Source organism: Pseudomonas sp. D4002 (assembly GCF_013385665.1).
Taxonomy (GTDB): domain Bacteria; phylum Pseudomonadota; class Gammaproteobacteria; order Pseudomonadales; family Pseudomonadaceae; genus Aquipseudomonas.
Genome location: NZ_JACAPN010000015.1, coordinates 1 through 400044, shown reverse-complemented (window position 1 = coordinate 400044; position 400044 = coordinate 1). Strand labels below are relative to the sequence as shown.

The window sequence follows — 400044 nt, the reverse complement described above, 5'->3', positions numbered from 1 at the left end:
CTGTGCTTTTGCTTTTGATCTTAGGCACCCCGTCAACCACGATGGCCGGAGTGCGGGCATGCCGAGCCTAAGCGAGGCACCGAGTGGCGGGGCAAAGACCTTTTACTTTTGGCTGGGCCGGCATTCCGGGCGTTTGCCAAAAGTGAGCCGCTGTAAGAGCGGAACCATAAGTCGCCGTTACCTAAATAACGGATATGCCCCCAAGCAACCGCTCAGCGCCCCCTAGCGAACAATCTTGTCCACCTGAATCCCCAGCTTCTTCAACCGATACCAAAAACTGCGCTCGGAAATCCCGATCTTCTGCGCCGCCGCAGCCTGCACCCCGTTGCTCTCCTGCAACGCAGCCATGATGTAAGCCTTCTCCACCTCAGCCAGCGCCGCATCCAGATCCTGCGGCACACCCGGCCCGTTGCTGAGTATCGCGCCCACCCCGTCCTCAGCCGGCGTCGAAGCAAACAGATACGCCGGCAAATCAATATCCTCGATCACCGGCGTCGCCGCGACAATGGTCGCCCGCTCCACACAGTTCTGCAGCTCACGAATATTGCCCGGCCAGGAATACGCCGCCATGGCCTGCAACGCCTCGGGGCTGAAACCGGTGATGCGTTTGCCCGCCGTGGCACTCAAGGTCTGGGCAAAGTGCCGGGCCAGCGGCGCGATATCTTCCACCCGCTCACGCAAGGCCGGCAGCGGAATCGGAAATACGTTCAAGCGGTAGTAAAGGTCTTCACGAAACTCTTTGTTCGCCACCGCATCCAGCAAGTTCTTGTTGGTGGCAGCGATCACTCGCACATCCACCTTGCGCTCGCGCGGGTCACCCACCGGCTCGATCACCCGCTCCTGCAAGGCCCGCAGGATTTTCGCCTGCAACGCCAACGGCATGTCACCCACTTCATCGAGAAACAACGTGCCCTTGTCGGCCTGCATGAAGCGCCCGACCCGATCCGCCACGGCGCCAGTGAAGGCGCCCTTGCGGTGGCCGAACATCTCGCTTTCCAGCAAGCCTTCGGGGATTGCCGCGCAGTTGACCGCCACAAACGGCTTGTCGGCGCGGTTGCCGTGTTTGTGGATGGCACGGGCGACCATCTCCTTGCCGGTGCCGCTTTCGCCCGTCAGCAGCACCGTAGCGTTGCTGTCGCGCACCGAGTCCACGGCGTGCAGCACGCGGCGGAACGCCGGGCTGTCGCCCACCAGGCTGTCGAACTGCGCATGTTCATCCAGCTCGGCACGCATGCGCGCGTTGTCGCGCATGATGTCGCGAAACTGCAGGGCCTTGGCCACCGTGATGTCCAGCTCGTCGATATCGAAGGGCTTGGCGATATAGTCGTAGGCGCCGTTGCGCATCGACTGCACCGCGTTTTTCACGGTGCTGTAGGCGGTCATCACGATCACCGGCAACTGCGGGTAGCGCACCTTGATTTCCGCCAGCAGCGCCGGCCCGTCCATGCCGGGCATGCGCCAGTCGCTGATCACCAGGTCGATGTCTTCCTGCTCCAGCACCTTGAGCGCGTGCAGGCCGTTGCCGGCGGTAAACACCTGGATCCCGCTCTGGCTCAAGGCCGACGAAAGCAAGTCACAGAGCTTGGGTTCGTCGTCAACTACCAATACATTATGCGTCATCACCATCCTCATCATCGCCGTCGTCTGCACCCTGGGCCGGAATGTACAGGCTGAAGGTGGCGCCGGCATCTGTCTCGCTGACACATTCGATGCTGCCGTCATGACTTTCCATGATCGAGAACACTTTGGCCAGACCCAAGCCCGTGCCCGAGGCCTTGGTGGTGACGAATGGTGTGAAGATCCGCTCGATCATGTCCGGCGCAATGCCCTCGCCGGTATCGCCGATGCTGATCACCGTGTTGCCGCCCACGCTGTGGATGCCCAGGGTCAGGCGCCCGCCTCCGGGCATGGCGTCGATGGCGTTGAGAATCAGGTTCAGGCACGCCTGCTTGAGCTGCTTGGCATCGGCATAAATCGTCGCGCCGGGAGCCGCATCATCAATTTGCGCGTCGATGTTATGGGTCGCAAGCTCAGGCCCGCAGAAGCCGAGGATCTCCTCCACCACCGGGCGTGCCGCCTGCACGGTGCGCAGCGGTGCACTGGGTTTGGCGAAGTCGAGGAATTCGGTGATCAGGTCGTTGATCCGGCTGACTTCGCTGATCACATATTCGAGGTGACGCTTGTCGGTTTCCGGCAAATCGGCGCGGCGATGCAGCAACTGGGTGGCCGTCTTGATAATGCCCAGCGGGTTGCGAATTTCGTGGGCCAGGCCCATGGCCACTTCGCCCAGTGCATGCAGGCGGTCGCGGCGGCGCAGTTGCGCTTCCAGGTGATGCAACTCACCGAGGCGCTCGGTCATGTGGTTGAAGGTGCTGCTCAGTTGCGCCAGCTCGTCGCCGCCGCTGACCGCCACACGGTGCTGATAGTTACCCGAGATCACCGCGCTGACGCCTTCGGACAGATCCCGCAATGGCCGGGTCAGGCGCTGGGACACCAGCATGCCCGCACCAAGGGACAACGCCGAGCTGAGCAGGAAGATCAACACGAACAGATTGCTCTGGTTCACCAGGCCCACCAGGCTGGTATGGCGCAGCAAGCCACTGAAGATCACCCCTTGCAGCTCGCCGGCATCGTTGAAGATCGGCCAGTACAAACCGCTGTAGTTGTTGGTGAATTGTTCGCTGGGTTGCTTGGTGCTGCGCAGCGCGGATTCGATACTCGAAGGAATCCGCGTGGGGTGATCGACGAAGCGCTGGGTGGAGAAAATCTCCGAAAACCCGGTGGGGTTGGCCAGGTACAAACGCAGGTCGAGGGAATGCACATCGGCCACGCTGGTCAGGAAACTGCTGTCCAGATAAGTGGCCACCAGCAGTTGATAATCGACGCCGTCCTCGCTGGTCTCGAAGGTGGACACCACAACCCCGGTGGTCACGCCACCCACCTGGACCGTCTGCAACACCGCATTACTGGCCAGGTTGATTTGCTTGACGATGTCATCGGCGGCGGTGGTAAACACGATTTTGTGGTCACTGCTGCGGATCAGCGCCACCACGTCGATGTCGGTGGCGGCGGCAATATCGGCGGTCAGCTTGTCGTGTTTCTCGGCCTGGCGCGACGACGGCGGTTTGGTATAGCGCAGGAACAGTTGGGCAACCCGGGCGTTGTCGTGGAGGATGTCGCCGATCTCGTCCTTGACGATCTTGGTCGACTCCTGCAGCCAGATGCGCACGTTGCTGTCGAAGATCTGCGACAACGTCGTGGCGGCCAGCTCCGCCGCGATCATCGTCGGAATTACCGTCACCAGCCAGAACGCCAACACCAGCTTGCGCTGGACGCTCCAACGCGAAATGGCAAAGGGGCGGGCTTTTTGGCGGGTCTTGTTGATCATCAGGTTTCGCTTATCGCAGCAGCCATGGCAGGGTCGGATCGATCCGGTCGGAGAAACACTTTTGCAACGAACAGCGCACGGTTGACCAGCCAGTTACGGTGGCGGAAAAACATGCTGTTGCCCTGGAACTCGCAGCCCAGCAGCAACTTGCTGGCATAGCCGGCCTGACCACATTCATATAACGCAATATCGTTGCGAATACAGTAGTCGATGTTGGTTAACCAACTGCGCACCGCCAGGCTGTATTCGCGACTGTAGTTACTGTCTTCGCCGAAAAACTTGTCAATCAGGCGATCCCGGTTAAGCAGGATCAGGTTGAACGCCACCAGTTGCTCGTCCACCCAATAAAGCACACAGACCGCACGTTCCTGCAGCTGTTCAAGGATACCGGTGAAATAGCCTGCCGGCAGTCGCTCGAACTGCAGGTCGGAGCGTTCCAGGGTGGCCCCATACAGCGCCATGATGCGCGGCAGTACGTCGTCGATGTTGCGTCGCCACTCGACACGCGGCCCCGGCGCACGCAGTTTGCGGCGCAGGTCCTTGCGGGTGGCTTTGTCCAGGGAACCGAGGTAGGCGTCCACTGAACCAAAAGGGATCGGCAACAAGGCCGTTGGCAGGCTGGGCATGCTCTGGAAACCCGCGCCAAGGCAGCTGTTTGACCAGCCTTCGTCCCTGGTCGGTGCATCCTTGACCGCCACCAGCCCGACGCCGAACGCATCGGCATCCCGGCGTGCGGCGGCGAGTAACTGCGCAAGCAACGCCTCGCGCCCGGATTCGGCAACATGACTGGCGACACCCGCATTGCACTGTTCCGCCACCGGCGAGCCGATGGCATACAGGCCCAGCTTCAAAACACCCGGCCACAGTCGCTCCAGGCGCTCGGTAAAGCGTTTGCCTACGCCTGACATGGTGGTGTCGAGGCGATAACGCGTAATGAACGCCGGCGCGACCGCTACCAGCCTTGCCTCGTCAAACACCGCGAGGTAGCGCCACTGAAAGTCATCAATAGCGGCGTTTTCCACGGCCACGTAATAGTCCCAATCCTCCAGGGCATCGGGAAAACAGTCGTTCCAGGCACTGCGTTCGATGGCCCGAATGGTCGAAAAGGCTTGGGCGGTGATCACGTCAAATCCTTAGGGTTCAAGCCAGCTGTCGATAATCTTCAGGTGCCTCTGTGGCGTGTGCGTGCTGCCCGACAAACTCGGCACTCAACTCGATCACCCGACGGTATTGCAGGTCGACGGTGATCATGTGGTAGCAGTTGTCCAGCAGGATCTTGGTCACGGGGCCGCCGAGATGGCGTTCCACGTAATCGGCGTTCCAACGGCTGGTGATGTCATCCTCGATGGAATGCAGCACCAGGGCCGGGGTCTTGATCGATGGCATGAGCTTCTTCACCACGGCATTCATCCAGTGCAACTCGCGCACCGTGACGCCCTCCATGGTCAAGAGACCCGCCTCGCTGCTCTCCCCTTCCTTCATCTGCCGCTCGACGATCGCCCGCAGGCGCTCGTTCTTGATGCCGTAGGGCGGCTTTTCAGTAAAGCGGAACAGGCGCACACCGAAGGGAATACGGATCAGCAAGGGCGTGATGAACGCCATCTTGTTGATGCTCCAGCCGTCGTACTTCAACGTCGTGGAGTACATCAGCAAGCCGGCAACCTGGCCGGGGAACTGCGACGCCACGTACATCGACATCACCGCGCCCATCGACAAGCCGCCGACAAATACCTGCTCGTGACGCTGTTTCACCGCGACGAAGGTCTTGCGCACGCCTTCGTACCAGTCCTGCCAGCCGGTGGCTTGCAGGTCGCTGTTGTCCCCGCAGTGGCCGGCCAGGGTCGGCACGTACACCGTGCAGTTACCGACCTTGGCCAACCCCTGGGCCACCCGACGGAGTTCCGTCGGGGTGCCCGTCAGGCCGTGGATCAACAGGATCCCAATCGGACCGCTACCGAGAACGAAGCCGGCATCACCTTCACCGAGGTCGATCTCGTGGCTGCTCACCGTTTGGTCGCTCGCACAAGCAGTTGCTCGAGCAGCTTCAGGCCCAGGTCGATTTCCGGGTAGCTGATTTCCAGGGACGGTGCCAGGGTGATCACGTTCTTGTAGTAGCCGCCCACGTCGAGGATCAGGCCGAGTTTCTGACCGTCAACCACCATGTCGCCCTTCATGCCTTCCTCGACCATGTAGTCCAGGGTCGCCTTGTCCGGAGTGAAGCCGTCCGGGCCGCAGATTTCGCAGCGCAGGGCCAGGCCCAGGCCATCGACGTCGCCGATGATCGGGAAGCGCTTTTGCAGCTCTTGCAGGCCGGCCAGGAAGTATTTGCCCTTGGCCATGACCATTGCGCCGTAATCGACTTCGCTGGTCATCTTGAACATTTCCAGGCCTACCGCGGTGCCCAACGGGTTGGACGCGAAGGTGGAGTGAGTGGAGCCTGGCGGGAAGATCTTAGGGTTGATCAACTCTTCCTTGGCCCAGATGCCGCCCAGCGGGTTCAGGCCGTTGGTCAATGCCTTGCCGAAGACGATCACGTCCGGCTTGACGTCGAAGTGTTCGATCGACCACAGCTTGCCGGTACGCCAGAAGCCCATCTGGATTTCGTCGACAACCATCAGGATGCCGTGCTGGTCGAGGACCTGCTTGAGCTCGCTGTAGAAGTTCATCGGCGGGATCACGTAGCCGCCGGTGCCCTGGATCGGCTCGACGTAGAAGGCGGCGTATTCGCTCTGGCCGACTTTCGGGTCCCACACACCGTTGTATTCGGTTTCGAACAGACGGGCGAACTGCTGCACGCAGTGGCTGCCGTATTCTTCCTTGGTCATGCCTTTAGGGCCGCGGAAGTGGTACGGGAACGGGATGAAGTTGGCGCGCTCGCCGAAGTGGCCATAGCGACGACGGTAGCGGTAGCTCGAAGTGATCGACGAAGCGCCAAGGGTACGGCCGTGGTAGCCGCCTTCGAAGGCGAACATCAGGCTCTTGCCGTTAGTGGCGTTACGCACCACTTTCAGGGAGTCTTCGATGGACTGCGAACCGCCCACGTTGAAGTGCACACGACCGTCGAGGCCGAATTTTTTCTTGGCGTCGACTGCGATCATTTCCGACAGCTCGATCTTGCCTTTGTGCAGGTACTGGCTGGCGATTTGCGGGAGGGTGTCGATCTGCTGTTTCAGCGCGTTGTTCAGGCGCGGGTTGGCGTAACCGAAGTTAACGGCCGAGTACCACATTTGCAGGTCGAGGTAAGCCTGGTCTTCGGTGTCCCACACGTAGGAGCCTTCGCAGCGGCTGAAAATACGCGGAGGGTCGATGTAGTGAACGGTGTCGCCGTAGGAGCAGTACTTGGCTTCTTTATCCAGAAGAACCTGGTCTTCTGCGGTAGCGATGCGGATATCAGACATGGTGGAAGAGTTCCTGATTGTCGGAAGAGGTGCTGAAGGAGGTGGCGTTGGCGGCGATGCCCTGAGGCAGCTTGGCCAGCAATGCCGGCAGTTCGGCGAAGGTGTCGAACCGCGCGTAAGGGATGTTGTTGGTTTCGCAGTAGTCGGCCAGGCTGGCCTTGGCGAAGACGAAGTCGGCGGTGGAGGCCACGCACATGTCGGACTTGCCGTCGCCGATCACCAGCACGCGCTTGTTGCGCGGCGTGGACTTGCACTTGCAGTTGCCGGAGGCGGCACGGCAGGCGTCGCTGGCATACGGGAAGTCGATGCGCCAGCTGTTCTGGTCGACCTGGCGCAGGCGGTTGGCGAGGATCGGCAGCAAGGTCACGTAGTTGCGCGACAGAATCCGCGCGATGCCTTGTTCGATGCCATCGCTGACCACTTCAATGGAAGCGCCCAGGCCCATGACGTGGTCGACGAAGTCCGGGAAGTCCGGATCGATCTCGACGCTGTCGAAATACGCCAGCAACTCGGCCGGGGTCGCCTTGATCAGCGCCAGTTGACGGCTCAGGCATTCGCGCGAACCGATGTGCCCATCCAGCCATTCCTGCTCGATGGTTTCCCACTCGGGGCCGGCGAAGCGTTGGAGGACGTTGTCGATGACGTCGGTAGGAGTGATAGTCCCGTCGAAGTCACACACGATATGCCAGTGGATCATCTGCATTTACCTATGAAGTAGGAGCGCGCTGTTGCGCTTGCAGGGGATAGAGCATGGAGTGTGCCAAGTGCCACCAACCCCTGTTTTCAAAGGGTTTGGCGTGTATCGGCGTGTGGTTGTGTCGGAACTTGCTACAATTTTTGTAGCTTGCTACAACCTAGATGAGTGCTTGCCTAAGGCAGGGCGTTTGCGCGTTCATGCGCGCATGTTCACAAAAGGAAATGGCTCCATGTTCAGGGTTACTTTTGCTGTATTCACCGGTTTGCTGGGGCTGTGGGGCGTTTGCGGCGCTGCGCTGGCGGACGGAATTACCGGTGAAGCCGGCGCAGGCGTCAGCTATCAGCCCCACGATCCGACGGGCAGCCGCTACGAAACGCGGCCGATCCCGTATTTCGACCTGGATTGGGGGAGTGTCAGCCTGGGTACCGACGATGGGCTGACCTGGAGTGCGCTCAATACCAACGGTTTTACCGCGGGGCCCTATATCAATTACCTGCCGGGGCGCACGGCCAATGGCTCGTTGCGTGGGTTACGCGATGTTTCGGACATGGCCGAGATCGGCGGTTTCATCCAATACGCTCCGGCTGAGTTCTGGCGGGTGTATGCACAGGTGGGCCAGGCCGTGGGCGGGGCGCGTGATCAAAGCGGCGTGGTGGGCAAGCTCGGCGGCGAGTTGGGTTATCCGTTGGGGAGCGGCATTATCGGCAGCACCGGCCTGATGGCGCACTTTGCCGATGCCCGCCAGGCGCAGACGTTTTTCGGGGTGGATGCTAATGAGGCTGCGGCCTCGGGGTTTCGGCCGTATAACGCCAGTGCCGGGTTTCAGAACCTGACGTTGACGCAGAGTTTTGAGTTTCCTTTGGATGCGAAGTGGTCGCTGTTGACCAGTGCCAGTTGGATACACCTGGTGGGGTCAGCGGCCAATAGCAGCATCGTCAAGGAGACCGGGGATGTGAATCAGGGGCAGGTGCAGACGGCCATCAGCTATAAGTTTGATTGAAGCAACAGCAAAATCAAAGGCGGGCACGCTCCAAATGTGGGAGCGGGCTTGCTCGCGAAGGTCGTTAACGATGACTCGGGCATCCTGATTCAACGCGGCGCCCTCTGGTTCTTCGCGAGCAAGCCCGCTCCCACATAAAGCGGCTCTGCTTTTGCTTCTAACACTCAGGTCGGCTGCTTTTTAATTTTTATCTGACAGCCCCCATTCAGCCCTTGGCCTCACTGATAATCTGCCGAATCGCCCCGACAAACGCCTCAGCCGGCTGCCCACCACTCACCGCGTACTGATCGTTGAACACGATGGTAGGCACAGAAGTCACCCCGCGAGACACCCACAACTGCTCCTGCTCCCGCACCTCGGCGGCATATTCGTCCGAAGCCAGAATTTCCTCTGCCCGCGCACGGTCCAGCCCAACACCCTCGGCAATCCCCGCCAACGTCCCGTGATCAGACGGATCCTGCTGGTCAGTGAAATACGCCTTGAACAATGCTTCCTTGAGGTTGTACTGCAACCCCTCAAGCCCCGCCCAATGCAACAGACGATGGGCATCAAACGTGTTGTAGATACGACTCTGCCCGTCCGTACGAAACGCAAAACCCAACTCCGCCCCCATATCACGAATCCGCGCCCGGTTAGCCTGGGACTGCTCAGCCGTGGAACCGTACTTTTCAGTGATGTGCTCGGTAATGTTCTGCCCTTCGGCAGCCATGTTGGGGTTCAGCTCAAACGGCTGGAAATGAATCTCGGCCTGCACCTCCGGACCCAGTTGGTCCAGGGCCTCGGTCAAGCCACGCAGGCCAATGATGCACCAGGGACACGACACGTCGCTGACGAAATCGATTTTCAGGGGAGTACTCATGACTAGGCAACCTCGCTGGCATTAAACGCCGGAAAGGTCCCACGATACACCCCGTCAAGCCCCTACAAAACCTTCGCAGGCACCACCGGGTCGATCTGCGCCCAATGCGCCGCATCCTGCCGATGCTCTTGCAAATAGGGCAAGACCGCCGCCAGCAACGGCGCCTTGAACGCCTCCTGGAAGCGATGCGCCAGCCCCGGAATCAGCCGCAGCTGGCTGCCCTGGATATGCGCCGCCAGGTGCACCCCATGCATCACCGGCAACAACGGATCGGCCGTGCCATGCACCACCAGCGTCGGCACCCGCAGTTGATTGAGCAACGGCACCCGGCTCGGTTCGGCAAGGATCGCCATGATCTGGCGCTTCACACCGTCAGGGTTGAACGCCCGGTCGTACGACTGCGCCGCCTGCTGCAACAGCACCTTGCGATCATCCTTCACATAAGGACTGCCCAGCGCCGCGAGCAGGTCGGCCTGTTGTTCCAGGGCCACTTCACGATTGGGCGCGCTGCGGCGCGACAACAGTTGCACCAGCGCCGCACTCGGTGCCGGCAGGCCTTCGGCGCCGGAGCTGGTCATGATCAGCGTCAGGCTTTCCACCCGTTGCGGCGCCATGGCCGCCAGGTGCTGGGCGATCATGCCGCCCATGCTCGCGCCCAGCACGTGGAACTGCTGAATGTGCAAGCCGTCCATCAAGCCCAGTGCGTCATCCGCCATGTCGGTCAGGGTGTAGGGCGCCGCCACCGGCAGACCGAGCTTGTAGCGCAGCACTTCGAAGGTCAGGTTGGCGCTGGCCGGTGCCTGGCGCCAGGTGGACAGCCCGACATCACGGTTGTCATAACGAATCACCCGAAAGCCCTGCTCACACAGGGCCACCACCACTTCGTCCGGCCAGTGGATCAACTGCCCGCCCAGGCCCATCACCAGCAGCAAGGCCGGGTCGGAGGCACGACCAATGCTCTGGTAGGCCAGGCTCACCTGTTCCAGATCAACCCGTTCAGTCGGGACATTCACATCACATCGAGAAGCCGCAAAGGACGGCAGGCCGAATAACAGAGCGGCCATGAAAAACAACACGCGCATGAAAAACACCGAAACGCAGAACCCCAGTAGAGCGCGAGTCTGATGAACTTTGTACAAGCGCGCTGCCACAGTTCAGTGACAGTTTGATGAAGGGCGCCCAACGGTCATCCGCGTATCTATCTATCACCTCACGCCCTGGCCCCGCCTTTTTAATGGTGCATTCACCGGCAAGCCCGGTCTCACCAGAGCATGAACACACCATCATGAGTGACCTCACCCTACTTCTCCCGTCTGCCACCCTGAGCGACTTCGCCTCACCGTCGCTTCCAGGCCAGGCCCGCCTCCAGGACCAGAGCCTGTCCCTGCAAGCCTCAGCGCGCTGGCGCGAAAGCCAACAGGAGCTGCATCAACTGATTGCCCAGGCACCCGGCGTGCGCGACTCCATCGAACAACTGCTCACAGAGCATTGGCAACTGGGCGCCGCACCGGTCGGCCTGGGATTTCTCAAGACCGAAGATCACGACGAGCACTTCGTCAGCCTGGTGGATGCCTGGGGATTTATCTGCCAGTTTCCAGACATCTCCCCCAACCTGGATGCCCGCAGCACCGTGGTCGGCCTGGCGTCCCACCGCCTGTCAGCCCTCACGCCCGTGCAATTGCTCAAGCGGCTCCAGGCACTGGGCCTGGGGAAACTGCTCAGCGCCCGCTGGGAAAACTATTGGAGTACCCGGGCGCCGGGTACGCCGTTGTCCCGTCGCGAGCGGGCGGCACAACTGTACTGCCAGCATTTCGAGGCCTGCGGGCAATCGGCCTATGCCCAGGGAAGGCTGGGTGCCCAACAACTGATCTCGTTGCAGACAGTGCTCAACCCGGTCACCACCCCCAATGGCGTACGCCCCGTCGAGACCTGCCAGCTGGCGTTGCTGCTGCCCGACCAGAGCAAGGTCAAATTGGCTGGCGCCTGGGTCATCTCCGTGGGCCAGGAGCCGCTGTTGACACAAACCCTGTACCTGCCCTGCCGGCAACCCGGCGTGATGGTCTTCAGCCAACGCCGCGACATGGAGCAGTGGCTGGTCGCAGCGCATCAGCAACTGATCCCGCCGGACGTCGCGGCTGACGCTGTCACCGTCGAATACAGCTCGCGCACCGAACCCCTGGAGCACGGCATTCTGGACCTGTTGTCGCACCTGCACGCGGCTCAGCTGGAAAGCCTGCGCAACCGTCATCGCAATGGCAGTGACCTGGCCCGTTACGCCAGCCATGCCCTGGATGATGCCGACCGCCTGGACAGCCAGCGCCGGGAAATCCCGATGCTTATCGCACCGCATCAACCGGCAGCTACGCCCGGCCCGGACGCTGACGACCTGCCTCCTGCCCTGCCCTTCGGCCACCTCAGCGCCGACATTGCCCTGGGCCAACGCTGGGCCGCGATCAGGCTGCAACGCAGCGCACTGGAACGCTTCCTGGGCGATGGCCCTGAGCAAACCGCCCGGCTGGTGCAGTTGAAGGGTTTGATGCAAGCGCTGAAAGACGCAGAGCAGGCCGGCAATGATGCCGCCAGCGGCCTGCTGGCCAAAAAAGCTGCCCTCGATCAACTTGAGCTGCGGCAAAAACCCAATCCGGACTATGACGCGCTCTACCAGGCGCGGCTCGCCGCCCTGCGCGCCGAGGGCGCCATCCAGCATGCGCTCCAGCAGATCAGCGATGAAGAACACGGCCTGCTCCTGGCCGTCACGGAACACCCCGCGGCCCCGGAACGCCGCCCGGCTGTCGCGGTGACCCGCCTGATCCTCTCCAGCCGTGACCCAAGGGAAGGTTCCGAGGAACTGACAGGCCTGTTGCTCATCACCCAGACCAGCGCGCTGACCTCTTCGGCGCCCCACAGCCTGTTGCTGTACTGGCCCGGCAATGCAGGGGGCCTGCAGCGTTTCGAATCCCGCCAAGCCCTGGAACACTCGCTGTTCAAGCTGTCGAGCGAAGCGCAGGACGTCACCCTGCAATTGTCGCTGCTCACCGGCGACCCGATTGAATACTCGTTGCAACAGCAGCTGTACGCCAGCGAACAACAGGCGTATGCGCTGATTTCCCTCTTCCCGGTGCCTCCGTTCGGCCAGGAGCGAACCGAAGGCCTGGACAGACTCAAAGAGCAAACCCTGTTTACCCTGCAAACCCCGGTGTGCCCGGCGCGGGAACTGGCGTATGGACAACTGCTCGAGCAACAACGCAGCAGCACCCTGGCCGGGGCACTGCCTGGGGAGTTGAGCCAGTTGCCGGCAGATGAACGCCTGGCGCTCAAGCACCTGATACACGCGCAGATCAGCGCCCTGCATCGCTCGCAGCGACTGCTCGAGCGCGAGCTGGAACCCTTCGACGACTTCGGCCAGCGCCGCCTGGACCAACGCCTGCGCGAAGACTTCCAGCTTGAACACACCTGGTCGGTGCAACTGGACCTGCCCGATACGGTCAGCCAGGAGCGCGAATACCTGTCCGAATACGCGGGCCCGGGTACACCGTTCAAGTATGTGACGGTGCCCAGTACCCGCCGCAGCACCCTGTCATTGTTGCAACTGGCCCAGCAAAACATCGACCCGACGCTGGCCCAGCGCCTGACCTACATGAAGCTCGATGTCTCCGGCCCCAATGCCCCTGAAACCACCCGGCTGACCACCGGCCTGTCCCTGGAATACCTGAAGACCCTGGTCAAGGAGCTGGACCTCGCCGGGGCCTACGAAAGCTTGATCACCCGCACCTTCCTCGGTGATCCCGCGGCGGCGCCTTTCACCACGCAGCACCGTCGCGAATGCCTGGCCGAGCCCCTGCGCCTGATGCTCATGCTGCAAGGCAAACGCGCGCGGGCCCTGGGGCGATTCGACGACAACGATCTGCGGCTGCTGAACATCGCCATCGACGCCGACAACGCGGATGCCTGGCAGGTGGAAGACAAGAAAATCGTGCTGCTGCCGGCCACCCTGAGTGCGGGCGGTGAAGATACCGACTTCGGTCCGACCACCCTGTCAGGGGTCACCTTCATCCAGGAACAAATCTCCGGCACAACCCTGCTGTACCTGCCAAACAGCCCGGACAACCAGGACCTGCGGCGTTACGCGAGCCTGGAACTGGCCCGCAAGGCGCTCTACGACCTCAGCCTGGTCAGCGGCATGAGCGCCTACCTGGCAGGCCTGGCCATCAAGGGCGACACCGCCGCCCACCTAACCCGGATCGCCCAGGCCCAGCAACGGAATTTTGATCCGGTCTTTGCCGTCGGAACCCCGTGGCCGGCCACCACATCGCTGGCCACTCATTTGCTGAACGCCCATATGGGCCGCGTCATAGAAGCGCACCGCGCGACCTCGCGCTCCAACGCGGCCTTGTTGCTGGAGCAGAATGCGCTGCGCGCCGGGCTGATCTTCAACTACCTGAAAATCGCCCTGGGGCTGGTGCCTTTCGTGGGTTCGGTCGTCGCGTTGTATGACGCCTGGTCCAGTGCCAACCTGGCCACTGCTGCGTTCCTGCGCGGGAACGTCGGCCATGGCCTGGCCGAGGTCGAGGCGGTGCTGTTGTCGCTGATCGACTGCGCCATGGACATTCTGCCGGGCAGCCTCGTCCTGCCGGTCAACGCCCGCGCCGCCACGCGCCAGCGTCAATTGCGCCATCTGGCCAGCAGCGCCGCCAGCCTGCACCTGCCCTCGGTCACCCAGGCTCGGCGGGCGGCACAGCGTTTCGCCGGTTATGAATATGAAGGAGTGATCTCGCTGGCCGGGCTGCAACCGCAGACCCACGGTTTTTATCGCAATGTGTACCGGCATACCGAAGGCGACTTCATCGTGCGGCGCGGGCGCATCTATCAGGTTGAGCTGGCCGGCGATCCCCTGGACTGGCGCCTGAGCCCGACCCGCAGCAAAACCTACAAGCAGCCGATTGCCCTGGATGAAAACGGCGAATGGGACACTCACTACGGCGTCTACGGCAGCGCATTCAAGGGCGGCCTGGCGGGTGGCGGCAGCGTGCTCGGGCATATGGCCGAAGTGCTTGATCCGATCTGGCCCCAGTCGATCCGTGATTACTTGCCACGCTGGTGGACCGACCGCGCCCTGCGCCGCCAACAGGCGCTGGCCAACAGTATCAACAGCCGCGAAGACCTGATTGCGCTCTCCATTAACCGAACCGAAGAACTGATGGCCCGCACCGACAGCGCAGGCCCGGCGATCCGCAGAGCCTTCGAGCAGGACATCGAGCTGTACAGCCGCCAGTATCAGGAACTGACGGAGTTCGTGCCCTTTACCAGCGGCAACCGCCAGCGCGCGATCAGAGAGGACATGAGCCGCAATGCGGCGCGCCTGACCCTGACCACCCTGAACCGGGCGCGCTATCACTTCAAGCAGATCGAGGCACGGATCCTGGAGCTTGGAACCCATAACATGACCGCTATCTCCCCCGAGGTTTTCGACACCTTGGCAATCGTTCCCGCCATGCTGGAGATCCTGCGGCAGCGTAAAAGGATCAGCAGCGAGATTCTGCGTGACCTGGACCGGATCGATGCCGACTTTTCCCAGTTCAACCGCTGGTTCGATCAGGTTACCGATGCCGCCCACCGTACCCGGCTAAGCCCGATGCTGGAGCAATTCCGACGTACGCTCAATGACAGCTACCGCACGCACCTGAAATTCTTACACCGCTTCGATACCCTTGAGACTTACCCCGAAGTTGCCGAGCTGTCTTGGTTCTACTTGCGGGCCCAGGCCCGGGACAGCTACGCCAAAGTCAACCGGGCATGGGCTTCGCATTTTGAACTGCCCAACGCCAGCGCCAACATCACACAGCGGCGCAAGGTGCTGGAAGACTGCATACAGGCCTATGAACAATTCCGGCTGACCATCCGCACCTGGAACCTCGGTTACCCGCAGCATTTCGACCAGGCGCAACTCAGTGCGTTTTTCGTCGACATTGACCAGATGATCGAACTGGCTCGCCGGGCCATCAAGGAGTCGCCGGCAAGCCGCCCACCGGCCGGGCAACCTGTACGGCGGGTATTCGACACCGAGGACAATATTTCCCTGGTGGGCACCGAGAGCATCGACCCACAAACCCAAGCCACCACTTACCAGGTTGAGAGCGCCAGCGGGCGCGTCGAGACCTGGGTGAAGGGCCCCGGCGGCAAGTCCCGGCTCAAGGACAATGCCGCCTCGGAACCCGCGCCGCCGGAGTCCAACGTCAAGCCGTTCGTGGTGAGCGAAGCCAGGGCTCGCCTGGACAACGTCGGGCTGTACGAAAGCCGCGCCACCGCCTACACCGAGCAAAAAATGCTGCCGGTGGACCTCGAACACCTGCTTGTTAGTGAAGCGGCCGAGTTGAACCTGCGGGCCAATCGCCTGGAACGCCTGGACCCCACCGAGGACCTCGTGCGCCAACTGCGGGCCAAGGCCGCGGAGCTGACCATCAAGGGCCGCAACCTGCGAATCCGCCAGACCCTCGCCAGCAAAACCCCTACCGAAGGTTATCTGGACTACCTTCGCGAACAACGGGTGGTGGAGATTCGCAAGGGCGAACCGGCCCGCAACCTCAATGAAGGCAAGAAAGGACGGGCGGATTTTCTTCAGGAATACGTGATTCAGGACCTGACACAAACGCCGCCCGCCACCCTGTGGTACGCGCACTTTCATTACGACAAGGCCGGGGCGCAGTTCGACGAGTTCATCAAGGCCCACTTGAAGATTCCCGAGCAGCGCAACCTGGGTTTGCAATGGCAAGTCGCCCAGGCGCAAGCCGGGGCCGCGGTGGACCCTATCTGGCGCGGCAATATCGGGCGAGCGCTGGCCACCCGGCACTTTGCCGGGGTGTAAAGGCGGCGGGACTTGCGCACGACGGTCGACACACATAACAACATGAGACAAACTCAACCGATCCGAATTTGTCACAAGTTATATTCATGGAGACCCCGTGCTCGAAATCCGCCATCTCAAGACCCTGCACGCCTTGCGCGAAGCCGACAGCCTGGTGGAGGCCGCTGAGCGCCTGCACCTGACGCAATCAGCACTCTCCCACCAGTTCAAGGAACTGGAAGAGCGCATGGGCATGCAGTTATTCGTGCGCAAGACCAAGCCGCTGCGCTTCACCAGCGCCGGCCTGCGCCTGCTGCAACTGGCGGACGCCACCCTGCCCTTGCTGCGCGGTGCCGAACGCGACATCGCGCGCCTGGCCGGCGGCACGGCCGGGCGTTTGCACATGGCCATCGAGTGCCACAGTTGCTTCCAGTGGTTGATGCCGACCATCGACCAGTTCCGCGATGCCTGGCCGGAAGTCGAGCTGGACCTGGCCTCCGGCTTCGCCTTCGCGCCGCTGCCGGCCTTGGCCCGTGGCGACCTGGACCTGGTGGTGACCTCGGACCCGCTGGAGCTGCCGGGCATCACCTATGTACCGCTGTTCACCTACGAAGCCATGCTCGCCGTGGCCAACCAGCACCCGCTGGCGAACAAGCCGTACATCGTGCCCGAAGACCTGATCAGCGAAACCCTGATCACCTACCCGGTGGAGCGGGATCGCCTGGACATCTTCACCCGCTTCCTGGAACCGGCGGATGTAGAACCGGCCCAGGTGCGCACCTCGGAACTGACGGTGATGATGATGCAGTTGGTGGCCAGCGGTCGCGGCGTGTGCGGCATGCCCCATTGGGCGCTGCATGAATACAGCTCCCGGGGGTATGTGAAGGCCAAGCGGCTGGGGGAGAAAGGTTTGTTTGCCACGCTGTACGCCGGGATTCGCGCCGACATGCTGGACGCGCCGTACATGCGTGATTTTCTGCTGACGGCCAAGGACACCTCGTTTTCGACCCTGGACGGCGTCAGCGCCGTTCGCTGACCTGTAGCGGATACCTGTGGCGAGGGAGCTTGCTCCCTCGCCACAAGATCAGGCAGGGATCAGAGAGGCGCGGTAGAACGGCAGAATCAAATCCCGGGTCAGCGGCGCAAGCTGCAAACCGCCGTCGCCCGCCGGGTCGATCCAGCACACCTCTTCAATCTCGGCAGCCGGTGTCACAGGCACGTCGATGTGCACCTGGAACAATTCGGCCTGCACCACGAACCCCGGCTCATTCGCCGCCGGCGCCGAGAACTGCCCAAGGTACACAGCCGCCTCCGGATCAACTCGCAGGCCCAGTTCTTCGTGCAGCTCACGGGCCAAAGCCTCTGCGGGTTGCTCGCCGGCATCGATCTTGCCGCCCGGCTGCATGAAGGCCTGGGTGCCGCGCTTGCGTACCAGCAGGGTCTGGCCGTCGCTGCCGATCAGCAGGGCGGCGGCGATGCGAATGGTGGAGGTCATGAAAAGGTCGCCTTGAATACAAAGGCGCAAGGATCCCATGAACCGGTCTCACCCCGAAAGCAGTGCCTCATCCGGCTCCTTGATGAACACGCTGTACTTCGCCCCTTCCATGGCCTCGAACGCAATCAGCTTGTCCACCAGCGGCAGGTTCAACACCTTGCCGGCGTTGAGCAGCAGCATGCCGTTGTCGGCGTTGAGGTTGCGCGCCAGCACCATGCCTTCGGCCAGTTCGCGGGTGGTCAGGACCTTCACCGACGGGTCGCCCAGGGTCACGTCGCTGAGGAACGCGGCGCAGGCCTGGATGAAGTCCTCGACCATGTCCGGGTCGTAAAGGCGCCCGGCGTATTTGCGGATGTAGAGCAGCGCTTCGTCGCTGTTCATCTGCCGCTCAAGGATCAAGCCGCGTTGCAATTCGATGAAGTCCACCGCCAGTTTCAACAGGCGCGAACCTACAGGTATTGCTTCGCCCTTGAGGTGGTCGGGAAAACCGCTGCCGTCCCAGCGTTCCTGGTGGTGGCGGATCAAGCGTGCCGCGTCTTTCATCGGTTCCAGGGTCATCAGCAACGATTCGCTCTGGGCCGGATACGCCCGGTACCGCTCACGGTAGGTGCTGTGCAGCAGGTCGCTGGGAGAGACCATCATGTTGTCGCTCCAACTCAACTTGCCGATGTTGTAGAGCGCGGCGGCCATGGTCAGGTCGCGATTGCTGGCCTCATCCAGGCCGCGGCCGTGGCACCAGGTGCGCACCAGCTCGATGATCTGCCGGTTGGTTTGCTTGGCTCGGGGCAAGCGCAGGTTGGCCAGCAGCGAGAACACTTCGGTGCCGGTGGCGTAGCTGTGTTTGAGTTCTTCGTAGGCCAGGTCGAGCATGTCAGCGGTTTGCTGCAGCTCGCTGGTGCGTGAGGCCACGCGTTTTTCCAGGCTGGCGTTGAGTTGCTTGAGTTCGTCGTTCTGCTGGCGGGTCAATTGCTCCAGGCGCAGGCGCTCACGCTCGGAGTGTTGATGGGCCAGGGATTGCCGCAACGCCAGCAGCAGTTCTTCGTCTTTCCAGGGTTTGCTCAGGTAGCGGTAGATCTGCCCTTCGTTGATGGCCTTGATGATCAGCGTCAGGTCGGTTTCACCGGTCAGCAGGATGCGCACGGTGTGCGGGTAATCATGGTGGATCTGCGCAAGCAGGGTGGCGCCGTCCATGTCCGGCAGGCGCGCGGCACTCATCACCAGGTCGACGGGTTGCTGCGCCAGAATCGCCAGCGCGTGAGCGGCGTCGGTGGCGCTGCATAATTCAAAGGGTTCCAGGCGCAGCAACTGCGTCAGGCGGTCCAGCACGTCCGGGTGTGCGTCAATCAACAGCACCACCGGGCGGTCGGGATTTGCGAAGGTCACTGACTCTCCCATGGGGCACCTCGTATAGCGTCGATGTGCGTGTCCTACGGTCAAGGTAACAGCCTCCTGGCCATTACCCAGCAGTTTAGTCGGTTTTTCTTTGCAGTGATGGCCTTGCGACATCACTTCGTCAGATAGGCATAAAAAAGGGCCACTTCATTGAATGAAGCAGCCCTGAGGTAACGCGCGGTGCATCACGCCTCGGCGGTTTTACCGGCCGAACCAAACGACGCAAATCGCTTGTTGAAGCCGGCGATGCGGCCTTCGGACTGGGTCTTGCGCTGTTGGCCGGTGTACACCGGGTGCGAGGCACTCGACACGTCCAGGAGTACGTAGGGGTAAGTGTTGCCGTCGCTGTGTTGTTGCGTACGGTCGGTTTCCACGGTGGAACCGATCAGGAAGAAAACGTCGGCGGCGGTGTCATGGAACAACACGGTGCGGTAGTCGGGGTGGATACCAGGTTTCATAAGGCCTCCGGGGCGTCTGGGTGAACATCAAGTGTTATACAGTAACACAAATGATGCACCCAAACGAGAACCGATTGCAATAAGAATAGATCCCGAGCTTCTATGCGGCTTCCTGAAAGTCCATTTCCGGGGGCTGCCGGGAGAAGCCCCGCGTCAGGAAACCCAGGTACACCAGGCCAATCGCCAACCAGCTCAGGCCCAGGTAAATCGCCAGGTGATCAAGGCTGACCATCAACCACAAATCCGCCACCAGGCCGATGGTCGGGAACACCAGGAACAGCACCAACTCCCGCAAACCGCGCTGCTTGGCACCGATCCAGTAGTGGAAGATCACCGACAGGTTCACCAGGCTGAAAGCCAGGAACGCACCGAAGTTGATGAACGAGGTGGAGGTGGTGACGTCCAGTCTCAACGCCAGTAACGCAACCACCGCGCACAGCAGGATGCTGTTGACCGGCGTACCGAAGCGCGCGTGCAAGGTACCGAAGAACGACTTGGGCAACACCCCGTCGCGCCCCATCGCAAACAGCAACCGCGAACCACTGGCCTGCGCTGACAGCCCCGAGGCGAACTGGCCGACGATCAGGCCGATCAGGAAGATCGACACAAACAGGTCGCCGCCAATGTTGCGGGCAATCTCGTAGGCGGCAGAATCCACGTCGGTGAACTCGAACGATGGGTGGGCGATCTGCACGAAGTACGACACACCGACGAAGATCAGCCCGCCGATCAGGGTGATCAGCATGATCGCCCGGGGAATCGTGCGGCGCGGGTCGCGGGTTTCTTCGGTCAGGGTGCTGACCGCGTCAAAGCCCAGGAACGAATAGCAGGCGATCGCCGCACCGCTCATGATCAACGGCATTTGCATCTGGCCGTTGAAGAACGGGGTGATGGTCCACAGCGGCTTGCTCGCATCACCGCCGATGTAGTGGATGCACAGCGCGACGAAGGCGACCAGCACCAGGAACTGCACCAGCATCAGCAAGGCGTTGATGCCGTTGGCGAGTTTCAGGCCGATGATGTTGATCACACTGGTGACCCCGATAAACGCCAGTACCCAGACCCATTGCGGCACGGCCGGGAAGGCCGAATGCAGGTAGGCCGCGCCGATCAGCCAGATGGCCATGGGCAGGAACAGGTAGTCGAGCAACACCGCCCAACCGGCGATAAACCCGAGCTTGGGGCTGATGGCCTTGCGCACATAGCTGTAGGCGGACCCGGCCACCGGGAACGCCGAGGCCATGCGGCCGTAGCTCATGGCGGTGAAGAACATCGCCACCAGGGCGGCCAGGTAAGCGGCCGGGACCATGCCGGCGGTGGATTGCGCCAGGATACCGAAGGTGCCCAGGACAATGATCGGTGTCATATAGGCGATGCCAAACAGCACCACCGACCCTAACGACAGGGTGCGTTGCAAACGAGCCATGAGCGATTCTCCGCGCAATTATTAGATTTATGGCAGAACTGAAGTCGGTGCAGCGAACGCAATAATTTTTATGGTTGAAGCAGCTTTTTGGTGAAATGCAGCTTCTGTGGCGAGGGGGCTTGTCCCCCGTTGGGCTGCGAAGCGGCCCCAGAAAAAGCGGGAGCGCTTCGCACTCCAACGGGGGACAAGCCCCCTCGCCACAACAGCATCCTTGCCACGAGACCCGTGTCAGGGTTTGGGGATCAACAACTCCCGCGTCCCGTCCTCGCGCTCAATCACCTCCCCCGGCAATTTCAAGCGCTGGTCATCCAGGTAGCGATAGTCCTGTCGCGCCGCCGCCAGTTGTCCCAGGTCCAGTTCAACGCTGAACTGCCCTTCCCCGCGCCCGGCTTCAAACAGCAAGCTGCCGAACGGGTCGACCAGCGCACTGCCACCGGCGAACATCAGGCCGTCATCGCCCTCTTCCACTCGGTTGACCATCAGCGCGAACGCCTGGTTTTCCTGGGCGCGGGCCATGATCGCGGTGCGGTGGGTGGGGCCGTACGGGTCCATGTTGCCGTTGGTGACGATCAACACTTCAGCGCCCAACTGCGCCAGGGCCCGGGCGGTTTCCGGGAATTCGATGTCGTAACAGATCAACAGGCCAACTCGCACGCCGTTCCACACGCAGGTGGCGTAGCGGTCACCCGGGGTGAAGACGCCGCGGTCCGAGGCCCACAGGTGGGTCTTGCGATAGCGCAGGGCGATGCCGTCCGGGGTGATCATCAAGGTGGTGTTATAGAATTGGCCCGCGTCGCTCTCGGCCATGCCGATCACCACGGCGATATTGCGCGCACGGGCAGCCTGGATAATCGCCTGCACGGTCGGGCCGTCCACCGGCTCGGCCACCTCGGCCACGGTGCCGGCGGTCGGGAAGCCCATCAGGTGGGTTTCCGGGAATACGACCAATTGGGTATCCGCCGCACACGCAGCAATTGCCGCCAACGCGCGCTCAAGGTTGTAAGCTGTGCCGTTATCGCGGCCTGCCAGCTGGGCAAATTCGACCTTCATGGTTATTCCTTGTTCTTTATCTGTGGCGCAGTATGCGCAGCCGCGAACACTCGGGAAATCACGCAGCCGGGTTAACCCTATGGGGGTAGATGCATGACATTGTCGCTGGAAGACATCGCCTGGCACCGTTCGGTGGGGCAGATGATAGACGCCCTGGACCAGCCGAATTTCTGGACGCAGCTTGTCCGGTTGCTGGACCAATATGTGCCGTTCGACAGTTGGGTGGTGTTGCTGTTCAGCAGCGAGCACAAACCCCTGGTGTTCGCCGAATGCCCGGGCCAGGACGGCGAACCCGACCATCTGTTCCAGGATTACCTCAACGGTTTATACCTGCTCGATCCCTTCTACATCGCCAGCCGCGAACACTCGCGCACCGGGCTGTTTCGCCTGGCCGAAGTGGCCCCGGAGCATTTCGAGCTGACCGAGTATTACCAGCGCTACTTCCGGCTGAACGTGGTGGCCGATGAAATCCAGTTCAATTGCCAGCAACCGGACGGGCGAACCCTGTGCCTTTCCCTGGGCTCCAAACAGCGCTTTGACCCACAGCAGATTGCCCTGCTGTCGCTGATCCAGCCGTGGGTGCTGGGCTTGCTGCGCCAACGCCTGCCCCATGAACTCAACCAGGTGAGCGCTCCGGAGCAGCCGATCCACAACGATGGCTGGGGCGCGCAACTCACCGCGCGCGAGCTGGATGTGGGCCGTTTGATGCTCAGTGGTTGCTCCAGCAAGGAAATCGCTCGTAAGCTGGAAATCTCTGTTGAAACCGTGAAAGTCCATAAAAAACACATGTACAGCAAGCTAGGGATCAAATCCCAGTCGGAGCTGTTCTCGATTTTTCTGCAGGCGCAAAACGCCTGATCGAGCCCTGTAGGAGCGAGCTTGCTCGCGAAAAACGTCAATGCACCGCGGTCATCCAGACAACCGCGCTATCGTTAACGACCTTCGCGAGCAAGCTCGCTCCTACAGGATAAAAACTAAGGAACCCTGTATGAGCCTGTCCTTGTTAAGCCGTTACGCGTTCTTTGCCGTCTGCGTCATTTTCACCCTCGCCAGCATGCCGTTTATCGAACACGAATGGCTGTGGCCGATCGCCGTGGTGACCGGCATCCTTAGCCTGATCGGCATTTTCGACCTGCTGCAAAGCCCCCACGCGGTGCGCCGCAACTACCCGATTCTGGGCAATATCCGTTACCTGGTGGAAGGCATCCGTCCGGAAATCCGCCAGTACCTGCTGGAATCCGACAGCGACGCCCTGCCCTTCTCCCGGGCCCAGCGCTCGCTGGTCTATTCCCGCGCCAAGAATGAAAGTGCCGACAAACCCTTCGGCACGCTGATCGACGTTTACCAGTCGGGCTTTGAGTTTATCGGCCACTCCATGCGCCCCGCGCCGCTGAGCGACCCCAGCGCGTTTCGCGTGATCGTCGGCGGCCCGCAATGCAAGCAGCCCTACTCGGCCTCGGTGTTCAACATCTCGGCCATGAGCTTCGGTTCGCTGAGCGCCAACGCGATTCGCGCGCTCAACCAGGGGGCCAAGCTCGGCAACTTCGCCCATGACACCGGTGAAGGCAGCATCAGCCCCTATCACCGGGAAAACGGCGGCGACCTGACCTGGGAGCTCGGCAGCGGCTACTTCGGCTGCCGCACCAGCGCCGGCCTTTTCGACCCGGAACGCTTCGCCGTGCAGGCGCAGAACCCGCAAGTGCGGATGATCGAAATCAAGATGAGCCAGGGCGCCAAACCGGGCCACGGCGGGATCCTGCCCAAGCACAAGGTCACCCAGGAAATCGCCGACACCCGCGGCATCATGATGGGCGAGGACTGCATCTCGCCGTCGCGCCACAGCGCGTTTTCCACTCCCATCGAAATGATGCACTTCATCGCCCAGCTGCGTGAACTGTCGGGCGGCAAACCGGTGGGCTTCAAGTTCTGCCTGGGCCACCCGTGGGAATTCATGGGCATCGCCAAGGCCATGCTCGAAACCGGCATCCTCCCGGACTTTATCGTGGTGGACGGCAAGGAAGGCGGCACCGGCGCCGCGCCGGTGGAGTTCACCGACCACATCGGCGTGCCGCTGCGTGAAGGCTTGCTGTTCGTGCACAACACCCTGGTGGGCTTGAACCTGCGGGACAAGATCAAGCTCGGCGCCAGCGGCAAGATCGTCAGCGCGTTCGACATCGCCAGCGTCCTGGCCATCGGTGCCGACTGGGCCAACTCGGCGCGGGGCTTCATGTTCGCCATCGGCTGTATCCAGTCGCAAAGCTGCCACACCAACAAATGCCCCACCGGAGTGGCCACCCAGGACCCGTTGCGCCAGCGCGCACTGGTGGTGCCGGACAAGGCCCAGCGCGTGTTCAACTTCCACCGCAACACGCTGAAGGCCCTGGCCGAAATGCTCGCTGCCGCCGGTCTCGACCACCCTTCGCAACTGTCGGCCAAGCACCTGGTGCGGCGCATGTCGGCCACCGAGATCAAGTTGTTTTCGCAGCTGCATGTGTTCCTGAAACCTGGCGAATTGCTCACCGGCGAAGTGAACGGCGAGTTTTATTCGCGCATGTGGCAGATGGCGCGGGCGGACAGTTTTGAGCCGAATGAAATCGCCGCGGCCTGAGCCCGCATTGAACAACCCCGCTGAACCGGACCACCGAACGGCATCGTTGAAACAAGGAGCTTCACCATGCCGTTACTCGACTTCACCGCCCTTGCCGCCCAACTGCCGGACACCTGGAAATCCACCCGCGTGGGCCAGGTCGGCCCGGCGCGGATCAAGGTGCTGCGCATGGATGCACAGGCTTATGAAGAAGAAACCCACGACTACAACGAAGGGCTGTTGGTGATCGACGGCCTTTTGCGCCTGTCTATTGGCGAGGAGGCCATCGACGTCGGCGCCGGTCAGATGTACCTGGTTGAAGCCGGCATCGCCCACGCGGTACTCGCCGGCAGCCAAGGCACGCTGGTGATCATCGACGTTTAAACAAAGCGATGAGACATTCAGCAAAAAACTCAGCTTTGCAATTGCTTACAAATACCGCCAACCTGCGCCCGCCCGACGTACGGCTCGACTGAAGCCGTCGTCCACTTGTCATTACTAAACCCCTTGTTCAAGAGCCCGCTGCCATGTTGAACGGACGCGACCCGCGCATCGATTTTTTTCGGGGCCTGGCGTTGATCTTTATTTTCTGGGATCACGTGCCCCACAACCCTCTGGGCCAGATCACCTTGCGCAACTTCGGTTTCAGCGACGCGGCGGAGGTCTTCGTGTTCCTGGCCGGTTATGCGGCCGTGCTGGCCTACGGCAAGATTCTGCAGCGCGACGGTTATCTGATCGCCTGCGTGAAGATCTGGCGGCGCACCTGGGTGCTGTACGTGGTGCACATCTTCTTGCTGGCGATGCTGATGGGCATCGTGTTCTTCGCCAACAGCCATGTGGAAACCCGCGACCTCGTTGAAGAGATGGGCCTGACGCACTTCGTCACTCATCCCCAGCAAGCCCTGGTGGATGAACTGCTGTTGCGCTTCAAACCCAACCTGATGGACCCGTTGCCGCTGTACATCGTGCTGCTGGGTTGCCTGCCGCTGGTGTTGCCGCTGCTGTTGCGCAAGACCTGGGCGGTGGTGGCTGTTTCGCTGGCGGTGTACTTGCTGGCGCCGCACCTGGGCTGGAACCTGGCGGCGATTGCCGACGGCGTGTGGTATTTCAATCCGGTGACCTGGCAGTTGCTGTTTGTGCTGGGCGGCGCGGCGGCGATTCATGCCGGGCAACCCCGCCCTGTCGAGACTCGGCGCCTGTTGCGTCAGCCGTTGTTCGTCGCTGCGGCGGTGTATGCGCTGGTGGCGGGGGTTCTCACGCTCTCGTGGCGCTGGCCGGAAATCCACGACGCGCTGATGCCGTCGGCGCTCAGCGACCTGCTGTACCCCATCAGCAAGACCGACCTGTCGCCCGTGCGTTTGCTGCACTTCCTGGCCCTGGCCTATGTCACCGCCAAGCTGTTGCCTGGCCACGCCTGGACGCAAAACTGGCTGGCGCAGCAAACCTGCCGCATGGGCCGCTACTCCCTGGAGGTGTTCTGCCTGGGGGTGCTGCTGGCACCGCTGGCGGACATGATCAATGCGATCACCGGCGATGCCTTCGCCATGCAAATCTTCACCGCATTGGTAGGCGCCGGGCTGATGGCGCTGCTGGGGGCCTGGCTGGATTTGAACAAGCGGCTCACCCAACCGGCGCCTCCCGCCACCGCCTGAAAAACGAAAAGCCCCGTAAGGGGCTTTTTGTTGAGCGCAGGAAACTCAACTCGCGGTGCGTGCCGCCGCTTGAGTCGGCTGCAACTTGAACACGTAGAACAACACCGTCAGCAGCACCAGGAACACCGGCCCCACGTAGAGCGCCACACGGGTGTCCGGGAAGTACGCCATCAGGCCCACCACCAGCACCAGGAACGCCAAGGCCAAGTAGGAGCTGACCGGGTACAGCCACATGCGGTATTTAAGGCCGTCACGTTCGGCCTGGGTCAGGCTCTTGCGGAACTTGAGCTGGGCCAGGAGGATCATCAGCCAGGTCCAGATCGCGCCGAAGGTAGCGATGGAAGTGACCCAGACGAAGACTTTTTCCGGAACCATGTAGTTGAGCAGCACGCCCAGCAACAGCACGAAGATCGACAGCAGCAGCGCCTTGCGCGGCACGCCGTTGCTTGAGGTGGTACCGAACGTGGCCGGGGCCTGGCCGTTCTGCGCCAGGCTGTAGAGCATGCGCCCGGTGCTGAAGATACCGCCGTTGCACGACGACAACGCTGCGGTGATCACCACGAAGTTGATGATGCCGGCGGCGGTCTTGATACCCAGGCGCTCGAAGGTCATCACGAACGGGCTACCCTGGGTGCCGATTTCGTTCCACGGGTAGATCGACAGAATCACGAACAACGCACCGACGTAGAACAGCAGGATGCGCCAGAACACCGAGCCGATGGCACTCGGGATGGTCTTCTGCGGGTTCTTCGCTTCACCGGCGGTGAGGCCGATCATCTCCACGCCCAGGTAGGCGAACATCACCATCTGCAGGGACATCAACACACCCTGCACGCCATTGGGCATAAAGCCGCCGTGGGTCCACAGGTTGGAAATGCCCAGGGCCACGCCATCGTTGCCAAAGCCGAACGCGATGATGCCGACGCCGCCGATCACCATGGCGATGATGGTGACGATCTTGATCAGTGCGAACCAGAACTCGAACTCACCGAAGGCCTTGACCGCGATCAGGTTGATGGTGCCCATGCTGATCAGTGCTGCCAGGGCCCAGATCCAGCGGGGTGTATCGGGGAACCACACGCCCATGTACACGGCGACGGCCGTGATTTCTGCCACGCAGGTCACCAGCCACAGGAACCAATAGTTCCAGCCGGTGAGAAAGCCCGCCAGCGGGCCGAGGTAATCCTGGGCGTAGCGGCTGAACGAACCGGCCACCGGGTTGTGCACGGCCATCTCGCCGAGGGCGCGCATGATCACCAGGATCGCCAGGCCGCCGATGATGTACGACAGCATGATCGCCGGGCCGGCCATTTCAATGGCCTTGGCCGAGCCGAGGAACAGGCCGACGCCGATGCATGCACCGAGGGCCATCAGGCGAATATGCCGTTCGCCGAGTTCGCGTTTCAGCGGACCGCCCTGAGCGGTCTCGCCGTGGGGCAGATGATTGCCAGCTGGCATAGGGATACAACCTCGTCTTGTTATTGGATATGAGCCACCGAGTCCGGGGCGTCATGGCGGGTCTGCCATGGCGTACCGTTGCCGGATCACCTTTTGGGTAAAACGGTCTGGCCGGGCCAGATCAGCGGGGGTGCAGTATAAAAAGCTAAACCCAGGGGTTTTCACTCTATAAACGGCAAGATTCAGCGGGAACTCTCGGTAAAGGCGCCTTTTGCGGAGGAGCATCACCTGGTTAGCGTAGGAATCATCGCCACCAAACGGCGGCGAGTATTGCACGGTAATGGTGCAGCGTCATGCCCCTACCTTTGGCGGGTTTACGGGTGGGGGAGGCTCTAGCTCGACGGTTTGGGGTTATGTGGCGGGGTTATCTGTGACGAGCGGGCTTGTCTGTGGCGAGGGGGCTTGTCTGTGGCGAGGGGGCTTGTCCCCCGTTGGGCTGCGTAGCAGCCCCAAAACCTGCCATAAGTTCTATCCAGAAAATGCGGTGTCTTTACTGGGGCTGCTGCGCAGCCCAACGGGGGACAAGCCCCCTCGCCACAGACAAGCCCGCTCGCCACAAATCTACCTTCGAGAAACACGCCGACACTGAACTGCAAGAGAGCACTCCACAGCAGCTGCTAACGTCAATTGACTACTTCCCCTCAAGGAGCAAAGGAATGCTTCATCAACCCAACTCTCATCTGTTACGCCGTGGTCGACATTCAGAATCTGGCCGTCCTTATCTGATTACCGCCGTGGTTCACAACAGGCAACCCCTGTTCAAAGACTTCCATTTGGGAAGACTACTGGTAGCAGAATTCAGGAAGACCCATGAATTGGGAATGGTCGACTCTCTGGCATGGGTCGTCATGCCTGATCACTTTCATTGGCTATTTGAGCTGCAAGGCACAACGTTGTCGCAGGCTGTGGGACGTACCAAATCCCGCAGCACCCTCACCATTAATCGCGCACGCGGCAGCAAAGAACGATTCTGGCAACTTGGCTACCATGACCGAGCAGTGCGTAGCGATGAAGACCTTCGCAAAATTGCCCGCTACATCATCGCCAATCCTCTGCGAGCGGGCCTGGTCGAACATATTGGTGACTACCCACTATGGGACGCAGCCTGGCTCTGATTTTTCCTGTGTGGAGAGGGCTTGTCTGTGGCGAGGGGGCTTGCCCCCCGTTGGGCTGCGCAGCAGCCCCAGTAAACACACCGCATTTCTTCAGGAAGATCTTCATGGCAGGTTTTGGGGCTGCTGCGCAGCCCAACGGGGGACAAGCCCCCTCGCCACAAACAGCATCACACTCACAAATCCCCCCCACTCGCCCACCACCGTCTAAGCTTCAACCAAGTCCGATCAATCTACGTAAATGGATCAATCGACTATGGGCGCTTTATGGCAAAACGCTTCGACCAAGGCTGCGGTATCCACCGATAGCCCGGATGAACAGCCGTTGCCACAAAGCCCTCCTCCCCGCCGACGGTTGTGGTGGCGGCTGTTCTGGCTGGTGCTGCTGATTGCGCTGATCGCCCTGGGCTTTGCCGCCCTGCGGGAAATGCGCACTTCAAGGTTGCAGGCCAAAACCTTCTCCGACATTGCCTCAACCCTCACCTACCAAATGCATTCGGGCCCCAGCGATGCGCGGGTTTACCCTGGCGCCGGGCCCTTTGACAAGCGCCTGGGCTACAGCGCCCTCGGCGAGTTCCTGCCGCGCTTGATCAAGCGTGACTACCTGATCCAGGCTCAAGCGCGCTTCTCTCCCGACCTGATGGCCTACGCCCAGCGCGGCCTGTTCGTGCCCTACCCGGAAAAGATCCAGGCCGGCCTGACCATCACCGATTGCCGCGCCGCGCCGCTGTATCAGTTCACGTATCCACAACAGTTCTACCCAAGCTTTGCGGCGATCCCGCCGGTGGTGGTCAGCAGCCTGCTGTTTATCGAAGACCGCGACCTGCTGGACCCGAAAAACCCGCAACTCAACCCGGCCGTGGATTGGCCGCGCTTTGCCAAGGCCGCCTGGTCCCAGGTGGCGAAGCTCTTGCACCTGCCCGGCCAGACGGCAGGCGGCAGTACCCTGGCCACGCAGCTGGAAAAATACCGCCACTCGCCCGACGGCCTGACCCTGTCCGGCGGCGAGAAAATCCGCCAGATGATTTCTGCCAGCGTGCGCGCATATCAGGACGGCCCGCAAACCCTTGCCGCTCGCCAGGACATCGTGCGCGACTACCTCAACAGCGTGCCCCTGTCGGCGGTACCCGGCCATGGCGAAGTGCACGGCATGGCCGAAGGCTTGCGCGTGTGGTACGGCGCCGACTTCAACCAGACAAACGCGCTGCTCATCGGCACCGACCCCAAACAGCTGCCGCAAAAGGGTCTGGCGTTGCGCGAGGTGCTGTCGCTGATGATCGCCCAGCGTCGCCCGTCTCACTATCTGTCCAAGGGCCACAAGGAACTGGCGGACCTCACCGACAGCCACATCCGCCTGCTCGCACAAAACAACGTGATCGACCCGGCGCTGGCCAGCGCAGCCCTCGCCAGCAAAGTCACCTACCGTGACTGGCAGCAACAACCGACGATCCAGCCAATCGAAACCAACAAGGGCATCAGCGTCGCCCGCACTCGCCTGGCCGCCCTGCTCAACCAGCCGCTGTACGACCTCGACCGACTCGATCTTTCTGCCACGAGCACCTTGCAAGCCGACCTGCAAAGCCAGGCCAGCACGTACCTCAAGCAACTCGCCGACCCCGCCTTCGCCGCGCAGATCGGCCTGCTCGGGCCCACGCTGCTGACGCCCGCCAGCACCGCTCAGGTTCGCTACAGTTTCAACCTCTACGAGATGACACCCGACGGTGCCCGCGTGCGCGTGCAAACCGACAGCACCGACCAGCCATTCGACATCAACGAAGGCAGCAAGCTGGAACTGGGTTCAACCGCCAAGCTGCGGGTGATGACCACCTACCTGCAAATCGTCAGCGAGCTGCACGACAAATACGGCGCGATGCCGGCTGCCCAGTTGCGCAAGATTCCGGTGGACGACCAGGACCGCATCACCCGCTGGGCCCTCGATTACCTGATCCAGAACAGCGACCGCAACCTGCCGGCCATGCTCGACGCCGCCCTCAATCGCCAATACTCGGCCAACACCGGCGAAGGCTTTTTCACCGGCGGCGGCATGCACCACTTCCACAACTTCCGCAGCCAGGACAACGGCCGCAATCCCACCTTGATCGAGGCCCTGCGCGAGTCCATCAACCTGCCGTTCATTCGCTTGATGCGCGACCTGGTGCGCTACACCACCTACCAGGGCCCGAACAACAGCGCCGAGTTGCTCAAGGACGACAACGACCCGCGCCGCCAGGAATACCTGGCCCAGTTTGCCGACCGCGAGGGCACTACGTTCCTGCTCAAGTTCTGGAAAAAGTACCGCAACAAAGATACCCAGGCGCGCCTCGATACTTTCCTCGATGGCATGCACCCCACCGCCATCCGCCTGGCCGCCGTACACCGCTACCTGCTGCCCAACGCCAGCCAGGCGAGTTTCAACAGCTTCGTCCGCTCGCACTTGAGCAGCGTCAAAAGCCCTGAAAAACTCACCGACGAGCGCCTCGAAAAGCTCTACCAGAATTACGGCCCCGGCGCCTACGACCTGCCTGACCAAGGCTATATCGCCAAGGTTCACCCGCTGGACCTGTGGCTGATGGGCTACCTGCTGAACAACCCCGACGCCACCTTCACCCAGGCCACCGCCGCCAGTGAACACGAGCGCCAGGAGGTTTACAGCTGGCTGTTCAAGAGCCGCCACAAGAGTGCCCGCGACAGCCGCATCCGCACCATGCTGGAGATCGAAGCCTTCCTCGATATTCACCAGCGCTGGCAAAAAGTCGGCTACCCCTTCGACCATCTGGTGCCGTCGCTTGCCACGGCCATCGGCAGCTCCGGCGACCGCCCGGCGGCCCTGGCGGAACTGGTGGGGATCATCCTCAACGATGGCGTACGCCAGCCCACCCTGCGTATCGACAGCCTGCGCTTTGCCGCCGACACCCCGTACGAAACCCGCTTGGTCAACGACCCCAATCGCGGCAAGCGCGTGATGCCTTCCGAGGTGGCCACGGCACTCAAGGGGGCGCTGTCCCAGGTGGTGGACGCCGGCACTGCACGGCGCGTGTCCGGCAGCTTCAAACTGGCGGACGGTACGCCGTTGGCCATGGGCGGCAAGACCGGTACCGGCGACAACCGGATCGAAGCCATCGGCGCCGGCGGGCGGATTCTCAGCTCCAAGGCGATCAACCGCACGGCGACCTTCGTGTTCTACATCGGCGAGCATCATTTCGGCACGCTGACCGCCTTCGTCCCCGGCGCTTCGGCCCAGGGTTTCAAGTTCACTTCGGCGTTGCCGGTACAGGTACTCAAGGGCATGGCGCCGATTCTTACGCCCTATCTGCAACCGGGCAACAACAGCTTATGCAGCGTGCGCTGATGGGCCTATCCCTGCGCTTTTCACTTGCGGATTACTGAGGGATCCGCCGCGGTTTCCACCCACTATTCAAACTTATCCGCAGCCGTGCCGGTGCATAGACTCAAGCCTTCTTTTTGAGCTCTACAGGTTGCCCCCATGGCCGACATACCCGACCAGTCCCTGCACCACGCGTTTATCGAAAACGCCCTGCCGCACTGGCTGAAAACCACCTCGCCACTCCGCCTGCGCGCACTCAACGACGTCGCCCGCCAAGGCATCCGCCACTATCCCCATGCCAGCGCCAACCAGCATCAAGCGCTCAAGCCCGCGATCGCCGCACACTGGCAGCAGCAGGCTGCGATGGACCAGCGATTCCAGGCATTGACCGACGTGTACGCCTTCGCCGAACCGCTGCTGAAAAATGCCTTGAAGGCCTATGGCGAGATCGACGTCAGAACCACCTGCCTGCGGCTGTATGCCAGCGCCAAAGTTGCCTGGTGGGTGCACGATTTCAATCGTGGGGAGCAAAGCAAAACCCTGTCGCTGCTGGACGTCGCGCTGGCCAACTTTGCCGCCTCGGACACCTTCGTCAATTACGCCTTCCTGTCCGCCGAAGACCCACGCGGGCAGCGGGATACATTGACCTTGCGCCACTCCATCACCGGCGCCGTATTGACCGCTGAACAGTTCAAGCACATCTGCCGCACCCTGGACCTGGGCGCCCGCTACCAGAAAAGCCTGCGCCAGGCCCTGGGGTTCTATGACCCGGCGGTGACCCGGACCGTGCGCCTGCAGATGATTGCCACTCAGAAGACTGCCCTGGGTACAGCGGCGCACCTGGCCTTGATCAACCGGGACATCGACGCCGATGCCCACGGCGCCGTGCTCGACCTGATCGCCGGCCGCGTCGCGCTGCTGGACGGTCAGGCGCTTGGATGCCATACCCTGAGCCTGATGAACACGGCATTGACCGGCATCCTGTTGCTGTTTGTCCCGCAGCCCACCCGGCCCGTCGGCAAGGTGCTGGTGTACATCCCCGCAGACCCCGAACACCCTCTGAAGCAATACCCTTCGCCTGCGGCCTTCCTCAGCCACCTCACGGAAAAACTGCGGGACAGCCAGCGCTACCAGACCTTCTTCAGCCAGTTCATCGACCACGCCAGGCGCGGTGAATTCTTTGCCGGGCTCAATACACGCTTGAGCCGTGTGCGCTGGCATCAAACCGCCCACACCGACCCGCGCCCCAGCTGGCGCGACACCCCGATCACCCAGCCAAACCTGCAATTCAGCGTGCAGGCTATCGGTGACGATCACGTCAATCGCTCAACGCTCGCCGCCGAAAATGACCTGTGGAATTACCAGTATCGCCTCAAGTTGAACAAGATCGTCAACGATGCCCTGGACATCGCCGTGCCCACCGCCACCGCCGACCGCCACGCGCGCTGGGCCTGGTGGGACAACCTGGAAAAAATCCTCGGGGATATCTTCAATGCGGCGCTGCTGGTGCTGACGCCCTTCGTGCCGCTGCTGGGGGAAGCGATGCTCGCCTACAGCCTGTACCAGATCACCGACGAGGTGTTCGAGGGGATTGTCGATTGGGCCCAGGGGCGCGGTGCCGAGGCGGCGGAGCAAGTGGTCGCGGTGGCCGACAGCGTGATCCAGTTTGCCTTGTTCGGTGCTGCCAGCCAGTTGGGCCATGTCGCACGGCTCAAGCTCAGCCCCTTCGTCGAAGGCTTGCGCCCGGTGGTGCGGCCCGACGGCAGCACGCGCCTGTGGCACCCGGATATTGCGCCCTATGCTGTGAAACACCTCGACCAGCCGCCCATTGTCGACGGCCTGCACACCCATCGGGGCAAGCAGATCCTCGCGCTGCAAGGTGCTCACTTCGAAGTGCAGGCAGACCCTGAAACCGGCGACACGCGTATCGCTCACCCGGAGCGCGCCAACGCCTATCAACCCCTGGTGCGGTTCAACGGCGACGGCGCCTTCGTACATGAAGCCGAGCAACCGCGCACCTGGGACAGCGCCACGCTGATGCGCCGCCTGGGGCCGCGCACGGCGCCCTTCAGCAACCAGCAACTGCAGCAGATGCAACGCATCAGCGGTGCCGACGACGGTGTGCTGCGCAACCTTTACGTGCAAAACCGGCCGACCCCGCCGCTGCTGGAAGCGACCCTCAATCGCTATGAAGCCCAGCGCGCTGCCACACAGACCGTGCACACCATTCGCGCCGGCGCACCGCTGCCGCTGGATGCGACGTCCGCCTGGTTCGAGCAGACCATCACCGAGCTGCCGGGCTGGCCCCAAACCAAGGCATTGGAAGTGTTCGTGCGCTCGGACAAGAGCGGTGACTCCCACAAGTACGCCAACCCGCAGGCATCGCCGGCCGACACGCTGCAATTGAGCCTGGCCGAGGTGATGTCCAGCGAGTTGCCGGCGCGGGTGCTGGAGTTTCTCGATGAGCCGTCGATCAGGCACCTGCTGGGCGGCGACGTGCCGCAAGCACTGCGCGTGCAAACCTTGCGCGATCAACTGGCGGACTCGGTGGCGCGCCAGACCGGTGACATCGCCGACTACATCCATCAGGCCCGCCAGGTCAGCGCCGATCCCCATGGACGCCGTTTGCGCGAGCAGGTCAGCCCGCTGGACCGGCCGCTGGCCGACACCCTGCTGGCCGGCACAACCCCGGCCGAACGGCAAACCCTGGACCACCACGTACCGCTGCGCCTGCTCAATCAGGCCAGGGAACTGAGCTTCGCCCAGCACAGTGTCCAGGCCTACGCGGGGTTCTTCCCGCCCTGGGCGATCACCGAAGGTACCGAGCGCCTGGTGCTCAATACCCTCAAGCGCTACAGCGATGGCTTTGGCGACCTGCACCTGCAAATCCGCGATCGCCTGGTCAGCGGTACGCTGCGTTGTGAAGCCGGGCCGGCCGATGCCCGCCGGCGCCGGGTGCTGGTGCGCCAGAACGACATGGGCTACGAACTGTTCGATCAGCAGGGCCAGCGCCTGCATGGGCCGGATACCCTGTATGAATGCCTGTTGCGCGCGCTGTCCGAAGCGCAGCAACGTGAACTGGGCTACCGGCCCGGCCAGGGCGCCGGGCTCAAGCATTGGCTGATGGAAACCCTCGAACCCCTGGCCGAACGGCGCCGGGTGCTGGCCGAGCCACCGCTGCGCAGTACGGCAGATGTGCAGACCACCACCCTGCTCGGCGGCGCGGCCCTCGGCGGGTTGCGCCGCGCCCAGGAGCACTTGGGCCAGGCCCGCGCCCGGGAGGTGCTGGCCAGTCTGTTCCCGACCCTGGAGGAGGAACGCCTGCAGCGGTTCCTCAATGAGATCGGCCCGGGGCTGAACAACGATGTCCTCAATCGCCTGGTCCTGCAGCGGCACAACCTGTACCGGGAGCTGGAGCAATGGAAGCGCCTGCCCGGCCCCCATCCCAAAAACAGCCGCATGGCCCGGGAGGAAAAACTGCGTAAAAATATCATTGCGCACAAACTCTATCGCTGCTGGGAAGACCGCCTCGCCGAGCACCGCGACGACTTGGGCCAGGTGCAGAGCGGCGCGAGCCTGGACCTCAGCGCCCTCGACCTGCCCGGCAGCCTGCCGCTGCTGGGCAATGGTTTCGAGCACGTCACCCAACTGAAGCTGGCCAACTGCATGTTCAACGACAGCCAGTGGCCCTTTCTGCAGGCATTCCCGTCCCTGCGGGAGCTGGACGTCAGTGCGAACGAACTGACGCGGCTGCCCGAGCCCATCGCCAACATGCGCTACCTGCGCGACCTCAACGTGGGGGAAAACCAGATCACGCTGCTCAACGGCGACGTTGCGCGCCTGAAAAACCTCAAGCACCTGCGCAACCTGAACCTGTACCGCAACCCGCTGACGCAGCCACCGAACATCTCGAAAATGCCGCACCTGCGCCGCCTGTTCCTGAGCCGCACCCCCATCACCCAATGGCCCACCGGGCTGTTTGCCCACCCACGGGAGGAGGGTTTCCTGCTGGACCTGAGCCAAACCCGGATTGATCATGTGCCAGCGCTCATGGCCGATAGCGCCGAGGCCCGGACCGTCGCCCATACCCGCCTGGACCGCAACACCCTGCTCAACGACCAGCGCCTGCTGTACGAGCAGTACCGCGAAGCCGCCGGACTGGACCCCAACCGCAGCTATGAGCCCCGTGGAGAGAGCGGCCCGTGGCTGGAACGGGTCAGGCCGCCGTTACTGGGCAGGCGCCAGGAGCTGTGGCAAGCGGTGGAGCGCGAGCACGGCTCCCAGGGTTTGTTCGAGGTGATCAAGGCCCTTGAAGCGCCCGACTTCTTCCAGCGGCCCCAGGACATGGACACCTATTGGGACAATCTTGAAACGTTGCGCGAGCGCGTCTGGCGTTTGCTGGAGGCGGCCCACAACGATACGGCGCTGCGTGAAAAGCTGTTCAAGATGGCCAGTTTTCCCGGCCTGTGCGCCGACGGCAGTGCACAGATTTTCAATGACCTGGGCATCGAAGTGCTGGTCAGCGAAGCCCAGCGTTACTCCGCCTCGGCCAGCGAGCGCGAGGGCAAACTGGTGACGCTGGCAAAGGGCAATGCACGGCTCAAGCAATTGAACCGCATCGCCAGCGAGGACATTGCCCATCGGCTCAAACCCGAAGCCGAAGGCGGCCTCGGCCAATGGCTGCGTTCGCAACGACGGGAGGGCGTGATGGGTAACGTGGACGACGTGGAGGTCTACCTGAGCTACCAGACCTCCCTGGCCAAGCGCCTCGACCTGCCCTGGCTGTCGGAACACATGCTGTACCGCGACACCGGCGACGTAAAACCCACGCAGATCGAACAGGCCTACAGCACGGTGCTGGAGCTGGGCGAAGGCGATGGCCTGGTCAACCAGATGTTGCTGGAGCCCTATTGGGAACAGTACCTGCACGACCACCACCCGAACACCCTTGAGGCCAATGCCCGGCATTTCGACGAACAATGCGCACGCCTTGATGAACTGCAGGAAGCCCAGGCCAGGCTGGCCCAGGCCAACGGCTTACCCGCCGAGCAGAAGGAAGCGTTGAGGCTCACGCTGATCGGCCTCGCCGACGCCCTGGGTGTACCGCACCCGCAGGTGCTGACCGGGCAACCCATGACGGACGACAGCTACAACCTGCTGCTCAACGAACTGGGCTACCGCGAAAAACAATGGATGCGCGAGTTGACCCACCAGGCTTTGGAACGCCACAGCCAACAACGTAACCGCGTCACGCGCCAGGTCTGACCGTATGGGTGTGTCATGGCACCCCCATTACCAGTACGCCGCTGCCGTTCAACGGCCCCTCGACAGGCAGGGACCCCGCCTGCTTAACCAGGGCGAACGTTACAACGTCGCTCCCGGAACTGTTGGTGATACGGGTCAGGAACGAGCCATTGACTCGAACCGCAGTCCCCTGACGGACAAGGGCCGTGCCCACGTTCGGATTGCTCATCACCAGCGCATTGGCGTTGAACGAGGACGGCGTGCCTTTGTAGGTAATGGTGATCGGCGTGGTAATCCCCGGGTCCGGGCACCGGTAGGTGAGCGTGCGATCGGTACGAACGGTGGTTGATACGGGGTCGGTGCCTATCGCCCTCTGGTGCACGTTGCCGAAGTTGATTTCGATCGGTTGGTTATTGTTGATCGTGCACGACGACGGGGAGATGGTGAAGTCGTTGTTGGCGATGTACGTAAGCTGCAGGCTCGTGGAAAAGGAATCGTAGTTGTTGGTCTGGTCGAGACGTAACACGCCCAGAGTGTCACCTATTCGAATGTCGATCGGGTTGGTCGGGTTGTTGCGGATCAATATATAAGGGATGACATCGATCGAGATCGGAGACGTATTGTTAGGCATGGTCGCAATCCTGATACCCGCCTGGATAGGCGTGTTCCAATAACTGCCATTGATACGCAAGCCGGTCGTCTGGCTGACGAACTTCGGACCAGGCGACCAGGCCGGGCCGATCCTCGTCCCGGTGGCCCAGTAGTCCTGCCGTCCATCCGGGGTATAGCTGTCCGGTTCAAACCGGCATTCGATCCTCACCCCGGACAGGAGAATGCGCGGCTCATTCACCTCCAGCCGCACATTCACCGGAACCTGCAGGTTCAACGTCCCGCCAATGCTCACCCGTTGCCAATTGCCGCCATTGACCCGGCAATCAGCCGCTTTCACGGTCGTCGTGACGCCAGCCAGGGCAAGCAGCACAACGGCTCCAAATAGTCGTTTCATGTTGTTCTCTTTCATCCCATGCATAACGGTTTAGCGTTACGGATAATCCAGCGTAAACGTCGAAGTCACACGGTAGCTGCCGTGCCCGATGGTCTTGTCCCGCAGGGCATCCGGCTCACCCTGCACATAGGCCTTGAGCAGGATGACGTTGTTGCCGGGGCTCAATTTCTGTTCGTCGCCGACCTTGTTCACCGGCACCGGCTTGTCGCTCAGTGTCTCCAAACCCAGCCCGATACCAGAGGCACCGCTGCCACCGTCCAGCGCGAACAAACCGGGCAGCGCGCGGTTTTCCGCACCGTTGAACAGGATGGTCACCGAGTCGCTGATGGTGGTATTGCAGTCATCCAGGTGCAGGGTGAAACGTTTGCCCACTGAGCGTGTGTTGATGTAGAGGTGCTTGCTGGTCAGGTCCCACAGCTCCAGGGTGATGGCTTCATCGCCCGGGCGGATGGTGCAGGCCTGTTCCACCAGGTTGCCCTTGAACCTCAGGTTGTCCACCGCCTGCGCCGTGGCCGCCAGGCCGAAGGTCAGCAGCAGGACCAGCCCCTTATGAATCATTGCGTGTCGCATACACTCGCTCCTACTGGTATTCAGCCAACAGCGTGGCCACCGCCGTGAACCCTTGGGCCTTCAGGACCGAACCCGGCCGTTTGACCGGCACCACTTCCAAGGTCGGCGGTGCCGCCAGGCTGATGTCCAGCGGCGTGTTGAGGCGAAACGGCGCGTTGTTCTGATACAGCCGAATGCCCAGGTCAGGCGCAGTGGTCTGCAGGGCCGCGTTATCAAAGCTTGTCTCTGCGCCCTTGACGCTCAACTTCAATAGCCACGGCAGCGTGGAGGCGCCGCAGCGGATGGTGTAGCCGACGGCCCTGCGATATTTCACGCCATCAACACGCTTGGTGCCGACATCCCCGAAATCGACTTCAATCGTGCTGCCCGAATCAATCGTGCAGGGCGGCGGCTCGTTCAGCGTTCCGTTGAACGTCAGGTTGGCCGACGCAGCACTGAAAAAGCCGAAGCAACACAAGCCGAGCAACGTTCGCTGTGGCCAACATTTCATTGATCGTTTCCTCATTATTGGTACTCGATCACGAGGGTGGCGGCGGTCGCAAATGCCCCGCCCGTCAGCGTGCTGCCTGCGCGCTTGACCGGCACCGCCTGCACGGCCGGAAAGGTCGGATGGGTAAACCTGAGCGGCGTGTTCAGCGGCCAGTCCGCCCCATTGGCGAAGAGCTTGACCCCCAGGTCGGTCTTGGGGGTCGAGAGCACTTTGTTATCAAACCCGGCTGCCGCGCCCTTGAGTTCCAGGGTCATCGCGTTGCTGTAAACGGGAGGACTGCAGGTGACGGTATACGGCACGTCCCGTCGATAATTCACGCCATCAATCCGTGACGTCAGCAGGTCATTGCCGAACGGCACATTCAGCGTGCCGCCGCTGTTAATCACGCACGGTGGAGGTGCAATGATGGTCGCGCGGATCGTCAGGTTGGTATCGGCCTGCACGCCCTGGCTGACCGCCCACAGCAGTCCCGCACCGATAAAAATGGCCCACGGGCCGGTTAACCTGGTCATTGTTCTGCCCTTACTCATAATTGAGCCTGAAATCCACCACGGCCCGGAATGCACCGCTGGTCAGGGGTGCCGGGGTGCGCGTGGGCTGGACGTTCCAGGTCTGCGTGTTGCGGCCCAAGGGCAAGAACAATGGCTCCCCCCTTGAACCCAGCTGTACATCGCGCCCCTGGGAATCGGTCAGGCGCAGGCCCATCCCGGTGATGCCTTGCACCTTGACCAGCCGTGAATCATCGGCATCGGCTGGTGCGATGAACGCCACCGAGAGCACCGGTTGATAAGCACTCCATGTCAGGTTCCCCGTGCGTTCACTGGCGATGCGGCCGGCGGTGCGCCGGCAATCCTCGAACAGCAGTTGAAAGGCCACGGAGGTCGCCTGGTCACCCGGCCGTTGCAACTGGCTGGCCGACACCGGGCCCAGGTCGATCGTCTGGTGCAGGGATGCCATCTCCAGGCTGCAGGGGGTTTCATGCATGGACCCGAGAATGTTGAGCATCCCGACCATGCCCTCCACATCCTCGTCATCCGCGGCGTGCGCCGGCCCCATCAGGGCCAGCAACAGACCGCCCAAGACCTTCACTGTGTGCAACTTCATGACGTTCTCCGGCAGCAGGCACTACTGATTGGCCACAGACAGTTGCGTGTTCACCTTGCATGTCTCGCCACTGCAGGTGAACGCCAGCAGCGGACGGCCACCGTAATCATTCACGTAGGACAAATAGGGGGTGGTGCCGAGCTCCTTGGCAGTCGGCCCCAGGGCCTGCGTGCCTTTGGGCGGGACCATCACCGGCTCGAAGCCCGGTATGGTCTTGCCGTCCTTGCTGCTGCGCGCATCCACCAGGGTCACGTAGTAAGGCGTGGGGTTATTCACCCGGTAGTGATCGCCTTGCCGGGTAAGGGTCAGCTTTTCCTGCCATGGGTTGGACAGGTCCTGCTGGGTGGGGGTAATTGCCTGCGGCCGGTAAAACAATTTGATCCGGGTTTGCAGGGCGATTTGCAGGGTGTTGGGCTTGTCGCTGCGCGGCGGAATTTCCCGCAGGTTGAAGTAGTAGACCGTCTCCCGATCCTGGGGCAGCGATTTGGCGGCCGGCAACGCCTGGACTTTTACCTGGCTCTGCTTGCCGGGCTCCAGGCGTTGGACCGGTGGCAGCACGATCAACGGCGAGGTGATCTTGTTGCCCTCTTCATCCTCGATCCAGCCCTGGGCCAGGTACGGCAACTGGGGGTTGTTGTTGGTGATGTTAACGCTGGTTGCGTCTTTGCCACCGTCGAAAATCACGCGGGTACGGTCCAGGCCGACAGCGGCGTTGGCGCTCTGGCTCAAGACCGTCAGCAGTAGTGCGTAGGTAAAACGTATGTGGTGTTTCATGAGGATGGGTTCTCCATAGTGTTTCGCTGGCCGGTCAGGCTGGCTCGCTCGGGTGAGGCTTGATCGACGGCTACCCTCTGGCAGCGCAGTTGCAGGGCATCGGTGAACGCATCCGTTGGCAACTCGACAGGCAGCGTCAGGACGCAACGCTCGGTGCCGCCCCAGCTGACGATCATCTGCTCGCCGGCCTGAATGCCGCTCAGGTAGACATCCCCGCCGTCATTCACCACCCCGGTGTCCTGCTGCTTGCGGTTTTTCACCGTGGCGCCGAAGGGCGGTGCGCTGCCATCCGGCAGGCGAAGAACCGCCATGGCCTTCTGGCCGGAAATCACTTCCAGGGATCGGTAGCCAATGGCCCCCTCGGTGAGGGTCAGTTGCGTCACGGATTGAGTGGCCTCGACATCGCTGGGCAATTTCTCCAAGTCAACACTGGCCGCCGTACGCTGGTAGCTGGTGATGTCGGAGATGACCGCCTTGCCGAACGCGTTGCTGCGGGTCGGCGTGCCGTAGCCCCGCACGGGCACATCGGGCACACCGGCGGTATCGACCAGCAGCCGGGTTCCGCCGGTACTGGTGGTTCGATGCAGCGCCCCGCCGTAAGGCGTGAGCGTGCCGCCGCCACGCACGGATGCGCTGAGGGTGCGGTTATTGCCTTGTTGCGTCGTGGCGCTGAGGTCGATGTCGGCCTGGTCACCAATATGGCTCAGGTAGCCGCTGGCCGAGGTGTCGCTGGCACTGACCTGGTAGCTGTTACGTTCATCCAGGCGATCGGCGTAGCGTGTGGTAAAGCTGTTTTTGCCGCCGGCCCTGTTGGCATCCATCGACAGGGTGCCGGTGGGTCCCAATGGCAGGCTGACCGTCAGCGCTGCTCCGTTGTCCTTATATTGGTATTCATGGGTGCGATATAAATTCAGCGACAGGCTCATGTTCCTGACAGAGCCCACGTTGAAGTAACGAGACGCCGACAGGTTCCAGCGCTGGGTGTCCGGCCGGTTCCAATAGGTTTGTTTGTTGTAGCTGGCATACACCGTGGTGTTCAGATCGCGGAACTGTTTGTTCACCGTGACCGTATACAGCGCCTTGTTACCGCCAATGGGTTTCCAGTGTTCAATGAAGTTACCGTCTTCATCGAACACGCCGCGCCCACCCAATTCACCGTTCAGCCCATAGTGCCGAGCATCCAGGTATTGGCTCATGCTCAAGTAGTTCTTCTCGGAGAACCGGTAACCGGCGAAGGTGACCTGGCTGTCGTACTCTTCAAAGTTCTTGGAATATTGAAGGCGGTAGGATTTGCCCGAAAGTGTCTGGTTCCACAGGCTGGCGCGAGACTGGGTGACGTCCAGGGAAACGGCCCCGAACGCCAGCAAATCCCGCCCCGCCCCCACCGACAGCGCACGGTAGTTGTTATCCGTTATCGCACCGCCCAGCAGCGACCAACCATTGCTGATTCCCCAGGAAAACTCGCCGGTGCCGAAAAAGTCACCGTGGGAGTGGTACTGCAGGTTGGACGGTCGCCCGGCAGACAGCTTGTAACGAACCTGCCCGGGACGCGTCAGGTAGGGAACGCCTGCCGTATCGAGCTGGAATTTCTGTACCGAACCGTCCTGCTCCTCGACCCGCACATCCAGCGTGCCGGACACGGCGTCGTTAAGGTCCTGGATCCGAAAAGGGCCTGCCGCCACCAGCGTTTCATAGAGCACACGCCCCTGCTGGCTGATGACAACCTTTGCATTGGTCTTGGCCACCCCGACCACTTCCGGTGCATAGCCCCGCAGGTTGGGCGGCAGCTGGCTTTCGTCTGACTTGAGCCCGGCACCGGTAAAGCGGAAGCTGTCGAACAGGTCCGAATACAGGTAGTCCTCGCCCAACACCAGGCGTGCCTTCAGCGCAGGAATGGCGCGATATGCGTAATAGCGACTCCACTCCAGTTTTTGCCGGCTGGCCTGCGCCTCGCGGTCTTTCTCGACACGCCCTTGCCAATCCGCCCGCAGGCGCCAGGCCCCGGCATTGGCCCCGAGTGTGCCGTTACCGCTGAGGTCATTGCGCGTACCGTCACCTTTGCGGTAGCTGGACTGCGCCGTCATGTTGTAGTCGACCAGCAGCCCCGGCACCCCCTCGTCCCAACGTGACGGCGGGTCCCAGTTGATGGCGCTGTATTCCAGGTAGGCCTGGGGAAGGTTGATGTCCAGGGTGGACGTGCCCAGGTCGGCACTGACTTCCATGCCGGGCAAGCCCGTGACATCCAGGCACTGCCCGCCCTTCCACCACTTCAGCTGGTCAGCACCGGACGCCTTGAGGCCCAGTTGCTCGACAAGCTCGCGCGATAAACAGGGCACACTGCCTTTGGGATCATCATCGGGGGCAAAGAACGCCACCGATTGTTCAGATATAGGTTGGGTATTGAGCTGGACCACCATCGAGTAGGTGCCAGGCAAGATAAACCCACTGCGTGCAAACTGAGACAGGTCAATATTGGAGCGATCAATCAGATCAAGAACGTCGGTATTAAACTCAATATCCCCGGCGCCCATTGCAGTTCCAGCCAGTGATATCAACCCGCCAAAGAGGCTGGGGCGCAGCGTATTCATGACTTTCGACGTATTCAACATACACGCAACTCAATCTTCAAAAGTATTCCAACTTGAACCGCACTGCCGCGCGGTGAGCCCCTGCCAACAGCGGCACTCCGTTGCCCACCAGGCGGAGCCTGTAATGAAGTGTCATGTCGCCATCAACCAACGGCAGCAGCGCCATCGGCACTCCCGGCACACTCACCTGGCCAGCGGCGTCCTCAATATGGAAAGCAACCCCCTGCGAGGCCCCAAAGGCCGCAAAGGTGCGCCCGCCCATATCGCTGGGCCCGTCGAACGTCACGCGAAGATGCTCCCAGTCCGGCAGCGTTTCGCCGGGGCGCAGCGGGTCGGGACGCGTCACGGTGCAGTTGACCAGCCGTAGCTGGAACGGCTGCATTTGCCCCGCGCCCTCTCGCAACAGGCGGCCGATGGGTTCGGGAGGCATGTCGATGGTCTGATCGGCAGTGACCGCTTCCAGCCCGCAGGCCGAGTCGATGATCTCGCCTCCCAGCGTGACGAGCCCATCGCCTTGCACACGCGTCTGCGCGGCATCACAAGGGCTGATGAACAACGTCAATGAAGAGGCAATAGCGAGACTTATGAATGTTTTCACCTTGATCTCCCGCCAGTTTTCCCCCGCCACCAGTGGTGGCGGGGGAAACACTTACTGATAAGCCAAGGTGAAGTTGGTGACCGCGCTGAAATCACCAGGAACGATGTCGCCTGTCGCCTGGCCTTGTACGTAGGCGCCGAACTGCAGGGTGTTATTACCGGCAACAATGGCCTGCGGAGTGGTTGGCACGCCCAGCTCAATCGCTTTGCCGCCGTGGGTCATCATGATGCCGATGCCGCCCGCGCTGCCGACCGTGCCGATGCCGCCAGGCACAACGCTGGACGGTGCACCGGTGAAGGTAGTGGTCACGGTGTTATCGGTGAGGCCAGACAGGTCGCACCCTTCAAGCTCGATCGCCACGGGGCGGGCGGTGGACTTGCCGCCGGATTGCAACTGATGCTTTGCAATAGCGCCAAGTGCAACTGACTGATCCACAGACTCAGGCTTGATAGAGCAAGCACCCGAATGGACCGAACCGGTAAATGTAATCGTCCCGTCCGCCGCATTAGCAACAGAGATCGAACCCGCCAACAGGCCGACAGTCAACAGCGCAGCTTTTACTTTAGTCTTCATTTGCAGAGGCTCACATGTATTAAAAATCAAAACGAAATCCTGGCTTAGTTGCGCACAGGACTTAATTAACCCAGCGCCAGAACAATTTCCTGAAGCAATGGAAATCGGATGCTTTCCAATTACTTGTATTGCAATTCAGGAGTTCGTTCGAGGCCGGGCAATTATCCATTTCGATTTTGAATATGAAAGCCGGTCGATTCGCTTATTCACGTAGCCTTGTCACACCAAGACACATAGGAAAATTATGGCACTTTGCCAAAACTTTTGAATCAACCGTAAGAAACGGACTACATCAACTTAACGAGAATGATTTAGTGCAGAACAAGTCCGTAAGAATAGGATTACATATTATAAAAAACAACAGTAATTACTGGGGCACGCCAACTAACAAGTTGGCGAATATGTCGAAAGGGTCAGTGCGCTGATCGGCCCGTTTCGAGTCCCGTCTCACAAGACGCGAGATGACCGTTCGTCTGCCGGGGTTGCGGCGGCAATAAGATATATCTTACGTTGTATCTAAACCAAACGAGAGCACCCGAAATGAGAGACCATCATTCACACCGCGACCCCGGTGACAGCCGCGACGGCTTCGACAAACGTCCAGGCCGCGAGCGCGGCGGCCGTGGCCCACGGGTCTTCGCCCCCGGCGACCTGAAACTGCTGCTGCCGGCGCTGATCGCCGAACAGCCGTGCCATGGCTACGACCTGATTCGCCGGATCGAGACCCTGTTCGACGGCGCCTACAGCCCCAGCCCCGGCGTGATCTACCCCACGCTGACCTTTCTCGAAGAAAGCGAACTGATTACCGGCGACGCCGAAGACGGAAAAAAACGCTACACAATCACCGACGCCGGTCGTCTCTTCTTAAGCGAACAGGCGGTTGCCCTCGAAGGCATTCGCATGCGCATGGATGTGAGCAAACGTTCGCTGCGGGGCCAGGACCGTCCGCCGGAAATCCACGAGGCGGTGCATAACCTGCGCCACGCCTTGCATTCGCACCACGGGCGCTGGAGCCCGGAAGAAATCGTTCGTGTCGCGGCGCTGCTCAACAGCACCGCCCAAGCCATTGCCGACGGGAAAGCTCAATGAATACCCAAGCCATCCACCGCGTGACCCACGAAATCAAACGCCGCCGCCTCGAAGTGCTGCGGGTGGTCGACATCACCCCGCGCATGCGCCGCATCACCCTGGGCGGGCCGGAACTGGCGGGCTTTATCAGCCTGGGCAGTGACGATCACATCAAGCTGCTGTTCCCACAGAACGCCGCCGAACAAGCGGCGCTGGACAGCCCCGACTTCAACCTGCGCGGCGACGGCCCGCAACCCGCCATGCGCGACTACACCCCACGCCGGTACGACCTGGACATCGGCGAGCTGGACATCGACTTCGTGCTGCATGGCGATGGCCCTGCCTCCACCTGGGCCGAGCAGGCCAAGGTCGGTCAGCACCTGCACATCGGCGGGCCGCGTGGCTCGATGATCGTGCCGGATATCTTCGACAGCTACCTGTTGATCGGCGATGAAACCGCGATTCCGGCGATTGCCCGGCGCCTGGACGAATTACCGGCGGGGCGCAAGGTATTGGCGATGATAGAGATCGCCAATGCGGCGGAACAGCAGCCGCTGGCCAGCGCTGCCGAAGTGGAAGTGATCTGGGTGGTGCGCGGCCAGGATGACCTGCTCGAGACGGTGCAGAACCTGACGCTGCCGGGCGGTTCGCTGTACAGCTTTGTCGCCACCGAGAGCAAGCTCTCGCGCCAGCTGCGACGGGTGTTGCTGGACACGCACCAGGTCAATGAGGCATTCCTCAAGGCCGTGGGTTACTGGCAACAGTGATCCCTGTAGGAGCGAGCTTGCTCGCGAAGAACCTGAGAGCGCCGCGTTAAACCAGACACACTGCGTTATCGTTAACGTTCTTCGCGAGCAAGCTCGCTCCTACAGATTTTATCCAGCCCCACCACGCCCAGAGCAATCAGCACAAACCCCACCAGAATCCCCCCGGCATTAATGAACACCTGTGGATAACCCAGGGTGTCCACGTTAATGAACGGATACTGATACAGCCCCCACACATACCCGCGCAACAACACATAGGCGAAGTACACCACCGGGTAAATCACCCACAGCCCGATGTGTTTGAGGCGCAGGCTGCCCTTGGGCACGCACCACCACCAATACGCGACAAATACCAACGGCATCACGTCGTGCAGCAGCTCGTCCGCCACAAACTGCACCCCCGCAGGCTGCCACATGTGGCGCAACAACAGGCTGTAGGCGAGGCTGACCACGACAATGCTCACGGCAATCCCGCTGCTGACTACGGGCCCGAGGAAGAACCGGCTCGCCGCGGTTGGCCGTTGCACCCACGCATGGGTCAACACCACCGCCACCAGGGTGTTGGTGAGCACGGTGAAGAAGCTGAAGAAATTCACCAGGCCCGGCAACAGGCTGGCGCCATCGACCCAGCGGAAGTAGAAAATGATGTACTGCTGCAGCGCCAGGCCGGCCCAACCGCCGAGGGCTGCGAGGCCGATAAGGTGACGTTTCACCTCAGTCCTCGACCGGTCGCTTGGTGCGCATCAACTTCACGTACAAACCTTCGACCTTCTCCCGCGCCCACGGGGTCTTGCGCAGGAACGACAGGCTCGACTTGATGCTCGGGTCACTGGAAAAACAGCGGATGTTGATGCGCTCGGCCAGGCCTTCCCATTGGTAATGCGCCACCAGCGCGGTGAGGACCTGTTCCAGGGTGACGCCGTGCAGTGGGTCTTTGTTTGTCGCGGTCATGCCGGGCCTTTTGTGCAGAAAAGAAGAAAACGAAGCCGCGCACCTTAGCGGACGGGCCGTGCGGGTGGAAGCGTTGCCTTCACTATAGGCCACTGTTCGATCGTTCCCACGCCCTGCATGGGAATGCCGAATTGGACGCTCTGCGTCCCGCGGTCGACGCAAGTTTTAACCCTGCGCAATGGTGACGCAGAGCGTCACGGCATGCATTTCCACGCAGAGCGTGGGAACGATCGGCGTGGGAGTGATCGAGCGGGGTTTGGGAAAGTTCCCCTTGGCAGGGAAAAAAGTGATGTTATATTGTAACGATAACTATCAAAGGGTATCGAATCCCTTACCGTTTGCAGCCTTCTCTTTTTGCCGTTTGCCAAGGAACGACCGATGTCCCTCTCTTCTCTCTGGCGCCTCACCCCGCTGGCCGCCGCCCTGTTGATCACCTCCCAGGCCAACGCCCTGGAACTGCAACCCCAAGTCATCACCGGCAACCCGCTGGGCAGCGAAACCCTCGCCTCGCCCACCACCGTGCTGGAAGGCGATGACCTGACCCTGCAACAAAAAGGCAGCCTGGGTGAAACCCTGAACAAGCAGCCCGGTGTGTCGTCGTCGTACTTCGGCCCGGGGGCCAGCCGGCCGATCATTCGTGGCCAGGATGGTGACCGCATTCGCCTACTGCGCAACGGAGTCGGCGCGCTGGATGCCTCGTCGTTGTCCTATGACCACGCCGTGCCGCTGGACCCGGTCAACGTCGACCGCATCGAAATCGTGCGTGGCCCGGCCGCCCTGCTCTATGGCGGCAGCGCCATCGGCGGCGTGGTCAATACCTTCGACAACCGCATCCCCACCGAAGCCATCGAAGGCATTCACGGTGCCGGTGAATTGCGCTACGGCGGCGCCGACACCACCCGCAGCAGCGCTGGCAAACTGGAAGCCGGCAACGGCACCTTCGCCTTGCACCTGGACGCCAGCGCGCGGGAATTCAACGACCTGAAAATCCCCGGCTTTGCCCGCAGCCGCCATGCACCGCCAAGCGACGACGGTGAAGGCAAGAACGGTCGCCTCGGCAACAGCGACGGACGCCAGGACGGTGGTGCAGTCGGCGGTTCCTACACTTGGGACGACGGTTACGCCGGGCTGTCCTACAGCAACTACGACAGCAACTACGGCTCCCCGGCCGAGCAGGACGTGCGCATCCGCATGAAGCAGGATCACTACGCCTTTGCGTCCGAAATCCGCAACCTGCAAGGCCCGTTCACCTCGGTCAAACTCGACGCCGGCTATACCGACTACAAGCACATGGAAATCGAAGGCGGCGAGACCGGCACCACCTTCAAGAACAAGGGCTACGAAGCCCGGGTGGAAGCGCGACACTTGCCGATCGGGCCGTTCAACGGCGTGGTGGGTGCCCAAGTCAGTCGCAATGAATTCTCGGCCCTGGGTGAAGAAGCCTTCGTGCCGCAGACCGATACCAACGCCGGCGCCCTGTTTATCCTCGAAGAAATGCAGGCCACCGAGCGCCTCAAGCTGAGCCTCGGTGGGCGCCTGGAACACACTAACGTCGACCCGGACGGCAAAGGCAACGCACGCTTCGTCAATGCCGACAAATCCGCCGACTTCACCGCCGGCAGCCTGTCGTCCGGCGCGGTGTACACCCTCACGCCGATCTGGTCCCTGGCCGCAACCCTCGGCTACACCGAACGTGCCCCGACCTTCTACGAGCTGTATGCCAACGGCGCTCACGTCGCCACCGGCACCTATGAACTGGGCGACGCCAACCTGTCGAAAGAAAAAGCCGTGTCCAGCGACCTGGCACTGCGCTTCGACAACGGCACCCACAAGGGCAGCTTCGGCGTGTTCTACAGCCACTTCTCCAACTACATCGGCCTGCTGGGCAGCGGTCGCACCTTGAATGACGAAGGCGAGGAAGACGCCGGCGGCATCCCTGAGTACAAATATTCCGGTGTGCGTGCGCGTTTCGCAGGCTTTGAAGCCCAGGATCACATCAAGCTGGGGGAAGGTGCCTACGGCAAGTTTGCGCTGGAACTGTCGGGCGACTACACCCGTGCAACCAACCTGGACACGGGTGAAGCGTTGCCCCGCATTGCGCCGTTGCGTTTGAACAGCGGCCTCTTGTGGGAACTGGATCGCTGGCAGGCGCGTATTGACGTTGAACACGCGGCGGGCCAGGGGCGGGTGCCGGATAACGAAAGCGGTACCGACGGCTACACCACGTTGGGCGCCAGCGCCGGCTACCGCTTCAATGTCGGCGGCAGCCAGTGGCTGGCGTTCGTCAACGGCGAGAACCTGACGAACCAGACCGTGCGCTACGCCAGTTCGATCCTGCGGGACATCGCCCCGGCGCCGGGTCGAAGTGTGCAGGTCGGTCTGCGTACCACCTTCTAACTGACTGCACTCGGTTAAAACTGTGGGAGCGGGCTTGCTCGCGAAAGCGCAGTGTCAGTCAATACATGGGTGACTGACTCACCGTCTTCGCGAGCAAGCCCGCTCCCACATTGACTGTGCCCACTTCGAATAGGTGGTGGGGTTAGTACCGCGCATCCACGGGCTTACCCCCCTTCGGCCAGTCCTTCACCTTGTCCGGGAAATCCGGACGAGGTTGTTGGGAGAAGTACGCTGCCACATCCACCGCCTCCTGATCCGACAACCCGCCCTGCCCCAACGGGAATTTCTCGTGAAAACCGATCGGCATGTTGCGTTTGACGAACGCCGCCGCCGTGTACAGCCGCGCCATCCCCGCCCCGATATTGAACGACTGCTCGCCCCACAACGGCGGGTACACCAACTCGCCATCCGCCCGCGTCAACCCTTGGCCATTGTCGCCATGGCACACCGCGCATTGCCGGGCGTACACCTGCCTGCCATTCTGCATATCCGGCTTGATCGCCGGGTCGACCTTGCCCACCCCGCGCCCGGCGACTTTGTCTTCGGGCCTGGTGTTGTTTTTCATCCAGTCGAAGTACGCCACCATCGCCTGCATATCCGCCGATTCCGCTGGCAACGGCTTGCCATTCATCGAGCGACGGAAGCAGCCGTTGATCCGCTCTTCCAGGCTCACCACCTTGCCCGCACGCGGCGCATAGCTCGGGAAAAATGCCGAGACGCCCACAAACGGCGAACCATCCGCCACAGTGCCGGCGTTGAGATGGCAGCTGGTGCAGTTCAGCGAGTTGCCCACGTTATTGGGCAGCAGTTCCTTGGTCTGCAGGTGCAGGCGCATGCCGCGTACCACCTGATCGGCATTCGGCGCCGCCAACAATTCGGCCAGGCGTGGGGTTTCAAACGCTGACGAGTCGGTGGTGACCGGGTTGAGCTGGCCGCGCATTTTCTTCACTTGGGCAGCCGTGACAGGCGTGCCTTCGTTGCCCCAACTGCTGCGCACGAAACTGAGGATTTCAGCGATTTCCTGATCCGCCAACCGCGCAAACCCAGGCATGGTGTAGACCCGTGGATGGGCTGCGGTCTCGGCGGTTTCCCAACCGGTGAGGGTGATGTGCAGCAGTGACGTCGGGTTGTTCGAGGCAACGCTCGGGTTGCCGGCCAACGGCGGGAACAGCCCTTTCACCCCGCCGCCATCGCTGCGGTGGCAGTCACTGCAAAACTGCATATAGCCCAGGCCACCACGGCTGGTGAACAAGTCCTTGGGCGGTGCGGCGGGTTCGTGGGCCACGGCGGGCATCGGCAGGTCGTCCTTGCCCGGCGGCAGGGATTTGAGATACGTCGCGATGGCGGTCAAATCGGCATCGGTGAAGTGTTGGGTACTGTGATGAATCACATCCGCCATGTTGCCCGCGACCGTGGCAAAGCGGTTCTGCCCGGTCTTGAGCAATTGCACGGTGTCGTCCACCGTCCACAGGTTGCGCAGGCTCAAGGCGCGCCAGTGCTCGACAGTCTCCCCGGCCAGGTAATGCCGGCCACTGCGGCCCGCGTCGCTCATGGCTTTTTCCTGGAAGGCGATGCCGCGCGGGGTGTGGCACGAGCCGCAGTGGCCCAGGCCCTGGACGAGGTAGGCGCCACGGTTAAGCACGTCATCCTTCGCCGGGTCCGGCACGAATGGTTGCTTGTCGAGAAACGCCAAATTCCACAACGCCAGGCCCCAGCGCTGGTTGAACGGGAAGCCCATCTCGGCGTCCAGGTTGGGTTTGTTCACCGCCTCCACGCCCTGCATCAGGTAGGCGAACAAGGCGCGCATGTCGCCTTCGCTCATCTTCGCGTAGGACGGGTAAGGCATCGCCGGGTACAGGTTCTGCCCGGCCGGCGTCACGCCTTCACGCATCACCCGGTCGAACTGCTCGAAGGTGTACTGGCCGATGCCGGTGTCACGGTCCGGGGTGATGTTGCTCGAATAGATCGTGCCCATCGGCGTGCCCAGTTCCAGCCCGCCGGCCATCTGCGCGCCTTGCCTGGCGGTGTGGCAGGCGATGCAGTCGCCCAGTTGGGCAACGTATTTGCCCTGTTCGATCAGCGTGGGGTCGGCTTCGTTGGCGTGCAGGGGAAGGGAAAGGCACAGCACCACCCCCACAAGGCCCAGACGTGACAGGGGAAAAATCATCGCACTATTCCTTTAATAACCCGGCCTGGGGCGGTCCCCTCGGCGCAGGTCTGCAATCGTTTTTATTGGGTCATCAGGCAGATAACCGGGGCATGGTCAGCCCCAGCTTCGTTGTAGCGGATTTTTTGCGCGCGGCCCTTGATGTGGATCAGGCGCCATGTTCTACAGTGGAACTGAAATTGACTAATTGACGCGGGCATCGATGTCGGCGAGGAGAGCAAGGATGCGTTATTCACCCTTTGTGGGGCGCATTGGCGGCGAATCCGTCAGTGCCTGGGATATTCACTACGCCGCCGCCGAAGCCCAACTGCGGGGCGAAGACGTGATTGTGCTCAGTGTCGGCGACCCGGATTTCGCCACACACAGCGCGATCTGTGAAACCGCCGTGGACGCCCTGCGCGCCGGCGACACCCACTACACCCCTGTGCTCGGCCGCCCGAAACTGCGGGAAGCCATCGCGGCCCGGCAGAGCCTGCTGCAAGGGATTGCGGTGCACGCCGACAATATCGCCCTGGTCGCCGGCGCGCAGAATGGCCTGTTCGCGGCCTGCTTGTGCCTGTTCAGCCACGGCGATGAAGTGCTGGTGCCAGAGCCGATGTACCTGACCTACGAGGCCTGTGTCCAAGCCTCGGGGGCACGCATTAAAACCGTCGAACAACCGGCCGCCAACGGCTTTCGCCTGACCCGCACCGCGCTGCAAGCCGCGATTACCGACAAGACCCGGGGCATCGCCCTCGCTACACCGTGCAACCCCACCGGCAACGTCTACTGCCGCGAAGAGCTGGAAGCTGTCGCCGAAGTGGCACGCGCCCACGACCTGTGGGTGATTTGCGATGAAGTGTATGGGCAGCTCATCTATGACGATCAACACCTGAGCATCAGCGCATTACCCGGCATGGCCGAGCGTACGGTGGTGCTCAACAGCCTGTCGAAAAGCCACGCCATGACTGGCTGGCGGGTAGGCTGGGTGGCAGGCCCGCCCACGTTGATCAGCCATCTGGAGAACTTGCTGCTGTGCATGATTTACGGCCTGCCAGGGTTTATCCAGGCGGCGGCGCTCAAGGCACTGGAACTGGATGAGGCCTTGGTCAGCGATGCCCGTGCGGTGTATCGGCGCCGGCGTGACCTGGTGGTGAACGCGTTGAGTGCGATCAGCGAGCTGGACTGCCGAGTCCCCCAGGCGGGCATGTTCATGCTGGTGGACGTACGCCGCACCGGGCTCACCGGCCGGGAATTCGCCTGGCAACTGTATCGCCAGACCGGCGTATCGGTGCTTGACGCCCAAGCGTTTGGCGCCAGCGCCGAAGGGTTTGTGCGGGTTTCGTTTACCGTCGCCGATGACACCCTCAGGGAGGCTTGCCAGCGCATTGCCGGCTTCGTCGAAGGGCTTGGGGCCGACGCCGCGCCTTTACGTGATCGCCGATAACGGGCATAAAACGCCCTTTGCCCCGTTCGAAGGACTGCCATGTCTCAAGGATTGACCTATCGCCAGGCGCACCTGGATGACCTGCACACCCTGTGCGTGCTGGGCCAGCCGCTGAACCGCCTGCACCACCAGGAACGGCCCGATATCTACCGTGACGCCACCGACCAGGTGGAGCGCGACCAGTCCCATTGGCGGCCCTGCCTGACCAGCCGGGTTCAGGCGGTGTTTCTTGCCGAGCAGCACGGCGTTGGTGTTGGATTTATCACCGCGCAAATCATCGAGACCGCCAGCCCGTTGTTGCAGCCGCTGCGTGTTGCCAGGATCGGCTCGATCTGCGTGCTGGAGGCACACCGCGGCCAGGGCATTGGCCGTGAACTGATGGCGCTCGCCGAACGCTGGGCCATCCGCCAGGGCGCCCGGGATTTGCGCCTGACCGTCTGGGCCTTCAACGAACCGGCGCAGCGGCTGTACGAGGAATTGGGCTACGAAAAACGCGCCTTCGAAATGGGCAAGCGCCTCGGTTAAATCGATGGACAAGCCACGCGCGGCCCGGCGAATATCGACGCCCAACTTCATCAGGCACGGACGCTGACCATGCTCGACATTCTTCAGGGCACGCCCCTTTGGGTGTACGCCGTTTATCTGTGGATCTGCTGGTACGGGATCAAAGCCACCCGCGGCAGCCGCGAAAACCACCGGTCACTGGTTATCCTGCCGGTGGTGCTGGTGATCTGGTCGCTGTTGTCCATTGAGCATTCAACGCTGTCGATCGGTTGCTGGCTGGGCGGTGCCGCCGTGGGCTGCCTGTTGGCGATGGCGATGTTCACCGCCAAGGGTGCAAGCCTCGATGGCCACACGCTGGTGCTGCCCGGCACCTGGAAAATCCTGCTGATCTCCCAACTGTTCTTCGCCGTGAAGTATTACCTCGGTTACCAGCACGCCGTGCACCCGTTGCTGTCGAGCACCGCGCCAATGCTGGCCCTGGCGGGCGGGGCTTCGGGTTTTACCGTTGGGCTGTTTTGCGGGCGGGCGATCAAGCTGCAGCGGGCGTTGGCATCATTCAACCGCGATGAGGGCATTGTGCTGCCTTGACCTGATCCCCCTCCCCGCTGAAAATGCGCGACGCTTTTCCCGTCTCCCCGTTTACTGAAGTAGTGAAATTTCAATGTCTGATTCCCGCACCGAAGAATCCGTAGTCGCCTTGCAATCCAAAGCTGAATACGAAAACGCCATCAATCTTTCACAGCACGTGCCGGCGGCCAAGACCATCAGTGAAATGGTGCTGGACGCGTTCCACACCTCCAAGGAAAGCGACCAGATCCGCGAGCTGCGCGTGGCCATCCGCCAGGCCCACGACGCTTTCGACGACGACAAGGCCTACGACCTGATGGGCGAGCTCAAGCAGCTCAAGGACGCCGAAGCCGCCGACAACGCCGCCCTCGAAGACCTGAACAGCAAGTTCTCCATCAGCCGCATCCTGTCCAGCTTCAAGGACGACCCGGAGTTCCAGGAGCTGGTCTACGGCCTGGCCCTCAAGGTGCTGAACCAGACCCACCAGGCCATCAGCAACCCGAGCGCCGGCAAAGGCAAGGCTTCCCGCCCGAAGAAGGAAGTGGAAGTGTTCGCCATCAGCAAGGACGGCATCAGCGTCACCCTGCCGCTGCGTTCACCGCGCTCCAAGCCGAACGTGGACCGTGAGGCGTTTGAATTCCTCGGCTTTACCTTTGTCGGTGAAGGTGACGAGGCGGAACTGGAAGTTGAAACCTTTGTGGATAACTCGGGCGCCGAGCAACCACTGACGCGTAAAAGCATCATCACCGCGCTGCAGCAGCAGACGGCGTTTGAGGGCTACAGCATCGCCCAGCAGTAACTCGATCTAAATGTGGGAGCGGGCTTGCTCGCGAAGACGGTGGGTCAGTCACGTATGCATTGACTGACACTCCGCTTTCGCGAGCAAGCCCGCTCCCACATTTGACCTGCGTCGCAGCGAATTCAGCCTACGACTTGAGCCGCAAACACCTCGCGAAACCGCTGCATCTCATCAGCGTTGCCCACGGTGACCCGCACCCACTGCGGCCAGTTTTGCCACACGCGCCCAATCTTCACGCCCTGCTCGCCCAGCCGCTCGATGACCTGTTCCGCCGGACGGCGCACATCAATCATGAAGCAGTTGCTGTGAGACGCCGTGCAGGTGAATCCGCGGTTTTTTAGCCAGGCCACCGTCTCATCCCGCAACCGGGTATTGAGCGCCTTGCGCGCCGGCACCAGTTGCGTATCCGCAAGGCTGGCGCGGGCGGCCAGCAGGCTGGCGGCCGCCGGCACGTTGTCCCCGCCAAACACCGCCAGTTGTTCCAGCAGCTGCGGATGACCGATCGCAAGCCCCAGGCGTGCGCCGGCCAGGCCGTAGATTTTCGAGAACGTGCGCAGCACCAGCAAGTCGTCATGGTCCTTGACCCACGCCACACAACTGGGTGCGTCACTGAAGTCGATGTAGGCCTCGTCCACCAGCAAAATGCTGCCCTGGGGTTTGCGCGCCAGTGCCTGTTCGATGGCCTTGGCGGGTGTGAGGGTGCCGGTGGGATTGTTCGGGTTGCAGAGGTAGATCAGGCCGGGCTGCCGGTCAACGGTGAGCATGGCGGGAAGGTCATGGGCGTGATCGGCGGTGAGGTCCACTTCATGCACCCTGGCCTTGCACGACTCGGCTGCCTGGCGCGGAACTTCGTAGGAAGGCGTGGCCATCACCAGGCTGCGGGTTTCGCTGGTAAACGCCAGCACCGCGTAGCGCAACGCGGCCATGGAGCCGGCGAACACCGCCACCTGTTCCTCCAGAATGCCTTGCTGTTTGGCAAACTGTTCGACCAGCGCGTACATGTCCGGGTACGGGTAGCGCCCCGAAACGGCAATACCGCGCTGCATGGCCTGCCGCGCAGCCGGCGAGGGCCCGTAGGGGCTTTCGTTGTAGTTGAGCAGCACCTGGGGCGCCGCCACGGCGGGGCTTGCCTCAGCCCAGTCCAGGCGACCCAGCAACGGCAAGACCGCGCCCAGTGCGATCAGGGAACGACGACTCACGTTGACCATGAAGACCTCTCCTTGTCGGCTCGCAGCTTCAGGTGCGGGATTCGCCCCCGTTCCTGCAATTGGGTATGACGAGGAAAACAGCCGGTGATTTACCCAACCAACAAAAAGCCCCGCACTTCATACCGAAGGCGGGGCTTTTGCGTTTCCGGCTAGTTGGAATGAAAACGCCGGTTCAACGCGATCCGCTTGGCCTCCACTGCCCGCAGGTGTTGGTGGTGACGGCGCCACAGCAACAGCACGATGATCAGCACCAGCACCACCAGGCCACCGCCCCACAGCAGGTACGGCATGGCCGTGATCAACAACGGCGCATCCCCGCCACGACGCAGGCTGGTGACTTCTTCGGAACTGACGCTCAGCGCCGGGTTGCCGAAGGTGTGCAGGCTGTAGTTGGCGATGGCGGCGATTTGCGCGTCGTTCAGGTCACCGCCCAGGGCCGGCATGCTCACGGCGCCGTCGGCACCTTTGCGGTCGATGCCCGCGATGATCGCCATCACCAGGTTGTTGGCCTGGTTGCCGTTGAGCGCGGTGTTGAGGCTCAGGGACGGGTAGAACTTGTCAGCCGAGCCCTGGCCATCGCGGCCGTGGCAGCTGGAGCAGGCCGAGTTGTAGAGGCGTGCGCCATCCAGTCCGGTGGCGTCGGCCAGTGAGGCTTGATCGCCCTGGCCGGTTTCCAGGGTGCTCATGTCCACCGGCTTGACGTCACGCACCACCCGCTCGGTTTGCCCGGGATCGCGGATCGGCGGCACGTTGTGCAGGTAGGCGGCCATGGCATGCAGGTCGCTGTCGCTGAGGTAGCGGAAGCTGTTTTCCACGGCTTCGGCCATGCCGCCCGCGGCTTGGGCCTTGTCGGCGAGGTGACCGTTTTTCAGGAAGTTGACCAGGTCGTCCTCGCTCCAGTCGCCGAGGCCACTGACCTTGTCGGAGGTGATGTTGGGCGCGACCCAGCCACCCAGTTTCGCACCGGCCAGGTACTGGCTGTTGTCCTCGGCCATCAAGGCATTACGTGGGGTGTGGCAGGCGCCGCAGTGGGCGAGGTTGTCCACCAGGTACTGGCCACGGCTGGTCTGTTCGGTGGCGCCAGGCTTGGGCACGAAACCCTGGCTGTCGAGGAACACCAGGTTCCAGCCGAACATCAGTTGGCGGATGTTGAACGGGAACGCCAGGTGCGTTTCCGGCACCGGCTGGTCCACGGCTTTGACGCCCTGTTGCAGGTACACGTACAAGGCGTGGATGTCGTCATCGCTCATGCCCTGGTAAGAGGTGTAGGGCATCGCCGGGTACAGGTGCTGGCCCTTGGCGTTAATGCCTTTGCGCAAGGCGTCCGCCAGTTGTTGCTCGGTGTAGTCGCCGATGCCGTAGGCCTTGGACGGGGTGATGTTGCTGGAGATGATCTTGCCCATGGGCGAGTCGATCACATACCCGCCGGCCAGCGGCGCGCCGCCATTCTCGGCGGTACGGTGGCAGGCTTCGCAGTCGCCGGCACGGGCGACATACGCACCTTTCTGGATCAGCGCGGCAGTGTCTTCAGCGGCAAACACCGGCAACGCGGTGAGCAGCAAGGCCAGCAGCGGAAATTTAAGCAATCCCATCACCTAGACCTCCCGCGCAATGATGTCGGCCATACGGATACTCAGCGCCACGCCGGCCAGGGTCGGGTTGATGGTGCCGGAGGCCGGTATCACCCCGGTGGTGGCGAGAAACAGGTTGGCGTGGTCGTGGGTGCGGCACTCGTGGTTGACCACCGAATCCTTGGGGTTGGCGCCCATGATCACGGTGCCCATCAGGTGGTCGCGGTTCTGGTAGCCGGTGTTGTCTTCCACCACCGTGCCGCCCATCAGCTGCACGAAGTGCGCATAGTCTTCAGTGACGCCGGCCTTGGCCGCCTTCACGTAGTCGCCCACCTCGTAGTTGACCACCAGCATCGGAATGCCCAGGGCGTCCTTGCGGGTGCGGCTCGGGCGCACGGTGTTGGTCTGCAATGGCAGGGTTTCATACACGGTAGAAACGTCGACCCAACGCGCCGCATCGTGGCGGATGCGTTCGTCCAGCTCCTTGCCGTACACCCCCTGGGCGATCAGCCGCTTGGCCACGGCAATGTTCGGCACGTTGTTGGAGATCGAGTGTTTGACCGAGGCCCGCTCCTTGCGGAACTCGCCGTCGCGGCGGTTGAAAATCCCGCCCTGCTGCACCGCGCCACGTCCCGGCCACAACGGCTCGTCGGCGATAAATTGCAGGCCCTGGCCGGTGTGGTCCATCAGGTTGCGACCGACCTGGTCGGAGGAGTTGGCCACCTCGGAAATCAGCAGCAGCTTGGGGGTTTCCAGGCCGTGGGCGGCAACGATGAAGTACTTGGCAGTGAGCCGCACATCGGCGCCGGTGGAGCTGCGGTAATGGATGGCGACGATCTTGTCGTCCGCGCCTTTTTCCAGCTTGTAGGCGGTGGCGTCGGTGATCAGCTTGGCGCCGGCCTGTTCCGCATGGCGGGCGTGCACGTCGCCGCTGTACATCGCGCCGATGGGGCAGACCGGCATGCAGTTGTTGTTGCCGCTGCACGCCGGGCGCCCGTCGTAGGGTTCAGTGGCACGGCCATTGGGCTCATGGATAAAGTGATACCCCGCCGGGGCCATGCGTTCGCGCAGGCGCTGGAACAGGTAGGTATCACCTTCCGGCGCCATCGGGTACGGGCTTGAGCGTGGCGGGAACGCGCCGCCGCCCTGCCCGCTCTGGTCCTGGGTGTCACTGCCGCATACGCCCAGGGCAATTTCCGCACGCACGTAATAGGGTTCCAGCTCGCTGTATTCCAGCGGCCAGTCGCGACCTACGCCGTAGAGCGTCTTGAGTTTCATATCGTTGGGCAAGTAACGCCAGCACGCTGCCGCCCAGTGCCAGGTGGTACCGCCCACCAGTTTCAACATGCCGGGGCGGAACTCGAAAGAACCGGTGTTCTCGATGTATTGCTCATCGTAAGAATGATGGGCCCACGGTTCATTCGGATAGGGTGAGTTGTAATTGCCCTTGTTCGACGAATTACGGAAGTTCTCGACTATCTTCCAGCGGGGAATATGTTCACCGGCTTCCAGAATAATCACTGACTTGCCGTGCCTGGCCAATTCAAATGCTGCGTTACTGCCTAATGCGCCGGAGCCAACCACAATGACATCGGCGTCAAAATCCTGATTCATAAAAGTGCCTTGTCTTAGTCGTTGGCCAGCGTGGCCGGAGGATTGACCCAGTAATTGGTTTTTCCCCGGGAGTACGTCGGGATCACCGTGGCGTCCGCGGTCGGCGCATAGGCCAGGGCGCCGGTGAAGGTGACCAGGCGCGTGCCGTCGGTGGCGCGCAGGGACACCGGCGTGCCGGTGTAGCCCAGGTACCAGGCGGAGACGATTTTCTGCGTCGTGTCCTTGATCACCGGGTCGGCGTAGAACGGGCTGCCGGACAACTGGCCGACGTTGCGCAAGTGATGCTGGCCAACCTTGCTCCACAAGGCTTTGATCTTCTCGGGGAATGCAGGGTCGTTCCGGGTGCACTGGGCCAGGATGCGCAAGGACAAGGCGGCATCCAGGTTCGAGCGTTCGAGGAGGAACATCGACAGTTGGCGGAAGGATTCAATGTCGTCGCTGGCGGCGCTGCTGACTTCCTGCGCCAGCGCGGCACCTGCCCACAGCGGGGCAAACAGGCCAGCACCGGTCAAGGCTGCGCCTGAATACAGGAGTTTTCTTCGGGTTATCACGGGATATCTCCTCATGAGTCGAACAACTATCGGCGCACGGGCCTAGTTCGACTTCACTGCAAAAGGCTGAGTACTTCGTTCACGGAGGTTGAACGGACTTTAAGAGCCCTTTTTATAACTGCCAGGAGAACGCCAAGCTGTCGTGCAGCTTGTTAATGATGAGAATGAGCAACAACGCGACCGTCTATAACAGCCGCTTAAACACCGTACAGCAATTTATCCTGCAATAACATGAAACATCCATTTGGATGTTTGCTCAGTTGTGCAGGTAATCCGCGAGGGGATACTTCGCGCACAAGGCTTGAGCCTGCAAGCGCAGTGATTCCTGTGCATTCGGATCCAGGGTGAACTTGTGCTCGTTGAGGGGCGTGACGGCATCGAGTACCCGGCACACCAGTTCGACGACCTGCCGACATCCATCGGCGTCGAGCTGGCGTTGCGCCAGGGAGCCGGTGCCGATACACAACCCGCCAGCGACGAATGATGGTCGCGTCTCTCCCGGTGCGCGATGCTTGTCCACGATGATGCCGCACTGCTCCAGCGCCGCCTGGGCGATGGCGCCGGTGATGCCGCCACGCAAGCGAATCAGCACCGAGTGGTTTTCACTGCGCCCGCCCACCACCTCGTAGTCACAGGCCTGGAACGCGCTGGCCAGTTCGTCGGCCGTGGTGCGAATACGCGCCATCCAGGCGTCGAAATCCGCGGACATGGCGTAGCCGAACGCCGCCGCCTTTGCCGCGATCATGTTGAAGGCCGGTGCGCCCTGCATTCGTGGGAACACGGCTTGATCGAGGAGCCGGCTGAAGCTGGTCTTAAGGCCCGGCACCTTGGTTTCGGCGTCGCGACCGGAAAGGATCAGGCCGCCACGCGGGCCGCCCAGTTGTTTATGGGTGCACAGCGTAGTGACGTGGGCTGCGTCGATCGGGCTCGGATGGCGCCCGGTGGCGACCAGGCCGGCGATGGTCGAAATGTCCGCCAGCAGGATCGACCCGGCTTCGTCGGCAATCCCACGCAAGCGCGCGAAATCAATGGTGTGCGAGTAGGCCGTCGCCCCGCAGATGATCACGCGCGGGCGATGGGCCAGCGCCAGTGTGCGCACCTGGTCGTAGTCGATAACACCCTTGGAGGTAGTGCCGTACCTGAGCGCCTTGTAGTTCGCGCCGGTGAACGCGACGGGGCTGGCGTGGCTCAGATGCCCGCCGTGATCGGGGGCCATGCCGAGCACGGTGTCTCCCGGCTCCAGCAAGGCCGCCAGTACCTGATAGTTGGCAGTCGACCCCGAGTGTGATTGCACGCCGGCGTATTGCGCACCGAACAGCTCACGCGCTCGGCGCACAGCCAGGGCTTCGACCCGGTCGGCATTCTCGCAGCCGGCGTGATGACGCCAGCCGGGCGTGCCCTCGGCGGTCACGTTGACCAGCAGCGAGGCGGACGCCGCCAGGATATTCGGCCTCACTGCGCAGGACGAAGCGGCCAGCGACAGCGTCTGGTGTTGGCGCGTGACTTCCGCATCCAGCAACGCTGCCAGCTCCGCGTCTTCTGCCCGTAGATCCGCCAGCCCTCGTTGCAGCAGGTCGGCCTGGTGGGTAAGTGGTTGCGTGTCGACTGCCATTGTCCTGTGTTCCTTCCCTGAAAATCCCGTGCGCCTTTCCGTTGGGCGCAGGGCAATTAAGCAGAAAAATGAACATTTTCCAAATTAAATGATTCTTTTTGGCTGAGCATAGGGGGACAAGACGCGGTTTTTCCTGGCTGAATGCTGGCCAATCGCCAAAAAACTGATCACGGTCTTTATTCTTGTGGCAGGCGCATGCAACACTTCGCGCCGCGGCGAAGCACGCACCCCCAGCGCAACATGGACGCTCTGTGTAGAACATAAGGAAGTGGTGGGCATTTGATTCACAGAAAAGAACGCACCGAGTATTTGAAGAGCAATATCAAATACCTGATCAAAAGCCGCGGAGAGACGCAGCTGTCGTTGTGCAACGCGGCCGGCCTGACCAGAACCACGATCTACAACATTCTGGAAGGCAAGGTCGTCAACGTACAGCAGTCCACCATCCGCAAGATCTCGGATTTCTTCGGCGTTTCCTATGAAGAAATCGAGACCCTCGACTTCGAAGAAAAAGAGATCATCGACAGCAGTATTTCCCCCCAGGGCAACATGAACCCTGCTGCCGTGCCGATCATCAAGCAAAGCCAGGTCATGGCGAGCATGGACAAGCGCATTGGCGAACTCGCCACGCTGTACCCGCTGACCTACTACTTCGGCACTTCCTACAACTTGATAGCCGTGCTGCTGGAACATGCGATTGCCGGCGTCAACGAGCCGGGCGATTTGTTGATCGTGCAGAAAGGGACGTCGAGCGACGACAAGGAAAAGTTGGTGTACGACAGGCTCAGCAAAAAACTATTTATCACGGATCAAGCGTGTGTCAGCTCGGATCGTATCTGTGTGGTGGGAGATATCATCGAGGAGCGCTTCAATGACAACGTATGAGCACGAAGTCGAGAACAGCAAATACAAGTTGCTGGGGTTCGAGAATGACAAGAGCCTGGCGGTGATCATGGTGATCGCCACGGGCAAGATCATTCGGATAAAGCTGAGCGAAGTGCTGAACAGCGAAATCATGGACAATTTAAACAAAATGGAAGTGAAGAACATGTACAAGAAGTTCTACTCACAGGGCGGAGCGCTGACCGCGTACGACCTCAACGACCGCAACGAGAACTCATGGATGATTTACATCATCCTGAACCTGCTGCTCTTTACGTTCTATATCTTCACCAGCATCGCCGCGACCAAACCTATTTACCTGGAGTCGCTGGGCATTATCGTCACGCCCGGCACGTTCCTTTACCCGCTGACGTTTCTGATCGTGGACTTGCTCAACGAACAGTTCGGCCTGCGGCTGGCGAGACGGGCCATCCTGTTTGCGTTTGCCAGTAACGCGATGATCATCATCCTGCTCTACGGCTCGACCTTCCTCCCCGGTTTGCCAGGCTGGAAGCTCGACGGGCCTTACAACGACGTGATCATCCAGGTGTCGTCGGTGCTCATCGCCTCTTCGGTTTCGTTCCTGGTGTCGGAGAACATCAACTCGTACCTGCTGTGCAAGATCAAGGAGCTGACCAATTCCAGGTACCTGTTCCTGCGGATTTTCCTGAGTACGTTCTTCGCGGTGATCATCGACAGTTTCCTGTTCTGCTTCATCGCGTTCTACGGTGCCATGCAGACCAGCGACATCCTGAACATGATCTACGTGCAGATCGCGATCAAGGTTTGCTTTGCCTTCTTCAACATCCTGCCGGCCTATGGCGCCCGCTCGCTGTTCAAGCGCTACATCACGGGCGATACCCAGGCCCAACCGCACGCCAGCTGATGATCGTTCCCACGCTCTGCGTGGGAATGCCGCGTTGGACGCTCCGCGTCCGCCTTTGTGACGCGGAGCGTCACGGGATGCGTTCCCACGCGGAGCGTGGGAACGATCGACATCACGCCAGTTTGCTTTTCAGGCTCTGCATGACGGCTGCCTTGTTTTCGAGGTAGTCGTTCAGGCCACGTGCGCGAAGGTTGCACGCGTCGCAGTTGCCACAACCCGTGCCGATAATGCCGTTGTAGCAGGTCAGGGTCTGGTTGCGGATCAGGTCCATCTGCTGGTGATCGTCCGCCAGGGCCCAGGTCTCGGCCTTGTTCAGCCACATCAACGGCGTTTCCAGGCGCACGTCGTATTCCATGCCCAGTTGCAGCGCTTTGTTCAGCGCCTTGACGAACTCGTCCCGGCAATCGGGATAGCCGGAGAAGTCGGTTTCACACACCCCGGTGATCACCGTTTCCGCCTTGACCTGGTAGGCGTAGATCGCCGCGAGGGTCAGAAACAGAATGTTCCTGCCAGGCACGAAGGTGCTCGGCAAACTCTCGCCCGAGCTGTTCACCGTGGGTACCGGAATGTTGTCGCGGGTCAGGCTGCTGATGGCCAGCTCGTTCAACAGCGACACGTCCATCACTTTGTGAACGGTGGCGCCCAGCTGTTTGGCGAGTTTCTGTGCGACTTCGATTTCCGCCACATGGCGCTGGCCATAATCGAAGGTAATGCAGTGCACCTCGTCATACAGCGCCAGTGCCTGGATCAGGCAGGTGGTCGAATCCTGCCCACCACTGAATACGATAACGGCTTTTTTACTCATCACGCTGCTTCCTGCATTTGTAAGATTTGGCATAGTTTAAAGGCCCCTCAATAAAAAACCCCGCGCTTCTTTCGAAGGCGGGGTTTTTTACTGCTCGATCACTCAGTGAGCGTACGTCAGCAGCAACTCTTTCGGCACCTGGAAATCCAGGGACATCATCACGCTCAAGGCGGTGATGGTGAAGATCGAGAAGACGAACAGCTTGCGTGCCCAGACGGTGTCATCCACCGCCTTGTAGCCGGTCCAGGCCATGTACAACCAGTACATGCCCATGGCGGCGGCAACGGCGAGGTAGCTCATGCCGGCGTAGCCACTGAAGGTCAACATCAAGGTCGCCACGAGGAAGGCCAGGATGTAGAGCAGGATGTGTTTCTTGGCGACCTTGATGCCACGCTTGACCGGAAGAACCGGAATCGAGGCAGCCAGGTAGTCGTTGAAGCGGAAGATCGCGATGGCATAGGAGTGCGGCATCTGCCACAGGCTGAACATCACCAGTAGCACCAACGCGGCCATGTCGAAGCTATTGGTCACAGCCACATAACCAATCACCGGCGGCATCGCCCCCGACAGACTGCCCACCAGCGTGCCGTGAACCGACTTGCGCTTGAGGTACAGGCTGTAGAAGCCGACGTAGATGACGAAGCCGATCACGGCAAACAGCGCCGCCAGCGGGTTGGCCACCTTGTACAGCAACACCACGCCGGCGATACCCAGGATGGTCGCGAAGATCAGTGCCAGTTTCAGGGAGATAAGGCCCTGGACCAGCACACGATTCTTGGTGCGTTCCATCTTGATGTCGATATCGCGGTCGATGCAGTTGTTGAATACACAACCGGAAGCTACCACCAGGGACGTGCCGATCATCGCAGCCAGGAAAATGGCCAGATCGACATGCCCCTTGGAGGCCAGGAAGAAACCGCCTGCCACAGAAAGCACGTTACCGAAAATGATCCCCGGTTTGGTGATTTGGATAAAGTGCTTAAGCGACATCGGGTCTTACCTCACTTCGCCATCATGAACGTATGGATGCTGAACATGATCCATACCGACAGGCCAACCAGCAGGAGGATCACCAAACCTGCGAACACGAACGCAATCACGTTATCGCGCTGAGCCTTCGAGCGGTCCAGGTGCAGGAAGTACACCAGGTGAACCAGGACCTGGATCACCGCGAACGCCAGGACGATCATCAAGGTGATCGACTTCGGCAAGGTTGGGTACATCACCAGGCCGAACGGGATCAGCGTCAGGATGACCGACAGGATGAAGCCAATGGCGTACGACTTGACGCTGCCGTGGCTGTCATCATGGCTGTCATGGGAATGTGCATTAGCCATTACAGAGTCCCCATCAGGTAGACAACGGTGAAGACGCAGATCCAGACCACGTCCAGGAAGTGCCAGAACAGGCTCAGGCAGCTCAGGCGAGTCTTGTTGGTGTTGGTCAGGCCATGTTTGTTGACCTGATACATCATGGTCGCCATCCAGATCAGACCGGCAGTCACGTGCAGACCGTGGGTGCCTACCAGCGTGAAGAACGCCGACAGGAAGCCGCTACGGTGCGGGCCGTAACCTTCGGAGATCAGCAGGTGGAACTCGTTGACCTCCATGCCGATGAAGCCCAGGCCGAACAGGAAGGTCAGTGCCAACCAGCTCAGGACGCCTTTCTTGCTGCCCTTGTAGAAGGCCAGCATGGCGAAGCCGTAGGTGATCGAGCTGAACAACAGCAAGGCGGTTTCGCCGAGCACGTAAGGCAGTTCGAAGATGTCGTGGCCCGACGGGCCACCCGCTACGTTGTTTACCAGTACCGCGTACACCGCGAAGATCGACGCAAACAAGATGCAGTCGGTCATCAGGTAGAGCCAGAAACCGAATACGGTCATTGGCCCCGAGTCGTGGTGATGGTCATCGTGCCCATGGTCATCGACATGGGCGTGTCCAGCATTGGTCACTAAGTTCGACATGGTTTAAGCCTGTTCCAACGAGGTTTCAACACGGTTGGCCGGGATCTTCTTCTCGGCAACCAGGCGAGCGTGTTGCTCGGCTTCGATGCGTTCGATCACGTCGACCGGCACCATGTAGCCTTGGTCATCACGGGCAGCGTGAACGATGAAGTAGCCGATGGTGCCCACCAGGCTCACGATGGCCAGCCACCAGATGTGCCAGATCATCGCGAAACCGAACACGGTCAACAGCGCGCCCATCACAACGCCGGTAGCGGTGTTGTTAGGCATGTGGATCGGTTCGTAACGCGCAGGCTTCTGGTACGCAGTACCGTCTTCCTTGGCTTCGGTGAACGGATCGATGCTGTCAGCCTTCGGCAGTACGGCAAAGTTGTAGAACGGCGGTGGCGACGAAGTCGACCATTCCAGGGTGTGTGCATTCCATGGGTCGCCGGATTCGCACATGTTCTGCTTGCGATCACGCACGCTGACATACAGCTGGATCAGCTGGCAGGCGATACCCACAGCGATCATCAGTGCACCCACCATGGCAACGTACAGGTACGGTACCCACTCAGGGTTGGTCGTGGCGTTCAGACGACGGGTCATGCCCATGAAGCCCAGAGCGTAGAGCGGCATGAACGCGACGAAGAAGCCCGAGATCCAGAACCAGAATGCAGCCTTGCCCCAGCCTTCGTGCAGCTTGAAGCCGAACGCTTTCGGGAAGTAGAAGCTGAAACCTGCGATGTAGCCGAATACTGCGCCGCCGATGATCACGTTATGGAAGTGAGCAATTACGAACAGGCTGTTGTGCAGTACGAAGTCAGCACCCGGGATAGCCAGCAGTACGCCGGTCATGCCGCCGATCGCGAAGGTCACCATGAAGCCCAGGGTCCACAGAACCTGGCTGGTGATACGCAGACGACCGTGATAGATGGTGAATAGCCAGTTAAATAGCTTCACCCCCGTCGGGATGGAAATCAGCATCGTCGCCAGTCCGAAGAACGCGTTGACGCTGGCCCCCGAACCCATGGTGAAGAAGTGGTGCAGCCAAACCATGAAGCCCAGTACCGAGATCGCGCCCGAGGCGTAGATCATCGAGTGGTGACCGAACAGGCGCTTGCCCGAGAAGGTCGAGATCACTTCAGAGAAGATACCGAACGCTGGCAGGATCAGGATGTACACCTCAGGGTGACCCCATGCCCAGAACAGGTTCACGTACATCATTGGATTGCCACCAAGTTCATTGGTGAAAATGTGGAAATCCAGGTAACGGTCAAGCGACAGCAACGCCATGGTTGCAGCCAGGATCGGGAACGATGCAACGATCAGTACGTTGGCCCAGGTGCAGGTCCAGGTGAAGATCGGCATGTCCATCAGCTTCATGCCCGGGGCGCGCATTTTCAAGACGGTGGCCAGGAAGTTGACCCCCGTCAGTGTCGTCCCGAGTCCTGATAACTGTAGCGCCCAGATGTAGTAATCCACACCCACGCCCGGACTGTAGGCCAGGCCCGACAATGGCGGATACGCAACCCAACCGGTCTTGGCGAATTCGCCGACGCCCAGGGACAGGTTGATCAGCACTACGCCGGATACCAGCAGCCAGAAGCTCAGGGAGTTCAGGAACGGGAACGCAACGTCACGCGCACCGATCTGCAGCGGCAAGGCAAGGTTCATCAGGCCGGTGAAGAAAGGCATCGCCATGAAGATGATCATGATCACACCGTGGGCGGTGAAGATCTGGTCATAGTGTTCAGGAGGCAGGTAGCCAGGCGAACCCTCGGTGGCCATGGCCAACTGGGTACGCATCATGATGGCGTCGGCAAAACCACGCAGCAGCATGACCATGGCAACGATGACGTACATGACGCCGATTTTCTTGTGGTCGACCGAAGTCAGCCACTCGGTCCACAGGTAGGTCCACTTCTTGAAGTAAGTGATACCTGCAAACAGTGCCAGACCACCCAGCGCGATCATGGCGATGGTCACCATCACGATCGGCTCGTGGAACGGGACCGCATCCCAACTTAATTTACCAAACATCGTTTACTCCTCTGCCCCAGCAGTTGAATGCGAGCCCGTGTCAGAACCTTCAACCGCGGCCACTTCTTTCTTCTCGTGCTCGATCGGCTTGCCTGGCTTCATACCTTCGTACTTGTCGACGATTTTCTGAAACAGGTCCGGCTCGTACGTGGAGTACAGGGCGACTGGGTTGTTCTGGCTTGGTTTGGCAAGGGCGTCGTATTCAGCTTGATCAAGCTGTTTAGGTGCGGCCTTGACTTCGGCTACCCAGGCGTTGAAATCTTCCTGGCTCGTCGAGATCGCTTTGAATTTCATGCCGGTGAAGCCAGCACCGCTGTAGTTGGCGGAGATGCCTTCCATTTCAGCTTTCTCGTTCGCGATCAGGTGCAGACGGGTCTGCATGCCTGCCATCGCGTAGATCTGGCCACCCAGTGCAGGGATGAAGAACGAGTTCATCACGGCGTCGGAGGTGATCCGGAAATTAAGCGGGGTGTTCTCCGGGAACCGGATCTGGTTCACAGTGGCGATACCCAGGTCCGGGTAGATGAACAGCCACTTCCAGTCCAGCGCGACCACTTCGATGTTGATCGGCTTGACGTCGGAGTCCAGCGGACGGTACGGGTCCAGCTCATGGGTCGACTTATAGGTGATGTAACCCAGGGCGATGATGATGAGGATCGGCACCAGCCACACCGCGATTTCAATCTTGGTGGAGTGCGACCACTTCGGCGCATAGGTGGCGCTGGTGTTCGACGCGCGGTATTTCCAGGCGAACGCGAACGTCATGATGATCACGGGCACCACGACCAACAGCATCAGCAGGGTGGCGGTGATGATCAGGTTGCGTTGATCCAGACCGACCTGACCTTTAGGGTCGAGCAAGGTCCACTTGCAGCCTCCCAGCATTAACATCATGCCAAGCAGCGGCAAAAAGCCTAGTAATCGGGGGTACCTGTTTTTACTCATCTCACGACCTCTAAAGCAGCTTGCGCAATGCAGTTGGGTTTTGATCGCCAACACTTCACCCTGCCAAGGGTTGGCATTTCTCTTCGATTGAATAAGGGCCTGCCCGTCGCACCTTGCGCGAATCGACACGTCCCGGGCTAGCGGTGAGTTCTTATTCGAATTCGTTGGTCAAAGGCCTTGTTACAGACCAATTCCATTTGGTGCGGATAGTTGAAAGGCTGCCGGCACCTGGGGTCGCATGAAACGTTACATCCGCTTCTCGACCGCCCTAGTTTGCTCAGGGGTGAGCAGCACCGGACATTCAGTGCGGGCGATTGTAGTTAGCTAGCGATGTATAAACCATGTCTTATCCAGAAATAATTTTTATCGTTTCCAGCAATAATCCTTCACCATTATTGCAAAGGTCCGCGATCGTATCGCGTTTGATTCTCTACAAAAACCACAAAAAATGCCGTGTTATTGGGCAATCTGCCACATCCCTTACAGCCTGTAAGGGCATCGAAAACGGATCCAAGTCCCCTAAAAACAAGGCATTCGGACATCGGGCAATGTCGCCGACCGCACGCCACTCGCGGCGTCGGCCAGACGACGAACTGACAGCCATAAAACGCCGCTTCATGCAAATTTATGGCGCGTTTACGAGCGTCAGAAACGTCCTGCGACAGCTTCCGTGTGACAACATGTCGCACGCTGCGCACACCCAAACTTGCCCCGCGTCACGGCCTCTTCACAAATGCCTACAAACAAAAACGCCCCAGCCTTCTTTAGAGGAAGGCCGGGGCGTTGAGTTGTAACCGCTTAGGCGTTGCCCTGGCGATTACGGTAAATGCCCAGTGGCACCAGGATCACCGTCAGCACAAAGGCCACCAGCGCCCACTGGGCCAGGGACAGGCCGAGCACGGGCGGGTACGGCGTCTCGCAGAAGCCGTCGACCTGGAACCCCAGGGGAAATACCGAGGCCAGCGGCAAGCCATCGACAATCGGTTGCAGCACGTCGATGCCGCAGCTGACCTTCGGAAAGAACTGGATGTACACGTGATAGCCGGCAGCGGCGACGCCCCCCAGGGCGCTGAGGGTCACCAGTGCTTCAAACACCGTGACACTGCGGGTGGTGCGCATGGCGGCACCGATGAAGGCGAAGATCGCGATCAGCAGCAAGGCATAACGTTGCAGGATGCACAGCGGGCAAGGGGCCTCGCCCAGCACCACCTGCATGTACAGCGCCCCACCGATCAGCGCCAGGCAGATGATGCCCAGCAGTACCAGAAAGCGTCGCTCCCTGCCCAAACGCAATTCGTCGATCATCCCCGTTTCCCTTTAGCCAATGATGGTTGTGCCAATGGCCGCAAGTTTACACGCGGACGGTGAAAGTTGAGCAGTTGGCGTGTGGAGGTTTAAACAGGAGGCATTAACAGGAGATTAATCAGGGAAAATGGAGATCAAAATGTGGGAGCGGGCTTGCTCGCGAAAGCGGAGTGTCAGTCACTGAATGTGTGCCTGATACACCGCCTTCGCGAGCAAGTCGAATCGTCGCACCGCCGCTCCCACATTTTTGACCGAGTAAGTTATTCCAGAGCCGACGCCGGCCCAAAGAACTCATACCGGCTCTGCGCTTCCGGCACACCCAGGGCCTTCAAGTGACGCTTGATCGCCGCCATGAAGCCTTTAGGCCCCAGGAAGTACGCATCCACATCGCGCTCCTGCGGCAGCCACGCCGCCAGTTGCTCCTGGCTCAGCATCCCGACCTTGTCCGCCGCCGGGCTCACGCCATCATCCTCGGCGTAGCAATAGAAGCGCTTGAGCTGTGGATGCTGCGCCGCCAGGCCGTCCACCCATTCGCGGAACGCATGCACGCCGCCATTACGCGCGCAGTGGATAAAGTGAACCGGACGCTCGGTGGCCAGCGCCGCTTCGAGCATCGGCAATGTTGGCGTGATGCCCACGCCGCCGCTGATCAGCACCAATGGCTTGTCGCTGGCCGCCAGGGTGAACTCCCCCGAAGGCGGGAACAGATCGATGGTCGCACCCACCTGGAACTGGTCATGCAGGTAGTTCGACACCCGCCCACCGGCTTCGCGCTTGACGCTGATGCGGTACTGGCCCGAATCGCCACGCGCCGACAGGGAATAGTTGCGGCGCACTTCCTCGCCCTCCAGCACCAGCTTCATGCCGATGTACTGCCCAGGCTCGGCGGCCAGGATCGGGCCGTTATCCACAGGCGCGAAGTAAAACGAGACAATTTCCGCGCTCTCCTCCACACGCTTGACCAAGGTGAACGGCCGCGCGCCACGCCAGCCGCCCGGTGCTTGTTCCTTCTCTTTATAGATAGCCGCCTCGGCACCGATCAGGATGTCGGCCAATTGGCCATAGGCGGCGCCCCAGGCACTCATCACTTCAGGGGTGGCGATTTCGCTGCCCAGCACTTCGGAAATTGCCCGCAGCAGGCAGGTACCGACAATCGGGTAATGCTCCGGCAGGATCTGCAGGGCCACGTGCTTGTTGATGATCTTTGCCACCAGATCGCCCAACTGGTCGAGTTGGTCGATATGCCGGGCGTACATCAGCACGCCGTTGGCCAAGGCCCGGGGCTGGTCGCCGCTGGCCTGGTGGGCCTGGTTGAACAGCGGGCGTACTTCTGGGTATTCGGACAGCATCATCCGGTAGAAATGGGTGATCAGGGCTTCGCCGCCACTTTCCAGCAGGGGCACGGTGGATTTGACGATGGCACGGTCTTGGGCACTAAGCATGGCAGACTCCTGAGTCTTCTTACTGAATACCCTTTACTACTCAGTATTCATGCCAACTAATAAATCCTTATAAATCAAATACTTAATATTAATGTAGTCAGTATGACTTCCTACGCTATATAGTCACTATGACTACAAGGAGTCATTATGACTGCGAAGCCGCTGCTCACCACCCTGCTGCCCCTGGTCGCCGACCTGTCCCGCGAGTTGCCCGAAGGCGAGCGTTACCGGCGTCTGCTCCAGGCCATGCGCGCCCTGCTACCCTGCGACGCGGCCGCCCTGCTGCGCCTCGACGGCGAATGGCTGGTGCCGCTGGCGGTGGATGGCTTGAGTACCGACACCCTCGGCCGGCGCTTCAAGGTCAGCGAACATCCGCGTTTCGCCGTGCTGCTCAGCAGCCCCGGCCCTACCCGCTTTGACAGCGACAGCGAACTGCCCGACCCCTATGACGGCCTGGTGGATGGCCTGCACGGGCATCTGGAAGTCCACGACTGCATGGGCTGCCCGCTGTTTGTCGACGACCGGCCCTGGGGCCTGCTGACCCTCGACGCCCTGGATACCGAGCGCTTCGAACGGGTGGAACTGGACGCCCTGCAAGCCTTCGCCAGTCTCGCCGCCGCCACCGTCAATGTCGCTGAACGCATTGAACGCCTGGCCCTGCGCGCCGAAGACGAACACCAGCGCGCCGAAATCTACCGCCAGGCCAGCGGCCAGCAGCACAAGGAAATGATCGGCCAGAGCAAGAGCCACAAACGCCTGGTGGAAGAAATCAACCTAGTGGGTGGCAGTGACCTGACGGTATTGATCACCGGCGAGACCGGCGTGGGCAAGGAGCTGGTGGCCCAGGCGATCCATGCTGCATCAAACCGCGCCGAGAAACCGCTGATCAGCCTCAACTGCGCCGCCCTGCCGGAAACCCTGGTGGAAAGCGAACTGTTCGGCCACGTGCGCGGGGCGTTTACCGGCGCGCTCAACGAACGCCGGGGCAAGTTCGAGCTGGCGAATGGCGGCACGCTGTTTCTTGATGAAGTGGGCGAGTTGTCCCTCACCGTGCAGGCCAAGCTGCTGCGGGTGCTGCAAAGTGGCCAGTTGCAGCGCCTGGGGTCTGACAAGGAGCACCAGGTGGATGTGCGCCTGATCGCCGCCACTAACCGGGATCTGGCCGAAGAAGTACGCAGCGGCCGCTATCGTGCCGACTTTTATCACCGTTTGAGTGTGTACCCGCTGCAAGTCCCGGCGCTGCGTGAGCGCGGTCGCGATGTGCTGTTGCTGGCGGGCTTTTTCCTTGAACAGAACCGCTCACGCATGGGCCTGGGCAGCCTGCGCCTGACCAGCGATGCCCAGGCGGCACTGCTGGCTTATACCTGGCCGGGGAATGTGCGCGAACTGGAACACTTGATCGGCCGCAGCGCCTTGAAAGCCCTGGGTAACTGCCGGGAGCGCCCGAAGATTCTCAGCCTCAGCGCGGCGGATCTGGACTTGCCGAACGCCACCGCGCCACCGCTCGAAGCGCAGCCCGACCCCGTGCCGGACGTCACCGGCGACCTGCGCCTGGCCACCGAGAACTACCAGCGCCAGGTCATCAGCGCCTGCCTGGAACGCCACCAGCACAACTGGGCCAGTGCCGCCCGCGAGCTGGGCCTGGACCGGGCCAACCTGGGACGAATGGCCAAGCGCCTGGGCCTGAAGTAATGAACGGTGATTCTCAGGTAAAGGAGATCAAATGTGGGAGCTGTCGAGCCCCCACACTAAACCTGCTTCGCCTTGTAGATTGGATTGATCGGCGCGCCAGCCTTGGGCTTGCGAAACACCAACACATTCCCCAGCATCACCAGCACCAACCCCGCCAACGCCGGCGCCGTCCACTGATAGCCCTCGGCAAACGCCGAGACGTTCAACGCCACCACCGGGAACAGCACGGTGCAATACGCCGCCCGCTCCGGCCCCATGCGCCCGACCAGGGTCAGGTAGGCGGTAAAGCCAATCACCGAACCCGGGATCACCAGGTACAGCAGCGAACCGATGTACCGGCTGTTCCATTCCATGTCGAACGGAATGCCCTGCACCGCGCAGTACATCGCCAGCATCGACGCACCATAGGCCATGCCCCAGGCATTGGTGGTCAGTGGCTTGAGGCCCGCCTTCTGCTGCAGGCTCGACAGCATATTGCCCGCCGAGAAACACATGGTGCCGAGCAATGCCAAACCCAGGCCGAGCAAGGTTTGCGGGCTGGCGGTGTGCCCCACCAGTTCCGGCCAGAACAACAGCCCCAGGCCCAGCAAGCCAAGGCCGCCGCCCATCAACACATTGCGTGCGACCTTCTGCCCGAAGAACACCCGGGCGTTCAGCGCGTTCCACAAGGTGGCCGTCGAGAACACCACCGCCACCAGGCCGCTGGGAATCCACTGGCTGGCGGTCAGGAAGCACATGAAGTTGACGCAAAACAGGCACAGGCCCTGGGCCAGGCAGATCAGATGCCCGCGCCGGTTCATCACCTGCAGCTTGCGGCTGAGCAGCAGCATCACGAACAGCACCAGCGCCGCGAGGCCAAAGCGATAGACGATGGACACCGGAATCGCCACCACGCCCAGTTGCCACTTGAGGGCAATCCAGGTGGTGCCCCAGATCAATACGGTGAGTAAATACAGGAAAAGGTTCATGGCGGGCTCCGAGGGTTGAGCCACAGTTTCGCCCCTGGCGGCACCAGGTCTCTTGCACATTCTTGCGCTTTTGTCGGCTGCCGGGATCACAGCCGCCGCCGCGGGGAGTAGGATGCAAGCCGTCAGAGAGTACGAATATGCCGCCACTGGAAACCCTGCAAGTCTTTCAATCCCTCAACCGCTCGCCCAACGCTCGCCTCGAGCTGTGCGCCGAGCTCGGTGACGGCTTGTCTGCAGCCTTGTGGAGCAACCATCACGACGCCCAGGATTACGAAGCCCCCGACCACCACACCTTGTCCTGCTACATCGGCGGCGGCACCGGCACCTTTCGCCGCGACCAGCCCGGCACCAAGGGCGGCCCGGACAAGCTGTGCATCCTGCCGGCCGAGCATCAATCGGCCTGGGTGATCAACGGCGAAATCCGCCTGGCCCACGTGTATTTCAGCCCCGAGCAATTCGCCCTGGGCTGCGTCACCTTGCTGGACCGCGAACCCCGCGAGTTGCAACTGCGCGAGAGCACCTTCCTCGACGATGCGCGGCAGGCCCGGCGTTTTCACCAGTTGATCAGCCTGAACTGGAAAGAGCCCGGCGAACGCCTGCTGACCAGCAGCCTGGCCCATGAAATGCTCAGCCATACCTTGCTCAGCCAGGTGGGGATGCGCGAGGGTTTGCGTTTGAAAGGCGGGCTGGCCGCCCACCAGCGCCGGCAACTGGTGGAGCACATCGACCAGCAACTGGCGGAGCCGATCAGCCTGGGGCAGTTGGCAGGCTTGTGTGCGTTGTCGGAGTACCACTTTGCGCGGATGTTTCGCGAGAGTTTTGGACTGCCGCCCCATCAATATCTGCTGGCGCGGCGCCTGGCCCGCGCCCGGGAGTTGTTGCGGGGTGGGTCGTTGCCGCTGGGCGAGATTGCCCTGGCGTGCGGATTTTCCAGCGCGAGCCACTTTACCAACCGGTTCCGCCAGGCGATGGGCGCAACCCCTGGTGAATACCGGCAGGCGTTCCTGCCTTGAAATGCAATCTGCCTGACGGCACAGGTCCAATGTGGGAGCGGGCTTGCTCGCGAAAGCGGTGTGACAGTCAACACATGTACTGACTGAACCAGCGCATTCGCGAGCAAGCCCGCTCCCACCTTTGATCTTCGGTGCTCAATAGTCCGTGCTGTTGGCCAGTGCCGTGGCCAGGCGGTTTTCCAGCGCCTTGACCCGCGCGCCTGCGACCACGTAATTGTTGGTCACCATCGAAAACACCAGCTTGCGCCCATTGGCATCGGTGACATACCCAGTCAACGACGACACGCCACTCATGGAGCCGGTCTTGCCGTGCAGGTTGTTTTCCGCAGCGGTGCCCCGCAGGCGGTAACGCAGGCTGCCGCCCACCAGTCGCTGCGGATTACCGGCAACCGGCAACGCGTTGTACCAGGCGTTGAACCAGGGCTGTTTGCTGGCGGCCAGCAGCACATCCGTGAGGTTCTGCGACGACACCAGGTTACGCCTGGACAACCCTGAACCGTCCACCTGGTTCAACGTCGCCGTATCAATCCCCTGACGCTTGAGGAACCCGGCCACCGCCGCCACACCGGCAGGCGCCGTACCGGCATTCACGGTCTTGCGCCCCATGCTCTTGAGCAAGGCTTCAGACATGTTGTTATTGGAAAGCTTGAGCAACGGCGTGATCAGTTCCTGCAACGGCGCCGACTCATGCAGCGCGAGCACCGTCGCCGTGGTCGGCGTCACACCCCCGATCATCCGACGCCCCTGCACGACAATCCCCTGCTGCGCCAAGGCCTGTTCAAACAGGTTGGCCACCAGTTGCGTCGGCTCCCACACACTGACCAGTTGCGGGCTCTGCCTGCCCGGCGCCAACGCGCCACTGAGGCGCAACAGGTTGGTGCCGTGCTGGCGATTGATTCCATAGCTGTTGCCTGCGCCGCTGACCGCACGGTTGCTGAGCTGCACGTAATCGGTAGCCGGGCTGATCTCCACCGTCACCGGGCGCCCTGCCACGACCGGCGCCCTGGCCGTGACCAGCAGCGAGCCCGCATCAAAGTCGTCATTGGGCGATACCGTCAGCGCCGAAATCTGCGCGCCGTAGTAGGTGCTTTCATCGTCCTGGGACCAGTCGGTGCCCAGGCGCTCGGCGTCGAAGAACGTGTCGTCGAACACCAGGTCGCCCCGCACCTGCCGGATGCCCTGCTGCGCCAGGTTGGCCGCCAGCGCCTGGTAATCCGCCCACTGGATCGTCGGGTCGCCCAGGCCGCGCAGGTAGAGGTTGCCGTCAAGCACCGCGCCCTGGCGGATGCCGTCGCTCAACAGTTGCGTGGAAAACCGATACTGCGGCCCCAGCACATCCATCGCCGCCGCAGTGGTCAACAGCTTGAGGCTCGAAGCCGGGCTCAGCCGCGTACGCGGGTTGTGCTGGTAGAGCGTGTTGCCACTGCGGGCATCGCGCACCATCAGCGACACGCTGGCGCCGTGCAGTGCCGGGTCGGCCAGCAACTGGTCGAGGCTGGCGCTGGTGGAAATTTTCGGCGCCGTGGCGCAACCGCCCAGCAACAAGCTCAAGCCCAGCAGCAGCCCGCCGGTGTGTATCCATCGTCCCAACTGCATCGCTATCGTGTTCCCGCAAAGTCATTAATGGCGGCCACGCTAGCAGCTCGACAACCGTATGGCGAGGCAGCCGGCTACCGCGCCATACGGTGTAGCCGAATTTAGAACGTCAGGGTGCTGGACACCGACACCTGCCGCGCATCGCCGATGGACACGAACTGGGTGTTCACGGCCGAGGTGTAATAGGTACGGTCAAACAGGTTCTTCACGTTGAGCTGGAACTTGACCTTCTGCCCCTCGATTTTAGTGTCATAGGTGGCGAACGCATCGGCCACGGTGTAGCTCGGCAGTTCGAAGCTGTTGGCCGCGTCCCCTGCACGCTCGCCGACATAACGTGCCCCGGCGCCGACCCGCAGTTGGTCGCCACCGAGAATGCTGCCGAAGTCATACACCGCCGACAGCGAGCCAGTGTTCTTCGCCACGTTTTGCAGGCGATTACCTTTGTATTCCGGGTCTTCGGTAACCTCTGCATCGGTGTAGGCATAGCTGCCGATCACGCTCCACTTATCCGTCAGTTGGCCGCTGGCATCCAGTTCCAGGCCTCGGGAGCGCACTTTGCCGGCGACGCTGTAGACCGAGGTCAGGCCATCGCCGACCTGCACCAGCACGTTGCGCTTCTCGATGTTGAACAGAGCGGCGCTGGCAGTGATACGACCCGGAATGTCGAGTTTGGTACCCAACTCCCAGGACTTCGACTGCTCCGGCTCAAGGCTGCCATCCAGCACACTTTTGTTCGCCAGCGGTGCGATGGTGGAATTGGGCTTGAACGACTCTGTGTAGCTGCCATAGAACGACAGCTCGTCGGTGTAGCGGTACACCAGGCCCGCGCGTGGCACCCACTTCTGGCCATTGCCGTCGGTGTTGGCGGTGAACGGGACACCCTTGCCGGCGTATTGGTCGTACATCTGATAACGCGCGCCGCCCACCAGGATCCACTGGTCAGTGAGGTGGATCGCATCCTGCAGGAACAGCGAGTCGCTGCGCAGCAGGTCCGTCTGGTTGCTGTCCGGCGCGCTGACGGTGGTGCCCGCCACTTCATTGCCATAGACCGGATCGTTGTAGTTGAACGTGCCACGGGGCGCCTGGCGGATCAGGTCGGCCCGGTAGATCTTGCGGTACTCGTCATCCAGGCCGAAGGTCAGGTCATGCTGCATGCCCGCGACGTTGACCTTGCCTTCAAGGCTGGCGGTGGCGAAGCGGTCGGTGGTCAGTGCGCCCTGGGTGCCGTCCATGCTGCGGGTCAGGGTGCCATTGGCGTTGACCTTGACCACACGCACCTGGCTGGCGTCGTAGGTCTCGCGGTTCCAGCTGTAGCCGAAGTGGGCTTTCCAGTCGTCATTCAAATCGTGGTCGGCCTCGAAGCGGTACAGGTCGGAGCGGCCTTCCATGTTGTTGAAGGGCTCGTCCAGGCGGCGAGTCGACGGGATGTTGAGCGGGTGGTTGGTCTTGGGGTCGATGGCGGTGCCCCGGTCGAACGGCGAGAGAAACTCCCGGTGCTCATAGGCAAACAACAGCTTGGTGTTGTCGCCGTACCAGGCCAGCGACGGTGCGATCAGGCTCTCGCGGTGAGTGCCGTAGTTGCGCCAGTAATCTTCGTCTTCGTGATCGACGATCAAGCGGTACGCCAACCCGCTGTCACCGATGGGCCCTGTGGTGTCGAGGTTGCCGCCGCTGCCGTTCTTGCCGTCGCCAAAGGTCGAGCCGCGCACGGTCAGCGAGGTGGATTGGATCAGCTCGGGTTTCTTGCTGACGATATTGACCACGCCGCCCGGATCCTGGATGCCATACAGCAACGACGACGGGCCCTTGAGCACTTCGACGCGCTCGGCGGTGGAATTCAGCGCGCGGCCCTGCACCAGCGGCATACCGTCCTGCATGATCGAACCGTTTCGGTTGTCACCAAAACCCCGCAGCATCACCGCGTCCTGGGTGCTGCCCAAGGTGTTGGCCTGGGTGATGCCACTGATGTTGGTCAGGGCATCGTCGAGGTTGCGCGGCTGTTGATCGCGCATCACCTGGGCCGGTACAACGTTGACAGTCTGTGGGGTTTCCAGCAGCAGGCCGTGGGAACGCATCACCGAACTTGTAGGCGGCGGTTGATAGCTGGTGGTATCCGAGGCCAGGGCGGCACCGTTGATGGTGGTGGCGCCGAGGTTCAGCGCGCCGTCGGTGGGCAGCGGTTCCAGGGCCAGGGTGCGGGCGTCGATCTGGCGGAAGGTGAAGCCGGAATTACCCAGCAGGCGTTGCATGGCCTGGGCCGCACTCATCTGCCCGGTGATGGCCGGGGCCTTGATGGCGTACGGCGCTTCGTCGGTGTAGACCACGCTGATGCCGGTCACCCGGGTGAAGTCGCTCAAGGCCTGGGGCAGCGGCTTGGCGGCCAGGGCAAAGTTGAACAGCGTGCTCTGCTGCTGCGCCTCGGCCGCCTGCGCCACGCCCAGGGGCAACAGCGCCAGCCCCGAAACTGCCAATACCGAGGCTCCCAGCCAATGTTTAACCGAACCCGCCGACGTTGCCCTGGACTTCATGCTTGAGAACCCGTGTGTAAAAAACGCTGTTAATGCGAATTAATCGCAGTTTCAAGCACTACACGGATGGCCGACAGGTTTACCTCACACCGATTTGAAAATAATTTCAGTCACGCCGGTTGGATCCGAAATCCGAAGCGCGGAACGTGCACATGCACGGTGCCGGCGCGGTCATCGGTGCGCCGCAGAATCAGCTCTTCGCGGCCGGCAAACAGCAACTCCCCGGCCACCGGATCGGTGCCGTAGTCGGTGGCGCTGATGGTCACTTGCTGGCCGGGCTTGAAGCCGTTCGGGTCTTCGAAGATTTCTTCCGGCAGGTTGGCCGGCGTGGCATTGCGCGCGACTTCCAGGGCTTGCTCGGCACTCATCTGGCTCGACGTGCCATGCCCGAAACCCAACACCCGGGCGAGCCAGGCGGCCACCGCAGGATAGGTTTCCACCAGCGGCGAGGTGACCGACGATCCCATGAGGAACCACAACGGGTGCGCCAGGGCGAAGTCGGCAATCGACGGCTCGCCGAACAGGAAGTCGCCCTGCTGGTGCTGCAACTGCTGATTGATACGACCGATGATCACCGGCCATTGATGCTTGGCCTGATCCAGTTGCACACGGGTGGCCGTGCCGCCACTGAACAATTTGCTGCGGTCGGCCACCAGCACCTGGAGCATTTCCGGCGGCACTTTGGCGAACTTGACCGCCAGGGATTCCGGCTGGAACACCAGGCTCACGGCATGGGAGAACACCGTCGAATCAGCCCAGGCGGCGAAGCTTTGGCTGACCAGTTCCAGGCCTTGGGGAAACAGCGCCGGCACGGACTTTTCCTGCTCCAGGCGGCGGGCGATCAGTGCGGTGTCGCAGTAGATATCGGCGCCCACCTGCAACACCGGGGTCTTGCGATAACCACCGGTGAGGGCCGTCAAGTCAGGCTTGGGCATCACCGGCGAGATGTGCACCGAACGCCAGGACAAGCCCTTGAAGCCCAGCAACAGGCGGGCTTTTTCGGCAAACGGGGATTGCGGGTAGTGGTGGAGGATCAACTCAGTCATGCCAGGCTCCGCTCAATGAGTGAGCGTCCAGCTTAGCCTGCAAACCCGGCAAAGGCGCGCATGGGAACCTATCAGTCAAACTGATGGGCCGATCGCCGCCAGGCACTCCTTGGCGCTTTTCTTGAGTTTCTTGATCAGCCGTTCCTGGCGCAGCGCCTCGGCCTTGCTGATGCATGCCTCGGTGTACACCAGCGCCACGGCGGGGCTTGAGAGGAAAAACCGTGCGCCCTTGCCACTCTGGTGCATGGCAAAGCGGCGCACCGGGTCATTGCTGATGCCGCAATAGAGCGAGCCATTGGCGGCGCGCACCAGGTAGACAAACCACGGTTTGGCTTCAGAAGGAGTCGTCACGGATCAATTCGGCAAACCAAAGGAACGCCAATCTTATCAACGACTGGCCTGGAACGCCTTCAACCCTTTCAGCGCCTGGGCCCGCACGGCGTTTTTCACCAGCGGCGTCCAGCCCAGCAACAGGCCTTTGGTGCCCAACGCCTGCCGTGACCAGCGCCACAGGTCGAAGTGGTCGTGGTGCTCGCAGATCTTGCCGTCGCGAAACACAAAGCGCGCCCGGATATCGTTGACCACGGTGTTGCCCGTCGCGCTGAACAGGTAGGTCGCCACCCAATGGGCGCTGCCGGTGATTTCATCGCTGCGCACACTGTCGAAGGTCAGGGAAAAGTCCTTGGCCCGGGTGGTCAGCATGCGCCACATGTCGCCGGCATCACGGCCACGCAGTTCACCGAATGCCGGGTCGCTGAACACCACGTCGTCGCTGTAGCAGGCGCTCATGGCCTCGGCATCCAGGCGCTGGAAGGCACTGTAGAACTCGGTGATCAAGGCGTTATGGGCGTCGCTCATGGGCAGGTTCCGCAAAAGAAGTTGGGATGGCCGGTACGATAATCCCCAAGGCCGGGGAACACTACTGGCATCAACGCCAGGAATACCTCATCCCGTCCCTTCAGGGCACCATTCCGCTGCTGCGAGCATAGTGGAACAAATCCACATCGGTGGAGATACACAGCCGGTTCATCGCGGTACTTTTCTGTTTGCTGATGGTGGAGATGCTGCGATTGACCCGCGCGGCAATCTGGCTGACGGTCATGCCGCTGGCCAGCATGCGCACCACTTCGCGTTCCTTGCCCGACAGTTGCGGCGGTTGTGATTGATCGCCCGTGCCCGCCTGCACCAACTGGGTCCGCAGGGACTCGCTGACGAAGGTCTTGCCCTCGCAGACTTCCTTGATGGCCGTGGGCAACTCCTTGGCCGATGCACTCTTGGCGACAATGCCTCGGGCGCCCTCGGCGAACGAGGCACGCAGGGTGGCGATATTGGCGAACATCGTCACCAGGATCACCGGCACCCCGGGGTATTGGCGTTGCAACAAGCCCAACAACACATAGCCGTCAGCCTGCTGCCCGCCCGGCATGGCGAAGTCCGTCACCAGCACATCGCAAGGGGTGCTGCCCAGTACCCGCAGCAGCTCATCCGGGCCGTTGGCCTCACCGACCACCTTGCACTTGCCGTTGGCCTCGATCACCACCTTCTGTCCGATCCGAACAATGGGATGATCGTCAGCAATAATTACGCGAAGCATAGAAATCCATGAGTGATGGCAAATTGATTTGCGCAAAATAACCCTGTCCGTCCCGGGCAACAACCGCCCACCTGGGAGCGGTTTTCAATGGCGTCCCGTGTTCTTAAGCGGGTGATTTTTTACCTACAACAAAAAAGGAAACCACCTACAAACTAAGCCCACAGACAGAGGTAATACCCCCTACAGAATCGCTGAAAATGTCATAAAACTGTCAAATAGCGCAGATACACCAGCAGGTCCTGGTCGAACCGCTGCAATGCCCGCCTGTTGCACCGGATCCCGTGCTTGCGCACCTGTTCGATCAACTCCCCCGCACAGCGATCCAGCTCCGTCTCGCCAAAAAACGCCAGGCTTCCCGCCAGGCGATGCAGGCAGTCGACCAATGCATGCGGGTCGACGATGCGGCAAGCCTGTACCAGGCCTGCGTAATCAGCCTCGGCCTCGCGCACCAGGGTGCGCAACATTTGGTTCACCACCTGTTCATCGCCAAATGTCCTGATCAGTTCGGCACGAGTCGGCCAGTGCACCCCGGCGCAGGCTGTGGCAGGCGGGTTCGTACTGGCGCCCGGCGGCTGTGGCAGCCACTGCTCCAGCACCCCGCGCAATTGTTCCAGGGTCAGCGGTTTGAGCAGCCAGGCATCCATGCCGGCCTCAAGGCAGCGGCGCGCATCGTCCGCAGAGAGTTTGGCGGTCAAGGCAATGATCGGCACACGCGGGCGGCTGTGTACGGCCTCTCGCCGCCTGATCTCACGAGCCATGCTATAGCCATCCAGCACCGGCATGCGGCAATCGCTGATCACCAGGTCGAAATGCCGCAGGGCGATGGCGGTCAACGCGGCCTGCCCGTTGCACACCAGTTCGTGATCGACTTCGAATTTTTGCAGGAACCAGCCCATCAAGGCGCGATAGGCCTGATGGTCCTCGACGATCAGCACGCTCAGGTGCTTCCAGTGAACAGGAGGACTGCGCCATGGCACCGTTTGCTGCCTGGGGGCGTCGTCAGCAAACACGCTTGGCATCATGGCCACCTCGATATCGGCGCCGACCTGCCAGGGCCATCAGACGGCCCTGGCATATCGTCTAGTGAGGGTGCGCTTGACGGTGATCCTTAACCCATCCGCCTGGCACCCATTACCGAATCAAGCTATCCACATGAATACCACTCTTGCGATACAAGAACTACGAAAAGACAGTTTTTCCTACAGCTCCGCCCACCTATTCCGACTTGACGCAGGCGAGCTAGAGGGATAGCGGATTGTCGTAATTCTTGTATTTCCCCTCCTCCCCCCCGGCGCTAAATTGCGCCCCACCCCAAGAGGGCAACCCGCCAACTCACCTGGCGGCCAACTATCCGAACTGACCCGACGCCCAACCGCGCCTCTTTCTGCGCTGCGGTGAGCTGCACCCGTCAGTTGATCCAACACCGAGACAATACAACCATGAACAAGCATCTGATCGCCGTCGCCAGCGCCCTGCTGATCACTGGCACCGCCCCCGCCTTCGCCGCCAGCACCGTGGACCTGACAGTCAAGGGCATCATCACCCCGAATGCCTGCACGCCGAGCCTGTCCAGTGGCGGGGTCATCGACCACGGCAAGATGTCGGCCAAGGACTTGAACGCCACCCAGATCACCCTGTTGCCGAAAGTCACGCTGCAAATGACCGTGACCTGCGATGCGCCGGTGATCTTCGCCCTCAAGGCGACCGACAACCGTATTGGCTCCGGCAGCGGCAGCGGCTTCGGGCTGGGCTTTATCAACGGCACGCAAAAGCTGGGTTCCTACAGCTTGACCCTTGGCGCCACCGGTAGCCCGCCCCAGGCCGACGGCGAAACCGTGCAAGCCATCGGGTCTTTCGACAATGGCGTCACCTGGGAGCGTTGGAACAGCTTTGAAACCGGCACCTATCTCTCGGTCGCCACCCTGGCAGACGCCAGCACCCCGCGTGCCACCCAGCAACTGGTCACCCCCGTGGCCTACAGCGGCTACATCAACCGCACCGACGGCCTGGACCTGAGCAACGAAGTCAATATCGACGGCTCGGCCACCATTGAAGTGCTCTACCTGTAACCCACCTTCGCCCCTGACCTGCAACCAAAAAGGTGCTGCTCGATGATGAATTCCTCACCCGCTGTCTTCCTCGCCACGTTGCTGCTGGCCCCCACCGTACTGGCCGCCAGCAGTACCGACTTCGCCGTCACGGGCACCATCACACCCAATGCCTGTGAACCCATGCTCTCCGGCGGAGGCGTGGTGGATTACGGAAAAATGCCGGCCAAGGAACTCAACACCGACAGCCCTACCTCACTGCTGCCAGAGACCATGCAAATGGAAGTCCTGTGTGAAGCGCCAACGTTCATCGCGCTGAGCACGATCGATAACCGCGCCGGCACTTCGGCAATTAACGACTACTGGCATGGCCTGGGGCTGACGGACAGTGGCGAAAAACTTGGCGCCACCGCATTCGGCCTGCTCAACCCGGTCGCGGACGGCGTCACGGTCAAGACGATCAACTCGACCGATGGCGGGGTGACCTGGCTCCCGTCGATTTACCTGGGCCACTACACCCAGACCTCGGTCGCCACCAACGGCGGTGCGAACACCCCGATTGCGATACGGCAATTCAGTGCCGACCTGCGCGTGTACACGATGGTCGACGGCACCGACCGCCTGACCGTGCTCGACGAAGTGCCGCTGGACGGCCATGCCACCGTGCAACTGAAGTACCTGTAACCCTTTATTCAACCGGCCCCACTCGAAAGGAAACGTGTGCCCCATGAAACTTACGCTCAATGCCCTGGCCACCGCGCTGCTGCTCAGCACCAGCGCCTCTGCCCTGGCGGCGTCCACCGTCGACCTGACTGTCAAAGGGGTGATTACCCCCAACGCCTGCACACCTGGCCTGTCCGGCGGAGGGATGGTGGACTACGGCAAGATCTCCGCCAAAGACCTGAACCTCACGACCCCCAAACAACTGCCACGCACCACCTTGCAACTGACCATCACCTGCGACGGCGGCACCCTCTTTGCCGTCAAGGGCACCGACAACCGCGCCGGGTCCAACTCCAGCGGCGGCACCTACGGCCTGGGGTTGATCAACGGTACGCAGAAGCTGGGGGCCTACGACCTGATGCTGAATAACGCAGTCGCAGACTCTGTCGCCGTCACGGTGCTGGAATCCGGGGATAACGGCACGACCTGGGCAGAGTCGGCGGACGCGATCCTGCCACCCAGCGCATTGGCGGCTTTCGGCGATAGAACCTCGGGCACCTGGCTGCCGGTGCCGATCCAGCAAGTCGTCAGCGACCTGGTGGTGTACGCGCAGATCGCCCGGGCCGACAGCCTGGACCTGAGCGATGAACACCCGATCGACGGCTCGGCCACGCTGGAAGTGAAGTACCTGTAAACCCGCGGCCTCGTCGTTCGCGGCGAGGCGCCTTACTTGCACCGAACACATTGAAGACCGAATGATGAACAGAACCCTACGCCTGTGCACGGCGCTGTTATTGCTCAACACCGGCTCTAGCGTGTTTGCCAGCACCGCCACCGAGATGACCCTGTCGGGCCTGGTCACCCCCAGTTCCTGCACCATCGCGCTCTCCGGCAGCGGCATCATCGACCACGGCACCATCCCTGCCCATCTCCTCAACCAGGCGGCTCCCACTCCGCTGCCCACCCAATGGCTGGAGGTAGAGATCCACTGCAGCGGCCCCTTGTTGTTTGGCCTGATTGGCCTGGACAGCCGCGAAGATTCGTCCGCCGCACCGGACACTACCTACGGCCTGGGGAGAAACCCCAACGCGCCCGCGGAGCAGTTGGGTTACGTCGACCTGGCGTTCGAAGCGGCGCAAGGAGACGGCCAGGCCATGCAGTCACTTGTGTCAAACCCCGAAGGCGGCCTCTGGGCTCCCCAACCAGCCATCCACCCCAAGACCCTGATGGGCTTTGCCCGTCCCGGCCGACCGTTTCCGGAACCCATCGTCACCCTGACCACCCGGATCCGCGCACAGACCACCATCCACCCGGCGAACCGTCTGACCCTCAGGCAAGACGTTCCCCTCGATGGCTCACTGGTCCTGGATTTGCGTTACCTCTAAGCCCTGTGATCATTTTAGGAACTGCGTCATGAAGACCTATCCAACCTTGCTGGCCCTGGGCTGGCTGCTGAGCACCCAGGCGTTTGCCGACGGCATGGTGCCCGACACCTCGGTGGTGATCGTCAACGAGGCCGACGGCGAAGCTTCGGTGTCGGTGACCAACACCGACGGCAAACTGGCCCTGCTGCACGTCACCCTGGAAGACATTCCGGAAGACACCGAATCGCTGCTGTTCGTCACCCCGCCCCTGTCCCGGGTCGAGGCCGACAAAAGCCAGCTGGTGCGCTTTATCCTGCGCAACCCCACGCCCCTGAAAACCCAACGCCTGAAGCGGGTGATCTTCGAAGGCATGCCCAAGGACCGTGACGCCGCCCAGGCTGGCCATGCGCGGGTGGGCGTGACCGTGCGCCAGAACCTGCCGGTGATCATTCATCCCAAGGGCCTGGCGCCGAACCGCACACCCTGGACCGGGCTGACCTGGTCGTTGAACGCCGGTCACCTGAACGTCGCCAACCCCACGCCTTACGTGGTGCGCCTGGCCCAGGAGCTGCAATTGCTGCCCGGCAAGCAGAGCCTGGTGCTGCCGCGCACTTATGTGTTGCCCGGCGAAACCCTGCGGCTCAGCACGCCCCACACCGCCACGGCCGTACGCCTGCAACCGGCCACCGTGTACGGCTTTGCCGTCGCCGCCTATGAAGCACCGATAACCGCCGCAAACGCTGAATAACGAAGTGACAGCCCTGTGACTGTCACCGGGAAGCCCGCCAACCGTTGCCGGCTTCCATAACCTGAGTGCCTTTACGTGAACACAGTAACCACTGACCCGGCTGGCGAAGCCGTGCCCGACTGTCCTTTACGCCCCGCCCGGATGCGGGCCGCGCTGCCACTGACCATGGCGTTGCTGTCGGCCGATGCCTGGGCCGACGCCTTCGACGCGCAAACCCTGCACCAGCGCGGTATCGACCCGGAGCTGGCCTACCTGTTGCTGGACGCACCGCGCTACACCAGCGGCCGCCATGCCGTGAGCCTGACGGTGAACGGCCAGCGCCGTGGCCGCCTCGATGTGCAGTTCGACAGCCAGGGCGCGCTGTGCTTCGACCGCCCGCTGCTCGACGCCGCCGACCTGGTGATACCGGCCCCGCTGGCCGACAGCCACTGCCATGACTTCCTCGGCGAATACCCGCAAACCGTGGTGGAGCAAGACCCCGCCAGCCTGAGCGTGAGCCTGATGGTGCCCACCGATGCCCTGCGCCCGCGCCAACGTGAGCTGTCCGGTTATGAAACCGGAGGGTTCGCCGGCTTGCTCAACTACGACCTCACCGGTTTGTACAACCGTTATGGCGACGACACCAACCGCTTCGGCTCGGCCAATACCGAAGTGGGGTTCAACGCGGGCGACTGGATCGTGCGCAGCCGCCAGGTGCAGACCTGGCAGGATTCCAGGTCTCGCAGCACTCACCTGGAAGCCTATGCCCAGCGCACCTTCGCCGAGCAGCAGGCGGTGTTGCAGGCCGGGCAGATCAACCTCTACAACCCGGTGCTGTCGTCCGCGCAGATCACCGGCATGCAGCTGTTTACCGAACAGGCCCTGCAGGACCAGGAACAGGGCTCGACCATCAGCGGCATCGCCAACAGCCCGGCCCAGGTCGAGGTACGCCAGAACGGCGCGCTGATTCACTCCACCGTGGTGCCGGCCGGGCCGTTCTCGCTGACCGACGTGAGGCGCCTGAACACACGCTCCGACGTTGAAGTGACGGTCAAGGAAAGCACCGGCGAAGAGCGGCGCTTCAGCGTGCCGGCGGCGATGCTCGGCATCGGCCTGCCAGCGCCGGGTTACTCGTTGGGGGCGGGCCGGGTGCGCAATATCGGCGATACGCGCGGCGACGATCCGTGGGTGATCAGTGGCGGCTGGAGCGGCGCCTTGAACCCGCGCCTGAGCCTGGGAGCCGGCGCACTGGCTGCCGAAGACTACCGCGCCACAGGTGCCAGCCTCGGCCTGTTGCCGTGGCCAGACGGCCAGGTACAACTGTCGACCCAGATTGCCGATGCCCAACGCCTGGGTGAACGCGGCGTACAGACCGACCTGAGCCTGTCCCAGCGCCTGGGCCGGCAATGGTCGATCACCGCCGGCGCCTCCCACCGCACCATGGGCTACCGGGAGCTGGAAGACGCCGCCTACTACGACTCACGGGACGACGAAGGTCGCCTCACCCGCTATCGCGACCAGCAGAGCCTGGCCCTGGGCTGGGCCCATCCATGGCTGGGCGCCTTCAATGCCGGCCTGTCGCGCACCACCACGTTCAACGGCGAAAACAGCAGCCGCGCCCTGGCCTCGTGGGGCACCAGCGTGCGCGGTGTGTCGCTGTCGGCCAGTGCCGAGTGGCAGGTCAGCGGCCGGCAGAATAACGAGAACGCGGTGTACCTGAACCTGAGCGTGCCACTGGGTGAGAACCGGCGTGGGCGCTCCTGGGTGCGCAACTCCGGTGGCGAGCATCGCATCGGCCTGGGGGTGAACGAGCAGGTCAACGATCAACTCAGTTACCGGGTCAGTGCCGAGCACGACAGCCGCGACCAACAAGTGGAATCCACCCTCGGCGTGTCCTATCTGCCGCGCTATGCACAACTGGACATGAACTACAGCCGCTCTGACGCCGAGCGCTCCAGCTACCAGGGCGGTGTGCGCGGTGCGGTGGTGGCCCACAGCGGTGGCGTGACCTTCTCGCCTTATCCGGTGCGCGACACCTTTGCGCTGGTGTCTGTCGGCGATATGGCCGGGGTCAAGCTCACCACGCCCAGCGGCCCGGTGTGGACCGACTTCCAGGGCCAGGCCGTGGTACCGCAGGTGTCCGCCTACGGGCGCAGCCCCGTGGAAGTGCAAACCCAGTCGCTGCCGCGCAATGCCGATATCAGCAACGGCCTGGCCGTCATCAGCGCCGGGCGCGGCGCGGTGGATCGCGTGGAGTTCGGCGTGGCGCTGACCCGTCGCGCCTTGCTCACGGTGGCAACCGACCACGGTACGCCACTGCCCCGTGGCGCCACGGTGAGTACCGCCGATGGCGAGTTCGTGACCCTGGTGCAGGAAGGCAGCCAGGTGTTCCTGCCGAACGTACTGGACCCACGCCCCCTGTGGGTCAAGGCACCGGGCATGAGCCGCTGTGAACTGCAGGTTGAACTCGCGGAAAAAGCCGACCCGCAGGTGTATTTCGAAGCCGCCCCGGCCCGCTGTGTGACGCCATGAGGAAGACTGTGATGAAGCGATTGTTACTGCTGGGATTGACCCTGGGCGCCATCGTCCAGAGCCGGGCGCACGCCGACGAATGCCAACTGACCCTAAGCCAGTCGCGCCTGGATTTCGGCGTGATGAACCGCGCCGTGCAGCGCAACCCCGGCGCAGAAATCCTGCTGGGAGAACGCCGCCTGAGCCTCAACCTGAACTGCCCGACGCCCACCGATATGCACGTGTTCTACCGGGCCCTGGCCGCGACCGCCGAGCGCTACCGCTTTACCGAGCGTGGCAGTTACCGCGTGCACATCAGCGATGCGGTACTCGACGGCCAGGCTGTTGAACTGGGGTTGACCAGCGGGCAAGGCCAGGCGCCCAGTGCCAGGGGCAGGACACTCGACTGGCGGCCCGACCAGGCCATCGTACCGTTGCGCGACGGTGCGCCGACCACCGGCAGCAGCTTCTCGGCGCAATTGCTGGTCAATGCCTGGGCGCAGGCCGACGCCCTGCAAGTGCGCGACGCGGTGACCTGGGAAGCCAGCGGCTTGATCGACGCCGTCGCCAGCGGCCGCGCACGGGAGTTGTCGCTGCAAGCCGGCTTCGCTCCGGCGGCCTGCGAGACCACGCTGTCCAACGGCGGCATCATCGACTTTGGCCGTATGTGGTCCAGGAGCCTTAACACCGACAAGGAAACCGGGCTGGTCTCCCGCAGCCTACTGCTGAGTATCGGCTGCGACGGCCCGACTCATTTCGCCTTGCGCATGCATGACAACCGCAAAGGCTCGGCCACCGGCGGCATCGACGAAACCGCCTACGGCCTGGGAGTGGACGACAGCCGTAATAAAATCGGCCGGTACTTCCTCTATTTCGACCCCTTCGACCTGCGCGCCGATGCCCTGCCCCAGGTATATCGCACCGACTCCACCACCGGTGGCGTGGCCTGGAGCAGCTCCAGCGCCTACCCCATTCCCATCGGCAGCAGCAGTTTGCTCGGCTTTACCGCTCTACCCGGCAGCAATGCCGGCCCCACCGCGATCCAGAACCTGAGTGGGCAGATCAGCGTGCGCGCCGTCCTGTCCCCCATGAACAGCCTGGACCTGCGTACGGAAGTACTGCTCGACGGTTCCGGCACGATTGAAATCATCTACCTCTGATCAAGGAGTATGGTCATGCACCTACGCCAGCGTTCTCTCGCAACACTTGCCCTGCTGACCCTCAGCAGCGGTGCCACGGCAGCCTCCAGTGTCGAACTCGGCGTCACCGGCTTGCTCACTCCCAGTGCCTGTACACCGGCGCTGTCGAGCAGCGGGCTGATCGACTACGGCAAGATTTCCCAACAGGAGTTGAACATTGATCGCGGCAAACGCCTGCCGGTGCGCTACCTGAGCGTGACCATCAACTGCGAGGCAGCGACTCGCTACGCCCTGCGCATGAGCGACAACCGCGACGGCACCGCCAACGTCAACAGCGAAATCTACTACGGGCTGGGACTGGACCCGAGCGGCAACAAGATCGGGCTGTACTCCCTGACCTTCGACCCCAAGCAGACGGTGATCGACAGCCTGCCTGAGGTTTACGGCACCGAGTCCACCAGCGGCGGGATCGCCTGGCGCACCGCCAACAGCAACCCGATCGACATCGGTTCGCGCAGCTTTCTCGGCTTTACCGACACCGTCGGCAGCACCAGCGGGCCGACGGCCTTCCAGACGCTGAGCAGCCTGGTCAGGGTCGATACGGTGATCGCTGCCAAGAACAATCTCGACCTCAGCAGCGACGTGCATATTGATGGTTCCAGCACCATGGAAGTGCTGTACCTCTAGACCTTTTCGCTGGTCACAGCGACATACCGCGCACGCCCGGCGCCCAGTCCCGCGATGATCGCGCCCAGGCCGATCACCGCGAAAATCCAGCCGGTGGCGTTCCAGCCACCGGTCCAGTCATGCACTAGCCCGACCGCGAACGGCCCCATGGACGCCAGGGTGTAGCCGATGCCCTGGGCCATGCTCGACAGGTTGGCGGCTACATGGGCGTCCCGTGAACGCAGCACGATCAAGGTCAGCGCCAGGCTGAAAGTGCCACCCTGGCCCAGGCCCAGCAATATCGCCCAGCCCCACAAACCGTCCAGCGGTGCATACAGGCAACCGAACAGGCCGCCCAGGGTCAGCACCATCACCACCACGATGGCCAGGCGCTGGTCATTGCCGCGGGTGGCCAGCCAGGGCGCAGCCAGGGAACTGGCCAGTTGCACAATCACCGAACCGGAAAGCACCAGGCCCGCCTGGGTGGCGCTCAGGCCACGGCCGATCAGGATCGACGGCAGCCAGCCAAACACAATGTACGCCAGGGAGGATTGCAGGCCCATGTACAGGGTCACCTGCCAGGCCAGCGGATCACGCAACAAGCCCTTCACGCGATAGGCCACCTGGTGCGCGCCGTGTTTCTGGCCGACCTGTGGCAACCAGAACAACGCCGCGACCAACGCCGGGAGAATCCAGAACCCCAGGCCGATGTTCCAGCTGTCGCCGAAGTAATGACTCAGGGGGACCGTGGATCCCGCCGCCAGCGCTGCACCCAGGCACAGGGCCATGGTGTACACGCCCGTCATAGTGCCGGCCTGTTTGGCGAAATCGCGTTTGACGATGCCGGGCAACAGCACCCCGATGATGCCGATACTCGCGCCCGCCAGCAGGCTGCCGGCGAACAGCCCGGCCTCACCCAATGAGCTGCGCAGGATGATGCCGCCGGCCAGGGTCAGCAGAATGCCCAGCACCACCCGCTCGGCGCCAAAACGTCGGGCCAGGATCGGAGCCAGTGGCGCGAACAGGCCCAGGCACAAGACGGGCAGCGTCGTCAGCAACCCGGCCTTGGCCGCCGAGAGACCCAGGCTGTGGGAGACCTCAGCGAGCAGAGGCGCCATGCTCGACAACGCCGGGCGCAGGTTCAGCGCCACCAGGATCAGGCCCAACAGCAACAACCACGGACGGCTTACCACCGGCGGGCTGTGCTGGACCTCCTCGTCATCGGCTTCGGCGTCGATCAGCAGTTCATCAAGGGCACTTTCTGAACGGGGCATAGTGGTCTCGGGTTCAAGGTTCATTGATCAACTGCCGGGACAGGGCCTTGGCGCGTTCCGGGTCCTGTTGCTCCACGGCATCGAGCAAGGCGCCGTGCAGGTCGAATACCGCTTGCCGACGCGGCTGGATGTTCAGGGTCTGGCGCAGTTGCGCGCCGACGATGCTCGAGAAGTACTGATACAGCTCGCTCAAGGCCGGGTTGTGGGCCGCGTCCACCAGGCGTTTGTGGAACACCAGGTCGCAGCTGATGTAGTGCTCAAGATCACCGTGGTAATGGTCGCCGCTGGCGTTGAGGGCCGCGCGCAAAGCGACCAGGTCTTCATCGGTGCGGCGCAACGCGGCCAAGCCGACTGCCTCGACTTCAAGAATCTGCCGCGTCTCCTGCGCCTGAGCCAGGGTGCAGTGGGACAAGGCTTTCATCGCGCCCAGCGGGTCGGTCATGGAGCGCAAATAGCTGCCGTCGCCCTGGCGGATCTCGATCAACCCGGAGAATGCCAATACGCGCATGGCTTCACGCACGGTGTTGCGGCTGATCCCCAACTCGGCAGACAACTCGGGCTCGGTGGGCAGGCGTTCGCCGATGGCCCATACGCCTTGGGTGATGCGCTGGCGCAACTGTTCGAGGGCTTGATCGACGAGGGAGCGTTTGATCAGGGGGGCGATGTCTGTCATGGGTTTCGTCCTTTCATCCAATCATAGGATGAATTTTCCCACAGCCTATTCGGAGTTGCCTACAAAGGCAACGCACTAGGGTTCTTGGGCAGGCAAAGGAGCAGTATTTTCGATTGGTAAAATTACCCTCAGAGGGTAATTATTGGACTCAGGTGTCTTATGGAAAAGTACACACCTCATTACGATTTGGCGGTGATAAAGGCGGATGTCAGGCGTCTTGGAAAGCAAGCATTTACTCAAAGCGCACGCCGTTGCGGCGAGGATCTTGATTTAAGCATCGAACAAATGCAGGCGGTCATTTTCGAGTTGAAAAACACGATGTTGTACAAGTCGATGACCACTCATGACGACCATCGAGTTTGGCAAGATGTGTATCACATTCACTCACATGATCTGGAGATCTACATCAAGGTGACCTACCGCACGGATGGTAAACCTCCGGTGATCTCCTTCAAGGAGAAAAACCCATGAAAACAGAGCAATGCTTCAGCTGCGGCAGGCATGACGGAATGCATCACTTCTCAGGACGTAGCGAAACATCGGAAGTCAAAGGTTTGCATCGCCGTATAGACGATCTGTCTGGATGGGAGTGCCAGGCATGTGGAGAGGTGATCCTGGACCCCGAAGACGCGGAACGCTATTCAGACCACTGCGATGAAATCGTTCACAGTTTCAGGCAGATGGTCGGCACCGAGATGAAGCGTATACGCCGCAAACTGCACCTTTCACAAAAAGAAACGGTACAACTGCTATCGGGTGGCGGCCACAACGCCTTATCTCGTTACGAGCGCGGTGAGGTATTGCCCCCCAAATCCCTGGTAGTCCTGATGCGTTTGCTTGAGCGTCACCCCCACTTGCTGGTCGAAGCAAAAATCCTGAGTGAAGGCGCAGATCTTCGCAATTCCGTGCATACGGTACATAAAGAGCACGAGACCCTGACGACAACTTGATTGATGGCAAAAATAAACCCGGCACCAGGCCGGGTTTATTGTTTCAAGCATTACCCATGGATCAATGCAGAATCTGGCTCAAGAACAACTTGGTCCGATCATTCTGCGGGTTGTCGAAGAAGTCATTCGGCGCCGCCTGTTCAACGATCTCGCCCTTGTCCATGAAGATCACGCGGTTGGCCACGGTGCGCGCGAAGCCCATTTCGTGGGTCACGCAGAGCATGGTCATGCCGTCTTCCGCCAGGCCGATCATGGTGTCCAGTACCTCTTTCACCATTTCCGGATCGAGCGCCGAGGTCGGCTCATCGAACAGCATGATTTTCGGCTTCATGCACAGCGCACGGGCAATCGCCACGCGCTGTTGCTGGCCGCCGGACAACTGCCCCGGAAACTTGTGGGCCTGCTCCGGAATACGCACGCGCTCAAGGTAGTGCATGGCAATTTCTTCAGCCTTGCGCTTGGGCATCTTGCGTACCCACATCGGGGCCAGCGTGCAGTTCTGCAGGATGGTCAGGTGCGGGAACAGGTTGAAGTGCTGGAACACCATGCCGACTTCGCGGCGGATCGCTTCGATCTGCTTGAGGTCGTTGGTCAGTTCCACGCCATCGACCACGATGCGGCCCTGCTGGTGCTCTTCCAGGCGGTTGAGGCAGCGGATGGTGGTGGACTTGCCGGAACCCGACGGCCCGCACAGCACGATACGTTCGCCCTGCTTGACGTTCAGGTTGATGTCTTTCAACACGTGGAACTGGCCGTACCACTTGTTGACGCCCTGCATCTGAATAATGCCTTCAGGGCTCACAGGCTGTTTGATCGCTTCACTCATCACAAAACTCCTAACGCTTGTGGCCTGTGTCCAGCTTGTGTTCCAAATGAATGGAATAGCGGGACATACCAAAACAGAAAATCCAGAACACCAGGGCGGCGAACACGTAGCCTTCAGTGGCCATGCCCAACCATTTCGGGTCGGCGGCGGCTTGCTTGACGCTGTTGAGCAGGTCGAACAGGCCGATGATGATCACCAGGCTAGTGTCCTTGAACAACGCGATAAACGTGTTGACGATGCCCGGGATCACCATCTTCAGTGCCTGGGGCAAAATCACCAGGCCCATGCTGCGCCAGTAACCCAGGCCCATCGCGGCCGCAGCCTCGTATTGGCCCTTGGGAATCGCCTGCAAGCCACCGCGCACCACTTCGGCTACATAGGCCGACTGGAACAGGATCACGCCGATCAAGGCCCGCAGCAATTTGTCGATGCCCATGCCTTCCGGCAGGAACAGCGGCAACATTACCGACGACATGAACAGCACCGTGATCAACGGCACGCCGCGCCAGAACTCGATGAAGGTCACGCAGACCACACGAATCGCCGGCATGTTCGAACGCCGACCCAACGCCAGCACGATGCCCAGCGGCAAGGCCCCGGCAATGCCGACGGTGGCGATCACCAGGGTCAGCATCAAGCCGCCCCACTGGCTGGTGGCCACGTTGGTCATGCCGAAGATCCCGCCGTGCAGCAGGAAGTAGGCAACGATCGGGTACACCACCAAAAAGCTCAGGCCGTAGACCGCCTTGCGCGTGAAGCGCGAGATGAACAACGGCGCCACACCCACGATGGCCAGCCACACGGTCAGGTCGACGCGCCAGCGCAGGTCGCCGGGGTAGTAGCCGTACATGAACTGCCCGAAGCGCTGTTGGATAAACACCCAGCAGGCGCCCTCCTTGGTGCAGTCGGCGCGGGTGGTACCGACCCAGTTTGCATCGAGGATCGCCCAGTGCAGGATCGGCGGCACGACCAGGTAGATCAGGTAGAACGCCAGCAATGTCAGCAGGGTGTTGAGCCAGCTGGAAAACAGGTTGGCGCGCATCCATGCCATCGGCCCGAACACTTTGTTCGGTGGCGGCATATCAGGTTTGAAAGTATGCGTACTCATGCAGGTTTCCTCACCGCTCGATCAGCGCAATGCGCTTGTTGTACCAGTTCATCAGCAGGGAAATGCTGATGCTGATCGCCAGGTACACGCTCATGGTGATGGCAATAACCTCGATGGCCTGGCCGGTCTGGTTGAGCACCGTGCCGGCAAACAGCGAAACCATTTCCGGGTAACCGATACCGGCGGCCAGTGACGAGTTTTTCGCCAGGTTCAGGTATTGGCTGGTCAGCGGCGGAATGATCACGCGCAGGGCTTGCGGGATGATCACCTTGCGCAGGGTCGGACCGTTGCGCAGCCCGAGGGAACGCGCCGCTTCGGTCTGGCCGTGGCTGACGGACTTGATGCCTGAACGCACGATCTCGGCGATAAACGCCGCGGTATACACGGTCAGGGCCAGGGTCAGCGCCAGCAACTCGGGAATCAGTACCCAGCCGCCGACGAAGTTGAAGCCTTGCAGCTTGGGCATTTCCCAGTGCAGCGGCGCGCCGAACACCAAAGCGCACAGCGCAGGGATCACCACCAACAGCGCCAGGCCGGCCCAGAACTTGTGGAACGGAACACCGGTGGCTTCAAAGCGTTTATTTGCCCAACGGGCCATCAGCACAATGGCGATGATTGCCACCACGACGCTGATCACAAACGGCCAGAAACCCTCCGCCATCAACGCGGCGGGCATGTTCAGGCCACGGCTGCTGACAAAGAACGTGTCGCCGAAGTTGTGGCTGTTGCGCGGCCCCGGCATCGTCAGGAATACCGCGAAGTACCAGAACAGGATTTGCAGCAGCGGCGGAATGTTGCGGAACACTTCCACATACACCGTGGCCAGCTTGTTGATCATCCAGTTGGGCGACAAGCGCGCCACACCGATGATGAACCCGAGGATGGTCGCCAGGACCACACCGATCACCGTCACCAGCAGGGTGTTGAGCAGACCGATCACAAAGACCCGGGCATAGCTGTCCGATTCGGTGTAGTCGATCAGGTGCTGAGCGATGCCGAAGCCGGCACTGCGCTCAAGAAAGTCGAAACCCGAGGTAATGCCCCGGTGTTGAAGGTTGGTTTGCGTGTTGTTGAACAGGTACCAGCCCAACGAGACCACCGCCACAATCGTGATGATCTGGAATAGCCACGCACGCACTTTTGGATCACTGAAGCTGAGCTTCTGTTTTGGTGCGCCGATTTGATTTTGCATTAAGTGCCCCAGAAATAATGGAACAGAACATCACCCGGCGGTTGGCCCACCGGGTGATAGAACCATCAGCGATCAGCGCACAGGTGGTGCGTATTGAATGCCACCGTTGGTCCACAGAGCGTTCAGGCCACGATCGATTTCCAGAGGCGTGCTCTTGCCGAGGTTTTTCTCGAACACTTCGCCGTAGTTACCGACCTGCTTGACGATCTGTACGACCCAGTCTTTCTTCACTTTCAGGTCTTTGCCGTATTCGCCGTCAGCACCCAGCAGACGGGCAACGTCCGGGTTCTTGGTGGACTTGGCTTCAGCTTCGACGTTTTTGGAGGTGATACCGGCTTCTTCAGCGTTGAGCATGGCGTAGCCAACCCAGCGCACGATGGCCAGCCACTCGTCGTCGCCGTTACGCACGACAGGGCCCAGTGGTTCTTTGGAAATGGTTTCCGGCAGTACCACGTAGTCTTTCGGCGAAGCCAGCTTGCTGCGCTGTGCGTAGAGCTGGGACTTGTCGGAGGTCAGTACGTCGCAACGACCGGATTCCAGCGACTTGGCGCTTTCATCGGAGGTGTCGAACGTGATCGGGGTGTACTTCAGGTTGTTGGCGCGGAAGTAGTCGGAAACGTTCAGCTCAGTGGTGGTACCGGCCTGGATGCAGATGGTTGCACCGTCCAGTTCCTTGGCACTTTTCACGCCCAGCTTGTTGTTCACCAGGAAACCAACACCGTCGTAGTAGGTGATGAAACCCGGGAATTTCAGGCCCATGCCGGCATCACGGGAGCTGGTCATGGTGGTGTTGCGCGACAGGATGTCGACTTCGCCAGACTGAAGCGCGGTGAAACGCTCCTTGGCATTCAACTGGCTGAATTTGACCTTGGTTGCGTCGCCGAATACGGCAGCGGCAACAGCACGGCACACGTCAGCGTCGATCCCGAGGATCTTGCCGCTGGCGTCCGGCACCGAGAAGCCCGGCAGACCGTCGCTCACGCCACACTGCACAAAGCCTTTCTTCTGCACGGCATCCAGAGTGGCGCCAGCCTGGGCGAAACCACTGACACCCAGTACGGTAGCCGCGGTCACGATGGCCAGGGTGGATTTCAATACCTTCATTCAAACCTCCAGTTTTGCTCTTGTTGTGTCGGAGCTCGAACCCCACCGCACCCTTATGAGGCGACATCGACCCGTGTTGGCTTTTTTTGGGGTCAAACAGCATGAGGTTTTTGCTTTAAGTCCAGTTGCTATCCCACAGGCGCCAGTCACTGATAGTGTTACCGCCTGGGGTGAGCCTTGACATCGGGTTTCACATAGCAAGCCCCGTACCAGACTGATGGCTGAGTCGTTTCAGCCCATGGTCAAGAGCAAAAGATTCAACCTTGCGACATTCTCTTAACAGATCAACCCGTCGCGCACCGTTCCGACGCACTCAATCGGAGCGCACGCACATATATGGAGCAGACATGACCGAACCCTTGATTCTTCAGCCCGCCAAGCCCGCAGACGCCTGCGTAATCTGGTTGCATGGCCTGGGTGCCGATCGCTACGACTTCCTGCCCGTGGCCGAAGCCCTGCAGGAAAAACTCCTGTCGACGCGCTTTGTCCTGCCCCAGGCGCCGACACGCCCGGTGACCATCAATGGCGGCTACGAGATGCCGAGCTGGTACGACATCAAGGCCATGAGCCCGGCGCGTTCCATCAGTGTTGAAGAGCTGGAAGCCTCGGCAAAAATGGTTACCGACCTGATCAAGGAACAAAAAAGCAGCGGGATAGACGCCTCGCGGATTTTCCTCGCCGGTTTTTCCCAGGGTGGCGCCGTGGTGTTCCACACCGCGTTCCTGAAATGGCAGGGCGCCTTGGGTGGCGTGATCGCCCTTTCCACCTACGCTCCCACTTTCGGTGACGAACTCGAATTGTCGGCGAGCCAGCAACGGATTCCGGCGCTGTGCCTGCACGGCCAATACGACGACGTGGTGCAGAACGCCATGGGTCGCAGCGCCTATGAGCATTTGAAGTCGCGCGGTGTCACCGTTGCATGGCAGGAATACCCAATGGGCCACGAAGTGTTACCCCAGGAGATACACGATATCGGTGACTGGTTGGCCGCCCGCCTGGGCTGAAAACCACCCATTGTGTAGCCGCATGACCAACGCACTACGCCGCGCCCGATTCTTGCATTACACTGGCCGGCGTACATTCCTTAACCAATTGATGAGATGACCGTGCTCAAAGCACTCAAGAAGATGTTCGGTAAAAGCGAGGCTGAGCAGCTCGCGCCAGGTTCCAGTGCCCCCGCCCACGTTCAAGGCAGCCGCAATGACGGCCAGCAGCCTGGCCGGACCGCACCTGTAGCCTCGCCAAAAAAAGAGCCGGTGACCACACCCGCCACGGTTAACGTCGCTGAAGAGCCAGCCGCCGACCAACCACGCCAGGAGCCACGCCAGGAAAAGCCGCGCCGTGAACGCGCGCCCAAACCTGTGGTTATTCCCTGGAAACTGGAAGACTTCGCCGTCGAACCCCAGGAAGGCAAAACCCGCTTTCATGATTTCAAGCTCGCCCCGGAACTGATGCACGCCATCCAGGACCTGGGTTTCCCATACTGCACGCCGATCCAGGCGCAAGTGCTGGGCTTCACCCTCGCCGGCAAAGACGCCATCGGTCGCGCCCAGACCGGTACCGGCAAGACCGCTGCGTTCCTGATCTCGATCATTACGCAGTTGTTGCAGACCCCACCGCCAAAAGAGCGCTACATGGGTGAACCCCGCGCACTGATCATCGCCCCGACCCGGGAGCTGGTGGTACAGATCGCCAAGGACGCCGCCGACCTGACCAAGTACACCGGCCTCAACGTGATGACGTTTGTTGGCGGGATGGACTTCGACAAGCAGCTCAAGCACCTGGAAGCGCGCCACTGCGACATCCTGGTGGCCACGCCGGGGCGCTTGCTGGACTTCAACCAGCGCGGCGACGTGCACCTGGACATGGTCGAAGTGATGGTGCTGGACGAAGCCGACCGCATGCTCGACATGGGCTTCATCCCGCAAGTGCGTCAGATCATTCGCCAGACCCCGCCGAAAAACGAGCGCCAGACCCTGCTGTTCTCCGCGACCTTCACCGAAGACGTGATGAACCTCGCCAAGCAGTGGACCACCGACCCGTCCATCGTCGAGATCGAGGCACTCAACGTCGCCAGCGAGAACGTCGAACAGCATATCTATGCCGTGGCCGGTGCCGACAAATACAAGCTGCTCTACAACCTGGTCAACGACAACGGTTGGGAGCGGGTCATGGTGTTTGCCAACCGCAAGGACGAAGTGCGCCGCATCGAAGAACGCCTGGTGCGTGATGGCGTGAATGCCGCGCAACTGTCCGGCGACGTGCCGCAGCACAAGCGCATCAAGACCCTGGAAGGTTTCCGCGAAGGCAAGATTCGCGTGCTGGTGGCCACCGACGTGGCCGGACGCGGGATTCACATCGATGGCATCAGCCACGTGATCAACTTCACCCTGCCGGAAGTGCCGGACGACTACGTGCACCGGATTGGCCGTACCGGCCGCGCGGGCGCGGCGGGCGTGTCCATCAGCTTTGCCGGTGAAGACGACTCGTATCAGTTGCCGTCGATCGAAACCTTGCTGGGCCGCAAGATCAGCTGCGAAACGCCACCGACGCATTTGTTGCGTCCGGTGGAGCGCAAACGCCCTTAAGCTGGAAGACCTCAGGCCGAATTCCATTCGGCCAGGATGGGTTGGCGAACACGCGAGGCCTCCTGCGAAAAGGCCTCATGGAAAGTGAAGCTGCTGCCCGACATATCGACAAGGCGATGGGCCTGAGGCTGGGGTTGCGGCTGCCCCAGTGGCTGCTGCAAGTTCTCGGCATCGCCCCCGATAGGCGCTGCCGGCTGGCGCTTTCTGATCCGACCGTCGACCGAGCGGTACAGATTGACCACGCGCAAGCCAAAACGCGTCACCCCCCAGGCTTGGCTTGGCAGCGTAATGTCATTGAAGAACTTGTAAGAAGCACCGGTCAGCAACTTGCCAGCGGCCTGCAATCCGGCCCTTGCTTGGGAACTCAATAGACTGAAGCTTCGGACCGCCGGGCTTGCGGCGACTTCAACCGCCCGGGAAGCGCCCGTCGCCGCTATGCCTGCGCCCCCTAAACTGGCCGCGACACCCACCGCTGCAAAGGTCAGCGATGCCCAGTTCAGGACGTTGATTTGACGGGAGCGATCCCAGCCCATCTGATTGTCGACCGCCTCAACGCTCAGTGCGGCAATCCCCAACGTCCCACCTACCGAGGCCGCGCCTGAGGCTACCAACAGCGCGCTCTTGCCAGCAATGGTCAGTGCAGCGGCTTGAGCGCCGATGGCAGCGAGCAAGCCCGCGGTTGCAAGCCCAGCGGTGACCACCGACATGCCTAGTGCAACACCGGTCAGTGCCCACCGGGCCCATGTTGGAAAACTGAAGAGGCCGCTGGGGTCCGACCAATTCACCGGGTCACCGCCACAATAGGCGTAGCTGTTGATCCCGCCCTCGTCAAAAGGACTGAGGGGATCAGGAGAGAGAAACACCATGAGTTCGGGATCATAGGCACGGCGCCCATTACCCAGGTGATAGAGGTTGACCGGTACGTCCAGCCGTTCGCCGTTGTATGCGGGCAGTTGCAGATGGACCATCGAAGGAGGCGTGCCATCTGCCAAGGCGATCCTGGCGTCACCGTAGGGCGCGTACTGCCGGCGCACCTGCTCCATGCCCGGCGCCACCGCACCGCGGACACTGCCAGCGCCGTCATTGACCAGTAGTTGCTCGCGATTACCGTGATCACGGTAGGCCAGCACCTGGTCGCCGTCGCGCACGTAATGCACCCGTTTACTGCCCTCCACCAGCGTGTCGAGCCGATCTCCGGCATAGGCCAGCATCACGGGGGCTTCGTTGCCTCGCGCAGCAAGCACCTGGCGTGCTTCGCCGTCGTATTGATAGCTGTACCTGAGGGCGTCGACCTGCACACCAGTGAGCTGGTCAAAACCGTTGTACGCAAAGCTGCGGCTGGAGGTGCCCTGCTGCAAATTACCGGAGGCGTCATAGCTCAGGGTCAGGTTTTGCACCGGGTTAGTGTGGGTTACGCGCGTCAGGCAAGCAGGATCTTGACCCTGGAAAAAACGCTCGCTACGGTCGCTATCGCCATCGGTAAATGTCGTCTGCACTTCGGTCATATTATCGAGACCGTCGTAACTGAAATGCTGCTGCTTGATCGCCCGACCCAATCGATCCATGGGGAATTGCGTGCCGTCGCACACATAGGATTTGAGCCGCGAATAACCATCGTAAGTGAACGTCTCGCCCGTGACCACGGCGTCATTCGCATCTTTCAACGTGCGAGTGGCCAGCAGGCCATCGTCGTAATAGGTGCTGACGATGTTCTGCAGTAGCGCACCGAACTGATCCAGCTTACGTTCTGACTCACGCCCCCATGCGTCATAGACCACCGAGTCGGTAAGACGCATGAATTGGTAACTGAGGGTTCGCGCCGATGGGCGCCCCAGGCTGTCGTAAGCCTGGATCGTGCCGATAAAACCGGTGGTTGTCTGTTGGAGGCGTCCGAACAGGTCATATTTCAGGTCACTGCGCTGCCCATCCGCCGAGGTATGCCGCAACAGCCGCCCACCCGGTGAGTAGCTGGTCAGGCTAGTCAATGCCTGACTGCCCAGCGTCTGAACTTCCTTGGCGAGATAGCCGTTCTCGTCGTAACTCATCTCATGCCTGAGCCCGGCTGTAAGGGATTGTCGCATCGCGCCACTGATGGGGTCGTACTCAAGGTCTATCGGCGCATGCCCTGCCATCTGGACGCCCGTCAATGTTTCCAGCTCGAGGTCATACCGGTACTCCTGGCGGTCACCGCGCGGCGAAGTCACCGCCACTGGCGCAACCTGGTTGGGCTTGTACTCCCAGGTCGTGGCTGTTGCGTTGCCACGCGCTTGGGAAATGACGCGGCCCAGGCTGTCGTATTCACGCGTGCCAAGCAGCTTGCTGTCTACGGTGAGGGTGCGCACCATTGGCTCACTGGTGCCAAGCGCATACGTCGTCAACCGCTCACGGGGCGGCGTTCCGTCGGAGGGGGTTTCCAGGCTGCGCACCACACGATCAAAAATGTCATAGGCGTATTCAGTCTTGGTCTTCCTGGCATCGATGCGCTCCGTGCAGCGGCCCAGCCCGTCATAAGTACGGGTTTCCACCACAATGCGCGCACCGCCAACGCTCACCCGCTCAACCCGTGCCGGTTGATTGTGTTCGTTGAACCAGGTTTCCAGTTGCGCGTCACCTTGCACCCCCGTCACCCGGCGGTTGAGGAGCGGGTCATATTCATCGATCAATACCCGACCATCGGGTTGAGTTACCGTCCACGGGTTGCCCCAGATGTTATAGGCGTGGCTGGTTTTCAATGTACGTGGCCCATCACCCAGATAATCCAGACGGGTTTGCTTCACGAGCCGCCCGAGTGCGTCGTACGCCCAGGAACCCAGAAGCCTGTCATTGTCCGCGATGCCATCAAGCGATTGCGCAGAAGAGAGCTGGCGTCCCATGCCATCGAAATACGTGAAGAGCACGGTGCCTTGTGCATCCGTGGTGACCAAATGGGCCATCTTGGCTCCGGCCGAAAAGTGATAGGCATAACGACGTCGGGCCATCTGGAGCGTGCCTGGCGCGGCGGTTTCCGATGTCAGCCGCCCACTGACATCGTACGTCATCGCCAGGCTGCCGACGGCATCACGTGTCATGTCGAGCAGACGCTGATTGGTCAGTGACCACGTGCGCGCGGACTCGAGCCATTGACCAGGCTCACGCCCCTTCAAGCTCCGGACTTCGGTGATCGAGTCGCCATTGAAGGTGCAGGTGAAATCGGAGACCAGAGAGAGCTTGTCGATCGTCGTCGTGGAGCTTTTCAAGCGACCATGCAGGGCGGGGTTGGCGGCCACAGAATGATAGGTATAAGACGTATGGGTGCCCCCTTCAAGGTTGATGGCAAGCGGCATGACGAAGTAGCCGCCCCCCGTTATCGAGACGTCGGTGTGGGAATGTTCAGTGGTCCGAGCCGCAGTGGTCGATCTGGCCGGGAAAAGCTTTTCCAGCTTCAGGTAACGTTGAAAGAGTCCATGGGGGTCGGCAGGGCATCTTCGGGGCTCGCCGGTCACCGGGTAATAAGTGTATTCGGTGCGTACGCCGGAGGCCTCGGTGCGGCTTAGTTCGTTGCCGAAGTCATCGGTGGTAATACTGACCACTTCCGCCCTTGGGAGTTTGCCACTCTGGGGATACAGCTCAAAGGTCTTGGTGATGCGGCTCGGAAGTTGGAGATTGGCGGGCTGATTTGGAAACTGGATGCCCAGAACTTCATTGTAGACAGTCTCGGTTTTGACCTGGCTGCCATTGGCTAGCATTAATTCCTCAGTCATCAGGTGAAAACGATTATAAGTGGCGCGGGTCGACCGCAGGGGCTTGCCATTATTATCAACGTAAGTTTCTTCCGCCCAATAAGCGTACTCGCTATCCACCCGATACAAATTATCCTGGCCCTGGCGAAATCCGCCATTAAGAGGATATCCCGTGAAGTTACGGTTGGGACTGTATTTATAAGAGCGGACGACAGAGGGCTGCCCGCGTCCGGGGTTTTGCTCCCAGTAGGTGACGACCGGAATATACAAACGGGCATCGTATTGATGCCCATTTGAGTTATACCGAATTATCTCCTGCCCCCCCATGGGTGTCATAACCTGCGAAATAGCTACCATTGCATCAGGCAACCTGAGGTACTGAAACGAATAGGCCTCACTTGCGACTGGCCCTGCCAAGTCATAAGGAACCGTGACCTTGGTCAGTTGATTGTCGATATGAGTATATTCAAATCGCGTACGGGCATAACGATTACCATCAATTAGTGTATCGGCGGTTACCAGCGATCCGGCGGAATACTTCAACATCAACAGGTCGGTTTCTTTATCGTCAACAATGCTCTGCAATAAGTTATTACCGCCATACCGGAAGGTCAGCCGCTCGCCATTTTCGAACTGGATGGCACTGATCTTATAGGGACCGGGAATGCTGAGGGGACGCAGGATTTCGACAGTGCCATCCTTGTAAATTACGTGCAGCGTATTTTGCGCAACCCGTTTTATGGTGAGGTCCTTCAACTTATGGTCGGTAATAACAGCATTGTCCCCTACGGAGGGCAGCCCTTGGGTTAGATATTGTTCACCGTTGAGTAGCGTAAGCTTGAAGCTGTTCGGGTCAAATTCGGTATTCGACAAGCTCCAGCCTTTACCGTAGCCACTGTTGCGGGTATCCATCATCGAGAACGCCAAGGCAATCTCTCGGCTGATCTCTAACGGCCCTTTTGGGCTCAAGACTGCCAAACGAACCAGACACCCATACTGCCCGGTACGCAGGTCAACCGAACCGCCGAGGTGGGCGCTGAAATTAAACGCGTTCGAATAGATGTCCATAGGTCCACCGCTTCGCACTTGGAGAGGGGATGAAATGCCTGGAACGTCAGGGTTTTGAAGTGGCGCGCAGCACCATCACATTGTAATTGTCGGTCTCGGTCAGGTAATAGTGATGCGAGCAGCCATAACTATCGACCATTGTCCAAATACTGGCCCCTTGTTGATCGGTGTTGGGGTTATTCAACCAGGCCTTGACTCGCGCAGCACGCATGATGGTATTGCGCTTGTTCGCAGGAATTAGTTCATTTCCCCCTGAAGATTTTTTCAGCAGGCTATTCATTGTGATGTTTCCAACAGTATTACCCCGTATGACACCGCCGATCTGTCTAATACCGTGCCCAATGTCCCGAGTGTAGTAAATATCAAAGTGATCCCCCTGAACAGATGGATCTTTTAATTTTACGGGATCAGTCGGAGGTATATTCTCGACAAATCTCAACCCAAGGGGTGGCGTCCAATAATAAATATCCACATCCACACCCTGCACTGAAAAGGCGTCGGTATCAGCCCAATGATCGAGCCGCTCAGCAGACAATGTATAGGGCTCTTGACACTTAACAGTGACAGATGATTGATAATTAACATTATCTCTCTCCATATTGGTTGTATATGTTTTACGTCCCACCGTAATTTTTGCCATAAACTGCTGATTACCAGTTGATCTCAGATCACACCTCAGGTATCGCTTCTCATTTTCGAGCGGACCAATACCGGGCATCGGCTGAATAATAGGGTTAGAAGGGGCTGTAGCCATGCTGGGTTCCTCAAGCACCCCCGACCACCGCCCCATGTTAAATTCGTTCCTTTTTGTATCACAATACCATCCGGCCGGAATTGTCGCTTCTGGGTTTGTGGAATACTCAACCACCGTGGCACTTTCAAGCTCCGTCGCCTCAAAGGCTGCCAGCTCCCATATACCTTCAGCGTTTCTCCTCTCCTTTTGGACAATTATATTGACTTGACATTGCTGTTTGCCACCCAGATACACCTCATTATTAACTACATTGCCACCATCGCGAGGGAATTCAATATCAAACGTTTTTAAACGAACATTGGGATCTTCCGCTTTCATTTCCTTCTCCTTATCCAACATAGAGAACAGTTATCATCAACGCCACATCTTGTACCGGCCTGATGCAAGTAAGCGCTTTATAGAAGGGACCGCCTACTGTTAGAAATAACAGTTTTTCCGGAATTTTCAGGTCAAAAGGAAATAGCGATTTCCTGCTTTATCGCCAGGCTGAATATAAATGTGAAAGCGGGCTTGTGGGGGAGCAAGCAAGCCTGCACATTTGGTTTCAGCATTTTCAAATCCAGGAGGAACACATGAACCAGGCCGACTACCTCATCATCGGCGGTGGCATCGCCGGCGCATCCGCCGGCTACTGGCTGTCACACCATGCCCGCGTCATCGTGCTGGAACGCGAGTCGATGCCGGGTTACCACTCCACCGGCCGTTCCGCCGCCCTGTACATCGCCGCCTATGGCACGCCCCAGGTCCGCGCACTGACGCTGGGCAGCCGCGCCTTCTTCGATCAGCCGCCCGCAGGCTTTGCCGAGCACCCCTTGCTCACCCCACGGGGCGAATTGCTGGTGGACTTGATTGGCGACCCCGGTGAGTTGCAGCGCCAGTACCTGAGTGCCAAAGCCCTTGTGCCAGAAACGCGACTGCTCGACGTCGAGGAGTCGATGGCCATGATGCCGATCCTGCGCCGGGAAAAAGTCCATGGCGGGATCTACGACCCGACCGTGTGTGACATCGATACCGATGCGCTCTATCAAGGTTACCTGCGCGGCATTCGACGCAATGGCGGAGAAATCCACACCGACAGTGAGGTGCAGAAACTGACCCGCGACGGTCAGGGACTGTGGCAAGTGCGCACGGCCCAACAACACTTCAGCGCCCCGGTGATCATCAACGCCGCCGGCGCCTGGGCCGACCATATCGGCGAGTTGGCCGGTGCACAGAAAATCGGCCTGCAACCCAAACGTCGCAGCGCGTTCGTCTTCTCTCCACCCGCCGAGCTGAACATCCACGCATGGCCGGAGCTGGCGGCCCTCGATGGTTCGTTCTATATGAAACCCGACGCGGGCATGTTCCTCGGCTCACCGGCCAATGCCGACCCGGTGGAGCCCCACGATGTGCAACCGGAAGAGCTGGACATCGCCACGGGGATCTATCACATCGAAGAAGCCACCACCCTGAGTATCCGCCGACCTGCGCGGACCTGGGCCGGGCTGCGCAGTTTCGTCAGCGATGGTGATCTGGTCTGCGGGTTCGATCCACAGGTGGAGGGATTATTCTGGATTGCGGCTCAGGGCGGCTACGGGATCCAGACGTCTCCGGCGATGGGCCAGGCCAGTGCGGCGCTGGTGCGCGGCAAGCCTTTGCCGGATGCATTGGCGGCGTTCGGGTTGACCGAAGCGATGCTTTCTCCACACCGGCTGCACGCCTCGACCTGACCTGTGTGGCGGGGGAGCTTGCTGTGGGGAGGGAGCTCCCTCGCCACAGCAAGCTCCCTCGCCACACGTTATTTCCAGCGGTCAGCGGCTGCGTGATCGCTGTCGCGCCCTTCCACCCAGCGTGGCCCTTCGCTGGTGTTTTCCTTCTTCCAGAACGGAGCGCGCGTCTTCAGGTAGTCCATCACAAAGGCGCAGGCATCGAACGCGGCCTGACGATGGGCGCTGGCCGCCGCAACAAACACGATCGGCTCACCCGGCTCCAGGGCGCCAATGCGATGCAACACTTCCAGCTTGAGCAGCGGCCAGCGTTGCTCGGCCTCCACGGCGATTTTGCCGAGGGCCTTTTCAGTCATGCCCGGGTAGTGTTCGAGGAACATCCCTGCCACATCCAGGCCATCATTGAAGTCGCGCACATAGCCGACAAAACTCACCACCGCGCCTACGCCCACATTGGCCGCATGCATCGCATTGACCTCGGCGCCGGGATCAAACGCCTCGGCCTGCACCCGAATCGCCATGGTCAGCCTCCGGTCACGGGCGGGAAGAATGCCACTTCGTCGCCAGCTTGCAGCGGCTCTTCAAGGTCGCACAGTTCCTGGTTACGAGCGCACATCAGGCTGGCCTCATTGAGCACTGCGAATTCCGGGTCACCGGCCAATGCCTGGCGTACAGCGTCGACCGTCGCGAAGTCACCTTCCATCTCCAGGGAGTCCAGGCCAATCGCTTCGCTGTAGCGCGCAAAAAACAGTACGTTGATGCTCATGCCTGGTCCGCCTTGAAATGCCCGCTCTTGCCGCCGAGTTTCTCCAGCAGCCGAATGGTTTCGATGGTCATGCCACGGTCCACGGCCTTGCACATGTCGTAGATCGTCAGGGCGGCAACACTGGCCGCGGTCAACGCTTCCATCTCCACGCCGGTCTGCCCGGAGAGTTTGCAGCGGGCGACGATGCGCACCGCGTCCAGGCCATCGGCACTGAGCTCGACCTTGACCCCGGTGAGCATCAACGGGTGGCACAGGGGAATCAGATCACTGGTTTTTTTTGCGGCCTGGATCCCGGCGATACGGGCCACGGCAAACACGTCGCCCTTGGGGTGGGCGCCGTCGACAATCATTTTCAGGGTCTCGGGCAACATGCGCACCCGCGCTTCGGCCACGGCTTCACGGAACGTCACGGCTTTTTCAGTGACGTCGACCATGTGGGCGCGACCTTGGGAATCGAGATGAGTCAGCACAGGGATACTCCTGATCAGGAGCTCCGATTGTAAACCCAACGCCGATCAAATGTGGGAGCTGGCTTTTGTGGGAGTCGGGCTTGCCCGCGATGCAGGCACCTCGGTATGTCAGTTACACCGAGGTGATGCTATCGCAGGCAAGCCAGCTCCCACATTGACCGTGGTTACAGGTGAGATTCGGCGTATTCGGCCAGAATCGAACGAGGGACACCTTGCAAGGCGATGTGCACGCCGTTCGGGAAGTCCTTGAAGCGTTCCGTCAGGTAAGTCAGCCCGGAGCTGGTCGCGGACAGGTAAGGGGTGTCGATCTGTGCCAGGTTGCCCAGGCACACCACTTTGGAACCGGCGCCGGCTCGGGTGATGATGGTTTTCATCTGGTGCGGCGTGAGGTTCTGGCATTCATCGATCAAAATCAGGCTCTGCTGGAAGCTGCGACCTCGAATGTAGTTGAGGGATTTGAACTGCAACGGCACTTTGCTGAGGATGTAATCGACGCTGCCATGGGTGTTTTCGTCATCCATGTGCAAGGCTTCGAGGTTGTCGGTGATCGCCCCCAGCCACGGCTCCATTTTTTCCGCTTCGGTGCCGGGCAGGAAACCGATTTCCTGGTCCAGGCCCTGCACGCTGCGGGTGGCGATGATGCGGCGATAGCGTTTGGTAACCATGGTCTGTTCGATGGCGGCGGCCAGGGCGAGGATGGTTTTCCCCGAACCTGCGGCGCCGGTCAGGTTGACCAGGTGGATGTCCGGATCAAGCAAGGCATACAGCGCCAGGCTCTGGTAGATATCACGCGGTTTCAGGCCCCAGGCTTCCTGGTGCAACAGGGGTTCCTGATGCAGGTCGAGGATCAGCAGCTTGTCGACCTGGATCTCTTTGATCCAGCCCACAAAACCCTGTTCGTCGATGATGAATTCGTTGATGTGCACAGCCGGCAGGTTGTCGATCAGCTGTACCTGGTGCCAGGTGCGGCCATGGTCCTGACGGGTTTCGACCTTGCTGACGCGATCCCAGAACGAGCCGGTCATGGTGTGATAACCACGAGACAGCATCGACACGTCGTCAACCAGTTGGTCGGTACTGTAGTCCTCGGCAGCGATCCCACACGCTCGTGCCTTGAGGCGCATATTGATGTCTTTGGTCACCAGCACCAGGCGCAGATCCTTGTCGCGTGCGTGCAGGTCGATCAATTGGTTGATGATTTTGTTGTCGTTCAGATTTTCCGGCAGCAGGCTGTTGGGCTCGCTGCGCTTGTTCATCAGAATCGACAGCAAGCCCTTGGGCCCGCCTTTGCCACGCTGGATCGGTACGCCCACCTCGACGTCGTCGGGGGAGGCTTCGCCGAGGGTCTTGTCGATCAGGCGGATGGCCTGGCGGCATTCGGCGGCAACGCTGTGGTGCCCGCTTTTGAGTTTGTCGAGCTCCTCAAGCACGATCATCGGGATGGCGACGTGGTGTTCTTCGAAGTTGAGCAGTGCGTTTGGATCGTGAATCAGTACATTGGTATCAAGCACATAAAGGATTGGCTGGTCGGAAGAAGGGTTACGTCCATGATCATCCATACTCGGTCACCTTTGTGGGAGCCAGTCGACGCAATACCGCGACAGTGCTGCGCCTCGATTCGACCGTCGAACGCACTTGAGGGGCGTCAAGTGCGGTGCACACAAGAGGTGTCTTGGAAGACGCCACCTGTGTTGCAGGTTTCGGCTGTCTGTCTTCGTAATACCGCAAAACACATGACAGGAAAAAGCACTTTGACGCTTTTTTGAAGTTTATTTTTCAGGATGACGAATAGCACTAGGCGCGCCGGCATTGCACCGTTAAAGTCGGAAGTCCGCCTGTATCGAAATACCTCCCAAATTCCCCCCTGAAAAACCTCAGCCCCAACAGGGCCGGGCTTTTCGTGCTTTTTTAGCGAAACGCTTCGCGGCAATCCTGCCAGCCGAGTCCACTTTCTGCCGTGGCGTGTAAAAGCCAGGGTAAAGCGATGCGCGCCTTGTCCTGGGTGTCGTGGAAGACGATCACCCCGCGCCGCCACAACAGCATCAGTGTGAGCACGCGGTTCGCCGACTCATCAGCCTTGAGCTTGCCGGGTTCGTCTTCCGAGTCGATGTCCCACAAGGCCACTTGCAGCCCTTGTGACTGGAAAAATCCCTGGCTGTCGGACCGGCGCTGACCGTACGGCGGGCGGAACAGCGGCAGGTAGTTTTCCGGCATCAGGTTTTGCGCCAGGGAGGCGCTGCGGGTGATGGACGACTGCCAGTCGACCCAGTGGCTATGGGAGCGGTACTGCCAGCCCTGGATGCCGACGCACTGGCCCTGGTACAGCGCCTGCACATCGGTGGCCGAGCTTTTCTCGACGCGGGTTTGCAGGCTGTTGCCGAGCACGAAGAAGAGGCCGTGCATTTTCTGTTTGCGCAGGTAGTCGGCGAGCCAGTCGGTATTGCCGCTGACCGGGGACGGTCCGCTGTCGAAGGTCAGCAGGAACATCCGGTCGTTGAGTTCGTCGCCGTTGCGTTCGTGATCACCGAAGCGCGCGATTTCGCTGCTGATCTGGGGGAACAGGGCGGCCTTGCGCAACTGTTCATCCAGGTAGCGCTCGTGGAATGCGCGGCTGGGGCCGGCCCAGCCTATATAGAAGGAGTTGTCGCTGACTTCGAATTTGGCGGCTTGTTCGCGCAGGTCGTCCATGTTTTCCACCAGGTAGCAGAAGGAGGCGTCCTGTTCGCAGCTCTGTTGGGCGAAGGTGTAGTTTTCCAATAGCCGTTGCCAGAGTTGACGGCGCAGGTCGTCGATCGAGGCCTGGTTGATGATCTTCAGGCCCAGGCGCTGCTTGAGGGCGGGCTCGTCGAGGGATTCGCTGGCGAGCAGGGTGTGGGCGAACATCAGGATTTCTGCGCGTGAGGCGACGTCGAACAGGGCGGGGCTGCTGAGGCGTTCGGGCCAGGTGCCGCGGTCCAGGGTCGCGACATCCACAGGGGCGGCTTGGGCGCCCAGGCAGATGAGCCAGGCTGACAGTAAAAGCGCAATTCGCACGAAGGGTCTCCCTTTCCAGAGTCGTCGGGCACTATAGCCGATCGTGTGGGGGCGCTATTGGGTTGGTGTGTATATGCGTTATTTGAGTGATGGCTTGTATTGGTTCCGCTCTTACAGCGGCTCACTTTTGAACGCTTTTGCAAAGTGACTCGCTGTAAGAGCGAAACCATAAGCCGCCGTAACCGCAGAAACGGATATGCCCCCCCAACGACCGCACAGCTATCTATCACCATCATAGGTGGAGTCAAACCGCCCTACCCCCTAGAATCCCCCCACGATTAAAGGAGACGACTTCATGCTGACGGTGATTTCCCCCGCCAAAACCCTCGATTTCGAGTCAAAGCCGGTCACCCCGCGCTTCACCCAGCCGCAATACCTCGACCACTCCCAGGAGCTGATCGAACAACTGCGCGAACTCAGCCCGGCGCAAATCAGCGAACTGATGCACGTCTCCGACAAAATCGGCGGCCTCAACGCCGCACGCTTCGGCAGCTGGACCCCCGCCTTCACCCCCACCAACGCCAAACAAGCCCTGCTGGCATTCAAGGGCGACGTCTACACCGGCCTCAACGCCGAAACACTCAAGGACGCCGACTTCACCTACGCCCAGGACCACCTGCGCATGCTCTCCGGCCTGTACGGCCTGCTGCGGCCACTGGACCTGATGATGCCGTACCGCCTCGAAATGGGCACCAAACTGCCCAACGCCCGTGGCAAGGACCTGTACGCTTTCTGGGGCACCCGCATCAGCGAGTGGCTCAACGAAGCCCTGGCCGAACAAGGCGATGACGTGCTGCTCAACCTCGCGTCCAACGAGTACTTCTCGGCAGTCAAACGCCCGGCATTGAATGCGCGAATCATCAACACCGAGTTCAAGGACCTGAAAAACGGCCAGTACAAGATCATCAGCTTCTACGCCAAGAAGGCCCGGGGCATGATGAGCCGCTTTGTGATTGAAGAACGCATCAACGACCCGGCCAGGCTCAAGGAGTTTGACGTGCAGGGTTATCGCTTCAATGCGGAGCAGTCAAAGCCGGATAACCTGGTGTTCCTGCGGGATCACGCCCCGGAATAACCTGACAACGAAGATCCAAATGTGGGAGCGGGCTTGCTCGCGAAAGCGGTGGTTCAGTCGATGCCTTTATTGCCTGACACGCCGCTTTCGCGAGCAAGCCCGCTCCCACATTTTGTTTGCATTCCAATTCCGGATTCGCCATTTATTTGGCGTCAAAAATAATTCTTCAGATTCCCTAACATTTATTTCACTCGACATTCGTCAATTTTTTTCGTAGTGGCACCACTTTTTTAAAACAGTAGTGGCACAAAACTATTTACCCCTCGCAACTCCCCGCAACTACTGGCCTAAATAGCAAGTGCTATCAGAATAGTACTAGTGCCATCTTTCCTAATATTTCAAGAAATTTCCGGAAACAGGATGAGTGGACAGGAACTATGTCCTAAAGCACCGCTCATACCACCGGTAACGATTATCTCTGAAGATGTAAGAGATGACTTACGTGGCGACCAAGGGAAGTAGCAAAGTTGTCATATAACTTTGACTCAATGGTCAAATCATCAACTGATTAGTTGAAGGCGGACGCAAAGGTTTCACTACTTTCTCCGACAAGGCCAAGGCTGAGCTCACCTGTATGGGTCAGTGAGACAACCCAAGCCGTTGATATATAAGGGCTCAAAGCCCCTGTCAACGCCTTGCGGCACTGGCGCCAGGCCCTTCCCCAGGAAGGCTGGCTGCATTTCAGGGCAAGCCCCAACAATAAGGCCAAGTTGCGCACAACTTGAGTGCATTAGTTAGTCACTCGACTTTTAGTATGCCTGCACTGGATATACCGACGTTTATTCGTCGCACTTCCCAGTGCCTGGGTGACGCTTCAAAACATGAACTCCGGCCATCTAGTGGCACGATTAACAATGAGGTAAATGCGATGCGCATCAGCATATTTGGTTTGGGTTACGTCGGCGCGGTATGTGCCGGTTGCCTGTCTGCACGGGGCCATGAGGTCGTTGGCGTAGACATCTCCAAGGAAAAGATTGACCTGATCAACGCGGGTAAATCCCCCATCGTTGAACCGGGTCTGGGCGAGCTGTTAAGCCAGGGCGTTCAAACCGGCCGACTGCGCGGCACCACCAATTTCGCCGAGGCAATACGTGATACCGACCTGTCGATGATTTGCGTCGGCACGCCGAGCAAGAAGAACGGCGACCTGGAACTCAACTACATCGAATCGGTGTGCCGCGAGATCGGTTTTGTCCTGCGTGACAAGACCTCCCGTCACACCATCGTGGTCCGCAGCACCGTGCTGCCAGGTACCGTGGCCAATGTGGTGATTCCGATTCTCGAAGACTGCTCGGGCAAGAAAGCCGGCGTCGACTTCGGCGTCGCCGTAAACCCTGAGTTCCTGCGTGAAAGCACCGCCATCGCCGACTACGACCTGCCGCCGATGACCGTCATCGGTGAATTCGACACCGCTTCCGGCGATGTCCTGCAGTCGCTGTACGAAGAACTCGACGCGCCGATCATCCGCAAGGACATCGCCGTCGCCGAGATGATCAAGTACACCTGCAACGTCTGGCATGCGACCAAAGTGACCTTCGCCAACGAGATCGGCAACATCGCCAAGGCGGTAGGTGTCGACGGTCGCGAAGTGATGGAAGTGGTCTGCCAGGACAAGACCCTCAACCTGTCCCAGTACTACATGCGCCCAGGCTTTGCCTTCGGCGGTTCCTGCCTGCCCAAGGACGTGCGCGCCCTGACATACCGCGCAGGTTCCCTGGACGTGGATGCGCCGCTGCTCAACTCACTGATGCGCAGCAACGAGTCACAGGTGCAAAACGCCTTCGACATCGTCTCCAGCCATGACAAACGCAAAGTCGCCCTGCTGGGCCTGAGCTTCAAGGCCGGCACCGATGACCTGCGCGAAAGCCCGCTGGTGGAACTGGCAGAGATGCTGATCGGCAAGGGTTTCGACCTGAGCATCTACGACAGCAACGTCGAATACGCTCGCGTACACGGCGCCAACAAGGACTACATCGAAGGCAAGATCCCTCACGTGTCGTCCCTGCTCAACTCGGACTTCGACGAAGTGATCAACAACTCCGACGTGATCATCCTGGGCAACCGCGACGAGAAGTTCCGTGCCCTGGCGCACAACGCACCCCACGGCAAGCAAGTGGTCGACCTGGTGGGCTTCATGTCCAAGGCCACCAGCGTGAGCGGCCGTACCGAAGGCATTTGCTGGTAACAGCAACGGCAAGTTTCAAGCGGCAAGCGTCCTGATCCCCGGCGCTTGCTGCTTGAAACCTCCTTCACCTGCGGAATGACGCCTATGTCCAAGTTAAAACACGTACTCCTCCAATCTGCCGGCTGGCTGTTTTTCCTGAGCCTGCTGATGGGACTCGCCCTGCTGTTGCCGGCGAGTACGTTCGACTCAGAGTCGAAGAATTTTATTTTCCTGATTGGCGCCGTCGGTATCTGGCGCTACTCGATGGGTGCTACGCATTTCTTTCGCGGCATGCTGTTCCTGTACGTGGTCTACCCGCACCTGCGGCGCAAAGTGCGCAAGCTGGGCAAGGCGGCAGACCCGTCCCACGTATTCCTGATGGTTACCAGCTTTCGGATCGACGCGCTGACCACGGCCCAGGTCTACAGCTCGGTGATCCGCGAGGCCATCGAATGTGGCTTCCCTACCACCGTGGTCTGCTCCCTGGTGGAAATGTCCGATGAGCTGCTGGTCAAGAGCCTGTGGGCCAGGATGAACCCGCCCGACCACGTCAAGCTGGACTTCGTGCGCATCGCCGGTACCGGCAAGCGTGACGGCCTGGCCTTCGGTTTTCGCGCCATCTCCCGCCACCTACCGGACAACCGCGCCGTAGTGGCCGTGATCGATGGCGACACCGTGCTCGCCGAGGGCGTAGTGCGCAAGACCGTGCCGTGGTTCCAGCTGTTCGGCAATGTCGGCGGCCTGACCACCAACGAGTTCTGCGAAGTGCGCGGCGGCTACATCATGAGCGAGTGGCACAAGCTGCGCTTCGCCCAGCGCCACATCAACATGTGCTCCATGGCCCTGTCCAAACGCGTGCTGACCATGACCGGCCGCATGTCGGTATTCCGCGCCAACGTGGTCACCGACCCGGGCTTCATTGCCGATGTGGAAAGCGACTCGCTGCAACACTGGCGCCTGGGCCGCTTCAAGTTTTTGACCGGTGACGACAAGTCCAGCTGGTTCAGCCTGATGCGCCTGGGCTACGACACTTTCTACGTACCGGACGCCGCGATCCACACCGTGGAACACCCGCCGGAAAAGAGCTTTATCAAGGCCAGCCGCAAACTGATGTTCCGCTGGTACGGCAACAACCTGCGCCAGAACTCACGTGCCCTGGGCCTGGGTATGCGTCGCCTGGGCCTGTTCACCAGCATCGTGCTGTTTGATCAACGCGTGTCGATGTGGACCTCTCTGCTGGGGCTGACCGTGGCGATCATCGCCACCTTCAAATACGGCGGCGCGTTCATCCTCGCCTACCTGCTGTGGATCGGCATCACCCGCCTGATTCTGACCCTGCTGCTGTCGTGCTCCGGCCACAAGATCGGCCCGGCTTACCCGGTGATTCTCTATTACAACCAGATCATGGGCGCGCTGGTGAAGATCTACGTGTTCTTCCGCCTTGATCAACAGTCCTGGACCCGCCAGGACACCAAACTGACCCGCGATTTGGCCAGCTTTCAACGTTGGTTCAACACCTGGTCGTCTCGGACCATGACCTTCTCCGCCGGCAGCATTTTCGTCGCCGTGTTGCTGATGATGGTTTGACCCTGCCAAGCCTGAATTAACTAGGAACTAAACACCATGAATAGCCCAGTAAACGCCAACGTTGTCCACGAATCCGAAGCCCAGCGCCAACACGCCCGGGTCAAAATCCCGGCCAAGCTGCGCTTCTTCGGCGCCGATCAAACACCGATGGAAGTGCGGGTGATCGACCTGTCCGCCGGCGGCCTGGCCTTCAACGCCCCGCAGCAGCCGCTGAAAGTCGGCGATGTGCACAAGGGTCGCTTGCAGTTCGTGATCGACAACCTGGGCCTGGCGATGGACGTCGAGCTGCAGATTCGCTCCTACGACCGCCAGACCGGCCGCACCGGTTGCCAGTTCCAGAACCTCGATGCACAAGACATCTCCACCCTGCGCCACCTGATCACCTCGCACCTGGCCGGTGACATCGTGACCATGGGTGACGTGCTGGCGACCCTGCAACGCGACAACTTCACCAAGGCGCGCAAGGTCAAGGACGGCGGCAGCAACATGAGCGTCGGTGGCCGCCTGCGGGCGGTGACTTTCAGCCTCGGGATCTTCGTGGTGGGCCTGGCGGCATTCGGCTTCGTGGTCAAATCGGTGTACGGCATGTACTTCGTCAGCCACGCCACCTCCGGCCTGGTGAGCGTGCCCGGGATGAACGTGACCATGCCCCGCGATGGCACCGTGCAAAGCCTGATCAAAGGCGATGCGGTCGCCGCCAAAGGCGCGCCATTGGCAACCTTCAGCACCAGCATGCTCGACGTACTCAAGGGCCATCTGGACGAAGACCAGCTGCAACCGGCCAAGGTCGAAGAGCTGTTCGGCAAGCAAATGACCGGCACCCTCACCTCCCCGTGCGACTGCGTCGTGGCCCAGCAACTGGTCGCCGACGGTCAGTACGCCAGCAAGGGCGACGTGATCTTCCAACTGGTGCCACGCGGCAGCCAGGCCAACGTTGATGCGCGCTTCTCCTATCGCCAGTTTGCCGACGTTCGCCCGGGCACCCGCGTGAACTTCCAGGTAGCGGATGAAGAGCAGGTACGCACCGGCACCATCGTCAGCAGCACCAGCCTGAACAGCAGCGAAATGTCCTCCGACATCCGCGTGCAGATCAAACCCGACGCCCCGCTGGACAGCACCTACGCCGGTCGCCCGGTTGAAGTGACCAGCGATCGCGGCCCGTCCCTGAACTGGCTGATCGACAAAGCCATGGCCAACGGTCTGTAAGCAGAGGACATGCCTGTGATGACTCTCTCAAAAACACCGCAATCCCTGTGGGAGCGGGCTTGCTCGCGAAAGCAGTGTGTCAGCCAACACATGCATCAACTGACAGGGCCCCTTCGCGAGCAAGCCCGCTCCCACATGGGAACTGCGGCGTTGCTGGCTGTTGCGGTCAGCCTCGCCGGTTGCGCCGGCCTGCCCGACCAACGCCTGGCCAATGAAGCGCTGAAACGTGGCGACACCGTCACTGCCCAGCAGAACTACCAGCAGCTCGCGGATTTGGGCTACAGCGAGGCCCAAGTGGGCCTGGCGGATATCCAGGTCGGCACCCGCGACCCCGAGCAAATCAAGCAGGCCGAAGCGACGTACCGCGCGGCCGCCGATACCTCGCCTCGTGCCCAGGCACGCCTGGGCCGCCTGCTGGTGGCCAAGCCCGGCGCGACCGAAGCCGAACACCATGAAGCCGAAGGCCTGCTGAAAAAAGCCTTTGCCAATGGCGAAGGCAACACCCTGATCCCGCTGGCAATGCTCTACCTGCAATACCCGCACAGTTTCCCGAACATCAACGCCCAGCAGCAGATCAGCAAATGGCGCGCCTCGGGTTACCCGGAAGCCGGTCTCGCCCAGGTGCTGCTGTATCGCACCCAGGACACCTACGACCAGCACCTGGATGAAGTGGAAAGCATCTGCAAGGCGGCGCTGAACACCACCGATATCTGCTACGTCGAGCTGGCCACGGTCTACCAGAAAAAAGCCGAGCCGGAAAAACAGGCCGACCTGCTCAAGCAGATGGAAGCCGGCTACAGCCGCGGCACCGTCACCGCCCAACGGGTCGACAGCGTGGCTCGTGTACTGGGTGATGCAAGCCTGGGCAAGACCGACGAAAAAACCGCCCAGGCCCTGCTGGAAAAAATCGCCCCCGGCTACCCGGCCTCCTGGGTCAGCCTGGCGCAACTGCTCTACGACTTCCCGGAACTGGGCGACGTCGACCAGATGATGAAGTACCTCGACAACGGCCGCGCCGCCGACCAGCCCCGCGCCGAACTGTTGCTGGGCAAGCTCTACTACGAAGGCAAGTGGGTCCCGGCTGACGCCAAGGCCGCCGAAGAACACTTCCAGAAAGCCGTCGGCCGCGAAGTCGCCGCCGACTACTACCTCGGCCAGATCTACCGCCGTGGCTACCTGGGCAAGGTCTATTCGCAAAAGGCCCTGGACCATCTGTTGACCGCTGCGCGCAACGGCCAGAACAGCGCCGACTTCGCGATTGCCCAGCTGTTTTCCCAAGGCAAGGGCACCAAGCCCGACCCGCTTAACGCCTATGTCTTCAGCCAGTTGGCCAAGGCCCAGGACACGCCGGAAGCCAACGACCTGGCGACCCAGCTCGAAGCGCCGCTGACCCCGGAACAACGCGCCGAAGGCCAACGCCTGGTGCAACAGGAGCTGGCCGTGCGCGGCACCCTGGCCCAAAGCACGCTGCAATTGCACGCCCTGCAAGAAGAAGACGGCGAGGAATCCCTATGAAGCTCAACCCATTCGTCAAGGCCGGTATCGGCCTGACCTTCGCCCTGCTGTGGTCGTGCCCGACCCTGGCGGCGCTGACCGAAGCCAAGAACTTCGGCCTGGAAGTCAAAGTCACCGGCCAGTCCGAAGATGACCGCGACCTGGGCACCCAGAAAGGCGGCGACGTCAACGGCATCGGCCTTGACCTGCGCCCGTGGATCTACGGTGAAAGCGGCAACTGGAGCGCCTACGCCATGGGCCAGGCCGTGACCTCCAGCGACATCATCGAGACCGACACCCTGCAACAGTCCTCGGATGACGCCACTCAACAGACCAGCAATGACGACCGCAAGAGCAAGAAGAACTACCTGGCGATGCGCGAGTTCTGGGTCGCCTATGGCGGCTTCACGCCCTACCCCGGCGAGATCCTCAAGCTCGGTCGCCAACGCCTGCGCAATGACGACGGCCAATGGCGCGACACCAATATCGAAGCGCTGAACTGGACCTTCGACACCACCTTGCTCAAGGCCAATGTCGGCGTCGCCGAGCGCTTCAGCGAATACCGCACCGACCTCAAGGAACTGTCGCCCAAGGACAAGGACCGTCAGCACCTGTACGCCGACGCCGCCTACCAGTGGACGCCAGGCCAGTGGATCGGCCTGCGCGCGCACCACACCCATGATGACGGCAAGCTCGACTACCCGGAACCGGGCGTGGCCACCGACTCGCTGGACAAGCGTGAGAACGGCGACCTGACCTGGCTCGGCATCGAAGCCAACAGCGACGCCTACAACTGGCGCAACACCAACACCGTCAACTACTGGGCGAGCGTCACCGGCATGCAGGGCGACCGCGACACGGTCAACGCCTTGAACGCCGACGGCACCCGCCCGGCCAACGCCAAGCGCAGCGATGACGTGAATGGCTGGGCCACCGACCTGGGTGTGCGCCTGCGCCTCGACCCGCAGTGGCAAGTGGGCGCCGCCTACTCCCGCGCCAGTGCCGAATACGAGCAGAACGGCCTGCAAAGCAACCGTTCGAACTGGACCGGTACCCAGTCCCGCGTCCACCGCTTCGGCGAAGCGTTTCGCGGCGAGATGAACAACATGCAGTCCATGAGCCTGTTCGGTTCGTGGCAGCTGCGCGAGGACTATGACGCAAGCCTTGTGTACCACAAGTTCTGGCGCGTAGACGGCAACAAGCCGGTGGGCAGCAACGGCATCGATGCCGTGCAGAACAACACCGATGACGTGACCGGCGCGATCCTGTCCAGCACATCCCTGCCGCTTGAAGACGGCAAGAAAGATCTCGGCCAGGAGATGGACCTGGTGGTCACCAAGTACTTCAAGAAAGGCCTGCTGCCGGCCGGGCTCAGCCAGTCGATCGACGAGCCGTCGGCCCTGGTGCGCTTCCGTGCAGGCGTGTTCAAGCCGGGCGACGCCTATGGCAGCCAGGTCGACTCGTACATGCATCGCGCCTTTGTCGACGTGATCTGGAAGTTCTGATGGGAGCCTGCGCAATGAAGTCTCAAAGCCTGCTCGTCGCGGCCATGCTGCTGGCCAGCGCCTCGGCCTTCGCCGACAAAGCGCCGACCATCGCCAAAGAGCTGCAACAGGCCAAGACCTACACCATCTCCAGCCCGCCGACCGAGCCGCTGGAGATGGCCAAGCCTGCGCTGCCGGACGTGTCCGGCTACACCGCGGCCAATATCGCGAAAAAGATCGTGCGTACCAAGCCAGGCAAAATCAGCATCCGCCGGATGATGCAGGAAGACGCCCTGAAGGACTTCATCGGCGGCGACAACAAGATGGCCGAATGGGTAGTGCGCCAGCACGGCATTCCCCAGGCGATCTTTGTCGACGACGGCTACATGAACCTCAAGGACCTGCTGAAGAAAGTGCCCAAGCAGTACTTCAGCGAAACCTCGCCGGGGGTGTTCCTGGCCAAGTTGCCGATCGTGGTGGGCCGTAAAGGCATCCTCGAAATCGACAAGCAGACTCAAGAGCTGCGCCTGTCCCAGGAAGCCGGTTCGTTCCTGATCAACGACGGCCAGTTGTTCGTACGTGACACCAGAATCACCGGCTGGCGCGAGAAGACCAACGGCCCGGCGACCTTCCAGTCGCCCAAGGAATTCCGCCCGTTCCTGCTGGCCTGGGGCGGCACCGAGACCTACATCGCCAACAGCAAGATGGCCAGTTTCGGCTACGCCAACAGTAAGTCGTATGGCGTGAGTATTTCCCAATACACGCCGAACATGGCCAAGGTGCTCAAGCGCCCCGAGCCGACGGGCTGGATCGTCGACTCCGAGTTCTCGGACATGTGGTACGGCTTCTACTGCTACGAAACCACCGGCTTTGTGCTCAAGGGCAATACCTACAAGGACAACATCGTCTACGGCATTGACCCCCACGACCGTTCACACGGCCTGATCATCACCGACAACACCGTCTACGGCACGAAGAAGAAGCACGGCATCATCATTTCCCGGGAAGTGAACGACAGCTTCATCTTCAACAACCGCAGCTTCGACAACAAGCTCTCGGGCCTGGTGATCGACCGTAACAGCGTCAACAACCTGATCGCCGACAACGAGATCTACCGCAACCACACCGACGGCATCACCCTCTATGAGAGCGGCGATAACCTGCTGTGGGGCAACAAGGTCATCAGCAACCGTCGCCACGGCATCCGCGTGCGTAACAGCGTGAACATTCGCCTGTACGAGAACATTGCCATGGCCAACGGGCTGACCGGCGTGTACGGCCACATCAAGGATTTGACCGACACCGACCGCGACATCGCCCTCGACCCGTTCGACACCAAGGTCTCGCTGATCGTGGTCGGCGGTGAACTGGCCGCCAACGGCAGCGGGCCGCTGTCCATCGACTCGCCGTTGAGCGTCGAGCTGTACCGCGTATCGATGCTTGCGCCGACCAAATCCAGTGGCATCAGCTTCTCGGGCGTTCTTGGCGATCGCCAGGAAGAGATCCTCGACTTGCTGGTACGCCAGAAGAAAGCCGTGCTGATCGACCCTGTCGAACGCCAGACCGAAATGCAGGACTGAGGATGACCTTTATGCACCCACACATGATCAAACTGCTCAGCCTTTCGGGTTTGACCCTCGGCCTGCTCGCGGCCAGCCAGGGCGTGCGCGCCGACGAAATCAAGGCGCCAACCTTCACCGCCGAACCGTGCTGCAGCCTGTGCCCGGCCGCCCACGACGCGAAGAACTACACCACGCGCTACCAGCAGAACTTCACCACCCTGGTGCAAGCCCAGGGCGATTGGCTGTTCCGGACCCAGGAAGACCTGCGCACCGAATTCGACACCAGCCCCGCCGGCTACAAACGCATGCAGCAGCTGCACGATGCGTTCAAGAGCAAGGGCGTGGAACTGGTGGTGGTCTACCAGCCGACCCGTGGCTTGGTGAACCGCAACAAGCTCAACCCTGAAGAAAAAGCCAGGTTCGATTTCGACAAGGCCCTGGGCAATTACAAAACCATGCTCGGGCGCTTCGCCAAGATGGGCTACGTCGTGCCGGACCTGTCGCCGCTGACCAACGAGCAACTGCCGGATGAATTGCCAGCCCACGATTTCTACTTCCGCGGCGACCAACACTGGACGCCATACGGCGCCCAGCGCACCGCCAAAATCGTCGGCGCGAAAGTGCGGGCGATGCCTGAATTTGCCGGCATCCCCCAGCGCGAATTCGAGACCAAACGGTCCGGGCGCATGGGTAAGACCGGCACCCTGCATAACATGGCCGGGCAACTGTGCGGCACCAGCTACGCGATCCAGTACATGGACCAGTTCACCACCGAGCCCAAGGGCGAAGCGGCAGACGGCGACCTGTTCGGTGATTCCGGCAACCCGCAGATCACCCTCGTGGGTACCAGCCACAGTGGCAAGAACTACAATTTCGCCGGCTTCCTGGAACAGGAAATCGGTGCCGACATCCTTAACGTCGCCTTCCCCGGTGGTGGCCTGGAAGGCTCGATGATCCAGTACCTGGGCAGCGAAGAATTCCAGAAGACCCCGCCGAAGATCCTGATCTGGGAATTCTCGCCGCTGTATCGCCTGGACCAGGAGACCATCTACCGCCAGATGATGTCGCTGCTGGACAACGGCTGTGAAGGCAAGACCGCCCAGATGAGCGCCAGCACCACGCTGAAACCCGGCAAGAATGAATTGCTGGTGAACAGTTCGAACAAAGACCTGCGCAACAGCAGTCACCAGGTCGACATCCGCTTCGCCGACCCATCGGTGAAAACCCTGCAAGCCACCCTCTGGTACATGAACGGGCGCCACGAGGACATCAAGATCGAGAAACCCGAAACATCCGATACAGACGGGCGTTTCGCCTTTGAACTGCGCACCGATGAAGACTGGGCCACGCAAAACCTGCTGGCCGTGGAAGTGCAGGGCCCTGAAGCGGGCCAGGCCGCGCAGAAAGTCGAAGCGAAAATTTGCACACGCAACGTATTCCCCGCCGGTGGTCAACAGACTGCTTCAACGGGGCAATGAGGTTACTTATGCAGAAGTTATTGATTCCAACGCTGCTGGGCCTGGCGATGTTTGCCGGCCAAGTCAACGCCGCCGCACCACTGCGTCCGCCCCAGGGTTATTTCGCCCCGGTGGAAGCATTCAAGACCGGCGACTTCAAGAATGACTGCGACGCCATGCCCGCGCCGTACACCGGCTCGCTGCAGTTTCGCAGCAAGTACGAAGGTTCGGACAAGGCTCGTTCCACCCTGAATGTGCAGTCCGAAAAAGCCTTTCGCGACAGCACCGCCGACATCACCAAGCTGGAAAAAGACACCAGCAAGCGCGTGATGCAATTCATGCGCGACGGCCGTCCGGAGCAGTTGGAATGCACGCTGAACTGGCTCACGAGCTGGGCCAAGGCCGATGCATTGATGTCCAAGGACTTCAACCACACCGGCAAGTCCATGCGCAAATGGGCACTGGGCAGCATGGCGTCGGCCTATGTGCGCCTGAAGTTCTCCGACTCTCATCCGCTGGCCAACCACCAGCAGGAGTCGCAGTTGATCGAAGCCTGGTTCAGCAAAATGGCCAACCAGGTGGTGAGCGACTGGGACAACCTGCCGCTGGATAAAACCAACAACCACTCCTACTGGGCTGCCTGGTCGGTGATGGCGACCTCCGTCGCCGTGAACCGCCGCGACCTGTTTGACTGGGCCGTGAAGGAATACAAGGTCGGCGCCAACCAGGTGGATGCCCAAGGCTTCCTGCCGAACGAATTGAAGCGTCAGCAACGGGCCCTGTCGTACCACAACTACGCCCTGCCGCCGCTGGCGATGATCGCCAGTTTTGCCCTGGTGAACGGTGTGGACCTGCGCCAGGAAAACAACGGCGCGTTGAAACGCCTGGGTGACAAGGTGCTGGCCGGGGTGAAAGACCCGGAGATCTTCGAGCAGAAGAACGGCAAGGAACAGGACATGAAGGACCTCAAGGAAGACATGAAATTTGCCTGGCTTGAGCCCTTCTGCACCCTCTACACCTGCGCCCCGGATGTGATCGAGCGCAAGCACGGGATGCAGCCGTTCAAGACGTTCCGCCTGGGGGGTGACCTGACCAAGGTCTTCGACCCGGCGCATGAGAAAGGCAACAAAGGCAGCTGACGAAACGCACTTCAAATGTGGGAGCGGGCTTGCTCGCGAAGGCGCTGTGTCAGTCGCCCTCTGTGTTGAATGACACACCGCATTCGCGAGCAAGCCCGCTCCCACATTTTGAGCCGGTTTCGTCAGTGGGAATGTAATACCGCCCCTCTCCGTTTTCGGTGGGGGGTTTGGGGGGGCCGTTGGCCCTTGACTGTTGGTTAAACATGGAGAGATCGGGATGGTTTTCTCGTCCAATGTGTTCCTGTTCCTGTTCTTGCCGATCTTCCTCGGCTTGTACTACCTGAGCGGGCAACGCTATCGCAATCTGCTGCTGCTGGTTGCCAGTTATGTGTTCTACGCCTGGTGGCGAGTGGACTTCCTGGCGCTGTTCGCCGCCGTGACGCTGTGGAACTACTGGATCGGCCTCAAGGTCGGCGCGGCAGGCGTGCGCACCAGGCCGGCCCAGCGCTGGCTGCTGCTGGGCGTGGCGGTCGATCTGTGCATCCTCGGCTACTTCAAGTACGCCAACTTCGGTGTCGACAGCATCAACCTGATGATGAAGTCGGCGGGCCTGGAACCCTTCATCCTCACCCACGTGCTGTTGCCGATCGGGATCTCGTTCTACATCTTCGAGTCCATCAGCTACATCATCGACGTGTACCGCGGCGACACCCCGGCCACCCGCAACCTGATCGACTTTGCGGCGTTCGTGGCGATCTTCCCGCATCTGATTGCCGGCCCGGTGTTGCGCTTTCGCGACCTGGCCGACCAGTTCAACAACCGCACCCACACCCTCGATAAATTCTCCGAGGGCTGCACGCGGTTCATGCAGGGTTTCATCAAGAAGGTGTTTATCGCCGACACCCTGGCGGTGGTCGCCGATCATTGCTTCGCCCTGCAAAACCCTACGACGGGTGACGCCTGGCTCGGCGCACTGGCGTACACCGCGCAGCTGTACTTCGACTTCTCCGGCTACAGCGACATGGCCATCGGCCTGGGCTTGATGATGGGTTTCCGCTTCATGGAAAACTTCAAGCAGCCGTACATCAGCCAGTCGATCACCGAGTTCTGGCGGCGCTGGCACATCAGCCTGTCCACCTGGCTGCGTGACTACCTGTACATCACCCTGGGCGGCAACCGTAAAGGCACGCTGACCACCTACCGCAACCTGTTCCTGACCATGCTCCTCGGTGGCCTGTGGCACGGTGCGAACATCACCTACATCGTGTGGGGCGCCTGGCACGGCATGTGGCTGGCGATTGAAAAAGCCATCGGCCTCAACACCGCACCGCGCAGTTTCAACGTTGTGCGCTGGGCCTTCACCTTCCTGCTGGTGGTGATGGGCTGGGTGATCTTCCGCTCGGAAAACCTGCACGTCGCCGGCCGTATGTACGGCGCGATGTTCAGCTTCGGCGAGTGGTCGCTGTCGGAACTCAACCGCGCCAGCCTTACCGGCCTGCAAGTGGCAACCCTGGTGGTGGCGTACGCAACCCTGGCGTTCTTCGGCCTGCGGGACTTCTACAGCAACCGCCCACCGGAAAAAACCAAGCCTGCGGTGAACACCCAGGCCGATGGCCCGGCGACTGCGCAACCGGGCTTGATCAAGGCCGTACCGGGCGACAACCCGGGCAGCATCCATGAGCCCGGCTACACCGTGGGCACCGAGGCCACCGTGCAACCGGCCTACTGGAGCGCCACCTGGCCACGCTACGCCATGCGCGCCGCAGTACTGCTGCTGTTCGTGGCGTCGATTCTCAAACTTTCGGCGCAGAGCTTCTCGCCGTTCCTTTACTTCCAGTTCTGAGGGAGCCGACCATGACCCGTTCATTACGCGTCCTCTACATCGCCTTGTTCCTCGCCGTGCTGCTGGCGTTGGGCGCCTGGTCGATGCGCAGTTTCCTGGGCTTCAGCACCAACGCCGACGCCACCGTGCTCAACGGCCGCTGGACCAAGGCCGTCGAGACCCACTACGACGACCAGTTCCCGATCAAGCGCCTGGGCACCAACCTCTGGGCAGCGCTGGACTACAAGCTGTTCAACGAAGGCCGCCCTGGCGTGGTGATTGGCCGCGACCACTGGTTGTACAGCGACGAGGAATTCAACCCGATCGTCAACGAAGACCAGAACCTGCAAGGCAACTACGCCTTGGTGGAAGGCGTGCGCCAGAAGCTCAAGGCCCAGGGTATCCAACTGGTGATGGCGATCGTGCCAGCCAAGGTGCGGCTGTACCCGGAACACGTGGGTGAAGTGCAGCCGGCGAGCATCCGCGCCGGTCTGTACCAGGACTTCCATGCCCGCATGGCCGCCGACAAGATCGTCGCCCCTGACCTGATGGGTCCGCTGCAACAGGCCAAGCTGCACGGCCAACAAGTGTTCCTGCGCACCGACACCCACTGGACCCCGGACGGCGCTGAAGTGGCGGCCAAAGAATTGGCCAAGACAATTGCCAACAAAACGCCCCTGAGCGGCGAGCCTCAACGCTTTGTCACCGAAGCCGAGAAGACCGAGCCACACAAGGGCGACCTGCGCCTGTTCCTGCCGCTGGACCCGCTGTTCGAAAACCTGATGCCGCCCAAGGAGCCACTGCAAAAACGCGTGACGCACCTGGCTGAAACCAAGGGCGACGATGCGCTGTTCACCGACAGTGAAACCCCGGTGGCCCTGGTGGGCACCAGCTACAGCGCCAACCCGAACTGGAACTTTGTCGGCGCGCTGAAGCAAGCCCTGGGCAGCGACGTCATCAACTACTCCGAAGACGGCCACGGCCCGATCCTGCCGATGCTCAGCTACCTGAAAAGCGACGACTTCAAGAACAGCCCGCCACAGGTGCTGATCTGGGAGTTTCCCGAGCGTTATCTGCCTGTGAACAACGAAATCGGCGATGCCGACCCGCAGTGGGTTGCGCAGCTCAAACAAGCCGGTATGCGCCAACAGAACATGGCTATCAACACCCCCACCGTTAAAAACATGAACTCCGAGACGCCCGACCGGGCGCAAAACTGAAAGAGAGGTAACTCACATGACTTTCACTACTAACCTCGCAAAAACTTTTGCCCTCGTCGCCGGCATGAGCGTTGTTTCGATGTCCGCCTTCGCCGGTGGCGACGCCGCCCTCTACGGTCCCGTCGCGCCAAAAGGCTCGAGCTTTGTGCGGGTGTACAACGCCAGCAACCAGGAAGTCAGCGCCACCGTCGGCAGCACCAACCTCAACGAGGTTGCACCGCTGGCCAGCAGTGACTTCAGCTTCATGCCGGGCGGTGACTACAGCGCCAAGGTCGGCAGCCAGACCCTGCCGGTCAAGCTCGCCGCCGACCACTACTACACCCTGGTCAGCAGCGGCAGCGGCCAACCGCAACTGATCGAAGAACCGCCGTTCAAGAACAAGCAGAAATCCCTGGTGCGCGTGCAGAACCTCAGTGACAAGTCGCTGACCCTGAAAACCGCCGATGGCAAGACCGACGTGGTCCAGGCCGTGGCCGCCAAGGGCCGTGGCGAGCGCGAGATCAACCCGGTGAAGGTCAGCCTGGCGCTGTATGAAGGCGATAAAAAAGTCGGCGACGTGAAGCCGGTAGCTCTGGAACGCGGTGAGGCCGCAGTGCTGTACGTCACCGGCACCGGCGCCAACCTGTCGCCAGTGTGGGTGAAACGCCCTGTGTCGACCCGCTGATTAGATTTTCAGATTGACGCTGCCCCCTGTGGGAGCTGGCTTGCCTGCGATGCGGACAACTCGGTGTATCAGGTACACCGAGGTGATGCCATCGCAGGCAAGCCCGGCTCCCACAGGCTCTAACCAAATTTGATTCAAGGAGAAACACCATGATCCCAGTAATCCTTTCCGGTGGTAGCGGCTCACGTCTTTGGCCGCTTTCGCGTAAACAGTTTCCCAAGCAGTTCCTGGCCCTGACCGGCGAGCACACCTTGTTCCAGCAAACCCTGGAGCGCCTGGTGTTCGACGGCATGGACGCGCCCATCGTGGTGTGCAACAAGGACCACCGCTTTATCGTCAACGAGCAACTGGCTGCCCGCAAACTGGAAACCCAGCGCATCCTGATGGAGCCGTTCGGCCGCAATACCGCGCCGGCCGTGGCCCTGACGGCGATGATGCTGGTCAACGAAGGCCGCGACGAACTGATGCTGGTGCTGCCCGCCGACCACGTGCTGGATGACCAGAAAGCCCTGCAACGCGCCCTGGCCCTGGCCACTGTGGCGGCTGAGCGTGGCGAAATGGTGCTGTTCGGTGTGCCGGCCACCCGTCCGGAGACCGGCTACGGCTATATCAAGTCGACCAACGATTCGCTGCTGCCCGAAGGCGTCAGCCGCGTGCAACAGTTCGTGGAAAAACCCGATGAAAAACGCGCCGCCGAATTCGTCAAGAGCGGTGGTTATTTCTGGAACAGCGGCATGTTCCTGTTCCGTGCCAGCCGCTTCCTCGAAGAGCTGAAAAAACACGATCCGGACATCTACGACACCTGCCTGCTGACCCTGGAACGCAGCAACCAAACCGCCGACACCATCGACATCGACGAATCCACCTTCGCCTGCTGCCCGGACAACTCCATCGACTACGCCGTGATGGAAAAAACCCAACTGGCCTGCGTGGTGCCGTTGACTGCCGGCTGGAGCGACGTGGGTTGCTGGGCATCGCTGTGGGACGTGAATGAAAAAGACGCCAACGGTAACGTCAGCAAGGGCGACGTGGTGATCCAGGACAGCAAGAACTGCATGATCCACGGCAACGGCAAGCTGGTGTCGGTGATTGGCCTGGAAAACATCGTGGTGGTGGAAACCAAGGACGCGATGATGATTGCCCACAAGGACAAGGTCCAGGGCGTCAAGCAGATGGTCAACACCCTCAACGAGCAGGGCCGCAGCGAAACCCAGAACCACTGCGAGGTGTACCGTCCATGGGGCTCGTACGACTCGGTGGATATGGGCGGGCGCTTCCAGGTCAAGCACATCTCGGTGAAACCCGGCGCGTGCCTGTCGTTGCAGATGCACCACCACCGCGCCGAACACTGGATCGTGGTCAGCGGCACCGCCGAAGTCACCTGTGACGAGAACGTGTTCCTGCTCACCGAAAACCAGTCCACCTACATCCCGATTGCCTCGGTGCACCGTTTGCGTAACCCGGGCAAGATTCCATTGGAGATTATCGAGGTGCAGTCCGGCAGCTACCTGGGTGAAGACGATATCGAACGCTTTGAAGATATCTACGGTCGATCCACGCCAATCGAGCGTGGCGTTTCGGTGAAAACCATCGCGCAGTAAACAGAGCAACACAACAAGCCCCCGCCCCACCGACTGCGTCCCCTATCCGCAGCCGGTGGGCCGGGGGCTTTTTCTTTGGGGCCGGGGAACCCGAAGATGGTCAACTCCACCTACGCTTGGTTAGGATGCCCGTTCCGTTTTCGAGGTTGTTGCCATGTTCTTTGGTGTCTTGCTGATTATCACCTGGCTGATCCTCTTGCTGCGCTACCCCGCCAGGGCGTTGCCGGTTTCCCTCGCGGCCGCCGTCGGCCTGGGCCTGGTGGCGGTATGGGTGGTGTGGCTGGACAACCGCGAGGCCCAGCAATTGGCACGCCTGGAACTGCGTACCGTCTACGCGCCGAAAGAATGCCCGGCAGACCGCCCGCTCAAGCTCACCTTGAACAACGGCAACAACGTACCGCTGACCGAACTGCGTTGGCGCATCGCCGCGTATGCGCCGGGCGATACGGTCAACCTGGCAGACAACGTGTACGCTGCCCCGCGCTATCGCGGCCCCGGCGAACTGCAGGCCGGCGCCACCTGGGAAGACTGCCTGCCAGTGCCGCCGCTGCGCCCCGGCTACCGCCCGCAAACCCTGGAATTTCGTGCCGAGCATTTGCAAGGCAGCTTCTCTGACTGATAACGACAAAGGACTGATCCATGCCCAACGTACTGATCACCGGGTGCTCCAGTGGCATTGGCCGTGCCCTGGCGGACGCCTTCAAGCAAGCCGGCTTTGACGTGTGGGCCAGCGCCCGGCGCAGCGAGGATGTGGCGGCACTCGCCAGCGCCGGCTTTAACGCGGTGCAACTGGACGTCAACGACAGCGCTGCACTGGCGCAGTTGGCCGGGCAGGTCGGCGAGCTGGATGTGCTGATCAACAACGCCGGCTATGGCGCCATGGGCCCGTTGCTCGACGGCGGCACCCAGGCGATGCAGCAGCAATTCGAGACCAACGTATTCTCAGTGGTCGGCGTGACTCAGGCGCTGTTCCCGGCCCTGCGTCGCCGTAAAGGGTTGGTGGTGAATATCGGCAGCGTGTCCGGCGTGTTGGTCACACCGTTCGCCGGTGCGTATTGCGCCTCGAAAGCCGCAGTGCATGCCTTGAGTGATGCGTTGCGCATGGAGCTCGCACCGTTCGGCGTGCGGGTGATGGAAGTGCAGCCAGGCGCCATCGATACAAGTTTTGCAAAAAACGCCGGCACCCAGGCCGAACTGTTGATCAATGAAAAGTCGCCCTGGTGGCCACTGCGCGAAAGCATCCGCGCCCGGGCCAAGGCCTCCCAGGATCGGCCTACGCCCGCCAGCCAGTTTGCGGCAGACGTGCTCAAGGCCGTGCAACAGGGCACGCCGCCGCGCCTGTTGCGCTCGGGTAATGGTTGCCGGGCACTGCCATTGATGGCGGCGTTGCTGCCCAAGGGCTTGCTGGAGACTGTCTTGAAAAAACGCTTTGGCCTGAGCGGCCAGCTCTAAGAGCCCCCGCCTCCCCGTGGCGAGGGAGCTTGCTCCCTCGCCACACGGTTTCTAGGCTGATCAGCCTTTCATGAAATCAATGAAGGCCCGCACTTTCAGGGGCAAATGCCGGGTATCCGGGTACAACGCGTACACCCCCTGCGGCGCAAATCGATACCCCGGCAGCAACCGCACCAAACGCCCCGCATCCAGGTCTTCCTGCACCAGCCACTGGGGCAGGATCGCCACGCCATGCCCGCGCACCGCAAACGCCTGGAGAATCGCGGCACTGTCGGCAACCAGTGAAGCCTTGCCGGGGCCTGGACGGTACAGGTGCTCATGGCCGGCCGGGTCGACCACCGTCAACTCCGTCAGCCGCCCGTGCCCCAGCTTGGGCAGTTGCTCCAGCTCTTCCAGCGTGGCGACCCCGGCAAACCCCGGTGCAGCCACGGCGAGGATTTCGTAGCTCGACAGCTGCACCGCCCGATGATTGGAGTCGAGCATCCGCCCCAATCGAATAGCCACATCGAAGCGCTCGGAGATCAGGTCGGCGTGGCTGGAGGAGGTGGATAACTGGATGTTCAATTCCGGGTGCAGGCCGCGAAAGGTTTCCACTGCCGGCACCACCACCGCCAATCCGTATTCGACGGTGGTGGTGATCCGCAATGTGCCCTTGAGCTGGCTGTGCTCCGAACGAGCCTCTTCCACCGCTAGGCGCGCTTCTTCCAGCATGCGCGTGCAGCGCAGGTAAAAGCGTTCGCCCGCATCGGTCAGTGCCAGTTGCCGAGTACTGCGGGTCAGCAGGGTCACGCCCAGCTCGGCTTCCAGGCGCTTGAGGTTGAAGCTCACCACCGCTCGCGTCTGCCCGAGGACATCAGCGGCTGCCGTCAACGATCCGGCCTCGACCACGGCCTTGAAGGTGTCGAAACGATCCAGGCTGACCATATGCCACGCGCTCCTTTGTCAAAATATTTTTGACAAACTAACAGTCAAACCGCTGTTTCCCAAGTGCCCGCACCCGCCTACCCTGCCGCCATCCACAGCAGGAACTGCGCAATGACCTACCGCTCGAAAGTCACCTGGATCTTTCTACTGGGCTTCGCCCTCGACCTGGTGAACATGTTTGTCGCCACCATCGCTTACCCGGACATCGCCCGCGAGTTGCACGCCTCGGTCACGCAACTGGCATGGATCGGCAACGCCTACATGCTCGGCCTGACCGTCGTCATTCCCCTGAGTGTTTGGCTGGCGGCGCTGCTGGGTGAGCGCCGGTTGATTGCCGTCAGCCTGTTGCTGTTCGGCGTAGCCTCGGTGCTGGTGGGCCAGGCCGCCTCGATTGAAGCGCTGATCGGCTGGCGCCTGTTGCAGGGCTTGGGTGGCGGCTTGTTGATTCCGGTGGGGCAAGCCTTGGCCTATCGGCATTTTCCGCCGGCAGAACGCAGCCAACTGACAGCCAGGGTCATGCTGGTGGCGCTGCTGATTCCGGCGTTGTCGCCAGCATTGGGCGGCCTGGTGGTGGACAGCGTGTCGTGGCGCTGGATCTTTTTCGCCAACCTGCCGCTGGCGCTGATCACCGTGATGCTGACCTTGCGCTGGCTGGTGGCAGACACGCCCGCGTCCACACGCCCGGCGCTGGAGCTCGGTCACGTATTGGGCCAGGCTCGCCGCCCGATGCTGCGGGTCGCGATGCTGGTTTACCTGTTCATCCCGGGGGTGTTTATCGGCACCAGCCTGGTGGCGATTCTTTATCTGCACGGTCTTGGCTTTACCGCCAGCCTCATCGGCGCGCTGATGCTGCCGTGGGCGCTGGCCTCGGGGCTGGCGATTGCCTTGAGCAAAAAACTGTTCAATCGCTGCGGGCCGAGGCCGCTGCTGCTGGCGGGCATGCTGCTGCAAGCCCTCGGCATCCTGTTGCTGATCGAGCCGCACCCGGTTGTCGTGGTGCTCGCCTACCTCCTGATGGGCCTGGGTGGCAGCCTGTGCAGCAGCACCGCGCAAACCCTGGCCTTTCTCGACATTCCGGCCGAGCGCATGGGGCATGCCAGCGCCTTGTGGAACATCAATCGGCAATTGAGTTTTTGCCTCGGTGCCGCCGTGCTCAGTGGGGTGCTGGCTGCGCTGGACTCGTTCACCGTCACCTTCGCGATTGCCGCAGCGTTGACCCTGTTTCCGTTATTTGCCGTACTGTGGCTGGATGCGTCCAAGGTACGGACACTGCTTCACCCTGCCAGCGAGCCCACACGATGATTGACTACCGCGATTTTTTTGATGAAGTGATCCAGGCCCATGTCGAAATCGAACAATGGTTTGCCGGCACAGCCCCCGAGGGAACACTGGAGGTTTTGCTGAGGCGTTTTTCGCCGGACTTTTCCATGATCACCCCGGCGGGCAAACAACTGGATTTTGCACTGCTCAACCAGCTGTTCAGCCAGGCTGGCGGCAAGCGGCCCGGGTTCAGGATCAGCCTCAGCGAGTTTGCCGGGATTGACCGACACGCCCGTGGCGCAACGGTAAGTTATCGCGAACAGCAGGTGGATGGCAGCGGTGCCCAAACCGATCGGCGATCGACCGTGGTGTTTGAAAAACAGGCCAGTGGCGCCCTGCTGTGGCGCCACTTGCACGAGACGTTTCTACAGGCCTGACACGGTCAAAATGTGGGAGCGGGCTTGCTTGCGAATGCGGTGGATCAGTCGATATTTTCGTTGACTGACAAACTGCCTTCGCGAGCAAGCCCGCTCCCACATTCAGTTCTGTGTTTGGTTGACGATCACGGTGCAGGTGATCCCCGCCGCCAACAGCACACCTTCCGGCACTTCATCGATATGAATCCGCACCGGCACCCGCTGGGCCAGGCGCACCCAGTTGAACGTCGGGTTCACATCGGCGATCAACTCGCGGCTCTCCGGGTTGTCCCGGTCGTAGATGCCGCGCGAAATGCTTTCCACGTGGCCCTTGAGGGTTTCGCCGCTCATCAACTGCATGTCGGCCTTGTCCCCGACTTTGACGTGGGGCAGCTTGGTTTCTTCAAAGAAGCCGTACACCCAGAACGAGTTCATATCCACCACCGCCATCTTCGCCTCGCCAATACGCGCATAGTCGCCGCGGTGCACGTTGAGGTTGGTGACGTAGCCGTCGACCGCCGCCACCACCTGGGTGCGCTTGAGGTTCAGTTGCGCCGCTTCAAGCTGGGCCAGGGCATGTTGGTAGTCGGCCAGGGCCGAGTCGGCGATGTTACTGGCGTCGTCGCGGTTTTCCTTGGAGATCACCAGGGCGTCGAGGTCGGCGCGGCGGTGGGCGTTGACCTTGCGCATCTCCCAGGTGGCCTTGCGGGACGCCACCAGGGATTGCGCCTGCTTGACCGCAATCTGGTAATGCTCGGGGTCGATCTGCATCAGCAGGTCGCCCTTTTTCACCAACTGGTTGTCACGCACCGGGACATTGACCACCTCGCCCGTAACGTCGGCGGCGACGTTGATGATGTCGGCGCGCACCCGGCCATCGCGGGTCCAGGGAGTTTCCATGTAGTGCACCCACAACGTGCGGCCAATCCAGATCGCCAGGGCCAGTACCAGCAAGGTCGCGAGCAGGCTGAAAAACTTTTTCATCGGGGCATTCTCAACGGTAGACGGTCAGCGCCAGGGCGCCGAACAAGCAAGCGAACAGGCTCAGGCGCAGCAGCGCCGGGTGCCAGAAAAAACGGTACAGGTCAAAGCCGGCCAGAAACCGGTCAAGGGCCCAGGCCAGGCCCGCCGCGATCAGAAACATCAGGGTCATGGTGGGCATGTAGACGCCGTGGAAGGCGATTTCACGAGGCATGGGCGGGTCCTTCGGGCTTGAGGGCAGCCAGGGGTGATTGCGGGTCCAGCAATGAGGTGCGGATAAAGTGCAGGTAGCTTTTCACCCGGCGCAGGGCCGAGGTGTCGAAGTGCGGGGCGAAGGGTTCGTCGGTGGCCTGCACGCGGCTGATGGCGTGGTCCACGGCGATCAGGCTGCGTTCCAGGTTGCTGGCGCTGGGTTGCAGGAACAGCCGCACCAGCGAACGGCCCATCACCCGGATCGCCTGACGCCACGGCTGGGACTCGGCATACGCCGGGTGCACCGGCAGGATTGCCTGTTCCTTGCGCAATTCGATGATCGCGTGGCCGACTTCCAGCACCACGAACATCCAGCGCAGCAGGTTGCGTTGCACCTGGGGTTGCCCGGCGGCGAAACCATAGGCCTGGTGCAGCAGGTCGCGGGTGCGGCTTTCGAAACCTGACGCCAGGCCCTTGAGCTTGCCGCTGATGGCGAACACCACTTGCTCGCGCAAGTCCTGCTCCAGCCGGCGCCACAACCAGCGGCTGTTGGGCGGCAGGATGATCGCGCCTGCCGCCGCACACACCAGCATGCCGATGACCATCGCGATGTAGTCGTTGATGAAGGTGTAGGGGTTATAGACCGTGAGGTTGTCCGGCACCGAGCCGGTACTGAAGAAGATCAGCAACCCGACGCCAACGCCGGCGTACTGCGGGCGCGAAGCCAGGAACGAACCGAAGATGATCACCGGGGCGAGCATCACGCACAGCAACGGGAAACCGTCGATCCAGGGAAACACGAAGAACATTTCGACAAAGCCCACCAGCGCCCCGATCAAGGTGCCGCAAGCCATTTGAAAGGCCATGCGCTTGGGGTTGGGGGTGGCGGCCGACAAACCCACCGTCGCCGCGGCGATCAGGGTCATGGTGGCGCCACTGGGCCAGGCCGTGGCCACCCAGTAACTGCCGAGGACGATCAGGATAAACGAGGCGCGAATCCCCGAGGCGGCGCAGGCCAGCCAGTTGGTTTTGGGGGTGTAGGGTTCGTCCCAGTGTTCGCGCTCGTGGCTGTGATCCGCCAGGGAGGCGTGGGTCTGGGCGTAGTTGTGCAAGTCGTCGACGAAGCGGTACAGCAGCTCATAGGCGGTGTGAAAGTCCAACAGTTCGGCGTCGCTGGGGGCGCTTTCCTGGAAGCGGGTGCGCAGGCTGCGCACCTTGGCGGGCAGGCCTTCCTTGTAGGCGTTCAACTGATTGGCCAGGCGCGCCGCATCGGGGCTGGTGAGCGCACGGCCGGAAAAACCGTCGAGCAGTTCCGCCAGGTCTTGCAGGCCCGGCTTGATCGCAGCCACCACGTGATCGGCCTCCTGGCTGCGCAGGCGCTCGAGCAATTGGTGCAAGGCGTTGAAGCGCGTGGTGATGCCCATGAACTCGCTGTTCAAGCGCGTCAGCCGGCCATTGCGCCGACGCATGTGCGGGTCTTCGAACACGGTGATGCTGCGCAGCCCTTCCAGGCCCACGGCTTCGGCGATAAAGCGCACGTTGCTGCGTTCAAAGCCTTCGCGCTCGCTGCGACCGCGCAGGCCGTCGGTGACGAACAGCGCGAACACACCGAAGCGCTGGTACAGGGCGTTGCGCATCGCAGCGCTGGAGGTTTGCGGCAGGATCGCGGCGCTGACCAGCGTGGAGCAGACAATCCCCAACGAGATTTCCAGGACTCGCCACACCGCCGCCATAAACGCGCCGTCGGGATGGGCCAGGGCCGGCAAGCCAACCATCGCCGCGGTGTAGCCGGCCAGCACAAAACCGTAGGCGCGAAAGTTGCGATTGCGGGTCGCGCCAGCAGTGCAGATGCCGACCCAGATCGCCAGCGAACCGAGGAACAGTTCAGTGTTCTGCGCAAACAACGCGATCAGGAACACCATCACCGCCGAGCCCGCCAGGGTGCCCAGGAAGCGGTAGAAACTCTTGGCGAACACCTGGCCGCTTTGCGGCTGCATCACGATAAACACCGTGATCATCGCGGTACGCGGTTGCGGCAATTCCAGGCGCATGGCCAGCCACAGCGTCAGGAACGCCGCGATCAGCACCTTGAAAATATAGACCCAGGTCACGCCATCACTGCGTGCCCAATCGAAGAAACCACGGCGCCACTCAAGCGAGTGCAACCAGCGCAGCGGTGCAGGCAAGGGAGTCATCGCATCCTACTCAGTGATCAAACACGGCGAGGGCCGCCGGGGTCTTGCTCGGTAAGGTCTGGCTGTCCTGAGGCACGTCGCTGCCGGCACCGAGGCCACCGCCCAACGCGGTCACCAGTTCGGCGTGGGCACTCAGGCGTGCAGCCTGGACCTGCTGCTGCACCTGCTGCTGGCGGAACAACAGGCTCTGGGCATTCAGCACGTTGAGGTAGTCGGTGAGGCCGCGCTGGTAGGCGATCATCGCGATGTCATAGGTTTTCTGCGCCGAGGCCACGGATTCGGCGGCAAAGGCCTGCTGCTTGTCCATCGACTCGCGGCGGATCAACTGGTCGCTGATGCCCTTGAGCGCGTTGACCAGGGTTTGGTTGTAGTGCGCGACGGCGATGTCGTAGCCGGCGCTGGCCTCCCCCAACTGCGAGCGCAGGCGGCCGCCGTCGAAGATCGGCAGGCTGATGGCCGGGCCGGCGGTGTAGTTGAGCTTTTTACCCGTGAGGAAACTCAGCATCCCGCCGCCGGTGGCAACGTAGCCGAGGCTGCCCACCAGGTCGACGTTGGGGTAGAAACCGGCGTGGGCCACATCAATGCCACGGGCCTGGGCCGCCACTTGCCAGCGGCTGGCGACCACGTCCGGGCGCTGGCCGAGCAGTTCGGCCGGCAAGCTCGACGGCAGTTTCAGCGGCGCGGCCAGGGACAAGGTGGGCCGCTGCAACTGCGCGCCCTCCCCCGGCCCTTTGCCCGCCAGCGCGACCAACTGGTTGCGACTCAGGGCGATCTGTTCATCCAGGGCGTCCAGCTGGCGATGGGTTTCCGGCAGCGGCGTCTCAGCCTGGCTGACTTCGAAGTGGGTGCCGATCCCGCCATTCAAACGCTTTTGCGCAAGGTCGAAAATCTGTTGTTGCTGGGCCAGGGTGGCGGCCACGATATCGCGCTGGGCGAAGTGCAACGACAGCTGGATATAGGCGCGCACCACGTTGTTCTGCAATTCGAGCTGCGCCTGGCGCGCTTCGGCGGCGCTCATGTGGGCCATGTCCACGGCGCGCTCGGTGGCATTGCTTTCACGACCCCAAAGATCGAGGGCATAGCTCAAGCCCAGGGACGCGTTGTTGTCCCAGGTGGTGGAATTGTCCAGCGCGCCCGGGCCGTAGAATTGGTCGCTCGGCCAGTTATGGCGCTTGAGCGTGGCATCACCATTGATCTGCAACGACTCGGCCGACTCGGCGATCCCGGCCATGGCCCGGGCTTCACGCACACGTGCAGCGGCCATGGCCATGCTCGGGCTGCCTTGCACGGCGAGGTCGATCCAGTGGTTGAGTTGCGGGTCGCCGTAGGCTTGCCACCATTGCGCGGTGGGCCAGTGGGCGTCCTGGGCGGCGCTTTTGATCGCCTCGTCGGTGGCCAATGAACTGGCGACGAGTGACTGGCCTTGAGGGGCAATTCCTCCGGTTCCGATGCAGCCGCTGATTGCTAACGATAAGGCCCAAACACTGAGAGTCTTCAGCTCTCTGCTGATGCGACGCGGCACTGCTGCGAATTCCTGAGAGGGTGTTGCGGGGAAGGTGGCGCAATTCTAAGGGGCGGGCCGGATGGCGATAAGGTGGGATTCTTGTGAATCTTTGTTACCGTTCAGGCGATAATCCGTTCGTAGGGATCACTGGATCCTGCAACTTCGTGTCACAATTTGCCATCTCCCCTGAGAGCACCTTAATGGACACCTTGCAAAACATGCGCGCCTTCAGTTGTGTGGCCGAAGCCGGCAGCTTCACCGCCGCCGCCGTGCAACTGGATACCACCACGGCCAACGTCTCGCGCGCGGTCTCCAACCTTGAGGCCCATCTGCAAACCCGTTTGCTCAACCGCACCACCCGCCGCATCGCCCTGACCGAGGCCGGCAAGCGCTATTTGCTGCGTTGCGAGCAGATCCTGGCGTATGTCGAGGAAGCGGAAGCCGAAGCCAGCGACGCCCACGCCCGCCCGGCCGGGCAGTTGAAAGTGCACACCATGACCGGCATCGGCCAGCACTTCGTGATCGATGCGATTGCCCGCTACCGCCGCACCCACCCGGACGTGACCTTTGACCTGACCATGGCCAACCGCGTGCCGGACCTGCTGGATGAGGGTTACGACGTGTCCATCGTGCTCGCCAGCGAGTTGCCGGATTCGGGGTTTGTCTCGCAGCGCCTGGGGATAACTTACAGCATCGCCTGTGCCTCGCCGGCCTACGTCAAGGCCAACGGCTGCGCGCAACGGCCGAGTGACCTGCTCAACCACGCGTGCCTGCGCCTGGTCAGCCCGGTGATTCAGCTGGATAAATGGTCGTTCAATGGCCCGGAAGGCCAGGAAAGTGTGGCGATCAACAGCTCACCGTTCCTGGTGAACTCGGCGGATGCGATGAAGACCGCGATCACCAGCGGCATGGGCGTTGGCCTGTTGCCGGTGTATGCGGCGATTGAAGGGCTGCGCAACGGCACCCTGGTGCGGGTGATGCCCAACTACCGCTCCCAGGAACTCAACCTGTACGCCATCTACCCGTCGCGCCAATACCTGGATGCGAAGATCAAGACGTGGGTGGAATACCTGCGCAGTTCCCTGCCGGAAATCATGGCCGCGCATCAGGCGGAACTGGCGGCCTATGAGCTAAGTGGCAGTTTGGGCGGGGTACGACTGAGTAACTGAGGGGGGGCGGCCGCTACACCGGCAGCGTAATGCCAAAGGTGTTGCCGCCGCCCTCGCTGCGCACAAACACATCTCCGCCGTGCATCAACGCGATCGCCTTGACGATCGCCAGTCCCAACCCGTGATTCGCCCCACTATTGCTGCGGGACGCGTCCACCCGATAGAACCGCTCGAACAACCGGGGCAGATGCTCGCTGGCAATCTCATCACCCGGGTTGGTCACCCCGATCGCCACGTGGTCCTCCAGCACTTCGATCTTCACCTCGATCACCTGGCCAGGCGCCGTATGCTGCACCGCATTGCTCAACAGGTTGATCAACGCCCGGCGCAAGTGCGCCTTCTCGATCTGCACCTGGGCATCGCCGGTCACACGCACCTGCACCTGGGCGTCCTCGAGGATAAAGTCCAGGTAATCCAGGGTGGTCGCCACTTCATCCGCCAGCGAACTGGTGATCAGCTTGGTGGCCTTGCTGCCCTGGTCTGCACTGGCCAGGAACAGCATGTCATTGATGATCGAGCGCAGCCGTTCCAGCTCTTCGAGGTTCGATTGCAGCACCTCGAAATAATGCTCGGCCGAACGCCCACGGGTCAGCGCCACCTGGGTCTGGCCGATCAGGTTGGTCAGCGGCGAGCGCAGCTCATGGGCCACATCGGCGTTGAATGACTCCAGGCGCGAATAGGCCTGCTCCACCCGGTCGAGGGTCGAGTTGAAGGAGTTGACGAACTGCTTCAGCTCCGGCGGCAATGGCGACAATTGCAGGCGCCCGGAGAGTTTCGGCGGTGCAAGTTTCTGCGCCTCGTCCGACAGCTTGATCAGCGGCTTGAGACCGATGCGCGCCACCCAGAACCCCAGCAGCGAGGCCAGCAGCACGCCGACAAACGCCAGGCCGATCAGCGCCACCAGCAGTTGATGCTGGGTGGCGCGGAAGTTCTCGGTGTCGACCGCGATCAGGAAACGCAGCGGCGGGCGCTGCTCCTTGGCTGGAAACTGGCTGACCAATACTTTGAACGGGTAGGCATGGCCCGGCAGGCGCAAGTCGCGCTTGCCGGTCGGGCCGGCGGCAAAGGCGCGAATCTGCGCGTCCGGGTTGCCGTATTCGTAGGTCGGGTCGCTGCTCACCACCCAGAAGCGAATGCGCTTGTCTTCCTCTCCCAACAACTTGAGCTTGGCGGTGATCTTCGCCCAATGGTCCGGCGTACCGAAGCGATTGACCGAAGACTCCAGCACGCTGTAGCGCGCATCCAGCTCGGCCCCGGGCAGCAGGCCCAGGCCTTTGTCCACCTGCTGGTACAGCGCGCCGCCGATCAACAGGAAGATCAGCAGCGCCACCAGGGTGAACATGCCGCTCAGGCGCAGGGCGATGGAGTTAGCCGACACTGCGGTTCTCCAGCACGTAACCCATGCCACGGATGGTGTGCAGCAGTTTCTGTTCGAACGGTCCGTCGAGCTTGGCCCGCAGGCGTTTGATCGCCACTTCCACCACGTTGGCGTCGCTGTCGAAATTGATGTCCCAGACCATTTCCGCAATCGAGGTCTTGGACAGGATTTCACCCTGGCGCCGGGCCAATACGCTGAGCAGCGAGAACTCCTTGGCGGTCAGGTCCAGGCGAACGCCGTTGCGACTGGCCTTGCGGCTGATCAGGTCGATCCACAGGTCGGCGATGGTCACCTGCACCGGCTCATGCCCGCCACTGCGACGGGTAAGGGCTTGCAGGCGCGCCACCAGTTCGAGGAACGAGAACGGCTTGCCGAGGTAATCATCCGCGCCTTCGCGCAGGCCGCGAATACGGTCTTCCACGCGCTCGCGGGCGGTGAGCATGATCACCGGCGTCTGCTTGCGCGCCCGCAGCGCGCGCAATACGCCAAAGCCATCCAGGCCGGGCAGCATCACGTCGAGCACGATGACCGCGTAATCGTTCTCCAGGGCCAGGTGCAACCCTTCGACGCCTTCACGGGCGACGTCGACGGTATAGCCTTGCTCCGTCAGGCCGCGGTGCAGGTAGTCGGCGGTTTTTTCTTCGTCTTCAATAATCAGTACACGCATGAGCCTTTTGTTCCAGGACGGGGCCTCAGCCTCAGTGTGTGATTGCCAGCTGGGGAGCTGGTTTGGGTCTGTGGAAAAACTTCTCGAGGTACAAGTATATGACCGGTGTGGTGAACAGCGTCAGCGCCTGGCTCACCAGCAACCCGCCCACCACCGCGATACCCAGCGGCTGGCGCATTTCCGCGCCGGGGCCGGAGCCCAGCATCAGCGGCACCGCACCCAGCAGGGCGGCCAGGGTGGTCATGATGATCGGCCGGAACCGCGTGACACACGCCTCATAAATCGCTTCCTCGGGCGGCAGGCCGCGTACGCGCTGGGCGTCCAGGGCGAAGTCGATCATCAGGATACCGTTCTTCTTCACGATCCCGATCAGCAGCACCAGGCCGATCAACGCCATGATCGAAAAGTCCTGGCCCATCAGTGACAACATGATCAGCGCCCCCAACCCCGCCGATGGCAAGGTGGAGATGATCGTCAGCGGGTGCACGAAGCTCTCGTACAGCACACCCAGGATAATGTAGACCGCCACCAGTGCCGCGAGGATCAGCCAGGGCTGGCTGGCCAACGAACTCTGGAACGCCTGGGCCGCGCCCTGGAAGTTGCCGATGATGGTAGTCGGCATGCCGATTTCATTCTTCGCCTGGTTGAGCAGGATCACCGCATCGCCCAACGCGACGCCGGGTGCCAGGTTGAACGACAGGTTGGCCGCCGGGAACATGCCGTCATGGCTGATGGACAAGGGCCCGACGGTGGGCGGGTCGACCTTGGCCACCGCCGACAGCGGTACCATCTCGTTGGTCAGCGGCGAGCGCAGGTAGAAGTAGTTCAGGCTTTCGGCCTTGCCGCGTTGCTGGGTGTCCAGTTCCAGTACCACCTGGTACTGGTTGATCTCGGTCTGGAATTCGTTGATCTGGCGCTGGCCGAAGGCGTCGTACAGTGCCTGGTCCACATCGGTGGCGGTGAGGCCAAACCGCGCGGCGGCCTGACGGTCGATGCTGATGTGGGTGATACTGCCGCCCAGCTGCAAGTCGTTGGACAGGTCGCGGAACGCCGGGTTGGCCCGCAGTTTTTCGGTGAGGCGCTGGGTCCAGGTATTCAGGGTCGGGCCATCATTGCTCTTGAGCACGTACTGGTACTGGGCGCGGCTGGGGCCGGAGCTTAAGTTGATGTCCTGGCCGGCCCGCAGGTACAGGACGATGCCCGGCACTTTCGCCAGTTTCGGGCGGATCCGGTCGATAAACTGGCTGGCCGACACGTCGCGATCCCCGCGATCTTTCAAGGCAATCCAGAACCGGCCGTTGGCGATGGTCTGGTTGCTGCCGGTCACGCCCACCGAATGGGAGAACGCTTCCACCGCCGGGTCATCCTTGACGATCTCGGCGATTGCCTTGTGCTTGGCGACCATGTCCGGGAACGACACGTCGGCCGCCGCTTCGCTGGTGCCGAGGACGAAGCCGGTGTCTTGTACCGGAAAGAAACCCTTGGGGATAAACACGTAGCCGACCACGGCCAGGGCCAGGGTCACCATGAAGATCGCGGCCATGGTGCGTTGATGGGCCAGGGCGCGGCGCAGATTGCGCGCATAGCCGGCCAGCAGGCGTTCGCTGAAACCGGGTTTGTCGTGGGCATGATGGGTTGGTGCGCGCATGAACAATGCGGCCAGGGTCGGCGCCAGGGTCAGCGAGACCACCACCGAAATCAGGATGGTCGAGGTGGCTGTCAGTGCAAACTCCTTGAACAACCGCCCCACGACACCGCCCATGAACAGCAGCGGGATAAACGCCGCCACCAGCGAGAAGCTGATGGAGACCACGGTAAAACCGATTTCACCCGCGCCCTTGATCGCGGCTTCGCGCTTGTCGAGGCCCGCTTCCAGGTGGCGGTGAATGTTCTCCACCACCACGATCGCATCGTCCACCACAAACCCCACGGCGATCACGATCGCCACCAGGGTCAGGTTGTTCAGGCTGAAGCCCATCAGGTACATCAGGGCAAAACTGGCCACCAGCGACACGCCGAGCACGCTGGACACGATCAACGTGGCCGACAGCTGGCGCAGGAACAGCGCCATCACCGCCACCACCAGCAGGATGGCGATCAGCAGGGTCACTTCCACTTCATGCAGGGACGCGCGGATGGTCTTGGTGCGGTCGGTCAACACGCTGACCTGCACCGAGGCCGGCAGCATGGCTTGCAGGCGCGGCAGTTCGGCTTGAATGCGGTCCACGGTCTCGACGATATTCGCGCCGGGCTGGCGGGAGATCACCAGGTTGACGCCTGGGGTGTCGCCGGACCAGGCCTGCACGTAGGCGTTTTCCGAGCCGTTGATGACTTTGGCGATATCCCGCAGCTGTACAGGTGCCCCGTCCTTGTAGGACACGATCAGTTGGGCGTAATCCTCGGGGTGGAACAACTGGTCGTTGGTCGAGAGGGTCGACACGCTGTTCTCGCCGTAGATCGCGCCCTTGGCCAGGTTCAGGCTCGATTGCTGGATCGCCAGGCGCACGTCCGCCAGGGTCAGGCCGATGGCCGCGAGTTTATCGGCCGACGCCTGCACCCGGATGGCCGGGCGTTGCTGGCCGGTAATGTTGATCTGGCCGACCCCGTCGATCTGGCTGATCTGCCGGGCCAGCAGGGTTTCCACGTAGTCGCTCAGCTCGGTGCTGGGCATGCTGTCGGAACTGACGCTGAGGATCAGCACCGGGCTGTCCGCCGGGTTGACTTTCTTCCAGGTCGGCAGGCTCGGCATGTCGCTGGGCAGTTTGCCGGACGCGGTGTTGATCGCCGCCTGCACTTCCTGGGCGGCGGTGTCGATGCTCTTGGTGAGAGTGAATTGCAGGGTCAGCAGGCTGGAGCCCAAGGCGCTGCTGGAGGTCATCTGGGTCATGCCGGGGATGGCGCTGAATTGCACCTCCAGCGGCGTTGCCACGGATGAGGCCATGGTGTCCGGGCTGGCGCCAGGCAGCGTGGCGCTGACCTGGATCGTCGGAAATTCCGCTTCCGGCAGTGGGGCGATGGCTAGGCGTGGGAAAGCGATCATCCCGAGCAATACCAAAGCGAAGGTCAGCAGCAAGGTGGCGACCGGGTGGTCGACGCACCAGGCCGACGGCGAACGACTGCCGCTCATGGCTGCACCTTGGCATCAACGGTCTGGATCACCTGCGGCGGCTCCTTGAGCACATCGACCTGGGCGCCCGCCTTGAGCCGGGACTGGCCGTCGCTGACCAGCACATCGCCGGCCTGCACACCCTGGAGGATGTTCATGTCGCTGTTCTGGTACAGCACCTGCACCGGCACCACCTCAACCTTGTCACCCTTGAGCCGGTACACGAAGTGCGAATCCAGGCCGCGTTGCACCACGGTAGGCGGCACCACCAGGGCATTCTTGTGCAGGGCGGTCTGGATGCGGATCGTCACCAACTGCCCCGGCCAGAGTTTCTGTGCGCCGTTGCTGAACTCGGCCTTGGCGCGGATGGTGCCGGTGGTGCCGCTGATCTGGTTGTCGATCAGGCTCAGGCGGCCCTCCCCCAGCAGGTCGCCGGTCTGGCCGTCGGTGTCGGCGCCCATGTAGGCGTTGACGTCGGCGGGCAGTTGCGCGGCGATCAGGCCTTGCAGGGTCGGCAGCATCTGTTGCGGCAGGGAGAACTCGACGGCAATGGGGTCGATCTGGGTCACGGAGAACAGGCCCTGGGTGTCGCTCATGCGCAGGAAGTTGCCTTCATCCACTGTGCGAATCCCGACGCGACCGGTAACCGGCGAGCGAATCTGGGTGTACGAAAGCTGCACCTGGGCCGAATCAATCGCGGCCTGGTTGCCTTGGGCCGTGGCCTTGAGCTGGTTGACCAGGGCTTGTTGCTGGTCATAGGTCTGCTTGGACACGCCGTCGTCGATGCTCAGTTCCTTGTAGCGCTTGAGGTTGACCAGCGCGACTTGCAGTTGCGCCTGGCTTTCCCCGAGTTGCGCCTTGGCCTGGTCCAGGCTGGCGCGGATCGAGCGGTCATCAATGGTCGCCAGCAGGTCGCCGGCCTTCACCAGTTGACCTTCCTTGACCAGCAATTTGGTAAGGATGCCGTCGATCTGCGGGCGAATCACCACACTGTGCAACGACAGCACCGAGCCGATGCCGCTGACAAACCGCGGGATGTCCTGCTGTTTGACGCTGATCACCCGCACCGGGATCGCCGACGATGCGGTCAGTTTGGTCTTGGCCGGGCGGGTCACCACCCAGGCAACCACGGCCAGTACCACAAGGACGCCCACGATCAAGGCAGGTTTTCGTTGAATGTGCATGGGGTGAGGCGCCAGGGCAAAGGATCGGAAGAATGAAGGCTCTTTATAGCCCGCCAACCGGGTCAGCAAAGTGACTGCTAACTGACAGCGCCGTCAGTAAAGTCCGACCATTCGTACGAGCAGTGGTTAAAGATCCGAGGCGCGCAGGTATACTGCGCGGCGGTGTGGCCTGCAAGTCGGGCCCGCGTCATTTTCAGTACTCCCCGGAGCTTCCATGAATTCCCCGACACAACCCGCTGTTGAAGCGGTCGACATCGACCAACAGGCCAACCCTGACAGCGTCGAAGGCGAAACCAAGGCCGAGATCCCGGCGTTCAAGTTTCCGTTCAAGCCGGGCGAACTGGCCGGGGCGAAAAACGCCAGCCAGCCGTGGTACAAAAACGGCGCCAAGAACGGCCACACCAAGAGCCCGGGCATGGCGCCTCCCGGCACCCGTCGCTCGATGGGCAAGCGCTGACCGGTAATAAATCCTCCGTAATGGAGATTTATGCCTACAACAGTTACTGACGTTTCGCCTTGTAGGCCTGCGGCCAATTCTTGAAAGCTTGCATGACACCCGCTTGCCCCGACTCTTTCGCTCGGGGCTGGACGTGGTAAAGCTGGTTTTCTGGAAAAGGACGTCCCCTGTGGTTCTGATACGCACCTGTGTCGTGCTGTTGTTGTCGCTGATGGCCAGCGTTTTCTCCACCACTGCGGCCAGCGGTCAACCACGGCATGAAATTCGTTTCGCCGTTGCTGCGCAATTTCCACCCTTCCAAAGCCGCAATCAACATGGCCAGCTTGCAGGGCTGAACATCGAGCTGGGCAATGCCTTATGCATACAGCTCAATGTGCGGTGTACCTGGGTCGACCAGGTCCTTGTGGAAAACTTCCCCGCCCTTGAAGCCAGGCAATTCGACGCGATCATGGGCATGGCCCCTACACTGAAACGGCGCCAGCGGGTGAATTTCACCGATAACCTTTATCCGATCACCACGCGCCTGGTGGCCCGCAAGACATCGGGGTTGAAGCCGACCCCACGGTCACTGAAGGGCAAGCGCGTGGGCGTTCTGGTGGGCAGCAACCGCGAAGCCTTCGCCCTGTCGAAGTGGGCGCCCAAGGGGGTCATCGTCAAGGCATTCTGGCGCAATGACGAGTTGATCCGCAGCCTGCTGGCAGGCGACATCGATGCAACATTGCAAGGCACCGTGGAAATCCGTGAGGCGCTGCTCGACACCGCTGATGGTCAGGTTTTCGACTTCCTCGGCCCTCACGTCTCCACCGAACTGCTGGGTAACGGCGTGGCGATCGCACTGCGCAAGCCCGACACCGCCTTGCGCAGCGCCCTCAATCACGCCCTCGAGCAACTGAAGCAGAGCGGCGAATACCAACGCATCATCGAGCCCTACCGCCTGGACGCGCCGCTCTCCAGACCGTAATGGCCAATTAATTGCGCGGAACATGAGCTGGATCAGTATTTGCCCAACCGGTGCGCTTAGAGTCGACGCCCTGCCGACTCCTCCAACAATCACGAGCGCGCTTTTTCATGAAGATCAATCTGCCGGTCACCGGTCGAAATGTGGATTTTGCCCCCGACGCCAATATCCTCTCGACCACCGACCTGACCAGCGCAATTACCTACGCCAACCAGGACTTCATCGATATCAGCGGCTACACCCGCGAGGAGTTGCTGGGCACGCCGCACAACCTGCTGCGTCACCCGGACATGCCGGCCGCGGCGTTTGCGCACATGTGGCAGGTATTGAAAAGCGGTCGCTCGTGGATGGGTATGGTGAAAAATCGCTGCAAGAACGGCGATCACTATTGGGTCAGTGCCTATGCCACGCCGGTCACCCGGGACGGCGTGACGGTGGAGTATCAATCGGTGCGCACCAAGCCCGATGCACGGCGGGTGCATCGGGCCGAACGGGCCTATGCCCGCCTGCGTGCCGGCACTCGTCGAGCACGGCCCGTGGTGGGCATGACCTTCAAGCTGTCGGCATGGGTCCTGGGGGCTTGCGCCGCAACCTGGGCACTGGGCCTTGGGCTGGCGACTTTTCCGCTGACCTGGCAACTGCTGGCGGGAACGGCGGCCTGCGCCGTGGGGGTAGCGGGTGTGCATGGCTTGTTACGGCCCCTGGCACAGTTGAACCAGCGGGCACGGCTGATTGCCGATAACCCGCTGAGCCAGGCGATCTACACCGGGCGCAAGGACGAGTTCGGGCGTATCGAGTTTGCCATGCAGATGCTGGAGGCCCAGGTGGGCGCAGTGGTCGGCCGGATTGGCGATGCGTCGCAACGTCTGTCCGGCCATGCCGCGGCGCTGGTGCAACAACTGGACAGCAGCCACACCAGCAGCCTCGGCCAACAGACCCAGACGGATCAGGTCGCCGCCGCGATCAATCAAATGGCCGCCAGCGTGGCGCAAGTCGCCGAGCACGCGTTGCAGGCGTCCAGGGCCGCAGACCAGGCCGGCAGCGAAACCCGCGAGGGCCATCAACGAGTGGATGAAAGCCGCGACGCGGTGCTGCGTTTGTCCGAGGAACTGGCGCGGGCCACCGCAGTGATCCATCAATTGGAAAGCCACAGCGGCGATATTTCCGGGGTACTGGAAGTGATCCGGGCGATTGCCGAACAGACCAACCTGCTGGCGCTGAATGCCGCCATCGAAGCGGCGCGGGCCGGGGAGCAAGGACGCGGGTTTGCCGTGGTGGCCGATGAGGTACGAGGCCTGGCCCAGCGTACGCAGGATTCGACCAATGAGATCCAGCGCATGATCAGCACCCTGCAAGGCGGCGCCCGGGATGCGGTGCAGGCGATGGCGCAAAGCAGCCAGCATGTCGAGGCCAGCGTCGATCAGGCCCAGCGCGCCGCTGCCGCACTGGATGGGATCAGCCAGCGAGTGACCCGAATTACCGCCATGAGCCAGCAGATTGCGGCGGCGGTGGAAGAACAGAGTGCGGTGAGCGAAGACATCAATCGCAACATCATCGGCATTCGCAATGCCGGGGAAGTGACGGTCAGCGCTGGCCAGCAGAGCCAGCTCAGCTCAGGGGACGTGGCGGGGCTGGCGGATGACTTGCGGCGGTTGGCGGAGGAATTCTGGGGCAAGCGCCGCTAGCGCTTAAGCCGCCCGCAATGAAATGAAGGCGTAGTTGGCCGGCACCTCGGTGGCAATCCGGGCGCCGGCATCCAGCAGTTGCTCGGCAATGTCCATCCCGGACACATGAAACACCCACTCATTGGCCTGCACGACTTCTTGCGTCGCCAACTCGATCGCCTGGGCAAACAGGCCCATGTCGGGCAAGTACGCGGTAAACCCATCGCCCTTGAGCGCCGTGGTATGGATGCCCAGCAACCCGCACACGGCTTCCTTGGTCTGGATATCATCGCGGTCAGCCTGGCGTGAGCGGCGGATCAACTCGGCCAGCTCCTTGTCCATCAACTCGCCCCCCACGATCAGCGCCGGCCCCTGCTCCCAGGATTCCGGCGGGCAGTCCTTGGCTGCCGGGCTCAACGGGATGTGCGGATTGATCTCCATCGGGTAGATGCGGCACACCAACGGCCGCCGCTCGTAAATGCGGCAACGGTCGTCTTCGTCAAGATTCCGGCAGCGCCCGGCGTTATAGGCGGCAAAGGTGATTGCCACATACGCCTCGGTATTGCCGCTGGGCACGATGGCGGAACGGCGTTGTGCGTGGTCACGTTGCAACTCGGGCAGCCCCAGGCCACTGCCCAGGAAACCTTCCACCAGCACGATGACATTACCGCCGTCAGCCGCCCAGCTGCGGGCTTCTTCGAGGGTCAAGGGCACATGGTGGTCGGTGCAGCATTTGCCGCAACCGACGCAGGAGAAATGGGTATTCATGGAGGATCTGTCACCAGGCAAGGTCAGAAGGCACTCATGAACGGTGGCGGGTTTTTGCCTCTGTTCACCGTTCTGCCTCTGTGCAAAGCAAGTTATGCGCCAGCGCCGTCAGTCCTCGGGGACAAGGTCGCGAAGCACAAACACCATGCCCACACGTTCATACAGCCGCCGTGCCCGCAAGTTGGACTCCAGCACCTTGAGGTCGACAAACGCTTCGCCGCGTTGCTTGAACACCTGGAAGGTGTGCAGCAATAACGCACGGCCCAACCCCATGCCCTGGGCACAGGGGTGAATGGCCAGGTTCTTGATGTAGGCGCTGGTCCAGCATTGGGACACACCCAGGATGCCGCTGGCGTTACTCGCCACCAGGCACAGTTTTGGGTCGAACTCGGCATCGGTAACGAACTGCTGGCGCCAGTGCTCAAGGGAGCCGACCCGTCCGCCGCCTTGTTCCTGGGCCAGGCTCAATACCGCGTGGATCGCCGGGGCCATGGCTTCGCGGTAATGATCCAGCTGGATATCCGCCGGCCATTGCGGGGCGGGCAGGCTGCCGGTGAGGTCGCGGCGCAGCAGCTGGAAATATTCACCCACCGGTCACAGGCCCTGTTGCGCCACGGTCTGGGCGGCTACCACCAGGCACTTGGTCAGTTCCGGCGAAGAAAACTTGGTGAGTACCGCATTGGCGCCGGCCAGGCGGGCTTTTTCGCTGTTCATCGCACTGTCCAGGGAGGTGTGCAGCAGCACGTAGAGGTCCTGGAAGTCCGGGGTTTCCCGCAGGGTACGGGTGAAGGCGTAGCCGTCCATTTCGGACATTTCGATGTCCGAGACCACCACGTTGATTTGCTCGACGGTGCCTTGCAGCTCCAGCAAACGGTCAATGGCTTCCTTGGCACTGCGGGCGGTGTGGCAGGTGAGGCCGAGGTTGCGCAGGGTGTGCACCGACTGCTGCAGCGCTACCTGGCTGTCGTCCACCACCAGGATTCGGGCGTTGCCCAGCACTTCGGCCTCTTCCATCGTCAGGTCGGTGGGCGCCGCTTCGATCTGCGCCGGGGCGATGCCGTGGATGACTTTCTCGATGTCCAGCACTTGCACCAGGGCGCCTTCGACCTGGGTCACACCGGTGATAAACGAACGCGTACCGCCGGAACCAAACGGCGGCGGGCGAATGTCGGTGGTCAGGCAGTGCACGATCTTGCTCACCGCCTGCACATGCAGGCCCTGCTTGGAACGGCTTACATCGGTGACGATCAGGCAGCCGCCGTCCGGGTCTTGCAGGGGCATTTCCCCCAGGGCGCGGCTCAGGTCGATCACCGACAACGCGGTGCCGCGCAAGGTGGCGATGCCTTTGACGTGGGGGTGCGACTCCGGCAGCTTGGTCAGCGGTGGGCAGGGAATGATTTCACTGACTTTCAGCAGGTTGATCGCCATCAGCTTGCCGCTGCGCAAGGTAAAGAGCAGAAGCGAGAGTGAATCTGCGCGGGCTTTGGTGGTGGACATAAAAACCTTCTGTGGATCAGGGATGACGATCTATAGACCGTTATCGACTTGCACGCGAAAAACTGTAGGAGCGAGCTTGCTCGCGAAAAACCTGAGGGCGCTGTGTTTATCCAGGCTGCCCGCGTAATCGTTGACGCGTTTCGCGAGCAAACTCGCTCCTACCTACAACAAGCAGTCGTCAGCCCTTCCACACCTGCGGGTTTACCAGATCCTGCGGACGCTCGCCCAGCAAGGCGCTGCGCAGGTTTTCCAGGGCGCGGTTGGCCATGGCTTCGCGGGTCTCGTTGGTGGCCGAGCCGATGTGCGGCAGGGTCACCGCATTGCTCAGCTGGAACAGCGGCGACTCAGACAGCGGCTCCTGCTCGTACACATCCAGGCCGGCACCACGGATGGTCTGGTTTTGCAGGGCCTGGATCAGCGCCGGCTCATCCACCACCGGGCCACGGGAGATGTTCACCAGGATCGCACTGGACTTCATCAGGCCCAGCTCGCGATGGCTGATCAGGTGGCGGGTTTTCTCGCTCAGTGGCACCACCAGGCAGACGAAATCGGCTTCGGCCAGCAACTGGTCGAGGCTGCGAAACTGCGCGCCGAGTTCCTGTTCCAGTTCGGTCTTGCGGCTGTTGCCGCTGTACAGAATCGGCATATTGAAACCCAGGCGACCCCGACGGGCGACGGCCGCGCCGATATTGCCCATGCCGACGATGCCCAGGGTCTTGCCGTGTACATCACAGCCAAACAGCGGCGCGCCGACGCTGGCTTTCCACTGGCCGGCCTTGGTCCAGGCGTCCAGTTCGGCGACGCGGCGGGCGCTGCTCATCAGCAGGGCGAAGGCCAGGTCGGCGGTGCTTTCGGTGAGCACATCCGGGGTGTTGGTGAGCATGATCCCGCGCTCATTGAAGTACGCCAGGTCGTAGTTGTCGTAGCCCACCGACACGCTGGAAACCACTTCCAGTTTGCTTGCACCTTCCAGTTGCGCGCGGCCCAGTTTGCGGCCTACGCCGATCAGGCCGTGGGCATGGGGCAAGGCTTCGTTGAACTGGGCGTTGATGTCGCCCTGCTTGGGGTTGGGGGCGATGACATCGAAATCCTGTTGCAGGCGTTCGATCATTTCCGGGGTGACGCGGCTGAAGGCGAGGACGGTCTTTTTCATGGAAGGCGGGCTCATCGACTACGTGGGAATGGCAAGCACGCTAACATTCTTGGGTAGGGCTTGTCAGGCCGCCCCTCACACCCCACTGCCAGACTGTTGCGATTTGGGCAACAGTCATTATCTTGTTACACTCTGTATCGCACCGCTCACCTGCGCTAATTTGTCGCATCGATGAGCGCAGCGGTTAAGACCGACCCGCTCTCCCCCGATTTCCCTCGACTTATTTCCAGGGCTCTACACTGGGAATCTGTCTTAAAGCCGCTGAGTTCAGCGGCTTTTTTTTGCGCTGAAAAAAGGCCAGGAACCCCAACAACACTGGCCGGTTTCGATTGACCCAAAGGAGCTCCACCGGTGAAAACCTCGCTGACGTTCACCCCGTTATTCCTCGCGATTGCTGCAACGATCGTTCCCCTTGCCCACGCGGCAGACACCCCGGCCACCGACGGCTTCGTCGAAGGTTCCAGCTTCAAGATCAACACCCGCAACTACTACATGAACCGCGACCGTCGCGACATTCACACCGATGACAGCAAGGAATGGGGCCAGGGCTTCATCGGCATCTTCGAATCCGGCTACACCCCCGGCATCGTCGGCTTCGGCCTGGACGCCAACGCCATGCTCGGCCTCAAGCTCGACGGCGGTGGCGGCACCGACGGCTCGAGCATCCTGCCGGTAAGCTCCGGCAACGGCAAAGCGCCCGGCTCGTTCTCCACCGCCGGCGCCACCCTGAAAATGCGCGCCTTCGACACCGAACTGAAAGCCGGCGACCTGTTCCTCAACAACCCGGTGATTGCCGGCGGCATGACCCGCATGCTGCCCCAGACCTTCCGCGGCGTGAGCCTGACCAACCACAGCCTGGACGGCTGGATGTTCGAGGGCGGCCAGGCCAGCTTCACCAAACTCTACAACCAGAGCGGCCGTCGCCGCATCGGCACCAGCTACGGCGCATTGCCCAATGGCGAAGACAGCCGCCACCTGGACTGGGCCGGCGTGTCCTTCAGCGGCGTGCCGGGGCTGACCAGCAACCTGTACGCGTCCGAACTCAAGGACATCTGGAACCAGTACTACTACGACCTGGACTACACCTGGCAGTTGAACGAGCTGGTCAGCCTGAACCCGGGCCTGCACTACTACCACACCCAGGAGACCGGCAAAGCCTTGCTGGGCAACATCGACAACAACACCTACAGCCTGCATTTCACCGTGGGCGTGGGCAATCACAGCGTTACCGCCGCCTACCAGCGGGTCAACGGCAACACGCCGTTCGACTACATCAGCCAGGGCGACAGCATCTACCTGGACAACTCCCAGCAATACTCCGACTTCAACGGCCCCAACGAGCGCTCGTGGAAGCTCAAGTACGCCTATGACTTCGTCGGGCTGGGCCTGCCGGGCCTGACCTCGGCGGTGTCGTATATCAGCGGCAAGACCGACCTGACCACGGTCGATCCGGACAGCCGTGGTTACTCATCCTGGTACAGTGCCGACGGCAAGAACGCCAAGCACTGGGAACGGGACATCGACCTCAAGTACGTGGTGCAAGGCGGCAAGGCCAAGGACCTGGCCGTGCGCCTGCAATGGGCGACCAATCGCGGCGGCAATGGCTACGCGGCAGTGGACCGGGACGTGGATGAGTACCGCGTGATCGTCGACTATCCGATTGACGTTTTTTAACCTTCAGGCTTTCTTTTAGCGGCGACGACTTATTTTTCACAGCATGGAACTAAACTGCCAGCATCTTGAGTGCCGAAGCCAGTCCCATGAGTCAACGCCGCGCCTTCACCCTGCCTGCACGCCCGGAGCTTTTGCTGATTCTGGGCAGTGGCCTTACTGTCGTGCTGATCGTGGTCATCGTTGCCGTACTGCTGATCCGCGAACACGCCAGCGCCTTGCAGGCAGCCAAGCGCTCCACCAGCAATATCACCCAACTGATCAATGCCGATGTGCTGCGCAACGTCGAGCTCTACGACCTGGCGCTGAACGGCCTGATCACCGCAACCACTCGCGATGACCTGCCCCAGGTTTCCGCCGAAGTCCTGCATATGGTGCAGTTCGACCAGTCCACGGCCGCCCCTTTCAAAGGCGAAGTCCTGCTGCTGGACAAAACCGGCGCGGTCACCGCCGACTCTTCCACGCTGACACCCACACCCCGCAACTTCGCCAATCGCGATTATTTCCAGGTGCACCAGCAAAACCCCGATGCCGGGCTGTTCATCAGCCGTCCCTTCAGGATTCGTTGCGACTGCGATCAAGTCTGGCGCATCGCCTTCAGCCGCCGGGTGCCCGGACCCAATGGCGAGTTTACCGGTGTGGCGGTGGCAACCATGCGCCTGGCGTATTTCGACCAGTTGTTCAACAGCCTGACCATCGGCAGCGGCAGCAGCATCAACCTGCTGAATAACGACGGCATCCTGTTGGCCCAGCAGCCGCTGCTCGAAAGAGACATGATCAACAAGGACCTGAGCGCGCGGCCCAACTTCAAGCGAATGCTGCGCGAAGGCAGCGGCAGTTTCAGCGCCATCTCCGCCATCAGTGGCGCGCAACGGCTGTACACCTTCACCAGCGTCGGCGCGCTGCCGCTGATTGTGGTGGTAGCGTTGTCGAGCGATGACGTGTTTGCCGCCTGGAAGCGCGCCGCCCTGCTGATCAGTGGCGCCACCGGCGTGCTGTGTGTGGGGCTGTTGTGGCTGACCTGGATGCTGCGCCTGGAACTGCGCCGCCGCTATCGCGCCGAGAAGGTGTTGTCGGAACTGGCGGCCACCGACGGCCTCACCGGCCTGGCCAACCGCCGCACCCTCGACCAGCGCCTGCGCCTGGAATGGGAGCGCGCGCAACGCTCAGGCGAGCCACTGGCCTTGCTGATGATTGATGTCGACCACTTCAAGGCCTTCAACGACCGCCATGGTCACCAGGGTGGCGATGAGGCCTTGCGCAACGTGGCCCGGGTCATCGGCAGCAATATTCGTCGCCCCGCCGACCTGGCTGCGCGCTACGGCGGCGAAGAGTTCGCGGTGATCCTGCCGGATACCGACGGCGAGGGTGCGAGCACCATCGCCGAACATATCCGCAGTGCGGTGGAGCACTTGCCACCGGCGGACGGCGACGCGCTGTCGGTCACCGTCAGCGTCGGGCTCAGTACGTGGGACAAACGCAGCCGTGGCTCGCTGGAAGAGCTGCTGCTGAGTGCCGATCGGGCGCTGTATGACGCCAAGCATTCCGGGCGCAACCGCATCGTTCACAGCCAGGCCACATAAGCCGTTATCAGCAACTACGCTAAGGGCATCCTCGAAGCAGAAGTACGCCCGATGAGCCCAGGCACTACCCGCCCGCCCCGCCCCACCCACCGTCCGGAGCTGCTGCTGATCATCGGCAGTTGCGTCACGGTGCTGCTGATCATGCTGGTGGTCGCGGTGCTGCTGATTCGCGAACACGCCAACACGTTGCAGGCGGCCCAGCGCACGGCCAATAACATCACCCAACTGATCGACGCCGACGTGCTGCGCAACGTCGAGCTGTACGACTTGTCGATCAAAGGCCTGATCGCCGCCACCGAACGCACTGATTTGGCTGGGGTATCGGCCGGCATCCGTCACCTGGTGCTGTTCGACCGTTCGGAAGCGGCGCCCTACAAAGGCGACATCCTGTTGCTGGACAAGGATGGCAACGTGATCGCCGACTCAGCCCTGCAGACGCCCAAATCCGCCAACTTCGCCGACCGCGACTACTTCCAGGCCCATCGGCAGAATCCCGACCTGGGGCTGTTCATCAGCCGGCCCTTCATGGCGCGCTGCGTGTGTGATGACCAATGGCGTATCGCTTTCAGCCGCCGGGTTTCCGGGCCGGATGGGCGATTCCTCGGCGTGGCCGTGGCCACCATGCGCCTGTCGTACTTTCAGCAACTGTTCCGCAGCCTGAATATCGGCAGCGACAGCACCATCAACCTGATCAACCGGCAAGGCATCCTACTGGCCCAGCAGCCGCTGCTGGAACGGGACATGATCGACAAGGACCTCAGCCAGCGGCCCAACGTCGCGCGCATATTGCACGAGCGCGACGGCAACTTTCGCGGCACCTCCAGTGTGGATGAGGAGCACCGCCTGTATACCTTCTCAACGGTGGGCGATCTACCGCTGATCGTCGTCGTAGGGCTGTCCACGAATGACATATTCGCCCCCTGGAAGCGCGCAGCACTGGTGATCAGCGGCGCTACCGGGATTTTGTGCATCGGCCTTTTGTGGCTGACCTGGATGCTCTGCATGGAACTGCGCAGGCGCCACCGTGCCGAACAGGTGCTGTCAGAACTGGCAGCCACCGACGCGCTCACCGGCCTGGCCAACCGCCGCACCCTGGACCAGCGCCTGCGCCTGGAATGGGACCGCGCCCAGCGTTCGGCCGAGCCGTTGACGGTGCTGATGATTGACGTGGACCACTTCAAGGCGTTCAACGACCGACATGGCCATCAAGGTGGCGACGAGGCACTGCGCACGGTGGCGCAGGTGATCGAGGGCAATATCCGCCGCCCGGCCGACCTCGCGGCCCGCTATGGGGGTGAGGAGTTTGCAGTGGTGCTGCCGCATACCGACAGCCAGGGTGCGCGCGTGATTGCTGAACATATCCGCAGCAGTGTCGAACACCTGCCGCGAGTGGGCGGGGATACGGTGCCGATTACCGTCAGCATCGGCCTCAGTACCTGGACCAAAAACAGCCGCACCACGCTGGAGGAATTACTGCTCAACGCCGACCAGGCGCTGTATGAGGCCAAGCATACCGGGCGTAATCGCGTTGTTGATGCCGGCGCTTTAAAGCCGTGACGCGAAGCGTCACAGGAGGCGTTACCACGCAGAGCGTGGGAACGATCAAAAAAAAGGCCACCCGAAGGCGGCCTTTAAAAACAAAAGGAAAGAGAGTTGTTACTTACACCGCCGCGACGGGACGCATGTAAGAGATCGGTGCGGTGCTGGCATCTTCGAAGGTCACGACTTCCCAGGCATCTGTCTGTGCAATCAGCTTGCGCAGCAGTTGGTTGTTCAGGGCGTGGCCAGACTTGAAGCCTTTGAACTCGCCTATCAGGCTATTGCCCAGCAGGTAGAGGTCACCGATTGCATCGAGGATCTTGTGCTTCACGAATTCGTCTTCATAGCGAAGGCCGTCTTCGTTCAGTACACCATCCGCGTCGACCACAATGGCGTTTTCAACGCTGCCGCCGAGTGCGAGGTTGTGCTTGCGCAGGTACTCGATGTCACTCATGAAACCAAAGGTACGGGCGCGGCTGACTTCTTTTACGAACGAAGTGCTGGAAAAATCCACGCTTGCACTTTGGGTGCGGTCACGGAATACCGGGTGATCGAAATCGATCTCAAAGCTCACTTTAAAGCCTTCGAACGGGACGAAGGTGGCGCGCTTGTCGCCGTCTTCTACTGTCACTTCCCGCAGAATGCGAATGAACTTCTTGGCTGCGTCCTGTTCTTCCAGGCCGGCAGATTGAATCAAGAATACGAAGGGTCCGGCGCTGCCATCCATGATCGGGACTTCGGACGCGGAGAGCTCGACGTAGGCGTTATCGATGCCCAGACCGGCCATGGCCGAGAGCAAGTGCTCCACCGTGTCCACTTTGACGTCACCGTTGACCAACGTGGTCGACATCGTGGTTTCGCCAACATTTTCCGCGCGAGCAGGTATCTGCACCACAGGGTCCAGGTCGGCACGAACAAACACGATGCCGGTGTCGACAGGTGCGGGCTTGAGGGTCAGGTATACCTTCTCCCCGGAGTGCAGACCTACACCTGTGGCACGGATAATATTCTTCAGGGTGCGTTGTTTAATCATGGCTTGGACCGCTTCAGCGCAAATTGCGAACTGGTATCAACAAAGGCTGGCGATAATAGCAGACCAGACCTTTGCTGAACACCAATCACCTTCATAGCCCTGATACATTCCATTAATCGGCCTGACGACGCAGGAAAGCCGGGATGTCCAGGTAGTCCAGGTCATCTTGCGGATTCGGGCTGCGGGATGCAGCAGCACCGGCCTGAGCCTGGTTGCGCATCACGGTCGGACGATCCAGGTCACGATAGTTCACAGACGGCAGTTCCTGGCGCGACGGCGCTGGAGCGGCAGCTTGCTGGCTGGCGTGGCTGGTATGGACGGTGTTGTCGATGACCTTTACAGGCTTCTCGATTTTCGCACCCAGGCCGGTCGCAACAACGGTCACGTGCAGTTCGTCGCGCATGTCCGGATCGATAACGGTACCGACCTTGACCATGGCGTGCTCGGAAGCGAAGGCTTCGATGATGCTACCCACGTCGGAGTACTCACCCAGGGACAGGTCAGGACCGGCGGTGATGTTCACCAGGATGCCGCGTGCGCCTTGCAGGTTCACGTCTTCCAGCAACGGGTTGCGGATGGCCGCTTCGGTAGCTTCACGTGCACGGTTCGGACCGCTGGCGCAGCCAGTGCCCATCATCGCCATGCCCATTTCGCTCATCACGGTACGTACGTCGGCAAAGTCGACGTTGATCATGCCCGGACGCTTGATGATGTCGGAGATACCGCGAACGGCACCGGCCAGTACATCGTCAGCCTTGGCAAACGCAGACAGCAGGCTTGCGTCCTTGCCGAGGATGGTCAGCAGCTTCTCGTTGGGAATGGTGATCAACGAGTCGACGCTTTCGGACAGCAGACGAATGCCTTCATCGGCGATCTGCATGCGCTTGCGACCTTCGAACGGGAATGGACGGGTCACGACGGCAACCGTCAGGATCCCCATTTCCTTGGCCACTTCGGCAATGATCGGCGCAGCACCGGTACCGGTACCACCGCCCATGCCCGTGGTGATGAACACCATGTTGGTGCCTTGCAGCACTTCAGCGATGCGCTCGCGGTCTTCCAGGGCGGCTTGACGGCCGACTTCCGGATTCGCGCCGGCACCCAGGCCCTTGGTCACGGCTGTGCCCAATTGCAGGATGGTGCGTGCACCGATGCTTTTGAGGGCCTGGGCGTCAGTGTTGGCGCAGATGAATTCAACGCCTTCAATGTTGCTCTTGACCATGTGGTTGACAGCGTTGCCGCCGCCACCGCCGACGCCGATCACTTTGATGACCGGGCTTGCGGGGATGTTGTCTACGAGTTCGAACATTTTCCCTCTCCTTTCATTTCTCTAGTTTTTTCGCCTACTACTTGAAACGGTGTTGCGGTAAATCTTTAGAAATTGCCTTTCACCCAAGCCTGCAACCGCTCGAACAACGGCGCTTTCGCTTCGTCGTCGCTTCTGTAGCTGTCGCGGTTGCTCGGGCCCGACAGGGAAATGCCGTCGGTCTGCTTTTGCAGCCCGTACAACAGCAAGCCCACACCGGTGGAATAAATCGGGTTGCGCACTACGTCGCCCAGGCCTTTCACGCCATGGGGCACGCCCAAGCGGACCGGCATGTGGAAGATTTCCTCGGCCAGTTCGACCGCGCCTTCCATCTTCGAGGTGCCACCGGTCAGCACGATGCCGGCCGGAATCAAATCTTCGTAGCCGCTGCGACGCAGTTCAGCCTGGATCAGGGTGAACAGTTCGTCGTAGCGCGGCTCGACCACTTCGGCCAATGCCTGGCGCGACAGTTCGCGCGGTGGACGGTCGCCCACGCTTGGCACCTTGATGGTTTCACCAGCACCGGCCAGCTTGGCCAGGGCGCAGGCGTAACGGATCTTGATTTCTTCGGCGTACTGGGTCGGTGTGCGCAACGCCATGGCGATGTCGTTGGTCACCTGGTCACCGGCAATCGGGATCACCGCGGTGTGACGAATCGCACCCTCGGTGAAGATCGCGATGTCCGTGGTGCCGCCGCCGATGTCCACCAGGCACACGCCCAGTTCTTTTTCGTCGTCGGTCAGTACCGAGTAAGCCGAAGCCAACTGCTCGAGAATGATGTCGTCGATTTCCAGGCCGCAGCGGCGCACGCATTTTTCAATGTTCTGTGCCGCGTTGACGGCGCAGGTCACTACGTGAACCTTGGCTTCCAGACGTACGCCCGACATGCCCAGGGGCTCGCGGACGCCTTCCTGGTTATCGATCACGTAGTCCTGCGGCAGGGTGTGCAGCACGCGCTGGTCAGCCGGGATCGCCACGGCTTGCGCTGCGTCGAGTACCCGCTCCAGGTCGGCCGAGCTGACTTCGCGGTCGCGAATCGCCACGATGCCGTGGGAATTCAGGCTGCGGATGTGGTTGCCGGCAACGCCGACAAATGCCGAGTGAATCCGGCAACCGGCCATCAGCTGCGCTTCTTCGATGGCGCGCTGGATCGATTGCACGGTGGATTCAATATTCACCACCACGCCCTTCTTCAGGCCCCGGGACGGATGCGTGCCGATTCCGACGATTTCCAGCGTGCCGTCGTCCGCGACCTCGCCTACCAGCGCCACCACCTTGGAGGTGCCGATATCCAGACCGACGATCATTTTGCCGCTTTGCACGTTTGCCATGGGTCCTGCCTCTTCTTAATTCTTCGCGACAGCAGGTTGCGCTGCCGTGGGCGCCGCAGGGGCCCGCCAGCCGACGGCAAGGCCGTTGGCGTAACGCAGGTCGATGCTCGCAATGTTCGTAATCTGTTCTTTCAAGGTCTTTTCATAGATGGCAATAAAACGGCGCATCTTTTCCACCAGGTTGCCGCGTCCCAGCAACAACTCGATGCCCGGGCCGGAACTGCCTGCACCCGTGGTCAAAAACCAGCTGCCCCGCTCGCGCAATTCCAGTCGCGCAATCGAGAAGCCCAACGGCCGCAGCATCTGGCTCAACGCCTGGTACTGCTGCATCACTTGCTGCTGCGCCCGCTGCGGCCCGAACAACTGCGGCAGGTGCTCGTAATTCGCCACTTCGCGAGGTGCAAACGCCTGGCCCTGGTTGTTCAACAGCGCACCATCACCCCAACGGGCCACGGGCAGTTGTTCTTCCAGGCGGATCGTCACTTGATCCGGCCACACGCGACGTACTTCGGCGTGGGCAATCCATGGCATCTGTTCCAGCTCGGAGCGCATGCCTGCCAGGTCGATGGTGAAGAAGCTCGACGCCACAAACGGGGCGATTCGCTGCTGCACGGCTTGCTGGCTGATGTAGCTCAAGTCACCCTGCACGCTGATCTTGGTGATCGGCCGGTCGGCATACGGCAGCAGGCGCTGGGCGCCTTCATACGTACCGAACCCCAGGGCCACCAGGATCACCGGCCAGAACAGCGCCTTGAGAAAACCAAAGTTGGCTTTCGGCATGCGCGCCGACATCGGCTCTTTAGCCACCATTCGGCTGGCACCACGCGGCACCGGCTTGCGGCCGGGAGCGGGTTGCTGATGACGAAGCGATGCGCCGTTCATGGTCTTAGCCTCGTGGCTCTATGCTTGCTGCCAGGATCGCCAGCACCAACTGCTGGAAATCCAGGCCGGCGGCACGAGCGGCCATGGGTACCAGGCTGTGGTCGGTCATCCCGGGTGCAGTGTTGACTTCCAGGAACCAGAAGTTCCCCTGGTCATCCTGCATCACGTCTGCCCGCGCCCAACCGGCGATACCCAGCGCCTCACAGGCTTTCGCCGTGAGGTCCATCAATTCCTGTTCCTTGGCTGCGTCGAGGCCGCACGGGATCCGGTACTGGGTATCGGAGGCCACATACTTGGCGTCGTAGTCGTAAAAGGTGTGGGGCGTGCCCAATGCGATGGGCGGCAATACCTGGCCACGCAGAGTAGCGATGGTGAACTCGGGACCTTGAATCCACTGTTCCACCAACACTTGCGAATCGTAGGTACTGGCCGCTTTCCATGCGTCAATCAATTCGGCGGCTGAGTTCACTTTAGCCATGCCGATACTGGAGCCTTCATGGGCTGGTTTGACGATCAAAGGCAGGCCCAGTTCCTTGGCTGCAGAAATACAATCGTCTTCGCTGCACAGCACGCTGTGACGCGGGGTCGGAATACCCAGGCTGTGCCACACCTGCTTGGTGCGCAACTTGTCCATGGCCAGGGCCGAAGCGAGGATGCCGCTGCCGGTATACGGAATGCCCAGGCACTCCAGCAGGCCCTGCATGCTGCCGTCTTCACCGCCACGGCCGTGAAGAATGATGAAGGCGCGGTCGATCTTCTCGGCCTGCAGGCGCGACAGGAAGTCATCACCCACGTCGATGCCGAACGCATTCACACCGGCACTTTGCAGCGCTTCCAGCACGGCATTGCCGGACTTCAGCGACACTTCACGCTCAGCGCTCTTGCCACCGAACAGCACCGCAACCCGGCCGAAGTCGGCAGGTTGAATGGTCGAGAACAGGGAGCCGTAGTCAGTGGTCATTTCGACTTCCCCTGTGCGGCGGCAAACAGCGGGCTTGCCAGCAATTTAGGGGCGAGGCCACCGATGTCACCGGCACCCTGGCACAGCAGGATGTCGCCGGCACGCAGCAGCGGCTTGACGATCGGCGCCAGGTCCACACCACGCTCGATGTAGATCGGGTCCAACTGGCCGCGTTGACGGATGCTGTTGCACAGCTTGCGGCTGTCGGCACCCGGGATCGGTTCTTCACCGGCCGGGTAGACTTCCATCAGCAGCAACACGTTGGCATCCGCCAGTACATTGACGAAATCGTCGTACAGGTCGCGGGTACGGCTGTAGCGGTGCGGCTGGTACACCATCACCAGGCGGCGTTCCGGCCAGCCACCGCGTACGGCCTTGATCACCGCTGCCACTTCGGTCGGGTGGTGACCGTAGTCGTCCACCAGCATCACGTTGCCGCCGTCCACCGGCAGTTCGCCGTAGACCTGGAAGCGACGACCCACGCCGGCAAAACCCGACAGGCCTTCGACGATGGCTTCATCGCTGACGCCTTCGTCGGAGGCGATGCAGATGGTCGCCAGGGAGTTGAGTACGTTGTGGTTGCCCGGCATGTTCACCGAGACATCCAGCGGCTCGCGGTCAGGACGCAGCACGGTGAAGAAAGTCTGCATGCCTTGCTGGCGCACATTGATCGCGCGCACGTCGCAGTCTTCGCTGAAGCCGTAGGTCACGGTCGGACGCTTCACCAGCGGCAGGATTTCGCGCACCACCGGATCGTCCAGGCACACCACGGCCAGACCGTAGAACGGCAGGTTGTGCAGGAACTCGACGAAGGTTTTCTTCAGTTTGTTGAAGTCACCGTCGTAGGTCGCCATGTGGTCGGCGTCGATGTTGGTCACCACGGCCACCAGCGGTTGCAGGTGCAGGAAGCTGGCGTCGCTTTCATCGGCTTCGGCGATCAGGTAACGGCTGGTCCCCAGTTGTGCATTGGTGCCGGCTGCATTCAGGCGGCCACCGATGACGAACGTCGGGTCCAGGCCACCGGCGGCGAACACCGAGGCGATCAGGCTGGTGGTGGTGGTCTTGCCGTGGGTACCGGCGACGGCGATGCCGTGGCGGTAGCGCATCAGCTCAGCCAGCATTTCGGCACGCGGCACTACGGGAATGCGGCGTTCAAGGGCGGTGGCCACCTCCGGGTTGGAGGTGTTCACAGCGCTGGAGACCACCAGCACGTCGGCTTCGGCAGCGTTCTCGGCGCGGTGGCCGATAAAGATTTTTGCGCCAAACGATTCCAGGCGCTCGGTGACCGGCGACATTTTCAGATCGGAGCCGGACACCTGGTAACCCAGGTTCAGCAACACTTCGGCGATCCCGCACATGCCCACGCCTCCGATACCGACGAAGTGGATGCGACGGATGCGGCGCATTTCCGGCTGTGGCATGGCTTTCTGATTCTCAACCATGGGCCACCTCCAGGCAGATATCGACCACGGTGCGGGTTGCGTCAGGTTTGGCCAGGCGGCTTGCGGTGCTCGCCATGCTGTTCAGTCGTTCCGGTTGCATCAAAACCTCGGTCAGGCGTGCGGCCAAATCGGCGGCGCCAGTCGTTCTTTGCGGCAGCAGGAAGGCAGCGCCCTCCCCGGCCAAATATTCGGCGTTGCGGGTCTGGTGATCGTCGATCGCGTGGGGCAAAGGCACCAGCAAGGACGGCAGACCGGCGGCGGCCAGTTCACTGACGGTCAACGCACCTGCGCGACAGACCACCAGGTCGGCCCAGCCATAGGCTTGGGCCATGTCTTTGATGAAGGGCTGCACATTCGCCTCCACACCCGCATCGCGATAACGCGTGGCGGTCACTTCATCGTGGTTCTTGCCGGCCTGATGGAAGATCTCCGGGCGCAACTCCACGGGGAGTTGCGACACCGCTTCAGGCAGCAATTTGTTCAACGGTTCGGCGCCCAGGCTTCCGCCCAGGATCAACAGGTGCGCCTTGCGACCGGCCAATGGCTGGCGGGTGATGTCCATGAACAGTTCGGTACGCACCGGGTTGCCGGTGGTACGCAACTTGTCCGCGGCACCAAAGGTCTTCGGAAACGCCTCGCATACCCGTGCAGCCAAGGGCACCAGCAGGCGGTTGGCAGTGCCGGCCACGGCATTCTGCTCGTGGACGATCACTGGCACGCCGGCGAGTCTTGCCGCAACACCGCCCGGGCCGGTCACGTAGCCACCAAAGCCCAGCACGCACACCGGCTTCACTTCGCGGATCACCTTGCGCGCTTGCCACACGGCCTTGAGCAACACGAACGGCGCCTTCAGCAGGGACAATTTGCCCTTGCCACGCAAGCCGGTGACGTTGATCAAATGCAGCGGCAAGCCGGCATTCGGTACCAGATCGTTTTCGATGCCGCGCGGCGTACCGAGCCAATGCACGGTGTAGCCACGGTTCTGGAACTCACGGGCACAGGCCAGCGCCGGGAACACGTGGCCACCGGTGCCGCCTGCCATGATCAGCACGTTAGCGCCCATGGTTCGGCTCCTCGGCGAAGTCGCTTTCGCTGAACTCCATCTCTTCGCTGCCCAGGTGGGTCCGACTCTCCCACTCGATACGCAGCAACAACCCGAGACAGGCGCAGCAAATCACCAACGAACTGCCGCCGTAACTTAGGAACGGCAAGGTCAGGCCCTTGGTCGGCAGCAGGCCGACGTTCACCCCGATGTTGATCAGGAACTGGCCGATCCACAGGAACGACAAGCCGTACGCCACGTAGGCGGCGAAATATTGCTTGGCCTTTTCGGCCCACAAGCCGATGTACATGCCGCGAACACACACGAACACGAACAGCGCGACGGTGCACAGCGAACCGACCACGCCCAGCTCTTCGGCGAGTACCGAGAACACGAAGTCGGTGTGGGCTTCCGGCAGGTAGAACTGCTTCTGCACGCTATTGCCCAGGCCCACGCCCAGCCACTCACCGCGACCGAAGGCGATCAACGCCTGGGTCAACTGGTAGCCGGAACCGAACTGATCGGACCACGGGTCGGTAAAGGTAATCAGACGGGCCATCCGGTAGGGTTGCGCCTGCACCAGAATGGTCACGGCGGCCACCGCCAGCACCACCATCAAGGTGAAGCGGAACAGGCCGACGCCACCGAGGAACAGCATCGCCGCCGCCGCCCCCATCATTACAACGGTGGCACCGAAGTCCGGCTCCATCAGCAACAGGCCGGCCATGGGCAGCAGCACGATGAACGGCTTGAAGAAGCCCATCCAGCTTTCGCGTACTTCTTTCTGGCGCCGCACCAGGTAGCCGGCGAGGTAGATCACCACGAACACCTTGGCGATTTCCGAGGGCTGCACGTTGAACGCACCGAAGCCGATCCAGCGCATCGAGCCGTTCACCTCACGCCCGATGCCGGGCAGGATCACCATCACCAACAGGCCGAAGGCGCCCACCAGCATCAGCCAACCCAGGCGCTGCCAGGTGGCGATCGGGATCATCATGGTGACGATGCATGCGCCAAGGCCAATCACCAGGTACACCAGGTGACGGATCATCATGTACAGGGTGTTGCCCGATTGCACCGCAGCCACTTCCGAGGAGGCCGAGGTGATCATCACCAGGCCCAGGCCCAGCAGCGCGAGGCAACCGGCGAGCATCGGGAAGTCCAGGTCGATACCGCGCCCGGTAATGATCGGCGACGGGTACGGCTTGATGATGTTACGGAAGTTGATACTCATGCCAAGGCCTCCACGGCGCGGGCGAACAGCTGGCCGCGCTCTTCGTAGTTCTTGAACATGTCGAAACTGGCGCAGGCAGGCGACAGCAGCACCACGTCGCCCGGCTGAGCCAAGGCTTTGGATTGGGCGATGGCATCGTCCAGGGACTGCGCGCGCACCTGCGGTACGGCGTCGCCCAGGGCATCGGCGATCAGGCCGGAATCACGGCCCATCAACACCACGGCGCGGCAGTTGGCGGCGACCGGGCCTTTAAGGTCCTTGAAGTCGGCACCCTTGCCGTCGCCACCGGCGATCAGCACGACCTTGCCCTGAATGTCGGCACCCAAGCCTTCGATGGCAGCGAGTGCCGCACCGACGTTGGTGGCCTTGGAATCGTTGTAATAGCCAACACCAGCCAGCTCGCGAACCCATTGGCAGCGATGCTCAAGGCCGGCAAAGCTGCGCAGGGCCGAGAGCATGGCGTCGAACGGCAAGCCAACTGCGTGACCGAGCGCCAGCGCCGCCAGGGCGTTGGCCTGGTTGTGGGCACCACGGATTTTCAGTTCGCGCACCGGCATCAGGTTCTGGAATTCGAAGGCCAGGTATTTCTCGCCGTTCTCTTCCCGAAGGCCGAAGGCCTTGAAGTCAGGCTTGTTCAGGCCGAAGGTCCAGCACGGCAGACCTTCGCCGATCAGCGGACGGCTCAGGGCATCCTGACGGTTCACCACCACTTGCCGCGCGCCACGGAAGATCCGGTGCTTGGCCAGGTGATACGCCGGCAGGCCGCTGTAGCGGTCCATGTGGTCCTCGCTGACGTTGAGCACGGTGGCCACTTCGGCGTTGAGCTGGTCGGTGGTTTCCAGCTGGAAACTCGACAGTTCCATCACGTACAGCTCGACGTCGTCGCTGAGCAGGTCCAGCGCCGGCGTACCGAGGTTGCCGCCCACGGCCACGCGCTTGCCGGCCGCAGCCGCCATCTCGCCCACCAGGGTGGTGACGGTGCTTTTGGCATTGGAACCACTGATGGCCACGATCGGCGCCTTCGCGTTACGCGCGAACAGCTCGATATCGCCGGACAACTTCACGCCACGGGCCGCCGCCGCTTGCAGGGCCGGGGTCGCCAGGGCCAGGCCGGGGCTCACGTAGAGCTCATCGGCACGGCACAGAAACTCGACATCCAGCTCGCCACAACGCACTTCCACGTGCGGGTAGTCACGGCGCAGCGTGACCAGCTCCGGTGGATTTTCCCGCGTATCGGCCACGGCAAACGACGTGCCCCGGTTCGCCAGGAAGCGAACCAGGGACATGCCGCTCTTGCCGAGGCCGACAACGATGCGGAAGTGGTCTGAAGCGATCAGGGACACTCGTTTCTACCTCAGTTTCAGGGTGGCAAGGCCGAACAGAACCAGAATCACGGTGATAATCCAGAAACGGACAATCACCCGCGGCTCAGGCCAGCCCTTGAGTTCAAAGTGGTGGTGAATCGGCGCCATGCGGAATACTCGGCGCCCGGTCAATTTGAAGGAGGCAACCTGGATCACCACCGACAGGGTTTCCATCACGAACACACCGCCCATGATGAACAGGACGATTTCCTGGCGGACGATCACCGCGATGGTGCCCAGGGCCGCGCCCAGCGCCAGTGCGCCGACGTCGCCCATGAAGACTTGTGCGGGGTAGGTGTTGAACCACAGGAAGCCCAGGCCCGCACCGATCAACGCACCGCAGAACACAATCAGTTCGCCTGCGCCCGGTACATACGGGATCAGCAGGTATTCAGCGAATTTCACGTTACCCGACAGGTAGCAGAAGATGCCGAGGGCACCGCCCACCATCACCGTCGGCATGATCGCCAGGCCGTCGAGGCCGTCCGTCAGGTTGACCGCGTTGCTGGAGCCGACGATCACGAAGTAGGTCAGCACCACGAAGCCGACGCCCAGTGGAATGCTGGCGTCCTTGAGCATCGGGATGATCAGGGTGGTTTCCACCGCGCTTGGCGCAGTCATGAACAGGAAGATCGCCGCGCCGAGGCCGAACACCGACTGCCAGAAATACTTCCAGCGGCTTGGCAGCCCCTTGGAGTTCTTCTCGATCACCTTGCGGTAGTCATCTACCCAACCGATGGCGCCGAACAACAGGGTCACCAGCAGCACGGTCCAGACATAACGGTTATGCAGGTCAGCCCACAGCAGCGTACTGATGCCGATGGACGACAGGATCAACGCGCCGCCCATGGTCGGGGTGCCGGATTTGGACAGGTGCGACTGCGGGCCGTCGTTGCGTACCGACTGGCCAATCTGCAGGTTTTGCAGGGTACGGATCATCCATGGCCCGAGGAACAGCGACAACGACAGCGCGGTCAGCACACCCAGGATCCCGCGCAGGGTCAGGTACTGAAAGACCGCGAAGCCTTTGTGGAACTGTTGCAGATACTCAGCCAGCAGCAGCAGCATTAATGTTTCTCCGTACTTGAGCCACACAAGGCCGCGACGACGTTTTCCATCACCGCGCTGCGCGATCCCTTGATCAAAATAGTGGTGTGTTTGTCTTGTTCAGCCGCACTCAGTGCCTGGATCAGTTCGGCCTGGCTGGCGAAATGCCTGGCGCCCGGCCCGAAGGTGTCCACGGCGTGCAGCATGTTCGGGCCAACGGCGTACAGGGCATCGACCTTGCCGGCGGCGTACGCGCCGACTTCACGGTGAGACTGTTCGGCCCACTCGCCCAGCTCGGCGATATCCCCCAGCACCAGCACCTTGCGACCGTCGAAGCTGGTCAGCAGGTCGATGGCGGCACAGATCGAGGACTGGTTGGCGTTGTAGGTGTCATCAATCACGCGCATGCCGTTGCTGGCCAGTTGCGCGACGGTGCGGCCCTTGACCGGTTGCACGGCGCCAAGGCCGGTGGCGATGCCAAACAACGACACGCCCAGCACGTGGGCGGCGGCGGCGGCAGCCAGGGCATTGGCGACGTTGTGGTTGCCCAGCAGGTTCAGTTGTACGTGCTCGTCACCTTGCGGGGTATGCAGGGTGAAGGACGGGCAGCCACGGGCGTCGGCCTTGATATTCGAAGCATGGAAATCGGCAGCGGCGTTGTGCACCGCGAAGCTCAACACCTTGCGACCGGCGGCACGTACACGCCAGGTTTCGAAGGCCTTGTCATCGAGGTTCAGCACGGCAGTGCCGGATGCGTCGAGGCCTTCGATGATTTCGCCCTTGGCTTCGACGATCTTTTCAGGGCCGCCAAACTCGCCGACGTGGGCGGTGCCGGCGTTGCTGATCACCGCGACGTGAGGCTTGGTCATGGCCACGGTGTAGGCGATTTCGCCGATGCGCGAAGCACCCAGCTCAATGACGGCCGCCGTGTGTTCCGGGGCCAGTTCGAGCAGGGTCAGCGGAGCGCCGAAGTCATTGTTCAGGTTGCCACGGGTCGCCAGGACCGGGCCGCGCGTGCGCAGGATGCCGGCCAGCAGCTCCTTGACCGTGGTCTTGCCGCTGGAACCGGTGATCGCCGCAACAGGCTTGGTGAAGGCGGCACGGTTCAGCGCCCCCAGTTGGCCGAGGGCCAGGCGGGTGTCGGCGACCAGCAATTGTGGCAGCGTCGAGTCAGCGACTTCGCGCTGCACCAGAGCGCCGACAGCGCCTTTGGCAGCGACGTCATTCAGGTAGTCATGGCCATCGAAACTCGGGCCGGCCAAGGCGACAAACAGTTGCCCGGGCTTGATCGTCCGGCTGTCGATGCTGACGCCATCAAAGCTGCAATCAGCCGACAGCACGCGGGCCGACAAGGCCTGGGTCAGTTCGCTGAATTTAAGCGGCTTAAGCATGGGCCACCTCCCACGCGGTCAGGGCGTGATCAGCCTCGACCAGATCGGAGAAGGCGTGGCGTTCGCCGTTGATTTCCTGATAGTCCTCGTGACCTTTACCGGCCAGCACCACCACGTCGTCAGCACTTGCGCCGGCGATCAATTGGGCGATGGCTGTACCGCGACCGGCAACGAACGTCGCCTTGGACGCATCTTTAAAGCCGACACGAATGTCATCGAAAATCTGGCTTGGGTCTTCGCTGCGCGGGTTGTCGTCAGTGACGAGCACACCGTCGGCCAGTCGCTCGACGATTTCCGCCATCAACGGGCGCTTGCCGCGATCGCGGTCACCGCCACAGCCGAACAGGCACAGCAACTTGCCCTTGGCGTGGGGGCGCAGGGCCTGCAGGATTTTTTCCAGGGCGTCCGGCGTGTGGGCGTAATCGACCACCACCAGCGGCTGGGTGCCGCCGCCGAGGCGTTGCATGCGACCGGCCGGGCCTTCCAGCTTCGGCAACACCCGCAGGATTTCGTCGAGGGCGTAATCCAGGCCAAGCAAGGCACCGACGGCGGCCAATACGTTGCTCAGGTTGAAACGCCCGAGCAAGGTGCTGCGCAAATGGTGCTCGCCCTGTGGCGTAACCAGCGTGGCGCGCACGCCTTCGTCATCAAAGGTGGCTTCACGGCAATACAGGTAGGCGCTGGAGTCTTCCAGGCTGTAGCTGATCAGGCGACCGTCGCCTTGGGCGGCGGCCAGTTGGCGACCGAATTCGTCGTCCAGGTTGACCACCCGGCACTTCAGGTCATTCCAGGCAAACAGCCGGGCCTTGGTGGCGGCGTAGGCCTCCATGGTCCCGTGGTAATCCAGGTGATCGCGGGACAGGTTGGTCATCACCGCCACGTCGAACGCCAGGGCAGTCACGCGCCCCTGGTCCAGACCGTGGGACGAGACTTCCATGGCAACCGCCTTGGCACCGGCCTTTTTCAGGTCGGCCAGGGTCGCTTGCACGGCAATCGGGTTAGGCGTGGTGTGCAGCCCGCTTTGCAGCGCGCCGTAGAAACCGGTGCCCAGGGTGCCGACGATGCCGCAATGCTGACCCAGCAGGTCAAGCGCCTGGGCAACCAATTGGGTCACGCTGGTCTTGCCGTTGGTACCGGTCACGCCCACCAGGTTCAGGGTGCGGCTCGGGTCGCCATAAAAGCGCCCGGCGATGTCCGACAATTGCGCAGCCAGGCCCTTGACCGGAATCAAAGGCACGTCGGTGATCGGCAGCACGGTGGCGCCTTCCACTTCATAGGCTACTGCCGCAGCGCCGCGTTGCAGCGCGTCGGCGATATGGTCACGGCCGTCGAACTTGCCACCCGGCACTGCCAGGAACAGGTCGCCGGCACGCACATTACGGCTGTCCAGGGTCAACTCGCGAATCAGCAGATCGCGGCCGGCGTGGGCAAAAATCTTGTTCAGGCTCAGAGACATCAGCCGCGCCCTCCATTGGCTTTTACAGCAGCGGCCGGCGGGCCGGCGTTCGCTTGTTGGGTAGCCGGCAGGTTGTCCGGTGTGATGTTCATCAGGCGCAACGTCCCGGACATCACCTTGCTGAACACCGGCGCCGATACCAGGCCACCGAAGTAACCGGCTTTGCTCGGCTCATCGATCACCACGACGATGGCGTAGCGCGGATCGCTCATCGGGCCGAAGCCTGCGAACAGCGAGCGGTAGGAGTTTTCGGCGTAGCCCTTGGTGCCCACGGCGGTTTTACGCGCGGTACCGGACTTGCCTGCCACGTGATACGCCGGCACCTGGGCACGGAACACGCCACGCGGTGCTTCGATCACTTGTTGCAGCATGCCTTGCATGGTCTTGGCGACGTTTTCCGGGATCACCTGGGTCGCAGGCGGCGCCTCGTCCAGGTGGATCAGGCTCAGCGGCACCATGCGGCCGTTGTTGGCCAGCACCGAGAAGGCGTGGGCCAGCTGGATGGCTGTCACCGACAGGCCATAACCATAGGAAAGCGTGGCGGTTTCGGCCTTTTTCCAGTCACGGTAGTTCGGCAGGTTACCCACACGCTCGCCCGGGAAGTCCAGGCCAGTGGGTTGCCCCAGGCCGACTTTCTGCGCGAGGTGGTAGATGGCTTCGCCGCCGATATCGAAGGCGACTTTACTCATGCCCACGTTACTGGAGTTGATCAGGATACCTGTCAAATCCAGCACCGGACCTTCGGTGCGCGACACGTCACGAATGGTGTATTTGCCCAGCTGCAATGTGCCCGGGTAAACCTCGACCTTGTCGGCCGGTTTCCAGCGCCCGGTTTCCAGGGCGGCACTCATGGAAATGGCTTTCATGGTCGAACCCGGCTCGAACACGTCGATCATGGCGCGGTTGCGCATCATCGCCGGTTGCAGGTTGCGACGGTTGTTGGGGTTGTAGGTCGGCTGGTTGACCATGGCGAGAATCTCGCCGGTCTTCACGTCCATGATCACCAGGCTGCCGGCTTTCGCACCGTTCTCGATGATCGCGTTACGCAGCTCACGGTTGGCCAGGTATTGCAGGCGCAGGTCAATCGACAACGCCAAGGGCTTACCGGCCTTGGCGTTTTTGGTGACCTGGACATCCTTGATCAGTCTGCCGCGCCGATCCTTGATGACCTGTCGTTTGCCGGGAACCCCGGCCAGCCATTCGTCGTAGGCGAGTTCCACGCCTTCGCGACCGTGATCATCAATGTCGGTGAAACCCACCATATGGGCGGTGGTTTCGCCGGCCGGGTAGAAACGCCGAAATTCCTCGATGCCATAGACACCGGGGACTTTAAGGTCGAGTACTTGCTGGCCTTGTTCGGGGGTGAGCCCGCGAACCAGGTAGATGAATTCTTTATTGGCCTGGGCTTCGAGGCGTTCGCTCAGGGCTTTCGGGTCCTGGCCCAGGGCGGCAGCCAGTTCCGGCCATTTGTCCTTGGCGGTCTGCATTTCCTTGGCATTGGCCCACAGGGTGGTCACCGGGGTACTGACGGCCAGGGGCTCGCCGTTACGGTCGGTGATCAGGCCGCGGTGTGCAGGAATCGGGATATGCCGCAGGCTACGGGCATCGCCCTGGCCGATCAGGAAGTCACGGTCCACCACTTGCAGGTCGATAATCCGCCAGGCAATCGCGCCCACCATCAGTGCCAGCAACCCCAGCACTACGCGGAAACGCCACGGGTAGAGTGCGCCCTCGAGTTTCATCATGGCGCCACCATGCGAACTTCTGCAGCGCCCGGGATGTGCATCTTCAGTTGTTCAGTGGCCAGCACTTCGATGCGGCTGTGGGCCGTCCAGGTACTTTGCTCGAGGATCAACCGGCCCCACTCCGCCTGCGCCTTGTCGCGCACGCTCAACTCCCCGTACAGGGTATTGAGCAGTTGGCGGTTGTAATGGGCGCTGTAGGACACCGCAATCGCGGACACCAGCACGCCAACAAATAGCAGCAACATAAAGAAGCTGCCGCCCGGGAGGGGCTTGGCGAAAAGCTTGCTCACCGCAACTTCTCCGCAACGCGCATGACAGCGCTACGGGCACGTGGGTTGGCCTTGAGTTCGGCTTCGGAAGCGAACTGCGCTTTGCCATGGATTTTGATTTTCGGCACAAAAGCTTCGTAACGCACCGGCAGGTTGCGCGGCAGGTTGTCGGACTCGCCCTTGACCAGGCGACGCATGAACAATTTGACGATGCGGTCTTCCAGGGAGTGGAAGCTGATCACCACCAGGCGACCGCCCACTTCCAGAGCTTCCAGGGCGGCTTCGAGGCCGGCTTCCAGGTCGCCCAATTCGTTGTTGACGTGAATACGCAGGCCCTGGAACGCACGGGTTGCCGGGTTCTTGCCCTTTTCCCATGCAGGGTTGGCGACTTTCAGCACCTCAGCCAGGTCGGCCGTGCGCTCGAACGGCTGGATTTCCCGGCGTTCGACCACGGCACGCGCCATGCGGCCAGCGAAGCGCTCTTCGCCGTATTCCTTGAACACACGGGTGATTTCTTCGTGGGGAGCGGTAGCGATGAACTGCGCGGCGCTGATGCCACGGCTTGGGTCCATGCGCATGTCCAGCGGGCCGTCGTTCATGAAACTGAAGCCACGCTCAGGGTCGTCCAGCTGTGGGGAAGACACGCCCAGGTCCAGCAGAACCCCGGCCACCTTGCCCGCCATGCCACGTTCGGCGACTTCTGCACCGAGCTCGGCAAAGCTGCGCTGCACAACGACAAAGCGGCCGTCTTCGGCCGCTAGCGCTTGCCCGGTGGCAATCGCTTGAGGGTCTTTGTCGAACCCGAGGAGCTTACCGTCCGGACCCAGCTGGCTGAGGATCAGCCGACTGTGCCCGCCCCTGCCGAAGGTGCCATCCAAATAGCAGCCATCCGCGCGTACGGCGAGAGCCTCAACGGCTTCGTCAAGCAGTACGGTGATGTGGTTAAAGCCGCTATCAATAGTCACAGGATCAAATCACGCAGTTCATCAGGCATGGCGCCCGGTTGTTGAATAGCAGCCAGGTCAGCTGCAGAAACAGCATCCCAGGCATCTTCGTCCCACAATTGGAACTTGTTCAGTTGGCCTACCAGCATCGCGCGCTTGTCCAATTTGGCGTATTCGCGCAGACGCGGTGGAACCAGGAAACGACCACTGCCATCGAGTTCGAGGTCGACGGCATTACCAATCAGCAAGCGTTGCAGGCGGCGGTTCTCTTCACGCAGTGAAGGCAGTGCACGCAACTTGGTTTCAATCAGCTCCCACTCATCGAGCGGGTACACACATAAACAGGGATCAACGGCATCGATGGTGATGATTAATTGCCCGGAACTTCGCGAAATGAGCTCGTCACGATACCGGCTCGGCATGGCGAGACGGCCTTTTGCATCGAGACTGATAGCGTTAGCTCCGCGAAACACAGATGCGTTTCTCCAAATTTTAGCGTTTTACGTTCAAAAAACCCACTTTGTGCCACTTTCCGCCACTTGCGCACACTATAGGAATGCGCCCACCACACCGTCAAGGCGCGGATTCAAGGAAAAGCCTTACAGAACGGAGATTTAGGAAGGTAAAGGGAGGAGAAACGAGAGTTTGACGGCGATTTTGACTCAACAACACCAAATAGCTCAAAGAGCTAAGGCTTAAAGTTAAAGTAATTTATTAAGAGTAAGATTTTTTCGGTATTACGAAGACGCATCTGCTGACGATTCAGCAGGGAGGGATTCTCGCGTTACTACCAGGTTCCTGCCCGAGATTCGGACAGAAGGAAAAAAGGTGGAGAGTCGATCTGTAAGCCGGGTTCTGTCTTGAACAGTCATTCGTCTACGATGGCCATCACTGGACATCTTTAGCAACCTACCCGGTCCCAGCGCGGGCCACGCCTTGGGACCCTATTTGGTCTTGCTCCAAGTGGGGTTTACCTAGCCACGAACTGTTGCCAGTCGTGCGGTGCGCTCTTACCGCACCTTTTCACCCTTACCGGTACCGAAGTACTTAGGCGGTTATTTTCTGTGGCACTTTCCGTAGGCTCACGCCTCCCAGGCATTACCTGGCACTTCGCCCTATGGAGCCCGGACTTTCCTCCCCCCTCTAATTTTCATAGAAGGCAGCGACTGTCCAATCGACTCTCCGCCGCGCAGGTTAACGGCACGGCGGCGTTAGAACAAGTATTAAAAGACACTAATGCCATCATGTTCAGACGGAGTGCAGGCTGGAACCCGGAACTATTCGCCCTTTTGTTTATCCAGCGCCACTTGATACAGGACGTTCTTGCGTACGCCGGTTATTTCCGCGGCCAATGCAGCGGCGCGCTTCAATGGCATCTCCTTGAGCAGCAGGTCAAGAATGCGCATTGCCTCGCTGCCCACGGCATCTTCGCTTTCCGGCGCCGACCAGCCGGCTACCAGCACTACGCACTCGCCGCGCTGCTGATTGCTGTCGCCTTCCACGAATTCGCGCAGTTCCTGCAGCGGCAAGCCCTTGAGGGTTTCGAAGGTCTTGGTGATTTCCCGCGCCAGCAGTGCCAGGCGATCGCCGCCGAACACCAGCTCCATATCCTGCAGGCACTCAAGGATGCGGTGCGGGGCTTCGTAGAAGATCAGCGTGCGTGGCTCTTCCTTTACCAGTTCCAGGCGTGCCCGGCGCCCGACGGCCTTGGCAGGCAGGAAGCCTTCGAAGATAAACCGGTCCGACGGCAAGCCGGCAGCAGACAATGCAGCAATCAGCGCGCACGCTCCCGGAACAGGCACTACATTGATACCAGCCGCCCGCGCCTGGCGAACCAGATGATAGCCAGGGTCGGAAATCAGCGGCGTACCCGCATCCGAGATCAACGCCACGTCATCACCCGCCAACAAACGAGTGATAAAACGACTGCCTTCTTCACGCTCGTTGTGTTCGTGACAGGCGGCCAAGGGGGTCGGAATACCGAAATGCTGCATCAACCGCTGGGAGTGCCGAGTGTCTTCAGCCGCGATCAGTTTTACGTCGCGCAACACTTTCAGCGCACGCGCACTGATGTCGTCCAGGTTGCCAATGGGCGTCGCCACGACAAAAAGCGAGCCTGCAGTGGAATTCAAAGGACCTGGAGCAGTCAAAACGCACACCTCGATGGTTGGCAAAAGCCACATTGTAGCGCGTAGACGCCTTGAATATATGCCCTCGGGGCGGGTTCGATTTCAGCCGCCTATTGGGTCCTGCAACATTTACACGACCTAAATAGACGGTTTCACGCCAGTAACATCGCGCCCCGGCCAGTGCTTGGGTACAATTCCACGCTAATTTGATCGGTATCAGGAACACTTACATGATCGCTTGCCTGCGGCTGTTCTCTGCCCTCTGCCTCGCTGCCCTGTTGGCGGCTTGCGCCAGCTCGCCCTCGTCCAGCCTTGGCGACCTCCCCCGGACTCCGGATGCCAGCATCGAGCAACTGCTCGAACAGGCGACTTCGGCCAAGACTCCGGAAAAAGCCGCGCTGTTGCGCTTGAGTGCGGCTGACCTGGCGTTTCACCAAAACAATCCGGGACGCTCGGCGCAGATTCTTGCCCAGGTGCCACTGGACGTCCTGAAACCGGCGGCGCAGGTATTTGCCAGCACCCTGTCGGCTGAACTGGCGATGGCCCGCAACCAGCCCAAGGCAGCGTTGACGGCCTTGAATCACCCGAGCCTGCAAAGCCTCAAGGAACTGCCGCCTGAACAGCAGATCCGCACGGGCACCGTGCATGCCCGCGCCTATGAGGCCGACGGCCAGACCCTGGCCGCCGCCCGCGAGCGCGTCGCCATGGCCCCGCTGCTGACGGGCGATGCCTACAACAGCAACCACGAAGCCATCTGGGCACTGATTGCCGCCTTGCCTGCCGATCAACTGCAAGCCAGCGGCAACCCGACGCTGGACGGCTGGATCAGCCTGGCCCAGGCAGTCAAGGGCGCCGGTACTCTGGAGCAACAGCAGGCGGCCATCGACACCTGGCGCGCCCAGAACCCTGGCCACCCGGCAGCTTCGCAATTGCCGCAGCCGCTGACCAAGCTCAAGGAACTGGCCAGCCAGCCGCTGAACAAGATCGCCCTGCTGCTGCCGCAGGAAGGTCCGCTGGCCGGCGTTGCCAAGGCGCTGCGCGAAGGCTTCATGGCCGCGCACTACCAGGCTGAACAAGCCGGGCAGAAGCCGCCGGTGATCGAGTTCTACGACAGCTCGCGCCTGACCTCCATCGACGACTTCTACGCCAAGGCCCAGGCCGCCGGCGTGCAACTGGTGGTCGGCCCGCTGGAGAAACCGCTGGTCAAGCAACTCAGCGCACGCCCGCAATTGCCGATCACCACCCTGGCCCTGAACTACAGCGAAGCCGACCAGAACCCGGCGCAACTGTTCCAGTTTGGCCTGGCCGCTGAAGACGAAGCCCGTGAAGTGTCCCGTCGTGCTCGCGCCGATGGCCTGCACCGCGCCGCCGCCATGGTGCCGAAAGGCGAATGGGGCGAGCGCGTCTACAAGGCATTCCGTCAGGATTGGGAAGCCAATGGCGGCACCGTGGTGGGCGTCGAGTACGTTGACCAGCCGGTAGCCCTGGCCCAGCAGATTGCCGACCTGTTCCAGCTGCGCAAGAGCGAAGGCCGCGCCAAGAGCCTGCAAAGCACGGTAGGTTCGGATGTTTCCGCCCAGCCATCGCGCCGCCAGGACATCGAGTTCATCTTCCTGGCCGTGACTCCGCAACTGGCCCAGCAGATCAAGCCGACCCTGAACTTCCAATACGCTGGCGACGTGCCGGTGTATGCGACGTCCCACGTGTTCAGCGCCAGTGGCGACAAGAACCAGTACCTGGACATGACCAACGTGATGTTCTGCGAAACCCCTTGGCTGCTGAACACCACCGACCCGCTGCGCAACCAGGTCGCCGCCCAATGGCCACAAGCCAACGGCAGCCTTGGCCGTCTTTATGCGATGGGTGTGGATGCCTACCGCCTGGCGCCGCGCCTGGGGCAGCTCAAGGCACTGCCGGACACTCGTGTCGACGGCCTGTCGGGCAACCTGGGCGTCAGCGCCAGCCAGCGTGTCGACCGCCAGATGCCATGGGCGAAGTTCGTCGGTGGCGAGATCCAGCGCCTGCCTGATACCCCGCGCTGATGCCCGAGCGGTCAAGCGCACAAAGCGGCAAGGACGCCGAACTTCAAGCTCTCGAGTACCTGCAACGACAAGGTCTGCGCCTCCTGGCGCAGAACTGGTTATGCAAACGCGGCGAGCTTGATCTGGTCATGCTTGACGGCGATACAGTAGTATTTGTCGAAGTCCGCTACAGAAAACACGCACAATGGGGTGGCGCGCTCGCCAGTATCGACGGGCGCAAGCGCCAGAAGTTGATACTCGCCGCGCAGTTTTTCCTGCTCAAGGAGCGTCGCTGGGCCGATCATCCCTGCCGTTTCGATGTGGTTGCCATAGAAAGCACTCCCCGGGGAACAGCCGATCTGAACTGGCTGCAAGATGCCTTTGACAGCTGATTCGCCGGACATCTACACCGCACACTTTTGCTCTTTGCTTTGCGGGCTGCACATTCCTGTGCCAAACAGCCGCGCTACTTAAGGTCACACAGATGGACATGCAATCCCGAATTCGCCAGCTTTTCCAGGCCAGTATCGATACCAAGCAACAGGCGATGGACGTACTTGCACCGCACATCGAGCAAGCCAGTCAGGTCATGGTCAACGCCTTGCTCAACGAAGGCAAAATGCTTTCGTGCGGCAACGGCGGTTCGGCCGGCGATGCCCAGCATTTCTCCTCCGAGCTGCTCAACCGCTTCGAGCGTGAGCGCCCGAGCCTGCCGGCCATCGCCCTGACCACCGACACCTCGACGATCACCTCGATCGCCAACGACTACAGCTACAACGAAATCTTCTCCAAACAGATCCGCGCCCTTGGCCAGCCGGGGGACGTCCTGCTGGCGATCTCCACCAGCGGTAACTCGGCGAATATTATTCAAGCGATCCAGGCCGCACATGATCGTGAAATGATTGTCGTAGCATTGACCGGACGCGACGGCGGCGGCATGGCCTCGCTGCTGTTGCCCGAAGACGTGGAAATCCGCGTCCCGGCCAATGTCACCGCACGTATCCAGGAAGTCCACCTGCTGGCGATCCACTGCCTGTGCGATCTGATCGACAGCCAACTGTTCGGGAGTGAAGAATGACCGTTAAACGCCTTAGCCTATTGGCAATCACGCTGTGCCTAGGCATCAGCGGCTGCAGCTCGGTAATCGAAGCGAGCCGCGACACGCCCATCCAGGACGATAAAGGCACCCGCACTTTCGGCAGCAAAATCGATGACTCACTGATCGAGACCAAGGTTTCCGTCAACGTGTCCAAGGCCGCTCCAGACCTGGGCAACGGCGCGTCGCGCATCGTGGTCGTCAGCTTCAACGGCGTGGTGCTGCTCACCGGCCAAACCCCGCGCGCCGACTTGAAGGCCCAGGCTGAACAAGCTGCCGCCACTGTGCAGCGGGTCAAGAAGGTTCACAACGAACTGCAGGTGATGGAGCCGATCACCCTGCTGGCTATCAGCAACGACGCCCTGCTGACCACCAAGATCAAGACGCAGATGCTGACCGACAGCGCCATTCCCGGCTCTCGGATCAAGATCGTCACCGACAACGGCATCGTCTACATGATGGGCCTGCTGACCCAGGCAGAAGCCACCCGCGCCGCCAACCTGGTACAAAGTGTGTCCGGCGTACAGAAGATCGTGAAGCTGTTCGAATACATCGACTGATTTATCGTCAGCCACAAAAAAGGGCGCCGTGCATGGATTGCACGGCGCCCTTTTTGTTGACTACAGGTTACTGGTACTGCTGATACGGGTTGCCCTGGAACTGGTTGTTCTGCTGCGGCGCCTGTTGCTGCTGGGCGGCCGGCTGACCGTACTGCTGGCCAGGGATCGGGCCCAGGTTGACCTCCACACGACGGTTCTGGGCACGGCCATTGACATCGGCGTTGCTGGCGATCGGGTTATCCGGGCCGGCACCGCGGGCACTCAGGTTGGTCGGGCTGACACCTTGGGAGGTCAGGTAATTGGCCACGCTCTGCGCACGACGCTGGGACAGGTCCATGTTGAGCTGACGGCTGCCGGTGCTGTCGGTGTAGCCAACGATCTGGATGGTGTTCTGGTTGAACTGCTTCAGCGAGTTCGCCAGGTTGTTCAGCGGCGTGTAGAAGCTGCTGGAGATCGCATCCGAGTTGGTGGCGAAGGTGATGTTACCCGGCATGATCAGCTTGATCTGGTCGCCCTGGCGCTGCACTTCGACACCGGTGTTGGCCATGCTGGCGCGCAGTTTCTTTTCCTGCTGGTCGGCGTAGTAGCCGTAGCCCGCACCACCGATACCGGCGACGGCAGCGCCGATCAGCGCACCCTTGCCGCGATTGTTGTGGTCGATGGCTGCACCCGCCAACGCACCAGCCAGGGCGCCCAGGCCACCATACTTGGCGGTATTGCTCACACCGGAAGAGCCACCACCCTGTGCCTGGCTGCCGTCATAAGGATTAGGTGAAGCGCAGCCCGACAACAGGGCTACGGCAGTAGCAACAACAAGCAGACGACGAGAAGTGAACATGAAGGAAGCTCCTACTTTTGCATTCGGTGATGCAGAGGACATTGGCATTGGACCTGTGCCGAGCTTGGAACACGACAAACGGTAAAAATTCCATCTCCACACAAGCCCGGCCACACTCAAACCCTAGCAGAGACTTCCTGAACGGTGATTGTCATTTTCTCTATATGTTTCGTCTGATAGTTGCCACTTGGTATCCGAAAAACTACCCACATTTTGCTTCACGCGCGGACAAACGGATTCTCACGCATTTCATCTCCCAGGCGCGTGTCCGGACCGTGCCCTGTCACCACCACCGCCGCTTCATCCAGAGTGTAGAGCCGTTGCTTGATCGAGCGCACGATGGTCGCCTGGTCACCGCCCCACAAATCCGTACGGCCCACGCCGCGCCGAAACAGGGTGTCGCCGGCAATCAGCAACTTCGCATCGGCGAACCAGAAACTCATCGAGCCGGGTGTGTGTCCAGGTGTATGCAAGGCAACCCCGCAACCACAGGCCAGCTCTTCTTCATCCTCCAGCCAACGATCCGGCGACGGCACTGGCGTGTAAGGCACGCGGAACATCTGGCACTGCATTTCCAGGTTGTCCCACAGAAACTGGTCGTCCTTGTGCAAGTGCAGGGTAGCGCCGGTTTTTTCCTTCAACTGCCCGGAGGCCAGGAAGTGATCGAGATGGGCGTGGGTGTGAATAATGCTGACCACTTTCAGGCCCAGCGCATCGAGGCGCGCCAGGATCAGCTCATGGTTGCCGCCCGGGTCGACGACGATGGCTTTTTTGGTGACGGGGTCGCCGATGATCGTGCAGTTGCACTGCAACGGGCCTACCGGGAACGTTTCGCGGATCAGCGCGGGAGACTGAATATTCATGGGTATTCCTGCAAATTCAAAGGCACACTCTTTTGTACTGCATTCCGGCGCACAGTATGTTCGACCCTGCACCCGATCCGAAAGCGCTCGCGAGCGCACGGCTGTCAAACCCGGCAACTGCTAAGCTACTCTGGCGCCAGTCATACAACGCGCAACGTATAGCGCATGGAGTGGGACTTATGGCGACCCTCAGCCCATTGATCATCTGCGAACACTGCGATTGCGTGTACGAAAAAGTCACGCTCGCCAAACATCAGAAGACCCTTTGCACCCGCTGCGCAGGCGTACTCCAGCGTTATAACGGGCTGTCGGTGGAACAACGCCTGGCCCTGACCCTGACCGCCACCGTGCTGTGGATTTTCGCCAACTTCTACCCGGTGATGAGCATCAGCCTGCAAGGCCTGAAAAGCAGCGCCACGTTATGGGATTCGGTGGTCGCACTGGCCCAGGGCCCGATCACCTTCATCGCGCTGGTGGCGGCGATTTCCATCATCATCGCGCCGGTGTTCCAGTTGCTGCTGTTGATCTGGGTGCTGGGCTTTGCGATGAAGGGCCAACGCTCGCCGGCGTTCAAGCTGTGCATGCGCTGGCTCGAAGCGCTTCGGCCCTGGAGCATGCTCGAAGTCTGCCTGCTGGGCGCCATGGTGGCGGTGTTCAAACTCGCCGGCATGCTGGATGTGTTGCCCGGCACCGGCCTGTTTGCCCTGGCCGCCCTCAGCCTGTTGCTGATCCGCATTGCGGGGCGTGATATTCGCGACCTGTGGGACATTTTATGAGCCGTCCACCGACCGCCAGCGAGCTGAACCTGTGCCTGTGCCACAGCTGCGGCCAGGCTTGCGACGTCAGCACCGCGCCCGACGAATGCGAGCGTTGCGGCGCGCCGCTGCACCGGCGCAAGGTCCATTCGCTGACCCGTACCTGGGCCTATATGCTGACGGCGCTGGCGTTTTACGTGCCCGCCAACTTACTGCCGGTGATGAACACCTCGATGCTCGGCTCGGGCGCCGACAGCACCATCATGAGCGGCGTGCTGGAGTTCTGGCAGCACGGCGCCTGGGACATCGCCCTGATCATTTTCATCGCCAGCATCGCGGTGCCGGGTATCAAGTTCGTCGCATTGACGTTGCTGCTGGTCACCGTGCAGCGCAATAACCAGTGGGCGCGCAAGGAGCGCTCGAAGCTGTTTCGCTTCGTCGAAGTGATTGGCTACTGGTCGATGCTGGATGTGATCGTGGTGGCCTTGGTGGCCGCCCTGGTGCGGTTCCAGGCCCTGGGCACCATCGAGCCGCGCCTGGGCATTCTGTTCTTTGGCCTGGTGGTGGTTTTCACCATGCTCTCGGCAATGAGTTTCGACCCGCGCCTGATCTGGGAAAACCCACACAACGAGGAGATGCCGGATGGCGTCGCAAACCACTGACAAACCGCAGCCTGCGGGCTCGCCTGCGATCAAGACGCGGCGCTTCAGCGTCTCGCTGGTGTGGATCGTGCCGATTGTCGCGGTGCTGGTGGGCATTTCGCTGGTGGTGCACAGCATCCTTCAGCAAGGGCCGAGCATTACCATTACCTTCAAGACCGGCAGCGGCCTGACCGCCAACAAGACCGACGTGAAATACCGCAACGTGGTGATCGGCCAGGTGACTGACGTGGAGTTGAGCGACGATCAGAAAAGCGTCAACGCCACGATCAAACTGTCCAAACAGGCTGAAAGCTTCACCCGTGAAGACTCGCAGTTCTGGGTGGTGCGCCCACGTATCGGCGCCGGTGGCGTTTCCGGTATCGACACGCTGCTCTCCGGGGATTACATCGGCGCCGATATCGGCCAGTCCGATACCCGCGCCAACCGGTTCACCGGCCTGGAAAACCCGCCGCCCATTACCTATGGCGAACCGGGCAAGCGCTTCACGCTGCACACCCAGGATCTGGGTTCGCTGGATATCGGCTCCCCCGTGTACTACCGCAAGATTCCCGTTGGCCAGGTGGTGGCCTATGCCCTGGACGCTGACGGCAAGGGCGTGAACATCGACGTGTTCGTGCATGCACCCAATGACGCCTACGTCACCGAGAACACCCGGTTCTGGAACGCCAGCGGGATTGATGTGAGTGTCGGCGCCAACGGGTTTGCGCTGAAAACCGAATCCTTGTCGTCCATGCTGGTGGGCGGCATCGCCTTCCTCGCCCCGCCCTACAGCCCCAACGACAAGCCGGCCGACGAAGGACACTCCTATGAACTGTTCGCCGACCAGCAAACCGCGCTGGCCCCGCCCAATGGCAAGGCGCAATACCTGAACCTGCGGTTCGACCAGGCCTTGCGCGGGCTTACGGTGGGTGCACCAGTGGAATTCCTGGGTATCGAATTCGGCAAAGTGGTGTCGATCAACCTGGATTTCGACGAGAAAAAACGCAGCTTCCCGGTCAACGTCGGCATCGTGATCTACCCGCAGCGCCTCGGCGAAGCCAACACCAAAATGCTCACGGTCTTGAAGCATGACCCCAACGACGAAGCCGGCGGTGTGCGCCTGATGGGCAGCTTCATCGAACACGGCCTGCGCGCCCAGGCCCGCAGCGGCAACCTGCTCACTGGCCAGCTCTATATCGCCCTGGACTTCTTCCCCAAGGCCGACAAAGTCGTGTTTGACCCGAACCTGCGCCCCGTCAGTATTCCGACCATCCCCGGCAACCTGGAACAACTGCAGGAAAAACTCGAAGGCATCGTCAACAAGATCAACCAACTGCCAATCGAGCGAATTGCCGGCAACCTCGACGGCAGCCTGGTGGAACTGCGCAAGGGTCTCGGCCAGTTCAACGCCAAGACTCTGCCGGGGGTGCAAAACACGCTGGCCGACGTGAGTAAAACCCTGCAATCCGCCAGTTCGACCCTGGCCGAGGATTCGCCGCAACGGGAACAGTTGACCCAGACCCTGGACGAACTGAGCCGCATGTCGCGCTCCCTGCGAGAGCTGTCGGACTACCTGGCACGCCATCCCGAATCGCTGATTCGCGGTCGCCCCGACAACGCCGCGCCCTCCGACCTGCAAGGGCCACCGCGCAAATGACCACAGGAGCAACCACCATGGCTTTGCCGCTGAAGATCACGCTGCTCACCGGGTTGCTGCTGCTGACGGCGTGCCGCAGTGAGCCCATTCAATTTCATACCCTGACGCCGGTGCAGCGCAGCAATGCGTCATTGGCCGCGGGGGGCGAGATCCGGATTGAAAGCATCACGGTCCCGCCACAGGTCGACCGGCCACAGATTGTCATCCGCCAGGGTGACAGCGGCGTGGCCATTCTCGAGACGCAATGGTGGGCTGCCAGCCTGGTGGATGAGTTGCGCAGCGCGCTGGTGGATCAACTCGCCAGCAGCCGGAAAAACCTGGCGGTGCGCATTGAGGTCCAGCGCTTTGACTCGATCCCCGGGCAGTACGCCCTGCTCGACGTCAAATGGCGGCTTCGCCAGACGGGCACGGACGAACGCACGCCGCTGACATGCCGGACGGTGGTGCAGTCGCCATCCGGCCCGACCATTGACGACCTGGTGATCGCGCAGCAAAACAACGTCAAGCGGTTTGCCGCACTGCTCAGCCAGGCCGCCGACAAGTCATCGAGTGAGTGCCCCGCCGTGCGGTAAACATTGATCCGGGGGATCGAGCCATGCGCACATTCTGGAAGTGGTATCAGCAACTGCTGGAGAATGACTTCAGCACCCAGGTCTTCGACAATGTGAAGAACCTGCTGGTATGCGCGCTGTTGTTTGCTGCGGGCACCAACGCACTGGCCGGGAAACATGAGCTGTTCCTCGGCATCCTGGCGTCAAGCGTGGCCGGGTGGGGCTTGATCGTGGTCTCAAGCTTGCTGATGGTGCTGAATGTGAGCGATGGCATCCGCCGGCTCGCCAAACTGCGTTATCACCTGGTCCTTCAGCTGCTGCTTATCCTGATCTATGTGCTGGTGGCAGCCCGCGTGGTGGAAATCGTCTGGGGCTTTCGATCCCATTGATCCAGGTTTCTACCCCAGCAATCCCATCTCCTGCGCCCGCGCCACCGCCTGTGTGCGCCGCTCCACCCCGAGCTTGCTGTTGATATGGCTGGCGTGGGTTTTCACGGTGTGCAGGGAGATAAACAGCTGATTGCTGATCTCCTGGTTTGAACAACCCTGTGCGATCAGGTGCAGCACCGCCAGTTCACGGGCGCTCAGGGTCTCCAGTGTGTGTGGGGTTTCAACTACTGCAACATCCGGCAAGAGTGCCAGCAGGCTCTGGTTCATCAGTCCATGGGGATCCCGGGAAAGCTGCTCCCGCGTCCACTCGGGATAGCGTTCCAACAGGCGCTGGAAAGGTTGCATCGCGCCACCGGCAGCCGCTTCAAGCGCGCGGGCAAACACCGGGCGGGCCTGGGCTTCCTGGCCACCGTCCAGCAGTAACAGTGCCTGCTGGGTCAGCGCCATCAGGCTGATCATCTGCCGGCCGCTGTTATGGGCCTGGCGTGCCAGTTCATCGAGCCGTTGCAGTGAAGCCGCCGGCTGATGACGGATGGCGTCGAGTGCCGCCTGTTGCAACTCGATATGTTGCGGCAGGTGCGGGTGGAACTCCGGTGCGGCAGCGGCCTGTTCACCGTTGTAGGTTTGCCCCAGCCGCGTCAGCCAGGCATCGGCCAGGTCGGTGCGCCCCTGAGCCAGCCATAGCTCGCATTTGACCAGGGTGATCATCGCCAGATAGAAAATCGGCGGCACGTCCCAGATATGCATCAGGCGCTCGGCCTCGGCCAGTTCGGCAAAGGCCACGGAGAAGTCGCCACGGCGACCTTCGAAGCTGGCGATCACACAGTGGCCAATCAACACGCTGATATCCCGACAGGCTCGCGCCTCCGTCAACCCGGCACGCAGCCGAGCGAGCCCGGCTTCAGGCTGGCAGCGCATCAGCAGCAAATAGCCTTCGTACAACGCCAGGCGCGCGCGCACTGCGTACAGGCGTTGCGGCGCCAGGCCTTGCAAACGTTGCAGGCCCTGGCGCACCTCATCCAGCGACCGCAGGATCTCGCCACGGGCCTGCAGTACACGGGCTCGGTCGTAATGGGCCAGCGCTTCAAACAATGGATTGCCGACCCGCTGCGCCAACTCCAGGGATTCGCGGTTCAGGCCGCGGGCGCGCCACAGGTCGGCGTCGACAATGGCCAGGTTGGACAGGGTCGACAGGCACATCAACCGCTGGCCATAGCGTTTGTGCGGCAGGCTTTCCAGGGCCTCGCTGCAATACGACTGGGTCAGCTCACGATCACCACGGCCCCGGGCAATAATCCCGCTGAGGGCCAGCCATTGCGCCAGCATCGACTTTTGCGCGGTGGCCGACGGGGCCGGTAAAAAACGGCTGAGGTGGCTGGCCAGTTCCTGCGCCGCATCCAGCTGGCAGGCCAGGCCCAACGCCCAGCTGTAGAGCACGATCAGGCGTGGCGTACTCATCAGCAAACTGTCGGGCAAGTCCATTTTCCAGCGCAGCAGCATGCCGACATTCTGCTCCGCCAGCAGTTGCTCTTCGGACAGGTTCTGCACCAGGTTTGCCGCCACATCCAGGTGGCCCGCACGCAGCGCCTGCTCCACTGCCTCGTCGATCAAGCCCTGGGCATTGAACCAGCGGCAGGCCCGCAGGTGCAGGCTGGCTGCCGGCAACACGGCATTGCTCGCGCGCCGGGTGCGCAGCAGGTCGGAAAACAGATGGTGATAACGGTACCAATGGCCCTGCTCGTCCAGCGGCACCAGGAATACCTGGTGGGCTTGCAGGTAGCGCAGGATTTCCGTGCTGTCGTGGGCCTCGCGCACGGCGTCGCACAGCTCGCTGCAAAAGCGCTCCTGGGACGCGGTGTCGTAGAGGAACGCCTGGACTTCCGAGGGCAGGCAGTCGATGACTTCTTCGAGCAGGTAATCGCGGATCAGCCCTTCCCCGCCGTGCAAACCCTGGGGCAGCGTACCTTCGCTGCCGGCCTCGGAAGCCGCCAGCAGCCAGAAACGCAGGCCGGCCACCCAGCCTTCGCTGCGCCGGATCAGGTTATCCAGGGCTTCACCACGCAATGAACTGCTGTGGCGATCCAGCAGCGCCAGGGATTCGCCGTGAGTCAGGCGCAGGTCCTGCTCGTGCAGCTCCAGCAAATGCCGGGACAGGCGCAGTCGGGCCAGGTGCCAGTCGGGACGCTGGCGGCTGGTGACCAGCACCAGCAGGCCGTCGGGCAGGTGATTGAGGAAAAATTGCAGGCAGCGGTCGAGTACCGGGCCCTGGGCCAGATGGTAGTCATCCAGCACCAGCAACAGCGGCGCCTGGGTCGACAGATGCACCGTCAGTTCATCCAGCAGGCCGTCGAGCCATTCTTCAAAGGCGAAGGGTTGGTGACGCTGGCGCATTTTCAGCAGGCCCAGGGATTGGGCGCCCAACTGCGGGAAGTATTGCTGCAAGCCGTCGAGCAGGCGTTCAAGAAAACGTCCCGGGTCGTTGTCCCGGGGACTTAGCCCCAACCACAGGCTTTGCCAGTGGGCCGGCAGGCTCTGGCAGAACTCCACCGCCAGCGAACTCTTGCCGAACCCGGCCGGGGCGCTGACCAGCAACAGACGCCCGGCCAACCCTTCACTCAGCCGTTCGCACAGGCGCGGTCGCAACACGTAGCCGTCAGGCAGTGGGGGTCGATAGAAGCGACCTTCCAGGGTCGGAATCACCGCGCTGGCAGGCCCTTGAATTCGGGACAGATCAGTCATCGCCGGGCTCTTGTAGAAGGCTGTTGTCGGCATTGCAGATGTCCGCAGACTAGCGGTAAAAGCGGCAGCTTTGTAGATCTTTGCAACATTTGTCTGAAAAAGACTACAACAAAAAATATCCGGACTTCTTCTGTAACGACCGACACTCTGTGGCGAGGGAGCTTGCTCCCACTGGAGTGCGCAGCGCTCCCGTTTTTGGGGCTGCTACGCATCCCTGCGGGAGCAAGCTCCCTCGCCACAGTGGTCGCGCAAAAAAAAGCCCCGAACCAGTCGGGGCTTCTTCGAGGATGCGGCCTCGTTTACAGCAAGTTAGCGAACACCATCCTGGCGCAGGGCCGCCGGGGTGAAGTCGCTGGTGGTGGCGGTGAAACCGAAGTCATAGGCCTGTTTCTCTTCGTTCTTCATGCCCAGGGCCAGATAGCGGCCGGACTGCAGGTCGTAGAGGGTTTCGAGGGCGTACCACGGCACTTGCTTGTCGTAGTAGTTCTCGGCATGGGCTTCAGCCACGCGCCACAGCTGGCCACGACCGTCGTAGTGGTCGATGACCGCGGCTTGCCAGGTGTCTTCGTCGATGAAGAAATCACGCTTGGCGTAAATGTGGCGCTGGCCTTCCTTCAGGGTTGCAACCACATGCCACACACGGCGCAGCTCGTAGCGCGCCAGGTCCTGGTTGATGTGGCCGGCCTTGATGATGTCGACATACTTGAGCTTCGGATCGTCGAGTTTGTAGCTGTTTTCGGCGATGTACAGTTCCTTCTTGCCTTCCAGTTTCCAGTCGTAGCGGTCCGGTGCACCGTTGAACATGTCGAGGTTGTCGGAAGTACGCAGGCCGTCGGCGGCGGTACCCGGGCCGTCATACGATACTTGCGGCGCCCGGCGCACACGACGCTGGCCGGCGTTGTAGACCCACGCCGAACGCGGCTCTTTCACCTGGTCGAGGGTTTCGTGCACCAGCAGCACACCACCGGCCAGACGTGCCGGCGCAGTCACTTGCTGCTTGAAGTAGAACAGGATGTTGCCCGGGTTTTTCGGGTCGTAGTCCTTCATCTTGTCGCGGAACACGAACTGATCACGGAAATACACCAGGCTGAAGGAGCCGTTGGTTTGCGGCGTGGCCTGGGTCACCAGGCGGGTCACGCTGCCGCCGCGATAGCGGGTGATGTGGTTCCAGATCACTTCAACGCCGCTTTTCGGAATCGGGAACGGTACGGCGGTTTCAAAGTTTTCCAGGCCGTTGCCGCCGGACACCAGGTTGGTACTGGTGGCGTTTTTCTTGATGGCGGCGAACACATCAGCCGGCACCGTGGCGCCGCGATGGGTCGGGTAGACCGGCATCTTGAAGGTGTCGGGGTAGCGCTTGAACATCGCGTACTGCCCCGGCGCCAGCTTGTCCTTGTACTGCTCGACGTTCTGCGCGGTGATGGTGAATTGCGGCTGTTCGCTGGCGTACGGGTTGGCCAGGAAGCCACGGGCATCCACGGCACCGGCGTTGGTGGGCAGCGGCGACCATTTAGGGATGGTGCCGGCCGCGTTACCGGCCATTTCGGCGCCCATCGGGGTCAGAGTCGTGCCGAGCTTGGCGGCTTCATCCGCCGAGACCGCCGCCATGACGCTACCCGCCATGATCGACAGCCCCAGCACACCCACCTGCAACAGATTTTTAGTTATTTTCATGTTCTGGTTCTTCCTTAAAACATACTGCTTAAAGAGAGTGTGCTTAGAAGTTCACGCCAGCGCTCAAGGCGATAAAGTCACGGTCATCCACCGTGGTGAATTTGCCGCCAAAGAAGTTGGTGTAGTTGAGGCTGACGGTGTAGGTGTTCTGGTACTCGGCATCGACACCCAGGCTGACGGCCTTGCGCCCCTCTTCAAAGTTGCCGCCAGGACCTGGCGAGTAGCCTTTGACGTCATGGGACCACGCCACGTTGGGCTTGAGGTTTACACCGGCGAAGACGTCCGGGTACTCCCAGATGGCACGAGCGCGATAGCCCCAGGAGGTGGCCGTGGTGTAGCCGTCGTTGTTGCAGTTGGTGTTCAGGCCAGCGGCGTTCGGCAGACCGGCGCCGTTGGCCGTCGAGTTGTTAAGGGCGTTACAGAACCCGCCTGGCAGCGTGCCAGGACCGAAGACCGGATCTCGGCCATAACGTGCGTCGGATTTGCTTTCCAGGCCACCGACGTGGGTCACGCCAATTTCACCGACCGTGGTCAAACGACTGGCGCCCATGACCTGATCAAAGAAGTGCGTAAAGGTGGTCTGGAACTGCGTCACTTCTTTGCGATTGTAGCCATGCAGATCCTGGCCTGGCGTGCCCTTCAGCACCGAGGCATTCCCGTAGCCCGGAATCGGCGTGACACCCGCATAAAGAATGTCGGTGGTGCTGAGCTGTACTGGGGCATTTGGCCGATAGCTCAACTCACCGCTCCAGGCAGTACCGGTAGGCAGCGTGGTGGAGAAGCTCAAGCCGTACAGGCGGATGTCTTCAGGGTACTCAATGAAGTAGTTGGAACTGCCCGCAACAATCAGCGGCCGCAGCGCACCCAGCGGCCCCAAAGGCCGGGTATAGGCCGATGCTGGCGCACCTTGGGCGCTGAAGATCGGCGCACGGCTGTGGTAGTTCATGAAGTAGGCGCCGAATTCGGTATCCAGCGGCTCGAAGTTGTAGTGCATCGCCACGCCGAACTGGCCGCTGTCGCGGGCGTCACGGTCCGGCCCACGGCGCACCAGCACACCTTCGTTGTTCACATCCACGCCCAGGGCGTTGAGGGTAGGCAGTGCAGCGCCTGGAATGGTCGAGCGCTTGTTCAGCACCCGCAGGTTGTTGTTACAACCATCGGAAACCACATCCGGCTGCGAGAAGAACGTCCCGCAGTTGTCGGTCACCGTCTGGTCCCACTCCAACTGATAGAACGCTTCTGCCGACAAGTTATCGGTCAGCGTCTGCGACACATAGAACATGTTGACCGGGATCAGGCCTTCCTTGATCTCGGCCCCGGGACGACGGAATGCGGACACGTCGATCGGGTTGATGGAGTTGATACCGCCACCAATAAAGGTACTTTCACCCCAACTCACCACCTGCTTGCCGAACCGCACGTTACCTGGCAGATCAGCAATGGTGTAGTTGTGATAGATGAATGCATCGAGAATCTGCCCGCCAGAAGACTTGGCGCCCTCTTTGCGGTTGTTGTTGCTGACATTCTTGAAGTCCAGGTCTTCGTTTTGCAGCGCGAAGTCATACCAGTACTTGCCCCGGACAAACACGCCGGTGTCGCCGTATTTCAACTCAAGGTCATGAATGCCTTTGAAGATCTTCGAGAAGGAATCACCTTTGTCGAAGTTCAGGTGACCGTCATCCGAGGTTTGCGACAACCCCCTGCCACCGTTGTTGGCACCGATCAGGTCTTTATTGCGACCCGCCGTCGACCAACTGGCCCCGACCGACAGGGACGAGTCAAAGCTGCCTTCGATTTCACCGATGTTGAAACTGACGCCGAATGCAGGCCCGGCGAGCGTAGAGGCGAGGCTGACGGCCAAAGGCAGTTTTGCCCGGCGCCAGAACTGGTGTGCTGAGATCATCGACGCTACTCCATGTGCATTATTGTTATGGCAGTGAGTCGTTTCTAAGGGCTTGTAACGGCCGGAATACAACGATTCCAATGCCGGGCGAACAGATGAACCCGCCAGGTTCACAGCACCGCACCTTGAAAAACTCTGGGATGAACTATAGCCAGCAGGGGGTACCGCTTGATCCCTCTAAAGTGTGATTTGCATCACCAACCCGTCTGCCACAGTCCTTTTCGCCATGCTGACGAAGGTCAGCGACGGAAGGATGGCTGAAAATTGGCAAATCACAAGTGAAGGCTTGGACTAGAGCGCTGCCGTGCCCGCGAGGGCACGGCAAGCAGCGTCAGAGAGTGGAAAGGAAGGTGCTGTTGTTGGCCTGCCATTCAATGATGTCGACACGGATACGTTTTTTGTCGAGCTTGCCGACGCTGGTCTTGGGAATTTCCGTAACAACGGCGATCTGGCTTGGAATCGCCCACTTGCTCAGGTGGCCCAATTCCACAAACGGCTTGAGATGTTCCTTCAGCTCTTTGGCCCCTATCACATGGCCATCACGCACCACCAGCAACGCAAACGGGCGCTCACCCCACTGCGGGTCGGCAATCCCCACCACCGCTACTTCGCGTACCGCCGGGTGGCGGCTGACCAGGTCCTCAAGGGCCAGCGAGGAGATCCACTCGCCGCCGGTCTTGATCACGTCCTTGATGCGGTCGCGAATATCGATCACGCCGAAGGCATCGAGGGTGGCCACATCGCCGGTGTGCATCCAGCCGCCGGCCCACAGCTCGGCGCCCTTCTGCGGCTCGTTGAAATAGCCTTCGCTGAGCCATGGCGCGCGCAGCACCAGCTCGCCCTGGGATTCACCGTCGGCGGGCAGGAAGTTGCCCTCGCCATCGATGATCGCCGCTTCCACCAATGGCCCGGGCACGCCGGCCTTGATGCGGTAGGTGGTGCGCTCGTCTTCGGTACCCACCATCAGTTCTTCATTGAGATGGGCGCAGGACACCAGCGGCCCGGTCTCGGACATGCCGTACGCCGCTGTCAGTTGGATCCCGCGGGCCTTGGAGGCTTCATACAGTGAGCGATTGAGGGCGCTGCCACCGATGACGATTTTCCAGCCGCCGAAATCCACGCCCTGGCCGGCCTTGGCGTTGAGCACCATTTGCAGGATGGTCGGCACACAATGGGAGAAGGTGACCTTCTCCTTGCGCCACAGCTCCACCAGGTATTCGGGGTCGTAGCGGCCTGGATAAACCTGCTTCAGGCCGAGCATGGTCGCCACATACGGCAGGCCCCAGGCGTGCACGTGGAACATCGGAGTGATCGGCATGTAGACGTCGTTGGTGCCCAACAGCCGCACGCTGTCGACGCTGCCCATGATGGTCGCCACGCCCATGGTGTGCAGCACCAGTTGGCGGTGGGTGAAGTACACGCCCTTGGGATTGCCCGTGGTGCCCGTGGTGTAGAAGGTGGTGGCGACGGAGTTTTCGTCGAAATCCTCGAAGTCGTAGCGGGGGCTCGCCGCCGCGAGCAATGTTTCGTACTCACCCACGAGGTTGGGCAGCTCGGCGGTTTTGTCCGCGCCATCGGTGAGCAGCAGGGTTTTGTCGACGGTGGTGAGGTGGCCGGCGATGGCCTGGTAGAGCCCCACGAACTCGCTGTTGACCAGCACAAAGCGGTCCTCGGCGTGGTTCATGGTGTACAGAATCTGTTCCGGGGACAGGCGCACGTTGATGGTGTGGATTACCGCACCAATCATCGGAATGGCAAACATGCATTCCAGGTAGCGGTGGCTGTCCCAGTCCATCACGGCCACGGTATCACCGGCCTTGACCCCGGCCTCGGTCAGCACATTGGCCAGGCGGGCGACGCGCTCGATCAGGGTCGGATAGGTGTAGCGCAACTGGTCGCGGTAGACGATTTCCCGGGTCTTCTCGTAGCGTGTCCCGGACATCAACAGGCGTTTGATCAACAGCGGGTATTGGTAGGCGCCTTCGGCGGGCGGGATAACACGAGTCTGCAACATACGAATCCCTTATCTGACTGCACGGTCTTGGCTGAAACATCTGCACTGTAGAGCGCTTATGTTTCAGCCAAATCAGCCAAAGGAATGATTTGCAGAACCCAATGAATGCTAGCTTTGCGCCAGCATCCGGCTTATTTCATGCTGGTAAACGCCAGCTTCACGCCGATGGCAATCAGCACCGCGCCCATGGTGCGGTCGAACCAGTGGCCCATGCGTGCAAAACCGGCGCGTACGCGTTGCTGGCTGAACAGCATGGCCACCAGGCAAAACCAGATCGCGGTCGCCACGGCCAGGTACACGCCATAACCGGCCTGGACCGCCAACGGCGTGTGGGGATTGATCACCACGGTGAACAGCGACAGGAAGAACAGCGTGGCCTTGGGGTTCAAGCCGTTGGTGACAAACCCTGAGGTAAACGCACCACGGGCAGTGCGCTCGCCCGCTTCCAGGTGCAGGTCTTCTTCACTGGCAGGCTTGGCCGGCTGGGCGCGCAGGGCCTTGAAGCCGATGTACAGCAGGTAGGCCGCCGCCGCCCATTTCAGCGCATTGAACAGCACGATGGACTGGGACACGATCAACCCGATGCCCAGCAGCGAATACCCCACGTGCAGGAAAATCGCCGACCCGACGCCCAACGCCGTCCAGGTGCCTGCACGTCGGCCATGGGTCACGCTTTCACGTACCACCACGGCGAAATCCGGGCCAGGGCTGGCCACCGCCAACAGGTGAATCAGTGCCACGGTCAAGAACTCGGTGAGGTACATGCACACTCCAGGAAGTAACTGATTATTTCATCTGATAGGCTCGGCAGATTACGCCTTCGAATCCCGCCGCAAAAGGTACAGTTGATGACGAACAATCGCCGCGCCGTCTTCCTTGATCACCCTTCCCTGGACCTCGGGGACCTGGACCTCAGCGGGTTGCAGGCACTCTTCAGCGAACTGAGCCTGCACCAGCAGACCACACCCGAAAACATTATCGAACGCCTGCAAGGCGCGCAGGTGGCGATCAGCAACAAGATCGCGCTGAATGCCGAGACCCTGGCGGCCTGCCCCGAGCTGAAGCTGATCCTGGTGACCGCCACCGGCACCAACAACGTCGACCTCGCCGCCGCCCGCGCCCACGGCGTTACCGTGAGCAATTGCCAGGGTTACGGCACGCCATCGGTGGCGCAGCATACGATCATGCTGCTGCTGAACCTGGCGACGCGCCTGAACGACTATCAACGGGATGTGCAGGCGGGGCACTGGCAACAAGCCAAGCAGTTCTGCCTGCTGGACTACCCGATCGTCGAACTGGAAGGCAAAACCCTCGGGCTGCTGGGCCATGGTGAATTGGGCGGTGCCGTTGCGCGCCTGGCTGAAGCCTTTGGCATGCGCGTGATCCTGGGCGCCATTCCAGGCCGCCCGGCCCGTGCCGATCGCGTGCCGCTGGACGAGTTGCTGGCGCAGGTCGACGCACTGACCCTGCACTGCCCGCTCAACGAACACACCCGCGACTTTATCGGTGCCCGCGAACTGGCGCTGCTCAAGCCCGGCGCGTTTATCGTCAACACCGCCCGTGGTGGCCTGATCAACGAACAGGCCCTGGCCGATGCCTTGCGCAGTGGGCACCTGGGCGGCGCGGCGACCGATGTATTGAGCGTGGAACCGCCGGTGAACGGCAACCCGTTGCTGGCCGGCGACATCCCGCGCTTGATCGTCACCCCGCACAACGCCTGGGGCAGCCGCGAAGCCCGGCAGCGGATCGTCGGCCAATTGATCGAAAACGCTCAGGGCTTTTTCAGCGGCGCCCCGCTGCGCGTCGTCAGTTGATAAACTGCGCCCCTTTTCAAGGAGCAGACCATGGATCCGCGCAGTGAAGTACTGCTTCGCCAGGCCGAACTTTTTCAAGGCGACGTGCTGCTGGTGGGCTTGCCCGCCGACGACCTGCTGGGCCGCCTGCCCAATGCCCATGGCTGGAGCTGGCACGCCGGCGACCAGGCCGCACTGGACGCACGTTTTGCCGAGCGCAGCCAGTTCGGTGTGAACGTGCCCGAGCGTTCGTTCGAGACCGCGGTGGTGTTCCTGCCCAAGTCCAAGGACCTCACCGACTACCTGCTCAATGCCGTGGCGGCGCGTTTGCCCGGCAAGGAGTTGTACCTGGTGGGGGAGAAGAAAGGCGGCATCGAAAGCGCGGCCAAGCAACTGAATCCGTTCGGCAAGCCGCGCAAGCTCGACAACGCGCGGCACTGCCAGTTGTGGCTGGTGACGGTGGCCAACGCCCCCGAGCCGGTAGAACTGGAGAGCCTGGCGCAGGTGTTCGAGGTGCCGCTGGCTGAGGGCCCGCTCAAGGTGGTGAGCCTGCCGGGCGTGTTCAGCCACGGTCGGCTGGATCGCGGAACCGCATTGCTGCTGGAGCATCTGGACAAGTTGCCGAGCGGTCACTTGCTGGATTTCGGTTGTGGCGCGGGTGTGCTCGGGGCAGCGGTCAAGCGTCGCTACCCGCATAACACGGTGACAATGCTCGACGTGGATGCCTTTGCCGCTGCCAGCAGTCGCCTGACATTGGCGGCCAATGGCCTGGAAGCCGAGGTGTTGACCGGTGATGGCATCGACGCTGCTCCGATGAATCTGAACGCGATTCTGAGTAACCCGCCGTTCCACGTCGGGGTGCACACCGATTATTTCGCCACCGAGAACCTGCTACGAAAAGCGGCCAAACATCTGGCAAAAGGCGGCGAACTTCGCTTGGTTGCGAACAGCTTCCTGAAGTATCAGCCGCTGATTGAAGAGCATCTTGGCGTGTGCGCAATCAAGGCAGAAGGTCAGGGTTTTCGCATTTACCGTGCCAAGCGCGGCTGAGCTCTTTTTCCAAAAGAAGGCTTGCCGAATGGATTTTGCCTAGGCAGAATCCGCTCCGTCCTAGGGGAGTAGTCTCCCACGAGCGCCACGCTCGTCCGGCATACGTCAACATACTTGGTCAACAGGCCATGGCGTATGCGACCCAGGAGTCCGCACAGACGGACCGGGGTTTGACAAGACCTATGACACGAACACCTTACCCGGGGCGGGAAGGCTGTACGTGTCATAGCCGTGTCGACCCGCCCCTGGAACTTACCTGATGCTGGATTCTCTGCTCGTCCCTACCGCAATCGTTGCCTTGGCCGAAATTGGCGACAAGACGCAACTGCTCGCGCTCATTCTCGCTGCACGCTTTCGCAAACCCTGGCCGATCATCGCCGGCATCGTCGCCGCGACCCTGGCCAACCATGCGGCCGCCGGTGCCGTGGGGGCCTGGTTCGGGAGTTTCTTCTCGGATGCGGTGCTGCACTGGATCCTCGCGGCGAGCTTCTGCGCCACGGCGCTGTGGACCCTGGTGCCCGACAAGCTCGACGATGACGAAGCCAGCACTTCCCGCAAGTTCGGGCCCTTCCTGACCACGCTGATCGCGTTCTTCCTCGCGGAAATCGGCGACAAAACCCAGATCGCTACCGTGATGCTCGCGGCGCAATACCCGGAACTGTGGCTGGTGATTATCGGCACCACCCTGGGCATGTTGATTGCCAACGTGCCGGTGGTGCTGGCGGGTAATTTTGCCGCGGACAAATTGCCGCTGACGCTGATTCGTCGACTGGCGGCTACGGCATTCTTCATCCTGGCCATTGTTGCGGTGTACAAGGCCATGCAGAGCAGTGGCTGGATCTAAACGCAACCCCATATGGGAGCTGGGCTTTTGTGGGAGCTGGCTTGCCTGCGATAGCATCACCTCGGTGCAACTGACACACCGAGGTGCCTGCATCGCGGGCAAGCCCGACTCCCACACAAGCCGGGCCCCCACAGTCAGATTTGCATTTCAGCCTTATAAATCAGGATTTTTTCGCCTGCTGATACAACGGCATCACCTTCGGAATCGCCGCCTGCAACGAGGCGATCCGGCTGTCGGAGGCAGGGTGGGTGCTCATGAATTCAGGTGGCGAGCCTTCCGAAGCCTTGGCCATTTTGTTCCACAGGGTAATCGCCGCGTTCGGGTTGTAACCGGCACGCGCCGACAACTCCAGGCCGATCAGGTCCGCTTCGTTTTCATTGCTGCGGCTGTTGGGCAAGGTCATGCCGTAGTTGGCCACGGTATCGGCCAGCGCCAGGCTGTCCTGACCGAGGCCGAACAACGCACCGGCCCCCTGCTTCGCCATCTCGATACCGTAGGCCTTGGACATGGCTTCGCGGCCGTGTTCACGCAAGGCGTGGGCAATTTCATGGCCCATCACGGCGGCGAGTTCGTCGTCGGTCAACTTGAGATTGTCGATCAGCGCGCTGTAGACAAAGATCTTGCCGCCAGGCCCGCAGTTGGCGTTCATCTCGTCACTTTTGATCAGGTTCACTTCCCACTTCCACTGCGCCGCATCCGGACGGAAGGTGGGCGCCTGGGCGATCAAGCGGTTGGCGATCGCCTGCACGCGCTTGGCGTTGGCGCTGGTCTTGTCCACCAGGCCCTTGCCGCTGGCTTCACCCAGGGTCTGCTGGTAGGACTGCGCATACATCTGGTCGACTTCCTGGCTCGACAACATGCTGAACATGTACTGCTTGCGCTCAACCCCCACGGCGCCGCCGCTGGTGGTGTTGACCGACTGACAACCGGCGAGCAACAAAGCCGCGCCCAACGCACATACCGCCACTGTCTTTTTCATCAACCTGCTCCCTGAAAACATGGCGCGTATCGTAGTCGGCCAATTGTATCGACGCCAGATACAACAGACGTATAGCCACCTGATTTCAGATACATCCCACACTGCCGCAAAAAATTCACAAACGCTGGCAACCATTCCATTTACGACATTCGCCCATCCGGCACAGCCATTTTGAGGTAATGGCCCTCATGTCTCCCCCGCCCGCGGCCGATATACACAAGCAGCCAATCTCCCCCTGCGTTCGGAGCCGTCATGAAGTTCAAGTCGATTCAATTTTCTGTCGCGGCACTGGCCGGGGCCATTGTCCTGAGCGTGGTGGCGGTGTTGGTGCTGTATGCCTTGTTCGCCGGGGCGCGCACCCAGGAGATGGTGCAGGAACGCACCCAGGGTCAATTCGAACAAATCATCGAACAGCGCCTGACCGCCCTGGCGCAAACCCAGGCGACGCTGATCCAGCGCGAACTCGAAGCACCGCTGGTGACGGCCAAGGGCCTGGCCACCGCCAACGCCCTGATGGGCATGAAAGACGCCAACGGCAACCCGCAACTGGCGGTCTCCCGTGAACAACTGATCAACCTGATCCACGAAACCGTGGTGCGTAACCCGAAGATTCTCGGCGCCTATATAGGCTGGGAAGCCAACGCCATCGACCACAACGATGCTGCCTACGTCAACAGCCCGGTGGTCGGCATCGAAACCAACGGCCGCTTCCTGCCGTGGTGGTTCCGCAATGCCGACGGCAGCCTGGGCCTGGACAAACTGGCTGACGTGGCCGACCAGACCATCCTGTCCACCGGCGTGCGCGCCAGTGAGTACTACCTGTGTTCCAAGGAAAGCAAAAAGCCCTGCGCCATCGATCCGGCCCCTTATAAAGTCGGGAACGCGATGGTGATGCTCGCCTCGTTTATCGAACCAATCATGATCGACGGCACCTTTCAGGGCATCGTCGGCGCCGACTTGTCGGTGAACTTCATCCAGGAAATGCTCACCAAGGCTGATCAGAATTTGTACAACGGTGCTGGCGAGTTGGCGCTGATTTCCAGCAACGGCCGCCTGGTGGCCTACACCAAGGACGCCAGCAAGCTCGGGGAAAAGGCCAGCGACCTGCTGGACAGCAACGAACTGGCCAACCTCGGCCAACTGAAGATCGGCGAGGTGCGCTATGACGTGGACAAGCAACACGGGCATATCGAGCTGTTCCTGCCGTTCAACATCGGCCAGACCGACGCCCGCTGGACCCTGCTCCTGCAACTGCCCCTGAGTGCGGTAATGGCCGACCTGCAGGCGATGCAGCACGACCTCGACGCCCAGCGCAAAACCGATATTTTCGGCATGGCCGTGGCCGGGCTGCTGATCGCCGGCATCGGCTTGCTGGTGATCTGGCTGGTGGGCCACGGCATTGCCCGGCCGCTCAAGCAAATGGTGGCGATGCTCAATGACATCGCCCAGGGCGAAGGCGACCTGACCCGGCGCCTGACCAGTGATCGCGCCGACGAACTGGGGGCGATTGCCAGCGGCTTCAATACATTCCTGGCCAAGTTGCAGGGGATGATTACCCAGGTGGTGAGTTCGGTGCAGAAGGTCAGCGACTCCTCGGAGCACACCGCCGACATCGCGATTCGTACCAACCAGGGCGTGCACAAGCAAATGGTCGAGATCGACCAGGTGGCTACCGCCGTGCACGAGATGACCGCGACCGCACAGGACGTGGCGCGCAACGCCACCCAGGCCGCACAGGCCGCCAGCCACGCTGATCAAGCGGCGAGCCAGGGCATGCAGATTGTGCGCGACACCTCCACCTCCATCGGCGCCCTCGCCGAGGAAATCGGCAAGGCGGTCGGTGTGGTGCAGGCGCTGGCCAAGGACAGCGAGAACATCAATGCCATCCTCACGGCGATTCGCGGGATTGCCGAGCAGACCAACCTGCTGGCGCTCAACGCGGCAATCGAAGCCGCACGGGCCGGTGAGCAAGGGCGCGGGTTTGCGGTGGTGGCCGACGAGGTGCGCAACCTGGCGCAGAAGACCCAGAAGGCTACCGAAGAAATCCAGGCCATGATCCAGCAACTGCAACAAGGCACCCGCGACGTGGTGCGGGTGATGGAAGACAGCCAGAATCGCACCGATGAAAGCGTGCAACACGCGGCCAAGGCGGCTCAGGCGCTGGAGACCATTACCCAGGCGGTGTCGGTGATCAACGACATGAACACCCAGATCGCCAGCGCCGCCGAGGAACAGAGCGCGGTGGCCGAGGACATTAACCGTAACGTGATCAATATCGGACAGGTGGCCAATGAAGTGGCCGGCGGAGCGGATGAGTCGAGCGCGGCCAGCGCAGACCTGACCAAGCTGGCGGAGCAGCAGCGACGGTTGATCAATCAGTTCAAGGTTTGAGTCAAGCGGCGCCCTTTCGGGCGCCTTCGCGAGCAAGCCCGCTCCCACATTCGATCGCATTCCTTCAGTTGAAATGCAATCAAATGTGGGAGCGGGCTTGCTCGCGAAGAGGCCGGCCGATTCAACACAACGCTCAACCCGGCGTCAGGCACTCCGGTCCATTCAGCTTCGGATCGTTGACCATATTGGCCAGCACCCGCTCGCGCAACGCGGTGGGTTCACTGGCCAACAAGGCCTGCAAGGTGTGCAGCGGCGTCTCGGGGTTCAGCCAGGCTGCCTGCCCCGCCGCATCCAGAATCAACGGTCGGCGCTGACTCTGCGCCGCCTGGGTCACCACCGCCGTACTCAACCAAACCTGCTCCTGCACCGGATACGCCTCCCAGATCGCGGCAAAGAACAGTGTGCTGCCCTCCCCCGGCGTCAGCCAGTACGGGCGCTTGCGCTGGGTGCCGCGCCATTCGTAGAAACCATTGGCCGGCAGCAGGCAGCGGCGCTGGCGAAACGCTTCGCGAAACATCGGCTGTTCGGCAAGGGTTTCCGCCCGGGCATGGGCCGGTGTACGAGAGAGATCGGTCAGCCAGGGCGGCGTCAGGCCCCAGCGCGCCCGCGCCAGGGTGTGCTGGCCGTCGCTCAGGCGCTGGATCAGCACCGAGTCATTAGGAGAGATGTTCCACTGGGCCTGCTGGTCGGCCGGGAAGCCCGGCAAGGCAGCAAACGCGGGGTTCCAGCGAAACAGGGCATAACGTCCACACATGGGGCAACACGACTCTTGGAGAAACTGGCCGACAGCCTAACAGACCAGCACGTCGGGAAAGCTGTCGGGTTCATCACCGGGCAGTGGTTGCGCACCGTTGTAGGCGGTGATCAGCTCGCGGGCGTAGGCGGCCTGGTCGTTCTCCACCGCCAGCGCCAGCAGGCCATAGATCGGCAGTTCGCCGGTACCCCCGAGCAAATCGCGCCCCACCAGGTGCGCGGTGATGCCCTCGCTTTCGAGCATGCCTCGCAGCAGCTCACCTTCCATCAGGTTTTCCGGCTCGTAGATTCGCTGCATGGGCGTACCTTTATTCGTTCTCGCTGCGTACGTTGAGCATCCATTCGCCGTCATGAACCTGCAGCTCGAAAACAATAGGCCGGCAGCACACCGGGCAGTCCTCAATATATTCCTGATCGCCCGCCGACAGATCCAGTAGCGCCGTGACTACCTCTCCACAATAAGGACATTCGTACGACTCCTCTTCCATCGCGGTCTCCAAGGTGACTTGTGCGTATAATCGCCGGTCTATTTACAGGGCTATTTTTCGTCCCGGCCAATTGCCCGGACCACGCCCTGATATTTATTGTTCCAAACCTTTACTTACCCTAGCCGTTTCTAACAAGAGAGCATGATGGGCGAATTCGATACCATCCGACCTTACAACGACAGCGAAGTCCCGGCAGTGCTGGCCCGACTGTTCAGTGACAAGGCCTTTCTGGACATCCTGACCCACTTTCGCTTCCCGCGCTTTGCCGGCGCCTTCGGCTGGCTGCTCAAGCCGATGATCGCTCATAAACTGCGCCGTGAGTTCGCCGGCGTCACTACCGTGGCCACGCTGCAGGACAAAGTCGAGTTTTACGTCGACCACACCATCGAGCGGGCAACCGACGGCGTGACCTATACCGGCGTGGAGCAGTTCAAGTCCGGCAGCGCCTACCTGTTCCTGGCCAACCACCGCGACATCGTGATGGACCCGGCCTTCGTCAACTACGCCGTGTATCACGCCGGCCTGCCGACGCCACGCATCGCCATCGGCGACAACCTGCTGCAAAAGCCGTTTGTCAGCGACCTGATGCGCCTGAACAAGAGTTTCATCGTGCACCGCTCGATCACCGGGCGCAAAGAGAAGATGGCGGCCTACCAGTTGCTGTCGGCCTACATCAACCATTCGATTCGCAACGACTGCCAGTCGATCTGGATCGCCCAGGCCGAAGGCCGCGCCAAGGATGGGGATGATCGCACCGAGTCGGCGATCCTCAAGATGTTCCACATGAGCCGCAAGGACGAGCCGTTCGCCGAAGTCATCCAGTCACTGAACCTGACGCCGGTGTCCATCAGCTACGAATACGACCCGTGCGACGCAGCCAAGGCCCGCGAGCTGTACATCCGCGCCACCACCGGCACCTACAGCAAGGCGCCGGGGGAAGATGACGTGAGCATCGCCCTGGGCATCACCGGCTACAAGGGCCGGGTACACGTCAACTTCGCGCCGCCGATCACCGAGGCGTTCGAAGACACCAAGCTGTTGGCGATCGAAATGGACCGGCAGATCCTGGGTGGGTATCGGTTGTTCCCGGTGCATTACCTGGCGTACGCCCAATGGAGCGATGCCGATCCGCAATTGCAGGTACCGACCGCAGCCGAGGTATTCCCGGCGGACGAGTTGGCCAAGGCAAAGGCAGAGTGGGAGCGGCGCTTGAATGCGTGCCCGGCCGAGCATCGGCCGTATCTGGTGTTGCAATACGCGACGCCGGTGAGGAATCAGTACCGGGTCAAGGCCGGGATTGCCCTGTAACCCGGTACCAGCAACAGCGCAAACCCAATGTGGGAGCGGGCTTGCTCGCGAAGGCGGTGGATCAGCCAATCATGTATTGACTGACACCGCGCTTTCGCGAGCAAGCCCGCTCCCACAGTTGTTTTTAGGGTGTTCCTACAATCGGGTACTAAGAAAGGACACCAGCAACGCCAGCCCCAGACAGGCAAACCCCAACCGGTAGAACAGGCGATAGGTACGCTGCGTCAACACGTCCAGATACAGCATTGGCTGATCAATGGCACGCAGTTCGCTTTGCGCGGCAAGGCGGGCCATCGCGCGCTGTTCATGCAGGCGCGTGACAAACAGCAGCCATGCCGCCGGGCAGGCCAGTAACAGGGCAAGGGAATTGAGCAGTAGTGCGATCAGCGACATCGCAAACCTCGATGTATCAGTGTCTTGGTATCAATCCAGATACAAACCTGAATGATATGCGCCGCCTGCGCGTCATTACTCCTTCCCCATTGACGGCTAATGTATCCAGTAATTTACAGCGTCACCTGAACGTCACCTTAACAAGCCACTCTGTTGCCCTTCGAAAGCCCGGGAGCTTGTCATGTTGCACGCGCAGAACCAGGATCGGCTGTATCTGATTGCCCCAAGCGATGAGCAAGAGGCCCTGGTGGGCGGCCTCGCGTTCAATGTGCAGGACCGCCACTGGCTGGTGTATTGCGCCCTCGGCGGGCATCAACATGCCGACCTGCCGGAGCTGGACTTGCTCACTGGCGTGAGTGTGCTGGACTTTTATGTCGAAACGGCTGCATGAAAACGGCAGGCGTAAAAAAACCGGGCTCAGTGATGAGCCCGGTTTTTTGATCGTTCCCACGCGCCGCAAAGGAATGCCGACTGGGGCGCTCCGCGCCCGCCTGACGGTTACTGCGAGCTGAGCAGCGAACCGATGCTCGGGTCCTTGAACAGGCGCGTCAGGGCATCGCTCAACACGTCGCTGACCAGCTTGGTGTTGGTTTCCTGGTTCGGCGCCATGCCGAAGCGCTGGTCCAGGGATGCGCCGTAACGGCCGCTGTAGCGACGGGTACCGGCAGTCACGTCGGACTTGAAGGTCGCGCCGATGGTGGCTTCAGTCACGTACAGGCCTTCCTTGGGCGACTGATACTTCAGCTCGGCCAGGGTGATGGTCAGTTGTGGCGCACCTGGCGAGTTGGACGGGGTGAAGCCCAACAGGCGCACGGCCGCTTCGGCCTGGGCTTGCAGCTTGGGCAGCACGTCCGCACCGGTCACCGTAATGGCGCTGGTTTCCGGGTACAGGCCGCCACGGGTGCCGAGGGTCGGCGACGGACGACCGTCAACCACACGCACCGACACCGGCTGGCCATGGCCGACAGGCGCCAGCTGGGTGGTGATTTTCGGTTGCGGGCTGAGTTGTTGCGGGCTGTGGGCGCAGCCAACCAGGGTCAAACTGGTCACAGTGATCAAACCGAACAACAGGCGTTGCAACATACTCATTTCTCCAGGACTAGATGCAAACAGGGCGCCAGTATAACGGTGAGCGCTCGCCACTCACCAGAATTCCTGAACGGCGCCTGAACTGTCGGCGAAATTACAATTTTCACACAGAACCGTCACCTCAATGTCATGCCAGACTGCCAACCTTCGCAGCATGTAACGAACCGGGTACACAGCCATGCGCCTTCTCAAATCTTTGTTCTTTTCCCACGCCAGCCATCGCCACTTCGCCCTGCTCGACGCCCAAGGCTGCTGCCAGGCTTTCAAGCAGTGCAGCCTGCCGCCCGTCGGTGAAGGCTGGGTCGAAGTCGAAGAGACCCGCCTGAGCTGGATGCACCGTCCGCTGCCCGCCAGCGCGCGCGTCAGCCCCCGGGTTTCGCAGCCACAGGCACGGCACGCGTTGGCCTCCTGACCAGACTGCTAATAAAAGTCATTAAACACGTCCATTTGCGCGCATTTCTTCGCTACAATCTCCCCCCGATTATAAGGACGTCTCCTGATCGGGCCTCGCAGCATCGCTAATGCACTTGTATTAGCTCCCCCGCACCGCCCACAGAGAGCCGCCCACACAGATCGTGTGAAGCTGGCGAGCTTGCTGTTTTCTCTGCAAACCATCGTCTTTACCCGAATCTGCCAGAGCTGCCATGCGCTCGGCCACTTGAGTTGTTTGCCCGTTTTGCCGCTTGCCGGCAGTGATTTCGGGCCAGGTGCCAGGCTGGGGCAGCCCTTTTTTGAGGTTCACGTCTTCAAAAGAGCGTGAAAAAAACGGGTTTTCACAACTTCACAAGAGTGTGGCGAGCAAATGAATAGTTTTGCGTTTGTACAAGCACCATCAGCGTCTGGAACAGCCCCACCACACAGGACCGAGCACTCCTCAAGAACCGGAGCTTGAAGCCTGTCCGCTACGGATTTGGTTGCACGATCGGACGAGCTTGACCATAAGTCGAATTGCCACAGGCGCCCTTAAATGCGTTCATACGCAGATCAGGCCCGGTCGGCAGCGTCCGCTTGCGATAAATTGCGAAGAATCGGACATGGCGATCCTGGCCATGGGTAACCTGGGGCATCACGTGAACCGCCCCGTCACTCCTGGCAGCCATGCCGTCAATTTGGTGCTGCAGATTTTGGAGACGCGTTAAATGGCGCATAACGAAGCAGTCGACGTAGTACTGGTAGGTGCGGGCATCATGAGTGCCACCCTCGCCGTACTGCTCAAAGAGCTCGACCCCGGCCTCAAGCTGGAAGTCGTTGAGCTGATGGATTCGGGTGCCGCGGAAAGTTCCAACCCGTGGAACAACGCCGGTACCGGCCACGCCGGGCTGTGTGAGCTGAACTACACACCGCAGGCCGCCGACGGCTCCATCGACATCAAGAAAGCCGTGCACATCAACACCCAATTCGAGGTGTCGAAGCAGTTCTGGGCCTACCTGACCAAGAAAGGCACCTTTGGCTCGTCCAAATCCTTTATCAGCCCCGTGCCGCACCTGAGCTTCGTACAGGGCGAGAAAGGCGTGTCGTTCCTCAAGAAGCGCTTTGAAACCCTCAGCCAGCACCACGCGTTCTCGGACATGCACTACACCGAGGACCGCAGCGAGATGGCCGAGTGGATGCCGCTGATGATGCCCGGCCGCCCGCTGGACGAAAAAATCGCCGCCACCCGCGTGATGAACGGCACCGACGTCAACTTCGGCGCCCTGACCAACCAGTTGCTCTCGCACCTGACCAGCGCCCCGGATGCCCAGGTCAAGTACAGCAAGCGCGTCACCGGCCTCAAGCGCAACGGCGCCGGCTGGACCGTGAGCATCAAGGACGTCAACAGCGGCAATTCCCGTGATGTGGACGCCAAGTTCGTGTTCCTCGGCGCCGGTGGCGCGGCCCTGCCGCTGTTGCAAGCCTCGGGCATCGAGGAAAGCAAGGGCTTCGGCGGCTTCCCGGTCAGCGGCCAGTGGCTGCGTTGCGACAACCCGGAAGTGGTCAAGCACCACCAGGCCAAGGTCTACAGCCAGGCGGCCGTGGGTTCGCCACCGATGTCGGTGCCGCACCTCGACACCCGTGTGGTCGACGGCAAGAAATCCCTGCTGTTCGGGCCATACGCCGGTTTCACCACCAAGTTCCTCAAGCACGGCTCGTTCCTTGACCTGCCCATGTCGATTCGTGCCGGCAACATCGGCCCGATGCTGGCCGTGGCCCGGGACAACATGGACCTGACCAAGTACCTGGTCAGCGAGGTGCGCCAGTCCATGGAGCAGCGCCTGGAATCCCTGCGTCGCTTCTACCCTGAGGCAAAAGCCGAAGACTGGCGCCTGGAAGTGGCCGGCCAACGGGTGCAGATCATCAAGAAAGACCCGAAGAAAGGCGGCGTGCTGCAATTCGGTACCGAACTGGTTGCGGCCAAGGACGGTTCGCTGGCCGCCCTGCTCGGCGCGTCTCCAGGTGCTTCGGTGACCGTGTCGATCATGCTGGAACTGATCGAACGCTGCTTCCCGACGAAAGCGGCCGGTGAGTGGGCCGCCAAGCTGCACGAGATCTTCCCGGCTCGGGAAAAGGTCCTGGAGACCGATGCCGAGCTGTATCGCAAGATCAACACGCAGAACAACATCAGCCTGGAACTGGTTGAGCAGAGCAGCGAGACCGAAAGCTACGCTTGAGCGTCGTGACGCAGAGTGTCAGTGGACGCATTCCCACGCAGAGCGTGGGAACGAAAAACGCCCCAATGGGGCGTTTTTTTTCGTCCGCAACAATCAGCCGCGAGCTTGTTCAATCAGCTCGATGTACTCGGCGGCGTTGCGCTGGTCCTTGATCACTTCAACGAAGGTCAGGCCATGCTCGTCCTTGCCATCGAGGTCCAGGCCGGCTTCCTTGAAGAAAACCAGGAAGCGTTCGAAGTCGTCGATACGCAGGCCGCGGTAGGCCTTGATCAGTTTGTGCAGGGACGGCGAAGTGGCGTCTACCGGCTCGAAATCCAGGAACAGCTTGATTTGCTCGTCGCCGATTTCATCACCAATCACCTGTTTCTTATCTTTACGCATTACCGACTCCAGCCTGCAGACATTTACACGGGAAAAGCAGTTTACCTGCGGCACAGCGGCTTCGAAAGCTACGCGAACCAATGTGGGAGCCGGCTTGCCTGCGATAGCGGTGCATCAGTAACAGATGGGCCAACGGACCCACCGCTATCGCAGGCAAGCCAGCTCCCACATTGACTGTATTTACACCGCCGAATGCGCGTCGGCTGGATTATTTGGCGCGCACCGCCCCGGTGTGCAAATCGGCCCAGATATGGCCGTTGGCGTAAGTGAGGAATTGCACATAGACCGTGTCATTGCGCAATAAGTCGACGATCACCCGATACTGGGTCACCGGATACGACAAGGTCAGGGTTTTGCTTTTGTCGTCGAACACCGGCTTTTTCAGGCTTTTGCTTTCAGCATCGAAATTGAGAACCACCTGGGCGATGGTCGCGCCTTTGTTCAGGGACTTGCCCTTGAGGCGGATCATCAACGGCGAGGTCACCGGGATCGGCTGCTGGGTGGATTGGCGCTGGTTACCCACCACCACCGAATACTCGGTGACTTGCAGCAATTGCTGCTGGTCCGGGGTTTCGGCGCGCAGGGTCAGGTCGTCGGGCGGCAGGAATTGGCTGTGCAGCGGCGCCGGAGCAGCCGCCAGGGGCAAACTGAGGGTCAGCGCCAGGGCGGCGCAGGTGCGAATCAACAGGCTCATGAACAGCTCCAGACGCAGGGGCCAAGCACGATAGCATGACAACCCTGCGCCTGAATCCCGCTTACATCCCTTTGACGGCGTAGATCCCATTGGCGTTGCGCCAGTAGCCTTTGTAGTCCATGCCGTAACCGAAGATGTAACGGTCAATGCACGGCAGGCCCACGTAATCGGCTTTCAGGTCCGGACGGGCCTTGCGGTCGTGGTCCTTGTCGATCAGCACGGCAGTGTGCACCTTGCGCGCGCCGGCGTGTTTGCAGAAGTCGATGATCGCGCCCAGGGTGTGACCTTCGTCGAGGATGTCGTCAATGATCAGCACGTCGCGGTCGATGAACGAGACTTCCGGCTTGGCTTTCCAGAACAGGTCGCCGCCACTGGTTTCATTGCGATAGCGAGTGGCGTGCAGGTAGGACGCTTCCAGCGGGAATTGCAGGTGGGTGAGCAATTTACCGGCGAAAATCAGGCCACCGTTCATCACGCAAAAGACCACCGGGTTGGTGTCGGCCATTTCACGGGAGATGTGCGCGCCGACCTTGGCGATGGCCTCTTCGACTTGCGCTTCGGTGTACAGGCAGTCAGCCTCGCGCATGATTTGACGGATATGCTCGAGATCAGCGGACATGGCGCTCTCCAAGGGGGTGCTGTGGCAAGAAAAGCGGGCAAAGGTACGCATGTGAGGCGCAACGTTCAAGCCTTAATGGACTAACGTACTAGATGTCTATAGGACAACACCCTCGGATAGATTAATCTAGGCCGGTTTTTTTGCCCGCCGCCGGAGCCTTTCCCCATGCCCATCCGTGAGATCCGCCATCCGCTGATCCGACATAAACTCGGCCTTATGCGCCGCGCCGACATTAGCACGAAGAACTTCCGTGAGCTTGCTCAGGAAGTCGGAGCGCTGCTCACCTACGAGGCGACCAAAGACCTGCCCCTGGAAAACTACGAGATCGCCGGTTGGTGTGGTCCCGTCCAGGTCGAGAAAATCGCCGGCAAGAAGATTACCGTGGTGCCAATCCTGCGTGCCGGTATCGGCATGCTCGAAGGCGTGCTCAGCCTGATCCCGGGTGCCAAGGTCAGCGCCGTAGGCGTGGCCCGCAACGAAGAGACGCTGCAGGCCCACACCTACCTGGAAAAACTGGTACCGGAAATCGACGAGCGCCTGGCGATGATCATCGACCCGATGCTCGCCACCGGCAGCTCCATGGTTGCCACCATCGACCTGCTGAAAAAAGCCGGTTGCAAGGACATCCGCGCCATGGTGCTGGTGGCCGCTCCCGAAGGCATCGCCGCCGTCGAGAAAGCCCACCCGGACGTGTTGATCTACACCGCATCCATCGATGAACGCCTGAATGAACATGGCTACATCATCCCGGGCCTGGGCGATGCCGGCGACAAGATCTTCGGTACCAAGCAGAAGGACGCGTGACCATGCAGGATGAGTTCAACGACCCGCTTTGGCGCCAGATCCTGTCTGGCGCACAGATGCTCTTCGTAGCATTTGGCGCGCTGGTGTTGATGCCGCTGATCACCGGTCTCGATCCAAACGTCGCCCTGTTTACCGCAGGCTTGGGCACCTTGTTGTTCCAGGTGGTTACCGGGCGCCAGGTACCGGTGTTCCTGGCGTCGAGCTTTGCGTTTATCACCCCGATCATTCTCGCCAAGGGCCAGTTCGGCCTCGCGGCGACCATGGGTGGCGTGATGGCGGCCGGCTTCGTTTACACCTTCCTGGGCCTGGCCGTGAAGATCAAGGGCACCGGTTTCATCGACCGGCTGCTGCCGCCGGTGGTGATCGGGCCGGTGATCATTTCCATTGGCCTGGCCATGGCGCCGATTGCGGCCAATATGGCGATGGGCAAGGCCGGTGACGGCAGCGAGTTGATCCACTACCAGACCGCCATGCTGATCTCGATGCCGGCGCTGCTGACCACGTTGATCGTGGCGGTGTTCGGCAAAGGCATTTTCCGCCTGGTGCCGATCATCTCCGGCGTGCTGGTGGGTTTCGCTATGTCGTTCTACTTCGGCGTAGTCGACACCGCGAAGATCGCCGCCGCACCGTGGTTCGCCCTGCCCCACTTCACCGCGCCGGAATTCAACTGGCAGGCGATCCTGTTTATCGTCCCGGTGGCCCTGGCCCCGGCGATCGAACACATCGGTGGTGTGATTGCGGTGGGCAGCGTGACCGGTCGCGACTACCTGAAGAAGCCTGGCCTGCACCGCACCCTGCTGGGTGACGGGATCGCCACCACCGCTGCCGGCCTGTTCGGCGGCCCGCCCAACACGACCTACGCGGAAGTGACGGGCGCGGTGATGCTGACCAAGAACTACAACCCGAAGATCATGACCTGGGCGGCGGTGTTTGCCATCAGCCTGGCGTTTATCGGCAAGTTCGGCGCGCTGCTGCAAAGCATTCCAGTCCCGGTAATGGGCGGGATTCTGTGCCTGCTGTTCGGCTCGATTGCCGCAGTGGGGATGAACACCCTGATCCGCCACAAGATCGACCTTGGCGAAGCGCGCAACCTGGTGATTGTGTCGGTGACCCTGGTGTTCGGGATTGGCGGTGTGCTGGTAGGCACCGGCACTGGCCCGGATGACTTTGGCCTGAAGGGTATCGCCCTGTGTGCGGTGGTAGCGATTGCGTTGAATCTGCTGCTGCCGGGCAATGACGGCTGGAAGAACAGGAAGCCGGATGAGCCGCTGATCTAACTGCCAACGCAAAACCAATGTGGGAGCGGGCTTGCTCGCGAATGCAGTGTGTCATTCAGCACATCAGTGACTGAACCACCGCATTCGCGAGCAAGCCCGCTCCCACATTTTTTGAGTTTCAGTGTGGCTTACAGCTCGCCCAACGCATCGATCAGCGCCTGGTTCTGCTCCGGCGTGCCAATACTGATCCGCAGGAACTGGGCAATCCGCTCCTGCTTGAAGTGCCGCACAATCACCCCCTGCTCCCGCACCTTGGCCGCCAGCCCGGCAGCGTCGTGCCCTGGATGCCGGGCAAAGATGAAGTTGGCCGCCGACGGCAGTACTTCAAACCCCTTGGCCTGCAGTTGCGCCACCAGCTTTTCACGGCTATCGATCACCAACTTGCAGGTGTTCCGGAAGTATTCGCGGTCTTCAAAAGCGGCGGCCGCGCCGACAATCGCCAGACGGTCCAGCGGGTAGGAGTTGAAGCTGTTCTTGACCCGCTCCAGCGCCTCGATCAGGTCCGGGTGGCCCACGGCCAGGCCCACCCGCAAACCGGCCAGGGAGCGCGACTTGGAGAGGGTCTGGGTCACCAGCAGGTTCGGGTAACGGTCCACCAGGCTGATGGCGGTCTCGCCGCCGAAGTCGATATAGGCTTCATCGACCACCACCACCGAGTCCGGGCTGGCCTTGAGGATTTGCTCCACGGCGTCCAGCGCCATCACGCAACCGGTCGGCGCGTTCGGGTTCGGGAAGATGATCCCGCCGTTGGGCCTGGCGTAGTCCGACACGCGGATCTGGAACTGTTCATCCAGCGGCACTGCGTCGAAGGCAATGCGGTACAGGCCGCAGTACACCGGGTAGAAGCTGTAGCTGATGTCCGGGAACAGCAGCGGCAGGTCGTGCTGGAACAAACCGTGGAAGATGTGCGCCAGGACTTCATCGGAGCCGTTGCCGAGGAACACCTTGCCCGCGTCGATCCCGTAGTACTTGGCCACCGCCTGCTTGAGCAGGTCGCTGTTGGGGTCCGGGTACAAACGCAGATTGTCGTTCAGCTCGGCCTGCATGGCAGCCAGCGCCTTGGGCGATGGGCCGTAGGGGTTTTCATTGGTGTTGAGTTTTACCAGCTTGGTCAGCTTCGGTTGCTCACCGGGCACGTAAGGCACGAGATCCTTGACGAGCGGGCTCCAGAATTTGCTCATGTTTCAGTTCCCCTGCTTATCGTCAACGATGCGGTATTCGGCGCTGCGGGCGTGGGCGGTCAGCGACTCGCCACGGGCCAGCACGGAAGCGGTCTTGCCCAACTCCGACGCGCCCTCTGGCGAGCAGAAGATGATCGACGAGCGCTTCTGGAAGTCATACACGCCCAGCGGCGAGGAGAACCGCGCAGTGCCCGACGTGGGCAGCACGTGGTTGGGACCTGCGCAGTAGTCGCCCAGGGCTTCGCTGGTGTGGCGGCCCATGAAGATCGCGCCGGCGTGGCGAATCAGCGGCAGCCAGGCTTGTGGGTCGGCGACGGACAACTCCAGGTGTTCCGGGGCGATACGGTTGGCCACTTCGATGGCCTGCTCCATGTCGCGGACCAGGATCAGGGCGCCACGGCCATTGATCGACTTCTCGATGATCTCGGCGCGCTCCATGGTCGGCAGCAGCTTGGCGATGCTGGCGGCGACCTTGTCCAGGAATTCGGCATCCGGGCTGACGAGGATCGCCTGGGCGTCTTCGTCGTGCTCGGCCTGGGAGAACAGGTCCATGGCGATCCAGTCCGGGTCGGTCTGGCCGTCACACACCACGAGGATTTCCGAAGGGCCGGCGATCATGTCGATGCCGACCTGGCCAAATACATGGCGCTTGGCCGTGGCCACGTAGATGTTGCCCGGGCCAACCACCTTGTCGACCTTCGGCACGCTTTCGGTACCGTAGGCCAGGGCCGCTACCGCTTGGGCGCCACCGATGGTGAACACGCGATCAACGCCCGCGATGCAGGCCGCTGCCAGCACCAGTTCGTTGATTTCGCCGCGCGGGGTAGGCACCACCATGACCACTTCGGTCACGCCGGCCACCTTGGCCGGAATCGCGTTCATCAGTACCGAGGACGGGTACGACGCTTTGCCGCCCGGCACGTACAGGCCGGCACGGTCCAGCGGCGTGACCTTCTGGCCCAGTACGGTGCCGTCGGCCTCGGTGTAGCTCCAGGAATCCTGTTTCTGTTTCTCGTGGTAGCTGCGCACCCGCGCGGCCGCCACTTCCAGGGCTTCGCGCTGGGGCGCGGTGATGCGGGTCAAGGCCAGTTCCAGGCGTTCGCGGGGCAGGATCAGGTCGGCCATGGAGGCGACATCCAGGCCATCGAACTGCCGGGTAAAATCAACCAGCGCCGCGTCACCGCGCTCGCGCACGGCCTTGATGATGTCGAGCACCCGCTGGTTGACCGAATCGTCGGACACGCTTTCCCAGCTCAGCAGATGATCCAGATGATGGGCGAAATCCGGGTCGGCAGCGTTGAGTCGGGCAATTGCAGTGGACGTGGTCATAGCGAGGGCCTCATAGGAATGGCAAAAATGCTCAGGCGCCGAAAGTTAGCAGTCGATCCGCTTGGGCACCTGAGAATTCTGGCTATGAGGCGGATAGACGGGCGCGGCTTGGGGCCGCGCGGGTGAGTCAACCGCGGTGTCGAGACTCCACTGCCTTGCGCAGGGTGTCGATCAACGCCTGGATACGGGCGTGCTGCATTTTCATCGAAGCTTTGTTGACGATCAGCCGGGAGCTGATGTCGGCGATAAAGTCCTGGGGCTCCAGGCCGTTGGCGCGCAGGGTGTTGCCGGTGTCGACCACGTCGATGATCTTGTCGGCCAGGCCGATCAGCGGTGCCAGCTCCATCGAGCCGTAAAGCTTGATGATGTCGACCTGGCGGCCTTGCTCGGCGTAGTAACGCTTGGCAACGTTGACGAACTTGGTCGCCACCCGCAGGCGGCCTTTAGGCTCGACGTCACCGACACGGCCGGCGGTCATCAGCTTGCACAGGGCGATACGCAGGTCCAGCGGCTCGTACAGGCCCTGGCCGCCATATTCCATCAACACGTCTTTGCCAGCGACGCCGAGGTCGGCCGCGCCATGTTCAACGTAGGTTGGCACATCGGTGGCACGCACGATCAGCAGGCGAACGTCGTCCTGGGTCGTGGGGATGATCAGCTTGCGGCTCTTGTCCGGATTCTCGGTCGGCACGATGCCCGCTTCAGCCAGAAGCGGCAAAGTGTCGTCAAGGATGCGGCCCTTGGACAGTGCGATGGTCAACATGGGAAACGTCAGTCCTTCATCAGGCTATTGCTGTCCGGTCGCAATCGGCGCCAGACACAGATCGAGGCCATTACAGCCTCGACTTGAAACAAATCAGCTAACAGCATACATCGTCATGTGGCGAGGGAGCTTGCTCCCGCTGGGGCGCGAAGCGGCCCTGATCTTTGTTTAAAAAGACTGGGACTGCTGCGCAGTCCAGCGGGAGCAAGCTCCCTCGCCACAATGAACGTGTTTGCAGTTCCTGGAACTAGCCCGGTACGCGGCGGATTTTCGCGCCGAGCATCTGCAGCTTCTCTTCGATGCACTCGTAACCACGGTCTATGTGGTAGATGCGGTCGATGAGGGTGTCGCCGTCAGCGCACAACGCCGAGATCACCAGGCTGGCGGAGGCACGCAGGTCGGTAGCCATCACTGGCGCGCCCTTGAGCTTCTCGATACCGGTCACGATGGCGGTGTTGCCTTCGACCTGGATCTTGGCGCCCATGCGGTGCAGCTCGTACACGTGCATGAAGCGGTTTTCGAAGATGGTCTCGATCACGGCACCGGTGCCTTCGGCAATCGCGTTCAGGGAAATGAACTGCGCCTGCATGTCGGTCGGGAACGCCGGGTACGGAGCGGTACGCACGTTAACGGCTTTTGGCCGCTTGCCATGCATGTTCAGCTCGATCCAGTCTTCACCGGTGGTGATCTCGGCGCCGGCTTCCTTGAGTTTTTCCAGGACGGCTTCGAGGATGGTCGGATCAGTGTCCTTGACCTTGACACGGCCACCGGTGACGGCAGCAGCGACCAGGTAGGTACCGGTCTCGATGCGGTCCGGCATCACCTTGTAGGTAGCCGAATGCAGGCGTTTCACGCCATCAATGGTGATGGTGTCGGTGCCGGCGCCGGTGATGTTGGCACCCATGGCGATCAGGAAGTTGGCCAGGTCGACCACTTCCGGCTCGCGCGCGGCGTTTTGCAGCACGCTGCGGCCATTGGCCAGGGCAGCGGCCATCATGATGTTCTCGGTACCGGTCACACTGACGGTATCAAAGAAGAAGTTTGCGCCACGCAGGCCGCCTTCCGGCGCCTTGGCCTTGATGTAGCCGCCTTCGACGTCAATGGTTGCACCCATGGCTTCGAGGCCACGGATGTGCAGGTCCACCGGACGCGAACCGATGGCGCAACCGCCAGGCAGTGCGACTTCGGCTTCGCCGAACCGGGCAACCATCGGGCCCAGTACCAGGATCGAGGCGCGCATGGTTTTCACCAGCTCGTACGGTGCGATCAGGGTCTTGATGGTGCGCGGGTCGATTTCGACGCTGAGTTTCTCGTCGATCACCGGCTCGATGCCCATGCGACCGAACAACTCGATCATGGTGGTGATGTCATGCAGGTGCGGCAGGTTGGCCACGGTAACCGGGCCATCGCACAGCAAGGTCGCTGCCAGGATCGGCAGGGCGGAGTTCTTCGCCCCGGAAATACGGATCTCGCCATCAAGACGAGCACCGCCGGTAATAATCAATTTATCCATAAGAATCTCGACGCCTTGGGGGCTCAGGTGCGCTCGGCCCAGGCCGCGCGGCTGAAAAATTTCATAGTGACCGCATGGATGCTGCCATCGGTGATCCACGGGTTCAAATGGGCATAGATCTGCTGCTGACGCTTGACCGGGCTCAATGCCGCCAGTTCATCGCTAATCACGTTCAGCTGGAAATTGCAGCCTTCGCCCTCAACTTCAACATTAGTTTCGGGCAGCTTTCCTTCAAGGAAGCTTTTAACTTCTAGGGCCTGCATGATCAACCTCTATGGGCGCCCAGTGCGCGCGGGTCGCACATCATACAAAAAAGCCCCGCGCCTGCGAACCCCGCATAGCAGGACTCTGACGGGGGGCTTCTTTAATAATGTGTATTAAGGATGCGCCAACAGCTCGGTCAGACCGGAAACCTCAGCGATTTCACGCATGTCTTCGGGCAATGCACGAATGCTCACCGGCTTTTTGACGGCCTGCGCATCGCGCATGAAACACAGCAGCAACGACAAGCCGACGCTGCTGGACTTCACCACCGCCGAGCAATCCAGCACCAGCGCAGGAGCGGTACTGGCATTGATCAGCGCCTGGCCCTGCTTGCGCAGGGCGGGTCCAGTGCTGTAATCCAGCACGCCGCTGAGCAACAGCTCACCGGACTCGCCAAGGCGAATGGCCGACTCGGTCATTGGGCAGGCTTCCCGGCAGCTTTGTCGGTTTCTTCCTTGGCCTTGGCCACTTCACCAGCCCAACCGTTGATGGTTTTGTCCAGGTCGTTGCCATTGCGCTGCATGGCATCCGCGAACTGGTCACGGAACAGCTTGCCAATGTTGATGCCGTTGATGATCACGTTACGCAGTTTCCACTCGCCGTTGACCTTCTCGAGCGTGTACTGCACAGGGTAGACCGCGCCGTTGTTGCCCTTGACGCTCATGTTGACGCTGGTGCGGTCACCCGACTCATCCCCGGCAGGGGCGACGGTAATCCCCTGGTTGTTGTACTCCAGCAGGGCATTGCCGTAGAACTGGAACAAGCCCTTCTTGAAATTTTCCTGGAATGTCTGCATCTGCGCAGGCGTAGCCTTGCGCGAGTACTTGACGGTCATGATGCTTTTGGAAATACCTTCAGCATCGACAACAGGCCCGACAATCGTGTTCAGCGCGTTATAGAACTGACTCGGGTCCTGCTTGTACTTTTCCTTGTTGGCACTCAGGTCAGCCAACATCTTGTTGGTGGTGTCCTGCACCAGGTCATGTGCAGAGCCGCCAGCAGCGGCGTTAGCCATCAACGGCAGTGCCGCGAGCAGTACCAACAGGCCACGTCGCAAAGTAGAGATCATGAACACATTCCTCATTTGGCGTCTTTATTGACGGTATTGAGCAGGAATTTACCGATCAAGTCCTCCAGCACCAACGACGACTGTGTGTCATGAATGGTCGAACCATCCTTGAGCAGGGCAGATTCCCCGCCGACGCTGATGCCGATGTACTTCTCGCCCAGCAGGCCAGCGGTGAGGATAGACGCAGTGGAGTCAGTCGGCAGGTTATCTACCTTCTTGTCCACCTGCATGGTCACACGGCCGGTGAAGCTGTCGCGGTCCAGATCGATTGCCGTGACCTTGCCGATGGTTACACCCGCCATGGTCACTTTAGCTCTGACAGTCAAACCGGCGATATTGTCGAAGTAGGCGTAAAGTTTATAAGTATCGGCGGTGGGGCTGGCCGATAGGCCGCTGACTCGCAGGGCGAGCAACAGTAAAGCCAGGATGCCAGCCAGCAAGAAAAGGCCGACACCGATTTCCACAGTGCGGTTTTGCATCAGAAATCTCCAAACATCAAGGCGGTCAAAATGAAGTCAAGGCCCAGTACCGCCAGTGAGGCGTACACAACGGTCTTGGTGGTGGCGCGACTGATCCCTTCTGAGGTGGGCTCACAGTCATAGCCTTGGAATACGGCGATCCAGGTCACTACAAAGGCGAAGACGATGCTTTTAATGATGCCGTTGAGCACGTCGCCGCTGAAGGTCACGCTGTTTTGCATATTGCCCCAGTAGGAGCCGTCATAGACCCCCAGCCAGTCAACCGCGACCCAGGAACCGCCCCAGATTCCCACCACGCTGAACACCATCGCCAGCAGTGGCAGGGAAATGAAGCCGGCCCACAGACGCGGGGCAACAATGTACTTGAGCGGATCGACACCGATCATTTCCAGGCTGGACAGCTGTTCGGTGGCCTTCATGTTGCCGATTTCGGCCGTCAGCGCCGAACCGGCACGCCCGGCAAACAGGAGAGCGGTCACCACCGGGCCCAACTCACGCAACAGCGTCAGGGCAACCATCTGCCCAACAGCCTGCTCGGACCCGTAGCTGGAGAGGATATTGAAGCCTTGCAGCGCCAGCACCATGCCGATGAACACCCCGGAGACCACGATGATCACCAGGGACATCACGCCCACGGAGTGCAGTTGCTTGATCAGCAGGCCGAAACCGCCGCCAATACCGCCGCGGCCGAGCAAGGCATGAAACAGGAAAATCGTCGAACGCCCCAGCACACCGATGATATCGATGCCGGAGCGACCGAAAAGGCGAACCTTTTCGAGTAATGATGTCTTGCGCATCAGCGCTTCCCCAGAAGATCTGAGCGGTAGTCCGCTGCCGGAAAGTGAAAAGGCACCGGGCCATCGGGATCGCCGGTCATGAATTGGCGAATGCGCGGGTTGTCTGCGTTCATCAGTTCTTCAGGCGTGCCCTGCCCCAGCACCTGGCCATCGCCCACTACATATAGGTAGTCGGCAATGCTCGCGGTCTCGGCCAGGTCGTGGGAAACCACGATACTGGTGATACCCAACGCATCATTGAGCAGGCGGATCAGGCGTACCAGCACCCCCATGGCAATCGGGTCCTGGCCAACGAAAGGCTCGTCGTACATGAGAATCTGCGGGTCGAGGGCGATGGCACGCGCCAGGGCGACACGACGCTTCATGCCTCCGGACAACTCGTCGGGCATCAAATCGATAGCACCGCGCAGCCCGACGGCCTGCAATTTCAGCAACACAATGTCACGAATCATTTCATCGGACAGCTGTGTATGCACCCGCAGCGGGAACGCCACGTTTTCGAAAACATCGAGATCGGTAAACAACGCGCCGCTCTGGAACAGGACGCCCATGTGTTTGCGGGCATCGAACAGGTCACTGCGCGAAAGGGTCGGCAAGTTCTGGCCATTGACCCAGACTTCACCGGCGGAGGGGCGCAATTGCATGCCCATCAGGCGCAGCAGCGTAGTCTTGCCGCAGCCGGAAGGCCCCATGATGCCCGTGACTTTGCCGCGGGGAATGCGAATATCCACATTATTGAAGATGCTGCGCGTACCGCGCTTGAAGGAAAGGCCCTTCAGCTCGACCGCGTAGGCGTTATCGGCACTCATCTAAACTCCTTGGGATGCAGCCTTTCACTCAGACACTTTGTTTTCGACAAATGCTTGCGCCGAATAGACAAAAAGGCCGTGCGGACCGAACTGGCCGCGAACTATATCACTGCTGGTACAGCGCCCCCAAGGCCGGAACAGAGCTTGTTCAGAAACAGGACAGCTAAAAAATCCTGGCTGAGGTTCAATCTCAACCACAGGTGGATTGAATAAAGCCTGACGAACTTGTGTGAGGGAATTGATCATTACCGTTATAATCGCCGACTTTTCGTCAGGCTATACGATTTCAGACATGAGCCAATCCAGCGACCTTATTCAATCCGCACAACGCACCATCCGCCTCGAGCTTGAAGCCGTAGAAGGCTTGCTGGCCCATATCGACGCGGATTTCGTGCGCGCCTGCGAGATGATTCTGGCCAGCAAGGGCCGCGTAGTGGTGGTCGGCATGGGCAAATCCGGGCATGTCGGCAACAAGATCGCCGCCACCCTGGCGAGCACCGGGACCACCGCGTTCTTCGTGCATCCGGCCGAAGCCAGCCACGGCGACATGGGCATGATCACCCGGGACGACATCATCCTGGCACTGTCCAACTCCGGCACCACCAACGAAATCGTGACCCTGCTGCCGCTGATCAAGCGCCTGGGTATCCAGCTGATCAGCGTGACCGGCAACCCGGACTCGACGCTGGCAAAAGCCGCCGAAGTGAATTTGAACGTGCACGTTGCCCACGAGGCCTGCCCGCTGAACCTGGCACCGACCTCCTCCACCACCGCCGCCCTGGTCATGGGCGATGCGCTGGCCGTGGCATTGCTGGAAGCCCGCGGGTTTACCGCCGAAGACTTCGCGTTTTCCCACCCGGGCGGCGCCCTTGGCCGTCGCCTGCTGCTGAAAGTGGAAAACGTCATGCACGCCGGCGACGAGCTGCCACAAGTGCCACGCGGCACCTTGCTGAAAGATGCCTTGATGGAAATGACCCTCAAGCGCCTGGGCATGACCGTAATCCTGGAGTCCGACGGGCGGCTGGCCGGGGTCTTCACCGACGGCGACCTGCGCCGCACCCTGGACCGCAACCTCGACATCCAGACCGCCACCATCGACGAAGTCATGACGCCTCACGGCAAGACCGCACGCCCTGACATGCTCGCGGCCGAAGCACTGAAGATCATGGAAGACCACAAGATCCTGGCGCTGGTGGTGGTCGACAGCGACGACCGTCCGGTTGGCGCCCTGAACATGCACGACTTGCTGCGTGCGGGAGTGATGTAGATGACCACCGACCTGATGCAACGGGGCAAGCACATCAAGCTGGCGATTTTCGACGTCGACGGTGTGCTGACGGATGGCCGCCTGTACTTCCTGGAAGACGGCAGCGAATTCAAGACGTTCAACACCCTCGACGGCCAGGGCATCAAGATGCTGATGGCGGCGGGCGTGCAAACCGGCATCATCAGCGGTCGCAAGACCCCGGTTGTGGAACGCCGCGCACAAAACCTGGGTATTCCTCACCTGTATCAGGGCCGCGAGGATAAACTGGTGGTTCTGGACGAGCTTCTTGGCCAACTCAACCTAAGCTATGAGCAGGTTGCGTACCTGGGTGACGATTTACCCGACCTGCCGGTGATTCGCCGGGTCGGCCTGGGCATGGCCGTGGCCAATGCGGCGGCGTTCGTTCGCGAACACGCCCATGGTGTAACCACCGCCCGCGGCGGCGAAGGCGCCGCCCGCGAGTTCTGCGAGTTGATTCTGCGCGCCCAAGGCAGCCTTGAAGCGGCCCACGCCGCCTACCTATAGAGCGTTTTATGCTGAGTAAAAAGATTCGCAATTTCCTGATACTTGCAGTCATCGCCGCGGTTTTCCTCGCGGTCGGCTACTGGAATATCAGCCCGGAGCGCTTCCTCGACAAGCCGGTTGCACAGGTTGACGAGAGTGCTATCGACTATTACGCCATCAACGCCCACAGCATCCAGTACCTGCCCGATGGCAAGGTCCAGTATGAAATGACCTCCGACAAGGTCGAACACTTGAAGGCATCCGAGGTCACTTTGCTGACCAAGCCGGACATGAACCTGTACCGCGGCGCCGAATTTCCGTGGCACGTCACCAGCGAGCGTGGCGAGGTCAACCCGGACGGCACCCAAGTGGAACTGATTGACTCGGTGCGGGTAGCCCGCACTGACGCCAAGAACCGCGACACCATTATTACCAGCAGTCGCATGACCGTATTCCCACAGAAGCAATATGCGCAGACCGAGCAAGACGTTAGAATTGACGGCGCTGGCGGTGTATCGACTGGCAAGGGAATGAAAGCGTATTTGAAAGAAAGCAGGATACACCTGCTATCGAACGTAAGAGGACAGTATGAGGCTCGTTAAAACCCTCCCTATTTTGCTCGGCCTGGGCGCAGCACTGGGAAGCGTGAGCGCCTGGGCTCTGCCGAACGATAGCCAGCAACCGATCCACATTCAGGCTGACGATGCGCAGCTGGATGACAAGCAAGGTATCGCGACCTACACGGGCAGCGTGATCATCACCCAGGGCTCGATGAAAGTGACGGGTAACACCGTGACACTGACTCGTACCCCGGCAGGCGATATCGACGTGGTCACTTCGGTGGGCAACCTGGCGTATTTCGAACAACTGCAGAAAGTGGGCGACCCTACGCCGGTCAGAGGCTATGGCAAGACGATCCAGTACCACGCCCAGCAAAACCGCATCGTGCTGATCGACCAGGCCCGGGTCATCAATGACGGCAACACCACCGACGGCGAAAAAATCGTCTACGACACGGTGAAGCAGATCGCCCAGGCCGGCCGTGCTACCGGCTCGAAAATCAGCACGCCGAAGCCGCGTATCGACATGGTTATCCAGCCGAAGCAGAAACCGGGCGCAGCCCAGCCGGCGCCGAAACCCGACGCGAAGAAGGCGAATTAATGGCAACCCTGAAAGCCCAGCATCTGGCCAAGGCTTATAAAAGCCGTCAGGTCGTGCGTGACGTCAGCCTGTCGATCGACAGCGGCCAGATCGTCGGCTTGCTCGGCCCCAACGGTGCCGGCAAGACCACCTGCTTCTACATGATCGTCGGCCTGGTGCAGGCCGATCAAGGCCGCGTCCTGATCGACGACCTGGACGTGAGCCACCAGCCTATGCACGGCCGTGCGCAGGCGGGTATCGGCTATCTTCCCCAGGAAGCATCGATCTTCCGCAAACTGTCGGTTTCCGACAACATCATGGCCATCCTCGAGACCCGCAAGGAACTCGACCGCGCCGGGCGCAAGAAAGAGCTGGAAAGCCTGCTGCAGGAATTCCACATCAACCACATTCGCGACAACCTCGGCATGAGCCTTTCCGGCGGCGAGCGTCGTCGTGTGGAAATCGCCCGCGCGCTGGCCACGGCGCCCAAGTTCATCCTGCTGGACGAACCTTTCGCCGGTGTCGACCCGATCTCGGTCGGCGACATCAAGCAGATCATCCATCATCTCAAGGCCAAGGGCATCGGTGTATTGATCACCGACCACAACGTCCGTGAGACACTCGATATCTGCGAAACCGCCTACATCGTCAACGATGGACAGCTGATTGCCGAAGGTGACTCTGCCACTATCCTGGCCAACGAACTGGTCAAGGAAGTGTATCTGGGTCACGAGTTCCGCCTGTAAACACGGTGGTATCAGGCCATTCGCCATGGAGCGCGGTAGTCAATAAAAACCTCAGTATTTTTATTGTTACCGCGCTCTAGGCAAAGCCCCCGATATCAGGCATATAATTTGCTTATGTTTGGCGCTCACGCGCCCTGTCGTGGATGGCGCATTGCGCCGGCGAATAAGGTGTTAAGCCCCTGCCATGAAACCATCGCTAGTCCTGAGAATGGGCCAGCAGCTGACGATGACACCGCAGCTGCAACAGGCCATCCGCCTGCTCCAATTGTCGACCCTGGACCTGCAACAGGAAATCCAGGAGGCCCTGGAGTCCAATCCGATGCTCGAACGCCAGGAAGAAGGCGACGACTTCGATAATGCAGACCCGCTGGCCGACAACATCGAGCAAAAGCCCAACCCCGACGTACAGGAACCCTCCTATCAGGAAACCGCCCCCACGGTGGATAACCTTGAGGAAGGCGAATGGAACGAACGCATTCCCAACGAACTTCCCGTGGATACCGCCTGGGAAGACGTCTACCAGACCAGCGCCAGCAGCCTGCCCAGCAACGATGACGACGAGTGGGACTTCACCACCCGCACATCAGCCGGCGAGAGCCTGCAAAGCCATTTGCTCTGGCAGCTGAACCTGGCACCGATGTCCGATACCGATCGCCTGATCGCCGTGACCCTGATCGATTGCATCAACAACCAGGGCTACCTGGACGAGACCCTTGAGGAGATCCTCGAGGCGTTCGACCCGGAACTGGACATCGAACTGGACGAAATCGAAGCCGTCCTGCACCGCATCCAGCAATTCGAGCCGGCCGGCATCGGCGCCCGCAACCTCAGCGAGTGCCTGCTGCTGCAACTGCGCCAATTGCCGGCCAAGACGCCTTGGCTGAGCGAAGCGCAGCGCCTGGTCACCGACTACATCGACCTGCTGGGCAGCCGCGACTACAGCCAGCTGATGCGCCGCATGAAGCTCAAGGAAGATGACCTGCGCCAGATCATCGAGCTGGTGCAGAGCCTCAACCCACGCCCGGGCTCGCAGATCGAGTCCAGCGAAGCCGAATATGTCGTGCCCGACGTGATTGTGCGCAAGGACAACGAACGCTGGCTGGTGGAGCTGAACCAGGAATCGGTGCCGCGCCTGCGGGTCAATCCGCAATACGCAGGTTTTGTGCGCCGCGCCGACACCAGCGCCGATAACACCTTCATGCGTAACCAACTGCAGGAAGCCCGCTGGTTCATCAAGAGCCTGCAAAGCCGCAACGAAACCCTGATGAAAGTCGCCACCCAGATCGTCGAGCACCAGCGCGGCTTCCTGGAATACGGCGATGAAGCAATGAAGCCGCTGGTACTGCACGACATCGCCGAGGCGGTGGGCATGCACGAATCAACGATTTCCCGGGTGACCACGCAAAAATTCATGCATACCCCACGGGGTATATATGAGCTGAAATACTTTTTCTCCAGCCACGTCAGCACCTCCGAAGGCGGCGAATGCTCGTCCACGGCGATCCGCGCGATCATCAAAAAACTGGTTGCCGCGGAAAATCAGAAAAAGCCGTTGAGTGACAGCAAGATCGCTGGTTTACTGGAGGCACAAGGCATTCAGGTCGCCCGTCGAACCGTCGCCAAGTACCGCGAGTCCCTAGGGATCGCGCCTTCCAGCGAGCGTAAGCGTTTAATGTGACGGGCGGGCCATAGCGTTCCAGTGGCGGGTATTCCTACCCGCCGCTTTATGCACTGGCAACGAAGGAGAAGCTGTATGCAAGTCAACATCAGTGGACACCATGTAGAAGTCACCCCTCCATTGCGCGAATACGTCGAGCTGAAGCTGAAGAAGCTTGAGGGCCATTTCGACAAGATCACCAACGTTCAGGTCATCATGAAGGTCGACAAGCTTCAGCAGAAAATCGAAGCGACACTTCAGATACCCGGTGGCGAAGTGGTCGCCAATGCCGAACATGAAGACATGTATGCATCAATCGACTTGCTCACAGACAAGCTTGACCGCCAACTTAAAAAGCATAAGGAAAAGCAGCAGAGCCTTCTTCAAGGCACTGGCCGCTAACACTCCCCACCCATGATCCGACTTGAAACCATCCTGACCCCCGGCCGTTCCCTCGTGAACGTGCCGGGCGGCAGTAAAAAGCGCGCCCTCGAACAAATTGCCAACCTGATCGGCCGCGAAGTGCCCGAACTGGATACGCAAGCTGTGTACGAGGCCCTGATCGCCCGTGAAAAGCTCGGCTCCACCGGCTTTGGCAACGGCATCGCCATTCCTCACTGCCGCCTGCAAGGCTGTGAGTCTCCAGTCAGCGCCCTGCTGCACCTGGACGCCCCTATCGATTTCGACGCCATCGACGGCGCGCCGGTCGACCTGCTGTTCGTGCTGCTGGTCCCGCAAGCTGCCACTGATGCGCACCTGGAACTGCTTCGGCAGATCGCCAGCATGCTCGACCGCAAGGACGTACGCGACAAACTGCGTAGTGCCTCAAGCAATGAGGCGCTCTACCAGGTTGTCCTGGATGAACAAAACGGGCATTAATCATGCGTTTGATCATCGTCAGCGGCCGTTCCGGCTCAGGTAAAAGCACGGCCCTCAATGTTCTTGAGGACAACGGCTTCTATTGCATCGACAACCTGCCCGCCGGCCTGCTACCGGAACTGGCGGAACGCGCGCTGATTCATACCGAGCTGGCGCAACCGCTGGTCGCCGTGTCGATCGACGCCCGCAACCTGCCCAGCCACCTCACACGCTTTCCTGAACTGCTCGAAGAAGTGCGGGCCAAGCACATCCATTGCGATGTGCTGTACCTGGACGCCGACGAAGAGACCCTGCTCAAGCGCTTCTCCGAAACCCGTCGCCGCCACCCGTTGAGCAGCCCTCATCGTTCCCTGGCCGAAGCCATCGAGGACGAGACCAAACTGCTGGGGCCGATCATTGACCTGGCCGACCTCAAGATCAACACCACCAGCCTGAACCTGTATCAACTTCGGGATGCGATCAAGCTGCGTCTGCTGAACCAGCCGGAGCCAGGCACGGCGTTCCTTGTCGAGTCGTTCGGTTTCAAGCGCGGCATGCCGGTAGATGCCGACTTGGTGTTCGATGTGCGCTGCCTGCCCAACCCGTACTGGAAGCCGGAACTGCGCGATCAGTCGGGGCTGGACCAACCTGTGGCCGAGTACCTGGCGGCGCAACCGGATGTCGAGGAAATGTACCAGGACATCTCCAGCTACCTGCTCAAATGGCTGCCGCGTTTTGCGGCCAGCAATCGGGCTTATGTCACCATCGCCATTGGCTGCACCGGCGGCCACCACCGATCCGTCTACCTGACCGAACGCCTGGGCAAGGTGCTGCAACAAACCCTCAAGAACGTCCAGGTTCGCCACCGCGACCTCAGCTGAAAGGAACACCCCCGCGATGCCCGCTCTGGAAATTGAAATCATCAACAAGCTGGGCCTGCACGCCCGGGCCTCGGCCAAGTTCGTCGGCGTCGCCGGGCAGTTCCCTTGCCAGATCCGCGCCGGGCGCACCCCGGAATCCATGGTCGACGGCAAAAGCATCATGGCCATGATGATGCTGGCTGCGGGCAAGGGCACGAAGATTCATTTGAAAACCGAAGGCGAGCAAGAGCAGGAAGCGATGGATGCCCTGGTAGCGTTGATCAATAATTTCTTTGATGAGGGCGAGTAGGTAATCGCCCCTCCCCTGCGTCAGTTGGACAGCAGTTTGCCGTTGAACAGAATCTTCAACGTCTTGACCGTCAGTACGGCCAGGGCGATCGTCAGGAAAGCCAGGATCAGATAGGCAATCGCTTCCAGGATCACGCTTCCTTTGGCATCGGCATATTTCAACGCAGCGTTGCTCAATGCCGCAATCGGAAAGCTGATTGCCCACCAGGCAGGAGAAAAAGGCGCGGCCTGACGGAATACTTTGAATGCCAGCACCCCAAACAGGAACAGGCCAAAGTAGAAGAGCACGCTGGCAAAGTAGTCGACGCTGCCAAAGAAGTTGGTGTAAGCCAGAAAGCCGACTTCAAAGGGGGCGATAAGTATCATCAGCGAAGGTGTCATACCTTTGGCCATCACCGGCTCGTGAACCAGACGTGAAAAAATTCGCGTGAAGAACACCAGCGCAATCACACTCCCTACCGCCATCGCGAACAGATTGAACTCGTATGCCCACGCCATGGGCATGTGGGCACCTGTCACCGCGATGTCGAGCGCCGCCACCCCCGGGATCAGCCAGGCAGGCACGGCATATTGCGACTCCTGATTACCGGACAACAGTCGCGAGAGCACAATTGCCGCCAGGATCATGGTCAGCAGGCTACCCAACATCCAAAGCCCCTGGCTGATCAGGGTGCTAGCTGAACCTACGACTGCCGACAGCAGCAGCAACGCGATCGTCACCGTGCCAAAGAAATTTCCTGATATCGGGTGATTGAACTCGGCTTTGACCGCCGCAGGGTATTTAACCCATTTGGTGAGATACCCCGCCACCAGTGCGATAAACACCAGAATGGCAAACCCACCAATGACCGCTCCGATCATTTGCGCGTAAGCCACATATTCACTGGCGGACTGCCAGGCCAGGCTCAGGCCGGCCAACCCCATCACGGCGCCAAACAAATTGATGGGAAGGTTCTTGATGGACCCCGACCGCTCGCTCGATTCGACAGCGAAGGGGGGAAGTGGCGCGTTACAGATGCTCATGCGGGTCTCCGGTTGACGATAAAGCACGCGACGGACAGTGTCGCCTACCTCCCCTCTGTCCTATAGTGTCGCTTAACGACGATTTCAGCCATTTCCACTACGGAGACCGACACCATGCGAATTGCCCTCCTGGCGTTTCCCCGTGTGCAAATGCTGGATGTCGTGGGCCCTGCCGATGTGTTCGCTGAAGCGGCCAGGCAATTGGGCAATTCCCGTGCATACCGGATCTCGGTCATCGGTACCGTCGCGGGGCAGATCAAGGGAACCAGTGGGCTTCGCCTGGCCACGGATGACTCCATCGAGACGTTCAAGGGGGCTATCGATACGCTGCTGATCGCAGGAAGCCCCAGCGTGAATGACGTGGCACACGACGCCCACCTGCGGGACTGGGTGCGCTACCAGGCCACGCGCGTGCGGCGGATAGGCTCGGTTTGCAGTGGCGCTTTTGTGCTGGGGGCTGCTGGCTTGCTGGTCGGGCGACGCGTCACCACGCACTGGAATTCCAGTGCATTGCTGGCCCGGCAATACCCCGATGCCGTGGTCGAACCGGACAGCATTTTTATCCGCGACGGTAACCTGTACACCTCCGCCGGTGTGACGGCCGGTATGGATCTGGCGCTCGCGTTAGTCGAGGAGGACCACGGCCGTGATTTGGCGCTCAGTGTGGCCAGGGAAATGGTGATGTACTTCAAACGGCCGGGCGGCCAGTCACAGTTCAGCGCCCAACTGGCGGCACAGACCGCAGAGCGCACGAACATTCGCCAGATACAGACCTATATCGTCGACAACCTGGCCGCAGACCTGAGCGTGGCATTGCTGGCCCAGCGCGCTGACATGAGCGAACGCAACTTTGCCCGGGTATTCAAGGCCGAGGGTGGATTCACCCCTGCCGAGTTCGTGGAGCTGGCACGTATCGACCAGGCACGGCGGCTGATCGAAGGCTCGAATGTCTCGCTCAAACGCCTGGCCGATCAGGTCGGCTATGCCAATGTTGATGGGTTCCGGCGCGCCTTCGTTCGCCGCCTGGGCGTTACCCCCAGCGACTACCGCAAGCGCTTCTTGTAGAAGTGCGACAGCCTCAGCCCAACGCCGTATCCATCACCATCATCAAGCAAAACCCGATACACAGCCCCAGGCTGGCGAGCTTGTCATGGCCATTGCGCCGCGACTCGGGAATGACTTCGTGAGTCACCACCAGCAGCATGGCCCCGGCCGCCAGCGCCAGCCCCAGCGGCAACAGCACCTGAGCCAGGCTCACCAGCCAGGCACACAGCACCGCAAACACCGGCTCCACCAGCCCTGACGCTGCGCCGATCAGGAACGCCTTGACCCGCGACATCCCTGCCCCGGCCAGCACCAACGCAATCACCAGTCCCTCCGGCACATCCTGCAAGGCAATACCCATGGCGAGGCTGTCGGCATCCGGCATGCCGCCGCCTGCCGAGACACCCACGGCCATGCCTTCGGGAATGTTGTGGGCAATGATGGCGAACACAAACAGCCAGATACGCGGCGGTATCACCGGATGATCCGGACTGCCCACCAGCATTTCCGGGCTCGCGCCGGAGACCTTGCGATCCACCAGATACAGCCCGAACGCGCCCAGCATGATGCCGAAACTGATCAATCCACTGGCGCCCCATGGCGTCAGCCCCAGGCTTTGGGCAGCCGCAATACCCGGCACGATCAGCGAAAACGCCGTAGCGGCCAACATCACCCCGGCACCGAAGCCGAGCAGCGTGTCGCTCACCGCCAATGGCATCCGGCGGATCACCAGTACCGGCACGGCACCCAGGGCGGTGCCGAGCGCGCAGATGGCCCCGCCCTGCAAGGCACGCAGGATGCGCGGTTCCAGGTCAAGCCAGGCCAGCCCTTGGGCCACCAGCAATGCAGTTCCTGCCAATAGCAGCAGCGAGCCAAACGCATAACGAAACATTCGCACGCTGCTGATCGCCAGTGTTTCAGTGCCCATAGTCGGCCTTAGATCTTGTTATAGAGGAGTTTCAGCCCAGCGCAGCCTGGTAGCGGCCGGCAACTTCCGGCCAGTTGATGACGCTGTAGAACGCATTGATGTATTCCGGACGACGGTTCTGGTACAGCAGGTAATAAGCGTGTTCCCAGACGTCCAGGCCGAGGATTGGCGTATTGCCGTTCATCAACGGGCTGTCCTGGTTGCCGCTGCTTTCCACCACCAGGGTCTTTTGCGGCGTCACGCTCAACCACGCCCAGCCGCTGCCGAAACGGGTCAAGGCAGCTTTGGTGAAGGCCTCTTTGAAGGCGTCGAAACCGCCCAACTGCTCGTCGATGGCGTTACCCAGCGCGCCGTCTGGCTTGCCGCCGCCCTTGGGCGACATGACAGCCCAGAACAACGAGTGGTTGGCGTGGCCGCCGCCCTGGTTGATCACCGCCGCCCGGAGTTTTTCCGGCAGTTGCTGGACGCTGGACACCAGTTTCTCCACCGGCCAAGCGGCAAACTCGGTGCCTTCGACGGCTGCGTTGAGGTTGTTGATGTAGGTCTGGTGGTGCTTGGTGTAGTGGATCTCCATGGTTTGCGCGTCGATATGCGGTTCAAGGGCATCGTAGGCGTAAGGCAAGGCCGGCAAGGTGTAGGACATATCAATGAGCTCCATAAAAAGGGCTGTTGCGGGTCGACGCATCCGATGGCGCCACGTTGCTGCCCAGCAGGCGGTGGGTACGTGGGTACTCACCGTGATCGCTGATGAAATTCAGCAGTTCGACGTAGGTCTTGCTGCTCTGGCGCAGGGCCGCTTCCCGCAATAGCGGGTTAAGACGGGTGTCTTGCATGGTCTGCAACAGGCGCTGGTGAATGGCGCAGAGGTATTCCGCGCTTTCTTCCGGCTGGTTCAGGCGCAAGTGCAGGTCGGCCAGGTTGTGATGGGAAATGACGCAAGCCGCCACCGCTTCGTCGGCATCCGCCCAGCGCTCAAACAACACTTGAGCCAGGGCCAGGGCTTGCAGGTAGGCCTCGCGGGCATCTACCAGCTCGCCCGCCATAAAGCAGCGATTGGCCCGTTCGATCGTGCGTTTCCAGTGCTCCATGGTGAGCCTCCAAAGCAGGGTCGGTGATTACACGCCGCCAGCCGTGAGCTTTTCCGGATCCAGCAGGATTTCCAGTTGGCTGCGGGGCAAGTCGGTATGTTCGAGCGCCACATCAATCACCGGGCGGCCTTGTTGATAGGCCTTCTTGGCGATTTCGGCGGCCTTTTGGTAACCGATGATCGGGTTGAGTGCGGTCACCAGGATCGGATTGCGCGACAGCGCTTCCTTGAGCTTGGCTTCGTTGACCTTGAAGCTGGCGATGGCCTTGTCGGCCAGCAGTCGGCTGGAGTTGGCCAGCAACTCCAGGCTGCCGAGCAGGTTCTGGGCAATGATCGGCAGCATCACGTTGAGTTCGAAGTTGCCGGACTGGCCGGCGATGGTAATCACCGTGTCGTTGCCGATGACTTGTGCGGCAACCATGGCGGTGGCTTCCGGGATCACCGGGTTGACCTTGCCGGGCATGATCGAAGAGCCCGGCTGCAGGCCTTCCAGCTCGATTTCACCAAGGCCCGCCAATGGGCCGGAGTTCATCCAGCGCAGGTCGTTGGCGATTTTCATCAGGGACACGGCGGTGGTCTTGAGCTGCCCGGAGACCGCGACGGCCGTGTCCTGGGAGCCGATCAGCGCGAACAGGTTCTTGCCTGGGGTGAACTGGACGTGGGTCAGGCTGCTCAGTTGCTGGCTGAAGCGCGCTGCAAACTCCGGATGCGCATTGATCCCGGTGCCGACTGCAGTGCCACCCTGGGCCAGCGCCTGCAAGCTCGGCAGCAGGTCTTGCAGATGGCCGATATTGGCCTTGAGCTGCTGCGCCCAGCCATTGAGCACCTGGCTCATGCGCACCGGCATGGCGTCCATCAGATGCGTCCGACCGGTCTTGACGAAACGGTGCACCTCCTCGGCCTTGTGCTCGATCACCTGGACCAGGTGCAGCAGCGCCGGCAGGGTTTGCTCATGCAGCACCAGCGCCGCGCTGACGTGAATGGTGGTCGGGATGATGTCGTTGCTGCTCTGGCCGCAGTTGACGTGATCGTTAGGGTTGACCGGCTCGCCCAGCAAGCGGCTGGCGAGGGTCGCAATCACTTCGTTGGCGTTCATGTTGGAGCTGGTGCCGGAACCGGTCTGGAAGATATCCACCGGGAAATGCTGCATGAAATCGCCTTCCAGCAAGCCTTGGGCGGCATCAACGATGGCCTTGCCCTGGGCTTCGCTCAGTTGTTTCAGCTCGACGTTAGCTTTAGCGGCGGCAGCCTTGGCCAGGATCAACGCACGAATGAACTGCGCCGGCATGCGCTGGTGGCTGATGGGAAAGTTGTTCACCGCACGCTGGGTTTGTGCGCCATACAGGGCCTCGGCGGGCACTTGCAGTTCGCCCATGCTGTCGCGTTCGATACGGGTGTTACTCATCGGAAGATCCTTGCACCAGGTCAGAGTGAGAAATCGATGGCAGCAATTCGCAGGTCGCCAATTGCCAGGCAAAGGTCTGCCAGCGCTTGAGGCGGCAGGCACAGTGGGAAAGTTTTTCCAGGTCGCGCAACGGGCGCCAGGCCTGGTCCAGGCACATGGACCGCCAGTGCCAGGGCAAGGCGATGTCGGAGGCGGTGTCCAGCAGCAGGCGGAATGAGGTTTCGCCGATGGTCCACGGGTGGGTCGCAGTGCAACAGGCGAGGTATCGGCCTTCGGCCAGATAATGTTCGATCAGGCGGGGCTCGTCGGGAGCAAGGCCGCAACGAATCTGACGACTCATCCAACGCCAGCTTTCCAGGTAGGGATCCTCATGCAGGACAGAACTCATGATCCACACTCATTCGGTAATGATATTTATTATTAAATGATATTGAGAATCAAAACAAGAGCCTGAGGGAATCACTCGGAATTCCAGGCACAAAAAAAGGCGCGCCACCCAATGGGTGGCGCGCCTTCTTTATGGCGCCTGTCGGCGGATTAGCTGCCGGCGACGGTCATCTTTTCGATCAACACCGAACCGGTGCGGATGTTGCTGCGCAGTTCCAGGTCATTACCCACCGCGACAATCTGCTTGAACATGTCACGCATGTTGCCCGCGATGGTCACTTCCTGCACGGCGAACTGGATTTCGCCGTTTTCCACCCAGAAACCCGCCGCACCACGGGAGTAATCACCCGTGACCATATTCAGGCCATGGCCCATCAACTCGGTGACCAGCAAGCCACGGCCCATGCGCCGCAACAGCGCCGCCTGGTCTTCATCGCCATGGGTGATGAACAGGTTGTGTACGCCACCGGAGTTGGCGGTGCTTGGCAGGCCGAGTTTGCGACCGGCGTAGGTGCCCAGCACATAGGACACCAGCTCACCGTTCTCGACGAACGGCTTGGCATAGGTGGCCAGGCCATCACCGTCAAACGACGAACTGCCCATGGCGCGCATCAGGTGCGGGCGCTCATCGATGGTCAGCCATTCCGGGAACAGCTTCTGGCCAATCGCGCCTTCCAGGAACGACGACTTGCGGTACAGGTTGCCGCCGGAAATCGCCCCAAGGAAACTGCCGAACAAACCACCGGCCAGTTCCGCCGAGAACAACACCGGCACTTCACAGGTCGGCACCGGGCGCGCGCCCAGGCGGCTGGCAGCACGCTGCGCGGCACGCTGGCCGATGAGTACCGGATCCATCAGCAATTCGCCCTGGCGGTTCACGTCGTACCAGTAATCACGCTGCATCTGGCCGTTGGCTTCGGCGATCATCACGCAGCTCAGGCTGTGACGCGTCGAGGCATAACCGCCGATAAAACCGTGGCTGTTGCCGTATACGCGGCAACCCTGATGAGTACTCAAGGTGGTGCCATCGGCGTTCTTGATCCGGCTGTCGGCATCGAATGCCGCCGCTTCACAGGTCAATGCTTGTTCAATAGCCTGTTCCGGGGTGATGTCCCAGGCATGGAACAGGTCAAAATCCTTCAAGTCCCGAGCCATCAGGGCTGCATCAGCCAGGCCGGAGCTTTCATCTTCGGAGGTGTGCTTGGCAATCGCCAGCGCTGCAGCAACAGTTTCGCGAATCGCTTCCGGGCCGCTGGCAGAAGTGCTGGCCGAGCCCTTGCGTTGGCCCACGTACAAGGTGATGCCAAACCCCTGGTCGCGGTTGAATTCGACGGTTTCCACTTCCCGCTGGCGCACCGATGTCGACAACCCCTGCTCCAGGGACACCGCCACTTCACAGGCACTGGCCCCCTGGCGCTTGGCCTCGGCAATGATCTGCTCGACTTGTTCCTGCAGTGCCGGTAACGCTTGCGGACCGACGCTTTGGGCTGCACTCATGGTTTTCTCCACTCAAATTCTGCTTTCGGTTAAGGCCTTCTAGCGACCGGGCCGGACAAGCGGCCCCCGACTGGTTATCATGGCGGCGTTTCTTTGCGGACTGCCACCATGGTTGATTCTTACGACGACTCCCTCGATGGGGAGAAAAGCAAATCTCAGGTCAAACGCGAGCTGCATGCTCTGGTTGACCTCGGCGAGCGCCTTACAACACTCAAGCCTGACTTGTGTGCAAAACTGCCATTGACCGACGCCCTGCGCCGGGCTCTGAACGATGCGCCCAAGCACACCGCGAATATCGCGCGTAAACGGCACCTCATGTTCATCGGCAAACTGATGCGCGACCAGGACACTGACGCCATTCTGACGTTGCTCGATCAACTCGATGCCTCCACTCGCCAGTACAACGAGCGCTTCCATAACCTGGAACGCTGGCGTGATCGCCTGATCGCTGGCGATGACGCGGTACTGGAGAAGTTCGTCATCGAGTACCCGGATGCCGATCGCCAACAATTGCGCTCCCTGATCCGTCAGGCCCAGCACGAACTGGCGCAAAGCAAGCCACCGGCCTCCAGCCGAAAAATCTTCAAATACATCCGTGAGCTGGACGATAGTCAACGCGGCCTGCGCTGACCCTCTTCCCCGGGTGGCGGCCTTCGCCACCCGAAGCTCCCGTTCTTACGACCCCGTACCACCCACGGTGATCGCATCGATTTTCAAGGTTGGCTGGCCGACACCCACCGGCACCGACTGACCATCCTTGCCGCACGTCCCCACACCGCTGTCCAGCGACAGGTCGTTACCGACCATCGACACCTTGCTCATGGCTTCCGGGCCGTTGCCAATCAACGTTGCACCCTTGACCGGCGCGGTGATCTTGCCGTCTTCGATCAAATACGCCTCGCTGGTGGAGAACACGAACTTGCCGCTGGTGATGTCCACCTGCCCACCACCGAGGTTGGCGCAGTAGATGCCGCGTTTCACCGAGGCGATGATTTCGGCCGGATCGCTTTCGCCGCCGAGCATGTAGGTGTTGGTCATGCGCGGCATCGGCAGGTGCGCGTAGGACTCGCGACGACCGTTACCGGTGCGGGCCACGCCCATCAGGCGCGCGTTGAGCTTGTCTTGCATGTAGCCCTTGAGCACACCGTTTTCGATCAGTGTGGTGCACTCGGTCGGGGTGCCTTCGTCATCGACGCTCAACGAACCGCGACGCCCGGCCAGGGTACCGTCATCGACGATGGTGCAGAGCTTGGACGCAACCATCTCGCCCATGCGCCCGCTGTAGGCGGAACTGCCCTTGCGGTTGAAATCACCTTCCAGGCCGTGGCCCACCGCTTCATGCAGCAGCACGCCGGACCAGCCAGAGCCCAATACCACCGGCAACGTACCCGCCGGGGCCGGAATTGCTTCCAGATTGACCAGGGCCTGGCGCAACGCTTCACGGGCATACCCCATGGCGCGGTCTTCGGTGAGGAAATAACGGTAGTCGGTACGCCCACCGCCGCCATGGCCACCGCGCTCGCGACGGCCATTCTGTTCAACGATCACGCTGACATTGAAGCGCACCAGCGGCCGCACATCCGCCGCCAGGCCGCCATCGGTGGAGGCCACGAGGATGCGTTCCCACACCCCGGCCATGCTTACGGTGACTTGCTGGATACGCGGATCCAGGGCGCGGGTCGCCGCGTCCACACGCTTGAGCAGCTCGACCTTTTCGGCGCGGCTGATCACTTCCAATGGGTTATCCGGGGCATACAGCTGGGCCACGTCCTGGGTGCTGAACGCCTGCACCGTGCCGTTTTGCCCGGCACGGGAGATCGAACGCGCTGCGCGAGCCGCCAGCCCCAGGGCTTCCAGGGTGATGGCGTTGCTGTAGGCAAAGCCGGTTTTTTCACCGGACTGCGCACGCACACCCACGCCTTGGTCGAGGTTGAAGCTGCCTTCCTTGACGATCCCGTCTTCCAGGGCCCAGGACTCGGAAATCTGCCCCTGGAAATACAGGTCGGCCGCGTCGATGCCTGGCCCGGCCAGATCGCCGAGGACCGTTTGCAAGCTTTCGATGGTCACGCCACCAGGCGCCAGGAGGTGTTCACTGACTGAGGACAACAACTCGCTCATAGGTTTGGCCTTAAATTCATCGTTCTGAAGCAGGTCGCTGTGCGCCCTGCGAGAAAAAGCGCCGGTGGCCCGCCACCGGCATGCGCGTCCGTATCGACGCCTGTTCGCTGCTATCGCGTTCGGCCAACAACACCGCCTCGCCTTGATCCTGTTGTGCCAGCACGCGCCCCCATGGGTCGATGATCGCTGCATGCCCGAAGGTTTCCCTGGGCCCCGGATGCACGCCACCCTGGGCGGCCGCCAGCAGGTAGCACTGGGTCTCGATGGCACGCGCACGGATCAGCACATCCCAGTGCGCGGCGCCGGTTACCGCTGTAAAGGCCGAGGGCGCGGTGATCAACTCGGCACCCGCAGCGCGCAATTCGCTGTATAGCTCCGGGAAGCGCAAGTCGTAACACACCGTCAGCCCCAGGCGGCCGACCGGCGTATCCGCCACGACCACCTGGCTACCATGAGCATAGTCATCGGATTCACGATAACGACCCCGGGCATCGGCCACATCGACATCGAACAGGTGCAGCTTGTCGTAGCGGGCAACGATTTCGCCCTGATCATCGATCAGCAGCGAGCAGGCATTGGACTTGGCGTTCGGCTGATCCTTTGGGGGCAGCGGCAAAGTGCCGGCCACTATCCATAAGGTGAGGTCGCGGGCGGTCTGTTTCAACCATGGCAGGATCGGACCTTCGCCCAAGGCCTCGGCGCGACCGATATCGGCCACATCGCGACGGCCCATGGCGGCGAAGTTTTCCGGGAGTACCGCAAGCCTTGCACCGCCCGCCGCCGCTTGCTCCAGCAGGCGCCGGGCCTGAGCCAGGTTGGCCAGCACATCGCTTTGGCTGACCATTTGAATTACCGCAAAGGACATGGGCCCACACTCCAGAAAAGGCATGCGGCCATGCTACTCCACAGGTACTCAGTTTGGCTTTTCAAATGGCTTGTCGAAGGTGATTTTCGGGTCCTTCCACGGGCCTTCTACCTTGTACTGTACGCTGGCGAAACGCGAAACACGGTCGCCAATCAGCTTGTCGATCAGGAACAGCGCCCCGCCAATGGCCGGCGCGCCGACGATCAATGCAGCAATCGGCAGGTTGTTGGTGACCGGCAGCGTCACCAGCAACTTGGCATCGACGCGATCAGCCACCAGGTCCAGGGTGCCGTTGATCTCCAGGTTACTCGACGGGCCGGTCATGGTGATCGGCTCACGGGTTACAAACACGCCGTTACTGGCGGCCAGCAAGCCCTTGACCCGGTCATAACTCAAGCCCTTGCCAAGCAAGTCCGAGAAGTCCAGGCGCAGCCGGCGACCGATGGAGTTGAAGTTCAGCAAGCCAAACACCCGCAGGGCCTGCGCACCGCCGTCCACTTCAACAAACTGGCCTTTGCGGAAACTGGCGTCCAGGCTGCCGGAGAAACGCTTGGGACCTACCCAGGCCGGCGAACCCGGCCAGCGGCCGTCCACGTCCACGTGAAAATCTTCGCTGGTCACGCTCGGCGCAAATCCCCAGCCCTTGAGCACGTCGCCAATGTTCTTGCCATCGAGGCGGCCCTTGTACCAACTGCTGCTGGCACCGGGTGCACCTTCCCAACCGCCGGCGCCCTGGAGCACCATGCCCTTGAGCCCCAGGTTCAGGCTGTTGAACGCCATGCCCCTGGTGGTCGGGCGAACTTTCAGAGACCAGGCACCTACCAGCTCCGGGCCCTGGAACAACTGGGCAATCGAGATATCCAGCGCGGGAATATCCTTGGGATCAACATCAGCCAATGGGTCCGGCGCATTTTCATCCGCCTGCACGGTCGGATCCACCGCAGGCAGCTTCACGTACTGCAGGTTGACTGCAATCGGCGCGCCCTTGGCGTCCGGCAACCCCACGGTACCCTTGGCCTGCTGGCTGTCGAACTGCAAGCCCCAGGCAGCGGGTTTGCGGTCCAGCTGCAAGCTGACCTGGTCGAACTGGGTGCCGAAACCGGTCAACTTGCCGACCTTGAAATCGGCCCCGCTCAACAACTGCTTGGCACTGCCACCCGGGTCGTTGCCGGCGTAGCGGTCCACGAGCTTTTTCCAGGGGTCGATATCCAGCTCCGACAACACGCCGCGGATTCGCAAGCCCTTGCCGGCCGGCAACACCGCATCGCCATCTCCCAGGAACAGCTCACCCCGGCCGTCGGCGAAATTGTCCGCCGGGGCGGCGAAGGTGAAGCTGCCCAACTCGCCATAATCGAACCAGTAACGGCGCTCCTTACCCTGCAAGGTCATGCGGAACACACTGTCGCGGCCCTGGCTCGCCGGCATGCCGAACGGCGCCGGCAGGTCCACGGCCACGCCCTTGAGGTTGGAGCTGACCATCAACTGGCTGTCGGCGCCATCGAGGTTGAGCTGCAATTGGTAGGGGATATCGCCGGACACCGGCAACGGCTGGCTGACCTTCAGCCAGTCAGTCAGCCGCTTGACGGTCACCTGCCCTTTCGCGGTGACGCGGGTGTTGAGGTCGCCTGGCTTGCCATCGGCGAAAATCTGCGCGGTGATCGGTCGGTCGAAGGCCTGGGCGCTGATGTTCTGGCCACTCAGGCCCTTGGCGCTGTCGAAGCGGAAATCACCCTTGAGCTGGCTCAGGTCCAGCGTAGGCTCGGCCAGTTGCAGGCGGGACTTGTCGGTCTTGAAATCCACCACGATCTTGGGATCGGCGCCCTTGGCCAGGGGAATATCCAGGTCCAGCTTGCCTTGCAGGTCGCCCTCGCCTTTCCAGCCGGCGAAGGTCGAGGCGGTGCCGATCGGCGCTTCCTGAAGGATTTTCAGGCCATCGCCCAGGCCACCGGCAAAGTTGCCGGTGAGCAGCAGGTGACTGTCCTTGCCTTCGGGGGCGTGGGGAATGTTGACGTAGATATCATTGACCTTGGTGTCGAGCAACTGGCCCTTGCTGGCCAGGATGCGCACGCCGCTTTCCTCGACAAACACTTCACCCTTGACCTTGCTCACGTGCGGCCAGCCCGGCTGGAATGCCAGCTCGGCATCATGCACCTTGAAGAACAGGCTGATATTGCGCGAGGCAGGCAGTGCGTCGTGGTTCAGCGAGCCTTGGTACTGGAAGAAGCCCTCGTCCACTGCACCCTTGAGAATCGCAGTGCGCAGCCACTCATCGAATGCCGGGCTCAACACCGCCGGCAGGTATTTGGGGGTGAAGCGGCCATCGCCGTCGACCATACCGACCCGCAGGTCCATGTAGTCTTCCTGGCTATGGTCGAAATGCAGGCGAATCAGGAAGTCGGCGGCGACCTTGCCCTCCTCGCCCAGCACCTTGATATACGGCGCGATCAGGGTGAAGCCTTCCTTGTCGAGCTTCCACGTCAGGCGGGCGTTGGCCTGGATGTACTGCCAGGGCTTGGCGAAGATCGGAAACAGGTGCAAGGAGAAATCCTTGCTGTCCATGCGCAACTCGCCCTTGCCCAGGTCACCGCTGATGCTGCCGCTGACATTGCGGGCTGCCGGTGCGCCGAAGTAAGCGTCGAAACCAATACGGTCGAGGTTGGCCGCGAAGCTCACGCGCTGGTCGGTGGTGTCTTGAGGCCGATAATCCAGCAACACGTTCCGCAGCGTGCCGGTGGCCTTCAGATGATCCAGGGTGGTGGCCACGGCTTCCGGCAAGGGTGCCAAGGCGTGCAGCAATGGCGTGATCGGCGTCAGGTCGAGGCGATCGGCCTGCAGGTTCCAGACTTCCTGGGCCTTGTCGGTGGCCAGGGTTTGCTGCAGTTGCAGGCGCGATTCCCAGCGGGTGTCGCCGAGGTTCATTGCGAGCGAGTCAAACAGCACCTTGAGGCCGCTGTCATTGCGTTGCAGGTACGCAGTGAGGGCCAGGTTCTCAATATGAGTCGGCTTGCGATCGGCATAGCTGCCCTTGAGCTGCGGGGCGTTGAGGCGCACGGCGGCGCTTTGCACGGTGCCCTTGGCCCAGGTCAGCCAGAATTCGCCGCCGGCCTTGAGTTCGGTAAGTTTCCATTGCTGGGTCAGTTTTGCCGGGATCCATTTTGCCCAGTCACTCTGGGGCAAGCTCAGGTAAGCCTCGGCTTCGCCGTCTTTCCACTGGCTGGCGCGGATTCGGGTGCGCAGGTTCAACGCCAGGGGCTGGCCGTCGGGCAGGGTCAGGCGCGCGTCCAGGCGCTGGCGGTTGGCGCCGGTCTGCAGGCTCACGCCGACATAGGTCAAGGTCAGCGGAGCCTGGTCGAACGGCTGCAGCGTCACCTGGCTGTCGAGCAATGAAACCTGCCCGACCATTTGCATGCGCGTCAGCAGTTGTTCGGGATCCAGCGGCTGGTCATCCTGCACCGGCAGGCCTTGCAGCGCCCAGTGGCCGTCCTGGTCTTCCTTCACGCTGACTTGCAGGCCGCTGACTTCCAGGTGGGCAATGCGCACTTCACGCGCCAGCAGGCTGGCCCAGATATCCGGCACCACTTGCACCTGGTCCAGGCGCAGGGCGCTGCTGCCCTCGCCGACCATCACGTCGTGAGCCAACAATACCGGCGCGAAGCCACTCCAGCGCCCTTCCAGGCTGCCGATGTTCACGGGCATATCCAGCGCAGTACGCGCCTTGGCCTCGATTTCGCCACGGTATTCCGCCACCAACGGCGTCAATTCACGGCCCAGGCTCACGTACACCGCCGCCAATACCAGCAGCAAGGCGCACAGGCCGAGGCCCCAGCGGGTCAATGCGGCAAAAAAGCGTATCAGACGCTCCATGTCAGGCGACCCTCAAAGGCAATAGTCGGACGGCAGATCAAGGCCTGCCCGTCTCGTTGATAAGAACTAACGCGAATCAGAGCAGCACCACGTCATATTGTTCCTGGGAATACATGGTTTCGACCTGGAAGCGAATGGTGCGCCCGATAAAACCCTCCAGCTCGGCTACGTTGCCGGATTCTTCATCCAGCAAACGGTCGACCACCTTCTGGTTAGCCAGGACTCTATAGCCCTCGGCCTGGTAGGCGCGTGCCTCCCGTAAGATTTCCCGGAAAATCTCGTAGCAAACCGTTTCCGGGGTCTTCAACTTACCGCGCCCCTGGCAACTGCTGCACGGCTCGCACAGCACTTGCTCGAGGCTTTCGCGGGTGCGCTTGCGGGTCATCTGCACCAGGCCCAGCTCGGTGATGCCGATGATGTTGGTCTTGGCGTGATCGCGCTCTAGTTGCTTCTCCAGGGTACGCAGCACCTGGCGCTGGTGCTCTTCGTCTTCCATGTCGATGAAGTCGATGATGATGATCCCGCCCAGGTTGCGCAGGCGCAGCTGGCGGGCGATCGCGGTGGCCGCTTCGAGGTTGGTCTTGAAGATGGTTTCTTCGAGATTGCGATGGCCCACAAAGGCACCGGTATTCACGTCGATAGTGCTCATGGCTTCCGCCGGGTCCACTACCAGGTAACCGCCGGACTTGAGCGGCACTTTGCGCTCAAGGGCTTTCTGGATTTCGTCTTCGACGCCATACAGGTCGAAAATCGGCCGCTCGCCCGGGTAATGCTCCAGGCGATCGGCGATTTCCGGCATCAGCTCGGCAACAAATTGCGTAGTGCGCTGGAAGGTTTCCCGCGAGTCGATGCGAATTTTCTCGATCTTCGGGCTGACCAGGTCGCGCAAGGTGCGCAGGGCCAGGCCGAGATCTTCGTAGATCACGCTGGGGGCGCCAATGGTCTTGATCTGCGCTCCGATCTGGTCCCAGAGGCGGCGCAGGTAGCGGATGTCCATGAGGATTTCATCGGCACCGGCACCTTCTGCGGCAGTACGCAGGATAAAGCCGCCGGCCTCCTTGATACCTTCCAGCGCCACGCAGTCACTGACCACCTTTTTCAGGCGCTCGCGCTCGGCTTCATCTTCGATTTTCAGGGAAATACCGACGTGGGCCGTGCGCGGCATGTACACCAGGTAGCGCGAAGGAATCGACAGTTGCGTGGTCAGCCGTGCGCCCTTTGAGCCAATCGGATCCTTGGTGACTTGCACCACCAGGCTCTGCCCTTCGTGCACCAGGGCGCTGATGCTTTCGACCGCTGGGCCTTCGCGCAGGGAGATTTCCGAAGCATGGATAAACGCAGCGCGGTCCAGGCCGATGTCGACGAACGCCGCTTGCATCCCCGGTAACACACGCACGACCTTGCCTTTATAAATATTGCCGACGATCCCGCGCTTTTGGGTGCGCTCGACGTGCACTTCTTGCAGAACACCGTTCTCTACCACCGCCACGCGCGATTCCATCGGCGTGATATTGATCAGAATCTCTTCACTCATGGCTGGGTCTCGTTCAGGCGTTTTCACAATAGTGACCGATCGCTTAAGGCTTGGCGCTGGAATACGGCGTTTAGCGCACGGTAAGGTTTTGCCAACAGGGTATGCCGAATTGGCCCAGCAGTTCTGCGGTTTCGCAGACCGGCAGGCCAACGACGGCAGAGTAGCTGCCATTGAGTCCGGCGACGAACACCGCCGCCAAGCCTTGGATAGCATAGCCGCCCGCTTTGTCCTGGGGCTCGCCGCTGTGCCAATAAGTGGTGGCTTCGTCCGCTGAAATCCTGCGAAAGCGCACACGACTGCTGACCAGCTGCGTTTCGCAACGCTGGCCGTCAATCAGGGCAATGGCCGTCAAAACTTCGTGTTCACGCTCGGAAAGGGCCAGCAACATGGCCAGGGCATCGGCTTGATCCACGGGTTTACCGAGGATCCGGCCGTCGAGGATCACGGCTGTGTCCGCGCCCAGCACACAGGCGCCGGTGGCATCGGCCAAGGTCGCTCGACCGGCCGCAGCCTTGCCGCGCGCCAGGCGTTCTACGTAGGACGCGGGCGATTCATTTGTAAGGGGAGTTTCATCAATGGCGGCGCTGACGACGGTGAACGGCACGCCGATCTGTGTCAGCAGCTCACGCCGTCTCGGGGAGCCCGAGGCCAGATAAAGCGAATTCATGCAGACTCTCCCTGTAGGGTTTGATAACCAGGCAGAGCCTCGCGATCCATTCAATTGATTTTATAGCGACGACGCAATCCACGCAGGCCAAAACTGACCCAGGGCCACAACAGCGCGCTGACCAGCGCGGGCAACACCAGCGCCAGGGTCGGTTGGCGGTTGCCGGTCAAGGCGCTGAGCCACAGCTGTACCAACTGCGCCAGGCCGAAGATCACCAGGATCACCAGGCACTGTTGCCACATCGGGAACATCCGCAGGCGCTGCTGCAATGACAGCACCAGGAAGGTAATCAGGGTCAGGATCAACGCGTTCTGCCCGAGCAGGGTGCCGTAGAGCACATCCTCCATCAGCCCCAGGCACATGGCCGTGACCATCCCGACCTTGTGCGGCAGCGCCAGGGCCCAGAACGCCAGCAGCAAGGCGAGCCACAGCGGGCGCAGGATCTCCATGAATTGCGGCAGCGGCGAAACGCTGAGCAGCAAGCCGATGGCAAAGGTCAGCCAGACGATCCAGCCGTTACGCGAATGAGTACCGGCCATTATTCTTCCCTCTGCCGAGTGGTTGCCGGGGCCGCAGCCGGTGGTTTGGCGGCGGCGGGCGGTTTGGCAGCGGCAGGTGTTGCAGCCGCAGGCTTGGCCGGACGCGCGCTATGGGCCACAGGCTTGACCGGTGTCGCAACCGGCGCGGCTGGCGTTGCCGGAGCGGCTGCCGGGGCAGCAGGTGCAGCCGGTTTTGGCACGGTGGCCGGAATGATCGGCGCGGTGCCGTTTTGCTTGTCTTCCGCTTCCTGGGCCTGGGCGGCTTCGTTGGCACGCTCTTCCGGGGTGCGGTTGTCACTGAACACCAGCAACAGGTAACGGCTGCGGTTCAATGCGGCGGTCGGCACGGCGCGCACAATGGCGAACGGCTGGCCGGAATCGTGGATCACTTCCTTGACCGTCGCGACCGGGTAGCCTGCCGGGAACCGCTGACCCAGGCCGGAGCTGACCAGCAGGTCGCCTTCCTTGATGTCGGCGGTGTCTGCGACGTGACGCAACTCCAGGCGTTCCGGGTTACCGGTACCGCTGGCAATCGCCCGCAGGCCGTTGCGGTTGACTTGCACCGGGATGCTGTGAGTGGTGTCGGTCAGCAACAGGACGCGGGAGGTATAAGGCATCAACTCCACCACCTGGCCCATCAGGCCACGGGCATCGAGCACCGGTTGGCCAAGGACTACGCCGTCGCGCTCACCCTTGTTGATGATGATGCGATGGGTGAAGGGGTTCGGATCCATACCGATCAACTCGGCCACTTCGACCTTCTCATTGACCAGCGCAGAGGAATTGAGCAACTCGCGCAGCCGAACGTTCTGCTCGGTGAGGGCCGCCAGCTTTTGCATGCGCCCCTGCAGCAGCAGGTTTTCGGTCTTGAGTTTTTCGTTCTCGGCCACCAGTTCGGTGCGGCTGCCAAATTGACTGGCGACACCCTGATAGAGACGCTGCGGCAGGTCAGTGATCCAGTACGTCTGCATCAGGACCAGCGACATCTGGCTACGCACCGGCTTGAGCAGTGTGAAGCGGGCATCGACCACCATCAGCGCAACCGATAGCACGACCAGCACCAACAGGCGCACGCCCAATGAGGGGCCTTTGGAAAAAAGCGGTTTAATAAGCCGCTCCTCCCAGGCAAATGTTTTCTTTATTCATACGGCATCAAACCGGCCCGGATGCAGATTGAAGAAGATAAACGCCAACAGGCAGCACTGCAAAGTGCTGCCTGTGAGCGAAACATGGGCAAACCAGCAAATTCTTATTCGCTGGAGAGCAGGTCCATGGTGTGTTTATCCATCATTTCCAGTGCACGGCCACCGCCGCGGGCGACGCAGGTCAACGGGTCTTCAGCGACGATCACTGGCAAACCGGTTTCCTGGGCCAGCAACTTGTCGAGGTCGCGCAGCAAGGCGCCACCACCGGTCAGTACCAGGCCACGCTCGGCGATATCGGAAGCCAGTTCCGGAGGCGATTGCTCCAGGGCGCTCTTCACCGCCTGAACGATGGTGGCCAGGGACTCTTGCAGAGCTTCCAGCACTTCATTGGAGTTCAGGGTGAAGGCACGTGGGACGCCTTCGGCCAGGTTGCGACCGCGAACATCGACTTCGCGAACTTCGCCGCCCGGGTAAGCGGTACCGATTTCCTGCTTGATGCGCTCGGCGGTGGATTCGCCGATCAGGCTGCCGTAGTTGCGACGCACGTAGGTGATGATCGCTTCGTCGAAGCGGTCGCCGCCAACCCGTACGGATTCGGCATACACCACACCATTGAGGGAGATCAGGGCGATTTCAGTGGTACCACCACCGATATCCACCACCATCGAACCGCGCGCTTCTTCAACCGGCAGGCCGGCACCGATCGCAGCGGCCATTGGCTCTTCAATCAGGAACACTTCACGGGCACCGGCGCCAAGGGCCGATTCACGGATGGCACGACGTTCCACCTGGGTGGACTTGCACGGAACGCAGATCAGCACACGAGGGCTGGGCTGCAGGAAACTGTTTTCGTGAACCTTGTTGATGAAGTACTGCAGCATCTTTTCGCAGACACTGAAGTCAGCAATCACGCCATCCTTCATCGGACGAATGGCAGCAATGTTGCCCGGTGTTCGGCCCAACATGCGCTTGGCCTCGGTGCCAACGGCAACGACACTTTTCTGATTACCATGGGTCCGAATGGCCACAACCGATGGCTCATTCAGGACGATACCGCGCTCGCGCACGTAAATAAGGGTGTTGGCAGTGCCCAGGTCGATGGAAAGATCGCTGGAAAACATGCCACGCAGTTTCTTGAACATGGGAAAGGGACCCTAGGCAACGCGTGGGTAAAAAAGTGCGGCAAACTCTAACAACGACAGGGATTTTGGGCAAGGCGCCAATGTGCTAAATTGGCCGACTTTCTGTGCACCAACCCCCACAATCGCGGCCATATGACCGTAGAAATGCGGTAGTGTTCCTACAATCTAACACACGGATAGCTTCCGTTCTGTTTTCCACTGGAGAATCCCATGGCGCTTGAACGCTCCGACGTGGAAAAAATCGCTCATTTGGCCTGCCTGGGCCTCAATGAAGCCGATCTTCCACAGACCACCGCAGCCCTGAACAGCATTCTCGGGCTGGTCGACCAAATGCAAGCCGTGAATACCGACGGCATCGAGCCCCTGGCTCACCCGCTGGAAGCCAGCCAGCGCCTGCGCGCCGACGTCGTGACCGAGCGCAATAATCGCGAGGCTTACCAGTCCATCGCGCCAGCGGTCGAAAACGGCCTGTACCTGGTTCCGAAAGTCATCGACTAAAGGGAAAGAGCCTGCAATGCATCAATTGACTCTGGCCGAGATCGCCCGCGGTCTCGCCGACAAAAAGTTTTCTTCCGAAGAGCTGACCACGACCCTGCTGGCGCGTATCGCCGAGCTGGACCCTAAGGTCAACAGCTTCATCAGCATCACCGAAGAGCTGGCCCTGAGCCAGGCCAAGGCCGCCGACGTACGTCGCGCCAACGGTGAGAACGGCGCCCTGTTGGGTGCGCCGATTGCCCACAAGGACCTGTTCTGCACCCAGGGCATTCGCACCAGTTGCGGCTCGAAGATGCTCGACAATTTCAAGGCGCCCTACGACGCCACTGTGGTCGCCAAGCTGGCCGCTGCCGGGGCCGTGACCCTGGGCAAGACCAACATGGACGAATTCGCCATGGGCTCGGCCAACGAGTCGAGCCACTACGGCGCGGTGAAAAACCCGTGGAACCTCGAGCACGTGCCCGGTGGTTCGTCCGGTGGTTCGGCGGCCGCGGTTGCCGCTCGTCTGTTACCTGCCGCCACGGCCACCGACACTGGCGGCTCGATCCGCCAACCGGCCGCTTTCACCAACCTCACCGGTCTGAAACCGACCTACGGTCGCGTTTCCCGCTGGGGCATGATTGCCTACGCCTCCAGTCTCGACCAGGGCGGCCCCCTGGCACGCACCGCTGAAGACTGCGCAATTTTGTTACAAGGCATGGCAGGCTTCGATCCGCAGGACTCCACCAGCATTGATGAACCCGTGCCGGACTACAGCGCCAGCCTGAATACCTCGATCAAAGGCCTGCGCATCGGCGTGCCGAAAGAGTATTTCAGCGCCGGCCTCGACCCGCGCATCGCCGAACTGGTGCACAACAGCGTCAAGGAGCTGGAAAAGCTCGGCGCCGTGATCAAGGAAATCAGCCTGCCGAACAACCAGCACGCGATTCCGGCCTACTACGTGATCGCGCCGGCAGAAGCGTCCTCCAACCTGTCGCGGTTCGACGGCGTGCGCTTCGGCTACCGCTGCGAAAACCCGAAAGACCTCACCGACCTGTACAAGCGCTCCCGTGGCGAAGGTTTCGGCGCGGAAGTACAACGCCGGATCATGGTCGGTGCCTACGCCCTGTCGGCCGGCTACTACGACGCGTACTACCTCAAGGCGCAAAAGATCCGTCGCCTGATCAAGAACGACTTCATGGCTGCCTTTAATGAAGTCGACGTGATCCTCGGCCCAACCACGCCGAACCCGGCCTGGAAGATCGGCGCCAAGACCGGCGACCCGATCGCCGAGTACCTGGAAGACCTGTACACCATCACCGCCAACCTCGCCGGTCTGCCGGGCTTGTCCATGCCTGCAGGTTTCGTCGATGGCTTGCCGGTGGGCGTGCAACTGCTCGCCCCGTATTTCCAGGAAGGCCGCCTGCTCAATGTGGCGCACCAGTACCAGTTGAACACTGACTGGCACACTCGCACCCCTACCGGCTTCTGAGGAGAACACTATGCAATGGGAAGTCGTGATCGGGCTGGAGATTCATACCCAGCTCGCCACCCAATCGAAGATTTTCTCCGGTAGCGCCACCACGTTCGGCGCAGAACCCAACACCCAGGCCAGCCTGGTAGACCTGGGCATGCCCGGCGTGCTGCCGGTGCTGAACCAGGAAGCGGTGCGCATGGCGGTGATGTTCGGCCTCGCCATCGATGCCGAGATCGGCCAGCACAACGTGTTCGCCCGCAAGAACTACTTCTACCCGGACCTGCCCAAGGGCTACCAGATCAGCCAGATGGAATTGCCGATCGTCGGCAAGGGCTACCTGGACATCCCGCTGGAAGACGGCACCATCAAACGTGTCGGCGTGACCCGTGCGCACCTGGAAGAAGATGCCGGCAAGAGCCTGCATGAAGAATTCAACGGCGCCACCGGCATCGACCTGAACCGCGCCGGCACCCCGCTGCTGGAGATCGTTTCCGAGCCGGACATGCGCAGCGCCAAGGAAGCCGTGGCCTACGTCAAGACGATCCACGCGCTGGTGCGTTACCTCGGGATCTGCGACGGCAACATGGCCGAAGGCTCCCTGCGTTGCGACTGCAACGTGTCGGTGCGGCCAAAAGGCCAGGCCGAGTACGGCACCCGCTGCGAGATCAAGAACGTCAACTCGTTCCGTTTCATCGAGAAGGCGATCAACACCGAAGTACGTCGCCAGATCGAGCTGATCGAAGACGGCGGCAAGGTGATCCAGCAGACCCGCCTGTACGACCCGAACAAAGACGAAACCCGCGCCATGCGCAGCAAGGAGGAAGCCAACGACTACCGTTACTTCCCCGATCCGGACCTGTTGCCGGTGGTCATCGAGGACTCGTTCCTGGCTGACGTGCGCGCCACGCTGCCGGAACTGCCACCGCAGAAACGCGAGCGTTTCCAGGCGCAGTTCGGGCTTTCGGTGTATGACGCAAGCGTGCTGGCGTCGAGCCGCGAGCAAGCCAACTACTTCGAAAAAGTCGTGAGCATTGCTGGCGACGCCAAACTGGCGGCCAACTGGGTGATGGTTGAGCTGGGCAGCCTGTTGAACAAACAGGGCCTGGAAATCGACGAAGCACCGGTGTCGGCAGAACAGTTGGGCGGCATGTTGCTGCGGATCAAGGACAACACCATCTCCGGCAAAATCGCCAAGACCGTGTTTGAAGCCATGGCCGCCGGCGAAGGCAACGCTGACGAGATCATCGAAAAGCGCGGCCTGAAGCAAGTCACCGACAGCGGCGCGATTTCGGCCGTGCTCGACGAGATGCTGGCAGCCAATGCCGAGCAGGTTGAACAATACCGTGCGGCGGATGAAGCCAAGCGGGGCAAGATGTTCGGCTTCTTTGTCGGCCAGGCGATGAAAGCCTCCAAAGGCAAGGCCAACCCGCAACAGGTCAACGAACTGCTGAAAAGCAAACTCGAAGGCTAAACGCGGTGAAATGGTCGGAGCAGGACCTCACGTCCAACTCTGACCCCTTGTGGGAGCGGGCTTGTGTGGGAGCGGGCTTGCTCGCGAAAGCGGTGGATCAGTCAGCCTATTCGTTGCCTGACACACTGCATTCGCGAGCAAGCCCGCTCCCACCCAAGCCCGCTCCCACATCTGTAAGGGGGAAACCTTGAAAATGAAGCGTCTACTCGGCCTGTTGGCCCTGTTCTCTCTGCTCGCCGGCTGCGCCAGCGGCCTCATCGACCCCAACGGCTATGACGAAACCGGCTCCGCGTCCTACTACGGCGCCAAACACCACGGCAACCGCACTGCCAGCGGTGAACCGTTCAACCAGAATGCCCTGACCGCCGCCCATCGTCGCCTGCCCTTCGGCACGCAGGTGAAGGTCACCAATCTCGACAACAACAAAAGCGTCGTTGTCCGCATCAATGATCGCGGCCCGCATACCCGTGGGCGCCTGATCGACCTTTCACGCAAGGCCGCCGAACAGATCGGCATGATCGGCAGCGGCACCGCGCGCGTTCGCGTGCAAGCCCTCAGCAACTGACCGACGGAGCCCAGGCCATTTCCGCATTAACCGCCCTCTCGCCCTTTAGCCTGATCGAACTGATCAGCGGCCTGCTGCTGTTGATCTTCGGCGCAGAAGTATTAGTACGCGCCGCCGTGCGCCTGGCGGCCAGCCTCAAGGTGCGCCCGCTGATCATCGGCCTGAGCATCGTCGCCTTCGGCAGCAGCGCGCCGCAGATGGCGATCAGCTTGCAAGCGACCCTGGCGGACAGCACCGACATCGCCGTGGGCAGTGTGATCGGCAGCAGCATCTTCAACACCCTCGTGACCCTTGGCCTGGCAGCCCTGATCATTCCGCTGCGGGTCTCCCGGCAACTGGTACGCCTGGATATCCCGATGATGATCATCGCCAGCCTGCTGGTGTTTGTGCTAGCCGCCAATGAAGAACTCACGCCGATCGATGGCCTGTTACTGCTGGTGGCCCTGGTGGCCTACCTCGGCGTGCTGCTCTACCAGACCCGCCACTCCCGCCGCCCGCGCACCCGGGACACTGTGGTGCAGGCGCCGTGGCTGAGCAGCGTGCTGCTGATGCTCGGTGGACTGTTGATCCTCGTACTGGCCGGGCACCTGCTGCTGGGCGCGGCGGTGGACGTGGCCTCTGACCTGGGCCTGTCGGAACGCATCATCGGCCTGACGCTGATTGGCGTCGGCACTTCCCTGCCCTGCCTGGCCACCTCGCTGATCGCCGCCCTGCGCGGCCAGCGGGAAATTGCCGTGGGCAACGTGATCGGCAGCAACCTGTTCAACCTGCTTGGGGTGCTGGGCTTTACCGCCCTGGTGGCGCCCTCGCCGTTGTCGGTGTCGCCCAATGCCCTGGATTTCGACCTGCCGGTAATGCTCGGCGTGGTCGCCCTGTGCCTGCCGGTGTTTTATTCGGGCTACCGCGTCACCCGGGCCGAAGGCCTGGTATTCCTGGGCCTGTACCTGGTGTACGGGCTGCACGTGGTGTCGTTCACCTTCGGCATGCCGCTGGCCAACAAGCTTGAACAACTGATGCTGTATTACGTCCTGCCAGCGCTGGTGGCTTTCCTGTTGTTCACCTCGCTGCAAGCCTGGCGCCGCCAACACAAGAGGGAATCGCAATGACCGAACAGAAAAAGCCCGGCGTTGAAATGCGCCGCCAGGTGATGGGTGATGTGTTTGTCGATCGGGCGCTGGGCAATGCCACGGAGTTCAGCCAGCCGCTGCAGGATTTCGTCAACGAGCATGCCTGGGGCAGCGTGTGGAATCGCGAAGGGTTGCCGCTGAAAACCCGCAGCCTGATCACCCTCGCCGCGCTCACCGCGCTGAAGTGCCCGCAAGAGCTCAAGGGCCACGTGCGCGGCGCGCTGAACAACGGTTGCACCGTGGAGGAGATTCGCGAGGCGCTGCTGCATTGTGCGGTGTATGCCGGTGTGCCGGCGGCGATTGACGCCTTCCGCGCCGCGCAGGAAGTGATCGACAGCTACCAGAAAGACGCCTAGATCCAGCCACCCGCCTGCAACACGAAAATCCCGATATTCGTGGTCACCGCCGCCATCAGGGTGGTGATCACGATAATCGCGGCCGCCAGTTCATGATTGCCCTCCGCCGCCCGCGCCATGACAAAACTGGCCGCCGCCGTGGGCGCGCCGAAGTACAGGAACAGAATCCCCAACTCCGGCCCACGGAACCCCAGCAGCCACGCCCCCAGGGTCGCGATCACCGGCAGCCAGACCATCTTCATCAGGCTGGCGCTCAGGGCCATGTCGCCGCTTTTGCGCAGCGCCGCCAACGACAACGTGCCACCGATACAGATCAACGCCAATGGCAACGTCATGTCCGCCAGGTACTGCCCGGAGGATTCCAGCCAGCCAGGCAAGCCAATCTGGAAGTACGCGAAGGGCGCCGCCGCGATCACGCTGATGATCAACGGGTTGGCCAGCACGCTTTTGAAAATGCTCCACGGGTCGGACTTGATCACCGGGCTGTACACCGCCAGCACAATGGTCGACAGGGTGTTGTAGAACAGGATCACCAGCGCCGCGAGCACCGCGCCAAGGGAAATCCCGTAGTCGCCGTACATACTGGCGGCCAGGGCCAGGCCGATCACCCCGTTGTTACCGCGAAACGCGCCTTGGGCGTAGATGCCGCGATCTTCCCGCGGGCATCGAAAGATCGCCCAGCCCCAGGCCAGGGCGAAGCTCAGCAGCGTAGCGACGGCGAAGTAGATCAGCAGGCCGGGCTTGAGGGCTGAATGCAGGTCGGCATGGAGAATCCCGAGGAACAGCAACGCCGGCATGGTGACGTTGAACACCAGGGCCGAAGCGATGTGGATAAAGTTGTCGTTGATCCAGTTGATGCGCTTGAGCAGTACGCCCAGGAACAGCATGGCAAACACCGGCGCGGTGATGTTCAGGGTTTGTAGGAAGATTGCCAGCATGCCGGGGAGAACCTTGGGTGGGCGTCGGTAGGTGGCTAATGATAAGCCAGCATGGCCAGCTTCGTCTGGACTACCGCTTTCGCGAGCAAGCCCGCTCCCACATTTGACCGAGTTCTACCTTTGGAATGCAGTCAAATGTGGGAGCGGGCTTGCTCGCGAAGCAGGCGACTCGGTCTTAAGTAATCGGCGCGGGATTGAACAACGTAATGTCGTTATGCAGCTTGTGCTGCTCCGCCCATGTCTGCTTCTTGCCGCTGGCCACATCCAGGTAGAAGTGGAACAACTCCCAACCCAGCTCCTCAATCGTCGCCCGGCCGGTGGCGATCCGCCCGGCGTCGATGTCAATCAGGTCAGGCCAACGCTGCGCCAGCTCCGTCCGGGTCGAGACCTTCACCACCGGCGCCATCGCCAGCCCATAGGGCGTGCCACGCCCGGTGGTGAACACATGCAAATTCATCCCCGCCGCCAACTGCAACGTGCCGCACACAAAATCACTCGCCGGCGTGGCGCAAAAGATCAGGCCCTTGCGATTGAACCGCTCGCCCGGGCCAAGCACGCCATTGATCGCACTACTGCCCGACTTGACGATGGAACCCAACGACTTCTCGACAATATTCGACAACCCACCCTTCTTGTTCCCCGGCGTAGTGTTGGCGCTGCGATCCGCCTCGCCCTTGGCCAGGTAGCGGTCGTACCAGTCCATTTCCCGCACCAGTTCCCGGGCCACGTCCTGGTTCTCGGCACGGGAAGTCAGCAGGTAGATCGCATCGCGCACTTCGGTCACTTCGGAAAACATCACCGTCGCGCCCGCCCGCAGCAGCAAATCCGAGGCATAACCCAGCGCCGGGTTCGCGGTAATCCCCGAGAACGCATCACTGCCGCCACACTGCATACCGAGGATCAACTCCGACGCCGGTACGGTTTCCCGCCGGCGCAGGTCGAGTTTCTTCAGGCGGGTTTCGGCCAGTTCCATGATCTGTTCGATCATTTCGGTAAAGCCGTGGCTGGAGTCCTGCAACCGATACAGCCATGGCTCGCTCAGGTCTACCGAGCTGTCGTTTTCATGCATCACCTGCCCGGCCTGCAACTTCTCGCAACCCAGGCTGATCACCAGGGCTTCACCGCCCAGGTTCGGATTGCGCGCCAGGTTACGCACGGTGCGGATCGGGATGTAGGCGTCGGTGGCCGTGATCGCCACGCCGCAGCCGTAGCTGTGGGTCAGCGCCACCACGTCATCGACGTTCGGGTACTTGGGCAGCAACTCGTCCTTGATGCGCTTCACCGCATGGTCCAGCACGCCCGTGACGCACTGAACCGTGGTGGTAATCCCGAGGATATTGCGCGTGCCCACGGTGCCGTCGGCATTGCGATAACCCTCGAAGGTAAAGCCTTCCAGCGGCGCCTGGGCCTCGGGCACTTCAGTGGACAGCGGCAAGCTGTCCAGCGGCGGCGCCGTGGGCATGCGCAGTTGATCTTCCTGCACCCAACTGCCGCGGGGAATCGGGCGCAGGGCATAACCGATGGTCTGGCCGTAGCGAATGATGCGGCCGCCTTCGGGGATGTCTTCCAGAGTCACTTTGTGGCTTTGGGGAATGAAATCCACCGTCACCAGGCCGTCGGGAAACTCGGTCCCCGCCGGTACGCCCTGGTCGTTGACCACAATCACCACGTTATCCAGTGCGTGCAAACGGATGGAGCGTGGCGAATCGGCATGTTCAATCAACTGCATGACGCGGGCCCCTTCAGGAATGCGCTTGGGAAAGTTTAGTCAGCTCGGGGCCTTTGGCCGGCGGCTCCTTGAGCACTACACGCTTGATCGGGCCAACGATCACCACGTAACTGAACACAGCGACCAGCGCGTTGGCGCCAACGAACACCAGGGCCCACTTGAACGAGCCGGTGGTGCTGATGATGTAGCCGATCACAATCGGGGTGGTGATCGACGCGATGTTGCCGAACATGTTGAACAGACCACCGCTCAAACCGGCGATTTGCTTTGGCGAGGTGTCGGAGACTACCGCCCAACCCAGTGCGCCAACGCCTTTACCGAAGAAGGCCAGGGCCATGAAGCCCACCACCATCCATTCGATGTCTACGTAGTTGCAGGCCACGATACTGCAGGAAATCAGCAATCCACCAATGATCGGCGCCTTGCGGGCGAACGTCAGCGAATGGCCTTTGCGCAGCAGATAGTCGGAAATGATCCCGCCCAACACGCCACCGATAAAACCACAGACCGCAGGCAGGGAAGCAATAAAGCCGGCCTTGAGGATCGTCATGCCGCGCTCCTGGACCAGGTACACCGGGAACCAGGTCAGGAAGAAGTAGGTGATGCCGTTGATGCAGTACTGGCCCAGATACACGCCGAGCATCATGCGATTGGTCAGCAATTGACGAATGTAATCCCACTTCGGCCCGTCGACTTTCTTGCCTTTGCCCTTGTCCTGATCCATATCGACCATGCCGCCGTTCTGGGCGATGTGCTGCAGTTCGGCGTCGTTGATCATCGGGTGTTGGCGCGGGCTGTGGATAAGTTTCAGCCAGATCAACGAGAACAGAATGCCGATGCCGCCCATCACGATAAACACGTGCTGCCAGCCGAAGGTGTAGACGATCCAGCCCATCAACGGCGCGAACAACACAGTCGCAAAGTACTGCGCCGAGTTGAAGATCGCCGAGGCCGTACCCCGCTCAGCCGTAGGAAACCATGCCGCCACGATGCGCGCATTTCCGGGGAAGGATGGCGCTTCAGCCAGGCCCACCAGGAAGCGCAACATGAACAGCGCAACGATGGCCGTGGAAACACCGAACTCACCGACATAGCCTTGCAGCACGGTGAACAGTGACCAGGTGAAGATACTCAGGGCGTAGACTTTTTTCGAACCGAAGCGGTCCAGCAGCCAGCCGCCGGGAATTTGCCCGGCCACGTAGGCCCAACCGAATGCGGAGAAGATATAGCCAAGGGTGACCGCGTCGATGCCGAGGTCTTTTTGCAGGCTGGAGCCGGCAATGGCGATGGTGGCCCGGTCGGCGTAGTTGATCGTGGTCACCAGGAACAGCATGAGCAGGATCAAATAGCGGACATGGGTCGGCTTGGTCGCTTGCATGAAGATGTACTCCCACTAATTATTTTTTTTGCGGGTAATCAAATTGTAAGCCTGTGGCGGGCACGGACCCGCCACAGGGTGCAGCCGTTACGAACCGATGTAGCTGGTTTTCACCACGGTGTAGAACTCTTGCGCATAGCGACCCTGCTCACGCGAACCGTAGGATGAACCCTTACGGCCGCCGAATGGAACGTGGTAATCCACACCGGCAGTCGGCAGATTGACCATCACCATCCCGGCCTGGGAATGACGCTTGAAGTGGTTGGCGTATTTCAGCGAGGTGGTGGCGATACCGGCCGAGAGGCCGAACTCGGTGTCGTTGGCCATCGCCAGCGCCGCCTCGTAATCCGCCACGCGCACCACGTTGGCCACCGGCCCGAAGATCTCTTCACGGCTGATGCGCATCGCGGCTTCGCTGTCGGCAAACAGCGTCGGCGCGAGGAAGTAGCCTTCGGTGTCGCAGGTCACCAGCTCACCGCCGCTGACCAGCCGGGCGCCTTCGCTCTGGCCGATGTCGATGTACTTCAAGTCCTGGTCCAGCTGGGCCTGGGAAACCACCGGGCCGATGTCGGTGCCGGTTTTCAGGGCGTGGCCGACCTTGATCGACTTCATCCGCTCGGCCATGGCCGCGACGAACTGGTCGTGAATCCCGGCGGTGACGATAAAGCGGCTGGACGCGGTGCAACGTTGGCCGGTGGAGTAAAACGCGCTCTGCACCGACAGCTCGACGGCTTGCTTGAGGTCGGCGTCGTCGAGAATGATCTGCGGGTTCTTGCCGCCCATTTCCAACTGCACCTTGGCCTGGCGCGACACGCAGCTGACGGCGATCTGACGACCCACGCCCACCGAGCCGGTGAAGCTGATGCCGTCGACTTTCGGGCTGTTGACCATGGCATCGCCGACCACACGGCCGCTGCCCATCACCAGGTTGAACACACCGGCAGGGAAGCCGGCGCGGGAGATGATTTCGGCCAGGGCCCAGGCGCAGCCCGGTACCAGTTCAGCCGGTTTGAGCACCACGCAGTTGCCGTAGGCCAGGGCCGGGGCGATCTTCCAGGCCGGGATGGCAATCGGGAAGTTCCACGGCGTGATCAGGCCAACCACGCCCAACGCCTCACGGGTCACTTCAACGTTGACGCCCGGACGCACCGACGGCAGGTAGTCGCCGGACAGGCGCAGGCATTCACCGGCGAAGAATTTGAAGATGTTACCGGCGCGGGTCACTTCGCCGATGGCTTCCGGCAGGGTCTTGCCCTCTTCCCGGGCCAGCAGGGTGCCGAGTTCTTCGCGACGGGCGAGGATTTCGGTGCCGACTTTATCCAGCGAATCATGACGCGCCTGGATCCCGGAAGTGGACCACGCCGGAAAAGCAGCGCGCGCAGCGTCGATGGCCGCGTGGACTTGGGCGAGGTCAGCCTTGGCGTATTCGCCAATGACATCAGACAACTCCGACGGATTGATGTTGGCCGAGTAGTCGGCGCCGGCAACCCACTGGCCACCGATGTAGTTTTCAAAACGCTTGGCTTGGGACACGAATTCTCTCCTGACGCAAAAAGCCGCTGATTACTCAGCGGCCTTGGTGATGGGTTATTGCGCGCCTTGCTTGTCGATCAACGCGGCCAGGGCTTCGTATTCTTCCGGCAGCAGATCGGTCAGCGGGGTACGCACGGGGCCTGCGTCGTAGCCGACGATTTTCGCCCCGGCCTTGACGATGCTCACCGCGTAACCGGCCTTGCGGTTACGGATGTCGAGGTACGGCAGGAAGAAGTCGTCGATGATCTTGCCGACGGTGGCGTGATCTTCCCGGGCAATGGCGTGATAGAAATCCATCGCGGTTTTTGGAATGAAGTTGAACACCGCCGAGGAGTACACCGGCACGCCCAGGGCCTTGTAGGCAGCGGCGTAAACCTCTGCAGTCGGCAAGCCGCCCAGGTAGCTGAAACGGTCACCGAGGCGACGACGGATCGACACCATCAATTCAATGTCACCCAGGCCGTCCTTGTAACCGATCAGGTTCGGGCAGCGCTCGGCCAGGCGTTCCAGCAGCGGCGCGGTCAGGCGGCAGACGTTGCGGTTGTAGACCACTACACCGATCTTGACCGACTTGCACACCGCTTCAACGTGGGCGGCAACCCCATCCTGGCTGGCTTCGGTCAGGTAGTGCGGCAGCAGCAGCAAGCCTTTGGCGCCAAGACGCTCGGCTTCCTGGGCGTACTCGATGGCCTGGCGGGTGGCACCGCCGACACCGGCAAGAATCGGCACGCTGGTGGCGCAGGTATCAACGGCGGTTTTCACCACTTGCGAATATTCGCTGGCCGCCAGGGAGAAAAACTCACCGGTGCCGCCAGCGGCGAACAAGGCGGTAGCGCCATAAGGGGCCAGCCATTCCAGACGCTTGATGTAGCCCGCCTGGTGGAAATCACCCTGGGCATTGAAATCGGTCACCGGGAAAGACAGCAGACCGTGAGAGAGGATGGACTTCAGTTCTTGTGGATTCATTATTCGAACACCCTGGGCGAAGACTTTCTGTTGTGAGATTACGGATGGTTATCTTGATGTCGTACGTCATCGTACAACTATAAAAATATTCGTCAACTGCAATTCATCGCCGCCCTTCTCGATTGCTGCTTTCTTGACGTAGGAAGTTTTTCCTCTATGCTCGGAATAACTGTACATACGTACAGTTATTACGGAAGATTCCTACGACATAGCAAGGAGCTAACATGTCAGATCTTGAACTCGCCACACCTGTGAAAACCCCGCCAACCCTGCGTTTTGAAGGCGGCGAACACACCGCCATCGGCGACGACACCCTGTTGCGTTTCGTCAAGGACGCCCCGCCGATTCCCGCCCGGCAGGTCGAATTGCACCTGCCCAATGGCCTGGCCCTGAGCTACGGCCAGATCATCGCCCTGGGCGGTGATTTCTATGGCATCCCCGGGCGCCCCATCAACGAAGGCACATCGCCCGCTGATCGTGTGCAGCGCTTTACCGATGCATTCAACTCGCTGGCGGTATTGCCAGCATCACGGGAAGAAGCGGGCAAGATCCTCGCGGTGATGCAAAAGGAGATCAATGCGGTCAACCAGGCGATCAAGGATGGCAAGCAACCCCATGAAGCCTATGACGCGCTGGGTGACACCTTGTCCGAGGAATGGAACCGCATCACCGGCGGCGGCAGTGCCGTCTCGGCGCTGATTCCACTGGGGCGCTACCTGAAACTGGCGGCAGACAATGCCGACCACTTTGGCGAATGGGCTTTGGCGGCCTATCTGGCGGGGCATACGGCAGCCTTGCAACAAGCCGTCGTGGCGCATCAGACCGGCACCGACCAGGCGCTGGAACTGGCCTATGCCATGAACAGCTTTGCTGATCACTTTTTGACCGATCTATTTTCCGCCGGGCACCTGCGGGTACCGCGCAAGCAACTGGCGGCGGTGGTGACACCGGGTGAACTGGGCTCGCTGATCAGCCGCTTCATGCACGATGAAGACAGCAAGTTCGGGCTCAATGTGCGCAACGCCCTGGGCGAGCAGTGGCATGCCTACGGTGATAAACGCTATTTCGACAGCAACGATGCGGCCAACCGCGCCATGGTCAAACGCGCCGTGCAGGCCTCGGCCGATGAGATCTTCGAAACGTTTATCAGCGGCATGGCGCCCTCCCCGGCCAACTTCAAGGCACCGCTGTATGTGCCGGACCTGAACGCCGCGCAGAACCCGGCGAACAACTTCTCACCGCTGTTCAAGGCTGAAGGCGACAAGGTGCTGCGACGCAAGGACGTCAACAACCTGAACGACAAGCAGTGGACCAATGACTGGTGGGGTTGGAGCACGTATCTGCTGCTCAAGGACTACAAGCCGAATCAGCCGGCCTGAAAGACGTGAGTTAAGCCTCGCGCACTAACCTGTGGCGAGGGAGCTTGCTCCCGTTGGGCTGCGAAGCAGCCCCGGCAAGAACACGAGGTTCTTTCAGACAGAACTCGGGGCAATGGATTTGGGGCCGCTGCGCGGCCCAACGGGAGCAAGCTCCCTCGCCACAATGAGCTTTCAAGCCACACGCTTACGTCCAGCCTGGAATCAACCGCGCTGCGCTTCCGCCTCTTCATGGGCATGGCGCAGCCGCTCACGGCTGTTGGTCAGGTGCAACCGCATGGCCGCCCGCGCCGCATCCGAGTCCTGGCGCGCGATCGCCTCGTAGATCTCTTCGTGTTCGCGGCTCAGGCGGCTCATGTAGTGCTGCTGGTCATCATGGGCCAGGCGTGCCGAGTTCAGCCGCGTGCGTGGAATGATGCTGGTGCCCAGGTGGGTCATGATGTCGGTGAAGTAGCGGTTGCCGGTGGACAGGGCAATCTGCAGGTGGAACTGGAAGTCCGACGCCACCGCATCACCGGCGTGGGCCGCACTTTCGTTAAGGGCATCGAGGGCAGCACGCATGCCGGCCAATTGCTCGTCGCTACGACGCTGGGCGGCGAGCCCGGCAGACTCCACTTCCAGGCTGATCCGCAGTTCAAGGATGGCCAGCACATCACGCAGGGTGACGACAGTGGCCGGATCAATCCGGAAACCGCTGGGGCTCGGCGTATCCAGTACAAAAGTGCCGATGCCATGGCGGGTTTCTACCTGCCCGGCGGCCTGCAATCGCGAGATGGCTTCACGCACCACGGTGCGGCTGACCCCATGGGCGTCCATGATCGCCGACTCGGTGGGCAGTTTGTCGCCACGTTTGAGTTGGCCGTCGCGGATCTGCTCGGACAACACCGTGACCAATTCCTGGGCAAGGCTGCGGCGCTTGCGGGGAAGACGAGGGGCGGCGCTGGAGTTTTCCATGATGAATCATCTATCTCGGCGATCTGAAGCACGCATGATAGCCCATGGCGGTTGTACGATCACCGTCCTGTCATGACTTTCATCTATAAGCGCCGGGGTTTTCGCCAGGCAAAAAAATGCCCCGGCATCGCCGAGGCATTTTCAACGCTGGCCCGAGGGCCCGCGCCTTGTTACTTCACCACTTTCAGACTCGGCCGACCGCTTGGACGCGGTGGCTCGGAATCCGGCGGCGGCACATCATCTTCGCCTTCGAGCTCGATCGCTTCGTCATCCTCAAGGGAAGACTCCAGATCAAACACCATGCCCTGGCCATTTTCCCGGGCGTAGATCCCGAGGATGGCACCGATGGGCACGAACAGCGTATGCGGCACACCGCCGAAACGCCCTTCAAAGCTGACCGCTTCATTGTCCATGTGCAGGTGTCGCACGGCACTGGGTGAAACGTTCAGGACGATTTGTCCGTCACTGGCAAAACCTTGCGGTACCTGAACCGCGGGAAACTCGGAATTGACCAGCATGTGCGGGGTGCAATCGTTGTCCACTATCCACTCATAGAGCGCGCGGACCAGGTAAGGTCGACTGGAGTTCATCAACGGCTCCTTAAGCCTTAGCGCATATCGCGTTCGACACCAGACAGACTCGCCTGGAAAGCCTCACGCGCAAACTGGCGCTCCATGTAGTCAAGCAGCGGCTTGGCAGGCCGCGGCAGTTCTATGCCCAAAATCGGCAAGCGCCAGAGTATGGGTAATAGGCAGCAATCCACCAGACTTTGTTCCTCGCTGAGGAAAAAAGGTTTGTCGGCAAACAACGGCGAAACACCGGTCAGGCTCTCGCGCAATTCCTTGCGCGCCTGAACCCGGGCCGCTTCCTTGCTGCGTGAATCCAGAATCAGGTCCACCAGGCCACACCAGTCACGCTGGATCCGATGGATCAGCAGGCGGCTGTTGGCACGCGCCACCGGATACACCGGCAGCAACGGTGGATGGGGATAACGCTCATCCAGGTATTCCATCACCACGGTTGACTCCCACAACGCCAGGTCACGATCGACCAGGGTGGGCAAGCTGCCGTAAGGGTTCACTTCGATCAGTTTCGGCGGGTGACGTCCCACCTCCACACTGATGATCTCTGCGCTGACACCCTTCTCTGCGAGCACGATGCGTACTCGGTGGGAATAGTGGTCGGCGGGGTCGGAGTAACAGGCCAACCGATTGGTCACGCCCATGGCGGTCCTCCTCGCTTGTTGAAATTATCGGAAGCTCAAAAACGAGCGCGCCCAGTGAGCATCTCCGTGACGCCTGGATAAACCAGACTTACCTTCAGAGATGCCGCTGGGCGCGCAAGATTAACAGCAATTACTTACGGTTGGATCAATGCACATCCTTCCAGTATTCGCGTTTCAGCAGATAGGCGAACACGAAGAAGAAGGCCAGGTACAGCAACACATAGGTACCAATGCGCTGATGCTGCAGCTTCACTGGGTTGGCCGAGTAGGCCAGGAAGGTCACCAGATTCTTGACCTTCTCGTCGAACTGCTCTTCGTTCAGCGTGCCGGTCTTCGGCACTATGGTCAGCTGATCGCACGCTTCATGAGTCAAAGGCGTACCGGTGAGCGGATCATACTGCTTCTTGCCGTCTTCGACGATTTGTACTTGCTTGCATCCTACCACTTGGCGACCTTGCAGGCCGACCAGAACGTTAGGCATACCGACGTTCGGGAACACTTTGTTGTTCACGCCGTAGGGACGCGTCGGGTCTTCATAGAAGGATTTCAGGTAGCCATAGAGCCAATCGGTGCCACGCACACGGGCCACCAGGGTCAGGTCGGGCGGTGCAGCCCCGAACCAGGTCTTGGCGTCGGCCGGTTGCATGCCGATGGTCATGTGGTCGCCGATCTTCGCCCCGGTGAACACCGAGTGGCTCAGCATCACGTCATGGGGAATGCCCAGGTCGTCGGCCACTCGCTCGTAACGCTGGAACTTGGCGCTGTGGCAGCCCATGCAGTAGTTGGTGAACGTACGCAGCCCGTCCTGCATTGCGGCTTTGTCCGACACGTCGATGTCGACTTTTTCCAGTTCTGGGCCGTGTTCAGCGGCGAAAGACAGCAGCGGCAGGGCCGCAAGAATGAATGCAACGAATAATTTTTTCATCAGCCAGTCACCCTTTCCGGTACCGGTTTGGTCTTCTCGAGCCGGGTATAGAACGGCATCAGAATGAAGTAGGCGAAGTACAGGAAGGTGCAGACCTGCGACAGCAACGTACGCTCCGGGGTCGGCGCCAGTACGCCCAGTACACCCAGGATCACGAACGCAATGCAGAACACCCACAGCCAGATCTTGCTCAGCCAGCCCTTGTAGCGCATGGACTTGACCGGGCTACGGTCGAGCCACGGCAGCACGAACAGCACTGCAATCGCTGCGCCCATGGCGATAACGCCCATGAGTTTGTCGGGAATCGCCCGCAAGATCGCGTAGAACGGAGTGAAGTACCAGACCGGGGCAATGTGTTCCGGGGTCTTGAAGGCGTTCGCCTGTTCGAAGTTCGGTTTCTCGAGGAAATAACCGCCCATCTCCGGGAAAAAGAACACGATCGAGCAGAAGATGAACAGGAACACCACCACACCGACGATATCTTTCACGGTGTAGTACGGGTGGAACGGAATGCCGTCCAGCGGTACGCCGTTTTCGTCCTTGTGCTTCTTGATATCCACGCCGTCGGGGTTGTTCGAACCCACTTCGTGCAACGCCAGGATGTGCAGCACTACCAGGCCCAGGATCACGATCGGCAAGGCCACCACGTGCAAGGCGAAGAAGCGGTTCAGGGTGATCCCGGAGATCAGGTAGTCACCGCGAATCCACTGGGTCAGGTCGTTGCCGATGACCGGGATCGCACCGAACAGCGAGATAATCACCTGGGCGCCCCAATAGGACATCTGGCCCCACGGCAGCAGGTAGCCCATGAAGGCCTCGGCCATCAGCGCCAGGTAGATCAGCATGCCGAACACCCATACCAGCTCGCGGGGTTTCTGGTACGAGCCGTAGAGCAGGCCACGGAACATGTGCATGTAGACGACGATGAAGAACGCCGAGGCGCCGGTGGAGTGCAGCAGACGCAGGATCGAGCCGTACTCGACGTCGCGCATGATGTATTCGACAGAGGCGAAGGCTTCTTCGGCCGACGGGGTGTAGCTCATCGTCAGCCAGACACCGGTAACGATCTGATTGACCAGTACCAGAAGTGCCAGGGAGCCAAAGAAATAGAAGAAGTTGAAATTCTTCGGTGCGTAATACTTGCTGAGGTGGTCTTCCCACATCTTGGTCGCGGGGAAGCGCGCATCCACCCAATCCATGAACTTGCTCATCAGGCTTTCTCCCCCTCGTCGACGCCAATGACAATGACACTGTCAGTCTCGTAGTGATGTGGCGGAACTGGCAGGTTCAGTGGTGCAGGTTGTGACTTGTAGACGCGGCCAGCGAGGTCGTAGTGAGAACCGTGGCACGGGCAGAAATAGCCCCCGACCCAGTCCTTGCCCAGGTCCGCGGGCGCCACTTCCGGGCGGAAGGTGGGAGAGCAACCCAAGTGGGTGCAGATACCGATCAGCAGCAGAATTTCCGGCTTGATCGAGCGAATTTCCTTATCGACGTAAGCGGGTTGGTCGGAATTCTTCGAGTCGGGGTCGGACAGCTGGCCCTCGATCTTCTTCAGATTTCCCAGGATTTCCTCGGTACGACGAACGATGAACACTGGCTGACCGCGCCATTCAGCAATCATTTGCTGGCCTGGATCGATCTTGCTGACATTCACCTTCACCGGTGCACCTGCGGCTTTCGCCTTGGCACTGGGAAACCATGACCCCACGAACGGGACCGCAGCCCCCACCGCTCCTGCAGCACCCACCACGGATGTGGCTGCTACCAAGAAGCGACGCCGGCCTGCATTCACGCCGTCATTGCTCATTCAGTCCTCTCCCATCAGCTTTGTGGCCTGTTAAATCAGGCGTCTACTAAGTGTTAAATCTGAACTTATAAAAATTTTGCCGAATGGTAATGAAAAGCCCCACGTCTGACAAGGTAATTACCCCCGGCACTGGCTCCAAGCCTTTGAGTATAGGGGCTCTACGGATGTGGCAAGTTGTCACACAGATTTTTTTACATAAATAGCAGGCAATAAAAAACGCCCAGCTCCGTGAGGAGGCTGGGCGTTTTCTGGAACGTAAAAGCGAATTAACGCTTCGAGTACTGCGGACGCTTACGCGCTTTACGCAGACCAACTTTCTTACGTTCAACTTCACGAGCATCGCGAGTCACGAAGCCAGCTTTGCGCAGAGCGCCACGCAGGGTTTCGTCGTACTGCATCAGAGCGCGAGTGATACCGTGGCGGATTGCGCCAGCTTGACCACTTACACCGCCACCGATAACGGTGACGTAGATGTCGAACTTTTCAACGGTCTCGGTCAATTCCAGCGGCTGACGAACTACCATGCGGGCAGTTTCGCGACCGAAGAAATTTTCCAGAGTGCGGTTGTTGATCGAGATGTTACCAGTACCCGGACGCAGGAAAACGCGAGCGGTAGCGGTTTTGCGACGGCCAGTGCCGTAATTTTGAGTCGCCGACATAATGAACTATTCCGTTAAAACTTCAGTTCTTGGGGCTGCTGAGCAGCATGAGGGTGAGCAGCGCCCGCATAGACTTTCAGCTTGCGATACATGTCGCGACCCAGTGGGCCCTTCGGCAGCATACCTTTGACCGCGATTTCAATCGGGGCTTCAGGCTTTTTGGAGATCAGGCCTTCGAAGTTCGAAGACTTGATACCGCCTGGGAAACCGGAGTGACGGTAGTACATTTTGTCTTGCGCTTTGTTGCCGGTAACACGTACCTGCTCGGCGTTGATGATGACAATGTAGTCACCGGTATCAACGTGAGGGGTGTACTCAGGCTTGTGCTTGCCACGCAGACGGCTGGCGACTTCAGTGGCCAGACGACCCAGGGTCTGACCAGCGGCGTCGACGACAAACCAGTCGCGCTGAACTGTTTCTGGTTTTGCAGTAAAAGTTGTCATTCTTTAATAGCCTCAGGGGCCGCCCTGTAAATTAGACGGCGGATCTTACTGAATAGTGCGTACTTTGACAAGTCAAAGGCAGCCGGATACAGACGCTATCGGGGGCTCGGGTCGGCGCGTCCGTTCAACGGCAAGATTCTTCGGCAGGCGGCGCATCACTTCCACTGCAGAAAGAGGTGGGCAATTATGCAGATTGCCAAAAAAATTTCAACCTGCTTTTATGATTGTTTTCCCCGAAGGAGTACCCGATGGACTATCGACAGCTGGGCCGAACCGATCTGAACGTGAGCGCGATAGCCTTGGGCACCATGACCTGGGGCGAGCAGAACAGCGAGGCAGAGGCCTTCGCACAGATCGAACGGGCCAAGGCCGCGGGGATCAACTTCCTCGACACCGCGGAAATGTACCCGGTGCCGCCCAAGGCCGACACCTACGCCACCACCGAGCGCTACATCGGTAATTACTTCAAAAGCCGCGGCGACCGTGCCGACTGGATCCTCGCCAGCAAGATCGCCGGCCCCGGCAACACCATCGACTACATCCGCGATGGCAGCCTCAAGCACAACCGCAAGCACATCGCCGAAGCCCTGGACGCGAGCCTCAAGCGCCTGCAAACCGACTGGATCGACCTCTACCAGTTGCACTGGCCCGAGCGCAGCACCAACTTTTTCGGCCAGCTGGGCTACAAGCACAAGGCCGACGAAGACCTGACGCCGCTGGAGGAAACCCTCGAAGCCCTGGATGAGCAGGTCAAGGCCGGCAAGATCCGCCACATCGGCCTGTCCAACGAAACCCCGTGGGGCACCATGAAGTTCCTGGCCCTGGCCGAAGCCCGTGGCTGGACCCGCGCGGTGTCGATCCAGAACCCCTACAACCTGCTCAACCGCAGCTTTGAAGTGGGCCTGGCGGAAATCGCCATCCGTGAACAGTGCGGTTTGCTGGCGTATTCACCGCTGGCGTTCGGCATGCTCAGCGGCAAGTACGAAGGTGGCGCACGCCCGGCCAAGGGCCGCCTGAGCCTCTATAGCCGCTTCAGCCGCTACTTCAACCCGCAGTCGGAAGCTGCATGCAGCCGTTATGTGGCACTGGCCCGTGAGCACGGCCTGGACCCGGCGCAGATGGCATTGGCGTTTGTAACCCAACAACCGTTCGTGACCAGCAACATCATTGGCGCCACGACCCTGGAGCAGCTGGACAGCAACATCGCCAGCGCCGACCTGAAACTGTCGGATGAGGTGCTGGCGGGGATTGAGGCGATCCAGAAGGATCATCCGAATCCTGCGCCTTGATTGATCTCTAGACCGCCTTCGCGAGCAAGCCCGCTCCCACATTCCACCGAGTTCCACCTTTGGAATGCAGTCGAATGTGGGAGCGGGCTTGCTCGCGAAGAGGCCCTCAAAAACACCAAGAATTCAAAGCGCCCGCGCAATAATCTCCTTCATGATCTCATTCGTCCCCGCATAAATCCGCTGCACCCGCGCATCTGCCCACGCCCGCGCAATCGGGTATTCCCACATAAACCCATACCCGCCGTGCAGTTGCACACACTCATCCAGCACCTTGCACTGCAGGTCCGTGGCCCAGTATTTGGCCATCGCTGCCGTGGGCACATCGAGCTTGCCTTCCAGGTGCAACTCCATGCACTTGTCGACAAACACCCGGCCGATCTGGGTTTCAGTGGCAATCTCCGCCAGTTTGAATCGGGTGTTCTGGAAGTCGATGATCGCCTTGCCGAACGCCTTGCGGTCCCGGGTGTATTCCAGCGTCCATTGCAACGCCGCCTCAGCTGACGACAGCGCACCAATCGCCACCGTCAAACGCTCCTGCGGCAACTCCTGCATCAGGTAGGCAAAGCCCATCCCCGCCTGGCCCAGCAGATTCTCCTTGGGCACCCGCACATCCTGGAAGAACAGCTCCGATGTATCCTGGGCCTTCATCCCGACCTTCTCCAGGCGCTTGCCCTTGTCGAAGCCCGGCGTGTTGGCCTCCACCAGAAACAGACTGGTGCCCTTGGCGCCGGCCTTGGGATCGGTCTTGGCCACGACGATCACCAGATCAGCCAGGAAGCCATTGGTGATGAACGTCTTGGAGCCGTTGATCACGTATTCATCGCCATCCAGCACCGCCGTAGTCTTGACCCCTTGCAGGTCGGACCCGGCCCCCGGCTCGGTCATGGCAATCGCCGTGACCATTTCCCCGGAGATCAGCTTGGGCAGGTACTTGTGCTTCAGCGCCTCACTGCCGTAATGCAGGATGTAGGGCGCAACAATGTCCGAATGCAGGGAGAAACCAATCCCGGTCAATCCCAGGCGACTGATCTCCTCGATCACCACCGCGCTGTAGAGAAAGTCCGCCCCGAGGCCGCCGTACTCTTCCGGCAAATGCGAGCAGAGCATCCCCGCCTCCCCCGCCTTGTTCCACAGGTTGCGGTCGATGTAGCCCTGCTTTTCCCATTGCCCGTGGAACGGCGCCGCGTCTTTTTCGAGGAAGGTGCGCACGCTCTGGCGGAAGAGTTCGTGCTCCGAGCTGAACAAGGTTCTGGGAATCATGGGTCACCTGTGTGAATTGTCGGACAAGACCGGGATCACAGAGCCTAAGCCGCGAAGGCGTCACAGGACACTGGACACATGCGACAAAAAATAAGACGATCCAGCCGTCTGGTGACCACTTTCCCCTATAAGAATAAATGAAATTATGTCTAACCAAATCTCCACGCCCTTGCGGCGCGTCAGCATTTTGGCCATTGATCGGGTATTCGCTTCAACCCTCATGCAAGCCAAGGATTTCTTCCACCTCGCGAGCCTGCGCTACGGCAAACAGCTGGGCCAGGGCCTCACTCCCGCCTTCGAAACCCGCCTGGTCAGCCCCGACGGGCAGTCGGTGCGCAGCTTCAGCGATGTGATCATGCCGGTGGACGGCGGCCTCGAAAACGCCGACATCATCGTGCTCCCGGCCTTCTGGGACGATTTCGACTCGTTGTGCCAACGCTACCCCCAAGTGCTGCCCTGGCTGCGCGAACAACACGCCCGTGGCGCGGTGCTGTGCGGCGAAGCCACCGGGGTGTTCTGGCTCGCCGAAGCCGGCCTGCTGGATGGCAAGGAAGCGACCACCTATTGGCGCTTCTTCAACGCTTTCACCGAACGCTTTCCCAAGGTGCAGCTGAACCAGGACAAGCACCTGACCGACGCCGACAACCTCTACTGCGCCGGCGGCACCACTTCAGCCTGCGACCTCTACATCTACCTGATCGAACGCTTCTGCGGCGCCAACATCGCCCAGGCCGTAGCCCGCGACATCCTCTACGAAGTGCAACGCAGCTACGCCCCCGGGCGCATCGGTTTTGGCGGGCAGAAGCTGCACCAGGACGTGATCATCCTGCAGATCCAGCATTGGCTCGAAGAGCACTTCGCCGACAAGTTCCGCTTCGAAGACGTGGCCCGGGAACACGGCATGAGCATCCGCAACTTCATGCGCCGCTTCCAGACCGCCACCGGTGACAAGCCGCTGCACTACCTGCAACGGTTGCGCATCGAGACAGCCAAGGGCCTGCTGTCCGGCAGCCGCAAAAGCATCAAGACCATCAGTTACGAGGTGGGCTACGACGACGCGAGCTTCTTTGCGAGGCTGTTCCGCCAGCATACCGAGCTGTCGCCCAACCAGTATCGCCAGCAGTTCCAGCAGGCCGCGTAACCAAAGGGTATACGCAGTAAAAATGTGGGAGCTGGCTTGCCTGCGATGGCGGCGTGCCAGGCACCAGCGGCATCAACCGACAGACCGCTATCGCGGGCAAGCCCGGCTCCCACAGTTGCTTTCTGTTGACCTGGAAATTTGCATAAAAAAAGGCCCGCATCGCTGCGGGCCTTTTTCATTTCAAGCACATCGCTTACGGCTTGTGCGCCCGCGACAGAAACTCGTGGGACTGCATTTCCAGCAAGCGGCTCAAGGTGCGCTGGAATTCGAAGTTCAAGCGGCCGCCGGTGTAGAGGTCCTTGAGCTCGACTTCCGCCGAGATGATCAGCTTGACGTTGCGGTCGTAGAATTCGTCGACCATGTTGATAAAGCGCCGCGCGATGTCGTCGGTGGTGACGCTCATCTGCTCGACACCGCTCAGGATCACCGCGTGGAAGATCTTGCCCAGTTCGATGTAGTCGTTCTGGCTGCGAGGGCCGTCGCACAGTTCGCGGAATTCGAACCAGGCCACGTCATCGCAGGTGCGCAGTGCGATGATTTCGCGGTTTTCGATGATCAGCTTGTCGTTTTCAATCGCCTGGGTGCATTCCGGCGTCAGCGCGCGGAAGCTCTTGCGCAGGCTTTCCTGGGCCACTTCGTTGAGCGGGTAGTGGAACAGTTCGGCTTGTTCAAGGTGACGCAGGCGGTAGTCGACGCCGCTGTCGACGTTGACGATGTCGGTGTTCTGCTTGATCAGGGCGATGGCCGGCAGGAAACGCGCGCGTTGCAGGCCGTCCTTGTACAGGCCGTCGGGCACGATGTTCGAGGTGGCGACAAGGGTCACGCCGTTCTTGAACAACTCTTCCATCAGGGTGCCGAGGATCATCGCGTCGGTGATGTCGGACACGAAGAACTCATCGAAACAGATCACCCGGGCTTCTTCCGAGAAGCGCTTGGCGATGATGGTCAGCGGGTTCTTTTCGCCCGGCAGGGTCTTCATCTCTTCATGCACGCGCTTCATGAAGCGGTGGAAGTGGGTGCGGACCTTTTCCTTGAACGGCAGCGCTTCGAAGAAGGTGTCCACCAGGTAAGTCTTGCCCCGGCCAACACCACCCCAGAAATACAGGCCCTTGACCGGCGTATGGTCTTTCTTGCCAAACAGCTTGCTGAACATGCCCGGCTTGTTCTGCGAGGCCTGGACCAGATCGTCGTACAGGCGCTGCAAATGGCGCACCGCAGTTTCCTGGGCAGCGTCATGGAAGAATTCAGGGCGTTTCAGATCAGCTTGATATCGTTCTAGGGGCGTCATAATTCGTTAGCAAGGCAACAAAAACGGGCCGCCACTGTAACGACGGCCCTGAAGAATGGCAATCAACCCTTGGTCGGGTCAATCCTCGATTGGGGTCAACGCAACGCGCAAGGCTTCGATCGCCGCATCCCGCGAGGCGCTGTCGGCGAACGCCGGGCTATCGGCGACGACTTCACCGTCCAGCCACACGCTGAAGCTCGAGGCTTCACTGCGGACATCCAGCGCCTGACCCGATTGCAGCTGCTTGGTTACGGCGCCTGCGGTTTTACCGTCGGCAAAGTTGCGCGACAGCAGCAGTTGCTCGCCTTCGGCCGCCAGCAAACGGAAGCGGAAGCTGCCGTCGTCTTCGCGGAAGCTGACAAAGCGTGCGGCTTTCGCAGCTTTCTTCTTGGTGGTGGCAGCCACGGCGACCGGATTGACGAACGAGCGCAGGCCCACCGCTTCACGCAGTTCGGCCAGGAACGGTGCAGCCACGGCGCGGGCTTTGCGGGCGCCGACCAGCAGCAGGTCTTCCATGTCCGACGGGCGCGACATCAGTTGGTGATAACGCTCGCGCGCTTCACCCAACTGGCCGTCCAGCAGTTGGAACAGACGGTTCTTCGCCTCGCCCCAGCCCAGGCCTTGCAGCAGTTCACCGCGGAACTCTTCTTCCTGGGTCTGGGTGGCAAATGCCTGGTACAGGGTGAACAGGTGCGAGTTGTCCGGATCCTTGGCTTCGCCCGGCGCGCGGGAGTCGGTGACGATCCGCGAGATCGCGTCCTTCATGTCCTTGGCGCTGGTGAACAACGGGATGGTGTTGTCGTAGCTCTTCGACATCTTGCGGCCATCCAGGCCCGGCAAGGTGGCGACGCTTTCTTCGATCAGCGCTTCGGGCATGGTGAAGAATTCTTTACCCTTGCCGAACAGGTGGTTGAAGCGCTGGCCGATGTCGCGAGCCATTTCCACGTGCTGGATCTGGTCACGACCGACCGGCACCTTGTGGGCGTTGAACATCAGGATGTCCGCGGCCATCAGCACCGGGTAGCTGTACAGGCCCATGGTGATCCCCGCATCCGGGTCTTCGCCGTTCTCCAGGTTCTTGTCCACCGAGGCCTTGTAGGCGTGCGCACGGTTGAGCAAGCCCTTGGCCGCCACGCAGGTCAGCAGCCAGGTCAGCTCGGGGATTTCCGGGATGTCGGACTGGCGGTAGAAGGTTACCCGGTTCACATCCAGGCCACCGGCCAGCCAGGTCGCGGCGATTTCCATGCGCGAGCGCTGGATGCGCTGCGGGTCATCGCACTTGATCAGGGCGTGGTAGTCGGCCAGGAAGTAGAAGGAGTCGGCGTTGGCGTCCTGGCTGGCAAGGATCGCCGGGCGAATCGCGCCGGCGTAGTTGCCCAGGTGCGGCGTGCCGGTGGTGGTGATGCCGGTGAGGATGCGGGTACGGGTCGTCATGGGTGATCGCTTGTCATCAATTCGAAAGACGTGGCAGCACAAGATCCTTGAGATCGGTCAGCTTGCCATGAAAAAAGTGTCCGCATTCTGCCACTTTCAGCAGCTCATGGGGGCGATTCAGGGCCGCGGACCAGTCGTAGACGAGTTGCGGGTCGACCACTTCGTCGGTTTCCGGCTGGATCACGGTCAATGGGCAACCTTGTGGCAACACGTCGTTATCCCGCAGGCGCATCACGGCCGCGGCCACCATGAACAGGTGCGCGAGTTTTTCGCCCTTGGCTTCCAGGCGGCCGCCGAGGGTGGCCGCGACAAACCCGCCGAAGGAAAAACCCAGCAGGGTGATCGGCAGGTCGGGATGCTTTTCACGCAGCCAGGTGGCTGCCGCTTCGGCGTCGTCGACTTCACCGGTGCCCATATCGTGCGTACCGGCACTGGTGCCGACACCGCGATAATTGAAACGTAACGTGATCAAGCCGGCATCGCGCGCGGTGCGTTGCAGGGTCGATACGACTTTGTTGAGCATGGTGCCGCCCTGCACCGGGTTCGGGTGACAGATCAGCGCCAGGCCACGTGGCTCGGGGTGATCCAGATACAGGGCGTCCAGTTGGCCTACCGGGCCATCGATCAAAACGGGGGTTTCACGCATCAGCAAGGAAGGAACTCCGTGACCTCTCAAGGGGTCGACTCGTCTAGCTAAAAGTCTGTGCATGGCATCATTGCGAGCTTAATCGCGGTATACAGCGCAGGTCCGAGCCGTTAACGTAAAGCAAAGCCGTTTATAGAGGAAGGACTCGTGGAACACTCGCTCTTAGTTTGGTTGTTGCCGACTCTCGCCTTGGTTGCCGGTGTCGCCATTGGATTCCTGGTCGCCCGCCTGCTGCCGAATGCCGCGCCTAACCGCACGCAGCGTCAGCTGGATGACATTCAGGAACGTTTTGACAGTTATCAGAACGAGGTTGTTACCCACTTCAACAGCACCGCGACCCTGGTGAAAAAGCTCACTCAGAGCTATCAGGAAGTACAGGATCATCTCGCCGAGGGTGCCAACCGCCTGGCCCTGGACGACATCACCCGCCAGCGCCTGCTGGCCGCGCTGCATTCCGATGCACCGCACGCTCCACGGGAACGCCTGACCCCTCCGCGGGAAAATCAGGAACCGCCACGGGATTACGCGCCAAAAACGCCAAATGCCCCGGGGATGCTGGATGAGCATTACGGCTTGAAGAAGTAATAGCTTTTCAAGCGGCATGAAAAAGCCCGGCTGATCGATGATCAGCCGGGCTTTTTTGTTGGCACCAGGTCGACCAGACGACACTGATCCAATGTGGGAGCGGGCTTGCTCGCGAATGCGGTCTATCAGTCACCCTATGTATTAACTGACCCACCGTATTCGCGAGCAAGCCCGCTCCCACATTGACCGAGTCCGACTTCAGGACACTGGCTGTTCTTGTAGCTGCCCGTCCTGTATCCGCACATGCCGCCCATGGAAACGCTTGAGGCTGCTGCGGTGCCCGACGCTGACGATGCTCAACCCCGGCAATTCATCGATCAACGCCTGATACAGCGCCGCCTCATCTTCCTCGTCCATCGCCGAGGTGGCCTCGTCCATGTACAGCCATTGCGGTTCAAACAACAACGCCCGCGCAAACGCCAGGCGCTGTTGCTCACCCGGCGACAGCATGCGCTGCCAGTGATTGGCTTCGTCCAAGCGTGGAATCAGATGCGCCAGGCGGCAGGTTTCCAGGACCTGTGCATAACGTTGCGCCGGGTACGCGCCCTCCTCCTGTGGATAACTCAACACACCCCGCAAGGTACCAATCGGCAGGTACGGCTTTTGCGGCAGGAACAGATAACGCTCGGCCGGCAAGCGGATGTTGCCGTGGCCGTTTGGCCAGAGATTGCCCATGGCCCGCAGCAAGGTTGACTTGCCGCTGCCGGAACGCCCGCTGAGCATCAATCGCTCACCCTCGGCAACCGTCAGGTTGGCGCCATCCAGCAGGTGACGACCATCCGCCAGATCGAGGCTGAGGTTGCTCATCTGCAAATTGCCGCCCTGGCGTTGCAACTCGATGCCCGTGTTGCGGCCTTCGTTTTCTTCCATCGCCTCGCCAAAGCTCAGCAGACGATCACAGGTCGCACGCCAGCTGGCCAACACGGTGTACGCGTCGACAAACCAGCTCAGGCTGCCCTGCACGCTGCCAAACGCACTGGCCACTTGCATCAGCACGCCCAGCTCTATCTGGCCGGAAAAGTAACGCGGCGCTGCCACCACAAACGGGAAGATGATCGCGATCTGCGAGTAACCACTGGTGAAGAAGTTCAGGCGCTTCTTCAGCTGCATGATGCTCCAGAAGTTGCTCCACACCCGCCCGAAACGTGCACTCAGTTGCTGGTGTTCATTCGGCTCGCCATTGAACAGCGCGATGCTTTCCGCGTTCTCGCGCACCCGCACCAGGCTGAAACGCAAGTCGGCCTCGAAGCGTTGCTGGCGGTTGCTCAAGCCGATCAGTTTTCGACCAATCAAGTGGGTCAACCAACTGCCCAGCACGGCATATACCAGTGCCGCCCAGAACATATAGCCGGGAATCGTGATGCCCCAAACCTCGATACTGCCGGACACGCCCCACAGGATCACCGAGAACGACACCAGGCTCACCAGGTTACTGATAAACCCCAGGCCCAGGCTCAGGGTGCTGCTGGTAAAGGCGTTGAGATCTTCGGAGATACGTTGGTCGGGGTTATCGGTGTAGCCGCCATATTCCAGGTGGTAGTAGTTCTTCTCGCTCAGCCACTTGGCGAAGTAGGTTTCAGTCAGCCAGCGCCGCCAGCGGATGGTGAGCATTTGCTGCAAATAGGAAGTGAACACCCCGGTGACGATCGCCACCACGGCGATCACGCTGAAATACATCAGCAGGTGGGTGAAGGCGTCGTAGTCCTTCTTTTCCAGGGCGTTATAGAAGTCGCGGTTCCAGCTGTTGAACCACACCGACACGGCCACACTGAACAGCGAAAGCCCCAGCACCACCAGCAACAACAGCCAGGCCTTGAACTTCTCCTCACTGCGCCAGTAGGGGGTGATCAGCGCCCAGACTTTCCTTAAAAATTGCCCACGCACCGCGTCATTGACCGCGGAATACTCAGCGTTCTGATTCATTGTTCAGGCTCGGTAGGAAAAAAATAACAGGCGTTTGAACCGATCATAAACGATCGGTTCAGGGCTCCGTGCGGCCTGAAGCAGATTGTTCAGTCGCCGTTCAACGTCGAACCGGGCGTTTCTGCAACTTGCGCTGCAACGTTCGACGATGCATGCCCAGGGCGCGGGCCGTGGCGGAGATGTTGCCTTCGTGCTCGGTCAACACCCGCTGGATGTGTTCCCACTGCAGGCGGTCCACCGACATCGGGTTTTCCGGCACCAGGGTGTCGAGGTCGGCGTGCTCGGAGAGCAAGGCGGCCAGCACGTCGTCGGCATCTGCCGGCTTGCACAGATAGTTGCAGGCGCCACGCTTGATCGCCTCGACGGCGGTGGCAATGCTGGAATAGCCGGTGAGGATCACCACGCGCATTTCCGGGTCCAGCTCCAGCAGCTTGGGCAGCAGCACCAGGCCGGAGTCGCCGTCCATTTTCAGGTCCAGGGCCGCGTATTCCGGCAGGTCGGCCGTGGCGATGGCCAGGCCTTCCTCGGCGGAACCTGCGGTGCTGACGCGAAAGCCACGACGGCTCATGGCGCGGGCCATCACGCGGGTAAAGGTGGCGTCGTCATCTACCAGCAGCAGGTGCGGCAGTTCTTCGCCTTCGACTTGGATCTCGTCACTCATCGATGTCTCCTCGTGCGACACGGGGCAGGCGCAGCTCGGTGAGCGTACCGCCTTCCTCATGACTATAGAGTTTCACTGAGCCGCCCGCGCGGGTCACGCTGGCCTTGCTCAAAAACAGGCCCAGGCCGAAGCCTTTGCCCTTGGTGGTAAAGAAGGGCTTGCCGATCTGCTCGGCAATCGCCAGCGGCACACCGGCGCCGTGGTCGCGAATGCTGATGGTGAAGTCTTCCGCATCCCAGTCCAGGGTCACTTCCAACCCTTCCGGGCAGGCATCGGCGGCGTTGTTCAGCAGGTTCAGCAGCGCCTGGGTCAGGTCCGGCGGCGGTGCCATGCGCGGCACCGTGCCCTGGCCCAGCAGGTGAAACCGGTAACTGGCTTCGGGACGCATCAGGTGCCAGCGGTTCAGGGCTTCGTCCAGCCACTGGGTGACGTCTTGCATCTCCACCGCCAGGCGGCGATTGGCCTCGGCGGCGCGCACCAGCTGCTGCAAGGTCAGCTTGCACTGCTTGACCTGTTCCTGCAGCACACTCAGGTCGTCTTGCAGGGCCGGGTCGTGGTGGTCCTGGGTCATTTCCTTGAGCAGTACGCTCATGGTCGCCAGCGGCGTCCCCAATTCGTGGGCCGCGCCGGCGGCCTGGGTGGCAACGGCCAGCAGCTGCTGGTCACGCAGGCCTTCTTCACGGCGAATGGCGCGCAGTTCTTCCTGGCGGCGCAGCTCTTCCGCCATTCGTGCGGCAAAAAAGGTGATGACCGCCGCCGACAGGGCAAAGCTCAGCCACATGCCGTAGATCTGCAGGTTTTCCCGGGCGATGGGGAAGGTCTGCAACGGGTAGAACTGTGCCAGCAGCAGGGTGTACAGGGTCAGGGCAATACCCGACAGCACCACCGAATAACGCCACGGCAAGGTCACCGCCGCGATGGTCAGTGGCACCAGGTAATAGGACACGAACGGGTTGGTGGAGCCGCCGGAGAAGTACAGCAACACGCTGTGGATAAACAGGTCGCAGGCCAGTTGCAGGGCGTATTCCAGCTCGGTCACAGGCCACGTGGTGCGCAGCCGGATGACGGTAAATACACACAGCACCGTGGAGAAGCCGAGGGTCACGGCCAACTGCAACCAGGGCAGCGGCAGCAGTTTGAACCAATAGGCGAGCCCCACCGAACCAGCCTGTGCGGCCAGCACCAGGGTGCGGATGAACGTCAGGCGCCAAAGGTTCTGGCGGGTGGCGGAAGTCAGTTTTACGGCGGCGAGCATGAGCTCTCCCGATGAGCGCTGCAGGCGGATCGCACGGAGTATAAACGAAGCGACAGCGCTGGCACGGCGTGTGTGGCTCTTTGACGCAGGGGTCAGGATCATGACCGTTCGTCGGCATCCGCCAACTTGTAGCGAATGTGTAAACCCGAAGAACTGAAACCTTGCGTCTACAGTCTTACCGAACACGAACATCTCAAGGAGCTTACATGTCTCGTTTCATTCGCAGTGCAGCCACCCTCACCCTCGGCGCCGCTACCCTCGCCAGCCTGCCGGCCATGGCCGCTGACGAACTGCATTACAACCAGATTTCCCTGCGTGCCGAAGTCAGCCAGGAAGTGGCGCGCGACCAGATGATCGTCACCCTGTACACCGAGTCGCAGAACACCGACCCGGCCAAGCTTGCCGCCGAAATCACCACCACCATGAACAAGGCGCTGGCCCAGGCCCGCGAAGTCAAAGGCGTGACCCTGCGCCAGGGTAGCCGCAACAGCTACCCGATCTACGACAACAAGAACCAGAAAATCACCGGCTGGCGTGAACGCGCTGAGCTGCGCATGGAAAGTGCCGACTTCGCCGCCCTGTCCAAGCTCACCGGCGACATGCTGACCAACCTGAAAATGGACAGCATGGACTTCGCCATCGCCAACCCGACCCGCAAGGCCAGCGAAGATGCCCTGCTTAAAGAAGCGGTCACCGCATTCAAGGCCCGTGCCCAACTGGCCACCGATGCGCTGGGCGGCAAGGGCTACAAGATCGTCAACCTGAACTTCAACACCAACGGTTATCCACAGCCGTATGCACGTGGCGGGATGATGATGAAAGCCGCAGCGATGGATTCGGCACCGACGCCGGAAGTCGAAGCCGGCACCAGCCAGGTCAACATGACCGCAGATGGCGTGATCGAAGTCCAGATGCCTTGATCGAGCGGTACCCCAGTTGCAATGACGCTGCCCACGGGCAGCGTTTTTTTTGCCTGCGCACTTCATTCAAGAAGTATCAGCGGTAATAACCGGATATCAGCTTAAGAAAATACTCAATGGCTGAGAGTGTTCTGGTCCACACACCTTGAAGCGCACCGGCGATAAATCTTTTCAGCTTATAACCCGCGTAATGGCGAACTACATCTTCCCCATCAAAGAACGGAACACGCCTACACGCTGAACCACCTATGGCGGACATCACATCATTCCTGCACACCATGCACATCAGGATTTGTCATATGACCACCATAGGTTCCATCGCGGCAAACAACGGCTTCTTCCTTGATACCCCCTCCTCGGCAGGTATTGCCGAAGAACAGGGAAAACCCCGCCAAGGTACGGATACTTCACGGCAGACATATTCGCCAGGGCAGCCCGTAAAGGCAGCCGATCGGGCCACCGACACTCCCGCATCACGACCCCGCCGTCACACTCACGACGTGTTGATCCCGGGATTGCCATACAACAAGACAGTCGAAAACTACATTCGCAGTGCAACGACAGGGTTCGAGACGCCCCTGGAAAGCACCGCCAACCTTATCAAGGCCGAAATCAAGAAAAAGTGGGGCGAGGACGTTGATCCGGACAACACGTTTATTACTACCTTCAACTACGACCCGACACGGGGAAGGCCTCCTCGCAATGCAAAGGTACTGAACCGGATAACCTTGACCCAGGCGGCCCTGCAAGATGTGCAGAAAAAAAACAACACCGATGAACACCAGACGCCCGAGGAAAAAACACGCACGACCCTGCATACCTGGCTGGAACGGCTACTGACGTTTTCGCCGCTGGGCCAGGCGGGGCTTGCCATTGACTCTGCCGTCAATGCCCAGCAGACCTATGAGTTTATATACCGCGCCTCCCCGCCCGGCCAGCGCCAGCAATACAACGAGTCGATGCGGATCAAAAAGACCCCGGAGCAATTCAGGGAATTGGTGTGGAACACCGAACGCGCCGCGCCGTATAAAACATTCCTGGATACGTTCTGGCCCAGCCACGAAAGCAAATACACGGCATTGACCAAGGCCTCCTTCGTTGCCGCCATCCTGCTCCAGGAAAAGACCGGCAGCCTGAGCCCAAGCGACAAGGAACTGGCGCTACGCGCAGCGAACTTGACCACCGATAAAGACTGGTCGAACCTCCGCGTCGAGGACCTGAAAGCCTCTGCCGCCCAGGACCCAGGCCTGGAAATGGGTCTGCTCAGCATCAACGGTTTTCAATCTTCGGACCTGCTGTACATCACCGACAAAAACCCCAAGGTCACCGATGACGGCAAGATCATCAGCCCCACGCTTTTGTATATTCCCGGCAACTCGTCGCCTATTCATCGCTTTGACAGCCAGGCCCAGATGAAAAACTGGCTGGCTGAGCAAGCTGCCGACCCCACCAAGCGCGAAGCCCTTTCAACCCATTTCACGCTGCGTGACCAGGCCGACCGGACGTTCTCCGACGGCGTGAACCAGACACTGACCGGGCTGGGTGGCTGGCACCGCAAAGACGCGCCGGATGCCGATGTGTTGGAGCGCCTGAATGAATTCAACCCGCAGACTTTCATCACCACCGAACCCCTCGCCCAGGACCCATTCGAGGCCATTACTGCCCGCCAGAAAGATCGCTCGTACAAGGATGCCGAGACCCAAATCGTCACCGACAGCGACGTGACCAAAGCCAACATCCTCAAAGGCCTGGAAACCGCCACCAAGGTCGCGATGCTGATGACGCCGCTGGCACTGGTGATGCCCGAAGTCGCCGTGGCCCTCGAGGTGTTCTACGTCGCCTCCGGCGTAGCGGAGGCCGGTATCGGCATCGATGACGTCAAGCACGGCAAGAAAGGCGGGGCCGACCATATCGTGTTCGGAGTGCTCAATGCGCTGCCGACGGTGGCTTCGGGCGCAACTTCACTGGTGGAGAAAGGGATAGAGAGGGCCTCGAAAGCCCTTGAGTCCTCCACCCGCATCGCCCTCACGCGCGAAGTCGAGCCGGGAGCTGCAGGGGCAAGCGTGCTGGTACCTGAGGGCCTGTCCGCAGACCAGACCTTCCTGATCAAGCGTGCAACCCATACCGATGTAGTGGTCGGGGATGACGTTTACCGCTACGACCCCGCACAACCGGACGCCTTGACCAAGATGGGGCCTACCGAGCATGCCGAGCCGCTGGAGGATTTTGAAGCCGTTTGTGCGCCGGTTGGGCGCCGCGTAAAGCGCAACATTGACAGCTTGTGCTACACAAAAATGATCGAGGACGCCGATACATCGGTCGCTCAAGACGCCCAGGCACTTGAGCATCGGCGTCTCTTGCCGGGCGCCCCAACGCAGGAAGGCGCGCGGACCGTGGTGCATGAGCACAGGCTGTATAGAGTGAGCGACACATCCAGCCAGGAGCTGATGTCGGTGCCCGGGCACACGCCGGTTACCTACCGCAACCAAACCAGTGGGGTGGTGCTCAATGAGCCGGACTTCGGCTATGAAGATATCGGTCAACCACGGGCGCTCAACCAGGAAACCGTGGTTGTAAAGCTGGACCAGATCAGTGATCTCAGTGATGACCAGCGCGTCCTGAGGGGCATAAAAATACCCTACGCAGGAATAGATTATGTGGTGGTCGAGGGCGATACCGGCATTTACTACGTGGCCGAATACGACGGTTCGAACCCTGCGCTCAACTTTCAACGCATCGCCGCAAACACCGATCCGGCCAGCCGGGACATCATCAGGCTGCATGACGAGTACAAGGACCTCTATCGTGACATTTCCGGAAAAACCCACAATAACGATCTGGTGATACTGCCCTCCCTGGACTCACTGGCAAAAAAACTGAGCCTTGAATACAACTTCAAACCCGATCAAGCCACCCAACTGGACCGAGTCCTGGCCGGACTGTCCGATGAAAAGAAACGTGAAGTTCTACTGGCAGTCTATGCCTGGGACAAGAAGGTAGAGGTGGCCGCCAAGACCATACAACTTGAGCCCCTTCAAAAGCCTCACTATTTCGGGCAGCTCACGGTCAACGAGCAAAACAAGGCCTACGCCCGTTGGGGCAAGAGAACGGTGGAGGAACAGTTCCAGACAACCGGTATACGGTCGGCCAACCAGAAAACCCTGGCCGATGCCGGTAACAGTCTGCGCAGCGACGTGGCCAATGAAATAGTGACCTGGCTATACACTCGAACCGGCGCGCCCAACTACTCGGAGGTCATCCTGAAAACGGGGGCCGGCAATTGCGACCAGATGGCCAGGGTCGCCACCGATACCGTTAACGCCAGTGGCGGCTTTGCCCGCATTGCACAAGTGCAGGGACACACCTTCAGCGTGGTCGGCGGCCCCGCAAGTCAGCCTAACCTCTTGACCGCTGGATTTGCCGAGCCCGAATGGGCTGATGCGTGGATAGTGGACCCATGGGCCGGTATCACTTGTCCGGCCAACGAGTACCACGGCCAATTCGCACAACGCATGCAGGAATGGAGCGACGAGGGCCGGCAAATCCTGATCGGAGATGGTGGTACGCCGCCTCGGCACGTCTGGAGCGATCCTATGGACCCGCGGTGGATACAGTCCACCGTTTATGGCGGCGCACAGGTGTTTTAAGGCGATCGCCGCGACGCAGGCGCTTATCTCAACCTGGGTAACCCGAACGGCGGCAACCGTGGTGACCGCCGTTCTCGTTCGCGTAGCGTTTACCTGCCATTTCAGGGAGCAGGACTGCAATGCCGCTGCCTTCGGGCAGCATTTTTTTGCCTGGCACTTAATTCAAGAAGTTTCAGCGGTAATAACCGGTTACCAGCTTCAGAAAATGCTTAATCGCCGGGCGTCTGCTGGTCCGGACACATTGAAGTGCGTTGGTGATAAATCTTTTCAACTTATAACCCGTGCAATGGACAACTACATCCTCACCCTCAACGAGCGGAACACGCCTGGACGCTGCACCACTCATGGCGTAGATCACCGTACTCCTCATCCACAGTTTATGGCGGCGCAGATGCGTGCAATCAACATCCAGCCAGGTAATCTGAAATGACAAGCTCAGTTCAACTTAACATTGTCCATTACCCACAAACACCGCTACCCGGTACGACTCAAGAACAACGTACCGAGGCGCTGGAACGGATACCGCCAACGCCATTGAAGAGTACCGATATTTATGAAACGGACAACGTTGGCACTGCCGCCAGGAACGAGTCTGATATCTACAAGGCAACCATTTACGGACCCGACTTTGTTCACGCGCCAGGCGATGGGTATATCTACAATGAGCGAGAGGCTCATATCGATGCCTATGCCAATCGTGTAAAGACGCAGATCGAAAATATAGAAAGTGGCACTGAAGGCGAACGAAACGTCAAGTTCCAGAACGTGCGCCTGTTCATGGACCCCGCAGGATACTTCAGTGGGGGTTTATTGGCAGCCGGGTTCGACCCGCATGAAAAGTTCACGGTAACGTTCAATACCTATGTCGGTATGGGCACAGCACAAAATCTCTCTGATACCCAGACACACACTTATTTCGCATGGGAAATTGCAGCGGGTGCTCTAGCGCACGACAGACCCGCACGTGGTGGGGTTTTAAATTTTCCTGAAATGGAAATAGAAAAAAAAGACCGGACAAAAATCAATGATTTGGAAGCGTTCGGCCGACAACTTCAAGCTCGCTGGGAGAAAGACATAGCCGCGCCGATGCGCGAGGGCTCCGGAACAATAGCAGAGCGATCGGGAAAAGCAGACGCCTATGTAACACGGGGCACGTTGCTGAGCCTTCGTAGTGACACGGAAAATTTCGCAAGGTTAAGCCCTGCCGGCCAGGAAGCGGTGAATCGCACGCTGGACAAGAATGGGCAAGTGATTATCCCCAATATTTACGGCTACCCCATGAGCGGGTATGCCTTTATCCCCTACACGCCTTACGATGGCAATACCGCCAATCGCCCCAATCAGGGAGTCATGATCGACTTGAAGAACGGCGCTGTCCGCGAGATAAAAGGCGATGACGAATTTGCGAACTGGGCCAAAGACAATCGTGATGAATTGATGCGCCGTTTCAATACCGGTGATATGCAAGGGCGACACAATGCCCACTGGCCACCGGCCGGGGCGGTGCTCGACAGCCTGATCCAGGATAATCGGTCGCGATATCCGGGGTACGAACACTGGTACAAAGATAAATCCGTGCCGGTACGAGAGCTATTCAACTACACCGAATCGCGAAAAGCAGGTTATGGGCTGCAATTTGGCGATCTGAACAAAGGTATCGCCCCCCACTATCAGGAGCAGAACGCCAACAATGCGGTGTGGGCCGACCAGACGGATGTGTTTGGTGCCTCGCAGCAAGCCTGGAAGTCGGTGAAAGACACCTGGGGCAAAACCTTTGGTAATCTGCCCATTGTTGGCAATATAGGCAATATCGTGTTTGGCGTGCATGACAGCCTCTATGGCAAGACCGCAGGCGAGCGCACAGGGGGAACTGCTGCGGCCGTCATCTCAAGCCTGATGCTGGCACACGAAGTTGCACCCGGTTTGGTCGAGGCGAGCCTGGGTGAAACTCCGATCACGTTCAACTCCACCGTTACTGAAGACTACCGCTGGAACTATAATTCGCAGAAGAGCGAATTTGAGCTGACACGCGTTTCGAAAGTATCCGGCGATAGTCATCCGGACCCGTCTTTAAATGAAATTGAGTCGAGTGGACCAGAGGTCCCCCCGGCATCTATCAACGTAGACGGCATCGAACTGCCGCCCCTGAAAACGGTTAAAAATCTGCCGGTCGGCGAGGCCCTTTTTTCTACTGCTGAAAAAACCAGTATTCTCAGTGGAGAAATAGATAGCCTGAACACTATCAACGATAAACTTTACACGTTCGTGGATGTGAACAAACAAGGTTCGGCCCAGCGATTGAACATACTGGTACACGGTAAAGTCGATGAGACTACCGGGGTCGCAAAAGTTTCTTATGATGGAAAGCTCAATAGTCCGGAAGAATTGCTGGATACGCTTCACAGCAAAGGGATCCATCCGGAAGAGTTCGACAACGTGCGCCTGCTGTCATGTGATTCCGCAACCGGTGGGGATGCTTCGTTTGCCGCTCAATTCCAAAAGTTGATTGGCCGCCCTGTCAAAGGTTATAGCGGCACCTTGAGTGCCAACCTGGCCCCTGAAGAGATAAAAGCTGCCATTGACAAGGTAGAAAAAATCTACCTGGAGAACTTATCCGCACAAAATATTCAGATCACCGATAACGTCCGTACCGCAGTAAGAGCTGAGGCTGAACAGTATGTCAGCGAAGAAATGGCGCGGATCAAGAAATTCAAGCCGTCAAAGAGCAACCCGTACTGGAATCCGCTCAAGTGGTGGGCGTTCACTTATAAACCCGAACACTTTCCGGCTAAATCGTAGCGACCTGGAATAGCCGAATCCCGGAGACACTGGGGCCTCGCATGCTTATCTCTACCTGAGTGACAAGAACGGCGGTAACCTCGGTGACTGCCGTTTTCGTTCGGGCACTATTTGCCTGCCACTTCAGGGGTCTCCATGGAAAGAATCACCTTAAAACCGATGCTCCTTGCTGCCGGCCTGCTGGCATTCATGCCCATGGCCCAGGCAGCCAGCACCCTGGTCTACTGCTCCGAAGCCAGCCCCGCCGGCTTCGACCCCAGCCAGTACACCAGTGGCACCGATTTCGATGCCTCCGCCGAAACCGTGTTCAACCGCCTGACCCAGTTCAAGCGTGGCGGCACTGAAGTCGAACCCGGCCTGGCAACCAATTGGGACGTGTCCAAAGACGGCCTGATGTATACCTTCCACCTGCGCGATGGCGTCAAGTTCCACACCACCGACTATTTCACCCCGACCCGTGATTTCAACGCCGACGACGTGCTCTTCACCTTCCAGCGCCTGCTGGATCCCGAGACCCCGTTCCGCAAGGCCTATCCATCGGAGTCGCCCTACTTCACCGACATGGGCTTGAACACCACGATCAAGAGCGTCGAAAAACTCGACGAGCACACCGTGCGCTTCAACCTGAACAACGTTGACGCCTCCTTCGTGCAGAACCTGGCCATGAGCTTCGCCTCGGTGCAGTCCGCCGAATATGCCGCGCAATTGCTCAAGGAAGGCAAGGCCGCGGACATCAATCAGAAGCCGGTGGGCACCGGGCCATTTGTGTTCAAGCGTTACCAGAAGGATTCGCAGATTCGCTACAGCGCCAATAAACAGTATTGGAAGCCCGAAGATGTGAAGCTCGACAACCTGGTGTTCTCGATCACCCCGGACGCCGCCGTGCGCCTGCAAAAGCTCAAGGCCGGCGAGTGCCAGGTCAGCGGTTACCCGCGCCCTTCCGACATCGAAGTGATGAAGCAAGACCCCAACCTGCGGGTTCTTCAGCAAGCCGGCTTCAACCTGGGCTTTCTCGCCTACAACGTGACCCACCCGCCACTGGACCAGCTCAAGGTGCGCCAGGCGCTGGACATGGCCATCGACAAGCCGGCAATTATCAAGGCGGTGTACCAGAGCGCCGGACAATTGGCGCAGAACGCCCTGCCTCCGGCCCAGTGGTCTTATGACCCGACAATCAAGGACGCGCCCTACGATCCGGCCAAGGCGCGGGCGCTACTAAAAGAAGCAGGGGTTGCACCAGGTACCACCCTCAACCTGTGGGCGATGACCGTACAACGCGCGTCGAATCCCAATGCCCGGATGTCGGCGCAGATGATCCAGCAGGATTGGGAAAAGATTGGCATCAAGGCCAATATCGTCAGCTATGAGTGGGGCGAGTACATCAAACGCGCCAAAGCCGGCGAGCACGACGTGATGATCTACGGCTGGACCGGCGACAACGGCGACCCGGATAACTGGCTCGGCGTGCTCTACAGTTGTGCCGCGGTGAAGGGCAGCAACTATGCAAAATGGTGTAACCCGGCCTACGACAAACTGGTACAGCAGGCCAAGGTCAGCAGCGACCGCGAGCAGCGCATCAAGTGGTATCAACAGGCACAAAAAATCCTTAAGGAACAAGTACCTATAACGCCTATCGCAAACTCGACGGTTTTCCAGCCCCTGCGAAAGGAAGTGCAGGACTTCAAGATCAGTCCTTTTGGACTCACTCCCTTCTACGGCGTCAGTCTGAATAAGTAACAGCCGCGCCCCAACCGAGTGCGCCAGACGCCTCGGTTGGGCATTCCTGGTGCAGCCCTCGCACCGAAAAAAACCCTCAAAAGTGCGTAAATGTGTCTGAACTTACACATATGCGACATTCGTGTACGTTCGTACCACTGTTTAGCCGTTGTAGGCTCTCAACATCTTGCATTGGGTATGGGCCCTGCATAAGTATCCGCAGGTCGACTCACGAGGTCGCCCTCACTACCAAAAATGACAACAAATCATGAGGCCAACATGCTTAAACACGCAGTCATTCCGTTATTAGTCAGCGCCGGTTTAATGGCTGCTGCACCTTTCGCCCAAGCGGCGAGCAACCTGGTGTTCTGCTCCGAAGGGAGCCCGGCCGGTTTTGATCCAGGCCAGTACACCACCGGAACAGACTTCGATGCTTCGGCCGAAACCATGTTCAACCGTCTGACCCAGTTCGAGCGCGGCGGCACCGCTGTTGTTCCTGGGCTCGCCACGACCTGGGACGTTTCCCCGGATGGCCTGACGTACACCTTCCACCTGCGTGAAGGCGTCAAGTTCCACACCACCCCGTACTTCAAGCCAACTCGTGAATTCACGGCTGACGACGTACTGTTCACCTTCAACCGGATGATCAATAAAGACGATCCGTTCCGTAAAGCCTACCCGACCGAGTTCCCGTACTTCACGGACATGGGTATGGACACCAACATCAAGAACATTGAGAAAGTCGATGACCACACCGTCAAGTTCACCCTTGGCACCGTGGACGCCGCCTTCATCCAGAACCTGGCAATGAGCTTCGCCTCCATCCAGTCGGCTGAATACGCCGCCCAGCTGTTGAAGGAAGGCAAGGCACAGGACATCAACCAGAAGCCAATCGGCACTGGCCCGTTCGTGTTCAAGAGCTACCAGAAAGACTCCAACATCCGTTACACCGGCAACAAGGATTACTGGAAACCTGAAGACGTGAAGATCGACAACCTGATCTTCGCCATCACTACCGACCCGTCGGTGCGTATCCAGAAGCTGAAGAAAAACGAATGCCAGGTGACCCTGTTCCCACGTCCGGCCGACCTCAAGGCGCTGGGTGAAGACAAGGACCTGAAACTGCCGCACCAAGCCGGTTTCAACCTGGGCTACATCGCCTACAACGTAATGCCGGTCCTCAAGGGCCAGACCGCGCCTAACCCGCTGTCCGACCTGCGCGTGCGTGAGGCCCTGGACATGTCGGTGAACAAGCAGCAGATCATCGACTCGGTGTACCAGGGCGCAGGCCAACTGGCTGTCAACGCCATGCCGCCAACCCAGTGGTCCTATGACACCACCATCAAGGATGCGCCGTTTGATGTGACCAAAGCCAAGGCTCTGCTCAAGGAAGCCGGCGTCAAGGAAGGCACCGAGATCACCCTGTGGGCGATGCCGGTCCAGCGTCCGTACAACCCGAACGCCAAGCTGATGGCCGAGATGCTGCAGAACGACTGGAAACAGATCGGCCTGAAAGTGAACATCGTCAGCTATGAGTGGGGCGAGTACATCAAGCGTTCCAAAGGCGGCGAGAACCAAGCCATGATCATTGGCTGGAGCGGCGACAATGGTGACCCGGACAACTGGCTGAACGTGCTGTTCGGCTGCGATTCCCTGGCCGGCAACAACTTCTCCAAGTGGTGCGACAAGAAATTCGACGGCATCGTGAAAGAAGCCAAGGCGACTTCCGACGTAGCCAAACGCACCGAGCTGTACAAGCAGGCGCAACATATCCTCAAAGATGCAGTCCCGATGACACCTATCGCGCACTCGACGGTGTATCAACCCATGCGCAACAACGTGCAGGACTTCAAGATCAGCCCATTTGGCTTGAACTCCTTCTACGGCGTGAGCGTAAGCGGCAAGTAAGGATCTCTGGCGGCGACGTTTCATAACGTCGCCGTTATTGCATCCGCCAAGACCGTAGGAAACAGACCACCTCCGCACACGCTGCCGTCCTACGGCAGCTAACTGCGAATCGCGGCTCCGTTACCTACAAGGTCTGTCAGATTCGTTGCATTTACTGCCTGGCTCCCGACCCATAACGTCGTGGTACGGCAGACGCATCGTCTCTGTAGGGCAACTGCCGTTGTGGGATCAGTGTTGTCGCAAGGTCGTGAATGACCTTGCGATTGCTCACTGACGAAAACAACAAACAAGGATCGGGATTGTTATGCGCCATACCACCGTTCTATCCGCGATATTTGGCACCAGCCTGCTGGCTGTGGCCTCGATGGGCCAGGCTACCGAGAAAAAGAGCCTGGTGTTTTGCTCCGAAGGCAGCCCGGCGGGCTTCGACACCGCGCAATACACGACGGCCACCGATAACGACGCCGCCGAGCCTATCTACAACCGCTTGGCCGAGTTTGAAAAAGGCGCGACCAATGTCGTACCGGGCCTGGCAACCCGTTGGGATATTTCCGAAGACGGCCTGACCTATACCTTCCACCTGCGTGAAGGGGTGAAATTCCACGGCAACAAGGACTTCAAGCCGACGCGCGACTTCAACGCCGACGACGTGCTGTTCACCTTCAATCGCATGCTTGACCCCGAACACCCGTTCCGCAAGGCCTACCCCACCGAGTTTCCGTACTTCAACGGGATGAGCCTGAACAAGAATATCGCCAAGGTCGAGAAAACCGACCCGCACACCGTGGTGATGACCCTGAACACGGTCGACGCCGCGTTTATCCAGAACATCGCCATGAGCTTCGCCTCGATCCTGTCGGCCGAATACGCCGACCATTTGCTCAAGGTCGGCAAGCCCAGCGACATCAACCAGAAGCCGATCGGCACCGGGCCGTTCGTGTTCCAGCGCTACCAGAAAGACTCGCAGATTCGCTACACCGGCAACAAACAGTACTGGGACCCGAGCCGCGTGAAGCTCGACCAGCTGATTTTTGCGATCAACACCGACGCCTCGGTACGGGTGCAAAAGCTCAAGGCCGGCGAATGCCAGATCACCCTGCACCCGCGCCCGGCCGACGTCGAAGCCCTGAAGGCCGACCCGAACCTGCAACTGCTGACCAAGCCGGGTTTCAACCTGGGCTACATCGCCTATAACGTGCGGCACAAGCCCTTCGACCAGCTCGAAGTGCGCCAGGCCCTGGACATGGCGGTGAACAAGCAGAGCATCCTCAACGCCGTGTACCAGGGCGCGGGGCAACTGGCGGTCAACGCCATGCCGCCGACCCAGTGGTCTTACGACGACACCATCAAGGACGCCGCCTACAACCCGGAAAAAGCCAAGGAATTGCTCAAGGCTGCCGGCGTGAAGGAAGGCACCGAGATCACCCTGTGGGCGATGCCGGTACAACGGCCGTACAACCCCAACGCCAAGCTGATGGCCGAAATGCTGCAAAGCGATTGGGCAAAGATTGGCCTCAAGGTCAAGATCGTCAGCTATGAATGGGGCGAGTACATCAAGCGCACCAAGAATGGCGAGCATGACATCAGCCTGATCGGCTGGACCGGCGACAACGGTGACCCGGACAACTGGCTGGGCACCCTCTACAGCTGCGACGCCATCGGCGGGAACAACTACTCCATGTGGTGTGACCCGGCGTACGACAAGCTGATCAAGCAAGCCAAGGTCGTCACCGACCGCGAACAAAGGACTGTTCTATACAAACAGGCGCAGCAACTGCTCAAGCAGCAGGTGCCGATCACGCCAGTCGCCCACTCGACGGTCAACCAGCCGTTAAGCGCCAAAGTCGAAGGTTTCAAAGTGAGCCCCTTCGGCCGCAACGTGTTCTCGGGCGTCAGCATCAACCCATAAAAAGATAACCGGATTGCGCAGGGCGAGCATTCGCCTTGCTGCAAACGTGCAGCCTTATTTCGGGTTTTACCCATGGGCAAACGTTTGCAAAGGCTTGAACGAGTTACACACCCAATAGCCGGTTCACCTAAAAAGACCGGCATTAAAAAGAGAACCAAAGGAGCTTCACCCATGAAACTGAGCAGCACCGCGCTACTGGCCCTGGCCATCAGCAGCATCACGGCTAACGCCTACGCTGATCCTGCAAGCCAGGACTTCGTTCCAACCACACTGGCCGGCACCAGCGCCCAAAGCGAGGCCAAAGGCTTTATCGATGGCGCAAGCCTGGGCGGTACAACCCGTAACTGGTTCTCCAACGAACAACGCTTCCGTGGCAGCAAGTTCACTTACCAGAAGCACGGCGAAGCCCGTACTGACAACTACCGTACCAACTGGGTGCAAGGCACCATCCTCAACGCTACCTCGGGTTTCACCCAAGGCACCGTTGGCGTGAGCACTGAAGTGGCGGTCTACAACGCTCTGGTCCTGGACCGCAGCAAGCGCGACATCAAGGGCGGCTCCAACCGTACCCTGGCCGACTCCGACGGCGACGCTGTAGACCAGTGGAGCAAACTGGGCCTGGCCAACGTCAAGTTCCGTGTCTCGAACACCACCTTGACCGCCGGTCGCCAGAACTTCAGCAGCGGCATCATCGACACCATCGGTAACCGTGCGCTGCCTTCGAGCTTCGAAGGTGTGAGCTTCAACAGCGAAGAGTTCAGCAACCTGTCCTTCCAGGGCGGCGTGTTCGACCGCGTTTCGCCACGGACCGAGCAGAGCCTGTCGAAATTCCGTACTGAATACGGCAATGGTCGCCAGGAAACCGACAAGGTCAACACCCTGGGCGTCAACTACCAGCCGTTCAAGAGCCTGAAGACCAGCCTGTTCGCCGCTAACGTGGAAGACTTCTGGAACCAGTACTACTTCGGTGCTACCCACGAACTGGGTGACAGCCAGACCCTGTCCCTGACCACGGGCCTGAACTACTACAAGACCGTCGACGAAGGCAAAAAGTTGATGGGCAAGATCGACAACGACACCTACTCGCTATCGTTCGGCCTGACCCACCAGGCTCACAGCCTGACCTTCTCCTACCAGGCCGTGAACGGCGACGAGTACTTCGACTACCTGCACGAAACCAACGGCATCTACCTGGCCAACTCCCTGACGTCCGACTTCAACGGTCCGAACGAGAAGTCCTTCCAGATCGCCTACGGCATCAACATGGCCGAATACGGCGTGCCGGGCCTGAAGTTCAACGTCTACTCGGCACGTGGCTGGGGTATCGACGGTACTCACTACACCGGCGACGGCGGCCGCGCTGGCTTTGCCTACAACGGCATTCAGGCCCAGGACGGCGAGAAGCACCAGGAATACGGTGTAGGCGCGGCTTACGCGATCCAGAGCGGCGCACTCAAGGCCACCACCATTCGTGGTACCTACGTGACTCACCGTGCCAGCGCCAACCAGGCTGACGGCAACCTGCGTGAGTTCCGCCTGGTGACCACCATCCCGTTCAACATTCTTTAATCAGCGCCAGGTCGGCGGCGGGCTCAGGACGAGCCCGCCGCCTACGCTTGTCTGGTCCAATCGATTGCAGAGGGCTCTTAGATGAAAATGCTCCCGTTACAAGCCGCCATTGCCGCTGCGCTGTTGAGCGTTGCTGTCGGCATCTCGGCCAAACCGTTGGTCGTCTGCACCGAAGCCAGCCCGGAAGGCTTCGATCCGGTCCTGTACACCACGGCTGTCACCGCCGACGCCGCGGCCGAAACCATCTTCAACCGCCTGGTGGACTTCAAGCCCGGCACCACCGAAGTGATCCCGGCACTGGCCAAAGACCTGCCCGAGATCAGCGCCGATGGCCTGACCTACACCTTTCACCTGCGTGACGACATCAAGTTCCACACCACCGACTACTTCAAACCCACGCGCAACATGAACGCCGACGACGTGCTTTGGAGCTTCCAGCGCCAGCTGGACCCGAATCACCCGTGGCACAAAAAGTCCAACGTGGGCTACCCATACTTTGAAAGCATGGGCTTCAAGGAACTGCTCAAGAGCGTAGAGAAGACCGATGACCACACCGTGGTCTTCACCCTGACCCGCCCTGAAGCACCGTTCCTGGCCGACCTGGCCATGGCGTTTTCCTCGATTCACTCCGCCGAATACGCCGACCAGTTGCTCAAGTCCGGCAAGACCGACGACCTGAACGCCAAGCCCATCGGCACCGGCCCGTTCATCTTCACCCGCTACGCCAAAGACGCCCAAGTGCGCTTCAAGGCCAACCCGGACTACTTCCGTGGCAAGCCGCCGGCTGACCCGCTGATCCTGGCCATCACCACCGACAACAACGTGCGCCTGCAAAAGCTCAAGGCCAACGAATGCCAGATCGCGCTGTATCCGAAACCGGATGACGTGCCGAGCATGAAGGCCGACCCGAACCTGAAGGTGGCGGAACTGGCGGCGATGACCACCGCCTACACCGCCATGAACACCACCCACAAGTACATGAGCGACGCGCGGGTGCGTCACGCGATCAACATCGCGTTCGACAAGAAGGGCTACAACGAATCCCTGTACGGCAAAGGCAACGCGGTCGACGCCACCGGCCCGTACCCGCCAACCCTGCTGGGTTTCAGCGACAAGCTGAAAAACCCGCCCCGCGACCTCGACAAGGCCCGCGCCCTGCTCAAGGAAGCCGGCGTACCGGAAGGCACCGAGTTCACCCTGTTCACCCGCAACGGCGGCGGCCCGACCAACCCCAACCCAATGCTCGGCGCCCAGCGCATGCAGGCGGATCTGGCGCAGATCGGCCTGAAAGTGAACATCAAGGTCATGGAATGGGGCGAAATGCTCAAGCGCGCCAAGAATGGCGAACATGACATGGTCTCCGCCGGCTGGGCGGGGGATAACGGGGACCCGGATAACTTCCTCACCCCGAACTTGAGTTGCGATGCAGCGAAAAACGGCGAAAACTACGCCCGCTGGTGTAACAAGGAGTTTCAAGACTTGATCGACAAGGCGCGCGCCATCGCTGAACCCACCCAGCGCGCTGCACTCTATGAACAAGCAATGGACGTTTTCGACAAGGACCAACCATGGATTCCCATGGCTTACCCGAAAATGTTCACCGCCATGCGTAAAAACGTCGAGGGTTATACCCAAAGCCCTCTGACCACAAATAACTTCGCCACCACCCAGGTGAAGTAGATAAGAGACGCTCGGCACCGTCGACATTGACGGTGCCGAACCTGCCTAACCGGCTGATTGAGGTACACAACAAGATGTTTAGTTTTATTGCCCGCCGATTGGGGTTATTGATCCCCACGTTTTTCGGCATCACCTTGCTGACCTTCGCGTTGATTCGCATGATCCCTGGCGACCCCGTCGAAGTCATGATGGGCGAACGACGAGTCGACCCCGAGATGCACGCTCAGGCAATGGAACGCCTTGGTCTGAATAAACCGCTCTACGCGCAATACCTGGATTATGTCGGCAAGCTCGCCCACGGCGACCTCGGCGAATCCCTGCGCACCCGTACCAGCGTGTGGACTGAATTCACCGCCCTTTTCCCTGCGACCCTGGAACTGTCCATGGCCGCCCTGTTGTTCGCCGGCATCCTGGGGCTGTTAGCCGGGGTGATCGCGGCCTTGAAGCGAGGATCCCTGTTCGACCATGGGGTGATGGGCATCTCCCTGGCGGGATATTCGATGCCGATCTTCTGGTGGGGCCTGATCCTGATCATGTTCTTCTCCGTCAGCCTGGGCTGGACGCCAGTCTCCGGACGGATCGACCTGCTCTACGACATCGAGCCGCGCACCGGCTTCATGCTGATCGACACCCTGCTGGCCGACGAGCCGGACGCATTCTGGGACGCGTTGCACCACCTGATCCTGCCGGCCATCGTGCTCGGCACCATCCCGCTGGCCGTTATCGCGCGGATGACCCGTTCGTCGATGCTCGAAGTACTGCGCGAAGACTACATCCGCACCGCCAAGGCCAAGGGCCTGTCGCCGGCGCGCGTGGTGTTCGTCCACGGCCTGCGTAACGCCTTGATCCCGGTACTCACCGTGGTCGGCCTGCAAGTCGGCACATTGCTGGCGGGTGCGGTCCTGACCGAAACCATCTTCTCGTGGCCCGGCATCGGCAAATGGCTGATCGAAGCCATTGGCGCACGGGATTATCCCGTGGTGCAAAACGGCATCCTGTTAATCGCCTGCCTGGTGATTCTGGTGAACTTCGTGGTGGATATCCTCTACGGCTTCGCCAACCCACGCATCCGTCACCAGCGCTGAGATCATGACCATGACCACACCTACTCCCGCGGTAGCAGTCGATCAAAGCCTGCTGTACCCGTCCCCGTACAAAGAATTCTGGCAAGCCTTTTCCAAGAACAAGGGCGCCGTTGCCGGCCTGCTGTTCATGTTGCTGGTGGTGTTTTGCGCGCTCTTCGCCCCTTGGGTGGCCCCGCATAACCCGAGCGAGCAATACCGTGACTTCCTGCTGACCCCTCCGGCCTGGCTGGAAGGTGGGCAGATCCAGTTCCTGCTGGGCACCGATGAACTCGGGCGTGACCTGCTGTCGCGCCTGATCCAGGGTTCGCGCCTGTCGCTGCTGATCGGCTTGTCGTCGGTGGTGATGTCGCTGATCCCGGGGATCCTGCTGGGCCTGTTCGCCGGTTTCTTCCCGCGCCTGCTCGGCCCGACCATCATGCGCCTGATGGACATCATGCTGGCCCTGCCGTCGCTGCTGCTGGCTGTGGCGATTGTCGCGATCCTCGGCCCTGGCCTGATCAACACCGTGATTGCGATCGCGATCGTGTCGCTGCCGTCCTATGTCCGTCTGACCCGCGCTGCGGTGATGGGCGAACTGAACCGTGACTACGTGACTGCCGCCCGCCTCGCCGGCGCCGGCCTGCCACGCCTGATGTTCGTCACCGTGCTGCCGAACTGCATGGCGCCGCTGATCGTTCAGGCCACCCTGAGTTTCTCCTCGGCGATTCTCGATGCTGCAGCCCTGGGCTTCCTGGGCCTTGGCGTACAACCGCCAACCCCTGAGTGGGGCACCATGCTGGCCTCGGCCCGCGACTACATCGAACGCGCCTGGTGGGTCGTGAGCCTGCCTGGCTTGACCATTTTGCTCAGCGTGCTGGCAATCAACCTGATGGGCGACGGCCTGCGCGATGCGCTGGACCCGAAACTCAAGAACGCCGCCTGAGGAGATTCCCATGTCACTGCTAGAAATCAAGAATCTCAATGTCCGCTTCGGCGACAAGACCGCCGTACCGGTGGTCGATGGCCTCGACATCTCCGTCGACAAAGGCGAAGTACTGGCGATCGTTGGCGAGTCGGGTTCGGGTAAATCCGTGACCATGATGGCGCTGATGGGCCTGATCGAGCACCCCGGCATCGTCACTGCCGACGCCCTGAACTTCGACGGCAAGGACATGCTCAAGCTGAGCAACCGCCAGCGCCGGCAGATCGTCGGCAAAGACCTGGCGATGGTCTTCCAGGACCCGATGACCGCCCTGAACCCCAGCTACACCGTGGGTTTCCAGATCGAAGAAGTGCTGCGCCTGCATTTGAAAATGTCCGGCAAGCAAGCGCGCAAGCGTGCCATCGAACTGCTCGAAAAGGTGGAAATCCCGGGCGCAGCCAGCCGTATGGATGCCTACCCGCACCAGCTGTCCGGTGGTATGAGCCAACGTGTGGCCATCGCCATGGCGATTGCCGGCGAGCCGAAACTGCTGATCGCCGATGAACCGACCACCGCCCTCGACGTAACCATCCAGGCCCAGATCATGGACCTGCTGCTGGCCTTGCAGAAAGAGCAGAACATGGGCCTGGTGCTGATCACCCACGACCTCGCGGTAGTGGCCGAAACCGCCCAGCGCGTGTGCGTGATGTATGCCGGCCAGGCCGTGGAAGTCGGCCAGGTGCCGCAGTTGTTCGACATCCCGGCGCACCCGTACAGCGAAGCGTTGCTCAAGGCGATCCCCGAGCACAGCCTCGGCGCCACGCGCCTGGCCACGCTGCCGGGTATCGTTCCCGGCCGTTATGATCGCCCGCAGGGTTGCCTGCTGTCGCCGCGGTGCCCGTATGTGCAGGAGTCCTGCCGCGCCCAACGCCCGGGCCTTGACCCGAAAAGCCACAGCCTTGCCCGCTGCTTCTACCCGCTGAATCAGGAGGTGGCGTAATGGCCGTCGTACTTACCGCCCGCGACCTGACCCGTCACTACGAAGTGTCCCGTGGCCTGTTCAAGGGCCATGCCCTGGTGCGCGCACTCAACGGTGTGTCGTTCGAACTGGAAGCCGGCAAGACCCTCGCGGTCGTGGGCGAGTCCGGTTGCGGCAAATCCACCCTGGCCCGCGCCCTGACCTTGATTGAAGAGCCGTCTTCCGGTTCGCTGAAAATCGCCGGGCAAGAAGTCGCCGGTGCCGACAAGGCCCAGCGCAAGCAACTGCGCAAAGACGTGCAGATGGTGTTCCAGAGCCCTTACGCCTCGCTGAACCCGCGCCAGAAGGTCGGCGACCAACTGGGCGAGCCGCTGCTGATCAACACCAACCTGTCTGCCGCCGAGCGCCGGGAAAAGGTCCAGGCGATGATGAAGCAAGTGGGCCTGCGCCCTGAGCATTATCAGCGCTACCCGCACATGTTCTCCGGCGGCCAGCGCCAGCGAATCGCACTGGCGCGGGCGATGATGCTGCAACCCAAGGTGCTGGTGGCGGATGAACCGACCTCGGCGCTGGACGTATCGATCCAGGCCCAGGTGCTGAACCTGTTCATGGATTTGCAGCAGGAATTCAACACCGCCTACGTGTTCATCTCCCACAACCTCGCGGTGGTGCAGCACGTCGCCGACGACGTAATGGTGATGTACCTCGGCCGCCCGGTGGAAGTCGGTCCAAAGGAAGACATCTACGCACGCCCGCTGCACCCGTACACCCAGGCGTTGCTGTCGGCGACCCCGACCATTCATCCGGACCCGAACAAACCGAAGATCAAAATCGTCGGGGAGTTGCCCAACCCGTTGAACCCGCCATCCGGCTGCGCCTTCCACAAGCGCTGCCCGTACGCGACCCAGCTGTGCAGCACCGATGAACCGGTGCTGCGACCTCTGGACAACCGCCAGGTGGCTTGCCACTACGCGGAGCAATTTGTGGTCTGACGTGCAAAAAAAAATGCTCTGGAGAGTGAGTCCAGAGCATTCCAGTGTTCTACAGCCCTGCTTGTCGGATAGCGCATCTGTTCGGCAAGCGGGGCTTTCTTTTGCCTGCGTTACTTATGTATCGCTGTCGCCATCGTTGTAGGTGTCGCTGTCTTCGCCATCATTGTCCGGGTTCTCGGCGTCGTCATCGTCCTTGGAACCGCCCTGGTTTTCGTCACCGGGCTCGGATTCACTCTTGGCCAACTGCAAGCCACCCGCCTGCACCGTCTTCGCCGCCACAAACCCTGTGCCATGGCTTTGCACAGCCGTATTGGCCCACGCGGCAGACATGCCCAATGACATCATCACCAGCACTTTGAGCAACAGCACCACACGTTGAAAGATACTCATGGTCGAATTCCGCCCAGTCAGAAGATGAATTGCGCACGACAGCCTTTTACCGTCGCCACGATAGACGCTAGACCCAATGCGGCGTTCTCGCAACACCTGGCCTGGATGGGCGGCACAATCGCTTCAATCCCCTGCGAACGGTTTTCTACGCTTATCGCCTGTCTTTCGAAAATCGGCTCTTGATCTTTTCATAGCCGGAATTGTCCAGCCCCTCGACTCGGCACGACCCATGGAAGTTTTCAACTTCGTGGTTGAATTCGCCGTGAAACTCAAAGCTAAGACGAAGAGAGGGCAGCGAATGATCGATATCCTCTACAGTAATTTTTCCGTCTACCGCCTCATGGATGCTGTTATCACCTTCGAACGTGTAATCAATCGCCGCCACTTCCAGGCCATCATGAACACCGACTTTGAAAACATCACCTTTTTGAATGCCTGAAAGACCTGTTCGAAGAAAGTGAATGGATACCCCATTAACCCCTCCATGGTATCCAGCGACTGCAACTAGACGGGACAGTGCAGTAAGCAAGACATCATGGGTCAGCATCATATTTTGCTCAGGCACTAAAACAACGTGCATATCACCTGAAGAACCGTTTGCTTTAGGATCAGTCATGTCATCACCTCATCTTTTAAAGGGACTCGCTGCATCGCCTTTATAGACCGAAGGCAAGGCAGGGAAATACTGTCAAGTCTCACAGAGAAACGATTCAGCAAGCATGCAACACCCGCCCATTCACTTTTCTCGGGCATGAAAAAAGGCGAAGCCATGACAGCTTCGCCTTTTGGTGTACCGCTCAGATCTTAATGATGCTCACGGGTCGCGCGGAATTTCACATCCGGCCAGCGCTCTTCCATCAGCGCCAGGTTGACCCGAGTCGGGGCCAGGTAGGTCAGGTGACCACCGCCGTCGATCGCGAGGTTTTCCACGGCCTTGATCTTGAACTCTTCCAGCTTCTTCTTATCGCTGCAGTCGATCCAGCGCGCGGAGTACACGGTGATCGGCTCATAGGAGCATTCCACCTTGTATTCCTCTTTCAGGCGACTGGCCACTACATCGAACTGCAGCACACCGACGGCGCCGAGGATGATGTCGTTGCTGCGCTCCGGGAAGAACACCTGAGTGGCGCCCTCTTCCGCCAACTGCTGCAAACCCTGGCGCAGTTGCTTGGATTTCAGCGGGTCACGCAGGCGTACGCGGCGGAACAGTTCCGGGGCGAAGTGCGGGATACCGGTGAAGCCCAGCACTTCGCCTTCGGTGAAGGTGTCACCGATCTGGATGGTGCCGTGGTTGTGCAAGCCGATGATGTCGCCGGCATACGCTTCTTCAAGCTGCTCACGCTCGGAGGAGAAGAAGGTCAGGGCGTCGCCGATGCGCACGTCCTTGCCGGTACGCACGTGGCGCATTTTCATGCCTTTTTCGTATTTGCCGGAGCAGATACGCATGAAGGCGATACGGTCGCGGTGCTTGGGGTCCATGTTCGCCTGGATCTTGAACACGAAGCCGGCGAATTTCTCTTCCACAGGCTCCACGGTACGCTCGTTGGCAACCCGGGCCAGCGGCTTGGGGGCCCAATTGACCACGGCATCCAGCACGTGGTCGACACCGAAGTTGCCCAGGGCGGTACCGAAGAACACCGGCGTCAGCTGGCCGTCGAGGAATTCCTGCTGGTTGAACTCGTGGCAGGCGCCCTGCACCAGTTCCAGCTGGTCGACAAACCGGTCGTACTCGTCACCCAGGTGGGCGCGGGCTTCGTCGGAGTCGAGCTTCTCGATGATTTTCACATCGGTACGTTCGTGGCCGTGGCCGGCGGTGTACACAATGATGTAGTCGTCGGCCAGGTGGTACACGCCCTTGAAGTCGCGGTAGCAACCAATCGGCCAGGTGATCGGCGCGGCCTTGATCTTCAGGACGGCTTCGATTTCGTCCAGCAGTTCGATCGGGTCGCGGATGTCACGGTCGAGTTTGTTGATAAAGCTGACAATCGGCGTATCCCGCAGGCGGCACACGTCCATCAGCGCGATGGTGCGGGGCTCGACGCCTTTACCGCCGTCGAGGACCATCAGCGCCGAGTCCACCGCCGTCAGGGTGCGGTAGGTGTCTTCGGAGAAGTCTTCGTGGCCCGGGGTGTCGAGCAGGTTGATCATGTGGTCGCGATACGGGAACTGCATGACCGACGTGGTAATGGAAATACCACGCTGCTTTTCCATTTCCATCCAGTCGGAGGTGGCATGGCGGTCGGATTTACGGGATTTCACCGTGCCGGCCACCGCGATCGCCTTGCCCATCAGCAACAGCTTTTCGGTGATGGTGGTTTTACCGGCATCGGGGTGGGAAATAATGGCGAAAGTGCGGCGTTTCGCGACTTCGGCGGCCTGGTGGGTCATGGGAAATCGCCTGGCAGGTGAGTCAAAAAAGGGCGGCGAGTATAGCGCAAACCCGGGGTGACGGACCACCGTTCACCCCATTGGGGGTGGCTAATTGCTGCCAAGTATGGAACCTTTTAAAAGGTAGAGACGTCCACTCCCCTGCTATCGCACTCGTAACAGGGGCTGAAAAATCAGCAAGTTAGCCTGACGAGGCTGCGCTCATGGCTCGACCGCATACCGCGTTGCCGGTAGGGGCGAGCTGCTATTCGCGACCACATTCGCCGACAGCCAGGAATGGCATTGCCGCTCGGAAATGTGTTCGCCGACAAAAGAAAAAAGGAGTCCGCCTGTGGCTATTCGCTATGGCAAAGGGCTGATAGGAGGAGCGGTTGTCGTCGCTCTCCTGGCCCTGCTGGTCCACTGGATCGGCATCAACACGATCGAACTGTACCGCGACGATTTGTTGTTTTACCTGCAAGCTCACTTGATCCTCGTCCTTGTTTCGATGCTGGCCGCCCTGATCGTAGGGATTCCCGCCGGTATCCTGCTGAGCCGACCCAACATGGTCGGGCGCGCAGAACGCTTCATGCAGATCTTCAACATCGGCAATACCGTCCCTCCCCTGGCCGTACTGGCCATCGCCCTCGGTGTCCTTGGCATCGGCAGCGGCCCCGCGATCTTCGCGCTGTTCCTCGCCTCGTTGCTGCCCATCGTGCGCAACACCTATGAAGGCCTGAAAAACGTTCAAGGTTCCCTGAAAGAAGCCGCCGTCGGCATCGGCATGACGCCGCGCCAGGTGCTGTTTCGCGTGGAATTGCCCAACGCCGTGCCGATCATCATCGGCGGTGTGCGCGTGGCCCTGGCGATCAACGTCGGTACCGCGCCCCTGGCGTTCCTGATTGGCGCCAACAGCCTGGGCAGCCTGATCTTCCCCGGCATCGCCCTGAACAATCAGCCGCAACTGCTGCTCGGCGCCGCATGCACCGCGCTGCTGGCCTTGCTGCTCGACGGTCTGGTGACCATGGCCAGCCGCCTTTGGCTGGAACGCGGGTTGCGTCCGTCTTAAGGCTTTGGCCCCGTCTTGGGCCTGAAACAGGAATTCACATGAAAAAACTGACATTGATATTGAGCTGCGTCCTGCTGTTCGCAGGGTTTGCGCAAGCCGCTGAAAAACCGGTCATCCGCATCGGCGCCCGAGTGTTCACTGAACAGACCCTGCTCGCCGAAATCACCTCCCAGTACCTGCGCACCAAGGGCTACGACACCCGTGTGACCGGCGGCCTGGGCAGCAACCTGGCGCGCAGTGCCCAGGAAAGCGGGCAACTGGACCTGATCTGGGAATACACCGGCGTGTCGCTGGTGGCCTACAACCATGTCGACGAGAAGCTCGACAGCGAACAGTCCTACGCCCGAGTGAAAGAACTCGACGCGAAAAAAGGCCTGGTCTGGCTCTCTCCGTCGAAATTCAGCAACACCTACGCCCTGGCCCTGCCAGAGAACGTGGCCAAGGAATTCCCGCAGATCAACAGCATCAGCGACCTGACCGCGGCACTGGCCGAGAAAACCAAGGAAAACCGCCTGGTGGCCCTGGACACCGAGTTCGCCAACCGTTCCGACGGCATGGCCGGCATGGTCAAGCTGTACGACATGAACCTGACCCGCAAGAACACCCGGCAGATGGACGCCGGCCTGGTGTACACCGCGCTGCGTAATGGCCAGGTGTTTGCCGGCTTGGTCTACACCACCGACGGTCGCCTGAACGCCTTCAAATTGAAGCTGCTGGAAGACGACAAGCACTACTTCCCGGACTACACCGCCGCGCCGGTGGTGCGTCAGGTTTACCTCGATGCCCATCCGCAACTGGCCGCTGATCTCAAGCCACTGGCTGCGCTGTTCGACGACGAAACCATGCGCCAGCTGAACGCGCGGGTCGACGTCGACCACGAAAGCCCGTCCGCCGTGGCCGCAGATTTCCTGCGCCAGCATCCGATCAACTAAGAGGAGAAGACATGGAATTCCTGAACGCCTTTTCCCATCTTGATTGGGCCCAAGTCCTGCACCTGACCTGGCAGCACATCACCCTGGTCGGCATTGCAGTGATCCTCGCAATCGTCGTCGGCGTGCCCCTGGGCGTGCTGATGACCCGCTTCCCGACGCTCGCCGGCCCATTGCAAGCCAGTGCCACGGTGTTGCTGACCGTGCCGTCGATTGCGCTGTTCGGCCTGCTGCTGCCGTTCTACTCCAAGTTCGGCCAGGGCCTGGGGCCGATGCCGGCGATCACCGCCGTGTTCCTCTATTCCCTGTTGCCCATCATGCGTAACACCTACCTCGCCCTCACCGGCGTTGAGCCAGGCATTCGCGAGGCCGCCAAAGGCATCGGCATGACCTTCGGCCAGCGCTTGCGCATGGTCGAGCTGCCGATTGCCGTACCGGTGATCCTCGCCGGTGTGCGCACCGCCGTCGTCATGAACATTGGTGTGATGACCATCGCCGCCACCATCGGCGCCGGTGGCCTGGGTGTACTTATTCTGGCTTCCATCAGCCGCAGCGACATGTCGATGCTGATCGTTGGCGCCGTGCTGGTCAGTCTCCTGGCCATCTTCGCCGACCTGCTTCTGCAATGGCTGCAACGCACGCTGACTCCAAAAGGACTGCTCAAATGATCGAACTTCAAAACCTGACCAAGACCTTCCAAAGCAACGGCAAGACCATCACCGCCGTTGATTCCGTAAGCCTGACCGTCAACGAAGGCGAAATTTGCGTATTCCTCGGCCCCTCGGGCTGCGGCAAGAGCACCACGCTGAAGATGATCAACCGCCTGATCAAGCCGACCTCCGGCAAGATCCTGATCAACGGCGAAGACACCACCGACCTCGACGAAGTGACCCTGCGTCGCAACATCGGCTACGTGATCCAGCAGATCGGTCTGTTCCCGAACATGACCATCGAAGAGAACATCGTGGTGGTGCCCAAGCTGCTGGGCTGGGACAAGCAGAAATGCCACGACCGCGCCCGCGAGTTGATGAGCATGATCAAGCTCGAACCCAAGCAGTACCTGCATCGCTACCCGCGTGAGCTGTCCGGCGGCCAGCAACAGCGGATCGGCGTGATCCGCGCCCTGGCGGCGGATGCACCGTTGCTGCTGATGGATGAGCCGTTCGGCGCGGTCGACCCGATCAACCGCGAGATGATCCAGAACGAGTTTTTCGAGATGCAGCGCGCGCTGAACAAGACCGTGATCATGGTCAGCCACGACATCGACGAAGCCATCAAGCTGGGTGACAAGATCGCGATCTTCCGCGCCGGCAAGCTGCTGCAGATCGACCACCCGGACACCCTGCTGGCCCACCCTGCCGACGAGTTCGTCAGCAACTTCGTTGGCCAGGACAGCACCCTCAAGCGCCTGCTGCTGGTGAAGGCTGAAGATGCGGCGGACAACGCGCCGTCGGTCAGCCCGGAAACCCCGGTGGCGGATGCCCTGGAGCAGATGGATGAGCTGGACCGTCGCTACGTGGTGGTCACCGATGCCGAGAACAAGGCCCTGGGTTATGTGCGACGTCGCGACCTGCATCGTCAGACCGGTACCTGCGGCCAGTACCTGCGGGAATTCAACGCCACGGCGGCGTATGACGAGCATTTGCGCATCCTGCTGTCGCGGATGTACGAGTTCAACCGCTCGTGGTTGCCGGTGATGGATGCGGAGCGGGTGTTCCTCGGGGAAGTGACCCAGGAGTCGATTGCCGAGTACCTGAGTTCCGGTAAGTCCCGTGGGGGCAAGACCAGCATTGTGTCGCCTGCCGAGACAGCACTGGCCTGACCTGACACACAGCGGTCAAAATGTGGGAGCGGGCTTGCTCGCGAAGGCGGAGTGTCAGTCACCGGATGCATTGGCTGATACACCGCATTCGCGAGCAAGCCCGCTCCCACATTGGATCTTCACTGTACCCGCAACACCTCAAATTGCCCCTACCGGGGAACATCAATCCGTCATACCGGTCGGTTACATAAGTAGCTGCACGCGACCGCACGACGAACGCGTGCAAAAACGCGACATTTTTAGTTGATCTATAGCCCCTCACGTCCTAAAGTTCGCGCCGAACGTCCATGCTGGAAACGATCCATCCGGCTCAAGTACTGACGACGAGACAGCAAGGCCAAGGGAAGCGGTTGATCCCATGGCCTTTTTGCTTTCGGCGACATGCCTTGGGAAGTAGGCGAACCAAAGTGGGGATACGGAGGACGTTCATTTGCACCCATTGATCAATCTAGTTTGCCAGTAGGAGTTCCCAGCATGTCGATCCAGGTCGAAGACTATTTCGCGCGCGCCACTTTTGACAAAATGAAGGCGTTCGCCGACACCCAGGAAACCCCGTTCGTGGTGATCGACACCGCGATGATCAGCCAGGCCTACGATGACCTGCGCGCCGGTTTCGAATTCGCCAAGGTGTATTACGCCGTCAAGGCCAACCCGGCCGTCGAGATCATCGACCTGCTCAAGGACAAGGGTTCGAGCTTCGACATCGCGTCGATCTACGAGCTGGACAAGGTCATGGACCGCGGCGTCAGCCCCGACCGTATCAGCTACGGCAACACCATCAAGAAATCCAAGGACATCCGCTACTTCTACGAGAAGGGCGTGCGCCTGTTCTCCACCGACTCCGAAGCCGACCTGCGCAACATCGCCAAGGCCGCCCCGGGTTCGAAAGTGTATGTGCGTATCCTCACCGAAGGCTCGACCACCGCCGACTGGCCGCTGTCGCGCAAATTCGGCTGCCAGACCGACATGGCCATGGACCTGCTGATTCTCGCTCGCGACCTGGGCCTGGTGCCTTACGGCATCTCCTTCCACGTCGGCTCGCAGCAGCGTGACATCAGCGTGTGGGACGCGGCGATTGCCAAGGTCAAAGTGATCTTCGAGCGCCTGAAGGAAGAAGACGGCATCCACCTGAAGCTGATCAATATGGGCGGCGGCTTCCCGGCCAACTACATCACCCGCACCAACAGCCTGGAAACCTACGCCGAGGAAATCATCCGCTTCCTCAAGGAAGACTTCGGTGACGATCTGCCGGAAATCATCCTGGAGCCGGGCCGTTCGTTGATCGCCAACGCCGGGATCCTGGTCAGCGAAGTGGTACTGGTTGCGCGTAAATCCCGCACCGCCGTCGAGCGTTGGGTCTACACCGACGTGGGCAAATTCTCCGGCCTGATCGAAACCATGGACGAAGCCATCAAGTTCCCGATCTGGACCGAGAAGAAAGGCGAGATGGAAGAAGTGGTCATCGCCGGCCCGACCTGCGACAGCGCCGACATCATGTACGAGAACTACAAGTACGGCCTGCCGCTGAACCTGGCGATTGGTGACCGGATGTACTGGTTGTCCACCGGTGCGTACACCACCAGCTACAGCGCCGTTGAATTCAATGGCTTCCCGCCATTGAAATCGTTCTACCTGTAAACGCACGCCCTGATCGTTCCCACGCTCTGCGTGGGAACGCATCCGGTGACGCTCTGCGTCACGCCGTTAGAGCGGACGCAGAGCGTCCAGGGCGGCATTTCCACGCAGCGCGTGGGAACGATCAAGTTCAATCGCATGCTCTTGATAGATCTCGGCCATTGCCCGTATCTGCGGCTCATTGGCGGCACACAACGCCTTGTGCGCCACCCGCAAGAACTTCAAATTCCCGCCCGCCAGTGCCTTGCGCAACCATTCCAGTGCCGTTTCTATCTCGCCCCGGTCCGCCAACACCGCCGCATAACTGAACTGCCCGCGAAAATCCCCGCCTTCTGCTGACTGGCGATACCACGCCACCGCCGCCTCCAGATCCCTCGGGCAGTACTGCCCTTCTTCCAGATAACGCCCCAGCAGGTTCATCGACTTGGCATGGCCCAGTTCCGCCGCCTGTCGATAACACGCCAGCGCCTGGGCTTGATCCTCGGCAACCCCGCGCCCGGTCGCCAGCAGGTTGGCGTAGTTGTACAAACCCCAATCCAGCCCGGCCTCGGCCGCCCGACGATATTCCCGGGCCGCCGCCACGGCATCCGCCTCGCAACCCCAGCCATGCTCCAGGCAACGCCCGAGCATATTGCGCGCCATCAAATGCCCGCCCTGGGCGGCAATGCGGAACCAGCGCATCGCCAGTGCTTCATCGCGCTCGATGCCGCGCCCTTCCAGCAGGATTTGCCCGAGCAGCGCCTGGGCATCCACCACGCCCTCCTTCGCGGCGATCAAAATCGCCTGGGCGGCGCGCACCGGGGAGTCGTCGAGCATGCTCTGCAATTGCTCAACGTTGAGGACTTCTTCACGGCGCAATAAAAAGCCCACGCTCAGACCTCAACCCAGCGGCGCAGCAGGTTGTGATAGGTGCCGGTGAGCTGGATCAGCGCGGGGTGGTCGGGCACGTCGCGGCTCAGTTGCTGGATCGCCCCGTCCATCTCGAACAGCAAGGTGCGCTGGCTGTCCTCGCGCACCAGGCTTTGGGTCCAGAAAAACGAGGCGTAGCGCGCGCCACGGGTCACGGCGTTGACCTTGTGCAGGCTGGAGCCGGGGTACAGCACCATGTCGCCCGCCGGCAACTTGACCCGCTGCAGGCCGAAGGTGTCCTGGATTTCCAGCTCGCCGCCGTCGTAGTCGTCGGGGTCGCTGAAAAATACGGTGGAGGAAAGGTCAGTGCGCACCCGCTCGTGGCTGCCCTTGGACTGGCGCACGGCGTTGTCGATATGGAAGTCGAAACTGCCGCCGGCGGTGTAACAGTTGACCAATGGCGGGAAGACCTTGTGCGGTAACGCCGCTGACATGAACAGCGGATTTTTCCACAGTCGATCGAGGATCGCCGCGCCGATTTCCTTTGCCAGCGGGTGGCCTTCCGGCAGTTGCAGGTTGTGTTTGGCCTTGGCCGATTGGTGCCCGGCAGTGATTTTGCCGTCGGCCCATTCGGTGTGCGCCAGGGCTTCGCGGATGCGCAGCACTTCCTCGCGAGAGAACAGGCCGGGAATGTGCAGCAACATGGAGGCATTACCTGAAAACAGTGAGGCGCCAATGGTAGTGATTCTTATTGACTGTGTACAACCCTACTCCCGCCCAAAGGACGAACGAGATCGTAAAAACCGTAAGCAAAAAGTGTAAAGAACGTAAATTCAGTGCGAATAGTAATGTATCTCAATTGATATGAAGTCTTGTTCTCCTTATATTCCGCGGCCTCACCTCCTTGGGGAAAGGACACACTCATGCCGCGCACTTCGATAAAAACACCTGCCAGTTCACCACGTTTGCTGGCCTCGGCCATCGGCGTTGCCATCAGCGCCAGCTCTGCCGCCCAAATGGCGCAAGCTGCTGAAGACACCGAGCAGAAAGGCGAGCGCAACAGCATTTCCCTGGGAGCCACCAGCATCACCGGCCAGGAACAGGACAGCACGTCCTACCAGGTCGAAAAAGCCTCCTCGCAGAAGTACACCGCGCCGCTGGTAGATACTCCTCGCTCGGTCACCGTGGTGCCGCAGCAAGTGCTCAAGGACACCGCCGCCACCTCGTTGCAGGACGCCTTGCGCACCGTGCCGGGGATTACCTTCGGCGCCGGTGAAGGCGGCAACCCGCAGGGCGACCGTCCGTTCATTCGCGGCTTCGACGCCCAGGGCGATACCTACCTCGACGGCGTGCGCGACACGGGTGGCCAGAGCCGCGAGATCTTCGACATCGAATCCATCGAAGTCAGCAAAGGCCCCAACTCGTCCTTCGGCGGCCGCGGCTCGGCCGGCGGCAGCCTCAACCTGGTGAGCAAGACGCCACAGGCGCGGGACTTCACCAACGGTGGCTTCACCTACGGCTCCGACCAGACCCGCCGTTATGTGCTCGACGTCAACCGTCAGTTCCTCGACAGCGCGGCCTTCCGCCTGAACCTGATGAGCCACGAACAGAACGTCGCCGGGCGTGATGCCGTCAACTACGACCGCTGGGGCGTGGCGCCGTCGCTGACCTTCGGCCTGGGCACCCCGACTCGCGTCAACCTCAGCTACTACCACATGGAAAGCAACGACCTGCCGGATTCGGGCATTCCGTATGGCTACAGCAACAGCGGCGCAAGAGCCGCCCACGTGCATGACAAGCCAACCGACGGCGGCGACAGCAACAACTTCTACGGCCTCAAGGATCGCGACTTCCGCAAGACCCGCGCCGACATCAGCACGTTCTCCATCGAGCACGACCTGAACGACAACATGACGCTGAAAAACACCCTGCGCCACGGCAACACCGGCCAGGACTATATCGTCACCCAACCCGACGACAGCCAGCACAACGTCAACCAGTTCGGCACCGTGTGGCGCCGCGCGAACACCCGCGTGTCCACCACCGAGACCACCACCAACCAGACCGATCTGTTTGGCAGCTTCCAGGCGCTGGGCTTCAAGAACACCTACTCCACCGGGCTGGAATTCACCGGCGAAGAAACCCGCTACAGCGGCTACACCGTCAGCCCGAACAGCAACCCCGGTTGCCCGGCGCCCGGCAAAGGCGGCCAGTGCACCTCGCTGGGCAACCCGAACCCGGACGATGCCTGGACCGGCAGCATTGCGCGCAACTACAACGGCACCAACACCAAGGCCACCAGCCGTGCCGCCTATGTGTTCGACACCATCGAGCTGGACCCGAAATGGCTGCTGAACGTCGGCCTGCGCTACGACACCTTCGACACCGTGGCCAACACCAATGCGGTGCCGACCGCCACCGTCAAGGCCCGCAACAAGATCAAGAACGACAGCCAGTTCTTCAACTGGCAGGCGGGCCTGGTCTGGAAGCCGGTTGAAAACGGCAGCATCTATGCCTCCTACGCCACCTCGGCCTCACCGGCCGGCGGCCTGGTAGGTGAAGGCGCCGACGGCAACCCGCTGTCTGCCGGCGCCGCCACCAGCGACCTGAAACCGGAAGAGACCGTCAACTACGAGCTGGGCACCAAGTGGGACATGTTCCACGACCGCCTGTCCCTGACCGCCGCGGTGTTCCGCACCGAGAAGAAAAACACGCGGATCCTGGTGGACGCGCTGACCTATGAAAACGGTGGCGAATCCCGCGTCGACGGCCTGGAGCTTTCCGCCAGCGGCAAGCTGACCGATCAATGGCAAGTGTTCGCCGGCTACAGCTACCTGAAAAGCGAACTGGTGGACCCGGGCCTGAACGGTCGTAACGGTGTCGTCAGTGCCGGCTCGAACAAAGGCAACCAGATGCCCAACACGCCGAAGAACACCTTCAGCCTGTGGACGACGTATGACGTGACACCCAAGCTCACCATCGGCGGCGGCGCGTTCTATGTCGACGAGGTCTACGGCGATGCGGGCAACACCGTCTACGTGCCGTCCTACACCCGCTACGACGCTATGGCCAGCTACAAGCTGACCAAGAACGTCGACCTGCAGTTGAACGTGCAGAACCTCACCGACAAGACCTACTACGACAAGGCCTATGCCTCGCATTTTGCCAACCAGGCAGCCGGTCGTACGGCCCTGCTGACCACCAGTTTCCATTTCTAAACCGATACAAATGACTGCACGAAACCCCACGCATCGGATGCGTGGGGTTTTTGCGTGTAAAAAAGAATGTTTCTCGACAACTCGCGGCATAATGCGCGCCGTGAAACACCTAACCTGATGACGAGGCCGTACGACGTGTTGAAGAAAACCCTGTTCCAGTTGCATTGGTTCTTCGGCATTACCGCCGGGCTGGTGTTGGCCTTGATGGGGATCACCGGCGCGACGGTGTCGTTCCAGGATGAAATCATCGAGTTGCTGAACCCGACGGTGTTGACGGTGGAAAAGCGTCCGGCCGGGGTACTGCCGCCCGCTGAACTGGTGCACCTGCTGGAAGCCCGTGAAGGCAAAGTCGTGTCGATGCTCACGGTGCAGCCCGACAGCACCAACGCAGCCAAGGTCTGGTTCACCCCACCGCCCGGTGAACGCCGCGGGCAGATGCGCTACTTCGACCCGTACACCGGCGATTACCTGGGCGATGCCGTCGGCCAGGACTTCTTCGGCTTCGTGCTGCAACTGCACCGTTTCCTCGCCATCGGCGACACCGGCCGGCAAATCACCGGCGCCTGTACGCTGATCCTGGTGTTCTTCTGCCTCTCGGGCCTGTACCTGCGCTGGCCGCGCCAAGTGGCAAGCTGGCGTGCATGGCTGGCGGTGGACTGGCGCAAGAAAGGCCGCAGTTTCAACTGGGACCTGCACTCGGTATTCGGCACCTGGTGCCTGCTGTTCTATCTTCTGGCGGCACTCACCGGACTGTTCTGGTCCTACGAGTGGTACAGCAACGGCATGACCAGACTGCTGTCCGACGCGCCGCAGAACGAACGCGTACGCAAGCGCGGCCCGGCCCCCGAAGGGCCTGCGCCGGTGGCCAATTACGCCGCGATCTGGAGCAGCATCTACAGCAACGCCGGCCCCGGCTTGAGCGGCTACAACATCCGCATGCCCGCGGTCGCCGGCCAACCCGCCACCGTCTACTACCTGCTGAAGACCTCGCCCCACGATCGCGCGCTGAACCAGATCAACCTCGACCCGGCCACCGGCGAAGTCAAATCCCATGACACCTACGCCGGCAAAAGCTTCAAGGCGCAGATCCTGACCAGTATCTATGCGCTGCACACCGGCAGCTACTTCGGCCTGCCCGGCCGGATCATCCTGACGTTCAGCGCGCTGCTGATGCCGCTGTTCTTCATCACCGGCTGGCTGTTGTACCTGGACCGCCGCCGCAAGAAACGCCAGGTGCGCGATGCCCGCAAAGGCCTGACCGGCAACCACAGCGACGCGCCGGCCTGGCTGATCGGCTTTGCCAGCCAGAGCGGCTTTGCCGAGCAACTGGCCTGGCAGACCGCCGGGCAGTTGCAGGCCGCCGGCGTGCCAGTGAACGTGCAGTCGCTGGGCAGCGTCAGCGAAGAGGATTTGCGCCAATCGAGCCATGCGCTGTTCGTGGTCAGCACCTTCGGCGACGGCGAGGCACCAGACAGCGCCCGCGGTTTCGAGCGCAGCGTGCTCGGCCAGGACCTGTCCCTCAAGGGCCTGAACTACTCGGTGTTGGCCCTGGGTGATCGCCAGTACCAACACTTCTGCGGCTTCGCCCGGCGCCTGCATTTCTGGCTGACCAACCAGGGCGGCAACCCGCTGTTCGCCCCGGTGGAAGTCGACAGCGGCGACACCGATGCGTTGCTGCACTGGCAACAACAACTGGGCCAACTGACCGGCCATGCACCCGCTGCGGCATGGGCCAGCGCGACCTATGAAAACTGGACCCTGAAGCAACGCACCCTGCTCAACCCGCACAGCAGTGGCTCCGGCGTCTATTTGCTCGGGCTCACCCCGCCAGCCCCCCGGGACTGGCTGGCCGGCGACCTAGTGGAAGTGCTGCCACGCAATTGCCCATGGGCCATCGAACACTTCCTGGAAGGCCTGGGACTGGCCGGCAGCGAAGGTGTGGTAGTCGACGGCCTTGCACACACCCTCGACCAGGCCCTGGCCGGCCGCCAACTGCCGGACAATCGCGCACACCTGGTGGGCCTGCATGCCCAGGCGCTGGTCAATGCACTGGTGCCGCTGGGCATGCGCGAATACTCCATCGCCTCGATTGCCAGCGACGGTGTGCTGGAGCTGATCGTGCGCCAGGAGCGTCACCCCGATGGCAGCGTGGGCGTGGGTTCCGGCTGGTTGACCGAACATGCACCGCTGGGTTCGACCATCAGCCTGCGAGTGCGGCGCAACAGTGGTTTCCATCTGCCGACCGAGCCGCTCCCGATGATCCTGCTAGGCAACGGCACCGGCCTTGCCGGGTTGCGCAGCCTGCTCAAGGCGCGGGTTGCCGACGGCCAGCAGCGCAACTGGCTGCTGTTTGGCGAACGCAATATCGCCCATGACTACCACTGCCAGGACGAGCTGCAAGGCTGGCTGGCCAGCGGTGACCTGGCGCTACTGGACCTGGCCTTTTCCCGGGACCAGGCAGAGAAAATCTACGTGCAGGATCGCCTGCGCGAATCAGCGGATGTGCTGCGTAAATGGGTGGCCGATGGCGCCGCGATTTACGTCTGCGGCAGTTTGCAGGGGATGGCGGCGGGTGTGGATCAGGTGCTGCACGATGTGCTGGGCAGCGAAGCCGTCGAACGCTTGATCGAGCAGGGCCGCTACCGCCGGGATGTTTACTGACCCCCTGAAGATACACCGATCAAAATGTGGGAGCGGGCTTGCTCGCGAAGGCAGTGGATCAGTCGATATATCTGTTGACTGACACACCGCCTTCGCGAGCAAGCCCGCTCCCACATTGGCTCTTCTTCAGTAGGTAGATTGCATTGCAATCACACTGGCGCCAGCTTCTGCTCAAACACCGAAACCCCATCCAGGTCCCGCAAAATCACCGTCAGCTCCGCCGTCTGTCCATCAATCTGCACCTCGCCAAAAAACTGGAACCCGGCAAACGGCGAGCTGTTCTGCACCGTCGGCGCCTTCTCGAACACCACTTCCGGGCCAAAGGTTTTATCCAGCGGATTAGGCCCGAAACTCCCGGCATTCAACGGCCCGGCGACAAACTCCCAGAACGGCTCAAAATCCTGAAACGCCGCCCGATCCGGATGGTAATGATGGGCCGCGCAGTAATGCACATCCGCCGTCAGCCACACGTGATTACGCACCTGCTGCGCCCGCAGAAACGCGAGCAATTCGGCAATTTCCAACTCGCGCCCCTGGGCCGGGCCCGGGTCGCCGTTGGCGATCGCTTCCCAACGCGGCACGCCGGGGCTGACCTCACCGTCGGGCACGCCCAGGCCAATGGGCATGTCGGCGGCGATGACTTTCCACTGCGCCTGGGAGGCCTTCAATTCGCGCTTCAGCCAGTCCAGTTGCTCACGCCCAAGGAACGGTTTTTCACCGCCAAGGTTGTCATCGTTCGGCCCGCGATAGCTGCGCATGTCCAGCACAAACACATCCAGCAACGGGCCGTAGCTGAGCTTGCGATAAATCCGCCCGCCCTGGTCGGCGCTTTGCCGGCGCATCGGTGAATATTCCAGCCAGGCCTGGCGCGCACGGCCCACCAGGGTGTTGATGTCGCGGGTTTTGTAGCGCTCATCCAGTTGCTTGCTCGGCGACCAGTTGTTGATCACCTCGTGGTCGTCCCACTGCCAGATCTGCGGCACTTCGGCGTTGAAGCGACGTACGTTCTCGTCCATCAGGTTGTAGCGGTAGTTGCCCCGGTATTCATTCAGGGTTTCAGCGACTTTGCTTTTGGCTTCGGTGGTGATGTTGCGCCAGATGCGTCCGTCCTCGGTGGTCAGTTGCGCGGGCACCGGGCCGTCGGCGTAGATGGTGTCGCCGCTGTGAATGAAGAAGTCCGGCAGGCGCAGGCGCATGGCTTCGTAGATGCGCATGCCGCCGATGTCCGGGTTGATGCCGAAGCCCTGGCCGACGGTGTCGCCGCTCCACACAAAGCGGATATCCCGGCGCTGCTGCGGCACGCTGCGCAGGTGACCGAACCAGGGCTCGCTGGCCACGCCGGTCTGGGCATCTTCAAAGTGCACACGGTAGAAAATCGCCTGGTCGACGGGCAGGCCGGTGAGTTCGACACGGGCGGTGAAATCGGTGCGGCTGTCGGCCAGGGGCGAGACGAATTTGCGCGGGTTGCTGAATACGCTGCGGGTGTCCCACTCCACCACCATCCGGGCCGGACGGTCGCTGCGGCTCCAGATCATCGCGCGGTCGCCCAGCAGGTCGCCGGACTGCACGCCGTCGGTGAGTTGCGGGCGATCCTTGACCGAGGCGATCACCGCAGGCGCGAGGCCCGGCAGCAACAGGCCGGCGCCGACGGCTTGCATCACGCGGCGGCGACCGAGGTTGAAGTGGGTCATGCAGGTTCCCTCTCGAGCAGCAAAAGGGAAACTTAAGCATGAAGGGATGAAGGGGATATGACACAGACCTTATTCATAACGAAGATCAAATGTGGGAGCTGGCTTGCCTGCGATCGCATCACCTCGGTTACGCTGATACACCGAGGTGCCTGCATCGCAGGCAAGCCGGCTCCCACATGAACCGAGTTATGCCTGGGCGGGTGCGACAGAAAGCTCTACGGTCTCCGGGCGTTTGAGGAAGGCATACACCACAGCGGTCAACAAACTCCCCGCCACAATCGCCAGCAGGTACAGCAGCGCATGGTTGATCGCATTCGGGATCAGCATCACAAACAATCCACCATGGGGCGCCATCAGTTTGCAGCCGAAATACATCGACAGCGCACCGGTCAGCGCGCCGCCAGCGATGCTTGCCGGGATTACCCGCAGCGGGTCCTTGGCAGCAAACGGAATTGCGCCTTCAGAGATAAAGCACATGCCGAGGATCAGCGCGGCCTTGCCGGCTTCACGCTCGGTCTGGGCGAACTTGCGCCGCGCCAGGAAGGTGGCGATGCCCATGCCAATCGGCGGCACCATGCCGGCGGCCATGGTCGCGGCCATGGGGGCACCGCTTTGCGCTGCCAGCAGGCCGACGGAAAACGCGTAGGCCGCCTTGTTGATCGGGCCACCGAGATCGACGCACATCATGCCGCCCAGCAAGATGCCCAGCAGCACGGCGTTAGTGGTGCCCATGGTGCTGAGAAAATCCGTGAGGCCGGTGAGCATCTTCGCCACCGGCGGCCCTACCAGGTAAATCATCGCCAGGCCGGTGAACAGGCTCGCCAGCAACGGGATGATCAGGATCGGCTTGAGGGCTTCCAGGCTCTGGGGCAAACGGATCGCGCGGCTGATGAATTTGACGCAGTAGCCGGCGAGGAAACCGGCAAAAATACCGCCGATAAACCCCGCGCCCAAAGTGCTGGCCAGCAGGCCACCGATCATGCCGGGGGCCAATCCAGGACGGTCGGCAATCGAGTAGGCGATGTAACCCGCCAGCAGCGGCACCATCAGCATGAACGCCTGGTCGCCGACGGTTTTCAGCGCGGCGGCAAGAGTGCCTTTTTCTTCAAAGGCATGAATGCCGAACACGAATGACAGGGCGATCAGCAGACCGCCCGCCACCACCATCGGCAGCATGAACGACACGCCGGTGAGCAAGTGTTTGTAGACACCGGTCTTCTCCGGTTTGGCAGCGGCACCACTGGCAGCGGATTCCTGCTTGCCTTCGGCCAGCGCCTTGTTGAGGGTCGCCTCGGATTGCTTGAGCGCGATCCCGGTGCCGCAGCGATAGATTTTCTTGCCGGCAAAGCGCTCGGTGGCGACTTCGATGTCGGCGGCGAGCAGCACCACGTCGGCGTCACGAATCGCCTCGGGACTCAGCGGCGTGCGGGCGCCCACGGAGCCCTGGGTTTCCACCTGCAAGTCATACCCGAGGCGCTTGGCGGTTTGCTGCAACGCTTCGGCAGCCATGAAGGTGTGGGCGACGCCGGTCGGGCACGCGGTGATCGCGACGATACGCGGCGTGCTTTTCGCCGGTGCCGCGTCAGCTACCTGCACCTGGGCCTCCTCGGCCCCGCGACGCAACACCGCGTCCACATCCTGCAACGCCTGGGCCGGCGTGCTGCGGAATACACGTTTGCCGACAAAACGCTGCATGTCCACCGGCGTGCTGCTGACCAGCAATACCCACTCGGCGGCTTCAATGGTGGCCGCCGACAATTGGCGTTCCGGATGCTGCACGTCGACCACTTCGACGCTGGTGCTCCAGCCCTGGCGTTGCGCGGCGGCATCCAGCAAGCGGGCGCACAGCACACTGGTGACCATGCCGTTCGGGCAGGCAGTAACAATGGCTAACTTCATGACCAACCCTCTTATTGTTCTGTCAGCGGCCGCACGTGGACGCCGCTCTGCAAAGTCTCAAGCTGCGCTTCGTCGGTGATGCCAAAGCCGATCTGCGTGACCGCCATCGCGGCAATGGCGGTGGCGCGGCCCAAGGTCTGCTCCGGCGTATCGCCACTGAGCAAACCGTGAAGCATCCCGGCCAGCAGCGAGTCGCCGGCGCCTACGGTACTGGCCACGGTTACCTTGGGCGGCGTGGCGTGCAGCGCGGTATCCGGGCTGTACCAGCTCACACCCGCGGCACCGTCGGAGACCACCACATGCTCCACACCTTGCCGATGCAGTTGGCGGATGGCATCTGTGGAATGACCAAGGGCATCGGCCAGTTCTTCGGTATTGGGTTTGACCAACCACGGGCCGGCGTTCAATCCAGCGCGCAGCGCTTCGCCGCTGGTGTCCAGGGCGACTTTCAAGCCGAGGTTTTTCAGTTGCTGCAGCAGGCCCTGGAACCACTGAGGGGTGATGCCGCGTGGCAGGCTGCCGGCCACGACGACGGCGTCGTAGCCCGGAGCAATCCGCGCCAGTTGCTCAAGCAGTGCGTGTTGCGCCTGCTCGCTGACCAACGGGCCCGGCGCATTGACATCCGTGACCCGCCCATCCTGCTCGGCGATCTTGATATTGCTGCGGGTTTCTCCCGGCACCCGAATAAAGGCATCGGTAAAACCACGACGGGCAATCAGCATCTCGAATGCCTGGGGATTGTCCTCTCCAAGAAAGCCGCCCACGGTCACCTGATGACCAAGGTCCGCCAGCACCTGCGCGACGTTCACACCCTTGCCGGCAGCGTGGGTGATCATCGCTTCGCTGCGATTGACCTCGCCCGGTTCCAGGCGCGCCAGGCGCACCGTCAGGTCCAACGCCGGGTTCAGCGTCAGGCTTAAAATCCTTGCCATTTACACGGCCTCCACAAGCGCACGCACTTCGGCGGGAGAACCCACCGCCAGGGCTTTTTGTGCCAGGCCCTGGGCCTCGCTCAGACTGAATTCACGCACCCGTGCCTTGACCTCGGGGATGCTGCGCGCCGAGACGCTCAGCTCATCCACCCCCAGGCCGACCAGCACCGGCACCGCCAGCGGGTCGGCCGCCAACTCGCCGCACACGCCGACCCATTTGCCATGGGCATGAGCCGCGCGCACGGTGATGTCGATCAGTTGCAACACCGCCGGGTGCAGGCCATCCGCCTGGGCCGACAGCGTCGGGTGGCCGCGGTCGATGGCCAGGGTGTACTGGGTCAGGTCGTTGGTGCCGACGCTGAAGAAGTCCACTTCCTTGGCCAGTACCGGCGCCAGCAACGCGGCCGACGGCACTTCGATCATGATCCCCAGTTGCAGGTCGGCCACCGGGATTTCCAGGCGCAGGCGCTCGGTCATGTCCCGGGCCTGGCGCCACTCGTCAACACTGCCAACCATGGGGAACATGATGCGCAGTGGACGGTTGTCTGCCGAACGCAACAGCGCGCGCAATTGCGCTTCCATGATCTGCGGGCGTTGCAGGGTCAGGCGAATGCCGCGCACGCCGAGGAAGGGGTTTTCTTCCTTGGCGATCGGCCAGTACGGCAGCGGTTTGTCGCCGCCCACATCAAGGGTGCGCACCACCAGCGGCCGGCCGCCGAGGCCGTCGAGCACGCGGCGGTATTCGGCTTCCTGGGTGGCTTCGTCGGGCGCTTGTTTGTGGGCCATGAAAATCAGTTCGGTGCGCAGCAGGCCGATGCCTTCGGCGCCCTGCTCCACCGCGCCGGCAACCCCGGCGCTTTCGCCGATATTGGCGAATACTTCGACGGCATGGCCATCGCGGGTCAGGGCCGGTTCATGGCGTTGGGCGGCGGCGGCTTGCAGACGTTGTTCGCGGGTGTCGCGTTCGACGGTGGCGCGCTGCAAGGTGGCGGCGTCGGCGTCCACATGCAGGCGACCGCGCTGGCCATCCAGCAACAACGGCGTGCCCGAAGCCAACAGCAATACAGCAGGGCCTGCACCCACCAGCGCGGGAATGCCCAAAGCACGGGCGACGATGGCGCTGTGGGCGGTGGCGCCGCCACGGGCAGTGAGGATGCCGGCGACACGCACCGGGTCCAGGCGCGCCACGTCCGAGGGACCCACTTCGTCCATCACCAGGATGTAGGGTTCGTCCGGCTCCTGGGCGGTTTCGACGCCGCACAGTTGTGCCAGCACGCGGCGGCCAATGTCACGCAGATCGGCAGCGCGCTCGGCGAGCAAGGCGTCCTGCAACGATTCCTGCTGTTTGGCGGCGGCTTCGATCACGCTCATCCACGCGGCTTCGGCGCTTTCGCCCTGCTTGAGGCGCGTCTCGACTTCGTCGGTCAGTTCCGGGTCGTCGAGCATCTCCTGGTGGGTGATGAAGATCTCGCGGATGGCCTTGGATTTGCTGCGCTCGATCAGGCCTTGGATGTCCCGGCGCACGTCGGTCAATGCCGCGTGCAGGCGTTGGCGCTCGATCACCGGCGACTCGCCGCGCAGCGGGTATTCGAAAGGTTGCAGCACCTGGATATGCGCCGGGCCAATCGCAATGCCGGGGGCGGCGGCAATGGCCTGGATCAGGCTGCCGGACACTGGCGCGCTGATGACCGGTTCGATCTCGACCACGGCTTGTTGGGCGCTGACTGCCGGCAACGGCTCGACTTCTTCGCCGAGGCCGTCTTCCACTGCCGCCAGCAAGGCGGGCAAGGCGTCACCGGCAATGGTTGGCTCAGCGACAAACTCCAGTACCTGGCCGCGACGCGCACCGAGGCTGAGCAACTTGCTCAGGCTTTTTACCGATACCGCGCCGACGTCTCCATCGACGATGCGCACACGGATTTCACCGGCAAAACTTTTCGCCAATTGCGCGAGGATCTTCGCCGGGCGCGCATGCAGCCCGTGGGCGTTGGCCAGGGCAATGCGCACGCTTGGCCAGTCGGCGGGCAGTTCACCGCCGAGCACTTCCAATACGGCCCGGCTGCTGGTGGCGCGGCCGAGTTCCTGGCCACGGCCTTCGATCAGCAAGGCACACAGGCGTTCGAGCAAGGTCTGGTGGGCCTCGCCGAGGCTGGCCAGGCAGAACAGGCCGCTCAAGGGCTGGCCCAGGTAACGCATGGGTTTGTCCGGGGTGACGAAGGCCAGGCCGGGACGCTTCACCGTCTGCTCGCTGTGCAGCCACCACAGGCCATCGCCCAGGGGCAGCGCGTCGACTTGCTGCAGCACGGCGGCAAAGCCATTGCTCACGCAATCGGCCTGGCGCAACAGGCGTGCGCCTCTCCACACCAGTTCTTCGAAATCATCAGCCGACACGCCCAGGCCAATCATCTGTGCGTCCAGCGCCAGCTCCTGCGGCGCGCCTTGCAGCAGTTTCAGCAAGGCCTCGGCAGAACTGGCGCGGCGCAGGGCCTGGCCCAGGTCGGTCTCGCCGAGGGCGCGGGTCAGCAGTTGCAGCAGGCGCAGGTGTTCGTCGGATTTGGCGGCAATGCCGATCGCCAGGTAGACGATCTGGCCATCGCCCCAATCCACGCCGTCGGGAAATTGCAGCAGGCGCACGCCGGTGGCGAACACTTGGTCGCGGGTTTCGGGGGTGCCGTGGGGGATGGCGATACCCTGGCCGAGAAAGGTCGAGCCTTGGGCTTCACGCGCTTGCAAGCCACTGAGGTAACCCTCGGCGACCAGGCCATCGGCCACCAGTTTTTCAGCGAGCAGTTGCAAGGCAGCAGACTTATCCACAGCCGTCTGGCCCATGGATATCTGCTCGTGGGTGAGCTCAAGCATGCCGTTCTCCTAGTTAGTGCGGCGGGCGCACTAGGTATTATTTTGAATAAATCAGTGCAAAAGCGTTCGAATAAAATTGACTGAGTGGTCAGTTGGCAGGACCACACTCGTCGCGATAATCGTAAAAATACGCTTGCTGAAACGTTTAATCTAGAATTTATGGCAGATTACGCGTTAATTTCCCATGATTGAAGAGCCACTCGGCTGTTGAGTTGCGACAATGGTCGCCTGCAGTAATCGGTTACGATTGGACAAAATGTCGGGGCAAGCTCTAAAAAACAAGGAAATCCCGGTTTGAAACTCAGTGATATCGCGCGCATTGCCGGTGTGTCTGTGACCACCGCCAGCTACGTCATCAATGGCAAGGCCGAACAGCAACGGATCAGCAGCGCAACCGTCGAACGGGTGCGCGCCGTGGTTGAAGAACATGGCTTTACGCCCAACCCCCAGGCCGCCGGGCTGCGCAGCCGGCACACCCGTACCCTGGGTTTTATCCTGCCGGACCTGGAAAACCCCAGTTACGCACGCATCGCCAAGCTGCTCGAACAAGGCGCCCGTGCCCGCGGCTATCAATTGCTGATCGCCAGCTCCGACGACGACGCCAACAGTGAGCGGCAACTGCTGCAACTGTTCCGCGCCCGCCGTTGCGATGCGCTGTTTGTCGCCAGCTGCCTGCCGGCCACCGACGACAGCTACCGCGAACTGCAAGCCAAGGGTTTGCCGGTGATCGCCATCGACCGGGTGATGGAGTCTACGCAGTTTTGCTCGGTGGTCAGCGATGATCGCCAGGCCTGCCAGCAATTGACCAGCAGCCTGCTGCACCCGCTGCCCAAGCAGATCGTGTTGATCGGCGCGCGGCCAGAGCTGAGCATCAGCCAGGAACGTACCGCCGGTTTCAAGCAAGCGCTGAAAGACTTCAGCGGCGAAGTGCTGATCGAACAAGGCGAGTCGTTTAGCCGCGACTGTGGCCGACAGCTGATGGAGCAGTTGCTGCAAAGCCTGGGGCATTTGCCTGACGCACTGGTGACTACGTCCTACGTCCTGCTGCAAGGGGTGTTTGACGCGCTGCATGACTTCCCGCTCAAATCCCGGCCACTGCGACTGGGGACGTTTGGCGACACCCAACTGCTGGATTTCCTGCCGCTGCCGGTGAATGCCATGGCCCAGCAGCATCAGTTGATTGCCGACACCGCGCTGCGCCTGGCGCTGGCGGCCATTGAAGAACAGCACTACGAACCCGGCGTGCATGCCATCGGCCGTACGTTCAAGCAGCGGATTCACTCGGAGTAAGCGGTGTGGAGCTGATCGACAGCCACACCCATCTGGATTTTCCGGACTTCGATACGGACCGCCGCGAAGTCCTGAGCCGCAGTCGCCGCCTGGGCGTGCGCAGGATGGTGGTGCTCGGGGTCTATCAGCAGAATTGGCAACGGTTGTGGGACCTGGTGCAAACCGACGCGGATTTATTCGCCGCCTTCGGCCTGCACCCGGTGTATCTCGACGACCATCGCCCCGCCGACCTGACGGAACTGGGCGACTGGCTGACCCGCCTGAACGGCCACCGGCAACTGTGCGCGGTGGGCGAAATCGGCCTGGATTATTTCCTCGAACAGCTGGACCGCGAACGCCAGCAAAGCCTGTTTGAAGCGCAACTGAAGCTGGCGGTGGATTTCCAACTGCCGGCGCTGCTGCATGTGCGCCGCAGCCACGCTGCCGTGATCGCCACCCTCAAGCGCATTCGGCTGCCACGAGGCGGAATCATCCACGCGTTTGCCGGCAGCCAGGAAGAGGCCCGCGAGTACACCAAGCTCGGCTTCAAACTGGGCCTGGGCGGCGCGGCCACATGGCCGCAAGCCCTGCGCATGCACAAGGTGATCGCCCGGCTGCCGCTGGAAAGCGTGGTGCTGGAAACCGACTCACCGGACATGGCCCCCGTGATGTACCCCGGCCAGCGCAACAGCCCCGAACACCTGCCAGACATCTGTGCCGCCCTGGCGGAGCGCATGGGCATCAGCTCCTCAGCGCTGGCCGAGGCGAGCACCCGCAATGCCTGCGAGCTGTTCAACTGGTAGGGGCCCATCCCCGATGCATGCCTGGCCATGCCTCACACTCGAAAGGCCCCGATCAACTGCTTCAGCTCGATCACTTGCAAGGACAATTGCCGGCTGGCCTCTTCAGTCTGGTGCGCGCCCTGCGCTGCATGTTCACCGGCGCGATTGATCTCGACGATGTTCTGATCGATGTCATGGGCCACGGCAGTCTGCTGTTCGACGGCGGCGGCAATCTGCTGGTTCTGGTCGACGATCATGCCTACCGCGCCGAGGATGTTTTCGAGGGCCTGCTGGACTTTTTCCGACTGCCCCACCGTGCCATTGGCCATCTCGTGGCTGGTGCCCATGGCCTTCACCGCAGCGCCGACACCGCTGTGGAGCTTGGCAATCATCTGCTCGATTTCCTCGGTGGAGTGCTGGGTGCGCCGGGCCAAAGTGCGCACTTCATCGGCCACCACGGCGAAACCGCGTCCTTGCTCACCCGCGCGCGCGGCCTCGATGGCGGCATTCAACGCCAGCAGATTGGTCTGTTCGGCAATGCTCTTGATCACTTCCAGTACGCGACTGATGGATTGGCTGTCGATGGCCAATTGGTTGATGACCCGTACCGATTGATCGATCTCCGAAGCCAACGCCGCGATACTGCCTTGCTGGGACTGCACCAGGCCGCGTCCGCTGACGGTTTCATCGTTGACGCTGTGGGCGCTGCTGACCGCCGCCGCTGCACTGCGCGCCACTTCCTGGGCAGTGGAGGACATCTGGTTCATGGCGGTCGCCACTTGCTCGATCTGGCTGCGTTGGCCGGACACGGCCTGGTTGCTGCTGGCCGAGACTGACTCCACTTGCCCGGCCTGGTGTTCGACCTGGTTGACGGTGTGCCCTACCCGCTCGATCAGGTCATGGATCTTGGCCACGGTAGCGTTGAACACCTGGCCCAAATCCCCCAGTTCGTCGCGGCTGTGGGCGATGAAGGTGACGGTCATGTCACCGGCCGCCACCTTGTCCATCGTCGCCCCCAGGCGGCGCAAGGTGGTGCGGGTGGAGGCGTAGAAACCGGCATACAAATAGAAGATCAGCAAAAACACCGACGCCAGTGCCGCCACCAATCCGATCATGTGCGTGCGGTTTTCTGACAGGCGTTGCTCCAGTTGCTGCTCGAGAAAGGTCAGGGTGGCTTCGTCGAGCTGATAGGTCTTGGCCATCAACGTGCTGACGTCGTCGTAGAAGTCTTGCCATGGGGCGTCGAGGGTTTCGGCCACCACGACCTGCTCTTCGAACAACTCACTGCCTTGCTTGAGGCTGGCCTTGCTCGCGTCCGCCAGGCTCGCCAACGCTGCGTGGGCGGGCTTGCTGGAGCCGAGGGCATCCTGCAGTTTCAGGCCGTATTCCGCCTGGAGCTTTTCCAGTTGCTGCAGCAGCTCGTCAAAACGAGTGCTGGACGACGAATTGAGAAAACCCTGGCCCAACGAATAAGCCCCCATGGCCCGGCCTTCCCCCAGGGTCTGGGTGACTTGCGGGGTGACGCTGGTGATCAGTTCACTGAGTTGGCGCAGGTCGCCCTGGGGGTCACGGCTCAAACCCGACTGGCTGGCGATGATCTGGCTGAGCATCTGCGCCTTGTTGAGGAGTTTGCCGATCAGCGCGCTTTTGCTGAGCAGTGAAGTTTCCTGTTGCTGGGCCTTGAAGGCGGCGATCATTTCATCGCGCTTGGCTTCGAAGGCGGCGGCCTGCTCAGGGTCGGCGGACAGGGCGTGGAAGCTTTGCAGGCGCTGCAGCAGGCTGTCTTCGAGGGCGGTGATTTTGTTTTCGATATCACCGGCCTTGCCTGATTGGCCGAGGGTTGCGTTGATCTGTACCTGGTTGTTCAGGGTTTCCAGGTCGCGGCGCAGGGCCAGGCTGCTTCCCAGCAGGTCGAGGCTTTGCAGCTCGATGCGAGTGCCCTGGAATTCACGCCAGGAATCGCGCACCAGGTAGTAGTTGGTGGCCAGCATCGGCAACAGGAACAGCACGCTGATAAGGCTGAACTTCATGCCGAAGGTCAGGCGGTTCATGAACGCGACGGCGGGATAGAGCAAGCTCTTCACAGGTGAACTCCCTTTTCTTTTATTTTTATTGAGGGCGCAGGGCGGCGGCAGATAGCCACTATTTGGCGCTCTGTCTGTATAGCTCAATTCGAAAAGGAGGTTTGTAACTTAAGGTTAACGAGGTAGGAGCGAGCTTGCCCGCTCCTACAGGGAGGCAAATCAGGGCAGCACGGTCCAGATGGCAAAGCCGGCGTACCACAGCACGGCGGCACGCAGCAGCAACTCCCAGATACGATCAAGGCTGTTGATGCCCTCGGCGCCTACCACCGGTGGCGGGATCTCCGCGGCCACCAGGCCCACCTTCTCCACCAGTTGCGCAGCACTGATGTCCCAGCTCAGCAGCTCATGCAGCATCACCCGGCCGACCGCCACAAAGTTGCCGACCAGGGCGAAACTCGCCGCCAGCAAACGTACCGGCAACCAGTCGAAGGCATGGCGCAATTGCCCGGCACGCTCGGCCACCAGTGGGTTCTTGCTGTTCTCGGTCGCCAGCGCCAGCAGACGGTAGGCCAGGGCGGCCACCGGCCCGAGGAGGAAGTACCAGAAAATCACCGCGAAGAAGCTTTGGTAGGCCTGCCACAACAGATGGCCCTGGACCCGCTCCAGCAACTGCTCACCACTGTCGGCACTGATGCTCAAGTCACGTTCGGCCACATGTTCGGCCGCTTGCAGGTCACCCCGGCGCCAGGCATCACGGAACGGGCCCAATCCGGCCAGGAGATCGCCACGGCCCAGGCTGTAGATCACCACCAGCAGGTGCACCGGCAGCGCCAACAGGCCATAGGCCACTGGCTCCAGCACCAGCAACAACAACGCAAGCAAGGCCACCGGCAGCAGCACCAGCAATGTGAGGATCAGCCACGGCTGCTTGCCCAGGCTGGCGCTCGACTCCAGCTTGGCCAGTTCCCGCAACCAACCGCCATCACGTTGTATTCGGTGACGCAGGGCCGAGAACTTCTCGATCCATACCGCCAGCACCAACACCAGAAAACTCATTGTGCGTGTCCTCCATCCTGCAAGGCGCTGCGAAAGCGCGCCCAATCAAATTCGGGTCCGGGGTCGGTCTTGCGTCCCGGGGCGATATCGCTATGGCCACAAATGCGCTGGCGGGTAATGCCCGTGTACGCCGCCAGCAACTGGCGCGTCAGGGCGATCAGGGATTGATACTGGGCATCGGTGAAGGGCAGGTCATCAGTGCCCTCCAGCTCGATCCCCAGGGAAAAGTCGTTACACGTCTCACGCCCCTCGAAGCTCGATACCCCGGCATGCCAGGCCCGGTCCCGGCACGAGACAAACTGCGTCACCGCGCCATCACGCTCAATCAGAAAATGCGCAGAAACCCGTAGGTCGGCAATACCTTCAAAGTAGGGATGTTCCGTGACATCCAGGCGATTCTGGAAAAACTCGTGCACCTTGCCGGTGGCGAATTGCGCCGGTGGCAGGCTGATGTTGTGCACCACCAACAGGGAAATCTCGCCACCGGGGCGCTCGTTGAAGTTGGGCGAGGGGCAATGACGAATGCCCTGGCACCAACCGCTGGCGGGGTCCAACTGCATACTGGTTCCTTGAACGAGGCTGGGGTGACTCAGTATGCCGCGTTCCGCTGTCTGGTTGCGATCACTTGGCGCGATGAAGTTGGCGCAGGTTGCCAATCACCGAAGCCAGGGCGCGGTCGAACAACAGCGCATCATCCAGGGTTCGCACCGCGCCACGCTTGAACTCCAGGGCCAGTTCAAGCGGATTTTTTTCCAATACCTTGAGGCCGGTTCGATTGACGAAAATGCAGGTATTGCCCGGCGCAATAATCGCCGTCAGCTTGCAACGCAGGGTGTTTTCGGCGTCTTCCTGAAATTCCACCCAGCAACCGATCCGCAGTTGGCGAACCTTGAGCAGGTCGGGATCATCTTCCGGCAGGCTCGCCTCGATGGCCGGTGCCGCGGGACTGAGGACGAATGCCTCGCGCACCTCGATTTGCGACAGCGACGGTTGCTCCTCGGCACTGCCCCGGAACGATTGGACATGCAGGGTTTGCAAGCGGGTGAAAAATTCCCGGGTAATGAAGGGATCGAATGCCGCGCCGCTCAACCCATCGCGCAAGGCTTTCAGCAAGCCTGGCAACTGCTCCAGCAGGTGCCGGCCGGCTTCGGTGTCTTCGCTGAGGCCGACACTCCAGATCAACTCGTCCATGGTGCGCAACCCGGCCAGCCATTGTGGCGAGTGCTCGCCATGCTTCAGGCACGCCAGCAACAGCACCTGGCTCCAGGCCTGTTGCAGGAACTGCACCACGACCTCGGGCAGTACTTTGCCCAGCAACCGCAGATTGAGGGCTTCGGCTACACGCTGACGAGCGATTTCGGTACGGGCGCGCCCTTCTTCCGCATCGCGGGTACGTTGCTCCAGCAATTCGCTGCGGCGTCGCTCGTCATGGGTAAACGCGGTGAACTCGGTCAGTAACTGGGAAAAGATCGCCGGATCATCCACAAAATCGTTCAACAACCGCTGCACCACCTGCTCGATGTGCAGGTACAGGCTGTCGCGCTGATAATCGTCGCGCTGGCTCCAGCCCATGGCCGCCGAAGCGATTTCATTGAGCAAGCGTCGCGCCGGGTGATTGGTGCGGCTGAAAAAACTCTTGTCCAGCACCGCCACTTTCAGCATCGGGATCTGCAGGCGCGCGATCAGCGCCTTGAGGGATTCGGGCACCGTACCGTCATTGAGGATGAACTCGAACAGCATGGCGATCAGGTTGATCACATCCTCGTCCGCATCCTCCACCACCCGCGACTTGCCGCTCTTGACGCTGACCCGGGTCAGCAGTTGTTCAAGCTGGTTGCGCAGGTCGAAATCGTCCTCGACCTCAGGCTCAGGCACATATTGCTGCAAATGGGAGAGCAGGCGCAGCAGGTCACGGGTGGAGATGGGCTGGGTCTCGGCGCTGGCTTCCAGCGTGGGTGCCACACTGCCGCGCACTGCCGACAGCAATTCCTGCAACGCCACGAAAACTTCCTGGCCGCTGTCGTCTGCCGGGTGGCCGGCAATCGGCGGGGTGTCTTCAGGCAACTCGGCCGTGGCGACGGCGCGCCGCGATGGCACGGCCTTGAGTTCGGGCAATACGCCGGTGGCGATCAGCAACTGATTGGCTTCGCCGTACAACAGATCAGCGTCACTGAGCACGTATTTCTCAAACAGCTTGAGAATGATCAGCTTGACCCGGATTTCCACGCCAAGGCTGCGTCCTGCTTGCAGAAAAAACGCGCACAGCATTGCCGGGCCCAGGGGGTTGTCCCGATCATCCAGGCGTTTGTCGAGCAAGGCATTGAGCCGGGCTGTCAATTGCCCAAGGGCGAGCCCGTCACGGCGCAGCACCTTGCCCAGCATGGCCTCGAGCGCGACGGCTTTTTCCAGTTCATCGCCCGAGACCCCGGGCGCCTCGGTGTAGGACACCACCGGAATCAGTTGCAGCTCACCGCGCTCCACGTTGCCAAGATTGGCAAACGCTTCGTAGAGTTGCTCCATGAAGCCACGCTCGAAATTCTTGCGCTTGAGGCGCAGGTCGCGCATGGCTTCAAAGAAAATACCGTGGTCGACGTTACTGCGGGTCTTGTCGGCCATTTCGAACAGGGTGTCGTCGGCGTTATCAAACAGCTCCTGCAGTCCCTGCCTGAGTTGCTGCGCCGCCTTGTCACGGACCTGGAGCAACACCACCGGCAGGCGGGCGAGCGGCGATGGCGTCGCCCGTGCCTTATTGATCGGCACCACCTTCCCGTCATTGTGCATCCTGGCCTCCTGAAACGGCGGTATTCGATTGTGTGAAAGATCGGTGCAGCAACGGCGCGAAGCACGCCGGGGCACTGCGAAAATCGGGCTATCACCGTGACGTCAAAGCTATGACGCCAATTGCAAGGCGCGAGATTATCTTGCAAATGAGGGTTGTTGCGCCAGCGAACTCTGTGATTGCCGTGTAAATGAACATCGCGCACCGCACCCGAGGTGCCAGTTGCCTTGGGTTCAGGCCCGCCCTGCCCCTATAATCCAGGCACTTTGTTTGTGGAGCCTGTTATGCCCAATCTTCGTCTAGCCGACCTGACCGCCGAAATCGAAGCCAACGTGCGTCGCGCACTGCTGGAAGACATCGGCAGCGGGGATATCACCGCACAACTGATCCCCGCCGAACGCCTGGCCAAGGCCACGATCATCACGCGCGACGCCGCCGTCATCAGCGGCACGGCCTGGGTGGAAGCGGTGTTTCGCCAATTGGACCCACGCGTCGCGGTGCATTGGCAGGTGCGCGACGGCGAACGTGTCAGCCCCAACCAGGCGCTGTTTCACCTCGAAGGCCCGGCCCGCTCGCTGCTCAGTGGCGAGCGTTGCGCGCTGAATTTCCTGCAACTGTTGTCAGGCGTTGCCACCCGCGCCCAATACCTGGCGGACTTTGTCGCGTCCACCCAGGTCAAGCTGCTGGATACCCGCAAGACCCTGCCCGGCCTGCGCCTGGCGCAAAAATATGCAGTGACCTGCGGTGGTTGCCACAACCACCGCATCGGCCTGTATGACGCGTTCCTGATCAAGGAAAACCATATCGCAGCCTGCGGCGGCATTGCCCAGGCCATCAGCGCCGCCCACAAGATCGCCCCGGGCAAGCCGGTGGAAATCGAAGTGGAAAGCCTGGAGGAACTGCGTGAGGCACTGGCGGCGGGCGCCGACATCATCATGCTGGATGAGCTGAGCCTGGATGACATGCGCGAAGCGGTGCGCCTGAACAACGGCAAAGCCAAGCTGGAGGCCAGTGGCGGGATCAACGAAAGCACCCTGCTGCCCATCGCTGAAACCGGCGTGGACTACATCTCCATCGGGGCGATGACCAAGGATGTGAAGGCGGTGGATTTGTCGATGCGGCTTAGTCTCTGAAACGCCCTTGAATGTAAGCGCATGCTTTTGTGGCGAGGGAGCTTGCTCCCGCTGGAGTGCGCAGCGCTCCCAAGGTTTTTGGGGTCGCTTGGCAACCCAGCGGGAGCAAGCTCCCTCGCCACATCAAACTTGTGTCAGATCGCGAGATTGTTCATCCCGCAATACTCGTTCCAGTCGACACCCAACACCTCGGCCGCTTCCTTGTGCAAAGCCAGGCGCGCCGCCTCGAACGCTTCGGGGGTGGAGGTGTACTTCAGGGTCAGTTCCCATGGCTGCAGGCCCTGGGCCTCGGCCTCATCCTCAAACGCCCATTGGATCTGGTCCCTTTGATCATCGGCGCTCAGGTCCTTGATCTCATCCAGCAGTTCCGGCGACTCCGCGACGTACTTTTTGAGGGCTGCTTCGTGCCGCGCTTCCTGGGTCATTTCTTGTGTGGTCATGTCGTTCTCTTAGATCGAGGAATGGGGATGCATCTGGGTCATCAAGGTCGCGCAGATACAAAAGAACAGGCATGAATACCGGTTCGTCTGGCCTTCAGAACCATTCTGGGATCATCTGAAAACTGTGTTGCCTTTGTGCCCGAGACAGGAATCGAACCTGCGACCTTCGCGTTACGAGTGCGCTGCTCTACCGGCTGAGCTACACGGGCGGTGGGCTAAAGCTAGCACTGCCTTGGACGTCCGGCAACTCACTGCATTTCGAGGGCAATCACACCTTGCACCCAAAAGCGTGGCTGCAGGTGACCGTTGCCCAGGCCCATGTAGCGCTCGCTGCGCTCCGTGAGTCGGGGCACGTCACGAATCGCGACGAACACCAGCAAGCCCACGGCCACGACGCTCGCGGCCATCCACACCCTGTACAACGCCGGCACCGGGGCGACCGATGGAACGCGCCACACATGCAATCCCATCAGCCAGCCAACCACCAGCGCCAGCCAGAGTTGCGACACCGGCATCACGATCACCCCATCCACCTGTGCCTGGGCCAGTGCACCGATCAGCGAAGCAAACAGGCACAGGCGCAGCAGGTCCACGGGCGCCAATGACCACGCACGCTCACGCAACACGCCCAAGGTTGACCAACCCGCCCACGCAACCAACGCGATCATGCAGAGCGTCGACGGTACGCCCCATTCGCTGGCCCACTGCAGAATCGCCTGGTGGGGGTGAGCGGCAATGTCATTGGCGATGTCGGCAAAATGCATCGGCCCGAAACCCAGCCAGGGCCGCTCGATAATCATGCTCCAGGCCTGCCACCATATCGGCCCACGCCCCGAGAGGCTGGTGGTCAGTCGATCTACGGCACCATTGGAAATTACAATCCCCAAGTACCCTGCCAGCACCGTGAAGACCAACCAATACAACACTAACCCACAGGCCAGTGCCGCCAACTGCCAGCCGAGCCAACGGCGCCCCTGCGGCCCCAGGAACATCAGCACGCAGCCGGCAGCGCCCATACCGAGCCAGGTGCCGCGGGTACCGCCACCGATCGCGATCAGCCACCAGACACACAGCAGGGCGAACACTGCGCCCCGCGCTGGACGAGCGACGTTTGAAACCAGCAAGGGAAGCGCCAGCAGCGGCAGGGTGAAGGTCTGGAACTGACCGTAGAAACGTTTATTGGAGAACCCGGACAACAGCAAATCGGTATTCACGATTGCTTCGCCGCTGGTGAAGGCGAGGACCCCGGCGTGCAGATATTGAATACTTTTAACCATGCACAGCAGCAATACGAACAGGACCAATACACGATCCAGGGACTCATCCCCATTGCGCCTGGCCCGGCTGAAAGCCACAGCAGTGGCGCAACAACTGATGAGCAGCGCCAGCTCGGTCAACGCCCAGAGTGGCTGGTGGGCCAACAGGGCCGAAACCAGCCCCGCGCCCCCGATCAGCGACACCCCGAGCGCTGTCGACCTGTCTACGCATCGCTCTGCCTGCGGCAAGCACAGCCCATACACCACCGCACACAGCGCCACCCATATCTGCACCGCACGTTGCCAGTCATGACTACTGAAAGGCGCGCAGATCGCCAGCATCAGCAGACACATAACCACGACGAGGAATATGTTCCCCCGCTGCTGGACAGACGACGTCATCGGCAACCTCTACTTCCTTGTGATGGGCGTAGAGCGGTTTACACACACGCTCTTCCTTGCTGCGTAAACAGTAGACGACCTGATGATCACGCGCCGCCGGAAGCACAACCTTTAGCGGCGTATTGGTCTTCTGCCGTGGTGGTGCACTTCCAGCCGGTTGTGGCGCTACGGGTCAAGGTGATGATCTTGCCCAGGACCGGCGCGGGTGCGTCGAGGATTTCACAGGCAATCGTGCCAGCACCGGTGGCGATGTCGCCGGTCACGTCAATCTTGCAGTTGGCCGTTGGGCTGGTCCCGCCAATCAACGCCAGGGTCGGTGGCGTCCCCTGGTTCAGCGTGTCTTCAAAGCCCGCCTTCAACGCGGAGACTTCGGCCAGCCCTGCGGTGAACTTGGCCTTGGCCTGGTGCTTGGTATACATGGGCAGGCCGATGGTGGCCAAAATGCCGATGATTGCCACGACGATCAACAATTCGATCAAGGTAAAACCTTTCTGACGCATCACATTCACTCTCCAGAATAAAACCTTTCGCGAGGCGCATCCTGCACCCCGTCTCGGCAACCGCGCCAGTGTACTCACCCCCGCGCAACCAATGCTGAACAAGACGCACAAACTGACATTTTTTCGCTCACGGCGAGCCTGCCCGAATCCGTCACCTGACTAAGCTATAAATCTTCCACTGTCTGTGTGCGGAACCGTGAAATGAATGATGTTTCAGCGATCTATGCCTGGGAAGGCGTCAACCGCAAAGGGCGCAAGGTATCCGGAGAAACCCGTGGTCACAATCCCGCCCTGATCAAGGCACTGCTGCGCCAGCAAGGTATCAATCCTGGGCGCGTACGCAAGAAATTCGCCGGTTGGCCGAGCCTCGCCCTGCCGGTCAAACCGGCAGAGATCGCCCTCTTCACCCGCCAATTGGCGACGCTGCTGAAGGCTGGTATCGCACTTTTACAGGCGCTGGATATCATCGCCGAGGGCTTCGACAACCGGCATATGGGGGCGCTGGTACAAGGCTTGAAGCAGGAGATCGCCGCCGGCAGCAGCCTGGCTGTCGCCTTGCAGAAATACCCACGCTACTTCGATGATCTGTACTGCAACCTGGTTGCGGCGGGTGAACAGGCGGGCGCACTCGAAGCGCTGCTGGAAAGGGTGGCCATTCACCTGGAAAAAAGCGAACAACTGAAAGCCAGAATCAAGAAGGCCATGACCTATCCCGTGACGGTACTGGCAGTCGCCACCGCTGTCAGCACAATCCTGCTGATTCACGTGGTGCCGCAGTTTCAGGGGTTGTTTGCCGGCGTCGATGCACAACTGCCGGGCTTTACCCTGGGCGTCATCAGCCTGTCGGAGTTCATGCAGCAAAGCTGGTGGATGCTGATCCTGGCCGCGGGTGCCGGTTTCGCAGGAATGCGCAAAGCCTATCGCTCGTCCACAGGCTTTCGCCACTGGCTCGATGCCAGTTTGTTGAAAGCTCCCGTGGCAGGCACACTGCTGAAAAAATCGGCGGTCGCCCGCTATGCTCGCACGCTCTCGACCACCTTTGCGGCGGGCGTTCCATTGGTGCAGGCATTGGATTCCGTGGCCGGCGCCACGGGTAACGGGCAGTTCAAACAGGCAATCAATCGTATGCGGCACGACGTTGCAACCGGAATCCAGCTGAATGAATCCATGGCCATAAGCGGCCTGTTTCCAGGCATGGCGATCCAGATGACGGCTATCGGCGAGGAGTCGGGCACCCTCGATAACATGCTGGAAAAAGTCGCCTGCCACTACGAGGCTGACGTCGATAACCTGGTGGACAACCTTACCAGCCTCATGGAGCCGCTGATCATGGTGGTACTCGGCGGCATCGTCGGGGCATTGGTGCTGGCCATGTACCTGCCGATCTTTCAACTCGGTACAGCCTTTTGAGCACGCCACTGACTGAGATCCTCGTTTATCAGCCGTGGGTGTTTGTGTCAGGCGCGTTGCTGCTGGGCTTGATTGTCGGCAGTTTTATCAACGTGCTGGTATGGCGCCTGCCGAAGATGCTGGAACGTGAATGGCGAGCCCAGGCCCATGAAGTACTGGGCCTTCCCGCCGAGCCCATCGCGGCTCCCTATAACCTGATGCGCCCCAACTCCTGTTGCCCACACTGCAGCCACCCGATTCGCCCCTGGGAGAATATTCCGCTGCTCAGTTATGTACTGCTCAAGGGACGTTGCTCAAGTTGCCATCAATCTATTGGCGCGCGTTATCCCATCACTGAACTGGCGTGCGGGCTGATCTCGGCGGTTGTCGCCTGGCATTTCGGTTTTGGCTGGGCAGCCGGGGCGGTGTTGTTGTTGAGTTGGGGCTTGCTGGCGATGAGCCTGATCGATGCAGACCACCAACTGCTGCCGGATGTGCTGGTGCTGCCGTTGCTGTGGCTGGGCCTGATCCTCAACAGCTTTGGCGTTTTTGTGTCATTGCACGATGCGCTGTGGGGCGCGGTAGCCGGTTACATGAGCCTGTGGTCGGTGTTCTGGGTGTTCAAGCTGATTACCGGCAAGGACGGGATGGGGCACGGGGATTTCAAGCTGCTGGCCATGCTCGGGGCCTGGGGCGGCTGGCAGATCCTGCCGATGACGCTGTTGCTGTCTTCCCTGGTGGGTGTGATGGGAGGCCTGATTCTATTGCGCCTGCGCAAAGCCCAGGCATCCACTCCAATGCCTTTTGGTCCGTATCTGGCAATTGCCGGCTGGATTGCATTGCTCTGGGGTGGTCAAATAACCGACTTCTATTTGCAGTCTGTCGGTTTCAGATGACCACTTCTGTCGCAACACCCTGGATTCTTGGCCTCACTGGCGGCATCGGCAGTGGCAAAAGCGCGGCCGCCGAACACTTCGTCCGGCTTGGCGTGGACTTGATTGACGCCGACCACGCCGCGCGCTGGGTAGTCGAACCCGGGCGCCCTGCCCTGGCGCAGATTGCCGGGCATTTCGGTGCGGATGTGCTGCAGCCTGACGGGCAACTGGACCGCGGCGCGTTGCGCAAGCTGATCTTCGAAGTGCCCGACGAGCGCCGCTGGCTGGAGGCGTTGCTGCACCCGCTGATCGCCGAGGAGATTCGCAGCCACCTGGCGCGTGCACAATCGCCTTACGCGATCCTGGTGTCACCACTGCTGATCGAGTCCGGCCAGTACACCATGACCCAGCGGGTGCTGGTGATCGACGTGCCGCAATCGTTGCAGATACAGCGTACCCTGCAACGCGATGGCATCAGCGAAGCGCAGGTGCAGGCGATTCTCAAGGCCCAGGCCACCCGTGAAGACCGCCTGCGCCATGCCGATGACGTGCTGGTCAATGACCAGGACCTGGCCCGGCTGCACGCCGAGGTCGAGCGACTGCACCACTTTTACCTTACTTTGCGTGGAGGCCGATCATGAGCCAACCCTTGAACGTCGAATGCCCAACCTGCGGCGCACCTGTGGAATGGAAAGCAGAAAACGTCAACCGTCCCTTCTGTTCGGACCGTTGCAAACTGATCGACCTGGGCGCCTGGGCGTCCGAGGAACACAAGATCCCGGTCAGTCCCGACGCCGAGGACGACCTGTTCTCCGAAGACTTTCAGCCCAAACACTAAGGCCGCATAAAGCCATAGTCCTGCTGGTCGTCGAGATTCTCTGCAAGGTATTGCAACTCGTCGGCCAGGTCTTCAAAACTGCGCACGCCCTTGCTCTGCTGCACCACCGCACTGAGCATGGCGCGCAGGGTCAAGCCCGGGTCAAAGCCGATTTCCTGCGCCGCGTCCTGGCTTCTGCGTAACTCCTGCCGTGCCCACTCGTACACACTCATGATTCCGTGCTCCTGGAAATTTTGCAGAGCATGCGACCACTTGCGTGTGCGGCATTTGACCTGGATCAAGGCCGCGGATCGTCATCCTTCCAGGGCGCCGAGAGGTAGCGAGTGCGGTTGAATGTCTCCAGCCACTCGGGGCAGAACACCACCAGGGCGCTGATCACCATGCCGTTGATAAAGGCCTCGGGGAAAATGATCAGCCACAAGTAGCCGACAAAATCCTCGATCCATTCCGGCATCGCAAAACGGCCATCGAACCAAAGCAGCCCCAGGCCTGCCAGCAGGCACAGCAAGGCCGACAGTGCGGCGGCGAAAAAGCCCGAACAGAAGATATACACAAAGGGATTGCGTGGCTTCGCCCGCTCCACCAGCAGCGCACAGCCTTCGGTGACCAGCACCGGCAACAGGATCAGCAGCATGCCGTTGATCCCCACGGCGGCCAGGTCCTGGCGGCCGAGCAACACCAGGCCGATTTGCGCGGCAAAGCCTCCGACGATCGCCAGGGGCCAATCGAGCAACAAGGTCACGGCGGTCATGCCGATGAAGTGGTAGGACACCCCGGTGTCGAAATCCCGGCGCACCAACCACAACATGAACAGTGCGAATACGGTGCCGAACAGCAAGTGCTGGCGTCGGCGGTCGGCAAACAGCTCGACCCACGGCGAACGCAGGAGCGCCCACATCACCACCGGCGCATACAGCAGCCAGCCGATGCTGAGGGTTTCCGGCGCCAGCACCGCTGCACTGATCACGGCTGCACCTGCTCCAGGGCCTGGCGCAGTTCAGCGGCGGAGTCGTATTCGTGCTGCGCCACCAGCGTCCCGTGATCCAGTTGCAGCCACAGCACTTTATCCACAGGTGCGGGATAGCGCGGGCTTACGCGGGCATCGCGGTCGAGCATGACGCGATAGTTGTAGGCCTGCATCGCCGGCACCGCGAACATCTTCGCGATCAGCCGGGGCATGCGCTGGATATCGGCGAGAAACACCGCATGCCGAGCCTCCAGGTAACCCTTGGGCTGGCCTTGCAGCGCCGCATCGACGATCTTGGCGGCGTCCATGCTGCGCGCTACGAGCAAGGTTTGCGCCTGCTCATCCAGGGTGTAGGCCTGGTCGAACTGATCAAGCAACGTCCAGGGTGCAACACGCTCACCCACTTCGACGGCTTGGGCCCACACGGGCAAAAGACTCAAGAACAGCACCACAAAACCCTTCACTGCATACTCCTCATGCCACGGGAAACTGTCGAGTGGCCAGTCTACACCGACCTTTTGACGCGGGACTTCCTGCGGTCATCATTTGGACGCTAAGCTGGTGACATGGATGACTCAGATTACTTGCGCCTGCTCACCGTAGCGGCCGAACAAGCCAATGCTTTCCTGTCCAATGCCCGCAAATGGGAGCGTGAGCGTTGGGTCTGCCAGCGCCTGTTGCAAGGCTTGAACGTGCCCTATCGCGCCGAAGAATTCCACGCCGCCGGGCAAGAACCGCCGGACGTGCTGTTTCGCGACGCCAGTTTCGAAGTGTTTTTCGTACTCGATGAAGGCCGGCGCCTGAACGATGAATGGCGCGACGAACTGCTGCGGCGGCGCAGCGCGTTTTCCCTGAGCCAACTGGTTCGGCGAGAAGCCAAGCCCCGGCGCATTCCCGCCCACGAATTCCTGTTGCGCCTGGCGCCCACCCTGCGCAAGAAGGCCCACAACTATAAAGAGCGCGGGATGGACCTGGGGGAGCTGGACCTCATCGCCTTCGCCAGCCTCAAGCGCGAAGTACTGGACCTCAACAGTCACTTCCCTCCTCCCACCGAGTACCTGCGCCAGGGCTGGCGCTCGCTGTCCCTCGTGGGGCCGACCTTCGCCCGCGTACTGTTCGCGCACCCGGACGCGCCGGACTTCTTGCGCAACAATCTGGGGCGCAGCATAGTGTTTGATGTGGGCATCAGCCTGTGATCGGGTTGGCGACTATGCTTCAGGCAATGCCGCCAATCACCCGACTGTAACGTGGCGCCCTTCAGCAACGTCTACCTGACGAGGCCTTTATGACCAGCCGCCTGAACCCCGACGACCAACAGCATGTCGAAGAGTACCTGCAACTGTCCCAGAACCAAGTCGAGCGCAAGCCTTTCCGGCCCTGGCTGCTCCTTGCCGTGGTGCTGGTTGCAGTGATCGGCCTGGGTTTGCTGAGCCGCCTTTTGAGTTACCTGACGCTATGAGCTGCCTGGCGCTCGCTCGGGTAACTGCACCGATTTCCTTTAGCCTTGCGAGATATCCCCATGACCCATCGTATTATTATCGTCGGCGGCGGCGCCGGCGGCCTGGAGTTGGCTACCCGCCTGGGTAAGACTCTGGGCAAGCGCGGCACCGCCAGCGTCACCCTGGTGGATACCAACCTCACCCACATCTGGAAACCCTTGCTCCACGAGGTGGCGGCCGGCTCGCTGAACTCTTCGGAAGACGAACTCAATTATGTTGCCCAAGCAAAATGGAACCACTTCGAGTTCCAGCTGGGGCGCATGAGCGGGCTTGATCGCGAGCAGAAAAAAATCCAGCTGGCCGCCACCCTCGACGAGGAAGGCCGGGAACTGGTGCCCGCGCGCGTGCTGGGCTACGACAGCCTGGTGATCGCCGTCGGCAGCACCACCAATGACTTCGGCACCGAAGGCGCGGCGCAACACTGCCTGTTCCTCGACACCCGCAAGCAGGCTGAGCGTTTCCACCAGCAATTGCTCAATCACTATCTGCGCGCCCATGCCGGGCAGACGGACGTGGTAGAGCAGATCAGCGTCGCCATCGTCGGCGCCGGTGCCACCGGCGTCGAGCTGGCCGCCGAGCTGCATAACGCCGCACATGAACTGGCCGCCTATGGCCTGGACAAGATCAAGCCGGAAAACATGCACATCACCCTGATCGAAGCCGGCCCACGGGTGTTGCCTGCCCTGCCGGAGCGGATCGGCGGGCCTGTGCATAAAACCCTGGAGAAACTCGGGGTGACCGTCCTGACCAACTCCGCCGTGAGTGAGGTGACGGCCGACGCCCTGATCACCAGCAGCGGCCAGGTAATCCCGGCCAGTCTCAAGGTCTGGGCCGCCGGGATTCGTGCGCCAGGCTTCCTCAAGGACATCGACGGCCTGGAAACCAACCGTATCAACCAACTGCAAGTGCTGCCGACCCTGCAAACCACCCGCGACGAGAACATCTTCGCCTTTGGTGACTGCGCGGCCTGCCCGCAACCCGGCACCGATCGCAATGTGCCGCCACGGGCCCAGGCAGCTCACCAGCAGGCATCGTTGCTGGCCAAGTCGCTGAAACTGCGGATCGAGGGCAAGGACCTGCCGTCATACAAGTACACCGACTACGGCTCGCTGATCTCGCTGTCGCGCTTCTCGGCGGTGGGTAACTTGATGGGCAACCTGACGGGCAGCGTGATGCTGGAAGGCTGGCTGGCGCGGATGTTCTATGTGTCGCTGTATCGCATGCACCAGATGGCGCTGTATGGCTTCTTCCGCACGGCGATGCTGATGCTGGGGAGCAAGATCGGGCGAGGGACCGAGCCGCGCCTGAAACTGCACTGACAGCACGTTCCGGGATAGGACTCGGTGAATGTGGGAGCGGGCTTGCTCGCGAAAGCGGTGGTTCAGTGCCAGATGCACTGACTGACACTCCGCTTTCGCGAGCAAGCCCGCTCCCACATTTGTTTTGTGGTGCGGACAGGATTCCGCGCACAAAAAAAATCCCCGTATCTTTCGATACGAGGATTTTTAATATGGTCGGGGTAAGGGGATTCGAACTCCTGACATCCTGCTCCCAAAGCAGGCGCGCTACCGGACTGCGCTATACCCCGGTAAAAAAAAGGCGACCTCTCAGTCGCCTTCTTCGATCAGCGCTTTTGGCCTCTGATCTTAAGATTCGATTCCAGCGTTAACTGGTCTCAAAAATGGTGGGTCGTGTGGGATTCGAACCTACGACCAATTGGTTAAAAGCCAACTGCTCTACCAACTGAGCTAACGACCCAAATATGGTCGGGGTAAGGGGATTCGAACTCCTGACATCCTGCTCCCAAAGCAGGCGCGCTACCGGACTGCGCTATACCCCGGTTTTGAAATTGGCTCCGTGACCAGGACTCGAACCTGGGACCCAATGATTAACAGTCATTTGCTCTACCGACTGAGCTATCACGGAACTACATATTTCAAAGTGTTACGTTGTTGCATGTTACCTTCTCTTCGACGCTTCCGTATCGCTACGTTAGTGTCTCTGAGGCGCGCTATTCTACAATCTTAAAAACCCCTGTCAACCCTTTAAATTGCTTTTAAGACAATGATTTGCGCTTCTTTCTGATTTCTCCTTGGGGAGAAGAAACCGTTGGGCTGACGTTGCTGCGGGGCGCACTTTACAAGCCTTTGCCTTACAGTTCAACGCCCTATCGAAAAAAAAGGCCCCGCAATGCGGGGCCTCTTCTTATAGCAGTACCGCTTGGGCTTAGTGGAAGACGATTTCGTCGTTCTCCACCGTTGCCTCGACGCTGGTGCCCGGCATAAAGCTGCCCGACAGGATCAGCTGCGCCAACGGGTTCTCGATCCAGCGCTGGATCGCACGTTTCAACGGCCGTGCGCCATAAACCGGGTCGTAACCAACCGCGATCAGCTTGTCCAACGCCTCGCGGCTCAGCACCAGGGACAACTCGCGCTCCGCCAGACGGCTGCGCAGGCGGCCCAACTGGATCTCGGTAATGCCCGCGATCTGATCCCGCGCCAGAGGCTCGAAGATCACCACTTCGTCGACCCGGTTGATGAACTCCGGCCGGAAGTGGCTGGTCAGCGCGTCCATTACGGCTGCACGCTGGGCCTCACGGTCACCCACCAGCTCCTGAATCTGTACCGAGCCCAGGTTGGAGGTCATCACGATCACCGTATTGCGGAAGTCCACGGTGCGCCCATGACTGTCCGTCAGGCGGCCATCTTCCAGCACTTGCAGCAACACGTTGAACACATCCGGGTGGGCCTTCTCGACCTCGTCCAGGAGGATCACCGAGTAAGGCTTGCGCCGTACCGCTTCGGTCAGATAACCGCCTTCCTCGTACCCTACATAGCCTGGTGGCGCCCCGATCAGGCGAGCCACGGAATGTTTCTCCATGAACTCGGACATATCGATCCGCACCATCGCCTCTTCGGTATCAAAGAGGAATTCGGCCAGGGCCTTGCACAACTCGGTCTTGCCCACGCCGGTCGGGCCGAGGAACATGAACGAGCCGCTCGGACGGTTCGGGTCGGACAACCCGGCCCGCGAACGCCGCACCGCGTTGGACACCGCGACCACCGCCTCTTCCTGGCCGATGACGCGCTGGTGCAACAAGCTTTCCATCTTCAGCAGCTTGTCGCGCTCGCCTTCGAGCATTTTCGACACCGGGATACCGGTCCACTTCGAGACGACTTCGGCGATTTCTTCCTCGGTCACCTTACTGCGCAGCAGCTGGTTCTCGGGCTTGCCGTGCTGGTCGACCATCTGCAGGCTACGCTCCAGGTCCGGGATCACCCCGTACTGCAACTCGGCCATGCGGTTCAGGTCGCCTTTACGGCGGGCTGCTTCCAGTTCCTGACGGGACTGCTCGATCTTTTGCTGGATCTGCGCAGAACCCTGCACTTCGGCTTTTTCCGAGGTCCAGATTTCTTCGAGGTCCGAATACTCACGCTCGAGGCGAACAATTTCTTCCTGGAGTTTTTCCAGGCGTTTCTTCGCCGGCTCGTCTTCTTCTTTCTTCAGGGCCTGGGATTCAACTTTCAGCTGAATCAGGCGCCGATCCAGACGGTCCAGCACTTCGGGCTTCGAATCGATCTCCATCCGAATGCGGCTGGCCGCTTCGTCGATCAAGTCGATGGCCTTGTCCGGCAACTGCCGATCGGTGATGTAGCGATGGCTCAGTTTCGCCGCCGCGATGATCGCACCGTCGGTGATCGCGACTTTATGGTGGACCTCATACCGCTCTTTCAAGCCACGCAGGATCGCGATGGTGTCTTCTTCGCTCGGTTCTTCCACCAATACTTTCTGGAAGCGACGCTCAAGGGCCGCGTCCTTCTCGATGTACTGACGGTATTCGTTCAGCGTGGTCGCACCCACGCAATGCAACTCGCCCCGCGCCAGTGCCGGCTTGAGCATGTTGCCCGCGTCCATCGAGCCTTCGCCTTTACCGGCGCCGACCATGGTGTGCAGTTCGTCGATAAACAGAATGATCTGCCCTTCCTGCTTCGACAGTTCGTTCAGCAGGGATTTGAGGCGCTCTTCGAACTCGCCACGGAACTTGGCGCCGGCAATCAGCGACCCCATGTCCAGGGACAGCAGGCGCTTGCCTTTAAGGCCGTCCGGCACTTCACCATTGATGATGCGCTGGGCCAGGCCTTCGGCAATCGCGGTTTTACCCACGCCAGGTTCGCCGATCAGCACCGGGTTGTTCTTGGTGCGACGCTGCAGGACCTGGATGGTGCGACGAATTTCGTCGTCACGGCCGATCACCGGGTCAAGCTTGCCTTCTTCGGCGCGCTTGGTCAGGTCGACGGTGTATTTGTCCAGGGCCTGGCGGGACTCCTCGTGGTTAGGGTCATTTACCGCCTCGCCGCCGCGCAGGTTGTTGATGGCGTTTTCCAGGGCTTTTTTGCTCACGCCCTGGCCCAGCAACAATTTGCCGAGTTTGCTGTTGTCGTCCATCGCGGCGAGCAGCACTACTTCACTGGAGATGAACTGGTCACCCTTTTGCTGCGCCAGTCGATCCGCCTGGTTAAGCAGACGCGCCAGATCCTGGGACATGTTCACGTCGCCAGTCGGGTTTTGGATTTTCGGCAGTTGGTCGAGCTCTTTGCTCAACTCCTTGCGCAGGCTGTTGACGTCGAAGCCCACCTGCATCAGCAAGGGTTTGATAGAACCGCCTTGCTGCTCCAGGAGCGCTTGCATCAAGTGCGCAGGCTCGATGGCCGGATGATCCAGGCCAACCGCCAAAGATTGGGCGTCAGATAAAGCCAACTGCAATTTGCTGGTTAAACGATCAATACGCATTAGTCACCTTCCTTTTGAGCAGGCCGGAGCTATGAACAAACACATCCTGAATGAAGAAACCTGCCAGATACCCTTATAGATGGGGTGGATTCTGGAAGATTCAAGCGGGCGACCGCTGACTTGCGTCAGGATTGACCCAAGTCAAAGGAGTCTAGCGTTCAAGCCAGACAAGGGAGGCAAACCGACCGGTGCGCGGGCTGCGACGGTAGGAATAGAAGCGGGGATCCGTCACGGTGCACAAGCCACCACCGTACACGGCAGTGACGCCGCGGGCGGCAAGCCGCAGGCGAGCCAGTTGGTAAATGTCGGCCATGAACTTGCCCGGGTTCTGACTGGGCACGAACGCCTCAATCGTTTCCGGAAGTTGCTGCATAAAGGCTTCACGCACTTCCGGGCCGACTTCAAAGGCTTGCGGACCGATGGCCGGCCCCAGCCACACCAGTACGTCGGCAGGCTCGGTATCCAGGCTTTCAACGGTCGCTTCCAATACGCCAGCGGCCAGGCCACGCCAGCCGGCATGGGCTGCCGCGACGCGGGTACCGGCGCGATTGCAAAACAAGGCAGGCAGGCAATCAGCCGTCATCGAAGTGCAGGCGATGCCCGGAGTGCTGGTCCAACTGCCATCGGCTTCGGCAGTCCGGCCGGGATCCGCCTCGACGACAACCACACCGTGAACCTGGCGCAACCAGGCGGGCTGGATATTGAAGGCAGCGCAGAGACGACGGCGATTTTCGAGCACGGCTTCGAGGCTGTCCTCGACATGATCGCCGAGATTTAGGCTGTCGAACGGCGCCACGCTGACGCCACCCGCACGGGTGGTAACGCAGGCTTTCACCCCGGCCGGCGCGGGCCAGTCAGGAATCAGCCAGTCACTCATCCGATAAACGCCTCGCGATCCTGCTTGAGCAGCGACAACAACCAGACAAAATCGTCTGGGAGTGGCGATTCCCAGCTCATCCGTTTACCGCTCGTCGGATGATCCAGCTCCAGGAAGCGTGCATGCAGCGCCTGGCGCGGGAAGGTTTTCAGCGAATCAACCATGGTTGCACTGGCCGCCGGCGGAATGCGGAAGCGGCCACCGTAGGCCGGATCTCCGACCAACGGGAAGTTGATGTGCGCCATGTGCACCCGAATCTGGTGGGTACGACCGGTTTCCAGCTTTACCCGCACGTGAGTGTGGGAGCGGAAACGCTCAAGCACGCGGTAGTGGCTGACGGCTTGCTTGCCGCCTTCCATCACCGCCATGCGCTGGCGCTGCTGGCCGTGGCGGCCGATCGGGGCATTGATTTTGCCACCGGCGGTTACCACGCCGATCACGATGCATTCGTAGATCCGGCTGACGCTGCGGCTCTGCAGTTGTGTGACCAGCTGCGTCTGCGCCTGAATGGTCTTGGCTACCACCATGAGGCCGGTGGTGTCCTTGTCCAGGCGGTGCACGATGCCGCAGCGCGGGACATTGATGATGTCCGGCACGTGGTGCAACAAGGCATTGAGCAGCGTGCCATCAGCGTGCCCGGCGGCCGGGTGAACCACCAGGCCGGCAGGTTTGTTGATCACCAGGATGTCGTCGTCTTCGTAGACGATGTCCAGTTCAATGTCCTGGGCGATCCATTCTCCCTGGGCTTCCTGCTCGGCAGTCAGCTCAAGAATCGCACCACCATGGACTATGTCTCGCGGGCGGATAACCGCTCCATCCACAGTCAGGCGGCCGTCTTTGATCCAGGCGGAAAGGCGCGAGCGCGAGTGCTCAGCGAATAATTGTGCGGCGACTTGATCGAGGCGTTGGCCGCCCAATTCGGACGGCACCTCTGCGCGAAGTTCAATTTTATCGGACATGCTCAGACTAGGCGTGGCACAGCCTTTGGTTTCGGCTGCGCGCTTGTGGTTAAATACGGCGTCTTTTGCCCCGAGGCTTTCCAAGGGGCGCTCATCATAACAGGACGGCCCCGCCCAAGACAGCGGCCGTCATAGGGACGCAAGCCGCCATGCAAGTGAAACACCTGCTGCTGATCGCCATCCTCGCCATGACTGCTGCTTGCTCGTCAACAAAGGAAGTCGTCGACGAAAACCTGAGCGAGGTCGAGCTGTACCAACAAGCTCAGACCGACCTGAACAACCACAGCTACACCAGCGCCACGGCAAAACTGAAGGCACTGGAGTCGCGGTATCCGTTCGGGCGTTACGCCGACCAGGCCCAGCTCGAGCTGATCTACGCCAACTACAAGAACGCCGAGCCGGAAGCTGCCAAGTCCGCCGCCGAGCGTTTTATCCGCCTGCACCCTCAGCACCCGAACGTGGACTACGCCTACTACCTCAAGGGCCTGACCTCGTTTGACCAGGACGTTGGCCTGCTGGCGCGCTTCCTGCCGCTGGACATGACCAAGCGTGACCCGGGCGCTGCCCGCGACTCCTACAACGAGTTCGCCCAGCTCACCAGCCGCTACCCCAACAGCCGCTACGCGCCGGACGCCAAGCAGCGCATGATCTACCTGCGCAACCTGCTGGCTTCCTACGAAATCCACGTAGCCCACTACTACCTGACCCGTCAGGCGTACGTTGCTGCCGCGAACCGTGGCCGTTACGTAGTGGAAAACTTCCAGGAAACCCCATCGGTGGGTGACGGCCTGGCCGTGATGACCGAGGCTTACCAGCGCCTGCACCTGGACGCCCTGGCGGCCACCAGCCTGGAAACCCTGAAGCTCAACTACCCGGACCACCCAAGCCTGAAGGACGGCCAGTTCGTACCGCAGGTTGCCGAAGCGGACAACCGCTCGTGGTTGAGCAAGTACACCCTGGGCCTGATCGAGTCCCGTCCACCGCTGCCGCCGGGCGAAACCCGCGCCAACCAGGACATCATCAAGCAATACCAGGACGCCAAGGATTCGATTCCATCGGACCTCAAGCCGCGTGACGAAAACGGCGACATCATCGAAGAGCAAGGGCCTCAAGCCCTGGGCAATAACGAAGATCGCTCGTGGTTCAGCTACATGACTTTCGGCATCTTTGACTGATTGTTCGCCGCGATGCAAAAAGGGAGCTCTTCGGAGCTCCCTTTTTTATTGCGCTGCATAATTGCGCTGTGCGCCCATCACGTCCTTGGCTAAACTGCGGGATTCCTTGTCGAGAAGCTGCCCACCATGGTTCGTCTACTGTTCTGGATCGCCGTTATTGCTGCCGCGGTATGGTTTTGGCGCAAATTCAAAAGCCCGGCCGCCAAACAGCAGCGGCCCAGCGAACAGGGCCCGATCCAGATGGTTCGTTGCGCCCACTGTGGCCTTCACCTGCCACAGGATCGAGCCTTGAGCCTGCGCCAGGAATGGTATTGCACCCAGGCGCATCTGGAGCAGGGGCCGAAATCTATCCAGCGTTGACTCGGCCTGCCGGCGCATACGGGGCCGGATCAATGATCGGCTCATGTCCCAGCAACAAATCGGCAAACAGTTGGCAGGACGCCGGCGCCAGCACCAGGCCGTTGCGGTAGTGCCCGCAGTTGAGCCACAGCCCGTCGAAACCTGGCACCTTGCCAATATACGGAATGCCCTCCGGCGAGCCGGGCCGCAAACCGGCCCAATGCCCCACCACTTCGGCATCGGCCAGGGCCGGAATCAACTCGACGGCAGAGGCTTTCAGGCTTTCCAGTGCAGAGTCGGTGGGCGTCTTGTCGAACCCCTCGTGCTCCAGCGTGCTACCAATCAGAATGTGCCCATCCCGCCGGGGAATCGCATAACGCCCCTTGGCCAGGACCATGCACGACAAGAAGTCCGACGCACACTTGTACAAGATCATCTGCCCCTTGACCGGCTCCACGGGCAACTCAAGCCCCAGGCGGCCCAGCAACTCACCGCTCCAGGCGCCGGCGGCCAGCACTACCTGATCGCCATGGATCGGCCCGAGCGCCGTATTCACCCCAACAACCTTGCCGCCCTGCTGAATAAACCCATCAACCGCACACTGCTCGTGAATCGTCACGCCCGGCAGGGCCAACAAGGCCGCCTTGAGGGATTTGACCAACCGCGGATTACGCACATTGGCCACATCCGCCATATAGATCGCCTGGGAAAACCCGGCACCCAGCACCGGCACAGCGTCATGGGCAGCTGAAACATCCACCTTGCTCAGCGGGCGCCCTTCGCGGGCTGCCCAGGCAAGCGCCTCGGTTTCATCATCCAGGTCCAGCCAATACAGGCCGGTGGTGTGAACTTCCGGGTCAATGCCAGTAGCCGCGAACAGACGCTCTGCCAGTTGCGGGTAAAAATCCTGGGACCAGTGCGCCAGGGCCGTCACGGCCGGGCTGTAGCGCCACGGGTAGAGCGGGGAGACAATGCCGCCGCCGGCCCAGGAAGACTCCTGACCGACCGCCGAACGATCCAGCAACACAACCGCTTGCCCTTGGGTCGCCAGGTTGAACGCCGTCAACAACCCGATTACCCCACCACCCACAACCACTACTTGCTGTTGCTTAGCCATTGTTCGATCCAGCCGATAAAAAGAAAAAGGCACGCCCGGCGCCCAATCGTCCAGCTTCCTCATCATTGCCCCCAGCACGCCTTGCGCGTCATATCAGGCGCGGCTCCCGGATTGCTTCGCGCACCGGTACTGCTCAGACTGAAGGCGGCACAGGGATCGCCCGCCATCACCGAGTCAATTGCCGGCGTGGCAAGCAGAACGAAATCCTGAGGGTTCAATGCAGGGGTGATTCTATAGCGATCATTGCCGGCGATGACGCCAGTCGCATCAATAAAAGTGCCGTTCCTCGCGTAATAGCGCTCAAGGTACTGTGCCTGCTCACTCAGCAACCCGGCAATTTCCGCGCGATAGACCTTTTTCATATGGCTGAGATACCCGGGATAGGCGACGCCCGCCAGGAGTCCGACGATCGCCACGGCGATCAGTAATTCGATCAGGGTGAAGCCTGTGCAATCCTTGCCCATCGTGCTGCTCACCTATTGAAGTTGTCGCCACATGATTCGTCGAAAACGCTCGCCGGGCCCACTGCCCACACGGGCATACACAGACTCCAGGACGGAGCGTGAGTGCCCACTGACGCCCACTGATGTCACGCGATAGACCGTGGCCTGGGCCTCTGCCGGGAGCTGAGCCAAACCCGTTCCCGGCCCCAGGTTTTGAATACCGTAGACGCCATCTTTCATCCCTATCCAGGTCACAGTCGATACGGGATTCGTCCCCGGCCCCACTACCGAAACCGATTCGGCAGGTGGCGCGCACGCAGCCGTCGAGTGGCAAGGGCGCAGGGCGAAACCTGACGCCTGCACCAAAGACTCGCCAAGCCTGAGGCCGCTTTCGGCCTGCTGAAACGACTGGTTGCGCTGCCGAAGGCTGCCGGTAATTTTTTCTTGCGAGATTGCTCCCTGCATCGAAGACACTCCGAGGAGTGCCAACAGCAGCAGGAATACCAGGCTGATCAGCAAAACCATGCCTGCCTGCCTCGAACGGGAGAGGTAATAACCCATGGGCACGCTACTCCAGGCGATTACGTAGTGCCGCGACCACGCTGTAGGCCTGGTCTTTCACCAACCCATTTGGATCCTGAAGTGTCAGCAGAATCCGCACGCTGCGGATGAGCGACTCATCGCCGGGGTTGGGGTCATATCGGCTGACAACCGTTGAGCCAGGCTTGTCGGCCACGCCGAAACTGATATCGAATGCCCCCACGTTATCCACCAGCACCGCTTTGCTCGGGGCCGCCAGCGTGCTGAACTTCAGCTGCCCGCCCTCAAAGGTGTAGGTCAGCTTGCGCAGTGGGAAGTGGATTTGCCCGGGCGTCGCTGCCGGCGGGCTTCCAACATAGGCGTGGGCAGAGCCGGTGCAATCGGAAAGCACCGTCCAGTCCGGCTTGCTGCCACCCTCCCCGACGTCGGCGGTCACCAGCGTCAGGGACCGGGAACTGCCGGTGGTACTCCATCCAATGGGACGATCAAAACCTGCGGGAGCGTTGCTGATTGATGCAGCGGACAAGCAGCCAAACATGCCCGCCTGGCGTATTTCCTGAATCAGCTTGCCAAGGGCGAACCGTGCATCATCCTGCAACAGCGAAGCCGCACTCTGGCTGGCATAAGTGGTTCGGGAGCTGAGTGCAATCTGGGTCACCCCCAGGATCAACATCAGGCCGAGGGCCAATGCCAGCAGCATCTCCACCAGGCTGAAACCGCACACTGGACCTCTCATGGCAACACCCTCGGGTCGACTGCAATCCGGCTGGTCAGGGTGAACGTTTCCCGGGTGCCTTGAGCCTTCGCTCCACGGGAGTCGTCCCAACTGATGCTGATGGTCACTTCTCGCTGATTGACCGCAACCGACCCCTTGGCGCTTTCCCCGGCGAACCCGGCGATATTCGCTTCAAAGTCGTGCAGGTCCAGATCACGCACACTCGCTACCGAGGTACTCGAGGGCGCGCGTTCACCCTGGCCCCAGGAGTAATCAGCACCCGAATTGGCGCGGATCCGGTCGAGCATGTCGTAGGCAATGAAACTGGCCTGACTGGTCATCCTGGAACTGTCGGTATATTTCAATGCATTGAGCTGAATGACTGCCGCCCCTAGCAGGCCGACAGCGAGTATCAGCACAGATACCAGGACCTCGATCAGGGTCATTCCGGCCTGGGTCGGTTGCGGGTGGGGCGTTACGGGAAAAGCGTTCATTACCATCGCCATCCATGTCGAAGGTCATCAGAAAGCAGCGCAAACCTGCTGTGCGACGCAAGACTAGCGCCGGTATTGCCTGAGCGCTGCCCCCCGGAACAAAGCGAAATACTTTGGACAGAATGGCCACCATTCGACCCGCCGGACTGGGCGCTATAACTATGTCTGCCATCCGGCACCGACTGAAAAAGCACACCGCGTCCACGGAGGGACGGCCCATGAAACAACGAGGTTTCTCGCTGATTGAACTGATACTCGGCCTGTTCCTGAGCGGCATCCTGGCCAATCTGGCAGTGCCGAGCCTCAAGGGACTGCTCGAGTCGCAACGACGCCAGAGCGCCGCCGAATCCCTTGCCGGCGGACTGCGTTATGCCCGCACAGAAGCCATCGCACGCAATCGCACGGTGGTTATCCATGCATTGGACGATGACTGGAGCCGGGGTTGGAGGGTGATACTGGACCTGAACGGTCGCGGCCATCTGGACGACAAAAACCCGGTGCTGCTGGAGCGCCAGGACAGTGGGCAGATACCGATTGTGGGGAATACGCCGGTGAGAACCCAGATACGCTTCAGCAGCCTGGGTGAACCGCTGCTGTCAGCAGGGGCATTCAGCGCCGGCACCGTCCACGTGTGTGCGACGGACCAGCAACTGAGCCTGTATCAAATAGTGCTGGCCGCCAGCGGGCGTATCAGCCTGCGCAGTAACAAGACCGAGCAGGCTTTGTGCCGGGGCTATGCCGGCACTCTGGGCCTCAGAGCAGCGAACGAACCCGCAGCTCCTTGGGCATGGAGAAAGTGATGTTCTCTTCACGGCCAGCCAGTTCATCAGCGCCCGTGGCGCCCCAGGCCTGCAGTTGCTGAATAACGCCACGCACCAGGACTTCCGGGGCCGACGCCCCGGCAGTGATGCCAATGCGTTCGACACCGTCGAACCAGCTGCGCTGCATGTCTTCGGCACCATCGATCAGGTAGGCCGGGGTGGCCATGCGCTCGGCCAGTTCGCGCAGGCGGTTGGAGTTGGAGCTGTTGGGGCTCCCCACCACCAGCACAACATCGCATTCGTCGGCCAATTGCTTGACCGCATCCTGGCGGTTCTGGGTGGCGTAGCAGATGTCATCCTTGCGTGGACCGCCGATGGCCGGGAAGCGCGAGCGCAAGGCATCGATGACGCGGCTGGTGTCGTCCATGGACAAGGTGGTCTGGGTAACGAAAGCCAGCTTTTCAGGGTTGTGCACCTGCAATGCAGCGACGTCTTTTTCGTCTTCCACCAGGTAGATCGCCCCACCATTGCTGCCATCGTACTGGCCCATGGTGCCTTCGACTTCCGGGTGACCGGCGTGGCCGATCAGGATGCATTCACGACCATCACGGCTGTAGCGCGCGACCTCGATGTGCACCTTGGTCACCAGCGGGCAGGTGGCGTCGAACACTTTCAGGCCACGGCCTGCTGCTTCGGTGCGTACCGCCTGGGAAACGCCGTGAGCGCTGAAGATGACGATAACGTCGTCCGGCACCTGGTCCAGTTCTTCAACGAAGATGGCCCCGCGGCTGCGCAGGTCTTCGACCACAAACTTGTTGTGGACGACTTCATGGCGCACGTAAATCGGCGGCCCGAAAACTTCCAGGGCGCGGTTGACGATTTCAATCGCCCGGTCCACGCCGGCGCAGAAGCCACGGGGGTTGGCGAGTTTGATTTGCATGCTGTGCCTCGTGTCTTGCCCTGTAGGATCGAGCTTGTGTGGCGAGGGCGCTTGCTCCCGCTGGGCTGCGAAGCAGCCCCAACAAGCTCGCCCCTGCAGTAGGCCGATTTCGTTAGTTACAGCGCTTTAACGTCGATGATTTCAACATCAAAGGTCAAGGTTTTCCCGGCCAACGGGTGGTTGAAGTCGATGGTCACTTGCGCGTCATCAAAGGCTTTCACCACACCCGGCAGCTCGGTATTCGCCGCATCGTTGAAGATCACCAGCAAGCCTTCCGACAGCTCCATGTCCTGGAACTGCGAACGCGGGATGATCTGCACGTTTTGCGGGTTGGGCTGGCCAAAGGCGTTTTCCGGCAGGATCTGCAGGTTGCGCTTGTCGCCGGCCTTGAAACCGAACAGTGCCGCTTCGAAACCCGGCAGCAGGTTGCCGTCGCCGACCTTGAAGGTCGCCGGGGCCTTGTCGAACGTGCTGTCGACCGTGTCGCCATTCTCCAGGCGCAATGCGAAATGCAAGGTGACTTCCGTGTTCTGGCCAATGCGTTGCTCAGCCAATACCTGTTCAGTCATGAACGGTCTCTCCGGTTTTCTTGCTTTTGAACATATCCAACGCCAGCATGATTGCACCGACGGTGATGGCGCTGTCGGCAAAGTTGAACGCCGGGAAGTACCAGCGGTTCTGCCAATGCACCAGAATAAAGTCGATCACATGGCCCAGGGCAATGCGGTCGTACAGGTTGCCCAATGCGCCACCCAGCACCAGCGCCAACGCAACGGCCAGCCAGGTGTCGTTACGCCCCAGGCGCTTGAGCCAGACTACCAGCACGGCACTGACCACCACGGCGATCAGGGCAAACAGCCAGCGCTGCCAGCCGGAGCTGTCAGCCAGGAAGCTGAACGCAGCGCCGGTGTTGTAGGCCAGGGTCCAGCTGAAGTAGTCGGGAATCACCACGATCTGCTGGTACATCTCCAGGGCGCCTTCGAAGTGAGCCTTGCTGAGCTGGTCAATGACCAGCACCAGCACGCTCAACACGAGCAAGCCCAGGCGTCCAAAACGACTGGCTTCAGGCATAGTGACGAACCTCGCCAGCGCCAGAGATGTTGTCGACACAGCGACCGCAGATTTCCGGATGCTCGGGGTTCACGCCGACATCTTCACGGCAGTGCCAGCAACGGGCGCACTTGGCGAAGGAGGACTTGACCACCTTGAGCTTGAGACCCGGGACTTCGGTCGCGACGGCATCTGCAGGCGCCTGGGCAAACGGCGCCAGGCTGGCGGTCGAGGTGATCAGGACGAAGCGCAGTTCGTTGCTCAGCTTGGCCAGGTCAGCGGTCAGGCCTTCCTCGGCAAACAGCGTGACCTCGGCCTGCAGGTTGCCGCCAACGGCCTTCGCCGCGCGCTGCACTTCCAGTTCCTTGTTCACGGCAACCTTGACGGCCATTACGCCTTCCCAGTACTCGCGGCCCAGCTCGAAGTCGGCCGGCAATTCGGTCAGGCCTTCGTACCAGGTGTTGAGCATCACGGACTCGTTCCGCTCGCCCGGCAGGTATTCCCACAGTTCGTCGGCGGTGAATGCCAGGATCGGGGCGATCCAGCGCACCAGCGCTTCAGAGATGTGGTACAGCGCGGTCTGCGCCGAACGGCGGGCCTTGCTGTTGGCGCCGGTGGTGTACTGGCGGTCCTTGATGATGTCGAGGTAGAAACCACCCAACTCCTGCACGCAGAAGTTGTGGATCTTCGAGTAGACGTTCCAGAAGCGGTATTCGCCGTAGTGCTCTTGCAGCTCGCGCTGCAGCAACAGGGTACGGTCCACGGCCCAACGGTCCAGGGCGAGCATTTCCTCGGCCGGCAGGATGTCGGTGGCCGGGTTGAATCCGGTCAGGTTCGACAGCATGAAGCGTGCGGTATTACGGATCCGGCGGTAGGCATCGGCGCTGCGCTGCAGGATCTGCTCGGAAACGGCCATCTCGCCCGAATAATCGGTAGAGGCAACCCACAGGCGCATGATGTCGGCGCCCAGGGTGTCGTTGACCTTTTGCGGCGCGATCACGTTGCCCAGGGACTTGGACATCTTGCGACCGTTCTCGTCGACGGTGAAACCGTGGGTCAGCAGCTCGCGGTACGGGGCGTGATCGTCGATCGCGCAACCGGTCAGCAACGAGGAGTGGAACCAGCCACGGTGTTGGTCCGAACCTTCCAGGTACAGGTCGGCACGCGGGCCGGTCTCGTGGCCCATCGGGTGCGAGCCGCGCAGTACGTGCCAGTGGGTGGTACCCGAGTCGAACCAGACGTCGAGGGTGTCGCTGATCTTGTCGTACAGCGGCGCTTCGTCGCCCAGCAGCTCGGCGGCGTCCAGCTTGAACCAGGCTTCGATGCCCTCTTGTTCAACGCGCTGGGCAACCTCTTCCATCAGCTCGACGGTACGTGGGTGCAACTCGCCGCTTTCCTTGTTCAGGAAGAACGGAATCGGCACGCCCCAGTTGCGCTGGCGGGAGATGCACCAGTCCGGACGGTTGGCGATCATCGAGTGCAGGCGCGCCTGGCCCCAGGCCGGAACGAACTTGGTGTCTTCGATCGCCTTGATCGCACGCTTGCGCAGGGTTTCGCCGCTGGTCGGCTCTTTGTCCATGCCGATAAACCACTGCGCAGTGGCGCGGTAGATCAGCGGGGTCTTGTGACGCCAGCAGTGCATATAGCTGTGGGTGATGGTTTCGGTGTGCAGCAGCGCACCGACTTCCGCCAGCTTGTCGACGATCGCCGGGTTGGCCTTGAAGATGAACTGGCCACCGAAGAATTCCAGGGACGGCACGTACACGCCGTTGCTTTGCACGGGATTGATGATGTCGTCGTTGACCAGGCCGTACTGCTTGCAGATCACGAAGTCGTCAACGCCATAGGCAGGCGAGCAGTGAACCACGCCGGTGCCGGCGCCCAGCTCAACGTACTCGGCCAGGTAGATTGGCGACAGGCGGTCGTAGAACGGGTGACGGAAGTTGATCAGTTCCAACGCGGACCCGGTAGTGGTCGCGATCACCGAGCCTTGCAGGTTATAGCGGGCCAGGCACGCCTCCACCAGCTCTTCAGCCAGCACCAGCAGTTTGTCACCGACGTCCACCAGGGCGTAGGTGAATTCCGGGTGCACGTTCAGCGCCTGGTTGGCCGGGATGGTCCACGGGGTGGTGGTCCAGATCACAATGGAGGCTGGCTTGGCCAGGCTCGCCAGACCGAAGGCTTGCGCCAGTTTGGCTTCGTCGGCGATCGGGAAGGCCACGTCGATGGTCGAGGACTTCTTGTCTTCGTACTCGACTTCGGCTTCAGCCAGGGCCGAGCCGCAATCGAAGCACCAGTTCACGGGCTTGAGGCCCTTGAACACGAAACCGCCCTTGACGATTTCGGCCAAGGCGCGGATTTCACCGGCCTCGTTCTTGAAGTTCATGGTCTTGTACGGGTTGGCCCAGTCGCCCAACACCCCCAGGCGGATGAATTCGGACTTCTGCCCTTCGATCTGCTCGGTGGCGTAGGCACGGCACAGTTCGCGGGTTTTATCCGCGCCCAGGTTCTTGCCGTAGGTCACTTCGACCTTGTGTTCAATCGGCAGGCCGTGGCAGTCCCAGCCCGGGACATAAGGCGCGTCGAAACCCGAAAGGGTTTTCGAGCGGATGATCATGTCCTTGAGAATCTTGTTCAGCGCATGACCGATGTGAATCGTGCCGTTGGCATAAGGAGGGCCGTCGTGCAGGACGAATTTCGGACGATCCTTGCCAATCTCGCGCAACTTTCCGTACAGGCCAATACTGTCCCAGCGCTGCAGGATCTGCGGTTCGCGCTGTGGCAGGCCGGCCTTCATTGGGAAGGCGGTGTCCGGAAGGTTTAGCGTGGCTTTATAGTCGGTCATTTAAGGCTCTTCATTAGCGATGGGCGCTAGGTGCGGCTAGTGCACGGGCGGCGGCGACATCCGCATTGATCGCCGTTTTCAACGCCTCCAGGGAGGCGAAACGCTGCTCTTCACGCAGCTTTTGGTGGAAAGCCACCGTCAAACGCCGGTCATACAAATCACCGGCAAAATCCAAAAGGTGAACTTCCAGGTGGGCTTTGCCATCACCTGCAACCGTGGGCCTGACGCCTATGTTGGCGACTCCGGGCCACGATTGGCCGTCGATGTCGACACTCACCAGGTAAACCCCGGTCAGTGGCACACGACGGCGCTTGAGCTGCACGTTGGCGGTTGGCGTGCCCAGTTGGCGCGCCAGCTTCTGGCCGTGCAGCACCCGCCCGGCAATCCGGAACGGGCGACCGAGCAAACGCTCGGCCAAGGCGAAGTCGGCAGCGGCCAGGGCGTTACGCACCTGGGTACTGCTCACGCGCAGGCCGTCCAGTTCGACGGTTTGCGCGGCTTCGACGGTAAAACCCTGGGTGACGCCGGCCTGCTGCAGGAAATCGAAATCCCCTACCCGGTCGCAACCGAAACGGAAGTCGTCGCCGACCTCCAGATGCTGCACGCCGAGGCCGTCCACCAGGATACGGTCGACGAACTCGGCGGCGCTGAGGCTGCGCAAGCGCTGGTTGAAAGCCAGGCAGAGGACGCGGTCCACACCTTCTTCAGCCAGCAGTTGCAGCTTGTCCCGCAGGCGGGCCAGACGCGCCGGCGCCGTCTGCGGGGTAAAGAATTCTCGCGGCTGTGGTTCAAAAATCACCACGCAGCTGGGCACGCCCAACTCAACCGCACGCTCACGCAGGCGGGCCAGGATAGCCTGGTGGCCACGGTGAACACCGTCAAAGTTGCCAATAGTGGCGACGCAGCCCCGATGCTGGGGGCGCAGGTTGTGGAGACCTCGAACCAGCTGCATAACGCGCTTCTTGCTCATAAAGTGGTCGATTATAACCACACCCGGCCCCGGACGACAGGCAACAGCGCAGGCCATTTGCGCGAATCGATAAAACAACCGTCTTATCGACGAAAAGTCTCTAGCTCAGCGACTTGCGATTGAAATCCCGCAAGCGGAAGCCCATCAGCAGCAACATGCCGAAGTACACCAGCACACCAGCCGCCACCAACGCTCCCAGGCGCATGAAGCGCTCGAGCATATGGCCCTGCTCCCAGGCCGGCATGAAGTGCATCAGGCCCAGCAGTACCGCGGCCATCGTCCCCACCGCCACCACCAACTTGAGCGCAAACAAGCCCCAGCCCGCCTGAGGCTGGAACATTTTCTGTTTACGCAGCTGATAAAACAGCAGCCCGGCGTTGATGCAGGCCCCCACACTGATCGCCAGCGCCAGCCCGGCATGCTTCAGCGGACCGATGAACGCTAAGTTGAGCAGCTGGGTAACCACCAGGGTGAAGATCGCGATCTTTACCGGGGTACGGATGTTTTGTTGAGCATAAAAGCCGGGGGCCAGCACCTTGATCACGATAATGCCCAGCAGCCCAACGGAATAGGCGATCAGCGCACGCTGGGTCATCGAGGCGTCAAACGCAGTGAACTGGCCGTACTGGAACAGCGCGACCGTCAGTGGCTCGGCGAGCAACCCCAGGGCCACGGCACACGGCAGCACCAGCACGAAGCACAGGCGCAGGCCCCAGTCGAGAATCCGCGAATATTCGTGGCGGTCTTTGCTGGCATAGGTACGCGACAGCGTTGGCAGCAGGATGGTGCCGAGTGCCACGCCGAGCACGCCGGACGGCAATTCCATCAGACGGTCGGCGTAGTACATCCACGACACCGAACCCGAGACCAGCAGCGAGGCGAAGGCGGTGTTGATGATCAGGGAAATCTGGCTGACGGAAACCCCGAGGATGGCCGGCAGCATGTTGCGCATCACCCGCCAGACGCCGGTGTCCTTGAGATTCAAACGCGGCAGCACGAGCATGCCGATTTTCTTCAGGTGCGGCAGCTGGTACAGCAGTTGTGCCAGGCCACCAGCCAGGACCGCCCAGCCGAGGGCCATCACAGGCGGATCGAAATACGGTGTCAGGAACAGCGCAAAAATAATCATGCTGACGTTAAGCAGGGTCGGCACGAAGGCCGGCACCGAGAAACGGTTCCAGGTATTGAGGATCGCCCCGGCCAGGGACGACAGGGAAATCAGCAATATATAAGGAAAGGTCACCCGCAACAGATCAGTGGTCAGGGCGAATTTTTCCGGTGTATTGGCAAAACCGGGGGCCGTGGCCCAGATCACCCAGGGCGCGGCGAGCATCCCGGCGATCGTCACCAGCGTCAGCACCAACGTCAGCAAACCCGAAACATAGGCAATGAAGGTGCGGGTCGCCTCCTCGCCTTGCTGGGCCTTGTACTCCGCCAGAATCGGCACGAATGCCTGGGAAAAAGCCCCCTCGGCGAAGATCCGCCGCAGCAGGTTGGGCAGTTTAAAGGCAATGAAGAAGGCATCCGTGGCCATGCTGGCGCCAAAAATACGTGCCAGCAGCGTGTCACGCACAAACCCCAGAACCCGGGAAATCATAGTGATAGAGCTGACAGCGGCCAACGATTTGAGCAGATTCATTGAAAGAGTTTTTGCCTATAGATAAAGAGCAGGCGAACAAACGGCCCACATATGCGATACTCCGCGCCTGCAACAAGCACAGAGCCAAAGCTCGCGAGTTTACAGGTCAAGCGCCGGAAATAAATCACCCGCCTCTTAAGATCGACCACTCAGCAGTTCGCATCACACGCCCTTGACAAGACTTCAACTCATCGGCATGATTCGCGGCCTATTTTGTTTGCTATTTCCTAAAAAGTCTTTCGAGGAGCTCGACGGTGGCCAACACACCTTCCGCCAAAAAACGTGCAAAACAGGCTGAGAAGCGTCGCAGCCACAACGCCAGCCTGCGTTCCATGGTTCGTACCTACATCAAGAATGTAGTTAAAGCCATTGACGCAAAAGACGCTGAAAAAGCTCAAGCTGCTTACGTTCTGGCTGTGCCAGTTATCGACCGTATGGCCGATAAAGGCATCATCCACAAGAACAAAGCTGCTCGCCATAAAGGTCGTCTGAATGGCCACATCAAGGCTCTGAACCTTGCTGCTGCAGCCTAAGCGATAAGCTTGTTAAAAAACCGACCCCAGGGTCGGTTTTTTATTGCCTGCGATTTGGGAAAGCCAAAAAAAGAGCCGGCATGCCGGCTCTGCTTCAGATTTATTGCGCTGTGGGCCACGGCAGGATCGGAATCGCCGTCACCGCATTCTGCGGGCTGCCTTCGATCAAGCGGTCGCTGTAGACCAGATACACCAGGGTATTGCGCTTCTTGTCGAGGAAACGCACCACCTGCATGGTCTTGAAGACCAGGGACGTGCGCTCCTTGAACACCTCATCCCCATCCTTCAGCTCGCCCTTGAAGCGAATCGCACCTACCTGGCGACAGGCAATCGACGCCTCGGCGCGATCCTCCGCCAGACCCAACCCACCCTTTACCCCGCCCGTCTTGGCGCGAGACAGGTAGCAGGTCACGCCATCCACCTTCGGGTCATCAAAGGCCTCGACCACGATCCGGTCATTGGGGCCGACAAACTTGAACACCGTCGACACCTGGCCAATCTCTTCGGCCGACGCCAGCAACGGCATCGCCAGCAGCAAACCGAGCAATCCCTTCATTACGCGCATCGAGACTTCCTTTTTACTTAAACCAGAATCAGGTTATCCCGGTGAACCAGCTCCGGCTCAGCCATGTAACCCAACAGACCGACAATCGCCTCAGACGACTGCCCGATGATTTTCTGCGCCTCAAGGGCGCTGTAGTTGGCAAGGCCACGGGCAATCTCACGACCGTCCGGCGCCACGCACACCACCATTTCGCCACGGCGGAAGCTGCCCTGGACCAGTTTTACACCCACCGGCAGCAAGCTTTTGTTGCCTTGGGACAACGCTGAAACCGCACCAGCATCCAACACCAGGGTACCGCGCGTCTGAAGATGCCCCGCCAGCCACTGCTTGCGCGCCGCCAGCATGCCACGCTCAGGCGACAGCAGCGTACCGATGCGCTCGCCCGCCTTGAGGCGATCCAGCACCCGCTCAATCCGACCACCGACGATGATGGTATGCGCGCCGGAACGCGCCGCCAGCCGTGCCGCACGCAGCTTGGTCTGCATGCCGCCACGCCCCAGGGCACCGCCGACACTGCCAGCCACCGCATCCAGCGCCGGATCATCGGCACGCGCTTCGTAAATCAGCTGGGCCTCAGGGTTATTGCGCGGGTCAGCGTCGAACATGCCGTCGCGATCCGTGAGGATCACCAGCAAATCAGCCTCAACCAGGTTGGCCACCAGCGCTGCCAGGGTGTCGTTGTCACCGAAGCGAATCTCGTCGGTCACCACGGTGTCATTCTCGTTGATCACCGGGATCACCTTGAGTTCAACCAGGGCACGCAGGGTGCTGCGGGCGTTCAGGTAGCGCTTGCGGTCGGACAAGTCGTCATGGGTCAGCAGAATCTGCGCCGTGTGGCGCCCGTGCTCGGCAAAGCTGGACTCCCAGGCCTGTACCAGGCCCATCTGACCAATGGCGGCGGCAGCCTGCAGCTCATGCATCGCGCTGGGTCGCGCGGTCCAGCCGAGGCGGCTCATGCCGGCGGCAACCGCCCCGGACGACACCAACACCAACTCGACGCCGGCCTCATGCAAGGCCACCATCTGGTCCACCCAGACACTCATGGCCGCACGATCCAGCCCCTTGCCATCCGCCGTCAGCAGCGCGCTACCGATCTTAACGACCCAACGCTGCGCACCTGTCACCTTGCTCCGCATCATCTTCAACCTTAGATAGAGGGCCGCGCGACCCAGCGCCGCCCATAACGTTATTCGTGACTACCGATTTCCAGATACCAAAACGCCGCTCGATTGAGCGGCGCTTAAGTTTACTGCAACGAATCAGTCGCGCACGTAAATGATTTCCGGACCATCTTCATCATCCACGTCTTCCTCGTCCCAATCATCGTCACCGATATCATGGACCGACTTGACGCCACTGCGACGCAGGGCACGCTGATCATCCAGCGCCTGCAACTGGGCACGAGCCTCGTCTTCGATGCGCTGATCCAGTTCAGCCAGCTCGGCCTTGTAGACAGGGTCGGCGGCCAGGCGATCGGCACGGTCTTCGAGGTAACGCATGATGTCGCGAGTCAGGCGCTCAGTGCCTTCTTTGGCAATGGCCGAGATCACGTAGACCGGACCGGTCCATTCCAGGCGATCAACGATCTCCTTGACGCGCTCTTCGTGCTCTTCCTCGAGGATCTGGTCGCACTTGTTCAGCACCAACCAGCGATCACGCTCAGCCAGGGACGGGCTGAACTTGGTCAGCTCGCTGACGATCACTTCAGCAGCGTCCGGTGCACTGGTGTCATCCAGCGGCGCCATGTCGACGAGGTGCAGCAGCAAACGGGTGCGGGACAAGTGCTTGAGGAAACGGATCCCCAGGCCTGCGCCGTCGGAAGCGCCTTCGATCAGGCCCGGAATGTCCGCAACCACGAAGCTTTTCCAGCGGTCGACGCTAACCACACCCAGGTTCGGCACCAGGGTAGTGAACGGGTAATCGGCGACTTTCGGCTTGGCAGCAGACACCGAGCGAATGAACGTACTTTTGCCGGCGTTCGGCAAGCCCAGCAGGCCCACATCAGCCAGTACCTTCATTTCCAGCTTCAGGTCACGCTGCTCGCCTGGCTTGCCCGGCGTGGTCTGGCGTGGCGCACGGTTGGTACTGGACTTGAAACGGGTGTTACCCAGACCGTGCCAGCCGCCATGAGCCACCAGCAGGCGCTGACCGGCTTTGGTCAGGTCACCAATGACTTCCTGGGTTGCGGAGTCGATCACGGTGGTGCCGACCGGAACCCGCAGTACCAGCTCTTCGCCTTTTTTACCGGTGCAGTCGGTGCTGCCGCCGTTGGAGCCACGCTCGGCATCAAAGTGCCGGGTGTAACGGTAGTCCACCAGGGTGTTGAGGTTTTCGTCGGCGATCATGTAGACCGAGCCGCCATCACCACCATCACCACCGTTAGGACCACCGTTTTCGATGAATTTTTCCCGACGGAAACTCATGCAACCGTTACCGCCGTCGCCAGCTTTTACTCGGATCGAAACTTCATCAACGAACTTCATAACAAAACGCCTCTCGCCACACGGACGAGCTTAAGAAACCAAGACATAAGACTCTTGCAAAAATGAGCGCAGCGACCTCAAGCAACGACCGCAAATCCACTGCTTTCGCCCATCACAAACAGCTTTGCAAGAGACTCACCCCACAAACGAAAAAGCCCCGTCGCGAGACAGGGCTTTTCCAGCAACTACGTAATTATGCCGCGACGACTTCAGTCTTCGGGACAATGCTCACGTAACGGCGGTTGAAAGCGCCTTTTACTTCAAACTTGATCACGCCGTCGATTTTAGCGAACAGAGTGTGATCTTTACCCATGCCAACACCGTAACCGGCGTGGAATTGGGTGCCGCGCTGACGCACGATGATGTTGCCCGGAATGATAACCTGGCCGCCATACATCTTCACGCCAAGGCGTTTGGCTTCTGAGTCGCGACCGTTACGGGTACTACCACCAGCTTTTTTGTGTGCCATGAGTCAATTCTCCTAGTGAGGAATTAGGCTGAAATTAAGCCTGAATACCGGTGATTTTGATCTCGGTGTACCACTGGCGGTGGCCCATACGCTTCATGTGGTGCTTACGACGACGGAACTTGATGATGCGGACTTTATCGTGACGACCTTGGGAGATCACTTCAGCCACAACGGTAGCGCCTGCAACAACTGGAGCGCCGATGTTCACGTCATCGCCATTGGCGACCAACAGAACGCGATCAAAAGTAACGGATTCGCCAGTAGCGATTTCCAGCTTCTCGATCTTCAGGTATTCACCTGGGGCGACCTTGTATTGCTTGCCACCAGTAACAATTACTGCGTACGACATGGTATTTCTCCGATAATCCTGCTCACCCAGCGCTTTATAAGAAGAGGTATTGGCTGGCATGGCTGCATGGGATGGACGTCCCGAATGCAATTGCGTAAGGCAGGTGCTGCCCAGGAAGTTCAGGGTGCGCGATTGTACGCAAGCTATGGAGGTGTTGCAAGTAGCCGTCTATCGCGCCTTGACACTACGGGACGCGGGTCCTAGCATGCCGCGCAACCCTTCTGGAGCGACTGTCGCTGATGCAACCCCAAGCTTTCTACCGCGCGGTGGCGGACGATTTTAGCGCCGTCGACGGCATCATCAAGAAGCAGCTGACTTCTAAAGTGCCGCTGGTCTCCAAAATTGGCGACTACATTACGTCGGCCGGCGGTAAACGCCTGCGTCCTTTATTAGTGTTGCTGTGTGGCAAGGCCCTGGGCCGCGAAGGCGATGACCTGCGCCTGCTGGCCGCGACCATCGAGTTCCTGCACACCGCCACCCTGCTGCACGACGACGTGGTCGACATGTCCGGCATGCGCCGTGGTCGCGAGACGGCCAACGCGATGTGGGGCAATGCGCCGAGCGTACTGGTGGGCGACTTCCTGTACTCGCGCTCGTTCGAAATGATGGTCGAGCTGGGCTCGATGCCGGTGATGAAGATTCTTTCACAGGCCACGCGCATCATCGCCGAAGGCGAAGTGTTGCAGCTGTCGAAGGTTCGCGACGCCAGCACCACCGAAGAAACCTACATGGAAGTGATTCGCGGCAAAACCGCGATGCTCTTCGAAGCCTCGACCCACAGCGCCGCCGCCCTGTGCGAAGCGACGCCCGAGCAGAGCGAAGCCCTGCGCACGTTCGGCGATCACCTGGGCGTGGCCTTCCAGCTCGTGGACGACCTGCTGGACTATCGCGGCGACGCCGAAACCCTGGGCAAGAACGTCGGTGACGACCTGGCCGAGGGCAAGCCGACCTTGCCACTGATCTACACCATGCGCGAAGGCACGCCGGAACAGGCCGCCCTGGTGCGCAAGGCGATCCAGAAAGGCGGGATCGAAGACCTGGAAAGCATCCGCGAAGCCGTGGAAGCCTCGGGTTCCCTCGAATACACCGCGCAACTGGCCCGTGACTACGTGGCTCGCGCGATCCAATGCCTGGAAGCCCTTCCAGCCAGCGAATACCGGGACGCCCTGGTTGAGCTGAGTGAGTTCGCGGTCGCCCGTACTCACTGATTCTGCTCTGCTCCATGTAGGAGCTGGCTTGCCTGCGATTGCATCACTGCGGTGTAACAGACAAACCGAGGTGCCTGCATCGCAGGCAAGCCAGCTCCCACAGCGTTCTCTGGCGTTGCTGCCCCCTGCCCGGCTAAAACCCTATACAATGTGCGCTTTTTAGCCATCCTGAAACCAAGGAGCTTTAGTGAGCACGTTGCCACCCTGCCCGAAATGCAATTCCGAATACACCTACGAAGATGGCGCCCAGCTGATTTGCCCGGAATGCGCCCATGAGTGGGCCGTCGGCGGCGAAGCCGAGGCGGCCAGCGATGAATCCGTGAAGAAAGACTCTGTGGGCAACGTCCTGCAGGACGGCGACACCATCACCGTGATCAAGGACCTCAAGGTCAAGGGCACGTCCCTGGTGGTCAAGGTCGGCACCAAGGTCAAGAACATCCGCCTGTGCGATGGCGACCACGATATCGACTGCAAGATCGACGGTATCGGCCCGATGAAACTCAAGTCCGAGTTCGTCCGCAAGGTCTGAATATGCTGCCTCCATCCCGTGCCCTGCACGGGATGGCGCTTCACCCTCCCCGCGTCAGTTCCGCACTGGCGGCAAAAGGCCAGGCCTTTTGATCAAAAACAATATCCACACAGAAAAGTCCGGAAATGGCCAATAGGGACTTGCTATTCTACGAATAAGAATTATTCTCATTGAAACCCATCAAGGAGATACTTCCCATGACTTATTTGATCGATGCCTGGCTGGACCGTCCACACCCTTACCTGCGAATCCTCCATCGGGAAACCGGGGAAGTCTGCGCGGTGCTGGAAGAAGAGGCGTTAAGCGAACTGCAGGATCAGGGCGACCTGGACGTCAATGGCCTGAGTTCCAGTGAGCCCGGGGTGCTGAAGGAAGTGGTGAGAAATCTGTTTCTGTTCTGCTATGCCCGAGCGTTGCGCCCGGTGACGGATCTCAATGGCAAGTTTCATCCATGAGCAACCGCGCAAAACACTGCAGGAGCGAGCAGGCTCGCTCCTGCAGGTAAGGTCTTACAGAACGTCGAGCAGCTCGACGTCAAACACCAGAACGCTGTGCGGCGGGATGCTGCCAACGCCTTGAGCGCCGTAAGCCAGTTCGCTCGGCACGTACAGGCGCCATTTGCTGCCGGCATTCATCAGTTGCAGGGCTTCGGTCCAGCCGGCGATCACGCCGCCAACCGGGAATTCCGCAGGCTGGCCGCGCTCGTAGGAGCTGTCGAACACAGTGCCGTCGATCAGGGTGCCGTGGTAGTGAGTACGCACCTGGTCTTCACGGGTCGGCTTGGCGCCGCTACCTGCAGTCAGCACTTCAAATTGCAGGCCGGAAGCCAGGGTGGTGATGCCGTCACGCTTGGCGTTTTCAGCCAGGAAAGCCAGGCCTTCGCCAGCAGCAGCTTCAGCCTTTGCAGCGGCTTCGGCTTGCATGATTTCGCGGATGACCTTGAAGCTGGCGGCCATTTGCTCCTGGTCCACACGGCTAGGCTTGCCGGCAAAAGCGTCGGTCAGGCCAGCCAGGATCGCGTCCAGGCTCACGCCCGGTGGCGGGTTGTCGCGCAGCTGGTCGCCCAACTGACGGCCAATGCCGTAGCTCACGCGGGTTTCGTCGGTGGACAGATTAACTTCGGACATGGAAAGGCTCCGCTGTAGGACGACACAGGTGCCGTCCAAACTAAAAGGGCGAGCAGACTAGCACACAAGCCACGCCCTTGATGAGCCCCGCGCAGGAGAGCGCCAGGGGCTGATTAATGCTTGGTAACCTTGTCCAGGTAGCCCATGGCAAACGCCGACACCACGAAGGTCATGTGAATGATCACGTACCATTTCAGGTGCTCGGGATCGACGTTCTTGGCGTCCATGAAGACCCGCAGCAGATGGATCGACGAAATCGCTACGATGGACGCCGCGACCTTCATCTTCAGCGACGAGGAGTCCATGGTCCCCAGCCAGTTGAGCTTCTCCTTGCTTTCGTCGATGTCCAGCTGGGAGACGAAGTTCTCGTAGCCGCTGATCATCACCATCACCAGCAGGCCGCCCACCAGGGCCATGTCGATCAACGACAGCAGCACCAGGATCACATCCGACTCGCTCATGGTGAACACGATGGGAATCACATGAAACACTTCCTGGAAGAACTTCAGGCCCAGCGCCAGCAGCCCCAGGGACAGCCCGAAATAGATCGGCGCCAACAGCCAGCGTGAGGCATACATTGCATTTTCGATAAAGCGTTCCATTGAATCTCACACAGCTTGGCTAAAAATGGCGGCGAGTATACCAGCCGCACCCAAACCCCAGAAACCGTCGAGAAAACTGATCTGTACGGCATCTGTTAAGGAATTTTTCTGCTAGTGTCGAGCTCATCAACTCGGCTCGATGATGTCGGACAGGAAAACTCAGATAATGGATGTGCGATCCCCTTTGGCCAGCCTTGGCCTGTGTGCGGCGTTGCTGATGGGCAGCGGTTGTTCCCCAAGCGATGAACACAAGCAAGCCAGTCTCGAAGAGAAAACCGCCAAGTTCGAACAATCCCTGGACGCCATCCAGGACCCCAAGCTCAAGGACGCCGTGTCCGAGCTCGGAGGCTCGCTGCTGTTGCTGGAACGGGCGCGCGCCAAGCTCGCCACCAAGCCCATCGAGGCCGAGTACAGCGAAGACGCCCTGGCGCTGCTCAAGCATTACCCTACGCCGCAGGCGCTGGTCGATACCTACATCAATGGCCTGTTTGTCCTGCGCAAGGCGTCCCATTCGGACTACCTGACGGACCTGCAGCCGATCTTCCCGTTCAACTTCAACATGCCCGACCAGTTCCCCTTCCCTCACGGCCTGGAATGGCAGTCGGTGACCCTGAGCAACAGCAAGGTCATCCCGTTCCAGCCGGAATGGTCGGAAACCGACCCGGGCATCCAGTTGAGCCCCACCAGTTCCAACCTGACCAACCCCGATGACCTGACGGTGACCTACCCATTCGTCGAAGGCGTCGAGACGGAGAACAAAAGCCAGCCGCAGCCCGTCACCCTCAAGGGCAAGGTGGAAGTGATTGCCCCGCGTAAAGTCTTCACCTTCGACTTGTCGAAAAAGGACGTGGGCCGCAAGCGCACCGAAGAAAACGTCACCGTCACCCTGCTGGCCCTGGAAAAGAACTACGCCGAGATCGAACTGACCAACAGCGCCCCGCTGGCGCCGGAAGTCGCGGACGAATCGCCGAACCCGTTGCTGGTGCAGGCTCGTGACACCACCGGGCAATTTCTCTCGCGCTCGGGCTCGATCAACGAAAACGCCGCGCAACTGGCGTTCTACGAGAAGCAACTGGCCGAAATGCAGAAGCAGAAGGCCTGGTCCGACGCCTTCGAGAAACAGCTGGAAGACGAGCAGAAAGCCTTCGAGCTCAAGCAGAACAGCCACTACACCAAGGTGTACTTCAATGGCCTGATCGACAATGTGCAAGTCAGCGTGCTCGACTTTTCCCAGGCCACGGTGACCCGCAAGGACCTGGACCTGCCCGTACGGCGCTTCGACAAGAACAGCCTGGAAAAAACCGTACAGCCGTTGCCGATGCCCGTCACCGTGTATGACGACCAGGCCGCAGATTGGCTCAAGGACGCCACCCTGTCTGAAGACCAACTGAAGAAAAGCGTCACCATCAACCAGTCGGTGGATGACGCCAGTGCGGCGCACGTTGAGTTCGATCACCCCTACACCTTCAACGACGACCTGCTGGGCGAGGACCGCGGCGGCGGCGATGCCCCGGTGACGTTCCTCACCGCCAACGACGAAGGCAAGCTTGGCGAGCCGATCGAACTGCCCGCCGAAGCCTACGAGGTCGACCCGGGGCGCGGCACCATCACCTATGACCTGAACCTGTTCCCTGAAAACCCGGGGTTTGCCGTCGGATCGATGCCGCTGTTCCTGGCGACCATCGAGAAAGGCAGCCTCACTGCCGGGCAACTGCCCAAGGGCCTGGAGCTGAAGGACAACGCGCTGATTGTCGACCAGAAGCTGTTCCCCTCTGACAGCTGGCGGTTCTATGCCAAGGACGCCAGCGGCAACTACCTGAAGGAAATTCTCGGCGTCAGCCACCGCGCCGAGGAATACGGCACGGCGCTGTTCGACGTGCATTACTTCTACGGCCAGCCGACGACATTGGAAACCTACCAGCGCACCGGCCTGGACACGGTGCAGTATGGGTTTGAGGTGAAGCTGGACAAACCCGAGGCGGCCGCTGCCCCCAAGCCCTAGAACACAACTCCCCTTCCCCGTAGCAGCTGTCGAGCACCAGCGAGGCTGCGTCGGGTGCGAACGGGGCTCGGAGTCAGGCACGATGTCGGCGGTGCGGCCGACGCAGCCTCGCTGGCGCTCGACAGCTGCTACGGGGGGGAGTGCGGTCAGCGGATATCGCTTAGCACCGTCTGCCGCCCACCATTGAGTTGTCGCAAGTGCGCCTGCAGGTGCAGGCACCAGATCTGCGGGTCGTCAGCCAGCTCGTACCCGTGCAGGGTCAGGCTTTCAACAATCGAATCGAGGATGGTTTGTGCCACGAAAGGTCCGTGGAACGGGCCTTGGGACTTGATGGTGGAGGGTTGTTCGCCGGTCATTCCGGCGGCAAACAACAAGGTCCACATCCCGGTATCCCCCGCGAGAGGGCGAATGGAACATTCGATACGGGTGACCAGGCCCAGGCACTGGCGGGTGAGGCAGAGGTTGCGCGACATGGCGGCGACCCTCGGTAGATCCGGTATTCAGCCTCGCAGGGCAAGACTGTTTCTATCCAGCGACTCCTGTGGCTATCCCTTGAGCTGAGAATAGAAGAAACCCGGTACAAACCAAGGCTGGGGGACCAACGGATGACTGCCGTCACGACGGCGTCAAAAATATGCCGAAGGGACCTGGAACCAGGCCCCTTCGGCATTGATTACACCGGCTTGGTCTCAGCCAGTGCTTCCTGCGCCAACTCCTTCTCGGCTTCCTTCAGGTCATCTTCACTGATCATCTCGGCGATCGCCCGCAGACGCTCCACCACCCGCGCATTGACGCTGCCTTCGGGGAATTGCCCCTCTTCGTCGGGCGAACCCGCAGGCTCACCCACCAGCAGGCTCAAGGCCTCGTCGGCCTGACGCACGGCATAGACGTGGAATTGCCCCTGCCGCACGGCCTGCAACACCTTCTCATCGAGCATCAGTGTCGCGACGTTGGCCTGGGGAATGATCGCCCCCTGCTCGCCGGTCAGCCCGCGGGCCTCGCAAAGACGGAAGAAACCTTCGATCTTCTCGTTGACCCCGCCGACCGCCTGCACCTCACCAAACTGGTTGATCGAGCCGGTGATGGCAAAGCACTGCTTGAGCGGCGTCTTCGACAGGGCCGAGATCAAGGTGCAGGCTTCGCCCAGGGACGCGCTGTCGCCGTCGACATAGCCGTAGGACTGCTCAAGGGCGATACTCGCCGAGATCGCCAACGGGAATTCCTGGGCATAACGGCTGCCCAGGTAACCGGTGAGGATCATCACGCCCTTGGAGTGAATCGGCTGGCCGAGGTTAACTTCACGCTCGATATCGACGATGCCGCTGCCGCCCGGGTACACCGTGGCAGAAATCCGCGCCGGCACACCAAACGCCGAGTCACCCACCTCCAGCACCGTCAGCCCGTTGCACTTGCCCACCGCCGCGCCGGCGGTGTCGATCAGGATCACCCCGGCGAGCATGTCGTCGAGAATCCGCGCCGACACCCGCCCGGTGCGCGTGGCCTTGGCCTTGAGTGCGCGCTCGATGTGCCCGGAGTCGGTGCGCTCATCACCGGCCAGGTGACGAATGAAGTCCGCCTCGCTGACCAGCTGGAACAAATCACCGATACGCGCCGACAAGCGGCCCTGGTTCTCCGCCAACCGCGCGCTGTAGGTCGCCAGCCGCGCCACCGCATCGGAGGTCAACGGCGCCATGCCTTCTTCCGAGGTGCGGGTTTTCAGCAACTGGGCGAACTGTTCCAGGCTTTCATCCACCATCGGGATGTCTTCGTCAAAATCCACCAGTACCCGGAACATCTCCTGGAAGTCCGGATCCGCGTCCTGCAACGCGTAGTACAACTGGCGGGAGCCGATGATGACCACCTTGAGCTGCAACGGGATCACTTGCGGGTTGAGGGTCACCGTGGCCAGGCGGCCCAGTTCGCCCAGCGGTGATTCCATCTTCAGCTTGCGCGATTGCAAGGCACGCTTGAGGGCGTCCCATACAAACGGCTCGCTGAGCATCTTCTCGGCTTCAAGGATCAGGAAACCACCGTTGGCACGATGCAGCGCACCCGGGCGCAATTGGCGATAGGTGGTGTAGAGCGCGCCCTGGTCGGTGCTGTATTCAATACGACCGAACAGGTTGTCGTAGGTCGGATGCGGCTCGAAGACCACCGGCGCGCCACCGTTGATCGGATGCCCCACCACCAGGCTCGGGCAGTACTGTTCTTCCAGCAACTTGCGGGCCTGGGCGTCGGTTTTCGCATCGTCCACCAGTTGCTCGACCACGGTTTTCAGCAGGTAGACCTGCATCGCCTGCAAGTAGCCGCAGACGGCCGCGTTCTCCGCATATTTTTCGGACAACGGCGCCAGCAGTGGCTGCAAGGCCAGCGTGATGGTTTCTTCGTTGAACTGGCGCATCTGGTTATTGGACTCGCGCTTCCACTGGGGCAGGCTGGCGAGTTCTTCGTTGAGGCGTTCTTCCAGTTCGGAAATATCGGTGTGGAAACGCTCGCGGTCGGCTTCGGGCAACTGCGAGAACTCGGCCTCGTCCAGGGCCTTGCCGTCGAGCATCGGGGTAAACGCAATGTTAGTGCTGTCACGGTACAGCGCCACGTCTTTTTCCAGGGCCAGGCGCTCGATGACGTCCAGGGCACGGTCGTAACGCTGGTTGAAGGCACGGTCGATGGCGCTTTTGCGCTGTTGATACGTCGGGTGTTCAAACACCGCCGGGAAGGTCGCGACCAAGTTGTCGATCAGGCCGTTGATATCGGAGATGAACGCGGCAGCACCGCCCGCAGGCAGTTCCAGCGCGCGGGGTTCGCGAGGCTCATCGAAATTATTGACGTAGACCCAGTCGGCCGGGGTCTGCAGGCGCTTGCCTTCGGCCTTGAGGTAGCGTTTGACGAACGAAAAGCGCCCGGTACCGGGCTCGCCCATCACAAATACGTTGTAACCGGGGCGTGGCATGGCCACACCAAACTGCAAGGCTTCGACCGCACGTTCCTGGCCAAGCACACCGCGAAAGGGCTCCAAATCATTGGTGGTCGAGAAGCTGAACTGTTCAGCGGAAAAAGGACGAGTCAGCGCTTCGGGCGCTAGACGCAAGCTGGCAGCAACAGGATCAGGCATCGGGCTTCCTTACATCAGGCGGGGCAGATGACGGCATTCTGGCGCCGGGTTGGGCCGGCTGGCAAGGACGGCTTGGGGAAAGCATAGCCCCGTGTTCGGGGCTGTAAAAAAACCGAGTGTTTCCGGCTTGTTTCATAAAAAGTCACGGAACCCTTGGATCATGCCTAAACTCCAACCTGCTGCGGGTTGGACTAATAACCGACCCCTAGGGTGCTGTCAGGCACCTGAACCCTTGTCCATTGGTTTGCACACAAAGAGAACAAAGCTATGAAACGGATCCTTCTCGGTACTCTCTTCACCGTCGTCTCCCTCAATGCAATGGCAGAAGCGCCAGGTGGCCCGAACTGCGGTTGGGGCAACATGTTGTTCGAAGGCCAACGCGGCACTCCGGCTCACTTCCTGGCCTCCACCACCAACGGTACCTCGGGTAACGCCACGTTCGGCATGACCTCGGGCACCAACGGCTGCAGCACCAACAGCGCACTGACCTACGGTGGCAAATCGTGGATTGCCATGAATGGCATGATGAACGAGCTGTCCGAAGACATGGCCAAGGGTAACGGCGAAGCGCTGACTACCTACGCTGTAGTACTGGGCGTTGCTCCTGAAGACCGCGAGCACTTTGCCGCTGTGACTCACGAGCACTTCCAGCAAATCTTCAGCAAGGCTGACGTAACCGCTGATGACGTGCACAACAACACCCTGGCTGTACTGAAAAGCGACACCCGTCTGGCGAAATACGCTACCCAGGCTTAAGCTCGACCCGCCCGTGCCTTTCGAGGCACGGGTTTTATTATTTTTGGACCTGCCTCCCCTTTGGGTCTTTTTATCTCGACTTAAGTTGCCCACATGCTCAAACGCCTTGCCTACCTGGCACTCTTCGCCTGCGCCCCGCTGTATGCGGCGCCGCACCTTGATGATCAACGTTTGCAGCAACTGGCCAACGACCCGTTCTGGCTTTCACTGGGGCACTACGAATCCGGCAAGTTCAAAGGCTGGCGCAGCTATGTCAGCGACAAGAAATTCTTCCTCGCTCCCGATGGCGCCCACCATCCGGACCAGGAGCTGAAGGCCACTGTCGAGGCGCTGTATGCCCCGGCCAGCCTCGGCGAAAAGCACGCCCAATGCGTTTACCCGGCACGTACACGCTGGCTCAAGGACCAGTTGCACCTGAGCGACTTGCCGGCGCTGGACTGCAAGGAGTTCAAGCAATGGTTCAAGGACGTCGCCCCCCACAGCGCGGTGATGATCTTCCCGGCGGCCTACCTCAACAGCCCGTCATCAATGTTCGGCCATACCCTGCTGCGCATCGACCAGGCTGACGTGCAGAGCAACAACACCGCCCTGCTCAGCTACGCGATCAACTTTGGCGCCTATATCGAAGGCTCGGACAACAGCATCCTCTACGCCTGGAAGGGCCTGATGGGCGGCTACCCGGGCCTGTTCGCGCTGGTGCCCTACCAGGAAAAACTCTCGGAATACCGTAGCCTGGAGAACCGCGACCTGTGGGAATACCGCCTGAACCTGACCCAGGTCGAGACCGAGCGCATGGTCGAGCACGTGTGGGAACTCAAGCAGATCCAATTCGACTATTTCTTCTTCGACGAAAACTGCTCCTATCGCCTGCTGGAACTGCTGCAAGTGGCCCGCCCAAGCCTGCGGTTAACCGAACAATTCCCGCTGACCGCGATCCCTACCGACACGGTAAAAGCCGTGAAAGAAGCCGGCCTGGTGGAGAAAATCGATTACCGCCCTTCCCGTGAACGGGAGCTGCTGGAACGCGCCAAGCCGCTGGACAGCGACGAGCAGCAATGGGTGCTGAAGATCAGCGACGACCAGAAACAACTGCAGGACCCGGCGTTCAAGGCCATCGCCAAAGACCGCCAGGCCCTGATCATCGACGCCGCCTACCGCCTTGGCCGCTACCGCGCCAACGGCCTGGAGCGCGACACCGAACGCTCCCAGCGCAGCTTCGAACTGCTGCGGGCGATCAACCAGAACCCGGCGCCGGACCTGAAGATCGAACGCCCCGGCCTGCCCGAAGACGGCCACGAATCCCGCACCTGGCAAGCCGGCATCGGCACCCGGGGCGACAAGGCTTTCGGCGAATACGGCCTGCGCATGGCCTACCACGACCTGAACGACAACGCCGAAGGCTTCCCCTTGGGCGCGCAGATTGAAATCCTGCAAATGAAACTGCGCCAGTACGAAGGCAACCACTGGCAATTGCAGCAACTGGATCTGGCAACCATCCGCTCACTGACCCCACGCAACGAGCTGCTGCAGCCCTGGTCGTGGCAAGTCACCGGCGGCCTGGAGCGCGTACCGGGCAAGCATGACGACGAGACACTCGTCAGCCACGTCAACGGTGGCGCGGGCGGCACCTGGCAACTGCGCGACGACATGCTTGGCTTCGCCCTTGGCACGGTGCGCGTGGAGCACAACAGCGACTTCGGTGAAGCCATCTCCCCGGCTGCCGGGTTCAATACAGGTGTGTTGTGGCGCAACCCGCTGGGCAACCTGAGCCTGGAAGCCAAGGGTGACTTCTTCACCAATGGCGAGGTGCGGCGCAGTATCAGCCTGAATCAACAGTGGGAATTGTCGCGCAACCTGGGGCTGAGACTGAGTGCGCAGCGGGAATACAGCCACCTCGCGACACCGGTGAACGAAGTGATGCTGGAAGTGAAGTGGTATCACTATTAATCCCTGAGCCGTAGATCGTTCCCACGCTCCGCGTGGGAATGCATCCTGTGACGCTCTGCGTCACGACCTTTAAAAGCGGACGCAGAGCGTCCAGAGCGGCATGCCCACGCAGAGCGTGGGAACGATCTCTAATTAGTCCATAAGGAGCTTGCTCCCGCGGGGCTGCGCAGCAGCCCCAAAACCAGACACCTCACCCTCTCTGGAATATCTCAATACCCTGAACAGGGGCCGCTTCGCGCCCCAGCGGGAGCAAGCTCCCTCGCCACAGGGGGCGCGTGATCGCCCGAAGCCGCAGCGTCACACGGATTTCTCACATCCGTTTCACATACCCCGAACGAATCCACTCCTACACTTCCCCCATCAGCCGTTCAACGGCCAGGGAGCAAGCGATGTGGCGGTACGCTGGAGTGCTGGGCCTGTTGGCCCTGCTGTCGGGTTGCCAATCAACCCATGAGGATTTGCTGGCCAAGGGTTATCCACCCGCCTTCGCCGATGGCTATGACGACGGTTGCAGCAGCGGCCGCCAGGCCGCCGGGGTGATCACCGGGGAATTTCGCAAGAACGTCCCGCGCTACCTGAAAGACCGCACCTACGCCGAAGGCTGGGATGATGGCTTTCGCCAATGCAAGGCCATGCGCGAGAACGAAGACCTGAACGACTACAAGAATCGCCACTGGGACGACCGCGAACGCGCCTGGCAACAGGAAAAAGACCGCGACGCTGCCAGGGCCTTTCGCTCGCAATAGGTCGCTTCCAGACATCCAGCGAAACTTAACCCCTGCGACCATGGCCCAAACTCCATAGCAGGAGAACGTCATGAGTCGAGCTTTCGTCAACGAAGACAGCGCCGCTGCCCAGGCCAGCCAACCGGTGGAACGCCAGGTCAGCGCGCAACCCAATCACCTCACTGCCCGCGGACTTGCACAATTGCAGGCCAGGGTCGCGCAGTTGCAGCATGAGCACAGCGAAGAATCCGCCAAGGGCGAGCAGGCCGATAAACAGCGCCAGGCCGACCTTGAGCGGGATTTGCGTTACTTCAACCAGCGCCTGCAAAGCGCACAGGTGGTGGCGCCGGCAACCTCCACCGACAAGGTGCAAATCGGCAGCTGGGTGACCTTTGCCAACGAACAGGACGAAGAGCAGCGCATTCAGTTAGTGGGCGAAGACCAGGCCGACGCCACGGTGGGCCTGATCAACTGGGGTTCGCCACTGGGCCGCGCGCTGCTGGGTGCACAGGTGGGCGACGAGGTGCTGTGGAGGCGCCCCGTCGGTGATCAGTTGATCGAAGTCCTGCGCATCGAACCCGAGGGTTAAACGATGCCCTGGGCCAGCATTGCATCCGCAACCTTCACGAAGCCTGCAATGTTGGCGCCCTTCACGTAGTTGACCCGGCCGTTCTCTTCGCCGTAGTGCACGCACGCATGGTGGATCGACTGCATGATGTTGTGCAGCTTGCTGTCCACTTCACCGGCGGTCCACAGCAGGCGCATGGCGTTCTGCGACATCTCCAGCCCGCTCACCGCCACCCCGCCGGCATTGGACGCCTTGCCCGGCGCGAACAGGATGCCGGCCTCGATAAAGATATCCACCGCCTCCAGGGTGGTCGGCATGTTGGCGCCTTCGGCCACGCAGACGCAGCCATTGCGCAACAGGGTGCGCGCCGCTTCGGCGTCCAGTTCATTCTGGGTGGCGCAGGGCAACGCGATGTCGCAGGCCAGTTCCCAGGGTGCTTTGCCGGCGCGGAATTCCAGGCCGAAACGCGGTGCCAGCTCGCTGATGCGCCCGCGCTGTACGTTTTTCAGTTCAAGCAGTGCCGACCATTGTTCTTCGGTCAAACCGCTTTCGCAGTACAGAGTGCCTTCGGAGTCGGACAAGGAAATCACCTTGCCGCCCAGATCCATGACCTTGCGCGCCGCGTACTGGGCGACGTTGCCGGAGCCGGAGATGGCCACGCGCTTGCCTTCGACCCGCTCGCCGTTGCGCTTGAGCATTTCTTCAGCGAAGTACACGCAGCCAAAACCGGTGGCCTCCGGGCGAATCAGGCTGCCGCCGTAGCTCATGCCCTTGCCGGTCAGCACCGAGGTGAACTGGTTGCTCAGGCGCTTGTACTGGCCGAACAGGAAGCCGATCTCCCGGGCGCCCACGCCAATATCACCGGCGGGCACGTCCACGTCCGAGCCGATATGGCGATACAGCTCGCTCATGAACGCCTGGCAGAAACGCATCACCTCGGCGTCGCTCTTGCCCTTGGGATCGAAGTCCGAGCCGCCCTTGCCGCCGCCCATGGGCAGCGAGGTCAGGGAGTTCTTGAAGGTTTGTTCGAAGGCGAGAAATTTCAGCACGCCCAGGTTCACCGACGGGTGGAAGCGCAGGCCACCTTTATAAGGGCCGATGGCGCTGTTCATCTGGATCCGGAACCCGCGGTTGACCCGTACTTTGCCCTGGTCATCTTCCCACGACACCCGGAACACAATCGCACGCTCCGGCTCGCAGATGCGCTCCAGGATGCCCGAGTTCAGGTAGTGGGGATTGGCTTCAAGAAACGGCCACAAACTGCGCAGGACTTCTTCCACGGCCTGGTGGAATTCCGGCTGGTCGGGGTCGCGTTTCTTGAGGCGGGCAAGGAAGGATTCAACGGATTCGATCATGAAAAGTCTCGGCAAATTTATTGTCGTTAAAGGAGATTTGTCCCGGACTTTATCAATTCATGTCGCACCGCGACAGGGCAAAATGTCGCTTTTGTGAATTTAAATGGTGCATTAGATATAAATACAGGCGTTTTTTGCACCTTAATGAGGATTTCAATCCAGGCCTTGCACCAACAGTTAATCCGCTATCGCAGGCAAGCCAGCTCCCACATTTGATCCAGTACATCCATGACAATGCGGTCAACTGTGGGAGCTGGCTTGCCTGCGATGCAGACGACGCGGTGCACATGAAAACACGCAAAAAAAAGCGGAACCCGAAGGCTCCGCTTGTTCAAACCACCAACCCGAATCAGGCCAGTTTCTTGTGCCGTACACGATGCGGCTGGGCAGCAGCTTCGCCGAGGCGTTTCTTGCGATCGGCTTCGTATTCGGTGTAGTTGCCTTCGAAGAACACCGCCTGGGAGTCGTCTTCGTACGCCAGGATGTGAGTGGCCACGCGGTCAAGGAACCACCGATCGTGAGAGATCACAATGGCGGCGCCCGGGAAGTCCAGCAGGGCTTCTTCCAGGGAACGCAGGGTTTCAACGTCGAGGTCGTTGGACGGTTCGTCGAGCAGCAATACGTTGCCGCCTTCTTTCAGGGTCAGGGCCAGGTGCAAGCGACCGCGCTCACCACCGGACAGGTCCTTGACGAACTTCTGCTGGTCGCCGCCCTTGAAGTTGAAGCGACCCACGTAGGTGCGCGACGGGATTTCGTAGTTGCCGATACGGATCTGGTCGGAACCGTCGGAAATCTGCTGGAACACCGTCTTGCTGCCGTCGAGGTCGTCGCGGCTCTGGTCAACGCAAGCCAGCTGCACGGTTTCGCCGACTTCGATGGTGCCCGAGTCCGGTTGTTCCTTGCCCATCAGCATGCGGAACAGTGTGGATTTACCCGCACCGTTACCGCCGATCACGCCAACGATGGCGCCTTTTGGCATGGAGAACGACAGGTTGTCGATCAACACGCGGTCGCCGTAGCCCTTGCAGACGTTCTTGAACTCGATGACCTTGTCACCCAGGCGCGGACCGGCCGGGATGTAGATTTCGTTGGTCTCGGAACGCTTCTGGAATTCCTGGGACTGCATCTCTTCGAAACGCGCCAGACGGGCCTTGGATTTCGACTGACGCGCCTTGGCGCCTTTACGCACCCATTCCAGCTCGTCTTTCATGGCCTTTTCATGGGCCGACTGTTGCTTGGATTCGGCGGCCAGACGGTCGGACTTGGCTTCCAGCCAACCGGAGTAGTTGCCCTCGTAAGGGATACCGGCGCCACGGTCGAGCTCGAGGATCCAGCCAGCAACGTTGTCCAGGAAGTACCGGTCGTGCGTGATCGCAACCACGGTGCCCGGGAAGTCGTGCAGGAAATGCTCCAGCCAGGCGACGGAATCGGCGTCCAGGTGGTTGGTCGGTTCGTCGAGCAGCAGCATGTCGGGGGCCGACAGCAGCAGGCGGCACAGGGCCACACGACGCTTTTCACCACCGGACAGGTGTTCAACCTTGGCGTCCCACGCCGGCAGGCGCAGCGCGTCGGCGGCGACTTCCAGCTGGCGGTCCAGGTTGTGACCGTCGGCGGCTTGCAGGATGGCTTCGAGCTTGGCCTGTTCTGCCGCCAGTTTGTCGAAGTCGGCGTCTTCTTCAGCGTAGGCCGCGTAGACCTCGTCCAGGCGGGCCTGGGCGTTCTTGATCACGCTGACCGCTTCCTCGACCACTTCACGCACGGTCTTGGTCGGGTCCAGGATAGGTTCCTGTGGCAGGTAGCCGATGTTCAGGTCGGGCATCGGGCGGGCTTCGCCGTCGAACTCGGTGTCGACGCCGGCCATGATTTTCAACAGGGTGGATTTACCCGAACCGTTGAGGCCGAGCACGCCGATCTTGGCGCCCGGGAAGAAGGACAGAGAAATGTTTTTCAGGATTTCCCGCTTCGGCGGAACAACTTTTCCCAGCCGATGCATGGTGAAGACGTATTGAGCCATGGTGAACCTAGCGTCAGTGACTGATGAATTAAGCGGGCGAAACCCGTGCCAGGCCATGCGCCGCGCGGGCCGTTGATGTCTATCAATGCCTGCGTGCGGTAGATGCCTGATTGTCTGGGGCTGGAACGCCCTCGCGTAACCGGCAAAGCTACCTGAATGCGGGTGGGCAGTCCAGCCAGGCGGGGCTGGCACTTTGCCACAACACAAGGCATGCTAGCCGCCCTCCGGGCGTCCGGCTTATAGTGCACGTCGCGCGCCAGTCCAGCCAAACCGCAGGATCACAGTTTGTCCAACGTAACGCCGCCAACTCCCCTGCGCGCCGCTCATATAGCGCCGGGAGCGCCCCTGCACGGAACCCTGAAGGGCGCATTGGCGACGCTGGTCCTGTTGCTGCTCGCGTTATTGTTCTGGCAACTGCTGGACCAGTTGCAGCAAAACCAGAAAAACCAGCAGCAATACACCATCGACTACAGCGCCGACCTGGCCGAACAGATCAGCCTGAACATGGCCCTCAGTGCGCAGATTGCGCTGAACCTGCTGCCGATCGTCGAACCGCCGCGGGACGCCGAACAGCAACAAATCCTGATGCGCACCTTGCAACGCTCCCTGCCGGAGTTGCGCAGCGTCGCCCTGCTCGCCCCCAGCGGCGCGATGATCAGTGACAGCGCCAGCGACAGCCAGGACAGCGCCTGGCTCGAAGAACTGGTCAAGCGCAGCCACGCCCAGTCCTATTACCTGAGCAACAACAACGACGGCACCGTCATCTACCTGCTGCTGCACCAGCCCAGCGGCGGCACCAAGATGTACTGGGCCTTGCGCCTGGCCCCCAATTACCTGGCCAACCTGACCCGCCAGGATGGCCAGGGCCAGCGCCCGATGTGGGTCATCGAAAACCGCCTCAACCACCGGGTGGTCAGCCGTGACAGCGGGATGCCGGCCCAATGGGCCACCGCGTTGACCCCGGACGAGTTGAACAAAAGTGTACTGGTCACGCCCCTGAGCAAGAGCGACTGGCAACTGCGCGGCTTGTTCGACCGCGCCGCCGTGCTGGAGCAACTGCTGCCGGCCTTTATCGGCAAATGCCTGCTGGGCCTGGCCTTCTCGCTGATCCCGGTGATCGTGCTGCTGAACATGCGCCGCCGCCAGCGCCAGGTGCACGAGGGGCGCCGGCGCTACCAGGATATTTTCGAAGGCACCGGCGTGGCGCTGTGCGTGCTCGACCTGTCGGGCCTGCGCGCGTTCTTCGATAGAGCCCGACTGCAAACCCGCGAGCAGTTGCAACAGTTGCTGCAAGACAACCCGGAACAGCGCCAGCAACTGCTCAAGGAACTGCGCATCACCGAGGTCAACCAGGTGGCGGTGCGCTTGTTGAATGTTGCCTCTTGCGAGCAGGCCTGGGAACGCCTGATCGACGCCTGCCCGTCGAGCCCGACCGCCATCGGCAACCAGGTGATCGACGCGGTGCTGACCCAGCAGAAGCAGCTTGAACTGGAAATCCAGCTCAGCGATATCGAAGGCAACGACCAATACCTGTGGCTGGTGATGCGCCTGCCGGAACAACAGGACGACTTCAAGGCCGTGATCCTGAGCATCAGCGACATCACCAGCCGCAAGCTGATCGAGTTGTCACTGGTGGAGCGCGAGAGTTTCTGGTCGGACGTGGTGCGCACCGTGCCCGATCACCTGTATGTGCAGGACGTGATCAGCCAGCGGATGATTTTCAGCAACCACCACCTGGGCCACACCCTGGGCTACAACAAGCCCGAGCTGCAGCAGATGGGCGAGTACTTCTGGGAGATCCTGCTGCACCCCGAAGACGCCGAGCGTTACCACGACCTGCGCCTGCAACAGCGCCAGGCCGGCTACCTGAGCCAGTTGCAGTGCCAGTTGCGCTTTCGCCACCGCAACAACCAATGGCGGCGCTTCGACATCCGCGAACAGGCCCTGGCCCGTGACAAGACTGACCAGGTGACGCGCATCATCGGCGTCGCCAAGGACATCACCGACCAGATCGAAGCCAGTGAATCACTGCGTGACAGCGAACAGCGCTACCGCATGCTGGCGGAAAGCATCAGCGACGTAATCTTCTCCACCGACAGCAAGCTGGCCCTCAACTACGTCAGCCCTTCGGTGAACGCGGTGCTGGGCTATGACGTCGACTGGATCTTCGAAAACGGCTGGCAATCGACCATCGCCAACCCGCAGCAACTGACCGGTATCTACTCCCTGGTGGAGCAAGTCAGCCGCGCCCTGGACCAACCCGAATCCCTCGCGGCCTTGCGCAACGACGTGCAGACCCAACTGTTCCTGTTCGACTGCCTGCGGGCCGACGGGCGCAAGATCCCCATCGAACTGCGCCTGGTGCTGGTGTGGGACGAACACGGCGCGTTCGAGGGCATCCTTGGCGTGGGTCGCGATATCAGCCAGCAGCGCCGTGCGGAAAAAGACCTGCGCATGGCGGCCACGGTATTCGAACACTCCACCTCGGCGATCCTGATCACCGACCCGGCCGGCTACATCGTGCAGGCCAACGAGGCGTTCAGCCGGGTCAGCGGTTATGCGGTGGCGGACGTGCTCGACCAGTTGCCGAACATGCTCACCGTCGACGAACAGCAGGAAGCCCACCTGCGCTACGTGCTCAAGCAATTGCACCAGCACAGCACCTGGGAAGGCGAAGTGTGGCTCAAGCGCCGCAACGGCGAGCATTACCCGGCCTGGGTCGGAATTACTGCCGTGTTCGATGACGAAGGCGACCTGGCCAGCTACGTGTGCTTCTTCAGTGACATCAGCGAACGCAAGGCCAGCGAGCAGCGCATCCACCGCCTGGCCTACTACGACGCCCTGACCCACCTGCCCAACCGCACGCTGTTCCAGGACCGCCTGCACACCGCGCTGCAATCGGCGGAACGGCAGAAGTCGTGGGTGGTGTTGATGTTCCTCGACCTCGACCGCTTCAAACCGATCAACGACTCCCTGGGCCACGCCGCCGGCGACCGCATGCTCAAGGAAATGGCCACCCGCCTGCTGGGCTGCGTCGCCGAAGACGACACCGTGGCGCGCATGGGTGGCGACGAGTTCACCTTGCTGCTGCAACCGCGGGTCAACCGTGAGATGGCGCTGAACCGGGCGATTCACGTGGCCGAGCAGATTCTGGCCAGCCTGGTGAAGCCGTTTGTGCTGGAGGGCCGCGAGTTCTTCGTCACCGCCAGTATCGGCATCGCCCTGAGCCCGCAGGACGGCAACGAACTCAGCCAGTTGATGAAAAACGCCGACACGGCGATGTACCACGCCAAGGAGCGGGGCAAGAACAACTTCCAGTTCTACCAGGCCGACATGAACGCCAGCGCCCTGGAACGCCTGGAGCTGGAAAGCGACCTGCGCCACGCCTTGGAACAGAACGAATTCGTGCTGTATTACCAGCCGCAGTTCAGCGGCGACGGCAAACGTTTGACCGGCGCCGAAGCCCTGCTGCGCTGGCGCCATCCGCGTCGCGGGCTGGTGCCGCCGGGGGATTTCATCCCGGTGTTGGAGGAGTTGGGGCTGGTGGTGGACGTGGGTGACTGGGTGATCAGCGAAGCCTGCCGCCAACTCAAGACCTGGCACCAGAACAAGGTGCGGGTACCCAAGGTCTCGGTCAACATTTCGGCCCGGCAGTTCTCCGACGGACAACTGGGCGAGCGCATCGCCACCATCCTCAAGGACACCGGCCTGCCGCCGGCGTGCCTGGAGCTGGAGCTGACCGAAAGTATCCTGATGCGCGAGGTCAACGAAGCGATGCAGATCCTCGCCAGCCTGAAAAACCTCGGCCTGAGCATCGCGGTAGATGACTTCGGCACCGGTTATTCATCGCTGAACTACCTCAAGCAGTTCCCCATCGACGTGCTGAAGATCGACCGCACCTTTGTCGACGGCCTGCCGTCGGGTGAGCAGGATGCGCAGATTGCCCGGGCGATTATCGCCATGGCCCACAGCCTGAACCTGGCGGTGATCGCCGAGGGTGTGGAAACCCATGAGCAGCTGGACTTCCTGCGGGAGCACGGTTGCGATGAGGTGCAGGGCTACCTGTTCGGGCGACCGATGCCGGCGAACCGGTTTGAGGCGCAGTTCAGCAATGATGCGCTGTTCATGTTCGACTGAAATCCTCAGGTGATGCTGATGGCCTCTTCGCGGGCAAGCCCGCTCCCACATTCGACCGTATTCCACCTGAAGGAACCCGATTGAATGTGGGAGCGGGCTTGCTCGCGAAGGGGCCCGAACAAACACCACCTATCCCCAGATGAGCCCCGCTTGTCCGCGACATGATGTCCTTTCATATGCCATCTAAAACCCATTGGGTTAGAATGCGCTTCTTTTCTGCCCCCGATCCTTGAGGACCGCCATGTTCAGCCGTGATTTGACTATTGCCAAGTACGACGCCGATCTCTTTGCCGCCATGGAGCAAGAAGCTCAGCGCCAGGAAGAGCACATTGAGCTGATCGCTTCGGAAAACTACACCAGCCCCGCCGTGATGGAGGCTCAAGGTTCGGTTCTGACCAACAAGTACGCCGAAGGCTATCCGGGCAAGCGCTACTACGGCGGTTGCGAGTTCGTCGACATCGTTGAGCAACTGGCCATCGACCGCGCCAAGGAACTGTTCGGCGCCGATTACGCCAACGTCCAGCCACACGCCGGCTCCCAAGCCAACAGCGCCGTGTACCTGGCCCTGCTGCAAGCGGGCGACACCATCCTGGGCATGAGCCTGGCCCACGGCGGTCACCTGACCCACGGCGCCAGCGTTTCCTCCTCCGGCAAGCTGTACAACGCCGTTCAGTACGGCATCGACGGCAACGGCCTGATCGACTACGACGAAGTCGAGCGCCTGGCCATTGAGCACAAGCCAAAAATGATCGTGGCCGGTTTCTCTGCCTACTCGCAGATCCTGGATTTCCCACGCTTCCGCGAAATCGCTGACAAGGTCGGCGCCTACCTGTTCGTCGACATGGCCCACGTGGCCGGTCTGGTCGCCGCTGGCGTCTACCCGAACCCGGTGCCGTTCGCTGACGTCGTGACCACCACCACCCACAAGACCCTGCGCGGTCCACGTGGCGGCCTGATCCTGGCTCGCGCCAACGCCGAGATCGAGAAGAAGCTGAACTCCGCCGTATTCCCAGGCGGCCAGGGTGGCCCGCTGGAGCACGTGATCGCCGCCAAAGCAATCTGCTTCAAGGAAGCGCTGCAGCCTGAGTTCAAGACCTACCAGCAGCAAGTGGTGAAAAACGCCAAGGCCATGGCCGGCGTGTTCATCGAGCGCGGTTTTGACGTGGTGTCCGGCGGTACTGAGAACCACCTGTTCCTGCTGTCGCTGATCAAGCAGGACATCTCCGGTAAAGACGCTGACGCCGCTCTGGGCAAAGCCTTCATCACCGTGAACAAGAACTCGGTGCCGAACGACCCACGTTCGCCGTTCGTCACCTCCGGCCTGCGCTTCGGCACCCCGGCTGTGACCACTCGTGGCTTCAAGGAAGCAGAGTGCAAGGAACTGGCTGGCTGGATCTGCGACATCCTGGCTGACCTGAACAACGAAGCAGTGATTGACGCTGTGCGTGAGAAGGTCAAGGCCATCTGCAAGAAGCTGCCGGTATACGGCGCTTGATTGCAGTTGCTTGAATGAAAAGCCCGGCTCTTGAGCCGGGCTTTTTTATGCCTGAAAACGCTGCTTTCTCAATTTGAAATGACATCAAATGTGGGAGCGGGCTTGCTCGCGAAAGCGCTGTGTCAGTTGATGCATGGGCTGACTGATACACCGCTTTCGCGAGCAAGCCCGCTCCCACATTTTGACTGCGTTTCAAGTCAGGATTGGTAAACCCGCGCAAAGCCTTCGCGAATCTTCTCTTCCGGCAACTCGTCAGCAATAAACACAATCACACTTTCCCGCGCTTCGCCTTCGGCCCATTCGGTGTCCCAATCGAACCCGTAGAGCTTCAGCACGCCCTGGAACACCATGCGCCGGTCTTCCCCGGCAATGTTCAGCACGCCTTTGTAGCGCAGCAATTGCTTGCCGTGGTCTTCCAGCAGCTCGTTCATGAACTCGCTGAGTTTGTCGATATCCAGCGGCTGGTCAGTGCGCAGCACCAGGCTGGAAATACGGTCGATGGACGGCGCCTGGCTCACCGGGCGCAGGCTCATGCCGGCGTTGAGGTTGAAGCCGCGCACATCCAGCAGTTCGGCGAGGTCGATCTTGCCGTGTTCCACCACACGAATCGGCGCCCGGCGGTTGATACGAGTCAGGCGCTCGCTGAGGGCGTCGAAGGTGGCATCGTCCACCAGGTCGCGCTTGCTCACCAGCAGGCGGTCGGCAAACCCGATCTGCGCCTGGGCGATGGTCTGGGTCAGGTGGTGCTCCGCGTGGGCCGCGTCCACCAGGGTGATGATACCGTCGAGGATGTAGCGCTCGCGCAGTTCTTCATCGATGAAAAAGGTCTGGGCCACGGGGGCCGGGTCGGCCAGGCCGGTGCACTCGATCACCAGGCGGTCGAAGGCGATCTCGCCGCTGTCCAGGCGCTCCAGCAACAGGTACAGGGCCTTGGTCAGGTCAGTGTGGATGGTGCAGCACACGCAGCCATTGGACAGGGTCATGACTTGCACCGGCTCGCTGCCCAACAGTTGGGTGTCGATACCGGCGTCGCTGAATTCATTTTCGATCACGGCGATTTTCAAGCCGTGCTCGGCCTTGAGCAGGTGACGCAACAAGGTGGTCTTGCCAGCGCCGAGGAAGCCGCTGAGGACGGTGACGGGGATGGGAGAGGACAAAGAATTCTCCTTGAAGAAACACAAAACAAATGTGGGAGCGGGCTTGCTCGCGAAGGCGGCGTGTCAGTCAGCACATGCATCACTGAAAGACCGCCTTCGCGAGCAAGCCCGCTCCCACAAGGGATTACCGCAGCCCGAACTACCGGGCTAGCAGCACTTGGGCCCACCCTTGCCGCCGTAACGGGCTTCCTGGCGTTCCCGGAAGAACGCCTTGTAGTCCATCATCGGTTTGTCCGGGTGTTTGGTTTGCATATGCTCGACGTAGGTGTCGTAGTCGGGCATGCCGACCATCAGGCGCGCGGCCTGACCGAGGTATTTACCGAGGCGACTGATGTCATTGAACATGATTGCAATCCTCTATCAAGCGTCCGGGATGGCCTGGTATGGCGCTTCTTTATCCGTACGTTCCTTTTTGCCCCAGGCAGCAATGCCGACCTTGAGCGCATAGAACAGGATGCTGAAGACCACGAACAGGAACAGCGCCGTCAGCGTTGCGTTGGTGTAGGCGTTCCAGATCACGTGTTGCATCTGGTCGATGCTCTTGGCCGGTGCGAGGATCTGGCCGCCGGCCAGGGCATCGCTGTATTTCTTGGCCAGCGACAGGAAGCCGATCGCCGGGTTGGCGTCGAACAGCTTGATGAAGCCTGCGGTCACGGTGCAGATCAGCAGCCATACGGCTGGCAGCATGGTCACCCAGATGTAGCGCTGGCGTTTCATTTTGATCAGCACAACCGTGGCGAGCATCAGCGCGATACCGGCCAGCATCTGGTTGGAGATACCGAACAGCGGCCACAAGGTGTTGATGCCGCCCAGTGGGTCGATCACGCCCTGGTACAGCAGGTAACCCCACATCGCCACGCAACCTGCGGTGGCGATCAGGTTGGCCGTCCAGGACTCGGTACGCTTGAGCGCCGGCACGAAGGAGCCGAGCAAATCCTGCAGCATGAAGCGACCGGCACGGGTACCGGCGTCGACCGCAGTCAGGATGAACAGCGCTTCGAACAGGATCGCAAAGTGGTACCAGAACGCCATGGTGTTTTCACCCGGCAGGACGCTGTGCAGGATCTGCGCGATACCGACCGCCAGGGTCGGCGCACCACCGGCACGGGCCAGGATGGTGGACTCACCAATGTCATGGGCCACCGCCTGCAACGCTTCCGGGGTAATTGCAAAACCCCAGCTGCTGACGGTTTGCGCCACAGCCACCACGTCACCGCCGACAATCGCGGCCGGGCTGTTCATGGCGAAGTACACCCCTGGCTCGATCACCGAAGCGGCAACCATCGCCATGATGGCCACGAACGACTCCATCAACATGCCGCCGTAGCCGATGTAACGGGCGTGCCCTTCACTGGCCAGCAACTTGGGCGTGGTGCCCGAGGAGATCAGTGCGTGGAAACCCGAGACCGCGCCACAGGCGATGGTGATGAACAGGAACGGGAACAGGCCGCCCTTCCACACCGGGCCGGTGCCATCGATGAACTGGGTCAGCGCCGGCATTTTCAGGTCGGGCATGGTCACCAGGATGCCAATCGCCAGGGCGATGATGGTGCCGATTTTCAGGAACGTAGACAGGTAGTCCCGTGGCGCGAGGATCAGCCACACCGGCAACACGGCAGCCACGAAGCCATAACCCACCAGCATCCAGGTGATCTGGATGCCGGTGAAGCTGAAGGCCTTGGCCCACACCGGGTCAGCGGCAATCTGCCCGCCCAGCCAGATCGAACCCAGCAGCAACAGCACGCCGACAATCGAGATTTCACCGATGCGGCCCGGGCGGATGTAGCGCATGTAAATGCCCATGAACATCGCGATCGGAATGGTTGCCATCACCGTGAAGATGCCCCACGGGCTTTCGGCCAGGGCCTTGACCACGATCAGCGCCAGCACCGCGAGGATGATGATCATGATCAGGAAGCAGCCGAACAGCGCGATGGTCCCGGGCACACGGCCCATTTCTTCGCGGACCATGTCCCCCAGGGAACGGCCGTTGCGACGAGTGGACAGGAACAGGACCATGAAGTCCTGCACCGCCCCGGCCAGCACCACGCCGGCGATCAGCCACAACGTGCCGGGCAGGTAGCCCATCTGCGCCGCCAGTACCGGGCCGACCAAAGGCCCTGCGCCGGCGATTGCCGCGAAGTGGTGACCAAAAAGGATGTGTTTGTTGGTCGGCACATAGTCCAGACCGTCGTTGTTCAGCACAGCGGGGGTAGCCCGCAGTGGATCGAGCTGCATCACATGGTTAGCGATGAACAGACTGTAGTAACGGTAAGCAACCAGATAAATGGCCACTGCTGCGACCACGATCCACAAGGCGTTGATCGCCTCGCCGCGGCGCAAGGCCACTACGCCCAGGGCGCACGCTCCTACGATTGCCAGCAGCAGCCAGGGTAGATGGCGTAGCAGGCTATTATTATTTTTCATTTTTATATTCCAGCCAGGGTGGACAGAAAGACAGCCATCCCGAGTTTAGCGCTACTGGCCTTAAAGGCCACCCCCCTACGTTGGTCTAGAGCCTTGCCGGGGCAAAAAAAGCAGAAAAAACCGCCCCATGATGGCGCACGGCTACAATTCCTTTATCCACAGAGGGTTTCACCATGAGCGAACAGCCTTCAGACCGACGCCGTTTCCGACGCATTGCCTTCGACGCCAGGACCGAGCTCACGCAAGACGGCCGTGTCTGGCCGGTGCAATTGGTAGATTTGTCGCTCAAGGGCTTGCTGGTGCAACGGCCGCAAGAATGGCACGGCCATCGCTACGAATCGTTCGATGTGGACATTCATCTCGACGCCGAGACCGACGTGAAGATGCAGGTGCGGCTGACCCACGACGATCATGGGCAGCTCGGCTTTGTGTGCGAACACATCGACCTCGACTCCATAAGCCACCTGCGGCGGATAATCGAGCTGAACCTGGGCGATCAGGAAGAACTGGAGCGGGAATTCGCCGCCTTGCTGGAGATCTGAGCATGTGGGAGCTGGCTTGCCTGTGATGGCGGTGTGTCAGTTTGCATATCAATCAGCTGATACACCGCCATCGCGGGCAAGCCCGGCTCCCACAAGGGGGATGTGTGGCTGGCGACTATTCGAACAGGGCATCCAGCGCCTGCTCCAGGCGCGTTACCCCGATCACTTGCAGCCCCGGTGGCATTTCTTTCGGCGCATTGCCCTTGGGCACGATGGCGCGCTTGAAGCCATGCTTGGCCGCTTCCTTCAGGCGCTCCTGGCCGCTGGGCACCGGGCGCACTTCACCCGACAGGCCCACTTCGCCAAACACCAGCAAGTCATGGGGCAACGGCCGGTTGCGCAGGCTGGACATCACCGCCGCCATCAACGCCAGGTCAGACGCGGTTTCCAGCACCTTGACCCCGCCCACCACGTTGAGGAACACGTCCTGGTCATGGGTGGGAATGCCGCCGTGGCGGTGCAATACCGCCAGCAACATCGCCAGCCGGTTCTGGTCCAGGCCCAGGGTGACACGACGCGGGTTGGCCAAGTGGCTGTCGTCCACCAGCGCCTGGACTTCCACCAGCATCGGCCGGGTGCCTTCCCACGTTGCCATCACCACGCTGCCCGGGACTTCTTCCTGGGCACGGGTAAGAAAAATCGCTGACGGGTTGGAGACCTCTTTCAAGCCCCGGTCAGTCATGGCGAACACACCCAGCTCGTTGACTGCGCCAAAACGGTTCTTCACCGCCCGCAACAAACGCAACCGCCCATCGGACTCGCCTTCGAAATACAGCACGGTGTCGACCATGTGTTCCAGCACCCGTGGGCCGGCCAATGCGCCTTCTTTCGTCACGTGGCCCACCAGGAAAATCGCCGTGCCGCTCTGTTTCGCATAGCGCACCAGCAGCGCGGCACTTTCCCGCACCTGGGACACGCCACCCGGTGCCGATTGCAGTTGCTCGGTGAAAATCGTCTGGATCGAATCGATCACCATCACCTTGGGCTTTTCCAGGCGCGCGGTGGCGATGATGCTTTCGATGCAGGTTTCGGTCATCACCCGCAGTTGGTCCTGAGGCAAGCCCAGGCGGCGCGCACGCATGGCCACCTGCTGCTGGGATTCTTCGCCGGTGACATACAGCGCCGGCATGCGGCTGGCGATGCTGCACAGGGTTTGCAGCAGGATCGTGGACTTACCGATGCCCGGGTCACCGCCGATCAGTACCACCGAACCATCCACCAGGCCGCCGCCCAGCACCCGGTCCAGTTCACCGGAAGCGGTGGAGAAACGCGGGATTTCTTCGACGCTGACTTCGGCCAGGGTCTTGATCTGGGTTTGTTGCCCGGTCCAGCCGGAACGGCCGCTGGGGGCCACGGCGCCGCCGCTTTCGATCATGGTTTCGGTCAGGGTGTTCCACGCACCGCATTCCGTGCACTGGCCGGCCCACTTGGGAAAGGTCGCGCCGCACTCCGTGCAGCCATACATGCGCTTGGCCTTTGCCATTTGAGAACCTCCAACCGAAAAACCGCGATGATAGCTCAGCGCGGCGCCGGGGTACGGATTTCACCGCTGGCCAAACGTGAAGCGCTGTTACCGATCGGGTCTTCGGCATTCAGATCGGCGCCCTTGGCTTTCAGTTCATCCAGCAGTTCCACGCGTTTGAACAGCCCGGCATACATGGCCGCCGTTTGTCCGGCGCCGTTGCGCTGGTCGGGGTTGCAGTCGGTGGCGAGCAGGCGCTGGGCGATTTTCAGCTCACCCTTGAAGATCGCGCCCATCAACGCGGTGTTGCCGCGTTTGTCCTGCACGCAGGCATCGGCGCCGGCGGCGAGCAATCGGTCCACGTAGGCACTTTCACCGTGATAGGCGGCGAGAATCAGCGCCGTGTAGCCTTTTTCATCCTGGGTGTTCAGCGAATAGCCGGATTCGATGAAGGTGTTGAGCATTTCCACGTCGCCACGGCGGGCGGCGTCGAAGTAGTAATCCTGCAGTTGTGCCTTAAGCGCGGCCGGGTCAGCTTGTTCGGCCAATACGCTGAACGACAAACACGCAAGGACAGCGCCTATAAAGATTCGCATGGTAAATTCTCAGTGATGTGCCACCTGTAGGAGCCGGCTTGCCGGCGATGGCGTACTTGTGGGCGCTATCGCCGGCAAGCCGGCTCCTACAGGGAGCGTGGGCGGTTAGTCGGTCAGCTTTTCGGCCAGTGCCTTGACGCGGGCCAGGTCGCCCTTGGCCACTTTGGTCACGCCGGTGCCGTACTCCGGATCCGCCTTGTAGAGGAACGACAGGATGATGTGCTTGCTCTCGTCATCGGTGGTGGCCAGGGAGCCGCCGAAGTTGTCGATCAAGTCCTGACGCTCTTTCTTGTTGAACGAACGGTACAGGTCGCCGGCCTGCTTGAAGTTCTGCTCACGCTGGATCTTCGCCTGCTGGGTACTGCCCGACAGGGCCAACTGGCTGTACCGCGCGGTTTGCGGCTCTTCCCGTGGCAGCAGGCGGCTTGGCTGGTAGTTCACGCCAGTGGTGGTCTTGCCGAAATTCATCGCGCCGTCCTGGTTACCGTTGTTGACGGTCACCCGGGGTGCGTTGATCGGCAGTTGCAGGGCGTTTGGCCCCAGGCGGTACATTTGCGTATCGGCATAGGAGAACACCCGGCCTTGCAGCAGGCGGTCTTCCGACGGCTCGATGCCCGGCACCAGGTTGGCCGGCGCCATGGCGACTTGCTCGGTTTCCTGGAAGACGTTGGCCGGGTTGCGGTTCAGCACCATCTGCCCGACTTTGCGCTCTGGCACGTCCGGCCAGATCTTGGTGGCATCCAACGGGTCGAAATCAAACTTGGCCAGGTCTTCCGGTTTCAGCACTTGCACATACAGGTCCCACTTGGGGAAGTCTCCCTTATTGATGTGCGTGACCAAATCATTGGTCATATGGCTGTAGTCACGGCCCTGTACTTCAGTCACTTGTTTAGGATCGAGGTTCTTGATGCCTTGCAGGCTCTTCCAGTGGAACTTGACGTAGTGCACTTCGCCCTTGGCGTTAATCAACTTGTAGGCATGTACACCGTTACCGTCCATTTCCCGGTAACTGGCTGGAGTACCGGAGTCCGAGTACAACTCGGTCAACGTACGAGTGGACTCCGGAACATGGGAAAAGAAGTCAAAGCGACGGGAATCATCGTCCAGGTTAGTGCGCGGATCTGGTTTAAAGGCGTGAACCATGTCCGGAAACTTGATCGCATCGCGAATAAAAAACGTCGGGAAGTTATTACCGACCAGGTCCCAATTACCTTCGGCGGTGTAGAACTTGGTGGCGAAGCCGCGCGGGTCACGCAGGGTTTCCGGCGAATGGTTGCCGTGAACGACCGCAGAGAAGCGCACAAATACCGGCGTGGCTTCGCCGGCGGCAAACACCTTGGCCTTGGTCAGGTCGCTGAGGTTATCGGTGACGGTGAAAGTACCGTGAGCGCCGGTGCCACGGGCGTGCACAACGCGCTCCGGAATACGCTCGCGATCAAAGCGCTGTAACTTCTGGATCAGTTGCACGTCTTGCAACAGCACCGGGCCATTCGCACCGGCGGTTTGAGAGTTCTGATTGTCACCGACCGCCGCGCCATTATCGCGCGTGAGGTTGGCGGCGTGTACGGACAGCGAAAGAAGACTGGCGCTCACTGCAAACAGCACCTGTCGCGCAGAAATAGGCCCGCGGCTAATAGGGTTTTTCATCGAGGTATCCTCTGGTTTTTTTAGTGCACATTGAGTTGTGCTTGCCAGAGGCTAGTGACCCGCGAGTCAGAAGATAAATAGAAAAGCCGTACCACCCCGATAAAGAAAATAGTGTGGTAACCCACTGAAATAGCGGGTATTCCGCGCGCGATTGGTGGCACTTTGCAAACTATTTGCGATTTAATGTGTCGATAAAAACGGACACTGTTAGCAGTTGTGTCGAGCAAGCCTCGCCACACTGTCTTACACTGGCTTCTACCTCCTCATCTGTAACAAGGAATAACCTATGGGCGTGTTAAGTGAGTTCAAGGCCTTCGCGGTCAAAGGTAATGTGGTCGACATGGCGGTCGGTATTATCATCGGCGCCGCCTTCGGCAAAATTGTTTCATCCTTTGTAGGCGACGTGGTGATGCCACCTATCGGCCTGTTGATCGGGGGTGTCGACTTCGGCGACCTGGCCGTAACGCTTAAAGCCGCCCAGGGCGATGCGCCGGCCGTCGTACTGGCGTACGGCAAGTTCATCCAGAGCGTGATCGACTTTGTGATCGTTGCGTTTGCGATCTTCATGGGCGTGAAGGCCATCAACCGCCTGAAGCGTGAAGAGGCCGTGGCACCTAGCCTGCCGCCGGTCCCGACCAAGGAAGAAGTGCTGCTGGGGGAGATCCGCGATCTGCTCAAGGCACAGAACAGCAAGCCCGAGTAAGCTCGGCAAAAAGTAAAGGCGCCTGCAGGGCGCCTTTGTTTTACCAGTAGTTTTCTACCGCGACCTGCCCCGGACGGCGGGTCAGGCTCAGTTGCATGTCGCGCTGTTTCAGCAACTGACGCGTGTCGTCGATCATCTGCGGGTTACCGCAAATCATCACCCTGGAATGGTCGGGGGTCAGCTCGATGCCTGCGGCGCGCTCCAATTCGCCGTTCTCGATCAGGGTGGTAATCCGCCCATTCAGCGCGCCCGGATGTTGCTCGCGGGTGACAATGGGAATGTAGGTGAGCTTGTGGGCGTATTCTGCCAGGTACTCACGTTCGCCCAGTTCATGGATCAACGACTGGTAAGCCAGCTCCCTTGCTTCGCGGGCACTATAGACGAGGATAATCCGCTCGAATTTCTCCCACACTTCGAAGTCCTGCAGGATCGAGAGAAACGGCGCAATACCGGTCCCGGTGCCCAGCAGCCACAGATCGCGACCATCCACAAACCGGTCCAGGGTCAAAAAGCCCGTGGCCTGGCGCTCCACCAGCAGGGTATCGCCTTCCCGCAGGCGGCTCAGCTCACTGGTGAACTCACCGCCCGGCACCACGATGGAAAAGAAGTCCAGGTATTCATCAAAGGGCGAGGACACCACCGAATAAGCACGCCACACAATGCCGCCATCGGCCTTGGTCACCCCAAGACGCACGAATTGTCCGGCGCGAAAACGAAAACCAGGGTCTCGGGTAGTGCGCAGGGTAAACAGGCTGGGAGTCAGCGATTTCACGTCGAGCAGGGTCTGGCGGGTGTATTTTTCAGCACTGGCCGTCATGGGAAACTCCATTTGCAGAGGCCCCTAGTGTCCCCCAAAGCGCCGCCTGGAAACACCGATGGTTTGTGCTGGCATTGCCGCTGCCCATTGTGGCAACCGCTGGGCGGTACTAAATATTTGGCTATTAGTCGCCTTCCAACAAGCCATTAGATGAGGGAGTGCAACTAAATATTAACAAGGCGCATTTAGAGCAAGTTCTTAAAACTAATGGAAAAAAATCTTATCGAACGCCTGAAACCTGTACACCGTAGCCAGGTTGTACAAATGTTATTGGCCTAACGCCCGCTTGAACATAACCAAATTTTTATTTCGAGCTGTAGCCGTTGTCCTACACTATTTTTCACGCTGTAAACGGGGGCCTTGGAAGTACCCCATGTAAGAACCGTTCGTATGGAGAGTTACCGATGGTCAACTGGCACAACACTCGCCTTCCCAAACTCGAAGGGGAAAGCGAAATAACCAGTATGTACGAAGCTGCCCTCAACCTTACCTACGAGCTTGGCTTCCAATACTGCGCATTCACCCTTAGTTCTCATCTACCCAACAACCAAACGAAAACCGTCAACCTCAACAACTATTCCAATGAATGGAATACGCTGTACAGACAAGAGCACTACTTTGATCTCGACCCTGTGGTTGCGCATTGCAAACGCTCGGTTCTACCGATCGTATGGGACGAGAAAACCTTTTCTTCGGTACCGGACTTATGGGCCCATGCCCAGTCCAACGGACTGAATTTCGGATGGACCCAATCGGTTCATGACTTCCAGGGTGTTTTCAGCATGTTGAGCCTGGGGCGTGCCACCGGCCCAGTGGGCCCTGAAGAACTCTATGAAAAAGCCGGGCAAGTGCTCTGGATTTGCCACGCCATGCACGCGGTGGTGGCCAAAAAATACGCAGACAATCCCAGCCCGCAAGCGCCCAGCAAATTGACCCCGCGGGAAACCGAAATCCTGCAATGGTCGGCCTTGGGCAAGACCGCCTCGGACATCGCCACCATCCTGTGCCTGTCCGAACGCACGGTCGGCTTCCATATCAGCAGTGCGATGAAGAAACTGGGGGTCAGTAACAAGATTGCCGCAGTGATCACGGCAGTCAAATGCGGGTTGTTTTAAACACCGCATGTAATCCAGGGGAAAAAAACGTAACATTTGCGGCCAGTTCCGGGTGATGACGCGAGCCCCTGATGCGCCTCGCGTCGCCGCTCACCCCGATGGTTCGCTTACCCAGAGTCTCCCCCGCCATGCCCCTGCTCGACAGCCCCTTCGCCCAACTCGACCTGATCCGTCAGCCAGAACAGCACAACGACCCGCTGCAAGCGTTTGATGCAGCCGATGAGTATTTGCTCAGCTACCTGGCGGAACAACAGCTGACGACGGCGACCCGCGTCCTGGTGCTCAACGACAGTTTCGGCGCGCTGGCGGCCAGCCTCGAAGGGCATGTGCAGGTCACCTCCAGTGGTGACTCGTTCCTCGGCGCCCTGGGCCTGGAGAAAAACCTGGCGCGCAACGGCAAGGCTTTCGACGCGGTAACGTTCCTGCCCGCCAGCCAGACACCTGCCGGGCCGTTCGACCGCGTACTGATCCGCGTGCCGAAAACCCTGGCCCTGCTCGAAGAACAATTGATTCGCCTGCAAGGTCAACTGGCACCCGGCGCCGAAGTGATTGCCGGGGCGATGGTCAAGCACCTGCCACGGGCTGCCGGCGAACTGCTGGAGCGCTATGTCGGCCCGATGCACGCCTCACTGGCGGTAAAAAAGGCCCGATTGCTGATCGCCACCCTGGCCGATCGGCCACACGCCGTATCGCCCTACCCTACGCGCTACAGCCTGGAAACCCCGGCCATCGAACTGCTCAACCACGCCAACGTGTTCTGCCGCGAAGGCCTGGATATCGGCACCCGGGCCTTCCTGCCGCACCTGCCACAAAACCTGGGCGGCGCCCGCGTAGCCGACCTGGGTTGCGGTAATGGCGTCCTGGCGATTGCCAGCGCGCTGCAAAACCCCGAGGCGCAGTACACGCTGGTCGACGAGTCTTATATGGCGGTGCAATCGGCGGCCGAGAACTGGCGCGCGGCGCTGGGCGAACGTGACGTGCTGATTCGCCCCGGCGACGGCCTGGCCGATCAGGAGCCGCAATCACTGGATGTGGTGCTGTGCAACCCGCCATTCCACCAGCAGCAAGTGGTGGGAGACTTCCTCGCCTGGCGCATGTTCCAGCAAGCGCGGGAAGCGTTGGTAGTGGGCGGCGCCCTGTACATCGTCGGCAACCGTCACTTGGGTTATCACACCAAGTTGGCGCGGTTGTTCCGTGGCGTCGAGCAAGTGGCGACCACGCCGAAGTTCGTGGTCCTCAAGGCGCGCAAATAAAAAAGCCCTCCATGAAGGAGGGCAATAGTTACAACGGGATGTCAGTGGGTGGTCAGGCCCGCGGCATTCATGAACATGCGCATCAGGCTGGCCACTACGAACAGGGCCAGGACGCTGCCGGTCCAGATCATCGCCAGCCAGCCCAGGCGCTGCCAGAGCGGCTTTTTCTCGGCCTGTTCGATGTCGTGCAACGAAGGTTTGCCGGACATGAGTCAATCCTCCTAGTGATAACCGTCTTCGTGGGTGACCTTGCCGCGGAACACGTAGTAGCTCCAGAAGGTGTAGCCCAGGATGAACGGAATGATGAACAAGGTGCCCACCAGCATGAAGCCCTGGCTTTGCGGCGGTGCGGCGGCGTCCCAGATCGAAACTGACGGCGGGATGATGTTCGGCCACAGGCTGATCCCCAAGCCACTGTAGCCAAGGAAGATCAGCACCAGCGTCAGCAGGAACGGCGTGTAGTGCGCATTGCGGGCCACGGCGCGAATCAGGCCGTACATGGTTACCAGCACCAGGATCGGCACCGGCAGGAACCAGAACAGGTTCGGCAGGGTGAACCAGCGCGAGGCGATTTCCGGGTGGGCCAGCGGCGTCCAGAGGCTGACGATACCGATCACCGCCAGCACCACGAAGGCCAGGGGCCGGGCCAGGTTGTGCATCTTCTCCTGCAAGCTGCCTTCGGTCTTCATGATCAGCCAGGTGCAGCCCAGCAGCGCATACGCCACGATCAGGGCCACGCCGCAGAACATCGTGAACGGCGTCAGCCAGTCCAGGGAGCCACCGGCAAACTGCCGGTCGACCACCGGGATGCCATCAATGAACGCCCCCAGCGCCACGCCCTGGAAGAACGTCGCTGCCAGCGAGCCGCCGATGAAGGCCTTGTCCCACAAGTGACGCTTGTCGTCCTTGGCCTTGAAGCGGAATTCAAACGCCACGCCACGAAAGATCAGCCCGATCAGCATCAGCATCAGTGGCAGGTACAGCGCCGAGAGCACCACCGAATAGGCCAGCGGGAACGCGCCAAACAACGCCGCGCCGCCGAGTACCAGCCAGGTTTCGTTGCCGTCCCACACGGGGGCGACGGTGTTCATCATCACGTCACGGTCGGTCTTGCCCGGGATGAACGGGAAGAGAATGCCGATCCCCAGGTCGAAGCCGTCCATGACCACGTACATCATGATGCCGAAGATGATGATCACGGCCCAGATCAGCGGAAGATCAATACCCATGGCTCAGTTCCCCTTGTTCAAGGTGTCGCCGTGATCGGCATCGGCACTGTCATCAGCCGCCGACAACGGACGCGCCGGTGTGCGTTTCTGCCCAGGGCCACCGTGGGTGGGCTCGGTGCTTTCGTGGGTCACAGGCCCTTTGCGCACCAGGCGCATCATGTAGCCCAGGCCCGCGCCGAACAGCGCGAAGTACACCACCACAAACAACACCAACGTAATGCTCATCTGCGCAAAACTGTGGTTGGACGAGGCGTCTGCCGTGCGCATCAGCCCGTAGACCACCCACGGCTGTCGGCCGATCTCGGTGGTGAACCAGCCGGCGAGAATCGCGATCAGGCCGGACGGGCCCATCCACAGCGCCAGGTACAGGAACGGCTTGGACGTGTACATCTTGTCGCCACGGCGCAGCCAGAGGCTGAACAGGCCGGTGAAGATCATCAGGAAGCCCAGGCCCACCATGACCCGGAACGACCAGAACACGATGGTCGAGTTGGGACGGTCCTCAGGCGGGAACTCCTTGAGGGCCGGCACCTGCTTGTCCAGGGAGTGGGTCAGGATCAGGCTGCCCAGGTACGGAATTTCTACTGCGAACTTGGTTTTTTCAGCCTTCATGTCCGGCCAGCCGAACAGGATCAGCGGCGTGGGCTCGTTGCCGATATTTTCCCAGTGGCCTTCAATCGCGGCGATCTTCGCTGGTTGATGCTTGAGGGTATTCAGGCCGTGGAAGTCACCGATGACCGCCTGGATCGGCGCAACGATCAGCGCCATCCACATTGCCATCGACAGCATGGTGCGGATCGCCGGGTTGTCCTTGCCGCGCAGCAAGTGCCAGGCCGCCGAGGAGCCGACGAAGAACGCGGTAGCGACGAACGCGGCCGTGGCCATGTGCATCAGGCGGTAGGGGAACGACGGGTTGAAGATCACGGCCAGCCAGTCGGTTGGAATCACCCGGCCATCAATGATTTCAAAGCCCTGTGGCGTCTGCATCCAGCTGTTGGAGGCAAGAATCCAGAAAGTCGAGATCAGCGTGCCGACGGCCACCATCACCGTGGCAAAGAAGTGCAGCTTGCGTCCGACCTTGTTCCAGCCGAACAGCATGACCCCAAGGAAGCCGGCTTCGAGGAAGAACGCCGTGAGCACCTCATAAGTCAGCAACGGCCCGGTGACGGCACCGGCGAAGTCCGAGAAGCGGCTCCAGTTGGTGCCGAACTGATAGGCCATGACCAGGCCGGAGACCACGCCCATGCCGAAGTTGACGGCAAAGATCTTCGACCAGAAATGGTAGAGGTCACGGTAGGTGTCGTTGTGGGTCTTGAGCCACAGGCCTTCCAGCACCGCAAGGTAACTGGCCAGGCCGATGGTGATGGCCGGGAACAGGATATGGAATGAGATGGTGAACGCGAATTGAATTCGGGCGAGATCTAGCGCCTCCAAACCGAACATAAGTCTTCCTCTGTCAGGTAATACCGAATGCTGGCTGGAGGCCTGCACCCACTGCCCCCACGGATATGGAGTGTGGCGAATTCAAATTCGTTTCTTTTTATAACCAACCACGCAGGGATTCTGGCCTTGCGGCCGCCAGAGCAATCCCGGCGAAGGTTTTGATCTGGATCAAGCATTGCTGAAAGAGTAGTCCCATTTTCGCGAGAGCAAGGCGTGGTCTTTTGCCGCGTGACAGGTTGCCTCAGTGGTCACTGGGTGTTGTCTTTGGTGAGATTGGGCGTGTTTTGGGTGTATATCCGTTATTTGGGTGATGGCTGGTATTGGTTCCGCTCTTACAGCGGCTCACTTTTGAACAGCGCAAAAGTAAGCAAAACGCTCTTGCCCCACCACTCGGCTCCTCGCCTAGGCTCGGAGTGCCCTCACTCCGGCTTTGGACCGTGGGCCGCCGCGATGGGCCATCCTTGGCCC

General features: G+C 60.9%; 352 protein-coding genes, 5 tRNA genes, 1 other RNA gene, 3 pseudogenes and 1 riboswitch. Of the genes and pseudogenes, 149 read left to right on the top strand and 212 right to left on the bottom strand.

From position 1 onward, the window contains the following. Positions 1-222: 222 nt before the first annotated feature. The 6 genes from HX824_RS09680 to HX824_RS09655 are packed head-to-tail and all read right to left on the bottom strand — an operon-like array spanning position 223 to position 7483. Positions 223-1620: a sigma-54 dependent transcriptional regulator gene (locus HX824_RS09680; protein ID WP_003216481.1), complete on the bottom strand. Its 1398-nt coding sequence runs from the start codon at positions 1618-1620 to the stop codon at positions 223-225. Continuing rightward, positions 1610-3388, bottom strand: a complete 1779-nt coding sequence (locus tag HX824_RS09675) for a HAMP domain-containing sensor histidine kinase (protein WP_003216479.1) — start codon at positions 3386-3388, stop codon at positions 1610-1612. The genes HX824_RS09680 and HX824_RS09675 overlap by 11 nt, the downstream gene beginning before the upstream one ends. Next, entirely contained in the window at positions 3388-4512 is a 1125-nt protein-coding gene (locus HX824_RS09670; protein ID WP_177054470.1) for a GNAT family N-acetyltransferase, read from the bottom strand. Before HX824_RS09670 ends, HX824_RS09675 begins: the two co-directional genes overlap by 1 nt. A gap of 16 nt (positions 4513-4528) precedes the next feature. Next, a complete protein-coding gene (locus tag HX824_RS09665; RefSeq protein ID WP_003216475.1) occupies positions 4529-5395 on the bottom strand; it encodes a carboxylesterase in 867 nt (288 codons plus the stop codon). After that, the gene (locus tag HX824_RS09660; protein WP_003216473.1) at positions 5392-6786 is read right to left on the bottom strand and encodes an aspartate aminotransferase family protein; all 1395 of its coding nucleotides are present in this window, start codon (positions 6784-6786) and stop codon (positions 5392-5394) included. The genes HX824_RS09665 and HX824_RS09660 overlap by 4 nt, the downstream gene beginning before the upstream one ends. Further along, positions 6779-7483, bottom strand: coding sequence for an MtnX-like HAD-IB family phosphatase (locus HX824_RS09655; protein ID WP_008435530.1), 705 nt, complete (start codon positions 7481-7483; stop codon positions 6779-6781). Before HX824_RS09655 ends, HX824_RS09660 begins: the two co-directional genes overlap by 8 nt. A gap of 229 nt (positions 7484-7712) precedes the next feature. On the opposite strand from HX824_RS09655, the gene HX824_RS09650 reads away from it, so the two are divergent. Beyond that, complete coding sequence (locus tag HX824_RS09650; RefSeq protein WP_008435532.1) at positions 7713-8483, top strand: MipA/OmpV family protein; 771 nt, start codon at positions 7713-7715, stop codon at positions 8481-8483. A 205-nt stretch (positions 8484-8688) separates the two neighbouring features. Here the strand turns inward: HX824_RS09650 and HX824_RS09645 are convergent, their stop codons facing one another. Both HX824_RS09645 and HX824_RS09640 read right to left on the bottom strand, forming a co-directional pair. Next, the gene (locus HX824_RS09645) at positions 8689-9342 is read right to left on the bottom strand and encodes a DsbA family oxidoreductase (RefSeq protein WP_087692789.1); all 654 of its coding nucleotides are present in this window, start codon (positions 9340-9342) and stop codon (positions 8689-8691) included. Positions 9343-9404: 62 nt separating this feature from the next. Next, the gene (locus HX824_RS09640) at positions 9405-10424 is read right to left on the bottom strand and encodes an alpha/beta fold hydrolase (protein WP_003216464.1); all 1020 of its coding nucleotides are present in this window, start codon (positions 10422-10424) and stop codon (positions 9405-9407) included. 203 nt (positions 10425-10627) lie between these two features. On the opposite strand from HX824_RS09640, the gene HX824_RS09635 reads away from it, so the two are divergent. Together HX824_RS09635 and metR are read left to right on the top strand one after the other, a co-directional pair. Further along, positions 10628-16204 (top strand): dermonecrotic toxin domain-containing protein, encoded by a 5577-nt coding sequence (locus tag HX824_RS09635; protein ID WP_177054469.1) that lies wholly within the window; start codon positions 10628-10630, stop codon positions 16202-16204. 97 nt (positions 16205-16301) lie between these two features. Beyond that, positions 16302-17219: a transcriptional regulator MetR gene (gene metR / locus HX824_RS09630; RefSeq protein ID WP_003216460.1), complete on the top strand. Its 918-nt coding sequence runs from the start codon at positions 16302-16304 to the stop codon at positions 17217-17219. Positions 17220-17267: 48 nt separating this feature from the next. On the opposite strand, the gene HX824_RS09625 is transcribed toward metR, so the two are convergent. From HX824_RS09625 to HX824_RS09605, 5 genes are all read right to left on the bottom strand, one after another. Beyond that, positions 17268-17678 (bottom strand): NUDIX domain-containing protein, encoded by a 411-nt coding sequence (locus HX824_RS09625; RefSeq protein ID WP_008435540.1) that lies wholly within the window; start codon positions 17676-17678, stop codon positions 17268-17270. A gap of 48 nt (positions 17679-17726) precedes the next feature. After that, a complete protein-coding gene (locus HX824_RS09620; protein WP_023659212.1) occupies positions 17727-19073 on the bottom strand; it encodes an HD domain-containing phosphohydrolase in 1347 nt (448 codons plus the stop codon). 182 nt (positions 19074-19255) lie between these two features. After that, entirely contained in the window at positions 19256-19528 is a 273-nt protein-coding gene (locus HX824_RS09615; protein WP_003216453.1) for a type B 50S ribosomal protein L31, read from the bottom strand. A gap of 100 nt (positions 19529-19628) precedes the next feature. After that, entirely contained in the window at positions 19629-20954 is a 1326-nt protein-coding gene (locus tag HX824_RS09610; RefSeq protein ID WP_003216451.1) for an APC family permease, read from the bottom strand. A 228-nt stretch (positions 20955-21182) separates the two neighbouring features. Then, entirely contained in the window at positions 21183-22004 is an 822-nt protein-coding gene (locus HX824_RS09605) for a carbon-nitrogen hydrolase family protein (protein ID WP_003216449.1), read from the bottom strand. 93 nt (positions 22005-22097) lie between these two features. Between HX824_RS09605 and HX824_RS09600 the strand changes: the two genes are divergently transcribed. The 4 genes from HX824_RS09600 to HX824_RS09585 all read left to right on the top strand — a co-directional run bounded on the left by HX824_RS09600 (position 22098) and on the right by HX824_RS09585 (position 26243). Continuing rightward, positions 22098-22862: a LuxR C-terminal-related transcriptional regulator gene (locus HX824_RS09600; protein ID WP_003216446.1), complete on the top strand. Its 765-nt coding sequence runs from the start codon at positions 22098-22100 to the stop codon at positions 22860-22862. A gap of 130 nt (positions 22863-22992) precedes the next feature. After that, positions 22993-24612: an FMN-binding glutamate synthase family protein gene (locus HX824_RS09595; protein WP_003216444.1), complete on the top strand. Its 1620-nt coding sequence runs from the start codon at positions 22993-22995 to the stop codon at positions 24610-24612. 66 nt (positions 24613-24678) lie between these two features. Beyond that, positions 24679-24975, top strand: a complete 297-nt coding sequence (locus tag HX824_RS09590; RefSeq protein ID WP_003216439.1) for a cupin domain-containing protein — start codon at positions 24679-24681, stop codon at positions 24973-24975. 143 nt (positions 24976-25118) lie between these two features. Next, complete coding sequence (locus HX824_RS09585) at positions 25119-26243, top strand: OpgC family protein (RefSeq protein ID WP_177020505.1); 1125 nt, start codon at positions 25119-25121, stop codon at positions 26241-26243. Between the two features lie 45 nt (positions 26244-26288). On the opposite strand, the gene HX824_RS09580 is transcribed toward HX824_RS09585, so the two are convergent. After that, entirely contained in the window at positions 26289-27701 is a 1413-nt protein-coding gene (locus tag HX824_RS09580; RefSeq protein WP_003216436.1) for an amino acid permease, read from the bottom strand. Between the two features lie 656 nt (positions 27702-28357). Here HX824_RS09580 and HX824_RS09575 point away from each other — a divergent pair. The 3 genes from HX824_RS09575 (at position 28358) to HX824_RS09565 (ending at position 37403) form a co-directional block, all read left to right on the top strand. Next, positions 28358-28816 (top strand): transposase, encoded by a 459-nt coding sequence (locus tag HX824_RS09575; protein ID WP_032899435.1) that lies wholly within the window; start codon positions 28358-28360, stop codon positions 28814-28816. 253 nt (positions 28817-29069) lie between these two features. Beyond that, positions 29070-32162 (top strand): transglycosylase domain-containing protein, encoded by a 3093-nt coding sequence (locus HX824_RS09570; protein WP_177027758.1) that lies wholly within the window; start codon positions 29070-29072, stop codon positions 32160-32162. A 135-nt stretch (positions 32163-32297) separates the two neighbouring features. Next, a complete protein-coding gene (locus HX824_RS09565) occupies positions 32298-37403 on the top strand; it encodes an NEL-type E3 ubiquitin ligase domain-containing protein (protein WP_177054468.1) in 5106 nt (1701 codons plus the stop codon). 13 nt (positions 37404-37416) lie between these two features. On the opposite strand, the gene HX824_RS09560 is transcribed toward HX824_RS09565, so the two are convergent. The 9 genes from HX824_RS09560 to HX824_RS09520 are packed head-to-tail and all read right to left on the bottom strand — an operon-like array spanning position 37417 to position 45085. Continuing rightward, positions 37417-38388, bottom strand: a complete 972-nt coding sequence (locus HX824_RS09560) for a fimbrial protein (protein WP_177054467.1) — start codon at positions 38386-38388, stop codon at positions 37417-37419. A 36-nt stretch (positions 38389-38424) separates the two neighbouring features. Then, positions 38425-38958 (bottom strand): fimbrial protein, encoded by a 534-nt coding sequence (locus tag HX824_RS09555; RefSeq protein ID WP_087692798.1) that lies wholly within the window; start codon positions 38956-38958, stop codon positions 38425-38427. Positions 38959-38968: 10 nt separating this feature from the next. Next, the gene (locus tag HX824_RS09550) at positions 38969-39448 is read right to left on the bottom strand and encodes a fimbrial protein (RefSeq protein ID WP_003216426.1); all 480 of its coding nucleotides are present in this window, start codon (positions 39446-39448) and stop codon (positions 38969-38971) included. 14 nt (positions 39449-39462) lie between these two features. Next, positions 39463-39960, bottom strand: coding sequence for a fimbrial protein (locus HX824_RS09545; RefSeq protein WP_003216424.1), 498 nt, complete (start codon positions 39958-39960; stop codon positions 39463-39465). Positions 39961-39970: 10 nt separating this feature from the next. After that, entirely contained in the window at positions 39971-40552 is a 582-nt protein-coding gene (locus HX824_RS09540; protein ID WP_003216422.1) for a fimbrial protein, read from the bottom strand. A gap of 21 nt (positions 40553-40573) precedes the next feature. Next, positions 40574-41326 carry a fimbria/pilus periplasmic chaperone gene (locus HX824_RS09535; RefSeq protein WP_177054466.1) on the bottom strand — a complete coding sequence of 251 codons (753 nt, stop codon included), beginning with the start codon at positions 41324-41326 and terminating at the stop codon, positions 40574-40576. Next, positions 41323-43935, bottom strand: coding sequence for an outer membrane usher protein (locus HX824_RS09530; RefSeq protein WP_177054465.1), 2613 nt, complete (start codon positions 43933-43935; stop codon positions 41323-41325). Before HX824_RS09530 ends, HX824_RS09535 begins: the two co-directional genes overlap by 4 nt. A 16-nt stretch (positions 43936-43951) precedes the next feature. Then, positions 43952-44512: a fimbrial protein gene (locus HX824_RS09525; protein WP_177054464.1), complete on the bottom strand. Its 561-nt coding sequence runs from the start codon at positions 44510-44512 to the stop codon at positions 43952-43954. Positions 44513-44563: 51 nt separating this feature from the next. Next, a complete protein-coding gene (locus tag HX824_RS09520) occupies positions 44564-45085 on the bottom strand; it encodes a fimbrial protein (RefSeq protein WP_023659208.1) in 522 nt (173 codons plus the stop codon). A gap of 540 nt (positions 45086-45625) precedes the next feature. Between HX824_RS09520 and HX824_RS09515 the strand changes: the two genes are divergently transcribed. Next, the gene (locus HX824_RS09515; protein WP_003216412.1) at positions 45626-46174 is read left to right on the top strand and encodes a PadR family transcriptional regulator; all 549 of its coding nucleotides are present in this window, start codon (positions 45626-45628) and stop codon (positions 46172-46174) included. Continuing rightward, positions 46171-46920, top strand: coding sequence for a siderophore-interacting protein (locus HX824_RS09510; RefSeq protein WP_177054463.1), 750 nt, complete (start codon positions 46171-46173; stop codon positions 46918-46920). The genes HX824_RS09515 and HX824_RS09510 overlap by 4 nt, the downstream gene beginning before the upstream one ends. A 71-nt stretch (positions 46921-46991) precedes the next feature. On the opposite strand, the gene HX824_RS09505 is transcribed toward HX824_RS09510, so the two are convergent. Continuing rightward, entirely contained in the window at positions 46992-47633 is a 642-nt protein-coding gene (locus HX824_RS09505) for a Pr6Pr family membrane protein (protein WP_177021802.1), read from the bottom strand. Position 47634: 1 nt separating this feature from the next. Continuing rightward, on the bottom strand, positions 47635-47871 hold the full coding sequence (locus HX824_RS09500) for a VF530 family DNA-binding protein (protein ID WP_003216406.1): 237 nt from the start codon (positions 47869-47871) through the stop codon (positions 47635-47637). Between the two features lie 378 nt (positions 47872-48249). On the opposite strand from HX824_RS09500, the gene HX824_RS09495 reads away from it, so the two are divergent. Then, positions 48250-50268: a TonB-dependent receptor gene (locus HX824_RS09495; RefSeq protein ID WP_177054462.1), complete on the top strand. Its 2019-nt coding sequence runs from the start codon at positions 48250-48252 to the stop codon at positions 50266-50268. A gap of 142 nt (positions 50269-50410) precedes the next feature. On the opposite strand, the gene HX824_RS09490 is transcribed toward HX824_RS09495, so the two are convergent. Beyond that, positions 50411-52435, bottom strand: a complete 2025-nt coding sequence (locus HX824_RS09490) for a c-type cytochrome (protein WP_087692803.1) — start codon at positions 52433-52435, stop codon at positions 50411-50413. A 223-nt stretch (positions 52436-52658) separates the two neighbouring features. On the opposite strand from HX824_RS09490, the gene HX824_RS09485 reads away from it, so the two are divergent. From HX824_RS09485 to HX824_RS09470, 4 genes are all read left to right on the top strand, one after another. Further along, positions 52659-53861 (top strand): pyridoxal phosphate-dependent aminotransferase, encoded by a 1203-nt coding sequence (locus HX824_RS09485; protein ID WP_177054461.1) that lies wholly within the window; start codon positions 52659-52661, stop codon positions 53859-53861. Positions 53862-53900: 39 nt separating this feature from the next. Then, a complete protein-coding gene (locus HX824_RS09480) occupies positions 53901-54386 on the top strand; it encodes an N-acetyltransferase (protein WP_008435578.1) in 486 nt (161 codons plus the stop codon). Positions 54387-54455: 69 nt separating this feature from the next. After that, on the top strand, positions 54456-54953 hold the full coding sequence (locus tag HX824_RS09475) for a hypothetical protein (protein ID WP_003216397.1): 498 nt from the start codon (positions 54456-54458) through the stop codon (positions 54951-54953). A gap of 73 nt (positions 54954-55026) precedes the next feature. Further along, complete coding sequence (locus HX824_RS09470; RefSeq protein WP_003216395.1) at positions 55027-55731, top strand: hypothetical protein; 705 nt, start codon at positions 55027-55029, stop codon at positions 55729-55731. Positions 55732-55853: 122 nt separating this feature from the next. On the opposite strand, the gene HX824_RS09465 is transcribed toward HX824_RS09470, so the two are convergent. The 5 genes from HX824_RS09465 to glyA (HX824_RS09445) all read right to left on the bottom strand — a co-directional run bounded on the left by HX824_RS09465 (position 55854) and on the right by glyA (HX824_RS09445) (position 62287). Continuing rightward, complete coding sequence (locus HX824_RS09465; protein ID WP_177054460.1) at positions 55854-56939, bottom strand: pyridoxal phosphate-dependent aminotransferase; 1086 nt, start codon at positions 56937-56939, stop codon at positions 55854-55856. A 149-nt stretch (positions 56940-57088) separates the two neighbouring features. Beyond that, a complete protein-coding gene (locus tag HX824_RS09460) occupies positions 57089-58531 on the bottom strand; it encodes a cytochrome c (protein WP_102369855.1) in 1443 nt (480 codons plus the stop codon). A 3-nt stretch (positions 58532-58534) separates the two neighbouring features. Next, complete coding sequence (locus tag HX824_RS09455) at positions 58535-60124, bottom strand: GMC family oxidoreductase (RefSeq protein WP_008435597.1); 1590 nt, start codon at positions 60122-60124, stop codon at positions 58535-58537. Positions 60125-60138: 14 nt separating this feature from the next. Then, positions 60139-60675, bottom strand: a complete 537-nt coding sequence (locus HX824_RS09450) for a sugar dehydrogenase complex small subunit (RefSeq protein WP_023659207.1) — start codon at positions 60673-60675, stop codon at positions 60139-60141. A 256-nt stretch (positions 60676-60931) separates the two neighbouring features. Continuing rightward, complete coding sequence (gene glyA / locus HX824_RS09445; RefSeq protein WP_102369857.1) at positions 60932-62287, bottom strand: serine hydroxymethyltransferase; 1356 nt, start codon at positions 62285-62287, stop codon at positions 60932-60934. Between the two features lie 279 nt (positions 62288-62566). Between glyA (HX824_RS09445) and HX824_RS09440 the strand changes: the two genes are divergently transcribed. Together HX824_RS09440 and HX824_RS09435 are read left to right on the top strand one after the other, a co-directional pair. Continuing rightward, positions 62567-63172, top strand: coding sequence for a helix-turn-helix transcriptional regulator (locus HX824_RS09440; RefSeq protein ID WP_003216382.1), 606 nt, complete (start codon positions 62567-62569; stop codon positions 63170-63172). Further along, complete coding sequence (locus HX824_RS09435; protein WP_003216380.1) at positions 63159-64055, top strand: queuosine precursor transporter; 897 nt, start codon at positions 63159-63161, stop codon at positions 64053-64055. Before HX824_RS09440 ends, HX824_RS09435 begins: the two co-directional genes overlap by 14 nt. 112 nt (positions 64056-64167) lie before the next feature. Here the strand turns inward: HX824_RS09435 and queC are convergent, their stop codons facing one another. The 8 genes from queC to hmpA form a co-directional block, all read right to left on the bottom strand. Beyond that, complete coding sequence (gene queC / locus HX824_RS09430) at positions 64168-64860, bottom strand: 7-cyano-7-deazaguanine synthase QueC (protein ID WP_087692810.1); 693 nt, start codon at positions 64858-64860, stop codon at positions 64168-64170. A 102-nt stretch (positions 64861-64962) separates the two neighbouring features. Then, entirely contained in the window at positions 64963-65850 is an 888-nt protein-coding gene (cyoE, locus tag HX824_RS09425; protein WP_003216376.1) for a heme o synthase, read from the bottom strand. 11 nt (positions 65851-65861) lie between these two features. Then, positions 65862-66197: a cytochrome o ubiquinol oxidase subunit IV gene (cyoD, locus tag HX824_RS09420; protein ID WP_003216374.1), complete on the bottom strand. Its 336-nt coding sequence runs from the start codon at positions 66195-66197 to the stop codon at positions 65862-65864. Continuing rightward, positions 66197-66823, bottom strand: a complete 627-nt coding sequence (locus HX824_RS09415) for a cytochrome o ubiquinol oxidase subunit III (RefSeq protein WP_008435616.1) — start codon at positions 66821-66823, stop codon at positions 66197-66199. The genes cyoD and HX824_RS09415 overlap by 1 nt, the downstream gene beginning before the upstream one ends. Before the next feature lie 3 nt (positions 66824-66826). Then, a complete protein-coding gene (cyoB, locus tag HX824_RS09410; protein ID WP_003216371.1) occupies positions 66827-68845 on the bottom strand; it encodes a cytochrome o ubiquinol oxidase subunit I in 2019 nt (672 codons plus the stop codon). Positions 68846-68848: 3 nt separating this feature from the next. Next, positions 68849-69790, bottom strand: a complete 942-nt coding sequence (gene cyoA / locus HX824_RS09405) for a ubiquinol oxidase subunit II (protein ID WP_008435619.1) — start codon at positions 69788-69790, stop codon at positions 68849-68851. Between the two features lie 798 nt (positions 69791-70588). Continuing rightward, the gene (locus HX824_RS09400; RefSeq protein ID WP_003216367.1) at positions 70589-71095 is read right to left on the bottom strand and encodes a disulfide bond formation protein B; all 507 of its coding nucleotides are present in this window, start codon (positions 71093-71095) and stop codon (positions 70589-70591) included. Positions 71096-71355: 260 nt separating this feature from the next. Then, positions 71356-72537, bottom strand: coding sequence for an NO-inducible flavohemoprotein (gene hmpA, locus HX824_RS09395; RefSeq protein ID WP_177040291.1), 1182 nt, complete (start codon positions 72535-72537; stop codon positions 71356-71358). 147 nt (positions 72538-72684) lie between these two features. On the opposite strand from hmpA, the gene norR reads away from it, so the two are divergent. Further along, positions 72685-74229 carry a nitric oxide reductase transcriptional regulator NorR gene (gene norR, locus HX824_RS09390; RefSeq protein WP_087692812.1) on the top strand — a complete coding sequence of 515 codons (1545 nt, stop codon included), beginning with the start codon at positions 72685-72687 and terminating at the stop codon, positions 74227-74229. A gap of 56 nt (positions 74230-74285) precedes the next feature. Here norR and HX824_RS09385 read toward each other — a convergent pair whose 3' ends face one another. Then, positions 74286-75197: a DMT family transporter gene (locus tag HX824_RS09385; RefSeq protein WP_008435625.1), complete on the bottom strand. Its 912-nt coding sequence runs from the start codon at positions 75195-75197 to the stop codon at positions 74286-74288. A gap of 137 nt (positions 75198-75334) precedes the next feature. Here HX824_RS09385 and HX824_RS09380 point away from each other — a divergent pair, with 137 nt between their 5' ends. Further along, positions 75335-76210, top strand: a complete 876-nt coding sequence (locus HX824_RS09380; RefSeq protein ID WP_177008766.1) for a helix-turn-helix domain-containing protein — start codon at positions 75335-75337, stop codon at positions 76208-76210. A 135-nt stretch (positions 76211-76345) separates the two neighbouring features. On the opposite strand, the gene dacB is transcribed toward HX824_RS09380, so the two are convergent. The 7 genes from dacB to HX824_RS09345 all read right to left on the bottom strand — a co-directional run bounded on the left by dacB (position 76346) and on the right by HX824_RS09345 (position 83909). Next, complete coding sequence (gene dacB, locus HX824_RS09375) at positions 76346-77806, bottom strand: D-alanyl-D-alanine carboxypeptidase/D-alanyl-D-alanine-endopeptidase (RefSeq protein WP_177054459.1); 1461 nt, start codon at positions 77804-77806, stop codon at positions 76346-76348. A gap of 101 nt (positions 77807-77907) precedes the next feature. After that, on the bottom strand, positions 77908-80334 hold the full coding sequence (locus HX824_RS09370) for a TonB-dependent receptor (RefSeq protein WP_177054458.1): 2427 nt from the start codon (positions 80332-80334) through the stop codon (positions 77908-77910). A gap of 110 nt (positions 80335-80444) precedes the next feature. Next, positions 80445-81380 carry a glutathione S-transferase family protein gene (locus HX824_RS09365; protein ID WP_003216356.1) on the bottom strand — a complete coding sequence of 312 codons (936 nt, stop codon included), beginning with the start codon at positions 81378-81380 and terminating at the stop codon, positions 80445-80447. Between the two features lie 75 nt (positions 81381-81455). Beyond that, complete coding sequence (locus tag HX824_RS09360; protein WP_003216354.1) at positions 81456-81731, bottom strand: GIY-YIG nuclease family protein; 276 nt, start codon at positions 81729-81731, stop codon at positions 81456-81458. 36 nt (positions 81732-81767) lie between these two features. After that, positions 81768-82238 carry a nuclear transport factor 2 family protein gene (locus HX824_RS09355; protein ID WP_008435632.1) on the bottom strand — a complete coding sequence of 157 codons (471 nt, stop codon included), beginning with the start codon at positions 82236-82238 and terminating at the stop codon, positions 81768-81770. A gap of 100 nt (positions 82239-82338) precedes the next feature. Then, positions 82339-82974, bottom strand: coding sequence for a response regulator transcription factor (locus HX824_RS09350; RefSeq protein WP_003216351.1), 636 nt, complete (start codon positions 82972-82974; stop codon positions 82339-82341). A 200-nt stretch (positions 82975-83174) separates the two neighbouring features. Next, positions 83175-83909 carry a response regulator gene (locus HX824_RS09345; protein WP_177054474.1) on the bottom strand — a complete coding sequence of 245 codons (735 nt, stop codon included), beginning with the start codon at positions 83907-83909 and terminating at the stop codon, positions 83175-83177. 504 nt (positions 83910-84413) lie between these two features. Here HX824_RS09345 and HX824_RS09340 point away from each other — a divergent pair. The 8 genes from HX824_RS09340 (at position 84414) to HX824_RS09305 (ending at position 92113) form a co-directional block, all read left to right on the top strand. Beyond that, positions 84414-85043 carry a DUF1120 domain-containing protein gene (locus tag HX824_RS09340; RefSeq protein WP_008435634.1) on the top strand — a complete coding sequence of 210 codons (630 nt, stop codon included), beginning with the start codon at positions 84414-84416 and terminating at the stop codon, positions 85041-85043. A gap of 45 nt (positions 85044-85088) precedes the next feature. Then, positions 85089-85706: a DUF1120 domain-containing protein gene (locus HX824_RS09335; protein WP_032899438.1), complete on the top strand. Its 618-nt coding sequence runs from the start codon at positions 85089-85091 to the stop codon at positions 85704-85706. Positions 85707-85749: 43 nt separating this feature from the next. Beyond that, a complete protein-coding gene (locus tag HX824_RS09330; protein ID WP_008435636.1) occupies positions 85750-86379 on the top strand; it encodes a DUF1120 domain-containing protein in 630 nt (209 codons plus the stop codon). A 64-nt stretch (positions 86380-86443) separates the two neighbouring features. Continuing rightward, complete coding sequence (locus HX824_RS09325; RefSeq protein ID WP_256346952.1) at positions 86444-87070, top strand: DUF1120 domain-containing protein; 627 nt, start codon at positions 86444-86446, stop codon at positions 87068-87070. A 28-nt stretch (positions 87071-87098) separates the two neighbouring features. After that, complete coding sequence (locus HX824_RS09320) at positions 87099-87797, top strand: fimbria/pilus chaperone family protein (protein WP_008435638.1); 699 nt, start codon at positions 87099-87101, stop codon at positions 87795-87797. 141 nt (positions 87798-87938) lie between these two features. Continuing rightward, on the top strand, positions 87939-90308 hold the full coding sequence (locus tag HX824_RS09315) for a fimbria/pilus outer membrane usher protein (RefSeq protein WP_177054473.1): 2370 nt from the start codon (positions 87939-87941) through the stop codon (positions 90306-90308). 11 nt (positions 90309-90319) lie between these two features. Then, positions 90320-91447, top strand: coding sequence for a DUF1120 domain-containing protein (locus HX824_RS09310; RefSeq protein WP_177054456.1), 1128 nt, complete (start codon positions 90320-90322; stop codon positions 91445-91447). A 15-nt stretch (positions 91448-91462) separates the two neighbouring features. Further along, on the top strand, positions 91463-92113 hold the full coding sequence (locus tag HX824_RS09305) for a DUF1120 domain-containing protein (RefSeq protein ID WP_177054455.1): 651 nt from the start codon (positions 91463-91465) through the stop codon (positions 92111-92113). Here HX824_RS09305 and HX824_RS09300 read toward each other — a convergent pair. Next, positions 92110-93390 (bottom strand): CynX/NimT family MFS transporter, encoded by a 1281-nt coding sequence (locus HX824_RS09300; protein WP_177054454.1) that lies wholly within the window; start codon positions 93388-93390, stop codon positions 92110-92112. The genes HX824_RS09305 and HX824_RS09300 overlap by 4 nt on opposite strands. After that, positions 93380-94039, bottom strand: a complete 660-nt coding sequence (locus HX824_RS09295; protein ID WP_003216331.1) for a FadR/GntR family transcriptional regulator — start codon at positions 94037-94039, stop codon at positions 93380-93382. The genes HX824_RS09300 and HX824_RS09295 overlap by 11 nt, the downstream gene beginning before the upstream one ends. A 159-nt stretch (positions 94040-94198) precedes the next feature. On the opposite strand from HX824_RS09295, the gene HX824_RS09290 reads away from it, so the two are divergent. Next, the gene (locus HX824_RS09290; RefSeq protein WP_003216329.1) at positions 94199-94510 is read left to right on the top strand and encodes a type II toxin-antitoxin system MqsR family toxin; all 312 of its coding nucleotides are present in this window, start codon (positions 94199-94201) and stop codon (positions 94508-94510) included. Then, positions 94507-94989 (top strand): type II toxin-antitoxin system MqsA family antitoxin, encoded by a 483-nt coding sequence (locus HX824_RS09285; RefSeq protein WP_003216327.1) that lies wholly within the window; start codon positions 94507-94509, stop codon positions 94987-94989. Before HX824_RS09290 ends, HX824_RS09285 begins: the two co-directional genes overlap by 4 nt. 61 nt (positions 94990-95050) lie before the next feature. Here HX824_RS09285 and HX824_RS09280 read toward each other — a convergent pair whose 3' ends face one another. The 4 genes from HX824_RS09280 to HX824_RS09265 form a co-directional block, all read right to left on the bottom strand. Beyond that, positions 95051-95815, bottom strand: a complete 765-nt coding sequence (locus HX824_RS09280) for an amino acid ABC transporter ATP-binding protein (protein WP_003171943.1) — start codon at positions 95813-95815, stop codon at positions 95051-95053. 10 nt (positions 95816-95825) lie between these two features. Then, complete coding sequence (locus HX824_RS09275) at positions 95826-96923, bottom strand: amino acid ABC transporter permease (protein WP_003216325.1); 1098 nt, start codon at positions 96921-96923, stop codon at positions 95826-95828. Between the two features lie 10 nt (positions 96924-96933). Further along, positions 96934-98115, bottom strand: coding sequence for an amino acid ABC transporter permease (locus tag HX824_RS09270; RefSeq protein ID WP_003216323.1), 1182 nt, complete (start codon positions 98113-98115; stop codon positions 96934-96936). Positions 98116-98187: 72 nt separating this feature from the next. Next, positions 98188-99219 carry an amino acid ABC transporter substrate-binding protein gene (locus HX824_RS09265; protein WP_003216321.1) on the bottom strand — a complete coding sequence of 344 codons (1032 nt, stop codon included), beginning with the start codon at positions 99217-99219 and terminating at the stop codon, positions 98188-98190. Between the two features lie 347 nt (positions 99220-99566). On the opposite strand from HX824_RS09265, the gene HX824_RS09260 reads away from it, so the two are divergent. Next, entirely contained in the window at positions 99567-100223 is a 657-nt protein-coding gene (locus HX824_RS09260; RefSeq protein ID WP_003216319.1) for an alpha/beta hydrolase, read from the top strand. Positions 100224-100319: 96 nt separating this feature from the next. After that, complete coding sequence (gene rhlB, locus HX824_RS09255) at positions 100320-101807, top strand: ATP-dependent RNA helicase RhlB (RefSeq protein WP_032899430.1); 1488 nt, start codon at positions 100320-100322, stop codon at positions 101805-101807. A gap of 11 nt (positions 101808-101818) precedes the next feature. On the opposite strand, the gene HX824_RS09250 is transcribed toward rhlB, so the two are convergent. Together HX824_RS09250 and HX824_RS09245 are read right to left on the bottom strand one after the other, a co-directional pair. Continuing rightward, positions 101819-106594 carry an RHS repeat domain-containing protein gene (locus tag HX824_RS09250; RefSeq protein ID WP_177054453.1) on the bottom strand — a complete coding sequence of 1592 codons (4776 nt, stop codon included), beginning with the start codon at positions 106592-106594 and terminating at the stop codon, positions 101819-101821. 46 nt (positions 106595-106640) lie between these two features. Further along, positions 106641-107666, bottom strand: a complete 1026-nt coding sequence (locus HX824_RS09245; protein ID WP_032899432.1) for a hypothetical protein — start codon at positions 107664-107666, stop codon at positions 106641-106643. A gap of 254 nt (positions 107667-107920) precedes the next feature. Here HX824_RS09245 and HX824_RS09240 point away from each other — a divergent pair, with 254 nt between their 5' ends. After that, on the top strand, positions 107921-109057 hold the full coding sequence (locus HX824_RS09240; RefSeq protein ID WP_102369871.1) for an FAD-binding oxidoreductase: 1137 nt from the start codon (positions 107921-107923) through the stop codon (positions 109055-109057). 68 nt (positions 109058-109125) lie between these two features. Here the strand turns inward: HX824_RS09240 and moaE are convergent, their stop codons facing one another. From moaE to HX824_RS09215, 5 genes are all read right to left on the bottom strand, one after another. After that, positions 109126-109575 carry a molybdopterin synthase catalytic subunit MoaE gene (gene moaE, locus HX824_RS09235; protein ID WP_087692831.1) on the bottom strand — a complete coding sequence of 150 codons (450 nt, stop codon included), beginning with the start codon at positions 109573-109575 and terminating at the stop codon, positions 109126-109128. Positions 109576-109577: 2 nt separating this feature from the next. Further along, complete coding sequence (gene moaD, locus HX824_RS09230; RefSeq protein ID WP_003216306.1) at positions 109578-109820, bottom strand: molybdopterin converting factor subunit 1; 243 nt, start codon at positions 109818-109820, stop codon at positions 109578-109580. Further along, positions 109817-110290 carry a cyclic pyranopterin monophosphate synthase MoaC gene (gene moaC, locus HX824_RS09225; protein ID WP_008435663.1) on the bottom strand — a complete coding sequence of 158 codons (474 nt, stop codon included), beginning with the start codon at positions 110288-110290 and terminating at the stop codon, positions 109817-109819. Before moaC ends, moaD begins: the two co-directional genes overlap by 4 nt. Before the next feature lie 164 nt (positions 110291-110454). After that, a complete protein-coding gene (locus tag HX824_RS09220; protein WP_008435664.1) occupies positions 110455-111849 on the bottom strand; it encodes a PhoH family protein in 1395 nt (464 codons plus the stop codon). A 349-nt stretch (positions 111850-112198) separates the two neighbouring features. Then, positions 112199-113323 (bottom strand): polysaccharide deacetylase family protein, encoded by a 1125-nt coding sequence (locus HX824_RS09215; RefSeq protein WP_134327296.1) that lies wholly within the window; start codon positions 113321-113323, stop codon positions 112199-112201. A 295-nt stretch (positions 113324-113618) separates the two neighbouring features. Here HX824_RS09215 and yaaA point away from each other — a divergent pair, with 295 nt between their 5' ends. The 15 genes from yaaA (at position 113619) to HX824_RS09140 (ending at position 133190) form a co-directional block, all read left to right on the top strand. Continuing rightward, positions 113619-114398 carry a peroxide stress protein YaaA gene (yaaA, locus tag HX824_RS09210; RefSeq protein WP_177054452.1) on the top strand — a complete coding sequence of 260 codons (780 nt, stop codon included), beginning with the start codon at positions 113619-113621 and terminating at the stop codon, positions 114396-114398. A gap of 868 nt (positions 114399-115266) precedes the next feature. Then, the gene (locus HX824_RS09205) at positions 115267-116583 is read left to right on the top strand and encodes a nucleotide sugar dehydrogenase (protein WP_003216295.1); all 1317 of its coding nucleotides are present in this window, start codon (positions 115267-115269) and stop codon (positions 116581-116583) included. 84 nt (positions 116584-116667) lie between these two features. Further along, on the top strand, positions 116668-118149 hold the full coding sequence (gene alg8, locus HX824_RS09200) for a mannuronan synthase (RefSeq protein WP_003216294.1): 1482 nt from the start codon (positions 116668-116670) through the stop codon (positions 118147-118149). A 36-nt stretch (positions 118150-118185) separates the two neighbouring features. Then, positions 118186-119355, top strand: a complete 1170-nt coding sequence (locus HX824_RS09195) for an alginate biosynthesis protein Alg44 (protein WP_003216292.1) — start codon at positions 118186-118188, stop codon at positions 119353-119355. 90 nt (positions 119356-119445) lie between these two features. Then, the gene (gene algK / locus HX824_RS09190) at positions 119446-120870 is read left to right on the top strand and encodes an alginate biosynthesis TPR repeat lipoprotein AlgK (protein ID WP_371318388.1); all 1425 of its coding nucleotides are present in this window, start codon (positions 119446-119448) and stop codon (positions 120868-120870) included. Further along, complete coding sequence (locus tag HX824_RS09185; protein WP_003216288.1) at positions 120867-122354, top strand: alginate export family protein; 1488 nt, start codon at positions 120867-120869, stop codon at positions 122352-122354. The genes algK and HX824_RS09185 overlap by 4 nt, the downstream gene beginning before the upstream one ends. After that, on the top strand, positions 122354-123913 hold the full coding sequence (gene algG, locus HX824_RS09180; RefSeq protein ID WP_043225844.1) for a mannuronan 5-epimerase AlgG: 1560 nt from the start codon (positions 122354-122356) through the stop codon (positions 123911-123913). The genes HX824_RS09185 and algG overlap by 1 nt, the downstream gene beginning before the upstream one ends. An 11-nt stretch (positions 123914-123924) precedes the next feature. Continuing rightward, the gene (locus tag HX824_RS09175) at positions 123925-125373 is read left to right on the top strand and encodes an alginate O-acetyltransferase (RefSeq protein ID WP_076014451.1); all 1449 of its coding nucleotides are present in this window, start codon (positions 123925-123927) and stop codon (positions 125371-125373) included. 8 nt (positions 125374-125381) lie between these two features. Further along, positions 125382-126491, top strand: a complete 1110-nt coding sequence (locus HX824_RS09170; protein WP_177054450.1) for a mannuronate-specific alginate lyase — start codon at positions 125382-125384, stop codon at positions 126489-126491. Between the two features lie 217 nt (positions 126492-126708). Beyond that, the gene (locus tag HX824_RS09165) at positions 126709-128274 is read left to right on the top strand and encodes an MBOAT family protein (RefSeq protein WP_087692834.1); all 1566 of its coding nucleotides are present in this window, start codon (positions 126709-126711) and stop codon (positions 128272-128274) included. 11 nt (positions 128275-128285) lie between these two features. Further along, the gene (locus HX824_RS09160) at positions 128286-129473 is read left to right on the top strand and encodes an alginate O-acetyltransferase (protein WP_003216279.1); all 1188 of its coding nucleotides are present in this window, start codon (positions 128286-128288) and stop codon (positions 129471-129473) included. 16 nt (positions 129474-129489) lie between these two features. After that, complete coding sequence (locus HX824_RS09155) at positions 129490-130137, top strand: alginate O-acetyltransferase AlgF (protein WP_008434181.1); 648 nt, start codon at positions 129490-129492, stop codon at positions 130135-130137. A gap of 149 nt (positions 130138-130286) precedes the next feature. Further along, on the top strand, positions 130287-131738 hold the full coding sequence (locus tag HX824_RS09150; protein WP_003216275.1) for a mannose-1-phosphate guanylyltransferase/mannose-6-phosphate isomerase: 1452 nt from the start codon (positions 130287-130289) through the stop codon (positions 131736-131738). 154 nt (positions 131739-131892) lie between these two features. Next, entirely contained in the window at positions 131893-132357 is a 465-nt protein-coding gene (locus tag HX824_RS09145; RefSeq protein WP_003216273.1) for a hypothetical protein, read from the top strand. Positions 132358-132377: 20 nt separating this feature from the next. Next, positions 132378-133190 (top strand): SDR family oxidoreductase, encoded by an 813-nt coding sequence (locus tag HX824_RS09140; RefSeq protein WP_177054449.1) that lies wholly within the window; start codon positions 132378-132380, stop codon positions 133188-133190. Positions 133191-133250: 60 nt separating this feature from the next. Here the strand turns inward: HX824_RS09140 and HX824_RS09135 are convergent, their stop codons facing one another. After that, complete coding sequence (locus HX824_RS09135) at positions 133251-134114, bottom strand: LysR family transcriptional regulator (protein WP_177044397.1); 864 nt, start codon at positions 134112-134114, stop codon at positions 133251-133253. Positions 134115-134225: 111 nt separating this feature from the next. On the opposite strand from HX824_RS09135, the gene HX824_RS09130 reads away from it, so the two are divergent. Both HX824_RS09130 and HX824_RS09125 read left to right on the top strand, forming a co-directional pair. Next, positions 134226-135416, top strand: coding sequence for an MFS transporter (locus HX824_RS09130; protein WP_177054448.1), 1191 nt, complete (start codon positions 134226-134228; stop codon positions 135414-135416). Then, on the top strand, positions 135413-135811 hold the full coding sequence (locus HX824_RS09125; protein WP_008434185.1) for a hypothetical protein: 399 nt from the start codon (positions 135413-135415) through the stop codon (positions 135809-135811). The genes HX824_RS09130 and HX824_RS09125 overlap by 4 nt, the downstream gene beginning before the upstream one ends. A gap of 102 nt (positions 135812-135913) precedes the next feature. Here the strand turns inward: HX824_RS09125 and HX824_RS09120 are convergent, their stop codons facing one another. The 4 genes from HX824_RS09120 to HX824_RS09105 are packed head-to-tail and all read right to left on the bottom strand — an operon-like array spanning position 135914 to position 140680. Further along, complete coding sequence (locus HX824_RS09120) at positions 135914-136774, bottom strand: HlyD family secretion protein (RefSeq protein WP_087692839.1); 861 nt, start codon at positions 136772-136774, stop codon at positions 135914-135916. A 10-nt stretch (positions 136775-136784) separates the two neighbouring features. Further along, positions 136785-136985, bottom strand: coding sequence for a DUF1656 domain-containing protein (locus HX824_RS09115; RefSeq protein ID WP_003216262.1), 201 nt, complete (start codon positions 136983-136985; stop codon positions 136785-136787). Then, a complete protein-coding gene (locus HX824_RS09110) occupies positions 136975-139158 on the bottom strand; it encodes an FUSC family protein (protein WP_177054447.1) in 2184 nt (727 codons plus the stop codon). The genes HX824_RS09115 and HX824_RS09110 overlap by 11 nt, the downstream gene beginning before the upstream one ends. 10 nt (positions 139159-139168) lie before the next feature. Next, complete coding sequence (locus HX824_RS09105) at positions 139169-140680, bottom strand: efflux transporter outer membrane subunit (protein ID WP_177054446.1); 1512 nt, start codon at positions 140678-140680, stop codon at positions 139169-139171. Positions 140681-140862: 182 nt separating this feature from the next. Between HX824_RS09105 and HX824_RS09100 the strand changes: the two genes are divergently transcribed. Further along, positions 140863-141831 (top strand): LysR family transcriptional regulator, encoded by a 969-nt coding sequence (locus HX824_RS09100; protein WP_003216257.1) that lies wholly within the window; start codon positions 140863-140865, stop codon positions 141829-141831. 13 nt (positions 141832-141844) lie between these two features. Here HX824_RS09100 and HX824_RS09095 read toward each other — a convergent pair whose 3' ends face one another. From HX824_RS09095 to HX824_RS09080, 4 genes are read right to left on the bottom strand one after another with little or no spacing between them, the layout of a single operon-like run. Then, the gene (locus HX824_RS09095; RefSeq protein ID WP_003216256.1) at positions 141845-143209 is read right to left on the bottom strand and encodes a heavy metal sensor histidine kinase; all 1365 of its coding nucleotides are present in this window, start codon (positions 143207-143209) and stop codon (positions 141845-141847) included. Continuing rightward, on the bottom strand, positions 143199-143876 hold the full coding sequence (locus tag HX824_RS09090) for a heavy metal response regulator transcription factor (protein ID WP_003216255.1): 678 nt from the start codon (positions 143874-143876) through the stop codon (positions 143199-143201). The genes HX824_RS09095 and HX824_RS09090 overlap by 11 nt, the downstream gene beginning before the upstream one ends. Before the next feature lie 31 nt (positions 143877-143907). Next, entirely contained in the window at positions 143908-147003 is a 3096-nt protein-coding gene (locus tag HX824_RS09085) for a multidrug efflux RND transporter permease subunit (RefSeq protein WP_008434191.1), read from the bottom strand. Then, entirely contained in the window at positions 147000-148166 is a 1167-nt protein-coding gene (locus tag HX824_RS09080; protein WP_003216249.1) for an efflux RND transporter periplasmic adaptor subunit, read from the bottom strand. The genes HX824_RS09085 and HX824_RS09080 overlap by 4 nt, the downstream gene beginning before the upstream one ends. A 214-nt stretch (positions 148167-148380) precedes the next feature. On the opposite strand from HX824_RS09080, the gene HX824_RS09075 reads away from it, so the two are divergent. The 4 genes and pseudogenes from HX824_RS09075 (at position 148381) to HX824_RS09065 (ending at position 151266) form a co-directional block, all read left to right on the top strand. After that, on the top strand, positions 148381-148623 hold the full coding sequence (locus HX824_RS09075) for a hypothetical protein (protein ID WP_003216247.1): 243 nt from the start codon (positions 148381-148383) through the stop codon (positions 148621-148623). 169 nt (positions 148624-148792) lie between these two features. Then, positions 148793-149584, top strand: coding sequence for a transporter substrate-binding domain-containing protein (locus tag HX824_RS09070; protein WP_008434195.1), 792 nt, complete (start codon positions 148793-148795; stop codon positions 149582-149584). A 107-nt stretch (positions 149585-149691) separates the two neighbouring features. Next, positions 149692-149973: pseudogene (locus HX824_RS32880) on the top strand (PAS domain-containing protein); the annotation flags it as partial. 153 nt (positions 149974-150126) lie between these two features. After that, positions 150127-151266, top strand: coding sequence for a methyl-accepting chemotaxis protein (locus HX824_RS09065; protein ID WP_371319412.1), 1140 nt, complete (start codon positions 150127-150129; stop codon positions 151264-151266). A gap of 3 nt (positions 151267-151269) precedes the next feature. Here HX824_RS09065 and HX824_RS09060 read toward each other — a convergent pair whose 3' ends face one another. The 5 genes and pseudogenes from HX824_RS09060 to HX824_RS09045 form a co-directional block, all read right to left on the bottom strand. Beyond that, complete coding sequence (locus HX824_RS09060) at positions 151270-152013, bottom strand: YkgJ family cysteine cluster protein (RefSeq protein WP_177054444.1); 744 nt, start codon at positions 152011-152013, stop codon at positions 151270-151272. A 108-nt stretch (positions 152014-152121) separates the two neighbouring features. Then, positions 152122-152604: an N-acetyltransferase gene (locus tag HX824_RS09055; RefSeq protein WP_003216240.1), complete on the bottom strand. Its 483-nt coding sequence runs from the start codon at positions 152602-152604 to the stop codon at positions 152122-152124. Positions 152605-152607: 3 nt separating this feature from the next. After that, positions 152608-153510: a chemotaxis protein CheV gene (locus tag HX824_RS09050; protein WP_102369883.1), complete on the bottom strand. Its 903-nt coding sequence runs from the start codon at positions 153508-153510 to the stop codon at positions 152608-152610. Between the two features lie 51 nt (positions 153511-153561). After that, positions 153562-153660, bottom strand: a pseudogene (locus HX824_RS32510) (outer membrane lipoprotein carrier protein LolA); the annotation flags it as partial. Between the two features lie 28 nt (positions 153661-153688). Next, positions 153689-154663 (bottom strand): D-glycerate dehydrogenase, encoded by a 975-nt coding sequence (locus HX824_RS09045; protein WP_003216236.1) that lies wholly within the window; start codon positions 154661-154663, stop codon positions 153689-153691. 351 nt (positions 154664-155014) lie between these two features. Between HX824_RS09045 and HX824_RS09040 the strand changes: the two genes are divergently transcribed. From HX824_RS09040 to HX824_RS09030, 3 genes are all read left to right on the top strand, one after another. Further along, on the top strand, positions 155015-156337 hold the full coding sequence (locus HX824_RS09040) for an OprD family porin (protein ID WP_008434205.1): 1323 nt from the start codon (positions 155015-155017) through the stop codon (positions 156335-156337). Between the two features lie 86 nt (positions 156338-156423). Further along, positions 156424-157917: a sensor domain-containing diguanylate cyclase gene (locus HX824_RS09035; protein WP_177054443.1), complete on the top strand. Its 1494-nt coding sequence runs from the start codon at positions 156424-156426 to the stop codon at positions 157915-157917. Positions 157918-157968: 51 nt separating this feature from the next. Next, on the top strand, positions 157969-159474 hold the full coding sequence (locus HX824_RS09030; RefSeq protein ID WP_177008740.1) for a diguanylate cyclase: 1506 nt from the start codon (positions 157969-157971) through the stop codon (positions 159472-159474). A 103-nt stretch (positions 159475-159577) separates the two neighbouring features. Here the strand turns inward: HX824_RS09030 and lpxC are convergent, their stop codons facing one another. From lpxC to rsmI, 18 genes are all read right to left on the bottom strand, one after another. Then, entirely contained in the window at positions 159578-160489 is a 912-nt protein-coding gene (gene lpxC, locus HX824_RS09025; protein ID WP_003216227.1) for a UDP-3-O-acyl-N-acetylglucosamine deacetylase, read from the bottom strand. Positions 160490-160601: 112 nt separating this feature from the next. Continuing rightward, positions 160602-161798 carry a cell division protein FtsZ gene (gene ftsZ, locus HX824_RS09020; RefSeq protein WP_003216225.1) on the bottom strand — a complete coding sequence of 399 codons (1197 nt, stop codon included), beginning with the start codon at positions 161796-161798 and terminating at the stop codon, positions 160602-160604. Positions 161799-161863: 65 nt separating this feature from the next. Further along, positions 161864-163126 carry a cell division protein FtsA gene (ftsA, locus tag HX824_RS09015; protein WP_003216224.1) on the bottom strand — a complete coding sequence of 421 codons (1263 nt, stop codon included), beginning with the start codon at positions 163124-163126 and terminating at the stop codon, positions 161864-161866. A gap of 15 nt (positions 163127-163141) precedes the next feature. Then, on the bottom strand, positions 163142-164008 hold the full coding sequence (locus HX824_RS09010; protein WP_023659197.1) for a cell division protein FtsQ/DivIB: 867 nt from the start codon (positions 164006-164008) through the stop codon (positions 163142-163144). Positions 164009-164012: 4 nt separating this feature from the next. Continuing rightward, a complete protein-coding gene (locus tag HX824_RS09005) occupies positions 164013-164969 on the bottom strand; it encodes a D-alanine--D-alanine ligase (RefSeq protein ID WP_003216220.1) in 957 nt (318 codons plus the stop codon). Continuing rightward, positions 164966-166411 carry a UDP-N-acetylmuramate--L-alanine ligase gene (murC, locus tag HX824_RS09000; protein ID WP_003216219.1) on the bottom strand — a complete coding sequence of 482 codons (1446 nt, stop codon included), beginning with the start codon at positions 166409-166411 and terminating at the stop codon, positions 164966-164968. The genes HX824_RS09005 and murC overlap by 4 nt, the downstream gene beginning before the upstream one ends. Beyond that, the gene (murG, locus tag HX824_RS08995) at positions 166404-167474 is read right to left on the bottom strand and encodes an undecaprenyldiphospho-muramoylpentapeptide beta-N-acetylglucosaminyltransferase (RefSeq protein WP_177054442.1); all 1071 of its coding nucleotides are present in this window, start codon (positions 167472-167474) and stop codon (positions 166404-166406) included. The genes murC and murG overlap by 8 nt, the downstream gene beginning before the upstream one ends. After that, positions 167464-168687 (bottom strand): putative lipid II flippase FtsW, encoded by a 1224-nt coding sequence (gene ftsW / locus HX824_RS08990; RefSeq protein WP_003216215.1) that lies wholly within the window; start codon positions 168685-168687, stop codon positions 167464-167466. The genes murG and ftsW overlap by 11 nt, the downstream gene beginning before the upstream one ends. Then, on the bottom strand, positions 168684-170030 hold the full coding sequence (murD, locus tag HX824_RS08985) for a UDP-N-acetylmuramoyl-L-alanine--D-glutamate ligase (RefSeq protein ID WP_177054441.1): 1347 nt from the start codon (positions 170028-170030) through the stop codon (positions 168684-168686). Before murD ends, ftsW begins: the two co-directional genes overlap by 4 nt. A gap of 6 nt (positions 170031-170036) precedes the next feature. Next, positions 170037-171119, bottom strand: coding sequence for a phospho-N-acetylmuramoyl-pentapeptide-transferase (mraY, locus tag HX824_RS08980; protein ID WP_008434230.1), 1083 nt, complete (start codon positions 171117-171119; stop codon positions 170037-170039). Beyond that, positions 171119-172489, bottom strand: a complete 1371-nt coding sequence (gene murF, locus HX824_RS08975; RefSeq protein ID WP_177008739.1) for a UDP-N-acetylmuramoyl-tripeptide--D-alanyl-D-alanine ligase — start codon at positions 172487-172489, stop codon at positions 171119-171121. The genes mraY and murF overlap by 1 nt, the downstream gene beginning before the upstream one ends. Next, positions 172482-173945 carry a UDP-N-acetylmuramoyl-L-alanyl-D-glutamate--2,6-diaminopimelate ligase gene (locus tag HX824_RS08970; protein ID WP_177054440.1) on the bottom strand — a complete coding sequence of 488 codons (1464 nt, stop codon included), beginning with the start codon at positions 173943-173945 and terminating at the stop codon, positions 172482-172484. Before HX824_RS08970 ends, murF begins: the two co-directional genes overlap by 8 nt. Next, positions 173945-175687, bottom strand: a complete 1743-nt coding sequence (locus HX824_RS08965) for a penicillin-binding protein 2 (protein WP_166742205.1) — start codon at positions 175685-175687, stop codon at positions 173945-173947. Before HX824_RS08965 ends, HX824_RS08970 begins: the two co-directional genes overlap by 1 nt. After that, entirely contained in the window at positions 175687-175980 is a 294-nt protein-coding gene (gene ftsL, locus HX824_RS08960) for a cell division protein FtsL (protein ID WP_003216203.1), read from the bottom strand. The genes HX824_RS08965 and ftsL overlap by 1 nt, the downstream gene beginning before the upstream one ends. Beyond that, a complete protein-coding gene (gene rsmH / locus HX824_RS08955) occupies positions 175977-176924 on the bottom strand; it encodes a 16S rRNA (cytosine(1402)-N(4))-methyltransferase RsmH (RefSeq protein ID WP_003216201.1) in 948 nt (315 codons plus the stop codon). Before rsmH ends, ftsL begins: the two co-directional genes overlap by 4 nt. Then, positions 176921-177376 carry a division/cell wall cluster transcriptional repressor MraZ gene (gene mraZ, locus HX824_RS08950; protein WP_003171868.1) on the bottom strand — a complete coding sequence of 152 codons (456 nt, stop codon included), beginning with the start codon at positions 177374-177376 and terminating at the stop codon, positions 176921-176923. Before mraZ ends, rsmH begins: the two co-directional genes overlap by 4 nt. Before the next feature lie 355 nt (positions 177377-177731). Further along, positions 177732-178085, bottom strand: an RNA gene (rnpB, locus tag HX824_RS08945) — RNase P RNA component class A. A gap of 95 nt (positions 178086-178180) precedes the next feature. Next, positions 178181-179086, bottom strand: coding sequence for a 16S rRNA (cytidine(1402)-2'-O)-methyltransferase (rsmI, locus tag HX824_RS08940; protein WP_161635740.1), 906 nt, complete (start codon positions 179084-179086; stop codon positions 178181-178183). A gap of 176 nt (positions 179087-179262) precedes the next feature. Here rsmI and HX824_RS08935 point away from each other — a divergent pair, with 176 nt between their 5' ends. From HX824_RS08935 to HX824_RS08920, 4 genes are all read left to right on the top strand, one after another. After that, the gene (locus tag HX824_RS08935) at positions 179263-181074 is read left to right on the top strand and encodes a penicillin-binding protein activator (RefSeq protein WP_008434234.1); all 1812 of its coding nucleotides are present in this window, start codon (positions 179263-179265) and stop codon (positions 181072-181074) included. Then, entirely contained in the window at positions 181074-181445 is a 372-nt protein-coding gene (locus HX824_RS08930; protein WP_003216193.1) for a YraN family protein, read from the top strand. Before HX824_RS08935 ends, HX824_RS08930 begins: the two co-directional genes overlap by 1 nt. Positions 181446-181537: 92 nt before the next feature. Continuing rightward, positions 181538-182131, top strand: coding sequence for a phosphoheptose isomerase (locus HX824_RS08925; RefSeq protein WP_003216190.1), 594 nt, complete (start codon positions 181538-181540; stop codon positions 182129-182131). Beyond that, positions 182128-182709, top strand: a complete 582-nt coding sequence (locus HX824_RS08920) for a BON domain-containing protein (protein ID WP_087692852.1) — start codon at positions 182128-182130, stop codon at positions 182707-182709. Before HX824_RS08925 ends, HX824_RS08920 begins: the two co-directional genes overlap by 4 nt. A 67-nt stretch (positions 182710-182776) precedes the next feature. On the opposite strand, the gene HX824_RS08915 is transcribed toward HX824_RS08920, so the two are convergent. Together HX824_RS08915 and HX824_RS08910 are read right to left on the bottom strand one after the other, a co-directional pair. Next, a complete protein-coding gene (locus tag HX824_RS08915; RefSeq protein ID WP_032899265.1) occupies positions 182777-183547 on the bottom strand; it encodes an OmpA family protein in 771 nt (256 codons plus the stop codon). A gap of 218 nt (positions 183548-183765) precedes the next feature. Then, complete coding sequence (locus HX824_RS08910) at positions 183766-184410, bottom strand: MBL fold metallo-hydrolase (RefSeq protein WP_177040264.1); 645 nt, start codon at positions 184408-184410, stop codon at positions 183766-183768. Positions 184411-184589: 179 nt separating this feature from the next. On the opposite strand from HX824_RS08910, the gene HX824_RS08905 reads away from it, so the two are divergent. Genes HX824_RS08905 through HX824_RS08885 form a run of 5 tightly spaced genes read left to right on the top strand, consistent with a single transcriptional unit; the run spans position 184590 to position 188403 of the window. After that, positions 184590-185186 (top strand): paraquat-inducible protein A, encoded by a 597-nt coding sequence (locus HX824_RS08905; RefSeq protein ID WP_003216183.1) that lies wholly within the window; start codon positions 184590-184592, stop codon positions 185184-185186. Continuing rightward, positions 185183-185827 carry a paraquat-inducible protein A gene (locus HX824_RS08900; RefSeq protein ID WP_003216181.1) on the top strand — a complete coding sequence of 215 codons (645 nt, stop codon included), beginning with the start codon at positions 185183-185185 and terminating at the stop codon, positions 185825-185827. Before HX824_RS08905 ends, HX824_RS08900 begins: the two co-directional genes overlap by 4 nt. Continuing rightward, positions 185808-187463 carry an intermembrane transport protein PqiB gene (locus HX824_RS08895; protein WP_177054439.1) on the top strand — a complete coding sequence of 552 codons (1656 nt, stop codon included), beginning with the start codon at positions 185808-185810 and terminating at the stop codon, positions 187461-187463. Before HX824_RS08900 ends, HX824_RS08895 begins: the two co-directional genes overlap by 20 nt. Positions 187464-187480: 17 nt before the next feature. Then, entirely contained in the window at positions 187481-188035 is a 555-nt protein-coding gene (locus tag HX824_RS08890; RefSeq protein ID WP_008434246.1) for a membrane integrity-associated transporter subunit PqiC, read from the top strand. A gap of 23 nt (positions 188036-188058) precedes the next feature. Beyond that, a complete protein-coding gene (locus tag HX824_RS08885) occupies positions 188059-188403 on the top strand; it encodes a hypothetical protein (protein ID WP_003216175.1) in 345 nt (114 codons plus the stop codon). A gap of 9 nt (positions 188404-188412) precedes the next feature. On the opposite strand, the gene HX824_RS08880 is transcribed toward HX824_RS08885, so the two are convergent. The 5 genes from HX824_RS08880 to HX824_RS08860 form a co-directional block, all read right to left on the bottom strand. After that, positions 188413-191142, bottom strand: a complete 2730-nt coding sequence (locus tag HX824_RS08880; protein WP_177054438.1) for a LuxR C-terminal-related transcriptional regulator — start codon at positions 191140-191142, stop codon at positions 188413-188415. A 309-nt stretch (positions 191143-191451) separates the two neighbouring features. Beyond that, positions 191452-192816, bottom strand: coding sequence for a DUF1329 domain-containing protein (locus HX824_RS08875; protein WP_008434250.1), 1365 nt, complete (start codon positions 192814-192816; stop codon positions 191452-191454). A gap of 43 nt (positions 192817-192859) precedes the next feature. Then, a complete protein-coding gene (locus HX824_RS08870; protein ID WP_008434252.1) occupies positions 192860-194719 on the bottom strand; it encodes a DUF1302 domain-containing protein in 1860 nt (619 codons plus the stop codon). A gap of 331 nt (positions 194720-195050) precedes the next feature. After that, on the bottom strand, positions 195051-196733 hold the full coding sequence (locus HX824_RS08865) for a fatty acid--CoA ligase (protein WP_008434254.1): 1683 nt from the start codon (positions 196731-196733) through the stop codon (positions 195051-195053). A gap of 131 nt (positions 196734-196864) precedes the next feature. Continuing rightward, positions 196865-197497, bottom strand: coding sequence for a LysE family translocator (locus tag HX824_RS08860; protein WP_003216169.1), 633 nt, complete (start codon positions 197495-197497; stop codon positions 196865-196867). A gap of 84 nt (positions 197498-197581) precedes the next feature. Here HX824_RS08860 and HX824_RS08855 point away from each other — a divergent pair, with 84 nt between their 5' ends. The 3 genes from HX824_RS08855 to HX824_RS08845 all read left to right on the top strand — a co-directional run bounded on the left by HX824_RS08855 (position 197582) and on the right by HX824_RS08845 (position 200420). Then, positions 197582-198547 carry a 2-hydroxyacid dehydrogenase gene (locus tag HX824_RS08855; RefSeq protein WP_003216168.1) on the top strand — a complete coding sequence of 322 codons (966 nt, stop codon included), beginning with the start codon at positions 197582-197584 and terminating at the stop codon, positions 198545-198547. 30 nt (positions 198548-198577) lie between these two features. Beyond that, positions 198578-199576, top strand: a complete 999-nt coding sequence (locus HX824_RS08850; protein WP_008434258.1) for a class I SAM-dependent methyltransferase — start codon at positions 198578-198580, stop codon at positions 199574-199576. 51 nt (positions 199577-199627) lie between these two features. Beyond that, a riboswitch (yybP-ykoY riboswitch) is annotated at positions 199628-199747 on the top strand. 88 nt (positions 199748-199835) lie between these two features. After that, complete coding sequence (locus HX824_RS08845) at positions 199836-200420, top strand: TMEM165/GDT1 family protein (RefSeq protein ID WP_003216166.1); 585 nt, start codon at positions 199836-199838, stop codon at positions 200418-200420. A gap of 160 nt (positions 200421-200580) precedes the next feature. Here HX824_RS08845 and HX824_RS08840 read toward each other — a convergent pair whose 3' ends face one another. Beyond that, entirely contained in the window at positions 200581-201399 is an 819-nt protein-coding gene (locus HX824_RS08840) for a M48 family metallopeptidase (RefSeq protein WP_003216165.1), read from the bottom strand. Positions 201400-201651: 252 nt separating this feature from the next. Between HX824_RS08840 and HX824_RS32875 the strand changes: the two are divergent. Next, positions 201652-202932 (top strand): annotated as a pseudogene (locus HX824_RS32875) (HAMP domain-containing protein); the annotation flags it as partial. 15 nt (positions 202933-202947) lie between these two features. Next, the gene (locus HX824_RS32870) at positions 202948-203790 is read left to right on the top strand and encodes a methyl-accepting chemotaxis protein (protein WP_371319411.1); all 843 of its coding nucleotides are present in this window, start codon (positions 202948-202950) and stop codon (positions 203788-203790) included. A gap of 133 nt (positions 203791-203923) precedes the next feature. On the opposite strand, the gene HX824_RS08830 is transcribed toward HX824_RS32870, so the two are convergent. The 3 genes from HX824_RS08830 to HX824_RS08820 are packed head-to-tail and all read right to left on the bottom strand — an operon-like array spanning position 203924 to position 205031. Continuing rightward, entirely contained in the window at positions 203924-204544 is a 621-nt protein-coding gene (locus HX824_RS08830; protein ID WP_003216163.1) for an SOS response-associated peptidase, read from the bottom strand. A 36-nt stretch (positions 204545-204580) separates the two neighbouring features. Beyond that, complete coding sequence (locus HX824_RS08825) at positions 204581-204841, bottom strand: putative signal transducing protein (protein ID WP_003216162.1); 261 nt, start codon at positions 204839-204841, stop codon at positions 204581-204583. Positions 204842-204851: 10 nt separating this feature from the next. Then, the gene (locus HX824_RS08820) at positions 204852-205031 is read right to left on the bottom strand and encodes a CPXCG motif-containing cysteine-rich protein (RefSeq protein WP_003216161.1); all 180 of its coding nucleotides are present in this window, start codon (positions 205029-205031) and stop codon (positions 204852-204854) included. Positions 205032-205175: 144 nt separating this feature from the next. On the opposite strand from HX824_RS08820, the gene HX824_RS08815 reads away from it, so the two are divergent. Further along, entirely contained in the window at positions 205176-206339 is a 1164-nt protein-coding gene (locus HX824_RS08815; protein ID WP_029615884.1) for a 1-acyl-sn-glycerol-3-phosphate acyltransferase, read from the top strand. A gap of 135 nt (positions 206340-206474) precedes the next feature. Here HX824_RS08815 and HX824_RS08810 read toward each other — a convergent pair whose 3' ends face one another. Next, positions 206475-206732, bottom strand: coding sequence for a hypothetical protein (locus tag HX824_RS08810; RefSeq protein ID WP_177054436.1), 258 nt, complete (start codon positions 206730-206732; stop codon positions 206475-206477). A gap of 181 nt (positions 206733-206913) precedes the next feature. On the opposite strand from HX824_RS08810, the gene HX824_RS08805 reads away from it, so the two are divergent. Further along, the gene (locus tag HX824_RS08805) at positions 206914-207123 is read left to right on the top strand and encodes a hypothetical protein (protein WP_008434269.1); all 210 of its coding nucleotides are present in this window, start codon (positions 206914-206916) and stop codon (positions 207121-207123) included. A gap of 107 nt (positions 207124-207230) precedes the next feature. Here the strand turns inward: HX824_RS08805 and HX824_RS08800 are convergent, their stop codons facing one another. Next, positions 207231-207815: a YajG family lipoprotein gene (locus HX824_RS08800; protein ID WP_003216157.1), complete on the bottom strand. Its 585-nt coding sequence runs from the start codon at positions 207813-207815 to the stop codon at positions 207231-207233. 184 nt (positions 207816-207999) lie between these two features. On the opposite strand from HX824_RS08800, the gene HX824_RS08795 reads away from it, so the two are divergent. Both HX824_RS08795 and mqo read left to right on the top strand, forming a co-directional pair. After that, positions 208000-208233, top strand: coding sequence for a hypothetical protein (locus tag HX824_RS08795; protein ID WP_003216156.1), 234 nt, complete (start codon positions 208000-208002; stop codon positions 208231-208233). Between the two features lie 727 nt (positions 208234-208960). Then, positions 208961-210469 carry a malate dehydrogenase (quinone) gene (gene mqo / locus HX824_RS08790; protein WP_003216154.1) on the top strand — a complete coding sequence of 503 codons (1509 nt, stop codon included), beginning with the start codon at positions 208961-208963 and terminating at the stop codon, positions 210467-210469. 93 nt (positions 210470-210562) lie between these two features. On the opposite strand, the gene HX824_RS08785 is transcribed toward mqo, so the two are convergent. From HX824_RS08785 to HX824_RS08775, 3 genes are all read right to left on the bottom strand, one after another. After that, positions 210563-210850: a PA4642 family protein gene (locus tag HX824_RS08785; RefSeq protein WP_003216153.1), complete on the bottom strand. Its 288-nt coding sequence runs from the start codon at positions 210848-210850 to the stop codon at positions 210563-210565. A 208-nt stretch (positions 210851-211058) separates the two neighbouring features. Beyond that, the gene (locus HX824_RS08780; RefSeq protein WP_177020458.1) at positions 211059-211544 is read right to left on the bottom strand and encodes a hypothetical protein; all 486 of its coding nucleotides are present in this window, start codon (positions 211542-211544) and stop codon (positions 211059-211061) included. A gap of 61 nt (positions 211545-211605) precedes the next feature. Continuing rightward, on the bottom strand, positions 211606-212163 hold the full coding sequence (locus tag HX824_RS08775) for a hypoxanthine-guanine phosphoribosyltransferase (RefSeq protein WP_003216150.1): 558 nt from the start codon (positions 212161-212163) through the stop codon (positions 211606-211608). Between the two features lie 165 nt (positions 212164-212328). Here HX824_RS08775 and upp point away from each other — a divergent pair, with 165 nt between their 5' ends. Next, entirely contained in the window at positions 212329-212967 is a 639-nt protein-coding gene (upp, locus tag HX824_RS08770) for a uracil phosphoribosyltransferase (RefSeq protein ID WP_003216149.1), read from the top strand. 2 nt (positions 212968-212969) lie between these two features. Then, the gene (locus HX824_RS08765; RefSeq protein ID WP_087692860.1) at positions 212970-214244 is read left to right on the top strand and encodes a uracil-xanthine permease family protein; all 1275 of its coding nucleotides are present in this window, start codon (positions 212970-212972) and stop codon (positions 214242-214244) included. 128 nt (positions 214245-214372) lie between these two features. Here HX824_RS08765 and hisC read toward each other — a convergent pair whose 3' ends face one another. The 10 genes from hisC to HX824_RS08715 form a co-directional block, all read right to left on the bottom strand. Continuing rightward, positions 214373-215425: a histidinol-phosphate transaminase gene (gene hisC, locus HX824_RS08760; protein ID WP_003216145.1), complete on the bottom strand. Its 1053-nt coding sequence runs from the start codon at positions 215423-215425 to the stop codon at positions 214373-214375. 3 nt (positions 215426-215428) lie between these two features. Then, a complete protein-coding gene (hisD, locus tag HX824_RS08755; RefSeq protein WP_008434283.1) occupies positions 215429-216754 on the bottom strand; it encodes a histidinol dehydrogenase in 1326 nt (441 codons plus the stop codon). A gap of 127 nt (positions 216755-216881) precedes the next feature. Next, positions 216882-217517, bottom strand: a complete 636-nt coding sequence (hisG, locus tag HX824_RS08750; RefSeq protein ID WP_003188599.1) for an ATP phosphoribosyltransferase — start codon at positions 217515-217517, stop codon at positions 216882-216884. A 247-nt stretch (positions 217518-217764) separates the two neighbouring features. Beyond that, positions 217765-219030, bottom strand: a complete 1266-nt coding sequence (murA, locus tag HX824_RS08745) for a UDP-N-acetylglucosamine 1-carboxyvinyltransferase (protein ID WP_003216140.1) — start codon at positions 219028-219030, stop codon at positions 217765-217767. 23 nt (positions 219031-219053) lie between these two features. Continuing rightward, entirely contained in the window at positions 219054-219293 is a 240-nt protein-coding gene (locus tag HX824_RS08740; protein WP_008434291.1) for a BolA family protein, read from the bottom strand. Positions 219294-219407: 114 nt separating this feature from the next. Continuing rightward, on the bottom strand, positions 219408-219713 hold the full coding sequence (locus HX824_RS08735) for a lipid asymmetry maintenance protein MlaB (RefSeq protein ID WP_003216137.1): 306 nt from the start codon (positions 219711-219713) through the stop codon (positions 219408-219410). Then, the gene (locus HX824_RS08730) at positions 219710-220363 is read right to left on the bottom strand and encodes a phospholipid-binding protein MlaC (protein WP_003216135.1); all 654 of its coding nucleotides are present in this window, start codon (positions 220361-220363) and stop codon (positions 219710-219712) included. Before HX824_RS08730 ends, HX824_RS08735 begins: the two co-directional genes overlap by 4 nt. An 11-nt stretch (positions 220364-220374) precedes the next feature. Beyond that, positions 220375-220842, bottom strand: a complete 468-nt coding sequence (gene mlaD / locus HX824_RS08725; protein WP_003216133.1) for an outer membrane lipid asymmetry maintenance protein MlaD — start codon at positions 220840-220842, stop codon at positions 220375-220377. Then, entirely contained in the window at positions 220842-221639 is a 798-nt protein-coding gene (mlaE, locus tag HX824_RS08720) for a lipid asymmetry maintenance ABC transporter permease subunit MlaE (protein ID WP_003216131.1), read from the bottom strand. The genes mlaD and mlaE overlap by 1 nt, the downstream gene beginning before the upstream one ends. Further along, the gene (locus HX824_RS08715; RefSeq protein WP_003216128.1) at positions 221639-222448 is read right to left on the bottom strand and encodes an ATP-binding cassette domain-containing protein; all 810 of its coding nucleotides are present in this window, start codon (positions 222446-222448) and stop codon (positions 221639-221641) included. The genes mlaE and HX824_RS08715 overlap by 1 nt, the downstream gene beginning before the upstream one ends. Positions 222449-222740: 292 nt before the next feature. On the opposite strand from HX824_RS08715, the gene HX824_RS08710 reads away from it, so the two are divergent. The 10 genes from HX824_RS08710 to HX824_RS08665 all read left to right on the top strand — a co-directional run bounded on the left by HX824_RS08710 (position 222741) and on the right by HX824_RS08665 (position 229790). After that, positions 222741-223715 carry a KpsF/GutQ family sugar-phosphate isomerase gene (locus tag HX824_RS08710; RefSeq protein ID WP_003216126.1) on the top strand — a complete coding sequence of 325 codons (975 nt, stop codon included), beginning with the start codon at positions 222741-222743 and terminating at the stop codon, positions 223713-223715. Then, complete coding sequence (locus tag HX824_RS08705) at positions 223716-224240, top strand: HAD family hydrolase (protein ID WP_003216124.1); 525 nt, start codon at positions 223716-223718, stop codon at positions 224238-224240. 8 nt (positions 224241-224248) lie between these two features. After that, a complete protein-coding gene (lptC, locus tag HX824_RS08700; RefSeq protein ID WP_003216122.1) occupies positions 224249-224821 on the top strand; it encodes an LPS export ABC transporter periplasmic protein LptC in 573 nt (190 codons plus the stop codon). After that, positions 224808-225380 carry a lipopolysaccharide transport periplasmic protein LptA gene (gene lptA, locus HX824_RS08695; protein WP_177054435.1) on the top strand — a complete coding sequence of 191 codons (573 nt, stop codon included), beginning with the start codon at positions 224808-224810 and terminating at the stop codon, positions 225378-225380. Before lptC ends, lptA begins: the two co-directional genes overlap by 14 nt. Further along, positions 225380-226105 carry an LPS export ABC transporter ATP-binding protein gene (gene lptB, locus HX824_RS08690; RefSeq protein ID WP_003216119.1) on the top strand — a complete coding sequence of 242 codons (726 nt, stop codon included), beginning with the start codon at positions 225380-225382 and terminating at the stop codon, positions 226103-226105. The genes lptA and lptB overlap by 1 nt, the downstream gene beginning before the upstream one ends. A gap of 184 nt (positions 226106-226289) precedes the next feature. After that, positions 226290-227783: an RNA polymerase factor sigma-54 gene (locus HX824_RS08685; RefSeq protein WP_003216117.1), complete on the top strand. Its 1494-nt coding sequence runs from the start codon at positions 226290-226292 to the stop codon at positions 227781-227783. 75 nt (positions 227784-227858) lie between these two features. After that, positions 227859-228164, top strand: a complete 306-nt coding sequence (hpf, locus tag HX824_RS08680; protein WP_003216115.1) for a ribosome hibernation-promoting factor, HPF/YfiA family — start codon at positions 227859-227861, stop codon at positions 228162-228164. A gap of 12 nt (positions 228165-228176) precedes the next feature. Further along, positions 228177-228641, top strand: coding sequence for a PTS IIA-like nitrogen regulatory protein PtsN (gene ptsN / locus HX824_RS08675; RefSeq protein WP_003216114.1), 465 nt, complete (start codon positions 228177-228179; stop codon positions 228639-228641). A 2-nt stretch (positions 228642-228643) separates the two neighbouring features. After that, positions 228644-229501: an RNase adapter RapZ gene (rapZ, locus tag HX824_RS08670; RefSeq protein ID WP_003216111.1), complete on the top strand. Its 858-nt coding sequence runs from the start codon at positions 228644-228646 to the stop codon at positions 229499-229501. Positions 229502-229517: 16 nt separating this feature from the next. Continuing rightward, positions 229518-229790, top strand: coding sequence for an HPr family phosphocarrier protein (locus tag HX824_RS08665; RefSeq protein WP_003216108.1), 273 nt, complete (start codon positions 229518-229520; stop codon positions 229788-229790). Positions 229791-229810: 20 nt separating this feature from the next. Here HX824_RS08665 and HX824_RS08660 read toward each other — a convergent pair whose 3' ends face one another. Further along, positions 229811-230812, bottom strand: coding sequence for an SLAC1 anion channel family protein (locus HX824_RS08660; protein WP_008434304.1), 1002 nt, complete (start codon positions 230810-230812; stop codon positions 229811-229813). A 114-nt stretch (positions 230813-230926) separates the two neighbouring features. On the opposite strand from HX824_RS08660, the gene HX824_RS08655 reads away from it, so the two are divergent. Then, on the top strand, positions 230927-231877 hold the full coding sequence (locus HX824_RS08655; protein ID WP_177054434.1) for a GlxA family transcriptional regulator: 951 nt from the start codon (positions 230927-230929) through the stop codon (positions 231875-231877). 13 nt (positions 231878-231890) lie between these two features. Here HX824_RS08655 and HX824_RS08650 read toward each other — a convergent pair whose 3' ends face one another. The 6 genes from HX824_RS08650 to pmbA all read right to left on the bottom strand — a co-directional run bounded on the left by HX824_RS08650 (position 231891) and on the right by pmbA (position 237160). Further along, entirely contained in the window at positions 231891-232784 is an 894-nt protein-coding gene (locus HX824_RS08650; protein ID WP_087692866.1) for a ZIP family metal transporter, read from the bottom strand. Between the two features lie 31 nt (positions 232785-232815). Beyond that, a complete protein-coding gene (locus HX824_RS08645; protein WP_003216101.1) occupies positions 232816-233427 on the bottom strand; it encodes a superoxide dismutase in 612 nt (203 codons plus the stop codon). 1 nt (position 233428) lies between these two features. Continuing rightward, positions 233429-233872 (bottom strand): hypothetical protein, encoded by a 444-nt coding sequence (locus HX824_RS08640; protein ID WP_003216099.1) that lies wholly within the window; start codon positions 233870-233872, stop codon positions 233429-233431. A gap of 27 nt (positions 233873-233899) precedes the next feature. Then, complete coding sequence (locus HX824_RS08635) at positions 233900-235276, bottom strand: aspartate ammonia-lyase (protein WP_008434316.1); 1377 nt, start codon at positions 235274-235276, stop codon at positions 233900-233902. Further along, positions 235269-235664, bottom strand: coding sequence for a hypothetical protein (locus tag HX824_RS08630; RefSeq protein ID WP_008434319.1), 396 nt, complete (start codon positions 235662-235664; stop codon positions 235269-235271). The genes HX824_RS08635 and HX824_RS08630 overlap by 8 nt, the downstream gene beginning before the upstream one ends. A gap of 149 nt (positions 235665-235813) precedes the next feature. Continuing rightward, positions 235814-237160: a metalloprotease PmbA gene (gene pmbA / locus HX824_RS08625; protein ID WP_003216094.1), complete on the bottom strand. Its 1347-nt coding sequence runs from the start codon at positions 237158-237160 to the stop codon at positions 235814-235816. A gap of 108 nt (positions 237161-237268) precedes the next feature. On the opposite strand from pmbA, the gene yjgA reads away from it, so the two are divergent. Further along, positions 237269-237790 (top strand): ribosome biogenesis factor YjgA, encoded by a 522-nt coding sequence (gene yjgA, locus HX824_RS08620; RefSeq protein ID WP_003216092.1) that lies wholly within the window; start codon positions 237269-237271, stop codon positions 237788-237790. Positions 237791-237835: 45 nt separating this feature from the next. Here yjgA and tldD read toward each other — a convergent pair whose 3' ends face one another. The 8 genes from tldD to mreB all read right to left on the bottom strand — a co-directional run bounded on the left by tldD (position 237836) and on the right by mreB (position 249034). Next, complete coding sequence (gene tldD / locus HX824_RS08615; protein ID WP_010170608.1) at positions 237836-239278, bottom strand: metalloprotease TldD; 1443 nt, start codon at positions 239276-239278, stop codon at positions 237836-237838. A gap of 16 nt (positions 239279-239294) precedes the next feature. Then, a complete protein-coding gene (locus tag HX824_RS08610) occupies positions 239295-240143 on the bottom strand; it encodes a carbon-nitrogen hydrolase family protein (RefSeq protein WP_008437218.1) in 849 nt (282 codons plus the stop codon). Between the two features lie 48 nt (positions 240144-240191). Continuing rightward, positions 240192-244007: a YhdP family protein gene (locus HX824_RS08605; RefSeq protein ID WP_177054433.1), complete on the bottom strand. Its 3816-nt coding sequence runs from the start codon at positions 244005-244007 to the stop codon at positions 240192-240194. Positions 244008-244083: 76 nt separating this feature from the next. Further along, positions 244084-245541, bottom strand: coding sequence for a ribonuclease G (gene rng / locus HX824_RS08600; RefSeq protein WP_003216085.1), 1458 nt, complete (start codon positions 245539-245541; stop codon positions 244084-244086). 70 nt (positions 245542-245611) lie between these two features. Then, positions 245612-246208, bottom strand: a complete 597-nt coding sequence (locus HX824_RS08595; RefSeq protein ID WP_003216083.1) for a nucleoside triphosphate pyrophosphatase — start codon at positions 246206-246208, stop codon at positions 245612-245614. A 50-nt stretch (positions 246209-246258) separates the two neighbouring features. Further along, positions 246259-246747: a rod shape-determining protein MreD gene (gene mreD, locus HX824_RS08590; RefSeq protein WP_003216081.1), complete on the bottom strand. Its 489-nt coding sequence runs from the start codon at positions 246745-246747 to the stop codon at positions 246259-246261. Continuing rightward, positions 246747-247856: a rod shape-determining protein MreC gene (gene mreC / locus HX824_RS08585; RefSeq protein ID WP_080673268.1), complete on the bottom strand. Its 1110-nt coding sequence runs from the start codon at positions 247854-247856 to the stop codon at positions 246747-246749. Before mreC ends, mreD begins: the two co-directional genes overlap by 1 nt. A 140-nt stretch (positions 247857-247996) precedes the next feature. After that, positions 247997-249034, bottom strand: a complete 1038-nt coding sequence (gene mreB, locus HX824_RS08580; RefSeq protein ID WP_002555108.1) for a rod shape-determining protein MreB — start codon at positions 249032-249034, stop codon at positions 247997-247999. Between the two features lie 210 nt (positions 249035-249244). Here mreB and gatC point away from each other — a divergent pair, with 210 nt between their 5' ends. The 6 genes from gatC to HX824_RS08550 all read left to right on the top strand — a co-directional run bounded on the left by gatC (position 249245) and on the right by HX824_RS08550 (position 254504). Further along, entirely contained in the window at positions 249245-249532 is a 288-nt protein-coding gene (gene gatC / locus HX824_RS08575) for an Asp-tRNA(Asn)/Glu-tRNA(Gln) amidotransferase subunit GatC (protein WP_003216077.1), read from the top strand. Positions 249533-249548: 16 nt separating this feature from the next. Next, a complete protein-coding gene (gatA, locus tag HX824_RS08570) occupies positions 249549-251000 on the top strand; it encodes an Asp-tRNA(Asn)/Glu-tRNA(Gln) amidotransferase subunit GatA (RefSeq protein WP_003216075.1) in 1452 nt (483 codons plus the stop codon). Positions 251001-251010: 10 nt separating this feature from the next. Beyond that, positions 251011-252456: an Asp-tRNA(Asn)/Glu-tRNA(Gln) amidotransferase subunit GatB gene (gatB, locus tag HX824_RS08565; protein ID WP_003216073.1), complete on the top strand. Its 1446-nt coding sequence runs from the start codon at positions 251011-251013 to the stop codon at positions 252454-252456. A 193-nt stretch (positions 252457-252649) separates the two neighbouring features. Next, complete coding sequence (locus HX824_RS08560; protein ID WP_003216071.1) at positions 252650-253021, top strand: septal ring lytic transglycosylase RlpA family protein; 372 nt, start codon at positions 252650-252652, stop codon at positions 253019-253021. 59 nt (positions 253022-253080) lie between these two features. After that, a complete protein-coding gene (locus HX824_RS08555; RefSeq protein ID WP_256346956.1) occupies positions 253081-254127 on the top strand; it encodes a calcium/sodium antiporter in 1047 nt (348 codons plus the stop codon). After that, a complete protein-coding gene (locus tag HX824_RS08550) occupies positions 254124-254504 on the top strand; it encodes a carboxymuconolactone decarboxylase family protein (protein ID WP_003216068.1) in 381 nt (126 codons plus the stop codon). Before HX824_RS08555 ends, HX824_RS08550 begins: the two co-directional genes overlap by 4 nt. Here the strand turns inward: HX824_RS08550 and HX824_RS08545 are convergent. The 5 genes from HX824_RS08545 to kdgD all read right to left on the bottom strand — a co-directional run bounded on the left by HX824_RS08545 (position 254501) and on the right by kdgD (position 261048). Then, positions 254501-255442 (bottom strand): AEC family transporter, encoded by a 942-nt coding sequence (locus HX824_RS08545; protein ID WP_003216066.1) that lies wholly within the window; start codon positions 255440-255442, stop codon positions 254501-254503. The two genes, HX824_RS08550 and HX824_RS08545, sit on opposite strands and share 4 nt — an antisense overlap. 175 nt (positions 255443-255617) lie before the next feature. After that, a complete protein-coding gene (gene garD / locus HX824_RS08540) occupies positions 255618-257171 on the bottom strand; it encodes a galactarate dehydratase (protein ID WP_088422717.1) in 1554 nt (517 codons plus the stop codon). A gap of 13 nt (positions 257172-257184) precedes the next feature. Continuing rightward, positions 257185-258549: an MFS transporter gene (locus HX824_RS08535; RefSeq protein ID WP_003216062.1), complete on the bottom strand. Its 1365-nt coding sequence runs from the start codon at positions 258547-258549 to the stop codon at positions 257185-257187. Between the two features lie 87 nt (positions 258550-258636). After that, positions 258637-260082 carry an aldehyde dehydrogenase family protein gene (locus tag HX824_RS08530; RefSeq protein WP_003216060.1) on the bottom strand — a complete coding sequence of 482 codons (1446 nt, stop codon included), beginning with the start codon at positions 260080-260082 and terminating at the stop codon, positions 258637-258639. 54 nt (positions 260083-260136) lie between these two features. Continuing rightward, the gene (gene kdgD, locus HX824_RS08525) at positions 260137-261048 is read right to left on the bottom strand and encodes a 5-dehydro-4-deoxyglucarate dehydratase (RefSeq protein ID WP_003216058.1); all 912 of its coding nucleotides are present in this window, start codon (positions 261046-261048) and stop codon (positions 260137-260139) included. A 224-nt stretch (positions 261049-261272) separates the two neighbouring features. Between kdgD and HX824_RS08520 the strand changes: the two genes are divergently transcribed. Continuing rightward, positions 261273-262427: a hypothetical protein gene (locus tag HX824_RS08520; RefSeq protein ID WP_003216055.1), complete on the top strand. Its 1155-nt coding sequence runs from the start codon at positions 261273-261275 to the stop codon at positions 262425-262427. 201 nt (positions 262428-262628) lie between these two features. Here the strand turns inward: HX824_RS08520 and HX824_RS08515 are convergent, their stop codons facing one another. The 8 genes from HX824_RS08515 to rplM all read right to left on the bottom strand — a co-directional run bounded on the left by HX824_RS08515 (position 262629) and on the right by rplM (position 268437). Then, positions 262629-263378, bottom strand: a complete 750-nt coding sequence (locus HX824_RS08515) for a FadR/GntR family transcriptional regulator (RefSeq protein ID WP_008437251.1) — start codon at positions 263376-263378, stop codon at positions 262629-262631. Between the two features lie 170 nt (positions 263379-263548). Further along, the gene (locus tag HX824_RS08510) at positions 263549-263968 is read right to left on the bottom strand and encodes a ClpXP protease specificity-enhancing factor (protein WP_003216051.1); all 420 of its coding nucleotides are present in this window, start codon (positions 263966-263968) and stop codon (positions 263549-263551) included. A gap of 17 nt (positions 263969-263985) precedes the next feature. Continuing rightward, on the bottom strand, positions 263986-264603 hold the full coding sequence (locus HX824_RS08505; protein WP_003216049.1) for a glutathione S-transferase N-terminal domain-containing protein: 618 nt from the start codon (positions 264601-264603) through the stop codon (positions 263986-263988). Between the two features lie 145 nt (positions 264604-264748). Beyond that, complete coding sequence (locus HX824_RS08500) at positions 264749-265528, bottom strand: cytochrome c1 (RefSeq protein WP_003216044.1); 780 nt, start codon at positions 265526-265528, stop codon at positions 264749-264751. Then, positions 265528-266739, bottom strand: coding sequence for a cytochrome bc complex cytochrome b subunit (locus HX824_RS08495; RefSeq protein WP_003216042.1), 1212 nt, complete (start codon positions 266737-266739; stop codon positions 265528-265530). The genes HX824_RS08500 and HX824_RS08495 overlap by 1 nt, the downstream gene beginning before the upstream one ends. Further along, positions 266739-267335, bottom strand: a complete 597-nt coding sequence (gene petA, locus HX824_RS08490) for a ubiquinol-cytochrome c reductase iron-sulfur subunit (protein ID WP_003216040.1) — start codon at positions 267333-267335, stop codon at positions 266739-266741. Before petA ends, HX824_RS08495 begins: the two co-directional genes overlap by 1 nt. A 266-nt stretch (positions 267336-267601) precedes the next feature. Further along, positions 267602-267994: a 30S ribosomal protein S9 gene (gene rpsI / locus HX824_RS08485; protein WP_003216038.1), complete on the bottom strand. Its 393-nt coding sequence runs from the start codon at positions 267992-267994 to the stop codon at positions 267602-267604. A gap of 14 nt (positions 267995-268008) precedes the next feature. Continuing rightward, positions 268009-268437 (bottom strand): 50S ribosomal protein L13, encoded by a 429-nt coding sequence (rplM, locus tag HX824_RS08480; protein ID WP_003216032.1) that lies wholly within the window; start codon positions 268435-268437, stop codon positions 268009-268011. Between the two features lie 248 nt (positions 268438-268685). On the opposite strand from rplM, the gene HX824_RS08475 reads away from it, so the two are divergent. Then, positions 268686-269726, top strand: coding sequence for an NADP(H)-dependent aldo-keto reductase (locus HX824_RS08475; RefSeq protein WP_177021839.1), 1041 nt, complete (start codon positions 268686-268688; stop codon positions 269724-269726). A gap of 123 nt (positions 269727-269849) precedes the next feature. Here the strand turns inward: HX824_RS08475 and HX824_RS08470 are convergent, their stop codons facing one another. Next, entirely contained in the window at positions 269850-270986 is a 1137-nt protein-coding gene (locus HX824_RS08470; protein WP_003216028.1) for an acyl-CoA dehydrogenase family protein, read from the bottom strand. A 220-nt stretch (positions 270987-271206) separates the two neighbouring features. Here HX824_RS08470 and HX824_RS08465 point away from each other — a divergent pair, with 220 nt between their 5' ends. Then, positions 271207-272127: a GlxA family transcriptional regulator gene (locus HX824_RS08465; RefSeq protein WP_173406101.1), complete on the top strand. Its 921-nt coding sequence runs from the start codon at positions 271207-271209 to the stop codon at positions 272125-272127. 193 nt (positions 272128-272320) lie between these two features. Here the strand turns inward: HX824_RS08465 and zapE are convergent, their stop codons facing one another. The 3 genes from zapE to HX824_RS08450 form a co-directional block, all read right to left on the bottom strand. Continuing rightward, positions 272321-273415 (bottom strand): cell division protein ZapE, encoded by a 1095-nt coding sequence (zapE, locus tag HX824_RS08460; protein WP_003216025.1) that lies wholly within the window; start codon positions 273413-273415, stop codon positions 272321-272323. Positions 273416-273493: 78 nt separating this feature from the next. Further along, positions 273494-274849, bottom strand: a complete 1356-nt coding sequence (locus HX824_RS08455; RefSeq protein ID WP_102604564.1) for a tryptophan--tRNA ligase — start codon at positions 274847-274849, stop codon at positions 273494-273496. A 16-nt stretch (positions 274850-274865) separates the two neighbouring features. Further along, entirely contained in the window at positions 274866-275495 is a 630-nt protein-coding gene (locus HX824_RS08450; RefSeq protein WP_102604577.1) for an alpha/beta hydrolase, read from the bottom strand. 147 nt (positions 275496-275642) lie between these two features. On the opposite strand from HX824_RS08450, the gene HX824_RS08445 reads away from it, so the two are divergent. Continuing rightward, on the top strand, positions 275643-276080 hold the full coding sequence (locus HX824_RS08445) for a YhcB family protein (RefSeq protein ID WP_003216019.1): 438 nt from the start codon (positions 275643-275645) through the stop codon (positions 276078-276080). 198 nt (positions 276081-276278) lie between these two features. Here HX824_RS08445 and HX824_RS08440 read toward each other — a convergent pair whose 3' ends face one another. The 3 genes from HX824_RS08440 to HX824_RS08430 form a co-directional block, all read right to left on the bottom strand. Next, positions 276279-278003 carry an ABC transporter ATP-binding protein/permease gene (locus HX824_RS08440; RefSeq protein ID WP_008437256.1) on the bottom strand — a complete coding sequence of 575 codons (1725 nt, stop codon included), beginning with the start codon at positions 278001-278003 and terminating at the stop codon, positions 276279-276281. Positions 278004-278103: 100 nt separating this feature from the next. Further along, on the bottom strand, positions 278104-278664 hold the full coding sequence (locus tag HX824_RS08435) for a response regulator transcription factor (RefSeq protein ID WP_003216016.1): 561 nt from the start codon (positions 278662-278664) through the stop codon (positions 278104-278106). Beyond that, entirely contained in the window at positions 278657-279919 is a 1263-nt protein-coding gene (locus HX824_RS08430; RefSeq protein WP_003216013.1) for an ATP-binding protein, read from the bottom strand. The genes HX824_RS08435 and HX824_RS08430 overlap by 8 nt, the downstream gene beginning before the upstream one ends. 206 nt (positions 279920-280125) lie before the next feature. Between HX824_RS08430 and HX824_RS08425 the strand changes: the two genes are divergently transcribed. The 13 genes from HX824_RS08425 to HX824_RS08365 all read left to right on the top strand — a co-directional run bounded on the left by HX824_RS08425 (position 280126) and on the right by HX824_RS08365 (position 300024). After that, on the top strand, positions 280126-280839 hold the full coding sequence (locus HX824_RS08425; RefSeq protein WP_003216012.1) for an SIMPL domain-containing protein: 714 nt from the start codon (positions 280126-280128) through the stop codon (positions 280837-280839). A gap of 299 nt (positions 280840-281138) precedes the next feature. After that, a complete protein-coding gene (locus HX824_RS08420) occupies positions 281139-284486 on the top strand; it encodes a dermonecrotic toxin domain-containing protein (protein WP_177054432.1) in 3348 nt (1115 codons plus the stop codon). Positions 284487-284547: 61 nt separating this feature from the next. Continuing rightward, positions 284548-284916, top strand: a complete 369-nt coding sequence (locus tag HX824_RS08415; protein WP_143495510.1) for a hypothetical protein — start codon at positions 284548-284550, stop codon at positions 284914-284916. Then, the gene (locus tag HX824_RS08410) at positions 284913-287285 is read left to right on the top strand and encodes a hypothetical protein (protein ID WP_218180456.1); all 2373 of its coding nucleotides are present in this window, start codon (positions 284913-284915) and stop codon (positions 287283-287285) included. The genes HX824_RS08415 and HX824_RS08410 overlap by 4 nt, the downstream gene beginning before the upstream one ends. A gap of 135 nt (positions 287286-287420) precedes the next feature. Further along, positions 287421-289022 (top strand): ABC transporter substrate-binding protein, encoded by a 1602-nt coding sequence (locus HX824_RS08405; RefSeq protein ID WP_177054431.1) that lies wholly within the window; start codon positions 287421-287423, stop codon positions 289020-289022. 258 nt (positions 289023-289280) lie between these two features. Next, positions 289281-290909, top strand: a complete 1629-nt coding sequence (locus HX824_RS08400) for an ABC transporter substrate-binding protein (RefSeq protein WP_003216000.1) — start codon at positions 289281-289283, stop codon at positions 290907-290909. Between the two features lie 304 nt (positions 290910-291213). Next, complete coding sequence (locus tag HX824_RS08395; RefSeq protein WP_177054430.1) at positions 291214-292818, top strand: ABC transporter substrate-binding protein; 1605 nt, start codon at positions 291214-291216, stop codon at positions 292816-292818. A 171-nt stretch (positions 292819-292989) separates the two neighbouring features. Then, entirely contained in the window at positions 292990-294387 is a 1398-nt protein-coding gene (locus tag HX824_RS08390) for an OprD family porin (protein ID WP_003215995.1), read from the top strand. A gap of 81 nt (positions 294388-294468) precedes the next feature. Next, positions 294469-296067, top strand: coding sequence for an ABC transporter substrate-binding protein (locus HX824_RS08385; protein ID WP_003215993.1), 1599 nt, complete (start codon positions 294469-294471; stop codon positions 296065-296067). Positions 296068-296141: 74 nt separating this feature from the next. Next, on the top strand, positions 296142-297152 hold the full coding sequence (locus HX824_RS08380; protein ID WP_003215992.1) for an ABC transporter permease subunit: 1011 nt from the start codon (positions 296142-296144) through the stop codon (positions 297150-297152). A gap of 10 nt (positions 297153-297162) precedes the next feature. Continuing rightward, positions 297163-298074 carry an ABC transporter permease subunit gene (locus HX824_RS08375; protein WP_003215991.1) on the top strand — a complete coding sequence of 304 codons (912 nt, stop codon included), beginning with the start codon at positions 297163-297165 and terminating at the stop codon, positions 298072-298074. Positions 298075-298084: 10 nt separating this feature from the next. Continuing rightward, on the top strand, positions 298085-299053 hold the full coding sequence (locus HX824_RS08370) for an ABC transporter ATP-binding protein (RefSeq protein WP_003215989.1): 969 nt from the start codon (positions 298085-298087) through the stop codon (positions 299051-299053). Further along, a complete protein-coding gene (locus HX824_RS08365; protein WP_003215987.1) occupies positions 299053-300024 on the top strand; it encodes a peptide ABC transporter ATP-binding protein in 972 nt (323 codons plus the stop codon). Before HX824_RS08370 ends, HX824_RS08365 begins: the two co-directional genes overlap by 1 nt. A gap of 114 nt (positions 300025-300138) precedes the next feature. On the opposite strand, the gene HX824_RS08360 is transcribed toward HX824_RS08365, so the two are convergent. The 3 genes from HX824_RS08360 to HX824_RS08350 all read right to left on the bottom strand — a co-directional run bounded on the left by HX824_RS08360 (position 300139) and on the right by HX824_RS08350 (position 302802). Continuing rightward, positions 300139-300414: a hypothetical protein gene (locus HX824_RS08360; RefSeq protein WP_003215984.1), complete on the bottom strand. Its 276-nt coding sequence runs from the start codon at positions 300412-300414 to the stop codon at positions 300139-300141. Between the two features lie 151 nt (positions 300415-300565). Beyond that, on the bottom strand, positions 300566-301030 hold the full coding sequence (locus tag HX824_RS08355; RefSeq protein ID WP_157222850.1) for a hypothetical protein: 465 nt from the start codon (positions 301028-301030) through the stop codon (positions 300566-300568). A 188-nt stretch (positions 301031-301218) separates the two neighbouring features. Then, entirely contained in the window at positions 301219-302802 is a 1584-nt protein-coding gene (locus HX824_RS08350) for a peptide chain release factor 3 (RefSeq protein WP_003215978.1), read from the bottom strand. A gap of 331 nt (positions 302803-303133) precedes the next feature. Here HX824_RS08350 and HX824_RS08345 point away from each other — a divergent pair, with 331 nt between their 5' ends. The 5 genes from HX824_RS08345 (at position 303134) to HX824_RS08325 (ending at position 308239) form a co-directional block, all read left to right on the top strand. Next, complete coding sequence (locus HX824_RS08345; RefSeq protein ID WP_003215977.1) at positions 303134-303850, top strand: ABC transporter permease; 717 nt, start codon at positions 303134-303136, stop codon at positions 303848-303850. A gap of 38 nt (positions 303851-303888) precedes the next feature. Next, a complete protein-coding gene (locus HX824_RS08340; RefSeq protein WP_003215975.1) occupies positions 303889-304782 on the top strand; it encodes a glycine betaine ABC transporter substrate-binding protein in 894 nt (297 codons plus the stop codon). An 11-nt stretch (positions 304783-304793) separates the two neighbouring features. Further along, on the top strand, positions 304794-305447 hold the full coding sequence (locus HX824_RS08335; RefSeq protein WP_003215973.1) for an ABC transporter permease: 654 nt from the start codon (positions 304794-304796) through the stop codon (positions 305445-305447). Next, positions 305444-306601, top strand: coding sequence for a betaine/proline/choline family ABC transporter ATP-binding protein (locus tag HX824_RS08330; RefSeq protein WP_008437274.1), 1158 nt, complete (start codon positions 305444-305446; stop codon positions 306599-306601). The genes HX824_RS08335 and HX824_RS08330 overlap by 4 nt, the downstream gene beginning before the upstream one ends. Before the next feature lie 474 nt (positions 306602-307075). Further along, positions 307076-308239 (top strand): type III PLP-dependent enzyme, encoded by a 1164-nt coding sequence (locus HX824_RS08325; protein WP_003215969.1) that lies wholly within the window; start codon positions 307076-307078, stop codon positions 308237-308239. Positions 308240-308305: 66 nt separating this feature from the next. Here the strand turns inward: HX824_RS08325 and HX824_RS08320 are convergent, their stop codons facing one another. Both HX824_RS08320 and HX824_RS08315 read right to left on the bottom strand, forming a co-directional pair. Continuing rightward, positions 308306-309106 carry a tetratricopeptide repeat protein gene (locus HX824_RS08320; RefSeq protein WP_177036230.1) on the bottom strand — a complete coding sequence of 267 codons (801 nt, stop codon included), beginning with the start codon at positions 309104-309106 and terminating at the stop codon, positions 308306-308308. Positions 309107-309108: 2 nt separating this feature from the next. Then, entirely contained in the window at positions 309109-309789 is a 681-nt protein-coding gene (locus HX824_RS08315; RefSeq protein ID WP_003215964.1) for a Fe2+-dependent dioxygenase, read from the bottom strand. 219 nt (positions 309790-310008) lie between these two features. Here HX824_RS08315 and HX824_RS08310 point away from each other — a divergent pair, with 219 nt between their 5' ends. Both HX824_RS08310 and HX824_RS08305 read left to right on the top strand, forming a co-directional pair. Further along, entirely contained in the window at positions 310009-312303 is a 2295-nt protein-coding gene (locus HX824_RS08310; RefSeq protein ID WP_177054429.1) for a TonB-dependent siderophore receptor, read from the top strand. A 135-nt stretch (positions 312304-312438) separates the two neighbouring features. Next, on the top strand, positions 312439-314964 hold the full coding sequence (locus HX824_RS08305; RefSeq protein ID WP_043225863.1) for a sulfite reductase flavoprotein subunit alpha: 2526 nt from the start codon (positions 312439-312441) through the stop codon (positions 314962-314964). Between the two features lie 149 nt (positions 314965-315113). On the opposite strand, the gene HX824_RS08300 is transcribed toward HX824_RS08305, so the two are convergent. The 4 genes from HX824_RS08300 to ptsP all read right to left on the bottom strand — a co-directional run bounded on the left by HX824_RS08300 (position 315114) and on the right by ptsP (position 322345). After that, complete coding sequence (locus HX824_RS08300; protein ID WP_177054428.1) at positions 315114-316655, bottom strand: alkaline phosphatase; 1542 nt, start codon at positions 316653-316655, stop codon at positions 315114-315116. Positions 316656-316841: 186 nt separating this feature from the next. Continuing rightward, positions 316842-318554: a PTS fructose-like transporter subunit IIB gene (locus HX824_RS08295; RefSeq protein ID WP_008437280.1), complete on the bottom strand. Its 1713-nt coding sequence runs from the start codon at positions 318552-318554 to the stop codon at positions 316842-316844. Between the two features lie 11 nt (positions 318555-318565). Next, entirely contained in the window at positions 318566-319486 is a 921-nt protein-coding gene (pfkB, locus tag HX824_RS08290; RefSeq protein ID WP_087694617.1) for a 1-phosphofructokinase, read from the bottom strand. After that, positions 319487-322345, bottom strand: coding sequence for a phosphoenolpyruvate--protein phosphotransferase (gene ptsP, locus HX824_RS08285; RefSeq protein ID WP_177054427.1), 2859 nt, complete (start codon positions 322343-322345; stop codon positions 319487-319489). Positions 322346-322639: 294 nt separating this feature from the next. Between ptsP and cra the strand changes: the two genes are divergently transcribed. Then, positions 322640-323635, top strand: a complete 996-nt coding sequence (gene cra, locus HX824_RS08280; protein ID WP_003215943.1) for a catabolite repressor/activator — start codon at positions 322640-322642, stop codon at positions 323633-323635. Between the two features lie 5 nt (positions 323636-323640). Continuing rightward, positions 323641-324417 carry a TatD family hydrolase gene (locus tag HX824_RS08275; protein ID WP_102369919.1) on the top strand — a complete coding sequence of 259 codons (777 nt, stop codon included), beginning with the start codon at positions 323641-323643 and terminating at the stop codon, positions 324415-324417. Positions 324418-324449: 32 nt separating this feature from the next. Here HX824_RS08275 and HX824_RS32865 read toward each other — a convergent pair whose 3' ends face one another. The 4 genes from HX824_RS32865 to HX824_RS08255 all read right to left on the bottom strand — a co-directional run bounded on the left by HX824_RS32865 (position 324450) and on the right by HX824_RS08255 (position 330257). Beyond that, a complete protein-coding gene (locus HX824_RS32865) occupies positions 324450-325154 on the bottom strand; it encodes a methyl-accepting chemotaxis protein (protein ID WP_371132334.1) in 705 nt (234 codons plus the stop codon). A gap of 1485 nt (positions 325155-326639) precedes the next feature. After that, the gene (ampE, locus tag HX824_RS08265; RefSeq protein ID WP_003215936.1) at positions 326640-327476 is read right to left on the bottom strand and encodes a regulatory signaling modulator protein AmpE; all 837 of its coding nucleotides are present in this window, start codon (positions 327474-327476) and stop codon (positions 326640-326642) included. Next, positions 327473-328036 carry a 1,6-anhydro-N-acetylmuramyl-L-alanine amidase AmpD gene (gene ampD / locus HX824_RS08260; RefSeq protein ID WP_003215934.1) on the bottom strand — a complete coding sequence of 188 codons (564 nt, stop codon included), beginning with the start codon at positions 328034-328036 and terminating at the stop codon, positions 327473-327475. Before ampD ends, ampE begins: the two co-directional genes overlap by 4 nt. 61 nt (positions 328037-328097) lie before the next feature. Continuing rightward, positions 328098-330257, bottom strand: a complete 2160-nt coding sequence (locus HX824_RS08255) for a DUF1631 domain-containing protein (RefSeq protein ID WP_177054426.1) — start codon at positions 330255-330257, stop codon at positions 328098-328100. 282 nt (positions 330258-330539) lie between these two features. Here HX824_RS08255 and nadC point away from each other — a divergent pair, with 282 nt between their 5' ends. Continuing rightward, complete coding sequence (gene nadC, locus HX824_RS08250) at positions 330540-331388, top strand: carboxylating nicotinate-nucleotide diphosphorylase (protein WP_008437288.1); 849 nt, start codon at positions 330540-330542, stop codon at positions 331386-331388. Positions 331389-331522: 134 nt separating this feature from the next. Here the strand turns inward: nadC and HX824_RS08245 are convergent, their stop codons facing one another. From HX824_RS08245 to HX824_RS08230, 4 genes are all read right to left on the bottom strand, one after another. Then, positions 331523-331828 carry a DUF6388 family protein gene (locus HX824_RS08245; RefSeq protein WP_008437299.1) on the bottom strand — a complete coding sequence of 102 codons (306 nt, stop codon included), beginning with the start codon at positions 331826-331828 and terminating at the stop codon, positions 331523-331525. Between the two features lie 136 nt (positions 331829-331964). Then, positions 331965-332037: transfer RNA gene (locus tag HX824_RS08240), tRNA-Thr, on the bottom strand. Between the two features lie 39 nt (positions 332038-332076). Beyond that, positions 332077-333486, bottom strand: a complete 1410-nt coding sequence (locus HX824_RS08235) for an O-antigen ligase (RefSeq protein ID WP_177054425.1) — start codon at positions 333484-333486, stop codon at positions 332077-332079. Positions 333487-333572: 86 nt separating this feature from the next. Continuing rightward, a complete protein-coding gene (locus HX824_RS08230) occupies positions 333573-333986 on the bottom strand; it encodes a pilin (protein ID WP_087694624.1) in 414 nt (137 codons plus the stop codon). Between the two features lie 201 nt (positions 333987-334187). Between HX824_RS08230 and HX824_RS08225 the strand changes: the two genes are divergently transcribed. Genes HX824_RS08225 through yacG form a run of 4 tightly spaced genes read left to right on the top strand, consistent with a single transcriptional unit; the run spans position 334188 to position 337088 of the window. Next, positions 334188-335396, top strand: a complete 1209-nt coding sequence (locus HX824_RS08225) for a type II secretion system F family protein (RefSeq protein ID WP_177054424.1) — start codon at positions 334188-334190, stop codon at positions 335394-335396. Beyond that, positions 335393-336271 (top strand): A24 family peptidase, encoded by an 879-nt coding sequence (locus HX824_RS08220; RefSeq protein WP_371319410.1) that lies wholly within the window; start codon positions 335393-335395, stop codon positions 336269-336271. The genes HX824_RS08225 and HX824_RS08220 overlap by 4 nt, the downstream gene beginning before the upstream one ends. Continuing rightward, a complete protein-coding gene (coaE, locus tag HX824_RS08215) occupies positions 336268-336891 on the top strand; it encodes a dephospho-CoA kinase (protein ID WP_003215920.1) in 624 nt (207 codons plus the stop codon). The genes HX824_RS08220 and coaE overlap by 4 nt, the downstream gene beginning before the upstream one ends. Beyond that, positions 336888-337088, top strand: coding sequence for a DNA gyrase inhibitor YacG (gene yacG, locus HX824_RS08210; protein WP_003215918.1), 201 nt, complete (start codon positions 336888-336890; stop codon positions 337086-337088). The genes coaE and yacG overlap by 4 nt, the downstream gene beginning before the upstream one ends. Here the strand turns inward: yacG and HX824_RS08205 are convergent. From HX824_RS08205 to HX824_RS08195, 3 genes are all read right to left on the bottom strand, one after another. After that, on the bottom strand, positions 337085-337300 hold the full coding sequence (locus tag HX824_RS08205) for a hypothetical protein (RefSeq protein WP_003215917.1): 216 nt from the start codon (positions 337298-337300) through the stop codon (positions 337085-337087). The genes yacG and HX824_RS08205 overlap by 4 nt on opposite strands. 65 nt (positions 337301-337365) lie before the next feature. After that, on the bottom strand, positions 337366-338055 hold the full coding sequence (locus HX824_RS08200; RefSeq protein ID WP_003215915.1) for an energy-coupling factor ABC transporter permease: 690 nt from the start codon (positions 338053-338055) through the stop codon (positions 337366-337368). After that, positions 338052-338519: an FAD/FMN-containing dehydrogenase gene (locus HX824_RS08195; protein ID WP_177054423.1), complete on the bottom strand. Its 468-nt coding sequence runs from the start codon at positions 338517-338519 to the stop codon at positions 338052-338054. Before HX824_RS08195 ends, HX824_RS08200 begins: the two co-directional genes overlap by 4 nt. A gap of 102 nt (positions 338520-338621) precedes the next feature. Between HX824_RS08195 and HX824_RS08190 the strand changes: the two genes are divergently transcribed. From HX824_RS08190 to HX824_RS08180, 3 genes are all read left to right on the top strand, one after another. Next, positions 338622-339251, top strand: coding sequence for a DUF1780 domain-containing protein (locus HX824_RS08190; RefSeq protein ID WP_008437312.1), 630 nt, complete (start codon positions 338622-338624; stop codon positions 339249-339251). Between the two features lie 89 nt (positions 339252-339340). Continuing rightward, on the top strand, positions 339341-339514 hold the full coding sequence (locus tag HX824_RS08185; protein WP_010174986.1) for a DUF3094 family protein: 174 nt from the start codon (positions 339341-339343) through the stop codon (positions 339512-339514). Between the two features lie 60 nt (positions 339515-339574). After that, a complete protein-coding gene (locus HX824_RS08180; protein ID WP_102604576.1) occupies positions 339575-340873 on the top strand; it encodes an NAD(P)/FAD-dependent oxidoreductase in 1299 nt (432 codons plus the stop codon). A gap of 192 nt (positions 340874-341065) precedes the next feature. On the opposite strand, the gene HX824_RS08175 is transcribed toward HX824_RS08180, so the two are convergent. The 7 genes from HX824_RS08175 to rluD form a co-directional block, all read right to left on the bottom strand. Next, positions 341066-341142, bottom strand: a tRNA-Pro gene (locus HX824_RS08175). A gap of 94 nt (positions 341143-341236) precedes the next feature. Beyond that, positions 341237-341312 (bottom strand) — tRNA-Lys (locus HX824_RS08170). 5 nt (positions 341313-341317) lie between these two features. Next, positions 341318-341394, bottom strand: a tRNA-Pro gene (locus HX824_RS08165). A gap of 10 nt (positions 341395-341404) precedes the next feature. Then, positions 341405-341480 (bottom strand) — tRNA-Asn (locus HX824_RS08160). A gap of 300 nt (positions 341481-341780) precedes the next feature. Beyond that, complete coding sequence (gene clpB / locus HX824_RS08155) at positions 341781-344345, bottom strand: ATP-dependent chaperone ClpB (RefSeq protein ID WP_003215904.1); 2565 nt, start codon at positions 344343-344345, stop codon at positions 341781-341783. A 151-nt stretch (positions 344346-344496) separates the two neighbouring features. Beyond that, positions 344497-345222, bottom strand: coding sequence for a peptidoglycan editing factor PgeF (pgeF, locus tag HX824_RS08150; protein ID WP_134327335.1), 726 nt, complete (start codon positions 345220-345222; stop codon positions 344497-344499). Continuing rightward, positions 345219-346181, bottom strand: coding sequence for a 23S rRNA pseudouridine(1911/1915/1917) synthase RluD (gene rluD, locus HX824_RS08145; protein ID WP_003215899.1), 963 nt, complete (start codon positions 346179-346181; stop codon positions 345219-345221). Before rluD ends, pgeF begins: the two co-directional genes overlap by 4 nt. 149 nt (positions 346182-346330) lie before the next feature. On the opposite strand from rluD, the gene HX824_RS08140 reads away from it, so the two are divergent. Beyond that, positions 346331-347356, top strand: coding sequence for an outer membrane protein assembly factor BamD (locus HX824_RS08140; RefSeq protein WP_008432851.1), 1026 nt, complete (start codon positions 346331-346333; stop codon positions 347354-347356). A gap of 126 nt (positions 347357-347482) precedes the next feature. After that, positions 347483-347716: a PP0621 family protein gene (locus tag HX824_RS08135; protein ID WP_026078011.1), complete on the top strand. Its 234-nt coding sequence runs from the start codon at positions 347483-347485 to the stop codon at positions 347714-347716. Here HX824_RS08135 and thiO read toward each other — a convergent pair. The 5 genes from thiO to pilV form a co-directional block, all read right to left on the bottom strand. Further along, the gene (thiO, locus tag HX824_RS08130; protein WP_008432849.1) at positions 347703-348812 is read right to left on the bottom strand and encodes a glycine oxidase ThiO; all 1110 of its coding nucleotides are present in this window, start codon (positions 348810-348812) and stop codon (positions 347703-347705) included. The genes HX824_RS08135 and thiO overlap by 14 nt on opposite strands. Positions 348813-348874: 62 nt before the next feature. After that, positions 348875-349276: a type IV pilin protein gene (locus tag HX824_RS08125; protein WP_003215892.1), complete on the bottom strand. Its 402-nt coding sequence runs from the start codon at positions 349274-349276 to the stop codon at positions 348875-348877. Positions 349277-349288: 12 nt separating this feature from the next. Then, positions 349289-349816 (bottom strand): PilX N-terminal domain-containing pilus assembly protein, encoded by a 528-nt coding sequence (locus tag HX824_RS08120; protein WP_003215890.1) that lies wholly within the window; start codon positions 349814-349816, stop codon positions 349289-349291. A 7-nt stretch (positions 349817-349823) separates the two neighbouring features. Beyond that, the gene (locus HX824_RS08115; protein ID WP_177021855.1) at positions 349824-350531 is read right to left on the bottom strand and encodes a PilW family protein; all 708 of its coding nucleotides are present in this window, start codon (positions 350529-350531) and stop codon (positions 349824-349826) included. Further along, positions 350528-351004 carry a type IV pilus modification protein PilV gene (pilV, locus tag HX824_RS08110; RefSeq protein ID WP_102369926.1) on the bottom strand — a complete coding sequence of 159 codons (477 nt, stop codon included), beginning with the start codon at positions 351002-351004 and terminating at the stop codon, positions 350528-350530. Before pilV ends, HX824_RS08115 begins: the two co-directional genes overlap by 4 nt. A gap of 218 nt (positions 351005-351222) precedes the next feature. On the opposite strand from pilV, the gene HX824_RS08105 reads away from it, so the two are divergent. Further along, a complete protein-coding gene (locus tag HX824_RS08105) occupies positions 351223-351804 on the top strand; it encodes a GspH/FimT family pseudopilin (protein ID WP_008432843.1) in 582 nt (193 codons plus the stop codon). On the opposite strand, the gene ispH is transcribed toward HX824_RS08105, so the two are convergent. From ispH to murJ, 6 genes are all read right to left on the bottom strand, one after another. Continuing rightward, positions 351758-352705 (bottom strand): 4-hydroxy-3-methylbut-2-enyl diphosphate reductase, encoded by a 948-nt coding sequence (gene ispH, locus HX824_RS08100; RefSeq protein ID WP_003215881.1) that lies wholly within the window; start codon positions 352703-352705, stop codon positions 351758-351760. The genes HX824_RS08105 and ispH overlap by 47 nt on opposite strands. A gap of 116 nt (positions 352706-352821) precedes the next feature. Next, on the bottom strand, positions 352822-353259 hold the full coding sequence (gene fkpB, locus HX824_RS08095) for an FKBP-type peptidyl-prolyl cis-trans isomerase (protein WP_003215879.1): 438 nt from the start codon (positions 353257-353259) through the stop codon (positions 352822-352824). 7 nt (positions 353260-353266) lie between these two features. Beyond that, the gene (gene lspA, locus HX824_RS08090; RefSeq protein WP_003215877.1) at positions 353267-353776 is read right to left on the bottom strand and encodes a signal peptidase II; all 510 of its coding nucleotides are present in this window, start codon (positions 353774-353776) and stop codon (positions 353267-353269) included. Continuing rightward, positions 353769-356600 (bottom strand): isoleucine--tRNA ligase, encoded by a 2832-nt coding sequence (gene ileS / locus HX824_RS08085; protein ID WP_008432838.1) that lies wholly within the window; start codon positions 356598-356600, stop codon positions 353769-353771. The genes lspA and ileS overlap by 8 nt, the downstream gene beginning before the upstream one ends. Before the next feature lie 13 nt (positions 356601-356613). Continuing rightward, positions 356614-357552, bottom strand: coding sequence for a bifunctional riboflavin kinase/FAD synthetase (gene ribF / locus HX824_RS08080; protein WP_003215874.1), 939 nt, complete (start codon positions 357550-357552; stop codon positions 356614-356616). Between the two features lie 118 nt (positions 357553-357670). Beyond that, on the bottom strand, positions 357671-359209 hold the full coding sequence (gene murJ / locus HX824_RS08075) for a murein biosynthesis integral membrane protein MurJ (RefSeq protein ID WP_003215872.1): 1539 nt from the start codon (positions 359207-359209) through the stop codon (positions 357671-357673). Positions 359210-359463: 254 nt separating this feature from the next. On the opposite strand from murJ, the gene rpsT reads away from it, so the two are divergent. Then, complete coding sequence (gene rpsT, locus HX824_RS08070; RefSeq protein WP_003215870.1) at positions 359464-359742, top strand: 30S ribosomal protein S20; 279 nt, start codon at positions 359464-359466, stop codon at positions 359740-359742. Between the two features lie 100 nt (positions 359743-359842). Here rpsT and HX824_RS08065 read toward each other — a convergent pair whose 3' ends face one another. The 5 genes from HX824_RS08065 to rplU form a co-directional block, all read right to left on the bottom strand. Continuing rightward, positions 359843-360307: a CreA family protein gene (locus HX824_RS08065; protein WP_008432835.1), complete on the bottom strand. Its 465-nt coding sequence runs from the start codon at positions 360305-360307 to the stop codon at positions 359843-359845. A gap of 17 nt (positions 360308-360324) precedes the next feature. Continuing rightward, the gene (gene proB, locus HX824_RS08060) at positions 360325-361443 is read right to left on the bottom strand and encodes a glutamate 5-kinase (RefSeq protein ID WP_003215866.1); all 1119 of its coding nucleotides are present in this window, start codon (positions 361441-361443) and stop codon (positions 360325-360327) included. Positions 361444-361566: 123 nt separating this feature from the next. Next, positions 361567-362790 carry an Obg family GTPase CgtA gene (cgtA, locus tag HX824_RS08055; protein ID WP_003215864.1) on the bottom strand — a complete coding sequence of 408 codons (1224 nt, stop codon included), beginning with the start codon at positions 362788-362790 and terminating at the stop codon, positions 361567-361569. 193 nt (positions 362791-362983) lie between these two features. Next, positions 362984-363259, bottom strand: coding sequence for a 50S ribosomal protein L27 (gene rpmA / locus HX824_RS08050; RefSeq protein ID WP_003215862.1), 276 nt, complete (start codon positions 363257-363259; stop codon positions 362984-362986). Between the two features lie 34 nt (positions 363260-363293). Continuing rightward, positions 363294-363608, bottom strand: a complete 315-nt coding sequence (gene rplU, locus HX824_RS08045; protein WP_003176051.1) for a 50S ribosomal protein L21 — start codon at positions 363606-363608, stop codon at positions 363294-363296. 239 nt (positions 363609-363847) lie between these two features. Between rplU and HX824_RS08040 the strand changes: the two genes are divergently transcribed. The 3 genes from HX824_RS08040 (at position 363848) to HX824_RS08030 (ending at position 365800) form a co-directional block, all read left to right on the top strand. Then, on the top strand, positions 363848-364816 hold the full coding sequence (locus HX824_RS08040) for a polyprenyl synthetase family protein (protein WP_003215860.1): 969 nt from the start codon (positions 363848-363850) through the stop codon (positions 364814-364816). A gap of 187 nt (positions 364817-365003) precedes the next feature. Further along, positions 365004-365345 carry a zinc ribbon domain-containing protein YjdM gene (locus HX824_RS08035; RefSeq protein ID WP_003215858.1) on the top strand — a complete coding sequence of 114 codons (342 nt, stop codon included), beginning with the start codon at positions 365004-365006 and terminating at the stop codon, positions 365343-365345. A gap of 197 nt (positions 365346-365542) precedes the next feature. Continuing rightward, positions 365543-365800 carry a hypothetical protein gene (locus HX824_RS08030; RefSeq protein WP_003215856.1) on the top strand — a complete coding sequence of 86 codons (258 nt, stop codon included), beginning with the start codon at positions 365543-365545 and terminating at the stop codon, positions 365798-365800. Positions 365801-365854: 54 nt separating this feature from the next. On the opposite strand, the gene HX824_RS08025 is transcribed toward HX824_RS08030, so the two are convergent. Together HX824_RS08025 and HX824_RS08020 are read right to left on the bottom strand one after the other, a co-directional pair. Then, on the bottom strand, positions 365855-366472 hold the full coding sequence (locus HX824_RS08025; RefSeq protein ID WP_003215854.1) for an FKBP-type peptidyl-prolyl cis-trans isomerase: 618 nt from the start codon (positions 366470-366472) through the stop codon (positions 365855-365857). A 113-nt stretch (positions 366473-366585) separates the two neighbouring features. Continuing rightward, positions 366586-367074, bottom strand: coding sequence for a TIGR00645 family protein (locus HX824_RS08020; protein WP_003215853.1), 489 nt, complete (start codon positions 367072-367074; stop codon positions 366586-366588). A gap of 166 nt (positions 367075-367240) precedes the next feature. Here HX824_RS08020 and HX824_RS08015 point away from each other — a divergent pair, with 166 nt between their 5' ends. Next, the gene (locus HX824_RS08015; protein ID WP_177054422.1) at positions 367241-369076 is read left to right on the top strand and encodes a hypothetical protein; all 1836 of its coding nucleotides are present in this window, start codon (positions 367241-367243) and stop codon (positions 369074-369076) included. Between the two features lie 146 nt (positions 369077-369222). On the opposite strand, the gene HX824_RS08010 is transcribed toward HX824_RS08015, so the two are convergent. Further along, a complete protein-coding gene (locus HX824_RS08010; RefSeq protein WP_003215849.1) occupies positions 369223-369549 on the bottom strand; it encodes a hypothetical protein in 327 nt (108 codons plus the stop codon). A gap of 200 nt (positions 369550-369749) precedes the next feature. After that, a complete protein-coding gene (locus tag HX824_RS08005; protein ID WP_177054421.1) occupies positions 369750-372188 on the bottom strand; it encodes a Lon protease family protein in 2439 nt (812 codons plus the stop codon). A gap of 267 nt (positions 372189-372455) precedes the next feature. On the opposite strand from HX824_RS08005, the gene HX824_RS08000 reads away from it, so the two are divergent. The 4 genes from HX824_RS08000 to HX824_RS07985 all read left to right on the top strand — a co-directional run bounded on the left by HX824_RS08000 (position 372456) and on the right by HX824_RS07985 (position 376205). Then, the gene (locus HX824_RS08000) at positions 372456-372944 is read left to right on the top strand and encodes a DUF3015 domain-containing protein (RefSeq protein WP_003215845.1); all 489 of its coding nucleotides are present in this window, start codon (positions 372456-372458) and stop codon (positions 372942-372944) included. Positions 372945-373037: 93 nt separating this feature from the next. After that, positions 373038-374891 carry a DUF4105 domain-containing protein gene (locus HX824_RS07995; RefSeq protein ID WP_087695249.1) on the top strand — a complete coding sequence of 618 codons (1854 nt, stop codon included), beginning with the start codon at positions 373038-373040 and terminating at the stop codon, positions 374889-374891. Positions 374892-375280: 389 nt separating this feature from the next. Then, positions 375281-375637 carry a hypothetical protein gene (locus HX824_RS07990; protein WP_102369931.1) on the top strand — a complete coding sequence of 119 codons (357 nt, stop codon included), beginning with the start codon at positions 375281-375283 and terminating at the stop codon, positions 375635-375637. 70 nt (positions 375638-375707) lie between these two features. Continuing rightward, entirely contained in the window at positions 375708-376205 is a 498-nt protein-coding gene (locus HX824_RS07985; RefSeq protein ID WP_177054420.1) for a GreA/GreB family elongation factor, read from the top strand. On the opposite strand, the gene gdhA is transcribed toward HX824_RS07985, so the two are convergent. Continuing rightward, positions 376202-377539: an NADP-specific glutamate dehydrogenase gene (gdhA, locus tag HX824_RS07980; protein WP_134327343.1), complete on the bottom strand. Its 1338-nt coding sequence runs from the start codon at positions 377537-377539 to the stop codon at positions 376202-376204. The two genes, HX824_RS07985 and gdhA, sit on opposite strands and share 4 nt — an antisense overlap. A 349-nt stretch (positions 377540-377888) precedes the next feature. Next, positions 377889-379553, bottom strand: a complete 1665-nt coding sequence (ettA, locus tag HX824_RS07975) for an energy-dependent translational throttle protein EttA (RefSeq protein WP_003215833.1) — start codon at positions 379551-379553, stop codon at positions 377889-377891. A 285-nt stretch (positions 379554-379838) separates the two neighbouring features. On the opposite strand from ettA, the gene HX824_RS07970 reads away from it, so the two are divergent. Next, a complete protein-coding gene (locus tag HX824_RS07970) occupies positions 379839-383690 on the top strand; it encodes a bifunctional diguanylate cyclase/phosphodiesterase (protein WP_023659180.1) in 3852 nt (1283 codons plus the stop codon). Between the two features lie 241 nt (positions 383691-383931). Beyond that, positions 383932-385185, top strand: coding sequence for a serine hydroxymethyltransferase (gene glyA, locus HX824_RS07965; RefSeq protein WP_134327344.1), 1254 nt, complete (start codon positions 383932-383934; stop codon positions 385183-385185). Positions 385186-385382: 197 nt separating this feature from the next. On the opposite strand, the gene yjiA is transcribed toward glyA (HX824_RS07965), so the two are convergent. The 3 genes from yjiA to HX824_RS07950 all read right to left on the bottom strand — a co-directional run bounded on the left by yjiA (position 385383) and on the right by HX824_RS07950 (position 388769). Beyond that, positions 385383-386342 (bottom strand): GTPase, encoded by a 960-nt coding sequence (yjiA, locus tag HX824_RS07960; RefSeq protein ID WP_003215828.1) that lies wholly within the window; start codon positions 386340-386342, stop codon positions 385383-385385. A gap of 147 nt (positions 386343-386489) precedes the next feature. Beyond that, positions 386490-386687, bottom strand: a complete 198-nt coding sequence (locus HX824_RS07955; protein ID WP_003176208.1) for a YbdD/YjiX family protein — start codon at positions 386685-386687, stop codon at positions 386490-386492. Between the two features lie 15 nt (positions 386688-386702). Then, positions 386703-388769: a carbon starvation CstA family protein gene (locus HX824_RS07950; protein WP_003215826.1), complete on the bottom strand. Its 2067-nt coding sequence runs from the start codon at positions 388767-388769 to the stop codon at positions 386703-386705. 173 nt (positions 388770-388942) lie between these two features. Between HX824_RS07950 and HX824_RS07945 the strand changes: the two genes are divergently transcribed. Next, entirely contained in the window at positions 388943-389311 is a 369-nt protein-coding gene (locus tag HX824_RS07945) for a PilZ domain-containing protein (RefSeq protein WP_008432822.1), read from the top strand. A gap of 115 nt (positions 389312-389426) precedes the next feature. Here the strand turns inward: HX824_RS07945 and radA are convergent, their stop codons facing one another. The 3 genes from radA to katB all read right to left on the bottom strand — a co-directional run bounded on the left by radA (position 389427) and on the right by katB (position 393016). Further along, entirely contained in the window at positions 389427-390794 is a 1368-nt protein-coding gene (gene radA / locus HX824_RS07940) for a DNA repair protein RadA (RefSeq protein ID WP_003215821.1), read from the bottom strand. 35 nt (positions 390795-390829) lie between these two features. Continuing rightward, positions 390830-391369 (bottom strand): ankyrin repeat domain-containing protein, encoded by a 540-nt coding sequence (locus tag HX824_RS07935; RefSeq protein WP_008432819.1) that lies wholly within the window; start codon positions 391367-391369, stop codon positions 390830-390832. Positions 391370-391474: 105 nt separating this feature from the next. Next, positions 391475-393016: a catalase KatB gene (gene katB, locus HX824_RS07930; RefSeq protein ID WP_177054419.1), complete on the bottom strand. Its 1542-nt coding sequence runs from the start codon at positions 393014-393016 to the stop codon at positions 391475-391477. Positions 393017-393302: 286 nt separating this feature from the next. On the opposite strand from katB, the gene mscL reads away from it, so the two are divergent. Continuing rightward, positions 393303-393719, top strand: coding sequence for a large-conductance mechanosensitive channel protein MscL (gene mscL, locus HX824_RS07925; RefSeq protein WP_003215816.1), 417 nt, complete (start codon positions 393303-393305; stop codon positions 393717-393719). Between the two features lie 40 nt (positions 393720-393759). Here the strand turns inward: mscL and HX824_RS07920 are convergent, their stop codons facing one another. After that, entirely contained in the window at positions 393760-394536 is a 777-nt protein-coding gene (locus HX824_RS07920; protein WP_008432814.1) for a ferredoxin--NADP reductase, read from the bottom strand. 404 nt (positions 394537-394940) lie between these two features. Here HX824_RS07920 and HX824_RS07915 point away from each other — a divergent pair, with 404 nt between their 5' ends. Both HX824_RS07915 and HX824_RS07910 read left to right on the top strand, forming a co-directional pair. Further along, on the top strand, positions 394941-395651 hold the full coding sequence (locus HX824_RS07915) for a LuxR family transcriptional regulator (protein WP_177054418.1): 711 nt from the start codon (positions 394941-394943) through the stop codon (positions 395649-395651). A 128-nt stretch (positions 395652-395779) separates the two neighbouring features. Further along, complete coding sequence (locus HX824_RS07910) at positions 395780-396904, top strand: methyltransferase (protein ID WP_177054417.1); 1125 nt, start codon at positions 395780-395782, stop codon at positions 396902-396904. Positions 396905-396945: 41 nt separating this feature from the next. Here the strand turns inward: HX824_RS07910 and HX824_RS07905 are convergent, their stop codons facing one another. Genes HX824_RS07905 through HX824_RS07895 form a run of 3 tightly spaced genes read right to left on the bottom strand, consistent with a single transcriptional unit; the run spans position 396946 to position 399576 of the window. Then, positions 396946-397113, bottom strand: a complete 168-nt coding sequence (locus tag HX824_RS07905) for a DUF2474 domain-containing protein (protein ID WP_003215809.1) — start codon at positions 397111-397113, stop codon at positions 396946-396948. Positions 397114-397125: 12 nt separating this feature from the next. Continuing rightward, on the bottom strand, positions 397126-398133 hold the full coding sequence (gene cydB / locus HX824_RS07900; RefSeq protein WP_008432810.1) for a cytochrome d ubiquinol oxidase subunit II: 1008 nt from the start codon (positions 398131-398133) through the stop codon (positions 397126-397128). A gap of 3 nt (positions 398134-398136) precedes the next feature. Beyond that, entirely contained in the window at positions 398137-399576 is a 1440-nt protein-coding gene (locus tag HX824_RS07895; RefSeq protein ID WP_008432808.1) for a cytochrome ubiquinol oxidase subunit I, read from the bottom strand. Positions 399577-400044: the final 468 nt, after the last annotated feature.

Excerpts from the sequence above, each read along its gene's own strand:
- HX824_RS09140 (WP_177054449.1), top strand. The coding sequence starts at position 132,378 with ATGCCCAACGTACTGATCACCGGGTGCTCCAGTGGCATTGGCCGTGCC.
- HX824_RS09130 (WP_177054448.1), top strand. The coding sequence starts at position 134,226 with ATGACCTACCGCTCGAAAGTCACCTGGATCTTTCTACTGGGCTTCGCC.
- HX824_RS09150 (WP_003216275.1), top strand. The coding sequence starts at position 130,287 with ATGATCCCAGTAATCCTTTCCGGTGGTAGCGGCTCACGTCTTTGGCCG.
- HX824_RS08910 (WP_177040264.1), bottom strand. The coding sequence starts at position 184,410 with ATGAATATTCAGTCTCCCGCGCTGATCCGCGAAACGTTCCCGGTAGGC.
- HX824_RS08235 (WP_177054425.1), bottom strand. The coding sequence starts at position 333,486 with ATGACGTCGTCTGTCCAGCAGCGGGGGAACATATTCCTCGTCGTGGTT.
- gatB (WP_003216073.1), top strand. The coding sequence starts at position 251,011 with ATGCAATGGGAAGTCGTGATCGGGCTGGAGATTCATACCCAGCTCGCC.
- HX824_RS08550 (WP_003216068.1), top strand. The coding sequence starts at position 254,124 with ATGACCGAACAGAAAAAGCCCGGCGTTGAAATGCGCCGCCAGGTGATG.
- HX824_RS09170 (WP_177054450.1), top strand. The coding sequence starts at position 125,382 with ATGCAGAAGTTATTGATTCCAACGCTGCTGGGCCTGGCGATGTTTGCC.
- HX824_RS08425 (WP_003216012.1), top strand. The coding sequence starts at position 280,126 with ATGTCTCGTTTCATTCGCAGTGCAGCCACCCTCACCCTCGGCGCCGCT.
- mreD (WP_003216081.1), bottom strand. The coding sequence starts at position 246,747 with ATGGCCGGTACTCATTCGCGTAACGGCTGGATCGTCTGGCTGACCTTT.
- HX824_RS09680 (WP_003216481.1), bottom strand. The coding sequence starts at position 1,620 with ATGACGCATAATGTATTGGTAGTTGACGACGAACCCAAGCTCTGTGAC.
- alg8 (WP_003216294.1), top strand. The coding sequence starts at position 116,668 with ATGTCCAAGTTAAAACACGTACTCCTCCAATCTGCCGGCTGGCTGTTT.
- HX824_RS08520 (WP_003216055.1), top strand. The coding sequence starts at position 261,273 with ATGTCAGATCTTGAACTCGCCACACCTGTGAAAACCCCGCCAACCCTG.
- HX824_RS09645 (WP_087692789.1), bottom strand. The coding sequence starts at position 9,342 with ATGAGTACTCCCCTGAAAATCGATTTCGTCAGCGACGTGTCGTGTCCC.
- HX824_RS09610 (WP_003216451.1), bottom strand. The coding sequence starts at position 20,954 with ATGGCTCGTTTGCAACGCACCCTGTCGTTAGGGTCGGTGGTGCTGTTT.
- HX824_RS08915 (WP_032899265.1), bottom strand. The coding sequence starts at position 183,547 with ATGTTCACTTCTCGTCGTCTGCTTGTTGTTGCTACTGCCGTAGCCCTG.
- HX824_RS09470 (WP_003216395.1), top strand. The coding sequence starts at position 55,027 with ATGTCTGATTCCCGCACCGAAGAATCCGTAGTCGCCTTGCAATCCAAA.
- HX824_RS08930 (WP_003216193.1), top strand. The coding sequence starts at position 181,074 with ATGCCCGAGCGGTCAAGCGCACAAAGCGGCAAGGACGCCGAACTTCAA.
- HX824_RS08795 (WP_003216156.1), top strand. The coding sequence starts at position 208,000 with ATGCGCCTTCTCAAATCTTTGTTCTTTTCCCACGCCAGCCATCGCCAC.
- HX824_RS08935 (WP_008434234.1), top strand. The coding sequence starts at position 179,263 with ATGATCGCTTGCCTGCGGCTGTTCTCTGCCCTCTGCCTCGCTGCCCTG.
- HX824_RS09110 (WP_177054447.1), bottom strand. The coding sequence starts at position 139,158 with ATGACTCCCTTGCCTGCACCGCTGCGCTGGTTGCACTCGCTTGAGTGG.
- HX824_RS08230 (WP_087694624.1), bottom strand. The coding sequence starts at position 333,986 with ATGCGTCAGAAAGGTTTTACCTTGATCGAATTGTTGATCGTCGTGGCA.
- lspA (WP_003215877.1), bottom strand. The coding sequence starts at position 353,776 with ATGCCTGAAGCCAGTCGTTTTGGACGCCTGGGCTTGCTCGTGTTGAGC.
- HX824_RS09335 (WP_032899438.1), top strand. The coding sequence starts at position 85,089 with ATGAATTCCTCACCCGCTGTCTTCCTCGCCACGTTGCTGCTGGCCCCC.
- pgeF (WP_134327335.1), bottom strand. The coding sequence starts at position 345,222 with ATGAGTGACTGGCTGATTCCTGACTGGCCCGCGCCGGCCGGGGTGAAA.
- HX824_RS08065 (WP_008432835.1), bottom strand. The coding sequence starts at position 360,307 with ATGCGCGTAATGAAGGGATTGCTCGGTTTGCTGCTGGCGATGCCGTTG.
- gatC (WP_003216077.1), top strand. The coding sequence starts at position 249,245 with ATGGCGCTTGAACGCTCCGACGTGGAAAAAATCGCTCATTTGGCCTGC.
- HX824_RS08385 (WP_003215993.1), top strand. The coding sequence starts at position 294,469 with ATGAAAATGCTCCCGTTACAAGCCGCCATTGCCGCTGCGCTGTTGAGC.
- HX824_RS08820 (WP_003216161.1), bottom strand. The coding sequence starts at position 205,031 with ATGGAAGAGGAGTCGTACGAATGTCCTTATTGTGGAGAGGTAGTCACG.
- HX824_RS09350 (WP_003216351.1), bottom strand. The coding sequence starts at position 82,974 with ATGCTTCGCGTAATTATTGCTGACGATCATCCCATTGTTCGGATCGGA.
- HX824_RS08295 (WP_008437280.1), bottom strand. The coding sequence starts at position 318,554 with ATGAAGTTAGCCATTGTTACTGCCTGCCCGAACGGCATGGTCACCAGT.
- HX824_RS08325 (WP_003215969.1), top strand. The coding sequence starts at position 307,076 with ATGTCGATCCAGGTCGAAGACTATTTCGCGCGCGCCACTTTTGACAAA.
- upp (WP_003216149.1), top strand. The coding sequence starts at position 212,329 with ATGCCCATCCGTGAGATCCGCCATCCGCTGATCCGACATAAACTCGGC.
- HX824_RS08665 (WP_003216108.1), top strand. The coding sequence starts at position 229,518 with ATGCCCGCTCTGGAAATTGAAATCATCAACAAGCTGGGCCTGCACGCC.
- tldD (WP_010170608.1), bottom strand. The coding sequence starts at position 239,278 with ATGAGCGAGTTGTTGTCCTCAGTCAGTGAACACCTCCTGGCGCCTGGT.
- HX824_RS09080 (WP_003216249.1), bottom strand. The coding sequence starts at position 148,166 with ATGCACATTCAACGAAAACCTGCCTTGATCGTGGGCGTCCTTGTGGTA.
- HX824_RS08660 (WP_008434304.1), bottom strand. The coding sequence starts at position 230,812 with ATGAGCATCTGTAACGCGCCACTTCCCCCCTTCGCTGTCGAATCGAGC.
- HX824_RS09555 (WP_087692798.1), bottom strand. The coding sequence starts at position 38,958 with ATGCGACACGCAATGATTCATAAGGGGCTGGTCCTGCTGCTGACCTTC.
- HX824_RS08685 (WP_003216117.1), top strand. The coding sequence starts at position 226,290 with ATGAAACCATCGCTAGTCCTGAGAATGGGCCAGCAGCTGACGATGACA.
- HX824_RS09065 (WP_371319412.1), top strand. The coding sequence starts at position 150,127 with ATGACCTTCAAGCTGTCGGCATGGGTCCTGGGGGCTTGCGCCGCAACC.
- zapE (WP_003216025.1), bottom strand. The coding sequence starts at position 273,415 with ATGACGCCCCTAGAACGATATCAAGCTGATCTGAAACGCCCTGAATTC.
- rhlB (WP_032899430.1), top strand. The coding sequence starts at position 100,320 with ATGACCGTGCTCAAAGCACTCAAGAAGATGTTCGGTAAAAGCGAGGCT.
- HX824_RS09160 (WP_003216279.1), top strand. The coding sequence starts at position 128,286 with ATGACCCGTTCATTACGCGTCCTCTACATCGCCTTGTTCCTCGCCGTG.
- HX824_RS08180 (WP_102604576.1), top strand. The coding sequence starts at position 339,575 with ATGACCCATCGTATTATTATCGTCGGCGGCGGCGCCGGCGGCCTGGAG.
- HX824_RS08920 (WP_087692852.1), top strand. The coding sequence starts at position 182,128 with ATGACCGTTAAACGCCTTAGCCTATTGGCAATCACGCTGTGCCTAGGC.
- mqo (WP_003216154.1), top strand. The coding sequence starts at position 208,961 with ATGGCGCATAACGAAGCAGTCGACGTAGTACTGGTAGGTGCGGGCATC.
- HX824_RS08900 (WP_003216181.1), top strand. The coding sequence starts at position 185,183 with ATGAGCCGTCCACCGACCGCCAGCGAGCTGAACCTGTGCCTGTGCCAC.
- HX824_RS08010 (WP_003215849.1), bottom strand. The coding sequence starts at position 369,549 with ATGTCGCGCAACCTCTGCCTCACCCGCCAGTGCCTGGGCCTGGTCACC.
- HX824_RS08205 (WP_003215917.1), bottom strand. The coding sequence starts at position 337,300 with ATGAGTGTGTACGAGTGGGCACGGCAGGAGTTACGCAGAAGCCAGGAC.
- HX824_RS08025 (WP_003215854.1), bottom strand. The coding sequence starts at position 366,472 with ATGTCCGAAGTTAATCTGTCCACCGACGAAACCCGCGTGAGCTACGGC.
- HX824_RS09625 (WP_008435540.1), bottom strand. The coding sequence starts at position 17,678 with ATGACCTCCACCATTCGCATCGCCGCCGCCCTGCTGATCGGCAGCGAC.
- mreB (WP_002555108.1), bottom strand. The coding sequence starts at position 249,034 with ATGTTCAAGAAACTGCGTGGCATGTTTTCCAGCGATCTTTCCATCGAC.
- HX824_RS09515 (WP_003216412.1), top strand. The coding sequence starts at position 45,626 with ATGAGAGACCATCATTCACACCGCGACCCCGGTGACAGCCGCGACGGC.
- HX824_RS08890 (WP_008434246.1), top strand. The coding sequence starts at position 187,481 with ATGGCTTTGCCGCTGAAGATCACGCTGCTCACCGGGTTGCTGCTGCTG.
- HX824_RS07950 (WP_003215826.1), bottom strand. The coding sequence starts at position 388,769 with ATGAAAAATAATAATAGCCTGCTACGCCATCTACCCTGGCTGCTGCTG.
- HX824_RS09030 (WP_177008740.1), top strand. The coding sequence starts at position 157,969 with ATGAGCCCAGGCACTACCCGCCCGCCCCGCCCCACCCACCGTCCGGAG.
- HX824_RS08730 (WP_003216135.1), bottom strand. The coding sequence starts at position 220,363 with ATGATCTCTACTTTGCGACGTGGCCTGTTGGTACTGCTCGCGGCACTG.
- HX824_RS08925 (WP_003216190.1), top strand. The coding sequence starts at position 181,538 with ATGGACATGCAATCCCGAATTCGCCAGCTTTTCCAGGCCAGTATCGAT.
- HX824_RS09500 (WP_003216406.1), bottom strand. The coding sequence starts at position 47,871 with ATGACCGCGACAAACAAAGACCCACTGCACGGCGTCACCCTGGAACAG.
- HX824_RS08005 (WP_177054421.1), bottom strand. The coding sequence starts at position 372,188 with ATGCCTGATCCTGTTGCTGCCAGCTTGCGTCTAGCGCCCGAAGCGCTG.
- ptsN (WP_003216114.1), top strand. The coding sequence starts at position 228,177 with ATGATCCGACTTGAAACCATCCTGACCCCCGGCCGTTCCCTCGTGAAC.
- HX824_RS09640 (WP_003216464.1), bottom strand. The coding sequence starts at position 10,424 with ATGCGCGTGTTGTTTTTCATGGCCGCTCTGTTATTCGGCCTGCCGTCC.
- HX824_RS08855 (WP_003216168.1), top strand. The coding sequence starts at position 197,582 with ATGACGAACAATCGCCGCGCCGTCTTCCTTGATCACCCTTCCCTGGAC.
- HX824_RS08735 (WP_003216137.1), bottom strand. The coding sequence starts at position 219,713 with ATGACCGAGTCGGCCATTCGCCTTGGCGAGTCCGGTGAGCTGTTGCTC.
- HX824_RS09460 (WP_102369855.1), bottom strand. The coding sequence starts at position 58,531 with ATGGGATTGCTTAAATTTCCGCTGCTGGCCTTGCTGCTCACCGCGTTG.
- algK (WP_371318388.1), top strand. The coding sequence starts at position 119,446 with ATGCATCAACTGACAGGGCCCCTTCGCGAGCAAGCCCGCTCCCACATG.
- ribF (WP_003215874.1), bottom strand. The coding sequence starts at position 357,552 with ATGCAGCTGGTTCGAGGTCTCCACAACCTGCGCCCCCAGCATCGGGGC.
- HX824_RS08440 (WP_008437256.1), bottom strand. The coding sequence starts at position 278,003 with ATGAATCAGAACGCTGAGTATTCCGCGGTCAATGACGCGGTGCGTGGG.
- HX824_RS09260 (WP_003216319.1), top strand. The coding sequence starts at position 99,567 with ATGACCGAACCCTTGATTCTTCAGCCCGCCAAGCCCGCAGACGCCTGC.
- HX824_RS08650 (WP_087692866.1), bottom strand. The coding sequence starts at position 232,784 with ATGGGCACTGAAACACTGGCGATCAGCAGCGTGCGAATGTTTCGTTAT.
- HX824_RS08545 (WP_003216066.1), bottom strand. The coding sequence starts at position 255,442 with ATGCTGGCAATCTTCCTACAAACCCTGAACATCACCGCGCCGGTGTTT.
- HX824_RS08450 (WP_102604577.1), bottom strand. The coding sequence starts at position 275,495 with ATGCGTGAAACCCCCGTTTTGATCGATGGCCCGGTAGGCCAACTGGAC.
- HX824_RS08640 (WP_003216099.1), bottom strand. The coding sequence starts at position 233,872 with ATGGAGCACTGGAAACGCACGATCGAACGGGCCAATCGCTGCTTTATG.
- HX824_RS09295 (WP_003216331.1), bottom strand. The coding sequence starts at position 94,039 with ATGACAGACATCGCCCCCCTGATCAAACGCTCCCTCGTCGATCAAGCC.
- HX824_RS09175 (WP_076014451.1), top strand. The coding sequence starts at position 123,925 with ATGCACCCACACATGATCAAACTGCTCAGCCTTTCGGGTTTGACCCTC.
- mraY (WP_008434230.1), bottom strand. The coding sequence starts at position 171,119 with ATGCTGCTGCTGCTGGCTGAGTATCTGCAACAGTTCCACAAAGGCTTC.
- HX824_RS09570 (WP_177027758.1), top strand. The coding sequence starts at position 29,070 with ATGGGCGCTTTATGGCAAAACGCTTCGACCAAGGCTGCGGTATCCACC.
- HX824_RS08495 (WP_003216042.1), bottom strand. The coding sequence starts at position 266,739 with ATGAGCAAGTTCATGGATTGGGTGGATGCGCGCTTCCCCGCGACCAAG.
- HX824_RS32870 (WP_371319411.1), top strand. The coding sequence starts at position 202,948 with ATGATTACCCAGGTGGTGAGTTCGGTGCAGAAGGTCAGCGACTCCTCG.
- HX824_RS09415 (WP_008435616.1), bottom strand. The coding sequence starts at position 66,823 with ATGTCGAACTTAGTGACCAATGCTGGACACGCCCATGTCGATGACCAT.
- HX824_RS09195 (WP_003216292.1), top strand. The coding sequence starts at position 118,186 with ATGAATAGCCCAGTAAACGCCAACGTTGTCCACGAATCCGAAGCCCAG.
- HX824_RS08905 (WP_003216183.1), top strand. The coding sequence starts at position 184,590 with ATGGCGACCCTCAGCCCATTGATCATCTGCGAACACTGCGATTGCGTG.
- HX824_RS08560 (WP_003216071.1), top strand. The coding sequence starts at position 252,650 with ATGAAGCGTCTACTCGGCCTGTTGGCCCTGTTCTCTCTGCTCGCCGGC.
- HX824_RS09600 (WP_003216446.1), top strand. The coding sequence starts at position 22,098 with ATGACATTGTCGCTGGAAGACATCGCCTGGCACCGTTCGGTGGGGCAG.
- HX824_RS08360 (WP_003215984.1), bottom strand. The coding sequence starts at position 300,414 with ATGAGTATCTTTCAACGTGTGGTGCTGTTGCTCAAAGTGCTGGTGATG.
- cyoA (WP_008435619.1), bottom strand. The coding sequence starts at position 69,790 with ATGAGTAAAAACAGGTACCCCCGATTACTAGGCTTTTTGCCGCTGCTT.
- HX824_RS09485 (WP_177054461.1), top strand. The coding sequence starts at position 52,659 with ATGCGTTATTCACCCTTTGTGGGGCGCATTGGCGGCGAATCCGTCAGT.
- HX824_RS09535 (WP_177054466.1), bottom strand. The coding sequence starts at position 41,326 with ATGAAACACCACATACGTTTTACCTACGCACTACTGCTGACGGTCTTG.
- mlaE (WP_003216131.1), bottom strand. The coding sequence starts at position 221,639 with ATGCGCAAGACATCATTACTCGAAAAGGTTCGCCTTTTCGGTCGCTCC.
- yacG (WP_003215918.1), top strand. The coding sequence starts at position 336,888 with ATGAGCCAACCCTTGAACGTCGAATGCCCAACCTGCGGCGCACCTGTG.
- HX824_RS09050 (WP_102369883.1), bottom strand. The coding sequence starts at position 153,510 with ATGTCCACCACCAAAGCCCGCGCAGATTCACTCTCGCTTCTGCTCTTT.
- HX824_RS09145 (WP_003216273.1), top strand. The coding sequence starts at position 131,893 with ATGTTCTTTGGTGTCTTGCTGATTATCACCTGGCTGATCCTCTTGCTG.
- yjgA (WP_003216092.1), top strand. The coding sequence starts at position 237,269 with ATGGTTGATTCTTACGACGACTCCCTCGATGGGGAGAAAAGCAAATCT.
- cyoD (WP_003216374.1), bottom strand. The coding sequence starts at position 66,197 with ATGGCTAATGCACATTCCCATGACAGCCATGATGACAGCCACGGCAGC.
- HX824_RS07990 (WP_102369931.1), top strand. The coding sequence starts at position 375,281 with ATGTGGCGGTACGCTGGAGTGCTGGGCCTGTTGGCCCTGCTGTCGGGT.
- rplM (WP_003216032.1), bottom strand. The coding sequence starts at position 268,437 with ATGACAACTTTTACTGCAAAACCAGAAACAGTTCAGCGCGACTGGTTT.
- ptsP (WP_177054427.1), bottom strand. The coding sequence starts at position 322,345 with ATGCTTGAGCTCACCCACGAGCAGATATCCATGGGCCAGACGGCTGTG.
- HX824_RS09060 (WP_177054444.1), bottom strand. The coding sequence starts at position 152,013 with ATGAATACCCATTTCTCCTGCGTCGGTTGCGGCAAATGCTGCACCGAC.
- HX824_RS09510 (WP_177054463.1), top strand. The coding sequence starts at position 46,171 with ATGAATACCCAAGCCATCCACCGCGTGACCCACGAAATCAAACGCCGC.
- HX824_RS07985 (WP_177054420.1), top strand. The coding sequence starts at position 375,708 with ATGAGTCGAGCTTTCGTCAACGAAGACAGCGCCGCTGCCCAGGCCAGC.
- HX824_RS08645 (WP_003216101.1), bottom strand. The coding sequence starts at position 233,427 with ATGTCCTACACCTTGCCGGCCTTGCCTTACGCCTACGATGCCCTTGAA.
- HX824_RS09365 (WP_003216356.1), bottom strand. The coding sequence starts at position 81,380 with ATGACTGAGTTGATCCTCCACCACTACCCGCAATCCCCGTTTGCCGAA.
- lptC (WP_003216122.1), top strand. The coding sequence starts at position 224,249 with ATGCTGAGTAAAAAGATTCGCAATTTCCTGATACTTGCAGTCATCGCC.
- pfkB (WP_087694617.1), bottom strand. The coding sequence starts at position 319,486 with ATGGCAAGGATTTTAAGCCTGACGCTGAACCCGGCGTTGGACCTGACG.
- kdgD (WP_003216058.1), bottom strand. The coding sequence starts at position 261,048 with ATGAATCCACAAGAACTGAAGTCCATCCTCTCTCACGGTCTGCTGTCT.
- ftsZ (WP_003216225.1), bottom strand. The coding sequence starts at position 161,798 with ATGTTCGAACTCGTAGACAACATCCCCGCAAGCCCGGTCATCAAAGTG.
- clpB (WP_003215904.1), bottom strand. The coding sequence starts at position 344,345 with ATGCGTATTGATCGTTTAACCAGCAAATTGCAGTTGGCTTTATCTGAC.
- HX824_RS09250 (WP_177054453.1), bottom strand. The coding sequence starts at position 106,594 with ATGGACATCTATTCGAACGCGTTTAATTTCAGCGCCCACCTCGGCGGT.
- HX824_RS08315 (WP_003215964.1), bottom strand. The coding sequence starts at position 309,789 with ATGTTGCTGCACATTCCCGGCCTGTTCTCTCGCGAGGAAGTGCTGCGC.
- murF (WP_177008739.1), bottom strand. The coding sequence starts at position 172,489 with ATGCTTAAGCCGCTTAAATTCAGCGAACTGACCCAGGCCTTGTCGGCC.
- HX824_RS09495 (WP_177054462.1), top strand. The coding sequence starts at position 48,250 with ATGTCCCTCTCTTCTCTCTGGCGCCTCACCCCGCTGGCCGCCGCCCTG.
- HX824_RS08330 (WP_008437274.1), top strand. The coding sequence starts at position 305,444 with ATGATCGAACTTCAAAACCTGACCAAGACCTTCCAAAGCAACGGCAAG.
- HX824_RS09285 (WP_003216327.1), top strand. The coding sequence starts at position 94,507 with ATGAAAACAGAGCAATGCTTCAGCTGCGGCAGGCATGACGGAATGCAT.
- garD (WP_088422717.1), bottom strand. The coding sequence starts at position 257,171 with ATGCAGTTGATTGAACATGCCGATTCGCCACGCTCCATCCGTTTGCAC.
- HX824_RS09035 (WP_177054443.1), top strand. The coding sequence starts at position 156,424 with ATGAGTCAACGCCGCGCCTTCACCCTGCCTGCACGCCCGGAGCTTTTG.
- HX824_RS08335 (WP_003215973.1), top strand. The coding sequence starts at position 304,794 with ATGGAATTCCTGAACGCCTTTTCCCATCTTGATTGGGCCCAAGTCCTG.
- HX824_RS08300 (WP_177054428.1), bottom strand. The coding sequence starts at position 316,655 with ATGACCCACTTCAACCTCGGTCGCCGCCGCGTGATGCAAGCCGTCGGC.
- glyA (WP_102369857.1), bottom strand. The coding sequence starts at position 62,287 with ATGGCAGTCGACACGCAACCACTTACCCACCAGGCCGACCTGCTGCAA.
- HX824_RS09520 (WP_023659208.1), bottom strand. The coding sequence starts at position 45,085 with ATGAAGACTAAAGTAAAAGCTGCGCTGTTGACTGTCGGCCTGTTGGCG.
- proB (WP_003215866.1), bottom strand. The coding sequence starts at position 361,443 with ATGCGGAGCAAGGTGACAGGTGCGCAGCGTTGGGTCGTTAAGATCGGT.
- HX824_RS08605 (WP_177054433.1), bottom strand. The coding sequence starts at position 244,007 with ATGGAGCGTCTGATACGCTTTTTTGCCGCATTGACCCGCTGGGGCCTC.
- HX824_RS09305 (WP_177054455.1), top strand. The coding sequence starts at position 91,463 with ATGCACCTACGCCAGCGTTCTCTCGCAACACTTGCCCTGCTGACCCTC.
- HX824_RS08015 (WP_177054422.1), top strand. The coding sequence starts at position 367,241 with ATGGATGTGCGATCCCCTTTGGCCAGCCTTGGCCTGTGTGCGGCGTTG.
- HX824_RS09480 (WP_008435578.1), top strand. The coding sequence starts at position 53,901 with ATGTCTCAAGGATTGACCTATCGCCAGGCGCACCTGGATGACCTGCAC.
- murA (WP_003216140.1), bottom strand. The coding sequence starts at position 219,030 with ATGGATAAATTGATTATTACCGGCGGTGCTCGTCTTGATGGCGAGATC.
- murJ (WP_003215872.1), bottom strand. The coding sequence starts at position 359,209 with ATGAATCTGCTCAAATCGTTGGCCGCTGTCAGCTCTATCACTATGATT.
- HX824_RS09650 (WP_008435532.1), top strand. The coding sequence starts at position 7,713 with ATGTTCAGGGTTACTTTTGCTGTATTCACCGGTTTGCTGGGGCTGTGG.
- HX824_RS08370 (WP_003215989.1), top strand. The coding sequence starts at position 298,085 with ATGTCACTGCTAGAAATCAAGAATCTCAATGTCCGCTTCGGCGACAAG.
- mscL (WP_003215816.1), top strand. The coding sequence starts at position 393,303 with ATGGGCGTGTTAAGTGAGTTCAAGGCCTTCGCGGTCAAAGGTAATGTG.
- HX824_RS09370 (WP_177054458.1), bottom strand. The coding sequence starts at position 80,334 with ATGAAGTCCAGGGCAACGTCGGCGGGTTCGGTTAAACATTGGCTGGGA.
- HX824_RS08340 (WP_003215975.1), top strand. The coding sequence starts at position 303,889 with ATGAAAAAACTGACATTGATATTGAGCTGCGTCCTGCTGTTCGCAGGG.
- HX824_RS08475 (WP_177021839.1), top strand. The coding sequence starts at position 268,686 with ATGGACTATCGACAGCTGGGCCGAACCGATCTGAACGTGAGCGCGATA.
- HX824_RS09010 (WP_023659197.1), bottom strand. The coding sequence starts at position 164,008 with ATGAACGGCGCATCGCTTCGTCATCAGCAACCCGCTCCCGGCCGCAAG.
- HX824_RS09575 (WP_032899435.1), top strand. The coding sequence starts at position 28,358 with ATGCTTCATCAACCCAACTCTCATCTGTTACGCCGTGGTCGACATTCA.
- HX824_RS08715 (WP_003216128.1), bottom strand. The coding sequence starts at position 222,448 with ATGAGTGCCGATAACGCCTACGCGGTCGAGCTGAAGGGCCTTTCCTTC.
- HX824_RS07910 (WP_177054417.1), top strand. The coding sequence starts at position 395,780 with ATGCCCCTGCTCGACAGCCCCTTCGCCCAACTCGACCTGATCCGTCAG.
- HX824_RS08850 (WP_008434258.1), top strand. The coding sequence starts at position 198,578 with ATGGATCCGCGCAGTGAAGTACTGCTTCGCCAGGCCGAACTTTTTCAA.
- HX824_RS08895 (WP_177054439.1), top strand. The coding sequence starts at position 185,808 with ATGGCGTCGCAAACCACTGACAAACCGCAGCCTGCGGGCTCGCCTGCG.
- lptA (WP_177054435.1), top strand. The coding sequence starts at position 224,808 with ATGAGGCTCGTTAAAACCCTCCCTATTTTGCTCGGCCTGGGCGCAGCA.
- HX824_RS08885 (WP_003216175.1), top strand. The coding sequence starts at position 188,059 with ATGCGCACATTCTGGAAGTGGTATCAGCAACTGCTGGAGAATGACTTC.
- HX824_RS09355 (WP_008435632.1), bottom strand. The coding sequence starts at position 82,238 with ATGAGCGACGCCCATAACGCCTTGATCACCGAGTTCTACAGTGCCTTC.
- lpxC (WP_003216227.1), bottom strand. The coding sequence starts at position 160,489 with ATGATTAAACAACGCACCCTGAAGAATATTATCCGTGCCACAGGTGTA.
- HX824_RS09220 (WP_008435664.1), bottom strand. The coding sequence starts at position 111,849 with ATGGATGATCATGGACGTAACCCTTCTTCCGACCAGCCAATCCTTTAT.
- HX824_RS08400 (WP_003216000.1), top strand. The coding sequence starts at position 289,281 with ATGCTTAAACACGCAGTCATTCCGTTATTAGTCAGCGCCGGTTTAATG.
- HX824_RS09580 (WP_003216436.1), bottom strand. The coding sequence starts at position 27,701 with ATGCCAGCTGGCAATCATCTGCCCCACGGCGAGACCGCTCAGGGCGGT.
- HX824_RS08435 (WP_003216016.1), bottom strand. The coding sequence starts at position 278,664 with ATGAGTGACGAGATCCAAGTCGAAGGCGAAGAACTGCCGCACCTGCTG.
- HX824_RS09560 (WP_177054467.1), bottom strand. The coding sequence starts at position 38,388 with ATGAAACGACTATTTGGAGCCGTTGTGCTGCTTGCCCTGGCTGGCGTC.
- moaE (WP_087692831.1), bottom strand. The coding sequence starts at position 109,575 with ATGGCGATTCGGGTGCAGGCCGAGGCGTTTGATCCCGGCGCCGAGGTC.
- HX824_RS08135 (WP_026078011.1), top strand. The coding sequence starts at position 347,483 with ATGGTTCGTCTACTGTTCTGGATCGCCGTTATTGCTGCCGCGGTATGG.
- HX824_RS08740 (WP_008434291.1), bottom strand. The coding sequence starts at position 219,293 with ATGCAGGCCCTAGAAGTTAAAAGCTTCCTTGAAGGAAAGCTGCCCGAA.
- HX824_RS08535 (WP_003216062.1), bottom strand. The coding sequence starts at position 258,549 with ATGCAAGCGACCAAGCCGACCCATGTCCGCTATTTGATCCTGCTCATG.
- HX824_RS08395 (WP_177054430.1), top strand. The coding sequence starts at position 291,214 with ATGCGCCATACCACCGTTCTATCCGCGATATTTGGCACCAGCCTGCTG.
- cyoE (WP_003216376.1), bottom strand. The coding sequence starts at position 65,850 with ATGTCGCTTAAGCACTTTATCCAAATCACCAAACCGGGGATCATTTTC.
- mlaD (WP_003216133.1), bottom strand. The coding sequence starts at position 220,842 with ATGCAAAACCGCACTGTGGAAATCGGTGTCGGCCTTTTCTTGCTGGCT.
- HX824_RS09655 (WP_008435530.1), bottom strand. The coding sequence starts at position 7,483 with ATGATCCACTGGCATATCGTGTGTGACTTCGACGGGACTATCACTCCT.
- HX824_RS08830 (WP_003216163.1), bottom strand. The coding sequence starts at position 204,544 with ATGTGTGGACGTTATGCCCTGTTTCGCTGGAACCCCGCGTTTGCTGCC.
- HX824_RS08255 (WP_177054426.1), bottom strand. The coding sequence starts at position 330,257 with ATGCACAATGACGGGAAGGTGGTGCCGATCAATAAGGCACGGGCGACG.
- HX824_RS07935 (WP_008432819.1), bottom strand. The coding sequence starts at position 391,369 with ATGCGAATCTTTATAGGCGCTGTCCTTGCGTGTTTGTCGTTCAGCGTA.
- HX824_RS09205 (WP_003216295.1), top strand. The coding sequence starts at position 115,267 with ATGCGCATCAGCATATTTGGTTTGGGTTACGTCGGCGCGGTATGTGCC.
- HX824_RS09615 (WP_003216453.1), bottom strand. The coding sequence starts at position 19,528 with ATGAAACCTGGTATCCACCCCGACTACCGCACCGTGTTGTTCCATGAC.
- coaE (WP_003215920.1), top strand. The coding sequence starts at position 336,268 with ATGACCACTTCTGTCGCAACACCCTGGATTCTTGGCCTCACTGGCGGC.
- HX824_RS09045 (WP_003216236.1), bottom strand. The coding sequence starts at position 154,663 with ATGAAAAAGACCGTCCTCGCCTTCAGCCGCGTCACCCCGGAAATGATC.
- nadC (WP_008437288.1), top strand. The coding sequence starts at position 330,540 with ATGCCCAATCTTCGTCTAGCCGACCTGACCGCCGAAATCGAAGCCAAC.
- hisD (WP_008434283.1), bottom strand. The coding sequence starts at position 216,754 with ATGACCACGTCCACTGCAATTGCCCGACTCAACGCTGCCGACCCGGAT.
- HX824_RS08140 (WP_008432851.1), top strand. The coding sequence starts at position 346,331 with ATGCAAGTGAAACACCTGCTGCTGATCGCCATCCTCGCCATGACTGCT.
- HX824_RS09155 (WP_008434181.1), top strand. The coding sequence starts at position 129,490 with ATGACTTTCACTACTAACCTCGCAAAAACTTTTGCCCTCGTCGCCGGC.
- HX824_RS08595 (WP_003216083.1), bottom strand. The coding sequence starts at position 246,208 with ATGAATTCGCTTTATCTGGCCTCGGGCTCCCCGAGACGGCGTGAGCTG.
- HX824_RS08865 (WP_008434254.1), bottom strand. The coding sequence starts at position 196,733 with ATGTTGCAGACTCGTGTTATCCCGCCCGCCGAAGGCGCCTACCAATAC.
- HX824_RS08040 (WP_003215860.1), top strand. The coding sequence starts at position 363,848 with ATGCAACCCCAAGCTTTCTACCGCGCGGTGGCGGACGATTTTAGCGCC.
- HX824_RS08785 (WP_003216153.1), bottom strand. The coding sequence starts at position 210,850 with ATGCGTAAAGATAAGAAACAGGTGATTGGTGATGAAATCGGCGACGAG.
- HX824_RS07995 (WP_087695249.1), top strand. The coding sequence starts at position 373,038 with ATGCTCAAACGCCTTGCCTACCTGGCACTCTTCGCCTGCGCCCCGCTG.
- HX824_RS08365 (WP_003215987.1), top strand. The coding sequence starts at position 299,053 with ATGGCCGTCGTACTTACCGCCCGCGACCTGACCCGTCACTACGAAGTG.
- petA (WP_003216040.1), bottom strand. The coding sequence starts at position 267,335 with ATGAGCAATGACGGCGTGAATGCAGGCCGGCGTCGCTTCTTGGTAGCA.
- HX824_RS09245 (WP_032899432.1), bottom strand. The coding sequence starts at position 107,666 with ATGAAAGCGGAAGATCCCAATGTTCGTTTAAAAACGTTTGATATTGAA.
- HX824_RS08505 (WP_003216049.1), bottom strand. The coding sequence starts at position 264,603 with ATGGGCGTGACCAATCGGTTGGCCTGTTACTCCGACCCCGCCGACCAC.
- HX824_RS09595 (WP_003216444.1), top strand. The coding sequence starts at position 22,993 with ATGAGCCTGTCCTTGTTAAGCCGTTACGCGTTCTTTGCCGTCTGCGTC.
- norR (WP_087692812.1), top strand. The coding sequence starts at position 72,685 with ATGACTGCGAAGCCGCTGCTCACCACCCTGCTGCCCCTGGTCGCCGAC.
- HX824_RS08845 (WP_003216166.1), top strand. The coding sequence starts at position 199,836 with ATGCTGGATTCTCTGCTCGTCCCTACCGCAATCGTTGCCTTGGCCGAA.
- HX824_RS09185 (WP_003216288.1), top strand. The coding sequence starts at position 120,867 with ATGAAGCTCAACCCATTCGTCAAGGCCGGTATCGGCCTGACCTTCGCC.
- HX824_RS07895 (WP_008432808.1), bottom strand. The coding sequence starts at position 399,576 with ATGTTCGGTTTGGAGGCGCTAGATCTCGCCCGAATTCAATTCGCGTTC.
- HX824_RS09135 (WP_177044397.1), bottom strand. The coding sequence starts at position 134,114 with ATGGTCAGCCTGGATCGTTTCGACACCTTCAAGGCCGTGGTCGAGGCC.
- HX824_RS08805 (WP_008434269.1), top strand. The coding sequence starts at position 206,914 with ATGTTGCACGCGCAGAACCAGGATCGGCTGTATCTGATTGCCCCAAGC.
- HX824_RS09550 (WP_003216426.1), bottom strand. The coding sequence starts at position 39,448 with ATGAAATGTTGGCCACAGCGAACGTTGCTCGGCTTGTGTTGCTTCGGC.
- moaD (WP_003216306.1), bottom strand. The coding sequence starts at position 109,820 with ATGAGCATCAACGTACTGTTTTTTGCGCGCTACAGCGAAGCGATTGGC.
- HX824_RS08825 (WP_003216162.1), bottom strand. The coding sequence starts at position 204,841 with ATGCAGCGAATCTACGAGCCGGAAAACCTGATGGAAGGTGAGCTGCTG.
- HX824_RS09325 (WP_256346952.1), top strand. The coding sequence starts at position 86,444 with ATGAACAGAACCCTACGCCTGTGCACGGCGCTGTTATTGCTCAACACC.
- HX824_RS08655 (WP_177054434.1), top strand. The coding sequence starts at position 230,927 with ATGCGAATTGCCCTCCTGGCGTTTCCCCGTGTGCAAATGCTGGATGTC.
- HX824_RS08310 (WP_177054429.1), top strand. The coding sequence starts at position 310,009 with ATGCCGCGCACTTCGATAAAAACACCTGCCAGTTCACCACGTTTGCTG.
- HX824_RS09280 (WP_003171943.1), bottom strand. The coding sequence starts at position 95,815 with ATGAGTGAAGCGATCAAACAGCCTGTGAGCCCTGAAGGCATTATTCAG.
- HX824_RS09540 (WP_003216422.1), bottom strand. The coding sequence starts at position 40,552 with ATGAAGTTGCACACAGTGAAGGTCTTGGGCGGTCTGTTGCTGGCCCTG.
- HX824_RS09290 (WP_003216329.1), top strand. The coding sequence starts at position 94,199 with ATGGAAAAGTACACACCTCATTACGATTTGGCGGTGATAAAGGCGGAT.
- HX824_RS09605 (WP_003216449.1), bottom strand. The coding sequence starts at position 22,004 with ATGAAGGTCGAATTTGCCCAGCTGGCAGGCCGCGATAACGGCACAGCT.
- HX824_RS08800 (WP_003216157.1), bottom strand. The coding sequence starts at position 207,815 with ATGTTGCAACGCCTGTTGTTCGGTTTGATCACTGTGACCAGTTTGACC.
- HX824_RS09125 (WP_008434185.1), top strand. The coding sequence starts at position 135,413 with ATGATTGACTACCGCGATTTTTTTGATGAAGTGATCCAGGCCCATGTC.
- HX824_RS09120 (WP_087692839.1), bottom strand. The coding sequence starts at position 136,774 with ATGAAAAAGTTTTTCAGCCTGCTCGCGACCTTGCTGGTACTGGCCCTG.
- ettA (WP_003215833.1), bottom strand. The coding sequence starts at position 379,553 with ATGGCTCAATACGTCTTCACCATGCATCGGCTGGGAAAAGTTGTTCCG.
- glyA (WP_134327344.1), top strand. The coding sequence starts at position 383,932 with ATGTTCAGCCGTGATTTGACTATTGCCAAGTACGACGCCGATCTCTTT.
- rpmA (WP_003215862.1), bottom strand. The coding sequence starts at position 363,259 with ATGGCACACAAAAAAGCTGGTGGTAGTACCCGTAACGGTCGCGACTCA.
- HX824_RS08470 (WP_003216028.1), bottom strand. The coding sequence starts at position 270,986 with ATGATTCCCAGAACCTTGTTCAGCTCGGAGCACGAACTCTTCCGCCAG.
- HX824_RS08705 (WP_003216124.1), top strand. The coding sequence starts at position 223,716 with ATGACCACCGACCTGATGCAACGGGGCAAGCACATCAAGCTGGCGATT.
- HX824_RS09005 (WP_003216220.1), bottom strand. The coding sequence starts at position 164,969 with ATGACCACTGACTACGGCTCCCTGTTCTCGACCATTCAACCTGCCGAC.
- HX824_RS07915 (WP_177054418.1), top strand. The coding sequence starts at position 394,941 with ATGGTCAACTGGCACAACACTCGCCTTCCCAAACTCGAAGGGGAAAGC.
- HX824_RS09620 (WP_023659212.1), bottom strand. The coding sequence starts at position 19,073 with ATGGGAGAGTCAGTGACCTTCGCAAATCCCGACCGCCCGGTGGTGCTG.
- cyoB (WP_003216371.1), bottom strand. The coding sequence starts at position 68,845 with ATGTTTGGTAAATTAAGTTGGGATGCGGTCCCGTTCCACGAGCCGATC.
- radA (WP_003215821.1), bottom strand. The coding sequence starts at position 390,794 with ATGGCAAAGGCCAAGCGCATGTATGGCTGCACGGAGTGCGGCGCGACC.
- gdhA (WP_134327343.1), bottom strand. The coding sequence starts at position 377,539 with ATGATCGAATCCGTTGAATCCTTCCTTGCCCGCCTCAAGAAACGCGAC.
- HX824_RS08780 (WP_177020458.1), bottom strand. The coding sequence starts at position 211,544 with ATGAGCCTGTTGATTCGCACCTGCGCCGCCCTGGCGCTGACCCTCAGT.
- HX824_RS08115 (WP_177021855.1), bottom strand. The coding sequence starts at position 350,531 with ATGAGAGGTCCAGTGTGCGGTTTCAGCCTGGTGGAGATGCTGCTGGCA.
- hisG (WP_003188599.1), bottom strand. The coding sequence starts at position 217,517 with ATGTTGACCATCGCACTGTCCAAGGGCCGCATCCTTGACGACACTTTG.
- HX824_RS08390 (WP_003215995.1), top strand. The coding sequence starts at position 292,990 with ATGAAACTGAGCAGCACCGCGCTACTGGCCCTGGCCATCAGCAGCATC.
- HX824_RS08030 (WP_003215856.1), top strand. The coding sequence starts at position 365,543 with ATGACTTATTTGATCGATGCCTGGCTGGACCGTCCACACCCTTACCTG.
- rluD (WP_003215899.1), bottom strand. The coding sequence starts at position 346,181 with ATGTCCGATAAAATTGAACTTCGCGCAGAGGTGCCGTCCGAATTGGGC.
- HX824_RS08965 (WP_166742205.1), bottom strand. The coding sequence starts at position 175,687 with ATGAAACTCGAGGGCGCACTCTACCCGTGGCGTTTCCGCGTAGTGCTG.
- ftsW (WP_003216215.1), bottom strand. The coding sequence starts at position 168,687 with ATGAGTATCAACTTCCGTAACATCATCAAGCCGTACCCGTCGCCGATC.
- murG (WP_177054442.1), bottom strand. The coding sequence starts at position 167,474 with ATGGGCGCTAACGTGCTGATCATGGCAGGCGGCACCGGTGGCCACGTG.
- HX824_RS09590 (WP_003216439.1), top strand. The coding sequence starts at position 24,679 with ATGCCGTTACTCGACTTCACCGCCCTTGCCGCCCAACTGCCGGACACC.
- HX824_RS09565 (WP_177054468.1), top strand. The coding sequence starts at position 32,298 with ATGGCCGACATACCCGACCAGTCCCTGCACCACGCGTTTATCGAAAAC.
- HX824_RS08875 (WP_008434250.1), bottom strand. The coding sequence starts at position 192,816 with ATGAAAATAACTAAAAATCTGTTGCAGGTGGGTGTGCTGGGGCTGTCG.
- HX824_RS08420 (WP_177054432.1), top strand. The coding sequence starts at position 281,139 with ATGACCACCATAGGTTCCATCGCGGCAAACAACGGCTTCTTCCTTGAT.
- HX824_RS09275 (WP_003216325.1), bottom strand. The coding sequence starts at position 96,923 with ATGAGTACGCATACTTTCAAACCTGATATGCCGCCACCGAACAAAGTG.
- HX824_RS09675 (WP_003216479.1), bottom strand. The coding sequence starts at position 3,388 with ATGATCAACAAGACCCGCCAAAAAGCCCGCCCCTTTGCCATTTCGCGT.
- HX824_RS09435 (WP_003216380.1), top strand. The coding sequence starts at position 63,159 with ATGACAACGTATGAGCACGAAGTCGAGAACAGCAAATACAAGTTGCTG.
- HX824_RS08810 (WP_177054436.1), bottom strand. The coding sequence starts at position 206,732 with ATGTCGCTGATCGCACTACTGCTCAATTCCCTTGCCCTGTTACTGGCC.
- ispH (WP_003215881.1), bottom strand. The coding sequence starts at position 352,705 with ATGCAAATCAAACTCGCCAACCCCCGTGGCTTCTGCGCCGGCGTGGAC.
- pmbA (WP_003216094.1), bottom strand. The coding sequence starts at position 237,160 with ATGAGTGCAGCCCAAAGCGTCGGTCCGCAAGCGTTACCGGCACTGCAG.
- ileS (WP_008432838.1), bottom strand. The coding sequence starts at position 356,600 with ATGACCGACTATAAAGCCACGCTAAACCTTCCGGACACCGCCTTCCCA.
- HX824_RS08870 (WP_008434252.1), bottom strand. The coding sequence starts at position 194,719 with ATGATCTCAGCACACCAGTTCTGGCGCCGGGCAAAACTGCCTTTGGCC.
- rsmI (WP_161635740.1), bottom strand. The coding sequence starts at position 179,086 with ATGTGGCTTTTGCCAACCATCGAGGTGTGCGTTTTGACTGCTCCAGGT.
- HX824_RS09545 (WP_003216424.1), bottom strand. The coding sequence starts at position 39,960 with ATGACCAGGTTAACCGGCCCGTGGGCCATTTTTATCGGTGCGGGACTG.
- HX824_RS09330 (WP_008435636.1), top strand. The coding sequence starts at position 85,750 with ATGAAACTTACGCTCAATGCCCTGGCCACCGCGCTGCTGCTCAGCACC.
- HX824_RS08455 (WP_102604564.1), bottom strand. The coding sequence starts at position 274,849 with ATGACGACCCGTACCCGCATCCTCACCGGCATCACCACCACCGGCACG.
- HX824_RS08500 (WP_003216044.1), bottom strand. The coding sequence starts at position 265,528 with ATGAAAAAATTATTCGTTGCATTCATTCTTGCGGCCCTGCCGCTGCTG.
- HX824_RS09530 (WP_177054465.1), bottom strand. The coding sequence starts at position 43,935 with ATGTTGAATACGTCGAAAGTCATGAATACGCTGCGCCCCAGCCTCTTT.
- HX824_RS09660 (WP_003216473.1), bottom strand. The coding sequence starts at position 6,786 with ATGTCTGATATCCGCATCGCTACCGCAGAAGACCAGGTTCTTCTGGAT.
- HX824_RS09300 (WP_177054454.1), bottom strand. The coding sequence starts at position 93,390 with ATGAACCTTGAACCCGAGACCACTATGCCCCGTTCAGAAAGTGCCCTT.
- HX824_RS08405 (WP_177054431.1), top strand. The coding sequence starts at position 287,421 with ATGGAAAGAATCACCTTAAAACCGATGCTCCTTGCTGCCGGCCTGCTG.
- HX824_RS08610 (WP_008437218.1), bottom strand. The coding sequence starts at position 240,143 with ATGTCCTTTGCGGTAATTCAAATGGTCAGCCAAAGCGATGTGCTGGCC.
- HX824_RS08635 (WP_008434316.1), bottom strand. The coding sequence starts at position 235,276 with ATGAGTAACACCCGTATCGAACGCGACAGCATGGGCGAACTGCAAGTG.
- HX824_RS08510 (WP_003216051.1), bottom strand. The coding sequence starts at position 263,968 with ATGAACTCCAGTCGACCTTACCTGGTCCGCGCGCTCTATGAGTGGATA.
- HX824_RS08970 (WP_177054440.1), bottom strand. The coding sequence starts at position 173,945 with ATGTCTCTGAGCCTGAACAAGATTTTTGCCCACGCCGGCCGCGATCTG.
- HX824_RS07945 (WP_008432822.1), top strand. The coding sequence starts at position 388,943 with ATGAGCGAACAGCCTTCAGACCGACGCCGTTTCCGACGCATTGCCTTC.
- HX824_RS09635 (WP_177054469.1), top strand. The coding sequence starts at position 10,628 with ATGAGTGACCTCACCCTACTTCTCCCGTCTGCCACCCTGAGCGACTTC.
- HX824_RS09090 (WP_003216255.1), bottom strand. The coding sequence starts at position 143,876 with ATGCGTGTACTGATTATTGAAGACGAAGAAAAAACCGCCGACTACCTG.
- thiO (WP_008432849.1), bottom strand. The coding sequence starts at position 348,812 with ATGGCTAAGCAACAGCAAGTAGTGGTTGTGGGTGGTGGGGTAATCGGG.
- HX824_RS08350 (WP_003215978.1), bottom strand. The coding sequence starts at position 302,802 with ATGACCCACCAGGCCGCCGAAGTCGCGAAACGCCGCACTTTCGCCATT.
- HX824_RS09075 (WP_003216247.1), top strand. The coding sequence starts at position 148,381 with ATGAATTCCCCGACACAACCCGCTGTTGAAGCGGTCGACATCGACCAA.
- HX824_RS08815 (WP_029615884.1), top strand. The coding sequence starts at position 205,176 with ATGGGCGAATTCGATACCATCCGACCTTACAACGACAGCGAAGTCCCG.
- queC (WP_087692810.1), bottom strand. The coding sequence starts at position 64,860 with ATGAGTAAAAAAGCCGTTATCGTATTCAGTGGTGGGCAGGATTCGACC.
- HX824_RS09310 (WP_177054456.1), top strand. The coding sequence starts at position 90,320 with ATGAAGCGATTGTTACTGCTGGGATTGACCCTGGGCGCCATCGTCCAG.
- HX824_RS08765 (WP_087692860.1), top strand. The coding sequence starts at position 212,970 with ATGCAGGATGAGTTCAACGACCCGCTTTGGCGCCAGATCCTGTCTGGC.
- HX824_RS09465 (WP_177054460.1), bottom strand. The coding sequence starts at position 56,939 with ATGGTCAACGTGAGTCGTCGTTCCCTGATCGCACTGGGCGCGGTCTTG.
- HX824_RS08020 (WP_003215853.1), bottom strand. The coding sequence starts at position 367,074 with ATGGAACGCTTTATCGAAAATGCAATGTATGCCTCACGCTGGCTGTTG.
- hisC (WP_003216145.1), bottom strand. The coding sequence starts at position 215,425 with ATGAGCAAATTCTGGAGCCCGCTCGTCAAGGATCTCGTGCCTTACGTG.
- HX824_RS09400 (WP_003216367.1), bottom strand. The coding sequence starts at position 71,095 with ATGATCGACGAATTGCGTTTGGGCAGGGAGCGACGCTTTCTGGTACTG.
- HX824_RS09265 (WP_003216321.1), bottom strand. The coding sequence starts at position 99,219 with ATGAAGGTATTGAAATCCACCCTGGCCATCGTGACCGCGGCTACCGTA.
- rpsI (WP_003216038.1), bottom strand. The coding sequence starts at position 267,994 with ATGTCGGCGACTCAAAATTACGGCACTGGCCGTCGCAAAACCGCTACC.
- HX824_RS08245 (WP_008437299.1), bottom strand. The coding sequence starts at position 331,828 with ATGACCACACAAGAAATGACCCAGGAAGCGCGGCACGAAGCAGCCCTC.
- HX824_RS08840 (WP_003216165.1), bottom strand. The coding sequence starts at position 201,399 with ATGAAAAAGACAGTGGCGGTATGTGCGTTGGGCGCGGCTTTGTTGCTC.
- HX824_RS09240 (WP_102369871.1), top strand. The coding sequence starts at position 107,921 with ATGAACCAGGCCGACTACCTCATCATCGGCGGTGGCATCGCCGGCGCA.
- HX824_RS09115 (WP_003216262.1), bottom strand. The coding sequence starts at position 136,985 with ATGCCTCGTGAAATCGCCTTCCACGGCGTCTACATGCCCACCATGACC.
- HX824_RS08375 (WP_003215991.1), top strand. The coding sequence starts at position 297,163 with ATGACCACACCTACTCCCGCGGTAGCAGTCGATCAAAGCCTGCTGTAC.
- HX824_RS08380 (WP_003215992.1), top strand. The coding sequence starts at position 296,142 with ATGTTTAGTTTTATTGCCCGCCGATTGGGGTTATTGATCCCCACGTTT.
- ampE (WP_003215936.1), bottom strand. The coding sequence starts at position 327,476 with ATGAGTTTTCTGGTGTTGGTGCTGGCGGTATGGATCGAGAAGTTCTCG.
- HX824_RS08465 (WP_173406101.1), top strand. The coding sequence starts at position 271,207 with ATGCAAGCCAAGGATTTCTTCCACCTCGCGAGCCTGCGCTACGGCAAA.
- HX824_RS08775 (WP_003216150.1), bottom strand. The coding sequence starts at position 212,163 with ATGTCCGCTGATCTCGAGCATATCCGTCAAATCATGCGCGAGGCTGAC.
- HX824_RS08105 (WP_008432843.1), top strand. The coding sequence starts at position 351,223 with ATGAAACAACGAGGTTTCTCGCTGATTGAACTGATACTCGGCCTGTTC.
- HX824_RS09270 (WP_003216323.1), bottom strand. The coding sequence starts at position 98,115 with ATGCAAAATCAAATCGGCGCACCAAAACAGAAGCTCAGCTTCAGTGAT.
- HX824_RS08120 (WP_003215890.1), bottom strand. The coding sequence starts at position 349,816 with ATGGGTTATTACCTCTCCCGTTCGAGGCAGGCAGGCATGGTTTTGCTG.
- murC (WP_003216219.1), bottom strand. The coding sequence starts at position 166,411 with ATGGTTGAGAATCAGAAAGCCATGCCACAGCCGGAAATGCGCCGCATC.
- HX824_RS09385 (WP_008435625.1), bottom strand. The coding sequence starts at position 75,197 with ATGAACCTTTTCCTGTATTTACTCACCGTATTGATCTGGGGCACCACC.
- HX824_RS08710 (WP_003216126.1), top strand. The coding sequence starts at position 222,741 with ATGAGCCAATCCAGCGACCTTATTCAATCCGCACAACGCACCATCCGC.
- HX824_RS09340 (WP_008435634.1), top strand. The coding sequence starts at position 84,414 with ATGAACAAGCATCTGATCGCCGTCGCCAGCGCCCTGCTGATCACTGGC.
- gatA (WP_003216075.1), top strand. The coding sequence starts at position 249,549 with ATGCATCAATTGACTCTGGCCGAGATCGCCCGCGGTCTCGCCGACAAA.
- HX824_RS09085 (WP_008434191.1), bottom strand. The coding sequence starts at position 147,003 with ATGAGCGGCAGTCGTTCGCCGTCGGCCTGGTGCGTCGACCACCCGGTC.
- HX824_RS08225 (WP_177054424.1), top strand. The coding sequence starts at position 334,188 with ATGAATGATGTTTCAGCGATCTATGCCTGGGAAGGCGTCAACCGCAAA.
- katB (WP_177054419.1), bottom strand. The coding sequence starts at position 393,016 with ATGAAAAACCCTATTAGCCGCGGGCCTATTTCTGCGCGACAGGTGCTG.
- HX824_RS09320 (WP_008435638.1), top strand. The coding sequence starts at position 87,099 with ATGAAGACCTATCCAACCTTGCTGGCCCTGGGCTGGCTGCTGAGCACC.
- HX824_RS09490 (WP_087692803.1), bottom strand. The coding sequence starts at position 52,435 with ATGATTTTTCCCCTGTCACGTCTGGGCCTTGTGGGGGTGGTGCTGTGC.
- HX824_RS09455 (WP_008435597.1), bottom strand. The coding sequence starts at position 60,124 with ATGAATCAGGATTTTGACGCCGATGTCATTGTGGTTGGCTCCGGCGCA.
- lptB (WP_003216119.1), top strand. The coding sequence starts at position 225,380 with ATGGCAACCCTGAAAGCCCAGCATCTGGCCAAGGCTTATAAAAGCCGT.
- HX824_RS08430 (WP_003216013.1), bottom strand. The coding sequence starts at position 279,919 with ATGCTCGCCGCCGTAAAACTGACTTCCGCCACCCGCCAGAACCTTTGG.
- HX824_RS08000 (WP_003215845.1), top strand. The coding sequence starts at position 372,456 with ATGAAACGGATCCTTCTCGGTACTCTCTTCACCGTCGTCTCCCTCAAT.
- HX824_RS08125 (WP_003215892.1), bottom strand. The coding sequence starts at position 349,276 with ATGGGCAAGGATTGCACAGGCTTCACCCTGATCGAATTACTGATCGCC.
- HX824_RS09380 (WP_177008766.1), top strand. The coding sequence starts at position 75,335 with ATGCCGCCACTGGAAACCCTGCAAGTCTTTCAATCCCTCAACCGCTCG.
- yaaA (WP_177054452.1), top strand. The coding sequence starts at position 113,619 with ATGCTGACGGTGATTTCCCCCGCCAAAACCCTCGATTTCGAGTCAAAG.
- ftsA (WP_003216224.1), bottom strand. The coding sequence starts at position 163,126 with ATGGCAAACGTGCAAAGCGGCAAAATGATCGTCGGTCTGGATATCGGC.
- algG (WP_043225844.1), top strand. The coding sequence starts at position 122,354 with ATGGGAGCCTGCGCAATGAAGTCTCAAAGCCTGCTCGTCGCGGCCATG.
- rplU (WP_003176051.1), bottom strand. The coding sequence starts at position 363,608 with ATGTCGTACGCAGTAATTGTTACTGGTGGCAAGCAATACAAGGTCGCC.
- pilV (WP_102369926.1), bottom strand. The coding sequence starts at position 351,004 with ATGAACGCTTTTCCCGTAACGCCCCACCCGCAACCGACCCAGGCCGGA.
- HX824_RS08630 (WP_008434319.1), bottom strand. The coding sequence starts at position 235,664 with ATGAGTTCTGTCCTGCATGAGGATCCCTACCTGGAAAGCTGGCGTTGG.
- HX824_RS09585 (WP_177020505.1), top strand. The coding sequence starts at position 25,119 with ATGTTGAACGGACGCGACCCGCGCATCGATTTTTTTCGGGGCCTGGCG.
- HX824_RS09165 (WP_087692834.1), top strand. The coding sequence starts at position 126,709 with ATGGTTTTCTCGTCCAATGTGTTCCTGTTCCTGTTCTTGCCGATCTTC.
- cgtA (WP_003215864.1), bottom strand. The coding sequence starts at position 362,790 with ATGAAGTTCGTTGATGAAGTTTCGATCCGAGTAAAAGCTGGCGACGGC.
- hmpA (WP_177040291.1), bottom strand. The coding sequence starts at position 72,537 with ATGCTTAGTGCCCAAGACCGTGCCATCGTCAAATCCACCGTGCCCCTG.
- hpf (WP_003216115.1), top strand. The coding sequence starts at position 227,859 with ATGCAAGTCAACATCAGTGGACACCATGTAGAAGTCACCCCTCCATTG.
- HX824_RS07920 (WP_008432814.1), bottom strand. The coding sequence starts at position 394,536 with ATGACGGCCAGTGCTGAAAAATACACCCGCCAGACCCTGCTCGACGTG.
- HX824_RS07955 (WP_003176208.1), bottom strand. The coding sequence starts at position 386,687 with ATGTTCAATGACATCAGTCGCCTCGGTAAATACCTCGGTCAGGCCGCG.
- rng (WP_003216085.1), bottom strand. The coding sequence starts at position 245,541 with ATGAGTGAAGAGATTCTGATCAATATCACGCCGATGGAATCGCGCGTG.
- cydB (WP_008432810.1), bottom strand. The coding sequence starts at position 398,133 with ATGGGTATTGATCTTCCGCTGATCTGGGCCGTGATCATCATCTTCGGC.
- HX824_RS08185 (WP_010174986.1), top strand. The coding sequence starts at position 339,341 with ATGACCAGCCGCCTGAACCCCGACGACCAACAGCATGTCGAAGAGTAC.
- HX824_RS08190 (WP_008437312.1), top strand. The coding sequence starts at position 338,622 with ATGGATGACTCAGATTACTTGCGCCTGCTCACCGTAGCGGCCGAACAA.
- HX824_RS32865 (WP_371132334.1), bottom strand. The coding sequence starts at position 325,154 with ATGTCCTCCACTGCCCAGGAAGTGGCGCGCAGTGCAGCGGCGGCGGTC.
- HX824_RS09315 (WP_177054473.1), top strand. The coding sequence starts at position 87,939 with ATGCGGGCCGCGCTGCCACTGACCATGGCGTTGCTGTCGGCCGATGCC.
- HX824_RS08410 (WP_218180456.1), top strand. The coding sequence starts at position 284,913 with ATGACAAGCTCAGTTCAACTTAACATTGTCCATTACCCACAAACACCG.
- HX824_RS09475 (WP_003216397.1), top strand. The coding sequence starts at position 54,456 with ATGCTCGACATTCTTCAGGGCACGCCCCTTTGGGTGTACGCCGTTTAT.
- rapZ (WP_003216111.1), top strand. The coding sequence starts at position 228,644 with ATGCGTTTGATCATCGTCAGCGGCCGTTCCGGCTCAGGTAAAAGCACG.
- HX824_RS08355 (WP_157222850.1), bottom strand. The coding sequence starts at position 301,030 with ATGACTGATCCTAAAGCAAACGGTTCTTCAGGTGATATGCACGTTGTT.
- HX824_RS08515 (WP_008437251.1), bottom strand. The coding sequence starts at position 263,378 with ATGGAAAACTCCAGCGCCGCCCCTCGTCTTCCCCGCAAGCGCCGCAGC.
- HX824_RS09100 (WP_003216257.1), top strand. The coding sequence starts at position 140,863 with ATGGACACCTTGCAAAACATGCGCGCCTTCAGTTGTGTGGCCGAAGCC.
- HX824_RS08880 (WP_177054438.1), bottom strand. The coding sequence starts at position 191,142 with ATGACTGATCTGTCCCGAATTCAAGGGCCTGCCAGCGCGGTGATTCCG.
- ampD (WP_003215934.1), bottom strand. The coding sequence starts at position 328,036 with ATGCAGTTGGACCCCGCCAGCGGTTGGTGCCAGGGCATTCGTCATTGC.
- dacB (WP_177054459.1), bottom strand. The coding sequence starts at position 77,806 with ATGCAGTTGGGACGATGGATACACACCGGCGGGCTGCTGCTGGGCTTG.
- HX824_RS07905 (WP_003215809.1), bottom strand. The coding sequence starts at position 397,113 with ATGTCCGGCAAACCTTCGTTGCACGACATCGAACAGGCCGAGAAAAAG.
- HX824_RS08860 (WP_003216169.1), bottom strand. The coding sequence starts at position 197,497 with ATGTACCTCACCGAGTTCTTGACCGTGGCACTGATTCACCTGTTGGCG.